Annotated in this window: 386 protein-coding genes, 24 tRNA genes, 2 other RNA genes and 6 pseudogenes (2 of these 418 running past the window's edge); 249 read left to right on the forward strand and 169 right to left on the reverse strand. The window is 48.4% G+C overall.

Features of this window, described 5'->3' with window-relative positions; all coding sequences use genetic code 11:
- The 4 genes in view from EWA64_RS11830 to phoU are tightly spaced (at most 45 nt apart) and all read left to right on the forward strand, a layout consistent with a single transcriptional unit that may run on beyond the window.
- Positions 1 to 1,187, forward strand: the 3' portion of a protein-coding gene (locus EWA64_RS11830) for an ABC transporter permease subunit (protein WP_061895074.1). Its footprint begins 1,006 nt before the window's first position; 1,187 of the gene's 2,193 nt are visible here — the last part of the coding sequence; the start codon falls outside the window, past its left edge; it ends in the stop codon at positions 1,185 to 1,187.
- A 21-nt stretch (positions 1,188 to 1,208) separates the two neighbouring features.
- Complete coding sequence (pstA, locus tag EWA64_RS11835) at positions 1,209 to 2,888, forward strand: phosphate ABC transporter permease PstA (protein WP_061895075.1); 1,680 nt, start codon at positions 1,209 to 1,211, stop codon at positions 2,886 to 2,888.
- Position 2,889: 1 nt separating this feature from the next.
- The gene (gene pstB / locus EWA64_RS11840; protein WP_061895076.1) at positions 2,890 to 3,708 is read left to right on the forward strand and encodes a phosphate ABC transporter ATP-binding protein PstB; all 819 of its coding nucleotides are present in this window, start codon (positions 2,890 to 2,892) and stop codon (positions 3,706 to 3,708) included.
- A gap of 45 nt (positions 3,709 to 3,753) precedes the next feature.
- Positions 3,754 to 4,452: a phosphate signaling complex protein PhoU gene (gene phoU / locus EWA64_RS11845; RefSeq protein ID WP_061895077.1), complete on the forward strand. Its 699-nt coding sequence runs from the start codon at positions 3,754 to 3,756 to the stop codon at positions 4,450 to 4,452.
- A gap of 6 nt (positions 4,453 to 4,458) precedes the next feature.
- Here the strand turns inward: phoU and ppk2 are convergent, their stop codons facing one another.
- The 3 genes from ppk2 to EWA64_RS11860 form a co-directional block, all read right to left on the reverse strand.
- Positions 4,459 to 5,235: a polyphosphate kinase 2 gene (gene ppk2 / locus EWA64_RS11850; protein WP_061895078.1), complete on the reverse strand. Its 777-nt coding sequence runs from the start codon at positions 5,233 to 5,235 to the stop codon at positions 4,459 to 4,461.
- Positions 5,236 to 5,308: 73 nt separating this feature from the next.
- Positions 5,309 to 6,052 (reverse strand): copper homeostasis protein CutC, encoded by a 744-nt coding sequence (locus EWA64_RS11855; RefSeq protein ID WP_061895135.1) that lies wholly within the window; start codon positions 6,050 to 6,052, stop codon positions 5,309 to 5,311.
- Positions 6,053 to 6,327: 275 nt separating this feature from the next.
- Entirely contained in the window at positions 6,328 to 6,939 is a 612-nt protein-coding gene (locus tag EWA64_RS11860) for a peroxiredoxin C (RefSeq protein ID WP_061895079.1), read from the reverse strand.
- A gap of 197 nt (positions 6,940 to 7,136) precedes the next feature.
- Here EWA64_RS11860 and EWA64_RS11865 point away from each other — a divergent pair, with 197 nt between their 5' ends.
- From EWA64_RS11865 to aceA, 3 genes are all read left to right on the forward strand, one after another.
- Positions 7,137 to 8,042 carry a hydrogen peroxide-inducible genes activator gene (locus EWA64_RS11865; RefSeq protein ID WP_061895080.1) on the forward strand — a complete coding sequence of 302 codons (906 nt, stop codon included), beginning with the start codon at positions 7,137 to 7,139 and terminating at the stop codon, positions 8,040 to 8,042.
- 606 nt (positions 8,043 to 8,648) lie between these two features.
- On the forward strand, positions 8,649 to 10,286 hold the full coding sequence (aceB, locus tag EWA64_RS11870; RefSeq protein ID WP_061895081.1) for a malate synthase A: 1,638 nt from the start codon (positions 8,649 to 8,651) through the stop codon (positions 10,284 to 10,286).
- A 150-nt stretch (positions 10,287 to 10,436) separates the two neighbouring features.
- Positions 10,437 to 11,747: an isocitrate lyase gene (gene aceA / locus EWA64_RS11875; protein WP_061895082.1), complete on the forward strand. Its 1,311-nt coding sequence runs from the start codon at positions 10,437 to 10,439 to the stop codon at positions 11,745 to 11,747.
- Between the two features lie 84 nt (positions 11,748 to 11,831).
- Here aceA and EWA64_RS11880 read toward each other — a convergent pair whose 3' ends face one another.
- Complete coding sequence (locus tag EWA64_RS11880; protein WP_061895083.1) at positions 11,832 to 12,287, reverse strand: CBS domain-containing protein; 456 nt, start codon at positions 12,285 to 12,287, stop codon at positions 11,832 to 11,834.
- A 227-nt stretch (positions 12,288 to 12,514) separates the two neighbouring features.
- On the opposite strand from EWA64_RS11880, the pseudogene EWA64_RS11885 reads away from it, so the two are divergent.
- From EWA64_RS11885 to secF, 6 genes and pseudogenes are all read left to right on the forward strand, one after another.
- Positions 12,515 to 13,716: pseudogene (locus EWA64_RS11885) on the forward strand (S1 family peptidase).
- Between the two features lie 199 nt (positions 13,717 to 13,915).
- Positions 13,916 to 14,968, forward strand: coding sequence for a tRNA preQ1(34) S-adenosylmethionine ribosyltransferase-isomerase QueA (gene queA / locus EWA64_RS11890; protein WP_061895084.1), 1,053 nt, complete (start codon positions 13,916 to 13,918; stop codon positions 14,966 to 14,968).
- 161 nt (positions 14,969 to 15,129) lie between these two features.
- Complete coding sequence (gene tgt, locus EWA64_RS11895) at positions 15,130 to 16,266, forward strand: tRNA guanosine(34) transglycosylase Tgt (RefSeq protein WP_039442316.1); 1,137 nt, start codon at positions 15,130 to 15,132, stop codon at positions 16,264 to 16,266.
- 116 nt (positions 16,267 to 16,382) lie between these two features.
- Positions 16,383 to 16,712, forward strand: coding sequence for a preprotein translocase subunit YajC (gene yajC / locus EWA64_RS11900; protein WP_061895085.1), 330 nt, complete (start codon positions 16,383 to 16,385; stop codon positions 16,710 to 16,712).
- A gap of 22 nt (positions 16,713 to 16,734) precedes the next feature.
- A complete protein-coding gene (secD, locus tag EWA64_RS11905; protein ID WP_082796171.1) occupies positions 16,735 to 18,591 on the forward strand; it encodes a protein translocase subunit SecD in 1,857 nt (618 codons plus the stop codon).
- A 14-nt stretch (positions 18,592 to 18,605) separates the two neighbouring features.
- Positions 18,606 to 19,553 (forward strand): protein translocase subunit SecF, encoded by a 948-nt coding sequence (secF, locus tag EWA64_RS11910; RefSeq protein WP_061895087.1) that lies wholly within the window; start codon positions 18,606 to 18,608, stop codon positions 19,551 to 19,553.
- A gap of 159 nt (positions 19,554 to 19,712) precedes the next feature.
- Here the strand turns inward: secF and suhB are convergent, their stop codons facing one another.
- The gene (gene suhB / locus EWA64_RS11915; RefSeq protein ID WP_061895088.1) at positions 19,713 to 20,516 is read right to left on the reverse strand and encodes an inositol-1-monophosphatase; all 804 of its coding nucleotides are present in this window, start codon (positions 20,514 to 20,516) and stop codon (positions 19,713 to 19,715) included.
- Positions 20,517 to 20,759: 243 nt separating this feature from the next.
- On the opposite strand from suhB, the gene trmJ reads away from it, so the two are divergent.
- The 20 genes and pseudogenes from trmJ (at position 20,760) to EWA64_RS12015 (ending at position 39,526) form a co-directional block, all read left to right on the forward strand.
- Entirely contained in the window at positions 20,760 to 21,497 is a 738-nt protein-coding gene (gene trmJ, locus EWA64_RS11920; protein WP_061895089.1) for a tRNA (cytosine(32)/uridine(32)-2'-O)-methyltransferase TrmJ, read from the forward strand.
- 105 nt (positions 21,498 to 21,602) lie between these two features.
- Positions 21,603 to 22,107, forward strand: a pseudogene (gene iscR / locus EWA64_RS11925) (Fe-S cluster assembly transcriptional regulator IscR).
- A 30-nt stretch (positions 22,108 to 22,137) separates the two neighbouring features.
- Positions 22,138 to 23,352, forward strand: coding sequence for an IscS subfamily cysteine desulfurase (locus tag EWA64_RS11930; RefSeq protein WP_061895090.1), 1,215 nt, complete (start codon positions 22,138 to 22,140; stop codon positions 23,350 to 23,352).
- A gap of 47 nt (positions 23,353 to 23,399) precedes the next feature.
- On the forward strand, positions 23,400 to 23,783 hold the full coding sequence (iscU, locus tag EWA64_RS11935) for a Fe-S cluster assembly scaffold IscU (protein ID WP_039424283.1): 384 nt from the start codon (positions 23,400 to 23,402) through the stop codon (positions 23,781 to 23,783).
- A 73-nt stretch (positions 23,784 to 23,856) separates the two neighbouring features.
- Entirely contained in the window at positions 23,857 to 24,180 is a 324-nt protein-coding gene (iscA, locus tag EWA64_RS11940) for an iron-sulfur cluster assembly protein IscA (RefSeq protein ID WP_061895091.1), read from the forward strand.
- A 55-nt stretch (positions 24,181 to 24,235) separates the two neighbouring features.
- Positions 24,236 to 24,751, forward strand: a complete 516-nt coding sequence (hscB, locus tag EWA64_RS11945; RefSeq protein ID WP_061895092.1) for a co-chaperone HscB — start codon at positions 24,236 to 24,238, stop codon at positions 24,749 to 24,751.
- A 20-nt stretch (positions 24,752 to 24,771) separates the two neighbouring features.
- Entirely contained in the window at positions 24,772 to 26,625 is a 1,854-nt protein-coding gene (gene hscA, locus EWA64_RS11950; RefSeq protein ID WP_061895093.1) for a Fe-S protein assembly chaperone HscA, read from the forward strand.
- A gap of 12 nt (positions 26,626 to 26,637) precedes the next feature.
- Positions 26,638 to 26,976 carry an ISC system 2Fe-2S type ferredoxin gene (fdx, locus tag EWA64_RS11955; RefSeq protein WP_039424290.1) on the forward strand — a complete coding sequence of 113 codons (339 nt, stop codon included), beginning with the start codon at positions 26,638 to 26,640 and terminating at the stop codon, positions 26,974 to 26,976.
- Between the two features lie 54 nt (positions 26,977 to 27,030).
- Complete coding sequence (gene iscX, locus EWA64_RS11960) at positions 27,031 to 27,225, forward strand: Fe-S cluster assembly protein IscX (protein WP_061895094.1); 195 nt, start codon at positions 27,031 to 27,033, stop codon at positions 27,223 to 27,225.
- 153 nt (positions 27,226 to 27,378) lie between these two features.
- Complete coding sequence (gene pepB / locus EWA64_RS11965) at positions 27,379 to 28,677, forward strand: aminopeptidase PepB (protein ID WP_061895095.1); 1,299 nt, start codon at positions 27,379 to 27,381, stop codon at positions 28,675 to 28,677.
- Positions 28,678 to 28,740: 63 nt separating this feature from the next.
- Positions 28,741 to 29,166: a nucleoside-diphosphate kinase gene (gene ndk, locus EWA64_RS11970; RefSeq protein WP_039424295.1), complete on the forward strand. Its 426-nt coding sequence runs from the start codon at positions 28,741 to 28,743 to the stop codon at positions 29,164 to 29,166.
- Positions 29,167 to 29,390: 224 nt separating this feature from the next.
- Entirely contained in the window at positions 29,391 to 30,515 is a 1,125-nt protein-coding gene (gene rlmN, locus EWA64_RS11975; protein WP_061895096.1) for a dual-specificity RNA methyltransferase RlmN, read from the forward strand.
- Positions 30,516 to 30,915: 400 nt separating this feature from the next.
- Positions 30,916 to 31,836: a RodZ domain-containing protein gene (locus EWA64_RS11980; protein ID WP_061895097.1), complete on the forward strand. Its 921-nt coding sequence runs from the start codon at positions 30,916 to 30,918 to the stop codon at positions 31,834 to 31,836.
- A 6-nt stretch (positions 31,837 to 31,842) separates the two neighbouring features.
- Entirely contained in the window at positions 31,843 to 32,961 is a 1,119-nt protein-coding gene (gene ispG, locus EWA64_RS11985) for a flavodoxin-dependent (E)-4-hydroxy-3-methylbut-2-enyl-diphosphate synthase (RefSeq protein ID WP_061895098.1), read from the forward strand.
- 60 nt (positions 32,962 to 33,021) lie between these two features.
- A complete protein-coding gene (gene hisS / locus EWA64_RS11990; RefSeq protein WP_061895099.1) occupies positions 33,022 to 34,290 on the forward strand; it encodes a histidine--tRNA ligase in 1,269 nt (422 codons plus the stop codon).
- 67 nt (positions 34,291 to 34,357) lie between these two features.
- Entirely contained in the window at positions 34,358 to 34,972 is a 615-nt protein-coding gene (locus EWA64_RS11995) for a YfgM family protein (RefSeq protein ID WP_061895100.1), read from the forward strand.
- A 12-nt stretch (positions 34,973 to 34,984) separates the two neighbouring features.
- A complete protein-coding gene (gene bamB / locus EWA64_RS12000; RefSeq protein WP_061895101.1) occupies positions 34,985 to 36,145 on the forward strand; it encodes an outer membrane protein assembly factor BamB in 1,161 nt (386 codons plus the stop codon).
- A gap of 180 nt (positions 36,146 to 36,325) precedes the next feature.
- Positions 36,326 to 37,816, forward strand: coding sequence for a ribosome biogenesis GTPase Der (gene der, locus EWA64_RS12005; RefSeq protein ID WP_039424309.1), 1,491 nt, complete (start codon positions 36,326 to 36,328; stop codon positions 37,814 to 37,816).
- A gap of 426 nt (positions 37,817 to 38,242) precedes the next feature.
- Positions 38,243 to 39,265, forward strand: a complete 1,023-nt coding sequence (locus EWA64_RS12010) for a GGDEF domain-containing protein (protein ID WP_061895102.1) — start codon at positions 38,243 to 38,245, stop codon at positions 39,263 to 39,265.
- Positions 39,266 to 39,301: 36 nt separating this feature from the next.
- Entirely contained in the window at positions 39,302 to 39,526 is a 225-nt protein-coding gene (locus EWA64_RS12015; RefSeq protein WP_081946362.1) for a zinc ribbon domain-containing protein, read from the forward strand.
- On the opposite strand, the gene xseA is transcribed toward EWA64_RS12015, so the two are convergent.
- A complete protein-coding gene (gene xseA / locus EWA64_RS12020; protein WP_061895103.1) occupies positions 39,519 to 40,850 on the reverse strand; it encodes an exodeoxyribonuclease VII large subunit in 1,332 nt (443 codons plus the stop codon). The genes EWA64_RS12015 and xseA overlap by 8 nt on opposite strands.
- A gap of 231 nt (positions 40,851 to 41,081) precedes the next feature.
- Between xseA and guaB the strand changes: the two genes are divergently transcribed.
- From guaB to EWA64_RS12050, 6 genes are all read left to right on the forward strand, one after another.
- Positions 41,082 to 42,545 (forward strand): IMP dehydrogenase, encoded by a 1,464-nt coding sequence (gene guaB, locus EWA64_RS12025; protein WP_061895104.1) that lies wholly within the window; start codon positions 41,082 to 41,084, stop codon positions 42,543 to 42,545.
- Positions 42,546 to 42,658: 113 nt separating this feature from the next.
- Positions 42,659 to 44,212 (forward strand): glutamine-hydrolyzing GMP synthase, encoded by a 1,554-nt coding sequence (gene guaA / locus EWA64_RS12030; protein WP_061895105.1) that lies wholly within the window; start codon positions 42,659 to 42,661, stop codon positions 44,210 to 44,212.
- Between the two features lie 244 nt (positions 44,213 to 44,456).
- On the forward strand, positions 44,457 to 46,148 hold the full coding sequence (locus tag EWA64_RS12035; protein WP_061895106.1) for a chitinase: 1,692 nt from the start codon (positions 44,457 to 44,459) through the stop codon (positions 46,146 to 46,148).
- A 157-nt stretch (positions 46,149 to 46,305) separates the two neighbouring features.
- Positions 46,306 to 46,899 (forward strand): acetate uptake transporter, encoded by a 594-nt coding sequence (locus tag EWA64_RS12040; protein WP_039424320.1) that lies wholly within the window; start codon positions 46,306 to 46,308, stop codon positions 46,897 to 46,899.
- Positions 46,900 to 47,122: 223 nt separating this feature from the next.
- Positions 47,123 to 48,028 (forward strand): LysR family transcriptional regulator, encoded by a 906-nt coding sequence (locus EWA64_RS12045; RefSeq protein WP_061895136.1) that lies wholly within the window; start codon positions 47,123 to 47,125, stop codon positions 48,026 to 48,028.
- Between the two features lie 105 nt (positions 48,029 to 48,133).
- The gene (locus tag EWA64_RS12050; RefSeq protein WP_061895107.1) at positions 48,134 to 50,119 is read left to right on the forward strand and encodes an alkyl/aryl-sulfatase; all 1,986 of its coding nucleotides are present in this window, start codon (positions 48,134 to 48,136) and stop codon (positions 50,117 to 50,119) included.
- A gap of 125 nt (positions 50,120 to 50,244) precedes the next feature.
- On the opposite strand, the gene EWA64_RS12055 is transcribed toward EWA64_RS12050, so the two are convergent.
- Together EWA64_RS12055 and EWA64_RS12060 are read right to left on the reverse strand one after the other, a co-directional pair.
- Positions 50,245 to 51,786 carry an alanine/glycine:cation symporter family protein gene (locus tag EWA64_RS12055; protein ID WP_039461088.1) on the reverse strand — a complete coding sequence of 514 codons (1,542 nt, stop codon included), beginning with the start codon at positions 51,784 to 51,786 and terminating at the stop codon, positions 50,245 to 50,247.
- Positions 51,787 to 52,089: 303 nt separating this feature from the next.
- The gene (locus tag EWA64_RS12060; RefSeq protein ID WP_061895108.1) at positions 52,090 to 53,343 is read right to left on the reverse strand and encodes a D-amino acid dehydrogenase; all 1,254 of its coding nucleotides are present in this window, start codon (positions 53,341 to 53,343) and stop codon (positions 52,090 to 52,092) included.
- Positions 53,344 to 53,443: 100 nt separating this feature from the next.
- Here EWA64_RS12060 and EWA64_RS12065 point away from each other — a divergent pair, with 100 nt between their 5' ends.
- A complete protein-coding gene (locus EWA64_RS12065) occupies positions 53,444 to 54,355 on the forward strand; it encodes a LysR substrate-binding domain-containing protein (protein WP_061895109.1) in 912 nt (303 codons plus the stop codon).
- An 87-nt stretch (positions 54,356 to 54,442) separates the two neighbouring features.
- Complete coding sequence (locus tag EWA64_RS12070) at positions 54,443 to 55,420, forward strand: ion channel (RefSeq protein ID WP_061895110.1); 978 nt, start codon at positions 54,443 to 54,445, stop codon at positions 55,418 to 55,420.
- 45 nt (positions 55,421 to 55,465) lie between these two features.
- Here EWA64_RS12070 and EWA64_RS12075 read toward each other — a convergent pair whose 3' ends face one another.
- The 3 genes from EWA64_RS12075 to EWA64_RS12085 all read right to left on the reverse strand — a co-directional run bounded on the left by EWA64_RS12075 (position 55,466) and on the right by EWA64_RS12085 (position 59,432).
- Positions 55,466 to 57,382, reverse strand: coding sequence for a BCCT family transporter (locus EWA64_RS12075; protein ID WP_061895111.1), 1,917 nt, complete (start codon positions 57,380 to 57,382; stop codon positions 55,466 to 55,468).
- Between the two features lie 197 nt (positions 57,383 to 57,579).
- The gene (locus EWA64_RS12080) at positions 57,580 to 58,200 is read right to left on the reverse strand and encodes a DedA family protein (RefSeq protein WP_244881504.1); all 621 of its coding nucleotides are present in this window, start codon (positions 58,198 to 58,200) and stop codon (positions 57,580 to 57,582) included.
- 269 nt (positions 58,201 to 58,469) lie between these two features.
- Positions 58,470 to 59,432 carry an L-threonylcarbamoyladenylate synthase gene (locus EWA64_RS12085; RefSeq protein ID WP_061895112.1) on the reverse strand — a complete coding sequence of 321 codons (963 nt, stop codon included), beginning with the start codon at positions 59,430 to 59,432 and terminating at the stop codon, positions 58,470 to 58,472.
- A 273-nt stretch (positions 59,433 to 59,705) separates the two neighbouring features.
- Here EWA64_RS12085 and EWA64_RS12090 point away from each other — a divergent pair, with 273 nt between their 5' ends.
- Positions 59,706 to 59,930 (forward strand): hypothetical protein, encoded by a 225-nt coding sequence (locus tag EWA64_RS12090; RefSeq protein WP_061895113.1) that lies wholly within the window; start codon positions 59,706 to 59,708, stop codon positions 59,928 to 59,930.
- Positions 59,931 to 59,991: 61 nt separating this feature from the next.
- Here the strand turns inward: EWA64_RS12090 and EWA64_RS12095 are convergent, their stop codons facing one another.
- Positions 59,992 to 60,471 carry a MarR family winged helix-turn-helix transcriptional regulator gene (locus EWA64_RS12095; RefSeq protein ID WP_061895114.1) on the reverse strand — a complete coding sequence of 160 codons (480 nt, stop codon included), beginning with the start codon at positions 60,469 to 60,471 and terminating at the stop codon, positions 59,992 to 59,994.
- A 121-nt stretch (positions 60,472 to 60,592) separates the two neighbouring features.
- Between EWA64_RS12095 and EWA64_RS12100 the strand changes: the two genes are divergently transcribed.
- Together EWA64_RS12100 and EWA64_RS12105 are read left to right on the forward strand one after the other, a co-directional pair.
- Positions 60,593 to 61,492: an EamA family transporter gene (locus EWA64_RS12100; protein WP_061895115.1), complete on the forward strand. Its 900-nt coding sequence runs from the start codon at positions 60,593 to 60,595 to the stop codon at positions 61,490 to 61,492.
- 1 nt (position 61,493) lies between these two features.
- The gene (locus EWA64_RS12105; protein ID WP_061895116.1) at positions 61,494 to 62,087 is read left to right on the forward strand and encodes an NADPH-dependent FMN reductase; all 594 of its coding nucleotides are present in this window, start codon (positions 61,494 to 61,496) and stop codon (positions 62,085 to 62,087) included.
- A 227-nt stretch (positions 62,088 to 62,314) separates the two neighbouring features.
- Here EWA64_RS12105 and EWA64_RS12110 read toward each other — a convergent pair whose 3' ends face one another.
- The 4 genes from EWA64_RS12110 to smpB form a co-directional block, all read right to left on the reverse strand.
- Positions 62,315 to 62,782, reverse strand: a complete 468-nt coding sequence (locus EWA64_RS12110) for a helix-turn-helix transcriptional regulator (protein ID WP_061895117.1) — start codon at positions 62,780 to 62,782, stop codon at positions 62,315 to 62,317.
- The gene (locus EWA64_RS12115; RefSeq protein ID WP_061895118.1) at positions 62,779 to 64,140 is read right to left on the reverse strand and encodes a type II toxin-antitoxin system HipA family toxin; all 1,362 of its coding nucleotides are present in this window, start codon (positions 64,138 to 64,140) and stop codon (positions 62,779 to 62,781) included. Before EWA64_RS12115 ends, EWA64_RS12110 begins: the two co-directional genes overlap by 4 nt.
- Before the next feature lie 417 nt (positions 64,141 to 64,557).
- Positions 64,558 to 64,923, reverse strand: a transfer-messenger RNA (tmRNA) gene (ssrA, locus tag EWA64_RS12120).
- 67 nt (positions 64,924 to 64,990) lie between these two features.
- On the reverse strand, positions 64,991 to 65,476 hold the full coding sequence (gene smpB / locus EWA64_RS12125; protein WP_039424337.1) for an SsrA-binding protein SmpB: 486 nt from the start codon (positions 65,474 to 65,476) through the stop codon (positions 64,991 to 64,993).
- Positions 65,477 to 65,591: 115 nt separating this feature from the next.
- Here smpB and EWA64_RS12130 point away from each other — a divergent pair, with 115 nt between their 5' ends.
- Both EWA64_RS12130 and EWA64_RS12135 read left to right on the forward strand, forming a co-directional pair.
- Complete coding sequence (locus EWA64_RS12130) at positions 65,592 to 66,023, forward strand: SRPBCC family protein (RefSeq protein ID WP_039424339.1); 432 nt, start codon at positions 65,592 to 65,594, stop codon at positions 66,021 to 66,023.
- Complete coding sequence (locus tag EWA64_RS12135; RefSeq protein WP_039442392.1) at positions 66,020 to 66,316, forward strand: RnfH family protein; 297 nt, start codon at positions 66,020 to 66,022, stop codon at positions 66,314 to 66,316. Before EWA64_RS12130 ends, EWA64_RS12135 begins: the two co-directional genes overlap by 4 nt.
- Before the next feature lie 116 nt (positions 66,317 to 66,432).
- Here the strand turns inward: EWA64_RS12135 and bamE are convergent, their stop codons facing one another.
- The 3 genes from bamE to nadK all read right to left on the reverse strand — a co-directional run bounded on the left by bamE (position 66,433) and on the right by nadK (position 69,714).
- A complete protein-coding gene (gene bamE / locus EWA64_RS12140) occupies positions 66,433 to 66,792 on the reverse strand; it encodes an outer membrane protein assembly factor BamE (RefSeq protein WP_061895119.1) in 360 nt (119 codons plus the stop codon).
- 171 nt (positions 66,793 to 66,963) lie between these two features.
- A complete protein-coding gene (recN, locus tag EWA64_RS12145) occupies positions 66,964 to 68,628 on the reverse strand; it encodes a DNA repair protein RecN (protein WP_061895120.1) in 1,665 nt (554 codons plus the stop codon).
- Between the two features lie 201 nt (positions 68,629 to 68,829).
- Complete coding sequence (gene nadK, locus EWA64_RS12150; RefSeq protein WP_061895121.1) at positions 68,830 to 69,714, reverse strand: NAD(+) kinase; 885 nt, start codon at positions 69,712 to 69,714, stop codon at positions 68,830 to 68,832.
- 146 nt (positions 69,715 to 69,860) lie between these two features.
- Between nadK and grpE the strand changes: the two genes are divergently transcribed.
- The 4 genes from grpE (at position 69,861) to dnaJ (ending at position 75,551) form a co-directional block, all read left to right on the forward strand.
- Complete coding sequence (gene grpE / locus EWA64_RS12155; protein WP_061895122.1) at positions 69,861 to 70,463, forward strand: nucleotide exchange factor GrpE; 603 nt, start codon at positions 69,861 to 69,863, stop codon at positions 70,461 to 70,463.
- 323 nt (positions 70,464 to 70,786) lie between these two features.
- Positions 70,787 to 72,058 (forward strand): dicarboxylate/amino acid:cation symporter, encoded by a 1,272-nt coding sequence (locus EWA64_RS12160; protein WP_061895123.1) that lies wholly within the window; start codon positions 70,787 to 70,789, stop codon positions 72,056 to 72,058.
- A gap of 237 nt (positions 72,059 to 72,295) precedes the next feature.
- Entirely contained in the window at positions 72,296 to 74,206 is a 1,911-nt protein-coding gene (gene dnaK / locus EWA64_RS12165; protein ID WP_061895124.1) for a molecular chaperone DnaK, read from the forward strand.
- Positions 74,207 to 74,405: 199 nt separating this feature from the next.
- Entirely contained in the window at positions 74,406 to 75,551 is a 1,146-nt protein-coding gene (gene dnaJ / locus EWA64_RS12170) for a molecular chaperone DnaJ (protein WP_039424351.1), read from the forward strand.
- A gap of 65 nt (positions 75,552 to 75,616) precedes the next feature.
- On the opposite strand, the gene EWA64_RS12175 is transcribed toward dnaJ, so the two are convergent.
- Positions 75,617 to 76,051: a type IV pilin protein gene (locus EWA64_RS12175; protein WP_139045704.1), complete on the reverse strand. Its 435-nt coding sequence runs from the start codon at positions 76,049 to 76,051 to the stop codon at positions 75,617 to 75,619.
- Between the two features lie 101 nt (positions 76,052 to 76,152).
- Between EWA64_RS12175 and EWA64_RS12180 the strand changes: the two genes are divergently transcribed.
- The 5 genes from EWA64_RS12180 (at position 76,153) to EWA64_RS12200 (ending at position 80,828) form a co-directional block, all read left to right on the forward strand.
- On the forward strand, positions 76,153 to 76,662 hold the full coding sequence (locus EWA64_RS12180) for a GspH/FimT family pseudopilin (RefSeq protein ID WP_061895126.1): 510 nt from the start codon (positions 76,153 to 76,155) through the stop codon (positions 76,660 to 76,662).
- The gene (locus EWA64_RS12185) at positions 76,640 to 77,269 is read left to right on the forward strand and encodes a PilW family protein (RefSeq protein ID WP_061895127.1); all 630 of its coding nucleotides are present in this window, start codon (positions 76,640 to 76,642) and stop codon (positions 77,267 to 77,269) included. Before EWA64_RS12180 ends, EWA64_RS12185 begins: the two co-directional genes overlap by 23 nt.
- Positions 77,266 to 78,573 carry a hypothetical protein gene (locus EWA64_RS12190; protein ID WP_061895128.1) on the forward strand — a complete coding sequence of 436 codons (1,308 nt, stop codon included), beginning with the start codon at positions 77,266 to 77,268 and terminating at the stop codon, positions 78,571 to 78,573. The genes EWA64_RS12185 and EWA64_RS12190 overlap by 4 nt, the downstream gene beginning before the upstream one ends.
- Complete coding sequence (locus EWA64_RS12195) at positions 78,563 to 78,994, forward strand: type IV pilus modification PilV family protein (protein ID WP_061895129.1); 432 nt, start codon at positions 78,563 to 78,565, stop codon at positions 78,992 to 78,994. The genes EWA64_RS12190 and EWA64_RS12195 overlap by 11 nt, the downstream gene beginning before the upstream one ends.
- A 274-nt stretch (positions 78,995 to 79,268) precedes the next feature.
- Complete coding sequence (locus tag EWA64_RS12200; protein WP_061895130.1) at positions 79,269 to 80,828, forward strand: AbgT family transporter; 1,560 nt, start codon at positions 79,269 to 79,271, stop codon at positions 80,826 to 80,828.
- Between the two features lie 45 nt (positions 80,829 to 80,873).
- On the opposite strand, the gene fghA is transcribed toward EWA64_RS12200, so the two are convergent.
- The gene (gene fghA / locus EWA64_RS12205; RefSeq protein ID WP_061895131.1) at positions 80,874 to 81,722 is read right to left on the reverse strand and encodes an S-formylglutathione hydrolase; all 849 of its coding nucleotides are present in this window, start codon (positions 81,720 to 81,722) and stop codon (positions 80,874 to 80,876) included.
- A gap of 108 nt (positions 81,723 to 81,830) precedes the next feature.
- Positions 81,831 to 82,961 (reverse strand): S-(hydroxymethyl)glutathione dehydrogenase/class III alcohol dehydrogenase, encoded by a 1,131-nt coding sequence (locus EWA64_RS12210; protein ID WP_020328115.1) that lies wholly within the window; start codon positions 82,959 to 82,961, stop codon positions 81,831 to 81,833.
- A 155-nt stretch (positions 82,962 to 83,116) separates the two neighbouring features.
- Here EWA64_RS12210 and EWA64_RS12215 point away from each other — a divergent pair, with 155 nt between their 5' ends.
- Positions 83,117 to 84,004 carry a LysR substrate-binding domain-containing protein gene (locus EWA64_RS12215; RefSeq protein WP_020328114.1) on the forward strand — a complete coding sequence of 296 codons (888 nt, stop codon included), beginning with the start codon at positions 83,117 to 83,119 and terminating at the stop codon, positions 84,002 to 84,004.
- Positions 84,005 to 84,030: 26 nt separating this feature from the next.
- A complete protein-coding gene (tadA, locus tag EWA64_RS12220; protein WP_061895132.1) occupies positions 84,031 to 84,570 on the forward strand; it encodes a tRNA adenosine(34) deaminase TadA in 540 nt (179 codons plus the stop codon).
- Between the two features lie 428 nt (positions 84,571 to 84,998).
- On the opposite strand, the gene mltF is transcribed toward tadA, so the two are convergent.
- Positions 84,999 to 86,585 carry a membrane-bound lytic murein transglycosylase MltF gene (mltF, locus tag EWA64_RS12225; protein ID WP_061895133.1) on the reverse strand — a complete coding sequence of 529 codons (1,587 nt, stop codon included), beginning with the start codon at positions 86,583 to 86,585 and terminating at the stop codon, positions 84,999 to 85,001.
- 295 nt (positions 86,586 to 86,880) lie between these two features.
- Here mltF and purL point away from each other — a divergent pair, with 295 nt between their 5' ends.
- The 3 genes from purL (at position 86,881) to ltrA (EWA64_RS12240) (ending at position 93,176) form a co-directional block, all read left to right on the forward strand.
- Entirely contained in the window at positions 86,881 to 90,789 is a 3,909-nt protein-coding gene (gene purL, locus EWA64_RS12230; protein WP_061895134.1) for a phosphoribosylformylglycinamidine synthase, read from the forward strand.
- A 158-nt stretch (positions 90,790 to 90,947) separates the two neighbouring features.
- Positions 90,948 to 91,265 carry a DUF3622 domain-containing protein gene (locus tag EWA64_RS12235; protein ID WP_045570685.1) on the forward strand — a complete coding sequence of 106 codons (318 nt, stop codon included), beginning with the start codon at positions 90,948 to 90,950 and terminating at the stop codon, positions 91,263 to 91,265.
- 618 nt (positions 91,266 to 91,883) lie between these two features.
- Positions 91,884 to 93,176, forward strand: a complete 1,293-nt coding sequence (ltrA, locus tag EWA64_RS12240; RefSeq protein WP_061893079.1) for a group II intron reverse transcriptase/maturase — start codon at positions 91,884 to 91,886, stop codon at positions 93,174 to 93,176.
- A gap of 58 nt (positions 93,177 to 93,234) precedes the next feature.
- Here ltrA (EWA64_RS12240) and EWA64_RS12245 read toward each other — a convergent pair whose 3' ends face one another.
- Complete coding sequence (locus tag EWA64_RS12245; RefSeq protein WP_061893660.1) at positions 93,235 to 93,702, reverse strand: hypothetical protein; 468 nt, start codon at positions 93,700 to 93,702, stop codon at positions 93,235 to 93,237.
- Positions 93,703 to 93,815: 113 nt separating this feature from the next.
- A complete protein-coding gene (locus EWA64_RS12250) occupies positions 93,816 to 94,874 on the reverse strand; it encodes a succinylglutamate desuccinylase/aspartoacylase family protein (protein WP_061897292.1) in 1,059 nt (352 codons plus the stop codon).
- A gap of 316 nt (positions 94,875 to 95,190) precedes the next feature.
- Here EWA64_RS12250 and EWA64_RS12255 point away from each other — a divergent pair, with 316 nt between their 5' ends.
- Complete coding sequence (locus EWA64_RS12255) at positions 95,191 to 95,724, forward strand: DUF3332 domain-containing protein (protein WP_061893661.1); 534 nt, start codon at positions 95,191 to 95,193, stop codon at positions 95,722 to 95,724.
- A 60-nt stretch (positions 95,725 to 95,784) separates the two neighbouring features.
- On the opposite strand, the gene EWA64_RS12260 is transcribed toward EWA64_RS12255, so the two are convergent.
- Positions 95,785 to 97,257 carry an aminoacyl-histidine dipeptidase gene (locus EWA64_RS12260; protein ID WP_061893662.1) on the reverse strand — a complete coding sequence of 491 codons (1,473 nt, stop codon included), beginning with the start codon at positions 97,255 to 97,257 and terminating at the stop codon, positions 95,785 to 95,787.
- Between the two features lie 453 nt (positions 97,258 to 97,710).
- Here EWA64_RS12260 and vcdP point away from each other — a divergent pair, with 453 nt between their 5' ends.
- The 15 genes from vcdP (at position 97,711) to pgpA (ending at position 110,869) form a co-directional block, all read left to right on the forward strand.
- The gene (gene vcdP, locus EWA64_RS21285; protein ID WP_483368912.1) at positions 97,711 to 97,800 is read left to right on the forward strand and encodes a small protein VcdP; all 90 of its coding nucleotides are present in this window, start codon (positions 97,711 to 97,713) and stop codon (positions 97,798 to 97,800) included.
- 474 nt (positions 97,801 to 98,274) lie between these two features.
- Positions 98,275 to 99,564, forward strand: coding sequence for an NCS2 family permease (locus tag EWA64_RS12265; RefSeq protein WP_061893663.1), 1,290 nt, complete (start codon positions 98,275 to 98,277; stop codon positions 99,562 to 99,564).
- Between the two features lie 142 nt (positions 99,565 to 99,706).
- Complete coding sequence (gene gpt, locus EWA64_RS12270; RefSeq protein ID WP_039424401.1) at positions 99,707 to 100,171, forward strand: xanthine phosphoribosyltransferase; 465 nt, start codon at positions 99,707 to 99,709, stop codon at positions 100,169 to 100,171.
- A 110-nt stretch (positions 100,172 to 100,281) separates the two neighbouring features.
- Positions 100,282 to 101,532 carry an esterase FrsA gene (gene frsA / locus EWA64_RS12275; RefSeq protein WP_061893664.1) on the forward strand — a complete coding sequence of 417 codons (1,251 nt, stop codon included), beginning with the start codon at positions 100,282 to 100,284 and terminating at the stop codon, positions 101,530 to 101,532.
- Between the two features lie 106 nt (positions 101,533 to 101,638).
- Positions 101,639 to 102,028 (forward strand): sigma factor-binding protein Crl, encoded by a 390-nt coding sequence (gene crl / locus EWA64_RS12280; protein WP_039424405.1) that lies wholly within the window; start codon positions 101,639 to 101,641, stop codon positions 102,026 to 102,028.
- Between the two features lie 128 nt (positions 102,029 to 102,156).
- On the forward strand, positions 102,157 to 103,296 hold the full coding sequence (proB, locus tag EWA64_RS12285) for a glutamate 5-kinase (RefSeq protein ID WP_061893665.1): 1,140 nt from the start codon (positions 102,157 to 102,159) through the stop codon (positions 103,294 to 103,296).
- Positions 103,297 to 103,321: 25 nt separating this feature from the next.
- Positions 103,322 to 104,572 (forward strand): glutamate-5-semialdehyde dehydrogenase, encoded by a 1,251-nt coding sequence (locus EWA64_RS12290; RefSeq protein WP_039442446.1) that lies wholly within the window; start codon positions 103,322 to 103,324, stop codon positions 104,570 to 104,572.
- A gap of 179 nt (positions 104,573 to 104,751) precedes the next feature.
- Positions 104,752 to 105,201, forward strand: a complete 450-nt coding sequence (nrdR, locus tag EWA64_RS12295; RefSeq protein ID WP_011149678.1) for a transcriptional regulator NrdR — start codon at positions 104,752 to 104,754, stop codon at positions 105,199 to 105,201.
- A gap of 2 nt (positions 105,202 to 105,203) precedes the next feature.
- Positions 105,204 to 106,316 carry a bifunctional diaminohydroxyphosphoribosylaminopyrimidine deaminase/5-amino-6-(5-phosphoribosylamino)uracil reductase RibD gene (gene ribD, locus EWA64_RS12300; RefSeq protein WP_061893666.1) on the forward strand — a complete coding sequence of 371 codons (1,113 nt, stop codon included), beginning with the start codon at positions 105,204 to 105,206 and terminating at the stop codon, positions 106,314 to 106,316.
- Positions 106,317 to 106,973, forward strand: a complete 657-nt coding sequence (locus EWA64_RS12305; RefSeq protein WP_061893667.1) for a riboflavin synthase — start codon at positions 106,317 to 106,319, stop codon at positions 106,971 to 106,973.
- A 95-nt stretch (positions 106,974 to 107,068) separates the two neighbouring features.
- Entirely contained in the window at positions 107,069 to 108,178 is a 1,110-nt protein-coding gene (gene ribBA, locus EWA64_RS12310) for a bifunctional 3,4-dihydroxy-2-butanone-4-phosphate synthase/GTP cyclohydrolase II (protein WP_039424424.1), read from the forward strand.
- 210 nt (positions 108,179 to 108,388) lie between these two features.
- Complete coding sequence (gene ribH / locus EWA64_RS12315) at positions 108,389 to 108,859, forward strand: 6,7-dimethyl-8-ribityllumazine synthase (RefSeq protein WP_039424426.1); 471 nt, start codon at positions 108,389 to 108,391, stop codon at positions 108,857 to 108,859.
- Positions 108,859 to 109,326, forward strand: a complete 468-nt coding sequence (nusB, locus tag EWA64_RS12320; protein WP_039424429.1) for a transcription antitermination factor NusB — start codon at positions 108,859 to 108,861, stop codon at positions 109,324 to 109,326. Before ribH ends, nusB begins: the two co-directional genes overlap by 1 nt.
- Positions 109,327 to 109,388: 62 nt before the next feature.
- Entirely contained in the window at positions 109,389 to 110,366 is a 978-nt protein-coding gene (thiL, locus tag EWA64_RS12325) for a thiamine-phosphate kinase (protein WP_039428751.1), read from the forward strand.
- Positions 110,363 to 110,869 (forward strand): phosphatidylglycerophosphatase A, encoded by a 507-nt coding sequence (gene pgpA, locus EWA64_RS12330; RefSeq protein ID WP_039434132.1) that lies wholly within the window; start codon positions 110,363 to 110,365, stop codon positions 110,867 to 110,869. Before thiL ends, pgpA begins: the two co-directional genes overlap by 4 nt.
- 85 nt (positions 110,870 to 110,954) lie before the next feature.
- On the opposite strand, the gene dxs is transcribed toward pgpA, so the two are convergent.
- Genes dxs through xseB form a run of 3 tightly spaced genes read right to left on the reverse strand, consistent with a single transcriptional unit; the run spans position 110,955 to position 113,987 of the window.
- Positions 110,955 to 112,820, reverse strand: a complete 1,866-nt coding sequence (gene dxs, locus EWA64_RS12335; RefSeq protein ID WP_061893668.1) for a 1-deoxy-D-xylulose-5-phosphate synthase — start codon at positions 112,818 to 112,820, stop codon at positions 110,955 to 110,957.
- A gap of 19 nt (positions 112,821 to 112,839) precedes the next feature.
- A complete protein-coding gene (gene ispA, locus EWA64_RS12340) occupies positions 112,840 to 113,724 on the reverse strand; it encodes a (2E,6E)-farnesyl diphosphate synthase (RefSeq protein ID WP_061893669.1) in 885 nt (294 codons plus the stop codon).
- Positions 113,725 to 113,744: 20 nt separating this feature from the next.
- Positions 113,745 to 113,987 (reverse strand): exodeoxyribonuclease VII small subunit, encoded by a 243-nt coding sequence (gene xseB, locus EWA64_RS12345; RefSeq protein WP_061893670.1) that lies wholly within the window; start codon positions 113,985 to 113,987, stop codon positions 113,745 to 113,747.
- 632 nt (positions 113,988 to 114,619) lie between these two features.
- Here xseB and pomA point away from each other — a divergent pair.
- From pomA to rlmM, 7 genes are all read left to right on the forward strand, one after another.
- The gene (gene pomA, locus EWA64_RS12350; protein ID WP_039424439.1) at positions 114,620 to 115,381 is read left to right on the forward strand and encodes a flagellar motor protein PomA; all 762 of its coding nucleotides are present in this window, start codon (positions 114,620 to 114,622) and stop codon (positions 115,379 to 115,381) included.
- Positions 115,382 to 115,396: 15 nt separating this feature from the next.
- Complete coding sequence (locus EWA64_RS12355) at positions 115,397 to 116,344, forward strand: flagellar motor protein MotB (RefSeq protein ID WP_061893671.1); 948 nt, start codon at positions 115,397 to 115,399, stop codon at positions 116,342 to 116,344.
- A 138-nt stretch (positions 116,345 to 116,482) separates the two neighbouring features.
- Positions 116,483 to 117,931 carry a tRNA uracil 4-sulfurtransferase ThiI gene (gene thiI / locus EWA64_RS12360; protein WP_061893672.1) on the forward strand — a complete coding sequence of 483 codons (1,449 nt, stop codon included), beginning with the start codon at positions 116,483 to 116,485 and terminating at the stop codon, positions 117,929 to 117,931.
- A 411-nt stretch (positions 117,932 to 118,342) separates the two neighbouring features.
- The gene (locus EWA64_RS12365) at positions 118,343 to 119,266 is read left to right on the forward strand and encodes a transcriptional regulator GcvA (RefSeq protein WP_061893673.1); all 924 of its coding nucleotides are present in this window, start codon (positions 118,343 to 118,345) and stop codon (positions 119,264 to 119,266) included.
- Complete coding sequence (locus tag EWA64_RS12370; protein WP_061893674.1) at positions 119,244 to 119,870, forward strand: alpha/beta fold hydrolase; 627 nt, start codon at positions 119,244 to 119,246, stop codon at positions 119,868 to 119,870. The genes EWA64_RS12365 and EWA64_RS12370 overlap by 23 nt, the downstream gene beginning before the upstream one ends.
- On the forward strand, positions 119,860 to 120,258 hold the full coding sequence (locus EWA64_RS12375; RefSeq protein ID WP_061893675.1) for a DUF423 domain-containing protein: 399 nt from the start codon (positions 119,860 to 119,862) through the stop codon (positions 120,256 to 120,258). The genes EWA64_RS12370 and EWA64_RS12375 overlap by 11 nt, the downstream gene beginning before the upstream one ends.
- Positions 120,255 to 121,346, forward strand: a complete 1,092-nt coding sequence (rlmM, locus tag EWA64_RS12380; protein WP_039461050.1) for a 23S rRNA (cytidine(2498)-2'-O)-methyltransferase RlmM — start codon at positions 120,255 to 120,257, stop codon at positions 121,344 to 121,346. The genes EWA64_RS12375 and rlmM overlap by 4 nt, the downstream gene beginning before the upstream one ends.
- 65 nt (positions 121,347 to 121,411) lie before the next feature.
- Here the strand turns inward: rlmM and EWA64_RS12385 are convergent, their stop codons facing one another.
- The 6 genes from EWA64_RS12385 to queF all read right to left on the reverse strand — a co-directional run bounded on the left by EWA64_RS12385 (position 121,412) and on the right by queF (position 129,648).
- Positions 121,412 to 122,161 (reverse strand): DNA/RNA non-specific endonuclease, encoded by a 750-nt coding sequence (locus EWA64_RS12385; protein ID WP_061893676.1) that lies wholly within the window; start codon positions 122,159 to 122,161, stop codon positions 121,412 to 121,414.
- Positions 122,162 to 122,383: 222 nt separating this feature from the next.
- Positions 122,384 to 123,151, reverse strand: coding sequence for a flap endonuclease Xni (gene xni / locus EWA64_RS12390; RefSeq protein WP_061893677.1), 768 nt, complete (start codon positions 123,149 to 123,151; stop codon positions 122,384 to 122,386).
- A gap of 62 nt (positions 123,152 to 123,213) precedes the next feature.
- A complete protein-coding gene (gene ppnN, locus EWA64_RS12395) occupies positions 123,214 to 124,590 on the reverse strand; it encodes a nucleotide 5'-monophosphate nucleosidase PpnN (RefSeq protein WP_061893678.1) in 1,377 nt (458 codons plus the stop codon).
- Positions 124,591 to 124,851: 261 nt separating this feature from the next.
- Complete coding sequence (locus tag EWA64_RS12400; RefSeq protein ID WP_061893679.1) at positions 124,852 to 126,411, reverse strand: GGDEF domain-containing protein; 1,560 nt, start codon at positions 126,409 to 126,411, stop codon at positions 124,852 to 124,854.
- Between the two features lie 99 nt (positions 126,412 to 126,510).
- Positions 126,511 to 128,775, reverse strand: a complete 2,265-nt coding sequence (locus EWA64_RS12405; protein WP_082796627.1) for a tetratricopeptide repeat protein — start codon at positions 128,773 to 128,775, stop codon at positions 126,511 to 126,513.
- A gap of 27 nt (positions 128,776 to 128,802) precedes the next feature.
- Positions 128,803 to 129,648, reverse strand: a complete 846-nt coding sequence (queF, locus tag EWA64_RS12410; protein ID WP_061893681.1) for an NADPH-dependent 7-cyano-7-deazaguanine reductase QueF — start codon at positions 129,646 to 129,648, stop codon at positions 128,803 to 128,805.
- Between the two features lie 91 nt (positions 129,649 to 129,739).
- Here queF and syd point away from each other — a divergent pair, with 91 nt between their 5' ends.
- Together syd and EWA64_RS12420 are read left to right on the forward strand one after the other, a co-directional pair.
- Positions 129,740 to 130,285 carry a SecY-interacting protein gene (gene syd, locus EWA64_RS12415; RefSeq protein WP_061893682.1) on the forward strand — a complete coding sequence of 182 codons (546 nt, stop codon included), beginning with the start codon at positions 129,740 to 129,742 and terminating at the stop codon, positions 130,283 to 130,285.
- Between the two features lie 2 nt (positions 130,286 to 130,287).
- On the forward strand, positions 130,288 to 131,064 hold the full coding sequence (locus EWA64_RS12420; protein ID WP_039461039.1) for a Zn-ribbon-containing protein: 777 nt from the start codon (positions 130,288 to 130,290) through the stop codon (positions 131,062 to 131,064).
- A gap of 69 nt (positions 131,065 to 131,133) precedes the next feature.
- On the opposite strand, the gene EWA64_RS12425 is transcribed toward EWA64_RS12420, so the two are convergent.
- From EWA64_RS12425 to metN, 3 genes are read right to left on the reverse strand one after another with little or no spacing between them, the layout of a single operon-like run.
- Entirely contained in the window at positions 131,134 to 131,943 is an 810-nt protein-coding gene (locus tag EWA64_RS12425; RefSeq protein WP_061893683.1) for a MetQ/NlpA family lipoprotein, read from the reverse strand.
- A 33-nt stretch (positions 131,944 to 131,976) separates the two neighbouring features.
- The gene (locus EWA64_RS12430) at positions 131,977 to 132,654 is read right to left on the reverse strand and encodes a methionine ABC transporter permease (protein ID WP_039424482.1); all 678 of its coding nucleotides are present in this window, start codon (positions 132,652 to 132,654) and stop codon (positions 131,977 to 131,979) included.
- Positions 132,644 to 133,678, reverse strand: a complete 1,035-nt coding sequence (metN, locus tag EWA64_RS12435; protein WP_039442505.1) for a methionine ABC transporter ATP-binding protein MetN — start codon at positions 133,676 to 133,678, stop codon at positions 132,644 to 132,646. Before metN ends, EWA64_RS12430 begins: the two co-directional genes overlap by 11 nt.
- Before the next feature lie 270 nt (positions 133,679 to 133,948).
- Here metN and gmhB point away from each other — a divergent pair, with 270 nt between their 5' ends.
- The 4 genes from gmhB to treC all read left to right on the forward strand — a co-directional run bounded on the left by gmhB (position 133,949) and on the right by treC (position 138,854).
- Complete coding sequence (gene gmhB / locus EWA64_RS12440; protein WP_039424488.1) at positions 133,949 to 134,515, forward strand: D-glycero-beta-D-manno-heptose 1,7-bisphosphate 7-phosphatase; 567 nt, start codon at positions 133,949 to 133,951, stop codon at positions 134,513 to 134,515.
- A gap of 39 nt (positions 134,516 to 134,554) precedes the next feature.
- On the forward strand, positions 134,555 to 135,502 hold the full coding sequence (treR, locus tag EWA64_RS12445; RefSeq protein ID WP_061893684.1) for a trehalose operon repressor TreR: 948 nt from the start codon (positions 134,555 to 134,557) through the stop codon (positions 135,500 to 135,502).
- Positions 135,503 to 135,673: 171 nt separating this feature from the next.
- Positions 135,674 to 137,098, forward strand: a complete 1,425-nt coding sequence (treB, locus tag EWA64_RS12450) for a PTS trehalose transporter subunit IIBC (protein WP_061893685.1) — start codon at positions 135,674 to 135,676, stop codon at positions 137,096 to 137,098.
- Positions 137,099 to 137,168: 70 nt separating this feature from the next.
- Positions 137,169 to 138,854, forward strand: a complete 1,686-nt coding sequence (gene treC, locus EWA64_RS12455; RefSeq protein ID WP_061893703.1) for an alpha,alpha-phosphotrehalase — start codon at positions 137,169 to 137,171, stop codon at positions 138,852 to 138,854.
- Between the two features lie 50 nt (positions 138,855 to 138,904).
- Here treC and EWA64_RS12460 read toward each other — a convergent pair whose 3' ends face one another.
- From EWA64_RS12460 to EWA64_RS12470, 3 genes are all read right to left on the reverse strand, one after another.
- Entirely contained in the window at positions 138,905 to 139,777 is an 873-nt protein-coding gene (locus EWA64_RS12460; RefSeq protein ID WP_061893686.1) for a hypothetical protein, read from the reverse strand.
- 191 nt (positions 139,778 to 139,968) lie between these two features.
- Complete coding sequence (locus tag EWA64_RS12465) at positions 139,969 to 141,516, reverse strand: transcriptional regulator (protein WP_065860318.1); 1,548 nt, start codon at positions 141,514 to 141,516, stop codon at positions 139,969 to 139,971.
- 84 nt (positions 141,517 to 141,600) lie between these two features.
- The gene (locus EWA64_RS12470; protein ID WP_039461028.1) at positions 141,601 to 142,200 is read right to left on the reverse strand and encodes a YitT family protein; all 600 of its coding nucleotides are present in this window, start codon (positions 142,198 to 142,200) and stop codon (positions 141,601 to 141,603) included.
- 346 nt (positions 142,201 to 142,546) lie between these two features.
- Between EWA64_RS12470 and glyA the strand changes: the two genes are divergently transcribed.
- Positions 142,547 to 143,797: a serine hydroxymethyltransferase gene (gene glyA / locus EWA64_RS12475; protein WP_061893688.1), complete on the forward strand. Its 1,251-nt coding sequence runs from the start codon at positions 142,547 to 142,549 to the stop codon at positions 143,795 to 143,797.
- Positions 143,798 to 143,873: 76 nt separating this feature from the next.
- Here glyA and EWA64_RS12480 read toward each other — a convergent pair whose 3' ends face one another.
- The 13 genes and pseudogenes from EWA64_RS12480 to leuS all read right to left on the reverse strand — a co-directional run bounded on the left by EWA64_RS12480 (position 143,874) and on the right by leuS (position 156,873).
- Positions 143,874 to 144,209, reverse strand: a complete 336-nt coding sequence (locus EWA64_RS12480) for a hypothetical protein (protein WP_061893689.1) — start codon at positions 144,207 to 144,209, stop codon at positions 143,874 to 143,876.
- A gap of 193 nt (positions 144,210 to 144,402) precedes the next feature.
- Positions 144,403 to 145,368 (reverse strand): lipoyl synthase, encoded by a 966-nt coding sequence (gene lipA / locus EWA64_RS12485; protein WP_061893690.1) that lies wholly within the window; start codon positions 145,366 to 145,368, stop codon positions 144,403 to 144,405.
- Positions 145,365 to 146,021: a lipoyl(octanoyl) transferase LipB gene (lipB, locus tag EWA64_RS12490; RefSeq protein WP_061893691.1), complete on the reverse strand. Its 657-nt coding sequence runs from the start codon at positions 146,019 to 146,021 to the stop codon at positions 145,365 to 145,367. The genes lipA and lipB overlap by 4 nt, the downstream gene beginning before the upstream one ends.
- Before the next feature lie 178 nt (positions 146,022 to 146,199).
- On the reverse strand, positions 146,200 to 146,478 hold the full coding sequence (gene ybeD / locus EWA64_RS12495; protein WP_039424513.1) for a DUF493 family protein YbeD: 279 nt from the start codon (positions 146,476 to 146,478) through the stop codon (positions 146,200 to 146,202).
- 120 nt (positions 146,479 to 146,598) lie between these two features.
- Positions 146,599 to 147,780: a serine hydrolase gene (locus EWA64_RS12500; protein WP_061893692.1), complete on the reverse strand. Its 1,182-nt coding sequence runs from the start codon at positions 147,778 to 147,780 to the stop codon at positions 146,599 to 146,601.
- 91 nt (positions 147,781 to 147,871) lie between these two features.
- Positions 147,872 to 148,666, reverse strand: coding sequence for a septal ring lytic transglycosylase RlpA family protein (locus EWA64_RS12505; protein WP_061893693.1), 795 nt, complete (start codon positions 148,664 to 148,666; stop codon positions 147,872 to 147,874).
- The gene (gene rodA, locus EWA64_RS12510) at positions 148,666 to 149,787 is read right to left on the reverse strand and encodes a rod shape-determining protein RodA (protein ID WP_061893694.1); all 1,122 of its coding nucleotides are present in this window, start codon (positions 149,785 to 149,787) and stop codon (positions 148,666 to 148,668) included. Before rodA ends, EWA64_RS12505 begins: the two co-directional genes overlap by 1 nt.
- Positions 149,787 to 151,678: pseudogene (mrdA, locus tag EWA64_RS12515) on the reverse strand (penicillin-binding protein 2). Before mrdA ends, rodA begins: the two are co-directional and overlap by 1 nt.
- 30 nt (positions 151,679 to 151,708) lie before the next feature.
- Positions 151,709 to 152,179 (reverse strand): 23S rRNA (pseudouridine(1915)-N(3))-methyltransferase RlmH, encoded by a 471-nt coding sequence (gene rlmH / locus EWA64_RS12520; RefSeq protein WP_039424527.1) that lies wholly within the window; start codon positions 152,177 to 152,179, stop codon positions 151,709 to 151,711.
- Positions 152,180 to 152,183: 4 nt separating this feature from the next.
- Positions 152,184 to 152,501, reverse strand: coding sequence for a ribosome silencing factor (rsfS, locus tag EWA64_RS12525; RefSeq protein WP_039424530.1), 318 nt, complete (start codon positions 152,499 to 152,501; stop codon positions 152,184 to 152,186).
- 69 nt (positions 152,502 to 152,570) lie between these two features.
- On the reverse strand, positions 152,571 to 153,596 hold the full coding sequence (gene holA, locus EWA64_RS12530) for a DNA polymerase III subunit delta (protein WP_061893696.1): 1,026 nt from the start codon (positions 153,594 to 153,596) through the stop codon (positions 152,571 to 152,573).
- Between the two features lie 5 nt (positions 153,597 to 153,601).
- Positions 153,602 to 154,120, reverse strand: a complete 519-nt coding sequence (locus EWA64_RS12535) for an LPS-assembly lipoprotein LptE (protein WP_061893697.1) — start codon at positions 154,118 to 154,120, stop codon at positions 153,602 to 153,604.
- Between the two features lie 176 nt (positions 154,121 to 154,296).
- Positions 154,297 to 156,873 (reverse strand): leucine--tRNA ligase, encoded by a 2,577-nt coding sequence (gene leuS, locus EWA64_RS12540; protein ID WP_061893698.1) that lies wholly within the window; start codon positions 156,871 to 156,873, stop codon positions 154,297 to 154,299.
- A gap of 122 nt (positions 156,874 to 156,995) precedes the next feature.
- Between leuS and EWA64_RS12545 the strand changes: the two genes are divergently transcribed.
- On the forward strand, positions 156,996 to 157,466 hold the full coding sequence (locus EWA64_RS12545) for a zinc ribbon-containing protein (RefSeq protein WP_039424541.1): 471 nt from the start codon (positions 156,996 to 156,998) through the stop codon (positions 157,464 to 157,466).
- Positions 157,467 to 157,546: 80 nt separating this feature from the next.
- Here EWA64_RS12545 and lnt read toward each other — a convergent pair whose 3' ends face one another.
- From lnt to miaB, 5 genes are all read right to left on the reverse strand, one after another.
- The gene (gene lnt / locus EWA64_RS12550; protein WP_061893704.1) at positions 157,547 to 159,064 is read right to left on the reverse strand and encodes an apolipoprotein N-acyltransferase; all 1,518 of its coding nucleotides are present in this window, start codon (positions 159,062 to 159,064) and stop codon (positions 157,547 to 157,549) included.
- Positions 159,065 to 159,103: 39 nt separating this feature from the next.
- The gene (gene corC, locus EWA64_RS12555) at positions 159,104 to 160,003 is read right to left on the reverse strand and encodes a CNNM family magnesium/cobalt transport protein CorC (protein WP_061893699.1); all 900 of its coding nucleotides are present in this window, start codon (positions 160,001 to 160,003) and stop codon (positions 159,104 to 159,106) included.
- A 78-nt stretch (positions 160,004 to 160,081) separates the two neighbouring features.
- Entirely contained in the window at positions 160,082 to 160,546 is a 465-nt protein-coding gene (gene ybeY / locus EWA64_RS12560; protein ID WP_061893700.1) for an rRNA maturation RNase YbeY, read from the reverse strand.
- Entirely contained in the window at positions 160,536 to 161,648 is a 1,113-nt protein-coding gene (locus EWA64_RS12565) for a PhoH family protein (RefSeq protein ID WP_061893701.1), read from the reverse strand. Before EWA64_RS12565 ends, ybeY begins: the two co-directional genes overlap by 11 nt.
- A gap of 71 nt (positions 161,649 to 161,719) precedes the next feature.
- Positions 161,720 to 163,144: a tRNA (N6-isopentenyl adenosine(37)-C2)-methylthiotransferase MiaB gene (gene miaB, locus EWA64_RS12570; RefSeq protein WP_061893702.1), complete on the reverse strand. Its 1,425-nt coding sequence runs from the start codon at positions 163,142 to 163,144 to the stop codon at positions 161,720 to 161,722.
- Between the two features lie 305 nt (positions 163,145 to 163,449).
- On the opposite strand from miaB, the gene EWA64_RS12575 reads away from it, so the two are divergent.
- Entirely contained in the window at positions 163,450 to 164,598 is a 1,149-nt protein-coding gene (locus EWA64_RS12575; RefSeq protein WP_061893705.1) for a 2-octaprenyl-3-methyl-6-methoxy-1,4-benzoquinol hydroxylase, read from the forward strand.
- Between the two features lie 122 nt (positions 164,599 to 164,720).
- Here EWA64_RS12575 and EWA64_RS12580 read toward each other — a convergent pair.
- The 22 genes from EWA64_RS12580 to lolB all read right to left on the reverse strand — a co-directional run bounded on the left by EWA64_RS12580 (position 164,721) and on the right by lolB (position 171,184).
- A tRNA-Leu gene (locus EWA64_RS12580) sits at positions 164,721 to 164,805 on the reverse strand.
- Between the two features lie 18 nt (positions 164,806 to 164,823).
- Positions 164,824 to 164,910: transfer RNA gene (locus EWA64_RS12585), tRNA-Leu, on the reverse strand.
- A gap of 21 nt (positions 164,911 to 164,931) precedes the next feature.
- Positions 164,932 to 165,008 (reverse strand) — tRNA-Met (locus EWA64_RS12590).
- Positions 165,009 to 165,030: 22 nt separating this feature from the next.
- Positions 165,031 to 165,115, reverse strand: a tRNA-Leu gene (locus EWA64_RS12595).
- A gap of 46 nt (positions 165,116 to 165,161) precedes the next feature.
- Positions 165,162 to 165,236: transfer RNA gene (locus EWA64_RS12600), tRNA-Gln, on the reverse strand.
- 26 nt (positions 165,237 to 165,262) lie between these two features.
- A tRNA-Leu gene (locus tag EWA64_RS12605) sits at positions 165,263 to 165,347 on the reverse strand.
- A 46-nt stretch (positions 165,348 to 165,393) separates the two neighbouring features.
- A tRNA-Gln gene (locus tag EWA64_RS12610) sits at positions 165,394 to 165,468 on the reverse strand.
- Between the two features lie 28 nt (positions 165,469 to 165,496).
- Positions 165,497 to 165,581 (reverse strand) — tRNA-Leu (locus EWA64_RS12615).
- A 46-nt stretch (positions 165,582 to 165,627) separates the two neighbouring features.
- Positions 165,628 to 165,702 (reverse strand) — tRNA-Gln (locus EWA64_RS12620).
- A 26-nt stretch (positions 165,703 to 165,728) separates the two neighbouring features.
- Positions 165,729 to 165,813: transfer RNA gene (locus EWA64_RS12625), tRNA-Leu, on the reverse strand.
- A 46-nt stretch (positions 165,814 to 165,859) separates the two neighbouring features.
- A tRNA-Gln gene (locus EWA64_RS12630) sits at positions 165,860 to 165,934 on the reverse strand.
- 26 nt (positions 165,935 to 165,960) lie between these two features.
- Positions 165,961 to 166,045, reverse strand: a tRNA-Leu gene (locus tag EWA64_RS12635).
- Positions 166,046 to 166,063: 18 nt separating this feature from the next.
- Positions 166,064 to 166,150, reverse strand: a tRNA-Leu gene (locus tag EWA64_RS12640).
- 22 nt (positions 166,151 to 166,172) lie between these two features.
- A tRNA-Met gene (locus EWA64_RS12645) sits at positions 166,173 to 166,249 on the reverse strand.
- 75 nt (positions 166,250 to 166,324) lie between these two features.
- A tRNA-Gln gene (locus EWA64_RS12650) sits at positions 166,325 to 166,399 on the reverse strand.
- A gap of 26 nt (positions 166,400 to 166,425) precedes the next feature.
- Positions 166,426 to 166,510 (reverse strand) — tRNA-Leu (locus tag EWA64_RS12655).
- Positions 166,511 to 166,547: 37 nt separating this feature from the next.
- Positions 166,548 to 166,624, reverse strand: a tRNA-Met gene (locus EWA64_RS12660).
- A gap of 272 nt (positions 166,625 to 166,896) precedes the next feature.
- A complete protein-coding gene (ychF, locus tag EWA64_RS12665; protein ID WP_061893027.1) occupies positions 166,897 to 167,988 on the reverse strand; it encodes a redox-regulated ATPase YchF in 1,092 nt (363 codons plus the stop codon).
- A 10-nt stretch (positions 167,989 to 167,998) separates the two neighbouring features.
- Complete coding sequence (pth, locus tag EWA64_RS12670) at positions 167,999 to 168,589, reverse strand: aminoacyl-tRNA hydrolase (RefSeq protein ID WP_061893026.1); 591 nt, start codon at positions 168,587 to 168,589, stop codon at positions 167,999 to 168,001.
- A 137-nt stretch (positions 168,590 to 168,726) separates the two neighbouring features.
- On the reverse strand, positions 168,727 to 169,671 hold the full coding sequence (locus EWA64_RS12675) for a ribose-phosphate pyrophosphokinase (RefSeq protein WP_061893025.1): 945 nt from the start codon (positions 169,669 to 169,671) through the stop codon (positions 168,727 to 168,729).
- 29 nt (positions 169,672 to 169,700) lie between these two features.
- Positions 169,701 to 170,573: a 4-(cytidine 5'-diphospho)-2-C-methyl-D-erythritol kinase gene (gene ispE, locus EWA64_RS12680; RefSeq protein WP_139045584.1), complete on the reverse strand. Its 873-nt coding sequence runs from the start codon at positions 170,571 to 170,573 to the stop codon at positions 169,701 to 169,703.
- Positions 170,570 to 171,184, reverse strand: a complete 615-nt coding sequence (lolB, locus tag EWA64_RS12685) for a lipoprotein insertase outer membrane protein LolB (RefSeq protein WP_061893023.1) — start codon at positions 171,182 to 171,184, stop codon at positions 170,570 to 170,572. Before lolB ends, ispE begins: the two co-directional genes overlap by 4 nt.
- Positions 171,185 to 171,339: 155 nt before the next feature.
- Here lolB and hemA point away from each other — a divergent pair, with 155 nt between their 5' ends.
- The 8 genes from hemA to ybaK all read left to right on the forward strand — a co-directional run bounded on the left by hemA (position 171,340) and on the right by ybaK (position 179,238).
- Positions 171,340 to 172,599: a glutamyl-tRNA reductase gene (gene hemA, locus EWA64_RS12690; protein ID WP_061893022.1), complete on the forward strand. Its 1,260-nt coding sequence runs from the start codon at positions 171,340 to 171,342 to the stop codon at positions 172,597 to 172,599.
- Between the two features lie 28 nt (positions 172,600 to 172,627).
- On the forward strand, positions 172,628 to 173,716 hold the full coding sequence (gene prfA / locus EWA64_RS12695; RefSeq protein WP_061893030.1) for a peptide chain release factor 1: 1,089 nt from the start codon (positions 172,628 to 172,630) through the stop codon (positions 173,714 to 173,716).
- A 4-nt stretch (positions 173,717 to 173,720) separates the two neighbouring features.
- The gene (gene prmC, locus EWA64_RS12700; protein WP_061893021.1) at positions 173,721 to 174,587 is read left to right on the forward strand and encodes a peptide chain release factor N(5)-glutamine methyltransferase; all 867 of its coding nucleotides are present in this window, start codon (positions 173,721 to 173,723) and stop codon (positions 174,585 to 174,587) included.
- A gap of 18 nt (positions 174,588 to 174,605) precedes the next feature.
- The gene (locus EWA64_RS12705) at positions 174,606 to 174,989 is read left to right on the forward strand and encodes a SirB2 family protein (protein ID WP_061893020.1); all 384 of its coding nucleotides are present in this window, start codon (positions 174,606 to 174,608) and stop codon (positions 174,987 to 174,989) included.
- Positions 174,990 to 174,995: 6 nt separating this feature from the next.
- Positions 174,996 to 175,805 (forward strand): SirB1 family protein, encoded by an 810-nt coding sequence (locus EWA64_RS12710; RefSeq protein ID WP_061893019.1) that lies wholly within the window; start codon positions 174,996 to 174,998, stop codon positions 175,803 to 175,805.
- An 18-nt stretch (positions 175,806 to 175,823) separates the two neighbouring features.
- Positions 175,824 to 176,675: a 3-deoxy-8-phosphooctulonate synthase gene (gene kdsA / locus EWA64_RS12715; RefSeq protein ID WP_061893018.1), complete on the forward strand. Its 852-nt coding sequence runs from the start codon at positions 175,824 to 175,826 to the stop codon at positions 176,673 to 176,675.
- A 324-nt stretch (positions 176,676 to 176,999) separates the two neighbouring features.
- Positions 177,000 to 178,661, forward strand: coding sequence for a bifunctional UDP-sugar hydrolase/5'-nucleotidase UshA (gene ushA / locus EWA64_RS12720; protein ID WP_061893017.1), 1,662 nt, complete (start codon positions 177,000 to 177,002; stop codon positions 178,659 to 178,661).
- A gap of 103 nt (positions 178,662 to 178,764) precedes the next feature.
- Positions 178,765 to 179,238 (forward strand): Cys-tRNA(Pro) deacylase, encoded by a 474-nt coding sequence (gene ybaK / locus EWA64_RS12725; RefSeq protein ID WP_061893016.1) that lies wholly within the window; start codon positions 178,765 to 178,767, stop codon positions 179,236 to 179,238.
- Positions 179,239 to 179,298: 60 nt separating this feature from the next.
- Here the strand turns inward: ybaK and rluF are convergent, their stop codons facing one another.
- From rluF to EWA64_RS12740, 3 genes are all read right to left on the reverse strand, one after another.
- Positions 179,299 to 180,345: a 23S rRNA pseudouridine(2604) synthase RluF gene (rluF, locus tag EWA64_RS12730; RefSeq protein ID WP_061893015.1), complete on the reverse strand. Its 1,047-nt coding sequence runs from the start codon at positions 180,343 to 180,345 to the stop codon at positions 179,299 to 179,301.
- A gap of 105 nt (positions 180,346 to 180,450) precedes the next feature.
- Positions 180,451 to 181,035, reverse strand: a complete 585-nt coding sequence (gene smrA, locus EWA64_RS12735) for a DNA endonuclease SmrA (protein WP_039424581.1) — start codon at positions 181,033 to 181,035, stop codon at positions 180,451 to 180,453.
- A 145-nt stretch (positions 181,036 to 181,180) separates the two neighbouring features.
- A complete protein-coding gene (locus EWA64_RS12740; RefSeq protein ID WP_039424584.1) occupies positions 181,181 to 181,321 on the reverse strand; it encodes a DUF3149 domain-containing protein in 141 nt (46 codons plus the stop codon).
- A 257-nt stretch (positions 181,322 to 181,578) separates the two neighbouring features.
- Between EWA64_RS12740 and EWA64_RS12745 the strand changes: the two genes are divergently transcribed.
- A tRNA-Pro gene (locus tag EWA64_RS12745) sits at positions 181,579 to 181,655 on the forward strand.
- A 282-nt stretch (positions 181,656 to 181,937) separates the two neighbouring features.
- Here the strand turns inward: EWA64_RS12745 and EWA64_RS12750 are convergent.
- Positions 181,938 to 182,807 carry a TraB/GumN family protein gene (locus tag EWA64_RS12750; RefSeq protein WP_244881388.1) on the reverse strand — a complete coding sequence of 290 codons (870 nt, stop codon included), beginning with the start codon at positions 182,805 to 182,807 and terminating at the stop codon, positions 181,938 to 181,940.
- A gap of 405 nt (positions 182,808 to 183,212) precedes the next feature.
- On the opposite strand from EWA64_RS12750, the gene EWA64_RS12755 reads away from it, so the two are divergent.
- Positions 183,213 to 185,864, forward strand: a complete 2,652-nt coding sequence (locus tag EWA64_RS12755) for a beta-N-acetylhexosaminidase (RefSeq protein ID WP_061893014.1) — start codon at positions 183,213 to 183,215, stop codon at positions 185,862 to 185,864.
- Positions 185,865 to 185,925: 61 nt separating this feature from the next.
- Here the strand turns inward: EWA64_RS12755 and EWA64_RS12760 are convergent, their stop codons facing one another.
- Positions 185,926 to 186,375: a DUF411 domain-containing protein gene (locus tag EWA64_RS12760; RefSeq protein WP_061893013.1), complete on the reverse strand. Its 450-nt coding sequence runs from the start codon at positions 186,373 to 186,375 to the stop codon at positions 185,926 to 185,928.
- A gap of 8 nt (positions 186,376 to 186,383) precedes the next feature.
- Positions 186,384 to 189,116 (reverse strand): cation transporter, encoded by a 2,733-nt coding sequence (locus EWA64_RS12765; protein ID WP_061893012.1) that lies wholly within the window; start codon positions 189,114 to 189,116, stop codon positions 186,384 to 186,386.
- Between the two features lie 241 nt (positions 189,117 to 189,357).
- Between EWA64_RS12765 and gltX the strand changes: the two genes are divergently transcribed.
- The gene (gltX, locus tag EWA64_RS12770; protein ID WP_061893011.1) at positions 189,358 to 190,785 is read left to right on the forward strand and encodes a glutamate--tRNA ligase; all 1,428 of its coding nucleotides are present in this window, start codon (positions 189,358 to 189,360) and stop codon (positions 190,783 to 190,785) included.
- A 50-nt stretch (positions 190,786 to 190,835) separates the two neighbouring features.
- Here the strand turns inward: gltX and EWA64_RS12775 are convergent, their stop codons facing one another.
- The 3 genes from EWA64_RS12775 to EWA64_RS12785 all read right to left on the reverse strand — a co-directional run bounded on the left by EWA64_RS12775 (position 190,836) and on the right by EWA64_RS12785 (position 192,778).
- Positions 190,836 to 191,342 carry a hypothetical protein gene (locus tag EWA64_RS12775; protein ID WP_061893010.1) on the reverse strand — a complete coding sequence of 169 codons (507 nt, stop codon included), beginning with the start codon at positions 191,340 to 191,342 and terminating at the stop codon, positions 190,836 to 190,838.
- 171 nt (positions 191,343 to 191,513) lie between these two features.
- Positions 191,514 to 191,590 (reverse strand) — tRNA-Arg (locus tag EWA64_RS12780).
- A 54-nt stretch (positions 191,591 to 191,644) separates the two neighbouring features.
- On the reverse strand, positions 191,645 to 192,778 hold the full coding sequence (locus EWA64_RS12785; RefSeq protein ID WP_061893009.1) for a flagellar assembly protein FlgT: 1,134 nt from the start codon (positions 192,776 to 192,778) through the stop codon (positions 191,645 to 191,647).
- A 170-nt stretch (positions 192,779 to 192,948) separates the two neighbouring features.
- Between EWA64_RS12785 and EWA64_RS12790 the strand changes: the two genes are divergently transcribed.
- Positions 192,949 to 193,584: a FlgO family outer membrane protein gene (locus tag EWA64_RS12790; protein ID WP_039424598.1), complete on the forward strand. Its 636-nt coding sequence runs from the start codon at positions 192,949 to 192,951 to the stop codon at positions 193,582 to 193,584.
- Positions 193,585 to 193,593: 9 nt separating this feature from the next.
- A complete protein-coding gene (gene flgP, locus EWA64_RS12795) occupies positions 193,594 to 194,025 on the forward strand; it encodes a flagellar assembly lipoprotein FlgP (RefSeq protein ID WP_061893008.1) in 432 nt (143 codons plus the stop codon).
- 193 nt (positions 194,026 to 194,218) lie between these two features.
- Here flgP and EWA64_RS12800 read toward each other — a convergent pair whose 3' ends face one another.
- From EWA64_RS12800 to flgA, 3 genes are all read right to left on the reverse strand, one after another.
- Complete coding sequence (locus EWA64_RS12800) at positions 194,219 to 194,644, reverse strand: flagella synthesis protein FlgN (protein ID WP_061893007.1); 426 nt, start codon at positions 194,642 to 194,644, stop codon at positions 194,219 to 194,221.
- Positions 194,645 to 194,659: 15 nt separating this feature from the next.
- Positions 194,660 to 194,986: a flagellar biosynthesis anti-sigma factor FlgM gene (flgM, locus tag EWA64_RS12805; protein WP_061893006.1), complete on the reverse strand. Its 327-nt coding sequence runs from the start codon at positions 194,984 to 194,986 to the stop codon at positions 194,660 to 194,662.
- A gap of 160 nt (positions 194,987 to 195,146) precedes the next feature.
- Positions 195,147 to 195,893 (reverse strand): flagellar basal body P-ring formation chaperone FlgA, encoded by a 747-nt coding sequence (flgA, locus tag EWA64_RS12810; RefSeq protein WP_061893005.1) that lies wholly within the window; start codon positions 195,891 to 195,893, stop codon positions 195,147 to 195,149.
- 81 nt (positions 195,894 to 195,974) lie between these two features.
- Between flgA and EWA64_RS12815 the strand changes: the two genes are divergently transcribed.
- From EWA64_RS12815 to EWA64_RS12890, 16 genes are all read left to right on the forward strand, one after another.
- A complete protein-coding gene (locus EWA64_RS12815) occupies positions 195,975 to 196,901 on the forward strand; it encodes a chemotaxis protein CheV (protein WP_039424611.1) in 927 nt (308 codons plus the stop codon).
- 11 nt (positions 196,902 to 196,912) lie between these two features.
- Entirely contained in the window at positions 196,913 to 197,740 is an 828-nt protein-coding gene (locus tag EWA64_RS12820) for a protein-glutamate O-methyltransferase (RefSeq protein WP_061893004.1), read from the forward strand.
- A gap of 280 nt (positions 197,741 to 198,020) precedes the next feature.
- Positions 198,021 to 198,419 carry a flagellar basal body rod protein FlgB gene (gene flgB / locus EWA64_RS12825; protein WP_039424618.1) on the forward strand — a complete coding sequence of 133 codons (399 nt, stop codon included), beginning with the start codon at positions 198,021 to 198,023 and terminating at the stop codon, positions 198,417 to 198,419.
- Positions 198,420 to 198,836: a flagellar basal body rod protein FlgC gene (gene flgC, locus EWA64_RS12830; protein ID WP_039424619.1), complete on the forward strand. Its 417-nt coding sequence runs from the start codon at positions 198,420 to 198,422 to the stop codon at positions 198,834 to 198,836.
- Between the two features lie 17 nt (positions 198,837 to 198,853).
- Complete coding sequence (flgD, locus tag EWA64_RS12835; RefSeq protein WP_061893003.1) at positions 198,854 to 199,561, forward strand: flagellar hook assembly protein FlgD; 708 nt, start codon at positions 198,854 to 198,856, stop codon at positions 199,559 to 199,561.
- A gap of 31 nt (positions 199,562 to 199,592) precedes the next feature.
- Complete coding sequence (gene flgE / locus EWA64_RS12840; protein ID WP_061893002.1) at positions 199,593 to 200,897, forward strand: flagellar hook protein FlgE; 1,305 nt, start codon at positions 199,593 to 199,595, stop codon at positions 200,895 to 200,897.
- Between the two features lie 255 nt (positions 200,898 to 201,152).
- Positions 201,153 to 201,902 carry a flagellar basal-body rod protein FlgF gene (gene flgF / locus EWA64_RS12845; protein ID WP_061893001.1) on the forward strand — a complete coding sequence of 250 codons (750 nt, stop codon included), beginning with the start codon at positions 201,153 to 201,155 and terminating at the stop codon, positions 201,900 to 201,902.
- A gap of 18 nt (positions 201,903 to 201,920) precedes the next feature.
- Positions 201,921 to 202,709: a flagellar basal-body rod protein FlgG gene (gene flgG, locus EWA64_RS12850; RefSeq protein ID WP_061893000.1), complete on the forward strand. Its 789-nt coding sequence runs from the start codon at positions 201,921 to 201,923 to the stop codon at positions 202,707 to 202,709.
- A gap of 34 nt (positions 202,710 to 202,743) precedes the next feature.
- On the forward strand, positions 202,744 to 203,523 hold the full coding sequence (gene flgH / locus EWA64_RS12855; protein WP_061892999.1) for a flagellar basal body L-ring protein FlgH: 780 nt from the start codon (positions 202,744 to 202,746) through the stop codon (positions 203,521 to 203,523).
- Positions 203,524 to 203,581: 58 nt separating this feature from the next.
- On the forward strand, positions 203,582 to 204,673 hold the full coding sequence (locus EWA64_RS12860) for a flagellar basal body P-ring protein FlgI (protein WP_061892998.1): 1,092 nt from the start codon (positions 203,582 to 203,584) through the stop codon (positions 204,671 to 204,673).
- 18 nt (positions 204,674 to 204,691) lie between these two features.
- Positions 204,692 to 205,612, forward strand: a complete 921-nt coding sequence (gene flgJ, locus EWA64_RS12865) for a flagellar assembly peptidoglycan hydrolase FlgJ (protein ID WP_061892997.1) — start codon at positions 204,692 to 204,694, stop codon at positions 205,610 to 205,612.
- Between the two features lie 137 nt (positions 205,613 to 205,749).
- Positions 205,750 to 207,666 carry a flagellar hook-associated protein FlgK gene (gene flgK, locus EWA64_RS12870; protein ID WP_061892996.1) on the forward strand — a complete coding sequence of 639 codons (1,917 nt, stop codon included), beginning with the start codon at positions 205,750 to 205,752 and terminating at the stop codon, positions 207,664 to 207,666.
- Between the two features lie 14 nt (positions 207,667 to 207,680).
- The gene (gene flgL / locus EWA64_RS12875) at positions 207,681 to 208,874 is read left to right on the forward strand and encodes a flagellar hook-associated protein FlgL (protein ID WP_039424639.1); all 1,194 of its coding nucleotides are present in this window, start codon (positions 207,681 to 207,683) and stop codon (positions 208,872 to 208,874) included.
- Between the two features lie 409 nt (positions 208,875 to 209,283).
- Positions 209,284 to 210,441, forward strand: coding sequence for a flagellin (locus EWA64_RS12880; RefSeq protein WP_061892995.1), 1,158 nt, complete (start codon positions 209,284 to 209,286; stop codon positions 210,439 to 210,441).
- Positions 210,442 to 211,011: 570 nt separating this feature from the next.
- Positions 211,012 to 212,145 carry a flagellin gene (locus EWA64_RS12885; RefSeq protein ID WP_039424645.1) on the forward strand — a complete coding sequence of 378 codons (1,134 nt, stop codon included), beginning with the start codon at positions 211,012 to 211,014 and terminating at the stop codon, positions 212,143 to 212,145.
- A gap of 121 nt (positions 212,146 to 212,266) precedes the next feature.
- A complete protein-coding gene (locus tag EWA64_RS12890) occupies positions 212,267 to 213,394 on the forward strand; it encodes a flagellin (protein WP_061892994.1) in 1,128 nt (375 codons plus the stop codon).
- Positions 213,395 to 213,451: 57 nt separating this feature from the next.
- Here the strand turns inward: EWA64_RS12890 and crr are convergent, their stop codons facing one another.
- The 5 genes from crr to cysZ all read right to left on the reverse strand — a co-directional run bounded on the left by crr (position 213,452) and on the right by cysZ (position 218,339).
- The gene (crr, locus tag EWA64_RS12895) at positions 213,452 to 213,961 is read right to left on the reverse strand and encodes a PTS glucose transporter subunit IIA (protein ID WP_039445433.1); all 510 of its coding nucleotides are present in this window, start codon (positions 213,959 to 213,961) and stop codon (positions 213,452 to 213,454) included.
- A 119-nt stretch (positions 213,962 to 214,080) separates the two neighbouring features.
- Positions 214,081 to 215,805, reverse strand: a complete 1,725-nt coding sequence (gene ptsI / locus EWA64_RS12900; protein ID WP_061892993.1) for a phosphoenolpyruvate-protein phosphotransferase PtsI — start codon at positions 215,803 to 215,805, stop codon at positions 214,081 to 214,083.
- Positions 215,806 to 215,942: 137 nt separating this feature from the next.
- Positions 215,943 to 216,200 carry an HPr family phosphocarrier protein gene (locus EWA64_RS12905; protein WP_039424654.1) on the reverse strand — a complete coding sequence of 86 codons (258 nt, stop codon included), beginning with the start codon at positions 216,198 to 216,200 and terminating at the stop codon, positions 215,943 to 215,945.
- A gap of 277 nt (positions 216,201 to 216,477) precedes the next feature.
- Positions 216,478 to 217,446: a cysteine synthase A gene (cysK, locus tag EWA64_RS12910; RefSeq protein WP_039424659.1), complete on the reverse strand. Its 969-nt coding sequence runs from the start codon at positions 217,444 to 217,446 to the stop codon at positions 216,478 to 216,480.
- A gap of 155 nt (positions 217,447 to 217,601) precedes the next feature.
- Entirely contained in the window at positions 217,602 to 218,339 is a 738-nt protein-coding gene (gene cysZ / locus EWA64_RS12915) for a sulfate transporter CysZ (protein WP_061892992.1), read from the reverse strand.
- A 220-nt stretch (positions 218,340 to 218,559) separates the two neighbouring features.
- Between cysZ and zipA the strand changes: the two genes are divergently transcribed.
- The 4 genes from zipA to EWA64_RS12935 all read left to right on the forward strand — a co-directional run bounded on the left by zipA (position 218,560) and on the right by EWA64_RS12935 (position 223,735).
- Complete coding sequence (zipA, locus tag EWA64_RS12920) at positions 218,560 to 219,453, forward strand: cell division protein ZipA (protein WP_061892991.1); 894 nt, start codon at positions 218,560 to 218,562, stop codon at positions 219,451 to 219,453.
- A gap of 64 nt (positions 219,454 to 219,517) precedes the next feature.
- Positions 219,518 to 221,527, forward strand: coding sequence for an NAD-dependent DNA ligase LigA (gene ligA, locus EWA64_RS12925; protein WP_061892990.1), 2,010 nt, complete (start codon positions 219,518 to 219,520; stop codon positions 221,525 to 221,527).
- 487 nt (positions 221,528 to 222,014) lie between these two features.
- A complete protein-coding gene (locus EWA64_RS12930) occupies positions 222,015 to 223,016 on the forward strand; it encodes a porin (protein ID WP_061892989.1) in 1,002 nt (333 codons plus the stop codon).
- A gap of 146 nt (positions 223,017 to 223,162) precedes the next feature.
- Entirely contained in the window at positions 223,163 to 223,735 is a 573-nt protein-coding gene (locus tag EWA64_RS12935) for a YccT family protein (RefSeq protein WP_158118533.1), read from the forward strand.
- Positions 223,736 to 223,807: 72 nt separating this feature from the next.
- Here EWA64_RS12935 and EWA64_RS12940 read toward each other — a convergent pair whose 3' ends face one another.
- The 5 genes from EWA64_RS12940 to EWA64_RS12960 all read right to left on the reverse strand — a co-directional run bounded on the left by EWA64_RS12940 (position 223,808) and on the right by EWA64_RS12960 (position 228,275).
- Entirely contained in the window at positions 223,808 to 224,260 is a 453-nt protein-coding gene (locus tag EWA64_RS12940) for an NfeD family protein (RefSeq protein WP_061892987.1), read from the reverse strand.
- A 9-nt stretch (positions 224,261 to 224,269) separates the two neighbouring features.
- Entirely contained in the window at positions 224,270 to 225,175 is a 906-nt protein-coding gene (locus EWA64_RS12945) for an SPFH domain-containing protein (protein WP_170320308.1), read from the reverse strand.
- A gap of 181 nt (positions 225,176 to 225,356) precedes the next feature.
- On the reverse strand, positions 225,357 to 226,211 hold the full coding sequence (locus EWA64_RS12950; RefSeq protein WP_061892985.1) for a co-chaperone YbbN: 855 nt from the start codon (positions 226,209 to 226,211) through the stop codon (positions 225,357 to 225,359).
- A 297-nt stretch (positions 226,212 to 226,508) separates the two neighbouring features.
- Positions 226,509 to 227,336, reverse strand: coding sequence for an SDR family oxidoreductase (locus tag EWA64_RS12955; protein ID WP_061892984.1), 828 nt, complete (start codon positions 227,334 to 227,336; stop codon positions 226,509 to 226,511).
- A gap of 24 nt (positions 227,337 to 227,360) precedes the next feature.
- Positions 227,361 to 228,275, reverse strand: coding sequence for a TIGR01777 family oxidoreductase (locus EWA64_RS12960; RefSeq protein ID WP_061892983.1), 915 nt, complete (start codon positions 228,273 to 228,275; stop codon positions 227,361 to 227,363).
- Between the two features lie 215 nt (positions 228,276 to 228,490).
- On the opposite strand from EWA64_RS12960, the gene EWA64_RS12965 reads away from it, so the two are divergent.
- From EWA64_RS12965 to yfcE, 5 genes are read left to right on the forward strand one after another with little or no spacing between them, the layout of a single operon-like run.
- Positions 228,491 to 229,225: a DUF1538 domain-containing protein gene (locus EWA64_RS12965; protein WP_061893028.1), complete on the forward strand. Its 735-nt coding sequence runs from the start codon at positions 228,491 to 228,493 to the stop codon at positions 229,223 to 229,225.
- On the forward strand, positions 229,222 to 230,016 hold the full coding sequence (locus tag EWA64_RS12970; RefSeq protein ID WP_061892982.1) for a DUF1538 domain-containing protein: 795 nt from the start codon (positions 229,222 to 229,224) through the stop codon (positions 230,014 to 230,016). Before EWA64_RS12965 ends, EWA64_RS12970 begins: the two co-directional genes overlap by 4 nt.
- Positions 230,006 to 230,356 carry a P-II family nitrogen regulator gene (locus tag EWA64_RS12975; protein WP_039445457.1) on the forward strand — a complete coding sequence of 117 codons (351 nt, stop codon included), beginning with the start codon at positions 230,006 to 230,008 and terminating at the stop codon, positions 230,354 to 230,356. Before EWA64_RS12970 ends, EWA64_RS12975 begins: the two co-directional genes overlap by 11 nt.
- A complete protein-coding gene (locus tag EWA64_RS12980) occupies positions 230,353 to 230,769 on the forward strand; it encodes a CBS domain-containing protein (RefSeq protein WP_039424738.1) in 417 nt (138 codons plus the stop codon). Before EWA64_RS12975 ends, EWA64_RS12980 begins: the two co-directional genes overlap by 4 nt.
- 35 nt (positions 230,770 to 230,804) lie before the next feature.
- Positions 230,805 to 231,350 carry a phosphodiesterase gene (gene yfcE, locus EWA64_RS12985; RefSeq protein WP_061892981.1) on the forward strand — a complete coding sequence of 182 codons (546 nt, stop codon included), beginning with the start codon at positions 230,805 to 230,807 and terminating at the stop codon, positions 231,348 to 231,350.
- A 28-nt stretch (positions 231,351 to 231,378) separates the two neighbouring features.
- Here yfcE and EWA64_RS12990 read toward each other — a convergent pair whose 3' ends face one another.
- Genes EWA64_RS12990 through EWA64_RS13005 form a run of 4 tightly spaced genes read right to left on the reverse strand, consistent with a single transcriptional unit; the run spans position 231,379 to position 233,846 of the window.
- Entirely contained in the window at positions 231,379 to 231,657 is a 279-nt protein-coding gene (locus EWA64_RS12990) for an Rdx family protein (protein WP_061892980.1), read from the reverse strand.
- A 9-nt stretch (positions 231,658 to 231,666) separates the two neighbouring features.
- Complete coding sequence (locus EWA64_RS12995; RefSeq protein ID WP_061892979.1) at positions 231,667 to 232,422, reverse strand: sulfite exporter TauE/SafE family protein; 756 nt, start codon at positions 232,420 to 232,422, stop codon at positions 231,667 to 231,669.
- A 39-nt stretch (positions 232,423 to 232,461) separates the two neighbouring features.
- A complete protein-coding gene (locus EWA64_RS13000) occupies positions 232,462 to 232,992 on the reverse strand; it encodes a regulatory protein ToxS (RefSeq protein WP_139045585.1) in 531 nt (176 codons plus the stop codon).
- Positions 232,992 to 233,846, reverse strand: a complete 855-nt coding sequence (locus EWA64_RS13005; RefSeq protein WP_061892977.1) for a transcriptional regulator — start codon at positions 233,844 to 233,846, stop codon at positions 232,992 to 232,994. The genes EWA64_RS13000 and EWA64_RS13005 overlap by 1 nt, the downstream gene beginning before the upstream one ends.
- A gap of 255 nt (positions 233,847 to 234,101) precedes the next feature.
- Here EWA64_RS13005 and htpG point away from each other — a divergent pair, with 255 nt between their 5' ends.
- The 3 genes from htpG to hemH all read left to right on the forward strand — a co-directional run bounded on the left by htpG (position 234,102) and on the right by hemH (position 238,201).
- Positions 234,102 to 236,009, forward strand: a complete 1,908-nt coding sequence (gene htpG / locus EWA64_RS13010; protein ID WP_061892976.1) for a molecular chaperone HtpG — start codon at positions 234,102 to 234,104, stop codon at positions 236,007 to 236,009.
- 379 nt (positions 236,010 to 236,388) lie between these two features.
- Positions 236,389 to 237,033 (forward strand): adenylate kinase, encoded by a 645-nt coding sequence (adk, locus tag EWA64_RS13015; protein ID WP_039424758.1) that lies wholly within the window; start codon positions 236,389 to 236,391, stop codon positions 237,031 to 237,033.
- Positions 237,034 to 237,232: 199 nt separating this feature from the next.
- Positions 237,233 to 238,201 carry a ferrochelatase gene (gene hemH / locus EWA64_RS13020; protein WP_061892975.1) on the forward strand — a complete coding sequence of 323 codons (969 nt, stop codon included), beginning with the start codon at positions 237,233 to 237,235 and terminating at the stop codon, positions 238,199 to 238,201.
- A 41-nt stretch (positions 238,202 to 238,242) separates the two neighbouring features.
- Here hemH and EWA64_RS13025 read toward each other — a convergent pair whose 3' ends face one another.
- Positions 238,243 to 239,574 (reverse strand): IS4 family transposase, encoded by a 1,332-nt coding sequence (locus EWA64_RS13025; RefSeq protein WP_061893439.1) that lies wholly within the window; start codon positions 239,572 to 239,574, stop codon positions 238,243 to 238,245.
- A 133-nt stretch (positions 239,575 to 239,707) separates the two neighbouring features.
- Positions 239,708 to 241,096: a peptide MFS transporter gene (locus EWA64_RS13030; protein WP_061894753.1), complete on the reverse strand. Its 1,389-nt coding sequence runs from the start codon at positions 241,094 to 241,096 to the stop codon at positions 239,708 to 239,710.
- Between the two features lie 303 nt (positions 241,097 to 241,399).
- Between EWA64_RS13030 and rfaH the strand changes: the two genes are divergently transcribed.
- Positions 241,400 to 241,903, forward strand: coding sequence for a transcription/translation regulatory transformer protein RfaH (gene rfaH, locus EWA64_RS13035; protein ID WP_061894752.1), 504 nt, complete (start codon positions 241,400 to 241,402; stop codon positions 241,901 to 241,903).
- 73 nt (positions 241,904 to 241,976) lie between these two features.
- On the opposite strand, the gene asnB is transcribed toward rfaH, so the two are convergent.
- From asnB to nagA, 4 genes are all read right to left on the reverse strand, one after another.
- Complete coding sequence (asnB, locus tag EWA64_RS13040; protein ID WP_061894751.1) at positions 241,977 to 243,647, reverse strand: asparagine synthase B; 1,671 nt, start codon at positions 243,645 to 243,647, stop codon at positions 241,977 to 241,979.
- 215 nt (positions 243,648 to 243,862) lie between these two features.
- Entirely contained in the window at positions 243,863 to 245,452 is a 1,590-nt protein-coding gene (locus EWA64_RS13045; RefSeq protein ID WP_061894750.1) for a cation:proton antiporter domain-containing protein, read from the reverse strand.
- 89 nt (positions 245,453 to 245,541) lie between these two features.
- On the reverse strand, positions 245,542 to 246,756 hold the full coding sequence (gene nagC / locus EWA64_RS13050) for a DNA-binding transcriptional regulator NagC (protein ID WP_061894749.1): 1,215 nt from the start codon (positions 246,754 to 246,756) through the stop codon (positions 245,542 to 245,544).
- A 2-nt stretch (positions 246,757 to 246,758) separates the two neighbouring features.
- A complete protein-coding gene (nagA, locus tag EWA64_RS13055; protein WP_061894748.1) occupies positions 246,759 to 247,895 on the reverse strand; it encodes an N-acetylglucosamine-6-phosphate deacetylase in 1,137 nt (378 codons plus the stop codon).
- A gap of 491 nt (positions 247,896 to 248,386) precedes the next feature.
- Here nagA and nagE point away from each other — a divergent pair, with 491 nt between their 5' ends.
- Both nagE and glnS read left to right on the forward strand, forming a co-directional pair.
- Positions 248,387 to 249,883: an N-acetylglucosamine-specific PTS transporter subunit IIBC gene (gene nagE / locus EWA64_RS13060; RefSeq protein WP_061894747.1), complete on the forward strand. Its 1,497-nt coding sequence runs from the start codon at positions 248,387 to 248,389 to the stop codon at positions 249,881 to 249,883.
- A 226-nt stretch (positions 249,884 to 250,109) separates the two neighbouring features.
- Positions 250,110 to 251,780, forward strand: coding sequence for a glutamine--tRNA ligase (glnS, locus tag EWA64_RS13065; protein ID WP_061894746.1), 1,671 nt, complete (start codon positions 250,110 to 250,112; stop codon positions 251,778 to 251,780).
- A gap of 112 nt (positions 251,781 to 251,892) precedes the next feature.
- Here the strand turns inward: glnS and fcrX are convergent, their stop codons facing one another.
- Entirely contained in the window at positions 251,893 to 252,342 is a 450-nt protein-coding gene (gene fcrX / locus EWA64_RS13070) for a ferric iron uptake transcriptional regulator FcrX (protein WP_061894745.1), read from the reverse strand.
- Positions 252,343 to 252,536: 194 nt separating this feature from the next.
- On the opposite strand from fcrX, the gene EWA64_RS13075 reads away from it, so the two are divergent.
- A complete protein-coding gene (locus EWA64_RS13075) occupies positions 252,537 to 253,040 on the forward strand; it encodes a DUF4442 domain-containing protein (protein ID WP_061894744.1) in 504 nt (167 codons plus the stop codon).
- Here EWA64_RS13075 and EWA64_RS13080 read toward each other — a convergent pair.
- Positions 253,037 to 253,927 carry a LysR family transcriptional regulator gene (locus EWA64_RS13080; protein ID WP_061894743.1) on the reverse strand — a complete coding sequence of 297 codons (891 nt, stop codon included), beginning with the start codon at positions 253,925 to 253,927 and terminating at the stop codon, positions 253,037 to 253,039. The two genes, EWA64_RS13075 and EWA64_RS13080, sit on opposite strands and share 4 nt — an antisense overlap.
- 103 nt (positions 253,928 to 254,030) lie before the next feature.
- Here EWA64_RS13080 and EWA64_RS13085 point away from each other — a divergent pair, with 103 nt between their 5' ends.
- Together EWA64_RS13085 and EWA64_RS13090 are read left to right on the forward strand one after the other, a co-directional pair.
- A complete protein-coding gene (locus EWA64_RS13085; protein WP_391856510.1) occupies positions 254,031 to 254,465 on the forward strand; it encodes a CidA/LrgA family protein in 435 nt (144 codons plus the stop codon).
- Positions 254,466 to 254,478: 13 nt separating this feature from the next.
- Entirely contained in the window at positions 254,479 to 255,168 is a 690-nt protein-coding gene (locus EWA64_RS13090; protein ID WP_139045685.1) for an LrgB family protein, read from the forward strand.
- Between the two features lie 43 nt (positions 255,169 to 255,211).
- Here the strand turns inward: EWA64_RS13090 and fldA are convergent, their stop codons facing one another.
- The 3 genes from fldA to EWA64_RS13105 all read right to left on the reverse strand — a co-directional run bounded on the left by fldA (position 255,212) and on the right by EWA64_RS13105 (position 256,895).
- Entirely contained in the window at positions 255,212 to 255,745 is a 534-nt protein-coding gene (gene fldA / locus EWA64_RS13095; protein ID WP_039424787.1) for a flavodoxin FldA, read from the reverse strand.
- Positions 255,746 to 255,793: 48 nt separating this feature from the next.
- Entirely contained in the window at positions 255,794 to 256,015 is a 222-nt protein-coding gene (locus tag EWA64_RS13100) for a DUF2788 domain-containing protein (protein WP_061894741.1), read from the reverse strand.
- A gap of 112 nt (positions 256,016 to 256,127) precedes the next feature.
- A complete protein-coding gene (locus EWA64_RS13105) occupies positions 256,128 to 256,895 on the reverse strand; it encodes an alpha/beta fold hydrolase (RefSeq protein ID WP_061894740.1) in 768 nt (255 codons plus the stop codon).
- A 92-nt stretch (positions 256,896 to 256,987) separates the two neighbouring features.
- On the opposite strand from EWA64_RS13105, the gene seqA reads away from it, so the two are divergent.
- Both seqA and pgm read left to right on the forward strand, forming a co-directional pair.
- Positions 256,988 to 257,521, forward strand: a complete 534-nt coding sequence (seqA, locus tag EWA64_RS13110) for a replication initiation negative regulator SeqA (RefSeq protein ID WP_061894739.1) — start codon at positions 256,988 to 256,990, stop codon at positions 257,519 to 257,521.
- A gap of 90 nt (positions 257,522 to 257,611) precedes the next feature.
- Positions 257,612 to 259,258 carry a phosphoglucomutase (alpha-D-glucose-1,6-bisphosphate-dependent) gene (gene pgm / locus EWA64_RS13115; protein ID WP_061894738.1) on the forward strand — a complete coding sequence of 549 codons (1,647 nt, stop codon included), beginning with the start codon at positions 257,612 to 257,614 and terminating at the stop codon, positions 259,256 to 259,258.
- Between the two features lie 107 nt (positions 259,259 to 259,365).
- Here the strand turns inward: pgm and EWA64_RS13120 are convergent, their stop codons facing one another.
- Positions 259,366 to 260,124, reverse strand: coding sequence for a DUF1853 family protein (locus EWA64_RS13120; RefSeq protein WP_061894737.1), 759 nt, complete (start codon positions 260,122 to 260,124; stop codon positions 259,366 to 259,368).
- A 92-nt stretch (positions 260,125 to 260,216) separates the two neighbouring features.
- On the opposite strand from EWA64_RS13120, the gene EWA64_RS13125 reads away from it, so the two are divergent.
- Entirely contained in the window at positions 260,217 to 260,972 is a 756-nt protein-coding gene (locus tag EWA64_RS13125) for a Nif3-like dinuclear metal center hexameric protein (protein WP_061894736.1), read from the forward strand.
- A gap of 69 nt (positions 260,973 to 261,041) precedes the next feature.
- Here the strand turns inward: EWA64_RS13125 and EWA64_RS13130 are convergent, their stop codons facing one another.
- Positions 261,042 to 262,331, reverse strand: coding sequence for a citrate synthase (locus EWA64_RS13130; protein WP_039424809.1), 1,290 nt, complete (start codon positions 262,329 to 262,331; stop codon positions 261,042 to 261,044).
- Between the two features lie 395 nt (positions 262,332 to 262,726).
- Between EWA64_RS13130 and sdhC the strand changes: the two genes are divergently transcribed.
- The 8 genes from sdhC to sucD all read left to right on the forward strand — a co-directional run bounded on the left by sdhC (position 262,727) and on the right by sucD (position 272,341).
- Entirely contained in the window at positions 262,727 to 263,119 is a 393-nt protein-coding gene (sdhC, locus tag EWA64_RS13135) for a succinate dehydrogenase cytochrome b556 subunit (protein ID WP_039424811.1), read from the forward strand.
- Positions 263,113 to 263,457 carry a succinate dehydrogenase, hydrophobic membrane anchor protein gene (sdhD, locus tag EWA64_RS13140; protein ID WP_061894735.1) on the forward strand — a complete coding sequence of 115 codons (345 nt, stop codon included), beginning with the start codon at positions 263,113 to 263,115 and terminating at the stop codon, positions 263,455 to 263,457. Before sdhC ends, sdhD begins: the two co-directional genes overlap by 7 nt.
- Positions 263,458 to 265,224, forward strand: coding sequence for a succinate dehydrogenase flavoprotein subunit (gene sdhA, locus EWA64_RS13145; RefSeq protein WP_061894734.1), 1,767 nt, complete (start codon positions 263,458 to 263,460; stop codon positions 265,222 to 265,224).
- Positions 265,225 to 265,238: 14 nt separating this feature from the next.
- Positions 265,239 to 265,949 carry a succinate dehydrogenase iron-sulfur subunit gene (locus tag EWA64_RS13150; RefSeq protein ID WP_039445506.1) on the forward strand — a complete coding sequence of 237 codons (711 nt, stop codon included), beginning with the start codon at positions 265,239 to 265,241 and terminating at the stop codon, positions 265,947 to 265,949.
- A gap of 102 nt (positions 265,950 to 266,051) precedes the next feature.
- A complete protein-coding gene (gene sucA / locus EWA64_RS13155) occupies positions 266,052 to 268,874 on the forward strand; it encodes a 2-oxoglutarate dehydrogenase E1 component (RefSeq protein ID WP_061894733.1) in 2,823 nt (940 codons plus the stop codon).
- A gap of 28 nt (positions 268,875 to 268,902) precedes the next feature.
- Positions 268,903 to 270,111, forward strand: a complete 1,209-nt coding sequence (gene odhB, locus EWA64_RS13160) for a 2-oxoglutarate dehydrogenase complex dihydrolipoyllysine-residue succinyltransferase (RefSeq protein WP_061894732.1) — start codon at positions 268,903 to 268,905, stop codon at positions 270,109 to 270,111.
- A gap of 191 nt (positions 270,112 to 270,302) precedes the next feature.
- Positions 270,303 to 271,469, forward strand: coding sequence for an ADP-forming succinate--CoA ligase subunit beta (gene sucC, locus EWA64_RS13165; RefSeq protein WP_061894731.1), 1,167 nt, complete (start codon positions 270,303 to 270,305; stop codon positions 271,467 to 271,469).
- A complete protein-coding gene (gene sucD, locus EWA64_RS13170) occupies positions 271,469 to 272,341 on the forward strand; it encodes a succinate--CoA ligase subunit alpha (protein WP_039424829.1) in 873 nt (290 codons plus the stop codon). Before sucC ends, sucD begins: the two co-directional genes overlap by 1 nt.
- A gap of 74 nt (positions 272,342 to 272,415) precedes the next feature.
- Here the strand turns inward: sucD and znuB are convergent, their stop codons facing one another.
- Positions 272,416 to 273,201, reverse strand: a complete 786-nt coding sequence (znuB, locus tag EWA64_RS13175) for a zinc ABC transporter permease subunit ZnuB (protein ID WP_061894730.1) — start codon at positions 273,199 to 273,201, stop codon at positions 272,416 to 272,418.
- Entirely contained in the window at positions 273,194 to 273,979 is a 786-nt protein-coding gene (gene znuC / locus EWA64_RS13180) for a zinc ABC transporter ATP-binding protein ZnuC (RefSeq protein WP_061894729.1), read from the reverse strand. Before znuC ends, znuB begins: the two co-directional genes overlap by 8 nt.
- 80 nt (positions 273,980 to 274,059) lie before the next feature.
- Here znuC and znuA point away from each other — a divergent pair, with 80 nt between their 5' ends.
- From znuA to EWA64_RS13205, 5 genes are all read left to right on the forward strand, one after another.
- Complete coding sequence (gene znuA / locus EWA64_RS13185) at positions 274,060 to 274,935, forward strand: zinc ABC transporter substrate-binding protein ZnuA (RefSeq protein ID WP_061894754.1); 876 nt, start codon at positions 274,060 to 274,062, stop codon at positions 274,933 to 274,935.
- Between the two features lie 171 nt (positions 274,936 to 275,106).
- The gene (locus EWA64_RS13190; RefSeq protein ID WP_061894728.1) at positions 275,107 to 278,481 is read left to right on the forward strand and encodes an AraC family transcriptional regulator; all 3,375 of its coding nucleotides are present in this window, start codon (positions 275,107 to 275,109) and stop codon (positions 278,479 to 278,481) included.
- Between the two features lie 656 nt (positions 278,482 to 279,137).
- Complete coding sequence (locus EWA64_RS13195; RefSeq protein WP_039445513.1) at positions 279,138 to 279,365, forward strand: FeoA family protein; 228 nt, start codon at positions 279,138 to 279,140, stop codon at positions 279,363 to 279,365.
- On the forward strand, positions 279,366 to 281,639 hold the full coding sequence (gene feoB / locus EWA64_RS13200) for a Fe(2+) transporter permease subunit FeoB (protein ID WP_061894727.1): 2,274 nt from the start codon (positions 279,366 to 279,368) through the stop codon (positions 281,637 to 281,639).
- Positions 281,636 to 281,866, forward strand: a complete 231-nt coding sequence (locus EWA64_RS13205) for a FeoC-like transcriptional regulator (RefSeq protein ID WP_061894726.1) — start codon at positions 281,636 to 281,638, stop codon at positions 281,864 to 281,866. The genes feoB and EWA64_RS13205 overlap by 4 nt, the downstream gene beginning before the upstream one ends.
- 38 nt (positions 281,867 to 281,904) lie before the next feature.
- Here the strand turns inward: EWA64_RS13205 and EWA64_RS13210 are convergent, their stop codons facing one another.
- From EWA64_RS13210 to argS, 3 genes are all read right to left on the reverse strand, one after another.
- Positions 281,905 to 283,236 carry an IS4 family transposase gene (locus EWA64_RS13210; RefSeq protein ID WP_369435797.1) on the reverse strand — a complete coding sequence of 444 codons (1,332 nt, stop codon included), beginning with the start codon at positions 283,234 to 283,236 and terminating at the stop codon, positions 281,905 to 281,907.
- Positions 283,237 to 283,367: 131 nt separating this feature from the next.
- Positions 283,368 to 283,796, reverse strand: coding sequence for an HIT family protein (locus tag EWA64_RS13215; RefSeq protein ID WP_061895138.1), 429 nt, complete (start codon positions 283,794 to 283,796; stop codon positions 283,368 to 283,370).
- A 184-nt stretch (positions 283,797 to 283,980) separates the two neighbouring features.
- Complete coding sequence (gene argS, locus EWA64_RS13220; RefSeq protein WP_061895139.1) at positions 283,981 to 285,714, reverse strand: arginine--tRNA ligase; 1,734 nt, start codon at positions 285,712 to 285,714, stop codon at positions 283,981 to 283,983.
- 218 nt (positions 285,715 to 285,932) lie between these two features.
- Here argS and EWA64_RS13225 point away from each other — a divergent pair, with 218 nt between their 5' ends.
- The gene (locus EWA64_RS13225) at positions 285,933 to 286,535 is read left to right on the forward strand and encodes a VOC family protein (protein ID WP_061895178.1); all 603 of its coding nucleotides are present in this window, start codon (positions 285,933 to 285,935) and stop codon (positions 286,533 to 286,535) included.
- Between the two features lie 49 nt (positions 286,536 to 286,584).
- On the opposite strand, the gene purU is transcribed toward EWA64_RS13225, so the two are convergent.
- Positions 286,585 to 287,418, reverse strand: a complete 834-nt coding sequence (gene purU, locus EWA64_RS13230; RefSeq protein ID WP_039445522.1) for a formyltetrahydrofolate deformylase — start codon at positions 287,416 to 287,418, stop codon at positions 286,585 to 286,587.
- A 196-nt stretch (positions 287,419 to 287,614) separates the two neighbouring features.
- Between purU and EWA64_RS13235 the strand changes: the two genes are divergently transcribed.
- The 8 genes from EWA64_RS13235 (at position 287,615) to rnd (ending at position 295,363) form a co-directional block, all read left to right on the forward strand.
- A complete protein-coding gene (locus EWA64_RS13235) occupies positions 287,615 to 287,812 on the forward strand; it encodes a hypothetical protein (protein WP_039445523.1) in 198 nt (65 codons plus the stop codon).
- A 107-nt stretch (positions 287,813 to 287,919) separates the two neighbouring features.
- Entirely contained in the window at positions 287,920 to 289,839 is a 1,920-nt protein-coding gene (yoaA, locus tag EWA64_RS13240; protein WP_061895140.1) for a DNA repair helicase YoaA, read from the forward strand.
- Entirely contained in the window at positions 289,840 to 290,541 is a 702-nt protein-coding gene (gene tsaB, locus EWA64_RS13245; RefSeq protein ID WP_061895141.1) for a tRNA (adenosine(37)-N6)-threonylcarbamoyltransferase complex dimerization subunit type 1 TsaB, read from the forward strand.
- A 35-nt stretch (positions 290,542 to 290,576) separates the two neighbouring features.
- On the forward strand, positions 290,577 to 290,873 hold the full coding sequence (locus EWA64_RS13250) for a hypothetical protein (RefSeq protein WP_039445530.1): 297 nt from the start codon (positions 290,577 to 290,579) through the stop codon (positions 290,871 to 290,873).
- A 53-nt stretch (positions 290,874 to 290,926) separates the two neighbouring features.
- Positions 290,927 to 291,481: a Slp family lipoprotein gene (locus EWA64_RS13255; protein WP_061895142.1), complete on the forward strand. Its 555-nt coding sequence runs from the start codon at positions 290,927 to 290,929 to the stop codon at positions 291,479 to 291,481.
- Positions 291,481 to 292,335 carry an alpha/beta hydrolase gene (locus EWA64_RS13260; protein WP_061895143.1) on the forward strand — a complete coding sequence of 285 codons (855 nt, stop codon included), beginning with the start codon at positions 291,481 to 291,483 and terminating at the stop codon, positions 292,333 to 292,335. The genes EWA64_RS13255 and EWA64_RS13260 overlap by 1 nt, the downstream gene beginning before the upstream one ends.
- Positions 292,336 to 292,462: 127 nt before the next feature.
- A complete protein-coding gene (fadD, locus tag EWA64_RS13265; RefSeq protein ID WP_061895144.1) occupies positions 292,463 to 294,160 on the forward strand; it encodes a long-chain-fatty-acid--CoA ligase FadD in 1,698 nt (565 codons plus the stop codon).
- 87 nt (positions 294,161 to 294,247) lie between these two features.
- Positions 294,248 to 295,363, forward strand: a complete 1,116-nt coding sequence (gene rnd / locus EWA64_RS13270) for a ribonuclease D (protein WP_061895145.1) — start codon at positions 294,248 to 294,250, stop codon at positions 295,361 to 295,363.
- A gap of 102 nt (positions 295,364 to 295,465) precedes the next feature.
- Here the strand turns inward: rnd and minE are convergent, their stop codons facing one another.
- From minE to minC, 3 genes are read right to left on the reverse strand one after another with little or no spacing between them, the layout of a single operon-like run.
- Positions 295,466 to 295,729, reverse strand: coding sequence for a cell division topological specificity factor MinE (gene minE, locus EWA64_RS13275; protein ID WP_039424871.1), 264 nt, complete (start codon positions 295,727 to 295,729; stop codon positions 295,466 to 295,468).
- Positions 295,730 to 295,732: 3 nt separating this feature from the next.
- Entirely contained in the window at positions 295,733 to 296,545 is an 813-nt protein-coding gene (minD, locus tag EWA64_RS13280; protein ID WP_039433895.1) for a septum site-determining protein MinD, read from the reverse strand.
- Between the two features lie 20 nt (positions 296,546 to 296,565).
- Positions 296,566 to 297,228, reverse strand: a complete 663-nt coding sequence (minC, locus tag EWA64_RS13285; RefSeq protein WP_061895146.1) for a septum site-determining protein MinC — start codon at positions 297,226 to 297,228, stop codon at positions 296,566 to 296,568.
- Positions 297,229 to 297,403: 175 nt separating this feature from the next.
- Between minC and EWA64_RS13290 the strand changes: the two genes are divergently transcribed.
- The 4 genes from EWA64_RS13290 (at position 297,404) to EWA64_RS13305 (ending at position 301,119) form a co-directional block, all read left to right on the forward strand.
- The gene (locus tag EWA64_RS13290) at positions 297,404 to 297,685 is read left to right on the forward strand and encodes a YcgL domain-containing protein (protein ID WP_039445542.1); all 282 of its coding nucleotides are present in this window, start codon (positions 297,404 to 297,406) and stop codon (positions 297,683 to 297,685) included.
- 44 nt (positions 297,686 to 297,729) lie between these two features.
- Entirely contained in the window at positions 297,730 to 298,701 is a 972-nt protein-coding gene (locus EWA64_RS13295; protein ID WP_061895147.1) for a lytic murein transglycosylase, read from the forward strand.
- A gap of 50 nt (positions 298,702 to 298,751) precedes the next feature.
- A complete protein-coding gene (locus EWA64_RS13300) occupies positions 298,752 to 299,696 on the forward strand; it encodes a LysR family transcriptional regulator (RefSeq protein ID WP_061895179.1) in 945 nt (314 codons plus the stop codon).
- A gap of 223 nt (positions 299,697 to 299,919) precedes the next feature.
- A complete protein-coding gene (locus EWA64_RS13305; protein WP_061895148.1) occupies positions 299,920 to 301,119 on the forward strand; it encodes a NupC/NupG family nucleoside CNT transporter in 1,200 nt (399 codons plus the stop codon).
- Positions 301,120 to 301,446: 327 nt separating this feature from the next.
- Here the strand turns inward: EWA64_RS13305 and EWA64_RS13310 are convergent.
- A tRNA-Pro gene (locus EWA64_RS13310) sits at positions 301,447 to 301,523 on the reverse strand.
- Between the two features lie 143 nt (positions 301,524 to 301,666).
- A pseudogene (locus tag EWA64_RS13315) lies at positions 301,667 to 301,810 on the reverse strand (beta-ketoacyl-ACP synthase); the annotation flags it as partial.
- A gap of 242 nt (positions 301,811 to 302,052) precedes the next feature.
- On the opposite strand from EWA64_RS13315, the gene EWA64_RS13320 reads away from it, so the two are divergent.
- The 8 genes from EWA64_RS13320 (at position 302,053) to EWA64_RS13355 (ending at position 313,352) form a co-directional block, all read left to right on the forward strand.
- The gene (locus tag EWA64_RS13320; protein ID WP_061895149.1) at positions 302,053 to 305,073 is read left to right on the forward strand and encodes a M6 family metalloprotease domain-containing protein; all 3,021 of its coding nucleotides are present in this window, start codon (positions 302,053 to 302,055) and stop codon (positions 305,071 to 305,073) included.
- Between the two features lie 149 nt (positions 305,074 to 305,222).
- A complete protein-coding gene (locus EWA64_RS13325) occupies positions 305,223 to 306,692 on the forward strand; it encodes a protein adenylyltransferase SelO (protein ID WP_061895150.1) in 1,470 nt (489 codons plus the stop codon).
- Between the two features lie 108 nt (positions 306,693 to 306,800).
- A complete protein-coding gene (locus EWA64_RS13330; protein ID WP_061895151.1) occupies positions 306,801 to 307,529 on the forward strand; it encodes a response regulator in 729 nt (242 codons plus the stop codon).
- A gap of 12 nt (positions 307,530 to 307,541) precedes the next feature.
- Entirely contained in the window at positions 307,542 to 308,978 is a 1,437-nt protein-coding gene (locus EWA64_RS13335) for an ATP-binding protein (RefSeq protein ID WP_139045710.1), read from the forward strand.
- A gap of 119 nt (positions 308,979 to 309,097) precedes the next feature.
- Positions 309,098 to 310,345: an ABC transporter substrate-binding protein gene (locus tag EWA64_RS13340; protein ID WP_061895153.1), complete on the forward strand. Its 1,248-nt coding sequence runs from the start codon at positions 309,098 to 309,100 to the stop codon at positions 310,343 to 310,345.
- A gap of 111 nt (positions 310,346 to 310,456) precedes the next feature.
- Positions 310,457 to 311,380: a carbohydrate ABC transporter permease gene (locus tag EWA64_RS13345; protein WP_045570960.1), complete on the forward strand. Its 924-nt coding sequence runs from the start codon at positions 310,457 to 310,459 to the stop codon at positions 311,378 to 311,380.
- A complete protein-coding gene (locus tag EWA64_RS13350; RefSeq protein WP_061895154.1) occupies positions 311,377 to 312,234 on the forward strand; it encodes a carbohydrate ABC transporter permease in 858 nt (285 codons plus the stop codon). Before EWA64_RS13345 ends, EWA64_RS13350 begins: the two co-directional genes overlap by 4 nt.
- A 5-nt stretch (positions 312,235 to 312,239) precedes the next feature.
- A complete protein-coding gene (locus tag EWA64_RS13355; RefSeq protein ID WP_061895155.1) occupies positions 312,240 to 313,352 on the forward strand; it encodes an ABC transporter ATP-binding protein in 1,113 nt (370 codons plus the stop codon).
- Here the strand turns inward: EWA64_RS13355 and EWA64_RS13360 are convergent.
- The gene (locus EWA64_RS13360; RefSeq protein ID WP_139045707.1) at positions 313,349 to 313,543 is read right to left on the reverse strand and encodes a hypothetical protein; all 195 of its coding nucleotides are present in this window, start codon (positions 313,541 to 313,543) and stop codon (positions 313,349 to 313,351) included. The genes EWA64_RS13355 and EWA64_RS13360 overlap by 4 nt on opposite strands.
- A gap of 255 nt (positions 313,544 to 313,798) precedes the next feature.
- On the opposite strand from EWA64_RS13360, the gene EWA64_RS13365 reads away from it, so the two are divergent.
- Genes EWA64_RS13365 through EWA64_RS13375 form a run of 3 tightly spaced genes read left to right on the forward strand, consistent with a single transcriptional unit; the run spans position 313,799 to position 316,888 of the window.
- Positions 313,799 to 314,797, forward strand: coding sequence for a TRAP transporter substrate-binding protein (locus EWA64_RS13365; protein ID WP_039424965.1), 999 nt, complete (start codon positions 313,799 to 313,801; stop codon positions 314,795 to 314,797).
- A 57-nt stretch (positions 314,798 to 314,854) separates the two neighbouring features.
- Entirely contained in the window at positions 314,855 to 315,523 is a 669-nt protein-coding gene (locus tag EWA64_RS13370) for a TRAP transporter small permease (RefSeq protein WP_039433837.1), read from the forward strand.
- Between the two features lie 3 nt (positions 315,524 to 315,526).
- The gene (locus EWA64_RS13375; protein ID WP_061895156.1) at positions 315,527 to 316,888 is read left to right on the forward strand and encodes a TRAP transporter large permease; all 1,362 of its coding nucleotides are present in this window, start codon (positions 315,527 to 315,529) and stop codon (positions 316,886 to 316,888) included.
- 77 nt (positions 316,889 to 316,965) lie between these two features.
- Here the strand turns inward: EWA64_RS13375 and EWA64_RS13380 are convergent, their stop codons facing one another.
- Positions 316,966 to 318,309: a sigma-54-dependent transcriptional regulator gene (locus tag EWA64_RS13380; RefSeq protein ID WP_061895157.1), complete on the reverse strand. Its 1,344-nt coding sequence runs from the start codon at positions 318,307 to 318,309 to the stop codon at positions 316,966 to 316,968.
- Positions 318,309 to 320,099 carry a sensor histidine kinase gene (locus EWA64_RS13385; protein ID WP_061895158.1) on the reverse strand — a complete coding sequence of 597 codons (1,791 nt, stop codon included), beginning with the start codon at positions 320,097 to 320,099 and terminating at the stop codon, positions 318,309 to 318,311. Before EWA64_RS13385 ends, EWA64_RS13380 begins: the two co-directional genes overlap by 1 nt.
- Before the next feature lie 88 nt (positions 320,100 to 320,187).
- Here EWA64_RS13385 and EWA64_RS21245 point away from each other — a divergent pair.
- The 8 genes and pseudogenes from EWA64_RS21245 to EWA64_RS13420 all read left to right on the forward strand — a co-directional run bounded on the left by EWA64_RS21245 (position 320,188) and on the right by EWA64_RS13420 (position 329,435).
- Positions 320,188 to 320,388, forward strand: a pseudogene (locus EWA64_RS21245) (hypothetical protein).
- Between the two features lie 256 nt (positions 320,389 to 320,644).
- On the forward strand, positions 320,645 to 321,943 hold the full coding sequence (gene tig, locus EWA64_RS13390) for a trigger factor (protein WP_061895159.1): 1,299 nt from the start codon (positions 320,645 to 320,647) through the stop codon (positions 321,941 to 321,943).
- Between the two features lie 105 nt (positions 321,944 to 322,048).
- The gene (clpP, locus tag EWA64_RS13395; protein WP_039433834.1) at positions 322,049 to 322,675 is read left to right on the forward strand and encodes an ATP-dependent Clp endopeptidase proteolytic subunit ClpP; all 627 of its coding nucleotides are present in this window, start codon (positions 322,049 to 322,051) and stop codon (positions 322,673 to 322,675) included.
- A gap of 71 nt (positions 322,676 to 322,746) precedes the next feature.
- Positions 322,747 to 324,027 (forward strand): ATP-dependent protease ATP-binding subunit ClpX, encoded by a 1,281-nt coding sequence (gene clpX, locus EWA64_RS13400; protein WP_061895160.1) that lies wholly within the window; start codon positions 322,747 to 322,749, stop codon positions 324,025 to 324,027.
- 116 nt (positions 324,028 to 324,143) lie between these two features.
- Entirely contained in the window at positions 324,144 to 326,495 is a 2,352-nt protein-coding gene (lon, locus tag EWA64_RS13405; RefSeq protein ID WP_061895161.1) for an endopeptidase La, read from the forward strand.
- A 194-nt stretch (positions 326,496 to 326,689) separates the two neighbouring features.
- Complete coding sequence (locus EWA64_RS13410; RefSeq protein WP_045570950.1) at positions 326,690 to 326,962, forward strand: HU family DNA-binding protein; 273 nt, start codon at positions 326,690 to 326,692, stop codon at positions 326,960 to 326,962.
- A gap of 175 nt (positions 326,963 to 327,137) precedes the next feature.
- Positions 327,138 to 328,997 (forward strand): peptidylprolyl isomerase, encoded by a 1,860-nt coding sequence (gene ppiD, locus EWA64_RS13415; protein ID WP_061895162.1) that lies wholly within the window; start codon positions 327,138 to 327,140, stop codon positions 328,995 to 328,997.
- A 132-nt stretch (positions 328,998 to 329,129) separates the two neighbouring features.
- Entirely contained in the window at positions 329,130 to 329,435 is a 306-nt protein-coding gene (locus EWA64_RS13420; RefSeq protein ID WP_061895163.1) for a ComEA family DNA-binding protein, read from the forward strand.
- 39 nt (positions 329,436 to 329,474) lie between these two features.
- Here EWA64_RS13420 and rrtA read toward each other — a convergent pair whose 3' ends face one another.
- Positions 329,475 to 330,026, reverse strand: coding sequence for a rhombosortase (rrtA, locus tag EWA64_RS13425; RefSeq protein WP_061895164.1), 552 nt, complete (start codon positions 330,024 to 330,026; stop codon positions 329,475 to 329,477).
- A 3-nt stretch (positions 330,027 to 330,029) separates the two neighbouring features.
- Between rrtA and EWA64_RS13430 the strand changes: the two genes are divergently transcribed.
- Positions 330,030 to 330,641 (forward strand): tRNA-uridine aminocarboxypropyltransferase, encoded by a 612-nt coding sequence (locus EWA64_RS13430; RefSeq protein ID WP_061895165.1) that lies wholly within the window; start codon positions 330,030 to 330,032, stop codon positions 330,639 to 330,641.
- Here EWA64_RS13430 and EWA64_RS13435 read toward each other — a convergent pair.
- From EWA64_RS13435 to EWA64_RS13445, 3 genes are all read right to left on the reverse strand, one after another.
- On the reverse strand, positions 330,638 to 331,957 hold the full coding sequence (locus EWA64_RS13435) for an anti-phage deoxyguanosine triphosphatase (protein WP_061895166.1): 1,320 nt from the start codon (positions 331,955 to 331,957) through the stop codon (positions 330,638 to 330,640). The genes EWA64_RS13430 and EWA64_RS13435 overlap by 4 nt on opposite strands.
- A gap of 20 nt (positions 331,958 to 331,977) precedes the next feature.
- On the reverse strand, positions 331,978 to 332,562 hold the full coding sequence (gene yfbR, locus EWA64_RS13440; protein ID WP_061895167.1) for a 5'-deoxynucleotidase: 585 nt from the start codon (positions 332,560 to 332,562) through the stop codon (positions 331,978 to 331,980).
- 78 nt (positions 332,563 to 332,640) lie between these two features.
- Positions 332,641 to 333,855, reverse strand: a complete 1,215-nt coding sequence (locus tag EWA64_RS13445; RefSeq protein WP_061895168.1) for a pyridoxal phosphate-dependent aminotransferase — start codon at positions 333,853 to 333,855, stop codon at positions 332,641 to 332,643.
- A gap of 242 nt (positions 333,856 to 334,097) precedes the next feature.
- On the opposite strand from EWA64_RS13445, the gene EWA64_RS13450 reads away from it, so the two are divergent.
- From EWA64_RS13450 to EWA64_RS13480, 7 genes are all read left to right on the forward strand, one after another.
- The gene (locus EWA64_RS13450; RefSeq protein ID WP_061895169.1) at positions 334,098 to 335,420 is read left to right on the forward strand and encodes an isochorismate synthase; all 1,323 of its coding nucleotides are present in this window, start codon (positions 334,098 to 334,100) and stop codon (positions 335,418 to 335,420) included.
- Positions 335,417 to 337,120: a 2-succinyl-5-enolpyruvyl-6-hydroxy-3-cyclohexene-1-carboxylic-acid synthase gene (gene menD / locus EWA64_RS13455; protein ID WP_061895170.1), complete on the forward strand. Its 1,704-nt coding sequence runs from the start codon at positions 335,417 to 335,419 to the stop codon at positions 337,118 to 337,120. Before EWA64_RS13450 ends, menD begins: the two co-directional genes overlap by 4 nt.
- The gene (gene menH / locus EWA64_RS13460) at positions 337,101 to 337,874 is read left to right on the forward strand and encodes a 2-succinyl-6-hydroxy-2,4-cyclohexadiene-1-carboxylate synthase (protein WP_369435798.1); all 774 of its coding nucleotides are present in this window, start codon (positions 337,101 to 337,103) and stop codon (positions 337,872 to 337,874) included. The genes menD and menH overlap by 20 nt, the downstream gene beginning before the upstream one ends.
- A 26-nt stretch (positions 337,875 to 337,900) precedes the next feature.
- Positions 337,901 to 338,767, forward strand: a complete 867-nt coding sequence (menB, locus tag EWA64_RS13465) for a 1,4-dihydroxy-2-naphthoyl-CoA synthase (protein WP_061895180.1) — start codon at positions 337,901 to 337,903, stop codon at positions 338,765 to 338,767.
- A 111-nt stretch (positions 338,768 to 338,878) separates the two neighbouring features.
- Positions 338,879 to 339,865 carry an o-succinylbenzoate synthase gene (gene menC / locus EWA64_RS13470; protein WP_061895172.1) on the forward strand — a complete coding sequence of 329 codons (987 nt, stop codon included), beginning with the start codon at positions 338,879 to 338,881 and terminating at the stop codon, positions 339,863 to 339,865.
- The gene (gene menE, locus EWA64_RS13475) at positions 339,853 to 341,298 is read left to right on the forward strand and encodes an o-succinylbenzoate--CoA ligase (protein WP_082796695.1); all 1,446 of its coding nucleotides are present in this window, start codon (positions 339,853 to 339,855) and stop codon (positions 341,296 to 341,298) included. The genes menC and menE overlap by 13 nt, the downstream gene beginning before the upstream one ends.
- Positions 341,299 to 341,395: 97 nt before the next feature.
- Positions 341,396 to 341,572, forward strand: coding sequence for a hypothetical protein (locus EWA64_RS13480; protein ID WP_167520845.1), 177 nt, complete (start codon positions 341,396 to 341,398; stop codon positions 341,570 to 341,572).
- Here EWA64_RS13480 and EWA64_RS13485 read toward each other — a convergent pair.
- The 3 genes from EWA64_RS13485 to EWA64_RS13495 form a co-directional block, all read right to left on the reverse strand.
- Positions 341,569 to 342,498 (reverse strand): YeiH family protein, encoded by a 930-nt coding sequence (locus tag EWA64_RS13485; RefSeq protein ID WP_061895174.1) that lies wholly within the window; start codon positions 342,496 to 342,498, stop codon positions 341,569 to 341,571. The genes EWA64_RS13480 and EWA64_RS13485 overlap by 4 nt on opposite strands.
- Before the next feature lie 104 nt (positions 342,499 to 342,602).
- Positions 342,603 to 344,477, reverse strand: coding sequence for an MFS transporter (locus EWA64_RS13490; protein WP_061895175.1), 1,875 nt, complete (start codon positions 344,475 to 344,477; stop codon positions 342,603 to 342,605).
- A 15-nt stretch (positions 344,478 to 344,492) separates the two neighbouring features.
- Complete coding sequence (locus EWA64_RS13495) at positions 344,493 to 345,083, reverse strand: TetR/AcrR family transcriptional regulator (RefSeq protein WP_061895176.1); 591 nt, start codon at positions 345,081 to 345,083, stop codon at positions 344,493 to 344,495.
- 245 nt (positions 345,084 to 345,328) lie between these two features.
- Here EWA64_RS13495 and EWA64_RS13500 point away from each other — a divergent pair, with 245 nt between their 5' ends.
- A complete protein-coding gene (locus EWA64_RS13500; RefSeq protein WP_061895177.1) occupies positions 345,329 to 346,201 on the forward strand; it encodes a Tim44 domain-containing protein in 873 nt (290 codons plus the stop codon).
- 250 nt (positions 346,202 to 346,451) lie between these two features.
- Here the strand turns inward: EWA64_RS13500 and EWA64_RS13505 are convergent.
- From EWA64_RS13505 to EWA64_RS13520, 4 genes are all read right to left on the reverse strand, one after another.
- A tRNA-Tyr gene (locus EWA64_RS13505) sits at positions 346,452 to 346,536 on the reverse strand.
- 81 nt (positions 346,537 to 346,617) lie between these two features.
- Positions 346,618 to 346,702: transfer RNA gene (locus EWA64_RS13510), tRNA-Tyr, on the reverse strand.
- An 80-nt stretch (positions 346,703 to 346,782) separates the two neighbouring features.
- Positions 346,783 to 346,867: transfer RNA gene (locus tag EWA64_RS13515), tRNA-Tyr, on the reverse strand.
- A gap of 80 nt (positions 346,868 to 346,947) precedes the next feature.
- A tRNA-Tyr gene (locus tag EWA64_RS13520) sits at positions 346,948 to 347,032 on the reverse strand.
- Positions 347,033 to 347,409: 377 nt separating this feature from the next.
- Between EWA64_RS13520 and EWA64_RS13525 the strand changes: the two genes are divergently transcribed.
- The 3 genes from EWA64_RS13525 to EWA64_RS13535 are packed head-to-tail and all read left to right on the forward strand — an operon-like array spanning position 347,410 to position 351,946.
- Positions 347,410 to 348,471 (forward strand): efflux RND transporter periplasmic adaptor subunit, encoded by a 1,062-nt coding sequence (locus EWA64_RS13525; RefSeq protein ID WP_061894689.1) that lies wholly within the window; start codon positions 347,410 to 347,412, stop codon positions 348,469 to 348,471.
- Positions 348,472 to 348,473: 2 nt separating this feature from the next.
- Positions 348,474 to 351,587, forward strand: coding sequence for a vibriobactin export RND transporter permease subunit VexH (vexH, locus tag EWA64_RS13530; protein ID WP_061894690.1), 3,114 nt, complete (start codon positions 348,474 to 348,476; stop codon positions 351,585 to 351,587).
- Between the two features lie 38 nt (positions 351,588 to 351,625).
- Positions 351,626 to 351,946 (forward strand): DUF1244 domain-containing protein, encoded by a 321-nt coding sequence (locus EWA64_RS13535; RefSeq protein WP_061894724.1) that lies wholly within the window; start codon positions 351,626 to 351,628, stop codon positions 351,944 to 351,946.
- Positions 351,947 to 352,000: 54 nt separating this feature from the next.
- Here EWA64_RS13535 and EWA64_RS13540 read toward each other — a convergent pair whose 3' ends face one another.
- Complete coding sequence (locus EWA64_RS13540; RefSeq protein WP_039433807.1) at positions 352,001 to 353,086, reverse strand: PLP-dependent cysteine synthase family protein; 1,086 nt, start codon at positions 353,084 to 353,086, stop codon at positions 352,001 to 352,003.
- Between the two features lie 124 nt (positions 353,087 to 353,210).
- On the opposite strand from EWA64_RS13540, the gene EWA64_RS13545 reads away from it, so the two are divergent.
- Positions 353,211 to 353,675 carry an Lrp/AsnC family transcriptional regulator gene (locus EWA64_RS13545; protein WP_039445624.1) on the forward strand — a complete coding sequence of 155 codons (465 nt, stop codon included), beginning with the start codon at positions 353,211 to 353,213 and terminating at the stop codon, positions 353,673 to 353,675.
- A gap of 31 nt (positions 353,676 to 353,706) precedes the next feature.
- Here EWA64_RS13545 and tesB read toward each other — a convergent pair whose 3' ends face one another.
- Positions 353,707 to 354,570 carry an acyl-CoA thioesterase II gene (gene tesB, locus EWA64_RS13550; RefSeq protein WP_061894691.1) on the reverse strand — a complete coding sequence of 288 codons (864 nt, stop codon included), beginning with the start codon at positions 354,568 to 354,570 and terminating at the stop codon, positions 353,707 to 353,709.
- A 174-nt stretch (positions 354,571 to 354,744) separates the two neighbouring features.
- Here tesB and EWA64_RS13555 point away from each other — a divergent pair, with 174 nt between their 5' ends.
- On the forward strand, positions 354,745 to 355,170 hold the full coding sequence (locus EWA64_RS13555; protein ID WP_061894692.1) for a YbaY family lipoprotein: 426 nt from the start codon (positions 354,745 to 354,747) through the stop codon (positions 355,168 to 355,170).
- A 36-nt stretch (positions 355,171 to 355,206) separates the two neighbouring features.
- Here EWA64_RS13555 and EWA64_RS13560 read toward each other — a convergent pair whose 3' ends face one another.
- The gene (locus EWA64_RS13560; protein ID WP_061894693.1) at positions 355,207 to 355,509 is read right to left on the reverse strand and encodes a DNA base-flipping protein; all 303 of its coding nucleotides are present in this window, start codon (positions 355,507 to 355,509) and stop codon (positions 355,207 to 355,209) included.
- Positions 355,510 to 355,657: 148 nt separating this feature from the next.
- On the opposite strand from EWA64_RS13560, the gene EWA64_RS13565 reads away from it, so the two are divergent.
- The 6 genes from EWA64_RS13565 to EWA64_RS13590 all read left to right on the forward strand — a co-directional run bounded on the left by EWA64_RS13565 (position 355,658) and on the right by EWA64_RS13590 (position 362,471).
- A complete protein-coding gene (locus EWA64_RS13565; RefSeq protein ID WP_061894694.1) occupies positions 355,658 to 356,401 on the forward strand; it encodes a VP0952 family biofilm-associated protein in 744 nt (247 codons plus the stop codon).
- 137 nt (positions 356,402 to 356,538) lie between these two features.
- Complete coding sequence (locus tag EWA64_RS13570; protein WP_061894695.1) at positions 356,539 to 358,512, forward strand: GGDEF domain-containing protein; 1,974 nt, start codon at positions 356,539 to 356,541, stop codon at positions 358,510 to 358,512.
- 189 nt (positions 358,513 to 358,701) lie between these two features.
- Positions 358,702 to 358,798: signal recognition particle sRNA small type (gene ffs, locus EWA64_RS13575), an RNA gene on the forward strand.
- Positions 358,799 to 358,916: 118 nt separating this feature from the next.
- Positions 358,917 to 359,540 (forward strand): TnsA endonuclease N-terminal domain-containing protein, encoded by a 624-nt coding sequence (locus EWA64_RS13580; RefSeq protein WP_061894696.1) that lies wholly within the window; start codon positions 358,917 to 358,919, stop codon positions 359,538 to 359,540.
- A 2-nt stretch (positions 359,541 to 359,542) separates the two neighbouring features.
- A complete protein-coding gene (locus tag EWA64_RS13585) occupies positions 359,543 to 361,408 on the forward strand; it encodes a TnsB C-terminal domain-containing protein (RefSeq protein WP_061894697.1) in 1,866 nt (621 codons plus the stop codon).
- Positions 361,374 to 362,471, forward strand: coding sequence for a TniB family NTP-binding protein (locus EWA64_RS13590; protein WP_045610288.1), 1,098 nt, complete (start codon positions 361,374 to 361,376; stop codon positions 362,469 to 362,471). Before EWA64_RS13585 ends, EWA64_RS13590 begins: the two co-directional genes overlap by 35 nt.
- 3 nt (positions 362,472 to 362,474) lie before the next feature.
- On the opposite strand, the gene EWA64_RS13595 is transcribed toward EWA64_RS13590, so the two are convergent.
- Positions 362,475 to 362,783 carry a helix-turn-helix domain-containing protein gene (locus tag EWA64_RS13595; RefSeq protein WP_025543080.1) on the reverse strand — a complete coding sequence of 103 codons (309 nt, stop codon included), beginning with the start codon at positions 362,781 to 362,783 and terminating at the stop codon, positions 362,475 to 362,477.
- Between the two features lie 101 nt (positions 362,784 to 362,884).
- Here EWA64_RS13595 and EWA64_RS13600 point away from each other — a divergent pair, with 101 nt between their 5' ends.
- The 16 genes from EWA64_RS13600 to EWA64_RS13675 all read left to right on the forward strand — a co-directional run bounded on the left by EWA64_RS13600 (position 362,885) and on the right by EWA64_RS13675 (position 382,893).
- Positions 362,885 to 363,424: a VspR family transcription factor gene (locus tag EWA64_RS13600; RefSeq protein WP_061894698.1), complete on the forward strand. Its 540-nt coding sequence runs from the start codon at positions 362,885 to 362,887 to the stop codon at positions 363,422 to 363,424.
- A complete protein-coding gene (locus EWA64_RS13605; RefSeq protein ID WP_061894699.1) occupies positions 363,424 to 364,809 on the forward strand; it encodes a DEAD/DEAH box helicase in 1,386 nt (461 codons plus the stop codon). Before EWA64_RS13600 ends, EWA64_RS13605 begins: the two co-directional genes overlap by 1 nt.
- Before the next feature lie 123 nt (positions 364,810 to 364,932).
- Entirely contained in the window at positions 364,933 to 367,389 is a 2,457-nt protein-coding gene (hsdR, locus tag EWA64_RS13610) for an EcoAI/FtnUII family type I restriction enzme subunit R (protein WP_061894700.1), read from the forward strand.
- A 75-nt stretch (positions 367,390 to 367,464) separates the two neighbouring features.
- Entirely contained in the window at positions 367,465 to 368,796 is a 1,332-nt protein-coding gene (locus EWA64_RS13615) for an MATE family Na+-driven efflux transporter (RefSeq protein WP_017420296.1), read from the forward strand.
- Between the two features lie 153 nt (positions 368,797 to 368,949).
- Positions 368,950 to 370,440 (forward strand): N-6 DNA methylase, encoded by a 1,491-nt coding sequence (locus tag EWA64_RS13620; protein WP_061894701.1) that lies wholly within the window; start codon positions 368,950 to 368,952, stop codon positions 370,438 to 370,440.
- Positions 370,440 to 372,197 carry a restriction endonuclease subunit S gene (locus EWA64_RS13625; protein ID WP_061894702.1) on the forward strand — a complete coding sequence of 586 codons (1,758 nt, stop codon included), beginning with the start codon at positions 370,440 to 370,442 and terminating at the stop codon, positions 372,195 to 372,197. Before EWA64_RS13620 ends, EWA64_RS13625 begins: the two co-directional genes overlap by 1 nt.
- 175 nt (positions 372,198 to 372,372) lie before the next feature.
- Positions 372,373 to 373,083 carry a DUF3800 domain-containing protein gene (locus EWA64_RS13630; RefSeq protein ID WP_001290352.1) on the forward strand — a complete coding sequence of 237 codons (711 nt, stop codon included), beginning with the start codon at positions 372,373 to 372,375 and terminating at the stop codon, positions 373,081 to 373,083.
- Positions 373,080 to 373,559: a hypothetical protein gene (locus tag EWA64_RS13635; protein ID WP_061894703.1), complete on the forward strand. Its 480-nt coding sequence runs from the start codon at positions 373,080 to 373,082 to the stop codon at positions 373,557 to 373,559. The genes EWA64_RS13630 and EWA64_RS13635 overlap by 4 nt, the downstream gene beginning before the upstream one ends.
- 165 nt (positions 373,560 to 373,724) lie before the next feature.
- A complete protein-coding gene (locus EWA64_RS13640) occupies positions 373,725 to 374,717 on the forward strand; it encodes a PDDEXK family nuclease (protein ID WP_017420293.1) in 993 nt (330 codons plus the stop codon).
- Between the two features lie 125 nt (positions 374,718 to 374,842).
- Positions 374,843 to 376,699, forward strand: a complete 1,857-nt coding sequence (locus EWA64_RS13645; protein ID WP_223848416.1) for a hypothetical protein — start codon at positions 374,843 to 374,845, stop codon at positions 376,697 to 376,699.
- A 15-nt stretch (positions 376,700 to 376,714) separates the two neighbouring features.
- Complete coding sequence (locus tag EWA64_RS13650) at positions 376,715 to 376,942, forward strand: hypothetical protein (protein WP_061894704.1); 228 nt, start codon at positions 376,715 to 376,717, stop codon at positions 376,940 to 376,942.
- Positions 376,943 to 377,026: 84 nt separating this feature from the next.
- Entirely contained in the window at positions 377,027 to 378,238 is a 1,212-nt protein-coding gene (locus EWA64_RS13655) for a TniQ family protein (RefSeq protein ID WP_017420290.1), read from the forward strand.
- A gap of 2 nt (positions 378,239 to 378,240) precedes the next feature.
- Complete coding sequence (locus tag EWA64_RS13660) at positions 378,241 to 380,328, forward strand: type I-F CRISPR-associated protein Csy2 (protein WP_061894706.1); 2,088 nt, start codon at positions 378,241 to 378,243, stop codon at positions 380,326 to 380,328.
- 6 nt (positions 380,329 to 380,334) lie between these two features.
- A complete protein-coding gene (gene csy3 / locus EWA64_RS13665; RefSeq protein ID WP_061894707.1) occupies positions 380,335 to 381,366 on the forward strand; it encodes a type I-F CRISPR-associated protein Csy3 in 1,032 nt (343 codons plus the stop codon).
- Between the two features lie 11 nt (positions 381,367 to 381,377).
- The gene (cas6f, locus tag EWA64_RS13670; protein ID WP_061894708.1) at positions 381,378 to 381,983 is read left to right on the forward strand and encodes a type I-F CRISPR-associated endoribonuclease Cas6/Csy4; all 606 of its coding nucleotides are present in this window, start codon (positions 381,378 to 381,380) and stop codon (positions 381,981 to 381,983) included.
- A 361-nt stretch (positions 381,984 to 382,344) separates the two neighbouring features.
- The gene (locus EWA64_RS13675; RefSeq protein ID WP_241517810.1) at positions 382,345 to 382,893 is read left to right on the forward strand and encodes a hypothetical protein; all 549 of its coding nucleotides are present in this window, start codon (positions 382,345 to 382,347) and stop codon (positions 382,891 to 382,893) included.
- Between the two features lie 368 nt (positions 382,894 to 383,261).
- Here EWA64_RS13675 and EWA64_RS13680 read toward each other — a convergent pair whose 3' ends face one another.
- The 10 genes from EWA64_RS13680 to EWA64_RS13725 all read right to left on the reverse strand — a co-directional run bounded on the left by EWA64_RS13680 (position 383,262) and on the right by EWA64_RS13725 (position 395,387).
- Positions 383,262 to 383,678 (reverse strand): SMI1/KNR4 family protein, encoded by a 417-nt coding sequence (locus tag EWA64_RS13680; protein ID WP_061894709.1) that lies wholly within the window; start codon positions 383,676 to 383,678, stop codon positions 383,262 to 383,264.
- A gap of 17 nt (positions 383,679 to 383,695) precedes the next feature.
- Positions 383,696 to 384,367 (reverse strand): HNH endonuclease, encoded by a 672-nt coding sequence (locus tag EWA64_RS13685; protein WP_061894710.1) that lies wholly within the window; start codon positions 384,365 to 384,367, stop codon positions 383,696 to 383,698.
- Positions 384,367 to 387,621 (reverse strand): ATP-binding protein, encoded by a 3,255-nt coding sequence (locus EWA64_RS13690; RefSeq protein ID WP_082796670.1) that lies wholly within the window; start codon positions 387,619 to 387,621, stop codon positions 384,367 to 384,369. The genes EWA64_RS13685 and EWA64_RS13690 overlap by 1 nt, the downstream gene beginning before the upstream one ends.
- Positions 387,622 to 387,629: 8 nt before the next feature.
- Positions 387,630 to 388,586 (reverse strand): hypothetical protein, encoded by a 957-nt coding sequence (locus EWA64_RS13695; protein ID WP_025623355.1) that lies wholly within the window; start codon positions 388,584 to 388,586, stop codon positions 387,630 to 387,632.
- A 50-nt stretch (positions 388,587 to 388,636) separates the two neighbouring features.
- Positions 388,637 to 390,925 carry a dynamin family protein gene (locus EWA64_RS13700; RefSeq protein WP_061894712.1) on the reverse strand — a complete coding sequence of 763 codons (2,289 nt, stop codon included), beginning with the start codon at positions 390,923 to 390,925 and terminating at the stop codon, positions 388,637 to 388,639.
- A gap of 49 nt (positions 390,926 to 390,974) precedes the next feature.
- On the reverse strand, positions 390,975 to 391,886 hold the full coding sequence (locus EWA64_RS13705; protein WP_061894713.1) for a dynamin family protein: 912 nt from the start codon (positions 391,884 to 391,886) through the stop codon (positions 390,975 to 390,977).
- 4 nt (positions 391,887 to 391,890) lie between these two features.
- Positions 391,891 to 392,781: a helix-turn-helix transcriptional regulator gene (locus EWA64_RS13710; protein WP_369435799.1), complete on the reverse strand. Its 891-nt coding sequence runs from the start codon at positions 392,779 to 392,781 to the stop codon at positions 391,891 to 391,893.
- Positions 392,782 to 392,955: 174 nt separating this feature from the next.
- Positions 392,956 to 393,603, reverse strand: coding sequence for a HEPN domain-containing protein (locus EWA64_RS13715; RefSeq protein ID WP_061894715.1), 648 nt, complete (start codon positions 393,601 to 393,603; stop codon positions 392,956 to 392,958).
- A 541-nt stretch (positions 393,604 to 394,144) separates the two neighbouring features.
- A complete protein-coding gene (locus EWA64_RS13720; protein WP_061894716.1) occupies positions 394,145 to 394,912 on the reverse strand; it encodes a TerC family protein in 768 nt (255 codons plus the stop codon).
- 172 nt (positions 394,913 to 395,084) lie between these two features.
- Positions 395,085 to 395,387 carry a hypothetical protein gene (locus EWA64_RS13725; RefSeq protein WP_170320337.1) on the reverse strand — a complete coding sequence of 101 codons (303 nt, stop codon included), beginning with the start codon at positions 395,385 to 395,387 and terminating at the stop codon, positions 395,085 to 395,087.
- Between EWA64_RS13725 and EWA64_RS13730 the strand changes: the two genes are divergently transcribed.
- Complete coding sequence (locus EWA64_RS13730) at positions 395,358 to 395,690, forward strand: thiamine pyrophosphate-dependent enzyme (RefSeq protein WP_082796672.1); 333 nt, start codon at positions 395,358 to 395,360, stop codon at positions 395,688 to 395,690. The two genes, EWA64_RS13725 and EWA64_RS13730, sit on opposite strands and share 30 nt — an antisense overlap.
- Here the strand turns inward: EWA64_RS13730 and EWA64_RS13735 are convergent.
- Positions 395,608 to 396,570, reverse strand: coding sequence for an AraC family transcriptional regulator (locus tag EWA64_RS13735; RefSeq protein ID WP_061894717.1), 963 nt, complete (start codon positions 396,568 to 396,570; stop codon positions 395,608 to 395,610). The genes EWA64_RS13730 and EWA64_RS13735 overlap by 83 nt on opposite strands.
- Before the next feature lie 462 nt (positions 396,571 to 397,032).
- Between EWA64_RS13735 and EWA64_RS13740 the strand changes: the two genes are divergently transcribed.
- From EWA64_RS13740 to EWA64_RS13770, 7 genes are all read left to right on the forward strand, one after another.
- Complete coding sequence (locus EWA64_RS13740) at positions 397,033 to 397,479, forward strand: cupin domain-containing protein (protein ID WP_061894718.1); 447 nt, start codon at positions 397,033 to 397,035, stop codon at positions 397,477 to 397,479.
- Between the two features lie 111 nt (positions 397,480 to 397,590).
- A complete protein-coding gene (locus EWA64_RS13745) occupies positions 397,591 to 397,941 on the forward strand; it encodes a cyclophilin-like fold protein (protein WP_061894719.1) in 351 nt (116 codons plus the stop codon).
- A 367-nt stretch (positions 397,942 to 398,308) separates the two neighbouring features.
- Positions 398,309 to 399,424, forward strand: coding sequence for an alpha/beta hydrolase (locus EWA64_RS13750; RefSeq protein WP_061894720.1), 1,116 nt, complete (start codon positions 398,309 to 398,311; stop codon positions 399,422 to 399,424).
- A gap of 285 nt (positions 399,425 to 399,709) precedes the next feature.
- Entirely contained in the window at positions 399,710 to 400,966 is a 1,257-nt protein-coding gene (locus EWA64_RS13755) for an SAM-dependent methyltransferase (RefSeq protein ID WP_244881482.1), read from the forward strand.
- Between the two features lie 7 nt (positions 400,967 to 400,973).
- Positions 400,974 to 401,921 carry a formyltransferase family protein gene (locus EWA64_RS13760; protein ID WP_244881483.1) on the forward strand — a complete coding sequence of 316 codons (948 nt, stop codon included), beginning with the start codon at positions 400,974 to 400,976 and terminating at the stop codon, positions 401,919 to 401,921.
- A 148-nt stretch (positions 401,922 to 402,069) separates the two neighbouring features.
- On the forward strand, positions 402,070 to 402,693 hold the full coding sequence (locus EWA64_RS13765) for a phage tail protein (protein ID WP_061894723.1): 624 nt from the start codon (positions 402,070 to 402,072) through the stop codon (positions 402,691 to 402,693).
- Between the two features lie 841 nt (positions 402,694 to 403,534).
- On the forward strand, positions 403,535 to 418,525 hold the full coding sequence (locus EWA64_RS13770; protein WP_369435800.1) for an Ig-like domain-containing protein: 14,991 nt from the start codon (positions 403,535 to 403,537) through the stop codon (positions 418,523 to 418,525).
- 114 nt (positions 418,526 to 418,639) lie between these two features.
- On the opposite strand, the pseudogene EWA64_RS13775 reads toward EWA64_RS13770, so the two are convergent.
- Positions 418,640 to 418,840: pseudogene (locus EWA64_RS13775) on the reverse strand (IS66 family transposase zinc-finger binding domain-containing protein); the annotation flags it as partial.
- 273 nt (positions 418,841 to 419,113) lie between these two features.
- Here EWA64_RS13775 and EWA64_RS13780 point away from each other — a divergent pair.
- Complete coding sequence (locus EWA64_RS13780) at positions 419,114 to 430,648, forward strand: Ig-like domain-containing protein (protein ID WP_369435801.1); 11,535 nt, start codon at positions 419,114 to 419,116, stop codon at positions 430,646 to 430,648.
- 78 nt (positions 430,649 to 430,726) lie between these two features.
- Here EWA64_RS13780 and EWA64_RS13785 read toward each other — a convergent pair whose 3' ends face one another.
- A complete protein-coding gene (locus tag EWA64_RS13785) occupies positions 430,727 to 431,692 on the reverse strand; it encodes a sensor domain-containing diguanylate cyclase (RefSeq protein WP_061896010.1) in 966 nt (321 codons plus the stop codon).
- A 227-nt stretch (positions 431,693 to 431,919) separates the two neighbouring features.
- Between EWA64_RS13785 and EWA64_RS13790 the strand changes: the two genes are divergently transcribed.
- The 4 genes from EWA64_RS13790 (at position 431,920) to ltrA (EWA64_RS13805) (ending at position 437,731) form a co-directional block, all read left to right on the forward strand.
- Positions 431,920 to 432,336 (forward strand): CBS domain-containing protein, encoded by a 417-nt coding sequence (locus EWA64_RS13790; protein ID WP_039425140.1) that lies wholly within the window; start codon positions 431,920 to 431,922, stop codon positions 432,334 to 432,336.
- 148 nt (positions 432,337 to 432,484) lie between these two features.
- The gene (locus EWA64_RS13795) at positions 432,485 to 434,800 is read left to right on the forward strand and encodes a zinc/cadmium/mercury/lead-transporting ATPase (protein WP_061896009.1); all 2,316 of its coding nucleotides are present in this window, start codon (positions 432,485 to 432,487) and stop codon (positions 434,798 to 434,800) included.
- A gap of 256 nt (positions 434,801 to 435,056) precedes the next feature.
- Entirely contained in the window at positions 435,057 to 435,815 is a 759-nt protein-coding gene (gene udp, locus EWA64_RS13800) for a uridine phosphorylase (protein WP_061896008.1), read from the forward strand.
- Between the two features lie 623 nt (positions 435,816 to 436,438).
- Positions 436,439 to 437,731 carry a group II intron reverse transcriptase/maturase gene (gene ltrA, locus EWA64_RS13805; protein ID WP_061893079.1) on the forward strand — a complete coding sequence of 431 codons (1,293 nt, stop codon included), beginning with the start codon at positions 436,439 to 436,441 and terminating at the stop codon, positions 437,729 to 437,731.
- A 48-nt stretch (positions 437,732 to 437,779) separates the two neighbouring features.
- Here ltrA (EWA64_RS13805) and EWA64_RS13810 read toward each other — a convergent pair whose 3' ends face one another.
- Together EWA64_RS13810 and EWA64_RS13815 are read right to left on the reverse strand one after the other, a co-directional pair.
- Positions 437,780 to 438,940 (reverse strand): DUF1887 family protein, encoded by a 1,161-nt coding sequence (locus tag EWA64_RS13810; protein WP_061893797.1) that lies wholly within the window; start codon positions 438,938 to 438,940, stop codon positions 437,780 to 437,782.
- Positions 438,941 to 439,106: 166 nt separating this feature from the next.
- On the reverse strand, positions 439,107 to 441,098 hold the full coding sequence (locus tag EWA64_RS13815; protein ID WP_139045647.1) for a methyl-accepting chemotaxis protein: 1,992 nt from the start codon (positions 441,096 to 441,098) through the stop codon (positions 439,107 to 439,109).
- 240 nt (positions 441,099 to 441,338) lie between these two features.
- Here EWA64_RS13815 and hinT point away from each other — a divergent pair, with 240 nt between their 5' ends.
- From hinT to trhO, 8 genes are all read left to right on the forward strand, one after another.
- Positions 441,339 to 441,689 carry a purine nucleoside phosphoramidase gene (gene hinT / locus EWA64_RS13820; RefSeq protein WP_061893798.1) on the forward strand — a complete coding sequence of 117 codons (351 nt, stop codon included), beginning with the start codon at positions 441,339 to 441,341 and terminating at the stop codon, positions 441,687 to 441,689.
- Between the two features lie 78 nt (positions 441,690 to 441,767).
- Positions 441,768 to 443,162 carry a COG3014 family protein gene (locus EWA64_RS13825; protein ID WP_061893799.1) on the forward strand — a complete coding sequence of 465 codons (1,395 nt, stop codon included), beginning with the start codon at positions 441,768 to 441,770 and terminating at the stop codon, positions 443,160 to 443,162.
- Positions 443,162 to 443,551, forward strand: a complete 390-nt coding sequence (locus EWA64_RS13830) for a YcfL family putative periplasmic lipoprotein (protein WP_061893800.1) — start codon at positions 443,162 to 443,164, stop codon at positions 443,549 to 443,551. Before EWA64_RS13825 ends, EWA64_RS13830 begins: the two co-directional genes overlap by 1 nt.
- A 24-nt stretch (positions 443,552 to 443,575) precedes the next feature.
- A complete protein-coding gene (gene lpoB, locus EWA64_RS13835) occupies positions 443,576 to 444,166 on the forward strand; it encodes a penicillin-binding protein activator LpoB (protein WP_039445667.1) in 591 nt (196 codons plus the stop codon).
- 18 nt (positions 444,167 to 444,184) lie between these two features.
- Positions 444,185 to 445,078 carry a thiamine kinase gene (gene thiK, locus EWA64_RS13840; protein WP_061893801.1) on the forward strand — a complete coding sequence of 298 codons (894 nt, stop codon included), beginning with the start codon at positions 444,185 to 444,187 and terminating at the stop codon, positions 445,076 to 445,078.
- Between the two features lie 58 nt (positions 445,079 to 445,136).
- The gene (gene ycfP, locus EWA64_RS13845) at positions 445,137 to 445,679 is read left to right on the forward strand and encodes an alpha/beta hydrolase YcfP (protein WP_061893802.1); all 543 of its coding nucleotides are present in this window, start codon (positions 445,137 to 445,139) and stop codon (positions 445,677 to 445,679) included.
- A gap of 491 nt (positions 445,680 to 446,170) precedes the next feature.
- Positions 446,171 to 447,460: an NAD(P)/FAD-dependent oxidoreductase gene (locus EWA64_RS13850; protein ID WP_039425171.1), complete on the forward strand. Its 1,290-nt coding sequence runs from the start codon at positions 446,171 to 446,173 to the stop codon at positions 447,458 to 447,460.
- A gap of 241 nt (positions 447,461 to 447,701) precedes the next feature.
- Entirely contained in the window at positions 447,702 to 448,685 is a 984-nt protein-coding gene (gene trhO / locus EWA64_RS13855; protein WP_061893803.1) for an oxygen-dependent tRNA uridine(34) hydroxylase TrhO, read from the forward strand.
- 109 nt (positions 448,686 to 448,794) lie between these two features.
- Here the strand turns inward: trhO and EWA64_RS13860 are convergent, their stop codons facing one another.
- The 4 genes from EWA64_RS13860 to EWA64_RS13875 form a co-directional block, all read right to left on the reverse strand.
- Positions 448,795 to 449,343 carry a GNAT family N-acetyltransferase gene (locus EWA64_RS13860; RefSeq protein WP_061893804.1) on the reverse strand — a complete coding sequence of 183 codons (549 nt, stop codon included), beginning with the start codon at positions 449,341 to 449,343 and terminating at the stop codon, positions 448,795 to 448,797.
- Between the two features lie 120 nt (positions 449,344 to 449,463).
- Positions 449,464 to 450,234 (reverse strand): peptidoglycan binding protein CsiV, encoded by a 771-nt coding sequence (locus EWA64_RS13865; protein ID WP_061893805.1) that lies wholly within the window; start codon positions 450,232 to 450,234, stop codon positions 449,464 to 449,466.
- A gap of 7 nt (positions 450,235 to 450,241) precedes the next feature.
- Positions 450,242 to 453,706, reverse strand: coding sequence for a transcription-repair coupling factor (gene mfd, locus EWA64_RS13870; RefSeq protein WP_061893806.1), 3,465 nt, complete (start codon positions 453,704 to 453,706; stop codon positions 450,242 to 450,244).
- Positions 453,707 to 453,712: 6 nt separating this feature from the next.
- Positions 453,713 to 454,282 carry a hypothetical protein gene (locus EWA64_RS13875; RefSeq protein WP_061893807.1) on the reverse strand — a complete coding sequence of 190 codons (570 nt, stop codon included), beginning with the start codon at positions 454,280 to 454,282 and terminating at the stop codon, positions 453,713 to 453,715.
- A 236-nt stretch (positions 454,283 to 454,518) separates the two neighbouring features.
- On the opposite strand from EWA64_RS13875, the gene lolC reads away from it, so the two are divergent.
- The 3 genes from lolC to lolE are packed head-to-tail and all read left to right on the forward strand — an operon-like array spanning position 454,519 to position 457,656.
- A complete protein-coding gene (gene lolC / locus EWA64_RS13880) occupies positions 454,519 to 455,724 on the forward strand; it encodes a lipoprotein-releasing ABC transporter permease subunit LolC (protein ID WP_061893808.1) in 1,206 nt (401 codons plus the stop codon).
- The gene (lolD, locus tag EWA64_RS13885; protein ID WP_061893809.1) at positions 455,717 to 456,412 is read left to right on the forward strand and encodes a lipoprotein-releasing ABC transporter ATP-binding protein LolD; all 696 of its coding nucleotides are present in this window, start codon (positions 455,717 to 455,719) and stop codon (positions 456,410 to 456,412) included. The genes lolC and lolD overlap by 8 nt, the downstream gene beginning before the upstream one ends.
- Positions 456,412 to 457,656 carry a lipoprotein-releasing ABC transporter permease subunit LolE gene (lolE, locus tag EWA64_RS13890; RefSeq protein WP_061893810.1) on the forward strand — a complete coding sequence of 415 codons (1,245 nt, stop codon included), beginning with the start codon at positions 456,412 to 456,414 and terminating at the stop codon, positions 457,654 to 457,656. The genes lolD and lolE overlap by 1 nt, the downstream gene beginning before the upstream one ends.
- A gap of 142 nt (positions 457,657 to 457,798) precedes the next feature.
- Here lolE and EWA64_RS13895 read toward each other — a convergent pair whose 3' ends face one another.
- Positions 457,799 to 458,308 carry a DUF2062 domain-containing protein gene (locus tag EWA64_RS13895; RefSeq protein ID WP_039425193.1) on the reverse strand — a complete coding sequence of 170 codons (510 nt, stop codon included), beginning with the start codon at positions 458,306 to 458,308 and terminating at the stop codon, positions 457,799 to 457,801.
- Between the two features lie 245 nt (positions 458,309 to 458,553).
- Here EWA64_RS13895 and EWA64_RS13900 point away from each other — a divergent pair, with 245 nt between their 5' ends.
- The gene (locus tag EWA64_RS13900) at positions 458,554 to 460,572 is read left to right on the forward strand and encodes a DNA internalization-related competence protein ComEC/Rec2 (protein WP_244881430.1); all 2,019 of its coding nucleotides are present in this window, start codon (positions 458,554 to 458,556) and stop codon (positions 460,570 to 460,572) included.
- Positions 460,573 to 460,603: 31 nt separating this feature from the next.
- Positions 460,604 to 461,373 carry the start of a lipid A ABC transporter ATP-binding protein/permease MsbA gene (gene msbA / locus EWA64_RS13905; protein WP_061893812.1) on the forward strand. It continues 982 nt past the right edge of the window, so 770 of the gene's 1,752 nt are visible here — the first part of the coding sequence; the start codon lies at positions 460,604 to 460,606; the stop codon falls past the right edge of the window.

Raw genomic sequence — 461,373 nt, forward strand, 5'->3', positions numbered from 1 at the left:
TGCAAAGTCACTACACTACCAGTGAAAAGTTAGTGCTGTTTTCTCGCGCTTTCTCTCAAGCGCCGCAGCTTTCGGCCATGTCCAACAATGAGCATTACTTGCTCTCTTATTTTCCCGGCCAGTTGAATGTCACCAAAGTAGAAAATCCGTATCCGGAAGTGTCACTCTCTTCGCTGTGGCAACGAGTGTGGTATGAGGGTTACCCGGAGCCGCAGTTTGTCTGGCAATCGACTTCGGCCAGTGATGACTTTGAAGCCAAATTCAGTCTTATCCCTATCGCATTCGGCACCATCAAAGCGGCGATGTTTGCCATGCTGTTTTCGGTGCCGATCGCGGTGCTCGGTGCCATATACACCGCTTATTTTATGGCGCCGAGAATGCGCCGGGTGGTGAAACCTTCGATCGAGTTGATGGAAGCGATGCCAACCGTGATTATTGGTTTTCTCGCTGGGCTTTGGTTCGCCCCTATCGTTGAAAATCATCTGATTTCGGTGATTTCGCTGATGATCTTTTTGCCGCTGAGCACCATAGTGGTTGGGGCACTGTGGCGTCTGTTGCCAGCTAACTGGCGACACCGCATCCCCAACGGTTGGCATGCGCTGATCTTGATGCCTACACTGCTGGTGATGCTGCCGATTGGCCTTTGGCTTGCGCCAAGCATCGAACAAATCTGGTTTGGCGGCGATATTCGTCTCTACCTGTCAGAGCACGGCATTGGCTTTGATCAACGTAACGCGCTGGTGGTGGGGTTGGCGATGGGCTTTGCGGTGATCCCGACCATTTTTACTATCGCCGAAGATGCGATTTTCTCGGTGCCAAAGCATCTGTCGGATGGTTCGTTGGCGCTCGGTGCTACACCTTGGCAAACCTTAACGCGCGTGGTGTTGCTCACCGCCAGCCCCGGGATTTTTTCTGCCATTATGATGGGGCTTGGCCGGGCTGTGGGGGAAACCATGATCGTCCTGATGGCGACAGGTAACACGCCGATGATGGACTGGAATATTCTCGAAGGGATGCGAACCCTCTCTGCCACTATTGCTGTTGAGCTTCCTGAGTCTGAAGTGGGCAGTTCTCATTTCCGTCTGCTGTTTTTATCCGCGCTCCTGCTGTTTGTCTTTACCTTCGCGGTCAACTCTGTGGCGGAATGGGTGCGTCAGCGATTGAGAGAAAAATACCGTGCACTTTAACCGCCGAATGACGAAAGGAGAATGTGGGTGCTGAATTGGTTTCGCTCCGGCGCACCGTGGATCTGGCTAACAGGTGGCGCGGTCAGTATCAGTTTGTTGGCGGTGCTTGGGCTACTCACTTTGATTGGCTGGAAAGGGCTCAACTACTTCTGGCCCGCACCAGTTTATCAATGGACGTTACTTGAGGCGCCTGCTGGTTATCAAACCTTGCCGCTTAAAGCGGGTGAGCGGATTGTGGGGCAACTGTATCAAAAAGAGCAGGTCCCGACCGCCCAACTGCCTGAGCCATGGCAAACCTTGGCGGCAGGAGAGGATCAGCTTACGCGTTTAAACATTAAAGTGGCCAATCGTGAGCGCTACCCGTCGGAGTTTCTCTCGCTACTGCAAGTACAACTGAGTGAGGCGCAGACTCCGAGTGATATCGCGGTGATAGAACGTAGCCGCGGCGGGTATTTTTTTGGCCGTATCCTCGCGTTTGTTGACGAGGAGGTGCAAACCACTCAGGAAGTGTTGCCGCTACTGGATGAGAAGATCGCCTATGCGCAGCGACTGCGTGAAGAGATCACCCTGATTGTTGAACAGTACATTAAACCGCTCAGTTGGCGCTTAGAGCAATTGCGCCTTGAAAAACGTAAACGCGAATTGAACAAAACGGTAACGCCAGATTATTTGGCAAATTATCTCACTCAGAAAGCGCAGTTTGAGTTGCAGCTTTCCAATTATGATCAGCAGTTGGACAGCCTGCGTTTGCAATTAACGGGCTATTCCTTGGTCGTCGAGGATATGACTGGCGAGCGAGTATTGATTGCTTTGAGTGATATTCTTGACTACTGGCTGCCAAACCAAATGAATTTTGTGCAGAAAATGGGCCATTGGGCGCAGCAACTTTGGAAGTTCTTGTCTGATGATCCTCGTGAGTCTAATTCTGAAGGCGGAGTCTTTCCTGCGATTTTTGGTACGGTTTTTCTGGTTTTGATCATGTCAATTATCGTGATGCCGCTTGGTGTGATTGCCGCCATTTATCTGCATGAGTACGCGAAAAACAATGCCTTTACTCGCATTATTCGCATCGCAGTGATTAACTTAGCGGGTGTGCCGTCGATTGTTTACGGGGTGTTTGGTCTGGGCTTTTTTGTCTACACCATTGGCGCTTCTATCGACGAGCTGTTCTACGCGGAACGTTTGCCAGCGCCAACGTTTGGTACACCGGGGTTACTTTGGTCGGCGCTCACTTTGGCCGTGCTGACACTGCCCGTGGTGATTGTGACCACCGAAGAGGGGCTGACACGCATTCCTAACTCGGTGCGACACGGTTCTTTGGCGCTGGGGGCAACGCAATATGAAACCTTGTGGCGAGTGGTGATGCCAATGGTGACTCCCGCGATCATCACGGGTTTGATTCTGGCTATTGCCAGAGCGGCAGGGGAAGTGGCACCCTTGATGCTGGTGGGCGTGGTGAAGCTGGCGTCGAGTTTACCTGTGGATGGTCAGTTTCCCTATGTCCATCTCGATCGTAAGTTCATGCATCTGGGTTTTCACATCTACGATGTCGGCTTTCAAACGTCCAATATCGAAGCGGCGCGGCCATTGGTATACGCCACCTCTTTTCTACTGGTAACGGTGATCGTCGGGCTCAATTTAACCGCCATTAGCATTCGCAATAACTTACGAGAAAAATACCGTACTTTGGGGCAAGACTGAGATGTTTTCAATTAACGAAACCTTGGGGTATCAAGCTCCATTGGACGTAAGCCGCTTGAGCGATGAGCAAACTGCCATCTGCATCGAGGATTTAAATCTCTATTATGGCCAAACTCAGGCGCTACATAGCATATCAATGCGCATTCCCAAAGGACGGGTCACGGCTTTTATCGGTCCGTCGGGCTGCGGTAAATCGACCCTGTTGCGCTGTATTAACCGCATGAATGATTTGGTCGAAGGGTGCCGTGTGACCGGGCAAGTCAAACTGCACGGCAAGAATGTTTATGATATGGGCGTTGATGTGGCCACGCTACGTCGCCGAGTGGGCATGGTGTTTCAAAGGCCGAACCCATTTCCTAAATCGATTTATGAAAACGTCGTGTATGGTTTGCGTTTGCAAGGGATAAAAAATAGCCGATCGCTAGACGACGCTGCAGAGCGAGCTTTGCGCTCGGCGGCGCTGTGGGATGAAGTGAAAGATCGTCTGCACGAAAACGCATTCGGTTTATCGGGGGGGCAGCAGCAACGATTGGTGATTGCGCGTGCCATTGCCATTGAGCCAGAAGTGCTATTGCTAGATGAGCCCACCTCCGCTTTGGATCCGATCTCTACTTTAACCATTGAGGAGCTTATCAATGAGCTTAAGACTCAATATACTGTGGTAATTGTCACTCACAACATGCAGCAAGCGGCGCGTGTGAGCGATTACACCGCTTTCATTCATATGGGAAAACTGATTGAGTATTCGGATGCCGATACTATCTTTACCTCTCCGGTGAAAAAGCAAACCGAGGATTACATTACCGGCCGCTACGGTTAATCGCAACAAGGCGCGGATCACCACCACAATCGAAAAAGGAACGCTATGCATTTTGGTCGTCATATCTCTGGTCAGTTTAATGTCGAGTTAGAATCGATTCGTACTCATGTGTTGACTATGGGAGGGCTGGTAGAACAACAGCTCTCGTTTGCGATGCAGGCATTGCATAGTGACGACGTGGAACTGGCGAAGCGGGTGGTGCGTGATGACCATAAAGTCAATGCGATGGAAGTATCGATAGACGACGCTTGTACGCGCATTATTGCCAAGCGGCAACCGACAGCAAAAGATCTGCGTTTGATCATGGCGATCATCAAGACGATTACCGATTTAGAGCGCATCGGTGATGTGGCGACCAAAATGGCCTACGTGGCAATTGAGAGCCCGTCATCTAAAGAGAGTCAGTTTCATGTGTCGCTGGAGCCGCTCGCGCGTCAGGCGATTGGCATGTTGCATCAAGTGCTTGATGCCTTTGCGCGCATGGATGTCGATGCGGCGGCAAAAGTACACAAAATGGACGATAAACTGGATGCGGAATACGAAGCGGTGATCCGCCAGTTGATGACCTACATGATGGAAAATCCGAAAAACATCCCCAATATATTGCAAGTGATGTGGTCGGCGCGCGCGATAGAGCGAGTGGGGGATCGTTGTCAGAACATCTGCGAATACATCATTTACTTTGTGAAAGGCAAAGATGTACGCCATTTGGGCGATCAGGGCATCAACGACGCCCTGAAATAGCCAGATTTAGTATTTCTGCGGCACCAAGGTCTGCTCTTCAACGGGAGAACGGACATAGCCTTCTTTGTTGATCTCTGGCAGCTCAATCGGTGGATGTTGCAGCTCCTCATAATCCACTTGGCTGAGCAGATGGTGAATGCAGTTGAGCCTTGCTTTGCGTTTGTTGTCCGACGGCACCACCCACCAAGGGCTGTGTTTGGTGTCGGTATAGGCAAACATCTTGTCTTTGGCTTGGGAGTACTCGGCCCAGCGATTGCGCGATTCCAGATCCATTGGGCTAAATTTCCAGCGTTTGATAGGGGTATTTATCCGCTCCAGAAAACGCTTCTCTTGCTCTTCATCGGAAACCGAGAACCAATATTTGAGCAAAATGATCCCGGACCGTTGCAGCATGCGTTCAAACTCAGGGCAGGCGCGTAGAAATTCTTCATATTCATCTTGTGAGCAGAAGCCCATCACTTTTTCCACCCCGGCACGGTTGTACCAACTGCGATCAAACAGTACGATTTCGCCTGCGGACGGGAGATGCGCGACGTAACGCTGAAAATACCACTGAGTTTTCTCTTTTTCCGTTGGGGCAGGCAAAGCCGCAACTCGACAGACACGGGGGTTGAGTTTTTCGGTAATACGTTTGATCACACCCCCTTTGCCCGCTGCGTCGCGGCCTTCGAAGATCACCACCACCTTCAAGCCTTTGTATTTGACCCACTCTTGCAGCTTAACCAGTTCAATCTGTAGCTGCTCTAGTTCACGCTCGTAGAGCTTGCGCTTCAATTTGCCCATCGAAAGTCCCTCCTTGGATAGTGGCAAGTGGTCATCTTAACATTCAGTCTTGGCAAAAAAAGAGCGGAATCAGTTATTTGAGAGCTGAAACTGTCTTAGCAATCGCCTCAATGTCGGTCAGTGGGATCATAAAATCATCAACATCGGCTGCGCCCATTTTGCTTTGCTCTGCGATGAAGTGCATTTTGCTCGGGCGTACGCCTTTACCAGAGAGATGCACTTCCGTGACGTGGCTTTTTGCTACTAACTCTTTGACATTACTGGCTTTCACCCCAGCACCCGCCATGATGGCAATACGCCCTGCGGCTTGATCAACCAACGAAGCCAGTAGTGCTGCGCCTTGCGGTGCCGAAGGGGCAAGACCAGAGGTGAGAATGCGCTCGCAGCCAAGCGTGATAATTTCTTCCAGCGCTTGTTTGGGCTCGCTGCATTGGTCAAACGCTCGATGAAAGGTGACGCCGAGGCCTAAAGCCGTGGCGTGCTGACACAAACGCTGAGTGCGTTGGCAATCAATTGAGCCGTCTGGGTTGAGCAGACCCAGCACAACGCCGTGCAGGCCAGCCCGTTGTGCCGCCTCGATATCCCACATCATGATCTCCACTTCCTCTTCAGTATAGAAAAAATCCCCTTGGCGTGGGCGAATCATGGCGTAGACCGGAATCGGCGAGTGTGCCGCGGCTTGGCGCATAAAACCAAAACTTGGGGTGAGGCCACCTAGTGCAAGCGATGAACAGAGCTCTATCCGCGTTGCGCCACCTGCAATCGCTTGATGCAGGGATTCAATGTTGTCGATACATACTTCAATGTGGTAATTCACCATGGGATGCTCTTGTGCCAGTAACAGGAAAAATGAGCTTTATGATAGCAGGTGAGTGTGGCGTGGCGTGGAGAGAATAGGGGTAAAAATGCGCGCGAAGCTTACCCTTTTTGGCTTGTAAACCGATAAACAAAAGCCCGATGACTGGCATCGGGCTTGAATAGGACTTTACTTTTAACTGATTGGCGTTGGCGATTTATCGCACTGTAATGTTTCATTTCTCTATGAGAATCATCCAACCATTCACCCGTTGAGCGCGGGCGTTAAAAGGTCAATTATTTCTTAGCTAGGTCAGATGCGTGTTCCGCTAGGAAGCTTGCAACGCCTGTTGGTGAAGCGTCCATACCTGCTTTACCTTCTTCCCACTGAGCAGGACATACTTCGCCGTGCTTCTGGTGGAAGTTCAGTGCGTCAACCATGCGTAGCATTTCGTCGATGTTACGGCCTAGAGGTAGGTCGTTAACTACTTGGTGACGTACTAGACCGTCTTCGTCGATAAGGAAAGAACCACGGAAAGCGACGCCTGCTTCTGGGTGCTCTACGTCGTACGCTTTACAAATTTCGTGCTTAACGTCTGCAACCAGTGGGTATTTAACTTGACCGATACCGCCGTTCTCAACAGCAGTGTTACGCCATGCGTTGTGAGAGAACTGAGAGTCGATAGATACACCGATAACTTCAACGCCTTTCGCTTTGAAATCTTCGTAACGGTTGTCGAACGCGATCAACTCTGATGGGCAAACGAAAGTGAAATCTAGTGGGTAGAAGAAAACCACTGCCTTCTTACCTTTAGTGAATTCAGCAAAGTTGAAGCTATCAACGATTTCACCGTTACCTAGCACAGCTGCAGCAGTAAAATCTGGGGCTTGACGACCTACTAGTACCATTTTTTGCTCCTAAAAATATAGTTAGTTCCTGACCAAGAGTGCTCTCTTTAGTCTGGTCCGTGTTTTTGCGAGACAAACTATAGTACAGATTGTAGTATTGAAAAAAGCGAAATAAATAGATTAGGTTCATCGAAAAAAGCGATAGATCGATTTCCTCCGAGCCAATCAAACAAACGACGGTAAATAATAATAATTCTATGAATAAGTGGCCCAGTCTTAAGCAGTTACACTATCTCATCACCTTGTACGAAACTCGCCATTTTAGCGATGCGGCTGAGCGGTGTTTTGTCAGTCAATCGACTTTAAGTAAGGGGATACAAAATCTCGAAGAGCTGATTGGTTGTCCGTTGTACGAGAAAAAAGACAAAAAGAGCCCGCTGGTGTTTACTCAGGCCGGCGAGCTGGTGGTGCTGCACGGGCGTGAGTTGTTAGCCAAAGGGCAGGATTTGGTGGAGCTTGGCAACTTGTGTCAAGGAGACGGTATGCAAGGGCAACTTAAAGTGGGTTGCATACCGACCATCGCCCCTTTCTTGCTCGGTGACCTCGTTCAAGAAGTGAACCAACGTTTTCCTCAGCTCAACCTGCTGTTGCGTGAAGATACCACGACCAATCTGTTAACGGCCTTACGTCATGGTGAGTTGGACGTGTTGATCTTGGCGCTGCCTGTCGATATTGAGGGGATGGAGAACCGAGTGGTTGGCCAAGATCCGTTTAAGATGGTGATCAGCCGTCATCAAGCGGACAAAATCAAAGTGCCGATTCGTTATTGTGATTTGCCGGATGAGTCGGTATTTCTTTTGGAGCGCGAGCACTGTTTGACCGAGCATGCGGTCTCTGCTTGCAAACTCACGGATAAAGAGAAAATTAATCCCTTCAGTGCCACCAGCTTGCATACATTAGTGCAGATGGTGGCAAATGGGTTGGGCACGACTTTCATTCCTCAAATGGCGATCGATCATGGCCTGCTAGACAACCAAAATCTAGTCGTGGTGGAGCCGCCTGGCCAACTCGCTTACCGTGATATTGGTCTGGTTTGGCGTCCCGGTTCGGCACGGACGCAAATTTTCCATCAATTGGCGGATGTGGTTTCAGAGCTACTGTAGCAAATAGTATTAGCTCTATTTTTCGTTATTGTTATCAAAGGCACGCTATAAAAAGCGTGCCTTTTAGCATTTTATGCTGCTGGTGCAGTTTGACTTGTAAAATTTTACAGCAATGCTTTGGTGAAGCTTTCATAAAATTGTAAAACTTCACAATGTTAATTTTACACATTCGCGCTCATGCTCTGTTTAAAATATCTCCAGCTTATGAATCACAGCGCAAGTAAATAAAGGCCTTTTATCCCCATGTATCGATTCATACACCTGTTTAAAACCCGATTTACCAGCCTAAATTAATGTAATTAAATTACGTAATAAATTACATTTTAAATGGAAAAATCAAGCACTTGTTTCAAACGGAATAAAACTTCGAATTTAACGCTTTGTTTACTTTTGAACTTTTACTCTAACGCATGTTGGTGTAAGTTAATTAAAGGCTTGTAAGACTTATGTCTAGATTGATATTGCCAAGCATCTCAGAGATGTTAAAGACATAAAGCCGAAACGTTAGGTGAAGAAATCATGAAAAGCGAGGATGTGTTTTGTGGTTTTAAAGTTACAAATGTCGCTTTGCCTTTCACAAGCAAACTAATTTAAGGAAGAAGAAACATGCTTGCTCAAACTCCCGAGAAACAAAACGCACCCACTGAACAGCAACAGACCCAAGGCATGCTTGAGGTGACTGGCAAGCTATCGCCAGAGCATCAGGCTATTTTCCCTGTTGAAGCCCAAACCTTTTTATCTCAGTTGTGTGCTAGGTTTGCCTCTCAAGTCGATGAACTGCTTACTGCCCGTGAAGAGAGACAGGAGCGTATCGACCAAGGCGAACTGCCCGATTTTCTGTCGCAAACGCAGGATATCCGTGAAGGGAGTTGGAAGATCCTGGGTATTCCTCACGATCTGCAAGATCGTCGAGTGGAGATTACCGGCCCAACCGATCGCAAGATGGTGATCAATGCCCTCAACGCCAACGTCAAAGTGTTCATGGCTGACTTCGAAGATTCCATGTCGCCGGCTTGGGAGAAAGTGCTAGATGGTCAAATCAACTTGCGCGATGCGGTTAACGGCACCATCTCGTATACCAATCCAGACAATGGCAAGCACTACCAATTGGTGGAAAATCCAGCGGTGCTCATCTGCCGTGTGCGCGGCCTGCATCTAAAAGAGAAGCATGTCACGTGGCAGGGAGAGATCATTCCCGGAGCATTGTTTGATTTCGCGCTCTACTTCTATAACAACTACAAAGCGTTACTAAAAAAAGGCAGCGGTCCTTATTTCTATCTGCCGAAACTGCAGTCTCACCATGAAGCGAAGTGGTGGAGTGAGGTATTCCATTTCACCGAAGATTATTTCGGTCTAGACACCGGTACGATTAAAGCGACAGTGCTGATCGAAACGCTTCCAGCGGTGTTTGAAATGGATGAAATTCTCTTTTCGCTCAAAGAGCATATCGTCGGTCTGAACTGTGGCCGTTGGGACTATATTTTCAGCTACATCAAGACCTTGAAAAAACATCCGGATCGCGTTCTGCCAGATCGCCAAGTCGTAACGATGGATAAGCCTTTCCTCAACGCTTATTCGCGTTTGCTTATCCGAACTTGCCACAAACGTGGCGCCTTTGCGATGGGAGGCATGGCGGCGTTTATTCCCGCTAAAGATCCGGCGGAAAACCAGCGCGTTTTAGACAAAATCCTCAATGATAAAATGTTGGAAGCCAACAACGGCCACGATGGCACTTGGGTTGCTCACCCCGGTTTGGCAGATACCGCAATGGCCGTGTTTAATCAGGTGTTTGGCGAGCGGAGCAACCAACTGGATGTTAGCCGCGAGCAAGATGCGCCGATCAGTGCGAAAGAGCTGCTTGCGCCGTGCGACGGAGAGAGAACAGAGCATGGTATGCGTCACAATATTCGAGTCGCGCTGCAATACATCGAAGCGTGGATCTCCGGTAACGGCTGTGTACCGATTTACGGTTTGATGGAAGATGCCGCAACAGCTGAGATTTCGCGCGCCTCTATCTGGCAATGGATTCAACATCAAAAAATCTTAGATAACGGTTTGACGGTTACTAAAGCGCTGTTTGAACAATATCTCAAAGAAGAAATTGAGGTCGTGAAACAGGAAATAGGTGACGCGCGTTATCAAGCCGGACGCTTTGTTGAAGCTGCTGAGCTAATGGCAAGGTTAACCACCAGCGATGAACTGAGTAATTTCTTAACGGTTCCAGGTTACGACTATCTGGACTGAGTGAAAAACTGATAACTGAACACCGACAACTTACTACCAATAACTTACTACCGATAACGTGAACAACTTGAAGGCAGATAAGGAAGTACTGCCGGAGATATGGAAACTCAAAAGCGCCGTGAAGCGCCAATAATAAAGAGGGATAGACCAATGACATTAACTCGCCGCCAACAAATCGAAGCTCTAGAAAAAGACTGGGCAACCAATCCTCGCTGGAAGCACGTCAAGCGTCCATACACCGCTGAAGAAGTGGTGGAGCTGCGTGGTTCTATTGTTCCTGCCAACACGCTGGCCCAACGTGGTGCAGATAAGTTGTGGTCACTGGTCAACGGGAGCGCCAAAAAAGGTTATGTAAACTGTTTGGGCGCACTGACGGGTGGTCAGGCGGTTCAACAAGCGAAAGCGGGCATTGAAGCCATCTATCTGTCTGGTTGGCAGGTTGCTGCGGACAACAACACCGCATCCACCATGTACCCTGATCAGTCACTCTACCCAGTCGACTCGGTACCGTCAGTGGTGAAGCGCATTAACAACTCGTTCCGTCGTGCAGACCAAATTCAGTGGGCGAATGGTAAATCACCAGAAGAGGGTGGCATTGACTACTTCCTGCCGATTGTGGCTGACGCTGAAGCGGGCTTTGGTGGCGTATTGAACGCTTACGAGCTGATGAAATCGATGATTGAAGCGGGCGCAGCAGGCGTGCATTTTGAAGATCAGCTTGCATCGGTGAAGAAATGTGGCCACATGGGCGGCAAAGTATTAGTACCAACGCAAGAAGCGGTGCAAAAACTGGTAGCCGCTCGATTGGCCGCTGACGTTGCGGGCACGACGACGCTGGTTATTGCTCGTACCGACGCCAACGCAGCCGATCTGCTAACGTCAGATTGTGACCCTTATGATGCTGATTTCATCGTTGGTGAGCGTACTCAAGAAGGCTTCTACCGCGTACGTGCCGGTATCGATCAGGCAATTTCTCGTGGTCTTGCTTACGCGCCTTACGCTGACCTTATCTGGTGTGAAACCGCCACACCATGTCTAGAAGAAGCGCGTAAGTTTGCAGAGGCTATTCATGCGCAATACCCAGAGCAACTGCTGGCGTACAACTGCTCGCCATCATTTAACTGGGAGAAAAACTTGGATGCCGAAACCATCGCCAAGTTCCAGCAAGAGCTCTCGGATATGGGCTACAAATATCAGTTCATCACTTTGGCGGGTATCCACAACATGTGGTTCAACATGTTTGAGCTGGCGCACGCTTACGCACAAGGCGAAGGGATGCGTCACTATGTTGAGAAAGTGCAGCGTCCTGAGTTCCAAGCGGCGGAGAAAGGTTACACCTTCGTTGCGCACCAACAAGAAGTGGGAACTGGCTACTTTGACCGTATGACCAATACCATTCAGGGCGGCAACTCTTCTGTTACGGCGCTCACGGGCTCAACCGAAGAAGATCAGTTCCACTGATATTAGCGCAAAGTGATTAAGAGCGGCTTCGGCCGCTCTTCTATTGTTCAACGCTAGCAATGCATTTCGCAGCGATCTGGGCCTCTAAAGATCGTCTCCCACTTCCAGCTCGTCAGGTTCCACTTCTTCTTGCAGTTCCAGTAAGTTAATCGCGATGGTGACAAAATCCGAGTCAGTAATAATGCCCACCAATTGACCTCTATCGACCACAGGTAAACAGCCGACTTTATGTTTTTGCATGTACAGGGCGCTCTCTTTAAGCCCGGCCTTTGGCTCTGCGGTCATAATGCTGCTGTGCATCATTTCATAAAGCGGAGTATCGTCGGTGTAGGATTGATCGGCGGGCGCGTTGTGTAAGCTGGATTCTTGCGCCGCGAGAATATCGCGTTGGGTCACGATTCCCAGCAAGCGTTTGTTCGCGTCAACAATCGGGATGTGTCTGATGTCGAGTGCGGCCATCATATTGCGCGCATCAGCTAAGGTATGCGAACGCAACAAGGTATGAGGGTTGCGAGTCATCATATCTTCTACTTTGATCATGGTGTCCTCCAGTCGTTCCGTTCATCCTTTTTACTATAGAAACAAATGGCATAAATATCTGGGAGCCAACGCGTTTTTCCACAACAAATTTGCTGCGAGTCAGTTGGCATTTTGTGCGCAATCCCAGCACTGGCAACGGCACAAGAGAGGATACTCCTCGCACATTTTTCAGCCGGGGATTTCCCTGCCGAAGAGTCTGGCTGAATATGAGCGCAGTTGAGCTATCAGTGGTCTTTATCATGTGGAAAAAAACACTTCTTTTGGTGGGCGCTTGGACGGTCTGTGCCAGCGCCCAAGCCATCATTCTCGGAGAAAACGATCCAGACGCCAGTTTTCGAGTGACGATTCGCTCAAGCAGCATGGCCGAATTTCCGGTTTGCGGTGGCACTATGGTGTCAGAGCGCTGGGTATTGACGGCAGCGCATTGTGTGGTCATGGGCGAAGGCACTGATCTCGCCGCTATTTTGTCACTAAACCCCATCAGATCTCGGTCACGGCACGCACACCGGATCTTAATCAGTCGCAGATAGAGAACTACTTTCATGTCTCTCACGTCGTGGTTCATCCAAGCTATACACGCTTGAGCGAATACAAAAAGGGCAGTGACGGTCAGATGACCTTGGTGAGCACCAGCCTTGATAGTGATGTCGCGTTGCTGTATCTCGATAGGCCCGTGACAGGGGTAGCGTTATCTTCATTGCCTACAATGGAAGAGATGCGCCACATTGAAACTCGACTCAATGGCCAGTGGGATGATGAATTTGCCACCAACCTGCGACGCAAAAATGTCACCGCATCGGGGTGGGGCGCAACCGTTGCCAACGCATCCACTCCGTCGCCTACACTGCAGAAAACGCAGTTAACCTACTTGCCAATCACGAACTGCTATCAGCGGCTAGAACTGGGTAACGACTTGCCGGGAATCATTGAAGCGCCAACCAATGTGAGCAAAATCTGCACTATGGCCAATGAAGTGTTGCCTTGGAACCCTGATGAGAGAACGCAATATGGCAACAATGTGTGTAAAGGAGACAGTGGTGGCCCTTTGCTGGATGATGTCACTGGCAAACAGATTGGTATCGTCAGCGGAATTCCACTGTTGACGCCAACTTGCGCGGCGGTGACGTTGCCTAGCTTTTACACCAAAGTAAGTACCTACTACGATTGGATAGTCGGCTACGTCAATGCCGAGAACCCGCCAGCTTCCCCGATCCTGCCGCCCGATTTTATCCGCAACAATGCCGCTGACAATGGCAGTGATGCGGACAGTGACAATGGAGGAGGGAATGACAATGCCTCCGATGATTGTCACGGCGGCATCTCTACCAACAGCTGTCAATTTACCGGTAAAGCCCAAGGCGGTGGTAGTGTCCACTATCTGTGGGTGCTGAGTCTTTTTGCCGCGCGGATCTTCAGAACAAAACGCTAATGCTTCATTCACTCAGCGAGCCTGTTGTGCTCGCTGAGTGCTTGTTTACGCCTCAGCTTAAGTTTGGCGAGGCTTGTTACACTCTCGCCGAGAACTTTGCTTGCTATTGAACCTTGTCGCTCTATACTACCCCACTGCGAAAAATTCACTCGCATTATAATGACGTTAAACCTCAGAAGAATTTATCAAGAGCAGTAGCATGCAAGTTTCAGATTTTCACTTCGACTTACCTGACGAACTGATCGCCCGTTATCCTCAACCAGAGCGCACGGCCAGTCGTTTACTTCAGCTAAATGGCAACACTGGCGAGGTAAAAGATGGCACCTTTAAAGATGTGTTGGACTTAGTTCAGCCGGGAGATTTAGTGGTGTTTAACAATACCCGAGTGATCCCGGCGCGGATGTTTGGCCGTAAAGCCTCGGGCGGTAAACTGGAAGTGCTGGTGGAGCGGATGCTTGATGATAAACGTCTGCTGGCGCATGTTCGCTGTTCTAAATCGCCCAAACCGGGCAGCACTGTCATTCTGGGTGAAAACGACCAGTACAGTGCGGAGATGGTCGCGCGTCATGGCGCCTTGTTTGAGCTCAAGCTTAACGGCGATAAAACTCTATTAGAGGTGCTGGAAGAGATTGGCCACATGCCCCTTCCTCCGTACATCGACCGCCCAGACGAAGATGCGGATAAAGAGCGCTATCAAACCGTTTACAACCAGAAGCCCGGAGCGGTTGCCGCGCCAACGGCTGGATTGCATTTTGACGCGCAATTGCTGGAACAAATGCAAGCCAAAGGTGTCGAACTGGCTTACGTGACTTTGCATGTTGGGGCGGGGACTTTCCAGCCAGTGAAAGTGGACAATATTCACGACCATCACATGCACGCCGAGTACGCGGAAGTGCCGCAAGAGGTGGTGGATGCCATTGCGGCGACCAAAGCACGTGGTGGACGCATTATCGCGGTCGGCACCACGTCGGTACGCTCCTTGGAGAGTGCCGCGCAAGATGCGCTGAAAAAAGGCACTGAGCTCGCGCCATATTTTGCCGATACCGAGATCTTCATTTATCCGGGTTATCAATACCAGCTGGTCGATTGTTTGATCACCAATTTCCACTTACCAGAGTCGACGCTCATCATGTTAGTGAGCGCGTTCGCGGGTTATGAACATACCATGCGCGCTTATCAGCATGCGGTGGACAACCAATATCGCTTCTTCTCTTATGGTGATGCGATGTTTATTGAAAAGAAGACTTGCTAAGCGCGGCAGACTCGCCGCGTGAACCAATTACGAGTGCTAGCAGAAAGCTAGAGGGGCTACCGCCATGGTAACCGCTTCGCAAGGAGACAGCGACCGCTCTCGTGGGACGTACATCGTCCGTGACTAAACCGTCAGACTGTTTCTCTGACGTTGGAGGCTTCGTGAAGTTAAAGTTCGATCTTAAAAAGAAAAATGGCAACGCCCGTCGTGGTCAACTGACCTTTGAACGCGGTACAGTGCAAACGCCGGCGTTCATGCCAGTGGGGACTTACGGCACCGTTAAAGGGATGACACCAGAAGAAGTGAAAGACACTGGTGCTGAAATTCTCCTCGGCAATACTTTTCACCTGTGGCTGCGCCCGGGCCAAGAAGTAATGAAAATGCACGGTGACTTGCACGATTTCATGAACTGGCAAGGCCCGATTCTGACCGACTCAGGCGGTTTCCAAGTGTTCAGCTTGGGCGACATTCGTAAAATCACCGAAGAGGGCGTACATTTCCGTAACCCAGTGAACGGCGACAAGATTTTCATGGATGCGGAAAAATCGATGGAGATCCAAAAAGATCTTGGCTCTGACATCGTGATGATTTTCGACGAATGTACTCCGTATCCAGCGACGCATGCGGAAGCGAAAAAGTCGATGGAAATGTCACTACGCTGGGCTCAGCGTTCGCGCGATCACTTCGATAAGCTCGAAAACCCTAATAACCTGTTTGGCATTGTGCAAGGTGGTGTTTACGAAGACCTGCGTGATGTTTCGGTCAAAGGGCTGACGGAAATCGGCTTTGATGGCTACGCGGTCGGCGGTCTTGCGGTGGGTGAACCTAAAGAGGACATGCATCGCGTGCTTGAGCATACTTGCCCGCAATTACCGGAAGATAAGCCGCGCTACCTGATGGGCGTGGGTAAGCCGGAAGACTTGGTGGAAGGCGTTCGCCGCGGGATCGACATGTTTGACTGCGTAATGCCGACGCGAAATGCGCGTAACGGACACCTGTTTGTCACTGGCGGTGTGATCAAGATCCGTAATGCGATACATAAAACCGACACAAGCGCTCTCGATCCACATTGTGACTGTTACACTTGCAAAAATTACTCAAAGTCGTATCTGCACCATTTGGACCGTTGTAACGAAATCCTCGGTGCTCGCTTGAACACTATCCACAACCTGCGTTACTACCAACGTTTGATGGAAAGCATTCGTAAGGCGATTGATGAAGATCGCTTCGAGCAGTTTGTGGAAGAGTTCTACGCAAGGCGCAATCGCGAAGTGCCGCCGCTTGGTAAGCAGGCTTAATTTCGTAAAAGTAAAAAATGTAGCGTCATCTTGTTTTTGTGAGCGACTTCGCTTGAAAATAAGGTGGCGTTACCCAATTTGTTGGATTATCAATAAAAAATAATGAGGATGTTTTAATGTTTATCTCTCAAGCTCACGCTGCGGCAGAAGGTGCACCACAAGGTGGTGGTTTCGAAATGCTGATCATGCTCGGCATGTTTGCCGTTATCTTTTACTTCATGATTTACCGCCCTCAAGCGAAGCGTGTTAAAGAGCACAAAAGCTTAATGGCGGCGATGGGTAAAGGCGACGAAGTGCTTACTAGTGGTGGTCTGGTGGGTAAAATCACCAAAATCGCAGAAGACAACGATTTCATTTCAATCGAGTTGAACACCAACAACGAAGTCGTGATCAAAAAGGACTTTGTTACCGCAGTGCTACCAAAAGGTACGCTTAAATCTCTATAAAAACAGCTAGAGGATCCTCGCTGTGCTAAACCGTTACCCATTGTGGAAGTACTTGATGGTGGTGTTAACCATCGCTATCGCTGCCTTGTACGCACTTCCAAATATCTACGGTGAAGATCCGGCTATTCAAGTTACAGGGGCGCGTGGCGCCTCTGTAGATATGTCAACGCTGGATGCTGTCACTAACGCTCTTACCAAAGAGAACCTTACCCACAAATCGATTGCCCTAGAAAATGGCTCGATTCTTGTCCGTTTCAATGATACCGACACTCAATTGAGTGCTCGCGATGTCGTCAGTGAAGCGCTTGGCAAAGACAAGATTGTCGCGCTTAACTTGGCGCCTTCTACTCCTGATTGGCTGGAATCTATCGGCGCCGCGCCGATGAAGCTTGGTCTTGACCTACGTGGTGGTGTGCATTTCCTGATGGAAGTGGACATGGACGCCGCGATGGAGAAGCTAGTCGGTCAGCAAGAAGAAGCATTTCGTAGCGAGCTGCGCGATGCCAAAATCCGTTACCGTTCTATTCGTCCAACAGGTAAACAAGCGGTTGAAGTGTTGCTGCGTGATGCAGAGCAAGTGACCGAAGCGAAACAACTTTTGGTTAAAAATCATCCGGACATGACGTTTGTTGAGTCAACGGAAGATGGTCGCTATGGGTTGATTGCTACCTTTACCGAAGCGCGTCTGCAAGAGATCCGCAATTATGCGGTTGAGCAGAACATTACCATTTTACGTAACCGTGTGAACGAGCTCGGTGTGGCGGAGCCTTTGGTTCAACGTCAAGGCGCGAGCCGTATCGTAGTTGAGCTGCCAGGGGTGCAAGACACTGCACGCGCGAAAGAAATTTTGGGCGCGACGGCAACACTTGAGTTTCGTGAAGTGGATGATAAAGCTGACCTAGCGGCGGCGGCGAGTGGCCGTGCACCAGCAGGCAGTGAAATCAAAACGGATCGTAATGGTCGTCCTGTCGTGTTGAAGAAACGGGTAATTCTCGGTGGTGCAAGCATCACCGACGCCAGTTCCAGTACCGACGAATACGGCCGTCCACAGGTTAATATTTCGCTCGATAGCGAAGGTGGCAATAAAATGTCCGCCTTCTCGAAGAAGAACATCGGTAAGTTGATGGCGACGGTGTTTGCGGAATACAAAGACAGTGGTCGTCGTACACCAGAAGGCAAAGTGATTCTCACTAAGCATGAAGAAGTGATCAACCAAGCGACTATTCAGTCGGCGCTAGGACGCAATTTCCGCATTACCGGGATCGATTCTGCCGCTGAAGCGCACAACTTGGCGCTGCTATTACGCGCTGGTGCGTTGATTGCACCGATCTCCATCGTTGAAGAACGTACCATCGGCCCGTCAATGGGTCAGCAGAACATCGACATGGGTATCCAAGCGTGTATCTGGGGTATGGTGGCGGTCATGCTATTTACTCTGCTTTACTATCGTAAGTTTGGCTTGATTGCCAATGTGGCGCTGATGGCGAACTTGGTATTGATCATCGGTGTGATGTCGATGATTCCGGGTGCGACCATGACCCTACCGGGTATTGCGGGTATTGTTCTTACTGTCGGCATGGCGGTCGACGCCAACGTGCTGATCTTTGAGCGTATCCGTGAAGAGCTGCGCGAAGGGCGTAATCCTCAGCAAGCCATTCACCAAGGATATGCAAATGCGTTTAGCACCATCGCCGACGCCAACATCACCACTTTGATCACGGCGATTATTTTGTTCGCCGTTGGTACTGGGGCGATCAAAGGCTTTGCGGTGACGTTATCTATCGGTATTTTAACCTCCATGTTTACAGCCATCATCGGTACGCGTTGTATTGTCAACCTACTGTACGGCGGCAAACGTATTAATAAACTGTCGATCTAAGGCTGGGAATTGTAATGTTTCAGATTCTAAAAGCAGACAAAGCGATCGACTTTATGCGTTGGTCGAAATTCGCATTCGCGTTGTCGATTGTGATGATTGGGGCGTCGATCTTTACCCTCTCCACTAAGTGGTTGAACTGGGGATTGGACTTTACCGGTGGTACCTTGATTGAAGTAGGCTTTGAACAGCCTGCCAATCTGGAAGATATCCGTCGTGCACTTGAAAGCAAAGGTTTTGCCGATGCGACCGTACAAAACTTCGGTTCAGCGCGTGACGTGATGGTTCGTTTGCGCCCTCGTGAAGATGTCGCGGGTGAGACGCTGGGCAACCAGATTTTAAATGCGATTAAAGAAGGTACTGGCAAAAACGTTGAGATGCGCCGTATTGAGTTCGTCGGTCCGAACGTGGGTGATGAGCTCACTGAAGCGGGCGGTCTGGCGATTTTGGTCTCTTTGCTGTGTATTTTGCTCTATGTCTCGATGCGTTTTGAATGGCGTCTGGCTGCGGGTGCGGTAATGGCATTAGCGCACGACGTGATCATTACGTTGGGTGTTTTCTCCATGATGCAAATCGAAGTGGATCTTACCATCGTGGCCGCTTTGTTGACGGTAGTGGGGTACTCGCTAAACGATACGATTGTGGTGTTTGACCGTATTCGTGAGAACTTCCGCAAAATGCGTAAAGGCGAACCTGCCGATATTATGGATAGCTCGATTACCCAAACGTTGAGTCGTACGTTGATTACATCTGGTACGACCTTGTTTGTGGTCATTGCACTGTTTGCGCAGGGTGGGGCACTGATCCACGGATTTGCGACGGCATTGCTACTGGGCATCACCGTTGGTACTTACTCTTCTATCTACGTAGCTTCGGCGCTGGCGCTGAAACTCGGCATTCAGAAAGAACACCTGATGCCGCCGCAAGTGGAAAAAGAAGGTGCAGAGTTCGAAGAACTGCCTTAATCGATTTACCGCACAAACGCAAAAGCCGCTGCCAACCACAGCGGCTTTTTTCTATCTTGTGGTATAGAGTTGGCTTTATTGATGTCGGGGCGAAAATAAAAAAGCCCCAACCTTGCGGCAGGGGCTCATTCAAAAGTAATCAGCGTGACGGGCTATCGATTACTTAAGAATTGCGTCGTTACCATTCTCACGAATGTGCTTCAGCAATGATTTAACGCCGCGTGCACTTGAAGCAACGACGTTACCTGATTTCAGGTATTCTGTACCGCCGGCGAAATCAGTGATGATCGCGCCCGCTTCGCGTGCGATTAGCTCGCCCGCAGCAATGTCCCAAGGTTTTAGACCAAGCTCGAAGTAACCGTCAACACGGCCTGCGGCAACGTAACAAAGATCCAATGCAGCAGAGCCAGCGCGGCGGAAGTCTGCGACTTCAACAAACATAGCAGACATGATTTTGAAATAAGATTCAGAATGTTGCTTCTGTTTAAATGGGAAACCAGTTGCAATCACCGCACCTTGCAGATCTTTGGGTTGTTTTACACGGATACGTGCGCTGTTGAGTTGTGCGCCTGAACCACGTTGAGCGGTGAACAATTCATTTTGCATTGGGTCGTAAACACAAGCAACTTCCGTTTTGCCTTTGATGCGCACGGCGATAGAAACCGCGAAATGAGGAATGCCTTTGACAAAGTTGGTAGTGCCATCCAGTGGGTCGATGATCCATTGTACGTCTTTATCTTTACCATCAATTGTGCCGTTTTCTTCAGCAATGATACAGTGCTCTGGGTAAGAGTTTTTAATAGTATCGATAATGATCGTTTCTGCTTCTTTGTCTACGTTAGTCACAAAGTCGTTTGTGCCTTTTAGCGTAGATTCAATTTTCTCAACGTTTTCTAGTGATTTAGCAATATGGTTGCCTGCTTTTCGCGCAGCGCGAATAGCAATGTTTAGCATTGGATGCATACGAATTTCCCAACGGATGTTAAAGAACAAATGAAAGCGGCGGCGAGTATACCAGAGAAAAATGAAATGTGAAGTGGCGATTTTTTAGACGAGGCTCCTTGCATGATGTGATGAGTATCAAGAAAACGCAGCTCTACGCTCTTCGACCGAGCGATTAATTCCCTGCATGCCGCCAACAACCTAGGGCGCTAGCGAAAAATGTGCTAACATCCTGCGGTTTTAAATCAGGTGCCAAAAATTCGCATGTTAGATCAGGTCAAAGTTGTTCTCGTCGGAACGTCCCACTCAGGTAATATCGGCTCTGCCGCTCGCGCAATGAAAGTGATGGGCCTTAGCCAATTGGTTCTCGTACAACCGGAATGCGAAGTGGACGCCCAAGCGATTGCGCTGGCCTCTGGTGCCTCTGATGTAGCTTTGAATGCGCGTATTGTTTCTTCTTTAGAAGAGGCAGTGAGCGACTGCGCTTTGGTTGTTGGCTCTAGTGCTCGCTCGCGTACTTTGGAATGGCCGATGCTTGAGCCAAGAGAGTGCGGTGAGAAGATGATCCAAGAAAGCAAGCAAGGTGCGGTGGCCCTGGTTTTTGGTCGCGAGCGTACTGGCTTGACCAACGAAGAGCTGCAAAAGTGCCACTATCACGTCTGCATTCCAGCCAATCCAGAGTACAGCTCATTAAACCTTGCCATGGCGGTACAAACGCTCAGCTATGAAGTGCGTATGGCGTACCTGAATGATCAGCAAAGCCAGTACGTAGCAAGTGCTGAAGTAGAATATCCTCGACACAAAGAGTTAGAACTTTTCTATCAACATCTCGAAAAGGTGATGCTGGCAAGTGAGTTCATCAGTCCAGATCAACCTAATCAAGTGATGAACAAAATGCGTCGTCTGTTCAGTCGTGCTCGTCCGGAAGCGCAAGAGCTTAACATTCTGCGCGGCGTGCTGACAGCGATTGAAAAATCGCAACTGAATAAAAATAACCCTTAAAAATTAAGGGATGAATACCTGAGTAAAATAGTCAAATAAATACTTGACCGTTTTGGTCGGGTATGGAAAAATGTATCCATTGTAAAAGTGTGGATACGGTGTGTTATGAAACTGACCTCTAAAGGAAGATATGCGGTAACAGCAATGCTGGATGTGGCGCTGCATTCGCAAAAAAGTCCTGTTCCTCTGGCTGACATTTCTGAGCGTCAGGGGATTTCGCTCTCTTATCTTGAGCAGCTTTTTTCTAAATTGCGTAAAGCAGGCTTAGTTGCCAGTGTGCGTGGTCCTGGTGGTGGTTACCGCCTAGGCGCTGATGCTTTCTCCATTTCTATTGGTACGGTGATCGCGGCGGTTGATGAGTCGGTTGATGCGACCAAGTGTCAAGGCAAAGGTGACTGCCAAGGCGGCACGCGTTGCCTAACACACACTATGGCGTGATTTAAGCTCGCGTATTAGTGACTTCTTGAACAACATCACTCTTGGTGAGCTGATGAGTGACAATGAAGTCCTCGAAATTTCTGACCGTCAGGAGATAACCCTAGCGGTAAATCATGGGTTGGCTAACAAAAATACAAGCACCGCGCCCATCGGTGTAAATTTCCGCTCTTAAGCGGTCAGCATGTTTACATTGGAGTGAAGAATGAAACTGCCTATTTATCTAGACTATTCGGCAACGTGCCCCGTTGATCCTCGCGTCGCTGAGAAAATGGTTCAGCACATGACGATGGACGGTATTTTTGGTAACCCGGCGTCACGTTCTCATCGTTACGGTTGGCAGGCGGAAGAAGCGGTAGACACCGCTCGTGAGCAAATTGCCGATCTGCTTAATGCAGACCCACGTGAAATTGTTTTCACTTCGGGGGCAACCGAGTCAGATAATCTGGCAATCAAAGGCGCGGCCCATTTTTATTCGAAGCAAGGCAAGCACATTATTACTTGCAAAACAGAGCACAAAGCGGTGCTCGACACGACTCGCCAACTAGAGCGTGAAGGTTTTGAAGTGACTTACCTTGAGCCGGAAGCGAACGGCATTATCGATCTGAACAAACTCGAAGCTGCGATGCGTGACGACACGGTTCTCGTCTCGATCATGCACGTCAACAATGAAATTGGCGTGATTCAAGACATTGCTGCGATTGGTGAACTGTGCCGTGCGCGCAAAATCATTTTCCACGTGGACGCTGCGCAATCTGCCGGTAAAGTGGCGATTGACGTTCAAGCGATGAAAGTGGATTTGATTTCACTCTCAGCACACAAGATTTACGGTCCGAAAGGTATCGGCGCACTGTACGTACGTCGTAAACCACGTATCCGTCTTGAATCGCAAATGCATGGCGGTGGTCATGAGCGCGGTTTCCGCTCTGGTACTCTGGCCACGCACCAAATCGTTGGTATGGGCGAAGCGTTCCGTATCGCTAAAGAAGAGATGCAAAAAGATTACGACCATGCATTGGCATTGCGTAACCGTCTGCTTGATGGCGTTAAAGACATGGAAGCGGTCACTGTTAACGGCGATCTTGAGCAGCGCGTACCACATAACCTCAACGTGAGTTTCGCTTTCGTTGAAGGGGAATCTCTACTGATGTCGCTAAAAGATCTTGCGGTTTCATCAGGCAGTGCATGTACTTCAGCCAGCCTTGAGCCCTCTTACGTGCTACGTGCACTTGGCTTGAATGACGAACTGGCTCACAGCTCGATTCGTTTCTCCTTTGGTCGTTTTACCACCGAAGAAGAGATTGACTACGTTATTGAACAGATCCGTGTAGCCGTAAACAAGCTACGCGACATGTCTCCTCTATGGGATATGTACAAAGATGGGGTTGACTTGAACACGGTTGAGTGGGCGCACCACTAAGCGCAAGTTAATCCAGAGCAATTTATAGAGGATTCGAGGGAAATATCATGGCATACAGCGAAAAAGTAATTGATCACTACGAGAACCCACGTAACGTTGGTTCGTTTGACAAAGATGATCCGTCTATCGGTAGTGGTATGGTTGGCGCACCCGCTTGTGGTGACGTAATGAAACTGCAGATCAAAGTGACGCCAGAAGGCATCATCGAAGACGCGAAGTTTAAAACCTACGGTTGTGGCAGTGCGATCGCATCCAGCTCACTGGTTACTGAGTGGGTGAAAGGCAAGAGCATTGAAGAAGCGGCGTCGATCAAAAACTCTGAGATCGCCGAAGAGTTAGAGTTGCCACCAGTGAAAGTGCACTGCTCTATTCTCGCCGAAGACGCGATTAAAGCCGCAGTTGCGGATTACAAGAAAAAACACCAACTTTAAGCCACTCTTTACAGCTATAATGGGAGCCTTTTCGCTCCCATTAGAATCGTCAACACATTAACTAAGGTGCAGTATGGCCGTTACACTAACAGAAAGCGCAGCAAGTCGAGTAAGAGCATTTCTTGATAACCGTGGTAAAGGGATTGGTTTGCGCCTGGGAGTGAAAACCACTGGCTGTTCAGGAATGGCCTATGTGTTGGAGTTTGTTGATGATCTGAATGAAGAAGACGAAGTATTCGAACATTCAGGCGTGAAAGTAATTATCGACAAGAAAAGTTTGGTGTATCTCGACGGCACCCAGCTCGACTACGTCAAAGAAGGGTTGAACGAAGGCTTTGAGTTCAATAACCCGAATGCGAAAAGTGAATGTGGTTGTGGTGAAAGCTTCAACGTCTAATGACTGAAGTTCTGGGCCTGATGGCTCAGAACGTTTAATCAAGGGCCAGAACTCGATGAATCACTTTGAACTATTTGGGCTACCAACTCAGTATCAGCTGGATGGTAGCCTTCTTTCTTCTCAGTTCCGGGAATTGCAAAAGCGCTTCCATCCGGATAACTTTGCCACCGCCTCTGAGCGGGATCGCTTGTTAGCGGTGCAAAAAGCGGCACAAATCAACGACGCTTACCAAGTTTTGAAACATCCCATTTCACGCGCGGAATATTTATTGGCGCAAAATGGGGTGGAAATTCGCGGCGAGCAACAAACCTTGCAAGACCCCATGTTCCTCATGGAGCAGATGGAGCTGAGAGAAGAGCTCGAAGCGATCCCAAGCGCTTCAGACGCACAAGATGTGCTGGCAGAATTTGATGCTCGAGTGAGCAAAATGTATAAGCAGCATCTGAGTGCGATAGAGCAAGAGCTTAACGCGGCTTTGTGGCAGCAAGCCGCAGATCGCGTTCGTAAGCTGAAATTTATTGCCAAATTAAAGAACGAAATCGAACTAGTGGAAGAGAAACTCTTCGGCTAGTTGAAAAACAAGGATCCATCATGGCATTACTTCAAATCGCAGAACCGGGTCAGAGCTCGGCACCTCATGAGCACAAGCTCGCTGCTGGTATTGATCTCGGCACAACCAATTCACTGGTTGCTTCGGTACGAAGTGGTGAGGCCACCACATTAAAAGATGAGCAAGGCCGAAGCCTACTGCCTTCGGTTGTGAATTACGCCAGTGAAACGCTTCTGGTCGGTTATGAGGCAAAAGCCCAAGCGGAAATTCAACCTGAAGAGACGATTATCTCCGTTAAACGTCTGCTTGGTCGATCATTGCAAGACATTCAGGCGCGCTATCCTTCTTTGCCTTATCAGTTCAAAACCAGTGAGAACGGTTTGCCCGTGCTGCGTACTCAGCAAGGTGATAAAAACCCGATTGAAGTGTCAGCAGACATTCTCAAAGTACTGGCAAAACGCGCAGAAGAGACACTGGGTGGTGAACTTGCTGGCGTGGTGATTACCGTTCCCGCCTATTTTGATGATGCGCAGCGTGCGGGCACCAAAGATGCCGCCAAACTTGCAGGTTTGCATGTACTGCGTCTGCTCAATGAACCGACGGCGGCGGCGATCGCCTATGGGCTTGATTCTGGTCAGGAAGGCGTGATTGCCGTCTACGATTTGGGCGGCGGCACCTTTGACATCTCTATTTTGCGTCTTTCGAAAGGGGTGTTTGAAGTACTGGCCACTGGCGGTGATTCTGCACTCGGCGGCGATGATTTTGACCATCTGCTGGCGGATTATCTCAAAGAAAAAGCAGGGCTGGTTTCTCCGCTCTCTGCTGAGCAAAATCGAGTGCTGCTCAATATTGCCACGGCAACCAAAATTGCTTTTTCTGAACAAGAAAGCGTTGAGGTGGATGTCTTTGGCTGGAAAGGCGAGGTCACCCGTGAACAGTTTGAAGAACTCATTCGCCCGTTAGTGAAAAAAACCTTGATGTCCTGTCGCCGTGCGCTAAAAGATGCTGATGTTGAGACGGACGAAGTGCTGCAAGTGGTGATGGTTGGTGGCTCCACTCGTACCTTGTTGGTGCGTGAGATGGTCGGCGAATTTTTCGGCCGTACCCCACTGACGAGCATTAATCCAGACGAAGTCGTGGCAATTGGTGCGGGTATTCAGGCTGATATTTTAGCTGGTAACAAACCGGATTCAGAGATGCTACTGCTGGATGTGATCCCGCTGTCGCTCGGCATTGAAACCATGGGTGGTTTGGTGGAAAAAATTATCCCGCGCAATACCACCATTCCTGTCGCACGCGCTCAGGAGTTCACCACGTTTAAAGATGGTCAAACCGCAATGAGCGTGCACGTGGTGCAAGGTGAGCGCGAAATGGTTAGCGATTGCCGTTCTCTGGCTCGTTTCTCGCTTAAAGGCATTCCGCCGATGGCGGCAGGGGCTGCGCACATTCGTGTGACTTATCAAGTGGATGCTGACGGCCTGCTGTCGGTGACCGCCATGGAAAAGAGCACTGGAGTGCAGTCTGAAATCCAAGTTAAACCATCTTATGGCTTGAGTGATAATGAAGTCGCCAACATGTTACGTGACTCGATGACTTATGCCAAAGAGGACATGCAAGCGCGTGCGCTGGCTGAGCAACGCGTTGAAGCTGACCGCGTGATTGAAGGGCTGATTTCTGCGTTGCAAGCCGATGGCGATGCGCTGTTGAATGAAGACGAAAAACAAGCGCTCTTGCAAGCGATTGAATCTTTGATTGCGCTGCGTAACGGCGATGATGCCACAGCGATCGAACAGGGAATTAAAGACACGGATAAAGCGAGCCAAGATTTCGCATCGCGTCGCATGGATAAATCGATCCGTGCCGCTCTGGCTGGCCAGTCAATCGACACTATTTAAGAGATATTAAGTATGCCTAAGATTATTGTACTGCCTCATGAAGATCTATGCCCAGAAGGCGCGGTGTTAGAAGCCCAAGCGGGTGAGACTGTGCTGGATGTTGCACTGAAAAACGGGATTGCGATTGAACACGCGTGTGAGAAATCTTGCGCCTGTACAACCTGCCACGTGATTATCCGTGAAGGCTTTGACTCTCTTGATGAAAGTGACGAATTAGAAGACGATATGCTCGATAAAGCTTGGGGGCTTGAGCCGGAATCGCGGCTTGGTTGTCAAGCGAAGATCGCTGATGAAGATCTGGTGGTTGAGATCCCGAAATACACGCTTAACCACGCCTCCGAAGATCATTAATCATCCACAGCAGCACAGAGGTGCTGCTTTGGCTAAACGCGCTGAGGAAAAGTTATGAAATGGACAGATTCGCGAGATATCGCTATCGAACTGTGTGAAAAGTTTCCTGATATGGATCCTAAGACGGTTCGCTTTACCGACTTACATCAGTGGATTTTAGAATTGGACGATTTTGACGACGAACCAAACCGTTCCAATGAAAAAATCCTCGAAGCGGTTATCCTGTGCTGGCTGGATGAGTGGCAATAAAACCCAGCTCAGTTAACAATTTTTATTAAAAAAGACGGACCTTATGGTCCGTTTTTTTATCAAGTTGACATTTCTGCCCTACATAATGCTAACATCCGTGGGTTATTAAAAAAGAAAGGCGCAGGTAACGCCGTTATAAGGCAAGGAGAAACCATGTCTACACAGATGTCTGTATATTTAAGCCAGGAGGCTGCGGCTCCACAGTGGGGTGAAAAAGCACTGGTCTCGTTCAATGACAACGGGGCGACCATTCACCTCGGTGAAAAAACCGACTTGGTGAAAATCCAACGTGCGGCGCGTAAATTCGATGGCCAAGGCGTAAAAGCGGTGATGCTCGCGGGCGAAGGTTGGAACCTTGATGCCGTTTGGGCGTTTTATCAGGGCTATCGCAGTCCAAAGAAACAAAATCAGTTGGAATGGGTTGCGCTCGAAGAAAAAGCGCAAGCGGAATTAGACGCTCGTATTAAAGCAACCGAGTTTACGCGCGATATCATTAACAAACCGGCAGAAGAAGTCGCGCCACGCCAATTGGCCACCATGGCGGCGGAGTTTATTCGTTCAGTGGCACCAGAGGGCACCGTCACCGCTCGCATCGTTAAAGACAAAGATTTGCTAGCTGAAGGTTGGGAAGGGATTTACGCGGTGGGTCGCGGTTCTGAGCGCACCTCGGCGATGTTACAACTCGACTACAATCCAACCGGTGATGAAAACGCGCCAGTGTGGGCCTGTTTGGTCGGCAAAGGCATCACGTTTGACTCTGGCGGTTACAGCATCAAGCCATCCAACTTTATGGACGCGATGAAAGCGGACATGGGCGGCTCCGGCACCATCACTGGCGGCTTGGGCTTAGCGATCATGCGTGGTCTGAATAAACGCGTGAAGTTGATCTTGTGCTGCGCAGAAAACATGATCTCCGGTCGAGCGCTGAAATTGGGTGATGTCATTACCTACAAAAACGGCAAAACGGTTGAAATTATGAACACCGACGCAGAAGGGCGTCTGGTTTTGGCTGACGGCCTGATCTACGCGAGTGAACACAATCCTGAACTGATCATCGATTGTGCGACCCTGACTGGCGCGGCCAAAAATGCACTGGGTAATGATTACCACGCACTTCTGACTTTTGACCAAGCGCTAGCGCAACAAGCGCTAGCGGCCGCAGATGAAGAGAAAGAAGGCTTGTGGCCTCTGCCGCTGGCGGAATTTCATCGTGAAATGTTGCCTTCAAACTTTGCGGACCTGTCGAACATCAGCGGTGGTGACTATTCGCCGGGTGCGAGCACCGCAGCGGCGTTTCTTTCTTACTTCGTGCAAGACTACCAAAAAGGTTGGCTGCATTTTGACTGTTCTGGCACTTACCGTAAGTCTGCCAGCGACAAATGGTCAGCGGGCGCAACCGGCATGGGGGTTTGTACCTTAGCGCGTATTCTCACTGAACAAGCGAGCAAGTAAATTCACTAAGGCAGCCGTTTTCGGCTGCTTACTATAACAACGAATGAAGTAAAAGGACTCCTTATGGCTCTAGAGAGAACATTTTCTATTATCAAGCCCGACGCTGTAGAACGTAACCTGATCGGTGAGATTTACCATCGCATCGAGAAAGCGGGGCTGCGTATTATTGCCGCTAAAATGGTGCAACTGAACGATGAGCAGGCCAGTGGCTTTTATGCAGAACACGAAGGAAAAGCGTTTTTCCAACCACTTAAAGAGTTTATGACCTCCGGCCCTATTATGGTGCAAGTGCTGGAAGGCGAAAATGCCATCGCTCGTTACCGTGAGTTGATGGGAAAAACCAATCCAGAAGAAGCCGCGTGTGGCACGATTCGTGCCGACTATGCGCTGAGCATGCGTCACAACTCAGTGCACGGTAGTGATAGCCCAGCATCGGCTGAGCGTGAAATTGCCTTCTTTTTCCCTGAGTCAGAAATCTGTCCTCGTTAATCGTTTAAGCAGAACAAACCCAGCCGTAAACGCTGGGTTTTTTGCTTTCTGTGTGCTTTTTTTTGCCATTGAGCAAGGTTCTTAAGTCGGTTTAAAACTCGGTTAAAAAATAATCGCAGAGGATTTAATCTCTTAGCAAATCCGGGGTTTTACAACCCTTGTTGTCACTGCGTAAAGCCTGTACAATTCGCGCCCTTAATCTTGATCAGTCATTGAGAGGCAACATGAGCACTGGGAAAATTAATCTACTCGACTTTGATCGCCAAGGCATGCGTGAGCTTTTCGCCCAAGAGTTAGGCGAGAAAGCATTTCGTGCCGATCAGGTTATGAAGTGGATCTACCATTTCGGTGTGGATGACTTCGATAACATGACCAACATCAACAAGAATTTGCGCGAAAAGCTCAAGCAGAAATGTGAAATTGTCGCACCGGTGGTCTCTGAAGCTCAGCACTCATCGGATGGCACTATCAAGTGGGCAATGCGCGTTGGCGATCAAGATGTTGAAACCGTCTATATTCCTGAAGAAGATCGCGCGACCTTGTGTGTCTCTTCTCAGGTGGGGTGTGCGTTAGAATGTAAATTCTGCTCAACGGCACAGCAAGGTTTTAACCGTAACCTCAAAGTATCGGAAATTATCGGTCAAGTATGGCGTGCCGCGCGCGAAATCGGTCTGGAAAAAGAGACGGGTCGACGCCCTATCACTAACGTGGTGATGATGGGGATGGGCGAGCCGTTACTTAACATGAAAAACCTTATCCCGGCACTGGAAATTATGCTCGATGATCTCGGTTTTGGTCTGTCAAAGCGTCGTGTCACTGTATCTACCTCTGGTGTAGTCTCTGGCTTGGATCAGATGACAGGCAAAATTGACGTCGCTCTGGCCATCTCTTTGCATGCGCCGAACGACAAATTGCGTAGCGAAATTATGCCGATTAACGATCGTTGGGATATCCAAGACTTCCTAGCATCCGTGCGTCGTTACATCGCATCATCGAATGCCAACCGTGGTAAGGTCACGGTGGAGTATGTTTTACTGGATCACGTTAATGACGGAACCGAGCATGCACATGAGTTGGCGCAATTGATGAAAGACACCCCTTGTAAGATCAACTTGATCCCATTCAACCCGTACCCAGGTTCGCCATATAAAAAGCCAAGCAACTCGCGTATTGACCGCTTCCAAAAAACCTTAATGCAATACGAGCACACGGTCACTATCCGTAAAACTCGCGGTGATGATATCGATGCTGCGTGTGGCCAATTGGTCGGTGATGTGATTGACCGAACCAAACGGACCGCGGTACTCAAAGCGGCGAAGGGAGAAACCATCGAAATTCGCGCGCTGTAACCGTCTTCGAACTATGTCAGCCAGAGCCATGCTCTGGCTGTTTTGTTTCAATCTTTGGGCGCTTTTTGTCCACCATTTCTGGTCATTTTCTGCGTTATTGGACGATAGTTCGAATTTCTTGTGTCAAGTTTTGGACAAAAGCTTGAGCTGAGGGTAAATTTCTCAGCAAAGAGTTTTTGTCAATTCAAGACATTGGCTTATCATGAGTAAAGCATGTTTAGTCTTGGCGGATAAAACGTGCCAGAAATCTTCCCAATGGCGCAATAGATAAGCAGCCAATTAGATTGGGGAAGCCTTTTTATAATCTGAACAGCAGATTATTCACTCTTAAACACACGCCGGAATAACGATAAAGAACAACAGAGCGCGGGTGTTAATTTATAAAAGATTTTAAGAAGTTATGACGACAGAAAACGAAACTTTAGCACAAACATCCGATAACACTGCGCCGACAATGGACGTTGGTACGTTACTTAAGCGTAAGCGCGAAGAGCTGGGTTACAGCCAAAAACAAGTGGCGGATCGCCTGCGGTTACGTCTGGCGGTGATCGAACAAATCGACAACAACCAACTGGCTACCGATCAAGTCGCCACCTTTACTCGCGGCTATTTACGCTCTTACGCTCGATTGGTTGGTGTGGATGAAGCAGTTGTGTTGGCTGCCTTGGATGATGCGGGCGATGCGCAGCACCAAGAGCAAGAGATGCAAAGTTTTTCTCGCAAGACCAAAACGGAAAAACACAACAGCCGTATCATGCTCATCACTTGGGGAGTGTTTATCATTATTACCGGGATTTCTTCCCTGTGGTGGTGGCAAAACCAGCAAGATAACAGCCTTGCCCAATCGGTGAACGATACTGCGGTGGTCGATGTGCCAGCGGTGATGGAAGAGAGCGATAACGCCCCCGCGCTAGATGACGTGGTCGTGCAAGAACTGACGGTTGCTCCTGAGGAGGTCTCTCCTTCAGTTGAAGCCCCTTCTTCAGACGCGACGCCTGAGGAAGTGCTTATCGAAGAGCCTGCTGCGGTTGAAGCCGAAGTGGCTGAATCTGTGCAAACCTCTGCAACGCTGGCGGACGATCAACAAGTGATCACCATGACCTTTGAAGCCGATTGCTGGATCCAAGTGAAAGACGCTCAGGGCAAGACATTGATTTCTGGTATCCGCAAAGCGGGACAAGATCTTGAGCTCTCAGGAGAAGCCCCGTTTAAAGTCATTTTAGGTGCGCCAGAAGGCGTCGCCATGACATTTGCAAGTGAACCTGTCGACCTTTCTCGGTATACTGCAGGCAAAGTAGCAAGATTCACCTTACCTTTATAAAGAATTATGCACAACGAATCTCCAATTATCCGTCGTAAATCGACGCGTATCTACGTGGGTAATGTTCCTATTGGTGATGGTGCACCGATCGCGGTGCAGTCCATGACCAATACCCGAACCACCGACGTTGAAGCCACGGTCGCACAAATCAAAGCACTGGAAAAAGTGGGTGCTGATATTGTTCGTGTTTCTGTGCCAACCATGGATGCCGCTGAAGCATTTAAACTGATTAAGCAGCAGGTATCGGTGCCGTTGGTGGCCGACATTCATTTCGACTATCGCATCGCCCTGAAAGTGGCGGAATACGGCGTCGATTGTTTGCGAATTAACCCAGGCAACATAGGGAACGAGGAACGTATTCGCTCGGTGGTTGATTGCGCTCGCGATAAAAATATCCCGATCCGCATTGGTGTTAATGGCGGTTCTTTGGAAAAAGATCTGCAAATGAAATATGGCGAACCGACCCCAGCCGCTTTGGTGGAGTCGGCGATGCGCCACGTTGATATCCTAGATCGTCTCAACTTTGATCAGTTTAAAGTCAGCGTCAAAGCATCGGATGTCTTCCTTGCGGTTAATTCCTACCGCCTACTCGCAAAGCAAATCGACCAACCACTGCATTTGGGGATTACCGAAGCAGGTGGTGCGCGTGCGGGCTCGGTGAAGTCGGCGGTTGGCCTTGGTATGCTACTGGCCGAAGGCATTGGCGACACCTTGCGTATCTCGCTGGCAGCGAATCCAGTCGAAGAGATCAAAGTCGGCTTTGATATTCTCAAATCGCTGCGCATTCGCTCGCGTGGTATCAACTTTATTGCCTGTCCTTCCTGTTCGCGTCAGGAATTTGATGTTATCAACACGGTGAATGCGTTAGAAGAGCGCTTAGAGGACATCATCACGCCGATGGATGTGTCGATCATCGGTTGCGTGGTAAATGGCCCGGGCGAAGCGGAAGTGTCTCACCTTGGTCTGGCAGGCAGCAACAAGAAGAGCGCTTTCTATGAAGACGGTAAGCGTCAGAAAGAGCGTTTCGATAACGATGACTTGGTGAATCAGTTGGAAGCTAAAATTCGTGCTAAAGCGGCGCGGATGGATGCCAGCAACCGCATCGACGTGAAAGTTCACGATTAATCTCAATACTCGTTACGTTCAGCAAACGAACGGGTAATCAGCAACATTACGGTAACTATTGTGGCAAAAACAATTCAAGCAATCCGAGGCATGAACGACTGCCTCCCAACTCAATCACCGCTGTGGCAGAAACTAGAAAACACAGTGAAGAATGTCATCAGCGCCTATGGCTACAATGAAGTGCGCATGCCAATTGTTGAGATGACCCATCTGTTTAGCCGCGCTATTGGTGAAGTAACCGATGTGGTTGAGAAAGAGATGTACACCTTTGAGGATCGCAACGGCGATAGCCTGACCTTGCGTCCGGAAGGCACCGCGGGCTGTGTTCGCGCCGGGATCGAAAATGGTCTTTTGTACAATCAAGAGCAACGCTTGTGGTACATCGGTCCGATGTTCCGTCATGAGCGCCCACAAAAAGGTCGTTACCGTCAGTTCCACCAGTGTGGTGTCGAAGTATTTGGCTTGGATGGCCCAGATGTGGATGCTGAACTTATCATGATGACTGCGCGCCTATGGCGTGAACTGGGCATCGACAAGCACGTGCGTTTAGAGTTGAACTCGATTGGTTCACTGGAAGCGCGTGCCAACTACCGCAGCGCACTTATTGAGTTTCTTGAGCAACACATCGAAGTGCTTGATGAAGATTGCAAACGCCGTATGCACACCAACCCACTGCGCGTACTGGATTCTAAAAATCCAGAGGTGCAGGCGATTTTAGGTGATGCGCCACGTCTGGCCGATTATCTGGATGAAGAGTCCAAGCAACATTTTGCAGGTTTGTGTGAACTTCTTGACGCTGCTGGCATCGAATACACAGTCAATCAGCGCCTCGTTCGCGGCTTGGATTACTACAATCGTACGGTTTTTGAGTGGATTACCGAGAGCCTAGGATCGCAAGGCACAGTGTGTGGCGGTGGTCGTTACGATGGCCTCGTTGAGCAACTTGGCGGTAAGCCAACGCCAGCGGTTGGTTTTGCCATGGGGCTTGAGCGCTTAGTATTGATGCTCGAAACCCTAGAGCTTACTGACGTGCGTCGCAGTGTCGATGTGTACGTAGTCACTGCGGGTGAAGGGACGATGATGGCAGGCATGAAACTGGCTGAGCAATTACGTGAGTCGCTCCCCGGCGTGCGTGTAATGAATCACTTTGGTGGTGGCAACTTCAAGAAGCAGTTCAAGCGCGCAGACAAAGTCGGCGCAGTATTTGCGCTCGTGCTGGGCGAAAATGAAGTGGCAGATAGCACTGTTGTGCTGAAAGATCTCGCGGGTGGTGAGCAAAACACCTACGCGCAAGCTGAAGTAGCGACAAAAATCGCTGAACTGATTTAAGTACGGCAATTTCGAATTTAAATGGCAGGAAAACCTGCCATTTTTGAAGTTTTAAAGAGGACAGGAAGTGGAAGTTTACAATACTGAAGAAGAACAAGTAGAAGCGATAAAAGAGTGGTGGAAAGAGAATGGCAAAGCCGTGATTATCGGTGCTGTTGTTGGTCTTGGCGGTCTTTTTGGTTGGCGTTACTACCAAGATTCTGTGACTTCGGCTCGTGAAGCAGCTTCTCAAAGCTATACTTCCGCAATGAATACTCTGCAAGCGAAAGGCGTGGACGCTGCGTCGGATGTGCAAAGTTTTATCGATGGCAATGAAGTCAAAGAGTACTCCGTGCTGGCGGCGTTGCAACTGGCGAAAACACAAGTGGATGCAGGCGATCTTAACGCTGCGTTAGTGCAGTTAAAATGGGCTCAAAGCAACAGTAAAGATGCTGCCATTGCGCCTCTTGTCAGCTATCGAATTGCGCGTATCGAAGCAGAACTGGGCAACTTTGATGCGGCAAATGCTGAACTGGCTAAAGTGAGCAACAAAGGTTGGACTGGCCGTATTGCCGAACTGCGTGGTGACATTGCTCTGCGTCAAGGTGATAAAGAAGCAGCATACGCGGCTTACTCGGAAGCCCAACAAGCAGAAGATGCTGGTCAAACACTGCAGATGAAGCTTGACGATCTGGCGAAATAAGGACTTCATGGCATGAAGAATGTGTTCAGAAGAGCCGTATTAGGACTGATCACGGTTGGTATTCTTGCGGGTTGTGCCGGTGAAGAAGACACCATCGTTATGGCGCCAGTGCCTCAGGTAAAAAGTCAGTTTACCCCAAAGAGTAGCTGGAGTGCTTCGGTTGGTGATGGTGTTGGTCATTACTTTTCTAAGCTCGCCCCCGAATACGCTTACGACAAAGTGTTTATCGCCAGTCGTGATGGGGAAGTCAAAGCACTTGATCCGCAAAAAGGCAGCACACTTTGGCGTGCGCAGCTTGGCAAAGACGGCAGCGCGAAGTTGTCGGGTGGCATCACCGCAGCCTACAGTCAGGTTTTCATTGGCAGCGAAAATGGTGAAGTGATCGCGCTAGATCAGGAGACTGGCGAAGAGAAATGGCGCGTAGCGGTTGCGGGTGAAGTCTTAGCCAAGCCGGTAGCGGAAGGCAGTCTGGTGATTGTGAATACCAGCAATGGTATCCTCATCGCGCTGGATCAAACCAATGGTGAACAGAAATGGGCGATTAGCACCGATGTACCCAATCTGACCTTACGTGGTGATAGCACGCCAGTGGCGGTTTCTGGTGGGGTATTTTGGGGCACAGCAAATGGTCGATTGGCTGCTGCAATCGTCGAACGCGGTCAACTGATTTGGCAGCAACCTGTTGGCACTCCAAAAGGCGCGACCGAAATTGATCGTCTGGTCGATGTCGATTCCTCGCCGATTTTGCTCGGTGGCACCTTGTACGTAGTGGGTTACAACGGCCAACTGATCGGGATTGATTTGCGCTCAGGTAAAGCAACGTGGAAGCGCAATTACTCTTCAGCGATTGATATGGCGACCGATGGTAGCCGCTTGTTTCTTGTCACGGACAAAGATCATTTAGTCGCGGTCGATGCCCGTAGTGGTACCGAACTGTGGGAAAATGCTCAGTTGCAACACCGCTTGCTGACTGCACCAGTGATCGTCAACAACTATCTGGTGGTTGGCGACAGTGAAGGTTATTTGCACTGGTTGGACAAAAGCACGGGTGAATTTGTTGCACAGCAGATGGTCAATGATAGTGGTTTTGCCGTGGGGCCGACTGTATTGCCGGACGGTTATCTGATTGTGACTCGTAATGGCAAAATAAAGAAACTGACGCTCAGCGAATAATATCGTGATATAATTCACATTCGGCTCCTGGCTGGTAACGGCTAGGAGCCGTTTTATTGCTGGAAACTTTTGTAAAACTTAAAATAAAACATGTGGTTATAGGTAAAGGCTTGGTGTGGGTTGTGCTAACTCCCGTCGTTACCTATAACTACATACGAACAGATTATTGTAGAGGTTATTATGGTACCTGTTGTTGCCCTGGTTGGGCGTCCGAACGTAGGTAAGTCTACCTTGTTCAACCGTTTGACTCGTTCTCGTGACGCATTAGTGGCAGACTTTCCCGGTCTGACGCGAGATCGTAAGTACGGTCAGGCTAAAGTAGGCGAACACGACTTCATCGTGATTGATACAGGTGGTATCGACGGTTCTGAAGAGGGCGTTGAAACCAAGATGGCGCAACAGTCACTAGCGGCGATCAACGAAGCCGATGTGGTGCTGTTTATGGTAGATGGTCGTGCTGGCCTGACATCCGCCGACGAAGCGATTGCTGCGCATCTGCGTAAAATCGAAAAGCCAGCCATGCTAGTGGTGAATAAGATCGATGGGATTGACGCCGATGCCGCCAGTGCCGATTTCTGGCAGCTGGGTGTCGATGATATGTACCAGATTGCCGCTGCGCATGGTCGTGGTGTGACTGCGTTGATCGAACGTGCACTCGATCCTTTCTTTGACAACATGCTCAGCGCTGGTAAAGAAGGTGAAATTGAAGATTTGACCGAATTTGCTGACCAAGATGAAGAGTCGCTTGATTACAGCGAAGAAGAAGCGGAAGAAGCGTTCAAACGTCTTCAAGATCAGCCGATTAAGCTGGCGATCATTGGCCGTCCCAATGTGGGCAAATCGACGCTGACCAACCGTATTCTCGGCGAAGAACGTGTCGTGGTGTATGACATGCCTGGAACGACTCGCGACTCGATTTACATCCCAATGGAGCGTGATGGTCGTGAATATGTGTTGATTGATACCGCTGGTGTACGCCGCCGTGGACGCATTAACGAAACAGTAGAAAAATTTTCTGTGGTGAAAACGCTTAAAGCCGTCGAAGATGCTAACGTGGTTCTACTGGTGATTGATGCGCGTGAGAATATCTCTGATCAGGACTTGAGCTTGCTCGGTTTTGCACTCAATGCTGGTCGTTCAATTGTCTTGGCGGTCAATAAGTGGGATGGCCTAGATAATGAAGTGAAAGAACATGTGAAGAAAGAGCTCGATCGTCGTCTTGGTTTTGTCGACTTTGCGCGTATTCACTTTATCTCTGCGCTACACGGTACAGGTGTGGGTCACTTGTTTGAGTCGGTACAGGAAGCGTATCGCTCTGCGACCACTCGAGTCAGTACCTCAGTTTTGACACGCATTATGAAAATGGCAACCGAAGATCACCAGCCGCCAATGGTTCGTGGTCGTCGAGTTAAACTGAAGTACGCCCATGCTGGTGGTTACAACCCGCCAATTATCGTGATTCACGGTAACATGGTGCGCGAGTTGCCGGACTCTTATAAACGTTATCTGATGAACTACTACCGTAAGTCATTGGATATCATGGGTACACCGATTCGTATTTTGTTCCAAAACAGCGAAAACCCATTTGAAGGCCGCACCAGCAAGATGACGCTCTCTCAAGAGCGTGCGCGTAAGCGTATGGTTTCAGCGGTGAAGAACCGTAGTAAATAAACCGAGCTTTATATCGAATGCCCAAGTTTTGACTTGGGCTTTTTTTTATCTACTATTTCTCTTCAGCCTAGAGTTGAGTGTGTATTGTCGCAAACCAGCCTTGAAAAGATCGATCTTAAAAATCCTGCAATACGAGTTATTAAGTTAATTTAATGGAATTTTTGTCTGTTTAAAATTGAAATGCAGAACATGTAACTTATGCTTTCGGGCTATGGTGATATAAATATTCTTTTAGACGCTGATCGCTGATCAAATTTCAATAAGCAGACGATCAATATAAGATCGTGCAAGCGTGTTTCAGCTCAGATTATAGCCATTTTTTCTGTGTTATTCTTTTGCCCCAAATATCAGGGTGACTAAAATGTCACCGAAATAATAATAAATCATCGCCATGTAGCGTAAAGTCACGACAGAAGAGTACAGATTATGGACAGCAACAAGCTTTTGCAGGCTCACCGTGCGGTGAATAGCCTGCTGGGTAAATTGGCTCTTGGGCTGGAGAAAGATCAGCTCAATCAAGAGATCATTTCACTGTCTGAACAGCTCTTTGGTGCACGTAAAGCTTCGATCTTAAGGTTTGATCCCCAACGAAATACTCTGCACGTCGAATATGCTCCTTCTTTACCCGACTTTTACAACCAAGCAATCGAAGGGGTAAGTATCGGTGAAACGGTGGGATCTTGCGGCGCTGCGGCTTTTCTACGGCAAACGGTGGTTGTTGAAAACATCAAGCTTCATCCTAATTGGCAACCTTATCTCGCGTTAACGCAAAAAGCGAATCTACATGCTTGTTGGTCGGTCCCCGTTTTGTCACAAGATGAGCAAGTGCTGGGGACCTTTGCGATTTATAGCGATAAGCCGTCTTTCCCTTCAGAAGCTGAGCTGGAAATACTGCAGATGTTAGCTACCTTGTACGCGGTCGCGTTAGAGAAATATCAGTGTGAACAGCAGCTTTATGACCATGTTAACCGTGATCCTCTCACCCAATGTTACAATCGGCGAATGTTACTGCAATCTCCGCATCAATTGTTCTCTACACAGGAACATGGGCAAGCGGTGGTGGGGTGCTTTTTTGTCGATGTCGATGATTTTAAATACATCAATGATCGCTTTGGGCATGATGTGGGCGATCAAGTCTTAATTGATCTCGCGCAGTGGCTGATGACTCGCAGCCCGCAAGAAGCCATGATTGCTCGTTATGGCGGTGATGAGTTTGTCATCATTGCGACTTTTGCTTCCGAGCAAGACTTTGAGCACTTTTATCGCCAGTTACGCATCGGGATCAAATTGTTCTTTGTCATAGAAGATTATTCTGTGGCTGTCAGTATTGGCGCGGCATGCACACTGGCTCGAGGTGCGATTGATCTCAACAAACTGATTCGCCAGGCTGATCTCAGCATGTATCGTGTCAAGCGCCAGCATCGTGGCATCAGTGCAGGTTTAAGCTGAAAGGTCACAATCACAAGTTTAAGTAAGGTAAGCGTTATGAATGAAAATCTCTGCCCACAGTGTCAAAACGAATTGCAATGGAATGGCCAATATCATTGCCAGCAGTGTGAGCAAGATTTTAAGAAGGTAGGATTTTGCCCAGAATGTACGGCAGAATTGGAAAAACTGCAGGCGTGTGGCGCTGCAAACTACTTTTGTAATACGTGCAATGAACTCAAATCCAAATCTCGAGTACGGTTTGTCTTTCAGTCCATCAGTTAACGGTTGAGCGAATCTCACCGTCCATTAAACGGGTGACCAGAGTGTCACCTGTTTTCGTTTGTGCCTGGCGGGTTATCACATCGCCTTGTGCATTTTGCGTGATCGAATAACCACGTTTGAGGGTCGCTAGTGGGCTGACAGCATCCAGCTTTTCTGCCGCCAGAGCAATATGGTGGCGAAACGACAGTAATTTTCGCTCCATCGCATCTTGCAGCGCCTGTTCTGCTCGCGCCATTTTGTTTTGTTGTTGGCTAATTTGGCGAACGGGTGACTTGAGTTGTAATTGATGAAAAGCGCGCGAGAGTGTGTTTTCTCGTTTGGCGAGATATTTTTCCATCGCCCGTTGCAGTTGAATTTGCAGCTCATCGGCTTGCTGCGCTTGGCGCAACAAACGATAGCGGGGATGCTGTTTCTCCAGGCGATGAGCAAATTCAACCACTTGACGATGTTGTGCGCTTAGGTAGTGGCGCCATGCACTACGCAGTTTCTGTTCTAGGCTGAGAAGCGCTTGATCTTTATGGCTGTGATCACGGCTGACCAGCTCCGCCGCCGCGGATGGGGTCGGGGCACGCAAGTCGGCAACGAAATCGGCGATGGTCACGTCAATTTCATGCCCTACCGCGGAAATGATGGGGATCTGACTGGCGGCAATGGTACGAGCGACAATCTCATGGTTAAAGCACCACAGATCTTCCAATGAACCGCCACCACGGCCAACGATCAGTACATCACACTCATCGCGACTGTTGGCCCTGCCGATAGCTTGAGCGATCTGAATCGCCGCTTCTTCTCCTTGAACCAAGGTGGGGTAGATAACGACAGGCAGAGACGGATCTCGCCTTTTCAGTACATCGAGAATATCAAACAGCGCCGCACCCGTTTTGGAGGTAATGACACCGACACACTTAGGGTGCTCTGGGATCGGCCGTTTGTTCGATTGGGCAAACAAGCCTTCGGCGGCTAACTTCATTTTGAGCGCATCAAATTGCTGCTGAAGACGACCATCGCCTTCCGCTTGCATGCTTTCGATGATTAACTGATAGTCGCCGCGCGGCTCATAGAGCGAAAGTCGAGCACGCACCAGTACTTGATTGCCGTTGATGGGTTTAAAAGAGACTTGGCGGTTGTTACCGCGAAACATGGCGCATTTAACTTGGGCCATCGAATCTTTAAGGGTGAAATACCAGTGACCAGAGACCGGAGCAGAGAAGTTAGAAATCTCACCAACTAACCACACAATCCCCATTTCATTTTCGAGTAACAGACGAACTTCAGAATTTAAACGCGAGACGGTGAAGATGTTTTGATTGGTCAGAGAAGACAAAGCTAATCCCGTGGACGTGGGTATGGAAGTTAGCCGCAATATAATACATAGCAAGGGGTTGAATGCAAGAAAAAAATCAAAAAATTTGTGGTCAAGCGATTGCGTTGACCGTATAATCCGTCCGCAATATCTAATCCAAATGCAACTGAGTCACATGACGAGTTGTCCTCATTACGCGAAACGATGAGATTGGGTTGTTCTTTTTACTTATCTAGTTGTGAGATATTGCAAATGCTAAGAATTGCCAAAGAAGCGCTGACATTCGATGACGTACTGCTCGTGCCAGCACACTCCACCGTTCTCCCAAACACCGCTGACCTTCGCACTCAGCTGACCAAGAACATTACCCTCAATATTCCGATGATCTCTGCTTCTATGGATACTGTGACGGAAGCCCGTCTGGCTATCGCATTAGCGCAGGAAGGTGGCATAGGCTTTATCCACAAAAACATGTCCATCGAACAGCAGGCTGCTGAAGTTCGCCAAGTGAAAAAATTTGAAGCAGGTGTGGTGAGCGATCCGGTGACGGTCAGCCCTGACGCGTCTATCGCGGATGTGGTGGCACTTACAGAAAAACACGGTTTTGCCGGTTTCCCAGTGGTGACAGAAAGCAATGAACTGGTGGGTATTATCACCGGTCGTGACGTGCGTTTTGTCACTGATCTTTCTAAGAAAGTCTCTTCTGTGATGACGCCAAAAGCGAACCTTGCAGCGGTCAAAGAAGGTGCAACCCGCGCAGAAGTGCAAGAAAAAATGCACGAAGCACGCGTGGAGAAAGTGCTGGTGGTGAATGATGAGTTCCAACTGACCGGCATGATCACTGCAAAAGATTTCCATAAAGCAGAACGTAAACCGAATGCGTGTAAAGATGAGCGTGGTCGTTTGCGTGTTGGCGCTGCGGTTGGCGCCGGTGCGGGCAACGAAGAGCGTGTTGCTGCACTGGTTGAAGCGGGTGTTGACGTATTGCTGATTGATTCTTCACACGGCCATTCTGAAGGCGTGCTGCAACGTATTCGCGCGACTCGCGAAGCGTTCCCTCATCTTGATATTATCGGCGGCAACGTGGCAACGGCTGCGGGCGCAAAAGCACTGATTGAAGCAGGCGTAAGTGCAGTGAAAGTGGGCATTGGCCCAGGTTCTATCTGTACGACGCGTATCGTAACGGGTGTGGGTGTGCCACAAATCACTGCGATTGCCGATGCTGCTGAAGTGGCTAATCAATACGGTATTCCAGTTATCGCTGATGGTGGTATCCGCTTCTCTGGCGATATTTGTAAAGCGATTGCGGCGGGCGCTTCTTGCGTCATGGTCGGCTCAATGTTTGCGGGTACTGAAGAAGCACCGGGTGAAGTCATTTTGTTCAACGGCCGCTCTTACAAAGCTTACCGTGGCATGGGCTCATTGGGTGCGATGTCTCAAGGTTCCTCTGATCGTTATTTCCAATCTGATAATGCAGCAGACAAGCTAGTTCCAGAAGGCATTGAAGGCCGTATCGCTTACAAAGGCCGCTTGAAAGAGATCGTTCACCAACAAATGGGCGGCCTGCGCTCAAGCATGGGTCTGACGGGCAGCGCCACCATCGAAGAGATGCGTACCAAAGCCGAATTTGTACGTATTACTGGTGCCGGTATGCAAGAGTCTCACGTTCACGACGTACAGATCACCAAAGAAGCGCCAAACTACCGTTTAGGCTAATCGCTTCGACAAGGATAAGTGCAACGTAAACGTTTGCTTTTTCCTTGAAGCATTGATGAGAGGCGAGTAGACTCGCCTCGTTTTCTTAACCAGCTTAAAAAAGACTGCCCAAAATGACTAAAAATATTCATGACCAACGTATTCTGATCTTGGACTTCGGTTCTCAGTACACTCAGCTTGTTGCGCGCCGTGTACGTGAAATTGGTGTTTACTGCGAGCTGTGGAGCTGGGACGTTGAAGAAGCGGATATTCGTGAATTCAATCCAGATGGCATCATTCTTTCTGGTGGCCCAGAGAGCGTAACGGAAGAGAACTCTCCGCGTGCGCCTCAATATGTATTTGATTCTGGAGTGCCTGTACTGGGTGTGTGCTACGGCATGCAAACCATGGCTGAGCAACTAGGCGGCAAAGTGTCGACTTCGGATGAGCGTGAGTTTGGTTACGCTGCGGTCAAAGTGTCTGGTGAATCTGCGCTGTTTAAAGATCTTGAATTGACGCAAGATGTTTGGATGAGTCACGGCGATAAAGTGATCGAGATCCCTGCAGATTTCGTTAAAGTCGGCGAGACAGACACTTGTCCTTACGCCGCTATGGCCAATGAAGAGAAGAAATACTACGGCGTTCAGTTCCACCCAGAAGTGACGCACACCAAAAATGGCCTACAAATGCTGGAGAACTTTGTTCTTGGTGTGTGTGGTTGTGAGCGTCTGTGGACCTCTGAGTCGATCATCGAAGACGCCGTGGCGCGTATTAAAGAGCAAGTGGGCGATGATGAAGTTATCCTTGGCCTTTCAGGTGGCGTTGACTCTTCCGTGGTTGCCATGCTGGTTCACCGCGCTATCGGTGACAAACTGACTTGCGTATTTGTTGACAACGGTCTGCTGCGTTTGAACGAAGGCCAGCAAGTAATGGACATGTTCGGCGACAAATTCGGTTTGAATATCATCAAAGTCGACGCTGAAGAGCGTTTCCTTGAAGCGCTTAAAGGCATTGATGAACCTGAAGCGAAACGCAAAACCATTGGTCGTGTTTTTGTTGAAGTGTTTGACGAAGAGTCGAAGAAACTGAAAAACGCGAAATGGTTAGCTCAAGGCACCATTTACCCAGACGTGATCGAATCTGCGGCATCGAAAACGGGTAAAGCGCACGTGATCAAATCTCACCACAACGTGGGCGGTTTGCCAGAAGACATGAAAATGGGTCTGGTTGAGCCACTGCGTGAGCTGTTTAAAGATGAAGTGCGCAAGATTGGTTTGGAGCTAGGCTTGCCTTACAACATGCTTTACCGCCACCCATTCCCAGGCCCGGGCCTTGGTGTGCGCGTATTGGGTGAAATTAAGAAAGAGTACTGTGACTTGCTACGTCGCGCCGACGCTATCTTCATTGAAGAGTTGCATGCGGCCGATCTGTACAACAAAGTTTCTCAAGCGTTTACCGTGTTCCTTCCTGTGCGTTCAGTCGGCGTAATGGGCGATGGCCGTAAATATGACTGGGTTGTGTCGCTGCGTGCGGTGGAAACCATCGACTTTATGACCGCACATTGGGCGCATTTGCCGTATGAATTCTTGGGTAAAGTATCCAACCGCATTATCAACGAAGTGAATGGCATTTCTCGCGTGGTGTACGACATCTCCGGCAAACCGCCTGCAACCATCGAGTGGGAATAATCCTCACTAAGAAGTCTGTTCGACAAACCCTGAGCTGTGTCTCAGGGTTTTTTATCTCTGGTTCTCTCATTTTGTTGGTTTTGGAACAGGGCAGGCATAAGTGATGTCGTAGGATGTTGTGCGGTTTTCATCTCATCAAAATGACTCGCATTTCTCATGTTTACCCGCATTTGTTACTGCCTAGTTTGTCGATAACGGTCTAATCTGCTGAGTAAATTCACTGTGTAGAGTAGAGGATAAAACGATGAACATCTCCCATCTGTCGCTGTTGATTGGCTGCGCACTGGCGGCCGGAACGCAGGCAGCGATGACGATTCAGCCCGACCCGCAAAATGCGAATGGCTACTTGGTTTCACGTGCAGAGTTGCAAGCGGCGGAACAAGCCAAAACGGCCAATCCCATGTATGCGATTTGGTCGCAAGCCCTGCAAACACGCCCCAACTCCGTGGTGGAAGCGATAGAGCCGGGGGCCAGCAGCAATCCAGAAAACGTGAAACGAGTCGAACGTGTGTTCCCGCAAAGCGAGTGGGATTTCTTAACCCAGATGGCGGCGCCGGAGTACACCTACACCCGTTTTTTGCGTGCAGTGGGCAAGTTTCCTGCTTTTTGTGGGGAGTATAATGATGGACGAAACGCGGATGCGATTTGTAAAAAGTCCATCGTGACCGCATTTGCTCACTTCTCTCAAGAGACTGGTGGCCACATTGCCAAAGATAATGTTTCAGATAACCCTTTAGCTTTGGAAGAGTGGCAACAAGCGTTGGTGCATGTGCGTGAAATGGGCTGGTCTGAAGGCCAAGCGGGTTACACGACAGGCTGTGGTCAAAACGATTGGCAGAATCAGCGCTGGCCATGTGAAGCCGGTCAAGGCTATTTTGGTCGCGGCGCTAAACAGCTCTCTTATCATTTCAATTACGGCGCGTTTTCCGAAGTGATGTTTGACGGCGATGCGACAGTACTGCTGAAAAATCCTGCGCTGGTGGCGGACTCTTGGCTCAATTTAGCTTCGGCAATCTGGTTTTTCTTAACCCCGCAAGCCCCCAAACCCGCTATGCTGCACGTGATTGATCGCACTTGGGTTCCGTCTCAGCGTGAAAATGATGCCGGGATTGGCTATGGCTTTGGCACCACCATCAATGTGATCAATGGCGGGATAGAGTGCGGTGAGCAAAACAAAAACAAAGGCCAGCCAGTGAACCGTATTCGCTACTGGGAAGGGTTGGCGGAGCATTATCAGATCCCGATTGAAGCTGATGAGAAAAACACCTGCTGGCAACAAACGCCGTACGGCAGCTTAAATCTTAATGGTGCGACTGATGTGTTGTACACCAACTGGGATGGTAACTGGAAATACTATGCAGATCGCCCAGGTGGCTATTCGTTCGAGTGTGAGTTAGTTGGCTTTCAAACGGCGTACTCTGCTTTGGTGCCCGGAGACTACGAAAAATGCGTGAGCAATTTTTATGGCTCACACGCTAGCTGGCCGCAAGTACGAGTGGTGGATAAACTCGATCCTGTTGATCCCGGAACTGAGCCGGGCGGCAATGGTTGGGAGAGCAGTAAAGTTTACCTAGCGGGCGATCTTGTGACTTACCAAGGCGCGACCTATAAAGCGAAATGGTGGACTCAAGGGGATGATCCAAGCAAAGGTGGCCCATGGGAGCTAGTGGCGGGAACGCCATCGGAGCCTACGCCAACACCAGATCCGGTTTCCACGCCGGATCCGACTCCAGATCCCACCCCAACACCGGACCCAATTCCCGATCCGACACCAATTCCAGACACGTTTGTGCAGTGGGAACCGGGATCAAGCCAAGTGGCCAATGGTGACAAAGTGACGTACAACGGAAAATGTTTTGTGGCCAAAAATGGCCCGGGCGTATGGGAAACCCCGACGCAGTCCAACTGGTTCTGGGATGAAATATCCTGTCAGTAAAAGAAGTTAGCCAAAGAGGCTCTGCATGCGCGGGGCCTCTCTTTTTAACTGGCTTTATCTGGAAACTTAGTTTGCACTTTCGCCTTCTATCTTTTATCCAAGGCTCAATTAAAATCCGCGCGTAATTTTTATCAACATTTTTGAAAGGTAAGTGCCGATGTCTACTAAACTGGCTAACCCAGCGCCACTCGGTCTGATGGGTTTTGGTATGACCACCATCCTGCTTAACATCCATAACGCAGGTTTTTTCCCAATCGACTCTATGATTCTGGCAATGGGCATCTTTTACGGTGGTCTGAGCCAAGTGATCGTCGGCATCATGTGCTTTAAACGTGGCGACACGTTTGGTACGACTGCCTTCACCTCTTACGGTCTTTTCTGGCTGACTTTAGTCGGTTTGATCGTGATGCCAAAAATGGGCCTGCCAGCCAGCCCTGCACCATTCATGGGATGGTACTTGGCGCTATGGGGGATTTTCACCGGTTTCATGTTTATCGGTTCTCTATGCTACCCAACGGCGAAGCAAGTGGTATTCGGCTCACTGACTATCCTGTTTGCGCTATTGGCGGCACGTGATTTCACCGGCAGCGAACTGATCGGCACCATCGCTGGTTTCGAAGGTATTTTCTGTGGCGCAAGCGCGGTTTACTTTGCGATGGCGCAAGTGCTGAACAACGAATACGGCCGCACTATTCTGCCAATTGGTGAGAAGAAAGCACCAGCAGTGAAAGCGCAAGAGCTTGCTGCTTAAGCTGAAAATTTTGGGAACAGTTAAAAGGGGTTAGCCAGTGGCTAACCCCTTTTTTGCGTTGTATATACTCGGTGAGTCCACACTAGGTTACTACGTGTTGGGTGAGCTGACAAAGGTGGCTAAAAAATTAACTCAGTAGCAAGACGTCACAAAGTTGTAGGGTAGGAGGAGGCGAGATCGAGTATGATCGGCGCTGTTTCTGACCATGAATAACGGATTGATTATGCTGCGTGATTATGACCTAAACCTACTAACCGTGTTTGATGCAGTAATGACTTTAGGATCTGTCAGTAAAGCGGCAGACAAGCTAAATATGACTTCTGCGGCGGTGAGTCAGAATTTGGCTCGATTGCGCGAACAAATTGGAGAACCACTGTTTGTGCGCCAAGGGCGTGGATTGCAGCCGACTCAGCACGCACTTAATATGCACAAACATATTTCACAGGGGCTAAGCGCCATTCGTTTTGGGTTGGAAACGGATGCCTCCTTTGACCCGGCAACCAGCAAACGTGAATTTGTTATTGGCGGTCATACTTACTTTGATTTAGCCGTGTTGCCTCAGTTACTACAAAGGGTCGGCCAGATTGCGCCCGATATCACCGTCAATTTAAAGTCCTATGAAGATAACCATTTCACCCCCAGTCAGGTGTTGAGTGAACGGGAAGCGGATCTTTTTTTGTCGTCATTGCCCATCAGCCACCCTTCTATCATCACTTTGCAAGCCGCACAGGAAGAGTTAGTGGTGGTGTATGCCAAAAATCACCCTCGTCTTAGCGGGACGCTTACTAAGGAACAGTTTTTTGCAGAGAAGCATACTGCGTTAAACAGCCGCCGTTTTGGTAATTACATGTTTTCCAGCTTAGTTGAGCAAGCCCTCCCGACGCGTAAAATTCATTATCAAAGTGATTCCATGCTTAACTTGATGGCTACGGCAGCGATGACGGATTTGCTCTGTTTTACGCCAAAGCGCTTAGCTGATATGTGGGCCGATAAATTTGGCTTACAAATCCAACCATTGCCGTTTGAAATACGCGCCGTTCCTACGTTTATCTGTTGGCATAAAGCCAAGCAGCAAGATAAAGGATTGATCTGGCTGCGTGAGCAAATTGAGGCTGTTCTCTCTGAATAGTTAAGCAATGCTTAACTATTGATTATCGTTTGGCGAATCGTTCTGCAGCAATTTCTCTCATATTCTTGTCCTTGTTCCCTAATGACTAAGAAAGAGAGAAATCGAATGAAAACAGTCTATAAACCCACTCTGTTGGCGGTATTGATTACCAGTTCTGCACCTGTATTGGCGCATTCTTTTACTGCAGAAACCAAAGCACCGAGTGCGACTACGCAGGCTTTTGCTGCGGAGCAACGTAGTACGCTACCGTTTGCCGACAAAGAAGATTTTAGATTGGTCGAGAAAGGCCTGATCGCACAGCAAAAAGATCTCCAAATCAAAGATGCCAGCGGTAAAGTGGTTTGGGAACTGGGTAACTACAGCTTTTTGCTGGATGGTCGTGACTACGACAGCATTCACCCAAGTTTGCAACGTCAGGCGCAACTGAATATGCACCACGGTTTGTATAAAGTGTCTGAGCGTATTTATCAGGTTCGTGGTTACGATTTAGCCAATATTACCTTTGTTCAAGGCGACACAGGTTGGATCGTGTTTGACCCACTCACAGTGCCCGCCACAGCCAAAGCCGCCTTGGATTTTGTAAACCAAGAGTTGGGCGAGCGTCCGGTGAAAGCGGTGGTTTACAGCCATGCGCATGCTGACCATTTTGGCGGCGTGAAAGGAATTGTGAGCCAAGAGCAAGTGGATCGTGGTGAAGTGCCGATCATCGCACCAAAAGGTTTCTTAGAGCATGCCGTTGCTGAGAACGTATTGGCGGGGAATGCCATGTCGCGTCGTACCACGTACCAATATGGTAACGTTTTGCCGAAAGGGGCAACGGGTCAAGTCGATGCGGCGATTGGTAAAAACGTAGCGCAAGGTGAAGTGAGCCTGATCGCACCAACGAAAGTGATCACTGAACAAACTGAAACGCTAGAGATTGACGGTGTAACGATGGAGTTCCAGAACACGCCGGGAACCGAGTCTCCGGCAGAGATGAACACCTACTTCCCACAGTTTAAAGCCTTGTGGATGGCAGAGAACACCGTCGGTGGTTTACACAACGTCTACACTCTGCGTGGTGCGGAAGTCCGTGATGCCAAAGCGTGGAGTAAGTACATCAATGAATCGATTCATATGTACGCGAAAGAAGCGGATGTGATGTTTGCCTCACACACATGGCCGCGTTGGGGGAATGACAACATCAACCATTTCCTACGTAAACAGCGTGATATGTACGGTTACATCCATGATCAGGCTCTGCGCCTGGCCAACCATGGTGTCACGATTAATGAGATTCAGGACGAGTTTCAAGTGCCGGATGTGTTGGCGCACGAATGGTACAACCGAGGTTATCACGGCAGCTATCATCGCAATGCCAAAGCGGTGATCAACAAGTACCTAGGTTACTTTGATATGAACCCTGCCACCTTGCGCCCGCTTTCTCCTACTGACGCTGCACCCAAATACGTTGCTGCAATGGGCGGCATGGCCAATGTTCTCAAGCAAGGACAGGCTGCGTTTGATCAAGGTGAGTACCGTTGGTGTGCGGAGATTGTCGATAAAGCCGTGTTTGCAGAGCCGAGCAATCAGCAAGCGCGTTACTTACAGGCGGATTGTTTGGAGCAATTGGGTTACCAGAGTGAATCTGCCGGTGAGCGTAACACTTATTTGATGGGCGCTTATGAGCTACGTAACGGTGTACCCAATGTGTCGGCAACCAAAACGGCAGGTGCGGATACCGTGGTTGCGATGGATACCGAACTGTTCCTCGATTATCTAGGCGTGCGTCTTAATGGCGATAAAGCAGCAGGTACTGATTACACCATTAATTTTGTCTTGCCAGATGTAAATGAGAAGTTCTTGGTTGAGTTGGAAAACGCCCATTTGAATAACTTAAAAGGTATTCAATCTGATAAGCCAGATATGACGCTGACGATCAATCGTGCCGAGCTAAATAAAGTACTGATGGGCAAATCCACCATTCAACAGTTAGCCAAAGAGGGTAAAGCAACCATTGAAGGCAACGCGAAAGCGCTGACCGATATTGCCGGAATGTTAGATGACTTTGAATTCTGGTTTAACATCATTGAACCCAAAGTGAAGCAATAATCCTTCAATAGAGCTTTGGAAAATAAAAAGGGGTTAGCCACTGGCTAACCCCTTGTTTTAGTACCCCGTAGGGCAATACTGCTTTTTCTTATTATGCGATGTTGTGTGTTGCACTTCCGTAGAAGTTAGAGTGAAGGCTGCTCCACGGCACGGGTGGCTTTATCATCCGCTTGTGGCGCTTGACCAGTTTTACGCTTGTACTTCTCTTCCCAGTAAGTTGCACCTGTAATGCCGAGTTTTACCGGGTTAAAGATAAACTCTGTCACGCCTTGCTTTTGTTGTTCTTCATAATCTTGCAGCGCTTTGAGAGCGGGTTTAGACATGAAGAAGATGATCAGAATACCAACAATGTTGAGCCACGCCATCAAACCAACACCGACGTCACCCATTGCCCAAGCTAAGTCTGCGGTTTTCACCGTACCGTAGAACACCACAGAGATCAGCACCACTTTCAGAACAAACATCAGGCCATCGACTTTAAAGGTGCGACGGATGTAAGCGATGTTGGTTTCAGCGATGTAGTAGTAAGCCAAAATAGTAGTAAAGGCAAAGAAGAACAGTGCAATGGCGATAAACGGTTTACCGACGCCAGGCAGCGCGCTTTCAATCGCCATCTGTGTATAAACAGGGCTGTTGGCAGCGATGTCTGCGGCAATGTTTTGTACCAAGAAACCTTCGGCACCGTGTACGTTGTAGGCACCGGTAATCAGGATCATAAACGCGGTTGCCGAACAGACCAGCAGTGTATCAATGTAGATAGAGAAAGACTGTACCAGACCTTGCTGCGCAGGGTGCTCAACACTGGCCGCAGCGGCTGCATGAGGGCCCGTACCTTGGCCTGCTTCGTTCGAGTAAACACCACGTTTTACCCCCCAGCCAATTGCCGCACCAATACCAGCCATTGGTGTGAACGCATCACCGACAATCATGGCAACAATACGGGGTACTTCACCGATGTTGAGTAGGATGATGACGAATGCGGTGATGATGTAAGCCAACGCCATGAAAGGCACCACCACCTGAGTAAAGCTGGCAATACGTTTTACCCCACCGAAGATGATGAAAGCGAGGATGACTGAGATAACCGTACCAGTGAAAATTTTCGCAAAACTGAAGGTACCGATAGCGGTGTCAATCATATCACCTGAACCGAATGCCGCTTCAACCGCATTGCCGATGCTGTTGGACTGAACGCCCGGTAGCAGCACGCCACACGCAAAAATGGTCGAGATGGCGAAGATCCACGCATACCACTTCTGCCCCATGGCTTTTTCAATATAGTAAGCGGGACCACCGCGGAACTCGCCGTTGTCTTCTTCTTTGTAGATTTGCGCCAAAGTGGATTCGGCATACGCGGTTGCAGCGCCGAAAAACGCCACTACCCACATCCAGAAAACCGCACCCGGGCCACCGAAGCCGATGGCGGCAGCAACGCCGGCAATGTTACCTGTACCCACACGACCAGAGAGTGAAACGGCGAGTGCTTGGAAAGAAGAGATACCTTTGGTGGAACTTTTGCCAGAAAGAAGCAGACGCCACATTTCAAAGAAATGACGGACTTGCACGAAGCGCGTCATGATGGAGTAGAACAGACCTGCGCCCAAGCACAGATAAATCAGTGCTGGGCTCCAAATTATTCCATTCAGAAAATCAACGAATGACTGCATGAGTATTTTCCCTGTTGTGTGTTTGTAGTGTTTGTAGTGTTTGTTTTGAGTGTTTTCTGTTCGGTATATTAATCTTTTTGTAACTCAAATGTTAACCAAAATATCTACAAACTGTCAGGTTCGTGATTGTGAACACAAAATGCTAACGAAATGTTAAAACTCGGTCGGGTTTACCGCAATTGGTGAAAGAGGAGAGGTTTTAATAGATATTGCTGATAAATGCAGAATAATGCATTGCAGTAACAGACAGAACTGGTGTCTGAGTGTCACTGCAATTGGTCAGGATATTAGAGTGATCTGCTGTTAACTGGCGTAACGGAAGTAATCTAAGCCAGAAATGGGCTTTTGCTGTTCGCCGCTAATCACTTGCGCCAACAGGTGGCCAGAGCCGCACGCCATGGTCCAGCCAAGTGTTCCGTGTCCGGTATTGGTATAAAGGTTGCCTATCGGTGTGCGGCCAATCAGTGGCGTACCATCGGGCGTCATTGGGCGAAAGCCCGTCCAAAATTCGGCTTTAGCAAAATCACCGCAGTGTGGGAAGAGATCTTTCACCACCATCGCAATCGTTGCTTTGCGCTTTTCAGGAATGGCGGGATCAAATCCAGCCAACTCCGCCGTGCCCGCGACGCGGATTCGGTCGTCAAAGCGCGTCAGCGCCACTTTATAGGTTTCGTCCATCACGGTGGATACAGGGGCTTGCTGCGCATCGCTGATTGGCACCGTCAGCGAGTAGCCTTTGACCGGATAAACCGGAATGTCGATGCCTACGGTCGCCAAAAGCGAGGTGGAGTAACTTCCCATGGCCACCACGTACACGTCGGCTTGTAAGTCGCCTTGGTCAGTGGCGACGGCGATCACCTGATTGCCTTCGGTTTTCAGCGCTTGAATTTGCGTGTTGAACGAGAACGTCACCCCGTGCGCTTTCGCCAGCTCCGTCATTTGTTGGCAAAAGAGATAGCAATCGCCCGTTTCGTCATCGGGCAGGTATAAACCGCCAGTCAGCTTGTCACTGACTGCGGCAAGCCCGGGCTCTTGCTTGATGCATTGCTCTACGCTCATACGTTGAAAGCGAGTGCCACTTTGTTCAAGCAGTGCAATGTCCTTTTCTATCGCTTTGAGCTGCTTTTGATTGCGGAAGACTTGCAGCGTGCCTTGCTGACGGCCTTGATACTCAATGTGGTGTTCTTGACGCAGCGCACTCAGGCACTGTCGGCTGTGATTGGCGATGCCGAGCATACGAGCTTTGTTGATTTGGTAGCGGCTGAGCTGGCAGTTGCTTAGCATTTGCGTCGCCCACTTGAACAGTTGCGGATCGAGCGATGGTTTGATTTTTAGTGGCGCGTGCTCTTCCAGCAGCCAACGGATGGCTTTTTGCGGAATGCCCGGTGCGGCCCAAGGCGAGGAATAGCCATAGGAAATTTGTCCGGCATTGGCAAAGCTGGTCTCTTCACCGCTGCGTGACTGCCTATCGACTACGGTCACTTGATAGCCCGCTTTTTGCAAATACCATGCACTCATTAAACCCACGACACCGCTGCCTAACACCACTGCTTTCATCGACGTTCTCCTCGTTAGAAACAGCGTGAGTTTCTATTGTTTACAAGCCAGTAACAATCGATATAAATTAATCGCAGCTTATAGAAAAACTAAACGCACAATGACGACATTAATCAAAAGTAGTCACCTTGCCGCACTTTATACCTTTGTAGAAGTGGGAAAACACACCAGCCTGACAGCGGCTGCCAAGCAGTTGTGCTTAACCACTGGGGCGGTGAGCCAGCAACTTCTCCAGTTGGAACAGCAACTTGGTTTTAGTTTATTTGAACGGCACTCGCGCGGTATTCGCTTCACTGACAAAGGCCGACAACTGCATCAGTGTGTCAGTGTCCACTTAGGTGAAATAGAGGCGGAAGTGGGGCGTTTGCGTCAAGAGCAGGGGCGAGCGCAAGAAGTGCGCCTCAAGTTGACACCGTCATTTGCTTTCAAATGGTTGGTGCCCAAATTGGACAGTTTTCATCAGCAATATCCGGAAATTCAGATCCAAATTTTCGCCGAAGGGGCGCTGGTCAACAGTGACACCCGAGATTTTGATCTGGCGATCGATTACCGCCCTCATCCCTATCGTCACCCCAATGCCGAATTGCTACTGGATGAGTCTTTGTTGCCGGTAATGAGTGGCAAATATTTGCACGCTCATCCTTGGCTGAGCAAGGCCAATTACACTCAACAAGAGTGGGCCAGCGTGGTGCTACTGCATGATGCCATGCCGTGGGAAAAAGCGGCCCGCGATTTTGAATGGCTCAGTTGGATGGCCGAGCGGCGCTTGGATCTACCGACCGATCGTGGCCATTTCTTTAACCGTACCGATATGGCGATGTCGGCGGCTGAAGCGGGCGTTGGCATTGCCATGGCGCGTATGGCGCTGATTGACAACGAACTGGAGAGCGGGCGTTTGGTTTCTCCCTTTCAGCCGATCAAAGCCAACGCGGGTTACTACTTGATCCGCAATAGCGAGAACGACAGTACGGCGGCGTTTATCGCGTGGCTCAAACGGCAAATTCATTATTGAGTTGAAACTCAATAATGGGCATCTACACTTAGTCTGACAGCGAAAGTGCGTATCCGCGCTTTTCGTTTGACACAACGAGGCAGCAAAATGAAGTCAGATAAAGGCCGATGCCGCTATCAAAATCCTGATGGCTGGTGCTGCGATCAACCCAGTGGTGAGTCGGGCCTCTGTTATTGGCACGATCCCGAGATAGATAAAAGCAACGACGATGTAAAATCTCAGGTTGAGCAATGGGCAGCAGAAGGTAAACCTTTAGACGGATTTCAGTTGGCAAAAACAAATTTGGCGGATCTTAATTTGGTCAATCGTGGCAGCAAAGTGGGTTACCAGTGCCGTGAGGCCGATTTTTACCGTGCCGATCTCAGTGATGCGCATTTTTTTGGCTTAGATCTGCGCGGCTCGTCGTTGATGAAGTGCAAACTGGTCAGCGCCAATTTGCATTGCGCGCGGCTAGAAGGGTGCAATCTACTCGGCGCGGATCTTTCGCGAGCACGGCTGGAAAACATCGATTGGGGCAGCGAGCTCAAGCAGGAGCGTCAAGCTCGGCAAGCCAAGCAAAAGGGCGATCTGCACAAAGCCGAGTCGCTGTGGCAGGAAGTGGAAGAGGTGTGCCGTGGCATTCGTAAGCAGTGTGAAAAGCAGGGCTTATTTGAAACGGCTGGGATGTTTTTCAAAAAAGAGATGCGTTTTCGCCGCTATCAAATGCCGAAGATGAGCATGCAGCGTGTTCTTTCCAAGCTGGTGGATATTTTTTGTGGCTACGGCGAAGATCCGTTACGCGTGGTGCTGTTTTCCATCTTCCTCATTTTGGCTTGCGCCAGCGCATATTTCTTTCTCGACACCACTTCTGCTAACCCGATTTACGCCGACATGACGGGTTGGAAGTTCTATCTGTTTGAGTTTTTGAACGCGGTCTATTTTAGTGTTGTGACCTTCACCACCCTCGGTTACGGCGATATCTCACCGGTGGGGATGGCGCGCTTTATCGCCGCCCTCGAAGCCTTCCTAGGCAGCTTCACCATGGCGCTGTTTGTGGTGGTGTTTGTCAAGAAGATGACCCGATAAAAAATGGCTCACTTGAGAAAGTGAGCCATACGTTTGTCGATTGAGTTACGTTAAAGCACTTTCCGTTTGGGAAGATTGGCGCTCTTTCTCTCGAATAAAATCGTTAAACTCGATACGAGCATTTTGTGCCGCTTCAGAGGCTTGCAGCTTGTGCTCTTTGGCCGTCATGGCGGCTTGTGTCAGACGTTGGATCTCTGCGAGTTGCTCTTCTGGCGCATCGCCCAGCTCTAGCCCGCTTTCACCGCGAGCAAGTGCCTCAGAACGAATCACTTTTTTCAGCGTCCAGATCGCGTCAAGGGCTTCACGCTCTTGCTTGGCCGCTTCAATCGCTTCATCTTTCAAGCGCTCAAATTTAGCTAGCGCTATGCCTTCTCGTGACCACGGATCCACATCAGGAAAATCTTCGATATTAATAACGGGATCTTCATAGCCTTCCTGATGTGACAAATCCAAGCTTGCGGCTTTAATGCCAGAGATCATCAGCATGATGGCGATGCCTAATAGCGGTAAACCACCGACAATCGCGGCGGTTTGCAAGGTCGCTAAGCCGCCCATAAACAAGAGGATAGAGGGCATGACTGACAAGGTGAAAGCCCAGAATAGTCGGTTCCATCGCAGCGGATCTTCGGTGACGTTATTTTGCACCACGGAAGCGAGAATAAACGAAATCGAGTCGAAGGTCGTCGCGGTGAAGATGACGCACAAAATGGTAAATACGGCTATCACCAAGGTGCTTAGCGGGAGTTGTTGTAAAATCGCAAAAATCGCTCGAGTGGCTCCATGTTGATTGAGGATTGCGACCACATCCAACTGTCCTGACAGTTGCAATGATAAGCCAAAGTTACCGAGTATCATAAAATACAGCGCACAACCCATGGAGCCAAAAAAGATAGAACCTGACACCATTTGTTTGATGGTACGTCCGCGAGAAATACGTGCGACAAAAAGCCCCATGCTGGGCGCAAACACTAACCACCAAGCCCAGTAAAAGATGGTCCAATCTTGAGGGAAATGAGTATCTTCAAATGGACCATAGCCACCAAATGGCTCTGCCCAAGTGGCCATGACAAAGAAGTTGGAAAGCATACGACCAATCGAGTCCAGCCCTGTTTCCAGCATAAACAGCGTGGGGCCAGTGACGAGAATAAAAGCCAGTAGGGCCAAAGCGCCCCAAAAGTTAATATTACTCAACACCTTAATGCCTCCATCCATTCCTTTATAGGAGGAGTAAGCAAACAGGGCGGTACACAGTAGCAATACGCCAATTTGCGATAGCGTGGTCGATGGGATGCCAAATAGGTAACTGATCCCTTCGTTAATTAGCGGAGCGGCAAGGCCAAGTGTGGTTGCTGCTCCGCCAAGTAGGCCAAAGATGAACAGCACGTCGATCACTTTCCCCAGTTTGCCATGACTGCGCGCTTCACCGATCACGGGCATTAACGCCGCTGAAATTTTCAGTACGGGTTGTTTACGCACATAGAAGAAGTAAGCGATAGGCAGGGCGGGAATCAGGTAAATCGACCATGCGATTGGTCCCCAATGGAAAATTCCATAGGTTGCCGCCCAGCGAATCGCTTCTTCGCTGCCAGCTTCCAATTGAAATGGCGGGTTCTGATAGTAGTAGGCCCACTCAATCGTGCCCCAATAAAGGATGCTAGCCCCGATGCCGCCGCAAAAAAGCATCGCAGCCCAAGAGCCTGTAGCGAACTCGGGTTTCTCATCGGCATCACCGAGCTTGATTTGCCCAATGTCACTGAAAATGATGTAAACCATAAAGAAAAAGGCGGCTAACCCTAAAGCGAGATAAAGAAAGCCGAGTTTGTCGGTCATGAAGCTTTTTGCAAGACCAATCCAATATTCGCCTTGGCTGGGCCAGACCAATAGTGGGATGATCACCGAACAAAGCAGTGCAATTGCTCCAAAGAAGGTGGGTTTATCGATAAGTTCAAAGTGCCGTTTCATAAAAATCCCTAGTACAGACGTTAATTTACTCATTGCAATGAGTAAACTGCTTAATCGGTATCGAATACCAATTAAGAGATAGTAAGCTGCTAGGGTAGGTACACAAATAGAATTTTATATGGTCACAAAAGGAAATTTTAATAATATAGCTTGCGGTGTTGGTTTTGTGTGATTTATTTGTCTATTTTATTGTTCGTTTAAGCTAAGTCATCTTTAGGTTTTGTTCGCTTGTACTTGATGATTGTGTAAATCATGGCGGCAAAAAGTAGAGCGCTGACAAACCAGACAACATAGCGATGTTGGTCATAAAATGCGGCGATTTGCGTTAAATGCTCAAAGGCAAAGTGAGTAATAAGACCAAACACAGTGACCCAAATGGTGGTAGCGAGTAAGTTGCCCAGTAAGAACTCCTTGAGTGGCATTTTTGCGACGCCACACGCTAGCGGCATAAACTGTTTCATCCCTTCAATAAAACGGCTAACGACCAAGCACGCAGGACCGTACTTTTGAATGGCACTTTGCAGTTTGCGAAACTTGTTGCCTGAGATGAAGCCTTTTTTATCCAGCCACTCTTCAAAATGGTAGCCAAGCAGGTAGCCCAACGTATTGCCGCTAAAGCAACTAAGCCAAGACACCAGCATCACCGCTGGAAAGCTCATCACTTGTTGTGCAGAGAGGATCGAGGCGACAATCATCAAGGATTGTCCGGGCATCGGCACGCCAATGCCTTCAAGAAAAATACTGACGATCAAGGCAAGATAGCCGTACTGTTCCAGAAGAGGTTGCATGGCAAGAAGCAGTTGATTGAGATGTTGCAAGTTAGGTGTCCGCTTGGAGAAACGCTGATCTTTAATAGCGCTGTTCGAGTAAAGAATCAACGCTTACGGCATCGGCAAGCTGGAAATTGACATAACCCTGATAGAAATGGTTCGCCAAGTGAGGTGTGATAAGCATTGAGATCATCGTAGGCCAAAAGCGTTGGGAACCCTATGGTTCAATTGCTTTTGGAACATGGCAAACCCAATGCTGAGTAAAAGCAACCCGACACTAAGTTGGGTTGCTTTGGTATGGATTTTCTTATTTAAAATCAGAGCTTTGATTGCGAACGATTCAGTCGATCATGCACTGCTGACCAGCTTTCGTCCATCGGTGGTCTTTCTACCCAAATTTCCTCACAGCCCCACTTGTCTGCCTCATCAAGCGTACGATAGAGCACGTGAGCGTAGTCTGCTACCGATCCCGGCATTAGTTTCGCTTTGATATTGGCGTGATTATCAAATGGTGAATAGTGCAAATAGGCTACTTTGTCATTGGTTAAGTGAATCAGTTCACTCGCATCAACCAAACGGACCCGCGTATTTGGCTGGTAGTGGCTGGTAACATTCCCCGGTACGGCAACCGTGTGGTTCACTGGTGAGCTCACCTCTTTGCCTAACGTGGCCGATAGCTGCGCGGCGGTGATTGGCCCGGCTCGCAAAATGCGAAATGGCTTTTCGGTCAGATCGACAATCGTAGATTCAAGGCCGTGAGCACAGTCACCGCCATCGAGGACCGCAGCAATTTTGCCGCCCAGCGAGTTGATGACGTGCTGCGCAGAGGTTGGGCTGAGCTTTTTATAAGGGTTGGCCGAAGGAGCGGCAACCGCCATTCCCGACGATTGCAGCAAGGTGGCAAACACCTGATGGGCAGGCATACGGATGCCAATGGTTTCTAAGCCTCCCGTCACTACTGGAGTCACGTGATCGGCTTTTTTCAGCAGCAGCGTTAACGGGCCGGGCCAGTACGCCTGCGCGAGTACATAAGCTTCTTCTGGGATCTCGACAGCCCAATCCGTCAACTGTTCAACTTGGCCAATATGCACGATCAACGGGTGATCAGCCGGTCTTCCTTTCGCGGCAAAAATCTTCTTAACGGCTTCTGGGTTGGTGGCATCTGCCGCCAGACCATAAACCGTTTCAGTCGGGATTGCGACCAGCTCACCTTGAGCAAGCAGCTCTTTGGCTTGGTCGATCTCTTTTTGCTCAGCGGCAGAAAGATAAAGCGTGTTCAATGTGACTTCCTCTGGGGCGGCCTAATACGAAGGCCCGATAACAATCTTACCCAACACCATGGCGTTTGCCAGAAGGCGCGGTTTAAAACAAAGGCGACATTATACTCAACTGCTAACAAGATGCGAGAGCAATGCCAATGCATCGGTGACCGAAAATAGCTGGCATCAAATATGCTTAAAAATTAGACAAAGGACTCAGTCTGTTCCATCGACTAAGCGGCGAAAATCTGGCAACACTATTTCGTCGTTGAGCAAATTAAAAAGGAGATGACAATGGAATATCTCTACAAAATTGAATCATACAGTGAAGAAGCGGTGAGCATGATCGCTCGCTTTATCCACCGCAAAGGCGGCGTCTGCTACGTTGCTGGATTTGCGGTGATCACCAATCATCGTTTCAAAGAGCGTGAAGCGGCCACCTTATTGCCGCTGGTGGCGCGCGTAACCGACAATTTAACCGAATGGGATAAAGCGTTTATCGCCCATCAGGAACATTGAAAAGCGTTGGCGAGCAAACCGTGTGCTCGCCAACGGCACGCGTTTCTGTTTCTGTCGGTAGTTACTGTGCTAGCAAAACCTTTTTCAGTAGTTCCGCCAGTTGTGTTTGCTCTTGTTTGTCCAACACACTCAGCATCTGATCCATATTGGCCACGTGTGCTTGCAACGCTTTGTCGATGACGTCAACACCTTGTTCGGTGAGTGACACGCTGCAACTGCGCCTGTCGTGTTCGCTGGCGATACGCTGCACCAACCCGCGTTGCACCAGATGTTCAATCCGTGTGCTAACCGCACCGGAAGAGAGCATCAGTGTCTGATACAACTCGGTTGGGGTGATGTCACGGTTGCTGCGACGCATGGTCGCGAGCATATCAAACTCAATGCTACTCAGCTCATGTGCCTGAAAAACCGCTTCTAACTGTTTCTTCCACAGTTCACTAGTGCGTCTCAGCCTTCCGACCACGCCCATGCTGGAACAATCCATATCGGGTTTCACTTCACGCCACTGCGACAAAATCGTGTCGACTTGATCGTTCTCCATGCTTTTCTCTCAACTTGATATCTTTCCAAAAAGATACTTGATCAAAAGTGAATTCTCTATTATTTTTTAAAAAGTATCTTTTGTGTAAGATACTTTTTTTATAACACAAGTCAGGTGAGCCATGAATAAAGTGAATTCGGTAAAAACCATTATCCTTACTGCGGTTGCACCATTGGTGTGGGGCAGTACCTATATTGTGACCACGCAAGCCTTACCGCCGGAAAGTCCGTTGATCGCCTCGACTATTCGCGCGCTGCCTGCGGGCATTCTGCTGGTGCTTCTGAGCCGAACTTGGCTGCAAGGCATCTGGTGGGGGCGCCTTGCGACCCTAGGCTTACTGAACATTGGGCTGTTTTTCTATTGCCTCTTTTTTGCGGCGACCTATTTGCCCGGTGGTATGGCGTCTTTGGTGATGTCTTTTCAGCCGATGCTGGTCATGTTTTTGAGTTGGTTCTGGTTGAATGCGCGAGTGACATCAAGGCAGTGGTTGGCGAGTGGCGTAGGGGTGATCGGCATTGCGCTTTTGGTCCTCAATAGTTCGGTCGCCCTGAATCTACAAGGGTTAATGATTGCCGCATTGGGTACGTTGAGTATGGCATCAGGTGTGGTATTGACCAAAAAGTGGGGCCGGCCAAGGGGTATGTCACTGCTGGGTTTTACAGGTTGGCAGCTACTGTTTGGTGGTGTGGCTTTATTGCCAGTATCGCTGTGGCTAGAAGGCATTCCTTCCCAACTGACCCCTACTAACTACCTAGGTTACGGCTACTTGAGTTTGATTGGCGCAGTGCTTGGTTACTTTCTCTGGTTCCGGGGAATCGAAAAACTGCCACCGGTTACTGTTTCGTTTCTCGGCTTTCTCAGCAGTGTCTCGGCCTGTTTTCTTGGCTATCTGTTGCTCAATCAAGCGCTGACTTGGCCGCAATTACTCGGCGCGTGCGCTATTTTACTCGCCATTTTACTGGCTGTGCCTCGCTCTGAGCCACGAGCCAATCAAACCACTTTATCGTTAAAAGGAATCTAATATGAACATCACTATCGTTTCTGGTAGCCAGCGTGCCAACTCGCAAAGCGCCAACGTTGCTCACTATCTACAAACCTTGGCGCAGAAGCATTTCACTCAGGTGAACGTGCTCGATTTGCATCAACTCAACCTGCCGTTTTGGAATGAAGGGGTTTGGCAGGGTAGTGAAGAGTGGCAAGTGTGGTCGCCCATTGCGCAAATGCTCATGCAGTCAGACGCCTTTATTTTTATTACACCGGAGTGGCACGGCATGGCAACGCCAGCCTTGAAGAACTTTCTGATGCTAACCACCGATGATGAACTGGCCCACAAGCCCGCATTGCTGGTCAGTGTGTCTGCCAGTGTCAACGGCGTGTACCCTATTAGCGAACTGCGTATGACGGGCAATAAGAACAATCATGTCTGTTTCTTACCGGATCATCTTATTTTCCGCCAATGCGACACCTTGTTTAATCAAGAGCACAGATGTGTAGACGAGCAACTTCATGCTCGCAGCGAATACACCATCTCATTGCTGGCGGCTTATGCCAATGCACTCGCGCCAGTGCATCGTGACATGGTGCAAGCAGGAAAAACCTTTCGCTACGGAATGTAGCTCGCGTTTGCCTCAATGATGGAGTGAAGAGAAGCAAAAAAGGGCGGCAGACTTTTAAGTGCAGTCGCCCCTTGCCACAACAGATACATAAATTTCATGTGTGGTTTTGTGTGTACCCAATCGTGTACCTAAACATCAAAGGTGTGGCAGGAGGGGAATGAATATTAAAAACACGCTGACTGGTTATAGTCATTCAATCTAAAGCAAGAGCGCTAATATTGAGCGTTTTATTCAGCCTCATCATTGGTTAATAGTGATTTTAAGGCATCTGGAGAAGAGGGGAGCAGACCGACCTTTAAACCAAAGGGCTTGAAAACCTTATTGAGAATCTCTGTATTGTAGCTGCCCCGATCATTCTCTATGTCTGAGAGTGTTTTTCTTGAGACATCGACAAGTCTTGCGAATACATCCTGTTTGAGTCCCAGTATATTAATGCGTAGACTTTTCAGCGCTTGGCCCTGTGTTAGCTCTCCAAGCAATAAGTGTTTGATGATTTTGTTTGCCTCGGTTTTGCGTTCTGCTGCACTTACTGCTTTGGCGTTTTTTGAGGTTTTTGATCTAGTCGGAGTATTAAGTTGCGATCGTTCTTTGGTCGAATGAGTTGCATCCGTCCCAGTCTTGGGCTGATGTTGATTTCGGTTTGCTCTTAGACGAGCTACCGTATCTTGTACGGACTCTTTATTGCTTGGCTTCATAGTAGCCCCCATTTAGTGAGCTTTTCTGATAAATAATTAAGTCCAACGGCCGGCATCTCCAAGATTTGTTCTGGTACTCCTCGTAAAGCGAGTCTCTGCTTTAGGCCTACGCATTTACTTGCAGTAATTGCTAGCTCTTTTAATAACATTTCCTTTGGCACCAGATCAGATAAGGTGTCCGCTATTCCTACGAAGTCGTAAGTTCCGCCAACCTCTAGTGGGGCTTTCCATTTTGTTGTTCTTGGAATGCCTTCAGGATCAGCTTTCATTGGTGCGAAGTCGTAAACAGGAGCAAGCTTTATGACTCCATCACCTTTTAAGAATGAAGTGTTTCTGCCATGGTTATCACTATTACCAAACAAGATGTTGAGTAGATCTCTCTTCACCCATTCAATGACGAAAGCTTGGGTATCAAACCTATACCCTTGGTGTTTAACCATATTGCTTTCAGTAATTTTTTCTATGAGAGTTCGGATTGTTGTTTCGTGATCAAGAGTGACCCCAGCGCCTTTGTTCAAAATGGAATACACAGATTCCATGCCAAATCTCTCTATTTGTTGCTCATTAATTTGAACATCAAATCGAGGAAGCCACAAGGAAGGGTAGTTTAATCCTTCCTCCAAGCGCATACCGTCGGTGGAGATCGTTTCAACTCCCATTTCAGTTAGCTCGTGGTAGAAGTAGAACTCAGCTCTTAGAATATTACAGTCGATGGTGCTTCTTGAGCCTCTAGGGTACTTTACTAAGTAATGTAAGTCGTGGTTACTATTGTCATCTTGGTATGGATCAATCCATATTTTTTCGCTGCCAGATCCATGATCGAAACCACATCGGAGGATCAGCTTTGGCGCTTCACCTCCAGCCCCAGTTGCACCACCTGCGGCTGCTCCTCTTTGTTGTGCATAGTCGAGGAAATCACCTGCTCGATTTTTAACATCATCAACAGAGAAGTAGAGGTTGTCTGCGACTTCGTAGCGCTCAGGAAGAGAGTCTTTTATTCTTAAGTTACCAATAGGCGACATTGTGCCAAACTTGAGCAAAACATAGTCTTGTTCATCAGAACTAAGGTCTTCGATATCTAGGTGTTTAACCCAGTATCGTCTACTAGCGCCACTAGGCATAAGATCGTCTAGAAACTTTAGCCATCCAGGTTTACCCATATCATCAAAAAAGAACGAGATAGGGTGGTTGAGTGAAACCGCGTGAAAGTCATCTTTATCATGGTGTTCTAGCGCATAGTCGCCGAGGTAGTTGAGTTCAGTCACTCGGAAATTATGTTGGCTACTTTTAGGGAATGAGATGATACCAATATCTATCCATTCACCTCTGATAAAAGCTTGTACGGTTAGTGCTTCCATCGACAACACCTCTACTTATCAATGAGTAAAACTTTACTCTTAAAGTTATTTTTTTTCAAGTTACGAGTAAAATATTACCCATTAATGTGTGGAGAAACTCTTTATGAGTAAATTATTACTCATATCCTGCAAGTCAAAATTGTTGATGAGCAGAATGGATTGTTTTAGCTATGAAAGCTGCGATAGGAAGTGGGGCGTTAATAGTTTGTTCAGTGATGCAGGTTGTTCGTAATAAATGAACAGTTACCTTGAATGAACAAAATGGTTGAGGTGATCTGTGGCAGTGTTACGCAGAATGTTACTAAATGACTGAGATTAAGTGAATCTCGATGAGACGCCCTGAACCACTTAAAGCTAGATAGGACAAGGGTTTAGAAAAGAAAACGGGACGTCCTGAGACGTCCCGTTACTAGTGATTGGTGGAGCTGGGGGATTTGAACCCCCGTCCGAAAATCATTCATCATTGGTACTACATGCTTAGTCGATCTTTAATTTCACTACCACCTGCGAACCGACACGCGAATGAATAGCTAACCTGAATTGTTTCTCACGCTTCATCCCTCAGGTGGGGGAATCCACGCCAGCTTGATTTGGTTTGACCCCTCGTTGTTCCCCGTCTTACAAGCGGAAGCTAGGGCGAGAGGGCTCTGAGCAGGGTATTAAGCTGCTAGTGCGTAGTTTTCGTCGTTTGCGACTATTTTTTTGCGGTTTGTTAACGAGGCCTACCGCACCTCGGCATGCACCTCAGACTGCAAAATTCCCGTCGAATCCAGAATCAGCCCCAAGGTATTTGGCGCATACTACCAGAAAAGCCCTGCCTGTCCAGTAGTATGCGTCTAAGTGGTTAAGTTTAACGCAGTGAGCTCTTCATCACGCGAGCTTTCTGGCGTTGCCAATCGCGATCTTTAATATCTTCGCGCTTGTCGTGCAGCTTCTTACCTTTTGCCACACCAATTTTGATTTTCACCCAAGAACGAGACCAATAGAGTGAAAGAGCTGCTAACGTCATGCCTTCGCGGTTGATACGCCCAAGCAAATTATCAAGTTCACGACGGCTCATCAGCAGTTTGCGCACACGAGTAGGGTTAGCCACTACGTGTGTTGATGCCTGATTCAAAGGAGTGATAGTCATGCCACTAACGAAGGCTTCGCCGTCACGCATAAAAACGTAACTTTCAGCGATATTGGCTTTACCTTGGCGAAGCGCTTTCACTTCCCACCCTTGTAGCTCCATGCCAGCTTCGATTTCATCTTCGATGAAATACTCGTGACGAGCTTTTTTGTTCAGCGCGATAGTGTTGCTACCGGCTTTTTGTTTCGAGTTTTTATTTGCCATAGTGGACTTATTATACGGTGTGCAACTTTGATAGGAAATGCTTTTATTTGCGCTGGCTGAGAATAAAAGTAAAATTGTGCAGGTCGTAAAAAGAATGTCCCTGAGAGGAGAAGCTATGAAGCAAGTCACCCGTTCTGCATTGGTCTCTTTTAGTGCAGAACAGATGTATGCCCTGGTTAATGATGTGGCGAAATACCCTGAATTCTTACCAGGTTGCTCAGGTACACGAGTGATTGAATCGCTTGAATCGAGCATGATTGCTTCCGTGGATGTAGCAAAGGCGGGAATCAGCAAAACATTTACTACCGCCAATACATTAACTCCCGGGGAATCGATTCTGATGACCTTAGTCGATGGCCCTTTTAAGACGTTACGCGGCGGTTGGTTTTTTACCGCCCTTGATGAGCAAGCCTGTAAGGTAGAGCTCAAACTGGAGTTTGAGTTTTCTAGCAAAATGATCGAACTGGCGTTTGGTAAAATCTTTAATGAACTCACCGGCAATATGGTGAATGCGTTTACGCAACGAGCGAAGCAGGTGTATCTATGAGCATTGAAGATGAAATGATCCACGTTGAGGTGGTCTATGCGCTACCACAAGAGCAGCGAGTTCTTAAGTTGGTGGTAAAACAGCAGGCGACGGTGGAAGAGATCATCCGTCAGTCTGGGGTGTTGGAACTGTATCCTGAGATCGATCTGAGCAAAAACAAGGTGGGAGTATTTAGCCGAATGGTGAAACTCGATGCCACTGTGCGCGATAAAGATCGGATAGAGATCTACCGCCCACTGTTGGCAGATCCGAAAGAGATCCGAAGGAAACGTGCAGAGCAACAGAATCGCTAGCGCGAAAAGGTGGCTATTGCCTTGTTCCGTTGTGGAATTTGACTAATTATCAATAAGAAATCCCGGCAAGTACTGACTGCCGGGTTTTTATTAGAGGCGGTGCTTGGGAGTTGAGATTAACGAATTTCTTCGAAAAAACTGTCACTGGCGGGAAAATCACCCGCGATATCGACCAATGTCCCTTCGTTGTTAAAGCTGACAATCAGATTCTTTTGTACTGATGCTTTGTGCCCTTCGGTGTGATGATAGATGTAGTACCAAGTATTTGGGTAACCGTTTTCAACCAACATGGGCGAACCCATGACAAAGCGTACTTGAGTTTTGGTCATACCAAACTTGAGTTTGTCTACCGCTTGCTGCTCAACATAATTGCCTTGGTTAATGTCGATTCGATAAACCAATTTTTCCAATACTGAACACCCAGTCAGCATCGTCATTGCCAACGGTAGGGCAACCAACCACTTCTTCAATTGCATAGCTAAATTCTTAGTAACCTCAAAAAATACTGCGCCAGATAATAAACAAGCTAAGTGCAGATGTAAAAAGCTCTCTGTAATGTATCGGTCAGTCTGACAACGAATTTTGAGATCAGTTGCAATTATGTGTCAAAAAGCCAAGTTAAGGGAACTTGGCTCTAATAAAAGATTTTATGCAGCGATCAAGAGCTCTTTGGCGTTTGCGAGCGTCGACTCTGTGATTTGGCTACCGCCAAGTAAGCGTGCTAATTCGCATACTCGCTGCTCTTGATCCAAGAGATTCATCTGCGTCTCTGTGGTGCCGTTTTTGCTGTGCTTGGCGACAAACATCTGTTGGTGGCCGCATCCAGCTACTTGTGGTAGATGGGTAACACACAACACTTGAGTAGATTCTCCCAGTTTGCGCAGCATTTTACCGACGACCGCCGCAGTTGGGCCGCTGATACCGACATCGACTTCATCGAAAATCAAGCTTGGGGTGTCGACTTTTTGTGCGGTTATCACCTGAATTGCTAAAGAAATACGCGAAAGTTCCCCACCAGACGCCACTTTGGCGATTGGTTGCAAGGGTTGGCCCGGGTTGGTTGAGACCAAGAAACAGACGCTATCTAAACCCAATGGTGATGGATGTGTTCCTTCATTACTGACTTCAATACTAAACACCGCTTTTTCCATGCTCAGTTCATGCATGCTTTGCGTGATGAGTTTGTTTAACTCTTTGGCGTAGCGGCAGCGAGATTTATGCAGTTTCTCTGCGCATTCAAGAAAACGGTGATATTTTTCCTCGACATTGGCAGCCAGTTCATCCATCTTCTCATCGGAGCAATCTAATGCTTCGATCTGTGCCAGTAGTTCCTGATGATGTTGGTACAGCTCTTCTGGCAAAACATGGTGCTTACGAGAGATCGACATCACTTTAGAAAAGCGCGCTTCTACATAGGCGAGTCGCGATGGATCAACATCAATGTTGTCTAGATAGCTGCGTAATTCGCTATTCGCTTCTTCTAGCTGAATGATGGCTTCTGCGACCATATCCGGCAGAGTCACCAGTTTAGGATCCAACTCAGCCAATTCAATCAGTGCATTGCTGGCACTTTGTAAAATGCCAAGCGCATTCACTTCCTCGCCTTCGTATATCAGTTCAATTGCCTGCTGGCAGGTACTAGCCAACTCTCCGCTGTTAGAGAGACGTTTATGTTCTTGTTCAAGCTCAATAAACTCGTCTTCGCCGATAGCAAGTTCATTGAGCTCTTTGATTTGATATTCCAGCAGTTGTTTTTGAGCCTGATTCTGTAAGCTGTTTTCTTTAAGCTGTTTGAGATGATTATCCGCTTGTCGCCAGTTTTGATAGGCGACACGAGTATTTTTTAACAGGTTTAAGTGACCTGCGTATTGGTCGAGCATCGCCATTTGGTGTTCACTTTTCATCAACTGATGATGAGCATGCTGGCCATGGATATTGATCAATAACTGCCCTAAAGCTTTCAATTGAGAAAGGGGAACCGGGCTGCCGTTGATAAACGAGCGCGAACGCCCTTCCTTAGTCACAATGCGGCGCAAAATGCACTCACTACCATCCAGTAGTTCGTTGTCTTCAAGCCAACGTGAGGCGTGAAGGTTGTTATCCAATAAAAATGCAGCGCTGACCTCGGTTTTTTCTTCGCCGCGTCGGACCATGCTCGCTTCGGCGCGACCTCCTAGACATAAGCCCAATGCGTCGATCGCGATTGACTTACCAGCACCGGTTTCACCCGTGATGGTGGTCATTCCTTTAGATAGCTCGAGTTGTAAAGATTTAACAATGGCAAAATTATTCACACTTAGATGAGCCAGCATTTTAGTTTACCTGTATAACTGAACAATACTGTATGTAAAATCAGTATATACTGTTTCTTTATACAGTAAAGTTGTGTGAGAAAAAATTTGTGAGTCAGATTTTATTTATCGTCCATCTTCTCTCATCGGAAACACAAAAATCGCCCACAAAAAAAGGTTGATGAGTCACCATCAACCTTTCTATCTATTCGTTTCAGTGAGCTAAAAAAGCTTGCTCGACCAACCAAGTTTCTTACGTAGCACATGGTAATAGCTGTAATCTTTCGGGTGAATAAGTCGTAGCCTATTCGGGCTTTGATAGATGTGGATCTCGTCGCCTGGAGAGACGGGCAGAGAAACTTGCCCATCACAGCTGACCTCTTGCGTGCCCCGATTATCTGGAGAAACCAGCAGTTTGATTCTTCTATTGGCATCGACAACCAATGGCCGGCTCGATAGCGTATGTGGGAACATTGGGACTAAGGAGATGGCGTTCAAACTGGGAGATAGGATGGGGCCACCGCCGGAGAGAGAGTAAGCGGTGGAGCCTGTTGGCGTTGAGATAATCAGACCGTCTGAGCGCTGAGAAAAAGCGAAAGAGTTGTCAATATACACTTCAAACTCAATCATATGAGCGATTTGCCCCGGGTGAAGCACTGCCTCATTTAACGCCGCGTTGTGGCTTTTTATCTGCCCGTGCCGATGAATCTCCGCTTCCAATAGAAAACGTTCTTCTTCGATGTATGCCCCGTTCAAAACCGCTTCGAGCGCAGCTTGAAAATCCTCCGGATTGAGATCGGTTAAAAAGCCGAGATTGCCTCGGTTGACGCCGATCACTGAAATGTCGAAGCGAGACAGTATTCTAGCTGCGCCCAGCATATTGCCATCTCCGCCAACGACAATCGCCAGATCAGCTTTTTCGCCTAATTCAACCAAGCCCGAAAAGTGTGCAGCGGGAACGTCATCCAAAATATGCGCAAGCCTGTCATCAATAAACACTTGATAGCCGAGTGAGGTTAACCAGTGATACAAATCGCGATGCGTTTGTATCGCTTTCTGATCTCTGGGTTTTCCGATAATAGCGATCACGTTAAATGGTTTTTTCATAGCTTTTCCGCGTTAAAGAGGCTTGAATCGGGCGTTATCATCCCCATAATAATGGCAAGTTAGCCACTATTGCGAATTTTTGTGAAGTTAAAGCCAGTTACATAGGCTTGGCTTTAAAGGACAAAGTGTTGAATTCTGGAGATATCATGAGCAACGAAGAAAATAAAATCAACGAAGAACAGCTAAAACAGAACGAATCTGCGGACATCGAGGTAGATGCTGTTGGTACGGATGCTGATATCGAATGGAACCAAGCAGAGGAAAGCGACGAAGCAGCAGCGAAAATTGCTGAGCTGGAAGCGGCACTGCTTGCAAATGAATCTCGAGTAAAAGAGCAGCAAGATGCGGTGCTGCGTGCCAGAGCGGATGTGGAGAACATGCGTCGTCGTAGCGAACAGGAAATCGATAAAGCACGTAAGTATGCGCTGAACAAGTTTGCTGAAGAGTTATTGCCTGTTATCGATAATTTAGAGCGTGCAATTCAAGCGGCGGATGCGGAAAGCGAGGCTGTGAAGCCATTGCTTGAGGGCGTTGAACTGACGCACAAGACGTTTGTCGATACCGTCAATAAGTTTGGTCTGAAAGAGATCAACCCTGAGGGCGAAGTGTTCAATCCAGAATTCCATCAAGCGATGTCTATTCAGGAAAGCCCAGATCATGAGTCAAACACTGTGATGTTTGTGATGCAGAAAGGCTATGAACTGAATGGTCGTGTGATTCGTCCGGCGATGGTTATGGTTGCAAAATAAGTCACCATCATCACATATGAAAAGAGAGGTATAGCCCTCTCTTTTTTGTTTGAAATCGATGAGCGAAAGCTTGTTAATTAAGGAGATTCTAAATTTTCTCTGTTTGGAATTGGAAAACTCTACACTTTCAATTATTTAGAGATTTATGCTGCTTGGGTGGGCTAAATCTGATGAAAATTTCAACTTGCTCAATGTAACACTTTTGTAAATAAACACTTCGAATTGTTATTGGTGTGTGTATTATGCGCGGACGTTTAGCGCCTTTGGTGACATAAACGACTTCATAATGATAAATACCCAACACAACAATCTGGAGTGGAACGATGGATAAATCGCTCTCGTCAAAAATTTTTATAGGCTTGTTTGCTGGCCTGCTGCTTGGTTCTGCCATTCAATATCTTTTTCAAGGAATGTCGCTGTTTGATGTCTATTTGTTAGGCGCGGCAGAAGGCGCGGGCGGAATGTTCGTTTCGCTGATTAAACTGCTGGTCGTTCCTCTGGTTTATGTCTCGATCGTCTGTGGCATTGTTGATCTAAAAGACATCTCCGCTTTTGGCCGTTTAGGCACGAAAACTTTTGCGCTTTACATCATTAACACGGTCATCGCGATTACGGCAGCCTTGACGATCGGGATGATCTTCCAACCCGGCGCGGATGCCAATTTGGTTGGTACTGTTGCGCAGTCGGTGAAGCTGACGACCACTGAAACCCCGGATATCTTCTCCTTGGTGGTCAATATTGTTCCGAGCAATCCAGTACAAGCCTTTGCCAATGGCGACATGTTGCAAATCATCTTTATGGCGATTTTAACTGGCTTGGCGATCCAAGCATTGGACTCACGTGGTGGTCCGGCGATTCGTACTTTTAAGCTGGCTAATGAAATTATGATGAAACTGGTTGGTCTGGTGATGAGCCTGGCTCCTTACGGGGTGTTCGCTCTGATGATCCAACTGGGCGCGACGCTGGATGCGCATACCTTGATGTCGGTAGCAGGTTACGTGGCACTGGTTGTTGCTATGCTGGTGTTCTGGATTTTCGTTTTCTACCCAATGGTCGTGGGCATGACGACCAGTTTGTCACCCAAGCAATTTTTGCGCGCGACGCGTGAGCAGGTACTGTTCTCTCTTTCAACGGCGAGCTCGAATGCGACCATTCCCGTTACCATGCGCACGTTGACAGAAAAACTGCAGGTATCCAAATCGGTGGCGGGTTTTGGTGTTCCTCTGGGCGCGACCATGAATATGTCTGGCGTGTCTATCTATATTGCACTCGCCACCATTTTTGTTGCCAATGCCTTTGGTCAGCCTATTAACTCTGCAGATATTTTCACGCTTGGTCTGACGATTCTGCTGCTTTCAATTGGTGCCGGTGGTGTTCCGGGCGGTGGCGTGGTGATGGTCGGCGTTCTGTTGCACCAACTGGGTTTGCCACCTGAAGGTCTTGCGATTATCGCCGCGGTTGACCGCATTAACGATATGTTCTGTACCTCGTCAAATGTGGTTGGTGATACGGCGGTGAATACCATTGTGGCCAAAAGTGAGGGTGAACTGGCGCGTGATGAAGAGCAAACCGAACTGGCGTCAGAATCACGATAAATTGACTTTTTAAATTAAGTAAAATCAAGCGAGGCCTAAGGGCTTCGCTTTTTTATGTGAAAAATTGAAACTTTTTTCAGATTTCCCCTTGAAAAGGACGTTGCTGCCCTTATTTAAGGGGCATACGAGAAACAAACATACCAGTTTTTGTTTGTGAGCGGGGGTTGAAACCCGATTCTCCATCCCCACATTAGGGGTATAGCAAAACGAACATCGAATTTATTTGGAGATAGCCAGATGGGTAAAATCATTGGTATTGACTTAGGTACTACTAACTCTTGTGTTGCTGTATTAGACGGCGACAAGCCACGCGTAATTGAAAACGCAGAAGGTGAGCGTACAACTCCTTCTGTTATTGCGTACACCGATGGCGAGACTCTGGTTGGTCAACCTGCGAAACGTCAAGCAGTTACAAACCCAGAAAACACGCTATTTGCAATCAAGCGTCTGATTGGTCGTCGTTTTGAAGACGAAGAAGTTCAGCGCGATATCGAAATCATGCCTTACAAAATCGTTAAGGCTGACAACGGTGATGCTTGGGTTGAAGCAAAAGGCCAAAAAATGGCTGCGCCGCAAATTTCTGCTGAAGTTCTGAAGAAAATGAAGAAAACCGCAGAAGACTTCCTAGGTGAAGCAGTAACAGGTGCGGTTATCACAGTTCCTGCTTACTTCAACGATGCACAGCGCCAAGCAACCAAAGATGCAGGCCGTATCGCGGGTCTGGAAGTGAAACGTATCATCAATGAACCAACGGCAGCAGCGCTAGCTTACGGCCTAGACAAACAAGGCGGCGACCGTACTATCGCGGTTTACGACCTAGGTGGCGGTACGTTTGATATCTCAATCATCGAAATCGATGAAGTTGAAGGCGAGAAAACTTTCGAAGTTCTGGCAACCAACGGTGACACTCACCTTGGCGGCGAAGACTTTGATAACCGTCTGATCAACTATCTAGTGGCTGAATTCAAGAAAGAGCAAGGCATCGATCTGAAGAAAGATCCTCTAGCGATGCAACGTGTAAAAGAAGCGGCAGAAAAAGCGAAAATCGAGCTTTCTTCAACCACTCAAACCGACGTAAACCTACCGTACGTAACGGCGGATGCGACGGGGCCTAAGCACATGAACATCAAAGTAACACGTGCGAAACTGGAATCTCTGGTTGAAGATCTTGTACAACGTTCACTTGAGCCACTAAAAGTTGCTCTAGCGGATGCGGATCTTTCTGTAGGCGACATCACTGACGTAATCCTAGTCGGTGGCCAGACTCGTATGCCAATGGTTCAAGCAAAAGTAACAGAATTCTTTGGTAAAGAGCCTCGTCGCGATGTAAACCCAGATGAAGCGGTTGCGGTAGGCGCGGCAGTTCAAGGTGGCGTACTGGCTGGTGACGTTAAAGACGTACTGCTACTGGACGTGACTCCACTGTCTCTCGGTATCGAAACCATGGGTGGCGTTATGACCAAGCTGGTTGAGAAGAACACCACGATTCCAACCAAAGCGAACCAAGTGTTCTCTACGGCGGAAGATAACCAAAGTGCAGTAACGATTCACGTGCTACAAGGTGAGCGTAAGCAAGCGATGTACAACAAATCGCTTGGTCAGTTTAACCTTGAGGGTATTAACCCAGCACCACGTGGTATGCCTCAAATCGAAGTAACTTTTGACCTCGATGCGGACGGTATCCTGCACGTATCAGCGAAAGATAAGCAAACGGGTAAAGAGCAGAAGATCACCATCCAAGCTTCTGGCGGCCTGAGCGATGCTGAAATCGAGAAAATGGTTCAAGAAGCAGAAGCAAACAAAGAAGCGGACAAGAAGTTCGAAGAGCTAGCGACTGCGCGTAACCAAGCAGACCAGATCATTCACGGTACTCGTAAACAAGTGGAAGAAGCGGGTGAAGCCCTTCCAGCAGACGAGAAAGCGAAGATTGAAACGGCAATCGAAGAACTTGAGCAAGCTCGCAAAGGCGAAGATAAAGAAGCGATCGAAGCGAAAATCCAAGCACTGATGGCAGCAGCTCAAAAGCTGATGGAAATTGCTCAGCAGCAGGCTCAAGCACAACAAGGCTCAGCGGATGCTGGTGCTAAGTCTCAAGAAGACGACGTTGTTGATGCTGAGTTTGAAGAAGTGAAAGACGACAAGAAATAATCTTGTTTGACCAGATGGCTAAGGCCATCTGGTACTTAACTTCCTGTTTGCGGGCGTTTGGGGTAACTCTTACGCCCGCAAGTTTGTACAAAATTGTGTGTTTATAGATAAAGGGTAGTCATTGTTTCGAACCTTTATCTATATCGATACAAACACCAGGCTCAGTGCCGTTTGCAGTAAATAATTGGTGACGAAGAACATGTCAAAACGTGATTTTTACGAAGTATTAGGCGTTGGCCGTGATGCCTCTGAACGCGACATCAAAAAGGCGTATAAGCGTCTGGCGATGAAATTCCATCCAGACCGTAACCAGGGTGACGATTCAGCGTCGGATAAGTTTAAAGAAGTAAAAGAAGCGTACGAGATTCTGACCGATCCGCAGAAGAAAGCGGCGTATGACCAGTATGGTCATGCTGCCTTTGAGCAAGGTGGCGGCGGCTTCGGCGGCGGTGGTTTTGGCGGCGGCGGCGCGGATTTTGGCGACATCTTTGGCGACGTGTTTGGTGACATCTTCGGCGGCGGTCGCCGTGGTGGTGGCCCTCGTGCTCAACGTGGTGCCGATCTGCGTTACAACATGGAGTTGTCCCTAGAGGAAGCGGTGCGTGGCGTTTCAAAAGAGATCGAAGTACCTACTTTGGTGCACTGTGACTCGTGTGACGGCAGCGGTGCGAAGAAAGGCACTTCGGCAGAGACCTGTGGGACTTGTCATGGCCACGGACAAGTGCAAATGCGTCAAGGCTTCTTTGCTGTGCAGCAAACCTGTCCTACCTGTCATGGTAAAGGCAAGATCATCAAAGACCCATGTAATGTTTGCCACGGCCAAGGCCGCAAGCACAAGAAGAAAACGCTCAATGTGAAAATTCCTGCCGGGGTCGACACTGGTGATCGTATCCGTCTCTCTGGTGAAGGCGAAGCGGGAGAAATGGGTGCGCCAGCAGGGGATTTGTATGTACAAGTTCATGTCAAAGAGCACCATATCTTTGAACGTGATGGCAACAACCTTTACTGTGAAGTGCCAGTGAGCTTTGCGATGGCGGCATTGGGTGGCGAAGTGGAAGTACCGACACTTGATGGTCGCGTGAGCTTAAAAGTGCCAAGCGAAACGCAAACAGGGCGTATGTTCCGCATGCGCGGCAAAGGCGTTAAAGGTGTTCGCGGCGGTGCCATCGGCGATCTGATTGTTAAGCTTGTGGTTGAAACGCCAGTCAACCTCAGTGCTCGTCAAAAAGAGCTTTTGAAAGAGTTTGAGGAGTCTTGCGGCGGCGAAGCAGCGACTAAGCATAAGCCAAAATCGGAAGGTTTCTTTAACGGCGTGAAGAAGTTCTTCGACGATCTCACGAGCTAGTCCGTAGAGTTTTCTAAACTAAAAAAGCCCGTCTGGTGTTGCCAAACGGGCTTTTTACTTTCTTGCTACCAACACGCCGCTGGTTTCGCGGTGTTGGTGGAATCGAGCGTCATTTCTTTTATCGTTTCATTGGCTAGGCATGGATCGTTGTTTTGCCCTTTAGTGGTTTGTGCAGTCGCTGTGATGGTGTATGCAGCGGATGCTGAACTGGCAACAGAAAATGTATATCTTTCCGAGAGAGACTCGCATATCAGGCAAGTACTGCCGGATAGGATTTGCGTCCATTGATAACCACCATTGTAGCTACGTTCCAACTCCAACTGAATTTTTGCCATATCCGCTTTTGCCACCGTTCGATGCGACTCAATAACGTACTTACTATAACTTGGATAGCTAATGGCGGCTAAGATACCGACGATCACAACCACAATCATTATTTCGATCAATGTCATGCCTTTATGTTGAACAGTGATTGGGTTACAAAAATTTCTTCGAATCATTTCCATACTTCTCTTCTAAGCTCTGCACTATTTTTGATAGCTGTTAGCATTTATGCAAGTTGATTCATTATTATCTCGCTGTTTGCAAAGGATTTTGGGAAATGCATCGCGGCTTTACTTTACTTGAAATGTTAATAACCATTGCTTTGCTCTCTGTTGTTCTGACTTTTAGTGTTCCAAGCTTTAAGAGCCTTACCGAAAATCATCAAATAAAGAGTCTTGCGGACGAGTTGCAGGGCTTTATGCTGCAGGCTAAATCTGAAGCGGTGTTTCGCAATCAGGATCTATGGGCCCATTTAGTGATGGATAGCAACCCTTCATCAACGGGAAAGTGGAAAATCTTGCTCAAGGACAGTCATGATGTGAGTGCCGGAACGACTTTGCTGCAGTTGAATGGTCAGGCATTTCGTAATATCTGGATTTACTCTGAGTTTTCATCAGACCAAGTCAAGTTTGATGGTGTTCGCGGTAAAGTGAAAAATGGCAGCCTTTACTTCTATTCAGCTTCAGATAGTCGCAAAAAGCTCAAATTGAGTACCTCATTTGGCGCAAGTCGTATCATTATCTGTGGTCAACAAGGAGCCTATTATGGTTACCCGCAATGTAAATAAATCAATGAGAGGAGTCTCATTAATTGAGTTTATGCTTGCATCGTTAATGGGCAGCTTTGCTTTAATCATTGTTGGTAGCATTTTTATTCAAAATCATAGCATTACGGCACAGCGAGCTCAGGAGATACTTTTGCTGCAAAACCTTTCCAGTATTGCACAAACCATGAAGGAAGATGTTCTGTTGGCTGGTTATGATGGTATTAATCGTATGGCTTCACGATTATCTGGTTCAGCCAATATTTTGCATGTACAAAACACTCCGACGTTGATTGGCTATGTATATCGAGCTCAATCGGGAGGTAGCTCAGCTTACCGCAATGTCGTCTACCGCCGAGAGGATGAGTCAATAAAACTATGTGAGAAAGCTCAACCTAATCCTCTCTCTGTTGTGTCAGCAGCGGATTCTGGCTTTGGTGGATACTGCTATTCATTATTTGACCCCGCCCAGATTTCCGTTCGTGATTTCTCGGTCAAGAGAGAAGAGTTAACTGGAGCGAGCGGTGTGAGTAGTGCGCTGACCACCATAACATTAGGTGCTGCACTAACAAATAATCCTCAAGTGAACTACTCTCTGACGTTTCGAATCCAGCAGAGGAATTGGCAATGAAAACAGCTCGAACCAGAGGTTTAGCAACCTTATTGGTTACGGCATTGTTGCTGATTGTGGTATTGCTTGTCACTTTGGGTGCGTCTAAGACGCTGCTGTATCAAATTAAGCGGGCGCAGAATGAAGTAAAGGCGCGCCAAGATTTTTGGCAAGCAGAAGGAGGGCTGGAGTGTGCTTTCTCCAAAATCAAAGAAGGCGTCATTGTGCTCACTAATGCCACACATCATGTTGTCAACGGATGTAACTCAGCGGTCGTTATTAGCAAAAAAAATGATAATGAGTATTTAGTTACCTCGACTAAAGGATATGCACAGCTAAATAAAATGATCTTAACCTTTGGCCTTGGTTTGGGTGCAACCATTAAAACCAGTGCTGCAGTAGAGTTGACTGGTTCAATGCATTTTGTCCCATTGGCGACAGGCGATATCGACAGCAGCATTTGTACTTCAATAATTTCCGGAGGAACAGTTTCTTACATTCCAAGCCCAACGGGTAAGGATGAGCATTTTCTTACCGTTGACAGCTCACACTCATCACATGCATCTGGAGCACTTGGTGCGCCTAGTTTTACTTGTAAGCCCACGCATAAGTCCAATTTATATGATCCGTCTCGATCTCCAACTTATGCGGGGAGTGGTTCAAAGAAAGGTCAGGATATTTTAGAAAACGTAGCAAATATCTCTGTGTTTCAGGATTTATTTTCCAAGCCTTTGAACGAAAGTAATATGAAAGCGCTCAAAGCCGAGATACAAAGCGATCCTGAAGGATTAGTCATAGACAGTAATACAGTGAGTTATACCCCCGGTGGTTGGGTATATGCATGCGACAATAAAATAGAGGCTGCGTACAAACAAGGGAAACGACGTTTTTGGATTGAAGGCAGTTGTGCCATTTCAGGCAGCGTGTTTGGAAGCTCTACTCAGTCAGTGAATGATTCTAGCCAACTGCTCATTATCAATGGTGTGCTTTATACAAAAAGTATGGGGTACTTTGATGGACTGATTTATCAATATGTGCCACCTAGTCTCAATGTGAAAACGGTTTGGGCAGATTTGTTTACTTCAAGTGCGAATATAGGTGTGTCGCCAACCAGTTTTCAAAGACATGATGTTGATTCCGGCGTATTGGACAACTTTACTTTTCTTCTTGATGGTTCGATGAAGCTCGATGGAGGGATAGGGATGGATACGCAAGGAAGAACCATTCGCTTAAATGGATCTCTTATTCCCTCGTACAATAGGGAGAAAACGCAAAAGTACTTATCTGTACTCGAATGGCAAAAGGGAAGCTGGCATGGTCAATAAGCAGCAAGGCTTTAGCCTTATTGAAGTGATGATTTCCTTCATACTCATTGGGATTGGCGCTCTAGGCTTGGTGAAAATGCAAACTTATATAGAGCAAAGGGCTGATTACGCGTTACGAAGCATAGAGGCATTGCACTATGCTGAGGAGCAGTTGGAGTGGTTTCGAACTCGAGGCGCTTCTGCCGCAGTTCCTGTCGCTGATTACACATTGGATATTAAAACGGCAAGTAGTTCGGTAGCTTCCAATTCATTCATCTCTTCGCCTTACACACTGACGTGGACAGTCAAAGCGGTTCCAGCTCTTTCTGGTGCGCTTAAGAATATAAGTATTCAAGCTTCTTGGACCGATCGCCTTGGTCATCCCCAGTCTGTTGAGCTCAAAACCATGATTTCCAAATACAGCGAGTTTGATACGCACTAAATTGCTTTTCGCTGCTTTCTGTCTTGGTTGCAGATAAAAATAACCACAATGTATTAAAAATTGGTACTGACTTTGTTGCATTTTCATGATTGGGGATGTTGGTGAATTGTTTTTGCCGATCGCATTTTTTGCAAAATATGTCTCCGAATATGGAAAAAGTGACGGAATCTTGTGCTTTTGATTTGCGCTTTAAATAGAATATGACGTTGAAAAAAGGCGAAAGCGATAAGTTATATTCGCCTGATACAGCAACATCATTGATTATGGAGTTACCATGAGTAACCAAGCAGTAAATCAAGCGCCCTCTCCGAAGCCGAGCGGAATGGATCGTTTTCTAAACTTTATCGAGCGGGCGGGGAACAAAATTCCAGATCCCGCTATTTTGTTCTTCTGGGCATTAATCATCACGTGGGCCGCGTCTGCTCTGTTGTCGAATGTGACGTTTGACATTCCTAACCCACGCACAGGTGAAGCACTTGCGATTAACAACCTTTTGACTGGCGAATCTTTAGCAAGCTTCCTCGCAAACATGGTGAAAACTTTCACAGGCTTTGCACCGCTTGGCATTGTGTTGGTGGCGATGCTGGGGGTCGGCGTTGCCGACTCTTCGGGCTTTATCACCACAGGTCTGAAGAAAATGCTCAACTTCACCCCTGCGAAATTGCTCACACCAATGCTGATTTTGGTTGCGATCGTATCGCACACCGCAGCGGACGCAGGCTACGTACTGGTGATTCCACTGGGCGGGATTATCTTCCATGCAGCGGGCCGACACCCTCTGGCGGGGATTGCGGCGGCGTTTGCCGGCGTATCCGGTGGCTTTTCTGCCAACTTTATTCCTTCTGGTATCGATCCTCTGTTGGCTGGCTTTACTCAGACCGCTGCGCAAGTGCTTGATCCTCAATACGTGGTTAACCCTCTGGCCAATATTTTCTTCACAGGTCTTTCCTCAGTACTTATCGTCGCGATTGGTTGGTATGTGACCGAGAAAATCATCGAACCCCGTTTGCAGCATATGCCTGTAGACGTGGATGCCGAAGAAGCGCCTGATCTTGGTTCGTTCACTGACATTGAGTCGAAAGCTTTCCGTTACGCGGGCTGGGCGATGTTGGTTGGCATTGCGCTTTTAGTGGTGGCGTTGCTGCCAGAGAACTCGGCTCTGCGCTCTCCAGAAGGGGAAATCACCGCGTTTTCTGCGCCGATCATGAAATCGATTGTGCCACTGATCTTCATCCTATTTATTATTCCGGGCTATGTGTACGGCAAAGTGTCGGGCACATTTAAAACCAGCAATGACATCATCAAAGCGATGGCGGATACCATGTCGACCATGGGCGCTTATATCGTCATGTCGTTCTTCTGCGCTCAGTTTCTTGCTGCGTTTGCACAATCCAATTTGGGTACCATGCTGGCGCTTTACGGCGCAGAAGGGCTTAAAGCGATGAACTTGCCCGGTGAAGCGACCATCGTTGGCATGATCTTGTTAACCGCTTCAGTTAACTTGTTGATCGGCTCTGCGTCTGCCAAATGGGCGTTGATCGGCCCTATCCTAGTGCCAATGCTGATGGCGGTGGGGATTTCTCCTGAGCTGTCTCAGGCGGCTTACCGTGTGGGCGATTCTGTGTCCAACATCATTTCACCGTTGATGGTGTTCTTCCCGCTGGTGGTGGTGTACTGCCAACGCTACGTGAAAGCGACGGGGATCGGCACACTGGCGTCGCTGATGATGCCATTCTCGATTGCGATGCTGATTGGCTGGACGTTATTCCTGCTTGCTTACTGGGCATTGGGCATTCCGCTTGGTATTCAGGCGCCATACACCTACAGCATGTAAATAAAAGAAAAGCCCGCGACAGCGGGCTTTTTCATATCAGTGCCGTTAGTCGGCTTTGAGGTATTTCGCGTGAAACGCCAAATGATCGGCAATGAAGCTTTGAATAAAGAAGTAGCTGTGGTCATAACCAGGATGCATTCTCAGCGTGAAATCAATATCCCTCTCTTTAGCGACGCTCATCAGAGTTTCCGGCTGGAGCTGCTCTTGCAGGAAGCTATCCGCTTCGCCCTGATCAATCAGAATGGGGGTGCGCACCAAGTGCGATTTAAACAGTTCGACCGCGTCGTAGTGTTCCCAGGCCGATTTGTCGTCGCCCAGATAATGGCGAAACGCTTTCTGACCCCATGGCACTGCCATCGGATGGCAGATAGGGCTGAAGGCAGAAATTGAGGTGTAGTGGTTCTGGTTTTTCGCACCAATGGTCAATGCGCCGTGGCCTCCCATACTGTGGCCGGAAATCGCCTTACGCGTGCTGACCGGAAAATGGGTTTCGATAAGCGCTGGTAATTCATCAACGATGTAACTGTACATCTGATAGTTGGCTTTCCATGGCTCCTGCGTCGCATTAAGGTAAAAACCTGCACCCAAGCCGAAATCGTACGCACCGTCGGGATCATCCGGTACGTGCTCGCCACGGGGACTGGTGTCCGGTGCGACAATCGCAATGCCGAGTTCAGCCGCTTTTTGAAACGCGGCGGCTTTTTGCATGAAGTTTTCATCGGTGCAGGTCAGCCCGGACAACCAGTACAATACGGGGACTGGTGTGCCCGCAGTAGCTTGAGGCGGCAGATAAATCGCAAAGCGCATGTCGCAGCTCAACACGTCCGAATGATGCTGATACTGTTTGTGCCAGCCATCAAACACTTTGGCCTGAGTAAGATTGGTTAAACTCATGGTGACTCCTTTGACGAGGTATTGCCTGCCCAGACAATGTTGCAGCTTTGCTGGCTGCAACATTCTATTATCCGGTCAGCATCGCCCGTCATTGCTGAGGGTTGGCGATTATTTGAAATGGATCACCGAGCGAATGCTTTCACCCGAATGCATCAGCTCAAACGCTTGGTTGATCTCGTCGAGCGGCATGGTGTGAGTAATAAACTCCTGCAGACCAAATTCACCCGCCAGATACTGTTCAACAATACCCGGCAGTTGTGAACGACCTTTCACGCCGCCAAATGCGCTGCCGCGCCATACTCGGCCAGTCACCAGCTGGAATGGACGGGTAGAGATCTCCTGACCTGCGCCCGCAACACCAATGATGACGGATTCGCCCCAACCTTTGTGACAGCATTCCAGCGCCTGGCGCATCACGTTCACGTTGCCGATACATTCGAACGAGAAGTCGACGCCGCCGTCAGTCATCTCGATGATAACGTCCTGAATCGGCTTATCGAATTTCTGTGGGTTGATGCAGTCGGTCGCACCCAGTTGTTTCGCCAGTTCGAATTTCTTCTCATTGATATCGATACCAATAATACGGCTCGCGCCAACCATTCGAGCGCCGATGATCGCGGACAAGCCGATACCACCCAGACCAAAGATGGCAACGGTGTCGCCTTTTTTCACTTTGGCGGTGTTCATGACTGCGCCCATACCCGTGGTCACGCCACAACCCAGCAGACAGATCTCTTCCAGTGGTGCTTCTTTGTTGACTTTCGCTAAAGAGATTTCTGGCAGCACGGTGTATTCAGAGAAGGTCGAACAGCCCATGTAGTGGAAAATGGGCTCGCCATCTTTGTAGAAACGCGTCGTGCCGTCTGGCATCAAGCCTTTGCCCTGAGTGGCACGCACAGCGCTACACAGGTTGGTTTTGCCTGATTTACAGAACTTACATTCGCCACATTCGGCGGTGTAGAGTGGAATGACGTGATCGCCCACTTCCACGCTGGTGACGCCTTCACCAACCATTTCAACGATACCACCGCCTTCATGGCCAAGGATCGCCGGGAATACGCCTTCAGGATCATCACCAGACAGGGTAAACGCGTCCGTGTGGCAAACGCCCGATGCGACGATACGCACCAGCACTTCGCCTTTACGTGGCAGCATAACGTCCACTTCTTCCATCTTCAGTGGCTGATTTGGGCCCCAGGCAACCGCGGCACGAGATTTAATGAATTTGTCTTGAGACATGGAGTGATTCCTTTTCATACATTGCAATCGAGTGGGGGGCGCGGCTAAACGCCCAACCAAGATTGTCAGTATAGTCCTTTCATTTGGCGGTATAATTGGGTCAAAATGAGAATGACTTTTACGGCATTGTAATAATCAGCAACGGATAAGATGAAATGGCGAGTTGGGAAGGGGTGAGTGAATTTGTTGCCGTCGCAGAGACAGGCAGTTTTACTCAGGCAGCAAAACGCTTGGTAACCTCGGTGGCGAATGTCAGCCGAAGGATTGCGTTGCTGGAAGAGCGGTTGGGGGTCAAGTTGCTGCTGCGTACGACGCGTAAAGTCTCGCTCACCGAAGCCGGTCAGGTGTATTACCAGCAATGCCGTGCATTGCTGGAGGGGCTGGAGCAGGCTGAGCTGACGGTGACTCAGATGCAACAAACGCCGAGAGGTAAATTGAAAGTGACGGCGCCGGTTACCTACGGCGAACAGAAAATTGCGCCGTTGCTGAACGACTTCTTGCTGCAGCATCCGAAGCTGGAGTTGGAATTGGTTCTGACCAACCAGAAACTGGATTTGATTGAGCAGGGCGTGGATGTCGCGGTGCGTCTTGGTCAGTTGGACGATTCCAGCTTTATTGCCCGCCGCCTGAGTAATCGCCATTTGTATGTCTGTGCGACGCCGGACTATCTTGCCCAATGTGGCACGCCGCACACTCTGTCTGAACTGACTAAACACAGTTGTCTGGTCGGGACATACGATCACTGGCGTTTCAAAGAAAATCAGCAGTCGCGCTCGATTCGTGTCAAAGGACGCCTCAGTTGCAGCAGCGGCGTCGTGCTGTTAGATGCCGTGCTCAAAGGTATGGGGCTGGCGCAATTGCCGGATTATTACGTCGAAGAGCATCTGCTTTCGGGCCGTTTGGTCGAAGTGCTGCCAAGCTATCGTGATGACCGGGAAGGGGTCTGGGCGCTTTATCCGCAAAACCGCCATTTATCGCCGAAAGTGCGTTTGCTGGTGGATTATCTGGCGCAGCATTTATCTGCACCGGCGATGCCGCTATAATTGCGCCCCCAACAGATGAGGTTTCCATGACAGATACAACCGCCACTTTTACCCCTGAAGATGAACATTTCATGCGCCGAGCGATGGAACTTGCCCAGCAGGCTGAAGCAGAAGGTGAAGTGCCCGTCGGTGCGTTGCTGGTCAAGGATGGTGAGATCATTGCGGAAGGATGGAACCGTTCCATTGGTGCCTGCGATGCCACTGCGCACGCCGAAATTCAAGTGCTGCGCAAAGCGGGTGCGACGCTGCATAACTATCGTCTGCTCGATACTACCTTGTATGTGACGCTTGAACCGTGTCCGATGTGTGCGGGTGCCTTGCTGCACAGCCGGGTTAAACGCATCGTCTATGGTGCGCCGGATCTCAAAGCCGGTGCGGCAGGCACAGTGATGGATCTGTTCAGCAGTCAGGCTGCGTATCACTATGCCACGGTGGAAAAGGGGGTGTTGGAAGAGGAATGCCGCCAGCAACTGCAGGCGTTTTTTCAACGTCGGCGCAAAGAGATCAAAGCGCAGAAAGAGGCGTCAAAGCGCGATGCTGGGCAAGATGATGGCGCGACTAACTAACGAGAAGAGAGATAAGCGGGCAAACATCTACCGAGCGTAGATGTTTGCGAATGATTAAGCGTGATTGACAAGATGAACGAAAATACGGTTACGTGCGCTAATTTTTCTTTTAGTGTTGGCTAATTTACGTTTGCGGCGGTTAGCGGCAACGGTTTTATTTAGGCGTTTTGATTGGACACGACGTCTCAACATCACGACCTCCTGCTTACGACAAAAAATCCCCATCAGCTCTGCTTGTTCCCATCACTGGGAGTGAAGAATGAATGGAAATGGTTGATTGAGAACTCAAGCGCAGTGCGCGCTAAAGCCGCCTCTACTGGCTAATAAGGCGCGTTCAGTGACAACGCGCCAGTAAATAGCGAATGGGCGATTTTAGAGAAACCCTTCCCCAAAAATCAATCCACCAAGAGAAAAATCCTCGGCAGGAACTACTTTTCTGCCGAGACAGATGAGAGCTCGGCTTCATCCGACGGTTCAGATGCAACATCCGATATCTCATCGGGGGTGAGTAACTCTTCGCCTTCAAGCGGTGGAATAACCAATATTTCCCCGTCATCATTGGCTTGTAAATAAGATCGTTGCCCCACATGACCGATGATCGACTGATAGTAGCGGCGAATGTTTTCCACGTAATTTCTCGCCTCATCACCACGGGCAAAGCCGTAGCGGGTTTGGCTAAAATATTTCTTCTGCCTTAGCAGTGGCAATCTCTCTTTGACATCGCCCCAAGAGTCGGGGTTAGCGCCCTGTTTTTTGGTCAAGCGGCGCGCGTCCATCATATGACCGAAGCCAACATTGTAAGAGGCCAAGGCAAACCAAATTTTCTCATGCTGGGGAATCGACTCTGGCACTCGCGAAACAATACGGCGCAGATACTCAACGCCGCCTTTGATCGATTGTTCCGGATCAAGGCGATTTCTCACCCCAACACTTTTCGCCGTAGGTAGGGTCAACATCATCATGCCGCGCACACCCGTTGGCGATTTAGCCAGTGGGTTCCAATGGGACTCTTGATAAGCCAATGCAGCGATCAAACGCCAGTCAAATTCCGCCGAATATTGCTCAAACAGCGGTGCCCATTTCGGTAAACGGCTGTCGAGCGCACGAATAAAGGCACGTGTGTCGACGTAATCAAAGGAACCGATGTGGCCGATGTACTTTTCTTCAAGACGCGCCAGCTCCCCCGATTGGTTCACATCGCCAAAGAACTCTATCAACATGGCGTACAGCGATTCATCTGGCGAACGGCGCACAAACCAAGAGACAGGTTGATCTTCCGTCAGCTCAAAAGCCAGAGCAAGGTCTGGATACAAACGCTGGGCAAGAGAGAGCTCAACCGAATCGGTTACGGTAAAACGCAGTTCACCTTGCGAAACCTTTTTCAGCAGATCGTTGGTGTCAGCGTTGGAGATCACTTGGAAGGCAAGCTCGGGGTAATCCTTCTGCAATCTTCTGAGCGTAGAAGCGTACTGAGATTGTTTAACCACTTGCAACGTGGCCGCTGCGGCGTCATTGATGCTGTCATCGCCTTGCGCTTCGCTGCTGGTGTTCTGTTGCTTTTCTGATTGATAGCTAATGAGCTGCTCAAGGTTGCGCGGACGTAAATCGCCATTCTTGTACACCACTTGTTGGCTGACGTAGTAATACGCAGGTCCCGGGCGAAACTGGTTAACGGCATTTTTGCTTTGGCTCAATCCGGTCGCGATCAGGTCAATGTCACCACGCTTGAGCATTGGAAACAGCTCGGCTTGGCGGTAAGCGGGTTTGATTTCCAAACGCACGCCAAGTTGGTCAGCAAATTGACGGGCCAGTTCATAATCTAAGCCGGCTTGACCATCGGGGCCGATGTAGTAAGAGAGCTGGTTATTGAGCGTTCCCACGCGCAGTACGCCGCGTTGTTTGATCTGATCCAGCTCGCTGGCGGGTTTTGACTCTATCTGACAGGCAGAGAGCATCAGCACGGCGGCCGAGAGTAGAAGATAGTGGCGGATTCTGGCGAACGGGATCAAGCGCATTAACGATATTCTCAAGAAGCAATTGGTCCCTTTATATCAAAGCTCGCTGCACTGGCAAAGTAAAAGCCTGATTTCTCATCGCCGATGTTCAAGCAACAGAACATTTTGCCTGTATTGCTAGTTTGACAAAAAAAATGACGCAAACGGTTGCTTTTGCTGTTACATCACAAAAATAAATCCATTATAATGCGCCCGCAAAGGAGAGGTGGAATCGGCATAAGTTCGCAAGTTTTTCATTAAGTTTTTGAATTTATTCCAATATCACCTTAATCAATTGCATAAGAGACCTAAGCACATGAGAATTTTGCGTGGCTCCCCAGCTCTTTCTGAGTTTCGTGTTAACAAACTTCTGGAACTTTGTCGTGAACAAGCCCTGCCTGTGAGCGGTATTTACGCTGAGTTCATGCACTTTGCCGACCTCAAAACCGAGTTAGACGCTCAGGAACTGGAAAAGTTAGAGAAGCTGCTGACTTACGGTCCAACCATTCAAGAACACGAGCCACAGGGCTTACTCCTGCTGGTGACGCCTCGTCCGGGCACTATTTCTCCTTGGTCTTCTAAAGCAACGGATATTGCGCACAACTGTGGTCTGGCGTCGATCAAACGTCTGGAACGCGGTACGGCATACTACGTTGAGAGCGAAGTGGCGCTGACGCAAGAGCAGGTAACCACTCTGCAAGCCTTGCTGCACGATCGCATGATGGAAGTGGTGTTCACGGAACTCGACGCGGCACAAGCGCTATTTAGCGTGGCAGAGCCAGCGCCAATGACTCAGGTGGATATCCTCTCTGGTGGTCGTGTTGCGCTGGAAGAAGCCAACGTTTCCCTTGGTCTGGCACTGGCGGAAGATGAAATTGATTACTTGGTGGAGAACTTCATCAAGCTGGGTCGTAACCCGAATGACATCGAGCTGATGATGTTTGCTCAGGCGAACTCTGAGCACTGTCGTCACAAAATTTTCAATGCGGATTGGACTATTGACGGTGTTGATCAGGACAAATCGCTGTTCAAGATGATCAAGAACACCTTCGAAACCACGCCGGATCACGTGCTGTCTGCCTACAAAGACAACGCGGCGGTAATGACCGGTTCGAAAGTCGGCCGTTTCTTCCCGGATCCGGACTCACGTCAATACACTTACCACCACGAAGACGCCCACATTCTGATGAAAGTGGAAACGCACAACCACCCAACGGCGATTTCGCCTTGGCCAGGTGCGTCAACCGGTAGCGGCGGTGAAATTCGTGATGAAGGCGCAACCGGTATCGGCGGTAAGCCAAAAGCGGGTCTGGTGGGCTTTACGGTATCTAACCTGCGCATCCCTGACTTTGTTCAGCCTTGGGAAAGTGATTTTGGTAAACCAAGCCGCATCGTGAGCGCGCTGGATATCATGATTGAAGGTCCTCTGGGCGGCGCGGCATTCAACAACGAATTTGGTCGTCCAAACCTGCTGGGTTACTTCCGTACTTATGAAGAGAAAGTCACCTCGCACGCGGGTGAAGAGATCCGTGGTTACCACAAGCCAATCATGATTGCTGGCGGCATGGGTAACATTCGTGACGAACACGTACAGAAAAAAGAAATCCCGGTTGGCGCGAAACTGATCGTGCTGGGCGGTCCGGCAATGAACATCGGTCTGGGCGGCGGCGCAGCGTCTTCAATGGCGTCGGGTCAGTCGGCAGAAGATTTGGATTTTGCTTCAGTACAACGTGAAAACCCAGAGATGGAACGTCGTTGTCAGGAAGTGATCGACCGCTGCTGGCAGCTGGGCGATGCGAACCCAATCGCGTTTATCCACGATGTGGGCGCGGGCGGTATCTCGAACGCACTGCCAGAGCTGGTTAACGATGGCGATCGTGGCGGTAAATTCCAGCTGCGTGACGTGCCAAACGATGAACCGGGCATGAGCCCGCTGGAAATCTGGTGTAACGAATCGCAAGAGCGTTATGTGCTGGCGGTTGCGCCGGAGCACATGGCGGCATTTGATGCTATCTGTAAGCGTGAGCGCGCACCCTATGCAGTCGTGGGCGTGGCAACGGAAGAGCGTCATCTGACTCTGGAAGACAGCCACTTCGATAACATGCCAATCGACATGCCGATGGACATTCTGCTTGGCAAACCGCCGAAAATGCACCGTGAAGCGACCACGCTGAAAGTGACCAGCCCAGCGATTGATCGCAGCGGTATCGAACTCAATGAAGCGGTGGATCGCGTGCTGCGTCTGCCGGCTGTGGCTGAGAAAACCTTCCTGATCACCATCGGTGACCGCACCGTGACCGGTCTGGTCGCTCGTGACCAAATGGTTGGTCCTTGGCAGGTGCCAGTGGCCAACTGCGCGGTAACGGCAGCAAGCTACGACACTTACCACGGTGAAGCGATGTCTATGGGCGAGCGCACTCCTGTCGCTCTGCTTGACTTCGGCGCATCGGCGCGCCTGGCGGTGGGTGAGTCTCTGACCAACATCGCGGCAACCGATATCGGCGATATTAAACACATCAAACTGTCAGCGAACTGGATGTCTCCTGCCGGTCACCCGGGTGAAGATGCGGGTCTGTACGAAGCGGTGAAAGCCGTGGGTGAAGAGCTGTGTCCTGCGTTGGGCCTGACCATTCCGGTTGGTAAAGACTCGATGTCGATGAAGACCAAGTGGAACGAGAACGGCGAAAACAAAGAAGTGACCTCGCCGCTGTCGCTCGTCATCACCGCGTTTGCGCGTGTGGAAGATGTGCGTAAGACCATCACACCACAACTGCGTACCGATCTGGGTGAAACATCTCTGGTGCTGGTGGATCTGGGTAACGGTCAGAATCGTCTGGGCGCGACGGCCTTGGCGCAAGTTTACAAGCAGTTGGGTGACAAGCCGGCTGACGTTGACAATGCCGAGCAACTGAAAGGCTTCTTCGATGCGATGCAAACTCTGGTTCGCAACGACAAGTTGGTGGCTTACCACGATAAAGGCGACGGCGGTCTGTTTGTCACGCTGGCTGAAATGGCGTTCGCGGGTCACTGTGGTGTGAAAGCCAACATTGAAACGCTGGGTGACGACGTACTGGCTGCGCTGTTCAACGAAGAGTTGGGTGCGGTAATTCAGGTCAAGAGCGATGAACTGAATGCGGTATTGGCCACGCTGGCGGCTAATGGTCTGGCAGATTGTTCACACGTTATCGGTGAAGTTGACGCATCAGATGCATTTGTGGTGACTTCGGGTGAACAAGTCCTTCTTCAGCGTTCACGTACCGAAATGCGTACCATCTGGGCCGAAACGACACACAAGATGCAAGCAATGCGCGACAACCCAGCGTGTGCCGATCAAGAATTTGCGGCGAAAAAAGACAACTCAGATCCAGGTCTGAACGTGTCACTGAGCTTTGATGTCAACCAAGACGTCGCGGCACCTTACATCGCCGCTTCGATGATCAACACAGGCGCGAAGCCTAAGATGGCGATTCTGCGTGAGCAGGGCGTGAACTCACACGTTGAAATGGCGGCAGCGTTTGACCGTGCGGGCTTTGACGCAGTCGACATTCACATGAGCGACATTCTGACTGGCCAAGCGGTACTGGATGAGTACCAAGGTCTGGTTGCGTGTGGTGGCTTCTCCTACGGTGACGTGCTGGGCGCGGGTGAAGGTTGGGCGAAATCGGTGCTGTTCAATGCACAGGCTCGCGAACAGTTCGAGCAGTTTTTCAACCGTCAGGACACGTTCTCGCTAGGTGTGTGTAACGGTTGTCAAATGCTGTCTAACCTGAAAGATCTGATCCCGGGTGCAGACTTGTGGCCACGTTTCGTGCGCAACGAATCGGAGCGTTTTGAAGCGCGCTTTAGTCTGGTTGAAGTGCAGAAGTCGGATTCTGTGTTCTTCGATGGCATGGCAGGTTCTCGTATGCCGATTGCGGTCTCTCACGGTGAAGGTCGCGTGGAAGTTCGCGACGAAGCGCACCTCAGCGCGATCGAGCAATCAGGCACGGTTGCCGTCCGTTTCGTGGATAACTTCGGCCAGCCGACTCAGCAGTACCCGAACAACCCGAACGGCTCGCCAAATGCGATTACCGGTCTGACAACCAAAGACGGCCGCGTCACCATCATGATGCCGCACCCAGAGCGTGTCTTCCGCACGGTGGCGAACTCATGGCACCCAGATAACTGGGGTGAAAATGGTGCCTGGATGCGTATGTTCCAGAACGCACGTAAGAATCTCGGTTAATCGCCAGTAACAGTACCTTATCTCTTCAACCGCTAGAGCTTTGCTCTGGCGGTTTTTTTATCCAGTGATGGATAGCCAACCTCTTTTATTTGTGCTCTAATACCGCGCTTGCCAAGGGATGGCGTTGATCCCTTAATAATCCCTTAGGAAACTTTCAAATGTCGAAAAACAAAAAATTTGCTATCCGCGTAACTGAAAAACGTGAAGGTTGGGCGGCAGAGATCACTCGTCAAGTGACATCTCGTAAGACAGTTGTCTCCAAGCGCCAAATGGGTTTTGAAAGTGAAGCGCTGGCTCAAGCTTGGGCGGAAAAAGAGCTGGCTGAGTTTGTGCAAAACCAAGTTGTTCGTAACGAGCGCAAAGGCCAAATGCGCAAGGAACGTGAAGCGGAAGCGCTAAGCGCGAAAATTCGTAAAGCTGAATTACGCCGCACACGTGACGCTGAAATGGATGACGAAGAAGACGACGAAGCGTAAGCTCACGCTCTCTGACCAAACAGAAAAGCCCTGATTCGCAATCAGGGCTTTTTTCTTGTGCGCCGAGCATGGCGTTGATCTAGGAGGTGAAAGTCCTCTACGGGCTCAGTCGAGCGAGAACCGTTAGCCTATGCAAGGGTGTTCACCGTGAGGTGAAACCTGAAGGAAGCAAACGGCAAAACTTGGTTGTGACGAACAGAAACCTGATAGTAGGCCTGTACAACTTGGGTAACCTAGCAATAGATAGAATAGCCCAATGCCTCGACGGGAAGTGTGTATAGGTAAATCAGGCATGACCAAGGGAAAGAGCAACGTCTTACCTCGGGAGATCTCATTGCCTGTCTCAGATGAGACTAATACAGCAGTGATGTTGTGTGATGGGCAATGAGAAGTCAGCAGAAGGCATAGTACTTTGAGGAAGTACAACTCAAAGGAAGGCCTGAACTGAATATATCAAGAAGCAGTCACTAGACACTCAATCATGTGGAGTCATAGCAAGATGAAAATCATCTCTACGTCCCAATGGGCAATACCGCAAGTAAAGCTCATGGTCACGAAGAATGACAAGCATGATCGGCGTAGAAAGGAGGACGAGTCTTGGTGACCCCTACTGCGCTGATGGAACAAATCAGCTCCTCAGCGAATTTGAACCATGCCCTTCGACGCGTGAAGAAGAACAAGGGGTGCGCAGGTGTCGACAGACTCGACATCACAGCGACCATTTCTAAACTTCGGCAAGCTTCAAATGGGCAAGCGCTCCGCCAGAGTCTTCTGGACGGAAGCTACCAACCTCAACCTGTTCTGGGTGTAGAAATCCCCAAGCCGAATGGTGGCGTCAGGCAATTAGGTATCCCCACGGTACTGGATAGGATAGTCCAACAGGCGATCACATCAGTACTGTCAGACATCTATGAGCCGAGGTTCTCCAACAGCAGCTACGGGTTCAGGCCGAACCGCAGTGCGCATCATGCGCTTGCGGCAGCAAGCCGCTATATCAGAGAAGGGCGGGGTTATGTAGTGGATATCGATCTAGCCAAATACTTCGACACGGTGAACCATGATAGGCTGATGCGCAGATTATCTAAGGACATTAGTGATAAACGAGTATTAAAGCTCATCAGGTCCTATCTACAGGCAGGCTTAATGCGAGATGGGTTAGTAGAGCGAAGACAACGAGGAACACCACAGGGTGGGCCATTATCTCCGTTACTTTCCAATATCGTATTAGATGAACTGGACAAAGAGTTAGAGCGAAGAGGGCATAAGTTCTGTCGATATGCAGATGACTGCCAAATCTACGTTCGTAGTGAGGAAGCCGCCCATCGAGTCAAAGAGTCGATAACGGAGTTCTTGGAGCAGAAGCTAAAGCTCACGGTAAATCGAGAGAAAAGTGCAGCAACAAGAGTGACGGAGCGAGCCTACCTAAGTCATAGCTTCAAGATAGACGGAACTCTCCTGATATCAAAACCGGCACAAGCTCAAATGAAGCAGCGAGTGCGGAAAATAACGAAGCGAAATCGAGGTCGAGAGTTGTCGGTAATCATCACCGAGTTAACCCAATACCTACGAGGTTGGCAGCACTACTTCAAGCTCGCCCTAGGTCAAAGTGCGATGCAGCGCTTGGACGAATGGATACGGCGTCGGTTGAGATGCTACCGCCTGAAACAGCGCAAACGCAGATACAGCATAGCGACATGGTTACAACGCCAAGGTGTAACAGAGCGAAATGCGTGGAAGCTGGCGATGTCAGATAAAGGGTGGTGGCACTTAGCCCTCTCGCCCCAGTTGAATCACGCCATGCCAATCAAATGGTTCAAGGAGAGGGGATTGTACTCATTGAGAGATGGGTATGAGTCACTAAAGGTATATTCGGAACCGCCGTATGCGACCCACGCTTGTACGGTGGTGTGAGAGGATGGAGGCCGTGAGGCCTCCTCCTACTCGATTTCATCTTTTGGCGTTGCCGTTTTTATTCGAAGCAATCGGATGAAATCGACAGGCTGAGTGAAGCGTCGTTTTTTACGACATACGGCGGTTGATTACCCCATTTACCTGATGGTACAAGCGTTTGCTGATAAATCTGTCTGCTCTTATGCTTTGGTAGATCAATATGTTGCAAGCCATCCGACAGATCGTTGGCTTCACCGTAATCGAAATCTAAGTGAGAAGTGGCTTTTTCTTTTTGTGACAAAATGCACTTGGCTCGATTTTGTACACCGTCGATTTGCCATTCAACCTGAGTGGGCCGTGCATCCAGATCTAAGTCCGTTGGCGCTGTTTGAGCTAAAAGGTCAGTATCGTTGTTTAGTCGTTGAACGGTGAACTGTTCTTGTAGGTACTGGGCTATTTTGCCACTTGGCTCTCCAGCAGAGTGTGCGAAAAGAGAGGGGCTCAGCAGCATAGCGCTGAGCGAGAGATGGAAACGTTTGGGTAGCATTGAATCAGAATCGACACTGGAAATAACATCCAAACATCATAAAGACGAATTAAACACTGTTCAATTATGATTTTGTATTGATTTGTATGGCCCCAGTAAAAACCGGGGCGAGCTTACAATGGGATCTGCCCGGTGGTGATGGTGTCAGTGTCGGCGTCGACCAACTCTTCAATATAGCTTTCAACCACTTGTTCTACTGAGTCATCGTCTTGACGGAAGTAGGCAATATGAAAGATGGCATCGCCTTCATTCACCAGAGGTAGCGTTTGTTGGCCAATCACAATCCCGCCTTTCGGTGCTAGCAGCTCAACTTCATCATGACCAAGGGGAGAGCTGATGTAGGCGAGTGTTTCTCCTTTCTCTACCTTGGCACCGAGGTTGACCACAGTGCGCAGAATGCCGTTGCCCGAAGCGCGTACCCAACTGGTTGATTTGGCAATCACCGGATCAGGGAAGCGTTTACGGCTGGCGCGCAGCATGCCAATGGACTGCATCACCCGTTTGACACCATGCACACCGGCGCTGATAGAAAGCGGATCAAAACGTAGCGCTTCACCTGCTTCATAGGTTAAGACCGGAATTTGACACTTTTCTGCTTCCGAGCGAAGGGAGCCATCGCGCAACGCAGAATCGACGATCACGGGGGCTGCAAAAGCTTTGGCGATCTTCAGTGTCTCAGGATTGCTGAGATTGGCTCGGATCTGCGGCAGGTTGGTACGGTGAATCGCCCCTGTATGCAGATCGATTATATAGTCCGCTCTTAGCGCTATATTGTTGAAAAACGTATGGGCCATACGTGATGCCAGCGCCCCTTTTTCACTGCCCGGAAAACAGCGATTAAGATCGCGCCTGTCTGGTAAATAGCGTGATTTATGAATGAAACCAAAGACGTTGACGATCGGAACGGCTATCACTGTGCCACGGATTTTTTGTGGATCTAAGCTGTTGATGAGCTGGCGAACAATTTCCACCCCATTGAGTTCGTCGCCGTGAATCGCCGCGTTGACCATGATAACTGGTCCCGCATAGCGGCCGTTGATCACTTCAATCGGAATCGACAGAGGTGAGTGCGTGTAGAGCTGAGCCGCATCTAACTCAATCTCTTCTCTCTGCCCCGGTTTAATCTTATGCCCCAAAATCTCAAATATCTTATTTTTCTTATTGCGAACCATAGTACTTCCTGCCTTTTTTATTCCACTGACTCTAACACGCAACCTATATCAAACCATTCGACCTTATTAAGATTACGATAAAAACTGCTAATCGTTGATTTCCTTTTTCCTGATTTTTGTCGAAAAGCGGTTAATGGAGCTTACATGGAATTTTCTTGGTTAATCCCTAAGGATTAAATATATATCATTGTTATATAAGAAATATATTTTTTACATTGCTCTACGAGCATGAGATTTTCTTACTTTGATGAAGGTTTTTACATGCGCTAATATGCGCCCCCAATTTCTGTTCTTCAAATGACAACTCGAGGTAAATATGAAAAAGACGATCACTAAAGTGGTGACATTGTCAGTAGCAGCAATGGCATTGTCTGGCTGTGTAGGTAGCAATGCAGTAACGGGTTACGTTATGGGGTTCAATTTAAAAGCTGTTGATAATCGTTATGCTCGTGGTGGTCTAAATATGTTGTTGGCACCAGTGTACGGTTTGGCTGTTGCAGCCGATTACATCGTGTTCAACTCCCTTGAATTCTGGACGGGTAAAAACCCACTCAATGGTAAGCCTCATATTTTTGATACAAAAATGGATACCTACATCGATGTTAATCACCAGTTGGATGACTCGCTAAAAACAGCTCCGATTGCTCCATTGACAAAGCACCGCTCGATTGAGCAAGGCACGATGCAGCCAATCGATGAGAATACGGTACAAATGGACATCACTTACAATAACGGTGAAAAAGCGACGTTGACAGGCATTCGTGATGGAGAATCTGTGACTTACTACATCAATGGTAAGATGGTTGCGCAAACATCTATGGATGAGTTAGCGGCTTACGCTCGAAGTTGAGTTTGTTCTTAGCCAGCAAATAACCAACGGGCGTTAGGTTCTCGCCCGTTGGTTTGCGTTTTATGCTTTCTCTGGAATGGCTTCTAGTAAAGCAACCATTTGATCCCAGTAAAGTTGGACGGTATCAATCTTCACTTTCTCATCGGGTGAATGAGGGAACTTAATCGTTGGACCGAAAGAAACCATGTCCATGTGAGGGTAAGGTTTTTTAAACAGACCACATTCCAAACCTGCGTGGATTACCATGATGTTCGGCTTGTGGCCGTAAATGCCTTGGTACATGTCACGGAAGATAGCCATGATTTCAGAATCGGCGTCTGGCTTCCAACCTGGGTACGCGCCAGAAAGTTCAATACGTGCTCCGGCAAGCTCTGCCACTGATTTCAGCATGCTTTCCACTTGAGTACGGCCTGAATCGATCAGTGAGCGAACCAGACACAACACGCTTACTTCATTCTCATCGGTTTTGATCACACCGACATTGAGCGATGTTTCAACTACGCCTTCAATCTCATCACTCATGCGCATTACGCCATTTGGACAAGCGTTGAGCGCGGCAATCAAACGCTGTTGATCGGCCATCACCAACACTTGTGCGTCACTGGATGCTTCTTGATTAAAGGTCACCAAATTGGTTTCGACTTTACCGAGCTCAGATTTGAGCAGCTCAGTGTAAAACTCAAACAGTTCGGCCAGTTTGCTGAGGTTTTCCTCAGGCAGCGCAACGGTGACAAAAGCCTCGCGAGGGATGGCATTTCTTAAGCTACCACCACGGAACTCAATCAGACGCATGTCGAGTTCATTGGCATGGCCAGCTAAAAAGCGTGCCATCAGTTTGTTGGCGTTGCCACGACCTGTGTGAATATCACAGCCTGAGTGGCCGCCTTTGAGCCCTTTAAGGATAAGTTGGCGGGCAACATAACCTTGTGGTAGCGCTTCACGTTGGATATCAAACAACAGCTCTGCATTAATGCCACCTGCACAGCCCATGTAGACTTCGCCTTCTTGCTCTGAGTCGGTATTGAGTAGAATCTCACCTTCCAACCAACCTGCTTCAAGGCCGAATGCGCCAGTCATGCCCGCTTCTTCATCAATGGTTAGCAGTACTTCAATTGGGCCGTGTTTGATCTCGCTTGATGCCAATACAGCCAGGCAAGATGCCATACCGATGCCGTTATCTGCGCCAAGCGTGGTTCCTTTTGCGGTTACCCATTCACCATCAATGTATGGCTGGATAGGATCGCGGGTAAAGTCATGATCGGTGTCTTCATTCTTCTGTGGAACCATATCGATGTGTGCTTGCAGCACAACACCTTTTTTATTTTCCATACCCGCGGTGGCTGGTTTTTTAATAAATACATTGCCCGTTGGATCACGGCGAACTTCTAAACCTTGCTCCGTTGCCCAAGTCACTATGTACTGCGCGAGCGCTTCTTCATGTTTAGATGGATGAGGGATAGAACAAATTTTGTCGAAAAACTGCCAAAGGGGAGTGGGGGACAGACTACTGATTTCAGAATGGAATTCAGACACGGATGACTCCTTTACATATTATTTGCCAGAAGGCGTACTGCAGCAGACCGATTTCTGCACATAAATGCCCAGCCTGCTGATAATAAATCAGCAGCAAGCATACCACTAGCAGAGTATGGCGAGTAGTTGCGTTGATGATGCGCTTACAACGAGAGTGTCACATTCTGTGAACGTTCACCTGTCTATTTGTGTACGTTTTGTGGCTTCTTTTCGTTATGCAAAGTGCTGAATGATATTTTTGTAATTTAATTACGTTAAAAAATTGATGATAGTCAATAAATGAAATTTATGTGATAAAAGTCACTAAAAAACTTGTAATAAAATTTCTTAGTGGTATATTTATAACCAACTTCTTAAGCGAAGAAAGAAATGCTCAAAGGATGAGTCCGTTTTATCGCCTCCAAGGAACCGAGAAATCAAACATGTCTTATTGATTTAGTAAAGGTGATAGTTATGAAAGGTTTAGCTTCTGCAATGTTTTGGTCCAACCACTCGGTTTACACCAGCAACTTTGCTTACCCAACAAGCTTTGGTTACAAATAATCCAGTTAACCAACGGCATGTGACCCTGAACAGTTTGTTCACCCCTATAAATTGGAATTTTCTTTCAGTAATAGCGCTGACATGATTCTACCGCCACTCTTGTTGAGTGGCGTTTTTTTATGTCTGCATTTTCTCCCGCGTCGATTTCTCCTCTATGCATTTTATTGACTGCATTTGGTCTGTTTGACCGCATTTTTGTAATGCAAAAACGGCAAAGCGGTCGATTTATTTATTGAAAGTTTATGACATTGTCGATTTTTTCCACAACACAATTCTTAAAGCTGTTGTTTTTTCTTATTGTTTTATAAAGAAAAATATCATTACCTATCGTTTGATTTACTTTTTCTGTCTTTGAAGCCAGTGAAATCTCGATTCGAGTAAAAAATCTATCTGGAATTTGTTATTTGATAACTTTATAATCGGCAGCCAATCGATTACGCAACCGTTTACTTTTTACCCTTACAGGATTCGATTATGCTCGAAAGGCTATTTAAACTCAGTGAAAATGGCACCAATGTGCGCACTGAGATCATCGCAGGTGTGACCACCTTTCTAACGATGGCTTACATCATTTTTGTTAACCCAGCGATTCTTGCCGATGCGGGAATGGATCGTGGAGCGGTATTCGTTGCAACCTGTCTTGCTGCGGCGATTGGTTGTTTCATTATGGGCCTGTGGGCTAATTACCCGATCGCACAAGCACCAGGCATGGGCCTGAATGCCTTCTTTACTTACGCAGTAGTGTTGGGGATGGGCTACACTTGGCAAGTCGCTCTAGCGGCGGTGTTTGTATCTGGTGTGCTGTTCATCTTGTTAAGTATCTTTAAGATCCGTGAGTGGATCATTAACTCCATTCCACATGCACTGAGAACGGGTATCTCTGCGGGTATCGGTTTATTTCTAGCCTTTATCGCGCTCAAGAATGCGGGCATTGTCGTTGATAACCCAGCCACCTTGGTGTCAATTGGCCACATTACTTCGCTGGCTCCGGTTCTAGCTTCTATCGGTTTCTTCCTCACTATCGCTTTGGTGCATCGCGGCGTCAAAGGTGCCGTAATGATCGCTATTCTTGCGGTAACCGGATTAGGTCTGGTTTTTGGTGACGTGCAATGGGCGGGTGTGATGTCAACGCCACCAAGTATTGCTCCGACGTTCTTACAGCTAGATTTCTCCGCGGTATTTGAAGTTGGCATGATTTCGGTTGTGTTTGCTTTCCTTTTCGTTGACCTGTTTGACACTGCTGGCACCTTAGTCGGTGTAGCAACTAAAGCGGAACTGATCAAAGAAGACGGCAAAATCCCACGTCTAAACAAAGCACTACTTGCGGACTCGACGGCAACTTCGGTTGGTGCTCTGTTGGGTACTTCCAACACAACCTCTTACATTGAGAGTGTGGCTGGTGTAGCGGCAGGTGGTCGTACTGGTTTGACTGCGGTCGTTGTGGGCGTGCTGTTCCTCTTAGCACTGTTCTTCTCTCCTCTTGCAGGCATGATCCCAGCTTATGCCACCTCGGGTGCTCTTTTCTATGTAGCAATCTTGATGCTTTCGGGCCTAGTGAGCATTGATTGGCGCGACCTTACCGAAGCGGCACCAGTGGTAGTAACCTGTTTGCTCATGCCTCTCACGTTCTCTATCGCAGAAGGCATTTCGCTTGGCTTTATTGCTTACGCGGCCATTAAGCTGTTCAGTGGTAAGGGGCGCGATGTTTCTTTAAGTGTCTGGGTGATGGCGGCGATCTTTATCGTTAAGTATCTTTTCGCTTAATAGCTTTTGCTGCTGCGTTCCGGTAGAATAATCGTTTGCGCAGCTCGAAACCCAGACATTCTATTACTTTTCGGGCTCTCATCATTATGAGAGCCCGAAAACCGTTTGGGGCAACAGATTTTCAAATAATTAGGTTATTACAATGAGCAACAAATTCGTTATTACTTGGGATGCCATGCAAACTTACTGCCGCAAACTGGCTGAGCAACAAATGCCAGCAGAGCAGTGGAAAGGTATCTGGGCCGTGAGTCGCGGTGGTTTGGTTCCTGGTGCTATCTTGGCACGTGAGTTGGGTATTCGCTACGTCGACACGATTTGCATCTCTAGCTACGATCATGATCACCAACGTGACATGACCGTCATCAAAGCGCCTGAGGGCGATGGTGAAGGTTATTTGATCGTTGAAGATTTGGTCGACAGTGGTGACACGGCGCGTAAGTTGCGTGAAATGTATCCAAAAGCGAAATTGATTGCTGTGTGTGCCAAGCCATCAGGCAAAGCGCTGCTCGATGACTACGTTGTTGATATTGCACAAGATACATGGATTGAACAACCTTGGGACATGGCGCTCTCGTATGCAGAGCCAGTCAATCGCAAGCAAAAGTAAAACCGTTGTCAAAGCGTAAAAAAATGGCCCTTGCATGGGCCATTTTTTTTATTGCTGTTATACTGTTTCGCCTAAGTCTTTGATGTTAGCTAAAGTGCCCTGAGTCATGTATGTCTGAAGAAGAAACCAGCAAAAACTTGTCTGAAACTCTGTTTGTGAAGCATAAACAGGCGAAAGAAACCTCGGCATTAACTCAATATATGCCAACCAGCCAGTCACTGCTGGACGAACAGAAAGCCAAAACGGGTTACGCTTGGTACCGCAACTTGCGCCGTTTGCAGTGGGTATGGCAGGGCGTTGACCCTATCGAGCAAGAGCAAGTTTTGGCCTCTATCGCCTCTTCAAAACACTCCCGCACGGATGAGCAGTGGTTGGATACCGTCATGGGGTATCACAGTGGCAACTGGGCTTATGAGTGGACAAAACTGGGGATGTTGCATCAAAAGCGAGCTGCTGAGATGTCTAAGGAAAAAGCGGCAGAAGAGCTGTTTTCCGCCTCACTTTGCTACAGCATTGCCGGATACCCTCACCTTAAAAATGACAATTTAGCCCTGCAAGCTCAGGTGCTGGCAAATCGCGCTTATCTTGAGGCCGCAGAGAAGAGTCAATACATCATCAAGCAACTGGAGATCCCTTACGAAAAGGGCACCATTGTTGCTCATCTGCATTTGACTAATACCGATAAACCGCATCCGGTGGTGATCGTCAGTGCAGGCCTCGACAGCTTGCAAACCGATATGTGGCGACTGTTTCGTGATCATCTGGCTAAACATGACATTGCCATGCTGACGGTAGATATGCCGTCCGTCGGCTACAGCGCCAAATGGCCGTTAACCGAGGACTACAGCTGTCTGCATCAAGCTGTATTGAATGAACTGTTTTCCATTCCTTATGTGGACCATCACCGTGTTGGCCTGATTGGATTTCGTTTTGGTGGCAACACCATGGTGCGTCTATCTTTCCTTGAGCAGGACAAGATCAAAGCGTGTGTGACGCTTGGTGCACCGATTCATCATGTATTTGCTTCACCGCAAAAACTGCAAAGCATGCCGAAGATGTATCTCGATGTCCTCGCTTCGAGGCTTGGTAAAAATGTCGTGGATATTTACAGCCTCTCTGGGCAAATGGCGGCATGGTCTTTAAAAGTGCAAGGATTCCTCTCAAGCCGTAAAACCAAAGTGCCAATCTTGGCAATGAGTTTAGAAGGCGACCCCGTTTCTCCCCATTCAGACAATCAGTTAGTTGCGCTTTACAGCAATTATGGCAAAGCGAAGCAAATTAGCGCCAAAACAATTACACAAGGATATGAGCAATCCCTCGATTTGGCGATAAAGTGGCTGGAAGATGAACTATTAAGGTGACAAATCTCCTAATTTAGTTAAGAGTGAAATATGAGTTTAATAAAATAACCTCATGATAAATAAAAATTATTGTCATTCTTAACATTGAAGAAAATGGAGATTCAATATGTCAGAAGTGACGAATAACCCAACTCATAACCGTTTGTTGACCAAACTGCGTGCAATGGGACCTTACCTGAGAGATCCTCAGTCTAAGGAAGGGCATTACTACTTTGACTGCTTGTCTGTTTGTGTAGATGATCGAAAATCCCCTGAACTGCGTGAGTTTTGGGGTTGGTGGATGGTGCTTGAATCTGTCGAAGGGGGATTCACGGCGAAATACCATGCAGGGAAATACGATACAGACGGAAACTGGCTCAATGAAGCGCTGCCTAAAAAAGTCGCGACGGAAGTGAACCAAACTCAGCACTGTTTTCATGCCAAGCTGGTGAAAACCTTGGATGAACAGTTTAAGTTAACCGTCGCCTATCATGACGAGTCGGTAGAATTTGTCTGATTTTCTAAGGCTTGCGCTCTAACAATTAAAAAGGTGCGATTTTCGCACCTTTTCTGCTTGTGAATTGCCGATTAGATTGCTAAAACAACCACTCTTATCTTAATTTGTGTTTCATTTCAGAAGACATCATGACTACGAATCAACAAAGCAGCGCAGCATTCCAGGCAAAAACGGTCGTTGTTAAGCTGGGCACCAGTGTGTTAACCGGTGGGACATTGGCACTTGACCGAGCTCATATGGTTGAGCTGGCTCGCCAGTGTGCAGAACTCAAAAAGCAAGGCCATTCGGTGGTCGTTGTTTCGTCAGGGGCAATTGCTGCCGGGCGAGAGCACTTAGGTTACCCGGCGCTACCCAATGCGATGGCGAGCAAGCAGCTGCTGGCGGCTGTTGGGCAAAGCCAGTTGATTCAGACGTGGGAATCGTTGTTCGCCATCTACGGAATAAAAATCGGGCAGATGCTGCTCACTCGTGCGGATCTAGAAGATCGCGAGCGTTTTCTTAACGCGCGTGACACCATCAATGCCTTGGTCGAAAACGACATCATTCCGGTGGTCAACGAAAATGATGCCGTCGCCACCAGCGAAATCAAAGTCGGCGACAACGACAACCTTTCTGCCTTAGTCGGTATCTTATGCGGTGCAGATAAGCTTTTGCTGCTCACCGATCAAAAAGGGCTGTTTACGGCCGACCCGCGCAAAGATCCCAATGCGGAGCTGATCAAAGAAGTGAAAACCATCGATGACACGTTACGTAAAATCGCGGGTGGGAGTGGTACCACGCTTGGCACTGGTGGCATGGCGACCAAACTGCAAGCGGCCGATATTGCTCGCCGAGCAGGTATTGAAGTCATCATCGCTGCTGGCCGCGCAGAAAACGTGATTTTTGATTCACTGGGCGATACGCCGCAAGGCACCCGCTTTTTGCCATGCGAAGAGGCATTGGAAAACCGCAAACGCTGGATCTTAGCCGGCCCTGCTGCTTCAGGTGACATCGTCATCGACGGCGGCGCGGTGAAAGCGGTGCTGGAAAAAGGCAGCAGTCTGCTGGCGAAAGGGGTTACTAAGGTGTTGGGCGAGTTTTCTCGCGGTGAAGTGGTCCGCATCACTAATGAACAAGGCCAGCTGATCGCTCGTGGTATTGCCAGCTATTCGCACCAAGATATGGCAAAGATCGCAGGGAAACACAGTAAAGACATCATCTCTATTTTGGGCTACGACTATGGTTCAGAAGTGATTCACCGTGATGACATGGTAGTGATTCAAGAATAGTCGGCAACAGCAAAGAGGATTTCAGGTGGAATTGACCAACTTAGGCAAAGCGGCAAAAGAGGCCGCTTTTCAACTCGCGACCGCCTCCACGGCGCAGAAAAACCGCGCATTGGCGCTGATTGCCGATGAGCTTGAGGCTAACGCCGCGGATATTTTAGCAGCGAATGCAAAAGACATTGAACTGGGGCGTCAGGCGGGTTTAAGCGACGCTATGCTGGATCGTCTGCTTCTTAATGAGCAGCGCTTGCATGGCATCGCTAACGATGTACGTAACGTCATCAGCCTTGCTGATCCAGTCGGTAGTGAGATTGATAGTAAAGTGTTGGAAAACGGCATGCAGCTTTCTCGCCGCCGCGTGCCATTAGGGGTGGTTGGCGTTATTTATGAAGCGCGCCCGAATGTGACGATTGATATCGCGGCGCTGTGTCTGAAAACGGGTAATGCCAGCATTCTACGTGGTGGGAAAGAGACGTTCTTCTCCAACATGGAACTGGTGAATGTAATTCAATCGGCACTGGCCAAAGCCAAGCTGCCAGCCGCATCGGTGCAGTATATTGAAAAGCCTGATCGCGAGTTGGTCAATCAACTGCTGAAAATGGATGAGTACGTGGACATGATCATTCCACGCGGCGGTGCTGGTCTGCACAAAATGTGCAAAGAGAACAGCACCATTCCGGTCATCATCGGTGGTTTTGGCATCAGCCATATTTTTGTTGATGAGAGCGCAAACCTAGAAAAATCACTCGATGTCGTTGAAAACGCCAAAGTGCAGCGCCCATCGGCGTGTAACTCGCTGGACACGCTGTTAGTCCACCAGCAGGTTGCAGCCGAGTTCCTGCCTATGTTGGTGGCGCGTTTGAATGACAAAGTGACGTTTGTCGCAGAGCCACAAGCGAAAGCGTTGATGGGAAGTGCTGACCATCTGCGCGATGCACAAGAGGGCGATTTTGACACGGAATGGCTAAGCTACACACTGGGTGTGAAAGTGGTGGCGGATGTGGCCCAAGCGATTGAACACATGCGTGAGCACAATGCCAGCCATTCGGATGCGATCATGACCAACAGTTTGGAAAATGCTGAGCGCTTTATTAACTCAGTGGATTCGGCGGCGGTGTACGTCAACGCGTCTACCCGTTTTACCGATGGCGCGCAATTTGGCCTTGGCGCTGAAGTGGCCGTGTCAACGCAAAAACTGCACGCCCGTGGCCCGATGGGGTTGGAAGAGCTCACCAGCTACAAATGGGTCGGCAAAGCCAATTACCTGCCACGCAGTTAACATAACCTGCGAATATCAGCGCGAAAGGGGCCATCATGGCCCCTTTTTGTTTTATTCGTTTAGGCAATTCCGCTACACTAGCTCACATTTCATCACTCGAATTAGGCTGAATAAAACAAGCGAAAAGTCCATTTTTGCTCCTCGAGTGTTGACTGGCTTATCCATTATTGGGAGGTGATATGCATTGTCCCTTTTGTTCCGAAAACGACACCAAAGTGATCGACTCTCGTTTGGTGGCCGACGGGCATCAAGTTCGTCGTCGTCGTCAATGTTTAGCGTGTAATGAACGCTTTACCACATTTGAAACCGCTGAATTGCTGATGCCGAAAGTGATCAAGTCCAACGGCAATCGTGAACCATTCAATGAAGACAAAATGGTCGGTGGCATCCAGCGTGCACTAGAAAAACGCCCAGTCAGCGCTGATGCGATTGAACTGGCGATCAGCATGATCAAATCTAAGCTCAGAGCGACTGGTGAGCGGGAAGTGCCGAGTAAAATGATTGGTAACTTAGTCATGGAGCAGCTCAAACATCTCGATAAAGTGGCTTACATCCGTTTTGCCTCTGTCTACCGTAGCTTTGAAGATATTCGCGAGTTTGGCGAAGAGATCGCGAGGTTAGAAGATTAGCCATGAACCCATCCCCATTTACCGCTTTTGATTACCAAATGATGACTCGGGCAATTGCCCTTGCCAAACGGGGCATCTATACCACTGCGCCAAACCCGAATGTCGGTTGTGTGTTGGTGCGTGATGGAGAAATTGTCGGCGAAGGTTATCACGCACGAGCTGGCGAGCCGCATGCGGAAGTGCATGCACTGCGCATGGCGGGCGAAAAAGCACGCGGCGCAACGGCGTATGTGACCTTAGAGCCTTGTTCTCACTATGGCCGTACTCCACCGTGCGCTGAAGGCCTGACTAAGGCGGGCGTAGCGAAAGTGATTGGTGCGATGCAAGATCCCAATCCGCAAGTGGCCGGACGCGGTTTTCAAATGCTGCGAGATGCCGGTATTGACGTGCACGTCGGCCTCATGGAAGCTGAAGCCGTCGCTCTCAACCCTGCTTTTATTAAGCGCATGCAAACGGGTATGCCGTTTGTGCAGCTGAAAATGGCGGCATCTTTAGATGGGCAAAGTGCGCTTAGCAACGGTCAGAGCCAGTGGATCACCTCCGCGAATGCCCGTCGTGACGTACAACGGTTTCGCGCCAAAGCGGGAGCGATTTTATCGACCAGCAAAACCGTGATTGAAGATAACGCCTCACTCAATGTGCGTTGGTCTGAGCTGCCCGCTTCAGTGCAAGCGCACTATGAAGAAAGTGACCTGCGCCAGCCTGTGCGAGTGATTTTGGATCGTCAGTCGCAACTCACTTCTTCGCTCAAGCTTTTCCAAACGCCTGGGGAACGAGTGATCGTCAGCCCACTTGGCGATCTTGCCCCAGAGTTTGATGAGCAAGGCAGTCTGGATCTGACTCGTACGCTGCAAAGCCTCACCCACAAATTCAACGTCAATCATGTCTGGGTTGAAGCCGGGGCCACTTTGGCTGGGGCTCTGCTCAGCAAAGGTTTGGTTGATGAGTTGATTGTCTACCTAGCCCCTAAGTTAATGGGCAGTGATGGTCGCGGGCTGATTGGCGCACTTGGTCTGAGCGATATGGCGCAAGTGATGGATTTAACCATTAAAGACGTACGCATGGTCGGCCCTGATATCCGTATCATCGCGACTCCCAAAGAGAAAGAAAATTAAATGTTTACAGGAATTATCGAAGCCGTAGGCACGCTGACGGCGATCACTCCGCGCGGCGAAGACATCAGTGTGACGGTGCAAACCGGTAAGCTGGATATGTCGGATGTGAAGTTAGGCGACAGTATTGCCACCAATGGCGTTTGTCTGACCGTGATTGATTTTGGCCCGAACTATTACAGCGCTGATCTCTCCTTGGAGACGCTGAAAAAAACCGGTTTTGCGCATTATCAGGTAGGCTCCAAAGTCAATTTAGAGAAAGCCATGTTGCCAACCACTCGTTTTGGTGGACACATCGTTTCGGGGCATGTTGATGGCGTCGGGGAAATTGTTGAGCGCAATCAGGTTGGCCGGGCGATCGAGTTCTGGGTACAGATGCCAGTAGAGATAAGCAAATACGTCGCCGAAAAAGGCTCGATTACGGTTGATGGCATCAGTCTTACGGTCAATGACCTGCGTAAAAACGCCTTTAAGCTGACGATCGTACCGCATACGGGCGAAGAGACGACCATCAATGATTTTCACGTTGGGCGCAAAGTGAATCTGGAAGTGGATGTACTAGCGCGCTACATGGAGCGTCTGTTGCAAGGAAATCAGGCGCAAGAGGCACCTGAATCTCGCCTTACGATGGCGTTTCTGCAACAGAATGGTTTTGCTTAGTTCACAGAACGTTAGCACGCTTATTGACACATTGAGACGATAATTCAGACTACACAGAATGTAACGCTCTGTACTTAAATGACAGGAAAGAGACTATGCCGATCAGCACTCCACAGGAAATTATCGACGATATTCGTTTGGGGAAAATGGTTATCCTCATGGATGACGAAGACCGTGAAAACGAAGGCGACCTGATCATGGCCGCAGAACACATTTCGCCTGAGGCGATTAATTTTATGGCGACCCACGGGCGCGGCCTGATTTGTCTGACCATGACCAAAGAGCGCTGCAAGCGTCTTGGCTTGCCACCAATGGTGCAGGACAATAATGCCCAGTACACCACCAATTTTACCGTCTCGATTGAAGCGGCCGAAGGGGTGACCACCGGGATTTCTGCTGCTGATCGCGCGCGTACCGTACAAGCTGCGGTAGCCAAAGAAGCGAAAGCGGCGGATCTGGTTCAGCCGGGGCACATTTTTCCTCTCGCGGCGCAAGATGGTGGCGTGTTAACTCGCGCAGGTCATACCGAAGCGGGATGTGATTTGGCGCGCCTTGCCGGGTTGGAGCCTGCCTCCGTGATTGTCGAGATCCTCAATGATGACGGCACCATGGCGCGTCGCCCAGATTTAGAACTGTTTGCTGAAAAGCATGGTTTGAAGCTCGGCACCATCGCTGACCTTATCGAGTATCGCAACAACACCGAAACCACCATCGAGCGTGTCGCACAGTGCCAACTGCCGACGGAATACGGCGAATTTACGTTGGTGACTTATCGCGACATCATCGACCAGCAGATCCATTTTGCTCTGTGCAAAGGCGATTTAAAACAAAACACACCATTGGTGCGCGTGCATTTGCAAGACACCTTTACCGATCTATTGCGCAGTGACCGCAATGCTGAGCGCAGCTGGACGCTCGATAAAGCGATGGCCCGTATCGGCCAAGAGGGTGGAGTGTTGGTTATTCTTGGCAACGAAGAGTCGCCAGAGCTTTTGATCCACCGCGTGAAAATGTTTGAAGCGCAAGATAAAGACGATGCGCCGAAGCTGGCGAAAAAGCAGGGAACATCACGCCGTGTTGGGGTTGGCTCTCAAATTCTGGCCGATCTTGGGGTGCATGACATGCGTCTGCTCTCCTCATCAAATAAGAAGTACCATGCGCTGGGCGGCTTTGGCCTCAACGTGGTTGAGTACGTGTGTGAATAGCCAACTGACGTTCGTGTGACCGATAAGAGAAACGCAGCCCACGATTGGCTGCGTTTTTTTACCTGAGTTTTTCCTTCTAACGGACTAAAACCGGCAGATAACAGCCCCGCTGGCAGGATAATCGGCGGCGAAATACCATTAGATATTGCTCACAAATTTGTGCTAGAATCCGGCGATTCTCACTTGATGAACATAGTTAAAGGAAGGCTTATGAAAGTGATCGAGGGTGGCTTCCCCGCGCCAAACGCAAAAATTGCTATCGTTATTTCTCGTTTCAACAGTTTTATTAACGAAAGTTTATTGTCTGGTGCCATCGATACTTTAAAGCGTCACGGACAAGTTAGCGATGACAACATCACTGTCGTACGTTGCCCCGGTGCAGTTGAACTTCCTCTGGTTGCTCAACGTGTTGCTAAAACTGGCAAGTATGATGCGATTGTTTCTCTGGGCACAGTTATCCGTGGTGGCACGCCGCATTTTGACTATGTTTGTAGTGAAATGAATAAAGGTCTGGCACAAGTGTCGATGGAATTTAGCATTCCAGTCGCATTTGGTGTCTTGACTGTTGATACGATCGATCAAGCTATTGAACGCGCAGGAACCAAGGCTGGTAACAAAGGTGCAGAGGCTGCACTGAGCGCGCTTGAGATGATCAACGTTCTTTCTGAAATCGATTCCTAATGGGGGCCAGTGTGAAACCAGCCGCACGTCGTAATGCACGTCAATTCGCTTTACAAGCAATTTACTCATGGCAAATTACTAAAGAAAATGTTGCCACAATCGAAGAGCAATTTTTGTCAGGTGAAAAGTACGATGAAGAAGAACATCGCGCTGCTGAGCCTGCCTTGGCTGCTCCTGAAACTGACGTTGCATACTTCCGTGACTTGTTGACCGGTGTTGTATTGAGTCACGCGGAACTGGATAGCAAGATTCGTCCTTACGTTTCACGCCCTATGCAGGATCTGGATATGATGGAGCTGGCATTGCTCCGTCTGGCAATGTACGAAATGACGCGTCGTGAAGATGTTCCTTACAAAGTGGTCATCAACGAAGCGATTGAACTAGCGAAAGTGTTTGCGGCAGAAGATAGCCACAAATTCGTCAACGGTGTGCTGGATAAAGCCGCACCGCATGTTCGCAAAAAGTAACAAGCGTTCTACAGAAAAGGTCAGCACTCGCTGACCTTTTTTATACAAAGGAAAGGATTTTGATCTCAGGCGAATTTAATCTGATTGAAAAATACTTCGTTGGCCGTCAGGCACAACGTAAAGATGTTTACCTTGCCGCTGGAGACGACTGCGCTCTGGTAAAACCGCTCGCCAATGTGCAACTCGCTATCAGCACCGATACTCTAGTTTGTGGTACCCATTTTTTACCCGAAGCCGATCCGGCTTGGGTGGCGCACAAGGCGCTGGCGTCGAATATCAGTGATTTGGCGGCCATGGGCGCGACACCTGCGTGGGTCTCTTTGGCGTTAACCATGCCAGAACCAGACGAAACTTGGCTTGCGCCTTTTTGTGATGCGTTCTTCAAGCTAGCCGACTATTTTGGCATCCAGCTCATTGGCGGTGATACCACCAAAGGGCCATTGAGTTTAACCCTGACGGTGCAAGGTTATGTTCCTGAAGGAAAAGCGCTCAAGCGCAGTGGCGCGAAACCGGGGGACTACGTGTTTGTGACGGGCACTTTGGGCGATGCCAAAGCGGGCCTTGATGTGATTCTCAATAGCGCGCAGCGCAGCCGCCCTGCGGCTTTGGCGCTGGAGAAGGCGCATTACTTGAGTATGCCGCGCATTTTGGCCGGACAAGCCTTGGTGGGGCTGGCATCGGCGGCGATTGATATTTCCGATGGTCTGGTTGCGGATCTGGGCCATATTCTGCAGCGCTCAGGTGTTGGTGTGAGCATTGACGTCTCAAAACTGCCTATCTCCCCTGAGCTGCTTTCATTTCTCGATGATCGAGAAACAGCGCAGCAATATGCGCTCACCAGTGGCGAAGAGTACGAGCTCTGTTTCACCGTCCCAGAAGAGAGTCGCGGCTCGTTAGAAAGTTCACTGGCGCATGTTGGTTGCAAAGTGACCTGCATTGGACAAATTCGCCCGCAAGGCTTTTTTGAACTGCATGACAACGGCACTAAGTTGGATTGGCAACTGAGCGGTTTTGACCACTTTAAGGGGCAAAGTAAATGAGTAACCCGTTGGCGAAGCTCTCATTGAGTAATCCTTGGCATTTGCTGGCCACCGGTTTTGGTAGTGGTTTGTCACCAGTAGTACCCGGTACCATGGGGACGCTGGCTTCCGTGCCCTTTTTCCTTCTGCTGGCTTACCTGCCATTGCCCATCTATCTATTGGTTGTACTGCTAGCGTGTGTGGTGGGGATAAAAATCTGTCAAGTGACCTCGGCGGATATGGGCGTGCACGATCACGGTTCGATAGTGTGGGATGAATTTGCCGGGTTTTGGATCACTATGCTGATTGTGCCAGCGCTCAATATTCCGTTGAGTGAATGGCAATGGTTGGTGAGCGGTTTTGTGCTGTTTCGCTTTTTCGACATGGTTAAGCCGTGGCCGATTGGCTGGCTGGATAAACGAGTGCATGGCGGCTTAGGGATTATGCTCGATGACATTGTGGCGGGCGTAATGTCAGCGGTTGCTCTCTACTTGGTGGGATACTACGCAGGCTGGCTAAGTTAAGCGGCGTTATAGATGGCAATGTGAGTGTTGGAAAACAAAAAGGGTTGGCAAATTGAGCCAACCCTTTTTCATTGCTAGGAGCGAACTATTTGGCCAGATAAGACAAAATCGCCTGCTCAATACCAATGGCATCTAGTCCTAGCTCTTGATGCAGCTCTTCTTGGGTCCCTTGAGGAATAAACTTATCCGGCAGACCAAGATTGAGTACAGGTTTGATGAGTTTTTCCTGCATCAAAAATTCCACGACACCGGCACCAGCTCCGCCAGCGATGGCATTTTCTTCCACGGTGACAATCACATCGTGTGTGGCAACCAGTTGGCGGATCAGCGCTTCATCAAGTGGTTTCACAAAACGCATGTCTGCGACGGTCGCGTTAAGAATATCGGCCGCTTGGAGGGCATTTTCTAAGAAGGTACCGAAGCTGAGAATCGCCACTTTCTCACCCGTTCGGATGAGGCGGCCTTTGCCAATTTCGAGGGCGGTAAACGCCTCTTCAATCGGTGTGCCCATGCCACTGCCGCGAGGATAACGTACCGCGCTCGGACCGTTATGCTGGTGGCCAGTGTAAAGCATTTGGCGGCATTCGTTCTCATCACTTGGCGCCATGATCACCATGTTGGGAATGCAGCGCAGGTAACTTAAGTCAAATGCACCTTGGTGAGTTTGACCATCGGCCCCGACCAATCCCGCGCGATCGATAGCAAACATCACTGGCAAGTTCATAATGGCCACATCGTGAATCAGCTGATCATAACCGCGTTGCAAGAAGGTCGAATAGATGGCGACGATAGGCTTGTATCCGCCAATTGCCATGCCGGTTGCCAGCGTCACAGCGTGCTGTTCGGCAATCGCCACATCGAAATATTGCTCTGGGTACTCTTTGGAGAAACGCACCATGCCAGAGCCTTCACGCATGGCCGGAGTGATCGCCATTAACTTGGGATCTTGCGCCGCCATATCACAAAGGAAATCACCGAAGATATTCGAAAAGCTCGGCTTGCCGCCGCTGCTTTTGGGCAAACAGGTGCGGGCGGGATCAAACTTAGGTACGCCGTGATAACCGATCGGATCTTTCTCAGCTGGCTCGTAGCCCTTGCCTTTTTTGGTCATCACATGCAAAAACTGTGGGCCTTTCAGCTCACGCATGTTTTTCAGTGTTTTCACCAGTTCCGTGACGTCATGGCCGTCAATCGGGCCGATGTAGTTAAAGCCCAACTCTTCAAACAGCGTGCCCGGCACAACCATGCCTTTGAGGTGTTCTTCGGTGCGGCGCACCAACTCCTTAATTGGTGGCACGCCAGAGAGGACCTTCTTACCGCCTTCACGAATGGAGGTGTAAAAATTGCCAGACAGGAGACGCGCTAGATGGTTGTTGAGCGCACCGACATTTTCGGAAATCGACATCTCATTGTCATTGAGGATCACTAACATATCCGCGTGCACATCACCTGCGTGGTTCATCGCTTCAAAAGCCATGCCCGCGGTAATGGCGCCATCGCCAATTACGCTCACGACTTTGCGATTCTGCCCCTCTTTTTCCGCGCAGATGGCCATTCCCAACGCAGCGCTGATGGAGGTGGAAGAGTGGCCGACAGACAGAGTGTCGTACTCACTCTCTTCGCGCCAAGGAAACGGATGCAAACCGCCTTTTTGTCGAATCGTGGACATTTGCTCACGGCGGCCGGTAAGAATTTTGTGCGGATAGGCTTGGTGGCCCACATCCCAGATCAACTGATCAAAGGGTGTGTTGTAGACGTAATGCAGAGCGACTGTGAGTTCGACTGTGCCAAGGCCAGAGGCTAAGTGGCCGCTTGATTGACTGACGGAGTTAAGCAGATAGGTACGCAGCTCATCACACAGCGTTGGCAGTGTCTCTTTAGGGAGCAGACGCAGCTCCTGAGGATCTTCTGCCAGTGCGAGTGTTGGGTACTTTGAAATATCAAGAGTCATAAATATGCGCGCTTATAGTTTAGTTCTTGCGCTCGACGACGTATCGGGCGAACTCTTCGAGTAATTGGGTATTGTATGGGATTGCATCCAAAGCTTGAAGTGCTTCCTGTAACAGAGTGTGAGCTTTCTCAATAGCGCCGTCTAAACCAAGCAACGCAGGATAGGTACTTTTATTGAGCTCTTGGTCGGAACCTTGTGGTTTTCCGAGCGTTTCGGTGTCACTGATGATGTCCAAAATGTCATCTTGTACTTGAAACGCGAGGCCAACGGCGGCGGCGTATTGGTCTAGTTGCGGCAGAATGTCACGCCCTTTTTCTCCCGCTGCGAGCGCGCCAAGTCGAACTGCGCAGCGCATCAGAGCGCCAGTTTTATTGCGATGGATCTCTTCCAGCTCTTCTAGGCTGACCAAGCGGTTTTCCGCAGCCAGATCGAGCGCTTGTCCAACACACATGCCTTGAGCGCCGGAGGCTTCAGCGAGTGCTTGAACCATACGTACGCGCTGTGACTCGCCTTGTGCAGACAAGCTCCCTTCAGCAAGAATGGAGAAGGCCAGAGTTTGCAGCGCGTCGCCGGTGAGAATGGCGGTCGCTTCGTCAAACTTAATATGGCAGGTTGGCTGGCCGCGGCGCAGCTCATCGTCGTCCATGGCCGGGAGATCATCATGGATCAGAGAATAGGCATGAATACACTCAATGGCGCAAGCGGGCGTATCAAGATCTTGTGGCGTGCAGCCGAGCATCTCGCCAGTAATGTAAACCAGAAAAGGGCGAGCACGTTTGCCACCCAGAACGAGACCGTACCGCATCGCTTGGATCAGCGCCTGATTTTGGTGCGGCAAACCGTCCAACCAATGATTGAGTTGCTCATTATTGCGCTTTTGATACGACGTCAATACGTCAACCATGGAATTATTCATGCAAAAAATTACTCTGACGGAATAGTGAAATCGCTCAGCGGCGCTTGTTCATCTTCGCTAAGAAGAATGCTGACACGTTGTTCTGCTTCGCTGAGTTTCGCTTGGCTCGCTCTGGCGAGCGCGATCCCACGCTCAAATTTTTTCAGCGCATCGTCTAAGGTCAAATCACCGTTTTCCAGTTGATCTACCAAACCGTCCAGCTCTTCGATGGTTGCCTCGAAGGACATATTTTCTGGTTTCTTCGTCGCCATACTGTTTCTGCCTTGTAAAGAATGCCCGAAAGTTACCTTAGCGTGCTTGCTTGGTCAAATTTAAGCAGGGAAATTTATCTGAAATTGAGGGCAACTATTATAGAGGAATCGAGCGAGAACAAAAACAAGCTTCCACTCCTAGGGTCTGTTGACCTTTTTAGATGATTTTTGCAGCAGTTTGTGGGTTCTTTGTGCAAGGCAGAGGCTTTGAATTGTAGGGGCCTACATGATAAGCCGATAACGCAGCAAAAAGGAGCCACAAACGCTGCCCGAAGGGTTCAGCTAAAAGCGTTTTACTCTTTGTTGAGAGGTGTTTTGCTTAGAATGACTAGGCTACAAACCTCTCGCCGCGATTAAAACGCTTTTATCTCGAACAAAATTTAACCGTAAAAGGTCAACAGACCCTAACAAATGGCAGTAAACTTGCCCAAGCCAATGGCAGTAAATGGGCTATCGTCGTACACTTGCTTTAGTCGTGAAGCGTGGTGGTTGACGGAGATTTTGCCGCTGACCGCCTTTTTTGTGATTCAATAGCCAAGTTTTTACTAAAAGAAGCTTACTCGTTGTCGATAAAAGAAATAATCTGTTTTTTCCCGCAGCAGTAAAAACATAAATAGCATGAGGAGTGCTTTGTGGATTTAGCAACCCTTTTAGGTTTGATTGGTGGCCTTGCGTTCGTTGTCATGGCGATGATTCTTGGCGGCAGCATCATGATGTTCGTCGATGTGACCTCCATTCTGATTGTTGTCGGTGGATCGGTCTTTGTTGTGTTAATGAAGTTCACAATGGGGCAATTTTTCGGCGCGGCCAAAATCGCTGGCAAAGCATTTATGTTTAAGGCCGATGAGCCGGAGGATTTGATTGCCAAAATTGTTGAAATGGCAGACGCGGCGCGAAAAGGCGGTTTCCTCGCGTTGGAAGAGATGGAGATCTCCAACAGTTTTATGCAAAAAGGAATCGATTTGCTCGTGGATGGTCATGATGCCGATGTGGTCCGAGCTGCATTACAAAAAGACATAGCGCTGACCGATGAACGTCACACCCAAGGAACGGGGGTATTTCGCGCCTTCGGTGACGTTGCTCCTGCGATGGGCATGATCGGTACACTGGTTGGCTTGGTGGCGATGCTATCTAACATGGATGACCCTAAGTCCATCGGCCCTGCGATGGCGGTTGCGCTTTTAACGACCTTGTACGGAGCAATCTTGTCTAACATGGTGTTTTTCCCTATTGCTGACAAATTGGCGCTGCGCCGTGACCAAGAGACGCTCAATCGCCGCCTGATTATGGACGGTGTGCTCGCGATTCAAGATGGGCAAAACCCACGAGTGATTGACGGTTATCTGAAAAATTATCTCAATGAGAGTAAGCGCGCTCTCGACATTAACGAGTAATCACGGGAGTGAGTGATGGACGATGAAGAGAAGTGTAAATGTCCCCCTCCCGGCTTGCCATTGTGGATGGGAACATTCGCTGACTTGATGTCATTGCTGATGTGTTTCTTCGTGTTGCTGCTGTCGTTTTCTGAGATGGATGTGCTCAAGTTTAAGCAGATCGCAGGTTCGATGAAATTTGCATTTGGGGTACAAAACCGCCTTGAGGTGAAAGACATTCCCAAAGGCACCAGCATTATTGCTCAAGAGTTTCGCCCCGGGCGACCCGAGCCAACGCCGATTGACGTCATCATGCAGCAGACGATCGATATTACCCAACAGACGTTAGAGTTTCACGATGGTGAATCGGATCGCGCGGGCGGTACGAAGCGCGATGAAGGAAAACTGACCGGCGGTCAGTCACCGGAAACTTCGACGCAAAGCAATCAAAATACCCAGGAAGAGCGCCAGCAGCAGCAAGCCGAGTCCATGTCGCAAGAGATGGAAACGGTGATGGAAAGCATTAAGAAAGCACTGCAGCGAGAGATAGAGCAGGGCGCGATCGAGCTAGAGAACCTTGGCCAGCAAATTGTCATTCGTATGCGGGAAAAAGGCGCCTTCCCTGAAGGGTCTGCATTCTTGCAACCCAAGTTTCGTCCGTTGGTAAGGCAAATTGCCGAGTTGGTGAAAGATGTGCCGGGCATTGTGCGCATCTCCGGCCATACCGACAGTTTGCAGTTGGATTCGGAACTTTACCGTTCGAACTGGGATCTCTCCGCGCAGCGTGCGGTGTCGGTGGCGCAAGAGATGGAAAAGGTGCGTGGCTTCTCCCATCAACGCTTGCGTGTGCGGGGAATGGCAGATACTGAGCCATTGGTTGCCAACGATACTGACGAAAACCGAGCGAAGAACCGTCGGGTAGAGATCAGCATCATGCAAGGGGAGCCACTCTATAGCGATGAAATACCAGCGGTTCCTCAATAACCACCAGTGATCACCAAGGCGAGCAGTAATGCTCGCCTTTTTTATGGGTATAATTCGTGTATAATCTTGCGCCCTAACGCCGACACCTTCGCAGCAACGCGGGTGTTATTTGATAGTCAACAGATTGCGAATCGAACTATGAAATTTATTGTAAAGCCCCATCCAGAAATTTTTGTAAAGAGTGAATCGGTACGTAAGCGCTTTACCAAGATTCTTGAGAGCAACATCCGCATCATTATTCAGAATCGCACTGAATCTGTGGCTGTATTTAACCGTCGCGACCACATCGAAGTGGCCGCGAACAGCGACCAATATCGTCAGCAAGTGTTGGAAATTCTCACCAGCACGCCGGGTATCCAACAGATATTGGAAGTGCAGCAATCTGACTTTAACGACTTGCATCATATCTATGAGCAGGTGTTGGAGCTCAATCGCGAGCGCATCGAAAACAAAACTTTTGTGGTGCGCGCTAAGCGCCGTGGCAAACACGATTTCACTTCGATTGAACTTGAGCGTTATGTCGGTGGTGGTTTAAACCAAGCCGTTGCGAGCGCATCGGTCAAACTGCACAACCCAGAAGTGACCATCAAAGTTGAAGTGATCGACGATAAGCTCAATCAGATCCTCGCGCATTACAAAGGGCTGGGCGGTTTCCCTCTCGGCACTCAGGAAGATGTTCTCAGCCTGATCTCTGGCGGTTTCGACTCAGGTGTCTCGAGTTATCTGCACATCAAGCGCGGCTCAAAAGTGCATTACTGCTTCTTCAATCTCGGCGGTCCGGCTCATGAGATTGGCGTGAAGCAAGTCGCTCACTACCTGTGGAACAAATACGGATCTTCGGCCAAGGTGCGTTTTATCTCGGTCGATTTTGAGCCTGTGGTGGGCGAAATCCTAGAGAAAGTCGAAGATGGTCAGATGGGGGTGGTACTCAAGCGTATGTTTATGCGCGCAGCGGGCATGGTTGCGGAGAAATTTGACATTCAAGCATTGGTGACGGGGGAAGCGCTGGGGCAGGTGTCGAGCCAAACCCTGACCAACTTGCGTCATATCGATAACGTGACCGACCGTTTGATTTTGCGCCCTCTGATTAACTGGGACAAAGATGAGATCATCAAAGTAGCTCGTGACATTGGCACCGAAGATTTTGCCAAGACCATGCCTGAGTACTGTGGTGTGATCTCAAAAAAACCGACCGTTAAAGCGGTGAAAGAGAAGCTAGAAGCAGAAGAAGCCAACTTCGATTTTGCGATTCTCGAGCAAGTGGTGCGCAATGCTCGTCAGATGGATATTCGCGACATTGCCAAAGAATCTCAACAGGCTGCGCCGGAAGTTGAGCAAGTTCAAGCGATTGAAGAACATGCCGTTGTGCTTGATATCCGCAGTCCGGATGAAGAGGATGATAACCCTCTGGAAATCGAAGGTATCGAGGTTAAGCACATTCCGTTTTACAAGCTCAGCACTCAGTTTGGTGATTTAGACCAATCGAAAACCTACCTGCTCTATTGTGCGCGTGGGGTGATGAGCCGTTTGCAAGCGCTGTATTTGCAAGAACAAGGCTTTAACAACGTGAAAGTGTATCGCCCATAGTTCGCCGAGAATCTATCAAAGCCCATGAAATCCGAGTGTTGTCACTCGGATTTTTTATTGCCTGTGGTTTTTATTACCTGTCAGTTTTAACAGGGTAAAAGGTGTTTTCGACAGATAAAAAAACACCGCCTAATATAGGCGGTGTAACAAATTTGACAGACAGGTCAAAAATAAATACAGGAAGTATCTGTTTTGTCACAGGGAGTGAGACAAAACATCGTGGTAGAAATCTACCTAACTCGAAATACGAGTTTGCAAACACAACATCGCAACAACTAAGCCAATTGATTCTAAAGAGAATCAAGCCGTTCAGGCCAGCGTTGCGGGGTGAAATATAGAATTTCTCTGGCTGTTCCACAACGGACAATTTATAATGTTTCAGATTAAAAAAACTAATGGTAAGTAAGTTGTATGTCACGTAGATTACCGCCACTGAACTCGCTTCGCGTGTTCGAAGCCGCCGCCAGACACCTCAGTTTCACCCGTGCTGCTGAGGAGCTTTTTGTTACCCAAGCCGCCGTCAGTCATCAGATTAAAGCATTAGAAGAGTTTCTCTCCTTAAAGTTATTTCGTCGCCGTAACCGCTCTTTGCTGCTCACCGAAGAGGGGCAGAGTTATTTTCTCGACATCAAAGACATTTTTACCGCCTTGTCCGAAGCGACCGATAAAGTGCTGGAACGTAGTGAAAAAGGGGCTTTGACCATCAGTCTGCCGCCGAGTTTTGCTATTCAATGGTTGGTGCCGCGCTTAGCCGATTTTAACGCGCAGCAGCCCGATATCGATGTCCGGATCAAAGCCGTGGATATGGATGAAGGCTCTTTGACCGACGACGTTGATGTGGCGATTTACTATGGCGCCGGATATTGGCCCGGACTGCGTGCTGACAAACTCTATCAGGAGTATCTGATCCCACTCTGTTCACCTTCGTTACTTTTGAGCAACAAACCATTAGAATCTCTAAGTGACTTGAAACATCACACCCTACTGCATGACACCTCGAGAAAAGATTGGAAACAGTTTGCCAAAGAAAATGGTTTAGATGAGGTGAACGTTAATCAAGGGCCGATCTTCAGCCACTCCACCATGGTGTTGCAGGCGGCGGCGCACGGCCAAGGAGTCGCGCTCGGCAACAACGTGTTGGCGCGGCCAGAAATGGAAGCCGGGCGCTTGATTGCCCCATTTGATGAAATTTTGCTCTCTAAGAATGCCTTTTATGTGGTTTGTCATGATCAGCAGGCGGAGATGGGACGCATCGCCACGTTCCGCGATTGGATGTTAGCAACTGCACGTAAAGAACAAGAAGAGGTGCTGGATGAGTCTGCCCTACTTGGTTGATGGTCCTGAAGGTGGGCCAGTGTTTATTTTTGCCCATGGTGCAGGCGCGCCGATGGATCACGCCTTCATGACTCTTGTGGCACAAGGGTTGGCCGCCAACGGCATTCGTGTGGTCCGCTTTAATTTTCCCTACATGGACAAGCGTGCGCAAGATGGTAAAAAGCGGCCACCAGATCGCGCGCCCAAACTGCTCGCAGCGTTTATCGACGTGATTGAATCGGTTGCATCTTTGCCTGTGGTGATTGGCGGCAAGTCGATGGGCGGACGAATGGCCAGCCTGCTAGGCGACCATCCACTGGTCAGCGCCATCGCCTGCCTCGGTTTTCCGTTTCATCCTCCGGGTAACGCGGAGAAGTTTAAAGGTGAGCATCTTGCGGTGATAACCAAACCCACTCTGATCCTGCAAGGCGAAAGAGACACGTTTGGCACTCAAAGCGAGTGCGCAGAGTATCCGCTTTCTTCGGCGGTGCAGATGCGGTTTTTACCCGATGGTGACCACAGCTTTAAGCCGAGAAAACGCTCAGGGCTGAGTGAGCAGGACAATATCAATACAGCGGTTGTGCAGTTAACCGCCTTTATTCAAGGAATGCAAAATGAGAAGTAAGTGGTTACTCGCGTTTGTTGGCGCTTCTGCCGCGACAGCGGTGGCGTTGGGGGCTTTTGCCGCGCACGGTTTGAAAAGCAGCTTAGCGCCCTATTTGCTCGAGGTGTTTGAAACCGGAGTGATGTATCAGTTCTGGCATACCTTGGCGATTGCGCTGTGCGCACTGCTGCTTCGCAGCGCGTTGCCAAGTAAAGCGCAAAACTATTTTTTCATCGCCGCGATTTGCTTTATCATCGGCATCTTTTGCTTTAGTGGCAGCTTATACGCGTTAGCGTTGACGGGGATAAAATGGTTTGGCCCTGTAACGCCACTGGGTGGATTGATGTTTATGGTCGGCTGGCTGGTGTTTATGCTCGCGGCTTTGAAAACGAACGAGGTATCTAAGTGAAACAGTTAATGCTCTATTGTCGCCCCGGCTTTGAGAAAGAGTGCGCCGGTGAGATTCAAGATAAAGCGACTCAGCTAGAGGTTTATGGCTTTCCACGCGTGTTTAAAAACGCAGGATACGTGCTGTTTGAGTGCTACCAAGCAGGCGATGCCGACAGGCTGGCTCGTGAGTTGGATTTCAACGCGTTGATCTTTGCAAGGCAGATGTTTGCTGTTGCAGCGGAATTTACCGATCTGCCCGCCGAGGATCGCATTAGCCCGATTTTATCTCAGCTTGAGGAAGTCGATAGCTTCCCCATGTGTGGTGATCTGCGTATCGAAACGCCAGACACCAATGAAGCGAAAGAGCTGCTGAAGTTTTGTCGGAAGTTCACGGTGCCAATGCGTCAGGCCTTGCGCGGAAAAGGTTTCCTTATGGCAAAAGAGCATGCGAAAAAGCCTGTGCTGCACGTTTGCTTTGTTGCCTCAGGACACTGCTTTGTCGGGTACTCCTACTCGGATAACAATTCGCGCTTCTTTATGGGCATCCCTCGTCTGAAGTTTCCCGCTGATGCGCCAAGTCGTTCAACCCTGAAATTGGAAGAGGCGTTTCACGTCTTTATTCCTCGCGAAGAGTGGGATACCCGCTTAGCTTCAGGAATGTGGGCGGTCGATCTCGGCGCGTGTCCGGGCGGTTGGACTTATCAGCTGGTCAAACGTTCGATGTTTGTTCACTGTGTGGACAACGGCATGATGGCGGAAAGCCTAACGGAAACCGGCCAGATCCGTCATCATATGGTCGATGGCTTTAAGTTTGAGCCCGATCGTAAGAACGTCACTTGGCTGGTGTGCGACATGGTGGAAAAGCCAGCGCGTGTTGCTCACTTAATGGGCCAGTGGATCCTCAAAGGTTGGGCTAAAGAAGCGATCTTTAATCTTAAATTGCCAATGAAAGGTCGCTACGACGAGGTGTTGCAAGATATTGAAAACCTGAAAATGTTCCTGATTGAGAACAAGGTGAAATTCAGATTGCAAGCCAAACACCTTTATCACGACCGTGAAGAGATCACCGTACACGTGCAGTGTCTATCTAACATCTCGCCGCATTAATCGCAGCCAAAACAGAAACGCTCCTCGGAGCGTTTCTTCATTCTCACGTTGTTAAAATCAAACCATTAGTTCGATGTTGGCCACATTTCCCACAATTGAGATTCCATACTCTCTTCGCTGGCATCTGCGATTTCAGAGAAAAAATCGAGCTGAGTCTGTCTTTCGACTTCGTCTACGGTCGTGACAAAATTGACCAGTTCACTGCCGGATACATCACGGTGCGGCACGATGAACGCTATCGCGTCGTTGAACGCGGGATCTAAGATGACTTTGTAGAAAGCGCTCGGGATTGCCACGCCGTTACCAATGCTGCCGTCGCCACCTTGATAAATCGGCCCGGTGACGACGTAGAGTTCATGGTACTCATTGGCTAAGTCACGTACGTGTTCTTCCAACAGTCGCCAACCAACGCGGTTAAATCCTGGTAGCTGAGGAGACATGTTGCTCATCAAAAAGCTTTGTTGCATCGAGGTTTGGCTAAAATCCATCGCTGCAGAGGGGGCAAGATGGCCACGATCGTAACCAGAGCCGCTGTAGTCGGTTAAGGTCGAGCGCGCATACTCTGGTAACTCGTTATCCACTTTAAAGCTGTTGCTGCGTTTGTACGAGGCATTCACGCTGTCTGCTGTGATGTGGTAAGCCACCCAATCGGCATTCTTGGTGGTGTAGTTGTAGCCGACCGCGTAGCCTTCACGGCACAACACTTGATCGGGGTGAACGGAAGGCATGCCTTTTTCCAAATGTTGACCACAGGTTTCAGCAAAAGCAGGCAGCGATAGAACGACGGATAGGGAAAGTAAGATGATATTTTTCATTGTTGTACTCCTTGTTGGAGCAATGAAAAATAGAGATATCTATCAATAGTGCCGTGATCATGATTATAGAATAATCAATACTCAGTAAGGTATTGATTAAATTAATCTAATTATTGTGAATGTAACCCATTACACCACATGAGAGATAAACATAGCGATGGCTAATGTACGGTGAAGAATAGGCTATTCTGTTGCATTTGCCCGGCACTATTGCGATGAAGATCAGGGGGTAAAACGCAGATCTTGCAGATTAAAGCCAAGTTCAATGTCGGTTTTTAACGCTGCGACCTGTTTGCAGCGGCGCGCTTGATCAATATGCAGCTCAAACTTTTTTCGGTATTTGGTGGGCAGCGCATCACTTTGATTGGCTTGCTCTATGTCACCAAACTGCGTCAGTATCTCTTTGGCTGCCTTCGGGCCAATACCGGGAATGCCGGGCACTTGGCTTGAACTGATGCCCGCCAAACCCCAGTAGTCGGCGAGCTGTGTCGGTTTGACGCCAAACTCGTTGGCAATAAACGGCTCATCTAGCCAACGATGCTGAAAGTAGTCGCGGATTTGCAGAGTGGGAGAGAGCAGTTGGCAATAACCTTTATCGGTAGAGACAATCGTCACTTTTTCGCCGTGACTGGCGACTTTTTGTGCCAGTGTCGCCACCAGATCGTCGGCTTCATCCCCTTCGGAAAGTAAAGAGTCAATACCCATTTCCCACCAAGCGTCTTGAATTTTTTCCAGCCCTTGCAGCAAAGGCTCTGGCATGGGTTTGCGTCCTTGCTTGTATTCAGGCAGGATTTTTGCGCGCCAGCCTCGGTCGGCGCCTAAGTGATCAAACACGGCGACAATATGAGTGGGTTGGGCTTCGCGGATAATGCGTTGCAGTGTTCTGCCAGTATTGGTGATGGTATTAGCGATGTCATTCGGATCGGGCTGAGCGGAGTGGACTCGGCGGATAAGATTGAGCGCGTCGATGATAACAAGATGAATAGCCATAACAAAATACTGCAAAAAGAAAAGGGGCCAATGGCCCCTGAGTGTAACGGAAAATCCCTGCGCTATCGACCACCGTTTGAGCTTGGTGCGATTTTGTAGCAAGGCACATAAGCGCTGCCACCGGGCAATTTCATACGATGTTGCGCGACGAAATCTCGCAGCAGTTTGTCCATCTTTTTCATTAAAACCGGATCGCCATCAATCACGAAAGGCCCTTTCCGTTCGATTTCGCGAATGCCTTCCGCCTTGACGTTACCCGCTACAATCCCTGAAAAAGCTCGACGCAGATTGGCGGCCAGCACTTGCGGCTTTTGATTCAGATGCAAATCTAAACTCGCCATCGAATCATGGGTCGGCTCAAACGGCAACTGGAACTCAGGTTCAATTTTGAGAGACCAGTTATAGCTGTAAGCGTCACCGGTGTCTTTACGATGCTGACGTACTTTACCCATCGCCTGTTTCATGACTCGCGCCACTTCCGCCGGGTTGTCAATGATGATTTGGTAGTGCTTGCGCCCTTCTTCGCCTAAGGTATCGCCGATAAAGGCATCGATTGAACGGAAGTAGGCTTCACTCTCTTTCGGGCCTGTCAAGACGATCGGCATCGGCTGTGTGGCGTTTTCCGGATGCATCATGATGCCGAGGATGTAAAGCAGCTCTTCGGCGGTGCCCGGACCTCCGGGGAAGATGATTATGCCGTGAGCCATGCGCACAAACGCTTCCAACCGTTTTTCAATGTCCGGCATGATCACCAGTTCATTGACAATTGGGTTTGGTGGCTCAGCGGCAATGATCGATGGCTCAGTCAAACCAAGGTAGCGTTGATGGGCGTAGCGCTGCTTAGCATGGCCAATGGCCGCGCCTTTCATCGGCCCCTCCATTGCACCCGGCCCACAACCCGTACAGATGTTCAGCTCACGCAGTCCGAGTTCACTGCCGACTTCACGCGTGTATTGATATTCTGTTGGGTTGATCGAGTGTCCCCCCCAACACACCACAAGGTTCGGCTCTATGCCCGGGATCAGTGCGCCCGCGTTGCGCAAAATCGCGAACACGAGATTAGTGATGTGCGTGGCGTTGGTTAGATTCAAGCGCTGGCTGTCGGCCAAATGCATGTTGACGTAAACGATGTCACGTAGCACGGCAAACAGGTGCTCTTGAATGCCCTTGATGATTTCGCCATCGACAAAAGCGTGCTCTGGTGGGTTGGTCAGTTCCAACTTAATGCCGCGCTCACGGCGCACCACGTTGACATCAAAGGATAGATATTTATCCAGCAGCTCTTTGGAGTTGTCGGTGTGGCTACCGGAGTTGAGTACCGCGAGTGTACAGTTGCGGTACAGTTGGTACAGTTCGCTAGAGGCGGTTTTTTTTAGGCGCTCAACTTCCAGCTGAGAGAGCAGATCCATACTTCCTGCAGGGCTGATATGAGTAATCATAAGGCCTCCTTGCTTAGCGTTGTGGTTATTAGCATTGTGGTTAATAGTGGCAATCCGAGCCCTGTAGATAACGTCGCTGTAGAAATATGCGAATGAGAGTGCAGGCTGGATTGCTGCCACAGAGCCATGCTCTGTGGCACAAAATTAATGGCAGTTTTGTTAGCTTAGCAAAGGATGGTAGAAAAGAAACGTGATAACTAGTTGAAAAATCAGAACCTGACAGAGATGTTAGGTTCGTCTGCTGCATTTTTGTGCAACCATTCAGCGCCAGTCGAGCTGATTCAAGCCGCGTTGTTTACTCTCTTTGAGCATAGTGCCTAAGCGATCCACGACATATTCTGGGTTATCCGCTTCACCAAACGCGGTAGAAACCGCACTGAGTGTGATGGTGATCTGTTGCTCGCGAAACTTAAACGGCAGTTTGCTGATTTCAGTTTGGATCTTTTTCACTAAGTTCAGCGCGTATTCATCGGTTTGCTCGGGAATCAGTAGAATAAATTCCTCGCCACCAAAGCGGGCAACCGTATCGGTGTCTGCGGCGACTTTACGGATGGTGCGTGCAATGATTTTCAGCGCTTTGTCGCCGGCGGTGTAGCCGTAGCTGTCGTTAATCGCTTTAAAGCTATCGATGTCGAGCAGCACGACTCGTAAGTTGTGTTGCGCGCGGATCCAACGTCGATATTCCAGCTCTAAACGGTCATTAAACGCCGTGCGGTTATACACTTTGGTGAGTGGATCGAGCAGCATACGTTGCGCCTGATCCTCCAAGCGGCGGCGATAATCTTGAGTGACTTCAAATACCGCTTCAAGCTGATGTTGTCCGTATTGCAACCGCTCTTGCAGCACCTGCTCTTTTTCTTCAGCAAGGCTCAAGCGCTGCGAAAGTGATTCAATCTGTGCCAGAAGTGGCGAAACCGTGTCTTTAAGCTGCTCAAGTTCGGTGGCGCTATCGACCGAAAAGCGACTTTTTGCCACCAGTTTGCCTAGCTCTTTATTAAATTGCTGGCGCTGTTCAAAGTAAGTTTGGCTTTGATCGACATTCTGATGGGAGGTTTTTAGATTGGCAGCAAGCGAAGCGTTGAGCTGTTCGAGAAACTGCTCTGACGCTTTGCGCTCGAAATGGGTCCCTTCAATGACCAATTTCAAAACCTGCAAAGTGAGTTCGATCAACGCCTCAGCTGAGACTCCGAGTAACAGCTTAGTGCGGATATCGAGCAGCAAATCGCCCGATTCGCCTTCAAAGTCTAACTCGGTAATTGCGTTTTGCAGCTCTGTGGCTAAGCAGTCCAGTTGATTTCTGTCGAGACTGTTTTGCTCATTAAAGTTGAGCCGAGAGTTGGAGGTGATGATTTTTAACGCGCGTTCGTAGATATTGAGCAGCTTGACCGCGTGATCGACATTGCGTCCTTGGCCATGGCTAAACCCCATTAGGTTGCGCAGCTCGCGTTTGAGTTGCGCGGGCAAGCCCGCTACGCGTTGCAGGGTTTCGCCACTGTGCTTTAATTGCTCGTCAAGAAAACTGGTCTGTTTATCCATAGCCACGGTTCGTTGTCTCAGCATTCTTTCCAGCACCACCAAGCGCGGGAGCAAACGACTGACATCTTTTTGTTGTTCCAGCTCGCGCTGGATAGCCTGTAAATTTTGACTCAGTGTAGCATCAGACACCTGACAGGCGGCACTCAGCGAAGTCACAATTCGCTTGAGAACAAGCTGTTCGCGTTTGAATTTGAGTGATGTGTCACGATGTGTCAGCCTGAGTTGGTCTAATTGACAACTCAACTGATGCAGTTGCGCTTGAATATCGGATTCCAAAATGCCCATTGTGAACGACAACACAGTCCATGTACTACTTAACGAAGGATCTGATAATAACAAAAAACATTATAGCGTCATCTATTTGGCGGTTTAAGCGCGCGAGATTTAGCCATTTTTTAATAAATTTTTGAGGTTGTCCTCATTCTGGTAAGACGAGTGTATTTTTATCAACCCTTGATGGATCGCTTGTTGTGCCGCATCCCTTATGTTACCGGATGCAAGGCTTGCCGCGGGCGCGTTGTCGATGGCCTTGAGGTAAACATAGTGGCTGCACTTATCCAACAAGCTTACTTCGCGTGCTAAGTGCGTGGCGAGCAGCAGCAGATCAAGCAACTCTTGGTCGTTGATTGCCGTGTAGGCGCGAGGTAAGAATGGGTAATCGGCCATGCCCATGCGCACAGTGCGATTGATGTGGTGCGCGGCAGCAAACTCATCGACCCAAGCTTGCACTTTGGCGAAAATGTCCTCGGCAGAATAATGGCGTTCCGTGTTGGGTTCGATGTAAAGCAGATTGGCGTCGGAAAAATGGTACAAGCGGGAAGGCTTGCTGATTTTGTCACTGAGAAACGCACCGAATGCCCGTTCGAGCTCTAAACCCGCTTTGTAGCCGTGTTGCACATACATGCTGCGCAGGAAGGGCAGGTCGATCATCACGAAACGTAGGCGATCATTCAGCGGTTCGTGGATCAGTTCCCCGAGTTGCCACTGCTCAAAGGTTTGATTGGTTTTACGCAGCGAGTTGGACAGTTTCGCGTTGAGCATGCGCAAGTTACGCAGTTTGGAGCGCGAATGGGTATAGAGATCGGCGGTGAGTTGTTCTATCTGCGTGGTTTGCCGCTGCAGCAGTACGCCTCGTCTCATCAGGAGTAAAAACAGCACCAGTGAGAGCAAAAATAGTGCAAAGGCGATTTTCTGGAACTTGGCGTGCTCGATGGTAATTTTTTCGAGCTGTTCAGCTTGGCCTGTATAGTGAATGGTTTGCTCGGCAAACTCTTTTTGCTGACGAAATGCATCTTCACTGATCTGATTGAGTTTTTTCTGTTCAATGCTGACTAACTGGTTGTAGTGCTTCAGACTCTCTAGCGCCAAATCGAACTGTTTGCCTTGTTCATAGCCCAGCGATAGCAATTGATAGGCTTGTTGCCGGATCGTCAAATTTTCTTCTGTGGCGCTCGCGGTGATAGCCAGTGCGTTGTTGGCGTTAGCGATCACTCCTTGGCTGTCGTTTTGATAGAAGGCCAAGCCGGATTTGAGCAGCGCTGCTTGCGCTTTGAGTTTCGGGATATCGGCAAATTCCAACACTTCAAGTGCGCGTTCCAGATATTGCTCCGCTAACGGATAGTTATAAAGTTGCAGGTAGGTTGCCGCGAGGCTTAGGCGAATACTGACTACTTGCTGTACGTCGTGTGTCGAGCTGTCGTGATCCAAGACGTTAAAGTAGTGCACCAGCGCCAGATTGTACTTTCCTTGGCGAAAATAGATGTTGCCCATTCTCTCCATTACCTGAGCGAGGATGGGCGAATTGGGATAGGCATCATAAAAATCGGCCGCTTGCGAAAGGTATTCTAGCGCTTTGTCGAGCACGCGCCGCTCTTCGAACAGTTGTGCCAGCAAGCGATTCACCTTGGCGAGTCGTGCGCTTTTGTTGCCTTCAATCGCTTTCCAATAGCCAAACAGCAGCTCTGACAGGGCTAAGTTGTATTTCTGATGAGAGAGATAAAACTCACCGACGGCGATGTGGTAATCAATCAGAGTATTTTCAGAGCGACTGTTTTTAATCAGCTCTTGCGCTTCGCCGTAGTAACGCTCTGCTTGCGGCAAATCATTTTGCTGTGATGCGAGCAGTGCTTGTTGCATCAACAGTCGGTACTTAACGCTATCGGTCATCTGTAAAGAGGTGCTGGCAAGCTCCAACTGGTTGCTGATTTCGTCTAACGCGCGTTTGGCTTTGAGGTAGTCTTTATCAAACTGCCACAGCAATTGAGTTCGCAGCAGCTTCACATCCAAATTGAGATAAGGCAGTTGAAAGGTTTTAGTCAACTGTTCCGCGGTATTGAGCTGCACCAGCGCTGAGCGGGAGTTGCCTAAAGCAAATTCTGCTCGGGCGAGAATTTTATACGCTTCAACACTGCCACTTGGCGTACGTAGCGCTCGGTCGGTGTCGTCGCGGGAAATCGCGGAAGGGCTTTTGTCTTGGTTGTTGGTGAGCTCGCGCTGTGTCAGATAATTTTGCACTATCTTCTTTGCTTGCGCTGGTTCAATGTCCACCAACTGCTCTGCTTCGGTCAATAAGACCGAAGAGAGCACGGTAGCGTGCAACTGCACGCTAAAAAGCAGAGCCAAAATGCCAACTAGGCGTTGCCAACGCACCATGTTTAATCCCTCAACGCGATATCGTTACTGACGAGCCATACGCTGGTTGTGCGCAGGTTTGGCTTGTTGTGTGGAGCGGTAAGGGTTGATGTCCAAACCACCTCGGCGGGTGTAACGCGCGTACACAGTGAGGCTTTGTGGCGCACAGTACTTCATGATGTCGGTAAAAATACGCTCGACGCACTGCTCATGAAACTCATTGTGCTCACGGAATGAGACCAGATAGCGTAGTAGCTTTTCGCGATCAATCTGTTTGCCGTGATAAGCAATTTCCACGCTGCCCCAATCGGGTTGATTGGTGATCAAGCAGTTCGATTTCAGCAGATGGCTGTGTAGCGTTTCTTGCACCACTGTCTCTCCCGCAGCATCTTGCAGTAGAGATTGGTCGAAATCGTAGCTCTCGATCTCAATATCTTGATCGTCGATGCATTCACCTGCCATGGTCACAATCGGTTGTTGTGTGTAGTGGCTGAGTGGATTGACCTTCACCGCTACAGGTTCACCAGCGCAGGCGGATAAATCGCTTGTTAAGCGTTCAACCACCGCTTGCCAAGTGGCAAAGCGAGTCTGGTTATAGCTGTTAAGGTAGAGCTTAAAGGATTTTGACTCAATCAAGTTGGGGCTGGTGGCCGGAATAGACACTTCGCCCACCGCGACTTGTGGCAGGCCTTTGCTGTTGAGCCAAGAGAGTTCGTACAGTGTCCAGATGTCGTGACCGACGAACGGCAAGTTCGTACCCAGTTGCAGATCGTCGCGATTGAGGCTGCGCGGAACAGGTTGAAGTAAACTTGCGTCGTATTGCGTGGCGTATTCGGTTTTTTTACCCAAAGTCAGGCCAGCCAGCTCTTTGGCGTCAGAATATTTGCTCATACTTGTGGTCATTTTCGATTAGAATGGCGGGAATTTTACTGAATCCATCGCTTAAAAGCCATCTTGCAACTCGGGATAACTAGGAGTTTTCATGACGAATCCAGTCTCACAAGCGCTTGCCGAATTCAGCCAGCGTTTTCAGCTGTGCTGGCAACAGACACATAATGAGCTGCCATGCAGTGACGATCTGGTTGATCTCGACTCTCCATGCATCCAACGTAAAACCGAACATCAAGTGTGGTGGCAGCCTGTTGCTTTGGATGAAGCTGCCGATTTTGTCAATGTTGAACGGGCGATCGAGCTCACTTTGCACGATGACATCAAAGCCTTTTACGGCAGTCAGTATGCTGCGGATATGAACGCCACTTGGCAAGGTAATGAGCTGACGCTGCTGCAAGTATGGAGCGAAGAGGACTTCAGCCGCTTGCAGGAGAACATTTTGGGTCATTTGGTGACGCAGCGTCGTTTGAAACTCAAACCGACGGTGTTTATTGCTGTGACCGATGCCGAGTTGGACGTGATTTCCATCTGTAATCTCACTGGGAACGTGATCTTAGAAAGGCTCGGCACCGACAAAAGAGAAGTGCTTGCGTCCAATGTGGCGGAGTTTTTGGCTAACCTAGCGGTTGTGGTGTAAGTATGTACGTCGTTGAATTGCAATTTGAATGTTTTGACAACACCACGGTGAGCGCGGTCGACAAAGCGATTAACGGTTTGATGGATGCGCTGCGCTATAACGGCCAAGTGCTGGGGCGTGAGTTTCCGATTGTGATGGGCGATGGCGAGTTTTTTGTCCGCGCCGTGTGCCCGGAAAAAGAGAGTTTGCACCCTCGCTACCATTCGGATTTTGTGCGCGTGTGCTTGGACCGTTTGTCTGAAGCCGCGCTTCTAGCGCCGAAAATGCGCTTGTTGGGGCGGGATATCAACTCAGAACAAGCGGCCGATGAAGAGAGACCAAGCTGGCAAGTCCTCTACACCACCTATGTACACACCTGCTCTCCGCTGCGTAGCGGTGAAACCTTGCTGCCGATTCCGTTGTATCGCAATGGCCCGACCTTAAATGGCGATCATAAAGCGGTGATCAAATGGCAAACGGAATGGCAAGCGTGTGATGAGATCCAGATGGCGGGAGGCTGCCGCGCTGAGCACGCCGCGCTGCACGAGATTTGTGATGTTGACAGTGTGCTGTTTCGTCGCGGCTGGGATTTGCGCGGGCGGATCGAGTACCTCACGCAGATCCCGACTTATTACTATCAGTATCGGGTTGGTGGCACCTCGCTGGCGGACGAGCAGAGCCGAAAATGTCCGAAATGTGGCGGTGAGTGGCTACAAGCGCAGGCGCTGCACGACATCTTCCACTTCAAATGCGATACGTGCCGTATCGTCTCCAATATCTCTTGGGATCACTTAAAGTAATTGCCGAACAAAAAAAGGGTTGACGCTTACACGTCAACCCTCATGATTTCTTGCTTTCGGCTCGCGAAATTACCAGCCTTTTACCACGCCGCCTTGGAAGATCTCAGAAGCCGCTTTGTACACTTCTTCGGTTTGGTATGCTTTGACAAAGTTTTGTACGTTTTCCGCTTGCACGTTGTTTTGACGCGCCACGATCAGGTTAACGTAAGGTGACTCTTTGTCTTCGACAAATACGCCATCTTTTTGCGGAGTCAAATTGATTGAGCTCGCGTAAGTGGTGTTGATGATAGACAGAGCAACGTCGTCCAGTGAGCGTGGAAGCTGAGCGGCATCCAGTTCGACGATAGTCAGGTTTTTCGAGTTACCAACGATGTCGCGAACGGTAGCCAGTAGACCAACTTTGTCACGCAGTTTGATCAGGCCTTGTTGCTCTAGCAGCAGCAGTGAACGACCAAGGTTGGTTGGATCGTTAGGAACAGCGATGCGCGCGCCGTCTTGGATTTCTGCTACCGATTTCACTTGCTTTGAGTAGCCCGCGATTGGGTAAACAAAGGTGTTGCCCGCGATAGTCAGTTTGTAACCACGGTCAGTGACTTGCTGATCGAGGTACGGCTTGTGTTGGAACGCGTTGACGTCGATAGATCCGTCATCCAGTGCTGCGTTTGGTGTTACATAGTCAGTAAAAGTCACTAGCTCAACATCCAGACCATATTTTTCTTTGGCCACTTTTGCCGCCACTTCTGCAACTTGAGCTTCGGCACCCGCCATCACGCCCACTTTTATCTTGCTGTTGTCGGCGGCTTTTTCACCACAACCAGAGAGAATCAGTGCAGAGGCAGCGGCGGCAATCGTCAATAAACCTTTGAGGCTAAATTTCATCGTAAATCTCCTTATATTTTTATCTTGCAATTCTTAGCGGTGGTCTACGCGGCGTACAATTGCATCGCCGATAGACTGAATAATCTGTACTAGCACAATCAACATGACGACAGTCACCGCCATGATCACCACGTCGTAGCGGTGGAAACCATACCGGATGGCGACATCGCCCAAGCCGCCACCACCAACGGTTCCTGCCATCGCGGAGTAGCTGACCAGCGTCACTAAAGTGATAGTGACAGAGTTAACAATGGTCGGTAGCGCTTCAGGAAGCAGTACCTTAGTGATAATTTGCAGTGGCGTAGCGCCCATGGCTTGCGCCGCTTCAACCAGACCCGACGGCACTTCCAGCAGCGCGCCTTCAATTAAACGAGCCACAAAAGGTATCGCCCCTATGGTCAGCGGCACGATGGCGGCAGTGGTGCCGATAAAGGTGCCCACCAGTAATTTTGTTACCGGAATAATCGCCACCATCAGCACCAGAAAAGGCACCGAACGGCCTACGTTGACGATGGCGCCAAGGATTTTGTTGAGCTTGGTGTTTTCCAACAAACCACCTTTTTTACTGGTGTGCAGAATCACGCCAAGGGGAATGCCAATCGCAAAACCGACTACGCCAGCCACCGCCACCATGTACAAGGTTTGCCAAGTTGCGCCCAGCAGGAGATCGCCATTTAAACTCAACCACTGTGCAATCGTATTAAAGGACATAACCCAGTACCTCCACTTTTACGTTATGTTCGCGCAAAAATTCCAGTGCGGCGTTGTCGTCTTCTTCATTGCCAAACAGCTCAGCGACCATCATGCCGAACTTGACACCGCCTGCGTAATCGAGATCAGAGCTGAGTATGCTGATATCAATATTGAATTTACGCGAGATCTGAGACACCAGCGGCGCGTCCACTGTCGCTCCGGTAAATTCCAGCCTAACCAGTGGGTAGCTGCCTTCAACGCGATTTGGCTGCAAGCGTGCTTGGTAATCTTCCGGAATGGAGAGATCCAAGGTAGAGCGAATAAACGCGTGCGCCAGTTCGGTTTTCGGATGGGCGAAGATCTCGCCAACCGTGCCTTTTTCAACCAGTTCGCCGTCACCGATGATCGCCACTTCGTGACAGATGCTTTTCACCACATCCATCTCATGCGTAATAAGCAGCATGGTGATTTTCAGTTTGCGGTTGATCTCTTTCAGCAGTTCCAAAATCGATTGCGTGGTTGCGGGATCGAGTGCGCTGGTGGCTTCGTCGCACAACAGCACTTTCGGATCGCTCGCCAAAGCGCGGGCAATCGCGACGCGCTGCTTTTGCCCGCCGCTGAGATTGGCCGGGTAACTTTCCTGTTTGTCCGATAAGCCAACCAGTTTGAGCAACTGCGTTACTTTCTCTTTGATCTGTTCTTTGCTCTTGCCCGCCAGTTCCAGTGGCAGGGCAACGTTGTCAAACACGCTGCGCGAGGAAAGCAGATTAAAATGCTGGAAAATCATGCCAATATTGCGGCGTGCTTCGCCCAGTTGCGCTTTGCTGAGGGTAGTGAGGTCAACGCCGTCCACCACAATGCGGCCGCTGCTTGGCGCTTCGAGCATGTTGACGCAGCGGATCAGCGTGCTTTTCCCTGCACCCGATGATCCGATAACACCAAAAATGGTGCCTTCTGCGATATGTAAGTTGATGTTTTTCAAAGCATGTATTTCCTTACTGCCTTGATAAAACACTTTATTTACCTGACTAATTTCAATCATTTTTATACCTGTGCAGGGACAACAGAATAATATTTTGAGCGCTGGCTCACTTTTCAGATGATGCTATGGCTTTCACGTTTTCAAGTCAATAGATATTTTTACGTCTAGACGTCCAAACGTTTAGCGGTTTACCAATCAAATCGTCATTAGATAGAGAAGAATAGTCTATGCAGAGCGATTGAGTTGGCTGTATGGCAGTTGAAACTCGCAAACGTCGCCTTTTCGGTTATAATCGCGCTTTAAATTACCCTGTTGACAGAGATATAGATTTTGGCCAAACCAGCTGTTTTTTTAGATCGTGATGGCGTGATTAACGTCGATCATGGGTATGTTCACGATGAGCATGATTTCGAATACATTGATGGTGTATTCGCAGCGACCAAAGCCCTGCAAGAGATGGGCTACTTACTGGTTTTGGTCACCAACCAGTCGGGGATAGCGCGTGGTAAGTTTAGTGAAGATCGCTTTCTCTCTTTGACTCAATGGATGGATTGGAATTTCGCTGACAACGGGGTTGAGTTCGACGGCATCTATTATTGCCCGCATCATGCCGAGCACGGTATTGGCGACTACAAGCAAGATTGTGACTGCCGCAAGCCTAAGCCGGGCATGTTTATCTCAGCGCGTGATTTCTTGAAGATCGATATGGCCAACTCGATCATGGTGGGCGACAAAGCGGAAGATATGATGGCCGCTGACGCGGCTGGTGTCGGCACCAAGTTATTGGTGAAGACCGGAAAACCGCTCACAGAGCAAGGCGAGGCGCTGGCAACGGCGGTGCTGGAGAGCATCCGTGAGGTGCCCGAGTACGTGAAACAACATCTCAAAGGTCGCTAAGCGGCCTTTTTCTTCTGCAATGAGTGATCTTGACTCGATATGAATAAAAAGCTGACCATTTTAGACATCGCACGTTTGTCCGGCGTAGGGAAATCCACCGTGTCGCGAGTTCTGACCAATGACCCTAAAGTCAAACCAGAAACGCGTGCCAAAGTGGAGGAAGTGATTGCGGCGTCGGGCTATGTGCCGTCGAAATCTGCGCAGTCGATGCGCGGTGGCAGCCAGAAAGTGGTGGGTGTTATCATCTCGCGTCTCGATTCTCCCTCAGAAAATCGTGCGGTGAGCACCATGCTCAATATCTTCTACCAAGCCGGGTACGATGTGGTGATCATGGAGAGCCAGTTCGACCGAGAAAAGACTAACGAACACCTAGATGTACTGCGGCGGCGCAATGTTGATGGGTTGATCTTGTTTGGCTTTACCGATTGTGACATGCAGCAAGTCGCTGAGTGGCAACACCGCGTGGTGGTGATTGCGACCGAAGAGACCTCAGTCTCTTCAATTAACTACGACAACCAACGCGTAATTGAACTGGCGCTGGAGCATTTGCAGGCTCAATCCCTGCGCCATATCGCGTATATTGGTGTCAATCCTGAAGACCGAACCACAGGTTTGGCACGTCTCAACGCCTATCGGAACTGGTGTCAGCAACATCAACTGACGTCAGTTTATCAAACGGGCAAATTGAGCCATGAGAGCGCGTATCGTTTAGTGGATAAAGTCCTCACTGAGCAGACGCAGGCGATTGTCTGTGCCAGTGATACCTTGGCGCTGGGCGTACTCAAACGTCTACAAGAACTCGGACGTGAAGAGGTCCGTGTGACCGGTGTTGGTGGCAATGAGCTACTCTCTTTTCTTTTTCCCAAGATCTTCAGCGTTGACCCCGGCTATCACCTAGCGGGTGAAAAAGCCGCTAAGATGTTGATTTCCCAACTGAGTGGTCACGAAACCATCACCCATCTTACCCAAGCACCACTGATTCGCTAAGCGCTTCATTATAAAACGCTTTTCCAATTTACTGTGATCCTACTCAATTAATGGGACTGTTCCCATTTTGTTTTTTTATGAAAACTGGCACTATTTAATCTGTAAATGGGAATGTTCCCACATTAAAACAACTATAATTGCATAAATCCATAAAATAGGGTGGACAGAGTTATGAGTAAGATAGCGCGCCAAGACGTTCAACGTCTGATCGAGCTGGTCGGGGGTAGCGACAACATTGCTAGCGTCAGCCATTGTCTGACACGTCTTCGCTTTGTGTTAAATGACACCGAGATTGCCGATGTAAAACAACTAGAAGCATTGCCCATGGTCAAGGGCTGCTTTACCAATGCGGGCCAATTCCAAGTGGTGATTGGTACAGAAGTGGATGCGGTATACAAAATTTTGCTTGAGATCTCGGGCAAAAGTGAAGCTAGCAAAGAAGATGCTAAATTGGCCGCTAGACAAAACATGAATATTCTCGAGCGCGGGATCTCTCATTTGGCAGAGATTTTTGTCCCGCTGCTGCCTGCCATTATCACTGGCGGTTTGATCCTCGGTTTTAGAAACGTGATTGGCGACATCAAGATGTTTGATGGCCAAACGTTGACAGAAATCAGCCAATTCTGGGCGACCGTGCACTCCTTCTTGTGGTTGATTGGCGAAGCGATCTTCTTCTTCCTACCGGTTGGGGTATGTTGGTCGACGGTGAAAAAACTTGGTGGTACACCGATTCTCGGTATCACTTTGGGGGTCACGCTGGTGTCGCCGCAACTGATGAATGCTTATCTCATCGGTAAACAAGCGCCGGAAGTGTGGGATTTTGGCCTATTTGTGATTGAGAAAGTGGGCTACCAAGCTCAAGTGATTCCGGCCATGCTGGCAGGGGTTGTCTTGGCCCTTATTGAAACCAATCTCAAACGCATTGTCCCTTCTTACCTCTATCTGGTGGTTGTGCCGTTTGTTTCAATTATTCTGTCGGTTGTTTTGGCGCACTCAATCATTGGCCCATTTGGTCGTGAGTTAGGTAACTGGGTTGCGATTGCGGCGAAAGCAGCGATGACCGGCGATTTCGCCGTGCTGGGCTCAATGGTATTTGGTTTCCTCTATGCTCCGCTGGTGATTACCGGTATCCACCACACCACCAACGCGGTTGACCTGCAATTGATGCAAGAGCTCGGTGGCACGCCGATTTGGCCGCTGATTGCACTTTCGAATATTGCTCAAGCGTCTGCGGTGGTTGGGATCATTATCATCAGTAAAAAACATGGTGAGCGTGACATCTCAATTCCAGCTGCGATTTCGGCTTACCTCGGGGTGACAGAGCCAGCGATGTACGGCATCAACCTGAAATACAAGTTCCCAATGCTCAGTGCCATGATTGGTAGTGCTATCGCGGCGGCCATTTGCGGCAGTGCAGGGGTGATGGCGAACGGCATTGGAGTCGGCGGTCTGCCCGGTATCCTTTCTATTCAGCCGCAGTTCTGGGGGATTTATGCTCTGGCGATGTTGGTGGCTATCGCATTGCCAGCGGTGTTGACGCTTGCCTTCTATAAGCGTGCACAGGCGAAAGGAGAACTGGATCCTGTAAGCGCTTAAGCGCAACGCCTTTTGGAGTGGCGGCTTGCCACTCCTTTTCTTTATTTTTGTGGTAAGTGAGAACAACTTCATGACGACAACGAACCAAGAGATGAGCTGGTGGAAAACGGCCACCATCTATCAGATCTATCCGAAAAGTTTCTGCGACAGTGGCGATAAAGGCACTGGTGATCTGCAAGGGATCATCAGCAAACTGGATTATCTGCAACACTTGGGTGTCGATGCTATCTGGCTCACACCCGTGTACCAGTCGCCGATGGTCGACAACGGTTATGATATTTCCGACTACTACGCCATCAACCCTGAATTTGGCACCATGGCAGACTTTGATGCCCTGCTTACACAGGCTCATGAGCGCGGCATCCGAATCATTATGGATATCGTCGTGAACCATACCTCGACTGAGCATCATTGGTTCCAATCTGCATTAGGGGACAAAAACAGTCCATACCGCGATTACTACATCTGGAAAGATCCGCTTGAAGGCGATGTGCCGAATAACTGGCAATCCAAGTTTGGCGGCAGCGCTTGGGCGTTGGACGAGAAAACTGGGCAATATTACCTGCATCTGTTTGCCAAAGAACAAGCTGACTTGAACTGGGAAAACCCAGCGGTGCGGGAAGAGGTTAAGCAGGTGATCCGCTTTTGGGCAGAAAAAGGCGTTGATGGCTTCCGCCTTGATGTAATTAACCTGATTTCAAAGCAGCAGGATTTTTGCAGTGATGATGTCGGTGATGGGCGTCGTTTTTACACCGATGGACCGCGGGTTCACGAGTATCTACAAGAGATCAGTGCGGAAGTCTTTCAGCAGTATGGCAGTGTCACGGTGGGTGAAATGTCGTCGACCACGTTGGAGCATTGCCAGCGCTATTCCTCGCTCGATGGCAAAGAATTGTCGATGGTGTTTAACTTCCACCACTTGAAAGTGGATTATCCTAACGGGGAAAAATGGACCAAGGCACCGTTTGATTTTCTTCAGCTCAAACAGATCTTTAATCATTGGCAAACCGGGCTGAACGGCAAAGGCTGGGGCGCGATATTTTGGTGTAACCACGATCAGCCAAGAATTGTCAGCCGCCTCGGTGATGATCAGAGGTATCGAGTCGAGTCGGCGAAAATGCTCGCTGCGTCTGTGCACATGTTGCAAGGGACGCCTTACGTCTATCAAGGTGAAGAGATTGGTATGACCAACCCTGGCTACCGTCATATTGAGCAGTACCGTGACGTGGAAAGCACCAACATGTACCAAATCATGGTTCAGCAGCAAGGCGTGAGTCATGAGGCGATGATGGCGATTTTAGCGCAGAAATCTCGTGATAACTCGCGTACTCCAATGCAGTGGGATGGCAGTGAGAATGCAGGCTTCACACTTGGTAAGCCGTGGCTGGATGTCGCCAGCAATTATCCTGAAGTAAATGCTCAAGCGGCGGTCGCGGATCTCGGCTCTGTGTTTTATTTCTACAAGCGTTTGATTGAGCTACGCAAGCAAGTAGCGGTGATTACCGATGGGGATTACTTGGATTTACTGCCAGAGCACAAGCAGGTTTTTGCTTACGCAAGACGCAACACTAAGCAGCAGCTGATCTGTATCAACAACTATTACGGCGTGGATACCGAGTGCGTACTCCCTGCGGACCTCGCTATGCAGCAGGCGAAATGTTTGCTGTCTAATTATCAGAATGTAGCCTCTGCGATGGCGTCCCATCATCAAATTCTCAGACCTTATGAGACACGGATTCTTCTGATTGAGTGCTAACCCCCAAAAAGCGACTCAAAAAAGGCTTGGTTAACCCAAGCCTTTTGTTTTTACAGCGGTAGTGAATCCAACCAAATGGTGGTCGTGTTAACATTTGTATCAACAGACAACGTTTGAGATTGCTCTAGGACACCCAGTGTCGGGTTGTACCAGAACGCAGAAAGAATCTCAAACCTTGGTGACTCTTGCCCATCGCAGTTAAGTGTATAAATGTTCTGTTCCCATGTCCGGGCTGCTTCGACGCGCTTGGATGAAATAGTTACAGTTTTTCGTTCAGCGTTTTCCACTCTGTCGTGTCCCCAAGTTATTTTGCAAACACTTTGATCGGATAAATCGCGCAACCAAAGATCGTCGGAGAAATCATCAAGTAAACTTTTTGCCAAGTGGCCTGAAATATTAAAAGTTCGATTAGAACGACTAGTGCTCTCACTGATTTTATTGCCATTCGTTTGCCATTTCTTCGAATACAAAAACATCGTCGGTATAGCTGCTTTAGGCTCTTCAGCATAGAAATCGATGTAGAAATTTGTTATTTCACGTAAATTTCCGTCGCTGCCCACGTAGAAAATGGATGGTTCATTTTCTTTCTGTTTGACTTCTTTTAAGAAAAATTCATTCGTACCAGAATTAATCAGTGAGTTAAGTAAATTGATCAGCGGAGAATTATCTTCCTCCTGATCTAAAATCAGTTGCAAAAGAGAGTCACCACTGTGTTTTTCAAAGCGCACTGATAAGTCATCTTGTGTTACGCCATTGACCATCTGGCTATAATTAAATACCTCGGTACTATTCGGTGAAAACTGTGCATCAATAATTGGATAATCAATTCGAGCTTCTGGTTTGACTTTAGATTTAGAAGAGCTACCGTTACATCCAGTAAGAGCAATAGCGGCGAGAGTCATAAGAGCGAAATTTTTTATCATAAAATAATATCCAAAATAATTTTAAGTGATAGGCTGGATGAGACAGGGATATTGTATAGGTCGTCGCTATCAATAAGCAAAAAACAAACTGACACAGATAGTTATGAACGCTTAATTTATGTTTAAGTTTTTGTTTTTAAATTGGTATTTTTTATTAAGATAACCTTATCAATATCGCGATGATGGTGTGATTAGGGAGTTGTAGATAGTGATTTTTGTAACTCTGCACCGATCTTCTCACAATACGCTTTAACCACTGGGCGCCAAGTTTCAATCACGCTTGGGTCATCTAAGTTGTTGCCCAATTTTTGCCAAGGTTGATAGCAAGTGTCAGACGATTCTGGCTGCGCCAAGCGTTCAAACAATTGCTCTGTCGATAAAATGCGTGAGAGCGCGACAATCGAGAGCATGTAGTTGAGACGAAATGGCTCTGTTTTTCCTTGTCGATAGGAAATATCCGACAGCAAGAGATAGATAAAGGCGTTGTCGATTCTCGAGCTGCCAACGGGAGTACGCAAAAAATCGTAGGCAGAATCAAAACTGCTGACTTTAAAATGGAGAATGCCCAGCCAGACGGTCAACTCTTCGGGCAATTGAGCGAAATAGGTTTGCAGTACTTCCAGTGCTCTTTTACGGGTATCCGTGTCGGTTTCAACCAGAGCGAAATGCCTTGCAATGTACAATGCGGTAAATTCATCGGTGGGTTTGATTTTACCCTCGGCCATGGCTTTATCTAACTGCTCAAGCTCTCCTCTATTCCTCAGTGCCCAATCATAGCCCGTTGGCACGGGAAGGTTAAAAAAGCGCGCAATGTCTTGTTGTAGCGCCAGTAAACTGCCGCTGAGATCTTCAACATCCACTGAATAAATGGCTTTAAACACTACCTTCTCTGATCTGGAAGACTGAATCCGTGCTTCAGCTTGGAGATGCTGTTGGTCTTGCGTGTCTTTTAAGCGAATGTTCAATGCGTAATCACTGCGACGAACATTTTTAGCGCCAGGAAAATAAGGGCCGTGTTCGAGTGGAGAAACGAAATAATCTGGCGAGTCCTGATTGACGATATCGGTGTATGGATACTCAATCTGTTGCTCTAGGATAAGCGCTTTGATCGCTTTGCGATGTGAACTCGCTAGAGACCCAATGGCATCAACTCGATTAAGCAATAATTCTCGTAGTTGAATCGCTTGATGCTCACGCGCTTTTTCGATTGCTGTGTGCTTCTCATGCCAATAAAGGTAACTCAAGGTGCATGCGACTAGCGCGAATACGGTACACAGCAAAGAGAGAAGACGTATTATCTGGGGATAGCCTGAGGAAACTTTGGCCTCTGGTTGCGGAGAGACGCTAGAAGACGGTTCGTCGTCGGGAGCAGGAGATAGCGTTTTCAGTGCGATATGCCCCAAACTGAAGAAGTAACCTTTCCGCGGATAAGTAACGAGAATCTTGGTGGCGTCTTCAGCAGGTAAGTGCTTCTGTAGCAAGGCTCTTAAGGTTGAAATGCGGTTAGTGAGCACATTACGCGAGATGAAATCACTTTGCCAAATAGTCTGAATAATGGTGTCAGCAGAGAGAGGCTCACCGACATGGGTGAGAAGCAGTTCAATTAACTCGGCTGTTCTAGGTTCAAGATCGATGATTTCGTCATCGAGAACAAGCGCTCTGGTGATAGGGTCATATTCTAACTGGCAGATTAGAATATGACATTGCTGTTCTTTCGCTTTGGTTAAAAAATCTTGCATCACATTGGGTTACGTCATGAACACTATAGATAGTCTATAGCACTTTCACAGGCCAAAACAGGACAATATGTCATAAGCTTGACGTCAAGAATAATTCACCTTGTAACGATGGGGTTTATGATTCATGGCGAGCACGAGATTTAAAGCGAACGCACCGAGAATCGAGAGTAAAATCGTGTTTGGCGTCACAAAGAAAAACGAGGCAGCCAGAATCGCTGCGTCTATCGCCATCTGAGATTTTCCAACCGAAATACCGAATTTGTCCTGCACATAAAGGCACAAAACATTGAAACCACCAAGACTGGAACGGTGACGAAACAAGATAAGCATTCCCAAACCCATGAAAAGCCCACCAGCAATCGCGCAGTAGACCGGATGGATGTTATCGACAGAGATGACTAAATACAGGTTATCGGCGAAAATAGAGACTAAAGCGCCAGAAATCGCACTATTAAAAGCAAATCGTCTGCCATAACGTCGCCACGCAAGCAAATAGAAAGGACAGTTGCTCAAAAAGTACAACAATCCAAACGTGAATGGAGTAAACTGAGACACCAGCAAAGCGAGCCCCGTAGTGCCACCTGTAAGAAGATGTGCCGATTGCAGAAAGAAGACGCCTTGGGCGACCAGAAAGGTGCCAGTTAGGATAGCAATCCAGTCCTCTTTGTGTGAGTGTTTTTCCATCAGTTCCTAAATTTAATGCGCAAGAAGGGGCGAGCATAGTAGTCAAAAGCCGATCTTTTCGGTAGCTAGACGACTAAAATTAGGGTAAACCTATGTAATTGTTGTTTTACAGGGTGTAAAACGCAAAAATTGACAGTTGAAGTCGCATCCTTGTCATCATCATCGGTGAAGATGAATCTTCTCAAATGTCATCATGAAAAAACTGCATAAGAAAAGTGAACTTTTCTCTTTATGACCTAGATCAAATTATGTAGAATGCGCGCCATTACGGTGACGAAAACGTTTGCGTTGGGTCATTCGACAGTTTTTTTGCAACTTTCAGTCTAATCTGAGTCAGGAGATACAGATGCTTAAGCGTGATATGAATATCGCTGATTACGATCCGGAGCTATTCGCAGCTATCCAGGAAGAAACCCTTCGTCAGGAAGAGCACATCGAACTGATTGCTTCTGAAAACTACACCAGCCCACGTGTAATGGAAGCGCAAGGTTCTCAGCTAACTAACAAATACGCAGAAGGCTACCCAGGTAAGCGTTACTACGGTGGTTGCGAGTATGTCGATAAAGCCGAATCTCTGGCGATTGACCGAGCTTGCCAACTGTTTGGTTGTGAATATGCAAACGTTCAGCCGCATTCTGGCTCTCAAGCGAACAGCGCGGTATACATGGCACTGCTTAACCCTGGCGATACCGTGTTGGGCATGAGCCTAGCGCACGGCGGTCACTTGACGCACGGCTCACCAGTTAACTTCTCTGGTAAACACTACAATGTCATCCCTTATGGCATTGATGAAGCAGGTCAAATCAATTACGACGAAATGGAAGCCCTTGCTCTTGAGCACAAGCCGAAGATGATCATCGGTGGCTTCTCTGCCTACTCTCAAATTGTTGATTGGAAGCGCATGCGTGAAATCGCGGATAAAGTCGGGGCTTATTTGTTTGTCGATATGGCGCATGTTGCCGGTCTAATTGCCGCAGGCGTTTACCCAACGCCCGTTCCACACGCGCACGTTGTGACCACCACAACACACAAAACGCTCGCTGGTCCTCGCGGTGGTTTGATTTTGTCAAACGCTGGCGAAGATATGTATAAGAAACTGAACTCTGCGGTATTCCCTGGTGGCCAAGGTGGCCCTCTGATGCACGTGATCGCGGGTAAAGCGGTCGCGTTCAAAGAAGCGATGGAACCAGAGTTCAAGGCGTACCAAGAACGTGTGGTGAAAAATGCCAAAGCGATGGTGGCTCAGTTCCAAGCTCGCGGTTACAAGATTGTTTCTAACAGCACAGAAAACCATCTGTTCCTTGTGGATCTGATCGACAAAGAGATCACCGGTAAAGATGCTGATGCTGCGTTGGGTGCTGCTAACATTACAGTCAACAAAAACTCAGTGCCAAACGATCCACGCAGCCCATTTGTGACTTCTGGTATCCGTGTTGGTACGCCTGCGATCACTCGCCGTGGCTTTACTGAAGCTGATGCAACCAATCTGGCTGATTGGATGTGCGATGTACTAGATAACATCGGTAACGATGATGTGATTGCGGCCACCAAAGCGAAAGTACTGGAAATCTGCCAGCGTCTTCCGGTTTATGCATAAGTATTAAAGTAATAAAAGAAAGGCTTCCCATGAGGAAGCCTTTTTGTTTAGTTAAAAAACACAATCGAATAAGAGATTATTTCTCTTTCGAGATACTCAGCAAAGAGCCAGATTTACACTGGAATGAGTAGTAGTTTGATGTCTCGCTAAATTTACCCAACCCTTCACCATCACAATAATCGATATTGATATCACGCATAGTATTGAGTGTTTCTTCGCTGTTGAGCGCAAATTTTGCCCCATCGGCACAGACGATGCGCACACGACCATCTTTGCTCACCGAGTAAATTTTTACTTCCGTGTTGCACAGTTCAAAAGATGCTTCGCGGTAATTATCTTGCGCGGTGTTTTGTTGTGCGCACCCCGCCAGGAAGGTCGTAGAGAGCAGGGCGATAAATCCAAACTTATTCATTCTAAAAAATCCTTTGTGTTGGGAATGCTAATGAGCATAGTTAACCGAGATGATATGCACTTGCATCAAGCCTATATAAATGGTGTTGAGATGACAACCCATCGCAAGGTTAAACCTCAGTAACGTAGATGAGATGAGACAAATAAAAAGGCTGAACGTGATATACATTCAGCCTTTGCAACATTATGGACGGTTACTTGACTTCCAGACCTTGCGCTTGCATATCTGCATGGTAAGAAGAGCGTACGAATGGACCACAAGCCGCATGAGTAAAGCCCAGTTCTAATGCAATCTCTTTCAGTTCATCAAATTCTTCTGGCGGAACATAACGTTCTACTGGGAGGTGATGACGGCTTGGTGCCAAGTACTGACCGAGTGTCAGCATGGTGACACCGTGCGCACGTAGATCTTTCAGTACTTCGATGATCTCTTCTTTGGTTTCACCTAGGCCCATCATCAGGCCTGATTTAGTCGGCACACTAGGATGTTGCTCTTTGAACTTCTTCAGCAAATCCAGTGACCACTGATAATTCGCACCTGGTCGCGCCTTGCGGTAAAGACGCGGCGCGGTTTCTAAATTGTGGTTAAACACATCTGGCGGGTTATCTTTCAATGCGTCTAACGCAACGTCCATACGGCCACGAAAGTCCGGCACCAGTGTTTCGATGCGAATGTGTGGATTGAGTGCACGGATTTCTCGGTTGCAATCGGCAAAGTGTTTCGCTCCGCCATCGCGTAGATCGTCACGGTCAACCGATGTAACCACCACGTACTTGAGTTTCATATCAGCGATGGTTTTAGCTAACTTGGTCGGCTCTTCCGCTTCTGGTGGTAATGGTCGGCCATGAGCTACATCGCAAAATGGGCAGCGACGGGTGCAGATTGCGCCCAAGATCATAAAGGTGGCGGTGCCGTGGTTAAAACATTCAGCAAGGTTAGGACAAGACGCCTCTTCACAAACGGAATGGAGATTGTTTTTACGCATGGCCGCTTTGATGTCTTGAATACGTTGACTGTCAGAAGGCAGTTTGATCTTCATCCAAGCGGGCTTACGTAACATCTCTTTCTGCTCAGTCGGCATGTTCTTGACTGGAATCAGGGCCATTTTGTCAGCGTCACGATATTTAACGCCTTTTTCCATCTGAATTGGTTTACTCATGCTTCTCTTACTTCTGCTTCTGTGCTGAATGTCACTTGCTCATAACCAAGCAAATTGACCAGTTCTTTGATTAGTTGCTGCTCTATCGTTGCGAGTTCGTTGGGGCCTCCAAGCTCACTCACTTGGACCATTTCCATTCCTTGATAACCGCAAGGGTTGATACGCAGGAAAGGGGAGAGATCCATATTGACGTTGAGTGCTAAGCCATGAAATGAGCACCCTTTACGGATACGCAGGCCCAATGAGCAGATCTTTTTTCCATCCACGTAGACGCCCGGAGCATCCGGTCGTGCTGCAGAATCGATATTGTAGGCTTTTAGGGTATTAATTACGAGATTCTCTATCGTAGTGACGAGATCGCGCACCCCTAATTTTTTGCGACGAAGGTTAATCAAGAAGTAGACCACCAATTGTCCCGGCCCGTGATACGTAACCTGTCCGCCTCGATCACTTTGCACGACAGGAATATCTCCTGTATTGAGCAAATGTTCGGCTTTTCCTGCTTGGCCTTGAGTAAATACGGGGTTGTGTTCTACCAACCACACTTCGTCACGGGTCTCTTCGCTACGTTGGTCGGTAAATTGGTGCATCGCCTGCCAGACTGGGGAGTAGTCTTGTCTACCAAGGCGCTTTACTACCAGTTGATTGTGCATACTTTATCCTGTCATCGCTTAATAAAGTTTTTGCATTATAAACCTGTTCAGCGGTTTGAACTATATGTCTGTAACAGCTTTTTAACTCATTGGTGTAAGTTCTTATATCTATCCATATGATAAATATAAAGAAAGCAGCAAATTGCTGCTTTCAAAAAAAATTTAATCTATCAAAAAATTATAGAACCATGCGAACGATATCAATCTCGCCCAGCTCTTTATACAGAGTTTCAACCTGCTCGATAGAGGTGGCGGTGATATTGATGGAAACGGAGTGATAATTGCCTTTTGCACTCGGTTTGACCGCTGGACTGTAATCACCCGGTGCGTGACGCTGAATCACCGCCAGCACTTTTTCTGGTAGCTCAGGCTTAGCGTAACCCATAACCTTGTAGGTAAATGAACAAGGAAACTCAAGAAGATCTTTTAATTTGGCGTCAGAGTTGATGGTTAGCATTGAGAATAACTCCAGGTTGATATTCGGTTGTGCGGGGCGAAATAGTACTGTCTATCGGTTGTGATCTCAAGAGCAATAAAGCCGCCCAAAAGGCGGCTTAAAATAACTCATTGTTTTGGCTTAGAACAAGCTCTTGAGTAGCAGCACAATGTAATCCCATAGTCGGCTGAACAGACTGCCTTCTTCGACGGTTTCCAGTGCCATCAGCGGGTACTGCGCGACGTCTTCGCCATCGGCTTGATAGTAAAGCTTACCGACGATGTCGCCCTTCTTGATCGGGGCTTGCAGCTCTTTCTCTAGTACAAAGCTAGCGGTCAGATTTTTTGCTTGTCCGCGTGGCAGGGTGACATAAGTATCTTCGTTCACACCGAGCGCCAAGGTGTCTTTGTTACCCATCCAGATTTTCTCTTCAACAAACGTTTCTCCCGCTTTGTGCGGTGCCACTGTTTCGAAAAAGCGAAAGCCGTAGCTGAGCAGTTTTTTGCTCTCAGATTTACGGGCGTTCATATCTTTGGTACCCATTACAACCGCGATCAGGCGCATCTTACCTTCAGTTGCTGAACTGACTAGGCTGTAACCCGCGTTGTCAGTATGACCAGTTTTAATACCGTCCACGTTCATGCTTTTATCCCACAGCAGGCCGTTACGGTTGTACTGAGTAATGCCGTTGTAGGTGAATTTTTTCTCTGCGTAGATACGGTATTCTTCCGGCACGTCACGGATCAACGCTTGACCTAAAAGAGCCATATCATAAGGAGTTGAGTAAAGGTTTGGATTGTCTAGGCCATGTACGTTGGCAAAGTGGGTATTGCTCATACCAATTGAGCTTGCCCAAGCGTTCATCAGGTCAACGAAGGCATCTTCTGAACCGGCTATATGCTCTGCCATAGCGACACACGCATCATTGCCAGACTGAATGATGATCCCGCGGTTAAGCTCTTTGACTTTGACCGTCGTGCCAACTTCAATGAACATTTTTGACGAATCAGGGAAGTTCTTTGCCCAAGCGTTCTTGCTGATCACCACATCGTCGTCGAGGTTGATGTTTCCTCTGCCTAACTCTTGGCCAATGACATAGCTGGTCATCATTTTAGTTAAGCTCGCTGGCGAGAGTTTGGTGTCCATCTCTTTTTCAGCTAAAACCTTGCCTGAATGGTAATCCATTAGAACAAAACCTTTCGCGGCGATCTGTGGAGCGTCAGGAACCACGACGGGAGCAGCAGAAACTGAGTGAGCTAGCGTTGCAGAAAATGCAAGGGAAGAAACGAGAATCGATTTCACAAGTTTTGTCGTTTTGTTCATGGTAATTCTATTTTTTGGTTAATTGTCCATATCTTAACAGATTCGTACTGTAAGTCAGAGCGTCTAACACTAGAAAGTGTTGTGCCGCATGTCAATGTGCCACGGTGTACTTTTTGATGAAGGCGCTTTGGTAACCCGCTAACTTAACCTGATCGAGCAGTTGTTGCGTCAGAGAATAGTCAGTAAATGGCCCTAACATCAGCCTATGTATTTCGTCGTTACTGTCGAGAAATGTCTCGACCTTGAGGCTTTGACTCAAATCTTGCGCTAAAGTTCGCGCTTTTTCCGCGGATTTCGAACTGAGTACTTGCACTGTGTAACGCGGGTGATTTTGCAGTGATTTGGCATCGGTAGGTGGATCAAACGTCAGCACTTCAATCTTAACATTCGCCGTACCCGTTTTGAGCACGTCCAACTTATAGGCAGCGGCGTAGCTCAGATCGATGATTCGACCTTCGTGGAACGGCCCGCGATCATTGACGCGCACTATGGTGCTTCTGCCGTTATCTTGATTGGTGACTTTGACATAACTAGGCAGTGGCAGGGTTTTGTGTGCGGCGGTCATCGAATACATGTCGTAGATTTCGCCGTTTGAGGTTAAGTGCCCCTGAAATTTAGAGCCGTACCACGACGCAATGCCAGATTCGCGAAAACCTTTGGCATCGCGAACGATCTTATATTCCTGGCCTCGCAGCGTGTAGTCGCGATTTCCACCCAAACTGTAAGGTTCGTAGCGAGGATGCGCATCTTCGATGTGTGCGACTGAAATGGGCTGGTCCGGCGCGACGTCCGATTCTAACGCGTAACGTCCGGTCGGTGCAGAGCTGCATCCTACCAATAAGATCGTAACAAAGCTGAGTAGCGATAAATGGGTCGAATAGTGCATTAGGTCGCCTTTGAGAATGCTTTGCGATGGGTGTGAATTGACATCAAAATGCCAAAACCGGCCATCAAGGTCACCATGGAAGTACCACCGTAGCTGATGAGGGGAAGTGGTACACCCACCACTGGCAATATCCCACTGACCATGCCGATGTTGACAAAAATGTAGACGAAGAAACTGAGCACCACACTGCCTGCCATCATGCGGCCAAATGCGGTTTGCGCTTGTGAGGCTAAGTATAAGCCGCGGCCAATAATAAACAGATAAAGCGAGAGTAATAACAAGAAACCGACCATGCCCCATTCTTCGGCAATCACCGCAAAAATAAAGTCGGTATGGCGTTCTGGCAAGAACTCAAGCTGCGATTGGGTGCCTTGCAACCAACCTTTACCAGAGATGCCGCCGGAGCCAATCGCTATCTTGCTTTGAATGATGTGATAGCCCGCGCCGAGCGGATCCGATTCCGGGTTAAACAGTGTGCGTACGCGGGTTTTCTGGTATTCGTGCATCAAGAAAAACCATAACACGGGGATGAATCCGCCCAGTGCGACCGCGGCGGCTGCGATAATGCGCCAACTGATGCCAGCAAGAAAGATAACAAAAATACCTGATGCCGCAATAAGGATGGATGTGCCTAGGTCGGGCTGTTTGGCGATTAAAATTGTCGGTACAAACACCATCGCCATGGCGATGCACAGTGTTTTGAACGTCGGCGGGAGAGGACGACGTCCAATGTAACGCGCCACCATTAAAGGGACGGCAAGCTTGAGTAGTTCTGAGGGCTGGAAACGGACAAAGCCAAGATTGAGCCAGCGCTGTGCGCCTTTTGACGCCTCACCAAAGAACAGTACGCCGAACAGCAAAGCGACGCCAGTGACAAACATCAGTGGGGCCAGTGCTTCGTAAGTACGCGGAGACAGTTGCGCCAACACCAGCATCACCACGGTGGCTAACACCATACGCATGGCTTGTCGGTCCATCATTGCCAAACTCTGTCCACTGGCGCTGTACATCACCACCAAACCAAAGCCCATCAGTAGCAAAATGCCCAGTAACAACGGCAAGTCGATATGCAGGCGTTCAAACATTGCCCGGTTCTTACCTGTGGATGGATCAAGCTTCATTATCGTTTGACCTCGTTAGTTTCTTTGTCGAGTAGTGCTTTATCGAAAATTCGCCTCACCACTGGCGCGCCGTTGGAGGAGCCCCCCCCGCGTTTTCCAGTACCACGGTAACGATGACTTTAGGATCATCGAATGGGGCAAAACCAGTAAACAAGGCATGGTCGCGCAAGTGTTCGGCAATCTCGTCCGCTTTATACTCTTCATCTTCCGCAAGGCCAAAAACCTGCGCGGTGCCCGATTTCCCCGCGGTCATGTAAGGCATATTGGCAAAATGGCGTCGCGCTGTGCCTTTTTTACCATGGTTGGCCAAACGCATCCCTTCTTTTGCTAGGCTCCAATACTTATCTGCCACGTTTTGAATTGGTGGATAAGTTTCATAGTCTGAGAGCTGACGGGTATCGAACGCTTCGCCATTTTCAATCGTCGCGCGCAGCAGGTGAGGCGCGATGACGTTGCCTTCTTTCACCAGCACGGAGGTGGCTTTGGCCAATTGCATAGGGGTTGAGGTCCAGTAGCCCTGTCCAATACCGACCGGAATAGTGTCGCCTTTGTACCACGGCGTTTTATGACGCGACATTTTCCAATCTCGAGTGGGCATGTTGGCCTTACTTTCTTCAAAAATATCGATGCCAGTGTAGTCACCAAAACCAAACATGCTCATCCAATGCGATAGTGTGTCGATCCCCATATCGTAAGCGATTTGATAGAAGAAAGTATCGACCGACTCTTCAATTGATTGCACTAGATTGACTCTACCATGACCCCAACGTAACCAGTCACGAAATGCCCGGGTGTTAGAGTTGGGGATGCGCCAATAGCCAGGATCGTTACGTGTGGTGGTCGGTGTGACAATGCCTTCTTGCAGTGCTGCGACCGCAATAAAGGGTTTCACCGTTGATGCGGGCGGATAGATACCTAAGGTAGCACGGTTGACTAACGGACGATTTTTGTCGTTGAGCAAATCGGCGTAGCCTTTGCCTGAGATGCCATGAACGAACGCATTCGGGTCATAGCTTGGGCTCGATACCATCGCCAGAATGCCGTTGTCTTTCGGATCAAGCACAATGGCACTGCCGCGGCGGCCATCAAGTAACTGATGGACATACAGCTGCAATTCAATATCAATATTGAGCACGATATCTTTGCCAGGCACCGGCGGGACAAATTTGAGCGTGCGGATCACGCGTCCACGGCTGTTGACTTCGACCTCTTGGTAGCCAGCAGTGCCGTGCAATAAATCTTCGTAGTATTTTTCGATGCCGAGCTTACCGATATCTCGTGTCGCCTGATAATTGGCGTCTTTCTCTTCGTCAATCAGGCGCTGCATGTCGCGGTCATTGATGCGAGAAACGTAACCAATAACGTGGGTTAATACTTTGCCGTAAGGATAGTAGCGTTTGAGAGTGCCGCTCACTTCGACGCCGGGGAAACGGTACTGATTGACGGCAAACACCGCTACTTGTTCTTCTGTCAGTTGGGTGAGAATAGGCACTGATTTAAAACGTCGTGTGCGTTTACGCTCACGTTCAAAGCGTTCGATTTGCTCTGGGGTAATGTCGACAATCGTCTGCAGTTGCGCAATGGTTTCCTGCATGTTTTTGACTTTTTCAGGGGTGATCTCTAAGTCAAAAACCGGACGGTTTTCTGCTAGTAGCACGCCATTGCGGTCATAAATGAGACCACGATTAGGGGCGATGGGGACAATTTTGATGCGGTTATCGTTTGAGCGGGTTTTGTAATCTTGATATTGGTTGACTTGGATGTTGTACAAGTTAGCAACCAATACGCCCATCAAAGCAATGATGCCAATAAAAGAGACAATGGCACGACGGGCAAACAATCGTGCTTCGGCTTGGTAATCTCGTATATGACTTCGGCGTTTCCGTATCATTAACGCAGGTTCTCAGGGTTGGAAAGACAATTATTCACGGTGATAAGGGTGATTCGCCGTGATACTCCATGCTCGGTACAAGCTTTCCGCCATCACCACGCGAACGAGTGGGTGAGGCAAGGTCAGGGGCGAGAGTGACCAGCTCTGCTCTGCTGCTGCTTTGCAAGCCGGAGCCAGACCTTCTGGACCACCAATCAGGATAGAAACATCGCGACTGTCGAGCTTCCACGCCTCTAATTGCTCGGCTAACTGTGGTGTGTCCCACCTTTTGCCGGGAATATCCAACGTGACGATGCGGTTGCCTTTAGGCACAGCGGCGAGCATCGCTTCGCCCTCTTTTTGCAAAATGCGCGCGATGTCGGCATTTTTTCCTCGTTTCCCCGCTGGGATTTCAATCAGTTCGAGTGGCATATCATGCGGGAAACGGCGGCGGTATTCTTGGAAACCTTCTTCGACCCATTTTGGCATTTTTGTGCCAACGGCGATGAGCTGAATCTTCAAACCATTAACCCCAAAGCTTTTCTAGTTGATAAAGTTGGCGCTGCTCTTCTTGCATCACGTGTAACATGGCATCCCCCAGATCGAGAACGACCCATTCGCCTTCTTTCTCTCCTTCCATGCCAAGTGGTGTCAACCCCACTTTCTTCACTTCTTCTGCAACGTGATCAGCGATGGAAGAAACATGGCGTTTCGAGTTTCCACTGCAGATGATCATAAAATCGGTCACACTCGATTTGCCCTCAACGTTGAGAACAACGATGTTCTCCGCTTTCATGTCGTCTGCTTTATCGGCCAAAAAGTCTTTCAGTTGTTCGCGAAGCACTCAAATTTCCTCGGTGTGTATCTATTGATTCAACTATTCATTCAGTAAGGCGCGCAATATAGCACGCTTTTACGCTTTACAAGCCAACTCTGCGTCAGGCAGGCACATCTCCAAGCTTAATTGATGAAGAAGTGGCCACTCCGATTGTTCATATTGGGTTTTGGCCAGCAGCTCTGCCTGAGTCAGTAACTGCAACAGGCGTTGAAGGCGTTGGTAAGTCAATCGAGTTAGCGCTGCATGGTAGAGTGGCCTTTTGTTTGACCAAACTTTATGTTGCTCAAAAATAGCGTTGAGCGGCAGTTGAGCCGACAAAGCCTGCATTTTGAGCAGTAGCATCAGTTCCTTTTGTAGTGAGCGCAACAAGATGACGCTTTCTACCCCTTCGGCGGCGAGTTGACGCAGGATTTTCTGGCAGCGATTGGCTTTGCCTTCGAGTAGTGCATCGATCCAGTGAAAGGGGGTGAAATGGTTGTGACGACTGAGAGACTCTTCCAGTCGAACCAAGTTCAGCACGCCATCAGGATAGAGTAGCGCCAGTTTTTCTAAGCTTTGCACCAAGGCAAATAAGTTGCCTTCGTGCCATTGTGCCAGCATTTGTACTGCTTGTTGATCGGGTTTGAGTCCGAGTTGGCGACAGCGGCCTTGCACGAATTGCGGTAAACGTGCCATGTCTGGAGTTTGGCAACTGACCCAATGACCATGCTGCGTTAGCGTTTTAAACCATTTGGCGTTTTCTTGCGCTTTGTTTAACTTGCTACCAATTACCACCAATAAGGTGTCTGGATGCAACATCGATGAAAGCGAGAGTAACTCGCTGGCAATCGCGGTATTTACTCCGGTTTCCGGCAATTCCAGTTCGACAATTTGGCGACTGGAAAATAGGCTCAAGGCTTGAAAACAGTCGTACACTTCGTTCCAATTTAAGCTGGCATCGACGGCAAAACGATGTCGCTCCTCAAAGCCTTGGCGCAAAGCCGCTTTTTGAATTGCCAAGCGGCTTTCTTGGACAAGCAAAGGCTCGTTGCCAAAGATTAGGTAGACAGGTTTTAGGGATTTGTCGAGCTGTTCCACCAGCCGTTCTGCATAAATTCTCATAGTACTTATTGCGTATTTTGATCATCAAACTCGGCCCGTAGACGGCCTAACTGACGCATCATCTGGTTAGCCGCCTGAGCGCGCATCTCATCTTCAATTACGTCGCGCTCAACCGACTTAGCCAGTGCAGTTAGCGGGTTATCGAGAAAGTTGCGATTGACTGTGGTGGTGAAATCTTTGCTACCAACGTCAGGCATCGTGACTTTGTACTTCACCACATAAGTTAACTCTTTTTCTGCCGCGCGGCTGTTTTGGTACAGTGAAAGCGTCCGCTCGGTGAGTTTTTCTTCCATCAAATACAAGTTGGGTACCTTCTCTGCTGGTGCAACAAGATTGACTTTGTTGAGGGTCAACTGGCTGCTTACATAGCGGGTTAAGGGGCTGTACTGATCATAACTGGTGAAAGAAAGGGTACTCAATTCATCGGGTACGGAAAATTCCCCACGAAGATGAAATCCACAAGCCGAGATCACGCTAGAGAGTGTCAGGACAGTGACAAGTTTGAATAGAGACTTAAAACGCATGGAGAGGCTCTTCCTGATGTTAGCAAATACAAGCGCGCGCCTGTATTTCATGGTTCTTATCTAAACGCACTGATGGCTCAATGAGTTTAGATAAGAGACTTGAGATAAGTAGGGGCGGTGTAAGCCGCCCCTGATTGGACTAGAAAGTCATGAAAAGGTTCGCAACCAAGCGATGCTTAGTTCGCCACGATGCTTAGCAGTTTACCCGGTACGTAAATCACTTTGCGAATTGTGACACCTTCTAGATGTTTTGCCACGTTCTCTTCGCTCAGACCCAGCGCTTCAACTTGTTCCTTGCTGGCATCAGCGGCAACGGTGATTTTGCCACGTACTTTACCGTTTACCTGTACCACAATGAGTTTTTCCTCTTCAACCAAGGCTTGTTCATCATGGTTTGGCCATACCGCGTTGTCGATGTTGCTTTCGCCCAGAGCGTTCCACATTTCAAAACAGATGTGCGGAGTGATTGGGTAAAGCATAGCAACAACCGCTTTGAGTGCTTCGTCTAGAATCGCACGATCTTGCTCAGACTCCTGAGGCGCTTTGGCCAGTTTGTTCATCAGTTCCATGATCGCTGCGATAGCGGTATTGAAGGTCTGACGACGAGCTACGTCATCGGTGACTTTGGCGATGGTTTTGTGAACATCACGGCGAAGCGCTTTTTGATCGCCAGACAGCGTTGCAACATCTACTGATTGTGCAGCGCCTTTTTCTGTGTGCTCTTTGACCAGCTTCCACACACGTTTTAGGAAGCGGTTCGCTCCTTCAACGCCAGATTCTTGCCATTCCAGTGTCATGTCCGCTGGTGAAGCAAACATCATGAACAGACGTACGGTGTCTGCGCCGTATTTGTCGACCATCTCTTGAGGATCGATGCCGTTGTTTTTTGACTTAGACATTTTGATCATGCCTGAGTGCTCCACATTGCGGCCTTCTGAGTCGATAGCAGAGGTGATGCGGCCTTTGCCGTCACGTTCTACTTTCACCTCGGTTGGTGCCACCCACTCTTTACCGCCTTTGTCGTTGGTGTAGTAGAAGGCATCGGCCAATACCATACCTTGACACAGTAGTTGCTTGAACGGCTCGTCAGAGGTGACATAACCCGCATCACGCAACAATTTGTGGAAGAAGCGAGAGTACAGAAGGTGCATACACGCGTGCTCAATACCGCCGATGTACTGGTCAACTGGTAGCCAGTAGTTGGCTTTCTCTGGATCGAGAATGTCGTCCGCTTGTGGGCTGCAGTAACGCGCGTAGTACCAAGACGATTCCATAAAAGTATCGAAAGTATCGGTTTCACGTAGCGCAGGTTCGCCGTTAAAAGTGGTCTTCGCCCACTCTTTGTCGGCTTTGATCGGGCTAGTTACGCCGTCCATCACCACGTCTTCTGGTAGAATCACTGGCAGTTGGTCAGCCGGAACTGGGTGAACTTGGCCATCTTCCGTGGTGACCATTGGGATCGGTGCACCCCAGTAACGTTGACGAGAGACACCCCAGTCACGCAGACGGAAGTTCACGGTTTTCACACCTTTGCCTTCGGCTTCCAGTTTCGCTGCGATTGCATCAAATGCGGCTTGGAATTCTAGGCCATCGAACTCGCCGGAATCAAACAGCACGCCTTTTTCGGTGTAGGCCGCTTCTGAAATATCGAGTTCACTGCCGTCAGCCGGTTTGATCACTGGAATGATGTCTAAACCGTATTTGGTGGCGAACTCGTAGTCGCGTTGGTCGTGCGCAGGAACAGCCATCACCGCGCCTGTGCCGTAGTCCATCAAGACGAAGTTAGCGACGTAAATTGGCACTTCACGACCATTCAATGGATGAATCGCGGTAAGGCCCGTTGCCATACCTTTTTTCTCCATGGTCGCAAGCTCAGCTTCAGCGACTTTGGTGTTCTTACACTCGTCGATGAACGCTGCGAGTTCAGGATTAGTTTCTGCCGCCAGCTTAGCTAAAGGGTGGCCTGCGGCGATACCAACATAAGTTACGCCCATCAGCGTATCAGGACGTGTAGTGTACACTTCCAGATCTTGCGCTTGGTCTTGCACCGCAAACTTAAGCTCAACGCCTTCAGAGCGACCAATCCAGTTGCGCTGCATGGTTTTGACCATTTCTGGCCAGCCCTCTAGGTTATCCAGATCGTCAAGCAGCTCTTGCGCATATGCGGTGATCTTAATGAACCACTGCGGGATCTCTTTTTGCTCTACCGGCGTGTCACAACGCCAGCAGCAGCCGTCTTCAACCTGTTCGTTGGCAAGAACAGTTTGGTCGTTCGGACACCAGTTGACGGAAGAGGTCTTCTTGTAAACCAAGCCTTTTTCATACAGTTTGGTAAAGAACTCTTGTTCCCAGCGATAGTACTCAGGGCGGCAAGTGGCAAATTCGCGATTCCAGTCATAACCAAACCCCAGCAATTTCAGCTGGTTTTTCATGTATTCGATATTTTCGTAAGTCCAAGGTGCAGGAGCGGTGTTGTTTTTTACCGCTGCGTTTTCTGCGGGCAGACCGAAAGCGTCCCAGCCGATTGGCTGCATGACGTTTTTGCCTTGTAGGCGTTGGAAACGAGATACGACGTCACCGATGGTGTAGTTACGCACGTGACCCATGTGCAGTCGACCACTTGGGTATGGGAACATAGAGAGGCAGTAGAATTTCTCTTTGGTTGGATCTTCAGTCACAACGAAGGTTTTATTGTTGTCCCAGTGCTGTTGAACTTTCTGTTCAATATCTTGTGGATTATATTGTTCTTGCATCGATGGTATCCGGTTATCTTGGAATTTGTGAGTTCGGTTAGAACAGATTGAAATAGATCGTCATAGAATACCTAAAGGCAGGGTGCACAACAATAGCCAATCTTTACCGATGGAGGTCAGTTATGCCGAAACGTAAAACCGGTTATGAAGAAATGTTGGAAGATGTCATTGAGACACTGAAACATAGCCCAGACGAAGTGAATCAAGTACTGCAAACCTCGGGCAAGGTGATCTCCGCCGCGAATGACATGACCAAAGATGAGTTGGCGTTGATTTCCGCTTATGTGAAGGCGGATTTGAAAGAGTTCGCCGACAGTTATGAAGAGAGTAAAAGTGGCCCTTTCTATCTGACGATTGCCGATTCTATCTGGCAGGGGCTACTTGAGATCACCGATAGAACCAAAGTGGAGTGGGTTGAGCTGTTTGAAGATCTTGAACATCAAGGGCTCTACGAAGCGGGTGAGGTGATTGGTCTGGGGAATTTGGTGTGCGATGAGTGTGGACACAAAACCAGTTATAACCATCCGACGGTGATTATTCCCTGCATTAAATGCGGTCACACGGGGTTTAGCCGTCAGGCACTCAAGCCTTAATTCAGCCGTTAAGCATCGTTGAGTTTGCCAGTCAGTAAAAAGGTACGCCGTTGCGTACCTTTTGTGTTTGTGCATCTGAGTTATACCTTGCGGCGATTGGCCAGCAGGGCCAAACTCAGTGCGCCAGCAACCCACAAGTAGATTGGCCAGGTGCCAAAGCGTTGGTAGGGTGTTTGCCCAAGCGTTGGCGTTAACTCGGCACGCAGAACGGCGGTCTCAAATTGAGGAATGGAAGCGACAATCTTGCCCTTGTGATCCGTGACAGCCGTTAGGCCGTTATTGGTAGAGCGAATAAGCGGCTTCCCTAATTCCAGTGCCCGCATGCGCGCGATTTCCATGTGTTGCAGTGGACCAATTGAGTGGCCAAACCAAGCGTCATTCGAGAGAGTGAGTAGGAAATCGGTCTCATCGGTGACATTTTGCCGTACCTGCTCGTTGAAAATAATCTCGTAGCAGAGTGCGGGCGCAAGATGAAAACCGTTCGCCCGAATGTTTGGCTGGACAAAGGTGCCGCGGCTGAACGAGGACATCGGCAAGTTAAAAAAGGGCGCCAGCGGGCGAAGAAGCTGCTCAAACGGCACAAACTCACCAAAAGGTAACAAGTGATGTTTGTGGTAGCGTTTTGAAAGATCAAACTGGTAATCGCCATAAGCAGTGACCCCTACCGAGAGAATGCTGTTGTAGAACTGACCATCCTCAGATTGGTTGACCACGCCGGTGATAATGGCACTGTCGTTCATTTTGGCCGCACTATCGAGATTGCGCAGGTAGGAAGGCAGATCGACTTCTAGCGCCGGTATGGCGGCTTCTGGCCAGACGATGATATCCGCATCCCAGTTTTCCCGGCTCAGGTCGGTGTACTTCATAATGGTTGGCCAGCGCTGACTGGGGAGCCATTTGAGATTTTGATCAACATTACCTTGAATTAGCGCCACTTTAGTCGTTTTGTTAGCCTGAGGCGTAACCCAATCGAATGAGGAAAGACCAAAGCCAGTGCTAAAAAGCACCAGAGGGAGCAAAGCCATCGACCAACGTTTATGGAGCAGCATGTAAGCCAATGCGCCCGACGAAACAAGTAGCAGCAGCGTCAGTAGCTCTACGCCACCGATTGGTGCGAAACTTGCCAAAGGGGAATCAATTTGGCTGTAACCCAACCATAGCCAAGGAAAGCCCGTCATCACCCAACCACGTAACCAGTCCGTGATTAACCATAAGCCTGGTGAGGCAAGCAGCAAATTAACCAAGGTGGCCTCGGCAAAAAAGCGTTGATAGCACCAAGCAAATAGGCCGCTATACAGGGCTAAATAAGCGATTAACGCCCCCATGAGAAACAGGTTCGCCGCTAACGGCATGCCACCAAACCCAGAGATGCTGACATAAACCCAGCTCACTCCTGAGGCAAATTGTCCCAATCCCCACGCATAACCAATCCCCAACGCTTGGCGTGGTGTTTGTCGGTGCAGGAGCAGTAGTAGTAACGTCGGGCTGAGCAACGCCAGCGGCCAGATTTGATAGGGAGCAAAAGCAAGAGTGGTTAAAGCGCCAACAAAAGCGGCCGCAATGGGCCGCTTGAGGCGATGAAATAAGTTGTTATTCATCATTATTCGCCAGATTTTCCTCATGTGAGGAAGTGAGCGTTACTCTTCAGGAGTTTCTGTTACAGACATTGCTTCTGGAACGGTTACCTGAAGTTGTATCACACGTCGGTTATCGCAGGCGGTGACTTTGAAGTTGTAACCTTCAATTTCAATCATTTCGCCACGTGATGGCAGATGGCCAAAAGCCGTCATCACCAAACCGCCCACCGTATCGATCTCTTCATCACTAAAGCGAGTACCAAAGAGTTCGTTAAACTCTTCTATCGTGGTGAGTGCTTTGACCGAAAACGTATGTTTACTGAGTTTACGAATATCAGCATCTTCTTCTTCATCGAATTCATCTTCGATGTCTCCAACAATCTCTTCGAGAATGTCTTCAATGGTGACAAGGCCGGATACTCCTCCGAATTCGTCGACGACAATAGCCATGTGATAACGTTCTTGGCGGAACTCTTTGAGCAGGCGATCTACACGCTTGCTTTCAGGAACCACTACCGCAGGGCGGATAACCTCTTCGATATCAAATGGAGCACTGTCTGAGCCTAAGTATTTGAGTAAGTCCTTCGCAAGTAGAATGCCTTCGACATGGTCTTTATCTTCGCTGATCACCGGATAGCGCGAGTGCTGAGCATCGGTGATGAGAGCGATAAGGGTATCGAGATCGTCTTTTCTCTCGATAGTGACCATTTGCGAGCGAGGGAGCATGATATCTCTCACTCGCATCTCTGCAATTTCCATCACGCCTTCGAGCATATCTCGGGTGTCATGGTCAATCAGGTCATTGATTTCAGAGTCGCGAATGACATCGACCAGTTCTTGGCGGTCTTTCGGCTCTCCTTGAAATAATTGACCAAGGCGTTCAAAGAAGGACTTTCTACTCGGACCTTCCGCCTTTTCTTTTTTACCTTCGCTAGAAGAGGGAGAATTATCTTCGTTCATTGTTTCTCTAATTAGTAACGCTACCAGATGTGTGATAGCTCACATCTCAGTATCTGCGCAAGATTGCGCGCGAGATACTTACATTTTCTCCGCAAGATAGGGGTCTTCAAAGCCCATTTCCTGCATGATTTCACTCTCGAGGGACTCCATCTCTTCTGCTTCGTCGTCCTCGATATGGTCATAACCTAGCAGATGCAGGCTACCATGTACAACCATATGCGCCCAGTGCGCCATTAAGGGTTTATTCTGTTCGATGGCTTCTTGCTCTACCACTTGGCGGCAAATCACCAAATCACCAAGCAGATCGAGCTCCATTCCGGGCGGCGCTTCGAATGGGAAAGAGAGCACATTAGTTGGCTTATCTTTACCGCGATAATCGAAATTTAGCTGGTGACTCTCTGTCTCATCGACAATACGAATGGTGACTTCAGCTTGTGGCTGGAACGGCGCGATGGTTTTCTCCAGCCAGCTTTGCAACATCTCTGCAGAGGGTAATTCACGCTGATCTTCGACCGCGAATTGCAGATCCAGTTCAATGGCCATTGGTGGTTTCCTTATCGGCATTGAGCGTTGCGGTCAGTTCTGCTTTGGCGGCTTCCAGTAGTTTGGCATCACGTTCTTCACGGCGACGCTGCTCAAATGCTTTGCGCTCTTTTTGGTCTTGCGCTTCCCATTTTTCGTAGGCGTTGACGATACGAGCAACTACGGGGTGGCGCACCACATCGTCAGCTTGGAAGAAGTTGAAGCTGATTTCGTCTACTTCGTTGAGTACCTCAATCGCATGGCGTAGGCCCGATTTTGCACCACGAGGTAAGTCAATCTGAGTAATGTCACCGGTAATCACGGCGCGAGAGTTAAAACCGATACGGGTTAAGAACATTTTCATCTGTTCAACCGTGGTGTTTTGACTTTCATCGAGAATAATGAAGGCGTCGTTAAGCGTGCGTCCGCGCATATAAGCGAGTGGTGCCACTTCAATGACGTTACGTTCAATCAGTTTTTCTACGCGCTCAAAGCCGAGCATTTCGAACAGGGCGTCGTACAACGGACGCAGGTACGGATCCACTTTTTGGCTCAAATCACCCGGAAGAAAGCCGAGTTTTTCTCCTGCTTCAACGGCAGGGCGGGTGAGTAGAATACGGCGGATCTCTTGACGCTCCAGAGCATCGACAGCCGCAGCGACCGCTAGATAGGTTTTACCGGTTCCCGCAGGGCCAATACCGAAGGTGATGTCGTGCGTGACCATGTTGACCAGATACTGCGCCTGATTGGGCGTTCTTGGTTTGATGACGCCTTTTTTGGTCTTAACAAAAACTTCTTTTCCGTGGGCAATCGCAGATTCACTGTGCTGCTCAAGAACACCAGACTCTTTGATCGCGAGGTGAATATCTTCTGGCTCAATGTCTTTGATTTGATCGCGTACCGGTGCGGTTTCCACGTACAGGGTTTTGAGTATGTCCAGTGCTGCAGCCGAGGTGTGCGCTTTACCGACGATGGTAAAAAAGTGGCCACGGTTACTGATTTCAACGCCAAGACGACGTTCTAAATGCTTGATATTGTCGTCAAATGGGCCACATAAACTGGCAAGACGACGATTGTCGGAAGGTTCTAGATTGATTTCCAGAGTAACTATTTTATTGCTCAAATTTGCCTCTCATTACGGCCACTTTCGGGGACCTGATAACGACCAGATCCCCTATGGCGGTTTCTATAAGCTTAAGGCGTAAAAGTCGCTACACCCAGCTCATCTTCACGGCGGGTTTTCGCCATCATTTGGGTTGGAGAAATAACACTGCGCAGATTCATCTCTTTTTCGGTACGAATCAACTCACCACGCAGAGAGTTCGGGAAAACGTCGACGATCTTCACATCGACAAATTGGCCAATCAGGTCAGCGCTGCCTTCGAAATTGACCACGCGGTTGTTTTCGGTACGGCCACGCAGTTCCATCAAATTTTTCTTCGACGGGCCTTCGACCAGAATACGCTGCTCGGTTCCCATCATCAGGCGAGAATAGCGCATTGCTTGGGTATTGATCTGTTGTTGCAGTTCGTACAAACGCTCTTTTTTGGTTTCTTCTGACAGATCACACGGATAGTCGGCTGCTGGCGTGCCAGGGCGAGGTGAGAAGATAAAGCTAAAGCTCATATCAAAATCGACCTCGCGGATCAGTTTCATTGTGTCTTGGAAATCTTTGTCGCTTTCACCAGGGAAGCCGACAATGAAGTCCGAACTGATTTGAATGTCAGGGCGTGCTTTACGCAGTTTACGGATGATCGATTTGTACTCAATGGCCGTGTGTGGGCGTTTCATCATGGTTAGAATGCGATCGCTACCACTTTGTACTGGCAAATGCAGGAAGCTCACCAGCTCAGGGGTGTCTTCGTAAACCGCGATGATGTCGTCAGTAAACTCCAGCGGGTGGCTGGTAGTAAAGCGGATGCGGTCAATGCCGTCAATTGAAGCAACTAAACGCAGTAATTGAGCAAACGAGCAGATCTCACCATCGTGCATTGGTCCACGGTAGGCGTTTACGTTCTGCCCAAGCAGGTTCACTTCACGCACGCCTTGTTCAGCAAGCTGGGCGATTTCATAAAGTACGTCGTCCATCGGACGGCTTACTTCCTCACCACGGGTGTAAGGCACTACGCAGTAAGTACAGTATTTAGAACAGCCTTCCATGATGGATACGAAGGCGGTAGCGCCTTCCGCACGAGGCTCTGGTAGTCGGTCGAATTTCTCAATCTCAGGGAAAGAGATATCCATTACCGGAATGTCTTCAGTCTGTGACTGTTTGATCATTTCAGGCAAGCGGTGCAGGGTTTGCGGGCCAAAAATGACGTCAACAAACGGGGCGCGATCACGAATGTGATCCCCTTCCTGAGTCGCCACACAACCACCAACGCCGATCACCACGCCCGGTTTTTTATCTTTCAGCGTTTTCCAGCGACCAAGCTGGTGGAATACTTTCTCTTGTGCTTTTTCACGGATAGAACAGGTATTCAGGAGTAAGACATCAGCTTCTTCTGGTTCTTCTGTTAATTCGTAGCCATTCGCTGCGTTCAGCAGATCCGCCATTTTTGATGAATCGTATTCGTTCATCTGGCAACCCCAGGTCTTAATTAGCAGTTTCTTACTCATCTCACTTTCGCTCGTATTAATACTGAAAAAACGTTGAACTATGGATGTTCAAATTATAGCCGCCCTCGCGGCGGTAAGCGGCGTATTGTACTGCTTTAAAAACCGACTGACTAGTCATCTGGCCAATTCTCTGCAAAGCCTGATGGAATCTAGGATTTCACCTCTTAAATGGTGAGGTTTTTTACTGACAAAAAGGCGATGACGATCAATTCGATTTGGTCATTTTTGACAAAGTATTTCGTATATGCCGCGGCTAAACGTACAATGAAAAACCGTCTGTGAATCAAGATGATCAAGAGAAGCAAATGAACAAATATGACATCGCTGTTATCGGTGGAGGCATGGTGGGTGCCGCGGTTGCGATTGGTTTTGCCAAGCAAGGCCGAAGTGTGCTGGTGATAGACAGTGCCGTGCCTGAAGCGTTTTTCCCGCATCAGGCTATGGATATCCGTGTTTCCGCCATCTCGCATAATTCGGTGCGTCTGCTCGAGACTCTCGGTGCTTGGCAGCACATTAAGGCGATGCGTGTTTGTCCTTACAAGCGCCTTGAAACATGGGAGCACCCAGAGTGTCGCACACGTTTTCACAGTGATGCGCTGCAGCTAGAACAGTTGGGGTTCATTGTTGAAAACCGTTTGATTCAATTGGGATTATGGCAAGAGTTTGTCCATTATGACAATTTGACGCTACTGTGCCCTGAACGTCTTCAAAGCATCCAGTTTATGCAAACTAACCAGTTAACACTGGAGAGTGGTCTGCAGGTAGAGGCGGATTGGGTCATTGGCGCCGATGGGGCTCATTCCAAAGTCCGTGATTTAGCGGGCATTGGTGTGACAGCTTGGGACTATCGTCAGCATTGTATGTTAATAAGCGTAGAGACTGCGCTGCCGCAACAAGACATCACGTGGCAACAATTTACGCCAAGTGGTCCTCGCTCTTTCTTACCACTGTGTGGGAGCCAAGCTTCTTTGGTGTGGTACGACTCGCCGCAACGTATTCGTAAGCTCTCTTCTCTCTCGGCGCAGCAGCTTAAGCAAGAAATTCTCACTCATTTTCCGGATGAATTGGGCGAGATCAACGTATTGCGTTGGGGGACGTTCCCACTGACTCGTCGACACGCACAAAGCTATGCCAAGCACAACTGCCTGCTTGTTGGCGATGCGGCTCACACTATTAATCCGCTTGCTGGCCAAGGAGTTAATTTAGGTTTTAAAGATGTCGAGCAACTGCTTAAGGTCTGTGATGGCAAACCATTGTCCTTGCAAGCGCAAAAGCAATATCAATCCGCGCGTCGTGCCGATAATCTGCTGATGCAAACAGGGATGGACCTATTCTATAAAGGGTTTAGCAACGATCTTACGCCATTGAAGTTTGCCCGTAATGCCGCGTTGAAGCTGGCTGAACACGCTGGGCCAGTCAAACAACAAGTGCTGAAATACGCATTAGGGCTATAAAGAACACATTATTTTTTATTCAGGAAGCGGGCTTGTTTGGGCTCGCTTTTTTATGAGGAATCGAAAGAGATTTGGGATGCTTAGATAAAACAAAACCCAGCCAAAGCTGGGTTTAATGTTTATGGTGCGGAAGGAGAGACTCGAACTCTCACACCTTGCGGCGCCAGAACCTAAATCTGGTGCGTCTACCAATTTCGCCACTTCCGCATATTAACTTACCTGACTTGGTGCGGAGGGAGGGACTTGAACCCTCACGTCCTAACGGACACTAGCACCTGAAGCTAGCGCGTCTACCAATTCCGCCACCACCGCGAAATCAGACAGTTATAAAAATGGTGGCTACGACGGGATTCGAACCTGTGACCCCATCATTATGAGTGATGTGCTCTAACCAACTGAGCTACGTAGCCACTCTGAAACTGAAACAATTTATGGTGCGGAAGGAGAGACTCGAACTCTCACACCTTGCGGCGCCAGAACCTAAATCTGGTGCGTCTACCAATTTCGCCACTTCCGCACAAATTGTTTTACCATTAAGAACTGAATCTCAACAGTATAAATAGTGGCAGGTCTACCTGGATTCGAACCAGGGAATGGCGGCATCAAAAGCCGCTGCCTTACCGCTTGGCGATAGACCTGCAGTGATAGTTTGACTATCAAATCATGGTGCGGAAGGAGAGACTCGAACTCTCACACCTTGCGGCGCCAGAACCTAAATCTGGTGCGTCTACCAATTTCGCCACTTCCGCACAAATTGTTTTACCATTAAGAACTGAATCTCAACAGTATAAATAGTGGCAGGTCTACCTGGATTCGAACCAGGGAATGACGGGATCAAAACCCGTTGCCTTACCGCTTGGCGATAGACCTGCAGAGACAGCCAGTGCTATCAAAACTATGGTGCGGAAGGAGAGACTCGAACTCTCACACCTTGCGGCGCCAGAACCTAAATCTGGTGCGTCTACCAATTTCGCCACTTCCGCACAAATTGTTTTACCATTAAGAACTGAATCTCAACAGTGTAAATAGTGGCAGGTCTACCTGGATTCGAACCAGGGAATGGCGGCATCAAAAGCCGCTGCCTTACCGCTTGGCGATAGACCTGCAGTGATAGTTTGACTATCAAATCATGGTGCGGAAGGAGAGACTCGAACTCTCACACCTTGCGGCGCCAGAACCTAAATCTGGTGCGTCTACCAATTTCGCCACTTCCGCACAAATTGTTTTACCATTAAGAACTGAATCTCAACAGTGTAAATAGTGGCAGGTCTACCTGGATTCGAACCAGGGAATGGCGGCATCAAAAGCCGCTGCCTTACCGCTTGGCGATAGACCTGCAGTGATAGTTTGACTATCAAATCATGGTGCGGAAGGAGAGACTCGAACTCTCACACCTTGCGGCGCCAGAACCTAAATCTGGTGCGTCTACCAATTTCGCCACTTCCGCATGTTAACTTATCTGACTTGGTGCGGAGGGAGGGACTTGAACCCTCACGTCCTAACGGACACTAGCACCTGAAGCTAGCGCGTCTACCAATTCCGCCACCACCGCGAAATCAGACAGTTACAAATTATGGTGGCTACGACGGGATTCGAACCTGTGACCCCATCATTATGAGTGATGTGCTCTAACCAACTGAGCTACGTAGCCATCTTGCGAGCGAGACAATATAACGATTCTCTTGCTCAGTGACAACCCCTTGTCGGTGGTTTCACTTGTAAATAGTGGCAGGTCTACCTGGATTCGAACCAGGGAATGGCGGCATCAAAAGCCGCTGCCTTACCGCTTGGCGATAGACCTGCAGTGATAGTTTGACTATCAAATCATGGTGCGGAAGGAGAGACTCGAACTCTCACACCTTGCGGCGCCAGAACCTAAATCTGGTGCGTCTACCAATTTCGCCACTTCCGCGCAATTCCTGAATGCTTTATGCAAAAACACTTAGGAATGGTGGCTACGACGGGATTCGAACCTGTGACCCCATCATTATGAGTGATGTGCTCTAACCAGCTGAGCTACGTAGCCATTACCATGTTTTAGTCCCTTTCACTTCATTGCTGTTGTGTCGGGAACGGGGCGCATTATGCGGAGTTGAGTGACAACCGTCAATAGTTTTTTGCAATAAATCCGTGCAAATCAATCGTTCGCTTTCTTTTTAAGCAAAGAGGCGTGTTTGTGATCGAAAACTGCTATCAAAGTGGCTGGCTTTGAATAACTTAACTTGATCTTAGAGGGGTTAAATGAAAAAAGCCGACATTTCTGTCGGCTCTGAATTGTGTTGTATGAATGGTTGTGGTCTACACGTTGAAACGGAAATGAACGACATCTCCATCTTTGACGATGTACTCTTTGCCTTCCAAACGCCATTTACCCGCATCTTTCGCGCCGTTTTCACCTTTGAATTCGATAAAATCGTCGTAACCGATCACTTCTGCGCGAATAAAGCCTTTTTCAAAGTCAGTGTGGATTTTACCCGCAGCTTTTGGTGCGGTTGCACCGACAGGAATAGTCCACGCGCGTACTTCTTTCACACCAGCGGTGAAGTAGGTGTGCAGGTTGAGCAGTTCGTAACCTGCTCGGATAACGCGGTTTAGTCCTGGTTCCTCGATGCCCATGTCAGCCAGAAATTCAGCGCGTTCATCGTCTTCCAACTCCGCCATTTCGGATTCGATCGCTGCACAAACTGGAACCACCACGTTGTTCTCTTTAGCGGCAAACTCACGTACGGCATCTAGGTATGGATTGTTTTCAAAGCCATCTTCATTAACATTGGCAATGTACATGGTTGGTTTGAGAGTTAGGAAGTTAAGATAACCTACCGCTGCTTGCTCTTCTTTTGACAGTTCAACGGTGCGTGCAGAGCCGCCTTCGGTCAGAACAGGCAGCAGCTTCTCAAGTACAGTCAGTTCGAACTTGGCTTCCTTATCACCGCCTTTGGCTTTTTTCGCTTGGCGCTGAATAGCACGTTCACAAGAATCAAGGTCTGCCATTGCCAGTTCAAGGTTGATCACTTCAATATCTTCGATAGGAGAGACTTTACCTGCAACGTGAACGATATTTTCGTTTTCAAAACAACGGACTACGTGACCAATCGCGTCCGTTTCACGGATGTTGGCAAGGAACTTGTTTCCAAGGCCTTCACCTCGTGAAGCGCCTGCAACAAGACCTGCAATATCAACGAATTCCATCGTGGTCGGCAGAACACGTTGTGGGTTCACAATGGCTGCCAATGCGTCTAAGCGCAGGTCCGGAACCGGTACTACGCCAGTGTTTGGCTCGATAGTACAGAACGGGAAGTTAGCGGCTTCAATGCCAGCTTTGGTGAGTGCGTTAAACAGAGTTGATTTACCAACGTTTGGCAAACCAACGATGCCACATTTAAAACCCATGATTGTAACCTTATTCAGCTTTGAACGTGTGGAGGCGATTTTGTGCTTTAGACAAACCCTCTTTGAGGAGGATGTCTAGGCAGCGAACGGATTCATCCACTGCCGCGTCAAGGAGTTGTTGCTCATCGGCTGGGGCCTTGCCCAGCACAAAACCTGCCACTTTATCTTTGTGTCCTGGATGGCCGATGCCGATCCGCAGACGGTAAAATTCTTTGTTGTTAGCCAGCTTGCTGATGGTGTCGCGTAGGCCATTGTGTCCTCCGTGACCACCACCCTTTTTGAACTTGGCAATACCCGGCGGTAGATCAAGTTCATCGTGCGCCACCATGATCTCTTCTGCACTGACTTGATAGAAGTTGGCAACGGCGGCTATCGATTTGCCAGATAGATTCATAAAGGTGGTTGGGATCAGCAAGCGCAAATCTTGGCCGTTCATCGTGATGCGTCCGGTCAAGCCAAAGAATTTTGCTTCATTCTTCAGCACCACATTGTGAACGCGTGCCAGCTCTTCTACTACCCAAGCCCCAGCATTATGGCGAGTTTTGGCGTAGTCTGGTCCTGGATTGGCAAGACCGACAAGTAGTTTGATCTGTTGACTCAAGGCTCGGATCTCTCTGAAATCTGCAAAAGCGCGGTATGATAGCACAGAAAAGTAACGATGGGCGAGGCTAAGCCTATTGCAAATAAAAACACCCCAATCAAGGGGTGTTCTAAAATTGGACTAATCGAAAACGGAGATTAGTTAAACATTGCGGAGATAGATTCTTCGTTGCTGATACGACGGATCGCTTCAGCCAACATGCCAGATAGGGTCAGTTGAGTCACTTTACCCGTTGCTGCCATCTCTTTGCTCAGAGTGATTGAGTCAGTGACAATCACTTGGTCTAGCACAGAATTTTTGATGTTTTTCGCTGCATTGCCTGAGAACACTGCGTGAGTCGCGTAAGCAAACACACGTTTTGCACCACGCTCTTTGAGCGCTTCTGCGGCTTTACATAGTGTGCCACCGGTGTCGATCATGTCATCGACGATCACGCAATCGCGGCCTTCAACATCACCAATCAGGTTCATCACTTCAGAAACGTTGGCACGTGGACGACGCTTGTCAACGATAGCGATATCAATATCACCGAGTGCTTTTGCCGTTGCACGAGCACGCACAACACCACCTAGGTCTGGAGATACGACAACAGGATCTTCGAGTCCACGCGCTTTCATGTCTTCAAGTAGCACAGGAGTACCGAAGATGTTATCTACAGGTACATCAAAGAAGCCTTGAATTTGTTCGGCGTGCAGGTCGATGGTCAAAACGCGGTCAACACCCACGTTAGACAGGAAATCTGCAACCACTTTTGCAGTAATAGGTACGCGAGCAGAACGTACGCGACGGTCTTGGCGAGCGTAGCCAAAGTAAGGAATAACTGCTGTAATACGGCCCGCTGAAGCGCGGCGCATTGCATCAATCATCACGACCAGTTCCATCAGGTTGTCATTGGTAGGCGCACAAGTAGATTGAATGATGAATACATCACTACCACGAACATTTTCGTTGATCTGTACAGCGACTTCGCCATCAGAAAAGCGAGAAACAGTAGCGTCACCAAGAGAGATGTAGAGACGATCAGCAATACGTTGGGCTAGTTCAGGTGTTGCGTTACCAGCAAATAGCTTCATATCAGGCACGGTGGAAACCTCAGGGTTGCGTCCAGTTTTTAAATAGATTGGTGTGAGGCTGAAAGATATTCAGCCAGCGTCTCTTTTAAAGGCGAAATATTGCGCCCTTGAGCGACAAATGCCGAGACATTGTCAGAAAGTTGGGCAAGGAGAGATTCCGCTTCTGGTCTGCTGTTAAATTCAGCAAAAACGCAAGATCCCGTGCCGGTCAATCTTGACGGCGCGTATTGTAGCAGCCAAGAAAGTTGCTTATCAACCTCTGGGTAAAGCATTCGGACAATTTTTTCGCAATCGTTTCCGTAGTCACTGTCAAGAAGCGTTGCCAGTGCTCGTTTGGGGGTATTTCTCGTCAATTGAGGATGAGTAAAAATATCTACGGTCGCAATATGCACGTTAGGTCTGACGACCAGATACCATTTTTCTTCGGGCTGGGCTGGCGAAAGTTTTTCGCCCACACCTTCGGCAAATGAGGCGAATCCGTGCACAAAAACCGGCACGTCAGCCCCCAATTTAAGCCCAATATCGGCAAGCTCATCGTCAGAAAGATCAAGTTGCCAAAGATAATTGAGCGCAACCAAAGCGGTGGCCGCGTTGGAAGAACCACCACCAATACCACCGCCCATCGGCAAAATTTTATTCAGTTCGATGTGCGCGCCCAGCGAGCAGTGAGCATATTGTTGCAGCGCGCTGGCCGCTTTCCATATCAAGTTCTCTTCCAGCGCCAGCCCTTCGATGTCTGGGCTGATAGTGACGTTACCCGTTTCATTGGCGGTGATTTTCAACTCATCGCCATGGTCGAGAAACTGAAACAGCGTTTGCAGCTCGTGGTAACCATTGGCTGTGCGGCCGTTGATGTAAAGAAACAGATTCAGTTTGGCAGGTGAGGGCCAACAAGTCGTACGATTGATCATGGTTGTAGAGTCCACTTAGTCACAACAATATTCAGTTTGATCTTATTCTGAGTAAGGCTCAGTTTGGCAGGCAGTGGAATGACGTTTGAGCCAAACGGCGTGTCACGATACTGACTGTAGGCGATGTGCCATGGTTGGGATGCGATGGTTTTATCGAGCGTTTTCAGGGTATTTTGTTCGGTGAGTGTATACGCATCTGCGCCGTCTGGCATACCGAGCATCCAATCAGGAAGCTGCTCAATCGGGAGTACTAAGCCTGTGAGTTGATAGACTAACGCGGTGGCATTCTCGGCACTTAAAATCTGGTCGTCATAGGTTTCGACTTTTGCGCCGTCTGGCGTGATGGTGAGGTTGAGTGCCGTTTGGCCGAGAAAGGTGGTGAAGCGTAAATTGCTGTAGGTGTCGCTGTGTTTCCACAAGAAACTGAGATTTTGTCGCTGGTCTGGCGCAATATAACCGAGTTTGCCAGTTGCTTGGAAAGCGCGGATCTGCGCTAATTTTGTTTGATGACTTTGCCACTCTACGCTGGTGTGTTGTTCTGATAGGGTTATACAACCGGTGAGAAGAAATGGAAGAAGAATCAACCAGAAGTAAGTTCGGTAACGCATCATGTCGGCTTGCTGTTCGATTTAAGTCATTGAGCGCACAACTATAGCACTGAACTCACGAAGCTGGGAAAACAAATCCCTCTTGCCCTTTTAATAAACGCGGTCATCAAGTAAAATTCGCCACCTATTTCCCGTCCTGTCCAGAGAAAGCACTATCGATGTCCTTGCTTGTTATCGGCATAAATCACAATACAGCGTCGGTTGACTTACGTGAAAAAGTGGCGTTTGGCCCAGACAAACTCGCCAATGCGCTACAGCAACTCAGTCAACACGAAGCGGTCAATGGCAGTGTGATCCTATCCACCTGCAATCGGACCGAGGTATACTGTGATGTTCGATCTGGCGCAAGGAATAAGGTCGCTGAATGGATCAGTCAGTTCCATCATGTCAGTTTAGAAGAGCTCAAACCCAGTTTGTACGTGCATGAAGAGCAAGCGGCGATCAAACATCTGATGCGTGTCTCATGCGGTCTTGATTCTTTGGTGCTTGGCGAACCTCAAATTCTTGGTCAAGTGAAGCAGGCTTATTCAGACTCCCGTGAACAATTCGCAGTTGATGCTTCACTGGAAAAACTGTTCCAGAAAACCTTTTCTGTGGCAAAGCGAGTACGCACGGAAACGGATATTGGTGGTAATGCGGTATCGGTGGCGTATGCCGCTTGCACCTTGGCAAAGCACATTTTTGAATCTTTGGCCGATTCGACGGTATTGCTGGTCGGTGCGGGCGAGACAATTGAATTGGTGGCCAAACATTTGCAAGCCAACGGCTGCACTAAAATGATTGTGGCCAACCGAACCCGAGAAAGAGCAATGAATCTCGCTGAGCAGTTTGGCGCTGAGGTGATCGGTTTGCCAGAAATCCCTCACCATTTGCCCAAAGCGGACATCGTGATCAGCTCCACGGCAAGTCCACTGCCGATCATCGGTAAAGGTATGGTTGAAACCGCACTGAAACAGCGCCGCTACCAGCCGATGTTATTAGTGGATATTGCCGTGCCGCGAGATGTAGAGGCCCAAGTGGGTGACTTAAGTGACGCCTATTTATATACGGTGGACGATTTGCAATCCATCATCGACAGCAATATCGAGCAGCGTAAAGTCGAAGCGATTCAAGCCGAGGCGATTGTTTCAGAAGAGAGCGCCGCTTTTATGAGTTGGTTGCGCTCGCTGCAAGCGGTCGACAGCATCCGCGAATACCGGCAGTCGGCCGAGGCGATTCGTGAAGAGCTGCTCAGCAAAAGCTTACAGGCTCTTGCTGGTGGAGCTGATGCTGAGAAAGTACTCAGAGAGCTGAGTAATCGACTGACAAATAAACTCATTCACGCCCCCACTCGTGCGCTACAATTGGCAGCAGAGCAGGGCGAACCCGCAAAATTAACGGTTATCCGCCAAAGTCTTGGCTTGGATGATCTGAAGTAATCCTATCGATCAGTAAGATAAATAAATGATGAAAGCCTCAATTCTGACCAAGCTGGAAATGCTGGTTGAACGTTATGAAGAAGTTCAGCACCTTCTTGGTGATCCTGGTGTCATTGGCGACCAGGATAAATTCCGTGCCCTGTCCAAAGAGTATTCTCAATTGGAAGAGGTAACTAAGTGCTTTCAGGCTTATCAGCAGGCGCAGGAAGATTTGAGCGCAGCGGAAGAGATGGCCAAAGAAGACGACGCTGAAATGCGTGAAATGGCTCAAGACGAAATCAAAGTGGCGAAAGCGGCGATTGAACGTTTGGCCGATGAGCTGCAAATCTTGCTGCTGCCCAAAGATCCCAACGATGACCGCAACTGCTTCCTTGAAATTCGTGCAGGTGCGGGCGGCGATGAAGCGGGCATTTTCGCTGGCGATCTGTTCCGTATGTACAGCAAGTTTGCAGAAAAACGTGGCTGGCGCATCGAAGTGATGTCATCCAACGAAGCCGAACATGGCGGCTACAAAGAGATGATTGCGAAAGTAAACGGCGATGGTGCTTACGGTATTCTGAAATTTGAGTCCGGTGGTCACCGCGTGCAGCGTGTACCAGCGACTGAATCTCAGGGTCGAGTACACACCTCGGCGTGTACCGTTGCGGTGATGGCGGAAATTCCAGAAGCGGAAATTCCAGAAATCCGCACCGCAGACTTGAAGATTGACACTTTCCGCTCGTCGGGCGCGGGTGGTCAGCACGTCAACACCACCGATTCGGCGATCCGTATTACCCACTTACCCACAGGGATTGTGGTGGAATGTCAGGACGAGCGTTCACAGCATAAGAACAAAGCTAAAGCGATGGCCGTTCTGGCGGCGCGTATTGTTCAGGCTGAAGAAGCCAAACGTGCTGCGGAAATCTCCGACACGCGTCGTAACCTTCTTGGTTCGGGCGATCGCAGTGACCGCATTCGTACCTATAACTACCCGCAAGGCCGTGTGTCTGATCACCGTATCAACTTGACGGTTTACCGCCTGTCAGAAGTGATGGAAGGCGATCTGCAATCCTTGATTGATCCTGTCATTCAAGAACATCAAGCCGACCAACTTGCTGCACTGGCTGAGAACCAATAAACCGATGCCTGATGTGTTAACCCTTGATGCCGCTTTAAAACAGGCGGCATCGCAGTTTTCAGCCGCTGGCAAAGAATCGCCGTCGCTAGATGCATCGGTGCTACTTTGCCATGTATTGCAAAAGCCGCGCAGTTATTTGCTGACTTGGCCTGAGAAGGCTTTAACTGCGCAGCAGCGGCAGCAATTTTCTCAACTGGTAGAGCGCCGTTTAGCTGGTGAGCCGATTGCCTATATTGTCGGTGAGCGTGAGTTTTGGTCCTTGCCGCTGAAAGTGTCTAGTGCCACCTTGATCCCAAGACCCGATACGGAGCGATTGGTTGAATTGGCATTGGAAAAAACTGCTCAACAGACAGGTAAAATCCTCGATCTCGGCACTGGTACTGGCGCGATTGCCTTAGCCTTAGCTTCTGAGCTCCCCCATCGTCAAGTGGTTGGCATCGATTTGCAAGCGGAAGCGAAAACCCTCGCACAAAGCAATGCCGAGGCTTTAAACATTCGCAATGTCTCATTTTTGCAGGGAAGTTGGTTTGAACCTTTAGAGAGTGGCACAAAGTTTGCTCTTATTGTCTCCAATCCACCGTATATTGACGCCAACGATCCACATCTCTCTCAGGGGGATGTGCGCTTTGAGCCGAAATCTGCGCTGGTGGCGGACGAGGCGGGTTTGGCCGACATTCGTCACATCGCGCAGTGTGCTCGACACTATCTGTTGCCACACGGTTGGCTGATGTTTGAACACGGTTACGATCAGGCAACGGCGGTGCAACACATATTGTCATCTCTTGGCTACCATGAGGTAGTGACTGAAAAGGATTACGGTGGCAACGATCGCGTGACACTGGGCTGCTTTTTAGGGCTACCAGACGAATAAAAACAAAAGAGAATTTTTATGTACGAAGCTCTTAAACACTTTCATCTTCTCACTATCGCCATCAGTGCGTTGCTGCTTTCAGTTCGTTATGCATTGATGATGATGGATTCGCCGAAGTTGCAGCATCCGTTTCTCAAGCGATTCCCCCACATCAATGATTCTCTGCTGTTGCTCTCTGGTATTGGCTTGATTATGGTAACCGGTTTTATTCCGTTTACTCCCGCAAATATGTGGTTGACGGAGAAGATCACTTGTGTGCTAGCGTACATCGCACTTGGCCTTTTTGCGCTTAAACTCGGCAAAAACAAACTGCTGCGCACGTTTTCATTTTTTGGTGCGCTAGGTTGGCTGGCGATGGCAGGTAAATTGGCGGTAGCAAAAACGCCGCTGTTTTTTGGGTAATAACCGATGCTGGAATTCTTTGACGAAGACTTTGACAACATGGAGTTGGTGGAAGGCGCTTTGGAACTGAACAAGGCGGTTAACCCTGAAACGGACGAACTTTGGGCGCGTGCCGAGTTGCAGCGTTTGTTTGAAGAAGCAGAAATGGCGTTGGTTTGTGAACGCGATGAAAAAGCCCGTTTTGCAGCGTTTCTGCGCCTGTTCTACACTGAATGGGGATTTTACGGCGATCGTGATGCCTATTTTGACTCAGATAACAGCTTTATTGACAAGGTGCTGCAGCATCGCAAAGGCATCCCGGTCAGTTTAGGAGCTATCTTGCTCTATTTAGGACGTCGTCTTGGATTTACCCTGCAAGGTGTCACTTTTCCCACTCAATTTTTACTGCGCGCTGATTGGTACGACGGGAGTACCAGCTATCTCAACCCGTTTAACGGTGAGTATGTGGGCGAGCATATTCTACACGCATGGCTTATCGGTCATGATGGGCCCTTAGCCAAACTGAAGCCGGAACATCTCGCGGTTTCTGATAACCCGACGGTGATTGGCCGTTGGTTAGCGTTACTGAAAAGCGCATTGCTGCGTGAAGAGCGTTACACTTTGGCTTTGCGTTGTACCAACTTAGCGTTGACGTTTGTGCCGGATGATCCTTATGAAATCCGTGACCGTGGGTTTATCTACCAGCAACTGGATTGTCATCAGGTTGCTTTGTCGGATTTTCAATATTTTATCGACCAGTGCCCAGATGATCCGGCGGCCGAACTGCTAAAAAAACAAGTTAACGTCATGAGTGGCAAACAGGTCACTCTACATTAATGAATATGAGATAAAGAAATGGAACAAAAAATCGTTCAAGTTGGCGACATTCAAGTTGCGAACGACAAGCCGTTTACCCTGTTTGCTGGTATGAACGTGCTCGAATCCCGTGATCTTGCCATGCAGATCTGTGAACACTACGTCAAGGTGACTGACAAGCTGGGTATTCCTTACGTGTTCAAAGCCTCGTTTGATAAGGCAAACCGCAGTTCAGTTCACTCTTACCGCGGCCCCGGCCTTGAAGAGGGGATGAAAATCTTCCAAGAGCTGAAAGAGACGTTTGGCGTGAAGATCATTACTGACGTTCACACCGAGGCACAAGCTCAGCCAGTCGCCGACGTGGTAGACGTTATCCAGTTGCCCGCGTTCCTAGCTCGTCAAACCGACCTAGTTGAAGCGATGGCCAAAACAGGCGCGGTGATCAACGTTAAGAAGCCGCAATTTATGAGCCCGGGTCAAGTGGGTAACATCGTTGAGAAATTTGCCGAGTGTGGCAACGACAAAATCATTCTCTGTGAACGCGGCTCTTGCCATGGCTACGACAATCTTGTGGTGGATATGCTCGGCTTTGGCGTGATGAAAAATGCCTCAAAAGGCAGTCCAATCATTTTTGACGTCACCCACTCACTGCAAATGCGTGACCCATCGGGTGCTGCATCTGGTGGTCGTCGTGAACAGACCGTCGAACTGGCCAAAGCGGGCTTGGCAACTGGCATTGCAGGTCTATTTATCGAAGCGCACCCAAATCCAGACAAAGCGCGTTGTGACGGTCCATCGGCATTGCCACTCGACAAACTAGAGCCGTTCCTCGCACAAATGAAAGCGTTGGATGATTTGGTGAAAAGTTTCCCATCAATAGACATCAAATAATTTTACTAGGCCAGTCATCGACTGGCTTTTTTTTATCGCTTGGCTGATAAATTACATATTAAGCGTGAAATAGTGGTGAAAAAGTGAAACGTTTGCCTGTGATCCTATTCGTTTTCAAAGTGTAACTACTCGAGGTTATTGCACCAAGGAATGGATTTTATGGTGATCAATGCAACATAAATTTGAAAACGCTCTGAATGGTTGGTCCAGTTACTTTAAACTGTATCAAATTTTATTGGTTGAATACGCTTAACTTGCGGTGAGTGTGCTTTTTCAATCGGTAGATATTGGCAGTGGAATCCTATTCGTTCAAAAGGTATGACAATGAAACAACGCCTGATTTTAAAAACCGCGCTAAGCGCAGCAATTCTGGCTACTTTGGCGGGTTGTGCTACTCAGCCGACTCACGAGTGGCAAACGGACAAGAGTTACAAGCTGACGGTTTTGCACACCAATGACCATCACGGTCGTTTTTGGCAGAACAAATACGGTGAGTATGGTATGGCAGCCCGTAAGACTCTGATTGATGAGCTACGTGCTGAAATTCAGGCGGAAGGAGGCAGTGTGCTGCTGCTGTCAGGCGGCGACATTAACACAGGCGTACCAGAATCGGATCTCCAAGATGCAGAGCCAGATTTCAAAGGCATGAGCAAAATTGGTTACGACGCGATGGCGCTGGGTAACCACGAGTTTGACAACCCCATCGACGTATTGATGAAACAGAAAGAGTGGGCCAATTTCCCCATGCTTTCTGCCAACATTTACGACAAGAAAACGGGTGAGCGCATGTTCCAGGCTTACCAAATGTTCAACAAACAAGGCATCAAAATTGCGGTTATCGGTCTGACGACGGAAGATACGGCAAAACTGGGTAACCCTGAGTTTATTGGCGGCATTGATTTCCGTGATCCGAAAGAAGAAGCGAAAAAGCTGATTGCGGAGCTACAAGAAACGGAAAAACCGGATCTAATCTTTGCCGTGACACACATGGGCCACTACGAAGATGGCAAACGCGGCATTAACGCGCCGGGCGATGTTGCTCTTGCGCGTTACCTCAATGAAGGCGATTTGGATATGATCGTGGGCGGTCATTCGCAAGAGCCGGTGTGTATGGAAGCGCCGAATGTGGTGACAAAAAACTACAAACCATCCGATGAGTGTAAGCCTGATCAACAAAATGGCACATACATTGTTCAAGCGCACGAGTGGGGCAAATACGTTGGCCGTGCCGACTATGAGTTCCTTAATGGTGAGCTACGCATGGTGAGCTACGATCTGATTCCAGTGAACCTGAAGAAGAAAGTCGATGTAAATGGCAAGAGCCAGCGTGTCTTCATTGAATCCGAAATCAAAGAAGACGATGCGATGCTTGATTTCCTGCGTCCTTACCAAGAGCAAGGCCAAGCAAAACTGAACGTGAAAATTGCTGAAACCAACGGTAAGTTGGAAGGTGACCGTAACGTAGTGCGCTTCAAGCAAACTAACCTAGGCCGTCTGATTGCTGCTGCGCACATGGATCGCGCGAAAGCCGATTTCGCCGTAATGAACTCGGGCGGCGTGCGTGATTCGATTGATGCAGGCCAAGTGACCTATAAAGACGTGCTCACCGTACAGCCATTTGGCAACATCGTGACTTACGTTGATATGAGCGGGAAAGAAGTGCTTGATTACCTGAACGCTGTTGCAACAAAACCCGTTGATTCAGGTGCTTATGCTCAGTTTGCTGGCATTTCAATGACAGTATATAAAGACAAAGTCGCTGACGTATTCATCCGTGGTGAGCAGCTGCGTCTTGACCAAACTTACCGTTTCACTATCCCAAGCTACAACGCGGCAGGTGGTGACGGCTATCCAAAAGTGAGCGATCACCCAGGTTACGTCAACACTGGCTTTGTGGATGCGGAAGTACTAAAAGACTTCATGGAGAAGAACAGCCCAATCGATATCAACAAGTTTGCTCCTGCTGGTGAGATTGTTTACAAGTAATTCTCCCTCAGAAAGAGTTTGACTCAAACTCACTGATCTTTTTAACTAAAAGCGCTGTTTCCCGAACCGGGAGCAGCGTTTTTTGTTTGTAGTGGAGAAAACCATGACACCGGCGATCAATCTGGCGAAAAAGAAGAAAATTGCGCACACCATTCACGAATATCAACACGACCCGCGTGCGACCAGCTATGGATTAGAAGCCGCGCAAGTGCTTGGCCAAGATCCTAAGAAAGTATTTAAAACTTTGCTGTTTTGCCTGAATGGAGAAGCGAAGAATCTCGCCGTCGCGATTATTCCTGTTGAGCAGAAACTCAACCTCAAGCTTGCCGCCAAAGCGGCCAATGGCAAAAAGGCCGACATGGCCGATCCTGAGATCGCTCAGAAAATCACTGGTTATGTGGTTGGTGGGATAAGCCCGCTTGGACAAAAGAAAGCGCTGCCGACTTTTTTGCACTCTAGTGCTGAGCCACAGAACACCATTTGCGTCAGTGCCGGTAAACGCGGCCTAGAAATTGAGCTGGCACCACAGGATTTACTGGCGCTAACTCGCGGGCAGTTTGCCGATCTATGTCTTTGACTTTCAATGAAAAAGGACGCGTTTGCGTCCTTTTCTAGCTATCGGCATGATTTGATTCAGTTACTTTTTTAAGCTCAAGGTGCCGTTAGAGCGCTTGGCTGGTTTCGCTGCGTTCGGATTATCATAGCGGGTTTTGTGTGCTGTTGAGCTCGGTTTCTTGTCGCGCTCTTGAGCGTGAGCCGCTTTGCCTTCTTGTTGGCCGTGTTTTTGTTGACCTTTTTTTGAGTTTGGCGCATGTCGAAACTCATCAGCATTGTGTCCGCGGAAGGTTTTGGCCTTTTGATTGCGTCTTGCCGTTGAGGCTTGATTTTCTTCGCGGCTGTCAAACAGCTTAGCGTCGGTTGCTTTACGGATGCGTTTGCCTTTAGCGAGCCGAGAAGCTTCCTCAGTGCCTACCGAGTCTTCACACATCGCTAAGATTTCGGCGACCTCTTGGTCGGTTAAGTAACGCCATTTACCGTTAGGAATACCATCCAACGTAATGTTCATGATGCGTACACGGCGCAGTTTAAACACTTCATAGCCCAGCGCCTCACACATGCGGCGAATTTGCCGATTCAGCCCTTGAGTCAGCACAATACGAAATGAAAACTTGGTTTCTCGTGTCACTTTACATGGCAGGGTTACGGTATCGAGAATGTTCACACCGCTGGACATCGCTTTAATGAACTTGTCGCTGACGGGTTTATCGACCCGCACCACATACTCTTTCTCGTGGTTATTGCCAGCGCGGAGGATTTTGTTGACGATATCGCCGTCGTTGGTCAGGAAAATCAAGCCATCAGAAGGCTTGTCTAAGCGGCCAATTGGAAAAATACGCTTCTTGTGGCCAATAAAATCGACGATATTACCCGGAATGTCTCGTTCGGTGGTACAGGTAATCCCAGTAGGCTTGTTCAGAGCAATATACACGGGGCGTTCTTTGGCTTGCAGTGGGGTGCCATCAACACAAACATCATCACCAGGTAGGACTTTGGTGCCCATTTCTGGCTGCTGGCCATTAATCGTGACACGACCTTGCTCAATCAGCTTATCGGCCTCGCGGCGCGAGCAATAACCTGTTTCACTTATGAACTTGTTTAAGCGTTTTGCGTTCTCTTCGGACATATAACTCTCTCAACGTTTCCCAACGGAAATCCAGTATGATCTGCTTAGTAGCAGGGGGGCGACAGTGTAGCAGGTTTGGCGTTGATACAAAGCACAATTCCACTTTCAACTGCCGAGGCGTTTCATGTGGCGCTCGCGGTTCTCCAGCTTTTTCTCCGCACTTTTTTGTAGCAGCACGTAAACCGCGCCCGTGCCACCATGAAAACGCTGCGCACTGTGAAAGCATTGGACCTCTTTGATCTGCTTTAACCAAGCGCAGACAAAGCTCTTCATTTTTGCTGGGGGATTGGAGAGCTCGCCACGGCCGTGAGCGATGACCACAGTGCGAATGTCCATCTGCATGCATTGCTTCAGGAAAGATACCAGTTCATCACGAGCTTCCTTGATGGACTTTTTGTGTAGATCAAGGCGCGCTTGCAAGGGATATTTGCCTAAACGTAACTTGCGGTAAACCCCATCTTGTACGCCATCTTGTTTGTACTCTAGGATGTCGTCGGGTTTTAGCATTTCAGCATGGTCAATACTTAAATGTTCAGGGTTATCTTGCGCAAGCCAAATCGCCGCCTCTCTTCTGGCGAGTTGGGCTTCTGAAGCGCGATGGACTCTTTTATGTTCGGTGGTATCGTGGAAAATGGGTTTTACGTCGCCCATCATCTGTTGGAACAGATCAAGATCATCTTCGTGAGACATAACGGCATCTCAATAACTAACGGAAAGATTGCAGAAGTATACCAACGGAAGAGGCAAAACGATCACACTGTAAATAAAAAACCGGAACAGGCAGACAACCCATTCCGGTGCGAAGCTTTATACCGATAATAGAGCTTGGCGATATCTAGTGAGGAGATTTGTCGTTCATGACCTTGTAAATGAAGAAACCGCCATAGAATAGCATCAGACCAAGAGCGCCGAAGATCACTATCATCGAAGATAGCCCCACTGCATTACCAAATAGGAGATCAAGCCAAAAGTCCATAGTTTCCTCCAAGGGTTGAAGACAGGAGCTAAGTTAAAAGTTGGTGGCGATCTGCACACTGATCTGGATCAATTGTGTTGCATAAGTTAACAATATGTTCTGGCAGGTGTGTTTTTGCTCACATTTTATCATTCGCTGCTGTCAGATTGAGCAATCAGTAGTTGAACGGTAAAAAAAATTGTTTTTGCTCTTGCGTCTAGGCCGATTATCCGTAATATAGCCATCCGTTGGCACGGCAAAGTCCCTGTTAAACATCCCGGTGAATAGCGCAGCTTGGTAGCGCATCTGGTTTGGGACCAGAGGGTCGGGGGTTCGAATCCCTCTTCACCGACCACTTTAAGAAGGCCTGCTTTTTAGCAGGCTTTCGTCGTTTTAGCGTTAGACAAAGTTTGTTCGGTGATGTCGAACAATGTGCGGTTCGCCTGACGTTAGAATATGGCTCTTCACCGACCATTTTAAGAAAAAGGCTCTACAGAAATGTAGAGCCTTTTTCGTGTGCTTGGTATTTTTTCATGCGCTAGATAAACGCATTCCCTGTGATTTCGTTTTTCGAAAGCCTGTCTTGTAAGGCTTTCGTCGTTTTATGCTTTTCTAGCCTCAAGGCGAGCATACTGCCTCAGTCAAATGAACACTTCGCTTGCTGACTTTGAGTGAGTTGCACTACACGAAAACCTTTTGCTTTCATCAGCTCAAGCAAGCTCTCTTTGCCGACCAAATGTAAGGTGCCGACCACCACAGTGTATTTCCCCGGCTGCTGCTGAGCCCGTTGTTCAAGTTGCTCTGCCCACGCGTGATTACGATCGGTCATCATGGCTTTCTCCAATTGAGGGGAGAGGTCTGACACATCGGCAAATCTGCCAAGGTTTAATTCATCACCACTAGACCAACTTTCGATGAGACAAGAGAGTAATTGCTCGCCTTGGGCGTACTGGTCGAGAGTGCTAGTGAGCAGCTCTTTGCCATCTTGTGGCATTTTTGCCAACAGATTAATTTGGAATTGGACACTTTCGAGCGGAATCAGGGGTAATTGGTGTCGTTTTGCTATTTCAATCAGATAGTTGTCGACGCCAAGTTCTGCGTGATAACCGAGTTGTGCGATTTGCGCGATTTGAATTGTCAGTGCACTTACCCAAGGAGGGGAGAGACGCACCTGATCCAGAGGTAGATTGAGCGTACGGGCAATCTGAGTGAGTGTGGCTTTCTGCTCTTTATCGAGTACTTGCTCGCTGGTATAGCGCGGTATCGGATATTGCACCTCGCTGCTTTCTGTTAGGTCGGCTTCAATCATCAATCCTTTGCTGGTAGGCAAAAAATGTTCAATTTCTTTGGGTAAGGGGTAGAGTGCTTGGCTGCCGACATGAATTGAACCTGTGATGCGAAACTCGGTCACGCCGTTGGAGACTTGCCACACCAAAGGTTCGCTGAAAGCGGGCAGGCTGAATGTCAGGGTAAGTATGCTCATCCACAGCTTGTTTATCATCTTCATCTCTTTTCCTTGGCCTGCGGCAAAATCGTTGATATTGAGTTTTTTGACGGCTTTTGACGAGCCGTAAACTGCGATCCAGTTGGCAAATTTACCTTCAATTTTTTTAATCCTTTCTTCTATAACACGCAAATGATGGCACACACTCAGGCTGGATCTGCTATTTATTGGCCATTTTTTGTGATCGAAACAAAGTAAATACACGTCAAAAAATAAGTTACGAATTTAACGTACTCTCTAACTTGTTGATATTAAAGTTTTTATATTTTCTTATTTGAAGCCTGTTTTGAACTGGATCACCGATTTTGCTGATTAATTTTACGCTTAGAAATAACTCGCTGTATGTTGAATGCATTGGTTAACAGCCGTTTGGGCTGGATGGGTTTTCTGAGTTTTAGGGTAAGTAAGATGTTGAAACAAACTTTAATTGCGGCTTCAGTTATCGCCTCGCTAGCAGGTTGCTCTACATTACAAAGTGATGAGCAACGTGTCGTCAATTCATTAGCGGATAATTTGGATATTCAATACCAAGTGATGACGAATCATGGCGCGAACGAGGGGCTGGCCTGTGGTGATATGGAGGCCGAATGGGCTTCTTGTAACCGAGTGAATATGACGCTAGTGAATCAAGGCGAAGCGGTCAACTCGAAAGATTGGGCGATTTACTTCCATAGCATTCGTTTGATTCTGGATGTTGAGAATGACCAGTTCAAAATCTCTCGCGTCACGGGGGATCTACACAAGCTAGAACCAACGGAGAAATTTGATGGTTTTGCTGCGGGTGAAGAAGTGGTACTGCCTCTAATTGGCGAATACTGGACGCTGTTTGAAACCGACTTCATGCCAGGTGCGTTTGTCACTGCGCCAAATGCAGAGCCAAAGATGATTGCTTCTCTAAACACGGAAGATGTGGCGTCTTTCGTGGCCGGTCTTGAAGGTAACAACCTAAAACGTACGCCAGATGATATCAACGTGTTTGCTAGCGCAGTATCTCGCTTCGAGAAGAACGAAGATCTAGCAAAACAAGATGTATCAACCACCTTGCTACCAACACCACTGTTTGTGGAAGCAGGCAAAGGCACCGTTGATATCGCGTCGGGTATTGCGCTGCCTAAAGAAGTATTTGATGCGGCGCAATTATCGGCAATTCAAGATCGTGCAGAAGTGGTCGGTGTGAATGTGCGCGGTGATGTTCCTGTTAGCATCACGGTTGTTCCAGCGGACTTCACTGGTGAATTAGCAAAATCGGGTGCTTACGAGATGAGCATCCAAGGCGACAGTATTGCGATTAAAGCGTTTGACCAAGCCGGTGCTTTCTACGCAGTGCAATCTATCTTTGGCCTGATAGATAGCCAAAATGCGGATTCTCTACCACAACTGTCGATGAAAGACGCGCCTCGTTTTGATTACCGTGGCGTGATGGTGGATGTGGCTCGTAACTTCCACTCTAAAGACGCCATTCTTGCCACGCTAGACCAAATGGCGGCGTACAAGATGAACAAACTACACCTTCACCTAACGGACGATGAAGGCTGGCGTTTAGAAATTCCGGGTCTGCCTGAGCTGACCGAAGTGGGTGCTAATCGCTGTTTTGACCTTGAAGAGAAAGATTGCCTGTTGCCACAACTAGGTTCTGGCTCAACTTCTGACAACTTTGGCTCTGGCTACTTCAGCAAAGCAGACTACGTGGAAATCTTGAAATACGCGAAAGCACGTCACATCGAAGTGATTCCAGAAATCGACATGCCAGCCCACGCTCGTGCCGCAGTGGTATCGATGGAAGCGCGTTACGACCGCCTCATGGCGGAAGGTAAAGAAGCACAAGCGAACGAATACCGTCTGATGGATCCTCAAGATACATCGAACGTGACCACCGTTCAGTTCTACGATAAGCAGAGCTTTATCAACCCATGTATGGAATCGTCAACGCGCTTTGTTGATAAAGTGATTTCAGAAGTCGCAGCCATGCATGCAGAGGCAGGCGCACCGCTAACAACGTGGCACTTTGGTGGTGACGAAGCGAAGAACATTAAGCTAGGTGCTGGTTTCCAAGACGTTAACGCACAAGACAAAGTGAGCTGGAAAGGCACGATTGATCTCTCTAAGCAAGACAAGCCATTTGCACAGTCTCCGCAATGTCAGACGCTCATTACCGATGGCACAGTCAGCGATTTTGGTCACCTGCCAAGTCACTTTGCAGAGCAAGTATCGAAGATTGTGGCCGAGAAGGGCATACCAAACTTCCAAGCGTGGCAAGATGGCTTGAAGTACAGTGAAGGGCCTAAGGCATTCGCCACTGAGACGACCCGCGTTAACTTCTGGGACGTTCTGTACTGGGGCGGTACATCTTCAGTGTACGAGTGGTCGAAGAAAGGTTACGACGTGATCGTGTCTAACCCAGACTACGTTTACATGGACATGCCATACGAAGTGGACCCGAAAGAGCGCGGTTACTACTGGGCAACACGTGCAACAGACACGCGTAAGATGTTCGGCTTTGCGCCAGAGAACATGCCGCAAAACGCTGAAACCTCTTTAGACCGTGATGGCAACGGCTTTACGGGCAAAGGTGAAATTGAAGCGAAGCCTTTCTACGGTCTATCAGCACAGCTTTGGTCTGAGACAGTACGTAACGACGAGCAATACGAGTACATGGTATTCCCTCGCGTACTAGCAGCAGCTGAGCGTGCATGGCACCGTGCAGATTGGGAAAACGACTACAAAGTGGGTGTTGAGTACTCGCAAAGTTCGAACCTAGTAGACAAGGCGGCACTAAACCAAGACTACAACCGCTTTGCCAACGTAGTTGGCCAACGTGAACTGGCGAAACTGGAAAAATCAGGTATCGACTACCGCCTGCCTGTACCAGGTGCGAAAGTCGAAGAGGGAACGCTTGCAATGAACGTTCAGTTCCCGGGCGTCACGCTGCAATACTCGCTAGACGGCAAGAACTGGCTAACTTACGCAGACAATGCTCGTCCAGCAGTAGAGGGTGAAGTCTTTATCCGCTCTGTGTCTGCAACAGGCGAGAAAGCAAGCCGAGTAACAAGCGTGAAGTAATTCTTAGCGCACGGAAAGAAAAACCCAGCTCAGCTGGGTTTTTCTCTTTATCGTTCAATCGCTATTTTTGATTGCCTTCATGGCGGCGATACTCAAACACTTGACCTTGTTGGTTAAAGGCATACACAGAGTAGCTGTCTTTTTTGTCGCCGTATTCCATGCCCGGAGAGCCCATTGGCATGCCCGGAACCGCAAGGCCTTTGGCGTTGCGAGGTGGGTTTTCTAAAAAGGCTTTAACATCGTCAGCTGGAATATGCCCCTCAAATACGTAGCCTTCAATTTCCGCAGTATGGCATGAATAGAGTTGCTCGTTCTTCAATCCTAGCTTCCGCTTCACGCTGTCCATATCATCGTGAAGCGCTTCTTTTACGGTGAAATCTGCCTCTTCCATGTGTTTGGTCCAATCACCACAGCATCCACAGTAAGGTGATTTATGGTTGATGACGTCCGCGGCCAAAATGTTTGCTGACATACCTGTCAGCAGCATAAGAGTAAGTGTTTTTAGTTTCATAGTGACCCCTAAGAGCGTGTTGTCGTTTTAAATAAGCGTAGTCGATTGGCGTTGCTGACCACGGTAATGGAAGAGAGTGCCATGGCGGCGCCAGCCACTACAGGACTCAAAAGAAAACCGGACACAGGATACAGTACGCCAGCTGCCACTGGGATACCCAAAGAGTTGTAAACAAAGGCACCAAAGAGATTTTGCTTCATGTTTTTCACCGTCGCTTTGGACAGTTCAATGGCGTTGAGAACGGCAAGTGGTGACGAGTTGAGCAGCGTCATCTGCGCGCTTTCAATCGCGACATCACTGCCACTGCCCATCGCAATGCCAATATCGGCCAAGGCTAACGCTGGCGCGTCATTAATGCCGTCACCGACCATCGCCACTTTGCGACCTTGTGATTGAAGGCGTTCAATATGGCTCGCTTTCTCATCGGGCAGCACTTGCGCGATGACTTCATCGATACCCAGCTCCTGAGCAATGGCATTGGCCACGCTTTGGTTGTCACCCGTTAGCATTACGGTGTGGATGCCTTCTCTCTTCAAGGCTTGCACAGCTTGCTTAGCATCGCCTTTGATTGGGTCTGAAATGGCGATCATGCCGATTAAACGCTGGTTAAGCACGGCAGCAACTGGCGTCCAAGCGTTTTGCGCACATTCGTCAATCGCCTCACTGGCGGCGCTCAAATCAAATTGTTGCGCTTGTAAGTGATTTAATGACACCACCAACAGTTCAGCCCCCGCAATGACCGCGCGAACTCCTTTACCTCGCCTATTTTCAAACTGGCTCACCTCAAGCATAGGTGCTTTGTGTTGCTGGGCGTCTGCCACAATTGCTTTGGCGAGTGGATGCTCTGATTGTTGTTCCGCACTCAACAGCAGTGAACGTAAATGCTGCTGATCGTGGTCAAAGGCATAGAGCGCTTGAACTTTAGGAGCTCCTTGGGTCAAAGTGCCTGTTTTGTCGAAGACCACTGTGTCAATTTTGCTGGCAGATTGCAGTACATCCGCATCTCGGATCAAAATGCCCATTTCTGCGGCTTTGCCAACCCCCACCGTCACTGACAGCGGGGTTGCAAGGCCCAGTGCGCAGGGGCAGGCGATGATCAGTACGGTAGTTGTGACCACCAACATGTAACTGGCTTTTGGTTCAGGGCCAACGAAAAACCAAATTGCCGCAGAGAAAAGGGCAATGGCCACGACAACAGGCACGAAGACCGATGAAATCTGATCCGCCAGTTTGGCGATAGCGGGTTTACTGCTTTGCGCCTGACGCACCATACGGATAATACGAGCCAGCATGGTATCAGCGCCGATCCCAGTTGCTTGAATAATTAAGCTGCCGTCATTATTTAGGGTGCCAGCAGAAACGTTATCTTGTGCTTGTTTGAAAACCGGAACGGGTTCACCTGTGAGCATCGATTCGTCGAGATACGACTCGCCAGAAATCACCAAACCGTCAACGGGGATTTTTTCTCCCGGCTTGATGCGCAGCTTCATCCCCAATTGAATCTGTTTAACGGCGATGGTTTGTTCGCCTTGGTCGGTGATCAAACTTGCGGTTTGAGGCTGAAGGTTGATCAGCGATTGCAGCGATTGGGTTGTGCGCGCTTTGGCTTTTGCTTCGATATAGTGTCCCAGTGAAATCAAGCCGACAATCATCGCACTGGCTTCAAAATAAACGTGGCGTGATTCCATTGGGAACCAAGTCGGGAAAATCACCACTAACATCGAGAAGAGCCATGCGGCACCCGTTCCCAATGCAACTAACGTATCCATAGTGGCGCGTTTGTGAGTGAGTGCTAACCACGCATTGGTAAAGAAGCTTCTTCCCGCGGTAGCAAGCAACAATAGGCAGACTAAGCCGACCACCCCCCATGCGATCTGATCTTGAGTGTTTGCGATACTCATGCTGCCACCCAATACACCCCACAACATGAGTGGTGCACCAAGGGCTATTCCTGCGAAAGCACTGGTTTTGTGTTTTCGTTGTGCTTGAGCCAGTTGCTCAGCCTGTTTTTGTTGAGTGAGTTCTGCGTCTAGTATCACTTCAGCTTGATAACCGGCTTGTTTGACAGAAGAGATCACTGCCTCTATCAAGTTTGCCTCATTACTCTCTGCAAAAATAATTGCGCTTTGTTCGGCAAGGTTAACTTGCGCTTTATTCACACCACTGACAGCCAACATCGCTTTTTCAACGGAAGAAACACAGCTCGCACAGGTCATGCCCTGAATCAATAGATTGATAGTTTCGCTTGAAGGCGTTGTTGAGGCGGTAGGTAAGGAGGCTTCTACAGGTGTGGATTGTGAGACGACACTCGATGGTGTAGTGAGTGCTTGGGCGGTTTGCCCAGCCTCTTCACCTGCGGTGTGTTGACGTGCCTGGTATCCAAGTGTCGCGATGAGGGCGATCACCTCTTGCTCATTCAAGCTGGTGGTGATTATAAGTTCTGTTTTACTCGCGGTGAAGCGAATCACCTCGCTGTGCTCACCGAGCAATGCGTTCACTTTACTCACGCAGCGACCACAGCTTAGCCCCTGCAGAGCAAAGTGATATTGATGTCCAGCTTGGTAACCCAAGGTTTCAATGGTGGCGACGAGATCGCGCAGTGAAGTCTCGCTTTCTAAAGTAATTTCTTTAGGAGAAAGAGCAGTGATGTTCACGGGGTGCGCCTGATGCAGCGCCTTCTCCACTTTGCGCGCACAACCCATGCAGTTGAGTCCAGATAAAGGCAGGGTGTAATAGGTCATCTTTTGGTTCCCAACGAAAGAATGTGTTGAATACGATAAACCTTCCCTTCGGGGAAAGGTCAAGCATTCTTTTTGTGAGAAAAGAACGCCTGATTTGCCGCGCGAGATACGCGGATTAGGCGAGTGTAGAATGCGATATCCATGTTGTAGATTCGCTCTGCGGTGGTAAAATGTCGCCACTTTTATCCTTGAACGCGCAGCAATCACCTTGAATGCTGCCTTTTATCCCTAAGGAATTCTGATGACGGTTAAAACTCGTTTTGCTCCTAGCCCAACAGGCTACCTTCACGTTGGTGGTGCGCGCACCGCACTTTACTCTTGGTTGTTTGCAAAAAGCCAGGGTGGTGAATTCGTTCTGCGTATTGAAGATACTGATTTAGAACGTAACTCTCAGGAGGCGGTAGACGCCATCCTTGAAGGTATGCAATGGCTTGGACTGGAATGGAACGAAGGTCCTTACTTCCAGACACAACGTTTTGACCGTTACAACGAAATGGTTGATAAGCTGCTGGCGGAAGATAAAGCCTACAAATGTTACGCTTCCAAAGAGCTGCTGGACGAAGTGCGTGCAGAGCAAGAAGCAAACAAAGAGATGCCTCGTTACGATGCGGATCACCCGAAAATCAAAGCGGTTAACGAAGCGGCAAAAGAGGGCGACCCTTGTGTGATTCGTTTCCGCAATCCGAAATCGGGCAGCGTAGTGTTTGACGACCAAATTCGTGGTCGTATCGAAATCAGCAACAGCCAAATGGATGATCTCATCATCCGTCGTACCGATGGCTCACCAACCTACAACTTCTGTGTGGTGGTTGACGACTGGGATATGGGCATTACGCACGTGATTCGTGGCGAAGACCACATTAACAACACGCCTCGTCAAATTAACATCTATGAAGCTTTGGGCGCACCAGTACCGACTTTCGCTCACTGTGCAATGATTCTCGGCGACGACGGTGCCAAGCTGTCAAAACGCCACGGTGCGGTCTCGGTTATGCAGTATCGCGATATGGGTTACTTGCCAGTCGCTCTGAACAATTATTTAGTGCGATTGGGGTGGTCTCACGGTGACCAAGAAATCTTCTCACAAGAAGAGATGATCAATCTGTTTAGCCTGAATGCGATTTCAAAATCGGCTTCCGCGTTTAACACCGACAAACTGCTTTGGTTGAACAACCATTACATCAAAACCTCTGAGCCTGAGTATGTCGCTGAGCATCTTCAATGGCACTTAGATCAAAAAGGCATCAACAAAAACAACGGCCCTGTGATTACCGAGGTCATTAAACTGGTCGGTGAGCGTTGTAATACACTGGTTGAACTGGCTGACCAAATCGCTTACTTCTACCACGATTTCGATGCGTTTGACGCAGATGCCGCGAAGAAGCACCTGCGTGGTGTGGCAAAAGAGCCGCTTGAGCTTGCCTTGGCGAAAGTGGAAGCTCTGTCTGAGTGGACAACGGAAAACCTACACCAAGTGATTGCGGATGTGTGTACAGAGCTTGAGATCGGTATGGGCAAAATTGGTATGCCGCTGCGTGTTGCCGTGACTGGCGGTGGTCAGTCGCCATCGGTAGACGCTGTAATGCAACTGATTGGTAAAGAGCGCGTGGTTGCGCGTATTAAGATGGCTCTGGCGTTTATCGCTGAGCGTGAAGCCAACGCTCAATAAAAGCACTCTTCTAAAGTAAACCGCAGCCTGAGAGCTGCGGTTTTTTTATTCTATTTCAAACCAATACTATTGAGTCTTCCCATAAAGGTGAGGATTTCCAAGTTCTCTTTGTGCGCCTCCAATAGCGCTTTTTTTGTTTGCGAGTAAGCGGCGAGTTTACCGTACTTACTGATAGAGCGAACCACGGTTTTGTAGCGATACTCACCTTGGTCGTTCAGCTCTCGCCATTTAGCGATGTAGCAGGTGTCTCGGTTGTTTGGATCGCTTTGCGTTGGGCTCGGCTTATGAACAATTTTGGGTTCTAAACTGTGAGGTAAGCGTGTCATCAGATGTGGATCTTTAAGAAGACGACGCCAAAATTTGCCCCACATCTCTTTACCAAGTTCATTGCGCATCTTGATCGCTTTTTGTAGTGCTTTCTTTTCGCCCATTTTGATAAAACCGATCGAGCGATGCAGCACAGTATCGTCTGGAGTGTGGATGTGAATTTTAAAGGCGGTTCTGCCTTTAGAGATAAAACGGTGACCAGTGTTCGTTATCAGATTGCTCTTAGTCATAACTCTAACTAATACTTTTATTAATATTTGTTTAGAGTAAGAAAATATTAGAAATAATTAAAGTAGTAAAAGCCTAACTAACGCAAAATTTTGCATGGGCATCAGAAAATTGCTGAGGTATCTATAGAAAATAAAAGACTGGTAGCTAGGCTAACCAGTCTTCATGCGATATGGCGCTCCCAACAGGATTTGAACCTGTGACCTGCCCCTTAGGAGGGGGCTGCGCTATCCAGCTGTGCCATGGGAGCGAAGTAGTATCATTCTACTAGAGAAATATCAAACTTTAAACTTATCCTTTGATTTTAAAGCGGTTTGTGCATTACGTCGCCAATTTGAATACTGGTGGCCAAATCGGGCTGATCCACAGTAAGCTCTGCTTCATTTTCGTAAACTCGCGAAACTGTCAGAGTAATGTCACTTTGCGATACCTTGTTGCGCGGCAAGCCATATTGGTCGATGAAGGCGGCAGTATGCCAAAGCTGCAACTTATCGCCTTGACGCACTCCGTGTATGCGGCCGAGATCCATCGTCACAGTGTTCCCAAACACCGCAACCACCTCCGGCAGAGTGATCTTACAGGCGACCTCGGCTTCCATGTCGAGCATGATATTGCGGCTTACACGCAGCATCATTTCGCCAAAAGTGGATGCCCAAAAGCGAGCGCTACGAGTGTCCACTTGGCTGGTTTTGGCAAAGGGCCATTTTGCGACTTCACGATAACTCTTCGCGTAAATTTCGTTGCCGGTTTTACCGTCATAGATTTTCATTTCTAGCGCAAACTGGCGGTTGATCACGTCATCGACCAATAGTTTGGATTCGATTGTGGCAGTGAGGTCGGTAATTTCACCACCGATGATGTATTGAGCACCTGCATCTTGGGCTATCATTTTGATTCGTTCAGGGTTGCGCCTATCTATCGCATAGTCGGTGGTGCCAACTGCGACGAAGCTTTTCGATTGTTGATCAAACTGCTTGTTGAGCACTTGGCTGAAATCATCACCTACCTTATAGATTTGCCCCATCACCGCTTGTTGTGGGGAAAGCAACTCGACGTTGCCGACCAGCAGCGTCTTTTTGTATTGGCTGACATGGCAACCATTTGCCGATGGATAGATATCGACTCGGGCTTTAATCTCAACCTTGTTGCCACGTTTGCGCTGGGACTCGATTAAGATGTAGCGTACTTCATGGTTAGTAAACTGATATTCTGTGCGACCATCTTCTAAATAGGGGCGTAAGTTACTCAGGCTACCTATGTCGGCACCGGAAAACGTCACTGCTTTATACAAGGCATCTTCCAGAGCGTGTATCCGCGCTACTTCTTCGGAGGAAACAATGGTGGCAACCCCTGTGACTTCGTACCAAGATGCATGAGCTTTGATGGAGGGAAGTATCATCAAAGTTATTGAAATAAAAACAAGTATAAGTTTTTTCATTACAGTATTACCAAGTGGGTACAAATATTGCTTTACATTTTCAGCTGTATTTGGATGTCGTTTTCGTCTTATCGCAGAGATAGAAAAGCAAAGACTGTTCCAAGATTGTAAACCAGCAGGAATACAAAAGCAGTCTTATTGGACATCTGAGATTATCTGGAGACTAACCCATGAAAAAATGGCTTGTTGTCGCGTCTGTTATGGCCTTGAGCTCATGCGCGTACTCACCGATTTACAACGGTAAAGAACCTTACTCGGGTAGTCAGTTTATGCTGATGGAAAGCCCTCGTCATACCATGGATTTTTTCGTGGAAAGTTTGACGGAAGATTTGATCCTTTCAAATACTAGTGTTTCTGCACGAACCCCGATCGCCGTTACCTCCTTTGTCGACCTGCAAAACATGGATGCCACTAACTGGCTAGGGAATTCGGTTTCCGAAGGATTTATTTATCAGTTGCAGCGTCGTGGTTTTAAAGTGGTGGATTTCAAAACCACGGGTTCGATTCAGGTTACCCAGCAGGGCGATTTTGCTTTGAGTCGTGATTGGAAAGATTTAGCCCAAGAGCAAGAGATTCAATACGTATTGACGGGCACGATGTTACGCCAAGAAGGCGGTGTGTTGGTCAATGCTCGCGTGGTCGGCATGCAAACACGAGTGGTGGTTGCTTCGGCGCAAGGTTTCCTCCCTGCGGATCGAATTGGCCGCGACTTAGATACGCTAAACAGTATTCGTACTCAAGATGGTGTGATTATTCGCTCCGATCCAACGATCCGTCAGCCTTACACGGTTATCTTGCGTCCATAGGAGTTGGTAATGAAAAAGTTCTTATTTCTCTTGGCTGCTTTTTTGCTTAGTGCTTGTCAGCCATTGCAACAAATTCGTCAGGAAGAGATCTTGGTGGCCGTTGGTTACGCCAGCATCAGTGAACAAACCGGACGAAACGACGAAGAGAAGCGGGTGCGTGCAATGAGAGCTTCAAAAATTGATGCATACCGCGAACTGGCTGAGCAAGTGTACGGCATGCGTGTCAGCGGTCGAGCGCAGTTAGAGGACCAACGACTTGGTGTCGAGAGCACCTCCGGCGCGGTCGATGGGGTTATACGCGGAGCCGAGGTAGTACGCAGTTATCCTGTTGGGGATAGTTATGTCACTGAACTGCGGTTAGACATTCGTAAAATGGACAAGCTACGTGACTACGGTGAAGTGCAACAAGTGCCGGAGAAACGTCAGCAAACACTTTTCTAGACAGTCCAATAAAGATAAGCAGCAGATAATCTCTACTCAGGCGGCCCACACATGGGTCGCTTTTTTTGTTTAGTCATTCTGGATAAAACAAGGTCAGTATGGATAAAACAACGAATAGCAAAACGAATAGCAACGGGAAACGGGAGTTGATAAGTGGGTCGTCAAGCCGTGTGACGAGAAATAGGAGTTTGCTTTAGGCTTTGATATTGGTACCTAAAGTCGAAATGGTATGGGTTTTACCGCCAGCGTTGTAAGTCATGCCGACTTTTCCGTGGCTTTGCTGAAGCATGTTGTTGAGTTTGTTAAAACTGGATTGGGCTCGATTAAGTGCATCGCCATTGATCTGATTGATCTGCTGGCAATCAAGAATGATCGATTGAATACTGGCGACCTTCTGCTTTAATTGAGGATCTTCGGTAAGCTGCTTGACGTGCGGGTGAGAGGCAATGCGATGGTCGGTTTGTTGTAGTCGACCAATGAGCGTCATTTTTTCTTTGGCAATTTTCTCAATATCAACAGATACACGGCTAGCAATTACTTTGCTTTCCTGTTCCAGCAATAAAGAGAGAGCTTTAGCGCTTTCGTATTGAAATTCCACTAAATCAACTAAAGCAGCCATGATTACCTACCTTGACTACGCTTTGATACGATCAGACAGTTCGTTTTCAAATTTCATCATATTATCAGCTAGCTTTTCAGGATCGACTTTGTAAGAGCCATTTGCAATGGCTTCTTTGATCGCGGCAACTTTTGCTGCGTCAAATGCCGGTTTGGCGGCCATATCCTGATGAAGCTGCCCAATATCGCGACTTTGCTGACTCAGCGACACGGCGTCTTGTGCGACTGGACTCTTTTTCGCTTCGGTGCGCGTCTCCGCCAACGAGCTAGAGTCTGTACGCGCAGCGCTACGACTATTCGTCGTCATCACTTGCCCTGAACGTATGTTATCGATACTTGCCATATATAAACCTTAATTACGAAGTAATTGAACTCGTACACACAGTATCGACACAATAAGCCAATACTTTAGAAAAAATTTGCCTTTTGTTTAACTAGCAGGAATCGGGCCTGAATTCAACGATGCTTATCTTACCACTTCAGTAAATTAAGGCACAAAACGGTTAGAACTGAACCGTGACCTCGGCAATGCCGCTGACAATGCCTTCGATTATACGTTGTGATTTGTCATTTTTCACTCTGACCTGTTCACCTGCCGCGCCATCTTGTAGTGCGGTCCCCTGAGTTGTGATGACCATCCCATCTTGGCTGGCTTTAATTATCACTTTTTCATTCCGGCACACGACACAGACATCACCTCGTTCTATCACGTCTCCCAAGCGAACTGTGCGTTTGACTTTCGCCCCAACCACTTGTGAGCTTTCAGCAAAACCTTCTTTGCGAAAGCGCTGTAACTCGATCATCTCGTGGTTGACATCGCTAAGGGAGACAATCTCTCCTCGGGCAAGGGTTCGTGTGGCAACCACCATAGGGATAGCTATGGACAAACGGACTGGCACATAGACTTTCCAATCGTCGGGAGGGCATTCAACCAGTACATTAATATTGCTGCGATTAGCGTTATCTGAATTGGCACTTGTGCTCAAAGCAACCGGGCAATCGGTAGCTTTTATTCTACTATCTATATTAGCGGCACTCACCGACAACTCTCCACCGACGGGTTGTTCGACATTGGCTAAAATATGCTCTTCCGCCGCTAACTGTATCTGTTTTATTTGATTTTCTGTGGCTGCGTGAGCAAAAAAACTAAACAAAGTTAGCAAAATGCCGATAGACTTAGCGTAACTTTTGAAGAAAGCTCTACACTTAGAGATGGTAAATGAATATAAACAAGTATTAGAGTGTGCCATTCTGTTTCTCTGGTGTTATGCAGTTGTAATTAGAGTATCACTTTTAATCGAAAAGTTTGAGTTTGAGATGGAGATGAGCTTATGACGGGTATTCTTGATTCTGTGAATCAGCGTACGCAACTCGTCGGTCAGAATCGATTGGAATTGTTGACCTTTCGTTTAATGGGCCGCCAGCGTTATGGTATTAACGTGTTTAAAGTAAAAGAAGTCCTGCAATGCCCTAAGCTTACTTCAATGCCAAATCTGCACCGTTTAGTTAAAGGTGTTGCTCATATCCGTGGCCATACGGTTTCTGTCATCGATTTGAGTTTGGCGATTGGTGGCCGGCCAACAACCGACATCGACAAATGTTTTGTTGTTATCGCGGAGTTCAACCGAACAATTCAAGCGTTTTTAGTTACTTCGGTTGAGCGCATAATCAACATGCATTGGGAAGCGATTCTGCCACCGCCAGAAGGGGCAGGCAGAGCCAACTACCTGACCGCAGTCACCAACATTGACAATGAACTGGTTGAAATTCTCGACGTTGAGAAAATCCTTGCAGAAATTGCGCCAGTGGATGAAACCATGGATTCTTCCATCGGTGAAGAGATCGCCAAAGTCGAGACGGAAAAAGCTCTGGTTCGTCGCATTTTGATCGCCGATGACTCCACGGTTGCGCGTAAACAGGTGGAGCGTGCTATCACCAATATCGGCTTTGACTGTGTCTCGGTGAAAGACGGCAAAGAAGCGTATGATAAGTTGTTAGAAATGGCGGCTGAAGGACCAATTAGAGATCAAATTTCTCTGGTGATCTCAGATATCGAAATGCCAGAAATGGACGGCTACACGCTGACGGCAGAAATTCGCCGCAATGCGGATTTGAAAGATTTGTATGTTATTCTTCACTCGTCACTGAGCGGTGTTTTTAACCAAGCGATGGTGGAGAGAGTGGGTGCAAATGCGTTTATCGCGAAATTTAACCCAGATGAACTTGGGAATGCGGTTAAAACTGCACTAACAAAATAAAAGAGACATTAATGACTGCTATTACAATCAGTGATCAAGAGTATCGCGACTTCAGCCGTTTTTTGGAATCTCAGTGTGGTATCGTGCTGGGCGACAGCAAGCAGTATTTGGTACGCAGTCGTCTTAGCCCGTTAGTAACCAAATTTAAGCTCGCTTCGTTGTCTGATTTGTTGAGAGACGTCGTCACGGGGCGTAACCGAGAGCTGCGTGTTGCCGCCGTTGATGCAATGACAACCAACGAAACTCTGTGGTTTAGGGATACCTATCCGTTTACTGTTTTGGCGGAAAAACTTTTACCTGAGATTGCGGTAAACAAACGTCCGATAAAAATTTGGTCTGCCGCCAGTTCATCAGGACAAGAACCGTATTCAATGGCGATGACGGTGCTGGAAACACAGCAGCGTAAGCCTGGTATGCTGCAAAGTGTATCGATTACGGCAACTGATATCTCTGCCAGCATGTTGGACATGTGTCGGGCCGGGATTTACGATAATTTGGCCTTGGGGCGTGGGTTGTCCCCGGAACGCCGTCGCACCTTTTTTGAAGACACGGGCGATGGTCGCATGAAGGTCAAAGACAACGTTAAGCGCTTGGTTAATTTTCGCCCGCAGAATTTGATGGACAGCTACGCTTTGTTGGGTAAGTTCGACATTATTTTTTGCCGTAACGTGTTGATTTATTTTTCACCGGATATGAAGTCGAAAGTATTGAACCAAATGGCGAACAGTTTGAACCCCGGTGGCTACTTGTTGCTTGGTGCTTCAGAGTCGTTGACAGGTTTAACTGACCGATTTGAAATGGTCCGCTGTAACCCCGGTATCATCTACAAATTGAAATAGTGGAAACCGTTTATTTTCCTTTGCAAACTAGCCTGACTTGTTGTCAGGCTTTTTATTTGCCCTTTCTCTGTTTTTTCTCTCTCCCCTTTTCTTGAGCCTGTATCCGTCTGCGTATATCTTTAGTTTGAGTCTGGGTATGCGGAACTACGACATTCCATCTGCATACTTGGCTTAGTAATTGCTAACTTTTCATGGACTGAATAAATTTAAATTGTACGCATTGGCACGCTCTTTGCTTTTATTTGGTTAGTAACGGTCAGTTCTTTTTGTAGAGGCGCATATGGCTATCTCCTTTGACAATGCACTAGGCATCCACCAGTACACGGTGGGAGTACGTGAACGCAATGCCGAGGTTATCTCGACCAACATTGCGCAAGCGAACACGCCTGGATACAAAGCAAGAGGTTTAGACTTTGCGAAGGAATTACAGGCGGCAAGTTCGGGGGCAAGCATTGGTCTTAGCCGAACGGACAGTCGGCATATTCCTGCCACTACAACGGTGATGGGGGAAAAGCTTTATCGCCTTCCGACCCAACCGGACACCGGAGACGGCAACACAGTGGATTTGGATTTAGAGCGTAACCTGTTCATGCAAAACCAGATTCGCCATCAAGCCTCACTGGATTTTCTGGGCGGCAAATTCAAGAACTTAACCAAAGCACTTAAAGGAGGTAACTAGATGAGCTTATTCAATGTGTTCAATGTAACTGGTTCTGCAATGAGTGCTGAGTCTGTTCGTCTTAATACCACTTCAAGTAACTTGGCTAACGCCGACAGTGTCAGTAGCTCTGCAAAAGACACTTACAAAGCGCGCCATGCTGTGTTTGGTGCTGAGTTAAGTAATGCCATGTATAACCGTGGCGATACAGTGCCAGTACAAGTACTTGGTATTGTGGAAAGTGATAAGCCGTTGACCGCGGAATATAACCCTGAACATCCATTGGCAAATGATGAAGGTTACATTTACAAACCGAACGTCAATGTCATGGAAGAAATGGCCAATATGATTTCTGCCTCCCGTTCATACCAAACGAATGTTCAGGTAGCAGATGCGAGTAAACAAATGCTGCTGCGTACGCTGCAGATGGGTCAATAAGGATAAGGAGTTAACGTATGGCCGGAATCAATAACATTGGTCAAAGCGGCTTGTCCTATATCGACCAGCTTAAGAGTTTGCAAGAGAGCAATAAGCCGACGGCAACAACGGGTAAACAGGATCTTAAACAAGAGGACTTTTTATCCCTGCTGACTAAGCAATTGGCTCAACAGGACCCTTTTAAGCCGGTCAGTAATGACCAGATGATTGCGCAAATGGCTTCATTTGCAACCGTTGATGGCATTGGCAAGATGAACACTCAGTTTGAGAGTCTCAACTCGTCAATGACGTCCAACCAAGCATTGCAAGCGTCTTCTTTAGTGGGGCGTGATGTGTTGGTGCCAGGTGCGGCGGGTATGAAGCAGGAGGAGGCAGGCATGCCTGCCATGGTCAAACTACCACAAGCCATGGATAACGTGATTGTGCGAGTGGAAAACGAGATTGGCCAGTTAATTCGTACCTTTGAGGTAGGGGCGAAACCTGCAGGTGATAACCGTGTCGAATGGGACGGTAAAGATGAAAACGGTAATCCATTGCCGGCTGGCAAATACAAAGTGAAAGCATCCGGTTTGCTGGATGGTCAGGCGACTGACTTCCCGGTTTCAACCTATGCTAACGTGAACAGTGTTCTGCTGGGTAAAGGCGATGGTAACGTACTGCTCAATCTGGCTGGCTTTGATTCGCCAGTTCGACTTGCTGAAGTACTAGAAGTTGGCAAAGCGTAATCTACGCTGGCTGGATTAAGGAGATTTTGGAATGTCATATGTATCTTTAAGCGGTTTGTCCGCAGCTCAGTTAGATCTGAACACCACGAGTAACAACATTGCCAACGCCAACACATACGGCTTTAAGGAGTCACGTGCTGAGTTTGGCGATGTTTACTCAAATTCTCTGTTTACCAATGCGAAAACCACGGCTGGCGGTGGTGTTCAAGCAAACCAAGTGGCGCAGCAATTCCATGAAGGTTCCAGTGTTTACACTAATAACCCAATGGATTTGCGTATTAGCGGTACGGGTTTCTTTGCCGTGGCAAAAGATAGAATGGTGCCGAATCAGAACGAGCTAACCCGTAACGGTGCTTTTCACCTCAACAAGAACAACTACATGGTCACGGCAAATGATGAATATTTGCTGGGCTATCAGGTTGATCCAGCGAGCGGCGATGTCACCTCGTATGAACCACAACCTATTAACATTCCGGCGGAATTTGGCAAGCCAAAACAGACGGCAAATGTAACGGTTGGAGTGAACTTGCCAGCAAGTGGTGCGCTTAAAGATCCTCTCGCGTTTAACTTTGAGGATCCTGATACTTATAACCGTTCAACGTCTTCAACTATTTATGACTCAATGGGTCAGTCGTACAAACTGACGACTTACTACCTGAAAGATCAGACTCAACCAAATACTTGGCAAACCTACTACACGGTAACGGATAGCCAAGGAGAGAAGCCAGTCAACATCACAGGTGGTGATGCAACTAACGCAACGGGTCATGTTGGGCACACGATTAAGTTCAACAATGATGGTACGCTTGCCAGCTTAAACAATGGGCAGCCGATTGTGACTGACCAACTCGGTGCGGGCGTTAACCCAATTGACATGAATGGTGGCGATCCGACGCAAGTACTGAACTTTGACCTCAACTCTTCCACCCAGTTTGCCGCTCCGTTTGAGCTGACGAAGTTTGACGAAGATGGCGCGACAACGGGCTTCTTAACCAAAGTGGACTTTGATGAAAGTGGCAGTATCTACGGCACTTATTCAAATGGTGAGAGTGTCACTTTAGGTCGAGTGGCGTTAGTTCGTGTACCGAATGAGCAAGGTTTGGACAAAAAAGGCGGCACTCAGTGGAACTCTACCAACAACTCTGGGGATAAAATCTGGGGTGAATCGAACAAAGGTTCATTTGGTACCGTTTCTAGTGGCTCTTTGGAGCAGTCCAACATCGATATGACGCAAGAATTGGTGGATCTGATTTCAGCTCAGCGTAACTTCCAAGCAAACTCACGTGCGCTTGAAGTGCACAACCAGTTGCAACAGAATATCTTGCAGATCCGTTAATCTTTTTATTCATGACATTCATCTGGTGCTTAACCTGGACGACCTCACCCAGGTTAAGCCTTATTTCTTCTCTACCCCTTAACTATCATCTCGATTGCCTCTTGCTTGCCGCCCGGCATGCCGCTGAGTAATTTTCCGACCAATGTGTTTGCCTCTTGCTTACATTTCCAATGCATCCATTTGATATTTAAATGAAAAATAAACTGGCATGATGATTGCTTTTCTGAACCTAGAATTCGATTTCAGGAGCAGATTATGGATCGTGCACTCTTTCTAGCCATGAGCGGCGCTAAACAAAATATGCAAGCGTTGCAACTGCGTGCCAATAACCTAGCAAACGTCAGTACCACTGGCTTTCGAGCCGATTTGGCACAAGCTCGGTCAATGCAAGCGTATGGCGAAGGCTTACCGACTCGTGTATTTAGCATGACGGAGCGTCCAGGACATAATTTTGCTCAGGGCAGTGTGATCACCACAGGTCGTGATATGGACATTACTGTTGAAGGTGATGGCTGGATTGCGGTCATGGACAAAATTGGCAAAGAGGGGTTGACCCGCAACGGCAATCTGAAAGTGGATCAAAATGGTTTACTGACCAATGCTAACGGACATCTGGTGCTTGGCGAAGGCGGTGCACCGATCACGATTCCTTTACCAATCAGTAAGATAGAAATTGGCAGAGATGGCACCATTTCTATCTTGCCGCAAGGTGCACCGGCCGAAGAAATGGAACAGATCGACCGTGTGAAGCTTGTCAAAACTGACAACAGCACGCTGTTTAAAGATACCAACGGACTGTTCCGTCACAAAGATCCCAATCAAGCGTACGACGCCGATGCCACCGTACAGATCATGACTGGTGCGATTGAAGGTAGCAACGTGAATGCCGTCGGCGAGATGACCGCGCTGATTGACCTGCAAAGACAATTTGAAATGCAGGTGAAAATGATGAGCACGGCAGAAGAGCTGGACAAAGCGTCCGATTCACTGCTTCGTATGAGCTAACAGAGTAAGGGTTAAATTATGCATCCGGCACTATGGGTAAGTAAGACAGGGCTCGACGCTCAGCAAACCAACATTGCAACCATTTCAAACAACCTGGCTAACGCCTCAACCATCGGTTTTAAAAAGAGTCGTGCGGTGTTTGAAGATCTATTCTATCAAAACATCAATCAGCCTGGTGGCCAATCGTCACAAAATACGGAACTGCCAAGCGGCCTAATGCTTGGTGCGGGTTCGAAAGTGGTGGCAACGCAAAAAGTGCACACCCACGGCAATGCGCAAACGACGACCAACGCACTGGATTTGATGGTGGAAGGGGATGGCTTTTTCCAAATTACCATGCCCGACGGCAATATTGGTTATACCCGCAATGGCCAGTTTACTCTTAATGGTGAAGGGGTGGTGGTGACTTCCGGATCCGGTTACCCGCTTGAACCAGAAATTGTCATTCCTGAAGATGCCATCTCAATTACCGTCGGTACCGATGGTGAAGTGTCAGTTCGAGTCCGTGGTCAGCAAAATAACCAGGTGGTTGGGCAGATTACCATCACCGACTTTGTCAACCCGGGCGGTTTAGAGCCGATTGGTCAGAACCTTTACTTACCTACAGGCGCGAGTGGTGATCCACAGCAAGGGGTTCCGGGTCTCGATGGGCTTGGCGAAGTGCGTCAGTCAATGCTGGAAACCTCGAACGTTAATGTGACGGAAGAGCTGGTGAATATGATCGAAGCACAACGCGTCTACGAGATGAACTCAAAAGTGATCTCGTCAGTTGACAAGATGATGAGCTTCGTTAACCAGCAGTTGTAATCGTACTTAGCTTGAGATGAAAAGGGGTAGTGCTATGAAACGCTTAAGTCTGATTGCATTAGTGGCAGTGATGAGCGGTTGTACGATGTTAGAACCGATCGAAACCAGCGAAGTGAGCCAAGCCACGACCGTCGTGGATGCGGTTGAAGGTGACAAATCGAAAGACGAAAGCACAGGCATTGTTGATACCTTGCGTGGTCGTAGCGATCCGGTCGCTGGCGACCCGGCTTGGGCACCCATCCATCCAAATCAAAAGCCCGAGCATTACGCTGCGGCTACGGGTTCCCTGTTTAGCGTCGATCACATCTCCGACCTGTATGATGATTCCAAACCGCGTGGTCTAGGCGATATTATTACCGTGTTGTTAGATGAAACCACCAATGCGTCAAAAAGTGCCAATGCCGGATTATCCAAAAGTAATGATGCGAGCATGGATCCTTTGCAAGTGGGGGGAGAAGAGCTGAAAATAGGTGGAAAATACAACTTTTCCTACAACTTGAGCAACGCTAACAGCTTTACTGGTGACGCTTCTGCCAATCAGAGTAACAGCATCAGCGGTTCAATCACGGTCGAAGTGATTGAAGTGCTGGCAAACGGCAATCTTGTTATTCGCGGCGAGAAGTGGCTAACCCTCAATACCGGTGACGAGTACATTCGTCTTAGCGGTACCATTCGTCCCGACGATATCGATTTTGACAACACAATTGCGTCAAACCGCGTCTCTAACGCAAGAATTCAATACTCTGGGACTGGAACTCAGCAAGATATGCAGCAGCCTGGATTCTTGGCACGATTCTTTAATGTCTCTCTTTAAGTGGCAAACCAGTGGCAATTGAATATGGTCACTGGTTGAGAGAGGAAGGTAAGTTAAGATGAAAAAATTCACCCTGATACTAATGAGTCTGTTAATGACGGTGACTTCGGCTCAAGCGGCGCGCATCAAAGATGTTTCCCAAGTCGCGGGGGTAAGAAGTAACCAACTAGTGGGCTATGGCCTAGTATCTGGCTTGCCGGGCACTGGGGAATCGACACCGTTTACCGAACAGAGCTTTAACGCCATGTTGCAAAACTTCGGCATTCAATTGCCTGCGGGCACCAAGCCGAAGATCAAAAACGTTGCCGCCGTGATGGTAACCGCGGAATTGCCACCTTTCTCTAAACCCGGGCAACAAATCGACATTACCGTTTCATCGATCGGCAGTGCGAAAAGCCTGCGCGGCGGCACCTTGCTGCAAACCTTCCTCAAAGGTCTCGATGGGCAAGTTTATGCCGTTGCACAAGGCAATCTAGTGGTGAGCGGTTTTAGTGCTACTGGGGCTGATGGTTCGAAAATTGTCGGTAATAACCCAACAGTCGGGATTATTTCCAACGGCGCGATGGTTGAGCGTGAAGTACCTACGCCGTTTGGTCGTGGTGACTTTATCACCTTTAACCTGCTTGAATCCGATTTCACCACCGCGCAGCGTATGGCCGATGCGGTCAATAATTTCCTAGGCCCTCAAATGGCTTCTGCCGTTGACGCAATGTCAGTACGCGTTAGAGCACCACGTGACATCAGTCAGCGCGTTGCTTTTCTTTCTGCGATTGAAAACTTAGAGTTTGACCCAGCCGATGGTGCAGCCAAAATCATTGTCAACTCGCGCACGGGTACCATTGTGGTCGGCAAACATGTGCGTTTGAAGTCAGCGGCAGTGACGCACGGCGGCATGACGGTCGCCATCAAAGAGAATCTCAGTGTGAGCCAGCCGAACTCATTTGGTGGTGGTAACACTGTGGTAGTACCTAATTCCGATATCTCAGTAACGGAAAAGGAGGGCAAAATGTTCAAGTTTGAACCGGGGTTGACATTGGACGACTTAGTACGTGCGGTCAATCAGGTCGGCGCTGCTCCTTCGGATCTGATGGCGATTTTGCAAGCGCTCAAGCAAGCAGGTGCGATTGAAGGACAACTGATCATCATCTGATGGTTCGGAGAGGCAAGCATGATCAACAACGCAAATGACATCGGTTTTATTCACGACATCAGTAGCTTAGACAAGCTACGCCAACAAGCAGTTGGTGGTGATGAGGCGCATGAACAGGAAGCGCTGAAAGCGGCGGCCAAACAGTTTGAATCGATTTTCACCTCAATGCTGTTTAAATCGATGCGCGATGCTAATGCGGGCTTTGAATCGGATCTGATGAATAGCCAAAACGAGCAGTTCTATCGTCAGATGCTGGATGAGCAGATGGCCAGCGAACTGAGTTCATCTGGATCATTGGGTTTAGCGGACATGATTGTTGCCCAGCTTAGCGCGAACAAAGGCGTAGATAAAAATGAGCTAGCGATGCGAGAAGCCGGCAAAGAAGCGCCATTGAGAATGCCTGTCAATACCAGTAAAGCGCGTGAGATTGAGCAACGCTTAATCGAATCGGGTGAACTGAGTCGCAAAGAGATGGCTCGCTTTGACTCACCAGAGTCGTTCGTTCAGTCGATGCGTCCTTATGCTGAGCGTGCCGCCAAAACCTTGGGTGTCGAACCTAGTTTACTGTTAGCTCAAGCGGCGCTAGAAACGGGATGGGGACAGAAGGTTGTGAAAAATGCCCGCAACAGCAGTAATAACCTGTTTAACATCAAGGCGGATCGCAGTTGGCAAGGTGAGCAAGTGCGCACGCAAACACTCGAATTCCATGACAATACGCCAGTGAAAGAGACCGCGTCCTTCCGCGCTTATAACTCGTTTGCAGACAGCTTCAACGATTATGTGGCGTTCCTCAATCAAAACCCTCGTTATCAAGTGGCTTTGCAGCATAATGGCGACTCTGAAGCGTTTATCCGTGGTATTCACCAAGCTGGATACGCCACCGATCCTGATTACGCTGAGAAGATACTCAGCGTAAAAGAACGGATAGAAAACATGTAAACTCCACGCGAGGGCCTGAGTAAAATCAGGCCCTTATTCTTTGTGCAAACAGCGCTTTCCTCTGTTGGCATATCTTTTGCTTTATTGTGTTCAGGTACTCAGTTTTTACTGATTTGATTGAGTTTTTGGGGGCACGTATGGCGTCGGATCTTCTGAATGTAGGTACTCAGAGTGTACTTACGGCTCAGAGACAGTTAAACACCACCGGTCATAACATTTCTAATGTCAATACAGAAGGTTATAGCCGTCAGTCTGTGGTTCAGGCGACCAACGACCCACGTCAATTTGGCGGTTCTACGTTTGGTATGGGCGTGCATGTGGAAAATGTTCGCCGCTCATGGGACCAATTTGCCGTCAATGAACTGAATCTCTCTGCCACTAATTATGCCAACAAGAGCGATGTCGAAGCCAACCTAGAGATGCTCTCCGGTATGCTCTCTTCTGTGGCGTCGAAGAAAATTCCAGAAAACCTTAATGAATGGTTTGATGCCCTAAAAACGTTGGCAGACAGCCCAAACGACATTGGTGCGCGTAAAGTGTTGCTTGAAAAGGCGCGAATTATTGCCGAAACGGTAAACGGTTTTCACGAAACGGTTCGACAGCAGTATGACGTGACCAACAAAAAGTTGGATATGGGCATCGAACGCATCAACCAGATCGCGGTGGAAATTCGTGACATTCATCGCTTAATGATGCGCACCCCGGGGCAGCACAATGACTTGATGGACCAGCATGAAAAGTTGGTTAAAGAGCTGTCTGAGTACACCAAAGTCACCGTTACGCCACGCTCAAATGCGGAAGGTTTCAATATTCATATCGGTAACGGCCACACTTTGGTCTCGGGTACGGAAGCAAGTCAACTTAAGATGATTGGCGGCTACCCAGACGTTCATCAACGCCGTCTCGCCATCTACGAAGGGAATTCACTAAAACCGATTAAAAGTGTTGCCTTAGACGGCAAACTCGGCGCCATGCTGGATATGCGTGACAATCAGATCCCCCATGTTATGGATGAAATGGGCAGAATGGCGGCGGCATTTTCGAATGAAGTTAACCTGTTACAAAAGCAAGGTCTGGATCTACGCGGCAACATTGGTGGGTTGATTTTTACCGATGTCAACTCGGAGTTAATTGCCAAATCGCGCGCGGTGGCTGCGCCGGATTCAACGGCTGAAGTTGCCGTCTTCATCAATGACATTGCCGCCTTACAGGGCGGCGAGTATGCCCTGCGCTATGATGGCAGTAACTACACCGTGACCAAACCGTCTGGTGAAACCGTTACGGTTTCACTCGATTCTGCTAAGTCCGCTTTCTATCTGGACGGCATGCGGGTTGAAGTGCGCAACGAACCGAAATCCGGTGAAAAGATCCTCTTGCGCCCGACGCGCAATTCAGCGGCACAGATGAAGGTGCAAACCAATGATGCCAATGCCATTGCCGCGCAGAGCTACGAAGCGTCCACCACTTTTGCCCAAGGTACCGCCCAGTTCAATATTTTGGCTGCGGGTGACTTGCGTGAATTTGAAGTGATTGTATCGCCTAAAGGCGACCAGTTTGCAGTGATTGACACCAAAGGTAACGTGGTGCGCAGCCCTGCGCCTTATCCACCAAAAGGGCCAATTTCTGTAGTGCTGCCTTCGAACCATCCTAGCTACAAAGACGGCAAGGAGACGGTGTTTGAGTTGACCACCGGTGCGCTGGCAAACGATAAGTTCACGGCAAACCTTGTCCCCTCGGATGGTGATAACGGCAATTTGCGAAAAATGCAGCAAATTCAGTTGGATAAAAAAATGGACGGCAATAAGTCGACCATTTTGGATGTGTATCACAACCTCAATACCAACGTTGGATTACGCAACTCAACGGCAACGCGCCTCGCGAACATCGCCCAGCATGAGAATGAAGCGGCGCAAGAGAGAGTGGCGGCGATTTCTGGGGTCAACTTGGATGAAGAAGCGTCCAACATGATGCGTTTTCAGCAAGCCTACATGGCGTCGTCCCGCATCATGCAGGCCGCCAACGATACCTTTAACACCATTTTGCAATTGCGATAGAGAGGAGACGGTAGATGATTTCACGTATTGCCAGCTTCCATAACTATCAGTCCGTTCAGAATGACTTGCGCCGAATGGAAAATAAAATCCATCACAATCAAGCGCAACTGGCTTCGGGCAAAAAGTTGCTCTCGCCGAGCGATGATCCGCTGGCGACGCACTACATCCAAAACATTGGCCAGCAGGCTGAGCAACTAAAACAGTATTTAGACGCGATTGTGCTGGTGCGCAACCGCCTAGAACAGCATGAAGTGAATGTGGCAAACCAAGAGCAGTTTGCTGATGAAGCCAAACGCACGGTAATGGAAATGATTAACGGTGCTTTGTCGCCGGAAGATCGAATGGCCAAAAAACGTGAAATAGAGGAACTGGCAAACAATTTCCTCTATCTGGCAAACGCACAGGATGAATCCGGCAACTACACCTTTGCCGGAACCAAATCGAAGACCCAGCCTTTTTTCCGCGATTACGATGGCAGCGTCACCTATTCCGGTGACGACTATCAGCGCAAAATGCGTATTTCGGCCAGTTTAGAAATGGCGATGAACGATCCGGGCAGCAAGTTGTTTATGGATATCCCGAACCCATTTGGTGATTACGAACCCGAATACCAGCTGCAAAATGCCTCTGAACTGCTGCTCGATAAAGCAGTTAATGAGGACTATTTCGACAAGTCGACTTATCGTGTCACTTTTGTTGATATGAGTAATGGCAAATGGGGCTATCAGTTGGAGAAAGATGGCAGTGTGGTGGCCGCCGATGAGTTTAACGCCAGCACTGGGATCAAATACAACGATTTGACGATTGATTTGCGTGGGCAAATCAAACGGGGAGATGTGATCGAGCTTAAACCTCGTGAACATTTCTCGATTTTTGACAGTTTTAAAAATGCGGCGAAGTATTCCGACGCCCCAGTCTCGGATGCCAACGCGACAGCGAAGTTGCATCAGGTGACTGAGGAGTTTCATGCGGCTTTTATCCATTTAAACAAAGCCCGTACTGATATTGGTGCGCGCCTCAGTACCTTGGATATCCAAGAGCAGCAGCATGAAGACTTCAATTTATCTCTGAGCAAAGCTAAGAGTAACTTTGAAGATTTGGACTACTCCAAAGCAATTATTGAGTTCAATGAGAATTCCAGAGCATTGCAAGCTTCGCAGCTCGCGTTTGGTAAAACCAAAGATCTGACTCTGTTTAACTACTTATAAATGTTCAATATAAGTGGTGGCTGATTCGTTTTGCCGCCTCGATTGATGCCTTATGTGCCAAGCCTTAAGCGCGGATAGAGATGGAATAAGATTGCCGCTTTGAAGTTCGCCTTTAAAAACGGCAAAGCGGCAAGGTGGCAAACCTGAATGGCAACACCGAGATAAGTGCCAAAGGACAAAGGTTGTCTTGATTTTATTTGTTTAACTATTTGTTTTAAATGAATTTAAAAAAATAAGATGGCGATATGAAAAATTGGCACACAAATTGAATTAGATAATTCAGAGTGGATTTACCTGGTTCTAAAAGCTGCCCAAGGCAGTTTTGGCAAGTAATTACGGTCAGTGCTTTTCCAAATGAGAGTAAAGCTGGCCGCTTCGCAGGAGCTTGCGAACTCAGAAGGAGAGCAAAATGGCTGTAACAGTAAGTACTAACGTTTCCGCGATGACCGCCCAACGTTACTTAAACAAAGCGACAGATGAGTTGAACACCTCAATGGAACGTTTGTCATCTGGTCACAAAATTAACAGTGCCAAAGACGACGCAGCCGGTCTGCAAATCTCTAACCGTTTGACGGCCCAGTCGCGAGGTTTGGATGTGGCGATGCGCAACGCGAACGATGGTATTTCGATTGCGCAGACCGCAGAAGGGGCAATGAACGAGGTCACCTCGGTATTGCAACGTATGCGTGATCTGTCCATCCAGTCGGCCAACGGCACCAACACGCAAGCAGAGCGTCAGGCGATTAACGAAGAAGCCAATGCCCTGCAAGACGAGATTAACCGTATTGCAGAAACGACCTCTTTTGGTGGCCGACGTCTGCTCAATGGCTCCTTTGGTGATGCGTCCTTCCAAATTGGCTCGAATTCCGGTGAGGCCATGATTATGGGGCTGACCAGTGTTCGCGCTGATGATTTCCGTATGGGTGGAACTACCTTCCAATCGGAAAATGGCAAAGACCGCAATTGGAATGTCAGTGCCGACAAGGCGGATTTGACAATTGTGCTGCCGATGATGGGCGAAGATGAAGATGGCGATGTTGCTGATCTAGAAATCAATATTATGGCCAAAGCAGGTGATGATATAGAAGAACTCGCGACTTACATCAACGGCCAGTCGGATCTGATTAACGCATCAGTGAGTGAAGATGGCAAACTGCAAATCTTCGTCGCAGAGCCGAACGTGAAAGGTGAAATCTCTATTTCTGGTGGCCTAGCCAGTGAACTTGGTCTCAGTGATGAGCCGTTTAAAACTACGGTGCAAGATGTGGATTTGCGCACCGTACAGGGTTCACAAAATGCCATCAGTGTGATTGATGCCGCGCTAAAATACGTCGACTCGCAGCGTGCGGATCTTGGTGCGAAGCAAAACCGTCTCAACCATAGCATTAACAACCTCGCAAATGTGCAGGAAAACGTTGATGCCTCGAACAGTCGAATTAAAGATACCGATTTTGCGAAGGAAACAACGCAAATGACGAAAGCACAAATATTGCAACAGGCAGGTACTTCAATACTTGCTCAAGCAAAACAGTTGCCAAACTCTGCAATGTCACTATTGCAGGGCTAACGGAAGTCCTGTACCAGCTATGGCTCAGACGTGCGCTTATGGTACAGGATGACGTGGCAAACAACTTTACATTGAATGAAAGGCTCTCTCATCTCTCACCTGCCTGACATTATTGATGTGAAGTTGTCCGGTGTGCCGGAAATGTGTTCATTTCTCTTGATCTCCACATTGGCTCTGGCTACCAACCTAGCCCCGGTTCTCTCAAAGGAATGGGGCTTTTTCTTTTTCTCAATTTCTCTCTAACGAATATTCTTTGGCATCTCTGCCGACATTTATCCTCTTTAGCGCAATTTTCCAACAAGCCGCCGATAAGTGGCAAAAAATCACCGCTAACGCTGATAATGCCTACCTTTTTCTATTCTCGCCATTCGACATCTTTAAACAAAACTTGAGCGCCAAAGCGCAAGTTTTACTCAGATTTATTAATCCGATCTCTATTTATTATTTTTTTAAATATTTTGCTAAAGCTTCGGCGTTTGACGTCGTTAATAAAAGTAACTTTGAGAGAACTACTTGGTTTTCCGAGACGTCGGAAACCGTAACATCGGAAAATCAATTGGAGAATTCATCATGGCAGTGAATGTAAATACCAACGTAGCAGCAATGACAGCACAACGTTACCTAAACGGCGCAAACAGCGCGCAACAAACGTCGATGGAACGTCTGTCTTCAGGTTTCAAAATCAACAGCGCGAAAGATGACGCAGCGGGTCTGCAAATCTCTAACCGCTTGAACGTACAAAGCCGTGGTTTGGATGTGGCGGTGCGTAACGCCAACGATGGTATCTCCATCGCGCAAACCGCCGAAGGTGCGATGAACGAAACCACCAACATCCTGCAACGTATGCGTGACTTGTCTTTGCAATCGGCTAACGGCTCAAACTCCAAAGCAGAGCGTGTGGCGATTCAAGAAGAAGTGACCGCGCTTAACGACGAGCTGAACCGTATCGCAGAAACCACATCATTCGGTGGTAACAAACTGCTTAACGGCACCTACGGCACCAAATCAATGCAGATTGGTGCGGACAACGGTGAAGCGGTGATGCTGTCGCTCAAAGACATGCGTTCAGACAACAAGATGATGGGCGGCATCAGCTACCAAGCAGAAGAAGGGAAAGACAAAAACTGGACCGTTTCTGCTGGTGACAACGACCTGACTATCTCACTGACCGATACGTTTGGTAACGAGCAAGAGATCAACATCAACGCTAAAGCGGGCGATGACATCGAAGAGCTGGCCACTTACATCAACGGTCAAACCGACCTGCTGAAAGCCTCTGTCGGTGAAGGCGGCAAACTGCAAATCTTCGCAGGCACCAACAAAGTGCAAGGCGAGCTCTCTTTCTCGGGCAGCCTAGCGGGTGAGCTTGGCATTGGTGAGGGCAAAGAAGTAACGGTAGACACCATTGACGTGACCAGCGTGCAAGGTGCGCAAGAGTCGGTAGCAATTCTCGATGCGGCGCTGAAATACGTGGACAGCCACCGTGCGGAGTTGGGTGCGTTCCAGAACCGTTTCAACCACGCAATCAGCAACTTGGACAACATAAATGAGAACGTGAACGCGTCGAAGAGCCGTATCAAAGATACCGACTTCGCGAAAGAGACGACTCAATTGACCAAAACACAAATTCTGTCGCAAGCATCCAGTTCGATTCTTGCTCAGGCGAAGCAAGCGCCAAACTCAGCGCTTAGCCTACTGGGTTAATGGAGATTGAGAAAAAGCTAAGTAAGTGGTTACTTGGCTTTTTCTCCTTAACTAGCAACGATTTCGACATGACGTATATGTCTGGTTTAGCACAAGACGAAAGGAGAGGAATATCGCATAAATGGTTTCAATAAATACCAACGTGTCTGCGATGGTCGCCCAGCGGTATCTGGGCAACGCGGCAGGCGAGGTGGCTGAAACCCAAAAAAATCTGAGTTCCGGATCAAGAATCAATAGTGCAAGTGATGATGCGGCAGGCATGCAAATCGCCAATACCTTACACGTACAACTGCGAGGTTTGGACATGGCGCTGACCAATGCAAATAACGCCTACTCAGTGGCCCAAACCGCTGAAGGGGCGTTGCAGGAAAGCAGTACGATACTGCAGAGGTTACGATCGCTCTCTTTGCAATCCGCTAACGGCTCGAATACTGACGATGATCGTCAGAGTATGCAGCAGGAAACGGTGATGCTAAAAGATGAACTGGATAGAATCGCTAGAACCACCACCTTTGCCGGTGCTGAATTGTTTAACGGCAAATTTGGTTCTAAAAGTTTTCATCTTGGCGCGAATGCAAACTCCATCTCACTGACATTAAATAATATGCGTACCCAGACACCTGAAATGGGTGGGCGTCACTATCTGGCAGATGTGAGTCTTTCCCCTGATTGGCAGGTCGCAAAAGATTCTCGGCAACTCAATTTTACTTATCAGGATGCGGGTGGTGAGGAGCAGAAGATACAGCTTTCCTTAAAACCTGGAGATAATCTTGAAGAAGTTGCGACTTATATCAACGCACGCCAAGATGTCGTGAACTCATCGGTAACCCAAGATGGCAGGTTGCAGTTTTATGTCTCAAATCGTGACGCGCCAGATGGAGTAGAGATAAGCGGCAGTTTTAATAGTGAAGTCGATATTGAGGAGCATGCCAAGGTTACCTTAGATGATCTTGATATTAGTACTGTGGGTAACGCTCAACTGGCAGTCGCTGTGTTAGATAGTGCAATTAAATACGTTGATTCTCATCGGAGTGAAATCGGTGGTTTTCAGAACCGAGTATCGGGAACAATGGACAACTTGCAAAATATTCATCGCAATGTCACTGCATCAAAAGGAAGAATAGAGGACGTCGACTTTGCTAGAGAATCAACTGCTTTAGTAAAATCTCAGTTCCGTCAGCAAGCTACCTCCGCTTTATTGGCTCAGGCCAAGCAATCACCAAGCGGCGCGATAGGATTACTGGCTTAAACAAAAAACGCTGCAATTTGCAGCGTTTTTTTGTGTTCAGTTCTAAGTAAAAAATAATTACTTAGTTACGCGTAGAACTGGCGTTTCACCGACAACCACAGAACCAGAAAGTTTGTTCAACTCTTTGATTTCATCCATGTTAGAGATAACAACAGGAGTTAGGGTTGACTTTGCTTTCTCTTCAAGAAGCGCAAGATCGAACTCAATCACAGTGTCGCCTGCTTTTACCGTTTGACCTTCTTCTGCGATACGCTTGAAGCCTTCACCTTTCAGCTCAACGGTATCGATACCGAAGTGAACGAAAAGCTCAACACCCTCGTCAGACTCGATTGAGAATGCGTGGTTTGTTTCGAAGATCTTACCGATAGTACCGTTTACAGGAGCAACCATCTTGTTGCCTGCTGGTTTGATAGCGATACCATCGCCTACGATTTTCTCAGCAAAAACAACATCTGGCACATCTTCAATGTTTACGATTTCACCAGACAAAGGTGCGATGATCTCGATTGCGCCAGCATCAGCGCTGTCATCAGATACAAGCTTCTTAAGTTTATCAAACAGACCCATTGTGTCATGCTCCTAAGGTTTAGTTTTATTCTGTCGAATTATAGTATACCAATCCGAGTTGTTAGACGACTTTTTTTAGTCGCCTAACGTACTCTATAAACTCGAATTTTGGCTGCAGATTACTTCGCGTGCACTGCGATGAATTTTTCTACACACGCTTCAATTTCTGCAGCGGTTGGCAAGGCAAGTGCTTCTTCGGCCATTGCTTTTACTGCTGCAAAATTTGCGTTGCGGATTACTTTCTTCACTTTTGGAATTGAGATACCGCTCATAGAGAACTCATCTAGCCCCATACCTAATAGTAGTAGAGTTGCGCGTTCATCACCCGCTAATTCGCCACACATGCCGGTCCATTTGCCTTCAGCATGAGATGCATCAATAACTTGTTTGATAACAGTCAGTACTGCTGGTGAAAGTGGGTTGTAAAGATGAGAAATCATCTCATTACCACGGTCAACCGCGAGTGTATACTGGGTCAGATCGTTGGTACCGATTGAGAAGAATGACACTTCTTTGGCTAAGTGGTGTGCAATCGCTGCTGCTGCTGGTGTCTCAACCATAACACCGATTTCGATGTTTTCGTCAAAAGCCAAACCTTCAGCACGCAGTTCTGCTTTGTACTCTTCGATCGCTTCTTTCAGCGCGCGAATTTCTTCAACAGAGATGATCATTGGGAACATGATACGCAGTTTACCGTGTGCTGATGCACGCAGAATACCACGTAGCTGGTCACGTAGAATTTCACGACGATCCAAGCTGATACGCACTGCGCGCCAGCCAAGGAACGGGTTCATCTCTTTTGGTAGATCCATATATGGCAGATCTTTGTCGCCGCCGATATCCATAGTACGGATAATCACCGCTTGACCGTCCATCGCTTCCGCTACTTCTTTGTATGCTTGGTACTGTTCTTCTTCAGTAGGCAGAGCGTCGCGGTCCATGAATAGGAACTCGGTACGATACAGACCAACACCTTCACCGCCGTTGCGCAGGATGCCATCACAGTCTTTCACTGTACCGATATTGCCGCATACTTCTACACGATGGCCGTCTAGAGTTTCAGCATGCAGATCTTTCAGTTTCGCCAGCTCTTCTTTCTCAGCCAAGAACGCCGCTTTGACCGCTTTGGCTTCTTCAAGCTCGGCGTCAGTTGGATTAACAATGATCTTGTTGTTCATTGCATCGAGAATCAGCATGTCGCCATTTTTAACTTGCGTAGTGATGTTGTTGGTGCCAACGATCGCAGGCAGTTCAAGAGAGCGAGCCATGATGGATGTGTGTGAGGTACGACCGCCAATATCACAAGCAAAACCCAACACGTAGTTTAGGTTGATTTGCGCCGTTTCAGACGGTGTTAGGTCGTAAGCCACCAGAATAACTTCTTCATTGATGTCACTCAGTGACACAATGTTGATGCCTAGGGCGTTTTTAACGAAACGAGAACCGATATCGCGGATATCCGTGGCACGTTCTTTCAGGTACTCATCATCAAGAGACTCAAGCGCCATTGCCTGTTCTTCGATAACGGTGTGAATTGCGTTATCCGCCGTCATCTTGTCATTTTTGATGAGCGCTAGGATCTCTTCTTCTAGCTCTTCATCTTCAAGAAGCATGATGTGACCTTCGAAGATCGCTTCCTTCTCTTCACCAAACGTTTCCAACGCTTTCTGCTTGATGGTTTCTAGCTGAGCAGAAGATTTAGAACGGGCATCGTAGAAACGCTTAACTTCAGCGTCTACTTGCTCTGCGGTGATAGTGTTAGTGTTTAGGACAATTTCATCTTCTTGAAGTAGTAGTGCTTTACCAATTGCAATACCAGGAGATGCCAGGATGCCTGAAATCATAGCCTTACCTTAAGTTGGTCAAACGTAAACGGGAATGTGTGACTAAATCGCTAACGAAAACTGTAGCCGACTAATCGGGTTTTATCTTCAAACAAAGCCATTTAGCTGGCTAAATGGCTTTGTGGAAGAAAATAGGATTAGTGAAGTTGATCCATAAGAGCAACTAGGTGGTCAACTGCTTGTTTAGCCTGTGGGCCTTCAGCAGAAATTGTAACTACAGTGCCTTTCACAAGGCCAAGAGTTTGCAGCTTGAACAGACTTTTGGCGCTTGCGCTTTTGCCGTTAGAAGTCACAGTGATATCCGCATCGAAAGCTTTTGCTTCTTTTACGAACTGTGCAGCTGGACGAGTGTGAAGACCGTTTTCTGCTGTGATTTCTACTTGCTTCTCGTACATGTGATATACCCCAATTGATTGTATTTTTGTTGATTGTGACAAGTTTTAAGCTTAACTGCTTTATTCGATACCCGCTAGCGACGGGCAACGGTAAGCATGTTGAAGCTGACGCGAGTCAAAATTTTTTGCAACTCGTAACCTAAGAGGTTACATCGTTGTTATAAATTATTTTGAAGCTTAAAATAAAACATCCCGATATTACCAAAGGTGAGGCAGGGATCAACAAAAAAGCCCCTGAATGGGGCTTTTTTAAACGAAAAATTGATTTGGATTCGTATTACTGCTGGTTCTCTTTCTCGGTGAAAATCCCTGCAAAAAGTGCCGTGCTCAAATAGCGCTCACCTGAACTTGGTAGCACAGTTACAATGGTTTTTCCTTCAAATTCAGGTAGTTCAGCAAGGCGGTTTGCCGCAACCACAGCTGCGCCTGACGAAATACCCGCCAAAATGCCTTCCTCTTCCATCAGACGACGAGCCATCTCAATCGCTTCGTCTGATGTAACGGTTTCGACGCGGTCAATCATCTCTAAATCTAGGTTGCCAGGAATGAAACCTGCGCCGATACCTTGAATTTTGTGTGGAGCTGGTTTGATTTCCTCACCCGCAAGCGCTTGGCTAATGACAGGAGATTCCGCTGGTTCAACGGCAACAGAGATGATGGCTTTGCCTTTCTCGCCTTTGATGTAACGGCTAGTACCCGTTAACGTACCACCAGTGCCCACACCAGCAACGAATACATCGACTTGACCATCAGTGGCTTCCCAAATTTCAGGGCCTGTCGTTTTTTCGTGGATTTGTGGGTTAGCTGGGTTATTAAATTGTTGGAGTAGCAGATACTTTTCTGGGTTGCTTGCTACGATCTCTTCAGCTTTGGCGATTGCCCCTTTCATGCCTTTCGCTGCTTCAGTCAGTTCGAGGTTTGCTCCTAGCGCTTTGAGAAGTTTACGACGCTCAAGGCTCATTGATTCTGGCATGGTCAGGGTTAATTTGTAGCCACGAGCAGCGGCGACGAATGCCAACGCAACACCGGTATTTCCGCTGGTTGGCTCTACGAGCTCTACACCAGGTTTAAGCGTTCCTGCCTTTTCGGCTTCCCAAATCATATTTGCACCGATTCGGCATTTAACGCTGAAACTTGGGTTGCGCGATTCAATCTTGGCTAACACTTTGCCTTTACTGACTTTGTTCAAACGAACGAGAGGAGTATTGCCGATGGTCAGGGAGTTGTCTTCGTAGATCTTGCTCATGGTGATGTTCCTTCATTACACGTTTAGTGAATATGGCAAAAGAATATGCTGGTTATAAACAACGGAAAAGGATTAAAAAGTTATATCTTATGAGGGCGGGCGCTGTTGGAACGAAATATTGCCAGACGAGACAAACTCACTCATCTGGCACAAGATCAACGCTTAAACTCATTCACCCACATGGCCGTTGCGCCGCATACAGCAATTGGCATGACGAAGAGGTTCAAAATCGGGATAGAAGTGAATATCGAAACCACTGCACCAAAGGTGTAGGCTTTGGCTTGATTTTGTTTCAAAGTGTTTCTCATGTCGTTAAAAGGCACCTTGTGATTATCAAACGGATAGTCACAATATTGAATGGCAAGCATCCAAGCCGTGAAGATAAACCACAGCACGGGGCCGAGCGTTTGCCCGAGTGCAGGGATCAGCAGCAGGATAAATAAACCAATCACTTTCGGCAGAACATAAACAAGCTTACGCCATTCACGGGCGAGCACTCGAGGAACGTCTTTGAGCACCGCCGCTATACCCTCATCATTGACCTTCTGACCGGTGAGCGCCTCTTCCACCTTTTCGGCCAACAAGCCGTTAAATGGTGCGGCGATAAAATTCGCTAAGGTGCTAAAGAAATAGGAAAACGTTGCAATGATGGTAAGCGCTAATAAAGGCCACAATACGTAACTTAGCCAAGACAAAAACTCGGGCAGTTGACCAACCCAATTGTCAATCCAACCATTTAGGTGTGAGAAGAGATAGTAAAGTGCACCGCCGACCAGCAGCAGATTCGCTAGCAGCGGCAAAATAATGAAGCGTCGGATACGTGGAGCAAAGGCCAGCTCGAGGCCGTAGAAAAAGTAGCCAAACCCACTGCGTTGATTGTACTCAGTATTCATCTCGTTGTTCTGCAAAAGAAATAGAGCGTTTATTGTACTCATCTGGCGAGAGAAAAAAAGCGTGGAAGAAATCACACCAATTACGGAACTTATGACATTAATTTGTTCTAACTCTCTTGTTATCTTTGGTAAAGTAACACGATAATGATGTTTTAACTGACCCGCAGAGACCTTTCGAAGTTTTGTCACTGGTGTGTCTTGGGGAATATGAGAGTAAAAAATGCAGGAATTGCGATTCGTACTCATTGTTGTCGGTGCTCTGGCAATTGCAGCGTTGCTGTTTCATGGATTATGGACAAGCAAAAAAGAGGGAAAAGCCAAGTTCGGTGATAAGCCACTGAGTAAACTGGATTTGAGTGAAAACGAAACGCAGGAAAATACACTTAGCGTTGCGCCTGAAGATGATTTTGAAATCATTCGCAAAGAGCGTAAAGAGCCTGCGTTTGAAGAAAACATGCCTTTCTCAACAGATCCTTTAATTGGCGACCCATTGATTGACGATTTAGACAATCAAGATAGAAGATTCGCCGAGCCTGCCCAAGCTGTCAGAAACGATGATATTGAGATTACGCCAAGTTTTTCTGCATCGGAAACCACTGAACCTGTTGAAGATGAGTTGGTTTTGCCATCAGAACAAGTTGAGCTCAAACAGAACAACATCCTTGAAAGTGAAGCTCAGACAGAAGCTGAACCTGAGATGGAAGTGATCGTTTTAAATGTTCATTGTGCAGGAGAGGATCCATTTGTTGGTACTCGACTGTTTGACAGCATGCAGCAAAACGGGCTGATTTACGGCGAAATGGACATTTTCCATCGCCATGCAGATTTGTCTGGGAACGGTAAAGTGCTCTTTAGTGTTGCCAATATGATGCACCCTGGCACGTTAAAACACGATGATCCGGCGACGTTTACCACTAAAGGTATCTCCTTTTTCATGACGCTGCCTTGCTATGGCGATGCGGAGCAGAATTTCAAGTTAATGCTTAAAACTGCCCAGCAGATTGCGGATGACTTGGGAGGGAATGTGCTTGACGACCGTCGCAACCTGATTACTCCTGACAGATTGGCCGCATACAGACGCCAAATTGTTGAGTTTAAGAGCACAAAGTCTTAAGCTTCCTGGTTAACCGTCAGGGCTCCCAAGGGAGCCCTTTTTTATAGTGCTTAAGGACTGGAAGATGTCTGAATCGATATTGAATAGACTAGAAGAACTCAAACAACAGCTCCATTACCATGCATTTCGCTATTATGTCGAAGATAATCCGGAAATTCCCGACGCAGAATATGACCGAATGATGCGCGAGTTGATTGACATTGAAACTGCTCATCCCGATTTAGTGACCCTAGATTCACCAAGCCGCCGAGTCGGTGGTATGCCGCTTGAGAGCTTTGCTCAAGTTACACATGAAATCCCCATGTTGTCTCTAGACAACGCGTTTAGTGATGAAGAGCTGGCCGCTTTCCACAAACGCGCGCAGGACAGATTAGCGGGGTCGTCAATTGAAGTGTTTTGCTGCGAGCCGAAACTGGACGGTTTAGCGGTGAGTTTACTCTATGAAAATGGCATCTTAGTTCAGGCTGCGACTCGCGGGGACGGAACAACAGGGGAGAACATCACTGAAAATGTTCGTACCATCTCATCTGTGCCATTAAAACTGAATGGTCAAGGCTGGCCGGTTCGCCTTGAAGTTCGCGGTGAGGTGTTTATGCCGAAAGCCGGTTTTGAGCAGCTCAACGAAAAAGCGCGTAAAAAAGGCGAGAAGGTGTTCGTTAACCCGCGCAATGCAGCAGCGGGCAGTTTGCGTCAACTGGATTCTCGCATCACCGCATCACGTCCGTTGGCATTTTATGCCTACAGTGTTGGTTTAGTTGAGGGGACAGAACTCTCTTCTAGTCATTACCAACGCTTTTTGCAACTTAAAGAGTGGGGGCTGCCAATGTGTCCTCAGACGCAAAAGGTGTCAGGGCTTGATGAAGTGCGCGCTTACTATGCTGATATTCTTGCTCATCGCGACCCACTGCCTTACGAGATAGACGGTGTGGTGATCAAAATCGACGATATCGCCGTTCAAGAACAACTCGGGTTTGTGGCGCGTGCACCGCGTTGGGCGATTGCCTACAAGTTTCCCGCGCAAGAAGAGATCACTATCTTAAATGATGTAGAGTTTCAGGTTGGTCGTACAGGCGCTATTACACCCGTTGCCAAGCTAGAGCCTATTTTTGTCGGCGGCGTTACGGTGAGTAACGCCACCTTGCACAATGCCGATGAGATAGCACGTCTTGGTGTGATGATTGGTGATAGTGTGGTGATTCGCCGCGCTGGTGACGTTATCCCGCAGGTTGTTTCTGTCGTTCGTGATCGCCGCACGGGCAGTGAACAGCCAATAGAGTTTCCTAATAATTGCCCAGTCTGCCGTTCTCATGTTGAGAGAGTTGAAGGGGAGGCTGTCGCCCGATGTACGGGGGGGCTAGTCTGTCAGGCACAGCGCAAAGAAGCGCTGAAACATTTTGTCTCCCGTAAGGCTCTGGATGTGGATGGGTTAGGCGAAAAAGTGATTGAACAACTGGTCGACAGAGAAATGGTCGAGACGCCAGCCGATCTCTTCCGTTTGTCGGCGGGGGTACTGACGGTGTTAGATCGTATGGGACCTAAATCGGCACAAAATGTGGTGAACGCTCTGAATAAAGCGAAGCACACCACGTTACCACGCTTTCTCTACTCACTCGGTATCCGAGAAGTCGGAGAGGCGACGGCTGCGAACCTTGCTCGACATTTTAAAACGCTGGACAAGTTGCAAGTTGCGACCCATGACGAGCTGGTTGAGGTGCAAGATATTGGCGAGGTCGTTGCGAGCCATATTACGGCATTTTTCTCGGAAGAAAAGAACCAAGCGGTGGTGCAAGATCTGCTTGCTCAGGGGATACATTGGCCTGACATTGTCGAGCCGAATGTTCAAACACAGCAGCCTTTGGCTGGGAAAATAGTGGTTTTAACCGGAACGCTGACTCAACTTAACCGTGATGAAGCTAAAGCGGCACTTGAATCTCTAGGTGCCAAAGTGACAGGAAGTGTTTCCAAAAAAACAGACATACTGTTTGCCGGGGAAGCGGCGGGATCTAAACTGGTAAAAGCGCAAGAGCTTGGGATTGAGATAAGAAGCGAACAAGATCTCCTCGCTCTGCTATAAAGAACAAAATTCAGAGAAATCTAAAACCCTCTAAAGGAAACTTTAGAGGGTTATTTTTTTATCAAAAATAATCCCGTCCACAATAGGAGAACAACCCTTGCAGATTCTGCTGTGAGCAACCTCACCACTTGATTTCATTTTGTTTCTCACTCCAAAAAATGCGACGCACTTCAATGTGTTTGTTTTATTATATTGTTTTTAAAGGTTTTTTCTGAGCTTTTCTCTGTCAGGTGAAAATTAGATCTTGATCAATCTAGAGCAGAGAAATTTGGGGTTGCTCATATTTTTTTAGAAAAAAAATAAGTTCTGATTGGATGTTTTACGCCGCGAAGTTAGTCTATGGATATGGATACACACGGTGTATGCAGGAAAAACAAAAACCAAAATTAGCAATAATGCGGTTTTCACAGGAAATGATTTCTCCCCTTCGGCGGCCAACTAAAGGTGAGAAAAATAATACAGCTATATCCATTTTTAGGAGTTTTCCATGGACAAAATGTTTAAACGTACTCTTCTAGGCGCAGCCGTTGCAGCAGCTGCAATCTCTGGTTCTGCAAATGCCGCTGTTGAATTAAACGGAAAGGCATTACAGGTTTACGGCCAAGCAGCCGGTTTCGTTCACATTACTAACCCTGATCAAGGCGATAATTCTGTCTCTGCAGTGATTGAGTCGCGTGTTGGTTTCAAAGGTGTGGTCGAATTTGAAGACTTTGGTCCAAATTTTGTTTGGCAAATCGAAGGTGGTAACGCTGATAACTCTGCTAAATCTGGTCAACTAGGTGCTCGTGATACTTATCTTGGTCTTGCCTTTGATGGTGCTGGTTCAATTAAGTACGGTCGTCAACTTGTTGCCGCGTACAACTACGTAGACTGGCCACACTCAAACCCTGGTTTGGGTAACGTATTTGACTGGAATAACGATATCGGCGCTGGTTATCAAGATCGTGCAGACCATGTAATCCGTTTTGACTCAGAAACTTTCGGTGGCTTCAACTACCAAGTTACTTTAAGTGGCATGGAAAAAACCACCGATGCACTTGTTGTGAGTATTGGTGCTTCTTACCAAGCGGGCCCAGTTAATATTCACGGCGGTTACTACACTCAAGGTGAGTATACTGATGATAAAGGCGTGAAAAAAGGCGATATCAACTACGCAATTATCGGTGCAACCGCAGGCTTTGATGCCTTAACATTAACCGGTGCTGTTAAACTCATGAACAACGAGCTAACCGATGCTGAGCAATTAGCTTACTCTGCGACTGCGCAGTATGTTAATAATTCTTGGGTTTACAAGCTGGGTCTAGCTGGTACAACCGATTCTGAAACAAAAGGCAAAACAGACAAAGATACCGCAGACCTTGCTGTTACGGCCCGTCTAGGTTACTTGCTGCCAAGCACTTACCTATTCATGGATCTACGTAACTACAAGATGAACAATGCTGACAGCTTCGATAACAACCTACTTATCGGTGCAGAATACTACTTCTAAGAAGTGGATGAGTTCTTGTTAGCAATATAGTACTGTTTTCGAGCACCGTTATCGGTGCTCGATTTTTTTGGAGAATTAACATGAATTTTCGAACTTCGGCCTTGTTGCTAGTGAGCACACTCTGTTCTGGTGCCACGCTTGCTGCCGTGCAAGTGAATTTATCTAAAGACGTTGAGTTGCTGGCAGTGAACGGGGAAGAAATAGGTTTACGCCTATTTAGTAAAAGTGAACTGCAATTAGAAGATGGCCTCAATCAATTTGTGCTACGTGCGTCTAAGTTGGTGCGTCAGGCAAACGGCGAATTTGAAAAGTTTAATTCTGATCCCGTTATCATTACATTTAATGGCAAAGATCAGAAAATCCAACTATCCCCACAAGGCGATATTGCAACGACGGTAGATGCAGACCATTTTAACAAACAGCCTTATTTTACTTTGAGCTCTTCTTCTCATGTTCAAGTCGAGCAAGAATTGTTGCCACGAGGCCCGGGCATAACTCGTGATTATGAAAAAGAGATCGCTCGTTTCAACGCGCAACGCAATATCCCAATTGGTAAAGCATCGATTGAAAGCCAGTTTTCTGAAAAACAGATGGACTCAACTGAAAAAGCAACGTCTGTGGGTGCAAAGTCTAACAGCTTAAAAATGGTTAAAGCTCAGTACCTTGCTTTGACGGAAGAGGAGAGAAAACAGTTTCTTTCCTGGGCGGTCGCGCAGTAATCGCCTGTTAGACGGATGTGATGGTTATAGAAACAGGCTGGGGGAGTATGACTTGCTTCCCCAGCCTTTAGACTATTCAGTTTTTTCAAGTACGAGAATAATCCCTTCCATCGCGACAATTTTAGCTTTACTTCCGGATGGCATATTTGTTGTCGATTTCGCTGACCAAGTTGTATCGGCAATCCGAATGCGGTTCATTCCTACCTGAATATCTTCTTCGAGAATCAATTCTTGGCCAACGAGTTGTTTCTGCTTTTGGTTTAGATCGCGGGAGGCGTCGCTTTGCTTATCATGTTTTAACTGGCGTCGCCACCAAATCCAAGTTGTTACCAGAGAAAAGGCGGCGAAGGCGCTCCATTGCACTGGCCAAGCAAATGACATCAACGAAAGAAGCAGACCAACGGCGAGCGCAGAAATACCGAACCAGAGAAAATAACCTGCTGTACCGAGTAATTCGACGGCCAATAAGGCCAGCCCGAGAGCCAGCCAATGCCAGTGATTCATGCCTTCGAGTAATTCGACCAAGGGACCTCCTTAGTGGTTGTCTTTGCTGTGTTTAAACATTTCAGCAATACCAGCGACTGACCCCATTAAACCGGTTGCTTCAAGTGGCAGCATAATGATCTTGCCATTCTCGGCTTGACCAATGGCTTTAAGGGCTTCCGTATAGCCTTGGGCAATAAAGTAGTTCACGGCTTGCATGTCGCCTTTGGCGATTGCTTCTGAAACCATGGTTGTCGCTTTAGCTTCCGCTTCGGCTGCACGCTCGCGCGCTTCTGCCTGTAAAATGGCGGCTTGTTTTTCCCCTTCGGCTTTTAAAATTTCCGACTGCTTTTGACCTTCAGCGCGTAGAATTTGTGCTTGGCGAACCCCTTCTGCTTCCAGAACTTCGGCACGTTTATTCCGTTCAGCTTTCATTTGCGCGTTCATCGCTGCCGTTAGGTCGGCTGGCGGTTGCACATCCTTGATTTCAATACGAGTGACTTTGATTCCCCAAGGGTTGGTTGCTTGGTCTACGATCGAGAGCAGCTTAGTGTTGATCATGTCACGTTGACTAAGCATTTCATCGAGCTCCATAGAGCCAAGGACGGTACGCATGTTGGTTAGAGTTAAGTTGCGGATTGCGTGTTCAAGATCGTTGACTTCATAGGCTGCGCGAGCCGCATCTATAACCTGCACAAAGCAGACAGCATCAATGGTGACGTTCGCGTTGTCTTTTGAGATGACTTCTTGAGCAGGAATATCGAGCACTCTCTCCATCATATTGATTTTATGACCGATCGAATCAATAAATGGAATGATTAAGTTGAGTCCTGGCTTGAGGGATTGTGTGTAGCGACCAAAACGTTCCACTGTCCAGTTGTTCCCTTGTGGGACCGTTTTAACGCCGGCAGCAATGAAAATAATAACAACGAAAACGAGTACAGCTATGGTGATCATAGAGTCAATAGGCATGAGAAAGTCCTTGGTGATAAATAACTTATGCAATTGGTTTATTTTTGCTTATTTTGTAAACAAAAACAACGTAATAAATGCGAGCTTTACCCCGTTTCAGACAAAATAAAAGCCGGTAAAGTCCGGCTGTAAATTATTGATTTAACTTAAATAAGTAGAGGCTAATTTAGTAGAGGATCGAGTAAAGCTGGCGACGATAGCGGCTGGCTATCGCATTGCCTTGTCCAAGTGCTGAGAGGATGTCCATAAATGTCTTCTTCACCTCGCCATCACCAAGATTGAGGTTGGTTTTTAATAGGTACCATAGTATCTCCAACGCCTCTTCCTCACGTCCTACGTGTTGGTATTGCACTGCTAGCTCACAGGCAAGAGTGTGGTTTGTTGGATCATTTTGATAGTCAAGTTCGAGCTTTTGAATTTCAGGGCTGTTAGCAGCTTGCTTTTGCAACTCTAATTTTGCTTGTAAACCTTTGAAATAGTTGTCTTGGTATTCAAGCGGAATGGATGACAGCAGTTGTTCGGCTGCTTCTGCCTGATTCGCTTCCAGCAGGCAGTCTGCCATGGCAAGTTTAACGTCACCACGTTGTTGTAGTTCCACTGGTAATGCACGCAAAGTATTTAGCGCTTGTGGATACAAACCGTTTTGCATCTGTTCGATGGCTTGCTGCAGTGCGAGCTCCTCTGCGGAGGGAAGATGCTTGTCAAGCATTGCCTGAATCGCCTCAATAGATTGAGCACCGCCAAGGCCATCGACCGCTTGGCCATTAATAAACAGAGCGATAGTGGGTAATACCTGCACACCGAATTGAGCAGCAATCGGCCCCTGTGCTTGGCAGTCCAGCAGCGCTAAGGTAAAAGCCCCTTGATATTGCTGAGCCAACTGGCGCAGAGCGGGCAGTATCTCGGTACTCTCTGGATACGCATTCGCCCAGAAATGAATCAAAATCGGCGTTTGTGCCGAGCGCTCTAGGATTTCACGAAAATTTTGTTCGTTGATATCAACAATAAAAGGGGAGTGCATGTCAGGATCCTTGTTGAATGTATAACGGCTCTGCAAGATATGGGGGAGTTGGTGCGTATTTTCAAGCGTAAAAACAAAACGCTGCGTAAAGCAGCGTTTAGTGTCGTGGCAAGCGAAAGTGCCTAAATAAGAAGAAATATTGTCAGCACCACACCTACACTCAACCAGTTAAGTTGATTTAGTGTCATATTGAAACATGTCTTATGTGCGTAGATTAGGTGAAAGTTGACTTTGGTTTTGTCACGTTGAACAAGATATCACCACATTGTTACGGAAAAATTACAGATTTTGCATTGGTTATGCGGCGCGTCTCAAAATTTCATCCATCCAGCGAGCAGGGAAAAGCCGTTTAAGATATGCAAACAGAATGGTTGGTGTGGTGACTCGGTAGCGAATTTTTGGTTTTGAGCTGGTGAGTGCGTGCAGCACTGGAGCAACGCAGGATTGTGCTGGTAAAACAAAACGGTTGCTAGAGGTCTCATTTTCTAGGCGACTACGCTGGGCAAGATAGTGTTCTTTATGCGGGCTGTTCTCAATATCAATCCATTTCATAAAAGCGGCGAGTGCATTTTGTCGAAAGCGAGTCTCGATCGGGCCGGGTTCAAGTAGAGCAATGTGGATATTGCTGCCGTATAGCTCTAGGCGTAAGGTATCTGTCCAACCTTCAATAGCAAACTTAGATGCGTTATAGGCTCCGCGGTATTTCATTGCGGCAAAGCCGAGCACGGAGCTGTTTTGAATGATTCGCCCCTCATTTTGCTGTCTCATAACTGGCAATACCTCTCGTACCAGTTGATGCCAGCCAAAAAAATTACTCTCAAATTGTTCACGCAGTGCGTCGGTGGGGAGATCTTCCAGCGCGCCGGGTTGTCCATAGGCACCGTTGTTAAATAGCCCGTACAACTCTCCATTAGTGAGCGCTAAGGTTTGCTCTACTCCACGGGTAATGCTTTGGCTATCAGCAAGATCCAACTGAATACAGGTCAAACCTTCTTGGCGTAGCCTGATGACATCCTCTTCTTTTCGGCAGGAGGCTATCACCTTAAAGCCCTGTGCTTGCAGGGCGTGCGCACAAACATAGCCAATACCACTGGAGCAGCCAGTGATTAATACCGATTTGGTCATTTCGTTTCCTTGTTTTTGTCTTAGCTAGTTTTCGCTATGCACTAGACATTTTAGCGCCAGTTCAACGCGTGAATAATGGAAGGTAAATCCAAGTTCCGTCAGTTTTTTCGGTTTAGCGCGGCTACTATCGAGTAGCAGACAGGCGGATTCTCCCATCAGGAGCTTGATTGCCCATTTCGGTGTCATCAGCAGATGGGGGCGACCTAACGTTCTGGCGAGAGTTTGGCTGAAAACCTTGTTGGTCACCGGATGAGGTGCGCTGAGGTTATATGCGCCCTGCGCATGAGGGGTCTCAAGTAAATAGGCAATCGCTCGGACCATGTCTTGCAGATGAATCCATGGCAGGTATTGCTGGCCATTGCCAATCGGGCCACCTAAACCCAGACGGTATGGTAGCAGCATTTTAGCCAGCGCACCGCCGCCTAAGCCAAGCACCACACCCGTGCGTAATAGACAAACGCGAGTGTGTTCCGATTGGGCTCGCTTAGCAATCTGTTCCCAACGTTCACACACAGTATGGGTGAAACTTTGGCTATGCACGTGCAAACTCTCATCGAAAGGATGAGCTTGTTGGTCGCCATAATAGCCCACGGCTGAGCCACTGATGAACACGGCGGGCGGTTTAGTGCTGGCATGAATAAGTGCCACCAATTTTTCGGTCAGTTGCCAACGGCTTTGACAAATGATCTGCTTTTGTGACTTGCTCCAGCGTTTATCTGCGATTGGTTCCCCCGCAAGGTTAATCACGGCATCAACGTCGTTCAGATCGTGCAGCTCATCTAAATGAGACAAATAAGTGATGTTACCTCGGTCAGCAAAATTGAGCCGCAGCTTAGCGGCATTCGTGTCTCTGCTCAACAATACGATTTGATGCTCACTCAATATCTTGAGTAGTTCACAGCCTATAAAACCCGTTCCACCAGTCAATAGTATCTTCATGTGCCCCTCCATGCTGTTGTTAGTATATGGCAGAGTAAAATACGCAGCCAACCCCAAGACAGGTCATTGATTCATTTCATTTTCGGTCAGAGCTCAATCACAGTTTTAATAAAAGGTAACAAGATGTGACAGCGCTCGAAGGTCAAGTCACATCACCAAGCGAAATTATCTGCAATTATTACAAGCAACCACCATGTTAAAGGGAAGATTGCATGATGTCTGCCACGCTTGCTCTTTTGCGAGCCTTTGCCGCCAGTGCCCGAGATCTATTGCCAATTGTTGTGGTGATTGTCTTTTTTCAATTGGTGGTATTGCAGCAACCGTTACCAAACTTGATGGCCATCGTTTCTGGCTTGGTGTTGGTTATCTTCGGTTTAACTTTCTTTATTTTCGGCTTAGAAATGGGGCTCTTTCCCATCGGCGAGTCTATGGCACAGGCATTTGCACGTAAAGGCAGCCTGTTTTGGCTGTTCGTCTTCTCTTTTTGTTTGGGGTTTGGCACAACTATCGCAGAGCCGGCATTGACTGCTGTGGCGGACGAAGCCGCTCAAGTTGCAGCGGAAGGAGGAGTAATAGAGGAAGGTCAGGATGCCATGGATCGGTATGCCAATGGGTTGAGGATTACTGTGGCCTTATCGGTGGGAGTGGCGATTGTGTTGGGCGTGCTCCGCATTCTTAAGGGCTGGCCGATGCACTATATGATTATCGGTGGTTACGTCATTGTGGTGATTCTTACTGGCTTCGCGCCAGAAAACATCGTTGGGATTGCCTATGACTCTGGCGGCGTGACCACTTCAACCATTACCGTGCCACTCGTAACGGCGCTCGGAGTGGGGTTAGCTTCGGCGATTAAAGGGCGTAACCCGATGTTAGACGGGTTCGGCTTGATTGCTTTCGCCTCTCTCCTGCCGATGATTTTTGTCATGGTTTACGGCATGGTGATGACATGATGGGGTTGAGCCATTTTTTGGATACTTTGCTCAGTACGGTGGTCGATGTAATACCCATTGCGGCCATTTTGTTTGGCTTTCAGTTTGCTGTGTTGCGCAAACCGATCCAAAATCCGCTGAAAGTGTTACTCGGTTTTATCTACGTTATCTTGGGCTTAGCACTATTTCTTATGGGGCTTGAGCTGGCACTTTTTCCTCTGGGAGAAACCATGGCAAGCCAGCTCACCGCGCCGCACTTTTTGACTCAAGTGCGTATTAGCTTAGGCAGCCAACTGGAATGGATCGACTACTACTGGGTTTATCTGTTCGCCTTTTTTATTGGTTTTAGTACTACGGTGGCGGAGCCTTCGTTGATTGCTGTGGCAATCAAAGCGAATCAAGTCTCTGGTGGCAGTATCGGTGTCACTGGCTTGAGAGTGGCCGTGGCGCTTGGGGTTGCGGTGGGCATTGCGCTTGGCAGCTACCGTATTGTTGTTGGCGATCCCATTCATTATTACATCATTGTCGGCTACATTGTGGTCGTTATTCAAACTTACTTTGCTCCGCGGCTGATTATTCCTCTCGCTTATGATTCTGGAGGGGTGACGACCTCGACCGTTACGGTTCCGCTGGTGACCGCATTGGGGCTTGGGCTTGCTTCCACCGTTCCCGGTCGCAATCCGCTCATCGACGGTTTTGGCCTGATTGCTTTTGCCAGCTTATTTCCCATTATCTCGGTGATGGGGTACGCGCAAATCACCCAGTGGCTGAATCGTCGGCAAGTATCAAAGGAGAATAAAAATGCGCTTTAAACTGATTCTGGCGTTTGTTGAAGACAGCAAAACAGATATTGTGTTGGATGCTGCGCGTGAGGCGGGCGCGACTGGTGCGACTGTAATTAATAATGCGCGTGGTCAAGGGTTAAACCAAAAACGGACCTTCTTTGGCTTGACGTTAGAAGTACAAAAGGACGTGTTACTTTTTGTGGTGGAAGAGCACCTGTCTCGCCATATTCTCGAAACCATTAGTGACGTCGGTGAGTTTGATGTGGAGTCGGGGCAGGGCATCGCCATCCAAATTGACATTGAGGATGCGGTGGGTGTTGCCCACCAAGTTGCCAAGTTAACCAAAGTGGTAGAGGACGAACTATGAACAGTCATGACAGAATTCAAGTGCGGGATGTAATGGCGAACATGTATGTGATGGTCGACGGCCTGACCACAGTGCATGAAGGCATCACACTAGCCAGGAAACATCAGGTGAAAGCGTTAGTGGTCGACAAACGCCACCAAGATGATGAGTATGGGATTGTTTTGATGAACGACATTGCGAAAAAAGTGTTGGCAAAAAATCGCTCGCCGCATCGAACCAATATCTATGAGATCATGACCAAACCCGCGTTGTGCGTCTCGCCAGATATGAACGTCAAATACTGCGCGCGTTTGTTTGAACGTTTTGGTATCAGCCGTGCCCCTGTGATTGAAAATGGCAAACTGATTGGCATGGTCAGTTATAACAACATCGTCATGAATGGCATGGCTCGGGATGACGAACAAGAATCTTAAACGTACAATACCCTGATGAAATAAGGGGAAATGTTGTGAAACTGTTTTTTGCTTCTGATCTGCATGGCTGTCTTGAGGCCACCAAAGCGATGTTGACATGCTTTGAAAACTCCGGTGCCGAGCATTTGATCTTGTTAGGCGATCTATTAAATCATGGGCCGAGAAATCCGATTCCGCGCGCCTACAATCCGCCAGAAGTGGCGCGACTGCTCAATGACTACGCCGATAAGATTATTGCCGTGCGTGGAAATTGCGATAGCGAAGTCGATCAAATGTTGCTGTCGTTTCCGATGATGATGGATTACGCCTGGGTTTTGCTTGAACCCGGGCGTAAGATCTTCCTCACCCACGGTCATAAATACCATGCCAAACAAAAACCAGTGTTGCGCGCCGGAGATGTGTTGGTGCATGGCCACACGCATATTCCCGTAGCACAATCGGAAGACGGGAATCTTATCTTTAATCCCGGCTCGGTGACTTTCCCAAGAGAGGGCAAACCGGCCAGTTATGGGGTGTATGACTCGGGCACTTGGTCAGTGATTGCTCTGAGCGGTGAAACCCTGCTTGCAACCACGATGTGAGAGAGTGAAAAAGGCAGCTTGGCTGCCTTTAGTTTCCGTCTGAGTGGCCCAAATCTCTCTCTGGATCAATTCTGTCTCGAACTTTTTGTTTCAGCACTTTGGCCTCAGGAAAGCCACCATCGGCTTTGCGTTCCCAAATGGATAGGTCATTACAGAAAATTTCAAACCGGCCACCTGTATCTGGGTGAAGGCTAACTGTCTCAATTTCTTCACTGAAGGTGTGCAGCAGTTCTTGTGCCAACCAGGCGGAGCGGAGCATCCAATTGCACTGACGGCAGTAATAGATGTCAATTTTCGCTTTTGTCATACTTTTCCTTTAAAACAACAATTTTAAACCAACGGCGAACGTGAGCACTTCAAAGGCAATTTTTACTAAGTTATTGCTAACTCGTTGGCTTATCCAAGCGCCCAAACCACCCCCGAGGAAGGAACTCAATAGCAGCACGGGCAACCAAGACCAGTGAACGGGAGCACCAGCTTTTACCACGGCCAATCCACCGATGCCGTTCCAGAATAGACCGACGCAAATCATTGTCAATGCGACGGCTTGTTTATAGCTGTACCCAAACCAGCGCACCAAAAAGATCGTCACCAAAAGCCCTGACCCAGCAGTTAACGATCCGTTAATGACGCCAATCAAAGCCATCACTATGCCGCCAATCGTCCATCCATAACTATCTCTATGATTGGGGTGTTCACTCTGGCCGAGCTGTTTTTTAAAACGCGAGTAGATACCTAACGCCAGTATCATCAAACCAAGCAGTGTCTGAGCGATTTTCTCCGGGATAAGTATCACTAAATTCGCGCCCGTGACTATGCCAATACTGCCTGTCAAAACCAGATACACAATAACCTTGCCATTAAGTGAACCTGAACGAAAGTGAGTGAGGGCAGCACCCAATCCGAGTGCAACGCTAGCCAGTTTATGGGTCGCGAGAGCAACCGAAAAAGGAAGCCCCATAAAAATAAGAAGAGGGAACTGCAGTAAGCCAGCACCGCCTCCAGATATAGAGGCGAGGGTGTTGGCCAGCAGTGAACCCAAAAACAGCAAAGCAGTGTTAATCCAATCCATTGAATTCACTAAAAAGGGAGTGTGACCTCCCTTGGTTGATTAGTTCGAGAACAGTACGGTTGAGCCGTGATTTAGGCTCGTTAATAGCAGCGTTTTTTCGTTGACGATGTCAATACGACGGCTTTGCTGTGCATCCATTTTGAACACTTTGGTGATCACTTTCAGCTGTGCTTCAGAGAAATCTTGGCTTTTCGAAGAGGAAATATCTTTAAACTCTTTTGGTGTAACCAAGAGATAGTTATCACTGACATCCCATTGGCCCGATTCGGAAATACTAATCGTGACTTCTTGGGAAGATTCATGTGAAAACAGCTTGAGCATTGCAACACGGATGTAATTGCCATTTGGTAAATACTTGACATTCGACGTCACGGTCACTTTGCGCAAAGGGCCCACGCTACCATCAGGGTTGAGTTCATCATTGATCACCGTGACCATATTTGACTGCCACTCATTGGCGGCGAGAATTTGCTCAACCTTCAGATCGCTTCCCCAGTAAAGCCAAGCACTAAAGAGAGAGGATGCCACCAAAAGTAAAGAGGCGATTTTTATTTTCATGCGTGTCCTCATCATTTACAAATGGAGCCTAAATCATTCTGATCGGCCACAATTCTCAACGTAATGTTCTCGCCAGAATGGTTGAGATTGTGAATGTAGTTCAGGGTTAGCTGATTGTTTTGTCCACCCGTCGCAATGACTTTGACGGGGGTTGATTCACCAGAGTGAACTTGTGAATATTTATGTACGCATTGTTCAATAGACGGTAGCCAAGCCTGCAACGGCGGATGGTTGATAGGGGTTAGCACTTGAATAGTACCGATGTTCGCCAATACTCGGAACCGAGATTCTGCTGGATTGGTAAACAGAATGACACTTATCGGCAGCAAGACGGATAATACCCACATAGCGATAATATACCAACGTGTTTTGGGCGCAGTTCTTGGCTCTTTGGGATGATGTGTTTCGGTTTCGAGTAAAGCGTGCTCATTGTCGTCGGGCGTAAATTCAGCAACGTCGATGTTGGAAACCTTTGCTACGGGTGCATCTTCACTACTACTCGGCTTGTCTGATAACAAAGGGTTAATTCTCTCTACCGAACAGATAAGTTGATATCCGCGCTTTGGCACCGTTTTCACAAATTCAGGGGACTTGGTGGAATCTTTGAGCATTTTACGCAACGTAGAGATAGCTTGGGTCAAACTGGAGTCGTCCACTTCGAACCCCTGTTCACGCCAGACAAACTCATGCAATTCGTTACGACTTATAACTTCATTTGGTCTCTCTGCCAACATCAGCAGAATACGACTCTCATTGCTGCCCAGTCGTACGATTTCGTTGCTGAAATCTTGATCAAGTAGTGTATTGCTGTTCGGATCAAAAACGAACCGTTGTGCGATAACAAACTTAGTGCCGATATGACTCATGACATTCTTCTTATGTTATGTTTTTTATTTTTCAATAACTTATGCTTATTTGGGGCGCTAATGGTTACATTAAAAATACTAATGTTTCCGTATGTATGCGGATAGGATAATTAAATTCATGCAAAAAAACAGCGTTTTCCCCACAATTGACCTTGAATTTACATTTGTCAGCCACATGTTAAGTAGCAGAACATCCAAGATGTACAATCAACCTATTTAGTCGTTAATACTGCTTAAAGTTACATTGGAGTGAAAATGAGCGAGACAAACGTAGCAAACAACAAAGAAACTCGTGGCTTTCAGTCAGAAGTAAAACAGCTTCTTCATCTAATGATCCACTCACTGTATTCCAACAAAGAGATCTTTTTACGCGAGTTAATCTCAAACGCGTCAGATGCAGCGGATAAATTACGTTTTCAGGCACTTTCAGCGCCTGAGCTTTATCAAGGTGACGCGGATCTTGGGGTGAAGCTCTCTTTTAATGCGGAAAACAACACACTCACGATCTCTGATAACGGGATTGGTATGAGCCGTGAGGAGGTGATCTCTCACCTCGGAACCATTGCGAAATCAGGAACGGCCGAATTCTTTTCAAAGCTTTCTCAAGAACAATCGAAAGACTCTCAACTCATCGGTCAGTTTGGTGTGGGTTTCTACTCAGCATTTATCGTCGCTGACGCGGTGACGGTGCGTACCCGTGCTGCTGGTTTGCCTGCTGATCAAGCGGTAATGTGGCACTCCGCGGGAGAAGGTGAGTATACAATTGAAGATATTCACAAAGAATCGCGCGGTACGGACATAGTTCTGCACATGCGCGAAGAGGGCAAAGAATTTTTGAGTGAGTGGCGTCTGCGTGATGTGGTGAGCAAATATTCCGACCATATCGGCATCCCGGTTTCGATTCAAAGCAAGGTTCGCGATGAAGAGGGAAATGAAACTGACCAAGTTCAATGGGAGCAGATCAACAAGGCACAAGCGCTTTGGACGCGTAACAAAGCCGACATCACGGATGAAGAGTACCAAGAGTTTTACAAACACGTTTCTCACGATTATGCCGATCCGATGCTTTGGAGCCACAACCGCGTCGAAGGCAAAAACGATTACACCAGCTTGCTCTATATTCCTGCTAAAGCGCCTTGGGATATGATGAACCGTGACCACAAGTCCGGTTTGAAATTGTATGTTCAGCGAGTGTTTATCATGGATGACGCTGAGCAGTTTATGCCGTCGTACCTACGCTTTGTGCGTGGCTTGATTGATTCAAATGATCTGCCGCTCAACGTGTCGCGCGAAATCTTGCAAGACAACAAAGTCACCCAATCACTGCGCAACGCTTGTACCAAGCGAGTGCTCACTATGCTAGAGCGTATGGCGAAAAATGATGCTGATAAGTATCAGCGTTTTTGGAAAGAGTTTGGCTTGGTGATGAAAGAAGGCCCAGCAGAAGACTTTGCCAATAAAGAGAAAATTGCCGCGCTATTGCGTTTTGCTTCGACCGAAGTTGACTCTGCTGAGCAAAGCGTCTCGCTTGAATCTTACGTTGCCCGTATGAAAGAAGGTCAAGACAAGATTTACTACCTGACGGCGGATAGCTACGCGGCGGCGAAGAACAGCCCACACTTGGAGCAGTTTAAAGCCAAAGGTATTGAAGTTATTCTGATGTTTGATCGCATCGATGAGTGGTTAATGAACTATCTAACCGAGTTTGATGGCAAGCAGTTCCAATCAATCACCAAAGCGGGTCTTGATCTCAGCAAGTTCGAAGACGAGCAAGAGAAGGAAAAGCAGAAAGAGACGGAAGAAGAGTTCAAGTCGGTGATTGAGCGAACTAAAAACTACCTGGGTGAGCGCGTCAAAGAGGTACGTACGACCTTCAAGTTAGCCAACACGCCGGCGGTTGTTGTTACCGACGACTACGAAATGGGTACGCAAATGGCGAAGTTACTCGCTGCTGCCGGTCAAGCGGTGCCTGAAGTGAAGTACATCTTTGAACTGAACCCAAATCATGCCCTAGTACAGCGCATGGCCGATGAAGCGGATGAAGAGGCATTTGGTCGCTGGGTTGAAGTACTGCTGGGGCAGGCAATGCTTGCTGAGCGTGGCTCGATGGAAGATCCAAGCCAATTCTTGGGGGCGATCAACACGCTTTTGACTAAGGGCTAATAACGTTTGCCGCGAAAAGTCGCTACTTATGCTCTTTTTGCGCGCATTTGCATTCATTTTGCAACAGTTTGTTGATCGATAGCGTGAAGTGTGAGTGCTTGAGCATTCTTTAGTCTTAATTCGCGCTTGAGAACAATATTGTGTGGTAGAATGCAGACTTGAAACGAAACAAACAGGCGTGTAAGGTGCACGCCTGTTTTGTTGTTAACTATAAAAGCAATTATACCGAAACTTACCGTGAGCTTGTGGCGTCGGACTGGTTAGGGATTTCAACGAGTCAAGCTAGACTCGTTTTTATTCTCTATTGCTTCGCTCGTCGACCACGTCACTGACATAGTGAGCTTCGGTATAAATCATCATAATCGAAAGAGGATTCAACATGCGCATCATTCTTCTAGGTGCTCCAGGTGCAGGTAAAGGCACGCAGGCTCAATTCATCATGGAGAAGTATGGTATTCCACAAATCTCTACTGGTGACATGCTACGTGCCGCTATCAAAGCAGGTACTGAGCTTGGTAAACAAGCAAAAGCTGTGATCGACGCTGGTCAACTAGTTTCTGATGAAATCATTCTAGGCCTGATTAAAGAGCGCATTGCTGCGGAAGATTGTGCAAAAGGCTTTTTGCTAGATGGTTTCCCACGCACAATTCCTCAGGCTGATGGCCTAAAAGAGATGGGTATCGCGGTTGATTACGTGATCGAATTTGATGTTGCGGATGAAGTGATCGTGGAACGTATGGCAGGTCGTCGTGCACACCTACCTTCTGGCCGCACCTACCACGTGGTTTACAACCCACCAAAAGTGGAAGGCAAAGACGACATCACAGGTGAAGATCTTGTGGTCCGTGATGACGACAAAGAAGAAACGGTCCGCGCACGCCTAGGCGTATACCATTCGCAAACAGCACCGCTGATTGCTTACTACGGTAAAGAAGCGGAAGCGGGCAACACCAAGTACCTCAAGTTTGACGGAACGAAGCAAGTTGCTGAAGTGAGCGCTGATATCGAGAAGGCATTGGCATAATAGGTTGTACCTATTACCAATAATTGCAAAATGTTTGTTATAGTGAAAGCGGCCTTAGGGTCGCTTTTTTATTATGATTCATCAGTGAGTTACCCCATTTAAACCGTGAGATGGGAGAATGATACTTTGAGGGCGTTTGCTTTGATCGATGAATTCATATTGCCGTATAAAACTCCTCAGCCATTATTGTAGAGACGCTATGAACAACACAAAAAAACACGGAGTGCTGTTAGTTAACCTTGGAACTCCAGATCACGCGACCGCACCAGCCGTGAAACGCTTTTTGAGTCAATTCTTGCATGATAAACGTGTCGTTGATATGAGCCGTTGGCTGTGGTGCCCGATTCTCCATGGCATCATTTTGCCCATCCGCTCACCCAAAGTGGCCAAGTTGTATCAATCGGTCTGGATGGAAGAGGGCTCTCCCTTAATGGTTTACTCGCAGCAGCAAAAACAAGCTTTGCAAGCGCGTATGGGGTTGCCAGTTGAACTGGGTATGAGTTATGGCAACCCTAGCTTATCTACCGGAATAAGCCGGCTAATGGAACAAGGAGTGGAGCAGATAACGGTGTTACCTCTGTACCCGCAATATTCTGCGACCACCACGGCAGCGGCTTTCGATGCGCTCAGTAAAGCACTCGCTAAAATGGCGCTGCTACCCAGCATTCATTTTGTGCGGGACTATCATAATCACCCCAGTTACATCCGAGCCCTCGCTCAGTCGGTGCGTCAATCTTGGCAGGAAAATGGTCGTGGAGACTACTTGCTCTGTTCTTATCACGGCATTCCGAAACGCTACGCCGACAACGGCGATATTTACCCGCAACACTGTGAAATGACGACAGAGCTTCTGCGTTTGGAGTTGGGGTTGACCAAAGAGCAGATAGGTTTGACGTATCAATCTCGTTTTGGTCGAGAGGAGTGGTTACAACCCTATACGGATAAAACCTTAGAAGCGCTTCCAGGGAGAGGGGTGAAAACCTTGGATGTTTTGACTCCGGCTTTTTCCGTAGACTGCTTGGAAACGTTAGAAGAGATTTCCGAACAAGGAAAAGAGAGCTTTCTTCATGCGGGCGGTGAGCGCTTTACCTATATTCCTTGCCTAAATGCGGAAGAGGCACATATTGAGATGATGGTAGAGCTGCTCAATCTACCCAATTCGCAATGATAGCGGACAAAACAATAAGGCCACGGAATGTGTAATGCCAGTCAGTTAAGCTGACTGGCATTTTTTCTATTTGTCGCGTACTTCTTGGGTTTCAACTTCACCCATCGAGGATAACTTCTATCTTCTCTTCGAGGTGGTAGGATAAACATGGATACATGCTCCAGTAATACTTCATAGTGTTTAGGGAGCTTTCCTGGGCTTGTTAAAGGCAACGCTGCAAAGTATTGCGTCACAGCCATAGCACTGCTCGTAAAGCTCAGTTGATTTGGCCAGACACTATCTAACCTACTTGCCGCTTTTGTCATAACCTGCCTGATAAGGTTATAGGCTAGTAGAATACCCCAGAGCTCCTGCTTAACCATATCTGGACGCTTGCTTCGCAATGTATACTCTCTGTCAAGCAAGGTTTCCTTCATTTCCCGATAGCCTAATTCGATTTCCCAGCGATAACGATAGAGCTCTACAATTTCTTCGCCAGGAAAACGTAACCCGTCACGCATTGAGGTAAGTATCTGATACTCTTTACCGTTAATGATTTTCGAGACTAGCCTTGCTTCAACTACATCAGGAAGTTCACTAAACTTCTTTCTTGCCTGAGGAGTGGTTTTAATCGCAACGATTGCATCACTCTTGCTGTACCTATGAACGACTTCATACTGGAAGTCTTTTCTCACAGGAAGCATCCAATGCCTCTCTTGGCCGACTTTGTTCCAGCGGTTCAGCAGTCCCAGAGAGTAATATCCTTTGTCAAAAATAGTCAGAGAATGGTCTGGCGTTTGTTCTATGAGCTCTTCTGCAAGCCGCATTTCGTTGGTTCGATAGTCAGAGAATGCACTATCGATGAGCTGATGGCTTGTAAGCTCCATCAAGCAAACCATGCGTACCTTAGGGTAAATATTTTCAGATGACTGATTACGCTGTGCTTTAAACTCTTGATGATTTTCAGGTGTATCCGCTGTTCTCCAAACGACACCATCGACAGATAGGAGATTGAGTCCACACCAAGTTTCAAATTTAGAAGATTGATAACTCTGAGCCGCCATCGTCTTAAAGACTTGTTTAACACCTTCTTCGCCTAATCTCTGCCTAGCTTGGACAACAGCACTTGGCGCAACAAAGCGCCGTTTGTCTGGTAGGACAATATCAAGTTGGTTAGCAATATCCCAAACAGATTGTTGCCGAAAAAGACTCATTCCAACAACGGACCAAAGTACTGCTTCCAAGGGTAAACGTCTTCTTCTAACTGTTGCTACGCCAGCTTTTTCAAAACCTTGCTGGATAAGCTCTGGACTAAGAATTTCAGAGTATTTGTCAAAGTGATGGAAGGTATTGCATGAGCGAAAAGTACTCGCAAGTTGGCTCTCTAAAGACATGAAAAATCCGATATTAGTTTCCTAATATCGGATTTTGAAGCCTTTTGAGGATCGGTCAAATGATCTCAAAAACTTTTCTTAACTGATCGGCATTACACGGAATGTGGCCTTATTGTTTTAGTGGGAAAAGCGATTACGCAATAGAAACTTGCTGTTCTTCAAGCTGTTCAGCACTGCTGGTGGTGGCTTCTGCACCATGCATCCAACGCACTAAGGTATTTGAAAACAGCAGCAGAATGGTACCGGAAATCGTCGCTGTCACGGCGATGCCGCTGAAAATCGCCATCGCTCCAAGTTCTCCAACGTGTGAGCCGACGTAGCCTGCGACGTAGTTGGCAATCGCGTTACAACCAAACCACGCGCCCATCATTAAAGACGCTAGGCGCAGAGGTGCCAGTTTGGTGACTAAAGACAGACCAATCGGTGACAGACAAAGCTCGCCCAATGTATGGAAAAAGAAAGCCCCCACCAACCAGAGCATCGACGTTTTCACGCTGGTATCGCCCCCTTGTTCAATCACCGCGCCGACCATGCATAAAAAGCCTAACGCGAGGAAGAACATCGCCAAGGCAAATTTCTTCGGTGAGTTTGGCTCTCGTTTACCCATCTTTACCCACAGCACAGCCAAGAGCGGCGCCAAGGTAATGATGAAAAACGGGTTCAGTGACTGGAACCAAGCCGCGGGCACTTCAATGCTACCAAGCATACGGTCAGTATATTGCTGGGTATAAATGTTCATCAGGCCGCCAGCTTGTTCAAAGCCGACCCAAAAGACAATGGTAAAGAGGCTCATGACGAGGATCACTTTAATCCGATCCGCTTCTTCTTTGGTCAAAGGTTCTTTACGTGTCGACTGCTTGTTCTTAAGATCGCGCTTTGCCGCCGGTTCACGACCAATATCGCCTAACCAAGATTGGGCAAAGGTCATTTGCATCGCTAAGCTAATCAGCATACCAATGCCCGCAGCGACAAATCCGGCTTTCCAGCCAAAAGACTCGGTAACAGAACCAGACACCAAGCCTGCAATTAAGGCGCCAAGGTTGATGCCCATGTAGAAAATAGTGAACGCTCCATCACGGCGGTTATCCCCTTCGCGATAAAGATAGCCAACCATCGTCGAGATATTCGGTTTGAATAAACCGTTACCTGAAATCAGTAAACCTAAGCCGAGGTAAAAAGTATGCAGCTCGCTAAAACCGAGCACATCTGCCGGAAGAGCCAAAGTAAATTGGCCAATTGCCATCAGCGCTCCACCGATTAAAATCGAGCGTCGTTGCCCCAAGAAATTGTCGGCCAAATAGCCACCAACCAGAGGAGTGATGTACACCAGCCCGGTGTAGATGCCGTACAGATCCAGCGCGTCTTTTGTGCTCCAGCCCATACCACCGTTTATCGTTGCATCAGTAAGATAAAGTACCAAAATGGCACGCATCGCGTAGTAAGAGAAACGTTCCCACAGTTCGGTGCCGAAAAGTAAAAATAGGCCACGAGGATGGCCGAAATATTGATGTTGTGTTGACATAAACTAAGCTATTTCAAATCATTAAAATTTTTATTGGGGATTACGTATACCTCCGGTTAACTTTTTATACAAATGCTAAAAAATGAACAAAAGCAAAATATATTTTTGCAATTGACTGTAAATAAAGAGATTTGTTGTTTTTTGTCGCGGTATTTTATGTGTTACAAACTAAAGTTTCATTTTTGAGAAGAGATCTTTACATTTATTGGACATGGTACACGGATTAGGGGGTTATAAGCTGGCTCTTTCCGTTTTTGAAAGCGATAATGGTAAGATACGAAAAAATATAGATGGCTAGTTAGAATGAAACGTTGGTACTTACTCTACTGTAAGCGCGGAGAGCAGTTGCGAGCTAAGCAGCATTTGGAAAATCAGGGAGTGGAGTGTTTCTACCCGACAATAATGGTCGAGAAAATTTTGCGTGGCAAAAGGCAGAAAAAAAGTGAACCTCTCTTTCCGTCTTACATTTTTGTCCGATTTGATTTTGAACTTGGCCCTACCTTCACGACGGTTCGTTCAACCCGCGGGGTAGTGGACTTTGTCCGATTTGGTGCACAGCCGAAAGAGTTGCAGGGCGACCTCATCTTTGAACTTAAAGAGTATCAGAAAGAGAGTGACGTGTGCGTTGAAGCAAAATCGTTACCACGTCCAGGCGCGTCGATTCGAGTTAAGAAAGGTCAGTTTGCCGGCATTGATGCGATTTTCCAAGAACAAGACGGCGAAACGCGGTCAATCATGCTGGTGAAAATGATCTCCCAAGTGGTGCCAGTGAGCATCAGTAACAGTGATCTTGAGCTGGGTTGTTAACCCTAAATGACGACCTGCACGCTAAAAATAAGCAAACTAAAAAAACAAGGCACCCTGAGGTGCCTTGTTGGTATTAACCTTTGTAAGCGTCGTTGTGTACGGTTTTCACGGCACGACCCGATGGGTCAACGCAGTTTTTAAACGACTCATCCCACTCGATCGCTTTTGCTGAAGAACAAGCAACCGATGGGCCGCCAGGAACACATTCTGCCGCAGAAGCGAGCGGGAACAGCTCCTCAAAGATTTCGCGATACACGTAACCTTCTTTGGTGGTCGGCGTGTTGTATGGGAAGCGGAACTTCGCCGTTTCCATCTGCTGATCAGTGACTTTGGCTTCCGCTGTCTCTTTCAGTGTGTCGATCCAGCTGTAGCCCACGCCGTCAGAGAACTGCTCTTTTTGACGCCATGCGATTGAATCGGGTAGATAGTGTTGGAAGCACTCACGCAAAATGTGCTTCTCCATCTTACCATTGCCACACATTTTATCGGCAGGGTTGAGACGCATCGCCACATCAATGAACTCTTTGTCCAAAAATGGAACACGACCTTCGACACCCCAGGCCGCTAGCGATTTGTTGGCGCGAGCACAGTCAAACATGTTAAGCGCTAACAGTTTACGCACGGTCTCTTCATGAAACTCTTTGGCGTTTGGTGCTTTATGGAAGTAAAGGTAGCCACCAAAAATCTCGTCAGCCCCTTCGCCAGAAAGAACCATTTTGATCCCCATTGCTTTAATTTTTCTGCCCATCAAAAACATGGGTGTTGAAGCTCGAATGGTGGTCACGTCGTAGGTTTCAATGTGGTAAATTACATCACGGATTGCATCCAAACCCTCTTGGATGGTGTAAGTCATCTCATGATGGACGGTACCAATTTTGTCGGCGACTTCTCGCGCGGCTTTAAGATCTGGGGCACCTTCTAAGCCAATCGCAAATGAGTGCAGTTGCGGCCACCAAGCTTCAGATTGTTCGTCATCTTCAATGCGCATTGCCGCAAATCGTTTTGCAATTGCCGAGGTGACTGAGGAGTCTAAACCGCCAGATAGAAGTACCCCATAAGGAACATCGGTCATGAGTTGACGTTTGACCGCCGCTTCCAGAGCTTCGGTCAACTCTTCTTTGCTGCTCACATTGTTTTCAACCGCTGCATATTCGTTCCAGTCACGAATGTAGTAGCGTTGTGGGCCAGAATCCGTCGAGCTGTAGTAGCTACCAGGAGGAAATTCGCTCAAAGTTTTACATACAGGAACCAGTGCTTTCATCTCTGAAGCAACGTAGTAGTTACCATGTTCGTCATGCCCTTGATACAGAGGGATGATGCCAATATGGTCACGGCCAATCAGGTATTGATCTTTCTCTTCGTCGTAAAGCACAAAAGCAAAGATGCCATTCAGCTCTTCCAGTAGATCTGCACCCATGTCTTGGTACAAGGCCAAAATAACTTCACAATCTGAGTCGGTTTGGAACTCGTACTTACCTTCGTAGCGAGCGCGGATCTCTTTGTGGTTGTAAATTTCACCGTTAACCGCAAGGATGAGTTTTTTGTCTGGGCTGTAAAGTGGTTGGGCGCCGCTGTTGAGGCCAACGATAGCCAAGCGCTCGTGCGCCAAAATAGCGCGCTCAGACGCGTAAATACCAGACCAATCAGGGCCACGGTGGCGAAGTTTTTTCGACATCTCTAGCGCGATCGGGCGAAGCGCGGCTGCATCACTTTTTATATCTAAAATGCCAAATACTGAACACATACAACATCCTTTTCAAACTGAATATTTTTTAACGGTATGAGGTCAATTTGCCATCCTAATCAAAAAAAGCAACTCTTCTTGATTAAAAAGATAATCAAAAAGCAGTTGAGGTAAATATTTTTTAATTATTTTGCCTAAATGGTGAATGAAATCCTTCTTTTGCTTAAAATCTCAACAAAAAGCCCTCATCAAGAGGGCTAATCGAGAGGTCACAATTACTTGTTGGCGGTGAACTGAGGTTTAAGTTGCTGGCAAACATGGCGCGCAAAACCGCTACCGGCTTCGTTGTAGATGTTAAAAGCGGCATCGACACCACTTTCCTCAAGTACTTGCAGTTGGTCACTATATTCTGCGATTGCTGCGATTTGCCCAGAGTAGCGGCGACGTTTGAGTTGGGCGAGTGCTGTCTGGTTACCTTGGTGGTGTGGCATCGCTAGTAACACCAATTTTACATTGGTGGTGTCGAGTATCCTTTCCCAGAAATCGGGGTCGGTGGCATCACCTGCGATGACATTGCGCCCCTCTTCACGGTGTCGCTCGGCGGCGTCATCGCGAACTTCAACCCCAAGACAAATTTTGCCATAGCGTGCGTGTAGTTCGTCGTAAGCCCCTGTGCCGATGCGCCCCATCCCCAAGATCAAAACTTGCGCATGCCCCGGGTTGATCAGTTGATCACGCTGATTCAGCTTCTCTGCCGCATGCTCTTGCAACCATTTACCCGAGTGAAGGTAGATTTGGTGGCCCATTTTGCTAAGTGGCGCGGCTAAAATGAATGAGAGCGAGACGGCGACTGCTAAGGCGACCAGAATATCGCTCGGCATCCAGCCCATTTTAAACGCTAGGCCACCAACAATTAGACCAAATTCGCTGTAGTTAAACAGCGCCAGTGAGGCGAGCAGGGATGTACGCACGCGGAACTTGAAATAGTTGATGGTTAGGAAATAGAGCAGGCCTTTGAACGGCAAAAGCAACAGGATCAATAGAGCAAGTGAGACGCCGGAGAGACTGATAGACGCCGATAAACCGATGTTGAGAAAGAAACAGACCAAAAACAGCTCTTTCATATTGAATAGTGATTTAGATAGCTCGGATGCTTTGGCATGGCCAGCAAGTAACATCCCAAGGATCAAAGCGCCTAAATCGGGTTTCATGCCGACAAATTCGAACAGTCCTGCGCCTGCAACGAGGGCGAAGAATATACCAAACAGCACCAGCATTTCACCGTGACCAACCCAGTCAAGTATTTTGTAGAATACTGGGCGCAACAGGGGCAGAGCAAACAAGGCAATGGCATACCAGTGGGGCAGTTTACCCGTCGACGCGGTGAGAAAAATCACCGCAAAAATGTCCTGCATGACCAAAATACCGATGGCTAAGGTGCCATAGGTCGCATTCATTTCCCCTTTCTCTTGCAGCGACTTCACCGCAAAAACGGTACTCGAAAAAGAAAGGGCAAACGCCAGTAGCACAATGTGTTCTGTCGTCATGCCAGCGAGTGAAGTAACGCCGAGCAACTTTAAGGCAAGAAAAGCGAGAGAGAATAGCGCAGTCGATAAAAGATTATGTACAGTTGCGCCAGCCCAAATCTCTCGAGAGAGCAGGGTTTTAATCTCCAGTTTAAGACCGATAGTGAACAGCAACAACGTTACGCCAAGATCGGCTAAGGTGCTAATGGTGTCATTACTCTCGAAACCAAAAAAATGCAGAGCGAAGCCAGCGAGCAGAAAGCCAACTAGCGGCGGAAGTTTGCACTTAAGGGCGAGGAACCCGGCAAAGAAAGCGGTAGTGATCAGTATCAGTTCCATAGGGTTCGTACTTGTTCCTGAAAAATAAAAGGGCCGTGTAACCACAGCCCTGTATTGTAACCTATGTGACTAATTGAATCACAGCGAGATCAATCACCTAACAATTTTTGTAACAAAACACCATTGAGCATAGCGCGTTTGATCATGGCAAATGCGCCCATGGTGGGCTGCTTATCAATGAGTGAGGCTACAATCGGTAGGCCACTGTGGAAGGTTTTCAGCGATTGATTTTCGACATTGCGCTGAATGGCGGGGAACAGGATTTCTTGTGCCGCGGTAATGTCGCCAGCGATAACAATTTTCTGCGGGTTAAACAAGTTGACAGTTATGGCGATCGCCTTACCAAGCTGATTGCCTACGCGAACCAGACTCTGTTTTGCCAGTTCATCGCCCTGCAACGCATGTGTACAGACGTCTTGAATCGTAATTGGCTCTACTTCTGCTAGGGAGGACTCATAGCCTTGCGCGAGCAGTTTTTTGACTCTCTGCACAATTGCGGGGTTGGCCGCAACAGTTTCTAAGCAGCCAAAGTTGCCACATTGACACTGTTCGCCCAGTGGATCGATCTGGATATGGCCGATTTCACCGACGTTGCGGTTAAAGCCTAAAAATACCTGACCGTTGACGATAATGCCTGAACCTGTTCCTCGGTGAACGCTGACCAAAATGGAATCCTGGCAATCTTGACTGGCACCGAAATAATGTTCAGCCAGCGCCATGCCGCGCACGTCATTGCCGACAAAGCACTCGATGCCAAATTTTTCACGTACAATTTCACCCAGCGCGAGGTTGTCGATATCGGTATTTGGCATGTATTCAACCACGCCTGTGGTTGGGTTTACCAAGCCGGGCAACGTAATACCAATGGCGATCAGTTGGTCAATTCTATCTTGGCAACTGTTGATGAAATCTTTGAGCAGGGCAATGAGGCCCTCAATCAGGTCAGACTGATTTTTGTAGCGTAAATCATGTTGATCTTTCGCAAGCTCTGTTCCGCCTAGATCGTACAAACAGAACTGCACGTAATCTCGACCAAGGCGAACAGCAACAGAGTGAAATGGTTTTACTTCCGTGGTGAGGGAGATGGCTCTTCTTCCCCCGGTTGAAGCTTGTTGAGCGACCTCTTTGATGAGGCCGCGCTCAAGCAGTTGGCGGGTGATTTTGGTGACGCTCGCTGGGGCAAGTTGGCTTACATCTGCCACCTGTATCCTAGAGATAGGTCCTTGTTGATCAATCAATCGATATACAGCAGCGCTGTTCAACTGCTTTACTAAATCTACGTTACCTATCTGTCCGCCATTCATGCCTAATTTTGCTCGTATTGTCCGTTAACAACCGTCGCTTTAACCTTGAAGTCTCTATCAAAAATCGCCAAGTTAGCGATCATGCCTTTCTTAATACGACCTAGGCGATCATCTACACCAATTGCTTTTGCTGGATAGAGGGTTGCCATGCGCAGAGCTTCATCTAAAGCGATTCCAACGTGTTCAACCGTATTTTGTACCGCTTCGATCATGGTTAAAGCTGAACCGCCGAGTGTGCCATTTTCATCAACACACTTACCATCTCGGTAATATACTTTCTTGCCGACAAAAATAAAGTAATCCATGTCAGCGCCTGCTGGAGCTGTGGCATCGGTCACTAATACTAGTTTTTCCCCTTTAATCTTGTGCGCAATTCGAATGTTGGCGTAATCGACGTGAAAGCCATCTGCGATGATACCGGCATATACCTCTGGAGTGTCGTAGATTGCGCCAACTACACCGGGTTCTCGTCCGACCATCGGGGTCATGGCATTGAATAAGTGGGTGGCGAAGGTTATTCCAGCTTCAAAGCCCTTGCGTGCTTCTGTGTAAGTGGCATTGGTGTGGCCAATTGACACTACGATTCCCGCTTGGGTCAGCTTTTCGATGTGCTCAGGAGCGTTGAGTTCTGGCGCTAGAGTGACTTTGGCGACAACGTCCGCGTTGGCACAGATAAAGTCGATCATCTCGTTGTCAGAATTGCGAATGTAATCGACGCTATGGATGCCCTTTTTCATGACATTCAGATAAGGTCCTTCAAGGTGCAAACCCAGCGATTGATTCTGATACTGAGCGTGATAGTCGCGAGCTGCCGTAATTGCAGCACGCATGTCCGCATCAGAAGAGGTGATTAGAGTGGGTAGGAAGCTGGTGCAGCCAGATTTCAGATTGGCTTTATGCATAATTTGCATAGTGTCTGCTGTGATTTCATCATTGAGCATCACACCACCGCAGCCGTTTAACTGCAGATCGATAAAACCCGGACTGACGTTTGCACCTGCGAGATCTTTCTGTTCGATCTCTTGCGGCAAATCACTGGTGGGTAAAACAGCTTTGATTAAACCGTTGTCGATGATGAGTGCATGTTCAGACAGAACATCACTTCCTGTATAAATTTTACAGTTAGTTAGCGCATACATGGTCAGCTAATCCTTATCAAATTGAGATTGAAATTCGGTCACTACTGGCATCTTTTTTAGGTTTACATCGATAATCAGAGACTTACTTTGTATCGCTGAATTAGCCAGTAATGTTGCAACAGCAAGCTGGTCTCGAGCAAATGGGCAAAGTGATAACGGGCGATAAAGCTAGGATGTGCATGGTTATGGTGGTTGTTTTTCTACACGAAGTTACTATTTATATCTAGTCACTTATCCTGTTTGAATCCGTTGGTTTCACGTGAGACGCAGCAGAATTTTACCGCGTAATTGCCATTTTTTTGAATGATAAAATAAGTTTTATGATCTCGCTAGCAAAATCCTTTTTTTGGGGCGAAAACTGGTGATTATGATCACAAACAATGAGGTTTTAATTTGCGGAGCAAAATTAATATCATAAACTGAACAGGACTAAATTGGACGACTAAAAAAAGTTGACCGAAAAAATGAAAATCCTATAGGGGGAACTTAAGGTGAATATTCTTGGATACTTTCAAAAAGTAGGCAAGGCGTTGATGGTACCTGTTGCCACATTGCCAGCCGCTGCAATATTAATGGGTATAGGTTACTGGTTAGACCCAACGGGTTGGGGCGCAAACAGTGCTGTTGCTGCATTTATGATCAAAGCTGGTGCCGCGATCATCGATAACATGTCGGTGCTTTTTGCAATCGGTGTTGCTTATGGTATGTCAAAAGATAAAGACGGCGCGGCTGCACTAGCAGGTTTTGTCGGTTATACCGTTATTACCACTCTTCTCAGCCCTGGTTCTGTTGAAGCGATCGGCCTGGTAGCCGTTGATGACCCAGAAACTAAACTGGCTTTTGCTAAAGTAGGTAACCAGTTTATCGGTATTCTTTCTGGTATTGTTGCGGCAGAACTTTACAACCGTTACTACCAAGTCGAACTGCCTAAAGCATTGGCCTTCTTCTCAGGCAAGCGCTTAGTCCCAATCTTGACCTCTTTTGCAGGTATTCTACTTTCTTTCGTTCTAATGTACCTATGGCCAGTGATTTTCTCCGGTCTGATCCACTTTGGTGAAAGCATCACAGGTTTAGGTGAAGTGGGTTCTGGTCTGTATGGCTTCTTCAACCGTCTATTGATCCCAGTTGGTCTTCACCACGCACTGAACTCGGTATTCTGGTTCGATATGGCAGGCATCAATGACTTAGGTAACTGGTGGACACCAAACGCAATTGAAAAAGGTGTTGGTGTTGTCGGCGAAACAGGTCGCTACATGGCTGGCTTCTTCCCTGTGATGATGTTCGGTTTGCCTGGTGCTGCTCTAGCTATGTACCATACAGCGAAACCAGAAAATAAAGCGAAAGTTGCTTCTATCATGATCGCTGCGGGCTTTGCTTCTTTCTTCACTGGTGTGACAGAGCCCCTAGAATTCTCGTTCATGTTCCTAGCTCCAGTACTTTACGTAGTACACGCAGCGCTAACTGGTATCTCGCTTTACATCGCTGACCTGATGAACTGGACCGCTGGTTTTGGTTTCTCTGCTGGTCTTGTGGATATGGTGTTGTCAGCGCAAAACCCACTAGCGAACAAATGGTACATGCTGATTGTTCAAGGTTTCGTGTTCTTTGCTCTGTACTATGTGATTTTCCGCACTGCAATCGTGAAATTTGGCCTGAAAACACCGGGTCGTGAAGATGATGAAGGTACATCAGCTTCGAAAGTGACTGGCGCGAAAGAGTCTCACGTGTTGGCAAAACAGTACCTGAAAGCACTCGGTGGTCATGAGAACCTCACTAATATCGATGCATGTATCACCCGTCTACGTTTGTCAGTAAAAGATATGAGCATCATTGATGAGAAAACACTTAAAGCATTGGGTGCAATGGGTGTGGTCAAACTGGGTACCAATAACCTGCAAGTTATTCTTGGCCCTCTGGCAGAAATTGTTGCTGGTGAGATGAAAAACATCGGCGTGAACGAAGATTTATCAGAAGTCGTTCTACCTTAATGTCGCGACCTAAAGTGTCATTTTAAGCCTCCTTCGGGAGGCTTTTTCTATTGTTCGTAGCTTTCTCCGCCAGTTGATGGCAAATAATCGCAATTAAGCGCGAGAACGTATTGTCTATTCGTGCAGAATTGTGGATCATTGATAGCAGTTTGCTCTGAATATTATCTTCTTAATTCAGAGCTAAGTTTTCTCTGAACAATACTAAAACAAACTTGAGGTGCTTTAGATGAGTGAAGCTGATGCTCGTCCATCAAACTTTATTCGTCAGATCATTGATAAAGATCTGGCGGATGGCAAACATACGAGTGTGCATACACGATTCCCGCCGGAGCCAAACGGCTACCTGCACATCGGCCATGCAAAATCCATCTGTTTGAATTTTGGTATTGCTCAGGACTACCAGGGTAAATGTAATCTTCGTTTTGATGATACTAACCCTGAGAAAGAAGACATCGAATACGTTGAGTCAATCAAGAATGATGTTAGCTGGTTAGGCTTCGAATGGGATGGTGAGATCTGCTATTCATCAAACTACTTCGACAAGCTTTACCAATATGCAGTGGAACTGATTAACAAAGGCTTAGCGTATGTTGATGAGCTAAGTCCTGAGCAGATCCGCGAATACCGTGGAACGCTGACTGCGCCTGGTAAACCAAGCCCTTACCGTGACCGTTCGGTGGAAGAAAACCTCGCGCTGTTTGAAAAAATGCGTGCTGGTGGTTTTGAAGAAGGTAAGGCGTGCTTGCGTGCCAAGATCGATATGGCTTCGTCCTTTATGGTGATGCGCGATCCGGTTTTGTATCGAGTACGTTTTGCTTCTCACCATCAAACGGGTGACAAGTGGTGTATCTATCCGATGTACGACTTTACCCACTGTATTTCAGATGCGTTGGAAGGGATCACCCACTCTATTTGTACACTGGAGTTTATGGATAACCGTCGCTTGTACGACTGGGTGTTGGAAAACATCACAATTGACTGTCGCCCACATCAATATGAGTTCAGCCGACTGAATCTTGAATACACGGTGATGTCTAAGCGCAAGCTCAACCAATTAGTGACTGAGAAGTTGGTTAATGGTTGGGATGACCCTCGTATGCCGACTATCTCTGGTTTGCGTCGTCGTGGCTTTACCCCAGCGTCAATTCGCGAGTTTTGCAAACGCATCGGTGTCACAAAGCAAGAGAACATGATCGAGTTTAGTTCACTGGAATCTTGTATCCGTGATGATTTGAACGAAAATGCGCCACGTGCGATGGCGGTATTGGATCCGGTTAAACTGGTGATCGAAAACTTCCCTGAAGGCGAAGTGGAAAATCTACTGATTGCGAATCATCCAAACAAAGCCGAAATGGGCGAGCGTGAAGTGCCATTTACACGTGAACTTTGGATTGAACGTGAAGACTTTCGTGAAGAAGCGAACAAAAAGTACAAGCGTTTGGTACTAGGTAAAGAGGTTCGTTTGCGTGGTGCCTACGTGATTCAAGCCGAGCGTGTTGAGAAAGATGCAGAGGGTAACATCACCACTATCTACTGTACTTACGATGTTGATACGTTAGGCAAAAACCCTACAGATGGGCGTAAAGTGAAAGGCGTAATTCACTGGGTGTCAGCAGACAAAGGTGTGCCTGCAGAGATCCGTCTATACGATCGCCTCTTTACTGTGCCAAATCCTGCCGCGGCAGACGATTTTGCTGCTACTATCAATCCAGAGTCACTGACGGTACTGAACGGTTTTGTCGAACCTAGTCTAGTCGAAGCACAAGCGGAGAGAGGTTACCAGTTCGAGCGCATGGGCTACTTCTGCGCGGATAGCAAAGATTCGAGCAAAGAGCACTTAGTCTTTAACCGCACGGTTGGATTACGTGATACTTGGGCAAAGATTGACGCTGAATAACTTCGTTGTTCTGCAAGCATAATAAAAGACCAGCGCAATGCTGGTCTTTTAGTCTCAATGTGTCTAATAAAAAAGCCGACTTTTATTGGTCAGCTTTTATCAACTTTTGCTATCAACTCTTGCGCTTGTGTGCGTCAGGGTTGGTTTTACATGAACCGTCTGCGCATTTACCGTACAAGTATAAACTGTGGTTAGTCAGTTGGACGTTGTACGCGGCGGCGATCTCTTTCTGACGCTCTTCGATGAGGTCATCAGAAAACTCAATCACTTCCCCACAATCAAGACAAACGAGATGGTCGTGATGATGCTGGGTGGAAAGTTCGAAAACCGATTTACCACCTTCAAAGTGATGGCGAGTGACAATACCGGCATCATCGAATTGGTTCAACACCCGATATACTGTCGCAAGACCTATCTCTTCGCCAAGATCAATCAGCTTTTTATAAAGGTCTTCAGCACTGATGTGTTGGCAATCTGGTTGCTGTAGTACTTCTAAAATTTTTAGCCTTGGAAGGGTAACTTTAAGCCCTGCATCCTTAAGCGCTTGGTTGTTGTCTGACATATACTTTCCCGTCGATGATCTGCCGCAGAGTACAGAATTCAATATTCCGATCATTATAGGTGAACCCGTCCTAACAATAAACCACGAACTTCAAAGGGTTACTAGAATCTTTTTGTAAATTGTGGCTGGCTCGCTTATATTGCTCATCAGACCAGTTACAAATTGTTAACAATGGAACTCAAGCAAGGACAGCGATGAACAAGCAACTCGCCAAGATCTATAAACCAGGAGTCGTCAAATTTGCCCTCAATATCTGGCCGCCATTTTGGGGCGCAGGCATACGAATTTTGCGTATTAGCGACGACTTTCGTACCGTCGATATGAAACTTAAACTACGCTGGTGGAATAAAAATGCCAACCGCACCCAATATGGTGGCAGCATTTTTTCTCTCACTGACCCTGTTTACTCACTGATGCTGATGGGCATCTTAGGCGAGGAGTACTATGTGTGGGACAAAGAAGCGAGCATCAATTTTATCAAGCCGGGGCAGAGCGATCTTTTTGCTCAATTCGAGATAACCCAAGCCATGCTGGACGAGATTTATGCCGTAACGCGTCATGGTGACAAGTGCTTTCCCGAGTTTATCATTCATGTCAAAGATGCGAAGGGCTCGGTGGTATCCGAGGTGCATCGTAAGCTGTATGTTCGGAAAAAACCGAAATATCGCGAGCAACTTGAAGAGCAGCAACAGAGTTAGCGATCCGTCGTCAGTACGTAGTCACGACATAGTTGCAGCCAAGCTTCACTGGTTTTTGATAGGTAGCGGTTACGATGCCAAACGACACCTAAACGCCAGTCAATTCCGGGTTGTATTGGTAACACTAATACACCTTCGGTGTGATTTCGTTCGCACAATGGTGCAGGTAAAAAGCACACCCCTGTGCCACTTTTCACCAGTGCGACGAGAAAATCCCACTGACTGCTGCGCGCAGCAACCTGAGGTTCGAATCCTGCTTCATGACAGCGCGAAAAAATGTGCTCACTGAGAGTGAACTCCGATGTGTAAAGGTACAAGGGCTCATTGTAGAGATCGACCCATCGGACATTCTGCTGTGCCTGCCAGTTGCTATTTTCTGGCACAACAGCGTGAATCGGATAGTTGTCCAGTTCAATGCTTTGCAGCTCGCTACTAATCTGTGGTGACAACATGGTCATGGCCACATCGATCTCTCCATTAAGTAAAGCTTGCTCAATTTTACGCCCGCCATACTCAACGACAGTCAGCTCAACGTTTGGGTAGCATTGTCGATATTGGCGAAACAGTCCGGCGTAGAGGTGGCCAACCATAGGGGGGATCCCTAAGCGCAAATGGCCACGTTGTAACTGATCCAGATCCATCAACTCGGCTTCCAGTTCATTCATCTGAGTGAGCACGACTTGGGCTCGCTGATAGACGATCTCACCAGCCTCAGTGAGCCAAAACCGCCTTCCTTCGCGATGCAATAGTGGTTGGCCAAGTTCGCTCTCTAAATTGCGAATCATCTTACTGATGGTTGGCTGGGTAACGAACATTCGCTCGGAAGCCTTAGTGAAGCTTTGCTGTCGCACCAATTCCACAAAATAGCGCAAACCTCTAATGTCCATATCTCCTCGCATAAAAAAGAGTATGCCAAGTTGGCATGAAAATAATAATTTAAAGTCATTTTATGCAGGTTTTGAGCTTGAATACAATGTGATTAATCTCTCTATTTTCAAAGTGAATCACATGGTGAAACTCAAAAATGGCTTAAAAATTTGGCTGCAGGTAGTAATGCTGTCGCTGATCTGGTTTGCGGCGGATACGCTTGTGCGTCTGTTTAACTTGCCACTGCCTGCCAATCTCACTGGCATGCTGCTTTTGCTTCTTTTACTGTTCAGTCGGATGGTCAAGATTGAGTGGCTGCGTCTTGGCGCTAGCTGGCTCTTGGCGGAAATGTTGCTGTTTTTTGTCCCTGCGGTTGTGGTGGTGGTCAACTATCAAGAGATGATGAAGCAAGAGGGGGTGAAAATTGCTTTGGTACTGGTCATCAGCACGTCTCTGGTGATTGCAGTCACCGCTTGGGTGGTGGATAAAACTCATCGCCTAGAGCGCCTTTTAGCCCTACGCAGGCGTCGTGCCTCTTATGTTACAAGAGGGCACTAATATGGAATTGACTATCTCTACTCCCGCTTTGAGTGCAATCTGCTTTGTTTTGACACTTTTGCTCTATTACGCAAGCAAATATCTTTATCGAAGACGGCCTAGCCTATTGTTAATGCCCCTCTTGTTGGCCCCGCTGCTTTTGGTGGTGATGGTGACAGGGTTGCATATTCCTTATCAAACCTATATGGCTGATTCACAGTGGCTACTTTGGTTACTTGGACCTGCGACGGTTGCTTTTGCCATCCCTGTGTACGACAACCGAGTCTTGATTAAGCAGCATTGGCTGTCACTGACAGTGGGTGTGTTGGTGTCGGTGGTTGTCGCGGTCGGCAGTACGGTTGCGTTGGCGCGTTTATTGTCTCTCCCTGAGTTGCTGCAACGCAGTTTAGCAATGCGATCCATTACCACGCCGTTTGCCGTTGAAGCGACCAAAGTCATCGGCGGGCAAAGTGAACTTGCTGCACTGTTTGTCGTCTTGACTGGCGTGATCGGTATGGCTATTGGAGAGATCATTCTGACAAGTTTGGCCATTCGTTCTCGGCTGAGCAAAGGGGCAAGTTTAGGAGCCTCAGCCCATGGCGCGGGTACCGCGAAAGCGTATCAGTTAGGAAGTTCGGAGGGGGTGGTATCCAGTGTGGTCATGATGTTGTCTGGTATGGTGACTGTGCTGCTCGCCCCTTGGATTGGTCACTTGCTTTGGTAAAACGCAAAGCAAAAAAATCCCCTGTCGAAACAGGGGACTGATATCAATCTTCTAGCTCTGCGAGGCACATCTCTTCATAGATCTGCTCAACCCAGTTTTTCACGCGAGACTCGGTCAGTTCTGGCTGACGATCTTCATCGATACAAAGGCCAATGAACTTACTATTGTCGCCTTCAACCAGTGCTTTCGACGCTTCGAACTCATAGCTTTCTGTTGAAGTATGGCCCAAAATCGTACCACCTTTTGACTCAACGATATCGCGTACAGTACCCATAGCGTCACAGAAGTATTCTGCGTAGTCTTCTTGATCGCCACAGCCGAAAATCGCCACCAGCTTGGTTGAGAAGTCAATTTGCTCTAGTTCCGGGAAAAAATCATCCCAGTCACATTGAGCTTCGCCGTAGTACCACGTAGGAATGCCAAGCAGCAGTAGATCGAAATTATCGATGTCTTCTTTGCTGCTCTTTGCAATGTCTTGTACGTGAACGAGTTTTTTACCTAGTTGCTTTTGAATCATCTTAGCAACGGCTTCAGTATTACCTGTGTCGCTACCGAAGAAGATACCTACACTTGCCATAGAGTTTATACCTTTGATTATGTCTGTTGTGGCACGAACCTGACGGATTTAACCCAAACCAGTGCCTTCCCAGCTAAGCTGAATAAGCCCTTTTGCGATAAAACCAGCACAGCCAAGGAAAAGTACTAACCATACAATACGGCGACCAAAAACGGGAACATTGCCTTGCTTCAACACATCTTTAATGGCCATACCAATAAAAAAGAAGATAGACGCAAAAAGAAGGTCGAGTCCAATCGATTCCAGCATGTTCATGTAGTCGTAAAGCATGATGTCCCTTAGTGCCAATTTAGCTTGCGCGCACTATATCACTGTTGGACAACAAAGTTAATGCGCGCAGCACCTACGAAGACCAATAAAATGACGTCACTTTTCTGATTTGTTAACTGACAATAAATTTTCGGATCGCGCGTAAAACTTCTGCTGGTTTTTCAGCATGCAGCCAGTGCCCCGTATTGGCAATCACATGCGCTTTTGCCTGTTTGAATTGCTGTACAACGGCCGTCTGATGCTCATTCTGCAGATAGGGAGAATCCCCCCCTTTGACAAACAGTGTTGGGATCTCGGTCGGTGGGATAGGCTGCCAACCTAGAATGGCATCATAGTTGTTGATCAGTGAGTCAACATTGAAGCGCCAAGCGAGGTGCCCGTCTTGATTGTAAAGCGATTTGGCAAGAAATTGCCTGACCCCATCCAAGGTAATGTGCTCGGCAAGTAAATCAAGCGCTTGGCTGCGATTGGTCGGCTTATGCTGAATCACCGAATGTAACCCTTGGAACACATCGTCATGGCGTCTGACTTGATAGGCGGCTGGTGCCATGTCCAAAACGATGAGCTGTGAGACAATTTGTGGTGCAATTGCGGCCAATTTCATCGCTACCTTGCCTCCCATTGAGTGGCCAATCACGACTGCATGGTCAATCGCAAGTGCCTCCATTGTACTGAGCACATCTTGCGCCATGAGTTGGTAATCATGCTGCGGGCTGTGGAAGGAGAGGCCGTGGTTACGTAGATCCAAACTAAGGACTCGGTGATCTACAATCAGATCTCGGGCAAGCAGGCCAAGGTTACTTAAACTGCCAAATAAGCCGTGAAGTAAAACAATCGTTTGTCCTTCACCTTCAAGTTTGTAGTTGAGCAATGATGACATTTTATCTTATTCGTGATGGGTTTAACGTGGAGTATCCGAAAGGATCTCGTTATAATCCTCCAGAGTTTAAACATTGAGATTGTGAAAAGCGAATGAAAACAATTGAGGTTGATGAGGATCTGTACCGTTTTATTGCAAGTCAAACCCAACACATCGGTGAAAGTGCGTCGGACATTCTACGCCGCTTGTTGAATGTGGACGGTAAACAGGTTGTCATTACACAAGTTGCTGAACCTAAAGGTATTGTAGTTAGCAAAGATGCAGGTAAAGCCTCTAAGGTGGACGGTGTAAAAGAGATGCGCTCGCTGTTGATATCCGACGAGTTTGCCTTATTAACGAAAGCGATTGATCGCTTTATGTTGGTTCTAACGACTTTGCACCGTATCAACCCTGAAAGTTTTGCTCAGGCGACCAAAGTGAAGGGTCGTAAGCGCGTTTACTTTGCCGATAATGAAGCGACGCTGCTGGAAAACGGCAATACCACCAAACCTAAAGCGATTCCACATACGGGTTTTTGGGTCATCACTAACAACAATACCAGTCGCAAACGGCAGATGGTGGAACAGGTGATGACGCATATGGAATTTCAGCCTGATCTAATTGAAAAAGTAACAGGGTCGATATAAGAAACCTGATAGAAGCCTCATAATGCGCACAGTGATGCCGATATTATGAGGCTTTTTTGTTTGATTAATTTTTAAGAAAGGATGTCAATAATGGCTATGCACCCTCGGGCAGGGCAAAAAGCTCTGCAAGAAGATCTTCACAATATTCCTGCTTTGGTCGCTAACTATTTTTTGCTGCAACCGGAAGCTGCCAACCCTGCACATAAAGTTGAGTTTGGTACCTCGGGCCATCGTGGCTGCGCAGATAAATGTACCTTTAATGAACACCACATTTTAGCTATTGCGCAAGCGGTCGCTGAAGTGCGTGCTGAGCAGGGGACCAAAGGCCCACTGTTTATCGGTAAAGACACTCATGCGCTCTCTGAGCCCGCCTTTGCAACGGTTGTGGAAGTGCTGGTGGCCAATGGAGTGCAAGTGATTGTTCAGGCAGAAAATGGCTATACACCGACGCCAGGCATCTCACACGCCATTTTGACCTACAACCAGAAACATGCAGACAAAGCCGATGGCATTGTGATTACGCCATCGCACAATCCGCCGCAAGATGGCGGCATCAAGTACAATCCGGTTCACGGTGGCCCAGCCGAAGGCGAGCTCACACAGGCGATTGAAAATCGTGCCAATCAGTTGATCGCTGAAGGCCTACAAGGTGTGAAGCGTATGCCTTTGCTCGAAGCGAAAGCATCAACACTGTTTGTAGAGCAAGATCTGGTTAAGCCCTACGTGGATGATCTGGTCAATGTGATTGATATGGAAGCGATCCAAAACGCCAATCTCAAGATCGGTGTGGATCCGCTCGGTGGCAGCGGTATTGACTATTGGCGCCAAATCGCTAAAGCGTACAATCTCAATCTCACCTTGGTGAGCGAAGCGATAGATCCATCTTTCCAGTTCATGTCTCTCGACAAAGATGGCGTGGTGCGTATGGATTGCTCTTCACCTTACGCGATGGCTGGTCTACTGGCGTTGAAAGACGACTACGATCTGGCGTTTGGTAATGACCCAGACTACGATCGTCACGGTATTGTCACGCCAAAAGGCTTGATGAATCCTAACCACTTCTTAGCGGTGTGTATTGACTATTTATACCGCCATCGTCAAGGCTGGGCGGTGGATGTCGCAGTCGGCAAAACACTCGTTTCCAGTGCGATGATTGACCGCGTGGTGGCTGATCTTGGCCGTGAGCTGTGTGAAGTGCCCGTGGGCTTTAAGTGGTTTGTGGATGGTCTCTATAACGGCAAGTTCGGATTTGGTGGTGAAGAGAGCGCTGGTGCTTCTTTCCTACGTAAAGATGGTACGCCTTGGTCAACCGACAAAGATGGCATCATTTTGTGTTTATTAGCGGCTGAAATCACGGCTGTGACGGGCAAGAACCCGCAGCAGTACTATGAAGAGCTCGCAGCCAAGCATGGTGAATCACAGTATAGCCGTATTCAAGCAGTGGCAAATGGCCCGCAGAAAGACGTTCTCAAGAAACTGTCTGCTGAAATGGTTAGTGCAACAACGTTGGCTGGTGATGAGATTACCGCGCGTTTAACTCATGCGCCAGGTAATGGTGCGGCCATTGGTGGCCTGAAAGTGACTACCGCAAATGGCTGGTTTGCCGCTCGCCCATCAGGCACAGAAGATATCTACAAGATTTACTGTGAAAGCTTTAAAGGCGCAGAGCACCTGAAGAAAATCGAAGCCGAAGCGCAGCAGATCGTCAATCAAGTCTTTGCTGACGCAGGTTTATAAGCTGCAACCTACTTGCCTCTATATCAACCCCAGAGCCCAGCTCTGGGGTTTTTGTTACCAGCACATCAGCATAGAGAATCTCCACTCGGTGGGATCAATCCGCATGCTTATCCATGCGGCCAGTTGTCTGGGACGATAAACCAGAATTGACCATTTTGGCTTTGGGCGTGGATAAAGCGTTTTTGCGGTTTTTCGACTGAGGGTGCATCAGCCGCCGCCATGCCTCCGGCCGCCCAATCCGCTTTCGATAACTCATACAGTGGTTGGTTGATTTGCGGCCATTGGTGGGCGAAACACCAATAACCAGCGATAGTGTCTGGGTTGATTGGATGGCCAAGACAATGGGACGGTATGTCTTGTGGCAAAAAAGGGTTAATGTACAAACGGCCTTGCATGAGTAAGCGTGGTTGGCAGTGTTGATACTGTTCGTATTGTTGCAAAAAAGCCGTCGAACAGCTCATCTTAAGCTGATGATTGAGCATGTGAGCGAGTTTTTTGTCCAAGCGATCTTGGGTGTTGGGGCCATACCATTTGCCATCCAGTAGCAGATAAAACTTAATCGCTACTTCCCAGTGCTCAAATTGACCACTTTCTCGGTTAAGCAAAAGAAAATCTAACGCACCAAGCGTCTTCCCATTGCTTTGAAGTTGTACTTCTTCGAGCTCAATCTGGTATTGGGGCGAATGTTGCAACAGTTTTGAGCACAGGTACTGATAGAGAAAACCAAGCCGAGCATTTCCTTGATAAGGCTCGATATCGTTTGGCACCGTGGTGTTTAAGTGGGAGACGCTGACAAAAGGTAAGCGGGTCTCAAATAACGAAGGTGAGGAGGTAATCCATTGATAAAATCGCGTAACAGAGCTCATCGTTGATCCACAATGTCGATATTTAGCCACCATTGTATTGCTTATTGGCTTGAGTATACACTTTGCGGTGAAGACAAAATTTGGATATGAAGATGAACAACTTAGAACTGGAAAAAATTCTTAACGATAAGCTTTCCGCATCGCTAATCAAAGATTACTGCCCAAATGGTTTACAGGTGGAAGGAAAAGCGGAAATCCGCAAAGTGATCACTGGCGTAACCGCTTCTCAAGCTTTGATAGAGCAAGCTGTCGAGAAAGGCGCCGACGCCCTGTTAGTCCACCATGGCTATTTTTGGAAAGGCGAGCCAGAGCCCATTCGAGGTATGAAAGGAAATCGCATTCGCACTCTAATGCGACACGACATCAATCTATTGGCTTATCACTTGCCACTCGATATCCATCCACAACTAGGCAACAATGCACAACTAGCTAACCTACTCGATATCGAAGTAGAAGGTGGATTAGAAGGGCACGCCCAATCTGTGGCGATGTTCGGCCGTTTGCGACAAGCGATGAGCGCTGAAGCGTTGGCGGACAAGATCACGCGAGTTCTATCTCGTCAGCCACTGCATATTGCATCAGAACGCGGACAACGCATTGAAACGATTGGCTGGTGTACTGGTGGTGGGCAAGATTTTATTGAACTGGCCGCTCAGCGGGGGTTGGATGCTTATCTTTCTGGAGAAGTTTCAGAGCGCACCACCTACAGCGCGCGTGAAATGGGGATTCACTACTTTTCGGCTGGGCATCATGCTACCGAACGTTATGGTATTAAAGCCCTAGGCGAGTGGCTCGCACAGGAGTACGGTTTAGACGTTGAATTCATCGATATCGACAATCCGGTATAAAGTGGTGGAACGGTCAAAAAGAGAAAGGGTTGAGACTTACATCTCAACCCTTTATTTTTAGTTAATCGGTTATTGGCGCTCGTGCATAGGTTTGAAATCGCGCTGCTCTTCACCAGTATAGAGCTGGCGAGGACGGCCAATACGATTGAGTGGATCGCTGTGCATTTCGTTCCAATGCGCAATCCAGCCAATAGTGCGCGAGATGGCGAAAATAACGGTAAACATTGAGACAGGAATACCGATCGCTTTGAGAATAATGCCTGAGTAGAAGTCGACGTTCGGATACAACTTCTTAGAGACGAAGTATTCGTCTGACAGGGCAATACGCTCTAGCTCCATCGCGACATCCAATAGTGGATCTTTGATGTTGAGCTCTTTTAGCACTTCGTGACAGGTTTCACGCATCACGGTTGCACGTGGGTCGTAATTCTTATACACGCGGTGACCAAAGCCCATCAAACGGAACGGGTCGTCCTTGTCTTTAGCACGTTCCACGTACATTGGGATGTTATCGACTGAACCAATTTCTTCCAACATCTTCAGACACGCTTCATTAGCACCACCGTGAGCAGGACCCCAGAGAGAAGCAATACCTGCGGCAATACACGCGAACGGGTTTGCGCCCGAAGAGCCTGCGAGACGCACGGTTGAAGTTGAAGCGTTTTGTTCGTGATCTGCATGCAGAGTAAAGATTTTATCCATTGCACGCGCGACAACGGGGTTGACTTCGTACTCTTCACATGGATTTGCAAACATCATGTGCAGGAAGTTTTCCGCGTAAGTCAGGTCGTTGCGTGGATAGATGAAAGGCTGACCAATCGAATATTTGTAACACATGGCCGCCAGCGTTGGCATTTTAGACAGTAGACGATAAGCAGTAATTTCTCGATGCAGATCATTATTAATGTCTAAAGAGTCATGATAGAAGGCTGCCAGAGCGCCGACCACACCACACATCACCGCCATTGGGTGAGCGTCACGACGGAAGCCATGGAAGAAGCTGGCAATCTGTTCGTGCACCATAGTGTGACGTGTCACGGTTGTTCTGAATTTCTCGTATTCCTCACGTGTAGGGGCTTCACCGTAAAGTAGAATATAACAAACCTCTAAGTAATCAGCGTTGTTAGCTAACTGATCAATAGGGAACCCACGGTGCAAAAGAATCCCTTTGCCGCCGTCGATGTATGTTATTTGCGATTCACAAGATGCAGTGGCAAGAAAACCGGGGTCAAATGTGAAATAGCCGTTTGCTCCCAGTGTACGAACGTCAATTACAGGGGTACCTAGTGCACCTTCCATAATTGGCAGTTCGATTGGCGCTTTGCCTTCGATGTGAAGGGTAGCTTTCTTATCTGCCATAACAATCTCCTTTGTTTATTATTTAATCCGTCCAGGATGTTTGTGTGCCATTTTTGTACTGGTGTTAAGGATTAAAGTCAATTGTTCTGCCTTTTTGTGTGCACTCAATATGATTTTTTACATAAAAATCGTTAAAAATCTGTTCTGTGTAGCATAATTTGTTACATCAATTGTATTAGAATGTTGCCAGCCGTATAGTGGCGCAGAAATTTTTGGTTAAATCCTTATAAATTCGGGGCTAGAAACAAAGGTGAGGTGTTTTTTTTAGTCTCGTTGTTAACAAGAATTTTACATTTAAGTCGCTTATATGTCGCGGTTGGTGTTAAATAAATGTTAACTTTTGTGGGGTTGAGAGCCAAAATTCGTTAATAACAATAAATGCTCAATGGAGCTGAGTGAGCAAGCCCGTGAAAGAAAGAAAGTCAAGACCTGTTAATTTAGATTTGCAGACCATTCGCTTTCCTATCACAGCAATCGCATCCATCCTGCATCGTGTATCTGGGGTGATTACGTTTGTCGCGGTAGGCATACTGCTATGGTTACTATCCATTTCCCTATCATCCCCTGTCGGATTCATGCAAGCGAGCGACATCGTCGACAGCTTTATCGTGAAATTCGTGTTGTGGGGCATCCTAACTGCATTGGCCTACCACATTGCTGGCGGCATTCGTCATCTCATGATGGATCTTGGTCATTTTGAAGAGCTTGAATCTGGTGCCATGAGTGCCAAGGTTGCATTCGGCGCAACAGCCGTGCTTTCAGTTTTGGCGGGGATCTTAGTATGGTAAAACACATTTCCTCATTTGGTCGTAACGGGGTGCACGATTTCCTCCTGATTCGTGCTACGGCCATCATAATGACACTCTATACAATTTATCTGGTGAGCTTTTGTGCTTTCACGGATATCTCTTACGCATCCTGGACTCAATTTTTTGGTGGTACTTTTACTAAGGTTTTCACCATGCTGGCATTGGTCTGTGTACTGATTCATGCCTGGATTGGTTTATGGCAGGTTCTGACTGATTACATCAAATGCGCTAAATTGCGTGGTGGCCTTCAGTTAGCCGTTATTGCCGTGCTGTTCGGATATTTCTTCTCTGGTCTATTTGTCTTGTGGGGTGCGTAAGTGTCTATTCCAGTTCGTGAGTTTGACGCCGTAGTAATCGGCGCAGGTGGTGCAGGTATGCGCGCTGCACTACAAATTTCAGAGCAAGGCCTAACTTGTGCGTTGCTGTCAAAAGTGTTTCCTACTCGTTCTCATACCGTTTCAGCTCAGGGTGGTATTACGGTTGCACTAGGAAACTCACACAAAGATGATTGGCAGTGGCACATGTATGACACGGTTAAAGGTTCCGACTACATCGGTGACCAAAATGCCATTGAGTACATGTGTAAAAACGGTCCTGAGTCGGTGATTGAGCTAGAGAAAATGGGGTTGCCCTTCTCTCGCTTTGAAAACGGCTCTATCTATCAGCGCCCCTTTGGTGGTCAGTCCAAAGAGTTCGGTGGTGAGCAAGCAGCTCGTACTGCCGCCGCCGCTGACCGTACTGGTCACGCTTTGCTGCATACGCTTTATCAACAAAACGTAAAACATAAAACTACCATTTTTTCAGAATGGTATGCGCTTGACCTGGTGAAAAATCAAGATGGCGCTATCTTAGGCTGTACAGCACTGTGCATGGAAACGGGCGAAATTTGTTATTTCAAAGCCAAAGCGACCGTGTTAGCAACAGGCGGGGCAGGCCGTATTTACGCATCAACTACTAACGCACACATCAACACGGGCGATGGTGTGGGTATGGCACTTCGTGCTGGAGTACAGATGCAAGACATGGAAATGTGGCAATTTCACCCAACGGGTATCGCTGGCGCAGGTGTTTTGGTTACGGAAGGCTGTCGTGGCGAAGGTGGTTACCTTCTCAATAAAGATGGTGAGCGTTTCATGGAACGTTATGCACCAAATGCAAAAGACTTGGCTGGCCGTGATGTGGTTGCGCGTTCGATGATGATTGAAATCCGTGAAGGTCGTGGTTGTGACGGCCCTTGGGGTCCACATATCAAGTTGAAGCTCGATCACTTGGGCAAAGATGTACTTGAATCACGTCTGCCTGGTATCTGTGAGCTTTCTCGTACTTTTGCTCACGTCGATCCCGTGAAAGAACCGATTCCAGTTATCCCAACCTGTCACTACATGATGGGTGGTGTACCAACTCAAGTGTCTGGCCAAGCGATTAAACAGCTGGCTGATGGCCGTGAAGAAGAAGTTCAAGGACTGTTTGCTTGCGGTGAAATTGCTTCTGTATCGGTACACGGTGCGAACCGTTTAGGCGGTAACTCGCTACTCGACCTTGTGGTCTTTGGCCGTGCAACGGGTCTTCACTTAGGCGAAACGTTGGCAGCACAAGCAGAAGCGCGCCCAGCGACTGCTTCTGACGTCGAAGCGTCACTTTCTCGCTACATGCGTTGGGAAAACAGCACCGGTGGCGAAGATCCAGTGCAAATCCGTAAAGATCTACAACGCTGTATGCAAAATAGCTTCTCGGTATTCCGTGAAGGTGAAGCCATGGCGCAAGGTTTAGAAGAGCTGAAAGTGATTCGTGAACGTTTGAAAAATGCCCATCTGTCAGACAAGTCTACCGAGTTCAACACGCAGCGTATTGAGTGTTTAGAGCTAGATAACTTGATGGAAACAGCATTCTCAACGGCAGTAGCAGCAAACTATCGTACTGAAAGTCGTGGTGCTCACGCTCGTTTCGACTACCCAGATCGTGACGATGAAAACTGGCTATACCACTCTATCTACAATCCGGAAACTGAACAGATGACCAAGCGTGACGTAAACATGTCTCCAGTTCATCGTGATGCTTTCCCACCGAAAGTACGTACATACTAAGGGAGGACTAAAAAATGAAATTGAACTTCTCTGTGTATCGTTACAATCCGGATGTCGATAGTAAGCCGTACATGAAAGAGTACACGCTGGATGTGGAAGATGGTTCTGACATGATGGTGTTGGATGCGCTGATCCTATTGAAAGAGCAAGATCCAACACTAGCATTTCGCCGCTCTTGTCGCGAAGGCGTGTGTGGTTCTGACGGTTTGAATATGAACGGCAAAAACGGCTTGGCGTGTATCACTCCGCTGTCGGCTTTGGGCGGTGGCAAGCTGATTATTCGACCACTACCGGGTTTGCCTGTAGTGCGCGATCTTATCGTTGACATGACACAGTTCTACGATAACTATGCGAAAGTTAAGCCATTCTTGATCGATGACGGTGCGTTGCCACCTTCTCGCGAGAATCTGCAATCTCCAGAAGAGCGTGCACATTTGGATGGTTTGTACGAATGTATCATGTGTGCATGTTGTACAACATCTTGCCCATCATTCTGGTGGAACCCGGACAAATTTATTGGTCCGGCAGGTCTTTTGGCTGCATATCGTTGGTTGATTGATAGTCGCGATACTGCAACAGATGAACGTCTGTCCAATCTTGATGACGCATTTAGCGTTTTTCGTTGCCATGGCATCATGAATTGTGTAAGTGTTTGTCCTAAGGGACTAAACCCAACAAAAGCCATTGGTCACATCAAAACAATGTTGGTCAATCGTTCGGTTTAATAGATAAAAATTGCCGGCTAACTCTTAACCAGATTTAGCCGGCTCTTATAGTAGCTCGGCGCAGACCGAAGCAAACGTGAAAACTACTGGTTAAGGGAAAATATGCACAACGGCGTGATGAAGGCGTGGCTCGAGTCTTCACACTTGGCTGGCGCCAATGCAATGTATGTAGAGGACCTCTACGAACTGTATCTAAGTGATCCCGATCTGGTAAGTGAGGAGTGGAAACGTGTTTTTGATGAGTTGCCCAAGCACTCTGAAGTGGCTGAACAGCCGCACTCACGTGTCCGTGACTACTTCCGACGACTCGCTCAAGAAACAAAGCATTACAGTGTCCAGGTCAGTGATCCAGATGTCGATGCTAAGCAAGTAAAAGTACTACAGCTGATAAATGCCTACCGCTTCCGCGGCCATGAAGCAGCTCAGTTAGACCCCCTAGGGTTATGGCAACGTCCTCAAGTGGCGGAGCTCGATCCTGCATTCCACAATCTCACCCCAGATGACTTCGAAGAGACATTCAACGTAGGTTCTTTTGCCATTGGCCAAGAGACCATGCAGTTGAAAGACATCTATAATGCCCTGAAAAAAACCTATTGTGGTTCGATTGGTGCAGAATACATGCACATGACCGACACAGAGCAAAAACGTTGGATTCAGCAACGTCTTGAGTCTGTTATCGGCCAGCCTTCCTTCGAAAAAGAAGAAAAAATCACATTCCTGGAAGAGCTGACCGCAGCAGAAGGTCTCGAGCGCTACCTTGGCGCAAAATTCCCCGGTGCAAAACGCTTCTCTTTGGAAGGCGGCGACGCCATGATCCCAATGATGAAAGAGTTGATTCGTCATGCGGGTAAAAGCGGTATGCGTGAAGTGGTTATTGGTATGGCTCACCGAGGCCGTCTCAATATGCTGGTTAACGTTTTGGGTAAGAAACCACAAGATCTGTTTGACGAGTTTGCCGGCAAACACGGCGAAAGCTGGGGAACGGGTGATGTGAAGTATCACCAAGGTTTCTCAGCGGATTTTGCCACGCCCGGCGGTGATGTGCACCTCGCCTTGGCGTTTAACCCGTCTCACTTGGAAATTGTAAACCCAGTGGTGATGGGCTCTGTACGTGCTCGTCAGGATCGCCTCGGCGATGAAGACGGCAGTAAAGTTCTTCCTATCACGATTCATGGCGACTCGGCGATTGCAGGACAGGGTGTGGTGGCAGAGACGTTCAACATGTCTCAAGCCCGTGGTTACTGTGTTGGTGGTACTGTTCGTGTGGTTGTCAACAACCAAGTCGGTTTCACAACGTCAAACCCACGTGATACGCGTTCTACCATGTACTGTACCGATATTGCCAAGATGGTACAGGCACCGATTTTCCACGTTAATGCTGACGATCCAGAAGCTGTCGCTTTTGTGACACGTATTGCTTTGGATTACCGCAACGAGTTTAAACGCGACGTTGTGATTGACCTTGTTTGTTATCGTCGCCATGGTCACAACGAAGCTGACGAGCCGAATGCCACTCAGCCTTTGATGTACCAAAAAATTAAGAAGCACCCAACACCGCGTAAACTGTATGCAGACGTACTGATTGATCGTAACGAGTGCGAGATTGAAACCGCAACCCAAATGGTCAACGAGTATCGTGATGCACTCGATCGCGGTGAAGTAGTGGTGAAAGAGTGGCGTCCGATGGCTCTGCATTCTGTAGACTGGTCACCTTACCTTGGTCACGACTGGGAAACTCCTTGGGCAAACGTATTCGATAAAAAACGTTTAGTCGAACTAGGACGACGTCTATGCCAATACCCAGAAAGTCATGTTTTGCAAAGTCGAGTGAGTAAACTCTACAGTGATCGTATCGCGATGATTGAAGGGGAGAAAGAGTTCGATTGGGGAATGGCAGAGACGCTTGCCTATGCGACTTTACTCGACGACGGAAAACGTATTCGTATTTCTGGTCAAGATTCAGGTCGTGGTACCTTCTTCCATCGTCACTCTGTACTTCACAATCAAACCGACGCCAGTACTTACATCCCATTGGCAAACATTCACGACAAACAAGGCCCATTTGAGGTGCTTGACTCTGTGTTGTCGGAAGAAGCGGTGCTGGCATTTGAATACGGTTATGCAACGGCAGAACCGGGCGGCTTGACCATCTGGGAAGCGCAGTTCGGTGATTTCGCCAACGGCGCCCAAGTTGTGATTGACCAATTCATCTCTTCTGGTGAGCAGAAGTGGGCCCGTTTGTGTGGTTTGACTATGTTGCTGCCACACGGTTATGAAGGCCAAGGCCCTGAACACTCTTCAGCCCGTTTGGAACGTTACCTACAGTTATGCGCCGAGCAGAACATGCAAGTGGTCGTACCATCAACGCCTGCACAGGTCTATCACATGATTCGCCGTCAGGTGGTTCGCCCTATGCGTCGTCCACTGATTGTGATGTCACCGAAGTCGCTGCTGCGTCATCCGTTGTGTACATCGACACTAGACGATCTCGCCAATGGCAGCTTCTTGCCTGCGATTCCGGAAATTGACAGCCTTGATCCTACTAAGGTCAAACGAGTCGTTTTCTGTTCAGGTAAGGTCTATTTTGATCTTTTGGAACAACGTCGCAGTAGTGAGCAAGACGATGTGGCGATTGTCCGTATCGAGCAACTTTATCCGTTCCCGCAGGAACAGGTCAAAGAGGCGATTGCGCCATACGTTAACGTTGAAGATTTCGTATGGTGTCAGGAAGAGCCTCAAAACCAAGGCGCTTGGTACTGCAGTCAACACAATTTCCGCGCGGCCATTCCAGCCGGTGCAGATCTAAAATACGCCGGCCGCCCGGCTTCTGCTTCACCAGCAGTAGGCTATATGTCGGTGCACTTGAAACAGCAGAAAGCGTTGATTGAAGACGCTCTGAACGTGAATGGAAAAACTTCGGATTAAGAACTAGAAGTGAAAGGAAGAAACAGACATGACAATTGAAATTCTGGTTCCAGACTTACCTGAATCAGTCGCGGACGCAACCGTAGCGACTTGGCACAAAAAGCCGGGCGACAGAGTAGAACGTGATGAAGTTCTGGTCGATATTGAAACGGATAAAGTCGTTTTAGAAGTACCTGCGCCAGAAGCGGGTATTTTGGAAGCTATCTTAGAAGATGAAGGCGCTACGGTGCTTTCAAAGCAGCTTCTTGCGCGCCTAAAACCCGGCGCAGTGGCAGGCGAGCCAACCAAAGACACGACTGAAGAATCGGTAGCGTCACCAGACAAGCGCCACAAAGCTTCGCTAACGGAAGAGAGCAATGACGCATTGAGTCCAGCGGTACGCCGTTTGTTAGCTGAACATAGCCTAGAAGCGCATCAAGTGAAAGGTACAGGTGTGGGTGGCCGTATTACGCGTGAAGATATTGAGGCGCATTTGGTCAACGCAAAAGCGGCAGTCAAAGCTGAGGCCCCTGCTGCTGTTGCTGCGCCAGCTGCGGCTCGCAGTCAAAAACGCGTACCGATGACGCGTCTACGCAAAACGGTGGCAAATCGTCTGCTTGAAGCGAAAAATAGTACAGCAATGCTGACGACGTTTAACGAAGTGAATATGAAGCCTATCATGGATCTTCGTAAACAGTACGGAGACCAGTTCGAAAAACGTCATGGTATCCGTCTCGGCTTTATGTCTTTTTATGTCAAAGCCGTTACGGAAGCGTTGAAACGTTATCCGGAAATCAACGCCTCGATCGATGGCGATGACATTGTGTATCACAACTACTTTGATATCAGCATGGCGGTATCAACACCACGTGGTTTGGTGACGCCAGTTCTAAAAGACTGTGACACGCTGGGTTTTGCTGATGTTGAAAAAGGCATCAAAGAGCTTGCTATCAAAGGTCGTGATGGCAAATTGACGGTAGATGAGTTGATTGGTGGTAACTTCACCATCACCAACGGTGGTGTATTTGGCTCACTGATGTCAACGCCAATCATCAACCCACCACAATCGGCTATTTTGGGTATGCACAAGATCCAAGATCGTCCAATGGCAGTTGACGGTAAGGTTGAAATCTTGCCAATGATGTATTTAGCACTCTCTTACGATCACCGTTTGATTGATGGACGCGAGTCTGTTGGTTTCCTCGTGACAGTGAAAGAGCTGCTGGAAGATCCTGCACGTCTGCTGCTGGATGTGTAATTAAAATTAGACGTTCGGTCATAGATGGCTGGACGTCTAAAGTTTTCAGGGCTAGACTCGCTCAACGTCTGGCCTTCATTTGAGCCACTGGTGGCTTATTTGAGAAGCACCCTACGTACGTATAGCGCAGCGGTTGCTGCACTTTATGGAAATAATAAATCCCATAAGGGATAAACATACGGAATAACACAATGAATTTGCATGAATATCAAGCCAAACAGCTGTTTGCAGAATTCGGTTTGCCTGTACCGGAAGGCTACGCTTGTGACACCCCACAAGAAGCGTTTGAGGCCGCAGGTCGTATTAGTACAGCCAAGAAAGTCGTAAAATGTCAGGTTCACGCTGGTGGCCGCGGTAAAGCGGGCGGTGTTGAACTGCACGATACTAAAGATGGTGTGAAAGAGTTTGCACAAAAGTGGCTAGGTAAAAACCTGGTGACTTATCAAACGGATGCAAATGGTCAGCCGGTCACCAAGATCCTTGTTGAAGAAGCGTCAAACATCGCTAACGAACTCTACTTGGGCGCGGTAGTTGACCGTGCAACACGTCGTATCGTTTTCATGGCCTCTACCGAAGGTGGTGTGGAAATCGAGAAAGTGGCGGAAGAAACGCCAGAGCTGATCCACAAAGCGGCTATCGATCCACTGGTAGGCCCTCAGGCATACCAAGGCCGTGAACTGGCTTTCAAACTGGGCCTTGCGGGCGATCAGATCAAACAGTTCGTGAAAATTTTCATGGGCTTGGGCCAGATGTTCTCTCAGTACGACCTAGCACTCCTGGAAATCAACCCGCTAGTGATCACGGCTGAAGGCAATCTGCTGTGTCTGGATGGCAAGATCAATATCGACTCAAACGCGATGTACCGCCAGCCGAAACTGCGCGAAATGCACGATCCTTCACAAGAAGATGCTCGTGAAGCGCACGCGGCGCAGTGGGAACTAAACTATGTCGCACTCGATGGCAACGTCGGTTGTATGGTGAACGGTGCTGGCCTAGCAATGGGTACTATGGACATTGTTAACCTGCACGGCGGCAAACCTGCCAACTTCCTAGATGTCGGCGGCGGCGCAACCAAAGAGCGCGTTGCAGAAGCATTCAAGATCATCCTGTCTGATGACAATGTGAAAGCGGTATTGGTTAACATCTTCGGTGGTATTGTCCGTTGTGACATGATCGCAGAAGGTATCATCGGCGCAGTCAAAGAAGTCGGTGTAACTGTACCGGTTGTTGTTCGTCTTGAAGGTACTAACGCTGAACTAGGTCGTAAAGTGCTTGCTGAGTCAGGTCTGGATATCATTGCAGCTGAGTCGCTAACTGACGCAGCTCAGAAAGTTGTTGCTGCTGCGGAGGGCAAATAATGTCTGTACTAATTAACAAAGACACCAAAGTAATCTGTCAAGGTTTCACCGGTGGTCAAGGCACATTCCACTCTGAGCAAGCGATCGCTTACGGCACGCAAATGGTTGGTGGCGTTTCTCCTGGTAAAGGGGGGCAAACTCACCTAGGTCTGCCAGTATTCAATACCGTGCGTGAAGCGGTAGAAGCGACTGGTGCGACAGCAACGGTTATCTACGTTCCTGCACCATTTTGTAAAGACGCGATTCTCGAAGCGATTGACGCAGGCATTCAACTGATCGTGACCATCACTGAAGGCATCCCTACGACCGACATGATCGACGTGAAAGTGAAGCTGGAAGAGACTGGCGTGCGCATGATTGGTCCTAACTGTCCGGGTGTTATTACGCCTGATGAATGTAAGATCGGTATCATGCCTGGTCACATTCACAAGAAAGGTAAAGTGGGCATCGTTTCTCGCTCTGGCACTTTGACGTATGAAGCAGTAAAACAAACTACAGACGAAGGCTTCGGCCAGTCTACCTGTGTTGGTATCGGTGGTGACCCAATCCCGGGTTCAAACTTCATCGATATCCTAAAACTGTTCCAAGAAGATCCAGAAACTGAAGCGATCGTCATGATTGGCGAGATTGGTGGTACAGCAGAAGAAGATGCCGCTGCATTTATCAAAGAAAATGTGACTAAGCCAGTGGTGTCTTACATCGCAGGTGTGACCGCGCCTCCGGGCAAACGTATGGGCCACGCTGGCGCAATCATTTCTGGTGGTAAAGGGACAGCAGACGAGAAATTTGCTGCACTGGAATCTGCCGGGGTGAAAACAGTTAAAAGCCTTGCTGACATTGGCAAAGCGTTGCGTGAAGTAACGGGTTGGTAATCTGAACAAACAAATAGTAAAGCCAGGTTCATACCTGGCTTTATTTTTACTTGATAAATACGGTGGGCTCACATTTAACTGTTGCGTGGTACGAGCTGTGAAAGCACAAACAAACTTGTCGCGCTGATGACGACAGAAGGGCCCGCAGGTGTATCGAAATGCCATGAAAGTGACAAGCCAGACAAAACTGAGACAACACCCAAAAATGCGGCTGTAAATGCCATTTGTTCAGGAGAAGAGGCAAAACGTCTGGCGGTAGCTGCAGGAATAATCAGCAGAGAGGTCATAATAAGAGCGCCGACAAACTTCATCCCGACAGCAATGACAATGCCGACCATGAGCATGAGTACCAGACGAATCCAATCGGTGTTGACTCCTTCCACTGCGGCCAACTCTTCGTTTACCGTCGTTGATAGTAGCGGGCGCCAGAAGATAAACAAGGCTGCGGCAATCGCTAGGACACCTGCGTAAATGAACAGCAGATCTTGTGTGGAGACCGCCAAAAGATCGCCAAACAGATAACTCATCAAGTCCACACGTACATTGTCTAAAAAGCTTACCGCGACTAAACCGATGGAAAGTGCGCTGTGGGCGAGAATGCCAAGCAAGGTATCTGACGCAATCAACTGCTGTTTTTGCAAAGTGACCAAAATGACCGCTAAAGTCAGACAGCAGACAACCAATGCTAAGTAGAGATTGATGTCGAGCAGAAAACCGAGCGCTAATCCCATCAGGGATGCATGGGCGAGCGTGTCACCAAAATAGGCCATTTTCCGCCAAACAACGAATGAGCCAAGAGGGCCGGCGATAAGCGCGATACCGATACCGGCTAGAATCGAAGGCAACAAAAATTCAATCATGATGATGTCCGTGATGGTGATGACCGCAGCTTGTCGCCTCGCCAGAAACGGGTTGACCCGCTAAATCATGGTGATGATGGTTATGTTGATGGTGATAAAACGCCAGTGATTGCTGAGTGGCTTTGCCAAACAACGCAATGTAAGAGGGGTGCTGGGTAATATCTGCGGGCGAACCTGAGCAGCAAATGTGATGCTGTAGGCATATTACATCGTCAGTTTTCGCCATGACAAGATGAAGGTCATGAGACACCATGAAGACCGCGCAGTGGAAGCGATGGCGGATGCTTTCGATGAGTTCATACAGGTCAATTTGCCCTTGAATGTCGACGCCTTGAGCTGGTTCATCCAGCACCAACAGATCTGGCCGTTGTAGTAGGGCCCGCGCGAGTAAAATGCGCTGTGTTTCGCCCCCAGAGAGTTTGTGCATATTGCTCTCTAGCAAATGTTCCGCGCCAACCAGTTTCACCGCTTCAAGAGTTTCCTGCGAGCTGTATTTGCCCGAGAGATTGAGAAAACGCTTCACCTTTAGCGGGAGAGCATCATTGAGTTTGAGCTTCTGTGGCACGTAACCGACCTTGAGCTTGTCCTGGCGAGTAACGCTACCATCACTGGGTTTAACCAAACCAAGGATAACTTTGACCAGTGTGGATTTACCCGCACCGTTTGGTCCGATAAGTGTGGTGATTTTGCCTTTATGCAATTCGAGGCTGATGTTATCGAGAACTGCTTTGTCGTCAAAAGTGACGCACAGGTTCTTGAGACTGACTAACGCCGACATGAATGGAACTTATTTGCAATTGATGAGTGTTATAAAGTAACATTTTACTTCACTTAATGCTACTGCCTTACTGGGGAATGATGATGCGCGCGTTTTTAACTGGATTATTACTTTTATTGCCAACCACGGCTGGGGCTGTGGAGGTTCTTACCAGTATCAAACCCATCCAAATGATTGTCCATGAACTGATGCTTGATGTCGATAAGCCGGATGTACTACTCGCTAGTAATGCTTCTCCACATGATTATGCGTTGCGCCCTTCTGATATGAAGAAAATCCGCCATGCTGATTTGGTGATTTGGTTTGGCCCAGGTTTAGAGCCTTTTATGGAAAAGTTGCTAGAAAGCCATCCGCAGGTGGTCACTATCGGTGCGATTAAGGATATCCCGCTACGTGAATATCAAGATAATCACGGCCATGAAGGGCACAATCACGGTAGCTATGATCCTCACTTTTGGTTAGGTGTCGATGTGGTTGAAGTCGCCGCCAAAACAATCAGTGAAAAGTTAATAGAATTGGACTCGGCCCACCAAGATATTTACCAGCGCAATCTCACTCGCTTTCTTACGCAGTTGTCCAGTACCGATGTACAACTTAAAGAGCAGTTGAACGACGTTTCGAAGCTTGGTTACTTTGTCTTTCACGACGCGTATGGGTATTTTGAGTCTCGTTACCAGTTGAACAACCTTGGCCATTTCACCGTAAGCCCAGAGCGGAAGCCGGGCGCGAAAACCTTGATCCAGATCCGCAACCGACTAGCAAAAGGAGATGTCCAGTGCGTGTTTGCTGAACCGCAATTTACGCCAGCAGTGGTGGATACGGTGATTGGTAACAGTCCCGTCAATCGAGGCGTGCTAGACCCGATTGGCAGCAAGTATACCGTTGAAAACGGCAGCTACTTCCGATTCCTCAATGGTTTAGCTGGCGACTATTTACAATGCCTGAAGCAGCCGTAACGATTTAACGGAAACCGTTTACGTGATCTAACAAGGAAAATAACGCAAGTTGATGCTATCAGCCTTTAATCAGCTCGGAATTGATATATCATACTAGATAATTATCAGCTCAAAAAAACATCACTACTGATAAATGTCCGGTGATCACCCGACTATGAAAGGAATTTTCTCTTGCTCCGTATACTGGCCCTTCTACTGTTTGGGCTTGTGCTGCCATTGGTAGCACAAGCTGAAAATGGCCAATCTGTTATTTTTTACCCGCTGCCCGGACAGGAGCAGGGAACTTTTGTTGCTGCAAAAAACCTTTTTATCGGCAAAGATGGCGGACTGTGGATCCATGATGTGCATGGCCGAGTGCAGTTCTACGATGGTAATACGGTGCTTCCTAAAAAAGGGAGCCTTTTAGAGTTCAACGCTGAACAAGTTGCCTTTCTACAAGGAAGTTTCTGGACGTTTGTCGACAATGAAGTCTTTCAAACCTATCCAAATCGCAAACGCTCCTTGATATTTAGCCTCAGCCCTGGAGCGCAAATTCGCAAAATTGGCAGTTCTGAACAGTATATCTGGGTCAGTGACGGAATTAACTTTTACACCTATAACGTCGAAAATGGTCAGCTTGAGACTTATTCACTCTTATCGCTCTATCAAAACAACCACAGTAGTTACGTGTATATCAATGACGCGCAGCGTGTATTGAGTAAATGGGTGCTTGGAACAACGGCAGGGGCGTATCTTTCACAAGAGAAACAGTTTACCCATATCAAAGCATCGGGTAAGCATGCGGTCTCGAAGCTTTATTTTTCCAACACCCGACGCGAGTTATTAGTGGGTACCATGCGTGGAGCTGTGTTGGTAAATATTTTTCAGCCGTTGCAACAAAACGTGATGATTGGCGATTCTCATGTACTGTCCATTAGTGAAACGAGCCAAGAATATTGGGTAGGAACAGAGCATGGATTGTTTAGTTATTCATTTCTGAATGGGCAAGTCACGCCAGTCCAATCTTCTGAACACCAAGGAATTGATCTAGAAAAAAGGAAGATCTACGCATTGGTGAATGATGGTAGTGGAGGTATTTGGGTAGCAACCAACGCAGGTTTGCTTTATCACTCTCTATTTAGTCGCAAGTTTGAGCGGTTTAGTCCTTTTTCGCCAGGAAACAGGACCCAGATGACAGGGCTTATACATAAAGCTTTGTATGATTCTTTAGGGAAACTTTGGCTGAAAGATACGCAAACCCTTTATCGTATGGACACCGGGTATGTGCTCACACCTATCCATCTAACCGAAAAAGTAAACGACTTCGCGATTGCCCATCATCAAGCTTGGATTGCAACGGAGAATGGGATTGTTATCTACGATACCGAAAAACAACGTTTTATGCACAATGAGACAGTTGCTCAACTGGCGGGTAAGCCTATTGATAATATTGCCATCGATAAGCAAGGTACCGTCTGGTTTAATAGCGGCTATCGTTTGTTTTCTTTAGACACTATGACACAACAGCTCAAAGACTATGGCGAAAAATGGATAGTGCCTACTTACTTACCTGCACAGATCCTAGGTCTTGAGGTTGATACAGGAGAGCGTCTGGTTGTTCGCACCGATCACGGTGCCTACACCTTGACAGAAAATAAAATCCGCTTTGATCGTAGCAGCTCTGTACTGGGCGAAAGCATCGACATCGTCCGTGCTATGGATGAGACATTGTGGCTCGCGGGCTCATATGGACTCTATCGTAAAAGCAAGAGTGAGAATTCCTTTATCGAGCTACCTTTACCACAGGAAAACGTCAGGCCAGCCTGTTTGATCCCAGATAGAGAGGGGGTTTGGATGTCGAGCTCGGTCGGGTTGAGTTTTTACAATTTTGCCGGAGAGCTAGTAAAGCATTTTGGTGAGCCGAACGGGATCCTTAGCAACGAGTTTTTACAAGGTGTGTGCGCCTCGAGCTCGCTGAATGAGGGCGCTTTTGGGCAGTTGTTGTTTGGTTCAAAAGAGGGGCTTCTGTTTGTTAATCGTCAAGAGCTATTGATTTCAAAATTACCTCCAGTACAGGCGGTGATTAGCCAAATGCGCGTTGATAACCAAGTGCTGGTTACCGGTTATCATCAATCTGTCCCAGAGCTTATTCCCTATGGCGCTTCTGTCAGCTTTATGCTCGGAGTGATGCCTATCGCCTACAATCAACCACTCTACTACCGCTTAAATCAAGATAAGTGGCATGCCACGGAAGCAGGCCAAATTGCTTTTGAACACCTCTCACCGGGTGCTTATCAGCTAGAAGTGAAAGCGGCACAAGGGGAGATGCTATCGGTATCGATTCATTTTGTCGTGGAAGAACCTTGGTATCTGACGAAAATTGCTTGGCTGTTGTTTGCGTTCTTTTCGATTGCATTTGTGGCTTTGCTGTTTGTTTGGCGTTCGCGCTATGTAATGGCACATAACCGTGAGTTAATGGCTCAAGTTGCTTTGAAAACCAATCAGTTGCGGCATCAGAGTCGCGTGCTGCTCAACAGCAACCAACAGTTGCGTAAGCAGATACAAGTTCGCAATCTTTTAGTCGATCACGTAGCTAAATCGGTGAAATCTAGCTTAGATGCCATTGTTCCTCAGTCTGATTCCTTGCTGGAAGGAGATAGCCGTGATCATCTTAATAAAATTCACATGCAGTTGGATGAATTGCTTAGTTCCCCTAACGGATCCGAGGAAAACGCGCTTCAGCAGTACAATCTAAGCCAAGTTATACACTCTGTGGTTGCCGTATGGTTTGACGATCTAACTAAAGCGGCTATCACTGTGGATACGAGTCAAGTGCAAGCCAATGTGAGAATTACGGTTGATTGTTTCAATTTGGATGTGATCTTAAATAGCATCCTCGCCAGCGTCGTGCGGCGAACTTACCGTGGACAAACATTGGAAATTCACCTGCGAGAATCAGAGCAGTATGCGGAGTTGTCATTTATTGACTACGGGAATGCGCTGCCTTTGAGTCTATCTGGTGATGCTCTGAACAGGAGCGTGGGGAGTAAAACTCAGATTGACCTAAGTATTGAAAACGTACCCGCGTTGGTTGCCGCCAGCGGTGGTCAATTTAGTGCTTTTATTGGTGATGCGCGCAATAAATTGCATCTTTGTTGGCTAAAAGCGCCCGAGTTTGATTACCTACCCGAGCCGCTGCTGCCTAGTATGGAAGAAATAAAGCTGCCAGCAACGCCAGAACTTGACTGGTTAAACAAGGTCGAAAGTCTGGTCGCAGAACACTATCAAGATGCGGAATTTGGTACTGCGATGGCAGCGAAGATGTTGTATGTTTCGGAGCGAAGTTTACAGCGTCGCTTCAAGTCAGCCAGTGGAAGAACGTTTAAAGATTATCTTACCGAAGTCCGTTTAGAGCGTGCGTGTGAAAGCCTACTTGCTGGCGAGAAAATTGCCGATGTTGCTTTCTCTTCTGGTTTTAACGATCCGTCCTATTTTAGCCAACGCTTCAAAATACACTTCGGATTATCTCCTTCCAAGTTTGCGTTGCATCAGCAGGAGCAAGACTAAACCGCTCACGATAGCTTTATGTTCACTTTGGCTAGCCGTTTGATAGTAATTTTCTTAGGGCATGCTGGTAGTAGAAGATCAGCGTGCGGAGAAGTAGCTTCAATACCCTACACAGTTCAATGAACGAGCGATTGAGAGCGACTAAAAGTTTTAGTTGAAGGATGAAGAGTGTAAAGAGTAGAAAGAAGTATCAAAAGAGTAGAAAAAAATATCGTGGTATAGCCGGGGGGACTATACCACGGGTGTCAATGACACCTTCGCTTGCTGCCGGAGTGACACGAGTAAATCGTGCCACCTCTGGAATCTCTGAGAGAACATGCTCTCGATGGGTTCACTATAAGAGAATGCACTTATTTTCTTTATAAAAATAACGCCATCATTACCTGATAAATGCGACACTTTCTCCGGTTTGGAATTAAGCTGTTGAAAATAAATTATTTTATTTTAGTCCTCACAGAGGTGTAAAAATTTTGCCAATTTAAAGTTTGAATTTGGGCAATGATTTTGACGAAAGTAACGAGGTGCAAATTGACGAAAGTTACGGCTTCAAAAATGTAAACTTTGATTTCACGCAATAAAGCGCTGGGTATTGAGCGATAAAATTACACCACTAATAATAATCCTTCTCATTTCAATTTCCGATTAAGGTATCCATCATGAAGTTATCCGAATTAGCGCAGGGGCAGTGTGCGACCGTACGCGCTTTCCTCTCTCTCTCCATTGATGTCAGAAAAAAGCTGATGGTAATGGGGATATTACCGGATACCGAGATCAGACTGATTCGCCGAGCACCGATGGGCGATCCGTTGCAAGTCGAAGTCCGTGGTGTGTCACTTGCGGTTCGAGAGAACATTGCCGCGCAGATCGAAGTGGAGAGCAAATAAATGCAGTATCAAATTCTGACCGTTGGCAATCCGAATAGCGGTAAAACAACGTTGTTCAATGGCCTGACAGGTGCAAAACAGCAAGTGGGAAACTGGGCGGGGGTCACCGTTGAGAAAAAAACCGGTCGTTACATGCACGCCGGGGATGATTTTGCTCTGACGGATCTACCGGGTATCTATTCACTCGACAGCGGTAATGACAGTAACAGTATTGATGAATCGATTGCCGCTCGAGCTGTATTAACACACCCCGCCGATCTAATTATCAATGTTGTGGATGCGACAAGCCTTGAACGCAGTCTCTATATGACTCTGCAACTGCGTGAGCTCGGGCGGCCAATGATTGTGGTGCTGAACAAAATGGACGCTCTAAAGAGAGAGCGACAAGTACTCAGTGTTGAAGAGTTGGAGAAGGTGTTAGGTTGCCCAGTGGTCACTTTGTCTGCGACTGATAGTAAACAGGTTCTCCAGTTTAAAGAAAAACTGCATAAACTTTTGCTACAGGGCGTAGCACTCAACGACGTAGCATTAGACTATGGCACCGAGATGGAAGCGGCGATCAAAAATTTGCAGCCGATATTTACGAGTGCTGAAGTGGCTTACCGCGCGTTGGCGATTCGTGCTTTGGAGTCGGATACCTTAGTGTTAAATAGCCTTAGTGAAGGTCAACGAAATCAAGTCTTGTTGCACAAAGGCAATTTAGAACTTGATATCGATTTGCAAGTAGCCAACGTGAGATATACGTTTTTACATCAAATCTGTAAGCGCGTGCGTCGTACCGAGGGCAAATTAAGCCGCAGCACTACCGAAACCCTGGACCAGATTATCCTCAACAAATGGATCGGCATCCCTTTCTTTTTTGTTGTCATGTATCTGATGTTCATGTTCTCCATCAATATTGGCAGTGCCTTTATTGATTTCTTTGACATCGGAGTGGGGGCTTTACTGGTTGATGGTGGCCACCACTTACTCGATGACCATTTGCCTGTCTGGTTAGTGACAGTTTTAGCCGATGGTATTGGTGGCGGCGTACAAACGGTTGCTACCTTTATCCCAGTGATTGCTTGTTTGTATCTTTTTCTCGCGATACTCGAAAGCTCCGGTTATATGGCAAGGGCCGCATTTGTGTTGGATAAAGTGATGCAGAAAATTGGCTTGCCGGGCAAGGCTTTTGTCCCACTGGTGTTGGGGTTTGGCTGTAATGTGCCTTCAATTATGGCAACGCGCACTTTAGATCAAGAACGTGAGCGAAAGCTGGCCGCATCAATGGCTCCTTTTATGTCCTGTGGGGCTAGATTGCCCGTTTATGCTCTTTTTGCTGCCGCCTTTTTTCCCGGTGCGGGGCAAAACCTTGTCTTTGCTTTGTACTTACTTGGTATTGTGGCGGCGATTTTTACCGGGTTGTTTTTGAAAAAAACGCTGTATCCCGGTAGTAGCGACAGCTTATTGATGGAAATGCCTGATTATGAGTTCCCGACGATGCAAAACGTGCTGTTAAAAACATGGCAAAAGCTAAAACGCTTTGTATTGGGTGCCGGCAAGACCATCGTCATGGTCGTCGCCATTCTTAGTTTTCTAAACTCGCTTGGCACTGATGGCAGCTTCGGTAATCAAGACAGTGAAAACTCTATGCTGTCGAAAGCGGCGCAGGTAGTCACACCAATTTTTGCACCGATAGGCATTACGCAAGAGAATTGGCCTGCAACCGTAGGTATTATCACCGGCATTTTTGCCAAAGAAGCCGTGGTGGGGACGTTGAACAGCTTATACACCACGCCCGGTGAGGAAGAAGCGGCAGAGTACGATTTGGCAGGCAGTTTGAAAGAAGCGGTGATGACTATTCCAGATAATTTAGCCGGTCTGAGTTTTTCCGACCCGTTGGGGATTGAAGTGGGTGATCTGTCTGACGCGTCTGTGGTAGCGGAAGAGCAAGCGGTGGATGCCTCTATTTTTGGTAATTTAACAGCGAAGTTCGCATCTGGTCACGCCGCGTTTGCCTATCTGATCTTTATTTTGCTTTATACGCCCTGTGTTGCGGCAATGGGGGCTTATGTACGTGAGTTTGGTGCGCCTTATGCTCGCTTTATTGCTCTGTGGACCATGGGATTGGCCTACAGTGGAGCGACATTCTACTATCAAGCCGCACATATCACAGATCATCCAATAAGTAGTGTGGTTTGGATGGCCTCCATTATTCTGCTGTTTGTTTTGACCTACCACCGACTAAGACGAGCAGGCAAAAAAGAACGTCGCTTAGAGGCAACCTTAGCGTGATTTTGGATGAACTTTATCAGTATGTCGCCGAACAAGGGATGGTTTCTTGTCGTGATTTAGCCAAGCATTTTGGCATGAGTGATGACGGTGTTGATGCCATGCTTAGTGTGTGGATCAAGAAAGGTAAGATCAGCCGCTTAGTCGATACCAACCAGGCGAATCACGTCACGCGCGTGCGCTATACGGTGACCCCAAAAGAGGGATTGTCTCTCACCGTCACAATGTGACCATAAAGAAAAGAGCCGCAACGACTGCGTAATGCCAGTCAGTTAAGCTGACTGGCATTTTTTCTATTTGTCGCGTACTTCTTGGGTTTCAACTTCACCCATCGAGGATAACTTCTATCTTCTCTTCGAGGTGGTAGGATAAACATGGATACATGCTCCAGTAATACTTCATAGTGTTTAGGGAGCTTTCCTGGGCTTGTTAAAGGCAACGCTGCAAAGTATTGCGTCACAGCCATAGCACTGCTCGTAAAGCTCAGTTGATTTGGCCAGACACTATCTAACCTACTTGCCGCTTTTGTCATAACCTGCCTGATAAGGTTATAGGCTAGTAGAATACCCCAGAGCTCCTGCTTAACCATATCTGGACGCTTGCTTCGCAATGTATACTCTCTGTCAAGCAAGGTTTCCTTCATTTCCCGATAGCCTAATTCGATTTCCCAGCGATAACGATAGAGCTCTACAATTTCTTCGCCAGGAAAACGTAACCCGTCACGCATTGAGGTAAGTATCTGATACTCTTTACCGTTAATGATTTTCGAGACTAGCCTTGCTTCAACTACATCAGGAAGTTCACTAAACTTCTTTCTTGCCTGAGGAGTGGTTTTAATCGCAACGATTGCATCACTCTTGCTGTACCTATGAACGACTTCATACTGGAAGTCTTTTCTCACAGGAAGCATCCAATGCCTCTCTTGGCCGACTTTGTTCCAGCGGTTCAGCAGTCCCAGAGAGTAATATCCTTTGTCAAAAATAGTCAGAGAATGGTCTGGCGTTTGTTCTATGAGCTCTTCTGCAAGCCGCATTTCGTTGGTTCGATAGTCAGAGAATGCACTATCGATGAGCTGATGGCTTGTAAGCTCCATCAAGCAAACCATGCGTACCTTAGGGTAAATATTTTCAGATGACTGATTACGCTGTGCTTTAAACTCTTGATGATTTTCAGGTGTATCCGCTGTTCTCCAAACGACACCATCGACAGATAGGAGATTGAGTCCACACCAAGTTTCAAATTTAGAAGATTGATAACTCTGAGCCGCCATCGTCTTAAAGACTTGTTTAACACCTTCTTCGCCTAATCTCTGCCTAGCTTGGACAACAGCACTTGGCGCAACAAAGCGCCGTTTGTCTGGTAGGACAATATCAAGTTGGTTAGCAATATCCCAAACAGATTGTTGCCGAAAAAGACTCATTCCAACAACGGACCAAAGTACTGCTTCCAAGGGTAAACGTCTTCTTCTAACTGTTGCTACGCCAGCTTTTTCAAAACCTTGCTGGATAAGCTCTGGACTAAGAATTTCAGAGTATTTGTCAAAGTGATGGAAGGTATTGCATGAGCGAAAAGTACTCGCAAGTTGGCTCTGTAAAGACATGAAAAATCCGATATTAGTTTCCTAATATCGGATTTTGAAGCCTTTTGAGGATCGGTCAAATGATCTCAAAAACTTTTCTTAACTGATCGGCATTACGCAACGACTGCGGCTTTTTTTTCATACCTGCGGAATTATCCTTTTTGAAACAGTGAGCTCAATGACAACACATTGCGGATGCGTTTGAGCATTTCTGCTTGCTCTGCTTCGTTGCGGAACTCACCGTTGGTATTGCCCCAAACGGGTCCTGGCCATGCCACGTCGTCTTTAAAACGCGCAATGTGGTGAATGTGCAGCTGTGGAACCATGTTCCCTAGCGCACCAAGGTTGAGTTTGTCTGGACGGAATGTCGCTTCAAGCGCTTGGCTTACCGCTTGCGACTCAAGCAAAAACTGTTGTTGCTCTTGCATGGGTAAGTGGTGCAGTTCTTTTAGGTTTGCCCGTTTCGGTACCAAGATCACCCACGGCACCGCATTGTCTTTGTGTAGCAGTGCAACGCAAAGCGGGAAGTGACCGATGATAGTGGTGTCTTTTGCCAATTGAGGGTGCAGTTCAAAACTCATTGTTGTTGTCCGGTTTGAAGAGAGTTAAATCAGTATACGCCAGATAAAACAAAAGGTTGACGCTTTCACGCCAACCTTTCTTATAATTTTCTCGAACCTCGAACCTCGAACCTCGAACCTCGAACCTCGAACCTCGAACCTCGAACCTCGAACCTCGAACCTCGAACCTCGAACCTCGAACCTATTACATACGCTCCAACGTATCGATACCCAGCAGCGATAGACCTTGCTTGATGGTCTTCGCCGTCAGTGCTGCTAGTTTCAGACGGCTTTGCTTCACGGTTTCATCTTCAGCCACTAGGATAGGGCACGCTTCGTAGAAGCTAGAGAACTGACCCGCCAGTTCAAACAGGTAGCTACACATGATGTGCGGTTGACCTTCACGCGCGACAGATTGCACCGCTTCTTCAAACTGCAGCAGTTTGGCGATAAGCGCTTTTTCTTTCTCGTCAGTGATCTTGATATCACCTTGTAGCTCATCCATAGAAACGCCAGCTTTAGCAAATACAGAGGCTACGCGAGTGTAAGCATACTGCATGTATGGCGCGGTATTGCCTTCGAACGCCAGCATGTTGTCCCAATCGAACACGTAGTCTGTGGTACGGTGTTTAGAAAGGTCGGCGTATTTCACCGCGGCCATTGCCACCGTGTTCGCGATCGCCTTCTTCTCGTCTTCTGCAAGTTCTGGGTTTTTCGATTCGATCAGTTGCGCTGCACGCACTTCTGCTTCATCCAGAAGATCAGCAAGACGAACCGTGCCACCCGCACGAGTTTTGAATGGTTTACCGTCTTTACCTAACATCATGCCGAATGCATGGTGTTCCAGAGAAACAGACTCTGGCACGTAACCCGCTTTGCGAACGATCGTCCAAGCTTGCATTAGGTGCTGGTGCTGACGAGAGTCGATGAAATAAAGCACGCGGTCTGCGCCTAGTTTTTCATAACGGTATTTCGCACACGCGATATCGGTGGTGGTGTAGAGGAAGCCACCATCACGCTTTTGAATGATCACGCCCATAGGCTCGCCATCTTTGTTCTTGTACTCCTCAAGAAATACCACTTGCGCGCCGTCATCTTCCACCGCTAAGCCTTTTTCTTTCAGATCAGCAACAATGCCAGGCAGCATGTCGTTGTACATGCTTTCGCCCATGACGTCATCACGAGTTAGAGAAACGTTGAGACGATCGTAGTTGCGTTGGTTTTGGATCATGGTGACATCCACCAACTTCTTCCACATTTCTGCGCAGAACTCGTCACCGCTTTGTAGCTTAACTACGTAGCCGCGAGCTTTTACCGCAAACTCTTCATCTTCGTCGTAGAGTTTTTTCGATTCGCGGTAGAAACCTTCAAGGTCAGCCAGTTCCATAGACACTTCGCCAGACTCTTGCTGTACGCGCTCAAGGTTGGCGATAAGCATACCGAACTGAGTACCCCAGTCACCGATATGGTTCGCACGGATCACTTTGTGACCTAAAAACTCAAGAGTTCTCACCACCGCATCGCCAATGATGGTTGAACGTAGGTGACCAACGTGCATCTCTTTAGCCACGTTTGGCGCCGAATAATCGGCTACGATGGTTTTTGCTTCTTCTGCAGCAACGCCGAGACGTGCATCTGCCAATGCGGCATCGGCTTGTTTAGCGAGGAACTCTTCACTAAGGAAAATGTTAATAAAGCCCGGACCTGCGATTTCGGTTTTGCTTGCGATGCCGTCTAGCTCAAGAACATCCAATACTTTTTGCGCAAATTCTCGAGGGTTAGTACCCAACTGTTTTGCTACGCCCATTACGCCGTTTGCTTGGTAGTCACCAAATTGTGGCTTAGCGGATTGGCGAACCGCTGCAGGGCTGCCTGCAGGAGCGCCAGCAGCTTCGAGAGCCTGAGATACTTTGTCGTTAATAAGTGCTTGGATATTCACACGCGTTTCCTTCAATTCAAGGACGGAAAACCCAGAAAGCAAGTGGCTGGGTTCTGTTTGAGTTCACAAAAATGGCGCTAATGATAACAATTTTCTTGATGATCATACAGAGAGGATTCAGTGAAATTTCGACTTTTTCCAGCAAGATGAAAATGCCTGCGATTTCACCACGGAGTTGCTACTATGAGGCCGAAAATCCGAGCTTTCGTGAGAGCAAAATGAATAGATTACTAGAAGAAAAACGCCTGACACCGGTGCAAATGCTGGAAGATTTAGACGCTTTTATGCAAAAAATTGAGTCTTTAGCCGATTTGCTGCAATTAGATTTGAGTTTGGCTCAGGCGGATCATCTGGCGCTGCGAATTAATGAGGCACATATTGCCAAGGCGGCGCATCTGGCTTGGTGTGATTATGGCGAGACCATTTCTGAGGCGATGCTCAATGGTCGGCCCATTGTCGTGATCGCTTTCAAGCAACCATTGCATGCACGTGGCTGGAAAATCGACTGTTTGGAGTTGCCATACCCAGCGCCGGGCAAAACTTACCCCAGCGAAAGTTGGGAGCATGTGGAATTTGTCGTACCTTCGCACGCGCAAAGTGCCGAGGCATACCTAGAGGACTTACAGCATACTTATCCCGCTTTTGGTGCTCAGTTCCCCAAGCTGGCGAGTTTAGGTGTGAAGGTCAAACTGTCGAGTCCGAAAGGGGACGGGGAGCGCTTGAATAACCCAACCGTAGCATTCAAATACCAAGGGGTCTGCATTAAGCTTCATCCGCACTCTCTCAAACGCATTGTTGAATCGGAACAAAACGCGCGTTAAAAAAGAGAGGGTTGCCAAGTGGCAACCCTCTTTACTTCTAAGCCAAATCTTAGAGAATCACGGTTTTGTTGCCGTAGACAAAAACATGGTCGTTAAGCACTTTATTCAGTGCTTTGCTCAAGACATTCTTCTCCACGTCACGGCCGGCCTGCGCCATATCTTGTGCACTGAAGTTGTGATCGACCGGAATAACGTCTTGTTTGATGATCGGTCCTTCATCTAAATCATTGGTGACAAAGTGAGCGGTGGCGCCAATGATCTTGACGCCGCGTTCATAGGCTTGTTGATAAGGCTTGGCACCGATGAAAGCGGGCAAGAAACTGTGGTGAATATTGATGATCTTGTGGTGGTATTTCTCGACAAAAGCTGGGGTCAGGACGCGCATGTACTTTGCCAGCACCAGATAATGCGGCTGGTAACGGTCAACCACTTCCAGCATCTTCTGTTCATGCTCTTCGCGGCTTAACCCTTCGTGCGACACGCAATGGTATGGAATATCAAAACGCTCGGTCAGGGTTTGCAGTTTGTCGTAGTTACCAACCACGGCAGCGATCTCGACATCGAGGCTGCCATCGTAATTTTTCATCAGAATATCGCCCAGACAGTGGGCCTCTTTGGTCACCAAAATCACAATGCGCTTTCGCTCAGAGCTGACCAACTTACGCTTTGCTCCGCTTGGTAACGCTTGGTCTAGATCGGCGAGAAAGGTGTGATCGTTGAAGTATCCTTCCAGCTCGGTGCGCATAAAAAAATGACCGCTGGAGTTATCTACGAACTCATTGTTGTGAATGATATTAAGTTGGTGTTTGTAACATATGTTGGTGATTTTTGAGATCAGACCCGGCGCGTCTGAGCAATGAGTCAGTAGTGTTTTCTTTTCCATATTTAAGATACTTCCGTGAATAATTTTTTTTATGGTACGAATAATTGTTTGGGCGTCGAATAGTGAACTAAACCGCAATACAAGGCTAATAGATAATCTATTATTAATTTGGTTTCAACATATTCTCTGGGCCAAACGTTTTGCTAAAGAGGATTGCTGAGAAGAGCCGTCAAAACGATACACAAGGTGGTAACTTATGGACAAAGATCTATTGGCTCGCAAACTGTACCTAGAAAGAGTTTCGACTCTGGTCGGTCAGCACGAAATCGATGAGGAGCTTATTACGGAAATGTGGGAAAATCGTGCCTCTCCATCTGAGGCAGCCAAAGTCATTTTAGAGGGTGAACATTTTAGCGGCCCGGCATGGTTAAACCGCTACCTGAACCGCAAATAATCGATCAGCATAGATTCTACATCACTCCGAGGCGAGCCAAATCCGATTCGCCTCGGCTTCGCAAAACTGCCATAATCAGCCCCACTTATCCATCACCAGCACACAGAATGATAGCCAAAACCTTCTCTTCCAAAGGCGCATTAGGCAAAGCCATCCCTGGATTTCAGGCTCGTCAGCCGCAAATTGACATGGCTGAAGCGGTCAGTCAGGCGATACAAGACAAGTCTCAACTGGTGGTGGAGGCGGGCACCGGAACCGGAAAAACCTTCGCCTATCTTGTACCTGCATTATTGAGCGGCAAGAAAACCATTATCAGTACTGGCTCGAAAAACTTGCAAGAGCAACTCTTTCATCGTGATCTGCCGTTGATGGTCGATGCGTTGGGTTTTTATGGTCAGGTTGCGCTGCTAAAAGGGCGTTCGAATTATCTCTGCTTAGATAGACTTAGCCGACAAATGGTCGAAGTGCATCATCATGAGGCCGATTCAACGCAACTGAGTCAGCTGGTCAAAGTGCGCAGTTGGTCGTCGGAGACCAAAACGGGCGATCTGGGGGATTGTGACGATTTGCCAGAAGATAGCCCGTTGATTACGACCATCACCTCAACCAATGACAATTGTCTGGGTAAAGATTGTCCGAGCTATCAAGATTGCTTTGTTCTTAAAGCGCGCAAAAAAGCGCTGGATGCGGACGTGGTGGTGGTTAATCACCACCTATTTTTTGCCGATTTGGCGATCAAAGAGACAGGATTTGGCGAGCTTATCCCAGAGGCGGATGTGTTTATTTTCGATGAAGCTCATCAGTTGCCAGACATTGCCAGCGAATATTTTGGACAGTCACTCTCAAGCCGACAGATCCAAGAGCTCGCCAAAGACATCGAGATTGCTTATCGCACAGAAGTGAAAGACATGCGTCAGTTGCAAAAGGTGGGCGAAAAGCTGGTGCAAACCTCCATGGATATGCGCATTGTGCTGGGAGAGTCCGGTTTTCGTGGTAACTGGCGTGATGCGTTACAGTCACCATCAATAAAGCGTGAAGTCGAGCGTTTGGTCGATGCATTAGAACTTACCATTGATGTGCTTAAATTAGCACTTGGTCGCTGCCAGTTGCTTGATACGGCCTTTGAGCGGGCAAATTTGATCAAAGCGCGCTTGGAGCGCGTTTGTGACATCAGCGTAACTGGATATTCTTATTGGTTTGATACCTCCCCTCGTCATTTCACCCTGCACATTACGCCGCTGTCGGTGGCTGATAAGTTCCATGAGCAGATTGAGATGAAACAGGGCGCGTGGATTTTTACCTCCGCGACTTTGGCGGTCAATAGCGATTTCGGCCATTTCACCGCAAGATTGGGGCTAAAGCCTGCGAAACAGTTCTCGCTGCCTAGCCCTTTTGATTATCAGCAGCAGGCGCGCCTTTGTGTTCCGCGCTATTTGCCAGAGCCCAATAGCCCCGGTTTAGCCGACAAACTGGTGCGCATGTTAGCGCCGTTGATTGAAGCGAACCAAGGGCGCTGTTTTTTCCTTTGTACCTCTCACAGTATGATGCGTGAACTGGGTGAACGCTTTCGCGATGTACTCAGTTTGCCCGTGCTGCTGCAAGGGGAAATGAGCAAACAGAAAACGCTGGCAGAGTTTATGGAACTCGGTAACGCGCTGTTGGTGGCGACAGGCGCGTTTTGGGAAGGGATTGATGTTAGAGGTGATGCGTTGAGCTGTGTTATCATCGACAAACTTCCTTTTACATCACCTGATGACCCTTTGCTCAAGGCACGGATTGAGGATTGCCGCTTGCGGGGTGGAGAACCTTTTGAACAGGTCCAGTTGCCTGATGCCGTTATCACCTTGAAACAAGGGGTAGGACGTCTAATTCGCGATCAAAAAGACCGCGGCGCACTGATTATCTGTGATAACCGCTTGGTGACCCGTGAGTATGGTGGCGTCTTCCTCGCCAGTCTGCCTCCGATCCCAAGAACACGCGATCTGGACATCATTCAACAATTTCTAACAGAACAAACAGAGAACTAAATGAGCGCAAAAATTCTCGCTATCGACACAGCCACGGAAAACTGTTCTGTGGCGCTCCTAGTTGGTGAGCAGGTTTTCTCACGCAGCGAAGTGGCTCCGCGTGACCATACCAAAAAAGTGTTACCTATGGTGGACGAAGTGCTGCAAGAGGCAGGACTGACTTTGCATGATCTGGATGCGTTAGCATTCGGTCGAGGTCCGGGCAGTTTTACTGGCGTGCGAATTGGCATTGGTATTGCACAAGGTTTAGCGTTTGGTGCTGATTTGCCCATGATTGGCATTTCGACACTGGCGGCGATGGCGCAGGGCAGCTATCGTCAAAATGGGGCGACTCATGTGGCGACGGCGATTGATGCACGAATGAACGAAGTGTACTGGGGACGTTACCAGCGCCAAGAAGATGGCCGTTGGCAAAATGTGGATGACGAGTGCGTTATTCCCCCTGCCGATTTGGTGGCTCAGTTAAGCTCCGATGCACAGACTTGGACGACAGCGGGAACAGGCTGGGATGCATACGCTGATGCGCTGGGCGCATTGACCATTTCAGTTGAAAAAGGCGACATCCTCTATCCGGATGCGCAAGATATTGTGGTGTTAGCCGGTCACGAATGGGCAGCGGGAAACACTGTCGCGGTTGAAGAGTCGAGCCCAGTGTATCTGCGTGATAACGTTGCGTGGAAGAAATTGCCTGGGCGAGAGTAGTTGCCCAACTCACTAAACAATGATGATGGAATGCGATGGCCTCAATTAATGGTTTACCTCCTGCGATTATTCCCGGTACGGGCCGGACCAATAAGAGCAGCCGTAAAAAGGTCAATAAAAGCCAACAACAAGTCGGACAACCTTCCAAGGTGGCCGATGCGGTAGCCCATTCCATCCGTCAAGTCTCTCAAGCGGATGTCGAGCGTGCCCAGTTGCAATACGACCTTCCGGAAGGGCGCGCACGCCGAGCCATGGAAGAGTACATGGATGTGATGAATCAAGCGCGTAGAGAGGAACTTGCCCAACTGGTGGGTGTCGATATCTACGTATAGCCCTGTATAGCGCTCTGGCTATGTGGATTGAAACGTTAAAGGTGAGTGTAAAGATGAAAAAAGAGTTCCGTTTACTGTTCACACTGGTTGCGCTCTTTACTGTCAGTGCCTGTAGTTCGCTACCTGAAGAGCTCAATGCGCGTAGTGAGTCTGTGTTGACCGATTACAAAACCTTTGCTGAGCAGCAAGGCCAAGCAACAGAGGAAGTTCGTCTTGGCGGCGTGATCGCCAAAGTCGATAACCTGTCAGACCAAACGCGAGTCGAACTGGTTAATCTGCCGATAAGCAAGCAAGGCAAGCCTGATATCGGTCAAGAGCCTCATGGCCGTTTTGTTGTCTACCTTCCGGGTTATCTTGAACCCGTTGCATTCAGTCAAGGCCGTCTAATGACGGTCGTTGGGCAAGCCGGCGGTGAAGAACAAGGTAAAATTGGTGATTATGATTACGTTTTCCCTGTGATCAAAGCTTATGGTCACCGACTCTGGACCATCGAAGAGCGAGTCCGAGTTTACGACACTTCCACTTATCTCTCTCCTTGTTACTCCATTTCTTGTCGCCAAGTGATTGATCTTCCACGTGATGGAAAAATTATTAAAGAAGTCAAATAATGCGTGATACCCGTTATAGGCTGGCGGACTTAAGTCTCGCGGCGCTTGAGATTGGTGATGCAAAAACGGCTGATTTATCAGTCGTTTTTGTTCATGGCTGGTTAGATAATGCCGCCAGTTTTCTCTCTGTTATGCAACATCTTCATTATTTGTGCCCTAAATTACATCTATGTGCGATCGATCTGCCAGGGCATGGGCATTCTGATCATAAATCACCGGGCAATTTTTACCCTTTTCACGATTACATTGATGATATTCATCAGTTTTTGCACGTTTTGTCGCCAAACAGACTGCTGTTAGTCGGCCATTCTCTTGGTGCATTGATTGCAAGTTGCTATAGTGCCGCCTTTGCTGAACAGGTGGATGCACTGGTTCAGATAGAAGGTTACGGGCCTTTGGCTGAAGCCCCGCACAATGCGGTTCAAAGGCTCAGGCAAGGGGTGCTCAGCCGTAATCGTTTGCGTACCAAACCCACCCGTAACCTCGCCAGTTTTGACGAGGCACTACGCCTTCGCGTGATGGCAAATCAGCTTTCTCCAGATCTGTTACGGCCGATCGTCGAGCGCTCCGTGATTGAGCTGCGAGGCACTTGGCAGTGGCGGCATGATGCAAGATTGAAATGCGACTCGCTCTATCGCATGTCGTACCAACATGCTGAAACAATTTTAGAGCAGATTTCTTGTTTTCATCTGATCATATTAGGCGAAAATGGCTTTCGCGAGCTGAAGGATTTCAGTCAGTTAAATGTGAGCAATCCTGCAAAAGTCGCGATAGTTGCGGGCGGTCATCATTGTCATTTAGAGCAATCGCTCGAGGTGGCTCAGCGAATTCTTGGTGTAGTTAACAAAATTTAAACAAGTGTTTGAGAGTTTCGTGCTCAAGCATGACGGCTGTGCTGTAATAGCGAACAAAATAAGAAAGGACGCTATTGCGCAAGACAAAAAGTCTTTCGTTAGCCAGCTATTGACGAGGAGTAACATCGTGGAAAAACCATGGCTTTCACGTTATCCAAGTGACGTACCTGAAACCATCAACCCAGACCAGTATGAATCGCTGGTGGAAATGTTTGAGCAATCAGTGCAGAAGTACGCCGACCAACCCGCGTTTATGAACATGGGTTCGGTGATGACGTTTCGCAAATTAGAAGAGCGCAGCCGTGCTTTTTCTGCCTATCTGCAAAACGAGCTCAAACTGAAAAAAGGCGATCGCGTTGCCTTGATGATGCCAAACCTGCTGCAATACCCTGTGGCGCTGTTTGGCGTGCTGCGCGCTGGTCTTATCGCGGTCAACGTCAATCCTCTTTACACTCCTCGCGAGCTGGAACACCAGTTAAACGACTCTGGCGCCAAAGCGATTGTGATTGTCTCCAACTTTGCCAACACGCTTGAGCAAATCGTTGAAAACACGCCAGTGAAACACGTGGTTTTGACCAGTTTGGGACAAATGTTGCCACGTGCGAAAGGGACCATTGTTGATTTTGTCGTCAAATACGTCAAAGGCATGGTGCCTAAGTATGATTTGCCCGGGGCGTTTTCAATGCGTAAAGCGCTGCACAAAGGGCGTCGCCTACAATATGTCAAACCGTTTATGAGCGGTGATGACATCGCCTTTTTGCAATACACAGGCGGCACGACAGGTGTAGCCAAGGGCGCGATTCTCACCCATCGCAATATGATTGCCAACGTGATGCAAGCCAAAGGCATGTATGGTCCTGTCCTGAGTCAGGGGCGTGAGTTAGTGGTAACGGCGTTGCCGCTTTATCACGTTTTTGCGTTGACCGTAAACTGTTTGCTGTTTATCGAAATGGGTGGCCGTAACCTATTAATTACTAACCCTCGCGATATTCCTGGGTTCATTAAAGAGCTGCAAAAGTATCCTTTTACCGCAATTACCGGGGTCAATACGCTGTTTAACGCTCTGGTTAATAATGAAGATTTCCATGAGTTGAACTTCAGCAATCTCAAACTTGCTGTGGGCGGCGGCATGGCGGTGCAGCGGGCGGTGGCGGAAAAATGGAAAAAAACCACAGGTTGCTATCTGCTTGAAGGTTACGGATTAACCGAGTGTTCACCTCTGGTTGCCGCCTACCCGCACGACTTAGTTGACTACAACGGTTCAATTGGCTTGCCTGTTCCTTCAACCGAGGTGCGTATTGTCAATGACGAAGGTGAAGCCCTAGCCAACAGCGAAACGGGTGAGCTGCAAGTGCGTGGCCCGCAGGTGATGCAGGGGTACTGGCAGCGCCCGGAAGCGACTAAAGAAGTGATCAATAGCGAAGGCTGGTTATCGACCGGGGATGTGGTGAAGTTCGATCAAGAGGGCTTTTTGCACATTGTTGATCGTAAGAAAGATATGATTTTGGTCTCCGGTTTCAATGTCTACCCGAATGAGATCGAAGATGTGGTTGCGCTACATGGTAAAGTGCTGGAAGTGGCCGCCATTGGTCAACCACATGAAGTCTCTGGTGAAGTGGTGAAAATCTATGTGGTGAAGCGTGATCCGAGTTTGACCAAAGAAGAAATCATTAACCACTGTCGCCAGCATCTCACCGGTTATAAAGTGCCGAAGCTGATTGAATTCCGTGAAGAGTTGCCTAAGACTAACGTCGGGAAAATATTGCGTCGAGTTTTGCGTGATGAGAATGATGCAAAACTGGCGAAAAATGATGCTGCTGCGTAATCCGCGCAAAGTGTAACAATCAATGCTAGAATGCCAGCCTAAGTTTTCAGGCTGGCATTTTTATTTTCAAGCGATAGCGAGTGACGAGTGAATTATCAGATTATTACCGATGAAAAAGAGCTGAATAGGGTCTGCCACCAAGCGCGACAAGCGGATGTGGTGATGTTGGATACCGAATTTGTTCGAACGCGAACCTACTATCCTCAACTTGGCTTGATTCAGTTGTTTGACGGGGAGAACTTGTCACTCATCGACCCAACGACATTGAAAGAGATGGATGCTTTCGTTGAGTTGTTGCAAGACACCGCGGTGATTAAAGTACTGCACGCTTGCGGCGAAGATTTAGAAGTGTTTCACAACGCGTTTGGTTGCACGCCAGTTCCTATGGTCGATACACAAATTATGGCGGCCTTTCTCGGTCACGGACTGTCTACGGGCTTTGCCGCTTTGGTTGAGCAATATTTACATGTTCAACTGGACAAAAGTGAATCTCGCACGGATTGGCTAGCGCGTCCGTTATCAGACAAACAGCTAGAGTATGCCGCGGCTGACGTGCATTATTTGCTGCCGCTGTATGACATTTTGCGAGAGCAAGTGCAGCAGGCAGGCTGGTGGCAAGCCGCACAGCAAGAGAGTGAACTGCTGGCGGGTAAACGCGTACGCACTCCAGATTTAGCCAACGCCTATCTTGAGATCAAAGGGGCATGGCAGCTAAAACCGAGTGAGTTGGCCATCTTGAAGCCGCTCGCGACTTGGCGAATGCAGGAGGCGATTCGTCGTGACTTGGCGCTCAACTTTGTCTTTAAAGAGCAAGATTTGCTAACAGTTGCCCGTTTGGGCCTCACTAGCTTTAAACGCATGGAGCAAGAGGGAATGGATTTGCGTTCCGTGCAGCGTCATGGCAATAAAATTGCGGCTATTGTTAGAGAGGCGCTCACGACGCCGGCGAACGAGTATCCTGAAGAGATAGACCGTTTGATGGACTTGCCGGGCTATAAGCAGCTGTTTAAGCAGCTAAAAGATCAAGTAACTCTAGCGACGAAAAGCACCGGCTTGGCCGCAGAGTTTTTGGCATCGAAGAAGCAAATTAATCAACTGATTACCTGGGTGTGGAAAAAAGATCGCGATCCAGAGAATTTGCCGGATCTGATGCAAGGTTGGCGTTTGCCCATTTTGGGCGAAAAAATGAATGCTCTAATCTAAGCGCGGAATATAAAAAAGACAGACGATTTGAGCGTCTGTCTTTTTTGTAAGCAAAACACAACAATATGTGTTTTGACAGCATGTGTTTTACAGCGCCAGTGCTTATTTCTCTTCGTCGGGTAACTTGACGTTCAGCTCCAGAACCGAAATATCATCGTCTTTATGTTCGAAGGTGAGATCAACCATCGACGGGTCAACCGCCACGTACTTGCTGATCACTTTCAAAATATCTTCTTTTAATTGAGGAAGATAAGAAGGCGCGGGATCGTTCTGGCTACGACGTTCCGCCACAATAATCTGCAGACGTTCTTTGGCCAAACTGGCAGAACTTTTTTTCTGTGGGCGGAAAAACTCTAAAAGTGACATAAACTAGCCTCCGAACAGTCTTTTGAACAGTCCTTTCTTCTCTTCAGTCAGGAAACGAAAATCTACCTGTTTACCCAGTAGACGTTCGACCGTATCCGCGTAAGCCATACCGGCGTCCGATGCTTCATCAAAAATGACTGGCACCCCTTTGTTCGAAGCATTTAGCACCGCTTGGCTTTCTGGAATGACGCCAAGCAGAGAGATGTGCAGGATCTCTTCCACGTCTTCCACACTGAGCATCTCGCCTTGACTCACACGCGTGGGATTATAACGTGTCAACAACAAGTGCTGTTTCACGGGCTCAAGCCCTTGCTCTGCGCGCAGTGATTTTGAATCCAAAATACCGAGAATCCGGTCGGAGTCGCGAACGGAAGAGACTTCTGGGTTGGTGGTCACAATCGCTTCATCTGCATAGTATAGCGCCATCAGCGCGCCTTGCTCGATGCCAGCAGGTGAGTCACAAATGACAAAATCAAAGCCCATTTCATCCAATTGATCCAGCACGCGTTTTACGCCATCTTTGGTCAGCGCGTCTTTATCGCGGGTTTGCGATGCAGGCAGAATGAACAGGTTCTCAGTGCGCTTGTCTTTAATCATCGCTTGATTAAGCGTGGCTTCGCCGTTAATCACGTTGACGAAATCGTATACAACGCGACGTTCACAGCCCATGATCAGGTCTAAGTTACGCAGGCCAATATCAAAATCGATCACGGCCGTTTTTTTGCCTTGTAGCGCGAGGCCAGAGGCAATGGCGGCGCTTGACGTGGTTTTACCAACCCCACCTTTGCCAGACGTAACAACAATAATGCGTGCCATTGTGTTTTCCTTTCTAATCCTTAAAGAGTGAGCAATTCGAGGTGGAGTGATTCATCCACTAGGCTCAACATAATTTTTTGTTGCCAGAATTCGCGGTCGATCTGATCGCTCAGCCAGTAGTTTCCAGCGATGGAGATCAGCTCCGCTTGCAAATCATGGCAGAGTATTCTTGCTTCTTTTTGACCACTCGCGCCGGCGATAGCTCGCCCGCGTAGGGTGCCGTAGATATGAATTGAGCCATCGGCAATCACTTCTGCGCCTGCACTGACGTGACTTAAAATGACCAAATCCGCGTCTTTGGCATAAATTTGTTGTCCGGAGCGAACTGGCGTACGCACCACTTTCGTTGGAGCAATTTTAGCCGGAGCTTGGTTTGGTGATTTGCTGGCTGACATAATGGCGAAACCCGCTTGTGAAGCGAGATTTTGCGTGCGCTTATCTTTGCAGCCCGTAATGCCAACTGGGATCAAGCCCGCTTTTGCAATCCCCTGTTTCAGGCGGTCGAAGTCGATATCGACTTCGACCTCGGCAATATTGATCACGACTGGAGCAGAGGCGAAAAACGCCGGTGCTTGGTCAACTTTTTCCTGCACAAATTCAATGGCGCTGTCGACCGAGCATTCTGTTAGGTGCAACACCGACAAAGTGAAGCTGCTACCTTTTAAATCAGGGGTACGAGACATCCGATACTTCTTGCCTTTATTGAAAGAGCGTTGTCTTTTACTAAGGTTGTCATGTTATATTTCATCCCTGCACGCAGCAAGTTATCTTGCGGTCATTTAGGTGATTTCGTCTAAAAAATTACGTTTTAATTAAATTTCGCGTGTCAGATGCGGAAATTAACAAAAAAGGCTTGTCATGCTTTGTTCTATCTATAAAAGTTCTAAGAAAGAAGGCACATATCTTTACATTCCTAAGAAGGATGATTTTTCAAAAGTTCCTGAACAATTAATGGCAATGTTTGGTAAGCCACTGCCAGTGATGACGATAAATTTGCAAGGTCGTACGTTGGCGCTGGTCAGTGTCGAGAAGGTCCGTGAATCATTAATAAATGACGGTTTCTTCTTGCAACTGCCACCACCACCGAAAAATCTTCTCGAACAACATAAAGAACGCAAAGCGCAGCAGAAGTCAGACTAACGGCGAGGCTGGTTTTGCGGGCCGATTGGCTCAAGGAGGGCAATATGAGAACACTGTTAACAGCGATGCTCGGTATGAGCCTAAGTGCTTCGGTTTGGGCAAACTCGGAAAGTTTCGAGCAGTATATTGAACGCTTGAAAGCACAAGCGCGCTCGGAAGGTATTAGTGCACAAACCATCGCGCAGGCGTTTCACAATGTCGAGTACAAGCCCCGAGCAGTAAAAGCGGATCGCAATCAACCAGAAAAAAAACTGACTCTGGATGAGTATCTGCCGCGCGCGGTGCCCGATTGGAAAGTGCAGCAGGCGAAAGATCTCTACCAAAAACATGGCGCAGAACTGAAGCAAATTGCTGAACACTATGGCGTGCAAGCACGATTTATTGTTGCGCTTTGGGGCGTAGAAAGTAATTTCGGTAAATTTACCGGCAATTTTCCTGTGGTCGACGCGCTCGCAACTATGGCCTATGAAGGACGTCGCGAGGCGTTTTTCCGCGCCGAAACCATAGCGGCATTGAAGATTCTCGATCAAGGGCACATTGAGTACGAGAATTTTAAAGGCTCTTGGGCGGGGGCCATGGGGCAATGTCAGTTCATGCCCAGTTCGTTTCTGGCCTATGCTGCCGATGGCAATGGTGATGGTAAAAAAGACATCTGGAGCAATACCCACGATGTATTTGCCTCGACCGCCAGTTATCTCAGCCAGTCTGGTTGGGATGACAAGTACACTTGGGGGCGACAAGTAAGAATCCCTAAAGGGTTTGATCTTTCCTTGCAGGGCAGGGAAGAAGCCAAAGGTAAGTATTTGCAAGAGTGGAAAAAACTAGGTATCACCAATTATGCGGGCGGGGCGTTGCCGACGCTCAATCAAGATATCAAAGCTTGGCTGGTGATGCCGGATGATGAAAATGGCCGAGTTTACTTGGTGTACAACAATTACAATGTATTGATGAAGTGGAACCGCTCTCACTACTTCGCTCTGGCCGTTAGCCATCTGGCTGATCGCATTAAAGATTAACCACCGCTTGTCTCATGCATTGCGTGATGGCAAGCCCTTCTTACGACAACATGTTATCTGAACGCGCAGCACAAATGGTGGTTTTTTCCGCCTTGGTTAAACATCGCAACTTCACTCAGGCGGCGAAAAGCTTGGGTGTGTCGGTCTCACACGTCAGCAAGCAGCTTGCGTTACTCGAAGCCTCGCTTGGTATCAAGCTGATTCAGCGCACCACGCGCAGCTTTACGCCGACTGAAGCGGGGCTGAGCTTTTATCGTCATTGTCATCAGGTGGTGCAAGCGGTGAACAATGCGCAGTCTGAAATGGAGAGCCAGCGTGATGAGGTGGCTGGCTTGGTGCGCATCGGTTTGTCGCAATCTTTCGGTACCTTGCATGTGCTGCCCGCGATTGATGAGCTGCGTCAGCGCTACCCACAACTGCAAGTCGAGTTGCACCTGTTTGATTATAAAGTAGATATGTTAAACGAAGGCCTGGATGTGTGGATCACCAACCACGAGAAATTGCCAGAGGGATATATTGCCCAGCGTCTGGCCGATTGCCAATTCGTGCTTGCTGCGTCACCCGACTACTTAATGCGTCACGACACGCCTAAACATCCAACGGACCTTAGCGATCACAACTGTTTGATTTATCGCAGTTGGGAACGTGATTACACCAGTTGGGCTTTTCGCCGTGCCGACGAAGAATTATGCGTCAAAGTGGCAGGCAACTATTCCGTTGATTTGGCCGAAGCAGTGCGCGATGCCGCGATTGCCGGATGGGGCATAGGCTATCTTGCCACCTATTTGTTGGGTGATGAGTTTCGCAGTGGAAAACTGATTCAGCTATTACCAGAATGGCGCGCCAGCCAGCAAATGCCGTTTTATGCGGTCTACCCAAGTCGTCAACACATGCCCAAGAAAACTTCCGCGGTGATCGAATTTATTCGGCAAAAGATCGGCGCACCCTGTCACTGGGATCAAAAGCTATTGCCTTATATCACCATTGCGCATTGAGTGATTTTCATCACATATTATTTCTCAATTGGGAAACATTTTCCTTATATGGAAACAATGCCAAATAGCAAACGTTTATCTTGATTTTTTTCAAAGAGTTAAGTGTATAGGCGCTGGCCGCTGTTCTTCCTGTTCCACTTTATTAACATTCCCGACTTGCATCCCGCGCTTGTCACTATACAATCCGCGCCTTCCTTGTTCCCCCTCTCTCTGGAAACCTTCTATGAACTCTTTACTGGGTATTGTGGCCATTCTCGTTGTCGCGTGGCTATTATCTACCAACAGAAAAAACATTCGTTTGAAAACAGTACTGTTGGCGTTTTGTCTGCAAGTCGCGTTTGCCTTACTTGTGCTCTATGTTCCTGCGGGCAAAAATGCGCTGAATACGGTGACGGGCGCTGTGTCAGGATTGATCAATTATGGGCAGGAAGGCATCGCTTTTCTGTTCGGCGGTTTGGCAACCGGCGGTTTCACTTTCGCCATTAACGTGCTTGGGATCATCATTTTCTTCTCTGCGCTGATCTCGGGTCTGTACCACATTGGCTTGATGCCTAAAGTGATCAATCTGATTGGTGGTGGCTTGCAGAAACTGCTCGGTACGGGACGGGCTGAATCGCTCTCAGCGACGGCGAATATTTTTGTCGGCATGATTGAAGCCCCTCTTGTGGTCAAACCGTACCTAAAGCACATGAGTGATTCACAATTTTTTGCGGTGATGACCTGTGGTCTTGCCTCGGTTGCAGGTGGCACCTTGGTGGGGTACGCCTCACTCGGCGTGGAACTGAACTATCTGATTGCTGCTGCGTTTATGTCGGCGCCAGCAGGCCTGTTAATGGCCAAGATCCTCATGCCAGAGACAGAATCTTCGCCACAAGCGGCACAGATGGAAAATATTGAGATGCCAAAAGCCACCAATGTGGTGGAAGCGATGGCCGATGGTGCGATGTCGGGGCTACGCATAGCCGTTGCGGTGGGTGCGACACTGCTGGCGTTTGTCAGTGTGATTGCGCTGTTAAACGGAATCTTGGGTTGGATTGGCAGCTGGTTTGGCATTAGCCTGAGCTTTGAGCTGATCCTCGGCTATTTATTTGCTCCCGTCGCGTGGCTGTTAGGCATTCCTTGGCAAGAAGCGATCACCGCTGGCTCATTGATTGGCAATAAGATCGTCGTCAACGAGTTTGTCGCTTTTATTCAATTGATGGAAGTAAAGCAGCAGTTGAGTGCTCACTCTCAAGCGATTGTGACGTTTGCGTTGTGTGGTTTCGCCAACATTTCGACCATGGCGATGCTGATTGGTGGTTTAGGTAGCTTAGTGCCGGAGAAACGTACCTTTATCTCGACCTATGGTTTTCGCGCCATTGCCGCTGGTGTGCTGGCAAACCTAATGAGCGCCTCAATTGCTGGTGTGATCTTAAGCCTGTAGTTTGCCTGCGCCATTGAACTTGGCAGATAGCATTGTCACTTCTGGACAAAGTCGATGCTGTCTGCCTCTATTCTTTCTCTTCGCCCTGTTTTTCTGGTAACTCTTCTATACGCAGCTCGCTCCTTTACCACTGCTATTCCCTTTCTTTTTCACGCAAAGCGACAAGTCGGAGCATTTTGGCGAGCGGGCAAAAAAAGCGCTGACATGAAATGATGAAGAGAGAAGGATGGAAGATTGGCGCGGTTAAGCTATTTCCATATTTGCGGGCCAAAAAATTTTAGGCCAGAAAGCAAAAGAGAGAGCAGAAGCTCTCTCTTTCTAGGTGTATGGTCGGACTGAGAGGATTTGAACCTCCGACCCCCGACACCCCATGACGGTGCGCTACCAAGCTGCGCTACAGTCCGATGGCGTCTACTCTAATCGTAAGTTCTGGTCAGGTCAACACTTTGTTTCACAACAATAAAAGCTCGTTGATAGAATGACCAGTTCGCACATTTAGTGAGCAAAAAAAAGAGTAAACCACAATCTGAGCACCTTAATGGTGAAGTTAATCGCGTACACGTTTAAAGATGATCGAGGTGTTAATGCGACCAAAAGCAAAGTTGTTGCTCATCAGATACTCGATATCCATCTCGCGCCGCAAGCGCAGCGTGCGGCCAAAGTAACTCTTCAGTGAACGGATAGGCACCTTGCAGGATGGGATTTTCTAGACCCACAGGGGCCTTTTTGACACCTCACCAGAGCAAGTCCGTAGCGAGCAAGGATGCTTGGCCTATTGGAGTGATTATCAATAATAAAAGATAATTTTGCTGAATGATTCTCGTATTTTATAAATTGTTCTTGTGTCTGAGCTGGAGATACATAAGGTGTGTGCTTTCGTTTCGTTATTGAGACACAAGCCAAAGAATATCTTAAAGGGAGTTAGGGTTAAGAATGAAAAAATGGCTTTCTACGCTGGCGTGTAGCGCCGCGACAATGGCATTGTCGGCCTCTGCGCTGGCGATGGTTCCCCCAGCGCCGATTTGGCATGAGATCGTGCTGCCGGATGGTTCCAGTACGCAAATTCGCCTGCAGGGCTCGGCCCATTTCAGTTGGTTCGAAGATGAGCAAGGTAATGCTCTCATCTTGCAAGGGGATAAATGGTATTTTGCTGAAATTCAAAGTGATACAACGGGCGCTCAACTGATTTCAACCGGAGAGCTTTTGCTCGCAGGCGCGCAAGCGCCGATACGTTCTCAGTTACGTCCGACGATCAATTTGCCTGACGTGCTCAACGCCGACAGTGCTAACCAAGTTCTCCGCTCGCGCAGTTTTACTCCCAGTAAAATGACGGCTGCACGCAGTGCTTTCTCTGCGCCAGCGCAGCCGTTTGAACAGCCGCTGTTGGTGGTGCAAGTTTCCTTTTCCAACGTCAATATGGTGCATGATTTTACCGAGCGAGTGTTTGGTGAGGCGGGGCAGAGCGTGGTGGATTACTACGCGAAAAACTCGGCGGGTCAGTATCAAGTCGTGCCCGCGAGAGAAAGCTTTGGCACGGAGAATGATGGCGTCATTGATATTACGCTCGATCAGTTTCATCCTAACTGCCATGACTCAGCCTGGTGTACCAGTCGCCTCAACACCATTTTTGCTGAAAGCTACCAAAAACTTGATCAATATGTCGATTTCTCCCAATACGATCTTAACGCGGACGGCACCATTGATCCGACCGAACTCTCAGTGATGTTTGTCTTCGCCGGGGGCGATCGCTCCACTGGCGTTGTCAATCGGCCTTCTATCTGGCCTCACATGTATTACCACAACGATGTCCCTGTCGATGGTAAAACCATTTCGGCATATTGTTTGTTTGGTGATTATCAAGTCGACCACCAAGCTACACTCGGGGTGATTGTCCATGAGCTGGGCCATCTGATGCTTGGCCTGCCGGACCTCTATTCCTACAAACATAATGGCTCCGTTGGCCAGTGGGGTGTGATGGGGGCAGGGTCTTGGGCTATGGCTCCGGATGACCAGTATGCTGGTGATACACCAGTCAATATGAGTGCGTGGAGCAAACACGCTTCCGGCTTTGTTGCGCCGCAGGTGTTAAGTCAGTCGCAAGCGGCAGTGCAAGTGGCAAACGCAGAGGCAGGGCTTATCTACCTTGACCCTTATTTGAAAGAGTTTGGCCCGCGGCTATATGTAGAAAATCGTCGTAATGTCGATTACGACCGCGCTTTGCAGGCAGAAGGGATGCTGGTGACCTCGGTTAACGTCAACAATGCATTTAACGAAACTGGCCCAATGCAGGTGCAGATCATGCAAGCTGACGGACTGGGTGAACTGGAGCGCGGCGGTCGCGCCGACAGTGCCGACATCTACCCGGGTCTTTATGGTAATACCCAAATTTCGGACAACTCACAGCCGAATTTAACCAGCGTTGCAGGCTTTGAAACTGGCGTTAGCCTAACTGGGATTGTCAGCGGTGATCACGCTGCGCGTTTTGATTTTGTCAAACCGCAAGATGGTGAGAAGTTCGCTTGGTTAACCAGTTTACGCCGGAGCTATGTGCAAGCAGAAGCGGGCAAAGACGCGCTGGCGTTTGAAGTGAATTTGCCCAAAGCCACTCAGATCGATGGTATTCAGCTGTATTACCAAGTGGTAAATAGCTCGCTGCCAGTGCGCTACACCGTTTCTCGCTATCCACAAAATGGGGCAAACTTTGCCAATCTGCTGTTAGACAGCAGTCAGCAAGAACGATTAGCAGAAGGGGTAGTGAGCCGCTCTGGTCGAGTGATGTTTGGTACTCCTGCAAAGCTCGCCACAGGGACTCATACCTTGGTTGTGGAGCTGCAAAATGGCATTTTAGAGCAAAACTATCTCTTCAGTGATTTGCAGAATATGGAGCCCAAGGATGAGAAGAAAGCGTGGCTCGGCAGCCGCCTAGAGAAAGAGAGTAACGGCCTGAGTAAACTACTAGGTTACCAAACCGTTCCTTTTGCTGCGCTGTTTGATGTTGATTTCGCCAGTTTAGTCCAACCTATGGCAGATAAGGTTGAGGTTGATAAAAACGGCTCGGTGGCGTTGGATGTGATGGCTAACGACACTATGGACCCCGCATATGTATTCCAAGCCGAGTTGGTTTCGCCGCCGACTAACGGCACGGTCGCAAACTGGGTTTACACGCCGAAAACCAATTTTGTTGGCCAAGATCAACTGACCTATCGCTTACGCTCTACATCCGGCAACTTGGTTTCTGCAGTGGTGAGCGTTGATATCGATGTCACGGGCAGCAACGCGGCTCCGCAAGCCAAAACGTCGGTTGCCGAGGTTACTGTGGTCGCGGGAGCACGTATATCGCTGCTGGGCGAGGCAAGCAGCGATGCCGACGGTGACGAGTTGCAATTTCAATGGCGTCAAACCTTTGGGCCCCAAGTTACGCTGATCAATGCCAACCGCAGTATTGCCGAATTTGTGGTGCCAGAAGAGGCGAAAATGGGCAATACACTGGCTTTTGCGCTAACGGTAACAGATCCAAGTGGCTTGAGCGATAGTGCCACGATTCAGCTTGAAGTGGCTAACAGTGCACCGGTGGCGAAGCAAGATGCCATCAGCCTCTCCGCTGGCTCTAGTGTCGACATTATGGCGTTAGCCAACGACTACGATCAGGATAACCACGTGTTGACGCTCATCTCAGTGTCAACCCCGGAGCTCGGCTCGGCGAGCATTGCGAATAATCAAATTCACTACCAAGCGCCAAGCAGTGTGACGCAAAAAGCCGAGGTGACGCTGGAGTACCAAATTCAGGACTCTGAAGGGGCACTTGCCCGCGGAACGGTGCTAGTGACGGTGACACCAGAAAGCAATGCGACCTCCTTTACTGCCAGCTCTTCTAGCGGTTCATCCGGTGGTTCACTTGCCGTCCTGCCTCTGCTATTTCTCGCGTTACTTGGGCGCAGACGCTCGCGCACCTAACTCTGCTAAAACGCGCCTTCGGGCGCGTTTTTTACTTTAGGCTCCCCGACAGAGCCATATGGTACAAGCAATTTCCCTGCTGCCAATCGGTGTTTGTCACATTCACTCTGTGCTAGTTTGAGCAGGTCTTCTCTCTTTTGGAGCCCTTTATGTCTGCTTGGCAATCGGTCACATTCTCACAGCGTTTTTCTTCGCTTCCTCGTGCTTTTTATACTCCGGTTAAGCCGCAGCCACTGCAAAATAGCCACTGGGTGGTGTGGAACGCACCTTTAGCCGCCCGTTTTGCTTTGCCGGTGGTTGCCGATGAAACCTTGCGCTGCGCTTTTGCGGCTGAACAAATGCCGGATTGTTTCTCGCCGCTGGCAATGAAATACGCCGGGCACCAGTTTGGCGTCTATAATCCCGATTTGGGCGACGGTCGCGGCCTGCTGCTGGGTGAAATGCAGGACAAGCAGGGCAGTTGGTTTGACGTGCATCTCAAAGGGGCGGGGCAGACGCCGTACTCGCGTATGGGCGATGGCCGTGCTGTGCTGCGCTCGACCATTCGCGAATATCTGTGCAGTGAAGCCATGGCGGGGTTAGGTATTGCCACTACGCGCGCGCTGGGGATGTTGAGTAGCGATACCCCAGTTTATCGTGAGCAGACCGAGCGCGGCGCGCTGCTGATCCGTTTAGCCACCACTCACATCCGTTTTGGTCATTTTGAGCACTTTTTCTATACCAATCAGTTGGCTGAGCACAAACTACTGGCCGACAAAGTCATCGAATGGTATCTGCCGCAATGCCAACAAGCGGCTAAGCCTTATCTGGCGATGTTTGAGCAGATTGTCGCGCGTACCGCACTGATGATTGCGCAGTGGCAGGCGGTCGGTTTCGCCCATGGGGTGATGAATACCGACAACATGTCGATTTTGGGTGAAACGTTTGACTACGGCCCCTTTGGGTTTCTTGATGACTACGAGCCGGGCTACATCTGTAACCACTCCGATTATCAAGGTCGCTACGCCTTTGATCAGCAGCCCAGAGTCGCCTTGTGGAATCTCTCTGCACTGGCCCACGCGCTTTCGCCATTGATCGAACGGGCCGACTTGCAAGCTGCGTTGGCGCAGTTTGACGTCTTATTGGGTCAGCACTTTAGCCGCTTGATGCGCAGCAAATTGGGTTTGAACGCGCGATTTGCCGGAGATAGCGAGTTGTTCGACCGACTATTTGCCCTGCTGACGGAAAACCGTACCGATTACACCCGTTTTATGCGCACGCTGTCGGAGCTGGATCGCCATGGCAAACAAGCGGTGATCGATCTTTTTATTGACCGAGAGGCGGCAGCACGCTGGCTGGATGATTATCTGGTGCGCTGCCAACAAGAAGTGCAAGCAGATGGTTCGCCGCTGTCTGAAAGTGCGCGCTGCGCGGCGATGCGTTTGGTGAATCCTAAATACATTTTGCGTAATTATCTGGCTCAGCAAGCGATAGAAAAAGCCCAGCAAGGTGATTTTAGCCAAGTGCAACAACTGGCAGAGCTACTTCGCCGTCCTTACGATGACTCGCCGCAATTTGACCACTACGCGCGTCTTCCGCCTGAGTGGGGTAAGAAAATGGTCATCAGCTGCTCTTCCTAACTGTGATCCAAACGCGGATTTGCTTCAAATTTCACTAAACTATCTCTCATTATTGATTGGCGAAATCGATAGACTATGTAAATAAATTGTAATGATAGGTAAAGGCGAATGCAGGAAGTAAGCCGAATTTTGGTGGTTGACGACGACGAAGAGATCCGTGAGCTGTTGGATGAGTATCTGTCGCGCAGCGGATATCAGGTGACAACTGTCGCCGATGGTGTACAGCTCAAAGCACATCTTAGCCAAGAGGGCTTTCCGGACTTGATCCTGCTCGACATCATGCTGCCCGGCGAGGATGGCTTTAGCTTGTGCCAGTACATTCGCCGTGAATCGAGCGTGCCGATCATTATGCTTACCGCTGTCTCGGAAGAGACTGACCAGATCATCGGTTTAGAAATTGGCGCTGACGACTACATCGCGAAACCGTTTAATCCGCGCCACCTGATCGCCCGCATCAAAGCGGTGTTGCGTCGCGTGCAAGTTCGACAAGAAAAGAGCAGTGACACGTTACCAAAGCAGATTCTGTTCGGTGATTGGAGCCTAGACACTCTGGCCCATCGCCTTACCCATCAGGAAACGCAAACGCAACACGAGCTCTCTGGCAGTGATTTTGCTTTGTTGATGCTGTTTCTGACTCGGCCAAATGAGGTGCTGGATCGCGACACCATCTCCTATGCAACCCGAGGGCGAGAATCACTGCCATTCGAGCGCGGTATCGATGTACAGTTGAGCCGTTTGCGCCAGCGTTTGGGTGACAGTGCGCGCTATCCGCACTACATCAAAACCATGCGCGGCAACGGTTACATTCTCTCAGTCCCTGTCAGTTATGAACATTAAGCGAGATGAATGATGCTGCGATTCAAGCCCCATTCATTGGTTGCGCGAACCTTGATGTTGACGCTACTGGCGGTGGTGATAGCCCAAGGCATTGCCACCGCGATTTGGTATAGCCAGTCGAAACAGAAAGAGCTTGAAGGGATCCGCTCGACGTCAGCCAGCATGGCGAGCATGTTTGCTTCGACCGTAACCTTTTTCCAATCTTTACCGGTCAACTATCGTCATATTGTTTTGGATCAGATCCGCAATATGGGCGGTACGCGCTTTTTCGTCTCCTTTAACCGCGAAAAATTACAGGTCGAACCGATTGAAAATACCCGCTTAAAAGAGGCGTCGGTTAGCGCCATCAAAAGTGTGCTAAAGCAAAAGCTCACGCGGGTCGAATCGGTGTCGGTCGATTTTTCCAGCCCGGAAAAATTACGGCTGCTCAAAAACGACATCTATTTGCACGATTTGCCCAAATCGTGGGCGCACCATACCTTAACTTTGGCGCCGATTAACCCGCCTGTACTGGTGGTGCAAATTGAGCTAAGTAGCCATGAATGGATATACATCGCTGCGCTTTTACCTGCTCCGTATCTGACCTTGGATGACGAACTGTTGGGGCGAGAGCAGATACTGTTTCTGTTTTTGTCCACCAGCTTATTGCTGCTGCTCACCTATGCGATGATCCGTCGGCAGGTGAAACCGCTCAAACGGCTGGCGCGCGCAGCTAATGAGATGAGCATGAATATCGAACAGCCGCCGCTGGCGGAGGAAGGGGCGAGTGAACTGGTCACCGCCACGCGCGCTTTTAATCGTATGCAGCAACGTATTCGTCGTTACGTGGCGGATCGTGAGCATCTGTTTTCGGCGATTTCCCACGATCTGAAAACACCGATCACTCGCCTGCGCCTTAGGGCAGAGCTGTTGGACGATGAGCGTAAGCGCAGTAAATTCAATCAAGATTTGGATGAGCTGGAGATGATGGTCAAAGGCGCGCTGCAGTGCGTGCGTGACACGGATTTGCATGAAAATAACGACTATATCGATCTTAACGTCATGCTGGAGCAGATCATCGAAAGTTACAATCAGCATCAGGTTCGAGTTCACTTTACCCCACATCCGATGGAGCCCTTGGTCGCGAAACCTTTAGCCATTAAGCGAGTACTGAGCAATTTGCTCGACAATGCGCTCAAGTATGCAGGCCGTGCCGAAGTGCAGCTAGAGGAAAACGATAACTGGGTGAAAGTGACCATCACTGACTCTGGTCCGGGTATTCCCAACCATAAACTGGAAGCCGTGTTTGAGCCCTACTATCGCTTAGCGCATGATACCGAGGGGCACGGCTTGGGGCTGGGTATTTGCCGCAATATTTTGCACGGACACGGCGGAGATCTCACTCTGAGCAATTTACCCAAAGGCGGCTTGAAAGTGGAAGTGCTGATTCCATCAGGGCTTGAAGTTTAATGTAACTTAATTGTTACGTTATGGTTACTGTTTGTTGCAATCCATACAGTTTATTACGGATAGACTGCTCAATATCAGACCAAGCCTGGTTTGACTAAGCCGATACATGGAAGATAACAATGAAAATGACCAAAACCCTACTTACTCTCTCTCTTCTTTCTGCGACTTCATTGGTTCAGGCTGGTGAAGTGGAAGTACTTCACTGGTGGACTGCTGGCGGCGAAGCCAAATCTGCCGCTGTGCTGAAACAGATGCTAGAGCAGCAAGGCCACACTTGGAAAGATTTCGCCGTTGCTGGTGGTGGCGGCGAGTCTGCGATGACCGTTCTCAAAACCCGTGCTGTTTCTGGTAATCCGCCTTCTGCGGCGCAAATCAAAGGCCACGATATCCAAGAATGGGGTGGGCTCGGCTTTTTGACATCGTTAGACGCGACGGCGAAAAAAGAGAACTGGGATGGCATTCTTCCTGCGGTGGTCAGCAAAGTGATGAAGTTTGATGGTGAATATGTGGCGGTTCCCGTCAACGTGCACCGCGTTAACTGGTTGTGGGCAAACCCAGAAGTGCTGAAAAAGTCGGGCGTTGCGCTACCCACCACCTTAGATGAATTCTTTGCCGCCGCCGACAAAATCAAAGCGGCGGGCTTTATTCCGCTGGCACATGGCGGTCAACCTTGGCAAGACGCAACGATATTTGAAGCGGTGGCGCTGGATGTGTTAGGCAGCGCCGACTATAACAAAGCGTTTGTCGATCTCGACATGAATGTGCTTTCGGGCGACAAAATGGTCGAAGTGTTTACTAAATTTAAGAAAATGCGCAGTTACATTGATGACAACGCGCCGGGACGTGACTGGAACGTGGCCACGTCGATGGTGATCAACGGCGAAGCGGCGATGCAGATCATGGGCGACTGGGCGAAAGGGGAGTTTTCTGCGGCGGGCAAAGTCGCGGGCAAAGATTACATCTGCGCGCCAGCACCGGGCACTACGGGGCAGTTTACCTTCAACATCGACAGTTTTGCTTTCTTTGAACTGAGTAATAAAGCCAACCAAAAAGCGCAGCAAGACTTGGCAAAAACCATTTTGACCAAAGAGTTCCAAGAAGTCTTTAACCTCAACAAAGGCTCCATTCCAGTGCGTCTGGACATGGATATGTCTAAGTTCGACCAGTGCGCGCTGGACTCTATGGCGACCTTCAAAGCCAGTGCTAAGTCGGGCGATCTTGTGCCGAGTATGGCGCACGGTCTTGCCACCACCAGCTACGCGCAAGGTGCCATCTATGACGTGGTGACCAACTTCTTCAACGACAGCAAAGCCGATCCGAAAGAAGCGGCGCAAAAGCTGGCGAAAGCGGTGAAAGCGGCCATCTAACTCTTGGGGCGGGCAGGCTTGTGGGGAGCCTGTCTGCCTATTTCCGCCACTCAATGCTATGGACAACGGGCGACGTTGGCCATGGCTGAGTGTTTGCTACAAGGAATCGTTATGGAGCATGTTTTGCACGGGTCATCTGCCAAAAACGCACCGAAACCGGGTTTTGCCGACCGCTTGCAACATTGGCTGCCAAAAATCGTTTTGGCACCAACGATGCTGGTCACTGTGGTGTGTATTTATGGATTTATTTTCTGGACAGCAGCGCTGTCTATGACAAACTCGCGCTTTTTGCCGAGTTTTAATTTTGCGGGTTTCGATCAGTACGCCAAACTGATGGACAACGACCGTTGGCTAACTTCGATCACCAATCTGGGGGTGTTTGGGCTGCTATTTATGCTGGTTGCCATCGTTTTGGGCGTTGGGCTGGCGATTTTGCTGGACCAAAATATTCGCCAAGAAGGGGCGATTCGCACCATCTATCTCTACCCGATGGCGCTGTCGTTTATCGTCACGGGCACGGCGTGGAAGTGGATTCTAAACCCCGGCCTCGGGATTGAAAAACTGATGCATGATTGGGGCTTTACTGGTTTTGAGTTTGACTGGTTGGTGGACTCCGATATGGCGGTCTATACCTTAGTGATTGCCGCGGTCTGGCAATCGTCTGGCTTTGTCATGGCGATGTTTTTAGCTGGGCTGCGTGGGATTGACTCTTCGATTGTCAAAGCGGCGCAGATTGATGGCGCGAGTCTGCCGACCATCTATTGGAAAATCATTTTGCCTTGTTTACGTCCGGTGTTTTTCAGCGCGGTGATTATCACATCGCACATTGCGATTAAGAGTTTCGATTTGGTCACCGCCATGACCGCAGGTGGGCCGGGTTATTCCTCTGATTTACCTGCGCTGTTTATGTACGCGCACTCCTTTACCCGCGGGCAGATCGGCCTTGGCGCAGCCAGTGCCATGATGATGCTGGCAGGCATTCTTGCCATTTTGGTGCCGTATCTTTATTCCGAACTTAGGGAGAAGCGTTCATGAGTAGTCAAATGAACTTGGCCCGCCTGACGATTTACGCTGCCTTGGTTTTCTTCTGCTTGGTGTATCTGATGCCGCTGTTTGTCATGGTGATCACCTCATTTAAAACCTTGCCCGATATAAAAGCAGGCAACTTGATGTCTTTGCCGCAAGAGTGGGTGATGGATGCGTGGTACAAAGCGTGGAGCAGTGCCTGTACCGGGGTGAAATGTGAAGGGGTGCAAGGCTATTTTTGGAACTCCTTTCAGATGGTCATTCCGGCGGTGGCGATATCCACTTTGCTTGGCGCATTCAACGGCTACGTGGTAACCAAATGGCAATTTCGCGGCTCCAACCTGTTCTTCAGTTTGCTGCTGTTTGGCTGTTTTATTCCCTTTCAGGTGATTTTGTTACCGATGGCGGCTGTGCTGGGCAAACTGGGTTTAGCCAACACCACCACAGGCTTGGTGCTGGTGCACGTTATCTATGGTATGGCGTTTACTACGCTGTTTTTCCGCAATTTCTACATTGGCGTGCCAGATGAGCTGATCAAAGCCGCTAAGCTCGATGGCGCTGGCTTTTTCACCATTTTCTTTAAGATTTTGCTGCCGATTTCCACCCCGATCATCATGGTGACGGTGATTTGGCAGTTTACCGCCATCTGGAACGATTTCCTGTTTGGCGTGGTTTATTCCGGCTCAGAGACGCAGCCGATCACCGTAGCGCTGAACAACTTAGTCAATACCAGTACTGGGGTCAAAGAGTACAACGTCGATATGGCAGCGGCGATCATCGCAGCGCTGCCGACGCTGCTGGTGTATGTATTAGCAGGCAAATATTTTGTGCGTGGTTTAACGGCAGGATCAGTAAAAGGATAAGTAACATGGCAACTCTAGAACTCAAACAGATCCGCAAAACCTACGCGAAAGCGGACATTGAAACCCTCAAGGGAATCGATATCAGTATCGACTCTGGCGAGTTTTTGATCCTCGTTGGCCCATCTGGCTGCGGAAAATCGACCCTGATGAATACCATTGCTGGGCTTGAGAACATCTCCTCAGGGCAAATTGTGATTGATGGGGTGAACGTGGCGGAGGTTGAACCGAAAGATCGCGACATCGCGATGGTGTTTCAATCCTATGCGCTCTATCCCAATATGACGGTGCGCGGCAATATCGAATTTGGCCTCAAGATCCGCAAGATGGCGAAAACCGAGATCGATGCCGAAGTGCAGCGCGTGGCCGAGATGCTACAAATCGACCACTTGCTGGATCGCAAGCCGTCCCAGCTCTCTGGCGGTCAACGCCAGCGGGTGGCGATGGGTCGAGCACTGGCACGTCGGCCGAAACTCTACCTATTTGATGAGCCGCTATCGAACTTGGATGCCAAATTGCGCGTGGAAATGCGCCATCAAATTAAACGGCTGCATCAGCAGCTCAATACCACCATCGTTTACGTGACCCACGATCAGATAGAAGCAATGACACTGGCAGACCGTATCGCGGTGATGAAAGACGGCATCTTACAACAGCTCGGTACCCCGCAGGAGATCTACAACAAACCGGCCAACATGTTTGTCGCCGGATTTATGGGCTCGCCTTCGATGAACTTTATTCACACTATGGTGGACTTGGATGAACAAGATCAGCCCGTGATTAAAGTGACGGGTGGCTGTGGCCAAGAGCATCATATTCGTTTGCCAGCATCGATGCGGGAGCAAGACGGAAAGCAGGTGGTGATTGGCCTGCGCCCTGAGCACATCAGCGACAAACCGAGTGACGATCAATCAGCGTCGACTTGTCTTAATCTTAAACTAGAGGTTTTGGAACCGACGGGGCCAGAGACCATCGCGATGATCAAAGTCAACGATCAAGAAGTGGCGTGCCGTTTATCGCCAGAACTGCAAGCAAAAGTGGGCGACACCGCGCCGCTCTATTTCGACTTGTCTAAAGCGGTTTACTTCGACGCGCAAAGTCAGGTGCGCATCGAGTTCTAACCCGCTTGCGTCGTTTTTGCTTTCTCCGGGCAAACGACGCTTCTATTTGCGTGTCCTCTATCGCGTTCGCAGTTGACACAGGCTGCGACCGGCACAATCGGGGGAGAGTGACCAGAGCGCTTGCTGTCTGGTGTGAGGACACGCCCTTCTTCTCCATTCGTTCTCTTTTCACTTACTCGTTCTTTTTTCATTTACTCATGCTGTTCCTGATTTAAGCCCCCAGTATTGATGGGTCATTTCCCACCCTTTAGCAATTTCCAATGGGTCATTTTCCACCCATTTCCAGAATGAATAATTAGTAAAATGTTATCCGCTCTGAATAAATTGATTTTATTTCGTTGATTCTTAATGGTTATAAAATTGTTAGCAAATGTGGCCTAGTTGTTGCTCTTAGTGAAACATCAGTCCCCAAAGAAGGGGCTGCTTACTTCAACAAGGAGAACACAATGTTTAAACCTCTTACCCTACTTGCTGCTTCTGTTCTTGCCGTGACCAGCTTTAACGCCGCCGCGAACTGTGACCCGGGCGAAATCGTGATCAAGTTCAGCCACGTGACCAACACCGACAAACACCCGAAAGGGATCGCCGCTTCTCTGTTGGAAGAGCGCGTCAATAAGGAGATGAACGGTAAAGCGTGTATGCAGGTTTATCCAAACTCAACCCTTTACGATGACGATAAAGTGCTTGAGGCGATGCTCAACGGTGACGTGCAACTGGCTGCGCCGTCGCTTTCCAAATTCGAGAAGTTCACCAAGAAATACCGCATTTTTGACCTGCCTTTCCTTTTCGATGATGTTGACGCTGTAGACCGTTTTCAAAACTCCGAAGCGGGCGAAAAGCTGAAAAACGCCATGAATCGTCGCGGTATTCGCGGCCTCGAATTTTGGCACAACGGCATGAAACAGATTTCGGCCAGTAAACCAATCATGGTGCCAGCCGATGCCAAGGGCTTGAAATTCCGCGTTCAGGCGTCGGATGTGTTAGTGGCTCAGTTTGAGCAACTTGGCGCGAACCCACAGAAAATGTCTTTTGCCGAAGTGTACGGTGGTCTACAAACCAAAGTTATCGATGGTCAAGAGAACACTTGGTCAAACATCTACGGTAAGAAGTTCTTCGAAGTTCAGGACGGCATTACCGAAACCAACCACGGCATTCTGGATTACTTGGTGGTGACATCAACCAAGTGGTGGGATGGCCTGCCAAGCGATGTGCGCAATCAGCTCGCCACCATCTTGAAAGAAGTGACTGAAATGCGTAACGCCGAATCGAACAAAGTGGAGCTGGCGAACAGACAGTACGTGATTGAAGCCGGTGGTGTAGTGCGCACCTTGACGCCAGAGCAGCGCCAAGAGTGGGTCACGGCGCTAACACCAGTATGGAAAAAGTTTGAAAAAGATATCGGTTCTGATCTGATTGACGCAGCGCTGGCGTCAAACAAGAAATAACGAAAAAGGGCAGGTCTCAGCCGTGAGGCCTGCCAAAAATAAAGAGCGAAAGCGATTATGGAACAATCAATGATGGCCAAAATCGGCCAGTTTACCGACCGAGTCGAAGAGGGGTTGATCGCCTTTTTCTTAGGGGCAATGACCTTGCTAACCTTCATCAACGTGGTGATGCGTTATCTGTTTAACGACAACATTTTATGGGCCTTGGAACTGACGGTGTTTATGTTTGCCTGGATGGTGCTGGTCGGCGCGTCCTACGGCGTGAAGAAGCACTTCCATATCGGAGTCGATGTGGTCATCAATAAAGCCCCACCACAAGTTCGCAAAGTGCTGGCGTTGTTGGCCGTGGCTTGTTGTCTGGCGTTTGCCATCCTGCTGCTGATTGGCTCGTGGAATTACTGGTATCCGTTTGCCACTGAACGTGCTTGGTATGAGACCGATGATATTCCGATGCCGGAGATGTTCCAATTTTTATCTGTGTGGTTTAACGAAGGGGAGCTGTATGAAAAGATCCCGCGTTTCCTTCCTTACATGGCATTGCCTATTGGTATGGGGCTGCTCACTTTCCGTTTTCTCCAAGTGGCTTGGCTTATTGTGACTAATCAACAAGATCGCATGATCGCGGGGCACGAAGCGGAAGAAGATTTAGAGAGCTTGAAAGCGGAGCTAAGCGGTGCAGAAGCCATCATGAGCAAACCGCAACAAACCGACAGCAAGGAGCGTTAATCCATGGATATTCTGATTCTGTTTTTGATGGTGATCGCCTTCATGCTGATTGGCGTGCCGATCGCCGTCTCGCTGGGCCTATCCAGCATTCTGTTTTTGATGTGGCATTCAGACGCCTCTCTCGCATCGGTGGCGCAGACGTTATTCAATGCTTTTGAAGGACACTACACGCTGCTGGCTATTCCTTTCTTCATTCTGGCGTCGAGCTTTATGTCGACTGGCGGGGTGGCCAAGCGGATTATTCGTTTCGCGATTGCGATGGTGGGTTGGTTTCGTGGTGGCCTAGCGATGGCGTCTGTGGTTGCCTGTATGATGTTTGCCGCGTTGTCGGGGTCTTCACCGGCAACGGTGGTGGCGATCGGTAGCATTGTGATTGCCGGGATGATCAAAAACGGCTACTCGAAAGAGTTTGCCGCTGGGGTGATTTGTAACGCGGGTACGCTCGGTATCTTGATCCCACCTTCTATCGTGATGGTGGTCTATTCGGCGGCAACCGACGTGTCGGTTGGGCGCATGTTCCTTGGCGGCGTGATTCCCGGTCTGCTGGCGGGATTGATGTTGATGGTGGCGATTTACATCGCCGCAAGAGTGAAAAACCTGCCTAAGCAACCTTTTGTTGGCTGGAAAGAGGCGATGGCCGCCGCCAAAGACGCCAGTTGGGGCTTGCTGTTGGTGGTGATTATTCTCGGCGGTATCTACGGCGGTGTCTTCACCCCAACCGAAGCGGCTGCGGTGGCTGCTGTTTACTCGTTCTTTATCGCCAATTTCGTCTACAAAGACATGGGCCCGTTTGCCGACAAAGAGAACAGACGCCCGGCGCTAGTGAAAGTGGTCGAAACCTTTGTGCACAAAGATACGCAAAAAACGCTGTTTGAAGCGGGTAAGCTGACCATCATGCTGCTGTTTATCATTGCCAATGCACTGATTCTCAAGCACGTACTGACCGAAGAACGCATCCCGCAGATGATCACAGAATCCATGCTGTCGGCAGGTCTTGGCCCAATTGCTTTCCTTATCGTGGTCAACGTGCTGTTGCTGATTGGTGGTCAGTTTATGGAACCGTCCGGTCTGCTGATTATCGTCGCGCCACTGGTTTTCCCGATTGCGATTCAGCTTGGCATTGACCCAATCCACCTTGGCATCATCATGGTGGTCAACATGGAGATTGGCATGATCACGCCACCGGTTGGCCTCAACCTGTTTGTGACCGCTGGGGTGGCACGAATGTCGATGATGGGCGTGGTAAAAGCAGCGCTCCCTTGGGTGGCGGTGATGTTCTTGTTCTTAATTATCGTCACCTATATTCCATGGGTGTCGACGTGGCTGCCGACCACCTTGATGGGGCCGGAGATTATTACTAAATAGCCGCTAATTAGGCCTAAAAAGAGCCGCCTCGGCCTATTTGCCGAGGCGGCTTTGTTATGAGGTCTTAATCATGAGGCTTAATCGTTTTTATAGTGACTTTTATCTAAATCGTAACGTTGCATCTTGTCGTAAAGCGTTTTGCGCGCCACTTTGAGTTTTTCCATCGTCTCCTTGATGCTCCCCCCGCATTCGAGCAGTGTTTGCTCGATGATGCTTTTCTCAAACTCCGCCACTTGTTCGACTAAGCTTTGTGCATTGTTACTGACGCTGGGGAGATCGCCCAACTGTGCCAGTTTACCTAATAGTGTGTAGCGCTCAGCGGCGTTGCGCAGCTCTCTGACATTGCCCGGCCAGCTGTGGGCGAGCAGTTGTTGTAAATCGCTGCTATTGAGTGCCGGAACGGTTTTGCCGTAGCGGGAAGCCGCGACCAAGAGAAAGTGATGAAAGAGGGCTGGGATGTCCTCTTTGCGCTCGCGCAGAGGCGGCAGATCCAGCGTGACGACATTGAGGCGGTAGTACAAATCTTGACGAAACTCGCCTTGCGCAGCCGCTTGTTTGAGATCGACTTTGGTGGCTGCTATCACGCGAATATCGAGAGGTAACAATTGGTTTGAGCCGACGCGCTCAATCACTCGTTCCTGCAACACTCGCAACAGGCGAATTTGCGCTTGCATCGGCATTGATTCAATTTCGTCCAAAAACAGCGTACCGCCTTGGGCGAACTCGAATTTTCCGATGCGCTGGCTGTCTGCGCCCGTGAACGCGCCTTTCTCGTGCCCGTACAGCTCGCTTTCAATCAAATTTTCCGGCACCGCCCCGCAGTTAACGGCGACAAAATTTTGCTCGCGGCGACTGCTTTGTTCATGAATCGATCGAGCAATCAGTTCCTTGCCAGTCCCCGTCTCGCCAAACAGTAAAATATCCGCGCTGGTATCGGCGATATGGCTGATGGTGTCGCGCAGCTCTTGAATGCACGGCGTTTCTCCGATAATGCGTGGTCCGAGCGTTTTACTCGCTTTGAGCGACTGGCGCAGCGCTTGGTTTTCGTTGGTCAATTGGCGTTTTTCAATCGCCCGTTTGACCGTTTCGACCAAGTGCTCCGGCGAGAAAGGCTTCTCAATAAAATCGTACGCGCCTTGACGCAGTGCTTTCACCGCCATGGAGATGTCACCGTGACCAGTAATCATGATCACCGGCAGATCTTTATCACGATGGCTGAGAGTGCTAAGCAGATCCATCCCTGAGATCCCCGGTAAACAGATATCGGTCACCACCACACCGGGTTTGTCGTCTCCTTTCATCGCCAGCAGGGCGCTCTCGGCATCAGCAAAAAAACAGGCTTTAATATCCGCGAGCTCAAAGCTTTGCTCGATGGCCAGCCGCAGATCCGATTCATCGTCAATAAAGTACACTAGACACATCATGACACCTCTGTGTTAATCACCGGCAGCACTACCGTGAAGCGAGCGCCGCCTAACGCGCTTGTGCTCACACTCAGTTTCCCTTTCATGCCGGAAAGAATTTGTTGTGAAATGGACAGGCCGAGCCCGAGACCATTTTTTTTGGTGGTGTGGAAAGGCTCGCAAAGCGTTGAGAAAGCATTGAGTTCGATACCTGGCCCGTTGTCATCAATGTGGATGGCGACCATAGCGTTTGCACTTAACTCGACCGTGATCACTAGGCGTTTGTTGTCACACTCGCTCATCGCTTCCATCGCGTTTGTCAGCAAGTTAATCAGCACTTGTTCCAACTGAATGGTGTTGGCCAACAGCCAAATATCATCCTGAGGAAAATCAGTTTCCAGATGGACCCGCGCAGACTTAAGCGCGGGTTTCATCAACTCTTTGGTTGAGAGCAAAATCGGCACAAGTTTGGTTTCAACCAGCTCATCCCCTGTTGTCCTGCGCGCGAAAGAGCGCAGCTGCTGGCTGATCTTCGCCACTCGGTCCGTAAGGGCAGATATCCGGCTGAGGTTGTCATCGACCCGGTCATAGCGTTCTTTGTGCAAAAACAGCTTGCCATTTTCTGCAAAACTGCGAATTGCCGCCAGCGGGTTGTTGAGCTCATGACTGATGCTGGCGGACATTTGCCCCAATACGGCCAGTTTGGCGGCTTGAATCAACTCATCTTGGGTGACGCGCAGCACTTGCTCGGTTTTAGCGCGTTGGGCAATTTCTGCCTGCAATTCGGCAGTGCGTTCCATCACCTGAAATTCGAGCTTTTGATTGGCCTCTTGCTGCAATTGTTCTATTTGACGGTGTTTTTGCTGGCGATGGTAATAAAGCTGTCCCAGCAGAAATAAGATAGCGAAAACCAGCGTCAAGACCAGCAGAGCGCCGAGAGTAGTAAACACGATGGTGTGTTTGGATGAGAGTACGCGAATGGTGAGATCCAGCTCAGGTAGCGCATGAGAGGAGACCACCATAGTGGCAGAGCGATAATGACTGCCTTGACGGATCTCACTGTGTTCGTTGGTGAGATCGCCGACAAAATTGAGTGATTCAATCTTTTGGTCGAGATATTGGCGTGACGCGCTGATCTGCGCCAAGGTCTCTTGGCTGAGAGGCGTTAGGCTTTTGAACAGCCAGTCGGGATTACTCGACATAAATACAATTTGGTTGCGGTCACTAGCGACAAAAATACTGCGCTTTTCACGCCAATTTTCCTCTATCGAGGTAAGATCCATTTTGACCACGACAACGCCAATCGGTGCGCCAGCATACGTCATGGGGTAGGAGTAGTAGTAGCCGCGCTGGCCAGAGGTTGACCCAAGAGCAAAGTACTGGCTCTGCTCGCCCACAATCGCCTGTTTGAAATAAGGGCGAAAAGCGAAGTTGCGACCAATAAAGGTGCGGTCGAGATTCCAGTTACTTGCGGCAATGGTGTTGCCAAATTGATCAATCAAATAGGTATCGACCGCTTTGATCACGTGATTGACCTCTTCCAAATAGCGATTGGTGACATCGATTTGTGCGCTATTGTTCGGATGAAGCAAGGCTTGGATCAATGGCTCATCTTTGGAGAGTAACTGCGGAATATGGGCGTACTTATCCAATTTATTCTGAATATGGCTAGCAAAACGCTCTAATTGAGACTGGTGCTGCTGGAGGAGTGAAGCGTAGGTGGTTTGCCAAACCCAATGGCCAGTGAGTATTAATGAAAAAAGGTAAAAGGCGATAAAAATCAAAACAGTGCGTCTGCGTTGTGACATTCCTTGCCTCCAGCTACTGACACGGATAAAGCATCAAGACGAGCCAGCGTAGCGCGAACGCCGGCGTGATAAATGTGTTATCGCGTTTATGTTATCGAGTTGTAGAAAATAGTCGCGGAAAAGATCTCAACTCTGTGGAGCAAAACAAGAGCAAGATCTCTTTTTGGGCTTTTGGATAAAAAAAGCTGTCGATTCTCTTGAAAAAGTCGCTATTGTCCCAATCTTAGCGATAAGGCAACACACATTGCGACGTAAATTCGAGTTTTTAGGACAGACATTGCGCACATAGTGGCGATTGGCTCGACAGGGTAGTATCAGATCGTTAGAATGTCGCGTCTGAAATTTCGTCCTGAGACTAATGGGAGATACCTTTGGCTAACCGAAGATATCGCTGATTAGTCAGGTGTGAACTTTCGCACCGTACTCGATTTTTAAAATAGGTGCTCACCAGAGCACAGACAAGGATGCAGCTGGTCAGGGCGCTTTAGCCACCGTCTGGCTCATACGCTCAGAGTAATCTGAGCCATTTTTGAGGTTTATATACAATGCAAGTTACTGTTGAAACGCTAGAAGGCCTACAGCGCCGTCTGAATATTACTGTTCCTGCTGCTAACATCGAAGATGCAGTGACAGCTGAACTACGCAACATCGCGAAAAACCGTCGTTTCGATGGTTTCCGTAAAGGCAAAGTGCCAATGAAGATGGTTGCGAAAATGTACGGTCGCGCAGTACGTCAAGATATCCTAGGTGAAGTGATGCAACGCCACTTCATTGAAGCGATCATCAAAGAGAAAATCAATCCAGCTGGCGCTCCAACTTTCGCTCCTGTTGAGAACAAAGAAGGCGCAGATCTAGTATTCAACGCAACTTTCGAAGTTTACCCAGAAGTAGAACTGAAGGGTCTTGAAAACATCACTGTTGAGAAGCCAGCGGTTGAAGTGAAAGACGCAGACGTTGAAGAGATGATCGAAACACTGCGTAAGCAACAAGCAACTTGGAAAGAAGTTGAAGGCGCAGCAGAAATTGGCACTCGTGCCACCATCGACTTCGTTGGTTCTATCGACGGTGAAGAGTTCGAAGGCGGAAAAGCAGAAAACTTCCCACTAGAAATGGGCGCAGGTCGTATGATCCCTGGCTTTGAAGACGGCATCGTTGGTAAGTCTAAAGGCATGGAATTCGAAATCGACGTGACTTTCCCAGAAGATTACCACGCAGAAAACCTAAAAGGTAAAGCGGCGAAATTCGCAATCAAAGTCAACAAAGTAGAAGCGCGTGAATTGCCAGAACTGAACGACGAATTCGTTGCTAAGTTTGGTGTTGCTGAAGGCGGTATTGACGCTCTGAAAGCTGAAGTTCGTAAGAACATGGAACGTGAACTTAAGCAAGCAGTTAAAAATCGCATCAAAGAGCAAGCGATTGACGGTCTTGTTAAAGAAAACGAAATCGACGTACCTGCAGCGCTTATCGACCAAGAAATCAACGTTCTGCGTCAACAAGCGGCTCAACGCTTTGGTGGCAACGTTGAAGCGGCAATGCAGCTTCCTCGTGAACTGTTCGAAGAACAAGCAAAACGCCGTGTTGTCGTTGGTCTGCTGCTAGGCGAAGTGATCAAAGCCGATGAGCTGAAAGTGGATGAAGAGAAAGTGACAGCACTGATCTCTGAAATGGCGACAGCGTACGAAGATCCATCAGAAGTGGTTGCTTACTACGAGCAAAACGAACAGCTAATGAACAACATGCGTAACGTTGCTCTAGAAGAGCAAGCTATCGACGCAATCATTGCTAAAGCGAAGGTTTCTGATAAAGAAGTTAGCTTTAACGAGCTAATGAACCAACCAGCTTAATCAGCAATATCGAGCGTAGAAGGTTGACTAAACGTTAACTATTCTGCTAACAATGGTCCGTGTGATAAGCATCATCCGGGCCATTTATTTTAGGGACATAAGAATATGAGCTACCAAGAAAAAAATGCAATGTCGCCAATTCTTGACGCACTAGTACCCATGGTGGTTGAACAGACTTCCCGTGGTGAGCGTTCTTACGACATCTACTCTCGTTTGCTCAAAGAGCGAGTGATTTTCCTTACGGGACAAGTTGAAGACCACATGGCAAACCTTGTTGTGGCTCAGCTACTGTTCTTAGAATCCGAAAACCCAGACAAAGATATTTTCCTGTACATCAACTCTCCTGGTGGCAGTGTCACTGCTGGTATGTCAATCTACGACACCATGCAGTTCATTAAGCCGAATGTGAGCACTGTATGTATGGGACAAGCGTGTTCAATGGGCGCCTTCCTACTTGCGGGTGGTGCTCCCGGTAAACGTTACGTTCTGCCAAATTCACGTGTAATGATTCACCAGCCTCTGGGCGGTTTCCAAGGCCAAGCGTCGGATATTCAGATCCACGCTCAGGAAATTCTGACGATTAAGAACAAACTCAACCGACTATTGGCAGAACACACAGGTCAGCCATTGGAAGTGATTGAACGTGACACCGATCGTGATAACTTCATGGCGGCAGAACAAGCAGTAGAATATGGATTGGTGGATGCAGTTCTCACTCACCGTGGTGCATAATTTGCCTACGCAAGTTGATACGAATTGTTATACACTCAAAGCATAATGAGTAAAGGCTAAGAGGTTAGCGAATGACAGATAAAGGCAAAGAGGGCAGTAGCGGTAAACTGTTATACTGCTCTTTCTGCGGTAAAAGCCAGCACGAAGTTCGCAAGTTAATCGCGGGTCCTTCCGTTTACATCTGTGATGAATGTGTCGACCTTTGTAACGACATCATCCGTGAAGAAATCAAAGATGTACTTCCAAAGCGTGAATCCGAAGCGTTACCGACGCCGCGTAAAATTCGCGAACATCTTGATGACTATGTAATTGGTCAGGACCGAGCGAAAAAAGTGCTCGCGGTTGCGGTTTATAACCACTACAAGCGTTTACGTAATGGTGATACGACTAACGATGGTGTCGAATTGGGCAAGAGTAACATCTTGCTGATCGGCCCAACGGGTAGCGGTAAAACGTTGCTTGCCGAGACGCTAGCGCGTTTCCTCGATGTACCGTTCACTATGGCAGATGCCACGACGCTAACAGAAGCGGGTTATGTGGGCGAAGATGTTGAAAACATCATCCAAAAGCTTTTGCAAAAATGTGACTACGACGTAGCGAAAGCCGAACGTGGCATCGTTTATATCGATGAAATTGATAAGATTTCTCGCAAAGCGGAAAATCCGTCAATTACGCGTGATGTGTCAGGTGAAGGTGTTCAGCAAGCCCTACTAAAACTGGTTGAAGGCACCATCGCTTCTGTACCACCTCAAGGTGGACGTAAGCACCCTCAACAAGAGTTTCTCCAAGTCGATACATCGAAAATTCTCTTTATCTGTGGTGGTGCGTTTGCAGGCCTAGATAAAGTGATTGAGCAGCGTGTTGCTACTGGCACAGGTATTGGCTTCGGGGCGGAAGTACGTTCGAAAGACGAAACGAAAACCGTAGGTGAACTGTTTACCCAAGTTGAACCTGAAGATTTGGTGAAATACGGTTTGATCCCTGAGTTTATCGGTCGTCTTCCAGTGACTGCTTCACTCACCGAGCTGGATGAAGATGCGTTGATTCAGATCCTTTGTGAACCGAAGAATGCGCTAACCAAACAGTACGCAGCGTTGTTTGAACTTGAAGATGCCGAGCTTGAGTTTCGTGAAGATGCATTGCGCGCGATTGCGAAAAAAGCAATGGAGCGTAAAACGGGTGCTCGTGGATTGCGCTCAATTCTCGAGAGCGTACTACTGGAAACCATGTATGAGTTACCATCCATGGACAACGTGAGCAAAGTGGTTATCGACGAATCGGTGATCAACGGCGAGTCAGAACCACTGCTAATCTACAGCAACACTGATAGCCAAGCCGCTGGCGCTGAGTAAGTTCCCAAAACCCAAAAAGGAGGTAAGTAATTACCTCCTTTTTTAATTTCTATTATTGAATCCAAATAATTAGCCCCCATATACTGCTCATATCAGTAAGTGGAAGAGAGAATTATATGAACTTGGAACGTTCCGAGCTTATCGAGATCCCCGTACTACCTCTACGTGACGTGGTGGTTTATCCACACATGGTGATTCCTTTGTTTGTTGGTCGAGAAAAATCCATCAGCTGCCTTGAGTCGGCAATGGAAACTAACAAGCAAGTTCTGCTGGTGGCACAAAAGCAAGCAGATACAGACGAACCTAAGATTGATGACCTCTTTAATGTTGGTACGGTCGCGACCATTTTACAGCTACTGAAATTACCAGATGGCACCGTTAAAGTATTGGTGGAAGGCCAGCAACGCGCCAAGATAACCCATTTTAAAGAGAGCGAATTTTTCCTCGCAGAAGCGCAATACGTTCTGACTCCCGAGTTGGATGAGCGTGAGCAAGAGGTGATTGTTCGCAGCGCGATCAACCAGTTTGAAGGTTTTATTAAGCTAAACAAAAAAATCCCGCCTGAAGTGTTGACTTCACTAGGTGGTATTGATGACGCAGCACGTCTTGCTGACACTATCGCTGCCCATATGCCATTAAAACTTCTAGATAAACAGAAGGTGCTTGAAATTGTCGACGTTAACGAACGTTTAGAATTTCTTATGGGGCAAATGGAATCTGAGATTGACCTACTGCAAGTTGAAAAACGCATTCGCAATCGCGTCAAGAAGCAGATGGAAAAATCGCAACGCGAGTACTATCTGAATGAGCAGATGAAAGCGATCCAGAAAGAACTGGGTGAGAGCGAAGATGGTGTTGATGAATTTGAAGTGCTGAAACAGAAGATCATCGATGCAAAAATGCCGCAAGAAGCGCGCGAGAAGACCGAACAAGAACTGCAAAAGCTGAAAATGATGTCCCCTATGTCAGCAGAAGCGACGGTAGTTCGTAGTTACATTGATTGGATGGTGAATGTACCTTGGAATAAGCGTTCCAAAGTGAAGAAGGATCTGGCGAAAGCAGAAGAAATTCTTCATGAAGATCACTATGGCTTAGAGCGAGTAAAAGAGCGCATTCTAGAATACTTGGCGGTGCAAAATCGCATCAACAAGTTGAAAGGGCCTATCTTATGTTTGGTTGGTCCTCCAGGTGTAGGTAAAACGTCATTAGGCCGCTCAATTGCCGCAGCTACAGGCCGTAAGTATGTGCGTATGGCGTTAGGTGGGGTGCGTGATGAAGCCGAAATTCGTGGCCATCGTCGTACTTACATCGGTTCATTGCCGGGTAAGCTTATTCAGAAAATGGCAAAAGTTGGTGTGAAGAACCCGCTGTTTTTGTTGGATGAAATCGACAAAATGTCATCGGATATGCGCGGTGATCCTGCATCGGCGCTGCTTGAAGTGCTTGATCCAGAACAAAACAACACCTTCAATGATCACTACTTGGAAGTGGATTACGACCTTTCTGACGTAATGTTTGTCGCGACGTCAAACTCGATGAACATTCCCGGGCCTCTGCTGGATCGTATGGAAGTGATTCGTCTTTCTGGTTACACCGAAGATGAGAAGCTCAACATCGCTAAGCGCCATTTGGTAGCGAAGCAGGTTGAACGAAATGGTTTGAAACCGCATGAAATCACCATTGAAGACTCGGCGATTGTTGGCATTATCCGCTACTACACTCGTGAAGCGGGTGTACGAGGCCTTGAGCGTGAAGTGTCGAAGATCTGCCGCAAAGCGGTGAAGAACATTCTACTTAAGCCGGAGCTGAAGTCGGTGACGGTCACCATCGAAAACTTGAAAGAGTATCTCGGTGTGCAGCGTTTCGATTATGGTAAAGCGGATGAAAGCAATCGCATTGGCCAAGTGACGGGTCTGGCGTGGACTGAAGTGGGCGGTGATCTGCTGACCATTGAAACGCAGGCGATGCCAGGCAAAGGCAAGCTGACGCAAACTGGCTCACTGGGCGACGTGATGCAGGAATCGATTCAGGCCGCAATGACCGTCGTTCGCTCTCGTGCAGAAAAGTTAGGCATTAACAGCGATTTCTACGAGAAAAAAGACATTCACGTACATGTGCCAGAAGGCGCGACACCAAAAGATGGGCCAAGTGCGGGTATCGCAATGTGCACAGCCCTGGTCTCTAGCTTGACGGGTAATCCAGTCAAAGCGGAAGTTGCCATGACAGGCGAAATCACGCTGCGTGGTGAGGTACTACCCATCGGTGGTTTGAAAGAGAAACTGTTGGCGGCTCATCGTGGTGGAATCAAAACGGTGTTGATTCCTAAGGATAACGAGCGCGATCTCGAAGACATTCCAGACAATGTGATTGCTGATCTGCAAGTCATTCCGGTGCAGTGGATTGATGAGGTTTTGAAAGTTGCGTTAGAAAAAGACCCAACTGGGGTCGAATTTGACGCGAAAAAATAGTGATGTGCTGCAAAAATAAGTAAAACTTTGCGCTGACAGGTCCGAAAAGGCTTGTCAGCCTTTTTTTTGAGAGCTAACTTAGACCTCGATAGCGGCCAGCCCTTTTGTAATAAGGCTTGGCGCTGATTTTTTTGTTTTAATGGAACGAAAGTCATCTAAAAAAATAACCACAGATGGCACAAAGGGGAATAACAGTGAACAAAACTCAACTAGTAGAATCCATCGCTGCAAATGCAGATATCTCTAAAGCGTCAGCAGGTCGTGCCCTGGATGCATTCATTGAAGCCGTAAGCACCACCCTTGAGTCTGGCGAGCAGGTCGCTCTAGTTGGCTTCGGTACGTTCAGCGTACGTACTCGTGCAGCACGCACTGGTCGTAACCCAAAAACGGGTGAAGAAATCCAAATCGCAGAAGCAAAAGTACCTTCATTCAAAGCGGGTAAAGCGCTGAAAGATGCTTGTAACTGATTGCAGTTGAACGTTTTTTGTTCTAATAAATCAGTTTGAAGCAAATTTTGTGTTGTAACAGCCGAACTTTTCTAAATTATGCGCATCCTACTGATGCGCATTTCTTTTTCTGGTATTATCGCGCGATTAGTTTGTTGAGAAGCAGATGGCTTCGTGAGCGGAGAGTAGTTTAGTTATGATGGATCGATTACGCGAAGGCGTGAATAGCATCGCGGTAAAAATTATCCTAGGATTGATCATCCTTTCATTCATCTTTGCAGGTGTTGGTAGCTACCTAGTCAGCGGTAGCAATAATGCAGCGGCAAAAGTGGGCAACAGAGAAATCGGTCGTGGTGAGTTTGAAATGGCTTACCAGAATGCTCGTAACCGTATGCAATCACAGATGGGCGATTACTTCTCCCAGTTGCTTGCTGATCCTGGTTATGTTGAATCGTTCCGTAAATCGGTGCTTGATGAGATGATCAACGATGTGTTGCTTGACCAGCACGCAGAGTCTCTCGGGCTACGTATTAGTGATGCGCAAATCCGCACCATTATTTTGAATATGCCAGAGTTCCAAGCGGAAGGTAAATTCAGTCAGGATATCTACCAATCAATGTTGCGTCGTATTGGTCACTCACCGGATACCTTTGCTGAGTACATGCGTCGCCAGATGGTGCGCAGCCAGTTGATGGAGGCACTGCAAACCAGTGAGTTTACTCTACCTGGCGAAGTGGACTCTGAAGGTAAGCTGTTTACTCAAACTCGTGACATCCGCTCGATGGTTTTAAATTTGGATGACTTCGCGAGCAAAGTCACGCTCAGCGATGACGAGATTCAGCAGTACTACAATGACAACAAAACCAATTTCACTCGCCCGGCGCAAGTAAAAGTGGCTTATATCGAACTGAACGCACAAGATCTGAAAAAGCAAATGTCAGTATCAGATGAACAAGCGAAGCAGTATTACCAAGAGCACTTGGATAAATACTCATCGGAAGAGCAGCGCCGTGTTGCGCACATTCTGGTCGAAGGTGATGATGAAGCGAAAGCACAAGCTATTTTGGATGAGCTGAATGCGGGGGCTGATTTTGCTGCGCTTGCGAAAGAGAAATCCGATGACTTTGCCAGCGCGGAAAATGGTGGCGATCTTGGCTGGATTGAGCGTGATGTGATGGATGCTGCATTTGAAGACGCCGCATTTGCCCTGCAAAAGCCGGGAGAAACAACCGGTCTAGTTAAGTCTGACTTTGGCTACCACATTATCAAGCTTGAAGAGCTACGTAAGCCTGAGAGCAAGCCGTATGAGCAAGTGGCAGAGCAGATCAAACAAGAGCTGAGCGATCAGCAAGCGATTGACCAGTTCTACGATCTGCAAAGTGAGCTGGAAAAAGTGGCGTTTGAATACCCTGATTCGCTCGAACAAGCCTCTAAAGCAATTGATATCGCAGTGCAGCACACGGATTTCATCTCTGAAGTGGATGCGCCTGCTGTACTGCGTACCCCTGCGGTCATGCAAGCGCTGCAAACCGTTGAAGTCAAGGAAGATGGCCTCAACTCGCAAGCGATTGAAATCGCGCCAGAGCACATTGTGGTGGTGCGCGTTGAAGATGCTCGCGCAGAGACGGTGTTACCACTGGATGAAGTGAAATCAAACGTGGTTGCAGAACTATCGAAAGTCAGAGGCGAGCAACAAGCGATTGAGCTTGCGAGCGACCTGGTCGTGGCGCTGAAAGAGGGAAATACTGAGCTTGTGGCTGAAAAAGGCCTAGCCTTTGGCGATGTCGAGCAGATCGATCGCCGTTCACCATTGGCGCAAACCGTGTTTGCGATGGCTAAACCAGAAGAAGGTAAAGCCGTGTACGCTCAAACCCGAGACTATGCGGGCAACGTGGTGGTGGTTGCGCTAGAAAAAGTGCAAGAAAGCCTAGAGCCGGCTTTGGCACCACAACTTGCGATGCAACTTCAGCGTATGTCGGCGCAACGTGACTTGGCATCGATCTTATCTGTTTTGCGTGCTAATACTGATATCGAGTATTACATCGTGAGCAACTAACCAGTTGAGTTGCAACTGATATGTTACTTAAAACGGGTTACGGAAGTGACCCGTTTTATTTTTTATCCAGCCGAGTTTCTTTCTTTTGTTGGCGTTTGTATAAACAGCAACACACAATCAAAGGAGAGGTTTATGAAAAGGATACTGGTATCTATCGCACTTGTTTTGAGTTGTTTGTTTTCCTTTACGGCGAACGCTAACGAGGCACCAGCGAAAGTCGACAAGCATGAAGGGATTGAGATCACCGTCAACATCAACAGTGCAAGCGCAGAAGAAATCGCCGCGTTGCTGAAAGGCATCGGGATTAAGAAAGCGCAGCAGATTGTTGCTGATCGTGAGGCGAATGGTCCCTTTCAGTCGGCGGAAGATTTAGCGCGTGTTAAGGGCATTGGCCCATCAACGGTGGCGAAGAATCAAGAGCGGATCAAGTTGAAGTAGTATTGGCTCGCCACGGTTCAATGTATGACAAGGCGGGTGTTACACCGGCCTTTTTTTATCGATGATCAAACATATCAAGGCGAAAGCCAAGCCAGAAAGCATGCCAAACAGGTGGGCTTCAATCGCCACTCGCGCAGCAATCAGCTCGCTGGTCGAAATTGACGCGCCAAAGGTGTGTTCCCACCACACTTTTCCTATCACCCCGACAACCAATAGCCCACTGCTCTTTCGCCCATGCAGATACTCCGTCAGGGCATAATAAGCAAACAGTCCGTGTAAAGTGCCTGAAAGACCGACATAGTTCGACATAGAGGTCGAGAGGTTTGCCACACCGACCAACAAGCTTACCAAGCCTAGTAGCCAAGCGACGCTTATCCAACGCGGTTTGAAGAGATAACAAATGACCCACAACCCCGCGAGATTCATTGCCAGATGGGCAAAGTTGGTATGAGTGAAATTTCCTGTTAGGATTCGCCACCATTGCCCTTGCTCTATGGCCAATTTATTCCACTCAGCGAGCTCACTCAACGCGGGATATTGCAGCGCAAGGCACACGGCACTGATAATTGAAAGAAAGATAAAAAGGTTCACTCTATGTCCCGTTATTGTTCCCGATGTGGTAAAGCGAAAAAAGCCTGTCTGTGTCAGTGGATTCGTGCACTGCCAGCGGATACCGAACTTATCATTCTTCAACATCCGAGTGAAGAACATCGTCCATTGGGCAGCGCGAGAATTCTCTCACTTTCACTTGCCAATAGCCGCTGCTTTATCGGAGAGGACTTCACACACCATCAAGAGCTGAACCATCTGCTTTGTGAAGAAGGTTACCAACACTGGCTGCTTTATCCCAGTGACAAGGCGTATCCGCTCAGTGACCTTACGCAGAGAAACGCCGTAACGGGCAAACTCAGGGTTATTTTACTGGATGGAACCTGGAAGAAAGCGTTTAAAATTTGGCAGTTATCGAGCAACTTGCATGCACTGCCTTGCGTCAAGCTGCCAGACAATCTGGTGGGCAATTACGTGATTCGTAAAGCGCCGAGTGAAAACAGTTTATCAACGCTGGAAGCGGGCTATCATCTTTTGTCTCTGCTTGAGCCACAGCGCGATTTCACGCCATTGCTGACGGCATTTCACAATATGATTGAGTTTCAAATTGCGCAAATGCCGCCTGGGGTGTTTGAGCAAAACTATCGTAAACGTTAATGGTGTGAAGAGAAGAGCTGCTGGTGCAAACGCTGTGCATGGCCGTCGGTCATCGAGGAGATGTAGTCGGCGATCACCCGCATCTGAGCACTTTCCTCTTGCGCTGCTTGCCAAAGCTGCCGGGTTGCAATTGGCAGTAAGCGCTTGGGATCAGCGCTAAAGGCTTCAAAGAGGTCCATGATGATCTGTTGGCCCTTATATTCGACAATCTGCACTTGTGGGATCTGAATGACGTAGTGGCTAACGAAGTTTTTGAGTATGGTCAGTGCTTGGTCCATTCCCGGCTCAAGAAAGGCGTTGTATGCCAGCAGCTCGCTGGCAAAATCAGCCTCTACGCGCTGGACACTGATGCTGGTGAGCAGTGCATTGACCATGCCGCCGATGGCATCTTTTCTCTGATGGTGTTTACCGCTAAACAGCATGTCACCAATCGAACTAAGATGTTGTTCAAACCAAGCATCACCGCAATCCGCCAGTTTACTGGCCGCGCCTTCTTGCCATTGCCCGCGATTGACCAAACCCAACACAATGGCGTCCTCGAGGTCGTGCACACCGTAGGCGATGTCATCGGCCAGCTCCATGATCGAACAGTCGAGAGATTTGAAGCGCGTTTTACGATGAGCACAAGGATTTTCTGGCGCGATGCGCATTTGGCCAAGCAACTGCTGGTCATGGGTGTTAAGTGGTGCTAACACCCATTCAAACAGCGCTCGGTCACAATCATAAATACCTTTTGCTGGCATCCAGTCACTGGCTTTGAGTTGTCTCTGGTGGGAAACCGCTTTAGGCTGCACGAGCGCATGAGTTTGACTGATAAGAGCGGGGTATTTGATCAAACCCAATAGAGTGCGGCGCGATAAATTCATGCCGAAATGTTCGGTATACGGCTCTAGTTGGGTGACAATGCGAAAGGTCTGCGCGTTGCCTTCAAAGCCTCCGTGGTCGCGCATCATGTAGTTCAGCGCGATTTCACCACCATGCCCATAAGGTGGATGGCCGATATCATGAGCAAGGCAGAGCGAGTCGATCAAGCTTTCGGTTGGCAGCAGATCGCGAAACTCCGCTTGTTTTTTCTTAATTTGCGCGACAATGCCGCTGCCCAGTTGCGCCGCCTCTAGCGAGTGAGTGAGGCGAGTACGGTGAAAATCTTCCAGACTGTTTCCATGCACTTGTGTTTTGGCTTGCAGGCGGCGAAAAGCGGCCGAGTGCAGTATTCGCGCCCGGTCACGTTGATAGGGGCTGCGGTGATCGTCTCTGCGGATCTTATGTTCATCATCATGGCGTTCCAGCCATTGTGGGCTAAGGGTTACTTGCACTGTCTTGCTCCGCTTGGGAATTAACTGATTTCGTCGAGCGATAACTCGAAACTGGGGGCAAAGGTCTGCAGGAAATAGACCATTTCCGGCGTTTCACGCTCGGCTAAAGTGATGTCTAGTCGTTTCTTAGCCAAGGCAAATTCGTGATTGCCAGCACTGAGCTCTTCTAAACATTTTAGGTAGGCGCAGATCGAGTCGGCTTGCTTTACGATGTTGGCTTCGTCTTGCGGTGCTTCTTCTGAGAGTAGGAAAGGGCGAAAATCGTCTTGAAACTCTTCAGGCAGCATCGACAGAAGCTTTTTTTCCGCCGCTGCTTCGATCTTTTTATACTCTTTGGCAATGTCAGGATTGTAGTACTTCACTGGCGTTGGCAAATCCCCAGTCAATACTTCGCTGGTGTCGTGGTACATCGCCATCAGAGCAACTCGTTCTGGGTTGACATTACCTGCGAATTTCTTGTTTTTAATCAACGCTAAAGCGTGAGCGACAAACGCCACTTGCAGGCTATGCTCCGAAACGTTCTCGACCGAGACAGAGCGCATGAGCGGCCAGCGTTGGATCAACTTCATTCTGGCGAGATGGGCAAAAAAATGGCTTTCTTTCATCACAGACCTCATCGACAGCAAACAAAAAGGTGTTCCTGAGGGAACACCTTTAAGCATATGAAAGTTTTATACTAATTACTACTGCCGATAAGTATGTAAGAAACGTTCGAAACGGCCAATCGCGGTTTCGAGATCTTCAATATGCGGCAGAGTCACGATGCGGAAATGGTCTGGTTTAGGCCAGTTAAATCCGGTTCCTTGTACCAACAGCACTTTTTCTTGTACTAGGAAGTCGAATACCATCTTCTGGTCGTCGATAATGTTGTACTTTTTCACGTCGATTTTCGGGAAGAGGTACATCGCCCCTTTCGGTTTAACACACGACACACCGGGAATTTGATTGATCAGCTCCCACGCGCGATCACGCTGTTCCAGCAAACGTCCGCCCGGCAAAATGAGCTCATTAATGCTCTGATACCCCCCGAGCGCAGTCTGGATTGCGTGCTGCATGGGAACGTTGGCACATAAGCGCATCGACGCCAGCATGTCCAATCCATTGATGTAACCTTGAGCCAAATGTTTTGGCCCGGTGAGGAACATCCAACCGCCACGGAAACCACACACACGATAAGCTTTCGACAGACCGTTAAACGTCATCACCAGCACATCGTCAGTCAGTGTCGCAACCGAGGTGTGCACGGCGCCGTCGTACAGCACTTTGTCATAGATTTCATCGGCAAAAATCATCAATTTGTGTTGGCGAGCAATTTCGATCATTTGCAGTAGAAAATCTCGGCTGTAAACCGCCCCTGTCGGGTTATTGGGGTTGATCAGCACGATGCCGCGCGTCTTAGGCGTAATTTTCTTTTTCATGTCTTCGAGGTCAGGATACCAATCCGACTCTTCGTCACACAAATAGTGCACCGCTTTGCCGCCAGAAAGCGACACGGCCGCCGTCCACAATGGATAGTCTGGCGCAGGCACTAACATTTCATCACCGTTGTTCAGCAGCGCTTGCATCGCCATCACAATCAGTTCAGACACACCGTTACCCACGTAGACATCTTCGACATCGAGTGAGCGAATTCCTTTGCGCTGATAATGCTGTACAACCGCTTTACGTGCGGAGTAGATACCTTTGGAATCGCAGTAACCCTGAGAGGTTGGTAGATTACGAATGACATCGACCAGAATTTCATCAGGGGCGTCAAAGCCAAATGGGGCGGGGTTTCCGATATTGAGTTTAAGGATTTTATGCCCTTCTTCTTCCATGCGTTTAGCATGTTTGAGTACCGGACCCCTGATGTCATAGCAGACATTATCAAGTTTTGACGACATCCCGATATTTTGCATTGTTTAATTCCTGAAAAATCGCTAGTTTCTTTATTAAAGCACACTAACTTGACATTCTTTAGGATAAAAATCTACAGCAAAGTGCAATTAACCCCAAAGTTTCTGTAATACGCACTTTCTGTGTTTGAATGGGGGCGAACGAATGAGCGCCTGTTATCACAGGATCTGGTAAAAGATGCCCTACAACCTTGATTTGATCAGGGTCTATCAATAGAGTAGCGACAGTCTTTCTTTATCCTCTAATGTTCGAGGTCGATTTGTCGTATTTTCATCAAGCCATTGGCCAACTGATTGAACGAGTCAAAAATGCTGGAGAGGACGAGAGTCGTCTGATTGAGCCCATCGACACCGCGCTGAAATTCACCTTAATTGATTGGCTTGAAGCGCAGCCTATTTTCCCTAAATTCTATTGGCATTCTCGTGATGGCCGCGAACAGGTGGTGGCGCTTGGCCAACTGCATACGTTTACCGAGCCTGCGCCTGCTTACGCAATTTTGGCCCCGGGGCAGCGGGTGTGGGGAGGGCGTTCATTTGATGGTCTGAGTGAAAAAAATCGTCGCTGTATGTCCTCATTTTTCTTTTTGCCACAGATCGAACTACTTCAACAAGATGGCAAGCTCTCTCTTGCGGTCAATTTGGGCGCTGAGCGTTCCCGCTTACTGGCAAGTTTACGCAAGCTGGTGTGTGACGTTTCACTACTGGCGCCGCTGGCTGCGCACATTTGCCGCATCGAGCACTTGCCAAATAAGGATCAGTGGCAGAGTTTGGTGGATAAGGTGCTGCACGGCATTGAGCAAAGTGCCTTTAAGAAGGTGGTGCTGGCGCGCAAAACCAGCGTGCAGCTTGATACGCCACTGTGCGCCTCGCAGTTGCTTAAAGCCAGTGCTCAGCACAATCATCACAGTTTTCATTTCATGTTAAGCCTAGATAGAAAGCACAGTTTTATCGGCTCAACGCCAGAGCGGCTCTATCTCAGACACGATAGAGAACTGCATACCGAAGCGTTAGCGGGGACGATTGGCCGCGGCGTTAATGCCACGCACGATCTCGAACTGGCCAATTGGCTAGCGCAAGATGCTAAAAACCTCAACGAAAACCAATACGTGGTGGATGACATTGTCGAGCGTTTGACGCCACATGCCGAGACGGTACAAGTGGAAGCGGATCCGCGTTTGGTGCGTTTGCGTAAAGTGCAGCATTTGAAACGCGATATTCACGCCCACCTCAAAGAAGGGATCAACGGCGTGCAACTTCTCTCGGCGCTGCAACCGACGGCCGCGGTGGCTGGATTACCTCGTCAGGCATCGATGCAGTTTATTCTCGACAATGAACCATTTTCTCGCGGCTGGTATGCCGGTTCGGTCGGCTATTTGAGCCACGATAAAGCGGAGTTCTGTGTCGCCATTCGCAGCGCATTGATCGTCGATGACGAATTACAACTGTTTGCGGGCGCAGGTATTGTCCCCGGTTCGATTGCTAAGCACGAATGGGCCGAGTTGGACAAGAAAATGTCGACCTTATTATCACTCATCGCAGAGTACCCACCGCTGGGTGTTGCCTCATGATACACGACCAAGCGCTATTAAATCGGGTTTGGTGCCAAGTTCTGCTGGAAGAACTGTGCCGTTTTGGTGTGCAACAGGTGTGCGTGGCTCCGGGCTCGCGCTCGACGCCGCTGACCTTAGAAGCCGACGCCAATCCGAAGCTCCATTTGCACACCCATTTTGATGAACGTGGATTGGGCTATTTGGCTCTCGGCTTAGCCAAAGCTAGTGGTAAGCCAGTAGCGATCATTGTCACTTCGGGAACCGCCGTCGCCAATTTGCTGCCCGCGGTGGCAGAAGCGAGCCTAACCGGCGAGAAATTGGTGCTGCTTACGGCCGATCGGCCTGTTGAGCTGGTGGATTGTGGCGCCAACCAGGCGATTCGCCAAGTGGGCATTTTCGCTCCCCATGTTTGCGCCGAGCTGGATTTGCCCAGCCCTACCACCTCGATTGGTCTGCCTTGGCTGCTGACTTCGGTTGATCACGTCATGCACCGTCAAGCGGCCGCCGGGCATGCGGTGCACATCAATTGTCCGTTCCCGGAGCCACTTTATTCTGATGGCGACAAAGCGCTCTACGCTGACTATCTTGCATCGATTGCTTTGTGGTTGCGCAGTGAGCAAGTTTATAGCGCGCAATCACTTCATCTGCACAACACCTTACCCATTGGCGAATCGTGGTGGCAGAAAAAAGGGCTGGTGGTGATTGGCAGTTTGCCTCTGGCTGATGCGCAAGCGGCGTTGGCCTTCGCCAAGCAGCTTGGCTGGCCCGTGCTTTGTGATGTGCAAAGTGGCGTAACCTCTGAGTGGGCGGGGTATGATCTCTGGCTACAAAACCCGAAAGCCTCGGCGCAACTTGCACAGGCGGAGTTGGTGGTTCAGTTTGGCAGCCGTCTGGTGTCAAAGCGCTGGAATCAGTGGCTACCCACGCAGATTTCGAGTCAATGCACCTATTGGTATATCTCTCCTCAGTTGGAGCGAAACAACCCAGCACATCTCCCGCAGCGACACTTTGTCGCCAGCGCGCAGCAGTGGCAGTGCCAAGCACTGAGTGAATGGCAAGGAGACTCGCCGCATGCGGGCTGGGCAGACGAGCTGAAATGGTACTCGCAGCAAAGTCAATGGGTCGCCGAAAAGATTGCCAAGCAGCCAATCGGTGAGCTCTCTCTTGCCTGTCAACTTGGGCAATGGGCAACGAGTGCAACGCTTTTTCTGGGCAACAGTTTATTTGTGCGCTTAGCGGATATGGTGGCTCGGTTAGATGGCAGGGCTGTGTTTACCAATCGCGGCGCGTCGGGTATTGATGGCCTGTTTGCCACCGCAGCGGGTGTGCAGCGCGCGCAGCAACAGCCGCTTCTGATGATTTTAGGTGACACTTCCGCGCTGTATGATCTCAACTCCTTAGCGCTGTTTGCCCACAACTCACTCCCCGCGGTGCTGGTGGTGGTTAATAATGATGGCGGGGCGATTTTTGATCTCTTGCCGGTCCCTGCGCAGCAAAGGCAAAGTTTGTATCAGATGCCACACGGCTTTGGTTTTGAGTTCGCAGCCCGTCAGTTTGCTTTGGCCTATGCTCGGCCACAAAACTTGGCGCAATGCGGGCAAATGATTGAGCAGCATTTGGCCTCTGGCCAAGGCACCTTGCTGGTGGAAGTGAAAACCGCGCCACTTGAGGCTGCCAACGATGTTAAGGTTCTTTGCCGTGCCGTTACCGAGCTCTAGTGTGACCGTGCCCACCTTAGTCTATTTACATGGCTTGCTTGGTAGCAGCGCCGATTGGGCAGCGCTGCAAGGTTGCCTCACGGAGTTTGAGCACGTCGCTATCGATTTGCCCGGCCATGGCATTCACCAAGCGGTGCGCTGCCAAGATGCCATTGCATGCGGCCAGTTTGTTGCGCAGCAAGTGCAATCGATGATTAAGCCCGGTACGCCCCTTATTCTGCTCGGCTATTCGCTCGGCGCACGTATTGTGATGCAAAGTCTGGTGAGTGGCCTGTTTGCCCAACTGAATCTACAAGGGGTCATTTTGGAAGGCGGCCATTTTGGCCTTGCTTGTGTCTCAGAGCGAGAAGAGCGGCTACGGGCGGATACCCACTGGGCAAATCGCTTTCGCCACGAACCTATTGAACAGGTATTGTCCGATTGGTATCAACAGCCGGTATTTTCCTCACTAAACCATGAGCAAAGACAAACTCTGATAATAAAACGTAGTGCTAATCTTGGCGCTGCCGTTGCAGATATGCTGTTATCTACTTCTCTTGGCAAGCAAGCGAACTTGCTCGCCGATATTCAGGCTCTTTCGCTGCCAGTGCATTATGTATGCGGTGCAAAAGACACAAAATTTAGCACATTGGCGTTGCAAAGCGGTTTGCCTTGTACGCCAATCAGTCAGGCGGGCCACAACGTTCATCAGGAACAGCCTATGGCGTTCGCGAAAACGGTCCGCGCATTTATTCAATCGGTTTATCAACGATAACCACAACGAAAACAATGGGAATCACCATGGCTAAAACCGTAGGCATCACCGAAGAAGAACTTTACGCCCCAGTCAGTTGGAACGACTGCAGCGCAGGCTATGAAGATATTCACTATCACAAGTCGGAAGATGGCATTGCTAAAATCACCATCGCGCGTCCTCAAGTGCGTAATGCATTTCGCCCGCAAACCGTGAAAGAGATGATCCAAGCGCTTGCAGATGCTCGCTATGACTCTAACGTCGGTGTGATTATTTTGACCGGTCTAGGTGAAGACGCGTTCTGTTCTGGCGGTGACCAAAAGATTCGCGGCGATTACGGCGGCTATAAAGATGACTCCGGTGTTCACCACCTAAATGTGCTTGATTTCCAGCGTGATATTCGCACTTGTCCGAAACCCGTTATCGCCTCTGTCGCAGGTTGGGCGGTCGGTGGTGGTCACGTGCTTCATATGATGTGTGACTTAACCATCGCGGCTGACAACGCGCAATTTGGCCAAACTGGTCCTAAAGTCGGCTCATTTGACGGAGGGTGGGGCGCTTCCTACATGGCGCGCATCGTCGGTCAGAAAAAAGCGCGTGAGATTTGGTTCTTGTGCCGTTTCTATAACGCGCAAGAAGCGTTGGATATGGGGCTAGTGAACACTGTTGTCCCTGTTGACGAATTGGAAAAAGAGACGGTACGTTGGTGCCGCGAAGTGCTGCAACATAGCCCAATGGCTTTGCGCTGTCTGAAAGCGGCCCTCAACGCCGATTGTGATGGCCAAGCGGGGCTTCAAGAGTTAGCGGGTAACGCCACCATGATGTTCTATATGACGGATGAAGGTCAGGAAGGACGTAACGCTTTTAACGAGAAACGTCGACCTGATTTCAATAAGTTCCCGCGCAATCCTTAATCGCCTCGTTTTATCGGCCGCAGCGCAGTGACTGGTTGCGTTGTGGCCGCACTTTTCTGTTCTTTGTGGTGCAACAAAGAGCAACGGGCGTTAAGAGATCAAGGAATAATGATGAAATCAGCCAAACTTTTTCGTTATACGCTGCCGATGGACAGCGGTGTGATTTTAAGAGATGAAAAGCTGACAGAGCGAGTCGGCTATGTTGTTGAGCTAAACCAGAATGGGCAACGAAGCTACGGTGAAATCGCCCCTTTACCCGGTTTTAGTCTCGAGTCGGTGGAAGAGGCGGGCATTCAGGCGCAAGCCCAGCTTGAACTTTGGCTAGCTGGGCAAGCATTAGAGTTTGATGCTCTGTATCCATCGGTTGCGTTTGGCCTTTCGATGGCGCTGTTGGAGCTCTCTGGATCTCTACCTGTCGAAGGAAGTTACCTTGCAGCCCCCCTATGTACCGGCGATCCTGACGAACTGCTGCCTATTTTGAGTGCCATGCCAGGAGACAAGGTAGCAAAAGTCAAAGTCGGTTTGTATGAGCCGATCCGTGACGGCATGTTGGTCAATCTGTTTTTGGAAAGCATCCCCGATCTCACGCTGCGTCTGGACGCCAACCGTGCTTGGACGCCGGAAAAAGCCAACAAATTTGCCCAATACATCACCCCCTCGCTGCGTCAGCGCATCGTTTTCATTGAAGAACCTTGTCAAAAGCCGGGTGACAGTTTGTCGTTTGCCATTAACACTGGCATCGCCATTGCGTGGGATGAAACCTTGCAAGAAGCAGTGAAACGAGACGATTTTCGTCTGGAAGATTTAACCGGCGTGAAAGCGATCGTCATCAAGCCGAGCTTGATTGGCTCTGTGCAACGCTGTATCGGTTTGATCGAGCGTGCAGAGGCGCTTGGCATTAAAACGGTTATCAGTTCCAGCCTTGAATCGAGCTTAGGTTTGAGCCAGTTGGCGCGTCTGTCTCACTGGAAATTGCCGAATGTCACCCCGGGATTAGACACCATTGGCCTGTTTAAAGCTCAGTTGCACGTAGCGTGGCCGGGGTGTGAGCTGCCAGTGATGCCTCTTGCTGAGCAGAACTTGGTTTGGCAGTCATGAAGGATACAGTGCCTGCGGCAATGCCGATGTGGCGCCATTGGGCGCAAACGACCCCCTTTTCGCAGGCGCTGAAGCTGCCTGCTTGCTCGCTTACTTGGCAGCAATTAGCGCAAGTGGTCGATAGCTACGCCGGATTTTTAGCAGAACAAGGCGTTACAAGCGATGAGGTGGTGACGCTGATTGGCAAAAATCGTCCGGAAAGCGTCTTGCTCTGTTTAGCCGCGCAGCAGTTAGGCGCTTTGGTGGCGTTTGTTATGCCCGCTCCCGCGAAGGTGCTGACAGCAAAACTTAACGCTCTTTATCGTCCTGAGCAGCGCCGTTTTATCTATTGCACCGCTTTTGGCGATTGCCCAGAGGTCGACGCTCAGCAAGATTGGGCTCAGTTGCCACGCTTTCATCCGCAACTGCTGCACATGGTTGCATCAGACACAGAGCCGATGGTGTATCATTCTTCTCGCTTGGCAAGCGTGCTTTTTACCTCAGGTTCAACTGGCACGGCCAAAGCGGTAGCGCACACCCATGAGCAGCACTTTGCTTCTGCACAGGGGTTACTGCAGGAGTTTTCCTTTACCTCGCAAGATTGCTGGCTGCTTTCTCTGCCGCTCTACCACGTTGCTGGCGTCGCCATTGTTTATCGTTGGTTGCTGGCGGGCGCGACGCTAAAAATCGGCCAGGGTTCACTTGCTGACGACATCTTGTCCGTTACACACGCCTCTCTGGTGGCAACGCAGCTCAAGCGCTTGCTGGATACCGATGCCAGTCTATCGCTCACGTATGTCCTTCTGGGGGGCAGTCATGTTGAGCATTCGCTTGCAACCCGAGCGCAGCAGCAGGGAATCGAAACTTGGCTCGGCTATGGCATGACTGAAGCGGCTTCAACCGTTACCGCCAAGGCAATCGATGGTATGAGCAATGCAGGGCATGTGCTGAAAAATCGCCAAGTGAAATTGGTGGATGGACGGGTTTATATTGCCGGACAAACCTTGGCGCAAGGCTACTACTATCAAGGTGCATTAACGCCTCTTACCGATGAGCAAGGCTGGTTTGACAGCAAAGATCTTGGTGAATGGCAGGATGAGGAACTTCTGATCGTCGGCCGAGCGGACAACTTGTTTATCTCCGGCGGAGAAAACATTCATTGCGAAGAAATTGAAAGTGCATTGTGTCAGCACGCTGAGATCGCAGCTGCGATCGTGGTACCGATTGCTGACGCCGAGTTTGGTCATCGCCCTGTCGCGGTGTTGCAATCCACGGTGCTCTTCGCCAAGCCCATTTACGACTCGCACTTGATGGGTAAGCTGGAAAAATTCAAGTGGCCAGTCGCCTATTATCTCTTGCCCGTCTCACTGCAATGTGGCGCGATTAAACCCGCGCGCCATGAAATCAAACAGTGGCTGGCGCAAACGCTCGCAGAGGGCCATTTGGCGAATTAGTCAATTTAGGAATGATTTAGTCATAAAGGTAATTTCGCTTAGCTATAACGTTGAATCATAATCATCTGAGTTTTGAAGATGATAAAGGTATAAGATTATGGCTAAGCGAATTTTACTTTGCGTCGTACTGTTGCAAATCGGTGTGGCGCTTAGTTGCGAAGGGCTCTACCGTTCCATTGCGGAACTAACGGCTTTTCTTACGCTTTTCGCACTGATCTTACTCCATCGAAAAATGGCCAGCAGAGAAACGTTGACTCATTCTACCGAAGGCTAATTCAAAAGTAGCCAGCCGAGCGATGTCACAGAAATTAACACCCACAAACTCACACCAAACAGCAGTGGCTTGGCACCCGCGCTCTTGAGTTTTTCCACGGAAATACTGCACCCGATCAAGAACAGACACACAACCAAGGCCTGTTTCGCTATGGCAAAGATGCCTTGGTAGATCCAGTCAAATTGCGGCAGCGCATCGCTAACGCCAATTGCCACACAGTACCACAAGATAAAATAGGGAATGGCAATCTGCTTTGCTTTGCCATCACCTTTGCGATGAAACAGCCAAGCACTGAGAAGCGCAATCGGCACTATCCAGAGCGCTCTCGCTAATTTTAACGTTGTTGCCGTGGTGAGTGCTTGCTCTCCATAAGCCGCCGCAGCACCGACGACGGAAGAGGTGTCGTGAATGGCAATCGCCGCCCAAGTGCCAAACGTCTGTTGATCTAAATCCAGCGCGTGACCAATCACTGGAAACAGAAACAGCGCCAGAGAATTGAGCACAAAGACAGTCGCAAGGGCGAGCGCGATCTGATCGTCTTTCGCTTTAATCGCAGGAGCTACGGCAGCAATAGCGCTGCCACCGCAAATGGCCGTGCCTGCCGAAATTAAGTAAGCGGTGGTGCTTTCTAGTTTGATGGTTTTCGCGAGTAACCAACCTAAACCCAGCGTGCCAAAAATGGTGACAACAATTAACCCGATACCAGCGGAAGTGACGGCCAAAGCCTGCTCGAAATGAATGCCGAAACCAAGACCGATAATAGAGTAGGCAAGGAGCTTTTTGGTGTAACTCGAGATTGGCAAATGGGAGGGTACTAAGCCAGTTGTCGCGAGGAGAAAACCGATCACTAGTGCCATCGGTGAAGAGACAAACGGCGTAAGGCAGCAAAGTAGCGCGAGGCCAAAGAGAAACAATTTTGTTTTCAAGAGAATCAGTGTAAGAAAGGGGTGGGGCAACAGTATAGCGTAACGTGACGATCAGTAAGTCTTAATGAATTGAACAAGCGTTCATATAAACTGAACGCTTACAATTATTTCCAATTACCGCGCAGTGCCTGCACTTTCTCTTGCATCAGTGACGCTGAGGCCTCATTGGGCTCGATGGGCGCGCCAGCTTCGATTTCCAAGCGAGACCAAAAACGCTGTGGCAAACCTTTACATGCCCTGCCACGAGCACGGCTAAAAAAGCTGCCCCACAATCCTTTGATAGCCATTGGCAGTACAGGAACTGGGCTGCGGCGTAAGATGATGTCAATACCGCGCATAAAGGGCTGGATCTCTCCATCAGGGGTAAGCCGTCCTTCAGGGAAGATGCACACAATATGGCCTTCGTCCAGCGCTTGTTCTACGTCATTAAAGGCGCGGCGTATCGAGCTGCGGTTAGACGCGGAAATGGGGATCACCCCCGCAGTGCGCAAAAAGCGATTCAATAGCGGTAAAGAGGCGTACTCTTCTTCCATCACAAACCGGATCAATCTCGGGCACACCGCACTGAGCAGTAACGCGTCCATATAGCTGACGTGGTTGCACACGATGAGCATTCCACCTTGTTCTGGCAAGTGATGCAGATTCTTGTGTTTAACTCGATAGAGTGTGTGAGTCAGCAGCCAAACCAAAAAACGGACGACAAACATGGGCGCGGACAAGAACAGGTATGCTGCCACGAGTAAGTTGAGTAACGCGAGCAGAGCAAACAGCGACGGAATACTCATCTCAATCACGCTCAGGCAAATAATACCGAGAATGGCGCTGGCGACCATAAACAAGGAGTTAATGATGTTCAGCCCGGCGATCACTTGCGCCCGCTCACTCTCTTTAGCACGATGTTGCATTAGTGCGTACAACGGCACAATAAACAGTCCGCCACAAGCGCCAATCATTAACAGATGGAAAAACAGAGGCCAAAGTGGTTCAAAACCAATGAATTCAGCGAAGGTTTGGAATTGTGGTAAACCCTCTGGAATGGCGGTGGCCATTTGGTAACCGAAAATAGTCATGCCGACGGCTCCAATCGGCACAATGCCCACATCGATACGCTGTTTGGAAAGTGTGTTACATAACAGAGAGCCGAGCGCAATACCGACGGAAAAGAGTGCCAAAAGAAATGAAACTGCGCTCTCGCTGCCATTGAGATAGTGCTGGGTAAAATTAGGGAACTGAGTCAGATAGGCTGCGCCTAAAAACCAGAACCAACTGATCGCTAGAGTGGCCTTAAAAATGACCGGATCCGCTTTGCTAATAGAGAGTGTGTGTTTGGTCTGGCGATAAGGTTGCCAGCGAAATTTAATATTGGGCGCGCTGGCCGCAGACATCGGAATCGCGCGACTCGAAAGGTAGCCAAACAGAGCGAAGATCACCACACTCAGCGCAGCAATGTATTTTGCCTGTTCAGCAGAGGCGATGATCCCTGCCCCAAGCGTACCAAGCAAAATAGCGATAAATGTGCCCGCTTCAACCAGTGCATTGCCCGGTAACAGCTCTTTGGTTGTTAACTGTTGCGGCAACAACGCGTATTTGACTGGCCCAAAAAACGCCGATTGGGTGCCCATCAAAAAAAGTAAAAGTAGCAAAACGCCGTAGCTTTCGGTAATAAAGCCAATTGCGCCAAGCAGCATGATGACAATTTCAAATAATTTAACTTTGCGGATAAACCACGATTTTTCGTATTTATCGGCCAAAACTCCGGCGGAGGCGGAAAATAGGAAAAAGGGCAGAATAAAAAGTCCTGCCGCTAAATTGATAAATAGATTGCTTGAAACTGGCAAAGCGCCTGTGCCCGCAAAGGCAACAAACAGCAACAAAACATTCTTAAAGATATTGTCGTTAAAAGCGCCGAAGAACTGTGTGACAAAATAAGGCAAAAACTTTCGTTGTGTTAACAGCGAAGGTTGTCGATTGCGGGACATGATTAAGCCTTGTGGTTACCAGTTGGCAAGATAATTAGACAATAGGTTGTTAATCAGCTGTTTGCCATCGACTGGATCGGCTGAGAAAAACTTGTCGTCGACGCTCAAGAGTGTAATGCCATGCACCCCGGACCAAAGCACTCGGCTGGCTTGCAAAACTTCAGAAGGGCTATGCTCAGGGCTTATTTGGATGAGTAAAGATTCCAGCATGCCTGTCATGTGATCAATTCGCTTCGCTTGCCATTCTGGTAGCTCAGCGCCGTTCATGTTGTGTTCGAAAATCAGTTGCCAACGGTAGGGGTTGCGTTGGGCGAAATCATGGTAGCAATAGGCGAGATTAAACAGTGCTTGCTTGCTATCTGGTGAGTTTTGCATGGCAGTCATGGCTTCGTTAGACAGCTCATCCAAGGTCTGAGCAATGGCATGGAGCAACAGCAAATTGTAGTTGCCAAAAACATTGACCAAAGTACTGGGCACATAACCAATCATGTTTGCCAATTTGCGCAAACTGAGTTCGTGATAGGAATTTTCGCTGAGGAAATCTTTAACGGTTTGAAGGGTTAAGGCAACCAGTTCTTCTCTGGTGTGATCGTTTCTACGGGCCATTTTCTGCTACTACAAATTGAACAACGTTCGATATTTTAGACGTGTCTGATATACCCGTCAATAATTCATCACGGTGTAAATCGTTCTCTGTAGCAATATTCTGATACAAGTCCAATTATCACTAGCATTTAAAAGCAACTAAGATACTTGTATGATTCCATGTGACCAGTTCTCTTATTCGTGTGCCATGACGTGGCCTTGCTGAGAGTTGGAATTTGTTTCAATCAGACAACAAAAGGATAAAGATGAAACGTTTATTATCGATTGTTGCCCTGCTCATCGTTTCCGTAGCGGTTATGCCGATTGCAGAAGCGAAAAAGTTTGGTGGCGGTAAATCGTTCGGTAAGAGCTACAAAACCGCGCCAGCACCAAAACAACAGCAGCAGAATACCAACACCGTCGGCAAAGATCAGGGGGCGAAACAGGGCTCGAAGAAAGGTCTCATGGGCGGAATCCTAGGGGGATTGTTAGCAGGCGGTTTGCTGGCGGCTTTCTTTGGTGGTGCTTTTGAAGGCATCCAATTTATGGATATCCTGATTATCGGCCTGATTGCCTTTATCATCTTTAAACTGATGCGTAGCTTGCTTGCCGCCAAGCAGGGCAGTATGAATCAGCATCGTCAACAGCCAGCGTTTGGTGGTCAAGCGCCCAAGTTTGAACAAGCCAATGTACATAATTTTGAGCAAACCGCCGGTTCTCAATCGAATGGCAGTTTTGGTTTTGCTAATCAATCTGATGTGCCTCATAACTACCCACCAGGGTTTGACCAAGTCGCATTTGTCAATGGTGCGCGTGAGCATTACCGAACGCTGCAAGGTGCTTGGAACCATAACCAACTGGATACGATTGAAGAGTACGTATCGCCAACCCTGTTTGCCGATCTGAAAGCAGAGCGTGAAAAGCTCGCTGGTGAGCAGCATACAGAGGTGATGTACGTCGATGCACAGATTGTTCGTGCCGAGTACGATGCCACTAAAGCGCAGTTGAGCTTGCAATTCAGCGGTCGCTATCGAGATGCGGTTGAAGGCATTGAAGAAGATATCGAGGACATTTGGCACTTAGAGCGTGATCTTACCCAAGACAACGCACCTTGGCTCATTGTCGGTATTCAGGGATAAAACAACCCATTCCAATTTAGTCTTAATAAAATCCCGCTCACATTGGTGAGCGGGATTTTTATTGCGTTAATTTTATTTGGCTATCAAGCCGTTGACGTTTTGATAAGCATCGCTAATTCGATGATCAAGTTGATCTTTTGCGGTTGAATTTTGTTCGAGATAAAAGCGTTTTAATCGCGACGAGAGGTTTGTAGCCTAGTCATTCTAAGCAAAACAAAAAAGCCAGCTCAATGAGCTGGCTTTCTGTGTATGGTGGAGGGGGACGGATTCGAACCATCGAAGGCGGAGCCGGCAGATTTACAGTCTGCTCCCTTTGGCCACTCGGGAACCCCTCCAGAGGTTTTTTATACTTAGAAAGTGTTTTCCCAACACGGCTTTCCAAGTGCTTTCTTATGACAAGATCACAAGAAACAATATGGTGGAGGGGGACGGATTCGAACCATCGAAGGCGGAGCCGGCAGATTTACAGTCTGCTCCCTTTGGCCACTCGGGAACCCCTCCGGGTATTTTTATACTTAGAAAGTGTTTTCCCAACACGGCTTTCCAAGTGCTTTCTTATGACAAGATCACAAGAAACAATATGGTGGAGGGGGACGGATTCGAACCATCGAAGGCGGAGCCGGCAGATTTACAGTCTGCTCCCTTTGGCCACTCGGGAACCCCTCCGGGTATTTTTATACTTAGAAAGTGTTTTCCCAACACGGCTTTCCAAGTGCTTTCTCATGACAAGATCACAAGAAAAAATATGGTGGAGGGGGACGGATTCGAACCATCGAAGGCGGAGCCGGCAGATTTACAGTCTGCTCCCTTTGGCCACTCGGGAACCCCTCCAGGGTGTTTTTCTTTTCACTAACTGAAAAGCTTAAGCGACGTTTTCCCAACGCATCGCTCAAGTGCGGAGCGCATCATAACAAACCATTTGTGACTGTAAAGCCTTTTTCTGGCGTTTTTGGTTTGAATGCTTCCTTTTTGGACAAAGTTGCCAGAAAGTATTCATTTTGAGTGTTAAGTCGCCATTTGATCTGAATGGTCGCTATCGTGCGTACAAGGTTTGCGATAATTTACACAACTTGACGTTACCTGAGTTTTGAGCTGATAAACTAACAAACTCAAACACTTTTTGCTCTGCTTGGCGCTTCTCGCCAAATAAAATGTATTCAGATGAATTGAGCAAAACTCTCCAACCTACATTCTTTGATTGATGGACTATGAATAAGCGCATTCTAATTTCTATTTTGGTGCTCACTTTGTCAGGACACTCGTCTCTGGCAAGCGCTGCACCTAAAGGGCCAACCGCAGTGACGGTGGTTGCAGAACAGGTTCAAACTCACCAGATAAACCAGTCGCTCTCTTTGGTTGGTAAGCTTGAGGCGGTACAGTCGGTGGTGATCGCCTCTGAAGTCTCCGGAAAAGTGGAGTCGATTCAGGTCAAAGCGAATCAAAACGTACGCCAAGGGCAGTTATTGATTAAGTTGGAAGATGACAAAGCACTGGCGGCGCAAACAGAAGCCAATGCTTATTTGAAGGATGAGCAGCGTAAACTGAAAGAGTACGAGCGTTTGGTAAAACGTAATGCCATCACTCAAACCGAGATCGATGCGCAAAAAGCGAGTGTTGAGATTGCCGAAGCCCGTTTGGCAGCAGCAAAGGCGAGTCTGAACGATTTGCATATCTCGGCGCCGTTTGCGGGCACGGTCGGTTTTATTAATTTCAGCCGGGGGAAGCTGGTCAGCGCTGGAACGGAATTATTGACATTAGATGATCTTTCGCTGATGCAGCTCGATCTACACATCCCAGAACGTTATTTGTCACAGGTTTCGCTGGGAATGGCAGTAACGGCAAGCTCTAATGCATGGAAAAATGAGATATTCCAAGGAAAGATCGTCGGCATCGATTCACGCATCAATGCCGAGACTCTCAACCTGCGCGTTCGTATCCAATTTGCCAATCCAGAGAACAAGCTTAAGCCGGGCATGTTGCTCAATACGGCCTTAGCTTTCCCTGCCATCGAAGCGCCAATTATTCCAGTGCAGGCATTGGAGTACTCCGGCACAAAACGTTACGTCTACGTGATTGATGAAAATAACAAAGCGCGTCGTACTGAGGTGCTGCTTGGCGCTCGGGTTGAAAACCAAGTCGTGATCGAATCGGGCGTTAATATCGGCGATAAAATCGTGGTGCAGGGCATCGTCAATATGCGCGACGGCGTGCTGGTTAAAGAGCTTGGCAGTGCCAACAATGCTCAGCCAGAAACCAAGAAGGATAGCTAAGCATGCTGTTGTCTGATGTGTCGGTCAAAAGACCGGTAGCGGCGCTGGTACTGAGTTTGCTGCTGTGCGTGTTTGGCTTTGTCTCTTTTACTAAGCTCTCGGTGCGGGAAATGCCCGATATCGAGAGTCCGGTTGTGTCGATCAGTACCCGTTATGACGGGGCATCGGCCACCATCATTGAAAGTCAAATCACCTCGGTGCTGGAAGACCAACTTTCCGGCATCAGTGGGATTGACGAAATCTCGTCTACCACGCGCAACAGTTCTTCGCGCATTACCATCACCTTTGAACTGGGTTACGACCTCAACACGGGGATCAGTGATGTGCGAGACGCAGTAGCCCGTGCGCAGCGTGCTCTGCCGGAAGAAGCCGACGATCCGATTGTCTATAAAAACAACGGTAGCGGCGAGGCGTCGGTCTACATCAACTTAAGTTCATCAGAAATGGATCGCACTCAGCTCACCGACTATATCGAGCGTGTGTTGATGGACCGTTTTAGCTTGATCACTGGTGTCAGCTCAGTGGATGTTTCTGGCGGCTTGTACAAGGTGATGTACGTCAAATTGCAACCGGAGTTGATGGCTGGGCGCAGTGTCACCGCTACCGATATCACTTCGGCGCTGCGCAGCGAAAACCTCGAAAGTCCGGGCGGTGTGGTGCGAAACGATCAAACGGTGATGTCGGTCAGGACAGCGCGCAGCTACAAAACCGTGGAAGATTTCCAATACTTGGTGGTCAAACGGGCCAGCGACAATACGCCGATCTATTTGAAAGATGTGGCGGATGTCTTCATTGGTGCTGAGAACGAAAACTCGACCTTCAAGAGTGATGGCGTGGTCAACGTCAGCATGGGGATTGTACCGCAGTCGGACGCCAACCCGCTGGAAGTGGCCAAACGTGTCCATGAAGAAGTAGAGAAAGTGCAGAAGTTTCTGCCCGAAGGTACCCGTTTAGCGATTGATTATGACTCGACGGTGTTCATTGAACGCTCCATTTCTGAAGTCTACAGCACCCTTTTTATCACGGGTGGTTTAGTAATTTTGGTGCTGTATATTTTCATCGGTCAGGTGAGAGCGACGCTGATCCCGGCGGTGACGGTGCCAGTGTCGCTGATTTCTTCGTTTATTGCCGCCTACTACTTCGGCTTCTCCATCAACCTCATTACCTTAATGGCGCTGATTTTGTCGATTGGTCTGGTGGTCGATGATGCCATTGTGGTAGTGGAAAATATTTTCCACCACATTGAGCAAGGGGAACCGCCATTGTTGGCTGCCTATAAAGGTACACGCGAAGTGGGCTTTGCGGTTATCGCCACGACTTTGGTGTTGGTGATGGTCTTTCTGCCTATCTCCTTTATGGATGGCATGGTCGGCTTGCTGTTTACCGAGTTTTCAGTGTTATTGGCGATGTCGGTGATCTTCTCGTCTTTGATCGCCTTGACCTTAACGCCAGTGCTGGGCAGCAAAATGCTCAAAGCCAACGTGAAGAAAAATCGCTTCAATGATTTGGTCGATTTTCTCTTCGCCAAACTGGAAGCTGGTTATCGCGGCGTGCTGAAAAAAGCCTTGGCGTGGCGCTGGTTGGCACCTCTCATCATTCTCGCTTGTGTGGGGGGCAGTTACAGCTTAATGAATCAAGTGCCCGCGCAATTAACACCACAAGAAGATCGCGGGGTGATTTTTGCTTTTGTGCGCGGCGCCGATGCAACCAGTTACAACCGCATGGCGACCAATATGGATTTGGTCGAACAGCGTTTGATGCCACTACTTGGCCAGGGATTCTTGAAGTCATTCAGCATTCAATCGCCCGCGTTTGGCGGACAAGCAGGTGACCAAACTGGCTTCGTTATCATGATTTTGGATGATTGGAACGAGCGTAACGTCACGGCGCAGCAAGCACTTGGCGAAGTGCGTAAAGCCTTGGCGGGGATTCCGGATGTGCGCGTGTTTCCGTTTATGCCCGGATTCCGTGGTGGTTCAAGCGAACCCGTGCAGTTTGTTCTTGGTGGCTCAGACTATGACGAGCTGAAAGTGTGGGCGGAAAAACTGAAAAATCTCGCCGAAGAGTCGCCGCTGATGGAAGGGGCAGAGATCAACTATTCGGAGAAAACCCCTGAGCTGGTGGTGTCAGTAGACAAGAAGCGCGCGGCTGAACTGGGCATTTCGATTGCTGATGTGTCAGACACGTTAGAAATTATGCTGGGCGGCAAAAAAGAGACAACGTTTGTTGACCGAGGCGAAGAGTACGATGTTTACCTGCGTGGTGATGAAAATCGTTTTAACAACGCCGCCGATCTCAGCCAGATCTACCTACGCACAAGCAGTGGCGAGCTGGTGACGCTTGATACGGTAACGAAAATTGAGGAGATCGCCTCGTCCATTCGTCTTTCTCACTACAACAAGCAGAAAGCCATTACCGTTACGGCGAACTTGTCTGACGGGGCAACGCTAGGCCAAGCGCTGGAATTTATGGACCAACAAGCGATTGAGTTGTTGCCGGGTGATATTTCGGTCAGTTATTCCGGTGAGTCGAAAGACTTCAAAGAGAATCAGTCCAGCATCCTGTTGGTGTTTGCGTTGGCGTTATTGGTTGCCTACTTAGTACTGGCAGCGCAATTTGAGAGTTTCATTAACCCGCTCGTGGTGATGTTCACCGTTCCTATGGGGGTATTTGGTGGTTTTCTCGGGCTGATAGTGATGAGTCAAGGACTGAACATCTATAGCCAGATCGGTATGATTATGCTGATCGGTATGGTGACGAAAAACGGCATCTTGATCGTCGAATTTGCCAACCAGTTGCGTGATCGCGGTTTTGAGTTCGAAAAAGCGATTGTTGACGCGGCGGCGAGGCGTCTGCGCCCGATCTTGATGACGGCCTTCACCACACTGGCAGGCGCTATTCCACTGATTTTGTCCAATGGCGCGGGATATGAGAGCCGCGTTGCTGTCGGTACGGTGATCTTCTTTGGTATGGCGTTTGCCACGCTGGTGACTCTGCTGGTGATCCCGGCGATGTATCGCTTGCTATCTCGTCACACTGAAGCTCCCGGTCATGTCGAAGCCGAGTTGAACAAAGCGCTCAGCCATGATACCAAAGGGCGGGTAAGTCACGGTTGATGCCAACCGAGGCTGGATATGATCAAAAGGAAGGTAAAGTGGCAGAGTTTAAATATCAGCAGTTGACGCAGGAGCAGCAGGATAAGTTGGATGCAGCGGCATTTCGTCGTTTACTGGCCCATCTTGATGCCAATAAAGAGGTGCAAAACATCGATTTGATGATTTTGGCCGGCTTTTGCCGCAACTGTTTTAGTAAGTGGTACTTGGCACAAGCGCAGGCGCTGCAACTGGATATCAGCCTAGATGATGCCAGAGAAAGGGTGTACGGCATGAGCTACGATGAGTGGAAAGCCAATCACCAGCCGCCAGCCACGCCAGAACAACTGGCCGCTTTCGAAAAGAAACAGCAGAAAGCGTAAAACATGCCCGCCAGTGTGCGGGCATGTTTCTTTTCAGCTTTCCTTAACGAGGAATCACGCTGGACAGCAAAGGGGCTCAACGCAGCCATCACGTTCGATGATCGCCAGTTGTTCTAAGTACGGCGTAATATCGCCAATATTGTGTTCGACCCACTGCGGGTTGTAGTAGGTGTCGAGGTAGCGCTCGCCGCTGTCGCACAGAAGAGTAACAATCGAACCTTGCTCACCACGCTGCTTCATTTCGCACGCCAATTGCAGCACGCCATACAGATTTGTGCCAGTGGACGCGCCGACCTTGCGACCAATCAGCTTGGATAGCCAATGTGCACTGGCGACTGAAGCGGCATCGGGGATCTTACGCATTTCATCAACCACGCCGGCAATAAAACTTGGCTCGACGCGTGGGCGGCCGATCCCCTCTATTTTACTGCCTGCATCCAATGTAATTTCCGCGTTTCGCGATTGGTAATAATCAAAGAAGACCGAATTTTCTGGGTCCACCACGCACAGTTTGGTGTTTAGTTTCTGATAGCGGATAAAGCGGCCGATAGTGGCTGAGGTGCCGCCGGTGCCCGGGCTCATGACAATCCAGCTTGGCTCGGGGTGCTCTTCCAGCGTCATTTGGCTGAAAATTGAATTGGCAATGTTGTTGTTACCGCGCCAGTCGGTCGCGCGCTCTGCATAGGTAAATTGGTCCATGTAATGGCCATTGAGTTCTTGCGCTAAGCGGCGTGATTCGGCGTAAATTTGATCCGAGCGATCGACAAGATGCGCTTGGCCACCATAGAACTCGATCTGCTCAATTTTTTTGCGTGCAGTACATTTTGGCATCACGGCGATAAATGGCAGGCCAAGTAGACGCGCAAAATAGGCTTCAGACACCGCAGTACTGCCCGATGAAGCTTCAATTACTGTGGTTTCCGGACCAATCCACCCGTTACAAATCGAGTAGAGAAACAGGGAGCGCGCCAAGCGGTGCTTGAGAGAACCGGTTGGATGGGTACTTTCATCTTTAAGATAGATATCAATGCCTTGCAACGAAGGAAGGTCGAGTTTGAACAGGTGGGTATCCGCTGAGCGTTGATAGTCCGCTTCAATCTTGCGGATGGCGTTGTTAATCCAGTCGTGATCAGTACACATGTTGGCTTTCCATAATGGGTTCGATAGTGACAAAGTACCTACTCATGTGGAGAAATGCTTTGCTTTCTCGTTGGTGATTTCTCTATATTGTAGAAAAATTTTCTCTGAAAGCGGTGAAACTGAGATGTTAGATAAAACCGATCGCACCTTGTTAGCGCTGTTGCAGCAAGACGGCACTTTGTCACTCAATGATTTGGCCGAGAAGGTGAACTTAACCACGACGCCGTGTTGGAAACGCTTGAAGCGCCTTGAAGACGAAGGCTTTATTGAAAAGCGAGTTGCACTTCTCAATGCAGAAAAGTTGGATCTTTCCTTTATAGCCTTCGTGCAAGTGAAAACCTGTGACCACTCTTATGCTTGGTATGACCGTTTTGTCTCAACCGTTAATGAGTTTCCAGAGGTGATGGAGTTCTACCGTATGGCAGGGGAATACGACTACATGATGAAAGTGTTGGTTAAAGATATGAAAAGCTTTGATGAGTTTTACAAGAAGTTGGTCAACAGCGTCGCGGGGATTTCCAATGTGACCTCGACTTTTGCCATGGAACCGCTCAAGTACACCACTGCGTTGCCGTTAAATGCGTTGTAGTGCTTTGTACAACGCAGTGATCGAATGCTGCTTATTTGTCGGTGAAGCGCATCACGCCTTCTTGTACGGCGGTCGCAACGAGATGCCCTTGTTGATTGTAGATCTCACCACGCACTAAACCGCGCGTGTTTGAAGCGGTTGGGCTTTCTATCACGTACAGTAGCCACTCATCCATCTTGAATGGACGGTGAAACCAGATCGAGTGATCGATGGTAGCGACCTGAAAATTAGGCGTCATTAACGATACGCCATGTGGGTGTAGCGCAGTGACCAAAAATCCCCAATCGGAAGCGTAAGCGAGTAGATATTGGTGGATAAGTTGGCTCTCCGGCATGTCGCCGTTAGCGCGGATCCACAGATACTGTTTCGGTTCGGCTTTTTGCGGTTTAAGCGGATTAATCACCGTCACCGGGCGGGTTTCAATTGGCTTCTCGCCGCAGAATGTTTTGCGCAGTTTTTGAGGGAGGAACTCGGCAATATGGCTGGCGAGCTCTGTCTCGGACGCAAAATTCTCCGGCCCCGGAATTTCGGGCATCGGATTTTGATGTTCAAACCCCGGCGCATCGCCATGATACGAAGCGGTGAGGTAGAAAATCGGCCGGCCATTTTGCACCGCTTTGACGCGTCGAGTACTGAAACTTCGGCCATCGCGCAGGTTTTCTACATCATAAATGATCGCTTTCTCGGGATCGCCCGGATAGAGAAAATAGCTATGAAAGGAGTGCACTGTTCGATCTTCCGACACGGTATAGCGAGCCGCAGACAGTGCCTGCCCCAGTACTTGGCCGCCGTAAACTTGAGGAAGACCGAGATTCTCACTTTGTCCACGGAAAAGACCTTCTTCCAGTTTTTCTAATTGCAGCAAACTTAGGAGTTCTTTTAAGGGTTTACTCATAATTTGGCGTTCCTTTGAGTGACCTGTGTCATATTGTTGTTGGTTCTGATTGGTACGCGACAGTGAAACCGTTATTTTTAGCTTAGTCAATATCAGGCGTAAAGTTCTGTTGTACAAGACAGAACGCAATCGCAGACCTATAATCCTTGGTGAACTATTAATGAGATCTGTTTTATGAAGAAAATTATTCACGCCGTCCTCTCATTCCTTGTTGGCGTTATTTTAGTCGGTTGTCAGAGCGCCGAGCCAATTGTCCAAGATCAGGGGATCAAAACCATCAAAGGAACGGTCAGTTATCGCGAACGTATTGCACTGCCGGATGATGCAACGGTGATTGTGCTGCTTGAAGATGTGTCGCGTGCGGATGCGCCATCGAAAGTGATCGCAAAATACAAGGTCATCACCAATGGGGCACAAGTGCCAATATCATTTGACTTGGCTTACGATACAAAGAAAATCAATTTCAAGCATACCTACAATGTTCGTGCGCGCATTGAAGTCAATGGGCGTTTGCGATTTACCACCGACACCATCACGCCAGTTGTGACGGATGGCAGCAGAACGCATCACGTTGATTTAATGCTGGTTGGTGTACGTTAACCTCAAGCTTTCTTATGCTTGCGAGAATGGCAGCCGTTATGGCTGCCATTTGTATTTGCGCAGATTGATCCGCCCGTTTTGATTGACCTCTATCTGCTCGGCTAAGAGCTTGTCTCTTTGCCGCACAAAATCCGCTCCGCTGAGTGATATCTTCCCTTGGCTATTGATCACCCGAAACCAAGGTAATTTGCTGCCTTCGGGTAAGTTACCCAGCGCTTTGCCGACATGGCGAGCATAGCCGGGATAGCCCGCCATTCGAGCAACCTCTCCATAAGTCGTCACCGTGCCAAATGGAATTTGGTGAATCACGGCAAAGATTTGTGACAAAAATTGGTCCATACTAAAGCTGTCCTAGTTCGTGATTGCCAAGGATTGGTAAGCCAGAGATTCTGGAAAACGAGCCCGCTTAGCGTACACCCTTTTACCGTAAAGTTTCCATCGTTACGCTGAGTCTGAGTTGTACAGAAACGGGTCTTAAGGAGGCGCTATGATATTTTCCGTACTTCAATTTGTCATCACTAGCTTGCTGGCGGTGGTGTGTGCCAGAGCCATCAGTATGAATCCGGGTGATATCCCCGTTTTGGCGTTGGTGATCCCAGCGTTGTGGATTCTGCCTCAAGGCGGCTTCTTTGGCCTTATCCTCCTTGCCGCTATGACCGCTTACGGCCTCACTTTGCCGTTGCAGCCGATCGCGTTGTCCGTCTGTGTCTGGATTCTGTTTCCGCTTTTGATGGTGGTTTTCTCGCGAAAAAGCAGCCTTGGCGTTCTTTTGACCTCCGGCATGATTGTACTCACCTTGCAGGTCGGCATTATGGTGACCCAATCGGCAGGAAAACTCGGCGGCACACCGTGGTTAACCGTTGTGCAAACTTTATCCGTGATGGTAATTTGGTGGGCGGCTCGTCATTGGAAACCATCAAATCGCCATAGCTGGTGGCCGCTTCTCCTACTCATCCCCCTTTGGGTCGCAGATCTGCCCAACGCCGTTTTAGTCGCCCTGTGTATCACGGGCATCATGGCCTGCATGGAAAGTTTGAATACACTGAAAAGCTTCTCGTGGAATACCTTACTGTGTTGGACCCTGCCAACCGTTGGGTTCGCCGCTTTGGTGGTCACGCCAAGCGTTGAGGTGCCGAACTCTGTCTTTGTGGTTTGGATCTGTTTGTTGGGTACGGCCTGGATGACCGACTATATTCTCAAAGCCGCCGAAGAGATGGAAGAGCAAGATTGAGCTTGGTAAGAAAAGTGACCAATATTAAAGAATGCTAATTTACCGTATGCATATTCAAGACAATTGGTATATGTTTCATATCAATCACTCAGGCTTATTGAGTTGTTTCTAAATAATTAGCAGAAAAAGTTGTCAGTATGGTCAGGGAAATTTGGTGGCTGCTGGTTGGTCTGTTGTTTTGCCTTCCATATAACTCGTGGGCAAAAAATACAGAAATCACCGTCGCCACAGAAGCGGATGATGTCGTGACGCGCATTTTGTTTGATGCCTTAGCGGAGCATTTTTCACTGGATGTTCGTTATGTACATCAACCCAGTTTCGATGAAGTGTTGCACTCCGTCGCCATAGGGCAAACTGACTATGCTGCGAATGTCACCTTTACTCCTGAGCGTGCCAAACTATTCAGTTATTCCTATCCTACTAATATCGAATACACCTATCTCTATTCGTTTAACGAAAGTACCTTGGACGATGTTTCTGTAATTGGGTTACCTGATGAGACCATTTATAGCGAGCTGATTGCGGCCAATTATCCGCATATTAAGCAGGTGAGTTATCAGGGGCATGAACAGGCATTTCAATTACTGGAAACGGGAGCGGTCGACGGCGTTGTGGATGCCATCAATCAGCTAAAACCGATGTTGTTACGAGGGCTGGATGCTCAGTTACTGAATGACCAGATCTCGATTAAGCCAGTGTCGATTGTCAGTGCGAAAGGCCAGCACGAGAAAGAGCTTGCCGCGTTCGTCAAATACATTCATAGCGAAGCGGTACAAAAGCGCATTCGAGATGAGATCAGTGACTATCAATTTTCCATTCGTAAAAGAGCACTGCAGATCGCCCTTGCGAGTAGTCGTATCGATTTAAATCAGCCGCTTACAATTAAACTTGAGCCGATTTTCCCTTACGTGATTTATCATCCTGATGGTCGCATTGAAGGCATTACCGCCGACGTGGTGCGGCAGAGCTGCCAGATATTGGCCCTCAACTGTCAAATAGTCAGCCACGCTAACGAAACGTGGGGGAACATGTTGGGCGAGTTTACCAGACAAGAAGTGGACATGATTGCACCGCTCACTTATACCAGAGCCCGTGAACAGATTGCCCAATTTACCGTTCCTCACTATGCTCCCCAATCGGTGATGGTCAAACGCATCGGCTATAAGGAGAAGGTCTATTCGCATGTATCCCAGTTGATCGCCGAGAAAATCGGCGTGGTCAAAGACGACTTCTTTGATGCACTGCTTAGCCAGATGTTGCCGCTTAAAGAACTTGCTCGATATCGGGATCATCAACAAATGGTTGAGGCTTTACTGAGTGAGGAAGTTGACTACATTGCGATGGATACCGCCACATTAAACTATCTATTGCGCGCTGAATCGATGCCAGCCATTGAACAAGACGAGTCGATCGGTGTTTTTCACCATTCTAAAGTATCGATTGGTCTTGCTAACAATGGACGTGGACAAGAACTCGCTCCCTATTTTTCAAAAGCAATTCAAATGCTCGATCTGGATGCCATCACTGAGCACTACGATCTGCGCCCAAATTGGCGCAGTTCTTTGCAAATGGAGCGGCTATTTGCGTCGCGTACCCAGACGCTGTTTACAGCGCTGTTTATTTTTGTCGTGCTCATCTCTTTTTATCTTTATCGCCAATCGAATACCGATAACCTCACCGGATTGGGGAATCGTCGCTCACTGGTGCAGAAATATGGTAAAGGCATCCCAAACGACTTAACGGTGCTGTACATCGATCTCAACCAATTTAAACCGATCAACGATACTTATGGTCATCATAGCGGAGATATGGTGTTGAAGAGAATTGGCCAGCAGATCCGCCAGCAATGGCCTGGCAAAGCATTCCGCGCCGGTGGGGATGAGTTTATCTTGATTGGTAAAATCGCGCAGAGCGAAGTGGAGAATTCACTACAACGCTTCAGTCGTTTTGTGATTGACTCCGATTTGCTCGATATGCCGCTAGTGGTCACGGCGTCGGTTGGTATTTCACGAAGCAGAAAACAGTACATGAGTTTACAACAAGCGTTGCACTTAGCCGATGTGGATATGTACCAAAACAAACATCAGCAGCGAGAGATGGGGTACTCTTAAGTCTTTGTTTATCCATTGTGCTTGGCACTTTTCCAAGATAATGGAGTCTTATCACGCGCATTTTGCGCAAGAGTTAAGCGTTCAAACCGCCATGTCGGGATAATTACGAGATTAGGGTTGCAATCCGTCAGGCGATGCTTAATAATCGTGCCCAAGTTAGGCGTTAGCCCAACAACAGAATCTATGGGGCTCTGGTCCTCTCGCAACAATAATTCGTGAACTCGGTCAGGTCCGGAAGGAAGCAGCCGCAGCGAATGACTTGTGTGCCGGGATGTGGCTGGGGCCCCACCCAATTGAAGCCTGCAATATATGTTCGCATAAATTGCAGGCTTTCTTCATATTTGCACCATAAGTTTTCATAGTCTATTTTTTTGTTGTAGGTTTACAACAAAAGTGACTTGGCTATGTTTGACCAAACTAAGAAATCATCTCACATACACAACATCTGTAAGTTCATGAGCTTGAAGAACGATGCTGTTGTTCGCACTCTTTCCATTTTGGAATTCGATTTCTGTTTTCACCTCGAATACAACCCAAACATCAAGAGTTTTACCTCTCAACCTTTTGGCTTCCACTATCAGTTTAATAACCGCAAGTGCCGATATACTCCTGACTTTTTAGCAATAGGTCATAATGAGCAATCAACACTCTTCGAGGTCAAACACTCTAGCCAGATTCTTAAACCTGATTTTAGGGAGCGCTTTGAAGAGAAGCAGAGAGTAGCGTTGAGTGAGTTCAACAGACGGTTAGTTCTCGTTACTGAGAAGCAAATTAGGATGGGACCAACGCTAGATAACTTTAAGTTGTTACACCGATACTCTGGATTGCGCACAGTGACCGAATTTCAAAAGCGAGTTTTGGCATTTATTCAACGCAAGCAAATGGTGAAGTTGCAAGAGGTGTCTTTGTATTTTGGTCTATCAGAGCAAGACACTCTTATCTCTACTCTACCTTGGATCTCTTCGGGGCACGTTAAAACAGACCTCAACACGATTAGCTTTGGTCTAGAAACTTGCGTTTGGTGCTAACTATGCCAGCTGACTCTAATAATATATTTGGGTTCTTTGACGAGTTTGAAGCGTCAGAAGAAGAATCACAATTGCTCCCAAAAGAGCTAATTCTAGAACCCGTTGAGATATCATCGACCATAGATAGTTTGCCAGCAAAATTTCAGGAAGAGGTTCTTCGCCGCATAAAAGTGATTACCTTTGTGGAGAGGCGCTTGAAAGGCGGGTGGACAGAGAAAAACTTGAACCCCATCTTAAGTCTCGTTGAATCAGAATTACAGCTGACTCCCCCTAGTTGGCGGACTGTAGCAACTTGGAAAAAATCCTACTCTGAAGCAGGTAGAGAACCATGGGCACTTATTCCGAAGCATACGTTTAAGGGTAATCGCCAGAAAGAAATGGATTCGCAATCCTTGATTGACGAGGCAATTCAGAACGTATACCTGACACGTGAACGACTTAGTGTTGCAGAAGCATACCGATATTATAAGAGTCGAGTGATTCAAATGAATCGAGGGATTGTTGAAGGAAAAATCAAGCCAATTGCCGAACGCTCTTTTTACAATCGAATAAATGAGTTACCCCCTTATGAAGTGGCGATTGCGAGATTTGGTAAACGATATGCAGATCGGGAGTATCGCTCGGTTGGTCAGCAGGTAGCTGCAACTAAACCTATGGAGTTTGTTGAAATAGACCACACCCCAGTTCCAGTGATTTTGATTGACGATGAGCTAGATATTCCTTTGGGCCGCCCGTATTTGACGATGCTTTATGACCGTTTCAGTAAGTGCATTGTTGGTTGCAGTATCAACTTTAGAGAGCCAAGCTTTGACTCTGTTAGAAAGGCTCTGTTGAATTCACTTTTGGATAAAAGCTGGCTTAAAGCAAAGTATCCATCGATTGAGAATGAGTGGCCTTGCCACGGTAAGATTGATTGCTTGGTCGTCGATAACGCTGCCGAGTTTTGGAGTCAAAGCTTGGAAGATTCGTTACGGCCTTTGGTGTCCGACATTCAATACAGTCCAGCAGCGAAGCCTTGGCGAAAGTCAGGGATCGAAAAGCTGTTCGATCAAATGAATAAAGGGTTAGTTAACGCTCTGCCTGGAAAAACCTTCACCAATCCTACTCAACTACAAGATTACAATCCAAAGAAGGATGCGGTGATCAGGGTATCGGTTTTTCTTGAGTTACTCCATAAATGGATTGTCGACTATTACCACATGGCACCAGATTCTAGAGAGCGCGAGATCCCATACCACAAGTGGCACCAATCGAAATGGACGCCGTCTTACTATGATGGTGCTGAGAAAGAGCAACTCAGAGTAGAGTTAGGATTGCTTAGACACAGGACGATTGGAGTGGCAGGGATCAGGCTGCATAACTTACGCTATCAGTCCGCCGAGCTTATTGAATACCGGAAATATTGCACACCTAATGATGGCAAAAAGCTCTTTGTTAAAACCAAGACAGATCCTTCTGATATCAGCTACATCCATGTTTACCTAGAATCAGAAAAGAAATACATAAAAGTTCCAGCGGTAGACAACAGCGGGTATACAAACGGCCTTTCACTTTTTGAACACCAGCGCATACAAAAAGTACGCAGACTGAACACTAAGCAGCTTGCTGATGATGAGGCTCTTGCGGATACATTTCTATATATGAAAAAACGTATCCAGGAAGAAACCGATAGATTCCGCCGTGTTAAAAGTAGCAAACCCAGCCTTCCTAAAACAGGTAACACTTCGAAAATAGCAAAGTTTAATGATGTTGGATCTGAGGGGCCAAGCTCAATCAACGTGATTCCTGTTAGGCACAAATCTGAGGTTGTTGCCGATGCCTCAGAGTACTTAGATGACGATGATTTTGAAGATATTGAAGGGTATTAATTTGAATTTAACGCCAAAGCAGCTTGAGCAGCTAAAGTCCTTTGAAACCAGCTTTATCGAGTATCCCGCGATAACTGAAATCTACTCTATCTTTGATCAACTTCGTTTCAATCACTCTTTAGGTGGTGAACCAGAGTCTTTCTTGTTAACTGGTGAGGCTGGAAGTGGAAAGACGGCTTTGATCAACAACTACTTATCACGCTTTCAATCGGGTTCAACTTGGGAAAAGCAGCCAGTGTTAAGCACTAGAGTGCCAAGTCGTATCAATGAACAGAATACGCTGACCCAATTTTTGGTTGATTTAGATTGTAAATCCGGAGGAAGAGGTATTCGGCGCCGTAATGAAATTGCGCTTGGCGAAGCGGTTGTAAAGCAACTTAAACGTAAATCTGTTGAGCTGATTATTGTTAATGAAATTCAAGAGCTGGTTGAGTTTTCAACCGCAGAACAGAGACAAGTTATTGCCAACACATTCAAATATATAAGTGAAGAAGCAAGAGTCTCGTTTGTGCTAGTGGGTATGCCTTATGCTGATGTGATAGCGACAGAACCACAATGGAACTCGCGGCTAAGCTGGAGGAGAAAGATAGATTATTTCAAATTATTGAAAGCGAAGAGTCATTCGAATAGAACGGTATCTTATGGGTTTGACTTAGAACAAAAAAAACATTTTGCCAGATTTGTCGCGGGTCTGAGTTCAAGGATGGGGTTTGATGAGCCACCAGTACTTACAAAGAATGAACTGCTATATCCTTTGTTTGCAATGTGCCGAGGAGAATGCCGAGCGTTAAAACACTTCTTGAAAGACGCGTTGCTTACGAGCTTCAAAGACGATGCGGATACGATAGACAAAACAATATTGTCACGCACTTTTGCATTTAAGTTCCCATACCTAGATAACCCGTTTGATCGTCCTTTAGAGCAGCTTAGTCTTCATCAAATTGACTCTGGTTCTGCTTACCACTTAAATGCAATCACCACTGAAGATAAAATAGTAGCTCCTCGTTTTACGGACGCCATTCCGTTGAGCATGCTATTGAGCAAAAATGGGCTTAAAGCTTAGAGACTACTTTTCACGGCTTAGGTTATCCAACAGCGCTGCTTTCTCTTCGTCACTCATTTTGTCAATCACGCAAGCCAGTTCAGCACTTAACTCGTTTCTACAGAAAAAGTAGTTTAGTGGTACGTTTAACTCTTCAGCCATTCGTTCGAGCGTGCCAAGATCGGGTACATGTCTACCTTTCTCATAGTGGTTCATTCGCCCACTCGCCGAGCTGGGTTCCATGCCTATTTTCACCCCTAAATCTTTTTGGGTGATTTTGGCTTTTTTACGCGCAGCTTTGAGCCTCTCAGGGATTGGGTTGTCTTTTTGCACTTACACATTTCTTTTCAACCTTTAGATAACTTAGATTGTCTAAGTTTTACTGATTTTTGTATACTTAGCAATCCTAAGTTTTTGTTGTTTGTACTAGTGATATGAATAAAGTGATCAGCATTAACCCTCACATGTTTAACCTATTGATTGAAAAAGGAATGGATGGCTTTTCAGTCATAGAAGCTAGGGATGCTTTACTAAACAATAGTGTGACCTTCCCGAGTAAGGATGACGCTCGAAAGTATGTGTATAAGCAACTTCTATCATTCGAGGAGAAAGGTTGGCTTTCTGTTGTTGGGACTCACAGAGCGAAGCGTTACCATCAAACTAGTGAGTTCAAAGCGCTCACAGTCGAGCCCCGAGTGGTTAGAAAGAGTAACGTTAACGTTGTTCCAATAGCGATTCAAACTGCTGATACTCCTCTAACGGTATTGGAGCAAGAGAAAAAGCAATATGAGGGAGAGCTTGCGATTACTCTGGGAGAGATCGAAGAATATCAGTCGCTATTGACGCGTTTCCCACACAGCAGACAAAAGATGCAACCCCTATTTAACACAGCGAGAGAGCGATCAGCTAAGCTATTGGGCAAAATCAATGCACTAACCAACTGGATAAAGGTGGTACAAGGTAGGGCTCTATAATGCTAAGAGCATGGCAAGCCGACTGTGCAGAGATAGCTATCAATAAATTTGCATCCGATAGACGACCACATTTCTTCTGCCAAGCGACTCCTGGTGCAGGTAAAACCGTTATGGCTGCCGAGGTAGCAAGGCGCTTATTTGAAGAAGGTATGATTGACTTAGTGCTCTGTTTTTCGCCATCTTTGTCTGTAGCTGAAGGGATGCAAAAAACGTTTGCATGGAAATTAGAGTGCTCATTTAACGGAGGGTTAGGTTCTTTGGGAGGATCTTATACTTACCAATCTATCCGTTTTTTTGACGATAACTTTTGGAACACTATCAGTAAACATCGAGTTTTAGTCGTATTTGATGAAATTCATCACTGTTCGTTTGAAGAAGATGGTCGATCAAACTCTTGGGGTGTAGAGATAGTCTCAAAGATACAAGGACTTGCACGATACACGCTGGCATTGTCAGGCACTCCTTGGCGTTCAGACAGACTGCCGATTGTGATGGCAGAATATTCTGACCCTGAAGGGATGCTAATCTGCGATTACCAGTATGGCTTAAAGCGAGCGGTTGTAGACGGAGTTTGCCGCCAACCGAAAATTGTCTTAATCGATAATGAGCATTTGAGTATTACGTCTGGAGGCAATAGGCAACATTTTGCCTCCATTTTGGATTGCCTTAAACAATCTGATATTTCTTATCAAAGCGTCATCCACAATGAAGAAGCGATGCATTACATCTTGAACAGTGCCTGTAAAAAGCTAGCGCAGATCAGGGAACTTTCGCCAAACGCAGGCGGGTTAGTGGTCGCTGCTTCTATCAAGCACGCGAAAGATATTCAAAAACGCTTGGTCGAGCAGTTTAATCAATCAGCCAGCATTGTCACTTATCACCACGTAAACCCACTAAATGAAATTGAATCTTTTCGACACTCGAATGTTCAGTGGATAGTCAGTGTTGGGATGATAAGTGAAGGTACGGATATTCCTCGGTTGCAGGTTTGCTGTCATATGAGCTCAGTGAAAACAGAACTCTATTTCAGGCAGGTCCTTGGAAGAATATTGAGAGTTAACGACTCACTGAACCAAGAAGCATGGTTGTATACTTTTGCTGAAGAGAGCTTGGTCAAGTTTGCTGAGCGTGTAGAAGAAGACATTCCAGAATCTTGTATGTTCATTGGTGTTGAAAAGTCAGTAACTTCATGTTGTTTAGATTCTCCTTCAGACGATACTGGTTCTATTTCTGAATCACGAACAAACAATATTCTACCACTTGAATGGGCTACGGGCCCTTTTTTGGAAAGTGTGAATAGTGGTTTTTTATCTCACGAAGAATCCGACCGCATCAAACTTGGGTCTTTTCGAGAGCGAGTGATAGCGGCTTTTGACTATGTTTAATCTCCTAAGCCTGCAATTTGTGATCGGATTACCCATTAACCATACTATTGTTGCGTTCTTATTCTTCACCCATATGAACTTTGTTATATAATCCGTCGCAATTCAGTATGGAATCAAAGTCGTATGGTCGAAAAGTTCTCCAAGTCTCAGCTGTCTGAAGCCGACATCATCTCCAAGTTCATTCTTCCCGCTATTAAAGAAAACGGCTGGGATGACATGAACCAAATCCGTCAAGAAGTAAAACTGCGTGACGGTAAAGTTGTAGTTCGTGGTCAGATTGCCGCACGTAAGAAAGTGAAGTCTGCTGATATTGTGCTGTATCACAAACCGAGTATGCCGCTTGCAGTCGTGGAAGCGAAAGCGAATAAGCACGAAATTGGTAAGGGAATGCAGCAAGGCTTGGATTATGCGTCACTACTGGATGTTCCGTTTGTGTTTGCTAGTAATGGTGATGGGTTTATATTTCATGACAAAACGAACCCTGAGCAACTAGAAACAGAAATCAGACTCGAAGACTTCCCATCCCCTCAAATGTTGTGGGAAAAATACTGCCAATGGAAAGGTTACTCAGACGAGCAACTGCCGCTAATAACACAAGCTTACTACGATGATGGAAGCGGTAAATCACCGCGTTACTACCAGCTCAACGCCATTAACAAAACCATTGAAGCGGTCTCCGAAGGGCAGGATCGCGTGCTGCTTGTGATGGCAACAGGTACAGGTAAAACCTACACCGCTTTTCAAATCATCTGGCGCTTATGGAAGTCGGGGGCCAAGAAACGCATCCTGTTTCTGGCTGACCGCAATATCCTTGTCGACCAAACCAAAAATAACGACTTCCAGCCTTTTGGTACCGCGATGACCAAAATCGGTAATCGCACTATCGATCCCGCTTTTGAAATCCATTTAGGTCTTTATCAGGCCATGACGGGGCAGGAAGAAGAAAAGAAAATCTTCAAAAACGTCCGTCCGGATTTCTTCGATTTAATTGTAGTGGACGAATGCCACCGAGGCAGCGCCTCAGAAGACAGCGCATGGCGCGAAATACTGGAGTACTTCAGCTCAGCGACTCAGGTGGGGTTAACCGCAACGCCAAAAGAAACCGATGAAGTTTCCAACATCGAATACTTCGGTGAGCCTGTTTACACCTACTCGCTCAAGCAAGGCATTGAAGATGGCTTCCTTGCGCCTTATAAAGTCGTGCGCGTGGATATCGACGTTGACCTTCAAGGCTGGCGACCAACCAAAGGACAGGTAGACAAACATGGCGAAGTCATCACAGATCGTATCTACAACCAGAGCGACTTTGACCGAACCATGGTGATTGATGAGCGCACCGAGCTTGTTGCCCAAACCATTACCAACTACCTGAAACGCACAGACCCGATGGCGAAAACCATTGTGTTCTGTAACGACATCGACCACGCAGAACGTATGCGCCGAGCCCTTGCTAACTGCAACCGAGAGCAAATGGCGAAGAATGAAAAATACGTCATGAAAATCACCGGCGATGATGAAATTGGCAAAGCCCAGCTGGACAATTTCATCAACCCGAAAAAAGCCTATCCGGTTATCGCAACGACCTCAGAACTGATGACCACGGGCGTCGATGCTAAAACCTGCAAACTGGTAGTGCTGGATTCCACCATCAAATCCATGACAAAGTTCAAGCAGATCATCGGTCGCGGTACCCGTATTGATGATAAGTTCGGAAAGCTCTGGTTCTCTATCCTCGACTTTAAAAAGGCCACCGAGCTTTTCGCCGACGAGCGTTTTGATGGCACTCCCGAGCGGGTAAAAGTCACCAAGCCGGAAGATTTTGAAAACCCAGAAGACCTTGATGATATTGTCGATGGTATGCCGGAAGACGAAAACGGCGAGGCGGCTGTTGATGGGGAATCACTGTTTGGTGATGACATCGACCCAGATACGATTCTAGAGCCAACGCCACCCTACACAACTTCAGGCGAAGATACGTTTGGCCCTGGCCCAGATGAGCCTATTCAGGAAGAAGTCAGAAAATTCCATGTTTCTGGCGTCGAAGTGAAGAAGATTGCCGAGCGTGTGCAGTACTACGACAGTGACGGCAAACTGGTGACCGAATCGTTCAAGGACTACACCCGCAAAGCCATGGCGACGCAGTTTACCTCAATGGATGACTTCACCCGCAAGTGGAACGATGCTGACCGCAAACAGGCCATCATTGATGAGCTCGCGGAGATGGGGATTATCTGGGAAGCGCTGGAACAGGAAGTGGGCAAAGATATGGATCCCTTCGATATGATCTGCCATGTGGTGTATGACCAACCACCACTGACCCGAAAAGAACGTGCTGACAACGTGAAGAAGCGTAACTACTTCACTAAATATGGCGATGTAGCGCAGGAAGTATTGAGCAATCTTCTCGATAAGTACGCCGATGCGGGCGTCACTGAAATTGAAAACATGACGGTACTGAAAGTGGCGCCGTTCAATGAAATTGGGCGCCCGCTTGAGATCATCAAAAAAGGCTTTGGTGACAAAGAAGCCTACCTGAAAGCCGTTAACGAACTGGAATCAGAAATTTACCAGACGGCTTAAACTCGCCCTTATCTCTCAAGGCTGCTCGAAAACGGGCAGCCTTTTTCGTATCAAAACATCGCTTACGGAGAATGCATGTTTTTCCCATCTTTGAAAGCAGTGAACTACAAGCTGCTGTTTATCCTTTTGTTGTCTGGGCTTATACCCGCGATTTACTCAACTTCCCGTGTTTATTTCCTTGGCAGCATTCCAGATACTTGGGCATTTAGCATTGCAGCCCAGGTCGCATGGCTAAATGTTGGTTATGAAGTTATCAATGAAGCCATGCTGATCCCACTGGCTTATATTCTGGGGCAGGTGATCACAAGCAATACAGAGGGATTTACAAAGCGTTTAAATGGGGCAATGGTGGCGTTTGTTGCAGTGTATGCAGCAGTGACACTCAGTGTACTTCTGCTTGCACCCGATATGACCCAAGCCATGCAGCAAAGCAGAGAGTTGATAGAACAGACCACCCATTACATACGGCTTGAGTCTGTCGCCATTTTTATCTCAAGCGTGGTGGAGCTTTGTCTTTTGGTCTTGGTGCTGAAAGATGAACAGAGAAAACTGTATGCGTTTATCGCTGTGAAATCATTGTTGATCATTGGTTTTGACAGCTTGTTCGTCAGCCAGCTTTCCCATTCGCTTCTATTGGGAGTAAACGGCGTCGCTTATACCAACATTGTTGTGAACAGTATTTTGCTCGTCTGTGCGCTGTGCTGGTTTCATCGAGAAGGGTTGTTCAACCCGAAAATGGCATTTAACTCAGTATCATGGATGAAAGAATGGGCGAAGATTGGCGCGAAGTCCGGACTGGAATCTTTCGTCCGCAATGCAGCCTTTATCATAATGATTTTACAGTTAGTGAATCAGGTTCAGCAAGCGGGTATTTTTTGGGTATCCAACCAATTTATCTGGGGATGGTTACTATTACCTGTCATGGCTCTGGGGCAGTTAATTAAGCGAGATGCCGCTTGCTCGAATGGTCTTTCAGTCGAGAGGGTTAATGTGTATTTCAAACTAACAGGACTCGTTGTCTTGTGCTGGCTGCTCTCCGTACCACTATGGGATGATTTTATCGCCCACATCATGGGTGTCAGTGACCATCAACAAGTGACGGATTTGGTTCTCTTGATGTTAGGTTTTTATGTAGTGTTTGCGTTTAATAACGTTATTGACAGCTACTTCTACGGAATTGGCCGCACAGACTTAATGCTTTATCAGTCTTTAGCCGTTAATACGCTCTTCTATGGTTCTGCCTTTGTGGCCTATCAGTTGGGGTGGTTCGAACCGACATTGGAGGGTATCGCTTTAATGTTCGGTGTGGGCATAACGTTCGATGCCATCATCACTATCGGCTTATACCGCTGGTTGAGGGCTAATCAAGGTTATGAAAGCGTCACCACCAAACCCGCACTCGGTTGATATATTCAGGTGATAAATTCAGGCGGCCCCGTACGTACGGGGTTGCTTGTATTCTCGCCACTTAACTCTCGTTAATGCTAACTTCTGCTCAATTAACGACAGTTAATGCGCTACAATACGCACAAATTTTCGTACTTCAAAAGCAGTTAAATCATGTCTATCAGTTCCGTAATCAAATCCATTCAAGACATCATGCGTAAAGACGCGGGTGTTGACGGCGATGCACAGCGCCTTGGGCAACTTTCCTGGTTGTTGTTCCTCAAAGTCTTCGATGCGCAGGAAGAAGAATTAGAGCTCGAGCTGGATGATTACAAAGCGCCAATCAATGAAAAATACCTGTGGCGCAACTGGGCGGCAGACGCACAAGGCATTACCGGTGACAAACTGCTGGAGTTTGTGAACGACGACCTGTTCCACAACCTGAAAAACATGGCAGCACCGGTGGACACCAACCCACGTGGTTATGTAGTGAAAGAAGCGTTCAGCGATGCCTACAACTACATGAAAAATGGCACCTTGCTGCGTCAGGTGATCAACAAGCTGAATGAAATCGACTTTACCGATACCAAAGAGCGCCACCTGTTTGGTGATATCTACGAGCAAATCCTGCGTGACCTGCAAAGCGCGGGTAATGCTGGTGAGTTCTATACCCCACGTGCGGTAACCCGCTTTATCGTCGACCGTCTTGATCCAAAATTGGGCGAGAACGTTTTTGACCCATCATGTGGTACGGGCGGCTTCTTAACCTGCTCCATCAACCACATTCAAGAGCGCGATAAACCTGAAACCAGCGAGCAGTACGCGACGTTCCAGAAGCAATTCCACGGCGTTGAGAAGAAGCAGCTGCCGCACCTGCTGTGTATCACCAACATGATGCTGCATGGCATTGAAGTGCCGTCGCAAATCAAACACGACAACACGCTGAATAAGCCGCTTTCTAACTGGGACAGCAATATTAACGTGATTGCGACTAACCCACCGTTTGGCGGTACCGAGGAAGACGGGATTGAAAAGAACTTCCCAGCCGAAATGCAAACCCGTGAAACGGCGGATTTGTTCCTACAACTGATTATTGAAGTGCTGGACCCTGTAAATGGCCGTGCGGGTGTGGTATTGCCAGATGGCACTTTGTTTGGGGAAGGCGTAAAAACCAAAATCAAAAAGCTGCTGACCGAAGAATGTAACCTGCACACCATTGTGCGACTGCCTAACGGCGTGTTTAACCCTTACACGGGCATTAAGACCAACATTCTGTTCTTCACCAAAGGCAAACCAACCAAAGAAGTGTGGTTCTACGAGCACCCATACCCAGAGGGCGTGAAGAACTACAGCAAAACCAAACCGATGAAGTTTGAAGAGTTTCAGGCTGAAATCGACTGGTGGGGCAAGGAAGAAGACGGCTTTGCCAGCCGCGTAGAAAACAACCACGCGTGGAAAGTCTCGATTGATGAGATCATCGCCCGCAACTTCAACCTGGATATTAAAAACCCGTATCAAGGTGAAGTGGTTAGCCATGACCCAGATGAACTGCTAGCAAGCTACCAAACGCAACAGCAGGAAATCACCGAGCTACGCAACCAACTGAAAGACATTCTGGGGAATGCTCTCTCTTCATCAGCTCAAGCTGCGGATGAGGTGAAGTAATGCCTGCGGAAAAACTGATCACCGACCATATCGACATCTGGACTTCGGCAGTACAGGCCAAGTCAGCTTCGGGGCGCGGCAGCGGTAAGAAGCGCGAGCTTTACGGCATTAAGAAATTGCGCGAGCTGATTTTGGAACTGGCGGTGCGAGGAAAGTTGGTGCCGCAGGATCCGAGTGATGAACCTGCTTCGGTGTTGCTTGAGCGCATTGCTGCTGAAAAGACCGAGTTGGTGAAACAAAAGCAGCTCAAGAAGCCTAAGCCACTTCCCGCCATCACAGATGATGAGAAACTGTTTGCGCTTCCACTAGGGTGGGAATGGGTTCAGGTGGGAAACGTTTGCACCTTTGTGAATGGATTTGCCTTCAAAAGTTCGTCATTTCAAGAAATTGGTGTGGGGGTTGTCAAAATCGGTGACATTTCCAGTTCCGGGCAGATTACAAATGCTTCAATGTCCCGTGTTTCTCCGCAAGTAGTGGCAGGCCTGGACCCCATGCTCAAGGTTGCAACTGGTGACCTTGTGATAGCTATGTCTGGAGCGACAACTGGAAAGTTAGGTTTCAATGTTGATGATGAAACTTACTATTTAAATCAGCGTGTAGGGAAGTTCTGGTCTCACGGTGTAAGGCTAGAGTTCATGTACTTGCCGCTGACAACTAAGGTGGCCGAAAACCTGTCAAAATCCATGGGAAGTGCGATTCCCAACATAAGTACAGGTCAGATCAATGAGATAGTTTTTGCTTTGCCTCCGCTTGCAGAACAACACCGCATCGTAGCCAAAGTCGACGAGCTGATGGCACTGTGCGACCAATTAGAGCAGCAAACCGAAGCCAGCCTTGATGCCCATCAGGTATTGGTAGAAACCCTGCTGGCAACGCTCACCAACAGCCAAGACGCCACCGAACTGCTAGCGAGCTGGGCACGCATCAGCGAGCACTTCGATACCCTGTTCACCACAGAGCAAAGCATCGACCAGCTAAAACAAACCATCCTGCAACTGGCAGTGATGGGTAAGCTGGTACCGCAAGATCCGAATGACGAACCAGCCACAAAACTACTTGAGCGCATCGCGGAAGAAAAAGCGCAGTTGGTGAAAGAGAAGAAAATCAAAAAGCAAAAAGCCCTGTCGCCGATTGCTGAAGATGAAAAGCCGTTTGAACTGCCGAAAGGATGGGAGTGGTGTCGAACAGGAGAGGCAGGCAACATACAGTTGGGGAGGCAGCGTTCTCCAAAAGATCACTCTGGACCTCACATGACCCCTTATCTTCGGGTGGCAAACGTTCACGACAATAGAATTGATACATCAGATGTAAAACAGATGAATTTTACACCTGAAGAACAAAAAATATATCGATTAGAGTATGGCGATATATTGCTGAATGAAGGCCAAAGTAAAGAGCTTGTAGGTCGACCAGCCATGTTTAAAGATGAGGTAGCGAACGTTTGTTTTCAAAATACATTACTCAGATTCAAAGCTCACAATAATATTAGTCCTGAATACTCTTTACTTTATTTTAGGCACTGTTTGTATTCGGGTCGCTTTCAAAAGGCAGTAAAACAAACAACGAACATGGCTCACCTAAGTGCGGCGCGTTTGATTCCGATTGAGTTCCCTTTGCCACCCGCTGAGGAACAAATCAAAATTGTTGAGAGAGTAAATCAGCTATCAGGTATGTGCGAGCAACTAAAGCAACGCCTTCGCGACAGTCAGCAAACCCAGCTTCAACTAACTGACGCGATTGTTGAGCAGGGGTTGTAGTACTTCCTTCGTATCACCAAAGCGGCAGCCTCAAGGCTGCCGTTTTAGCTTCCGAATAAAAACATTTCAACGCTTTGATATTAAGAAAGTTAGGTACTTTTGATGAAGATGCATTGCCCATTTTGTGGTACCTTATATGCATTCAAAGGCACACATTTTATTCTCTGGAAAAACGATGAGCGAAATCTACAACGTCTACTGCGACGAATCATGTCATCTTGAAAATGACGGAATTGGTGTCATGGCATTGGGCGCACTTTGGTGCCCGCTTTCCAAACGCGCTGAAATCGCCAAGCGAATTCGGGAAATTAAAGTCCGGCATGGATTAAAAGCAGAGTTTGAGATCAAATGGACAAAAGTCAGCAACAGCAAGCTGGCTTTTTATCTGGATATCATCGACTACTTTTTCGACGACGATGATTGCCACTTCCGCGGATTAGTTGTGCCCGACAAAACGGTTTTAGATCACCCTCGATTCGGCCAAGATCATGATGACTGGTACTACAAGATGTACTTTTTCATGCTTAAAACCATCTTCGACCCCCAATCAAAATATCGCGTATACATTGATATAAAAGACACGCTAGGCCACGAGAAAATTGAAAGGCTTCATGATGTTATGTGTAACAGTCATTATGATTTTTCAAAGTCAATTATCGAGCGGATGCAACGAATTCACTCCCATGAGGCCGAGCAGCTTCAAATGGCGGACTTGCTGATTGGCGCGTTAGGTTACTTGCATCGTGGACTTGACGGCAACAAGGCTAAATTAGCACTTATTGAACGAATCAAGGATCGCAGCGGCTATAAGCTGACGCAAAACACCTTGTTAAGAGAGAACAAGTTCAACCTGTTTGTCTGGACTGGACAAGGAGGCTTTGCATGACAACAGCGTGGCTCCCAGATTTGGTCATGATGGAAGATTACAACCACAATTGGGAACAGTACTTAGCAGCCATATACGCTTTCTTCGAAGCTGATTTTGTTCACTCAAAACCCGAATTTCAGGGGCGACGATTGGGCCTGAAGAGGTACCCAGAATACGACGGGAAATCGGCAACATTCTGGCATATGACCAGTACTGGCGATGATGAAACAGAAAGGGTGCCAGATTTTAGGCGCTGTGAGCGCATTCGTTGGCCAAGACCCATCATAGAGAATGATCAACATGAAAGCCTGAAAGTATGGACAGAACCCAAAGGCAAGAATCAACGGGTACACATTTGGTGTGAGGAAGAAGGTTATCTGGTGGTATTGGACGATCGCGGAGAGTACATTTTACCTTGGACGGCATTCTATGTAGAAAGAGAACATCAGCGTAAGAAATACAATAAGCGCTGGGAAAAGTATAAAGATAAGTAACGATTTGAGAGGCTGGCCTCGCCCTCTTATGAGGACGGAGCCGTAACTCCTTCTACTCTTACACTCGCAAAGAGTTGGTAGATGAGATACGCGAAGTATAGGTACCAGCCCCTCCACAGTCAATCATATTCGTGCTAATTGGTGCGAACTCTCGAAGAAAAAACGATGAGCCTCTATAACATCTCAAACAAAAACTTAACCGCTTTAACCCAAACCACCTTTGCAGCCGAAGGGCTGCAAGAGCGGCAGGATTTACAAGAAGCCCTTAAAGGTTGCATTGATGCAATCGCCCCAGATTGTCTAGTGATCTCTGAGGAGTTTTCCGACTGGGAAGACAGCCGTCGCCGTATTGACTTATTGGCAATTGACCGTAACGCCAACTTGGTGGTGATTGAGCTAAAGCGCGACGAAATAGGCGCACACATGGAGCTTCAAGCGCTTCGCTATGCGGCCATGATCTCTACCATGACGTTCGACAAAGCCTGCGAATATTTTGAGCGTTACATCGCCAAGGAAGGGCTGGAAATCAATGCACGCGAAACTATTCTTGAGTTCGTTGATTTAGATGAAAACAGCCTTGATGATTTCGGTAACGATGTGCGAATCGTGCTCGCATCTGCTGACTTTGGCAAAGAGCTGACAACATCTGTCCTTTGGCTGCGAGACAAAGGCATTGATATCAGTTGTGTTCGTCTTACGCCATATCGCTACAAAGACGATGTGTTGATTAATGCAGAGCAGATCATCCCTGTTCCAGAGGTTGAAGCTTATCAAGTCAAATTCCGCGAAAAACAGGCAGAGCAACGCACCAGTAAAAATGGGCAGCGCGATTACTCGAAATATCGATTTAATGGCCAAGTTTATAACAAACGTAAGTTGGCTCTGGCTGTTTTGACGCATTGGATTGAGCAAGAAAATCCTCAAAGCCTATCTGTCATCAAGGATGCGTTAAAAGACTATAACTTGCCTCGTGCCGTTGCTTTGTTTGAGGAAATCGCTGACAAGCATATGAGCCGTTATCATTCAGCAGAATGTGACTTAATTACTTTGACCTCTGGTGAGCTTATTGCCATTTCAAACCAGTGGGGTGACAACATTCCAAGGCTGTTAGATGCGATGAAAAGCTATGGTATAGCGACGGAAAGAATAGAAAATTGAATTTGTAGAGGGAGCGATTAGCTCCCTTTTTACTAGTATTAATTGATTAATAGCAATGTGCAATCTAATGCTTATTGATAGAGTGCTCTGATTTTAATGCTTTTTCTTCGAGGTTATTCGCTTCCATGAGTTCGTTACCAACACCATCTCGTTCAAAAAACCAGTTTATTTATGATTTTTCTGTTTATGAATATTCAAGCAAATCAGATGCCGAGCGCATGGTTGAGAAGATTCGCACAGTATTAGATGATGCTAGAACTAATGAACAGTTCAAAGAAATCCAATTGGAGTTGCTTTGGAGAGATTTGAAGCGTTCTAATAAATCGAAAACTGTTTCAACTAAACTCGTTAGTGAACAGAAAAAAACAAAGAAAGAGAAGAATCGTGAACGTAAAGAACGCTCACAGAGTATAGTTAAAAAAGCGCCGAAGATTGTCCCTACAAGCGTCGTTAAATCGCCTGATGTATCTCCCTCCCCCCAAAGAGTACACAAAATGGCTTTAAAGCCAGCTTCTAAAAAACAAGTGACTCCATGGCCTACATGGGCTCAGGTTAAGGCGAATAAAGTTGTAGCTGTGCCAAAAGAGACAGTCCCTGTAGAGACAGCCATACATGAACCAGAACTTGAAGCTGTTGTGTTAACTAATGTCTTAATTCAATCAACGGTTCAAAATCCTAAATTAGATGTAGAGGTTAAAGTACCGTCTAGTTTCGAAATATCAGAAAAGACTAAAGTAGAACCAGTAGTGTCATCTGCGGCGACTCCTAAGCTAGAAACGTTCCGATGGCCTTCGACCGTCGCTTATGAAGCAGATGAGAGCATGCCTGAATCTAACTGGCCTAAAGTAGGTATGTTATCTGCGGTAGGTTATTGCGTTGGAATTAATGGCTTGGGGCTTAAACAGAGGCAAGAGCTATTGAGTAACGTTTATTCAAAACGTTTACCGTTTGTCGATAGCCGCAAGTATGTCGCCGAGTGGGGTGCCCCCAAAAGCTCAGAAAGGCTGAAGAAATTAGCAGAGGCAATAGCTGCTTTTGTTCGAAATGCGAAGAGAAAGAAGAATAATATGTCTGTTGCCATTCGTGAATGGGAACAAGATTTAGCATGGCTGAAAGAGAAATACTATCTCCAACACAAATTTGTATGGGTTTGGCCTAAATCAGCGCTACCGAATGAAGAGATCGAAAAACTTCAGATAACAGAGGCGTTTGAAAATGAAAAAGTATATGCATCTTCACGAGAGTTTTTGGTCGAGCAGTATATAAATGATGCCAATGAACTCTGCTGTCAGATCTGCCAATCAGCTTTACCGTTTAAATTAGGTACTGGAGAGTATTATTTCGAAGAAATTTCGGTTCATAGCCACGCTAAGAAAAGTAGTTTTTCCGACCTGCTGTTTTGTCCAAACCATCGTGCGATGTATCAACATGCAAATGATAAAGAAGTTCAATTGTTAGAAGCTCTCGGTTCATCCTTTCAAAAAGATTTGAAAATCACGCTAGCTAATAAAAAACATAAAATTTTTGTTACTGAGAAACATCAAGTCGAACTAAGAAAGCTTCGCTCTGAACTCAGTGATATAACGTTTGAATTTGTAGATAAGTCGTTGTTAGGCGTTAGTAAAGTTCACCTTTACGAACTGGGTGGTAAGTGGATTTTGTCATCGAAGGCAGATGTAAAGCTGAGCGAGTTTTCATCTAGTCAGGAAGCAAAAGAGTGGCTAAAACGATTTGATGCATTTCGAAAGCGTGAGTCACCAACTCAAATTAAAGAGATAAGACCACAATCTAGAATGAAGAGAAAAACGGGAGCTGGCAAGGTTATTCACACATCGAAAAGTCCTATTTTAGGATTAGGGTCTATTAAGAAATCAGTAACTCAAAGCTCTTACAAAACGGGCTTTACCACTTGCAGTAATTGCCGTGGTGATGGTGGTATCAATGGCGGTTGCTGGAAATGTGGTGGCTCAGGATGGATGTAGTAGGAGTTAGTTTTGATGTTTAAAAGCGGTACAACAAAAACAACCGAAGTTGGTTTCATTAATCGTAATAATCAGAAAAACCATGGCACTAGAGGTGTTGCTGATAATGACCATTGCCAAGTATCGTATAAGCTAGAATGTCTTGAAATTGGCTGTGGTGCAGTTTATGGTTCAAATGGTACCGACGTATTTCAACGAAAGTGCCCTAAATGCCAAGGTGGTAAACCTGGAATTGATTTCTAGTCACAATTTGGCTTCATAGAATTTGAATTATTGGGATTAACGGCAATACTAAAACTTAGAAATTCTAAGTTTTAGTGGTCGCATGTGAAAACGGACATTCAACATTACTCTGACGAATCGCTCGAAAGCTTCTTGTTGCGTTTATCGCAAGAGCAAGGTTACGAGCGATTTTCTCATTTCGCCGAAGACATTTGGTTCGACACTATGGAGCAGCATGAGGCGATTGCTGGTGCTTTCCCCTTAGAGCTCAACCGAATCAATATTTATCACGCCCAAACCACAAGCCAAATGCGGGTGCGAGTGCTTATCCATCTTGAGAACCAATTAAAACTCAATAACTTTGGAACACTTCGCCTTGCGTTGTCACATTCAAAAGCTCAATTTTCTCCCGAATACAAAGCCGTTCATCGGTTGGGTTCTGATTATCCTTTCGTTTTTCTTGGTAAACGCTTCACACCTATTTGTCCCTTATGCATTAGTGAGGCTCCATACATTCGCCAGCAGTGGCAATTTATCTCTCACCAAGCCTGTGAACATCATGGCTGTAAACTGGTTCATCATTGCCCCGAGTGCCAATCGAGACTGGAATACCAAACCACCGAGAGTATTAGCCAATGCGAATGCGGTTTTGAACTCCGCAACTCACCGGTAGCAGATGCGCCAGTGGCTGCGCTACTGGTTGCAAGATGGTTGTCAGGAAATGACTCAAGACCTTTGGGATTACTGAAGGCAGAAATGACGCTCTCTGAGCGCTATGGTTTTTTACTATGGTACGTTAATCGTTACGGTGATATTGAGAATATCAGTTTTGAATCATTTGTTGAGTATTGCTCTTGTTGGCCAAGAGTGCTGAGGGAAGAACTTGATGAGTTGGTAAACAAAGCCGATCTCATTCGAATCAAAGATTGGAAAAAGACGTTTTTCAATGAAGTTTTTGGCGCTTTGCTTAAAGATTGTCGCCAGTTACCAAGTAGGCAGTTAGAGCGTAATAGCGTGCTCACGCAAGTGTTAGCCTACTTTACAAAGTTAATGGCAACACTAACTTCAAGCAGCAAAGGGAATGTAGGCGATGTGCTGTTGAGCCCCTTAGAAGTGTCTACATTGCTTTCTTGCACAACGGATGAGGTGTATCGGTTGTATGAGTTTGGTGAGATTAAAGCAGCGATTAGGCCGCGGATGCATACCAAAATTGCCAGTCATGAATCGGCGTTCACCCTAAGAAGTGTCATCGAAACAAAGCTGACTCGCATGTGCTCTGAAAATGACGGTTTAAGCGTGTATCTACCTGAGTGGTAATTATGACGAAATTAAGTGATCTACTAGCAATTGAAGACGAAGCAATAAAACAAACGGCTCTAAAAAAGATGTTCATGCCCTATACAGAAGACGTTTGTGTTGATGGGTATGAACAAGAAACGTTGACGATTTTGCTTAATCTCAGTTCAAGCCATCAAGCGGATAGATGCTTGGATTGGTTGGATGTAGCCCGAGCTCAAAGGTATTTAAAAGATTCTGAAAACTTAGATGCCTCTCTTGCTGAAATCCAGTGGTTCCACACACATAACCTAAAGTTTCCAGACTGTCGTGTTAAGGACCAACGGATAATTGCGCGACCTCTTTCTACAGCCGAGGAGTTTATTTCAAGTGCAGTATTGGCTCAGCGATTGGGGTGGGCTCATAACTCTGCTGTCTATCGTCACACATTGTGGTTACTGAATCCTTTTAAATGGCAATCACAGCCAGTGTGTGTTCTTTCGCTTATTCAGCAGAAAAATCCAGTTTGGCTTGATCTGCTTACAGAATTTGGCTTGGATGTGAAGTCACTTGCTCGCTTACAACGTGCAATTGAAGAACAGCTTCCTGAGAATAGTTTTCCCGACAGTGTTAGTACTTACAGTAAGCAATTACGGTTTCCATGGGGTGATGATTATGTTTCGATCACCCCCGTTGTGAGTCATGCTCTTCAGTGCAAACTAGAAATAAGAGCGCGAAGTCCAGAAAACAAGTTCAGTTTTGTCTCTTCGTCACTGCCTAACTCTGCCAGTATTGGGAACCTGTGTGGCAGTTTGGGTGGGCATATGAGAGTCCTAAATTACCCGCTAGGCGTTAAACAGACCAAGGGTGGGACGTTAACGGAAAACCGTCAAAAGAGTGGTCATTACTTTGATGACTATCAGGTAACTAACGCCAAAATTTGTCAGGTACTAAATCGCCTAATTGGGTCTGAGCCAGCCAAAACACAGCGGCAAAGAGAAAGAGCTCGTCAGGTTAGGAGTAAGATTTTACGAAAGCAGATAGCCTTATGGATGCTTCCACTCATTGAGTTAAGAGATATCGCTGAATCTGAACCCATTCAGCAGCAACTAGAGCATGACGACACCTTAGTTCAAGCCTTTTTGTCGTTACCAGAATCGGAGCTTGGCTCTTTGGCTGGTGAGTTTAACCGACGCTTACATCTCGCGTTTCAAAATAATATCTATTCTGCCAAGTTTGCTTATCATCCCAAACTGATGCAGGTAGCTAAAGCACAAGTGACATGGGTGCTTGAGCAACTTAGTAAGCCAATTAACAATCAAGATACGCATACGGGGGAGCAATATATCTACCTGTCGTCAATGAGAGTGCAAGATGCGGCAGCGATGAGTAACCCTTGTTTGTGTGGTGTGCCGTCTTTGACGGCCATTTGGGGATTCATGCACGATTATCAAAGGCAATTTAATCAATTGGTTAACAATGATTCCCCAGTTGAGTTTTTGAGTTTCGCTTTTTATGTTCGAAACGAGAATATTCAATCAACAGCGAAGCTGACAGAACCAAACTCAGTCGCCAAAGCTAGAACGGTTTCTAATGCGAAACGACCAACCATTCGCAGTGAACGATTGTCGGACCTAGAAATAGACTTAGTTATCAGAGTTCATAGTGAAAGCCGAATTTCAGATTTTAGATCGGCGCTTAAAACGGCGCTTCCCGTTGCTTTCGCCGGAGGGGCATTATACCAACCACAGCTATCGACGCAGATTGAGTGGCTTAGAACATTTACAGGCAGGAGTGAACTTTTCCATGTTTTAAAAGGATTACCTGCATACGGGCGATGGTTATACCCAAGTGAAAAGCAACCTACTAATTTTGATGAGTTAGAGCGGTTGCTCACTCAAGACGATGATAACTTGCCCGTTTCTCTTGGTTACCATTTATTAGAGCATCCAACTAAGCGGGGTGACGCAATCACAGGTTGTCATGCTTATGCGGAGAATGCGATAGGGCTAGCTAAGCGAATAAACCCGATAGAGGTCCGTTTTAGTGGACGAGATCACTTTTTAAACCACGCCTTTTGGTCGATAGAATGCAGTAGCGAAACTATTCTTATAAAAAACTATAGGGATTAATCGCTTATGGAACTTTGCACTCAGTTGAGCTATGTCCGATCACTATCTGCTGGCAAAGCTTATTTCTACTATCTATCCGAAAGTGGTGAGATGTGTCCCCTTAATGTAGATAAAACCCGATTGCGCGCACCAAAAGGGAGTTATTCAGAAGCATACAAGGGGAACAAGTTCATAGACAAGAATGTTGCCCCCCAAGACTTGGCCTATTCGAACCCTCAGTTCATCGAAGAGTGCTATGTAAAGCCCGGCGTTGATGAAATCTATTGCGCATTTTCACTTCGAATTCGAGCCAATTCGTTAACACCGAATATCTGTAGTGATGATGAAGTGCGCAGTAAACTGTCTATGTTTGCTAAGATTTATAAAGAGCTCAACGGATACAAAGAGTTAGCTAATCGTTATGCGAAGAACATCTTGCTTGGTACTTGGTTATGGCGAAATCGTGAGTGCAGAAATATCACTATTGAAGTGACGACCAGTGAATTGGATAGCTTTGTTGTCGAACATGCTCAGAAACTCTCTTGGTATGGTCATTGGGATGGTAATTCAACAGAATGCTTAGAAAGGCTTACAGCCTATCTGGAGCGAGCACTGTCTGACCCAACCGAATACTTCTACATGGACATCAAGGCAAAACTGCGGGTTGGCTGGGGAGATGAGGTTTACCCAAGCCAAGAGTTTTTGGATAGTCGAGAAGATGGAATCCCTACTAAGCAGCTAGCCACAGTAGAGCTTTTGAGCGGAAAAGAAACCGTTGCGTTTCACGGACAAAAAGTTGGTGCGGCGTTACAATCGATTGACGATTGGTGGCATGAAGAGGCTGATAAGCCTTTAAGAGTGAATGAATATGGTGCTGACCGAGAGTACGTTATCGCAAGGCGACACGTAACCCATGGAAATGACTTTTACCAATTAGTCAGAAATACAGAGAATTGGACTGAGGCAATGACAGCTTCTCAGACCATCCCAAATGACGTGCACTTTATTATGTCTGTTTTGATCAAGGGCGGATTGTTTAATTGCGCCAAGGCCAATTAAGAGGTTCTATCATGTCTCAACGGTACTACTTCTTGATACGCTACACGAATGCTAATGCCGACTATGGCTTGGTAGCAGGGCGTTGTATCTCACAAATGCACTTGTTTATGGTCAATAATCGACAAGCGATGAATAGGATTGGAGTGATCTTCCCTGATTGGAATGAATCTACGGTTGGTCAAACCATAGCCTTTGTTGCTGAAGATAAAGAGATGATGATTGGACTCTCTTTTCAGCCCTATTTCTCTTTGATGGTGAAAGAAGGTTTATTCGAACTATCGAGTATCTGTGAGGTACCGGATAACTTGGGGGAAGTAAGGTTTGTTCGCAACCAAACGATTAACAAGAGCTTTTTAGGCTCGAAGAAACGGCGAATTAAACGTAGCATGGTAAGAGCCGAGCTTTCTGGGGCTGAACAACGATTACCAGTAACGAACGAAGACCGTGTCATCGATAGTTTTCATCGAATACCAATCTCCAGCGGTTCATCTGGGGAAGATTATATGTTGTTTGTACAAAAGGAGTTTGTTAGTGAGCGCGTTGCAGCAAACTTCAATAGCTATGGTTTAGCAACCAATCAAGAAAGAAAAGGCACGGTACCTGAGTTACGTTTTTAACCTTTTTTCTAAAGCTCTTTTTAGAGATGTAAAAACAAGGGCTTACAGAAGTAAGAAGAAAAAGAATATTTTGGTGGATTGTGATTTTAAGCACTCAAAATCAGAAGGTTAGAAGCTATATTCTACAGTGTCCTGCCGTGTAGGCAGCTAAGAAATCAAATATCCGCGCAGCACAGTCGCGTGAGATGTGTCCTGCCGTGTAGGCAGCTAAGAAAATATCAGCAATAGCTAGCATACTCACTGTGTCGTGTCCTGCCGCATAGGCAGCCAATAATTACAGCCGACGGAGGTTGTGATCAAAACAGATGTGACCTGCCGCATAGGCAGCCAAGAATAGGTCAGGAAGAAAGCAACCTACCTGTTGAACAAGCAGTTAATAATCAAAACCATCAAGTTTTCTCTTGGTGGTTTTTTGTTTAAAAGGCTCCCCATGTATTTAAAAAGACTTGAAGCTATTGATGTTAATTTCAAGCACTATGAGGTAGGACTCGAACGATATGTTAGGTGTACTTGGGGCCTGAACATGTATAGGCATCATGTGTTTCGTGCAAACCTGCCAGACACATTTGTGTTGGAGATCAACCGAATCAATGAATCTATGGGTATTGCGGTAGAATCCATTGATTTGAAAGAGTATAGAGACAATTTTAGGTCGTCAAAAAAGCTGAACAAGTCTATTAAAGAAAATGAATATCCTCGTTGGATTTGGTTTTACGGTGTTGAAGCGTTAAAGGACACGAACTTTGCAGGTTGGTTACGTAGTCGGCTAACAGTTCGATCAACAGAGAACTTACGAGTTATCTTTGTTGTTGAGTCTAGTGACGATTATCGAGATGTTTTTTGTGATTACAGGGTGCCTTTCTATCAATCTACAACATTACTACGAACGGATATTGACGACTTAAATTAGGATTGTCGATGATTCAGGTAGTTTGGGTTAGAACATAATTCTGATGCTCAGGGCTCTTGGGTAAAACTACTATCCGTATGCACATGTACACATGTTCAAAAAAATTTTGTATAAAATGAATCACACACAAATTCTCACGTAAAAAAGCGTTATATGAACACCACGCTTGGTAACTATCAGTTCAAAGCATCTTGCTTAGTTTTGGTCAGACTTTTGCTTTTTTAGCGCAACCTTGGCCGACTAGGACCTTTATTTCTTTAGTAAAACTACACCTAACAAACTTAAAACAAGAAACCTAATTCTAGTCTAGCGCTACTAAGTTTGTATTCAAAAAAACAAGCTTTAAGTCTATTAGGTGCGTTTGTTCTTTAGTTTCTATCGTTTGGACTCACGATTTTTAGCAAGAAATCAGAAAACGTATTGTCGATCAGCTCTGTTTCTCCTGTCTCAAAATCCAGAAAGACGACCGTATCATTTTGCTTGTCAAAGCAAATGTAGTTGCCAAAGTTATCTATCGCAAAAGCAGCCAGTTTTGCAGATATCTCAGAGACACCTTTGTTTAACTTAATGATGTTTTCTACATCAGTGGGGTTGAATGACAAAAAGGACTTTATCGTTCTTTCTTGCGATGTACTGGTACTAAATACACTGACAGGAGGTCGACTGCCATTGTATTTCTTAACAAAGTCGATATAGGAATCGACAAAGTTGTAGCTCAATTTTTCTTGAGCGGCAGGAATTAGCCCTTCCGCTGCCAAAGGTTTTATGTAACGCCATTCTTTCATTTTTAAAATCCTCTATATCAACGGTTTTCTTTTCCGCCGCCCCAAATGGCTTTGCCACCAGTATGTCGGTTATTTTGATGATCTTCCGTGCTAATTAGTTGCATTTCGCCATACTCTTCACTGTGATGCCAAGTATAGCCATCGGGAGTTTCACCATTTTCAATTTGTTCTAACTGTTCATCGCTGAATTGCTTTGCAAACTCGGGATCGTTTTCCACTTTTTCTTTGAGTACTTCATTCGCATATTCTGCTTGCGCAGTGTCTTTTGCCTTGATCAACTCTTCCGGCAGTTGTACATCAATTGCACTATTGAATTGCGGGAACACACCTTCAATTTCGACCCCATTTATTTCAACTGTTTTACGTTCATATATAACGCCATCTTCACCTGTTTGACCTTCTTTACTTTCATTTATTGTTTTTGTGTAAATTTTTCCATTTTCATCGATAGTTGCATTTTCAAGTAAACTCCCTGAACAACCGATCTTTTCTTTATAATAATCCTTCTCTTCTTGGGTCAAAGGTCTGGCCTCGCCTTCTCCACATTCAGGCTTTGCATCCATTTGTTTTAAGATAGGGCGGTCAAGTTCATTTAAGTCAATGCTATTTGTATCAATACTCTCTAACATTTTCGACAGTTCGGGCTGCAACTTACTTGCAATCTCTTTTATCGCTAATAAATCCATCATTATGCAGCCCTCGGTTTAGCAAACTGTTTCCACGCTGAGTAGAGTTTCATGTATATCTCCCCATTGGGGACTAATGATCTCAGTAAAGGCTGGATGATCATAATGACTTCCTCCTGAGACGCATTGTTGAACTTTTCCAATACCAGCATTTGGAGATGAGAATGTATTTGTTCTACGTTCTTTGCCTCACAAATTACGATCTCTAACTGGTGTTTACAGTCCAACAAATGAGGTACTAGAAATGCGAAGTCGCGGAAAAAAAGATCTGTCAAACCAGAGCGCAAATACTGTCTGAGTCGAACTTTCATTGCCGTTGGCAAGTTACTTCGACAGAGCTCTTCTGCCAATTGCTCTTCATTTGCTTCTGACGGCACTTGATTGTAGTCACTCAAAAGATGAGTGAGCAAATTAAAGCGAAACGCCATTTCATTCATTGCGTAGGGTGGTGCTGGTTTGTACTGGTAGGGGCTTTCTTGTCCAGAAAAACGACTTACTTTACATAATACAGCTTCGAGCCATTCGTTCTGATAAACCACCGCTACCCCTCGAGGCAAACGGGCCATTTCGTCAATTTGCTCTTCCGTTAGTGCCGCAGATTTCCCTGCCAACAAGCGGTCAGCTTCATCGGGCAAACGCATTAGTATTTTTGTATTGGTGTTTCGAATGGCCGAAATATGCACCGCTGACGGTGATTGATCCGCGATGATAAAGCCTTCGCCATATGTTCGCATTTCTGCGATGGCATTCGACAGCATTTCGACTGACTTCTCGGCAACGCTGCCGCCTTCTGCGCTCCCTGTTGATGGGTTTGCTCGCAATATATTGTGGGCTTCTTCCAAAACAGTAATGTGTTTAAGGGGCTGGTTCATCAGCATTTGCTCGGCACGATATTCACCAAGTCGAATGATTAACAGCCCCATCAACAGCGATTTGGTTTCTTGCGACCCGACTCGACTCAAATCAATGATGACGTTGCGGTCGAACAGGTCTGCATTGCTAATTTCATCAGCGGCAAAGATTTGACCGTTCAGTCCGTTAACCATTGACCGAACACGCGTAACTAATGCACCTGTATAGTTGCTCTTCATTTCGTCCGAGTATGCCGATTGGGCGATAACGGACTCTAGCTGCATAAGCAAATCGGCAAACGTCGGGAACAACGGTGAACTGAGTGTTGAGGTCGAGTCACGCAAATCCCAACCACAGGCCTCATAACTTCTAAGCACTGCATCTTTGAGAATGGCAGGCATTGCGGCATACATTGGCCAGCAGACGTTAAACACTTCAATCAAGCGATCCACATGCTCCAAGACATGAGTTTGTTCAGGGAAAGAAAACGGATTGATATTCAGTAGTTCTGTAAATCGGTCGTTTGTGCCCAAAACACGCACATCTTGGCGATTTCCGAAGACGTGCTTGTACTCTCCCTTTGCTGGCTCTATGACCAAGAAAGGAATGTTTTGCTGTATTGCTTGATCCAGTAGCGCGTAAACCGTATTGCTTTTGCCTGAACCTGTTGAGCCAGTGATCAGCGTGTGACTTGTCAGTTGGTCAAGGTCTAATTCAACAGATTGTTGCAAGTCGGTCCACAAGTGACGTACTTGGCCCAATGATATAGTTCGCGAGTTGGTGTTGGCGACATCAGCGTTCAGCGTTTGCACTTTCCGGCCAAATGCGGCGGTTTCCTGCACCACAACGGTAGACGTAGAACGGCGAGGAAGACTTAGCTGTAGCGCCATTTCCTTGCTCGATACCAAGGTTGCTGGAGTGAGGTAGGGGATGTGAGTATTCCCTACAAAACTCGGCTCAAGTCGAGGGTGCATGAGCTGCCCCAACCATTGCGTTATTGCATTGGCTTTTTTGCCTGTCCATGTGGTCAGAGCAAAATCTTCCATTGACGATTGAGTCCCGCGGGTCAGCCCCAAGAAAATGCTTGATAGGGCTTCACTGGAGGCGGCGCTGTCACTGACAAAGTAAGCGGTACTGAGCCAGCCACCGTGGCTTTTTGCCTCGTTGATACGATTTAGATGGTGGTCGACCTTCTCCAGCATATTCGAAATGCCTTTGTCCGCTGTCTCAAAACTCACTTGTTGTGTTGAGCCGTGGGTCTGAGTTAGGCCTTTGGTGTTGGTCGTGCTATGTGTGTCTGTTTCTGTTGTTGTGGTACTAGTTGCCGTCGACTGGTTAGTCGAATGACTGCTGCTTTCATTCGTTGAGATAGATTCGGAGGTGCCGACTGTGTCTGTTGTTTGGAACATGCTTGCCACTTGTCCTCCAACTTGTCCGCCAATCATGACCCCTAATGGCCCAGCGAAGATGCCTGCGGCCGATCCGAGTGCCATGGCTCCCATTCCAGTTATTTTATCCTTTTTGTTTGGGGAGGATTTACTTTCATTGGTGGTGTGAGAACGGGAAACCGATGTTGTTGTATTTTCACTGGTACCTGTTGTTTCGGTCAGCCCGAGGCTTTCGCCCAAAGAGTGACTCAGTCCTTCACTGATGCTGAGGTTGATAGCATCGCTGTCCTGAATGCCATAGCTGTATTGACGGTTTGACAGAGCGGAAAGCTGGGTCGCCACCTGCTCATAGCCCGTGCGAACAGTATTCAATGCTTGCATAGAAACGGGCTCGGCGAGAATCAGTCCCTCATATGTGCGGTTTTCTGCAGCATCAATAAAACGCTCTAGCCCTTGCATAAAGTGGGTCTGGTCTTCCGTAGAAAGCCCAGGCACGCTGCTGACCGCGGTGACTGTTTTGTAAGCGTTGCCCGCACTGAGTTCGTCCAACAAGGCGTCAACATCAATACCGTTAAGTGGGGAAAGCTTGCTGCCCGGGAAATGACCTTTGAAAGTCTCTTGCAATAAGTCTCCCGAGTTTTGGCCCAGCATTTTCCCTGGTTCACCACGTGTGCCAATGTAGAGCAGTGTCTCTTTCCCGTCAGATTTTAGAAAAAGGAACGCTGTGTATCCGGCCGCGCCCAATGCGGTGTATGCTGCGGTGGTGCTCTCTAGTACGGATTGCTTGTTTTCCTGAACTAAACGTTCCACACGGAAAATGCGTACATCGCCACCACGGTTAAGTGGCACGCTTTGTTGGTTTTCCACCGGCAACACATCGTAGTGTTTGAGTTCAGCAAGGTAGCTTTTGTTAACCAATGCATGCGCAGTCGAGAGCGTCGTTAGCGCCTCTTGTTGTGCGGGAAGCAACCCAGTCTGAGACGTAAGATTTTCCCTTTCAGTCGTAGATAAATTCATCGTCAGTCTCACTTAACAATAACAGCCAGAATGACTAAGGCGATAGCTGCCACCACACCACCAATCAGCAGCAAGGATTTTAGAACGTTGTTCTCAGGTTTAGACGCAGGGCGATGAGTGCTGCCCGTCGATGATTGCTCTCGATGCGGGATCGATGGCCTCGGTGCGTGTTGTGGCTGAGTGTTCGGTATTGTTGCAGGGCGAGCGTCATCTTGTGCGATCGTAAACACATGTTCACGCACTGCGATCATATGGCGAATACGTTCCAATGAGAAGTTGGATGTCGCATACACTTCTTGCATGCCGTAGTAGTGACTGTCCCATTTGGTTTTGTCTTGCTCAATAGCCTGTGCATAGGCGTTTTCTTCGAAGGCTACGAAGAGAGTAGGATGCTTGGACTGAGCCCACGCAATGGCCTGGCTCACCTTGGACGAGGATACATGGTTGTTATTCATTTCCATAAATAGCGAAATACGAACAGAAGATAGGTCACCACTGTTCACGCTATTGCTTAGTGAGCGGGATGGGGTAAAGCCTGTTAAATCGACAGATGAAAAATCAGCGCTCATTGTGTTTTCCTTTGTGCTTTTTGCTTCTTCGTGGCTTGATGTCGAACTGGAGACAGGACGGGAAAAACCTGCGATACCACGCTCTGTTAGGTGACTTTTTACCTGAATAAGGTGCTCTAATCGTTTTAAACAGAAATTTTCCTCTGCCATATGGAGTTGCAAGGCGAAATAGGTTCCCCCCTCACGTTCCCACTTATAACTGTCCTCACTAATTGGATCTGTGGTGCTATTGGTTCGGTATTCTTCGAAAAGCGCAAGTTTGTCATCTGGCAGTGCTGACAATATTTGGTGGAGTAACTCCGCTTTAAAATCTCTGCTTTTTATAAAGTCGATGATTTTCGCTTTAAATTCTGCAGCTGTTAGACTTGGTGCAACAAGTTCCGTAGATGCTGTCATGGTATCTGGCCTCTAAAACCCACTGATGTTCGCAGTGGGTTAGTAACGGATTAAAACTGTAAAATGGCTTCCAGCTCTTGTTTGATAACGCGAATCTCGTCGATATCAGTTTTTGCTTGAGCAATGGCGTTTTCCCGCTGAGCTTGGTTTTCAACTTTTTGCTCTAAATCGGCGAGAATGGCAGCAAACTTAACACTGAATTCGCCTTCCAAGAAGGCAAGGTAGTTGTCAATCAGCTTGTCCTTATCCTCTCTAATGCGTTTGATGGCGTCGTCTTTTAAGGATACAAATTGGGCACGAATTGGGATAACCCGCTCTTTCCAAAGCTCTTGAAGATCAACGTATTCTTCTTCACTGTACACAGCCACTTCGCGGGTACGCCCCCAAGAGAAAGGGTTGTACCACTTGGAATCTTTGACGGTTCTATAACCGCTTACCACTGACCTTTTGCTGATATCGCTTTGATTGAGTTCAATATCCAGCGAAATAGCAGAGATGGATTGCTTTAGAGCCTGAAAAGCGGGAAGCTCAAGTGTGCTGCTTTCAGGGAATAATGCAGCGACATGGTCTTGATACTCTTGGTGTAACTCTTTTTTAATGATCTCTTGCGAGCGTAAAAACGCCTGCTCGTATTCGTTTATTACGCGATTGAAAGAAAACTTAATCTCTTTTGACGCAACATCGACTTTGGATTCGGCCTCACGGATACTGACGTCACCGCTAAACGTGTCACCTAGCTCCCCAATACGCGCATAGATGTTTCTCTCCAGCTCGTTCAGAGAGTTGTGCACGTCCATTGGCAGGTCGCGGCCTTCTTGTTTGAGTTGCTCTTTGTAGGCCTGTGTATTGAAGCCCTGATCACGACGCGCCTTTAGGCAGAGAACTTCTGACTGAAGTATCGAAAGCGCTTGCTCATCAATCTCCAGTTGTTTGATTAACTCTGCTTCTTGCATTCCACGCTCGATAGCCGCAGTCATTGCCAAATGCGCGCGGTTTAGTCGCATTGGGTAGCTGTATTTATTGATGTATTCATCGATAACTGCTTCAACACCCGGTAAGCCACTGTTGAGCAGAGCGCGCCACATGGATTGGTCTTGCAAAGCTTCATCATGTTGCGCCTTTTCCTGCATCGCAGACATGACAGAGGTGCTGACCGACATATATTGTGGGAACGCCATGCTTGGCTCTTCTAGCAACAGGTCGGCAATGTTTGTTTTGTCGTTACGCTCTGCACGAGTTAATTCACCTTGCTTACGCAGCAGGTAGGCCATACGCGCGGAAACAGGGAAGAGGTTAGGATCGTGAATGCCGTTCTCTTCGAGGTAGCTTTTCACGCGATCTAGCGCTTCTTCAATGTTCTCACCGCGTTCGGGGTCGAACATGTCCATCTTGTTCACCACAAACAGGAAGCGGTCCTTACTTTGCTTACCGCCTTTACTCATTGTGTCAGCAACAAGTCTTAGCAACTGAGCATCGTCGTTAGTGCCCAATTGTGTCGCGTTCAACACATAGATAATGAGTGGGTTACGCTTTGAATCCTGAATAAATCCTAATGTAGTGCGCTGGTGTTCAGGATCTTGACTGTTATTCGGCCCCGGGGTGTCGGTCAGCACGAGACAGACATTGTTGTTTTCTTTGATCGCACGGATATTACCGTTCAATGTGATGGTTTTGGTTTCAACGTCAGCGTTCCACGCCTTCATTGTAGCCAAGTCAACGTTGTCATTGTGCTCAATGAGATTGCCATTGTTGTCGAAACGTTCGCCGTAAAATGCATCGCCTTGGGTTTTGTCGTCGAAAATGTGGGCAATGGTCGCGGTGGTTGCTTCATTCGCTGCAGGCAGCAAGTCCTGCCCCAGCATCGCGTTAATAAAGGTGGATTTGCCTGAAGACATGGTGGCGACCACATACGCGTCAAAATCATTGTTCAATGCGCCTTCGAAGTCTTGCTTGGCTTTTAAATCGCTATTTGCTAGGTAGTCGTCAAACTTTGGCGACTCTTCGCTGACACGTGTCATTAGAGCTTTGATTTTTTCCAGTCGCTCTTCAGCAGGCGCCACAGGATTGAACTTCAGTTCAACACACATGCCTTTTTGGATGGCATTGTTGGCAGCTTCTTTAATGTCATTGAAGTCCGATTCGACTCCTGTGAACTCAATAAAGAAGTCTTTGCTGCCATTAAAAAGCGCCTGTAAGTCATCAAAAATCTGCTCTACCCAAAGCTGCAATCTCTTGGAGCTGTATGCCGTGATGTTGGAACTTTCAGATGGCGCTTGGCCATTAATGAGAAACTCGGTTTCTACTAAGAAAGGGTTATGCGTTATAGCAATGTGATTCATAGTTAAGTCTCGTTTTTATATGAGATAAATTGGTTTAGTCAGACGGCGATTACGCTGCACCCATGATGAGAGCGTTCACCGTGCTTAAGCCGGTGTAGTCAACGAAGGCATTCAGCTCTTCTTTGCTCATCGAGGGGACTTTTCCTTTCGAAATTCTTGCAAGCCTTTTTCGCACATTTTTTTTCAGCACTTGGGGAGCGGCAGCCGCACTGTTGAAGTGGAAGGGGTTTTCTCGAAAACGCTCTAATTCAGTACGGAGGATATTTCGCTCGGCGCGCCCAAGATCAATGTGATTGAGCGACTTCTTCGCTATCAACGCAGACTGCGCCATGAGTGGTATGATTTTGGCCTTCTTGTAGCCAAAACCTTCAAGATATTTGTGTGCTAAATACACATAATGTTTAGCGGTCTCGCCTTTCTCTTCATCTAAAGCGTCTACTTTATTGAGTGCAAAGATGATGGATTGTTTTGGATTGATTTCTCGTATCGTGCGAATGATCTCCGCATCATCTGTTGTGCCAAGTTGCGTGGCATTGAGCACGTAAAGAATCGGACTTTTCGGGTAAGCCTTTATCGCACTAATAAACTGTTCCTTGTGGCGGTCGTCCCTACTGTTATTCGCTCCTGGAGTGTCAATCAGGGTGTAGCCAGCCAACATTGAATGCAATTTGCTCCCCGAATGAGGAATGACAACATCAAACGCACTGACTTCATCCGAACAGTTCCATGCCCTTATTTGCTCTGCGCAAAGTGTGTTGCTTGATGCAACGATGGAACCTGAGTGGGAATAAGCCTTTGCGCTCGGCTTCGCTTTGGCACCTACAGTTATGCGCGCGACTTTAGCTGTAGTCGCTTCATTGCCTGCTGGCAGTAGCTCTTTTCCGAGAAGCGCATTAATAAGTGAGGACTTTCCCGCACTCATTGATGCTGCTACGAGTATAAATTTAGTTTTTTTATTCATAACACTACGTTTCAGTTTCGTCGCTGGTTTGGGCTATCCAAGACGTTAGATTTTCTCGGATATAGTTATCGAGCTCGCTTGGAGAAATGACGCGAATGTTGGGTATCCAATATTGAACAATCGGGGCTATTTGGTTGTAGCTCCAAGCTGAGGAGGAAATGACGAGCGAGCCGTCCTGCCGCTTTTCGATGATTTTTTGTTTTGGTAGAAGGACTTTACGTTCAAAATAAAAAGCAATATCTCGCGACACTTCGAGGGTCACATTAAAGATGGGTTGTCCAAACCAAATACTGTCTTGTTCTTTGATTATATCGACAACTGACGAGTCATAATCAAAGTGTTCTTTTTGAATAGATACGAACTTGATGCGAGCAAGTGAGAACGTCTTTAGAGTGCCTTCGGATACGGCAGCCAAATACCAACTGCCATGGCTGTAAACCATCAGGTATGGTGAAACAGTTCGAGACTTATCTTTGTATAAGAAGCTAATGCTTCTTCTATTTTTAATCGCAGTTTCAAAGGTGCTATGAAGCGAAGAAATAAAGTCAGCCTCAAGTGGTTGCTCTTGAAAGTGATAACAGTCGCTGGTTGAGTCATTAATAAAACTGCGAAGAAACTGAGCAGCTTTAAGCGGTAGTGCTTTTTTAAGCCCAAGATCATCAATTAAGCGCACAAGATCTTGTTCGTTGTATTGACTTCGAGCGGACGCAGAAAGTTGGTAATTTCCTGTATCTGGACAACGTTCAAGAATGGTACACAGGCGGTCAAAATCTCTGCGTATTGTTTTTGTGCTGACCTGATGTTTTTCAGCCAAATCAGTAATGTTTAGTGACTGCCCGGCATATGCCATAGCAGTTATATCGGCTAAACGATTTGCAAGAATGTTGCTTTTCATAAATTAACGTAAATCACATGCTTGATAGATTACTACATAATGTACAGTAAGGTAGGGACAGGTGGTGTCTCGAGGAAAGTCGATTTGCTCACATTTTCCGGGCTAAATTTTGCATTGAAGACTATGTTCAATATCATCTAGTAAAGAAACCCAAGCCATTAGTTATTTTCAGAATTAGGTTTGTACTAAAGGGTATATAGCCTCCCCCCATATCTGATCAGCTCCATCCATCATGACTTCAATAACTATAGGTACAAGGCTGGAAAGTAAAGAGGTGCAATCACGCAGTTGTTCCCGGTTTGCCTGACTATTGTATGTTGCTCCACCGTGAAGCAGTTGATTTCTTAGAGTGTAAAGCCTTGAAAACAAGATACTCAAAACGGTAGTAGTATCTCCGCTCGCCAATGCATTATTTGCTGCCGCTTTAGCTCTAGACTGCTCTTGCTTCCATTTCTCCTCAGTGATTTGTCCAGATTGAAACTTCCAAAAAGCTTGAAAAATAAACTCATTGTTTAAGATCAACCTGATAGATGTTGAATATTGAGACCAGACGATTTCAGATAATTTTCTCGATGTATCTAAGTGCTCTATTTTTGCAAGAAACTCTTGATATAAACCACGTTCAGAAAAGTCTTGCTTTGCATCAAAATCCTGTGCGTAAGCTGCGTTGAACGCTATCCACAGGAAAATGAACTGAGAATCATAATCCTCACATTGCTCAGCTTTATTGAGCCAACTCAATGCTCGATGGACGCGCAATGAAAGCGCTTGTGGGTAAGAGTCTCGCTCCCGTCGATGACGTTCCTTAAGTTGCAGATACACTGAATAATTCCCCTCAAAAACACAACTCACTGTTGCATTATTAACTTTATTATGCAACTTGCTTTATTTGAAAGCATGAGTAATCCAGTGTTTTTTAGGTGTGACCGTACCTTTTAGCGTTGTGTTTCATTGCCAATTATTGTGTTCGCATAATGCTTGTACACTTAACACTTATTAAAAACGTCACTTGGGGAGTGCGAGACATTGTTTTTTGGTTTATGCCTAAAAATTTGTTAAACGTATGCTCGTAGGTCTTTCAATGTACACGATTATCTACGGGCATCGGTTATGATGTAGTAACTTTACAACGTAGAATTTAGATACTTACTCAAATATGCAGACTTTTGATGCAACTTTATGCGAACTTATTCTGCAAATATCTTCGTAACTATTTGAAAGCGCGTTCTGGCTATGCAGACTTACGTTGCAAGCATCACATATTGAAGCCTGCAATATATGTTCGCATAAATTGCAGGCTTTTTCGTTTTTCTTACCCAACAAAGCCTCCTAAGCAGGAGGCTGTCGGTGTTAGCTCGTGCTGTTAAGGCGTTTTAATCAGCCGGAAACGGGCATTGCGAATACGCTTAACCGTTTGTTCTTTCAACTGATTCTTCTTGACCTGTATATGACACAACTCGAGGATTAAACCAAATGCCATGGCAAAGTAGACGTAGCCTTTATTCACATGAATATCTAAACCTTCCGCCATCAGTAATCCGCCGAGGAGCACCAAAAATAGCAAGGCTAACGTTTTGAATCCTGGGTATTGAGTCACAAGATCGTTAATCTTCTCTGCCGTCAGGATCATGATAACCGCAGAGACCAAAATAGCCGCAACCATCACCGGAATTTCGGAGGTGAGTCCCACCGCTGTAATCACAGAGTCCATCGAAAAGACAGCATCCACCGCAACTATTTGCAACAAGACAACGGCTAATCCGGTTTTGACTTTCGTCGAATGTGCGGATTCAGTATGTCTCAACCAAGCCCAAAGTTCTTTTGTGCTCTTGGCCAAAAGAAATGCACCACCTAACAACATGATCATATCTCGCCCTGTTAGCGTCATGTACGTCGAAGTTAGTATTGGTTGCGTTAGGGACATAACCCATGAAATAGAGAAAACAAGCACAATACGTGTGATGACGGCTAAACCGATACCTAAGTTTCTGGCCATCTTTCGTTGGCTTTGAGGTAAACGTTCGCAGAGAACTGAAATAAAAACGACATTATCTATGCCGAGCACGACTTCTAGGAAAAGAAGCGTAGCAAAAATCGCTAAAATTTCGGGTTGTAGGAAGAGTTCTAACATAAGGATAGCTCCTCAGTTAGATAGGATAACGTGATGTAAGGTCGCCTAAAAGGGTCGGCCATGGTTTTTAACTACCTCTGCTATGTTGATTTGACCGTTGAAGTTAATCACCGCATGAAAAAGAGTTCAACTGGGGAATGTGTAACATTGTGTGAATATTTATGATTACCCATTAAATATCATTTCTAATTATTGAAAAGGCCTTTTCTATTTTATCGGTGGATGTTTTTACAAAGCCAAATAATAAGGAATTGCTATTATTTTGAGAGAAGTGTGACGAGGGATAAACTCCCACATCCGATAAGGCAAGCTTATTGGATAGAGTCAGTGTACATCCGGAAATATTTGCAGTGAGGTGTAATCCGCCTTGGCTAGGGATACGATATAAGCCATTTATATCATCGATGAGCTTAACAAGCTGGTGGTATTTTCGCCCTGTGCATGCGTGCTTGGTGGCGGGAATCATCTTATCCATGCGATCCGTCGCAATCAAGTCATCAAGATTTTGCGGTTTAACAACGCGGTGTATGGGTTGAGCACAGGTCAGTTTTCGTCAATGAGTGAGCAAAGGTTTATTGCAAAATCCTGCCCTGAGGGATCGCCAGATCATTTGACCAGATTCTTGATGATCAGAAGCGCCTTAGCATTGAGAAGCATGGCCAAGGCGATCTTCATGCACTACTCAAAAAAGAGAGCTATGAACGCGTGTGCTGATGTTGCTCCAAAAATCCGACTGTCCTTGTATTCTCTCGTCTATCGGCATCGCGCAGCGCTTTAATATCTTTGGATGGCGGTGCACCAAACAGGCGGCTGTACTCGCGGCTAAATTGGGATGGGCTTTCGTAACCCACGCGAAACGTAGTCGCCATCGCATCAAGATTTTCGGTCAGCATCAAGCGGCGGGCTTCACTTAAACGCAGTTTCTTCTGAAATTGCAGCGGGGTCATCGACGTCATGGCGCGAAAGTGGGTGTAAAACGATGACTTGCTCATCCCGGTGTAAGAGGCTAATTCGCCCACGCTCAGTGGTTTGACAAAGTTGCTTTTCAGCCATTCGATCGCTTTGGCAACCTGGTGGCTATGGCTCCCAGCGGTGACAATTTGGTTCAGGCGCGCACCTTGTTCTGAAGTGAGCAGACGATAGAAAATTTCTCGTTTAATCACAGGAGCGAGAATCTTGATGCTCGCGGGATCATCCTGCAATGCCATCAGACGTATGAAAGCATTCAACAGCGGTTCAGAGAGCTCGCCAACCGCTATCCCTTTTTGTGCTTCATTGCTGGAATTAAACGACAGCTCCGCCTCGGTGATGAGCTGTGAGATCTCCTGCAAGTCGAGTTCCATCACCAGTCCAAGGTAAGGGGAATCCTCACTGGCTTCCATGATGTTGGCAATAATAGGCAAATCAACGGAGGAGATAAGAAAGTGGTTTGCATCATAAACAAAACTCTCCTCGCCAAGTAAAACGCGCTTTTTTCCCTGTGCAATCAAACAAATGCTCGATTTATGCGTGTAGCTGGTTGGGGAAGTTGGTGATTTCCAGTGACTAAGGTGCACGCCCGGAATGGCGGTTTCAAACTGATTGGCGCTGGGCGTCCATTTTTCGATTTGTTTAGCGAAAACTTCAGTGGCTTGTGCCAAAGCATTTGAATCTTTCATTTAGGCTCCCTGTATGAGGTCACTGCCATTCGCGCGGATTCGGATGCTCGCACTGATAACGGATGCTTGTAGTTATAACAGCAAATGTGCGTTTGTAAAGAATATCAGGCAAGGAGAAGCCACGTAAATCTGCGACGTCACAGAGAGGATTTTTCCGTCTCGCATCAAGAAAAGGGCATTGTTCTTATCTTTTATTATTAATAATTAGATGCTTATTGATTGGTGTTTGCTCAGTGTTACCTTGAAAGAAGATTGATTTCCTTACGGTATATTGAACTTAGACTGGAAGAACAGGCAAGAATTAGCGTTGATTAGGCTAACAAGATTCCATAGATCGGGCGTACATTCAGTTCTAGTGAAGAGGAATCTGCAATGGCGGTCAAGGTCAATAACTCGCAGTGAGCGAACTTTTTGTATCACCGCCTGAATTTTTGCGTTAACCAAGAGTAACTGGAGTCAGTAATGAACAATGAAGCAAACACTTTTATTCCCGAAGAACTAAAAGCCGGCCTATTTACTGGCAGAGGGCTTTTTGATTTTGGTGAAAAAAACGTCGCGTATGCGGACTACTTCACCGGAACCAGTTACTTGGCTTTGCTCAACTTGCCGGGATTGATTGTTGTGAATGTGACTTTTGAACCCGGCTGCCGCAACTTTTGGCATATTCACCACAAAGGTGGGCAAATCCTGCTTGTGACGGCTGGCCGTGGTTGGTACCAAGAAGTGGGCAAACCCGCACAAGAACTCCATCCTGGCGATGTGGTGCACATTGCACCGGGCACTAAACACTGGCATGGCGCGGCCAAAGACAGTTGGTTTGCTCATGTCGCGATTGAAATTCCAGCAGAAGGCTCAAGCAACGAATGGTGTGAGCCCGTTTCTGACCAAGATTACAACGCCTTGCAATAAGCACCAACGATGAAAAAGTTACGCTATCGGTATGGTGCACTCACCTTGCTTAGCATATGCACGCTATTGTCTGCGAAAGCTATTGCTGCGACCCACGTCGGAGAACCCACGATGAAGATACGTTTTATTTTTAACGATCGCACGGTGACGGCAACACTGGAAGATTCACCGTCCACTCAGGATTTCCTTCGCCAGTTACCGCTGACCGTTGAGCTGGAAGATTACGCCCGCACAGAGAAGATTGCCTATTTGCCAAGTAAGTTAACCCGTGAGGGCGCGCCATCTGGTACCAGTTCAAAAGCGGGCGATATTTCCTACTATGCACCATGGGGGAATCTGGTCATATTCTATCGAGACTTCGGTTATGCCGCTGGCCTGATTAAATTGGGCCAACTCGATAGCGGACTTGAGCGTTTTACTGATAATGGATCAATGAAAGTGACTATCGAAAGGTTTGAATAACCCCGAAAGAGCAGTCTGAGAATTATTTTTCGCGCAGTGCTATGGGTATGATTTTAGTTTGTCAGGCATAGAAATTAACCGCGACTTTATTAAAATATAACACTGATTAAAGACAGATAATACTATTGATAAGTAATTCTTAGCCATAAATTTATTTTCGGAACATTTGGAATATTAGGTGTCGATAAATATTGTCTTTCTGTCGACACTACGTAATAAAATTGAAAATAGAACTGACTTTAAAGAGAAGAATCTCGTAATTTTTCATCAGGATTTTTTTATATTAAATTACTAATTAAACCGTATTTGATGATATTCAATGGCAATGTTTTTGTCATTTGGAATGTCATTAATAGGAGATTTAACAATGAATTCAAACAATAAAATGGCAATGAGCGAAAACGCAGAAAAAGCGCCAAATGCAGGACGCCGAGACGTCCTCAAATTAGCAGGCGCAGGTTTAGTAACATTAGGAGTAGCGTCTATGACATCAAATAAAGTGATGGCCCAATCAGAACTCAAACTCAGTGATGAGTGGGATAAAACATTTACTAAAAGCGATAAAGTAGAGCATAAAAAAGTCACCTTTAACAACCGTTATGGTATTACCTTAGCTGCCGACCTCTATCAACCAAAAAATGTCAGCGGTAAGCTTGCCGCTTTAGTATTAAGTGGTCCGTTTGGGGCAGTGAAAGAGCAATCCTCGGGCTTATATGCACAAACGATGGCAGAGCGCGGATTCGTGACTCTCGCATTTGACCCTTCTTACACGGGTGAAAGCGGCGGTGAACCACGCAACGTGGCATCGCCAGACATCAACACCGAAGATTTCAGCTCTGCGGTTGATTTCGTTGGCTTACTGCCGAATGTGGATCGTGAACGAATCGGCGTGATTGGCATTTGCGGCTGGGGCGGTATGGCTCTTAACGCCGTAGCAGTCGACAAACGGGTGAAAGCGGTGGCGGTTAGCACCATGTATGACATGACTCGGGTGATGTCAAAAGGCTATCACGATAGCGTAACACAAGAGCAGCGAGCCGCGGCGCTTGAGCAACTGAGCCAACAACGTTGGGCTGATGCCGAAAAAGGTCAACCAGCTTACGGCCCAGTGTCGCTTGAGCTGAAAGGCGGTGAGCCGCAGTTTGTGGTTGAGTATGCGGCGTACTACAAGTCACCTAAGCGCGGCTTCCACCCTCGCGCGATCAATTCCAACGCCTCATGGACCTTGACTACGCCACTTTCGTTTATGAACATGCCCATCCTAACGTACATCGCAGAGATCTCGCCTCGTCCGGTGCTGTTTATTCATGGAGAGAAGGCCCACTCTCGTTATTTCAGCGAAACCGCTTTTGAAGCGGCTGCAGAGCCAAAAGAGCTGATGATTATCCCGGGAGCCAACCACACCGATCTGTACGACCAGATGGATGTGATCCCATTTGACAAAATGACTTCATTTTTCCAACAACATCTGAGTAAAAGCTGAAGTTGACTTTGCGAGCCGATGACGAGATCGCGAGATGAATAGGTTGAAATGAACATTGTTTGATAGACAAATCATCTACCCCGAAAAACACCTGTATTGCTCCCCCCGAGTAATGCAGGTTTTTTGTTAAGTATCTTCTTGTGATCACACAACCATCATAAAAACTAATCTTTTATTCGTTAACAATTAGTTAATGCTTTGCCAATTATACGACATGCACTAAATTTAAATGCATATTGATCTAGTTTCCCATCGAAGTGCAAACGAAATGTAAGGATCGCTATTTTGTTAGACAAATTGAAAAAAAGCCAAGCTGCCCCCTCGCTTACTACGTTAGGTGCCTTTGCCGAACCCGCAATGGATGAGCTGCTTAAGTACTCATTACGGACTCAGCTTGAATCAATGCTCCAAAGCCAACTCAGCACGGCTGAACGCCAACGGCAGCTGCAAGAGAGTTTTGCTGAGGCAGCTGCGCTCGTATTGCAGGAGACGAAAGTTGAGCATCACACACTGACGCAAGCTTTCCAAACCATGTATAGCAACGCCTGCCAGTCTCTTTCTTTGGCTAAACTCACCCAAGAGGAACTAACCCGACAGTACATTTCGACGTCCGGGCTGGTGATGTCCCCGCTTAATGGTAAGCACACCATCAAAGATGTGTACCGAATCAAAGGCTTTGCGTGTGGAACAGACAAAGCTATCCAAAAAATGCTTGCCAACAAGCCACAGGTTAAAGTGCTTTATCCAGCTTGCGGCCCCTTTGCACCATTGCTGCTGCCTTTACTTGCTCACTACAAACAAAGTGATCGGATTAGCGCAGAGCAGCTTCAGGTGACACTAGTCGATATTCACCCCGGAGCGATTAAAGCACTCAATCAACTGATCGCGGATCTCGATATCGCAGACTACATTGAAGCCGTCGTGGCAGAAGATGCGACCCAATTTACGCCATCTCAAACGTTTGATCTCCTGATACTTGAAGCTATGCAGCATGGCTTTAGTCGGGAAGGGTTCCTCAGCATCGCGAAACATTTGGTTCAATATCTACATATTCAAGGTGAAATGATCCCCAAGCAGGTATCTGTGCGCGCCATGATGGTCATCGGGGAGACGGAATTTAACCAGCAATGGAAAAAAGCTGAGTATGCACATTCCAGCCATTGCCAACCAGAAGCGATAGATGATCGCATTGAGCTGGGAGAGATTCTTAACGTCAATAAAACCATGTTGCTCAAAAGCGAGATTTTTGAGCTAGATGGTGGAATAAAAATGCTGCAAGGCAACACCGTTGAGCTGCCTAAAGATGTGCCAGATATGGCTAAACGTATCCTCGCTATTTACAGCCATATCGATACATACGGAGATGCCATAGTCGGACAATACGACTCCGGCATCACCCATCCTAAACCCGACATGACTTTTTATGTGGATGCCAAGCCCAAAGCCGTTGAACACCCTTACTTTGAAGCGAAGGGAGGGGATAAGGTCTGTTTCTATTATCAATTAACCGGATTGCCAGGTTTTGTCGCCACCCATGGATGATTTCGATATGCAGCAAAAATACGTCGTTTTTACAGGAAGTTGTTACGCCTTACCCATCATCCAGATGTTGGCACAACAACATAAATTGGCGGGCGTGGTAGTGCCGGAAGGAGAACTAAATCCTGACTTACAGCAGCTACAGCGCTATCTGAGCGATCAATCGATCCACATTGCTCAGTATACTGCCAATGACAGCAGTGCTTTGATGGCACAACTCGATGCTTGGCAAGTCACGGATGGCGTGATCTATTTATTCAGGCACATTGTGCATTCCCCGCTGTGTCAGTTTTTCAACGGCAACTTGTACAATATTCATCCGGGCAAGCTGCCCGAGTATCGGGGCCCGATGCCTCTCTATTGGCAATTAAGAGAGGGTTTAGACACCCTTAGCCTCACCTTGCATCGCGTTGAGGCATCGACTGATTCCGGTGCGATAGGAATGGAGTTAGAGGTCCCATTTCACCCGTTTGATACCTTAACCAGTGCTCAGCAAAAAGCGTCACAAATGACGGCTAAGCTGATGTATGACTTTCTCACCGCGCAACAAAAGCAAAGTTTGGTTTGGCGTGAACAAGCATTAACTCCTAATAAAGTAGCGCGAGCAGTAACCCAAGATGATCTGCAAATTCGTTGGAACGTGCAAACGAGTCGCGAAATCGTCAATTTAGCGCGAGCAGGCAATCATGACTTCGGTGGTGCGATGTTGAGCTTGCCAAATGGTGTTACCAATGTTTTGCAAGCAAGCGCAATGGTGACTTCTTTAGTTGGTGTTGAGGCGGGAACCATTCTCGAAATCAGCCCACAACATGGGTTACAGGTGAAAACTTTAGATGGCGCGATATCAATAGATGTTATCGCCACAGCGCAAGGCGTGTTCACCGGTTATCGCTATGCGCAAATGGCTGGGCTGGACGCTGGGATGTCACTGCTCCAGCGCTCGTCGCCCTATGAGTAAAGAGACATCTAAGTACGATTCTTTGCGGCAGTGATAAAGCACGGAACGGTATTTAGTAATGTAGGAATGGAAAGTTTTAACCATTCATATCAATTATGTTGCGGGTTAGTTGTTTACCGTATATTCATATGTTAAAAGGAAGGTCAGTATGGCTACAGAACCGTATCTCGGTACGCTCACCGCCTTTGGCGGCAATTTTACAATTGAAAACTGGGCAGTTTGCTGGGGGCAAGTGCTTGCGGTCGATGAAAATGCAGCACTATTTTCGTTACTCGGTGATATGTATGGTGGAGATGCTCGCACCTCTTTTGGCTTGCCCGATTTAAGGGGGCGCAGTCCTGTTGGTATGGGAGTCATGCCGGGCGGTAGAAATTATCAATTGGGCTTACGTTTTGGCTTAGAAGACATAGCGTTGAACTCGTTACAATTACCAAAACACTCACATGCTGCTGTATTTGTGCCCTATGGTGGTAGTGGTGGTGTAACTGCCTCTTTACAGGCTGCAACTAACCCAGGGAATAGTTCAGAGCCAAGTGAAGGTGCTTATATATCTGCCAGCACAACTAGTGCAAATTTCTATAAAGCTGGTGGGTTATCTCCAGAACCAACATTGAAGGAGATATCTGGACTAGCGATAGACAGCTCTGGTGGTAGTGGTGGTACAGTTACTATTGGAGATAGTGGGCAGTCAAGTTCGTTCAGTATTATAAATCCACTGCAGGTTGTGAATTGGCAGATAGTGTTAGTTGGCATATATCCGTCACGTTCATAGTTGATATTTGTTCGTTTATAAGCGCTTCAGCCATTGTTATATGAAGGTGAGGCGCTGTGTTGATAATGTTAGACCTAGATTAGAAAAGTTGTTGCCTTTGTGTACTTGACCTAAATACAAAACAGTAAGTGTCTGAAGAAATAGGTAATACAACAAAACATTAAGGCAAAGGTTTTTCAGGGTTGGATGTATTCCCATATTAAAAGTGGAGTTAAAAAAGATGAAGTTGAAAAAAAGGACTGGTATTTCCGCTAAATTGTGTGTTGCTTATACAGCCTTGAGCTGCAGCAGTGCATTAGCAGAAACAATCGATTACTCCACTAAATCTAATACACCAGAGCAGGGAAATATTAGCCATTCAGGCGATTTCACTTACTTGTTAGATGCGGGGTATTCGGGGGATTCTTATACCTCCCAATCCGATATGCTGATATTCAATGGGGCTGGTGCTCTTTCGAATAATATGGTGCTAGGCACTGTGTCTGATGTTCAACTGGACAGAGCGTATAAATTTTACACGAGCAATAACAGCAATAACTTTAGTCTAGATTCTTTTATCATCTACACGAATACACCAACAAACACAAGTAACTATGAATTAACGATTGTCGGTAATGATGATTCTGGTACAGAATTCAGTGAAACCATATCAGTTCCTTCTTTTGACTCAAATGGGCAAAAATTCACAAAGAGACGAGGTTCAGATTACACTGATGCTCGATGGCAGAATGTAGATGAAGTACAATTCCACTTTAAAAATACAGCAACAAATGATTATGACACCCGATTTGTTATACATACGATTGTAACTGGTTCCGCCGTCGCGGCGAATACAGCCCCCGTGGTTGATTTAGACTCAACGTCTGGAAGCGATGACAACACTATTAGCTTCTCAGAAGGCGGTGGTGCGGTCAATATCGCATCAAATGTCGCTGTCACCGATGCTGATGGCGATACGATTAAAACCATCACCGTCAGTTTGACTAATGATCAAGATGGCGCCTCTGAAGGTTTATCAGTCTCAGCCGTAGCACAAGATGCGCTTGATGGAATATCAGGTTCTTCGGCGATATCGTTGCAAGATACCATCAGCATTACTGGGGCTACAGCAACCGCAAGTCAAGTGGCTACATTTCTTAAAGCAATTACCTACAATAACACCTCCAGCACCCCCAATACGACAGCAAGAACAATCACTGTTGTCGTCAGTGATGGTACTAATAGCAGTACATCACGTACCTCAACGATTAGTGTCTCAGATGTGAACGCAGCAAGTTCTACCGCTGCTAGTTTTAATACAACAACGGGCACGAACCTTTCACCTGCCATTACCTTTAGCAGCGACGATGAGACACTGACGATATCGAATAGTGCACACGCTGCAGGCTCTACCGCCGATGGCGGTGCAGGCACGGATACACTTGTTGTAACAACTGGCACCGATTTGTCGACTCTCACCTCTCTAACCAACTTTGAAACGTTGACGCCAGATAACGATGGCTCGCTCACCTTAACGGAAGCGCAGCATGAGAGCTTTACCACCATCAATGGAACCGGAACCAACCAATTTACCATTAGCAGTGCAGACGGTGATGGTGTGCTGTCGGGCGATGCCGACATCGAAACGTATGTTCTTAATGCCCCGTTAACTTTCACTTTAGGTGATGCAGCACAAAATGTGACAGGTGGCAGTAGTGCTATTACGGTTAAGACTGGTGCAGTAATTGCTTCTGGCACATTAACCGGCAGCACCAATAGCGATACTTTAGAGTTGGCAAATGGGGCGAATATTGCAGGTGCTACGGTAAGCACATTCGAAACCCTTTCATTAGACAGCGGCGCATCGGTCACGATGACAGAAGCGCAGCACGATAGTTTCAGTGCGATCAGTGGTGCAGGCACAGAACAGATCACTATTTCGACCGCAACCGATGGTTTTACTGCGGCAAGCAGTATTGAAACCTATGTGTTGGGCGCGGCGAACAGCGTCACCTTATCCAGTGGTAGTCAAAATATTACCGGTAGCAGCGGCAATGACACTATTGTTGCCGGCAGTTTAACTCTTACTGGTGCGTTAAACCCTGCAAGTGGTATAGATACACTGAGTCTCTCCAGTGGTGCTGATATCTCTGGTGCCACGATAGTTAATTTTGAAAACCTGACTTTGGCGGACAATGCTTCTGTGACCATGAAAGCCAATCAGCCTTCAAAGTTTGGAGGAACGATCACAGCACCCGGGTCAGAAACAATCACGATATCAGGTGATGGCAATTTCACGACCTTAGCCAATGTGGAAAGTTTTGTTGTTGGGGATGAAACAACTAACACCAGAACTATTACTCTTGCTACTGGAGGTGCATCGGTTTCCGCAACCTCGGGAACCGATGCAATCACATTTGACGCTGGCTCTCTGACCCTGACGGGCACACTTTCTGGTGAAAGTAGTGTGGCTGATACGCTCTCACTTTCAAACGGAGCGAATATCGCCGGTGGTACGGTAAATAGCGTTAACAATTTAACTCTAGCAAGTAGTGCAAGCGTGACCATGACCGCCGCTCAGCACCAAGCGTTTTCTGGCACAGTGACCGCGACGGGAAGTGAAACGATTTCCATCACTGGAGATGGTGATATCACCACCTTGTTTGACGTTGAGAATTATAGTCTGGGTGATGCGAGCAATAACACTCGGACGGTGACAATCAGTAATGCGACGACCAGTGTCACCGCAGATTCAAGTACGGATGCTGTCACGTTTAATGTTCAGGGCAGTGGCTACGCAGGAACACTGACGGGTGATTCGGGTGTGGGAGATACCGTGCTTGCATCAACAGGTGCCGATCTCTCAGGTGGTTCGTTCCTCAATATCGGTACGCTGAGTTTAGCCAGTGGTGCAACCGTGGCTATCGATGCGGCCAACGTCAGTGACTTTAGCACAGCAATTAGCGGATCCAGCGGCTCAGAAACGCTCAAGTTAATGGATGGCGGTACCTTCGACTTTTCAACCACTAGCGTATCTGAAATTGAAAACCTCGCTATTGGTACCAACAATAACTTCACAATTACGCTGACCGATAATTTTGATTCAAACGGCAATCCCGTAACCGTAACAAACGCCAGTGGCAGTGCGGTTGTGGGTAATATCAGTTTGAATGCCAGCGCCATGAGCGGCGATGCCTTGGTTATCTCCGCAACCGACTTTAATGGTGCCGATACTTTTGTCGGTGGCAGCGCGGCGGATACCATCAGACCGGGTGGTGGTACCGATTCAATGACAGGCAATGCTGGCAATGATAATTTTGTCGGCAGTGCGTCAAATCTCTCAGGCGACACCATTACGGATTTGAGCGTCGGCGATACTATCACGCTAACTGGTGTGACCGGGCTCAGTAAGAGTAATGTGCGTTTTAGTGGCAGCAATATTCTGCAAATCGATACCAATGGTACCGATTTCTCTAGCGTTGAAGTCGCGATCTCACTTTCGAATAGCCCAGCGGCTTCTTTAGATTTCACGGTTGCAGACAGCGGTAGCGATACCTTAATCACTTTTATTACACCGAATGACGCACCAACGTTTAGTGGCCTCAATGGCGGTAATACCTTTACCGAAAATGGCAGTGCCGTTGCTATTGATAACAACGCAACTGTTGCAGATACCGAGCTAGATGCACTCAATAGCGGCTTGGGTAACTACAACGACGCCACGCTAACCATTGCTCGAAACGGCGGTGCGAATAGCCAAGACATCTTTACTAATGGTGGGCTGCTCGGTGCGCTCGCTCAAGGTAGCAGCTTTACGTACAACGATACGACTGTGGGTACGGTGACCACTAATTCAAACGGAACGCTTGTTTTGCGCTTTAATAGCAACGCAACATCAGCGATTGTTGATTCAGTATTGCAGGCGATTTTCTACCAGAACAGCTCAGAAGATCCTGCTGCTAGCGTCACGTTGGACTTTACGTTTAATGATGGAACGGCCAACAGCACGGGCACCAATCAGGCCGTGGTCAACATAACGGCGCAAAATGATGCACCAACGGATATTTCGCTTTCAGCGACTTCGGTGAACCAGTCAGCAACAGGAAGCGCAGCCACAGTTGCGACCGCCAGTACCACCGATGTGGACAGTGCAGACTCTCACACCTATAGCTTGGTTGCGGCAAGCAGCAGTGCAAATGGGACCTGTAGTGCCAGCACGGGCAACGACAGTTTCCAATTCACAGGTAGTACCTTGCAAAGTAAAACGGCACTGACGCCCGGAAGTTACAGCATTTGCGTACAAAGCGATGACGGTACCACCACTTTCCAAGAGTCCTTCACCATTACCGTGGTGGATAACGTGGCGCCGGACGAGCCGTCCACACCGGATCTTGATGCTGCCTCTGATACAGGTGCATCGAATACCGACAACATAACCAATGACACGACGCCAACCTTTAGTGGTACTGCCGAAAGTGGCTCGACCGTTACCTTGTATAGCGACCAAGTCGGCGGTGGCTCAACCGTTATAGGCACTGGCACTGCAACCGGTGGTAACTGGCAGATCACGACCGACGCATTAACGGCAGGAGTGACGCATGCAATTACCGCCAAAGCGACGGATTCGGCAAATAACGTCAGCAGCAGTTCAAGTGCTCTCAGTGTAACGATTGACACCACGGCGCCATCCGCGCCAAGCACTCCTGATCTCGCGGCGAGCAGCGACACAGGCACTTCGAATACCGACAACATAACCAATGACACAACGCCAACCTTTACAGGATCAGGTACCACCGGTGACACCGTTACTCTCGTTTCCAATGTCGATGGCATCATCGGCAGCGCTGTTGTCAGTGGTGGCGTTTGGAGCATTACTGCAAGCTCAGCACTGACGGTAGGTGACCACACCATCACAGCGCGCGCAACAGACACAGCTGGCAATACCGCTGATAGCGCAAGTTTGGCTATTACGTTAGATACCTCAGTACCAACGCCCACCATCACTACGCCGATTGAAGGCGATGGTAAGGTGAACGCCGCGGAAGACAACGACGTGCTGATTGCAGGCACGGGCGCGGAAGCTGGCAACAGTGTCACGGTGGCTATTACCGACAACAGCAACACTGACAGCCGCACCGTAACCGCGGATAGCAGCGGTGATTGGACGATTGACAGCAGCGAGTTTGACGTCAGTGGTTTTAACAACGGTACCTTGACGGTCACGGCGAGCCAAAGTGATAGTGCAGGCAACACCTCAAGTGCGGCCAGCACGACGATTACGTTAGATAACGTGCTACCAAGCATTGGCATAAGCAGCGACAAAACGGCGCTGAAAGTGGGCGAAACGGCAACGCTGACCTTTACCTTGAGTGAATCAGCAACGGATTTTGCCGAAGCCGATGTGACCGTTGTTGGCGGAACGCTTTCTAACTTTGCAGGCAGTGGCACCAGCTACACCGCGACCTTTACCCCAACCGCCGATACGACCAGCACGGCGACCATCAACGTTGCGGCGAATACCTTTACCGATGTGGCAGGTAACAGTAACACCGCCGCGTCCTCGGTCAGCATAGCGATAGATACGTCGGCGCCAACGGTGACCATCAGTGACGACACAACGGGCACGGCCACGGGCGATGTACTCTACACCTTTACCTTCAGTGAAAGCGTGACGGGCTTTACCGTCGACGACATCACTGTGTCCGGTGGAACCAAGGGCACCTTCTCGGCGGTGAGTGGCACGGTCTACACCCTAGTGGTGACGCCAACGGCCAACAGCACCAGCAACCTCACGGTGGATGTGGCGGCCAATGTGGCGACAGACACGGCGGGTAACCCGAACAGTGCAGCGACGCAAAGTGTCCAAGTGGTCGATACGGCGTTGCCAAGCATTGGCATTAGCAGCGACAAAACGGCGCTGAAAGTGGGCGAAACCGCGACGCTGACCTTCACCTTGTCGGAAAGCAGCAGTGACTTCACGGCGGACGACATTACCGTGACGGGCGGCAGCTTGTCAGGCTTTACTGGCAGCGGCACTGGTTACACGGCAACCTTTACCCCAACCGCCGATACAACCAGCACGACGACCATCAACGTTGCGGCGAATACCTTTACCGATACAGCGGGCAACGGCAATACGGCGGCCACGCAAGTGACCATCAGTGTCGATACCCAAACGCCATCGGGCCACAGTGTGGCGTTTGGCGATACGCTGTACTCGAATGCGGAGAAAACGGCGGCATCATTTGGCTTTAGCAACGCGGAAGTGGGGGCCAGCTACAGTTACACTATCAGCAGCAACAATGGCGGCAGCAGCGTGACGGGCACAGGCACGGTGACTAGCGCCAGTGAGACCGTCAGCGGCATCGACCTGTCCAATCTTAATGACGGCACCCTGACGCTGTCGGTCATCGTCACGGACAGCGCGGGCAACAGCGCCTCGGCGGTGACGGCGAGCAGCGCACTCGACACCGTAGCACCAACGGTGACCATCAGTGACGACACAACGGGCACGGCCACGGGCGATGTACTGTACACCTTTACCTTCAGTGAAAGCGTGACGGGCTTTACCGTCGACGACATCACTGTGTCCGGTGGAACCAAGGGCACCTTCTCGGCGGTGAGTGGCACGGTCTACACCCTAGTGGTGACGCCAACGGCCAACAGCACCAGCAACCTCACGGTGGATGTGGCGGCCAATGTGGCGACAGACACGGCGGGTAACCCGAACAGTGCAGCGACGCAAAGTGTCCAAGTGGTCGATACGGCGTTGCCAAGCATTGGCATTAGCAGCGACAAAACGGCACTGAAAGTGGGCGAAACCGCGACGCTGACCTTTACCTTGAGTGAATCAGCAACGGATTTTGCCGAAGCCGATGTGACCGTTGTTGGCGGAACGCTTTCTAACTTTGCAGGCAGTGGCACCAGCTACACCGCGACCTTTACCCCAACCGCCGATACGACCAGCACGGCGACCATCAACGTTGCGGCGAATACCTTTACCGATGCGGCGGGCAATGGCAACACGGCGGCTACGCAACAGAGCATCAGTGTCGATACCCAAACGCCGTCGGGCCACAGTGTGGCGTTTGGCGATACGCTGTACTCGAATACGGAGAAAACGGCGGCATCATTTGGCTTTAGCAACGCGGAAGTGGGGGCCAGCTACAGTTACACCATCAGCAGCAGCAATGGCGGCAGCAGCGTGACGGGCACAGGCACGGTGAATAGCGCCAGTGAGACCGTCAGTGGCATCGACCTGTCCAATCTTAATGACGGCACCCTGACGCTGTCGGTCATCGTCACGGACAGCGCGGGCAACAGCGCCTCGGCGGTGACCGCGAGCAGCGCACTCGACACCGTAGCACCAACGGTGACCATCAGTGACGATACAACGGGCACGGCCACGGGCGATGTGCTGTACACCTTTACCTTCAGTGAGAGCGTGACGGGCTTTACCGCCGACGACATCACCGTGTCCGGTGGAACCAAGGGCACCTTCTCGGCGGTGAGTGGCACGGTCTACACCTTGGTGGTGACGCCAACGGCCAACAGCACCAGCAACCTCACGGTGGATGTTGCGGCCAACGTGGCGACGGACACGGCGGGTAACCCGAACAGTGCAGCGACGCAAAGTGTCCAAGTGGTCGATACGGCGTTGCCAAGCATTGGCATTAGTAGCGACAAAACGGCGCTGAAAGTGGGCGAGACGGCAACGCTGACCTTTACCTTGAGTGAATCAGCAACGGATTTTGCCGAAGCCGATGTGACCGTTGTTGGCGGAACGCTCTCTAACTTTGCAGGCAGTGGCACCAGCTACACCGCAACCTTTACCCCAACCGCCGATACAACCAGCACGGCGACCATCAACGTTGCGGCGAATACCTTTACCGATGCGGCGGGCAATGGCAACACTGCGGCTACGCAAGTGACTATCAGTGTCGATACCCAAACGCCGACGGGTCACAGTGTGGCGTTTGGCGATACGCTGTACTCGAATGCGGAGAAAACGGCGGCGTCATTCAGTTTTGGCAACGCGGAAGTGGGGACGAACTACAGCTATACCATCAGCAGCAGCAATGGCGGCAGCAGCGTGACGGGCACAGGCACGGTGAATAGCGCCAGTGAGACCGTCAGTGGCATCGACCTGTCCAATCTTAATGACGGCACCCTGACGCTGTCGGTCATCGTCACGGACAGCGCGGGCAACAGCGCCTCGGCGGTGACCGCGAGCAGCGCACTCGACACCGTAGCACCAACGGTGACCATCAGTGACGATACAACGGGCACGGCCACGGGCGATGTGCTGTACACCTTTACCTTCAGTGAGAGCGTGACGGGCTTTACCGCCGACGACATCACCGTGTCCGGTGGAACCAAGGGCACCTTCTCGGCGGTGAGTGGCACGGTCTACACCTTGGTGGTGACGCCAACGGCCAACAGCACCAGCAACCTCACGGTGGATGTTGCGGCCAACGTGGCGACGGACACGGCGGGTAACCCGAACAGTGCAGCGACGCAAAGTGTCCAAGTGGTCGATACGGCGTTGCCAAGCATTGGCATTAGTAGCGACAAAACGGCGCTGAAAGTGGGGGAAACCGCGACGCTGACTTTCACCTTGTCGGAAAGCAGCAGTGACTTCACGGCGGGCGACATTACCGTGACGGGCGGCAGCTTGTCAGGCTTTACTGGCAGCGGCACTGGTTACACGGCAACCTTTACCCCAACCGCCGATACAACCAGCACGGCGACCATCAACGTTGCGGCGAATACCTTTACTGATGCGGCGGGCAATGGCAACACGGCGGCTACGCAACAGAGCATCAGTGTCGATACCCAGACGCCAACGGGCCACAGCGTGGCATTGAATGACACTACCTATAACGCCTCGGAGGCGAGTTCAGCGAGCTTTACCTTTAGCGGTGCAGAAAGTGGCTCAGCCTTTAATTATGTATTAAGCAGTAATGGCGGTGGCACTGATGTAACAGGTTCAGGCAGTATCAGTACAGCGGATCAGCTCGTGAGTATTGGTGACATCAGCAGCCTAAATGATGGCACCCTAAACTTGTCGGTGACTGTTACTGACGATGCGGGTAATGCAGCAGCACCTGTACTAGCTACCGCTACACTCGATACCACTCAACCAACAGTGAGTATTAACAGCGACAAGTCGGCGCTCAAAGCTGGCGAAACGGCAACACTCACGTTCACTTTGAGTGAGTCGTCGAGTGACTTTGCCGAGTCGGATATCACCGTCAGTGGCGGCAGCCTGTCCAACTTTGTGGGCAGTGGTAGCAGCTACACCGCCACCTTTACGCCGGATGTCGACAGTAACAGTGCAGCGACGATTAACGTGGCGGCAGATGTCTTTACCGATGCGGCGGGGAATAGCAACACTGCTGCGTCTCAACTGTCTATGAGCGTTGATAGCTTAGTGCCGAGTGTGACTATCTCGAGTGATAAATCGGCGCTGAAAGCGGGCGAAACGGCGACCATTACCTTTACCTTAAGTGAAGCGTCGACTGATTTCACTGAGTCGGATATCACGGTCAGTGGCGGCAGCCTATCTGGTTTTGCAGGCAGTGGTAGCAGCTACACCGCGACCTTTACACCAGCGGATGAGAGTACGGCGAGCGGCACCATTGATGTTGCCACAGGCACATTTACCGATGCCTCTGGTAACAGCAACAGTGCAGCAACACCAATTTCCATCAGCGTCGATACTGTGCTTCCAACCGTCAGTATCACTAGCACCAGCGATGCGCTGAAAGCGGGTGAAACGGCAACGCTTACCTTTACTTTGAGTGAAGCAGCAACGGATTTTGCCGAAGCCGATGTGATCGTTGCTGGCGGAACGCTTTCTAACTTTGCGGGCAGTGGCACCAGCTACACGGCCACCTTTACACCTGCAGAAGAGAGCACTGAGGATGCAACCATTGATGTTGCCGCAGAGAAGTTTAGCGATGCGGCTGGCAACCTCAATACGGCAGCAACTCAGTTGTTGATTTCAGTGGATACGGGGATCCCGACTGGACATAGCATCAGCATTGATCAGGAGAGCATTAACAAAACCAACGAACAGGCAATGAGCTTTACCTTCGCAGCAGCGGAAGTGAACGCGATGTTCACTTACAGCGTGAGCGACGGTACCACGACCATTGACGGCGCGAGTCAAACCATCACCTCTGAAACGATGCAAGTCACGGGCATTGACGTCACAAGTTTGCAAGAGGGGACGTTGACAGTCAGCGTGGTGGTCACCGATGCCGCAGGCAATGCCTCTGATGCGGTGACAGATACCGTAACTAAACGCTACGATGTCGCACCAACGGTGGTTGATGACAGCTTCTCGACGGAGGAAGATACGGCGAAACAATTTGATCTGTTAGCCAACGATTCCGACATTAATGATGACATGGTCGCTTCTTCTGCGATGGTGAAAACGCCACCAAGTAAAGGTCAGGTGTCGATCAGCAACGGCGTTGTTACCTACACGCCAAACAGCAATGAGACAGGCACGGACACCTTTACCTATACCGTGAAAGATGCCCTGTTACTGGAGTCTCAAGAAGCGACAGTGACCGTCACTATCAGTGCCATCAATGATGCGCCAGTGGCGAAAGCATTGACCATCACTACCGACGAAGATACCGCCAGCGCGGCGCTCAGTGTGCGTAGCCAAACGACGGATGTGGAAGATGGCATCCCAACGGGTGATTTGGCATTGGTGAGCTTGCCTCAAAAAGGACAAGTGACCATTGATCAAACTGCAGGCACTTTTGTCTATACGCCGAATGCGAATGAAAATGGCAGCGACAGCTTTACTTACACTATCGCCGATAGTGAAGGCAGCGTTTCGCTTGCGGCGACGGTCAGCGTGAATATCGGTTCCGTCAATGACGCCCCCGTGGCGTCGGCAGACACGCTTACCTTTGATGAAGACGTCACCTCGACACTCGATGTTTTAAGTAACGACAGTGACATCGAAGATGGGTCATTCACCGCGAGCAGTATTACCTTGCAAGATCTTGGTCAAGGCGAGGGGGTATATAGTTTCGCTACGGTGAGTGTCAACGCCGATGGCACCTTGAACATTGTGCCGGCAGCAAACGTGAATGGTCAGCATAGCTTTACCTACACGCTGACCGACAGTAGCCAGGCGGTTTCAGCGTCGGCAACCGTCACGCTCAATATTACGCCGGTCAATGATGCCCCCGTAGCGGTTGATAACAGTGCGCAGCTACTGGAAGAAGGCTCGTTTGAAGTCAACGTATTGGGTAACGATAGCGATGTCGATACGGGAGACAGTTTTGATCTCACCAGCGTTAAAGTGGTCGATGAGCCCGCCCATGGTCGTGTAAGCGTGACGGCGTCAGGCGCGATTGTCTACAGCCCTGAAGAAAACTACTTTGGCGAAGACAGTTTCACCTACACAGTGGCAGACGCAGCAGGCGCAGTCTCTAACGTTGCGACAGTGACCATGACGGTCACACCCGTTAACGATGCACCAATGGCGCAAGCACAGTCACAAACATTGGATGAAGATAAGAGTTTGGTGATCACGCTGGTTGGTTCAGACATTGATAACGATGATGACACTCTGCAGTACGTTATCACTGAACCAGTTAGCCATGGTGTGCTAGAACAATTGACCAACAACAGTTGGCGTTACACACCAGAAGCGAACTTCAATGGCTCCGACTTCTTCTTGTTCAAGGTTAACGACGGTGAACTGGACTCAACGGAAGTGCGTGTCGATCTGACCGTCAATGCGGTCAACGATACACCCACTGCTACCGATGTCAGCGCGACGGGAGAGGAAGAAACACCACTCACCATCACCTTAGATGGTAGCGATGTAGAAAGCTCGTCGTTGAGCTATCACGTTGCAACAGCGCCAGTCAACGGTAGCGTGACCATCACGGGTAACCAAGCGGTCTACACGGGTAACAGCAACTTCTTTGGTCAGGACAGTTTCACTTACCGCGTCAGTGACGGTGAACTCACCTCTGAAGCGGCGTTGGTGACCATTACGTTGAGTAACGTCAATGACGCGCCAGTGATTAGCGGTAGCCCATCAACGCAAGTGGATGAAGATAGCGCGTATCAGTTTGTGCCTCAGGCATCGGATAATGACCCTGCCGATACACTGACCTATTCGATTGCTAACAAACCATCTTGGGCGGCATTTGACACGGCCACAGGCGCACTCTCTGGCACGCCAAGTAACAGTGATGTGGGTACGCATGCGGGTATTGTGATCAGCGTGTCCGATGGTCGCGTTTCGGCCTCGTTGCCAGCGTTTGCGATTACCGTGAATAACGTTAACGATGCACCGGTTATCTCCGGTTCACCAGCAACGCAAGTGAATGAAGACAGCGCTTATCTGTTCACACCGCAAGTGTCTGATGTTGACAGCCAAGCCTTCACCTTCAGTATCACGAATAAACCTGCTTGGGCGAGCTTTGATGCAGCAACAGGTACGCTTAGTGGTACGCCATCGAATGATGATGTTGGCACCTATGCGGGGATTGTTATCACGGTTTCTGATGGCTCAGCCACAGCCACACTCAATACCTTCAGTATTGTGGTGAATAACGTCAACGACGCGCCAAGCATCAGTGGCACTCCTGCGCTGACGGTCAACGAAGACAGTGCGTACCGTTTTGCGCCGCAGGCAGGGGATGTGGACAGTAGCAGCTTGAGCTTCTCTATCAGCAACAAACCAACTTGGGCGAGTTTTAACACGGCAACCGGTGTACTCAGTGGTACGCCAGCCAACGAACATGTTGGCACCACGGAGAATATTGTTATTACCGTCTCCGACGGTGAGCTCAGTACGTCTCTCGCAGCGTTTAACCTCACGGTTATTAACGTCAACGATGCGCCAGTGGCGGTCAACGACAGCTTTGTCTTCACTGAAAGCAACGATGGTATCTATCTGCTTGATGTGCTGAGCAATGATAGTGATGTTGACCAAGATACGTTGCAACTGGATTGGGTAAAAGCGACCTCAGGAAGCGCAACGATGGTTGGCAGCCAAATCCAACTGGTGACGAGCGCGATTGGTACCGTGACGGTGCAGTATGGTGTGAAAGATGGTAACGGCGGTAAAGCAACCGCGAAAGCGACCGTGACCATTAACAGCGCGAAATTGGATGCGCCAACCATTACCGCACCAGCCGATGTGGAAGTGAATGCGACCTCACTCTTTACCAAAGTGGCGTTGGGGACCGCGATCGCCGAAGACAGCACGGGTAAACCATTACCGGTCTCCTTGGTCGACAACAATACCTTCTTCCGTCCTGGGGCCAATACGGTGTATTGGCGTACCCAAGACTCGCAAGGTAATGTGGCCGAGGCAAGTCAAACCGTGATTGTGCATCCGCTTATCAGCATTTCCAAAGATGCACAAACCACTGAAGGTACGAACCACTCAGTCTCTGTGTACCTCAACGGCCCTGCGCCGAGTTACCCAGTGGTCGTGCCTTACACGGTATCGGGAAGCACGGACAGCAGTGACCATACTCTCGCCTCGGGTGAAGTAGTGATTACCAGCGGAACCGAAGGCAAGCTTTCTTTTGCTATCTTGAATGATGGACAGGGTGAAAGTGCAGAAACCTTAGTGATCGACTTGGACAACACGCTCAACCTCGGCAGTAAACGTCGTTATACCTTGACGATTTTTGAAGAGAACGTGGCACCTAAAGTCTCGGTCAATGTGTCTCAGGCGGGAGAGCAGCGTAGCAAGATTGAAAATGGCACGGAGTTGGTGACCATCACCAGCAGTGTGACGGATGCTAACGCGTCTGATACCCACACCTTTGCATGGAGTAGTAGCAACGACGCGCTCAATCAAGCGATTGTAGGCCAGACAGGCAGCGACACACTGACCTTCTCGCCGCAAACGCTCAGTTCAGCAATTTACACTCTGCAACTGACGGTCACTGACAATGGCACACCACCGCTTTCAGTCACCCACGATGTCTATCTGGAAGTGGTTGAAGCACTGGCAGTACTTGGTAGTGAAGACAGTGATGGCGACTTGATTCCGGATGACCAAGAAGGCCACAGCGACAGCGACGGTGACGGCATTCCTGATTATCTGGATGCCATCTCTGACTGCAACGTGATTCAGCAAACGGTAGCAGAGAACGACAGCTTCCTTATTGAAGGTCAACCTGGCGTTTGTTTGCGCAAAGGTGTCACCATCGTGGAAAACCAGACAGGTGGAGCGCGCTTGCTGGATAATGAGCTGACAGTCGACAACGAGGCGGACAACATTGGCGGTATTTTTGACTTTGTGGCGACCAACTTGCCACAACCCGGTCAGAGCTATCAATTGGTGATGCCGCAGCGCCTGCCTGTTCCGGCGAATGCTGTTTATCGTAAGTTCCGAGCTGATGTGGGCTGGGTCGATTTTGTTGAAGATGCTGACAACTCGATTGCGTCTACTTCCGGTGAAGCGGGCTACTGTCCGCCTCCGGGAGACAGTGCATGGACGCCGGGCTTAACTGAAGGCCACTGGTGTGTGCAACTTACCGTCCAAGACGGTGGGCCGAACGATGATGACGGCATGGCAAACGGCAGCGTGGTTGACCCAGGTGGTGTTGCCGCTCGCGCCAGCAGCAATGCGCTGCCACAGGCAAGTGACGATACTGCCGTGGTCACGCGCAATGGCAGCGTGGTGATCGATGTGCTGAGTAACGACACGGACGCCGACGGCGACAGCTTAACCTTAAGCAGCGCTTCGGTGGATATCGGCAGTGTCAGCGTGGTGAACAATCAGTTGAGTTACACCACCCAGTCACAGTTTTTCGGTGTGGCGACCATTACCTATAGCGTGACAGACGGTAATGGCGGTACGGGGACGGCAAAAGTGACGGTCAACGTACTCAACAATCAAAATCCGCGTGCAGAGGATGATGTGGTTGAAACCAACGACCGCACACCAGTCACGATTAATGTCCTGTCCAATGACAGTGATGTTGATAATGACGCGCTGACGTTAGTGTCAATTCAAGCTCAGCATGGACAAGTGGTGAAAAACGCTGACCAAACGGTGACCTACACGCCGAGCTTGGGCTTTGAAGGTACGGATGTTCTCACCTATGTCATCCAAGACAGCCAAGGTCTGCAAGATACAGGCAAGGTGACGGTAACGGTGAAACTAGTGAAAGATGTCGATGTATCAAACAGTTCAGGAGGTCCGTTAGGCGGTATGGCATTAATGTTACTCACTCTCGCTGGCGCGTTGCGTCGTGTTGGCAAAAAGGGCTGGTTGGCACTGCTGGCTGCGCTGAGTTTTAATTCTCAAGCGGCTTGGTATCTCGATGCGCAGATGGGCGTCAGCCATGCCGATGAGCGCAGCGCTGTTAGCATGGCGGATGTGGTCTCAACCGACGATAACGGCTTCTACCGTTCGATTGGCTTGGGGTATCAGTTAGATGAAAAGTGGTCAGCGATGCTGCGCTATGTGGATATGGGAGAGGGGAGCGCGACGCTACGTGGCGCGACCACTTCGCCACAGGAGTACCATCAAAGTGTGGCGAGTGTCTCGCCCATTTTGGCCAGCGGTGTCGGCTTAGAGGTGGGCTATCAATTTTGGCAACGTGACGCTTGGCATGCCAAAGCCAATCTCGGTGGCCTATTTTGGAATGCGGATATTGAAAGTACCTATCAAGGTAGCACCATTAAGACGGACATTGACGGCTTTAATGGTTATGTAGGGGCTGAAGTGGGGTATGCGCTTTCGGAGAAATGGGGTCTTGGCTTGCAGGCTTCACGCTATTTTCTGCGAGAAAACGATGTGGATACTATCGCGATACAACTCACTTACCGCTGGGCTCAATAGCAAGGTTTAGCGCTAAATGCTATACACTGGAGAGCATGCCAACCCAATGGCATGGTCTCTAGAAGGAAAACGTATCGATTAGGGGAGGAACTGGAACGTTCCTCTTTTTGTTTCATATTTCAAAAATTTAAACACCGCTGGCGTGAGCTCAAGTTTCTTGCTACGGTCTTCACCGATTTTATGAAGGTCATGATTGCAGCATGAGCACTGCTTTTCATGGTCGTCTAAATTGAGCTCGATAACTTCACGAGGCAATGTCTTTGGCAGTGGCTTGCGTTTTCCACGCCTTTTCGTTGTGGAGGTTGTTGTGACCTCACTGCCAAAAGACTTCGCGATAATCACGCTGCATACACCTCGAGACACTATCTCCCTGTTTGATTTTTATCCCTTCCCAACTGACAACCAATGCGAGACAAGCAATATCAGTTTATTAATAAATTGTAAAAACAAAAACACATGCTATAAGTTACATACAAAACATTTATTAATGCTATCAATCCACACTTTATGTAGACAACATCAATGGAGCTTGAAAGCACCAGATCTTCATAAGAAAAAGCCAACATATCCTACTCTTCAGGAGCCTATATGATCATTTCGCAAGCACTTGTTAATAGTGCACGTCAGTTTGTCTTTGGAAGTTTATTTGCATATGGTGTTTCGTTCTTTATCTCTTCATCCGCATTTGCACTCGAAAACTGGAAGAAAGTCGAACGACTCACGCCATCAGATGAAGTGACAAATGCTGATGAGCTGGTCTTTAAAGTCACGTTTGTCAATGCGCATACCGTTGCACCAACTGCCAGTGACTTTACGATACTAGGCGATGAGAAAGACACTGACAACAACACAACTGTTGACACAGGTAGTAAAACAACCGCATCAGTCACACAAGTCACCGTCGACTCGGGTAACAGCTCTATTTACCATGTTACGCTCTCTGGAGGTGACCTTGCCAGCTACAATGGTGTTGTCTCATTGTTACCGGCGAGTAACCGTATTAAACCTGAAGTATTTGAGGCCTACTATGTTAGTAATGGCACAACGTTGCCTGCTTCAGATAAACTCATGGTATTTGACTACGCCGACCAAACAAGTGAATTGAGTAATGGTAACTTTGGTGCAACCGCAGCAGAAGCCAGAGCGAATGCTGATGCAATGTGCAAAAGTAAATTTATACGCAAGCATAGCCGTTTAAACAATATAATTGATAGTTCGGCGCCAACCGCTGTAAGTAATGGACCCGTCAACGCACACGCTGTTATGTCATTCACTGCATCAGATGATATTGCCAGCCTTGACACCAATTACAGTATGCCTAGTGTCAATGTCTATAATACCGGTGGCACAAAACTGGCAGATACAGATTGGGATGATTTTGTTAATGGAACATTGAGCTCTCTTAACAGTAATGCGCCAGATATATTAGAATCTTCAGGTAACGTTAAATACTTTTGGAGCTTTTCAGCATCCAATGGCACTCTAAGTACCGCAAGCAGTTGCTCAGGAGGTACTTCATCCTCAAGTAGCGTCAAAGGAATAGTCAATCAAAATGGCAGTTGGTACGCATTAATTGGTAGTATCCCCTGTAATAACGCTATCAACTTTATCTGTGTTGCATGGCATGAGTCAGCCTATCTAGATGCTAATATCTCCAATACTGCGCCTACGATTAGTAACTTACCAGCAAGCTTTACTGTGACAGAAGATATCGCGACAACGATTGATCTCTCCGCAGTAACGTTAGCTGATGGAGAAGATGACAACTTATCAGTCACCTTAGCGCTGGACAGCGGCACCATCGCAAGCACTGATGGCAATGGTACAGTAAGCAGCGTCACAATAGCTGGAAGTGGTACCGCAAGTATGACATTAAGTGGGTCGGTGGCTGCACTTAATACCTATCTCGATGTGACGACTAAACTCAACATTACCACAGCAACAGACAACACAACGGCGATGACGCTTACGGTCACACCGAATGACGGCACCGTTGATGGTAATGCAGCAACCAGCACAGTGAACGTAACAGCTGTCAACGATAAACCAACCTTTACTTCCACAGCGGTTACAGCTTCAAACGAGGATTCAGTATATAAATATTCAATAACTACCAGCGACCCAGATAAAGATAGTGTTACCATTTCAGTCTCGCCGAATACCCCGCTTCCTAGCTGGTTAAGCTTAAACACAAGCACAGAGGCAACGGTGTCGACCCTTGCAGGTCAAAGTTCGGGCTATGCAGATGGTACAGGCACTGCCGCCTCGTTTAAATCGCCGTATGACGTGGTAACCGATAGTAACGGTAACGTGTACGTCGCTGACTATGGTAACCATGTTATCCGTAAAATAACCCCTGAAGGGGTAGTCACGACGCTAGCTGGGTCTGGAAGCGCAGGCTCTGACGACGGAACAGGAAGCGCAGCTTCGTTTAACTTCCCTAAAGCCGTTACGCTAGATTCATCTGGTAATGTTTACGTTGCAGATTCTTCTAACAATACTATTCGTAAAGTTACGCCAGCTGGTGTGGTAACGACCTTTGCTGGTAGCGGCACCTACGGTAGCAATGATGGAACGGGTACAGCTGCAACCTTCGCAGCACCAACTGGGATTACTATTGACAGCAACGGGAATCTTTATGTCGTAGAAACAAATCCTCATATTGTTCGTAAAATTACTCCTGCAGGTGTCGTAACCACCTTTGCAGGTAGTAAAAATTCGTCAGGATTTACGGACGCAACTGGAACATCTGCAACATTCAACTTCCCTTATAATGGTGGCAGTAATAGCAATAACGACCTATTTATTGCTGACCGCAATAATCACGCTATTCGTAAAATAACTTCAGCAAGTGTTGTGACCACTTTTGCAGGCACAGGTTCTGCAGGGTCAACAAACAGTACAGGAACGCAAGCTAGCTTTAATAAACCTTATGATGTAGCAGCAGATAGAGCAGATAACCTTTACGTAACTGAGCAAGCTGCGCACACCATTCGTAAAATCACCAGTACTGGAGTGGTAACAACCTATGCAGGAAGCGCAGGGGCTTCAGGAAATACCGACGGCCTAGCTAGTGTGGCACGCTTTAGTCAACCCTATGGTATTGCAGTAGACAGCAATGGCATCGTTTATGTTGCGGATACAGGCAACCATCGTATTCGCAAGATATCACCAGTTGGAACGACCTTAACGGGCACGCCTACCCATGAAGATGTTGGCGAACACTATGTTTGTTTAATTGTTTCCGATGGTACTGAGACCAGCGAGCAGTGTTTCACCATTACCGTTGTGGATAACGTGGCGCCGGACGCGCCTTCCACGCCGGATCTTGATGCCGCCTCTGATACAGGCTCATCTAATACCGACAACATTACCAATGACACGACGCCAACCTTTAGTGGTACTGCCGAAAGTGGCTCGACCGTTACCTTGTATAGCGACCAAGTCGGCGGTGGCTCAACCGTTATAGGCACTGGCACTGCAACCGGTGGTCACTGGCAGATCACGACCGACGCATTAACGGCAGGAGTGATGCATGCAATTACCGCCAAAGCGACGGATTCGGCAAATAACGTCAGCAGCAGTTCAAGTGCTCTCAGTGTAACGATTGACAACACGGCGCCATCCGCGCCAAGCACTCCTGATCTCGCGGCGAGCAGCGACACAGGCACTTCGAATACCGACAACATAACCAATGACACAACGCCAACCTTTACAGGAACAGGTACCACTGGTGATACCGTTACTCTCATTTCCAATGTCGATGGCACCATCGGCAGCGCTGTTGTCAGCGGTGGCGCCTGGAGCATTACTGCAAGCTCAGCACTGACCGCAGGTGACCACACCATCACAGCGCGCGCAACGGACACAGCTGGCAATACCGCTGATAGCGCAAGTTTGGCGATTACGCTGGATACCTCAGTACCAACGCCCACCATCACCACGCCGATTGAAGGCGATGGCAGGGTGAACGCGGCGGAAGATGGCGACGTGCTGATTGCGGGCACGGGGGCGGAACCGGGCAACAGCGTCACGGTCATCATTCACGATGGGGCCAGCAGCCTGAGCCGTACGGTCACCGCGGACAACGCTGGCAACTGGACGATTAGCGGCAGTGAGTTTGATGTCAGTGCGTTTAACAACGGCACCTTGACGGTCACCGCGACCCAAAGCGATGCGGCGGGCAACACCTCGAGTGCGGCCAGCACCACCATCACGTTAGATAACGCGCTGCCAAGCATTGGCATTAGCAGCGACAAATCGGCGCTGAAAGTGGGGGAAACCGCGACGCTGACCTTCACCTTGTCGGAAAGCAGCAGCGACTTCACGGCGGACGACATCACCGTGACGGGTGGCAGTTTGTCGGGCTTTACCAGCAGCGGCGCCAGCTACACGGTGACCTTCACGCCGGATGTTGATCGCACCGAGCCGGCGACCGTCGATATCGCCGCCAATACCTTCACCGATGCGGCGGGCAATAACAACACCGCGGCCACCCAGTTGAGCATCAGCCTAGATACCGCGCTGCCGAGCGTGACGATTGCCAGTGACAAGTCGAGCCTGAAAGCGGGTGAGACGGCGACGCTGACGGTTACCCTGAGCGAGGCCAGCAGTGACTTCAGCGCCGGTGACGTCATCGTGACGGGCGGCACCCTGAGTAACTTCACCGGCAGCGGCACCAGCTATACGGTGACCTTCACGCCGGATGTTGATCGCACCGAACCGGCGACCGTCGATATCGCCGCCAATACCTTCACCGATGCGGCGGGTAATAACAACACCGCGGCCACCCAGTTGAGCATCAGCCTAGATACTGCGCTGCCGAGCGTGACGATTGCCAGTGACAAGTCGGCGCTCAAAGCCGGCGAAACGGCAACACTCACGTTCACTTTGAGTGAATCGTCGAGTGACTTTGCCCAGTCGGATGTCACCGTTTCTGGCGGCAGCCTGTCCAACTTTGCGGGCAGTGGTAGCAGCTACACCGCCACCTTTACGCCAGATGTCGACAGTAACAGTGCAGCGACGATTAACGTGGCGGCAGATGTCTTTACCGATGCGGCGGGAAATAACAACACCGCGGCCACCCAGTTGAGCATCAGCCTAGATACCGCGCTGCCGAGCGTGACGATTGCCAGTGACAAGTCGAGCCTGAAAGCGGGCGAGACGGCAACACTGACGGTTACCCTGAGCGAGGCCAGCAGTGACTTCAGCGCCGGTGATGTCATCGTGACGGGCGGCACCCTGAGTAACTTCACCGGCAGCGGCACCAGCTATACGGTGACCTTCACGCCAGATGTTGATCGCACCGAACCGGCGACCGTCGATATCGCCGCCAATACCTTCACCGATGCGGCGGGCAATAACAACACCGCGGCCACCCAGTTGAGCATCAGCCTAGATACCGCGCTGCCGAGCGTGACGATTGCCAGTGACAAGTCGAGCCTGAAAGCGGGTGAGACGGCGAGCATTACGTTCACTTTGAGTGAATCGTCGAGTGACTTTGCCCAGTCGGATATCACCGTTTCTGGCGGCAGCCTGTCCAACTTTGTGGGCAGTGGTAGCAGCTACACCGCCACCTTTACACCAGATGTCGACAGTAACAGTGCAGCGACGATTAACGTGGCGGCAGATGTCTTTACCGATGCGGCGGGGAACAGCAACACTGCTTCGTCTCAACTGTCTATGACCGTTGATAGCTTAGTGCCGAGTGTGACTATCTCGAGTGATAAGTCGGCGCTGAAAGCGGGTGAAACGGCGACCATTACCTTTACCTTAAGTGAAGCGTCGAGTGATTTCACTGAGTCTGACATTACGGTCAGTGGCGGCAGCCTGTCTGGCTTTGCAGGCAGTGCTAGCAGCTACACGGCGACCTTTACACCAGCGGATGAGAGTACGGCGAGCGCCACCATTGATGTTGCCACAGGCACATTTACCGATGCCTCTAGTAACAGCAACAGTGCAGCAACACCAATCTCTATCAGCGTCGATACTGTGCTTCCAACCGTTACTATTACTAGCACCAGCGATGCGTTGAAAGCGGGTGAAACGGCAACACTCACCTTTACTTTGAGTGAAGCAGCCACTGATTTTGCCGAAGCCGATGTGACCGTTGCTGGCGGAACGCTTTCTAACTTTGCGGGCAGTGGTAGCAGCTACACGGCCACCTTTACACCTGCAGAAGAGAGCACTGAGGATGCCACCATTGATGTTGCCGCAGAGAAGTTTAGCGATGCGGCTGGCAACCTCAATACGGCAGCGACCCAGTTACTGATCTCGGTGGATACGGGGATCCCGACTGGACATAGCATCAGCATTGATCAGGAGAGCATTAATAAAACCAACGAACAGGCGATGAGTTTTACTTTTGCAGCAGCGGAAGTGAACGCGATGTTCACTTACAGCGTAAGCGACGGTACCACGACCATTGACGGCGCTAGTCAAACCATCACCTCTGAGACCATGCAAGTCACGGGCATTGACGTCACAAGTTTGCAAGAGGGGACGTTGACAGTCAGCGTGGTGGTCACCGATGCCGCAGGCAATGCCTCTGATGCAGTGACAGATACCGTAACTAAACGCTACGATGTCGCACCAACGGTGGTTGATGACAGCTTCTCGACTGAGGAAGATACGGCGAAACAATTTGATCTGTTAGCCAACGATTCCGACATTAATGATGACATGGTCGCTTCTTCTGCGACGGTGAAAACGCCACCAAGTAAAGGTCAGGTGTCGATCAGCAATGGCGTTGTTACCTATACGCCAAACAGCAATGAGACAGGCACGGACACCTTTACCTATACCGTGAAAGATGCCCTGTTACAGGAGTCTCAAGAAGCGACAGTGACCGTCACTATCAGTGCCATCAATGATGCGCCAGTGGCGAAAGCATTGACCATCACTACCGACGAAGATACCGCCAGCGCGGCGCTCAGTGTGCGTAGCCAAACGACGGATGTGGAAGATGGCATCCCAACGGGTGATTTGGCATTGGTGAGCTTGCCTCAAAAAGGACAAGTGACCATTGATCAAACCGCAGGCACTTTTGTCTACACGCCGAATGCGAATGAAAATGGCAGCGACAGCTTTACTTACACTATCGCCGATAGTGAAGGCAGTGTTTCGCTTGCGGCAACGGTCAGCGTGAATATCGGCTCCGTCAATGACGCACCTGTGGCGGCGGCAGACACGCTTACCTTTGATGAAGATGTCACCTCGACACTCGATGTTTTAAGTAACGACAGTGATATCGAAGATGGGTCATTCACCGCGAGCAGTATTACCTTGCAAGATCTTGGTCAAGGCAAGGGCGTATATAGTTTCGCTACGGTGAGTGTCAATGCCGATGGCACCTTGAACATTGTGCCAGCAGCAAACGTGAATGGTCAGCATAGCTTTACCTACACGTTAACCGATAGCGGCCAAGCGGTTTCAGCGTCGGCAACCGTTACGCTCAATATTACGCCAGTCAATGATGCCCCCGTAGCTGTTGATAACAGTGCGCAGCTATTGGAAGAAGGCTCATTTGAGGTCAACGTATTGGGTAACGATAGCGATGTCGATACGGGAGACAGTTTTGATCTCACCAGCGTTAAAGTGGTCGATGAGCCCGCCCATGGTCGTGTCAGCGTGACGGCGTCAGGCGCGATTGTCTATAGCCCTGAAGAAAACTACTTTGGCGAAGACAGCTTCACCTACACAGTGGCAGACGCAGCAGGCGCAGTCTCTAACGTTGCGACAGTGACCATGACGGTCACACCCGTTAACGATGCACCAATGGCGCAAGCACAGTCACAAACATTGGATGAAGATAAGAGTTTGGTGATCACGCTGGTTGGTTCAGACATTGATAACGATGATGACACTTTGCAGTACGTTATCACTGAGCCAGTTAGCCATGGTGTGCTAGAACCGTTGACCAACAACAGTTGGCGTTACACACCAGAAGCGAACTTCAATGGCTCCGACTTCTTCTTGTTCAAGGTCAACGACGGTGATCTGGACTCAACGGAAGTGCGTGTCGATCTGACCGTCAATGCGGTCAACGATACACCCACCGCGACCGATGTCAGCGCGACGGGAGAGGAAGAAACACCGCTGACCATCACCTTAAATGGTAGTGATGTAGAAGGTTCATCGTTGAGCTATCAAGTCGCCACCGCGCCAGTCAACGGTAGTGTGACCATCACGGGTAACCAAGCGGTCTATACGGGTAACAGCAACTTCTTTGGGCAGGACAGTTTCACTTACCGCGTCAGTGACGGTGAACTCACCTCTGAAGCGGCGTTGGTGACCATTACGTTGAGTAACGTCAATGACGCGCCAGTGATTAGCGGTAGCCCATCAACGCAAGTGGATGAAGATAGCGCGTATCAGTTTGTGCCTCAGGCATCGGATAATGATCCTGCGGATACACTGACCTATTCGATCGCTAACAAACCATCTTGGGCGACCTTTGACACGGCCACAGGCGCACTCTCTGGCACGCCAAGTAACAGTGATGTGGGTACGCATGCGGGGATTGTGATCAGCGTGTCCGATGGTCGCGTTTCGGCCTCGTTGCCAGCGTTTGCGATTACCGTGAATAACGTTAACGATGCACCGGTTATCTCCGGTTCACCAGCAACGCAAGTGAATGAAGACAGCGCTTATCTGTTCACACCGCAAGTGTCTGATGTTGACAGCCAAGCCTTCACCTTCAGTATCACGAATAAACCTGCTTGGGCGAGCTTTGATGCAGCAACAGGTACGCTTAGTGGTACGCCATCGAATGATGATGTTGGCACCTATGCGGGGATTGTTATCACGGTTTCTGATGGCTCAGCCACCGCCACACTCAATACCTTCAGTATTGTGGTGAATAACGTCAACGACGCGCCAAGCATCAGTGGCACTCCTGCGCTGACGGTCAACGAAGACAGTGCGTACCGTTTTGCGCCGCAGGCAGGGGATGTGGACAGTAGCAGCTTGAGCTTCTCTATCAGCAACAAACCAACTTGGGCGAGTTTTAACACGGCAACCGGTGTACTCAGTGGTACGCCAGCCAACGAACATGTTGGCACCACGGAGAATATTGTTATTACCGTCTCCGACGGTGAGCTCAGTACGTCTCTCGCAGCGTTTAACCTCACGGTTATTAACGTCAACGATGCGCCAGTGGCGGTCAACGACAGCTTTGTCTTCACTGAAAGCAACGATGGTATCTATCTGCTTGATGTGCTGAGCAATGATAGTGATGTTGACCAAGATACGTTGCAACTGGATTGGGTAAAAGCGACCTCAGGAAGCGCAACGATGGTCGGCAGCCAAATCCAACTGGTGACGACTGCGATTGGTACCGTGACGGTGCAGTATGGTGTGAAAGATGGTAACGGCGGTAAAGCAACCGCGAAAGCGACCGTGACCATTAACAGCGCGAAATTGGATGCGCCAACCATTACCGCACCAGCCGATGTGGAAGTGAATGCGACCTCACTCTTTACCAAAGTGGCGTTGGGGACCGCGATCGCCGAAGACAGCACGGGTAAACCATTACCGGTCTCCTTGGTCGACAACAATACCTTCTTCCGTCCTGGGGCCAATACGGTGTATTGGCGTACCCAAGACTCGCAAGGTAATGTGGCCGAGGCAAGTCAAACCGTGATTGTGCATCCGCTTATCAGCATTTCCAAAGATGCACAAACCACTGAAGGTACGAGCCACTCAGTCTCTGTGTACCTCAACGGCCCTGCGCCGAGTTACCCAGTGGTCGTGCCTTACACGGTATCGGGAAGCACGGACAGCAGTGACCATACTCTCGCCTCGGGTGAAGTAGTGATTACCAGCGGAACCGAAGGTAAGCTTTCTTTTGCTATCTTGAATGATGGACAGAGTGAAAGTGCAGAAACCTTAGTGATCGACTTGGACAACACGCTCAACCTCGGCAGTAAACGTCGTTATACCTTGACGATTTTTGAAGAGAACGTGGCACCTAAAGTCTCGGTCAATGTGTCTCAGGCGGGAGAGCAGCGTAGCAAGATTGAAAATGGCACGGAGTTGGTGACCATCACCAGCAGTGTGACGGATGCTAACGCGTCTGATACCCACACCTTTGCATGGAGTAGTAGCAACGACGCGCTCAATCAAGCGATTGCAGGCCAGACAAACAGCGACACACTGACCTTCTCGCCGCAAACGCTCAGTTCAGCAATTTACACTCTGCAACTGACGATCACTGACAATGGCACACCACCGCTTTCAGTCACCCACGATGTCTATCTGGAAGTGGTTGAAGCACTGGCGGTGCTTGGCAGTGAAGACAGTGATGGCGACTTGATTCCGGATGACCAAGAAGGCCACAGCGACAGCGACGGTGACGGCATTCCTGATTATCTGGATGCCATCTCTGACTGCAACGTGATTCAGCAAACGGTAGCAGAGAACGACAGTTTTCTCATTGAAGGTCAACCTGGCGTTTGTTTGCGCAAAGGTGTCACCATCGTGGAAAACCAGACAGGTGGAGCGCGCTTGCTGGATAATGAGCTGACGGTCGACAACGAGGCGGACAACATTGGCGGTATTTTTGACTTTGTAGCGACCAACTTGCCACAACCCGGTCAGAGCTATCAATTGGTGATGCCGCAGCGCCTGCCAGTTCCGGCGAATGCTGTTTATCGTAAATTCCGAGCCGATGTGGGCTGGGTCGATTTTGTTGAAGATGCTGACAACTCGATTGCGTCTACTTCCGGTGAAGCGGGCTACTGTCCACCTCCGGGAGACAGTGCATGGACACCGGGCTTAACTGAAGGCCACTGGTGTGTGCAACTTACCGTCCAAGACGGTGGACCGAACGATGATGACGGCATGGCAAACGGCAGCGTGGTTGACCCAGGTGGTGTTGCCGCTCGCGCCAGCAGCAATGCGCTGCCACAAGCAAGTGACGATACTGCTGTAGTTACGCGCAATGGCAGCGTGGTCATTGATGTGCTGAGTAACGACACGGACGCCGACGGTGACAGCTTGACCTTGTTAGAAGGTGCTTCTGCGGACATCGGCAGTGTCAGTGTGGTAAACAATCAGTTGAGTTACACCACTCAGTCACAGTTTTTCGGTGTGGCGACCATTACCTATAGCGTGACAGACGGTAATGGCGGCACGGGGACGGCGAAAGTCACCGTCAACGTACTCAACAATCAAAATCCGCGTGCAGAGGATGATGTGGTTGAAACCAACGACCGTACGCCAGTCACGATTAATGTCCTGTCCAATGACAGTGATGCTGATAATGACGCGCTGACGTTAGTGTCAATTCAAGCTCTGCATGGACAGGCCGTAAAGAACGCTGATCAAAGTGTGACCTACACGCCGAGCTTGGGCTTTGAAGGTACGGATGTTCTCACCTATGTCATTCAAGACAGCCAAGGTCTGCAAGACACTGGCCAGGTCACAGTGACGGTAAAACTAGTGAAAGATGTCGATGTATCAAACAGTTCAGGAGGCCCGTTAGGCGGTATGGCATTAATGTTACTCACTCTCGCTGGCGCGTTGCGCCGAGTTGGTAAAAAAGGTTGGTTGGCGCTGCTGGCTGCGCTGAGTTTTAATTCTCAAGCGGCTTGGTATCTCGATGCGCAGATGGGCGTCAGCCATGCCGATGAGCGCAGCGCTGTTAGCATGGCGGATGTGGTCTCAACCGACGATAACGGCTTCTACCGTTCGATTGGCTTGGGGTATCAGTTAGATGAAAAGTGGTCAGCGATGCTGCGCTATGTGGATATGGGAGAGGGGAGCGCGACACTACGTGGCGCGACCACGTCACCACAGGAGTACCATCAAAGTGTGGCGAGTGTCTCGCCCATTTTGGCCAGCGGTGTCGGCTTAGAAGTCGGCTATCAATTTTGGCAAAGTGACGCTTGGCATGCCAAAGCCAATCTCGGTGGCCTATTTTGGAATGCGGATATTGAAAGTACCTATCAAGGCAGCACTATTAAGACGGACATTGACGGCTTTAATGGTTATGTAGGGGCTGAAGTAGGGTATGCGTTTTCGGAGAAATGGGGCCTTGGCTTGCAGGCTTCACGCTATTTTCTGCGAGAAAACGATGTGGATACTATCGCGATACAACTCACTTACCGCTGGGCTCAATAGCAAGGTTTAGAGCTAAATTCTACACACTGGAGACCATGCCAACCCAATGGCATGATCGCTAGAAGGAAAACGTATCGATTAGGGGAGGAACTGGAACGTTCCTCTTTTTGTTGCTTTGGCGTTAAACAAAGCTTTGTCGGCTTTGGAGATAAAACGCTCTAAATCATGATGTTTCGCAGTTAGCTGGTTGTAAAACTGAATGCCGATGGTGACGGTCAAAATATTAGCAACGCTTGAGCTTGGATTGGGAATGGCCAGTTTTTTCACTGATGCCAATAAAGCACGCGCTTTTTCTACACATTCTTGTTGAGAAATGGCAGGGATAAAAACGAGAAATTCATCGCCGCCATAACGAAAACAGCTACCGCTCTCATGGCTCCATTTTTTTAATGTATAGCTCACCATTTTTAACGCTTTATCGCCGTTGAGGTGGCCAAAAGTGTCATTGAGATCTTTGAAACAGTCTATATCGACCATAAACAAAGCAGCACTTTGTCCGTTGTCAATCGCTTGAGCCAATAGCGATGGAAGGTAGATCTCAAGTGCGTAGCGATTGTTTAATTGAGTCAAATGATCTAAACAAGAGAGCGTTTGCAGTGAAGCCCTCTGACGCTTAAGTTCCTGAAGTGCGGTTTTGTATTCGGTAATGTTTCGCACCGACCAAAGTACCTTATCTTCTCCAATGACCGGAATAACAAATGCGCTGAAATATTGTAGCTCACTCGGGCCTGCGACCCCTTTAAAGCACGGCATGTCATGAGGGTGTAGTTCATACTCAAGCTCTTGTGGCTTTTGTGTCGTAATCACCTGTTTTATCACATCTAAAAACCATTTTGCTTTGTCGTAGGGCATCACATCAAACTGACTTAAACCAATCACATGAGACGGGTCATGGTGCCGTTTGGTATCTGTACCTCCCCACGCTTCAATGTAATATCCGGCTTCACTGATGAGAAAAGTGGGCTCTGGTAGTGATTCAAAAAAGTGATGGATCACTTTGGGGTTATTCACAATAACGCGCGATAAGATGGATTCATCTACCATACTGTGCCCTTACTTCACTTTATGATTTAAATACAACTATTAAGATATAGCTCAATAAAAGATTGTAGGGTTAATGGTGACGCAGGTTTTATCAACTTTGCCTATTGTCTCAAGACTAAGAAGAACAATCTTATCAATTGATAAAATCGTCACATTCGATTTAGTAAATTCAGGAAATTGGACGACACTTAACGTAAGTGCCAAAAAACGCTGCAAAGGAGATGGCGATGAAGTCACTAAAAGTTAAAGACTATATGACCTTACAAGCGGTGACCTTTACGGTCGATATGTCATTGAGCGCTGCGCTGAATAAAGTGATGAAAAGCCTTGTGATGGGCGGACCTGTGATCAATGAAAAAGAAGAAGTCATCGGCTTTTTATCTGAACAAGACTTACTCGATAAGTTAGTTAAAGCCAGCTACTACTGCCAAGACGCACATACGGTTGGTGAATGTATGCATGTTGATGTGTTGTCGGTGTCTCCTGAAATGTCGATTATTGAGCTGGCGGAAATGATGAAGGTAGGCAAACCGAAAATGTACCCGGTGGTAGACAAAAACAGATTAGTGGGTGTGATCACTCGTCGCGATGTGCTGAAAGCGATCGGCAATAGTCTGACGGATTGTTTCAAGCATCCCGTGTGAGATTGGATCAGATGCTCTTTGATAAAGTGGCCTCGCATTAGCGAGGCCACTTTTATTGCGCAGAGAAAAGTCGGCCAAAAAGGGGCTTGACCTTAGAGTGTACTCCAAGGTTTATGCTTAGGCTGTCATCTAAAAAAAGGAATCGACTATGTGCGCAAAACATACAGCTTGTCAGTCACACAAAATATCCGCTGTCCGTCCGGCATCGACTTGTTGCCAGAGTGCTAACCTCGCGGCTGCAAAGATCAGCCCAATCAACTCAGCGACGGCAGATTGCTGTTCCTCTGAAGTATGTTCAAGCAGTGACCCTGGTGAGGAAAGCGAGCGGCAAAGGCATCAAACCTCAAGCCAGAACACAGAGCGTCAGCAATGGCTCATCTCAGGAATGGATTGCCCTTCCTGCGCGCAAAAACTCGAGAAAGCCCTTCGTTCACTGGACGGGGTTCTCAACGCCAAGGTGCTGTTCGCCACAGAAAAACTGGTGGTCGATTTTGATGCGCGTATCTCTGCCAGCGAGATTGAGCACCTAGCGCAAAAAACGGGCTTTCCTCTTCGCCTGCTCGGCGCAAACAAAGCGCGCAATCCCCTCAATGAGTCAGCATCTGGCTGGCGCGCAACATTGAAAAGTAACGCGCATATCTTGACCATTTCCCTTGCCATGGCGATAGGTGCCCTGTTTTCAACCATTGATAGCGATGTCAGCCATTGGATATTTGTGCTCACCTGTTTAGCTGGGCTCTATCCTGTTGCAAGAAAAGCGTGGCGCTTGGCTTTATCGGGTACCCCATTTGCGATTGAAACTTTGATGAGCGTGGCCGCTCTAGGCGCTCTTTATTTGGGTGAAAGTGTTGAAGCGGCAATGGTACTGCTGCTGTTTTTGATTGGTGAAAAGCTGGAAGCTTATGCCTCGTCCCGAGCTCGCAGTGGCGTGCAAGCTTTGATGGCGCTCGTGCCAGAAAACAGCATAAAAATCGTCGATGGTGAACGGGTTTCGGTAGCAGCCAGTGAGTTGCTCCCGGGAGATGTGGTGGAAATCGCTCCGGGCGATCGCTTGCCAGCCGATGGGAAATTGATGACCGCCATCGCCAGTTTTGATGAAAGCGCGTTGACTGGTGAATCCCTTCCTGTCGAACACCAGGTTGGCGCGAAGTTGATGGCAGGCGTTGTTTCGCTAGATAAAGTCGTTCGAGTCGAAGTGACGTCTAAGCAAGGTGAAAATGCGATTGATCGTATTTTGCACCTGATAGAACAAGCCGAATCACGTAAAGCACCGCTGGAGCGTTTCTTGGATAGATTTAGCCGCTGGTACACGCCACTGATGATGCTGGTCTCGCTGGTTGTTATCGTCACGCCGCCATTGTTCTTTGCCCAGCCTTGGGAAACTTGGGTTTATCGCGGTTTAGCTTTACTGCTGATTGCTTGCCCCTGTGCATTGGTGATCTCGACGCCAGCGGCAATTACATCCGGGTTAGCTGCGGCCGCTAAACGAGGCGCGCTGATCAAAGGGGGGGCTGCGCTGGAGTTACTCGGCAAAGTGGAGATGATCGCCTTTGATAAAACCGGCACATTAACTCGTGGCAAACCGCAAGTGACGGATATTGTTGCTGTCGATATCAGTGAAGAGAAACTCCTTACCATGACCAGTGCGATAGAGGTCGGCTCCAATCACCCGTTGGCAACGGCCTTAGTTGCCAAAGCTAAGGAAGCTGGAGTGACAGTTCCTCACGCCCAAGACAAAACCGCGCAGATTGGCGTTGGCGTTTCTGGATGGGTTGACGGGCAGTTAGTGGAAGTGATTGCTTCAGCGAAAGCCAATTTTCCGCTTCCGGACGCGCTCGCAAAAGCGATGCAGGTGCTTGAAGCCGAGGGAAAAACCGTGGCTTTGGTCCGTTGTGATCAAAAAGTCATGGGGCTGATTGCATGGCAAGATACCTTACGCGACGACGCGAACCAAGCGATCCGTGCGTTGAAGCGCTTGGGTATTTCCTCGCTGATGCTCACCGGAGACAATCCACGTAGTGCAGAAGCGATCGCTGCGCATATCGGTATCGATTTTCAGGCTAACTTGCTTCCTGCCGACAAAGTTCATCATGTTGAAAAACGGGCGGCGACGCAGACGGTGGCGATGGTCGGAGACGGCATCAACGACGCACCTGCGATGAAGGCGGCGAGTATTGGCATTGCGATGGGCGGCGGAACCGATGTGGCGTTAGAAACTGCCGATGCTGCGCTCACGCACAATCGCTTGGTCGAGCTGCCGGCGATGATCGAGCTATCGCGAGCGACATTAAGCAACATTCGCCAAAATGTCACCTTGGCTCTAGGGCTGAAAGCGGTGTTTCTGGTAACGAGTCTGCTCGGCATCACGGGCCTCTGGGTGGCGGTATTGGCAGACAGTGGTGCGACCGCCTTAGTGACACTGAATGCGTTGAGGCTGCTGCGTTTTCAGCCGAAAGAAGCGTAAAGGTTGGCACACAATAGGCACAAAGATACCTGCCGATACGTGCAGGTATCTTTGTCTCAGATTTATGCAAATGGATGATCAACTTGTTGTGTTTTTGTGATGCCAAACGGTTTCTCTTGAAAATACATAATTGTTACATTAATCACTTGTGACTCTGATCACTCCATGTTTTGGTTTGGTTCAGTAAAGTGCACTCTGTACCCCACAATTTCATTTGAGCTTACCTCGCAGAGTAAGCCGCAATAAGGAGTGACTTATGTCTCAAGCTGTTTTCCACTTAGGTGTAACTGAAGCCGATCTCAATGGTGCGACTCTGGCCATTATCCCTGGCGATCCAGCGCGCGTACAAAAAATTGCAGAAGAGATGGAAAATCCAGTATTTCTAGCCAGTCATCGTGAGTATACGCTGTACCGAGCAGAGCTAGACGGAAAAGCTGTGGTTGTGTGCTCTACTGGTATCGGTGGTCCATCAACTTCTATTGCGGTCGAAGAGTTAGCGCAACTTGGCGTACGTACTTTCCTACGCGTTGGTACGACTGGCGCTATTCAGCCACATGTGAATGTTGGCGACATGATTGTGACCACAGGTTCCGTGCGTCTTGATGGGGCCAGCTTGCACTTCGCGCCAATGGAATTCCCTGCTGTTGCCGATTTTGAAGTTGCAACAGCAATGAAAGCGGCGGCTGAAGAAAGTGGTGCAACGGTACACACTGGTGTAACCGCATCGAGTGATACTTTCTACCCAGGTCAAGAGCGTTACGACACCTTCACCGGACGCGTAGTACGCCGTTTCCAAGGCTCAATGAAAGAGTGGCAAGACATGGGCGTGCTGAACTTTGAAATGGAATCAGCAACGCTATTGACCATGTGTGCGAGTTCTGGCTTACGTGCGGGCTGTGTTGCGGGCGTGATTATCAACCGTACTCAAAAAGAGATCCCAGATCACGCAACGCTGAAAGAAACCGAAGCGCGTTCAATCAAAGTGGTTGTGGAATCGGCGCGTAAGATGCTGTAATCCAGCGTTTTATTCCATAGCAGAATTGTAAAACCCGGAGCCAAAACTCCGGGTTTTCTTTTGTGCGCCGAGCATGGCGTTGATCTAGGAGGTGAAAGTCCTCTACGGGCTCAGTCGAGCGAGAACCGTTAGCCTATGCAAGGGTGTTCACCGTGAGGTGAAACCTGAAGGAAGCAAACGGCAAAACTTGGTTGTGACGAACAGAAACCTGATAGTAGGCCTGTACAACTTGGGTAACCTAGCAATAGATAGAATAGCCCAATGCCTCGACGGGAAGTGTGTATAGGTAAATCAGGCATGACCAAGGGAAAGAGCAACGTCTTACCTCGGGAGATCTCATTGCCTGTCTCAGATGAGACTAATACAGCAGTGATGTTGTGTGATGGGCAATGAGAAGTCAGCAGAAGGCATAGTACTTTGAGGAAGTACAACTCAAAGGAAGGCCTGAACTGAATATATCAAGAAGCAGTCACTAGACACTCAATCATGTGGAGTCATAGCAAGATGAAAATCATCTCTACGTCCCAATGGGCAATACCGCAAGTAAAGCTCATGGTCACGAAGAATGACAAGCATGATCGGCGTAGAAAGGAGGACGAGTCTTGGTGACCCCCACTGCGCTGATGGAACAAATCAGCTCCTCAGCGAATTTGAACCATGCCCTTCGACGCGTGAAGAAGAACAAGGGGTGCGCAGGTGTCGACAGACTCGACATCACAGCGACCATTTCTAAACTTCGGCAAGCTTCAAATGGGCAAGCGCTCCGCCAGAGTCTTCTGGACGGAAGCTACCAACCTCAACCTGTTCTGGGTGTAGAAATCCCCAAGCCGAATGGTGGCGTCAGGCAATTAGGTATCCCCACGGTACTGGATAGGATAGTCCAACAGGCGATCACATCAGTACTGTCAGACATCTATGAGCCGAGGTTCTCCAACAGCAGCTACGGGTTCAGGCCGAACCGCAGTGCGCATCATGCGCTTGCGGCAGCAAGCCGCTATATCAGAGAAGGGCGGGGTTATGTAGTGGATATCGATCTAGCCAAATACTTCGACACGGTGAACCATGATAGGCTGATGCGCAGATTATCTAAGGACATTAGTGATAAACGAGTATTAAAGCTCATCAGGTCCTATCTACAGGCAGGCTTAATGCGAGATGGGTTAGTAGAGCGAAGACAACGAGGAACACCACAGGGTGGGCCATTATCTCCGTTACTTTCCAATATCGTATTAGATGAACTGGACAAAGAGTTAGAGCGAAGAGGGCATAAGTTCTGTCGATATGCAGATGACTGCCAAATCTACGTTCGTAGTGAGGAAGCCGCCCATCGAGTCAAAGAGTCGATAACGGAGTTCTTGGAGCAGAAGCTAAAGCTCACGGTAAATCGAGAGAAAAGTGCAGCAACAAGAGTGACGGAGCGAGCCTACCTAAGTCATAGCTTCAAGATAGACGGAACTCTCCTGATATCAAAACCGGCACAAGCTCAAATGAAGCAGCGAGTGCGGAAAATAACGAAGCGAAATCGAGGTCGAGAGTTGTCGGTAATCATCACCGAGTTAACCCAATACCTACGAGGTTGGCAGCACTACTTCAAGCTCGCCCTAGGTCAAAGTGCGATGCAGCGCTTGGACGAATGGATACGGCGTCGGTTGAGATGCTACCGCCTGAAACAGCGCAAACGCAGATACAGCATAGCGACATGGTTACAACGCCAAGGTGTAACAGAGCGAAATGCGTGGAAGCTGGCGATGTCAGATAAAGGGTGGTGGCACTTAGCCCTCTCGCCCCAGTTGAATCACGCCATGCCAATCAAATGGTTCAAGGAGAGGGGATTGTACTCATTGAGAGATGGGTATGAGTCACTAAAGGTATATTCGGAACCGCCGTATGCGACCCACGCTTGTACGGTGGTGTGAGAGGATGGAGGCCGTGAGGCCTCCTCCTACTCGATTCCAAGCAACAAATTAAACACCGTCGCTGCCACCCGCTTGGGCAAACCAGTTAGTGAGGTGCAACTTCAGATCGCGCAGTTCATCTGGCCCTATCAGAGCTAGGCCAAGATCTTCCGCTCGAGTAATGTCGTTGTGACGCAGTGGTCGAAAACTCACCAACATGGCACGTGCTTGCAACCCGCCCAGAAGATCGCGCAATGATTCCAATTTGTAGAGTGTGTCATCGCCATCATCACGCATGCCTTTGGTTTTGCATTCAATAATGTGCAATTTGTTGTTCACTACCGAGGCCACATCAAGTTCATTGCGTACTTCGCGATCCCCAAGCTGACGGTAAACCTGTACGTTCAGCGAATGGTCCTGAATGGTCGGCATGTCATCTTGGATTTGTTTGACTGTGCTGTGCACTAAGGTTTCCAGCCATTCACCGTTGGAGAAGCGGCGTGCGTCCTCATTGGCAAAGGTGAGTAGCCCGTTTTCGTAGGTGGCGATATTGGCCTCAACCAAGTCTGCCAGCAGCATATTCAGTTCACGGTAGCCTTGCTGCTTGTCGGAAAGCTCGACATCGAGCCGCTGTTCTTTGCGACAAGTGGTGGCTAAGTAGTTGAGCGTTGCCAGCCCGGGGCCAAGCTCCAGAGCATTGCTTGCCCAGCGCTCACCAAGTTGGTAAAGCTGCTTATCCAGTTGAGGGGGCAGTTCTACCTCGTTGAACTCACCACGTGCGCCAAAAATCGTAAGGTAATCTGAAATGGTGATACGGTCTTGAACTTGGGTCTCTTCACGTCCGTCAGGGTAGAGCCAGCAAAGTTTATCGCTATTAGGCTCCACGACAAAAATTGGCCAATGATAGGTGCGAAACACTTCATACACCGAAAGCAGACGATGTCGCAGGCCACAACTGGCGTTCAGTTTTACGTCTTCCCCACGGCGTTTGAGATCCTCTGCCAGCGATTGGATAGACTGCTTAATGAGGGACGTATCGACCACGGAGGGAATTTCAAAGAACTCGGTCGTGATGCTGCGTTGGGTGAGAACGGAATGAAGCCTTTGATACATGCCGTGCTGTGACTCGTCACCGATGAAAATGATGTGCGTACTGACAGTGCGATGATCGAGTAGCGGAGTGATCAGGCGGACTGGATCCTGATCGATAATACCGACGTGAACAGCCATAGAGTTTCCTTTTTATATGGGCTGCACAGAATGAAAGAGAAAAGAAATTGGCAAGCCCTTGATCTCCATATGTAGACAAGGCTTATAAAAAACAAGGGCAACTCTGTGAAAAGTTGCCCTTATCGGATTGCAGACGGAGTTAGTGCGATGCGTTTAGATAAGACGTCTATAGCTTAAAGCGATGCACCAATTCAGTTTGTTGATGCGCGAGATTCGACAAACTTTCACTGGTCTGCGCAATGCTTGCCATCGCATGGTAGCTGCGATCAGCGATGCTGTTGATATCCTCTAGGCTACGCGCGATGTCTGCTGAGGTTTCGCTTTGTTCGGCTGCTGCATGGGAAATATGCGTGCTCATCTGGCTGATTTCGATGATCAGCGCTTGGATCTCTTCCATTGAGCTATTGGCTTTGGAGGCTTGATCAACCGACATTTCCATATCGTTCATACAGCTTTGAATCACTTGACTGGCAGATTGCGAGCTGGATTGTAAGTTACTGATCATGGCCTCAATTTCAGTGGTCGACTGAGTGGTCTTGGAAGCCAGTACGCGTACTTCATCGGCAACTACGGCAAAGCCTCGTCCTTGCTCACCCGCACGCGCAGCTTCGATGGCGGCGTTAAGTGCCAGTAGGTTAGTTTGCTCTGCAATGTTGCGGATTACATCCAAAATCGAGCCAATTTGACCGCTCATGCGCTGTAGCTCAGAGACCGCACTGACCGATTCATTGAGGCGCATCTCAAGCTGATTGATGGTTGAGATATTGCTACTCATGATGCTACGGCCAGAATCTGACGCGGTTTCGACTTTCTGTACCATCTCCAAAGAGCTTTGCGCATTCTGTGCTACCTCTTGGACTGAATGAGACATTTCAGTCATTGCCGTGGCAACGCTGGCGGTTTGGCCACGTTGCGCATTGAGCTGAGTTTGCGCCTCAGAAGAGGTCCTTTCGTTGTTGGCGGCAGTATCGGTAAGATTTTCCGCCGCGTCATTAAGTTTGACTAGGATGTTGTGCAAGCTATCGGCGAGGGTATTGATATGGCCACTTACACGGCTAAATTCGTTGTTGTAGCGGATCTCGATGCGCTGCGTCATGTCGCCATTTGCCAGCCCTTCTAGCGTTGCCAGAATGCGTGTGAGCGGTTCGCGGACACTGTGCGCGATATGATAACCCACCGCAGCGGCGAAAATGGTCACCGCAATACCGATGACGATCGCCTTGAGCAAGCCTTGGTCGTAAACTTCCCCCGCTTCTACAAGAGATTGGTTCAAATTGTCGGTGGCGGTGGTAGTAAAGGTTTCTAGCGTGGTCATGGCATTATCAACTTTGACCGCTAGGTTGGCGATGTTGTTGTACAGCGCTGTTCTTGCGCGCAGGTAACTGGCATGTTGGTCAAGCACCCCGCCTTTTTGCCCGACGTCTTGGGTAAACTGTTCTACCGATTGGTTAAATACCTCTTTCAAAGAAGGTAACTGAGTGACCAAACCCCGGTAAGCGTAGTTTAAGTGAGTGACCGCTTTCTTGTTCTTGGTCACTGCTTTTTCCACAAACTCAAGGTCTGAGCTTGCTAACGCATCCGAGGTAATCACTTCGGCGTCTTTCAACTTAATGAAATAGCTCTTAGCCATCACTTTGACGGAAATACTGGTTTGATCATCAACATACTCTTTCATGCCAACGGTCAATTCGGTATGCAATTTTTGGAAACGACGAGAAGATTTTTGCACTTCAGCTTGGGCGGTGAACATCGCTTCGTAGTTGTTCATTGCCTCATTCGCTTCGGCAAAATAGCTCTGTTCCGTTTCACGAAGCTGAGCCAGTGGCTCGGCAAGCGCAGGGTAAATACGGCTCGCTTGCTCAAGCTCGGCCAATGTTTTGCCAAATTCTTGCTGCGATTGGCCGAACTCTTGGCGCATCTGCGCCATCCGATCTTGATCTTGCGTGGTCAGAAAATCTTTGAAGGATTTATCTGCCGAAAGAAGTTGGACGCTGGTCTGATTCGACAGCGAAACCAAAGGTAGAGAGGTGCTTGATACCGTCTCAAAGTTAGAATGAATTTGATTCATGCCGTTGGTCATGATGGTCACTGTGACGATAAACAGCACAATAATCAACGCGAAACCGGCATACATCCTTTTAATGACTGAACCTTGCATAGGTGAAGCCCTCTCCCAGATAGAAATAAAAAGTGCAAAAAGACGCAAAACGTCTCAAAAAATTAACAAAATTATCATCATTGTAGGCAGTTTGATTTGAGCATTTTATGACGAGGGCGACAAAAAAAACTTTATAGATTGACGTACTGTTGATAATGTTAAGTGAACACTGTTTTTTATTGTGATGGCGCAAGCCTTGACGCATACTAACCGGGTTACACACCACTTAATGGAGTACCTATGGCCGAAGAAACCATCTTTAGCAAAATTATTCGTAAGGAAATTCCCGCTGATGTGCTTTATCAGGATGATCTCGTCACCGCGTTTCGTGATATCAATCCTCGAGCACCAAGCCACATTTTGATCATTCCGAACAAACTCATTGCAACCGTGAATGACGTTGAAGCCGATGACGAAGCCATGATGGGGCGCATGTTCACTGTTGCCAGAAAGCTCGCTAAAGAGGAGGGCATTGCCGAGGATGGTTATCGCCTAATTGTCAACTGCAATGCGCATGGCGGCCAAGAAGTCTACCATATTCATATGCATTTGGTGGGTGGGCGTCCACTTGGCCCACTGTTGCTCGGATAAATGGTGACTCGATAGGTTAAGGGGCCAGCGAAGCGCTCGCTGGCCAAATGTCGGTTAAATCTCTATTGGAGCCGAGTTTTGACACGAAAGATAAAGTTTGCCGCATTGCTCAGTGGTGTACTCGCTTTAGCCGGGTGCGCCAATATGTCTGCCGGCAATCTGTTTAGTCATTACAGTGAGCAGAATAAGTCCGTCTATCAGGCGGTGCAAAGCGGTCACTACTCACAAGCGCAGCAGATGCGATCAGATCTGGTGGCTGGTGAGATGCTTGATAACATGGAGCGTGGCCGCTTGGCCTTTTTAGCCAGTGATTATTCGGCAAGCAAAAGCGCTTTGGAAAAAAGTGATGTGGCAGTGCGGCAATGGCAGGATCAAGCAAAAGTTTCTCTGTCACAAACCGCCACCAGTGTGGGCTCATTGGCGGTGAATGACAATCTGAATAATTACACCCCAGCAGATTATGAACTGGGCTTTTTGCATCTTTATCTTGGCTTGAACTATCTACAGCAAAATAGCTTAGAAGGGGCCTTGGTCGAAATGCGCAGAGCCAACCAAGTGCAAGAAGCGGCGCGAAAAGCGCGTGAAGACGAGCTTAATGCAGCGCAGCGAGACATGCAGAAAAACGGCATGGCCACCAATTTAGGCAGCGTATTGGCAAATTATCCCGACGCGGGACAAACGCTGCAGGCGGTGCAAAATGGCTATCTGTTTTTCCTCTCAGGGCTGCTTTATGAAGCGTCACGCGATCTTAATGGGGCGTATGTTGACTACCGCCGAGCATTGGCAGTGATGCCCGACAATCGCGAAGTGATTGAGCGAACCATAGCCGTCGCCAAAAAGTTGGCAATGCGCGAAGACCTTCGCCAACTTGAGAAACGCTACGGTGAACGCGATTTAACACTGGGTAACGATGAAGGGCGTATTATCGTCATCGAGGAGCAAGGCGTGGTTGAAGCGCTGCAAGGATGGCGTATTGACTTGCCCGTTTACGATTCTCGTGGCGTGGGTGCGCTGTACTCATTGGCGCTGCCCTACTATGCCAAACAAAGTCGAGCGTCATTCTCTCCACTGAGATTAAATCAGCAGGCGTTGACGACGCACTCTTTGGCTGATGTAAACCAAATGGCGAGATACGATCTCGGCGAGCGTTTACCGTCGATGGTAATCCGTCAAGCGTTGCGCGTGGTTGCCAAAGATCAACTACGTAAAGAAGCGGCGAAGGGAGACGATGTAGGTAATCTGCTCTTCAATGTCTGGAATGCGTTAACCGAGCAGCCTGATACTCGCAGTTGGCAAACACTGCCCGCAACAATCAACACGACCAGTGCGGTGGTGAAGGCTGGAGAACAGGTGATAACGTCTACCAACCAAGATTATGTGTTTAACGTGCCAGCGGGGCAAACCACTTTGGTCTGGCTCTCTCGTCAAGGCGACAATCAGACGATCTGGCACAAACAATTAGGGAGATTGTAATGAAAGTTTGGCTGATTCCAGCATTGCTAATGTTGGCTTTGACTGGCTGTGCAGAAAATACCGCAGGCATGCGCGTTGATGGCGAAACACAACATGTGTTCTTTCATGACAACGTATTGGGTAATCGTCTGTTGATCGACGATATTTCGACGGTACCTGCTGACGATCGAGTTCGTGGTGTGGTGCGTTTGACCAGCAATTATAAAGGCGATCAGTCGATCTTGTACCGTTTTTCTTGGTACGACGCGAATGGTCTGGAAGTGAACAGCAAACCCGGACCTTGGCGTCAAGCGATCGTTAGGGGGTTTGAATCGATTACCCTGTCGGAAGTAACGATTAATCCGAATGGCACTCAATACCGAGTGCAGATTCGTGCAAACAATGATTAAAACTCAATAGTGTGAGGACTAAAAATGAACAAAGGTGTGGTTGCCCTGGTGGGGCTGGCAGTAATTTTGGGTGGTTGTTCTAACAAGGTCTCTTATGGAGACGCACAGGCGACTGAAACGACAACAATTGATTTTGGTTCGACCGATCTGCAAACCATCGCTGGGCAAATGATCGATAGCATGATGATGTCAGGCTCTGTGGCCGCGATCACTCGTGACAAACGTCCGATTGTCTTTGTTGAACGAATCAAAAACAAAACCAGCGAACATATCGATACGGAATCCATCACCGACACGATTTCGACCAAGATGTTGAACTCTGGCAAATTCCGTTTTGTGGATATGGATCGCGTAGAAGCGGTGCGTGAGCAGTTGAACTTCCAGAACAATGATGACTTGGTGAACCAATCAACCGCCATTCAGTTCGGTAAAATGGTGGGTGCGCAGTACATGCTGTATGGCAACTTGTCGAGCATCGTTAAAAATAACGGCAGCGACAAAGATGTCTACTACAAAATGACCATGCGCTTGATGGATCTGGAAACGGGCCTGATCGAATGGGCGGATGAAACTGAAATCCGCAAACAGCAGTCTAAACGTTTACTTGGACTGTAAGCGCATGTGAGGCGAAATATGGCGTGGTTTTCTTGGCAGCAAGCCAAACAACTTGATCCCAGTTTGAATGCGGTAGCGGAGTTTTTTGTGCCCGCTCCCGCACAAGTTCAAACGGTGACGGGAGGGTTAACCAATCGTTGTTGGAAAATCCTTGATGCCAATGGAAAAGCGTACGTTTGGAGGCCTGCCAGCAAAGTCTGTCAGGCTTTTTCTATTTCTCGCTACAGCGAATATCAGATTCTGGCGGCAATAGCACCATTAAAAATCGGACCCAAGCCGATTTTGGTCAACGAGCAGGGCTTGTTGGTCGAATGGCTAGAAGGTGTGACTATGCGCGGTGCGGCCTCTATCGATACCTTACTGAAAACCTGCATTAAGATTCATGAATTTGATGCACACGGTTTGCCGCTCGCGCCGTTTGGTTATACCGCAAGGGTGGATCATTACTGGATGCAGCTTGACGGTCACTACTTGGGGAGTGAATTTGAGAATTTGTATCAACAATGGCGTATGTCCCCTCCGATTGAACCGTTACCCGCCGTTCTTTGCCATTTCGACTTGGGGGACTATAACTTAGTTAAAGGTCCGGATGGGGTAAAAGTGATTGACTGGGAGTATGCCGCTTTGGCAGATCCTCGCTTGGAATTGGCGTTAGTGATTCAAGTTGCGGAGGAAAACGTGTTTGAGTCGGTATGTCGTTACTGCCAGTTGAGAGAAATAGACGACATCGATTTGTGGCTTGATGGTGTGAAAGCGTGGCAACCGCGTTTAACCATGATGGCGATGTTGTGGTATCTACTTGCTGACAAGCTTTGGGGTGGTGAGGAATATTTACTCAGTGCCAAGCAAATGCTGCATACATTATGTCACGAGGATCACTGTTTACAGCCTCAACCCGGTTTACCACTTTAAACCCCTGCTAATCGTGGTAGATTTATGGCTATACCCAAGCTTAAAGTGAGAGGGAAGTATGATTATCTATCTTCATGGCTATGATTCAACCAGCCCTGGAAATCACGAAAAAGTGCTGCAATTGCAGTTTATTGACCCCGATGTACGTTTTGTAAATTACAGTACCTTACATCCGAAGCATGATATGCAGCATTTATTAAAAGAAGTGCACAAAGCCATTGAACAATCGGAGGATCCCGAGCCGATTATTTGCGGTGTCGGCCTGGGTGGCTACTGGTCCGAACGCATTGGCTTTTTGTGTGGCATCAAACAGGTGATTTTCAATCCGAATCTTCACCCGGAGAACAACATGCAAGGGCGTATTGATCGTCCTGAAGAGTACGAAGATATTGCAACAAAATGTGTCGAAAAGTTCCGCATGAAAAATCAAGGTCGTTGTTTAGTGATCCTGTCGCGCAACGACGAAGTGCATGACAACAATCTAACGGCAGAAGAGTTGCAAGACTACTACGCCATCATCTGGGACGAAAAAGAGAGCCACAAATTCAAAAAGATTTCTCAGCACCTGCAAGCGATGAAAGCGTTTAAAGAAGCGCTATAGCGACCTCACGTGCTTCACAATGGATATTCTTGCAAGAGAATATCAAACACCATCAGCCCCTTTTGGGGCTGAGTTTTTATAAGTGCAACTCGTTTGATGATTGTTGAAAGATAATCGACCACTAAACGGTCTCATCCTATTGTCTCTGCTCCTTTTTTAGCGTTACACGCCAAATGATTATTCTGGTGTTAGCGCTCACAACAATGGATTTTTGTTGCGGTAAGGGGCGAGCGCTATATAATGTCACTCTGTAAAATAATTTGATAAATATCAAAAAAAATTGAGAGCGAGAGTTTAACTTGCCCGATATGTGTGCTGTTTCAAATATTGTGCTGCACTTTGATTCTTAACGTAACAGAACGCCCTTTGATAACCCGTGACCAAGTGTCACACATAACAAGATTTATCCGTTGGATGCGCTTCGCTGAAATTATCAATCAGCTGAACGCGGTCGGGCGGACCCCACTTTTATTTTGTAGAGGATTATCACTGTGACACGAATTATCGTTGTTGGCGGCGGTGCTGGCGGCCTTGAATTGGCCACTAAACTGGGCCGCACATTGGGTCGTAAAAAACGTGCCCAAATTACCCTAGTCGATCGCAAATCAAGCCATTTATGGAAACCCTTGTTGCACGAAGTGGCAACGGGATCGCTGGATGAAGGTGTGGATGCGCTCAGTTACCGTGCGCACGCGAAAAACCACAGCTTCGATTTTCAGCTAGGCAGCCTGTGTGGCATCGATCGTCAACGAAAAGTGATTACACTGAGTGAGCTGACCGATGAACATGGTGAGCTGCTTCTACCAGGTCGTGAACTGGAGTACGACATTCTTGTGCTGGCGATCGGTTCAACGTCTAACGATTTCAATACTCCCGGGGTAAAAGAGCACTGTATTTTCCTCGACAGCCCGGAGCAGGCACACCGTTTTCGCACGGAAATGAATAATCAGTTCCTCAAACTGCACGCGAAAAATGGTCAGGGAAGCGTTGATATTGCGATTGTAGGAGCGGGCGCGACCGGTGTTGAACTCTCCGCAGAGCTGCACAATGCGATTAAAGAGCTGCGCACTTACGGATTTGGTGACCTAGATTCAAGTAAGCTCAACGTCAACTTAGTGGAAGCGGGTGAGCGCATTTTACCTGCGTTGCCACCACGCATCTCTTCGGCTGCGCATCATGAACTGGTGAAACTTGGCGTGAATGTTCGCACAGCGACTATGGTAACCAAAGCTGAAGCCGATGGTTTAACCACCAAAGATGGCGAGAAGATCTCAGCGCAAATCATGGTTTGGGCGGCTGGCATCAAAGCTCCTGATTTCATGAAAGAGATTGCTGGTTTGGAAACTAACCGTATCAATCAGTTGGTGGTGAAGAACACATTACAAACCACGCGCGATGACGACATTTTTGTTATCGGTGATTTGGCGCAATGCACGCAACATGATGGCAAATTTGTACCACCTCGCGCTCAAGCGGCGCACCAAATGGCGAGTCACGCGTTTAGCAACATCATTGCCAAGCTCAACGGTCGTGAGTTGAAGGACTATGTGTACAAAGATCATGGTTCGCTGGTTTCATTGAGCCGTTTCTCGACGGTAGGTAGCCTGATGGGCAACCTCACCAAAGGCTCAATGATGGTGGAAGGGCGCATTGCGCGCGTGGTGTATATTTCGCTTTACCGCATGCACCAAATGGCGCTGCATGGTGTGTTCAAAACCGGTCTGATGATGCTCGTGGGGCGGATCAACCGAGTGCTTCGTCCAAACCTCAAGCTGCACTAATTCATCGCATGAAAGTAGAGCCGGAGCATTTTCGCTCCGGTTTTTTTTCGGCGGTACACTAAGGTTAAGCAAAGCTCTCTGGTGCACTTATTCAGCTGAGACATATTGCTCGTCTAGAGATCTTCTGTCAGGCTTTCGTCCAGTAGAAGGTATATCCCCAAAAACGCTCCGTATTTGTCAGCCGCTTGCTTGGTTATAATGCGTGCCCAATTTCCCTGTGTCGTTATTAAAAGGTCATACCATGAGTCAATATGTTGTCTGTGCGCTCTACAAGTTTGTTGAGCTCAACCATTATCAAGAGCTAAGAGCGCCGCTGCTGGCACTGATGGAAGAGAACCACATTCGCGGCACATTACTGCTGGCACAAGAAGGCATTAACGGCACAGTCGCTTCTTCGCGCCAAGGGATTGATGCGCTGTTGGCGTGGCTAGACAGCGAGCCAAGTTTAAAAGGCACTGTGTATAAAGAGTCTTTTGCTACTGAGCCGCCGTTTAACCGCACTAAGGTCAAACTCAAGAAAGAGATTGTGACTATGGGCGTTGAAGGCATCGATCCGCGTCATGTGGTGGGTACTTACGTCAAACCGCAAGATTGGAACCAGCTCATCTCCGACCCGGAGGTATTGGTCGTCGATACGCGTAATGACTACGAAGTGCAGTTAGGTACGTTTAAAAACGCGCTCAACCCGAAAACCGAAACGTTCCGCGAGTTTCCACACTATGTGCAGGAAAATCTCGACCCGCAAAAGCATAAGAAAGTCGCCATGTTCTGTACTGGCGGCATTCGCTGCGAAAAATCCACAGCCTATTTGAAAGAGCAAGGCTTTGACGAGGTGTATCACCTTGAAGGCGGCATTTTGAAATACCTTGAAGAAGTGCCGCAGGAGCAAAGCCTGTGGCAAGGCGATTGCTATGTGTTTGACGGACGAGTAGCGGTCGGACATGGCTTATCTGAGAGTGACTATCAAGTCTGTAATGCTTGTCGTCTACCGATTACTGAGGACGACAAACAGAGCGAGCAGTATGAGCAAGGCGTTAGTTGTCCGCGCTGTTTTGGGACGCACACCGACGAGCAATTAGCCCGTTTTCGTGAGCGTGAGAAGCAAGTTCAATTGGCGAAGCTGCGCGGTGAAAACCACATCGGAGAAGATAGTGCACAGGTGATCGAAGCTCGTCGAGCGGAAAAACTGGCGCGCAAAGCCGCGCAGCGTAACCAGAAAGGCTAACCCTGTGGGCGACAAAAGAAGCTGATTTAGCCAATAAACGCTAACCAACACAAAGGAGCGCCATGGTGCTCCTTTGTGTTATTTCACATTAAATGGTGGCGATAAACGACTAAATTAGATCACTGGGAATCAACGAATAGACCACACCGTCTCTTGGCTCGCCGTGAAAAAGAAAACGATGGCGAGCGATCGATTCTCGTTTGGCATGACAGCGTTCAATCAGTTTTTGACTGGCAAGGTTTGCAGGATCACAGACAATTTCAATCCGGCTCACCTGCAACTTGGCAAAGCAAAACTCGACTAAAGCGGTGATGGCCTCTTTCGCGTTTCCTTGACGCTGATACTTATCGGCAATCCAATAACCAATACTGACCATGTTATAGGTGTGATAGAGCTCATTAATCGCCACCATCCCGAGCAATTGCCCATTCTCACGATGGAAAATACCAAAGCCATACCCATCGGCTTTTACCCAGTTTAGGCGGGTAGTCAACAAGAACTGCTGCGCCTCTTTGAGAGTGAAATCGGCATGACACCAATCAACCCATTGATGTAGCGATGGCGAATTGCGAATCAGCGTTGCCAAAGGTTCGGCTTCATCGGCGTTGATGAGACGCAGGCAAAGACGTGAAGTAATGATTTGAAAATCTGGGCTCATTTTACTCTCTTGCAGCGTTCGTTTATTTCGCTTTCCTGAATCGGCAAAGTTTTGTGATGACGTTTGAGGCAAATAAACAAAAGCCCTCGTCTGAGGGCTTCAAATAAACATAAATCGGTTTCATTCCACGCGGCGAACTTGGATCACGATGCCCAGCAACGGGTGGTCTAGGTAGTGGGTTTCACCACTGCGCATACGGCGTTTTTGATCCATGCGGTAGCTTTTGAGGAACTGTTCCACTTGTACCGTTGGAGACACTTGCGCCAAATTCCCCAGTTGTACATTGCCATCCACTTGCCCAAGCTGGTCGGTGTTTTCATCCAGTGAGCTGGATTCTAGCTTCACTTCACGCACGCTAGGCGCTTTGAGATCTAAGGTGCTTTCGACGAACAGATAGTGCTGCACGTAGACTTGTAAAGTGCCGTCAAGTTCGTACAGCGGATTGTCGATACGCACTTCGGTAATGCCATCGGCAACGACCTGCTCTGGCTCGGCCTGCTTTTCACTGCCGTCAGGATTAAACTCGGCAGAGTAATCCTTGCCACCTAAAATGCGAAAAATGGGCGCAGAACTTTTGCCTTTGTCATCTTGCCGCCAAGCGGTATGCAGCAGCACCGTAAACCCTGCATGTCTGTCTAGGGCCTCTTTTTGCGAGCGCAATTGGTACTCATCGTAGGGCAACATTTGCACGCCCTTAGCTTCACGATAAGCGTCGTCCTGAAACTCATGTGCTTGCGCTTTATTGATCTCCGGCAGTTGGTTTGGCCAGGATTCATTAGTCTGCTGGGCATCGAGGTTACGTTTGAAAATGATAACCTCGATATCAAATTGTCTCTGCGCCCATGAAGGGAGTGACACACAAAGAAGGAGCAGAGGGATCAAGAATCTCATCGGATAACTAGCTCACTGGTAATAAATTCTGATTAAACTCGTTCAGTAAATCACGAATAAACTGAACACGTTGGCGGCGGTCGGTCAATGGTACGCTAAACTTGAACTTAGTTGGACCTTCCATCGCAAATTTTTTCGGTTGCGACTGCAGTAGTCTGACCAGATACGCGGGGTTTATGTCAGCGTTAGGATAAAATTCGATAAACCCGCCTTTATCATGCGCTTCGATTTTTTTCACTTTGATGTTGGCAGCAAGAATCTTTAACTCTGAGATTGCCAACAGATTTTTCGCCGCGTCGGGCAGCAACCCAAACCGGTCGATCAGCTCCACTTTGAGCTCGTTGAGTTCCTCTTCACCCGCCACGCTGGCAATGCGTTTATACATAGATAAACGACTGTTGACGTCGGGGATGTAATCATCCGGGAGTAGGGCGGGTATGCGGATCTCGACTTCGGTTTGTTCACGTAAAAGCTCATCTAATGACGGCTCCTTGCCTTCTTTCAAGGCTTGAACCGCTTGTTCAAGCATCTCCATGTAGAGTGAGAAACCGACCGATTGGATCTGGCCGCTCTGCTCTTCACCGAGAAGCTCACCTGCGCCGCGGATCTCAAGATCGTGGGTAGCCAGCGTAAAACCCGCCCCTAAATCTTCCAATGAGGCAATCGCATCAAGACGTTTGATCGCGTCTTTAGTCATGGATTTGGGATGCGGCGTCAGCAAGTAAGCGTAAGCTTGGTGGTGCGAGCGCCCCACACGGCCACGTAGCTGATGCAGTTGGGCGAGGCCAAGATTGTCAGCGCGATCCATGATAATGGTGTTGGCGGTTGGGACGTCGATACCGGTTTCGATGATGGTGGTGCACACCAGCAAATTAAAACGCTGATGGTAGAAATCGTTCATCACGCGTTCGAGCTCACGCTCACGCATCTGGCCGTGGGCGACAGTAATTCGCGCTTCAGGTACTAGCTTGGTCAAATCCGCTGCGACTTTCTCGATGGTTTCCACTTGATTGTGCAGGAAGTAAACCTGACCACCGCGCATGATTTCGCGCAAGATCGCTTCGCGTACCACCGCATCATCTCGCTCGCGCACAAAGGTTTTGATCGATAGGCGACGCGCTGGTGGAGTGGCGATGATGGATAAATCACGCATGCCGCTCATTGCCATATTGAGTGTACGCGGGATAGGGGTCGCAGTTAGAGTGAGAATGTCGACATCGGCACGCATCGCTTTGACTTTCTCTTTTTGCCGCACGCCGAAACGGTGCTCTTCATCGACAATCAGTAGGCCAAGATCGTTAAACTTGAGTTCAGACGAGAGCAGTTTGTGCGTGCCGACCAGAATGTCTACCTTGCCACTTGCGACATCCTCGAGGATCTGTTTCTGCTCTTTCGCGGACTTAAAGCGCGACAGCACTTCAACTCGGATCGGAAGATTGGCAAAGCGATCGCGGAAGTTCTCAAAATGCTGCTGAGCAAGCAAGGTCGTCGGGACGAGTACCGCGACTTGTTTGCTGTTGTCTGTGGCAACAAACGCGGCGCGCATGGCCACTTCGGTTTTGCCAAAGCCAACGTCACCACACACTAGGCGGTCCATCGCTTTGGCTTGGCACATGTCTGATAACACCGCGTTGATTGCCATCGCTTGATCGTCCGTTTCCTCAAAAGGAAAACCAGATTTAAAGCTGGCGTACTGGCCACGATCCAACGCAAATTTGTAGCCCGGCTTGAGCTCGCGCTTGGCATAAACGTCCAACAGCTCTGCCGCGACATCGCGCACTTTTTCCGCCGCTTTGCGCCGCGCTTTGGCCCAAGCTTCGCCGCCAAGTTTGTGCAGCGGAGCGCTCTCTTCCGCGCCGCCGGAGTAACGGCTGATGAGGTTTAGCGACGCCACGGGAACGTACAATTTCGCCTCGTTTTGATACTCCAACATCATGTATTCGGCTTTGATGCCGCCCGCTTCGAGCGTCTCTAAACCAATATAGCGGCCGATACCGTGATCAATGTGCACCACAGGTTGGCCCGGTTTGAGCTCGGCAAGATGACGGATAACGGTATCGCTGTTGACGTTACGCTTGTCTTTTTTGCGCCGTTGGATCACGCGATCACCAAGCAGGTCGCTCTCGCAGACAAAAGCAAAGCCGCGTTCAGGGTGAATAAAGCCGCGTTCAGTGGCGCCGATCACCAAAGTAAATCGGTTTTCCTGTTGCAACGCCTCATCTACGTTAGCCGACATCGTCGGACGAAGCTTGATCCCTTGCAACAGCTCGGTTAAGGCTTCGCGTCGTCCTTCGGATTCGACAGAAAAGACAATTTTTCCGTTAAAGCTTTCGCTAAATTTGCGCAGTTGTGCCAGCGGCTCTTTGCTGTTTTGTTGCACGGCCAGTTCAGGTAGTGCTTGCAGAGGCAAATTGCTGCGACCTGCTTTTTCTTCAATGGCTGCGACAGAGAGGCAGGTTTGAGCGAATGGCTTGATGCGAGCGTAAAGCTCATCCTTTTTTAGCCACAGTTGTGCTGGTGGTAAGAGGGGGCGCAGCGGGTCGACTTTTTTCTGCTCGTAGCGGTAATCGACATCACTGAGAAACTGATCCATCGCCAGATCGATGTCGCCGACCGTGATGAAGTGTGAATCGCTAGCGACGTAGTCAAACAAGGTTTCGGTTTGTTCAAAAAACAGCGGTTGCCAGTATTCTATGCCGGCCGGCCAAGTCCCTTTGCTCACTTGCATGTAAACCGATTCTGGTTCACGGCGCGCATCAAACTGGCTACGCCAGCGAATACGGAAATCTTCAATCGCTGCTTCAGTGGTGGGGAACTCGTGAGCGGGCAACAGGCGAATTTCCTGTACGGCGTCGGTAGAGCGCTGATTCTCTGGATCGAAGGTGCGAATGGTGTCGATTTCGTCATCAAAGAAATCTATCCGATAAGGATCATGACTGCCCATTGGATAGAGGTCCAAAATGGAACCTCGGCTAGCGTACTCTCCCGGACCAAATACTTGATCGACGTGGCGATAACCGGAGTTGTCTAATTGCAGGCGAAGTTTTTCCAGTGAATAGCGATCGCCCACTTTGACCATCAAGGTATGTTGCAACAGGAAGTCGCGCGGTGATTGACGCTGAAGTAAGGTGCTGACTGGAACAATGGTGATGCCGTTGCTTTGCCCCGGCAGTTGGAACAAGGTCGCGATACGTTCAGAAATAATATCTTGGTGTGGCGAGAAATTGTCGTACGGCAGCGTCTCCCAATCGGGGAACACTGTCACCGACTCACGGTAAAACTGTTCGACTTCTGCTTGCAGTTTCAACGCGCTTTGTGGGTCAGGTACCACTAAAACTGTGTGGCTGGAGGCTGCTTTTGCCAGTTCAGCGATGGAGAGTGCGAGCGATGCACCCGGTAAGCAGCCAATATGTTTTTTGTCGCCTGCGCCGTTTGCGCCGCAGACCGATAAGATGGGTTGAACAGTTTTCATTGTGGGTTATTTTGAATCTCTTTCCAGGGTTCGCTGACGAAGTATTCTTTGCTGCTGATGGAGTGCTGCTTTGATCAAAAGGTCTTGATCAGAATCCCGCAGCAACTGGTACTTCATGGTGATTTCGAACTGCTGTTCGTGCGCCTCACAGGCTGCCACTTGCGCGTAACAATAAATTGCCGCCGCCGGACTCTCAAGAAACAGTTTCACCCGCGCGAGTTGCCCGACTGGTACTGTTTGTGTGCAGAGATAACTCACTTGGCTAGCGCCAAAGCGAGTAGTTTTAAAGCGCAGTGTAGGGTCATCTTGCTGGGAGAGCATGAAACTGAGGAGCAAATTGAGTTTGGAATTTTGCGCATCAAGCAAACTGATGACGCTTTTGAAATCGCTATTTTTCAGCTCATGACGGGCATGATCCGCCATTTGATCGAGTTGGCTAAATTCGCTGGCGACGATAAATGGAGTCGGGATTTCTGCCAAAAATGTCTCTTCCGAAGGCAGAATTGATGACGTGGGCAACAGCTCGACGTTAACCGTTAAGGTTGAATGGACGGTAAAAAACTCTTGATCTGTCATGCTGTTGTTCCTTATTCGTCATCTTGAAGTGACAAGATGAATCTTCAAGTGATTGATTATCGCTAACTTCGCTTAGTTATCAAGCTCTGTTCTAGTCAATTGACCTACATCTCAGCTTCACTCATCACTAAAATGGCAAAATTACGCTGAATTCTGTGTCGCTCACTCAATTTTAGCTATATTCGTGCCATCTTTCTGGTTAGAGTAACCAGTTGGATTGATTATCGGTTTTTACAATGTTTTATCCAGTATCCCTATTCGTTGGGCTGAGGTATCTGCGCGGGCGCTCCGGTGACAGATTCAGTCGCTTCGTCTCTTATATGTCGACTGCGGGCATCACCATCGGTGTGATGGCGCTGGTCACGGTGCTCTCGGTGATGAACGGTTTTGAAGCGCAGCTTAAAGAGCGCATTTTGGGCGTGTTGCCGCAAGCGGTGGTCTCCTATCAAGACGAAACGCCTTGGCAAGCCAGTGCGCCTGGATTTGTCCGAGAGCTTTCACCCTCGCGCACCCCTGTACCGATTGTGCGCGGCGAAGCGGTGATTCAAAGCGCAGCGCAGCTTTCGGTGGGCTATTTGATTGGCATTGATTCAAGCTTTGACGATCCTATCGCCGAGCATTTGATCGCAGGTTCTGTCGCTGACCTTCATGCTGGTGAATATCAGGTGTTCCTTGGTCATACGCTGGCAAGAAATCTTAATGTATCCATAGGCGATAAAGTGCGCCTTATGGTGACCAGTGCCAGCCAGTTCACCCCATTGGGGCGTATGCCAAGCCAGCGCAATTTTACCGTTGCAGGCATGTTTAACACCGGTTCGGATATCGATGGCCAGTTGATGGTGACACACATCAACGATGCCGCCAGACTGCTTCGATTGAGTAAGCAAACCATTTCCGGATGGCGACTGTTTTTTGATGATCCATTTGAGGTGACACAAGTGGCCAAACAAGACCTGCCTGAGGGTTGGCAGTGGAGTGACTGGCGAGAGCAACGCGGTGAGCTGTTTCAAGCGGTAAAAATGGAAAAGAACATGATGGGCCTGATGCTTGGGCTGATTGTTGGTGTCGCGGCGTTTAATATCATTTCGGCGCTGATTATGGTGGTGATGGAAAAGCAAGCTGAAGTGGCGATTTTGAAGACTCAAGGCATGAGCCAGCGCCACATCATGACGATTTTCATGGTGCAAGGGGCGAGCAGTGGCGTGATTGGCGCGCTGGTGGGCGGTGGCGCGGGTGTTTTACTGTCGCTTAATCTCAACAGCTTGCTCAACGCCGCTGGCGTGGCGCTGTTCACCTTCGGTGGCAGCCTGCCTGTGGTGATTCAGCCATGGCAAATCTTCTGGGTGATTTTATTGGCGGTTCTACTTAGTCTAGTGGCTACGCTCTATCCCTCTTACCGCGCATCGTCTGTTAAACCTGCTGAGGCTCTTCGCTATGAATAAGTTGTTAAAGTGTCATCACGTGAGCAAAACCTATCAGGAAGGTGAACTCACTACCGAAGTACTCAAAGGCGTAAGCTTTGAGATGGATAAAAGTGAGTTGGTGGCGATTGTTGGTACCTCTGGCTCTGGCAAAAGTACCTTGCTGCACATTCTCGGCGCCTTGGATGATGCCACTGAGGGTGAGGTAGAATTTCTTAATTATCGCTTGTGTACCCTCAGCAGTAATAAGCAAGCGAAGCTGCGCAACCAGCATCTCGGTTTTATCTATCAGTTCCATCATCTGTTGGCCGATTTCTCGGCGCTGGAAAATGTGGCGATGCCGCTGCTCATTGCGGGCATACCATTGGCTCAAGCTAAGCAAGAAGCGCAGCAACTCTTGGAAAAAGTCGGCCTGAAACATCGCGTTTTACACCGCCCATCAGAACTGTCTGGTGGTGAGCGCCAACGTGTAGCGATTGCGCGCGCTCTAATTAATAAACCGGAGCTGGTGTTGGCTGATGAACCGACAGGCAACCTTGACCACAAGACGGCAGTGCAAATTTACGATCTGATGCGTGAGTTAAATCGTGAGTCGGGCACCGCGTTTTTGGTGGTGACACACGACAATGAGTTGGCAGCGAAAATGGATCGACAGATGACGATGCAAGATGGTTTGCTGACTCACCCAACCGAGAGTGAGATGAAGTAATGTTTTCTTCTTTGCCACTGATGATCGGCCGCCGTTTTAGTAAAGCCAAGCAGCGTAATAAAATGGTGTCGTTTATCTCTCTCTCATCCACAATTGGCATTGCCGTTGGTGTAGCGGTGATCATTATCGGTCTATCGGCAATGAATGGCTTTGAGCGGGAATTACAGTCGCGTGTGTTGTCAGTTATTCCCCACGCAGAACTTGAAGGCGTGCGTGGCCCGGTTGCAGACTGGCGCAAAGTGGTATCACAGGTTACAGCACACCCCAACGTGGTGGCCGCCGCGCCGTATGTGAAATTCACGGGTTTGGTCGAGCGCGGCGATCAGCTCAAAGCGATCGAAGTGCGTGCGGTGGAGCCAGACTATGAACAAGCGGTGTCCAGCATGGCGCAGTTTATCGAAGCGGCTGCGTGGCAGGCATTCACTCCGGGTAAAAATCAAGTGATTTTAGGGCGCGGCGTCGCGAACGAGATTGACGCCAAGGTCGGCGACTATGTCACTCTTTTAATTCCGCAAGTGGGCAATACCAGCAAAGTACAGGCTCCTAAGCGGGTTCGCGTACAGGTGGTTGGCTTTCTTACGCTCAACGGACAAATCGATCACAATGTTGCTTTAGTCCCCCTAGCCGACGGTCAGCAATACACGGCGTTGGGTGATGGAGTGACGGGCATCGCACTGCGTACTAATGATGTGTTGAATGCGCAAAGTATCGTGCGTGATGTCGGACAGAAAATCGACATTTATGTCTATTTACGCAGTTGGAAGCAGAAATTTGGCTTTTTATACCGCGATATCCAACTGGTGCGCACCATTATGTATCTCGTGATGGTGCTGGTGATTGGCGTCGCCTGTTTTAATATCGTCTCCACCTTAATGATGTCGGTCAAAGACCGCGCCGCTGAAATCGCCATTTTGCGCACGATGGGCGCCTCAGATCGCCTAGTGAGGCGTATCTTTGTTTGGCAAGGTGTTTTTTCCGGCGTGCTTGGTAGTGTGCTCGGCAGTGTCGTTGGCGTACTGGTGGCATTAAACCTCACTACCATAATCAAAGGGCTGGAAAACTTGCTCGACCACCAATTCTTATCGGGTGATATCTATTTTGTCGATTTTCTACCGACACAATTGCGTTATGAAGATGTGCTGATTGTTTCAGGCACCGCGATCATATTAAGCATTCTTGCCACTTGGTATCCCGCACTCAGAGCCTCCAAACTCCAACCTGCTGCGGTGTTGAGTAGCAAGTAATGTTCTGATTCATAGACGCAAAAACGACAAAAGGACCGCTTGGTCCTTTTGTTTTTACTACTTTTATTACATCTGATTTCATTAGCCCAGTGCGATAAATCGAAACTTATGCCACTGCTTGCCAACATTTCAGCATCTTGCGTTATCTTGCTTGACGCTTCTGCCAACTTCTCACGACAGAGTAACGCCACAAACCGCGAATGCCAAAGTAGCCGACAATCGACGAAACCACGCCGCAGATGGTGCACCCGAGTAAGAACGGAGGGCCAATGGTGCTCATTTGTTCAATGATGAAGTCCCAAGAAAGTTCGAAATGAAAAGGCTGTGGCGGAACATTCATCACGAAAGCGCCGAGTTTGTAGGCGAAGTAAAACAGCACGGGCATGGTGATCGGATTACTTACCCAAACAAGCGCGACTGAAAGCGGCAAATTGACACCAAGCAATACCGCTAAACCCGCTGACATGATCATCTGACTCGGTAGCGGAACAAAAGCCATAAACAGGCCAACAGCAAAAGCACCTGCCGCAGAACGGCGATTTAGGCACCACAAATTGGGGTTGTATAAAACGTTACCAAACACTTTCAATGCTTTTTGACGTTTTATCAGCTCATGGTCTGGCATGAAGCGTTTGATCAGCTTTCTTGGCATAGGACAACATGACTCTCTTAGGTAACAATTGGTTCTTGGCTTCGTTCTCAGCGACCCTTATCTCGGCGAATTATTGGCCGCTCATGCCTTCCTGGCGGTGGTTGTTGCTGATTGTGATTGCCATCTTATTAATTACGAGACTGAAAAGGTGGCGGAGCTCACTCGGTATTGGCTTGGCGCTTGTGGTTGCGATTTGTTCGGGAAATCTAATCCAGCGGAAAGCGGAAACCCTGTTTCAGGCAGGTGTGAATATTACCATAAACGGGCAAGTTGACAGCCCTTTTAAGCAAATAAGTCACGGCTATGAGGGGATTATTTATATTACACACATTAATGGCCAGCCACTGACGCTTTTTGAACGAGCAAAAGTTCGCCTGATTGCGCCAATTTTGCTCAATCAGGGTGATCTCCTTGCTGGTCGAGTAAACATCAAACCTATTTATGGACTGCTGAACCAGGCTGGATTTGACAGTGAAAGGTTTGCTCTCAGCCAACAAGTCTTAGCCAGAGCAACACTTGATCGACAGCATTCGTGGCGGGTTACGTCGAGGAACTCGATTCGATCTGCGCTGATTGAAAAAGTATCCCTGCAATTGGCGCAGGCATCGCACTCAGCTTTGTTAATGGCACTCAGTTTTGGCGTGCGTGACCAGATCGAGACGCAGCAGTGGCAACTGCTCAAACAGAGCGGATTGATTCATCTTCTTTCGATCTCTGGCTTGCATATAGGTATGGCGTTTGGTTGTGGCTATTGGCTCGGCCATTGGATGCGGGCAGGGCAAAGGCCTCTTCTTTTCGCGCCGATCATGCTCGGTCTGGTGTTTGCTTGGGCTTATGCTTGGTTGGCTGGCTTTACCCTACCGACTCAGCGAGCACTCATCTTTTGCCTCCTGATGGCATCGCTCTCTTTGATGAACGGTCAGATAAGCCGTTGGAGTACCTTACTTTTGGTGCTGGCATGCTGTTTAGTGCTATCGCCTTTTTCCCCGCTTTCTTCTAGCTTCTGGTTATCTTTTCTCGCCGTCGGCGCGGTTTTTCTCACCATCAACCAAGGCCATTTTCATGCCTCATGGCGCAAGAGAACAACCAAGCTGCTACTCACGCAAGCATCGTTACTGCTGTTTCTCGCGCCCGTAACTGGGCACTTCTTTTCCGGTTTTAGCGTTGCTGCTCTGGTATACAACTTAGTGTTTATCCCTTGGTTTACGCTGGCTGTGGTTCCTTTGGTGCTGGCTGGTTTGTTGTTTTCGGCCTTATCTTTGCCAAGCGTCGCCGCGCTCATTTGGCAACTGGCAGATTGGTCTTTACAACCGTTAAGCCTGCTGTTGCCTTATGCACGTCACGGTTGGTGGCCACTCACCGACGGGCAGATAACCGTTATCACCCTCTTGGCTCTGCTGATTCTGTTCCGACGCCTGTTCACGCCCATGTTCGCGTTGACTGCTTTGGGGATAAGCATGGCGATGACGATAAGTCATCGCCAGCAGAATGATATCCGTATTGATCTATTGGACGTCGGTCATGGGCTGGCGGTATTGATTGAGAAAAATGATCACCTGCTGCTTTATGATACTGGCAAAGGGTGGCTGGACGGCAGTATTGCCCAGCAAATCATTGAGCCTTTGATGCTTAAAAGAGGCCATCGCGGTTTGGATGGTCTGATTCTTAGCCACCTAGACAACGACCATGCCGGAGGGAAAGCGTATGTAGAGTCCATGCTGTCACCGAAATGGCGCATGAGCAGTTCGCAGCAAGAGCACTATTTACCCTGTCTTCGTGGTGATCAGCATGAATGGCAAGGGATGCTGCTTGAAGTTCTGTGGCCACCGAGACTAGTTAAACGGGCCTATAACCCTCACTCGTGCGTGATTCGGCTCAGCGATAGGGAAAATCAGTTTTCAATCTTACTCACGGGAGACATTGATGCCGTCGCCGAGTGGATTTTGGCTCGAGAGCCTGAAGAGGTGACAAGCGATATTATGCTGGTCCCGCATCATGGCAGTTTAACCTCGTCCTCACCGGATTTTGTCGCCGCAGTCGCGCCGCAGTTGGCGTTGGCCTCACTCGCCAAAGGTAACCAGTGGGGCATGCCGAGAAAAGAGGTCTTACGCACTTATCAGCAATACGAGGTGCGCTGGTTAGATACTGGAGAAGAAGGGCAGATTACGGTTTGGGTTCACCAAGGTCACTGGTCAGTAAAAACGCTACGCAGCAATAGTTTGCAGCCTTGGTATAGGCAGATGCTACGGAACCAAGTAGAATGACCACTTGATTAAAGAAAAGAATCTCTTATCTATGTCGATTACAGCAGATGAATCAACTTGGCGCACCTTTAAGCGTCTGTGGACTTTTATCCGTCTTTACAAATCTGGATTAGCCGTTGCCGTTGTTGCATTGGTGATCAACGCCGTTTCTGATACCTACATGGTTTCCTTGCTCAAACCGCTTCTTGATGAAGGGTTTGGCAGTGCCGAATCAGACTTCCTTCGTACCCTACCATTGATTATTTTCGCCATGATGTTCATTCGTGGTGTCAGTAGTTTTATCTCGGCGTATTGCTTGAGTTGGGTCTCTGGGAACGTGGTGATGCAAATCCGTCGTATGGTGTTTAACCACTATATGCAAATGCCAGTCTCGTTTTTTGATCGTGAAAAATCGGGTAGTCTGCTGTCACGGATAACCTACGATTCAGAACAAGTCTCCGCTGCAACCAGCCAGGCATTGGTGAGCATCGTGCGTGAAGGCGCCAGCATTATTGGCTTGTTAGTGCTGATGTTCTACAACAGCTGGCAGCTTTCTCTGGTGCTGATTTTGGTTGCCCCTGTTGTGGCATGGGGGATCGGCGTGGTGTCTAAGCGCTTTCGTAAAATCTCCAAAAATATGCAAACCATTATGGGTGTTGTTACCAGTTCAGCGGAACAGATGCTCAAAGGGCATAAAGTGGTGCTGAGTTATGGTGGTCAGGATGTAGAAAAACAGCGCTTTGATAAAGTCAGCAACCAAATGCGTCAGCAGAGCATGAAGCTTGTCACGGCGCAAGCGGCCGCTAACCCGATCATTCAGAT

The organism is Vibrio cidicii, from assembly GCF_009665415.1.
GTDB classification, from domain to species: domain Bacteria; phylum Pseudomonadota; class Gammaproteobacteria; order Enterobacterales; family Vibrionaceae; genus Vibrio; species Vibrio cidicii.

Bases quoted from the DNA above. Each gene is read 5' to 3' on its own strand.
- EWA64_RS13360 (WP_139045707.1), bottom strand. From the start codon at position 313,543: ATGAAAAAAGAACGAGTAAGTGAAAAGAGAACGAATGGAGAAGAAGGG.
- EWA64_RS12950 (WP_061892985.1), bottom strand. From the start codon at position 226,211: ATGCACTCCCCTTTTATTGTTGATATCAACGAACAAAATTTTCGTGAA.
- EWA64_RS13865 (WP_061893805.1), bottom strand. From the start codon at position 450,234: ATGAGATTCTTGATCCCTCTGCTCCTTCTTTGTGTGTCACTCCCTTCA.
- ligA (WP_061892990.1), top strand. From the start codon at position 219,518: ATGTCTGAATCGATATTGAATAGACTAGAAGAACTCAAACAACAGCTC.
- EWA64_RS12965 (WP_061893028.1), top strand. From the start codon at position 228,491: ATGTCTGCCACGCTTGCTCTTTTGCGAGCCTTTGCCGCCAGTGCCCGA.
- EWA64_RS12575 (WP_061893705.1), top strand. From the start codon at position 163,450: ATGAACAAATATGACATCGCTGTTATCGGTGGAGGCATGGTGGGTGCC.
- EWA64_RS13255 (WP_061895142.1), top strand. From the start codon at position 290,927: ATGAAAAAAGAGTTCCGTTTACTGTTCACACTGGTTGCGCTCTTTACT.
- EWA64_RS12860 (WP_061892998.1), top strand. From the start codon at position 203,582: ATGAAAAAATTCACCCTGATACTAATGAGTCTGTTAATGACGGTGACT.
- hemH (WP_061892975.1), top strand. From the start codon at position 237,233: ATGAACAACACAAAAAAACACGGAGTGCTGTTAGTTAACCTTGGAACT.
- EWA64_RS13815 (WP_139045647.1), bottom strand. From the start codon at position 441,098: ATGCAAGGTTCAGTCATTAAAAGGATGTATGCCGGTTTCGCGTTGATT.
- ispG (WP_061895098.1), top strand. From the start codon at position 31,843: ATGCACAACGAATCTCCAATTATCCGTCGTAAATCGACGCGTATCTAC.
- clpP (WP_039433834.1), top strand. From the start codon at position 322,049: ATGAGCTACCAAGAAAAAAATGCAATGTCGCCAATTCTTGACGCACTA.
- EWA64_RS12305 (WP_061893667.1), top strand. From the start codon at position 106,317: ATGTTTACAGGAATTATCGAAGCCGTAGGCACGCTGACGGCGATCACT.
- EWA64_RS13500 (WP_061895177.1), top strand. From the start codon at position 345,329: ATGAAACGTTTATTATCGATTGTTGCCCTGCTCATCGTTTCCGTAGCG.
- queA (WP_061895084.1), top strand. From the start codon at position 13,916: ATGCAAGTTTCAGATTTTCACTTCGACTTACCTGACGAACTGATCGCC.
- EWA64_RS12470 (WP_039461028.1), bottom strand. From the start codon at position 142,200: ATGGAAAAACACTCACACAAAGAGGACTGGATTGCTATCCTAACTGGC.
- yoaA (WP_061895140.1), top strand. From the start codon at position 287,920: ATGATAGCCAAAACCTTCTCTTCCAAAGGCGCATTAGGCAAAGCCATC.
- EWA64_RS12500 (WP_061893692.1), bottom strand. From the start codon at position 147,780: ATGAACAAAACGACAAAACTTGTGAAATCGATTCTCGTTTCTTCCCTT.
- EWA64_RS12880 (WP_061892995.1), top strand. From the start codon at position 209,284: ATGGCTGTAACAGTAAGTACTAACGTTTCCGCGATGACCGCCCAACGT.
- EWA64_RS12385 (WP_061893676.1), bottom strand. From the start codon at position 122,161: ATGAAAAATATCATCTTACTTTCCCTATCCGTCGTTCTATCGCTGCCT.
- EWA64_RS12890 (WP_061892994.1), top strand. From the start codon at position 212,267: ATGGTTTCAATAAATACCAACGTGTCTGCGATGGTCGCCCAGCGGTAT.
- EWA64_RS13660 (WP_061894706.1), top strand. From the start codon at position 378,241: ATGACGAAATTAAGTGATCTACTAGCAATTGAAGACGAAGCAATAAAA.
- ushA (WP_061893017.1), top strand. From the start codon at position 177,000: ATGAAACAACGCCTGATTTTAAAAACCGCGCTAAGCGCAGCAATTCTG.
- EWA64_RS11865 (WP_061895080.1), top strand. From the start codon at position 7,137: ATGAATAAGTGGCCCAGTCTTAAGCAGTTACACTATCTCATCACCTTG.
- dnaK (WP_061895124.1), top strand. From the start codon at position 72,296: ATGGGTAAAATCATTGGTATTGACTTAGGTACTACTAACTCTTGTGTT.
- EWA64_RS12420 (WP_039461039.1), top strand. From the start codon at position 130,288: ATGTACGTCGTTGAATTGCAATTTGAATGTTTTGACAACACCACGGTG.
- EWA64_RS12960 (WP_061892983.1), bottom strand. From the start codon at position 228,275: ATGAAGATACTATTGACTGGTGGAACGGGTTTTATAGGCTGTGAACTA.
- EWA64_RS13560 (WP_061894693.1), bottom strand. From the start codon at position 355,509: ATGGACCAATTTTTGTCACAAATCTTTGCCGTGATTCACCAAATTCCA.
- EWA64_RS12195 (WP_061895129.1), top strand. From the start codon at position 78,563: ATGGTCAATAAGCAGCAAGGCTTTAGCCTTATTGAAGTGATGATTTCC.
- trhO (WP_061893803.1), top strand. From the start codon at position 447,702: ATGAGTCAATATGTTGTCTGTGCGCTCTACAAGTTTGTTGAGCTCAAC.
- tadA (WP_061895132.1), top strand. From the start codon at position 84,031: ATGACAGATACAACCGCCACTTTTACCCCTGAAGATGAACATTTCATG.
- xni (WP_061893677.1), bottom strand. From the start codon at position 123,151: ATGGCTATTCATCTTGTTATCATCGACGCGCTCAATCTTATCCGCCGA.
- treR (WP_061893684.1), top strand. From the start codon at position 134,555: ATGAATAAAAAGCTGACCATTTTAGACATCGCACGTTTGTCCGGCGTA.
- EWA64_RS12100 (WP_061895115.1), top strand. From the start codon at position 60,593: ATGAATAAAGTGAATTCGGTAAAAACCATTATCCTTACTGCGGTTGCA.
- rlmN (WP_061895096.1), top strand. From the start codon at position 29,391: ATGAGCACTGGGAAAATTAATCTACTCGACTTTGATCGCCAAGGCATG.
- ptsI (WP_061892993.1), bottom strand. From the start codon at position 215,805: ATGATTTCAGGCATCCTGGCATCTCCTGGTATTGCAATTGGTAAAGCA.
- EWA64_RS13630 (WP_001290352.1), top strand. From the start codon at position 372,373: ATGAGCGAAATCTACAACGTCTACTGCGACGAATCATGTCATCTTGAA.
- EWA64_RS13330 (WP_061895151.1), top strand. From the start codon at position 306,801: ATGCAGGAAGTAAGCCGAATTTTGGTGGTTGACGACGACGAAGAGATC.
- EWA64_RS12265 (WP_061893663.1), top strand. From the start codon at position 98,275: ATGCTCGAAAGGCTATTTAAACTCAGTGAAAATGGCACCAATGTGCGC.
- flgP (WP_061893008.1), top strand. From the start codon at position 193,594: ATGAAAAAGTTCTTATTTCTCTTGGCTGCTTTTTTGCTTAGTGCTTGT.
- tig (WP_061895159.1), top strand. From the start codon at position 320,645: ATGCAAGTTACTGTTGAAACGCTAGAAGGCCTACAGCGCCGTCTGAAT.
- EWA64_RS13680 (WP_061894709.1), bottom strand. From the start codon at position 383,678: ATGAAAGAATGGCGTTACATAAAACCTTTGGCAGCGGAAGGGCTAATT.
- trmJ (WP_061895089.1), top strand. From the start codon at position 20,760: ATGTTAGATCAGGTCAAAGTTGTTCTCGTCGGAACGTCCCACTCAGGT.
- leuS (WP_061893698.1), bottom strand. From the start codon at position 156,873: ATGCAAGAACAATATAATCCACAAGATATTGAACAGAAAGTTCAACAG.
- EWA64_RS13480 (WP_167520845.1), top strand. From the start codon at position 341,396: ATGGCTAAGCGAATTTTACTTTGCGTCGTACTGTTGCAAATCGGTGTG.
- EWA64_RS13695 (WP_025623355.1), bottom strand. From the start codon at position 388,586: ATGACAGCATCTACGGAACTTGTTGCACCAAGTCTAACAGCTGCAGAA.
- odhB (WP_061894732.1), top strand. From the start codon at position 268,903: ATGACAATTGAAATTCTGGTTCCAGACTTACCTGAATCAGTCGCGGAC.
- metN (WP_039442505.1), bottom strand. From the start codon at position 133,678: ATGATTGAAATTAGTCAGGTAAATAAAGTGTTTTATCAAGGCAGTAAG.
- fdx (WP_039424290.1), top strand. From the start codon at position 26,638: ATGCCTAAGATTATTGTACTGCCTCATGAAGATCTATGCCCAGAAGGC.
- cysK (WP_039424659.1), bottom strand. From the start codon at position 217,446: ATGAGCAAGATCTACGAAGACAACTCCCTGACCATCGGCAATACTCCT.
- ltrA (WP_061893079.1), top strand. From the start codon at position 91,884: ATGGAACAAATCAGCTCCTCAGCGAATTTGAACCATGCCCTTCGACGC.
- iscU (WP_039424283.1), top strand. From the start codon at position 23,400: ATGGCATACAGCGAAAAAGTAATTGATCACTACGAGAACCCACGTAAC.
- bamE (WP_061895119.1), bottom strand. From the start codon at position 66,792: ATGCAATTGAAGAAGTGGTTGGTTGCCCTACCGTTGGCAATGACGATG.
- EWA64_RS12765 (WP_061893012.1), bottom strand. From the start codon at position 189,116: ATGACCTATTACACCCTGCCTTTATCTGGACTCAACTGCATGGGTTGT.
- cas6f (WP_061894708.1), top strand. From the start codon at position 381,378: ATGTCTCAACGGTACTACTTCTTGATACGCTACACGAATGCTAATGCC.
- EWA64_RS13420 (WP_061895163.1), top strand. From the start codon at position 329,130: ATGAAAAGGATACTGGTATCTATCGCACTTGTTTTGAGTTGTTTGTTT.
- xseB (WP_061893670.1), bottom strand. From the start codon at position 113,987: ATGGCGACGAAGAAACCAGAAAATATGTCCTTCGAGGCAACCATCGAA.
- flgG (WP_061893000.1), top strand. From the start codon at position 201,921: ATGCATCCGGCACTATGGGTAAGTAAGACAGGGCTCGACGCTCAGCAA.
- frsA (WP_061893664.1), top strand. From the start codon at position 100,282: ATGTCTGAAGAAGAAACCAGCAAAAACTTGTCTGAAACTCTGTTTGTG.
- EWA64_RS12060 (WP_061895108.1), bottom strand. From the start codon at position 53,343: ATGAAAGCAGTGGTGTTAGGCAGCGGTGTCGTGGGTTTAATGAGTGCA.
- tsaB (WP_061895141.1), top strand. From the start codon at position 289,840: ATGAGCGCAAAAATTCTCGCTATCGACACAGCCACGGAAAACTGTTCT.
- corC (WP_061893699.1), bottom strand. From the start codon at position 160,003: ATGAACGAAGATAATTCTCCCTCTTCTAGCGAAGGTAAAAAAGAAAAG.
- EWA64_RS12975 (WP_039445457.1), top strand. From the start codon at position 230,006: ATGCGCTTTAAACTGATTCTGGCGTTTGTTGAAGACAGCAAAACAGAT.
- EWA64_RS13450 (WP_061895169.1), top strand. From the start codon at position 334,098: ATGTTCGAGGTCGATTTGTCGTATTTTCATCAAGCCATTGGCCAACTG.
- EWA64_RS13150 (WP_039445506.1), top strand. From the start codon at position 265,239: ATGAAATTGAACTTCTCTGTGTATCGTTACAATCCGGATGTCGATAGT.
- EWA64_RS12115 (WP_061895118.1), bottom strand. From the start codon at position 64,140: ATGGAAGCACTAACCGTACAAGCTTTTATCAGAGGTGAATGGATAGAT.
- adk (WP_039424758.1), top strand. From the start codon at position 236,389: ATGCGCATCATTCTTCTAGGTGCTCCAGGTGCAGGTAAAGGCACGCAG.
- EWA64_RS13125 (WP_061894736.1), top strand. From the start codon at position 260,217: ATGAACAACTTAGAACTGGAAAAAATTCTTAACGATAAGCTTTCCGCA.
- menC (WP_061895172.1), top strand. From the start codon at position 338,879: ATGAAATCAGCCAAACTTTTTCGTTATACGCTGCCGATGGACAGCGGT.
- EWA64_RS12180 (WP_061895126.1), top strand. From the start codon at position 76,153: ATGCATCGCGGCTTTACTTTACTTGAAATGTTAATAACCATTGCTTTG.
- EWA64_RS13385 (WP_061895158.1), bottom strand. From the start codon at position 320,099: ATGTCACAACGCAGACGCACTGTTTTGATTTTTATCGCCTTTTACCTT.
- EWA64_RS13580 (WP_061894696.1), top strand. From the start codon at position 358,917: ATGTTTGACCAAACTAAGAAATCATCTCACATACACAACATCTGTAAG.
- EWA64_RS13365 (WP_039424965.1), top strand. From the start codon at position 313,799: ATGTTTAAACCTCTTACCCTACTTGCTGCTTCTGTTCTTGCCGTGACC.
- EWA64_RS13565 (WP_061894694.1), top strand. From the start codon at position 355,658: ATGATATTTTCCGTACTTCAATTTGTCATCACTAGCTTGCTGGCGGTG.
- flgL (WP_039424639.1), top strand. From the start codon at position 207,681: ATGATTTCACGTATTGCCAGCTTCCATAACTATCAGTCCGTTCAGAAT.
- EWA64_RS13790 (WP_039425140.1), top strand. From the start codon at position 431,920: ATGAAGTCACTAAAAGTTAAAGACTATATGACCTTACAAGCGGTGACC.
- EWA64_RS13075 (WP_061894744.1), top strand. From the start codon at position 252,537: ATGAACAAGCAACTCGCCAAGATCTATAAACCAGGAGTCGTCAAATTT.
- EWA64_RS12160 (WP_061895123.1), top strand. From the start codon at position 70,787: ATGGATAAATCGCTCTCGTCAAAAATTTTTATAGGCTTGTTTGCTGGC.
- EWA64_RS12710 (WP_061893019.1), top strand. From the start codon at position 174,996: ATGCTGGAATTCTTTGACGAAGACTTTGACAACATGGAGTTGGTGGAA.
- flgK (WP_061892996.1), top strand. From the start codon at position 205,750: ATGGCGTCGGATCTTCTGAATGTAGGTACTCAGAGTGTACTTACGGCT.
- dxs (WP_061893668.1), bottom strand. From the start codon at position 112,820: ATGACTCTTGATATTTCAAAGTACCCAACACTCGCACTGGCAGAAGAT.
- EWA64_RS11980 (WP_061895097.1), top strand. From the start codon at position 30,916: ATGACGACAGAAAACGAAACTTTAGCACAAACATCCGATAACACTGCG.
- EWA64_RS13750 (WP_061894720.1), top strand. From the start codon at position 398,309: ATGAATTCAAACAATAAAATGGCAATGAGCGAAAACGCAGAAAAAGCG.
- EWA64_RS12785 (WP_061893009.1), bottom strand. From the start codon at position 192,778: ATGAAAAAACTTATACTTGTTTTTATTTCAATAACTTTGATGATACTT.
- EWA64_RS13225 (WP_061895178.1), top strand. From the start codon at position 285,933: ATGAATAGATTACTAGAAGAAAAACGCCTGACACCGGTGCAAATGCTG.
- EWA64_RS12750 (WP_244881388.1), bottom strand. From the start codon at position 182,807: ATGAAGATGATAAACAAGCTGTGGATGAGCATACTTACCCTGACATTC.
- sucC (WP_061894731.1), top strand. From the start codon at position 270,303: ATGAATTTGCATGAATATCAAGCCAAACAGCTGTTTGCAGAATTCGGT.
- EWA64_RS12370 (WP_061893674.1), top strand. From the start codon at position 119,244: ATGAGTCTGCCCTACTTGGTTGATGGTCCTGAAGGTGGGCCAGTGTTT.
- EWA64_RS12200 (WP_061895130.1), top strand. From the start codon at position 79,269: ATGAGTAACCAAGCAGTAAATCAAGCGCCCTCTCCGAAGCCGAGCGGA.
- EWA64_RS12955 (WP_061892984.1), bottom strand. From the start codon at position 227,336: ATGACCAAATCGGTATTAATCACTGGCTGCTCCAGTGGTATTGGCTAT.
- flgD (WP_061893003.1), top strand. From the start codon at position 198,854: ATGGCCGGAATCAATAACATTGGTCAAAGCGGCTTGTCCTATATCGAC.
- ispE (WP_139045584.1), bottom strand. From the start codon at position 170,573: ATGATCAATCGTACGACTTGTTGGCCCTCACCTGCCAAACTGAATCTG.
- EWA64_RS13250 (WP_039445530.1), top strand. From the start codon at position 290,577: ATGGCCTCAATTAATGGTTTACCTCCTGCGATTATTCCCGGTACGGGC.
- treC (WP_061893703.1), top strand. From the start codon at position 137,169: ATGACGACAACGAACCAAGAGATGAGCTGGTGGAAAACGGCCACCATC.
- yajC (WP_061895085.1), top strand. From the start codon at position 16,383: ATGTTTATCTCTCAAGCTCACGCTGCGGCAGAAGGTGCACCACAAGGT.
- EWA64_RS13305 (WP_061895148.1), top strand. From the start codon at position 299,920: ATGAACTCTTTACTGGGTATTGTGGCCATTCTCGTTGTCGCGTGGCTA.
- EWA64_RS11880 (WP_061895083.1), bottom strand. From the start codon at position 12,287: ATGATCAAAGTAGAAGATATGATGACTCGCAACCCTCATACCTTGTTG.
- EWA64_RS13725 (WP_170320337.1), bottom strand. From the start codon at position 395,387: ATGGATAAGATGATTCCCGCCACCAAGCACGCATGCACAGGGCGAAAA.
- EWA64_RS12885 (WP_039424645.1), top strand. From the start codon at position 211,012: ATGGCAGTGAATGTAAATACCAACGTAGCAGCAATGACAGCACAACGT.
- EWA64_RS12545 (WP_039424541.1), top strand. From the start codon at position 156,996: ATGCCGAAACGTAAAACCGGTTATGAAGAAATGTTGGAAGATGTCATT.
- EWA64_RS12705 (WP_061893020.1), top strand. From the start codon at position 174,606: ATGTACGAAGCTCTTAAACACTTTCATCTTCTCACTATCGCCATCAGT.
- lon (WP_061895161.1), top strand. From the start codon at position 324,144: ATGAACTTGGAACGTTCCGAGCTTATCGAGATCCCCGTACTACCTCTA.
- znuB (WP_061894730.1), bottom strand. From the start codon at position 273,201: ATGATTGAATTTTTGTTGCCTTCGATTCTAGCCGGTATCGGTATCGCG.
- syd (WP_061893682.1), top strand. From the start codon at position 129,740: ATGACGAATCCAGTCTCACAAGCGCTTGCCGAATTCAGCCAGCGTTTT.
- lolE (WP_061893810.1), top strand. From the start codon at position 456,412: ATGTTTTCTTCTTTGCCACTGATGATCGGCCGCCGTTTTAGTAAAGCC.
- EWA64_RS12355 (WP_061893671.1), top strand. From the start codon at position 115,397: ATGGACGATGAAGAGAAGTGTAAATGTCCCCCTCCCGGCTTGCCATTG.
- EWA64_RS12800 (WP_061893007.1), bottom strand. From the start codon at position 194,644: ATGGCTGCTTTAGTTGATTTAGTGGAATTTCAATACGAAAGCGCTAAA.
- cysZ (WP_061892992.1), bottom strand. From the start codon at position 218,339: ATGAATACTGAGTACAATCAACGCAGTGGGTTTGGCTACTTTTTCTAC.
- EWA64_RS12790 (WP_039424598.1), top strand. From the start codon at position 192,949: ATGAAAAAATGGCTTGTTGTCGCGTCTGTTATGGCCTTGAGCTCATGC.
- EWA64_RS12095 (WP_061895114.1), bottom strand. From the start codon at position 60,471: ATGGAGAACGATCAAGTCGACACGATTTTGTCGCAGTGGCGTGAAGTG.
- kdsA (WP_061893018.1), top strand. From the start codon at position 175,824: ATGGAACAAAAAATCGTTCAAGTTGGCGACATTCAAGTTGCGAACGAC.
- iscA (WP_061895091.1), top strand. From the start codon at position 23,857: ATGGCCGTTACACTAACAGAAAGCGCAGCAAGTCGAGTAAGAGCATTT.
- fghA (WP_061895131.1), bottom strand. From the start codon at position 81,722: ATGAGTTTAACCAATCTTACTCAGGCCAAAGTGTTTGATGGCTGGCAC.
- proB (WP_061893665.1), top strand. From the start codon at position 102,157: ATGACTACGAATCAACAAAGCAGCGCAGCATTCCAGGCAAAAACGGTC.
- EWA64_RS12505 (WP_061893693.1), bottom strand. From the start codon at position 148,666: ATGCACTATTCGACCCATTTATCGCTACTCAGCTTTGTTACGATCTTA.
- aceB (WP_061895081.1), top strand. From the start codon at position 8,649: ATGCTTGCTCAAACTCCCGAGAAACAAAACGCACCCACTGAACAGCAA.
- EWA64_RS12055 (WP_039461088.1), bottom strand. From the start codon at position 51,786: ATGCAGTCATTCGTTGATTTTCTGAATGGAATAATTTGGAGCCCAGCA.
- vcdP (WP_483368912.1), top strand. From the start codon at position 97,711: ATGAAAGGTTTAGCTTCTGCAATGTTTTGGTCCAACCACTCGGTTTAC.
- EWA64_RS12255 (WP_061893661.1), top strand. From the start codon at position 95,191: ATGAAAAAGACGATCACTAAAGTGGTGACATTGTCAGTAGCAGCAATG.
- EWA64_RS11860 (WP_061895079.1), bottom strand. From the start codon at position 6,939: ATGGTACTAGTAGGTCGTCAAGCCCCAGATTTTACTGCTGCAGCTGTG.
- zipA (WP_061892991.1), top strand. From the start codon at position 218,560: ATGCAGGAATTGCGATTCGTACTCATTGTTGTCGGTGCTCTGGCAATT.
- prfA (WP_061893030.1), top strand. From the start codon at position 172,628: ATGAAAGCCTCAATTCTGACCAAGCTGGAAATGCTGGTTGAACGTTAT.
- EWA64_RS13710 (WP_369435799.1), bottom strand. From the start codon at position 392,781: ATGAAAAGCAACATTCTTGCAAATCGTTTAGCCGATATAACTGCTATG.
- lpoB (WP_039445667.1), top strand. From the start codon at position 443,576: ATGAACAAAGGTGTGGTTGCCCTGGTGGGGCTGGCAGTAATTTTGGGT.
- EWA64_RS13615 (WP_017420296.1), top strand. From the start codon at position 367,465: ATGTTTTTCCCATCTTTGAAAGCAGTGAACTACAAGCTGCTGTTTATC.
- EWA64_RS12430 (WP_039424482.1), bottom strand. From the start codon at position 132,654: ATGTCCTTTAATACGATTGCACAGTGGTTGAGTTTAAATGGCGATCTC.
- EWA64_RS12995 (WP_061892979.1), bottom strand. From the start codon at position 232,422: ATGGATTGGATTAACACTGCTTTGCTGTTTTTGGGTTCACTGCTGGCC.
- EWA64_RS13540 (WP_039433807.1), bottom strand. From the start codon at position 353,086: ATGTGTACTGATCACGACTGGATTAACAACGCCATCCGCAAGATTGAA.
- hscB (WP_061895092.1), top strand. From the start codon at position 24,236: ATGAATCACTTTGAACTATTTGGGCTACCAACTCAGTATCAGCTGGAT.
- EWA64_RS13590 (WP_045610288.1), top strand. From the start codon at position 361,374: ATGACGATGATTTTGAAGATATTGAAGGGTATTAATTTGAATTTAACG.
- EWA64_RS12740 (WP_039424584.1), bottom strand. From the start codon at position 181,321: ATGGACTTTTGGCTTGATCTCCTATTTGGTAATGCAGTGGGGCTATCT.
- purL (WP_061895134.1), top strand. From the start codon at position 86,881: ATGAGAATTTTGCGTGGCTCCCCAGCTCTTTCTGAGTTTCGTGTTAAC.
- EWA64_RS12050 (WP_061895107.1), top strand. From the start codon at position 48,134: ATGAAAACAGTCTATAAACCCACTCTGTTGGCGGTATTGATTACCAGT.
- EWA64_RS13000 (WP_139045585.1), bottom strand. From the start codon at position 232,992: ATGAGGACACGCATGAAAATAAAAATCGCCTCTTTACTTTTGGTGGCA.
- EWA64_RS13685 (WP_061894710.1), bottom strand. From the start codon at position 384,367: ATGATGGATTTATTAGCGATAAAAGAGATTGCAAGTAAGTTGCAGCCC.
- vexH (WP_061894690.1), top strand. From the start codon at position 348,474: ATGCTGTTGTCTGATGTGTCGGTCAAAAGACCGGTAGCGGCGCTGGTA.
- EWA64_RS12035 (WP_061895106.1), top strand. From the start codon at position 44,457: ATGAACATCTCCCATCTGTCGCTGTTGATTGGCTGCGCACTGGCGGCC.
- lnt (WP_061893704.1), bottom strand. From the start codon at position 159,064: ATGAATAACAACTTATTTCATCGCCTCAAGCGGCCCATTGCGGCCGCT.
- pstB (WP_061895076.1), top strand. From the start codon at position 2,890: ATGTTTTCAATTAACGAAACCTTGGGGTATCAAGCTCCATTGGACGTA.
- purU (WP_039445522.1), bottom strand. From the start codon at position 287,418: ATGGAAAAGAAAACACTACTGACTCATTGCTCAGACGCGCCGGGTCTG.
- EWA64_RS13325 (WP_061895150.1), top strand. From the start codon at position 305,223: ATGTCTGCTTGGCAATCGGTCACATTCTCACAGCGTTTTTCTTCGCTT.
- EWA64_RS12185 (WP_061895127.1), top strand. From the start codon at position 76,640: ATGGTTACCCGCAATGTAAATAAATCAATGAGAGGAGTCTCATTAATT.
- EWA64_RS13120 (WP_061894737.1), bottom strand. From the start codon at position 260,124: ATGAGCTCTGTTACGCGATTTTATCAATGGATTACCTCCTCACCTTCG.
- ychF (WP_061893027.1), bottom strand. From the start codon at position 167,988: ATGGGTTTTAAATGTGGCATCGTTGGTTTGCCAAACGTTGGTAAATCA.
- EWA64_RS13045 (WP_061894750.1), bottom strand. From the start codon at position 245,452: ATGGAACTGATACTGATCACTACCGCTTTCTTTGCCGGGTTCCTCGCC.
- flgC (WP_039424619.1), top strand. From the start codon at position 198,420: ATGAGCTTATTCAATGTGTTCAATGTAACTGGTTCTGCAATGAGTGCT.
- EWA64_RS13295 (WP_061895147.1), top strand. From the start codon at position 297,730: ATGAGAACACTGTTAACAGCGATGCTCGGTATGAGCCTAAGTGCTTCG.
- EWA64_RS13765 (WP_061894723.1), top strand. From the start codon at position 402,070: ATGGCTACAGAACCGTATCTCGGTACGCTCACCGCCTTTGGCGGCAAT.
- EWA64_RS13320 (WP_061895149.1), top strand. From the start codon at position 302,053: ATGAAAAAATGGCTTTCTACGCTGGCGTGTAGCGCCGCGACAATGGCA.
- minE (WP_039424871.1), bottom strand. From the start codon at position 295,729: ATGTCACTTTTAGAGTTTTTCCGCCCACAGAAAAAAAGTTCTGCCAGT.
- smrA (WP_039424581.1), bottom strand. From the start codon at position 181,035: ATGTCTCACGAAGATGATCTTGATCTGTTCCAACAGATGATGGGCGAC.
- EWA64_RS13760 (WP_244881483.1), top strand. From the start codon at position 400,974: ATGCAGCAAAAATACGTCGTTTTTACAGGAAGTTGTTACGCCTTACCC.
- gpt (WP_039424401.1), top strand. From the start codon at position 99,707: ATGAGCAACAAATTCGTTATTACTTGGGATGCCATGCAAACTTACTGC.
- ribBA (WP_039424424.1), top strand. From the start codon at position 107,069: ATGCCGATCAGCACTCCACAGGAAATTATCGACGATATTCGTTTGGGG.
- EWA64_RS13300 (WP_061895179.1), top strand. From the start codon at position 298,752: ATGTTATCTGAACGCGCAGCACAAATGGTGGTTTTTTCCGCCTTGGTT.
- EWA64_RS13350 (WP_061895154.1), top strand. From the start codon at position 311,377: ATGAGTAGTCAAATGAACTTGGCCCGCCTGACGATTTACGCTGCCTTG.
- lolD (WP_061893809.1), top strand. From the start codon at position 455,717: ATGAATAAGTTGTTAAAGTGTCATCACGTGAGCAAAACCTATCAGGAA.
- EWA64_RS13555 (WP_061894692.1), top strand. From the start codon at position 354,745: ATGAAGAAAATTATTCACGCCGTCCTCTCATTCCTTGTTGGCGTTATT.
- EWA64_RS13640 (WP_017420293.1), top strand. From the start codon at position 373,725: ATGAGCCTCTATAACATCTCAAACAAAAACTTAACCGCTTTAACCCAA.
- mltF (WP_061895133.1), bottom strand. From the start codon at position 86,585: ATGCGCTTGATCCCGTTCGCCAGAATCCGCCACTATCTTCTACTCTCG.
- EWA64_RS13785 (WP_061896010.1), bottom strand. From the start codon at position 431,692: ATGGTAGATGAATCCATCTTATCGCGCGTTATTGTGAATAACCCCAAA.
- hscA (WP_061895093.1), top strand. From the start codon at position 24,772: ATGGCATTACTTCAAATCGCAGAACCGGGTCAGAGCTCGGCACCTCAT.
- EWA64_RS13620 (WP_061894701.1), top strand. From the start codon at position 368,950: ATGTCTATCAGTTCCGTAATCAAATCCATTCAAGACATCATGCGTAAA.
- EWA64_RS13705 (WP_061894713.1), bottom strand. From the start codon at position 391,886: ATGAATAAAAAAACTAAATTTATACTCGTAGCAGCATCAATGAGTGCG.
- lolB (WP_061893023.1), bottom strand. From the start codon at position 171,184: ATGATGCGTTACCGAACTTACTTCTGGTTGATTCTTCTTCCATTTCTT.
- EWA64_RS13195 (WP_039445513.1), top strand. From the start codon at position 279,138: ATGAAGTTATCCGAATTAGCGCAGGGGCAGTGTGCGACCGTACGCGCT.
- miaB (WP_061893702.1), bottom strand. From the start codon at position 163,144: ATGAGTAAGAAACTGCTAATTAAGACCTGGGGTTGCCAGATGAACGAA.
- ybaK (WP_061893016.1), top strand. From the start codon at position 178,765: ATGACACCGGCGATCAATCTGGCGAAAAAGAAGAAAATTGCGCACACC.
- EWA64_RS13735 (WP_061894717.1), bottom strand. From the start codon at position 396,570: ATGAAAGATTCAAATGCTTTGGCACAAGCCACTGAAGTTTTCGCTAAA.
- EWA64_RS12365 (WP_061893673.1), top strand. From the start codon at position 118,343: ATGTCACGTAGATTACCGCCACTGAACTCGCTTCGCGTGTTCGAAGCC.
- EWA64_RS12930 (WP_061892989.1), top strand. From the start codon at position 222,015: ATGGACAAAATGTTTAAACGTACTCTTCTAGGCGCAGCCGTTGCAGCA.
- EWA64_RS13635 (WP_061894703.1), top strand. From the start codon at position 373,080: ATGACAACAGCGTGGCTCCCAGATTTGGTCATGATGGAAGATTACAAC.
- flgM (WP_061893006.1), bottom strand. From the start codon at position 194,986: ATGGCAAGTATCGATAACATACGTTCAGGGCAAGTGATGACGACGAAT.
- dnaJ (WP_039424351.1), top strand. From the start codon at position 74,406: ATGTCAAAACGTGATTTTTACGAAGTATTAGGCGTTGGCCGTGATGCC.
- EWA64_RS13215 (WP_061895138.1), bottom strand. From the start codon at position 283,796: ATGAGTTTTGAACTGCACCCTCAATTGGCAAAAGACACCACTATCATC.
- EWA64_RS13260 (WP_061895143.1), top strand. From the start codon at position 291,481: ATGCGTGATACCCGTTATAGGCTGGCGGACTTAAGTCTCGCGGCGCTT.
- lipA (WP_061893690.1), bottom strand. From the start codon at position 145,368: ATGAGTAAACCAATTCAGATGGAAAAAGGCGTTAAATATCGTGACGCT.
- EWA64_RS12425 (WP_061893683.1), bottom strand. From the start codon at position 131,943: ATGAAATTTAGCCTCAAAGGTTTATTGACGATTGCCGCCGCTGCCTCT.
- mfd (WP_061893806.1), bottom strand. From the start codon at position 453,706: ATGAAAACTGTTCAACCCATCTTATCGGTCTGCGGCGCAAACGGCGCA.
- EWA64_RS13625 (WP_061894702.1), top strand. From the start codon at position 370,440: ATGCCTGCGGAAAAACTGATCACCGACCATATCGACATCTGGACTTCG.
- udp (WP_061896008.1), top strand. From the start codon at position 435,057: ATGTCTCAAGCTGTTTTCCACTTAGGTGTAACTGAAGCCGATCTCAAT.
- EWA64_RS12970 (WP_061892982.1), top strand. From the start codon at position 229,222: ATGATGGGGTTGAGCCATTTTTTGGATACTTTGCTCAGTACGGTGGTC.
- guaB (WP_061895104.1), top strand. From the start codon at position 41,082: ATGCTAAGAATTGCCAAAGAAGCGCTGACATTCGATGACGTACTGCTC.
- EWA64_RS13545 (WP_039445624.1), top strand. From the start codon at position 353,211: ATGTTAGATAAAACCGATCGCACCTTGTTAGCGCTGTTGCAGCAAGAC.
- flgH (WP_061892999.1), top strand. From the start codon at position 202,744: ATGAAACGCTTAAGTCTGATTGCATTAGTGGCAGTGATGAGCGGTTGT.
- EWA64_RS12105 (WP_061895116.1), top strand. From the start codon at position 61,494: ATGAACATCACTATCGTTTCTGGTAGCCAGCGTGCCAACTCGCAAAGC.
- nadK (WP_061895121.1), bottom strand. From the start codon at position 69,714: ATGAAAAAACCATTTAACGTGATCGCTATTATCGGAAAACCCAGAGAT.
- ycfP (WP_061893802.1), top strand. From the start codon at position 445,137: ATGATTATCTATCTTCATGGCTATGATTCAACCAGCCCTGGAAATCAC.
- ispA (WP_061893669.1), bottom strand. From the start codon at position 113,724: ATGGTTGACGTATTGACGTCGTATCAAAAGCGCAATAATGAGCAACTC.
- suhB (WP_061895088.1), bottom strand. From the start codon at position 20,516: ATGCATCCAATGCTAAACATTGCTATTCGCGCTGCGCGAAAAGCAGGC.
- EWA64_RS12110 (WP_061895117.1), bottom strand. From the start codon at position 62,782: ATGAAGCCAAGCAATAAAGAGTCCGTACAAGATACGGTAGCTCGTCTA.
- EWA64_RS12175 (WP_139045704.1), bottom strand. From the start codon at position 76,051: ATGATTCGAAGAAATTTTTGTAACCCAATCACTGTTCAACATAAAGGC.
- EWA64_RS13895 (WP_039425193.1), bottom strand. From the start codon at position 458,308: ATGCCAAGAAAGCTGATCAAACGCTTCATGCCAGACCATGAGCTGATA.
- EWA64_RS12065 (WP_061895109.1), top strand. From the start codon at position 53,444: ATGACGACATTAATCAAAAGTAGTCACCTTGCCGCACTTTATACCTTT.
- pstA (WP_061895075.1), top strand. From the start codon at position 1,209: ATGTGGGTGCTGAATTGGTTTCGCTCCGGCGCACCGTGGATCTGGCTA.
- EWA64_RS12460 (WP_061893686.1), bottom strand. From the start codon at position 139,777: ATGATAAAAAATTTCGCTCTTATGACTCTCGCCGCTATTGCTCTTACT.
- EWA64_RS12250 (WP_061897292.1), bottom strand. From the start codon at position 94,874: ATGGTTCGCAATAAGAAAAATAAGATATTTGAGATTTTGGGGCATAAG.
- ribD (WP_061893666.1), top strand. From the start codon at position 105,204: ATGAACCCATCCCCATTTACCGCTTTTGATTACCAAATGATGACTCGG.
- ybeD (WP_039424513.1), bottom strand. From the start codon at position 146,478: ATGCTAACCATCAACTCTGACGCCAAATTAAAAGATCTTCTTGAGTTT.
- glnS (WP_061894746.1), top strand. From the start codon at position 250,110: ATGAGTGAAGCTGATGCTCGTCCATCAAACTTTATTCGTCAGATCATT.
- EWA64_RS12375 (WP_061893675.1), top strand. From the start codon at position 119,860: ATGAGAAGTAAGTGGTTACTCGCGTTTGTTGGCGCTTCTGCCGCGACA.
- thiK (WP_061893801.1), top strand. From the start codon at position 444,185: ATGGCGTGGTTTTCTTGGCAGCAAGCCAAACAACTTGATCCCAGTTTG.
- znuA (WP_061894754.1), top strand. From the start codon at position 274,060: ATGATGCGCGCGTTTTTAACTGGATTATTACTTTTATTGCCAACCACG.
- EWA64_RS12245 (WP_061893660.1), bottom strand. From the start codon at position 93,702: ATGCTACCCAAACGTTTCCATCTCTCGCTCAGCGCTATGCTGCTGAGC.
- EWA64_RS13795 (WP_061896009.1), top strand. From the start codon at position 432,485: ATGTGCGCAAAACATACAGCTTGTCAGTCACACAAAATATCCGCTGTC.
- EWA64_RS13290 (WP_039445542.1), top strand. From the start codon at position 297,404: ATGCTTTGTTCTATCTATAAAAGTTCTAAGAAAGAAGGCACATATCTT.
- smpB (WP_039424337.1), bottom strand. From the start codon at position 65,476: ATGGCAAATAAAAACTCGAAACAAAAAGCCGGTAGCAACACTATCGCG.
- EWA64_RS12010 (WP_061895102.1), top strand. From the start codon at position 38,243: ATGGACAGCAACAAGCTTTTGCAGGCTCACCGTGCGGTGAATAGCCTG.
- phoU (WP_061895077.1), top strand. From the start codon at position 3,754: ATGCATTTTGGTCGTCATATCTCTGGTCAGTTTAATGTCGAGTTAGAA.
- minC (WP_061895146.1), bottom strand. From the start codon at position 297,228: ATGTCTCGTACCCCTGATTTAAAAGGTAGCAGCTTCACTTTGTCGGTG.
- EWA64_RS12775 (WP_061893010.1), bottom strand. From the start codon at position 191,342: ATGACTAAGAGCAATCTGATAACGAACACTGGTCACCGTTTTATCTCT.
- EWA64_RS12400 (WP_061893679.1), bottom strand. From the start codon at position 126,411: ATGGGCATTTTGGAATCCGATATTCAAGCGCAACTGCATCAGTTGAGT.
- EWA64_RS12820 (WP_061893004.1), top strand. From the start codon at position 196,913: ATGACTGCTATTACAATCAGTGATCAAGAGTATCGCGACTTCAGCCGT.
- queF (WP_061893681.1), bottom strand. From the start codon at position 129,648: ATGAGCAAATATTCTGACGCCAAAGAGCTGGCTGGCCTGACTTTGGGT.
- EWA64_RS13745 (WP_061894719.1), top strand. From the start codon at position 397,591: ATGAAGATACGTTTTATTTTTAACGATCGCACGGTGACGGCAACACTG.
- EWA64_RS12815 (WP_039424611.1), top strand. From the start codon at position 195,975: ATGACGGGTATTCTTGATTCTGTGAATCAGCGTACGCAACTCGTCGGT.
- EWA64_RS12045 (WP_061895136.1), top strand. From the start codon at position 47,123: ATGCTGCGTGATTATGACCTAAACCTACTAACCGTGTTTGATGCAGTA.
- flgJ (WP_061892997.1), top strand. From the start codon at position 204,692: ATGATCAACAACGCAAATGACATCGGTTTTATTCACGACATCAGTAGC.
- EWA64_RS12235 (WP_045570685.1), top strand. From the start codon at position 90,948: ATGTCGAAAAACAAAAAATTTGCTATCCGCGTAACTGAAAAACGTGAA.
- thiI (WP_061893672.1), top strand. From the start codon at position 116,483: ATGAAATTTATTGTAAAGCCCCATCCAGAAATTTTTGTAAAGAGTGAA.
- crr (WP_039445433.1), bottom strand. From the start codon at position 213,961: ATGGGTCTGTTTGATAAACTTAAGAAGCTTGTATCTGATGACAGCGCT.
- EWA64_RS13740 (WP_061894718.1), top strand. From the start codon at position 397,033: ATGAACAATGAAGCAAACACTTTTATTCCCGAAGAACTAAAAGCCGGC.
- csy3 (WP_061894707.1), top strand. From the start codon at position 380,335: ATGGAACTTTGCACTCAGTTGAGCTATGTCCGATCACTATCTGCTGGC.
- EWA64_RS12210 (WP_020328115.1), bottom strand. From the start codon at position 82,961: ATGTCTCAAGACAAATTCATTAAATCTCGTGCCGCGGTTGCCTGGGGC.
- nagA (WP_061894748.1), bottom strand. From the start codon at position 247,895: ATGTATGCGCTAACTAACTGTAAAATTTATACAGGAAGTGATGTTCTG.
- EWA64_RS13525 (WP_061894689.1), top strand. From the start codon at position 347,410: ATGAATAAGCGCATTCTAATTTCTATTTTGGTGCTCACTTTGTCAGGA.
- tesB (WP_061894691.1), bottom strand. From the start codon at position 354,570: ATGAGTAAACCCTTAAAAGAACTCCTAAGTTTGCTGCAATTAGAAAAA.
- prmC (WP_061893021.1), top strand. From the start codon at position 173,721: ATGCCTGATGTGTTAACCCTTGATGCCGCTTTAAAACAGGCGGCATCG.
- EWA64_RS13030 (WP_061894753.1), bottom strand. From the start codon at position 241,096: ATGTCAACACAACATCAATATTTCGGCCATCCTCGTGGCCTATTTTTA.
- EWA64_RS12535 (WP_061893697.1), bottom strand. From the start codon at position 154,120: ATGCGTTTTAAGTCTCTATTCAAACTTGTCACTGTCCTGACACTCTCT.
- EWA64_RS12015 (WP_081946362.1), top strand. From the start codon at position 39,302: ATGAATGAAAATCTCTGCCCACAGTGTCAAAACGAATTGCAATGGAAT.
- EWA64_RS13605 (WP_061894699.1), top strand. From the start codon at position 363,424: ATGCTAAGAGCATGGCAAGCCGACTGTGCAGAGATAGCTATCAATAAA.
- flgF (WP_061893001.1), top strand. From the start codon at position 201,153: ATGGATCGTGCACTCTTTCTAGCCATGAGCGGCGCTAAACAAAATATG.
- EWA64_RS11930 (WP_061895090.1), top strand. From the start codon at position 22,138: ATGAAACTGCCTATTTATCTAGACTATTCGGCAACGTGCCCCGTTGAT.
- EWA64_RS12075 (WP_061895111.1), bottom strand. From the start codon at position 57,382: ATGAAACGGCACTTTGAACTTATCGATAAACCCACCTTCTTTGGAGCA.
- EWA64_RS13105 (WP_061894740.1), bottom strand. From the start codon at position 256,895: ATGTCATCATTGCTCAACTACAAACTTGAAGGTGAAGGACAAACGATT.
- sucA (WP_061894733.1), top strand. From the start codon at position 266,052: ATGCACAACGGCGTGATGAAGGCGTGGCTCGAGTCTTCACACTTGGCT.
- menD (WP_061895170.1), top strand. From the start codon at position 335,417: ATGATACACGACCAAGCGCTATTAAATCGGGTTTGGTGCCAAGTTCTG.
- aceA (WP_061895082.1), top strand. From the start codon at position 10,437: ATGACATTAACTCGCCGCCAACAAATCGAAGCTCTAGAAAAAGACTGG.
- rodA (WP_061893694.1), bottom strand. From the start codon at position 149,787: ATGAAGCTTGATCCATCCACAGGTAAGAACCGGGCAATGTTTGAACGC.
- EWA64_RS12905 (WP_039424654.1), bottom strand. From the start codon at position 216,200: ATGTACGAGAAGCAAGTAGAAATCACAGCAGAAAACGGTCTTCACACT.
- fcrX (WP_061894745.1), bottom strand. From the start codon at position 252,342: ATGTCAGACAACAACCAAGCGCTTAAGGATGCAGGGCTTAAAGTTACC.
- der (WP_039424309.1), top strand. From the start codon at position 36,326: ATGGTACCTGTTGTTGCCCTGGTTGGGCGTCCGAACGTAGGTAAGTCT.
- yfbR (WP_061895167.1), bottom strand. From the start codon at position 332,562: ATGAAAGAAAGCCATTTTTTTGCCCATCTCGCCAGAATGAAGTTGATC.
- EWA64_RS12465 (WP_065860318.1), bottom strand. From the start codon at position 141,516: ATGCAAGATTTTTTAACCAAAGCGAAAGAACAGCAATGTCATATTCTA.
- EWA64_RS13235 (WP_039445523.1), top strand. From the start codon at position 287,615: ATGGACAAAGATCTATTGGCTCGCAAACTGTACCTAGAAAGAGTTTCG.
- EWA64_RS12480 (WP_061893689.1), bottom strand. From the start codon at position 144,209: ATGAATAAGTTTGGATTTATCGCCCTGCTCTCTACGACCTTCCTGGCG.
- treB (WP_061893685.1), top strand. From the start codon at position 135,674: ATGAGTAAGATAGCGCGCCAAGACGTTCAACGTCTGATCGAGCTGGTC.
- EWA64_RS12190 (WP_061895128.1), top strand. From the start codon at position 77,266: ATGAAAACAGCTCGAACCAGAGGTTTAGCAACCTTATTGGTTACGGCA.
- EWA64_RS13830 (WP_061893800.1), top strand. From the start codon at position 443,162: ATGAAAGTTTGGCTGATTCCAGCATTGCTAATGTTGGCTTTGACTGGC.
- guaA (WP_061895105.1), top strand. From the start codon at position 42,659: ATGACTAAAAATATTCATGACCAACGTATTCTGATCTTGGACTTCGGT.
- EWA64_RS13080 (WP_061894743.1), bottom strand. From the start codon at position 253,927: ATGGACATTAGAGGTTTGCGCTATTTTGTGGAATTGGTGCGACAGCAA.
- EWA64_RS13340 (WP_061895153.1), top strand. From the start codon at position 309,098: ATGAAAATGACCAAAACCCTACTTACTCTCTCTCTTCTTTCTGCGACT.
- EWA64_RS12990 (WP_061892980.1), bottom strand. From the start codon at position 231,657: ATGACAAAAGCGAAAATTGACATCTATTACTGCCGTCAGTGCAATTGG.
- EWA64_RS13875 (WP_061893807.1), bottom strand. From the start codon at position 454,282: ATGACAGATCAAGAGTTTTTTACCGTCCATTCAACCTTAACGGTTAAC.
- EWA64_RS12070 (WP_061895110.1), top strand. From the start codon at position 54,443: ATGAAGTCAGATAAAGGCCGATGCCGCTATCAAAATCCTGATGGCTGG.
- pgm (WP_061894738.1), top strand. From the start codon at position 257,612: ATGGCTATGCACCCTCGGGCAGGGCAAAAAGCTCTGCAAGAAGATCTT.
- EWA64_RS13100 (WP_061894741.1), bottom strand. From the start codon at position 256,015: ATGCTTTACGACTACATGAACATGCTGGAATCGATTGGACTCGACCTT.
- EWA64_RS12755 (WP_061893014.1), top strand. From the start codon at position 183,213: ATGTTGAAACAAACTTTAATTGCGGCTTCAGTTATCGCCTCGCTAGCA.
- EWA64_RS13720 (WP_061894716.1), bottom strand. From the start codon at position 394,912: ATGTTAGAACTCTTCCTACAACCCGAAATTTTAGCGATTTTTGCTACG.
- EWA64_RS12945 (WP_170320308.1), bottom strand. From the start codon at position 225,175: ATGATCACCATAGCTGTACTCGTTTTCGTTGTTATTATTTTCATTGCT.
- EWA64_RS12130 (WP_039424339.1), top strand. From the start codon at position 65,592: ATGAAGCAAGTCACCCGTTCTGCATTGGTCTCTTTTAGTGCAGAACAG.
- EWA64_RS13380 (WP_061895157.1), bottom strand. From the start codon at position 318,309: ATGTGTCTAGTGTACTTTATTGACGATGAATCGGATCTGCGGCTGGCC.
- ppk2 (WP_061895078.1), bottom strand. From the start codon at position 5,235: ATGGGCAAATTGAAGCGCAAGCTCTACGAGCGTGAACTAGAGCAGCTA.
- glyA (WP_061893688.1), top strand. From the start codon at position 142,547: ATGCTTAAGCGTGATATGAATATCGCTGATTACGATCCGGAGCTATTC.
- sdhD (WP_061894735.1), top strand. From the start codon at position 263,113: ATGGTAAAACACATTTCCTCATTTGGTCGTAACGGGGTGCACGATTTC.
- menB (WP_061895180.1), top strand. From the start codon at position 337,901: ATGGCTAAAACCGTAGGCATCACCGAAGAAGAACTTTACGCCCCAGTC.
- nusB (WP_039424429.1), top strand. From the start codon at position 108,859: ATGGGGGCCAGTGTGAAACCAGCCGCACGTCGTAATGCACGTCAATTC.
- EWA64_RS13445 (WP_061895168.1), bottom strand. From the start codon at position 333,855: ATGCAAAATATCGGGATGTCGTCAAAACTTGATAATGTCTGCTATGAC.
- iscX (WP_061895094.1), top strand. From the start codon at position 27,031: ATGAAATGGACAGATTCGCGAGATATCGCTATCGAACTGTGTGAAAAG.
- EWA64_RS13005 (WP_061892977.1), bottom strand. From the start codon at position 233,846: ATGAGTCATATCGGCACTAAGTTTGTTATCGCACAACGGTTCGTTTTT.
- hemA (WP_061893022.1), top strand. From the start codon at position 171,340: ATGTCCTTGCTTGTTATCGGCATAAATCACAATACAGCGTCGGTTGAC.
- EWA64_RS13025 (WP_061893439.1), bottom strand. From the start codon at position 239,574: ATGTCTTTAGAGAGCCAACTTGCGAGTACTTTTCGCTCATGCAATACC.
- recN (WP_061895120.1), bottom strand. From the start codon at position 68,628: ATGCTGGCTCATCTAAGTGTGAATAATTTTGCCATTGTTAAATCTTTA.
- feoB (WP_061894727.1), top strand. From the start codon at position 279,366: ATGCAGTATCAAATTCTGACCGTTGGCAATCCGAATAGCGGTAAAACA.
- EWA64_RS13355 (WP_061895155.1), top strand. From the start codon at position 312,240: ATGGCAACTCTAGAACTCAAACAGATCCGCAAAACCTACGCGAAAGCG.
- EWA64_RS12760 (WP_061893013.1), bottom strand. From the start codon at position 186,375: ATGAAACTAAAAACACTTACTCTTATGCTGCTGACAGGTATGTCAGCA.
- ribH (WP_039424426.1), top strand. From the start codon at position 108,389: ATGAAAGTGATCGAGGGTGGCTTCCCCGCGCCAAACGCAAAAATTGCT.
- EWA64_RS13335 (WP_139045710.1), top strand. From the start codon at position 307,542: ATGCTGCGATTCAAGCCCCATTCATTGGTTGCGCGAACCTTGATGTTG.
- holA (WP_061893696.1), bottom strand. From the start codon at position 153,596: ATGAGAATTTATGCAGAACGGCTGGTGGAACAGCTCGACAAATCCCTA.
- secF (WP_061895087.1), top strand. From the start codon at position 18,606: ATGTTTCAGATTCTAAAAGCAGACAAAGCGATCGACTTTATGCGTTGG.
- minD (WP_039433895.1), bottom strand. From the start codon at position 296,545: ATGGCACGCATTATTGTTGTTACGTCTGGCAAAGGTGGGGTTGGTAAA.
- ppnN (WP_061893678.1), bottom strand. From the start codon at position 124,590: ATGATTACTCATATCAGCCCTGCAGGAAGTATGGATCTGCTCTCTCAG.
- EWA64_RS13490 (WP_061895175.1), bottom strand. From the start codon at position 344,477: ATGTCCCGCAATCGACAACCTTCGCTGTTAACACAACGAAAGTTTTTG.
- flgB (WP_039424618.1), top strand. From the start codon at position 198,021: ATGGCTATCTCCTTTGACAATGCACTAGGCATCCACCAGTACACGGTG.
- htpG (WP_061892976.1), top strand. From the start codon at position 234,102: ATGAGCGAGACAAACGTAGCAAACAACAAAGAAACTCGTGGCTTTCAG.
- znuC (WP_061894729.1), bottom strand. From the start codon at position 273,979: ATGTCGGCGTTAGTCAGTCTCAAGAACCTGTGCGTCACTTTTGACGAC.
- rfaH (WP_061894752.1), top strand. From the start codon at position 241,400: ATGAAACGTTGGTACTTACTCTACTGTAAGCGCGGAGAGCAGTTGCGA.
- EWA64_RS13860 (WP_061893804.1), bottom strand. From the start codon at position 449,343: ATGAGCCCAGATTTTCAAATCATTACTTCACGTCTTTGCCTGCGTCTC.
- EWA64_RS13585 (WP_061894697.1), top strand. From the start codon at position 359,543: ATGCCAGCTGACTCTAATAATATATTTGGGTTCTTTGACGAGTTTGAA.
- pgpA (WP_039434132.1), top strand. From the start codon at position 110,363: ATGAGTAACCCGTTGGCGAAGCTCTCATTGAGTAATCCTTGGCATTTG.
- hinT (WP_061893798.1), top strand. From the start codon at position 441,339: ATGGCCGAAGAAACCATCTTTAGCAAAATTATTCGTAAGGAAATTCCC.
- grpE (WP_061895122.1), top strand. From the start codon at position 69,861: ATGAGCAACGAAGAAAATAAAATCAACGAAGAACAGCTAAAACAGAAC.
- EWA64_RS13130 (WP_039424809.1), bottom strand. From the start codon at position 262,331: ATGGCAGATAAGAAAGCTACCCTTCACATCGAAGGCAAAGCGCCAATC.
- fldA (WP_039424787.1), bottom strand. From the start codon at position 255,745: ATGGCAAGTGTAGGTATCTTCTTCGGTAGCGACACAGGTAATACTGAA.
- ndk (WP_039424295.1), top strand. From the start codon at position 28,741: ATGGCTCTAGAGAGAACATTTTCTATTATCAAGCCCGACGCTGTAGAA.
- EWA64_RS13430 (WP_061895165.1), top strand. From the start codon at position 330,030: ATGTCCCGTTATTGTTCCCGATGTGGTAAAGCGAAAAAAGCCTGTCTG.
- seqA (WP_061894739.1), top strand. From the start codon at position 256,988: ATGAAAACAATTGAGGTTGATGAGGATCTGTACCGTTTTATTGCAAGT.
- pepB (WP_061895095.1), top strand. From the start codon at position 27,379: ATGTCTACACAGATGTCTGTATATTTAAGCCAGGAGGCTGCGGCTCCA.
- flgE (WP_061893002.1), top strand. From the start codon at position 199,593: ATGTCATATGTATCTTTAAGCGGTTTGTCCGCAGCTCAGTTAGATCTG.
- EWA64_RS13780 (WP_369435801.1), top strand. From the start codon at position 419,114: ATGATCATTTCGCAAGCACTTGTTAATAGTGCACGTCAGTTTGTCTTT.
- gltX (WP_061893011.1), top strand. From the start codon at position 189,358: ATGACGGTTAAAACTCGTTTTGCTCCTAGCCCAACAGGCTACCTTCAC.
- bamB (WP_061895101.1), top strand. From the start codon at position 34,985: ATGAAGAATGTGTTCAGAAGAGCCGTATTAGGACTGATCACGGTTGGT.
- rluF (WP_061893015.1), bottom strand. From the start codon at position 180,345: ATGTCCGAAGAGAACGCAAAACGCTTAAACAAGTTCATAAGTGAAACA.
- EWA64_RS13375 (WP_061895156.1), top strand. From the start codon at position 315,527: ATGGATATTCTGATTCTGTTTTTGATGGTGATCGCCTTCATGCTGATT.
- EWA64_RS13210 (WP_369435797.1), bottom strand. From the start codon at position 283,236: ATGTCTTTACAGAGCCAACTTGCGAGTACTTTTCGCTCATGCAATACC.
- EWA64_RS13345 (WP_045570960.1), top strand. From the start codon at position 310,457: ATGGAGCATGTTTTGCACGGGTCATCTGCCAAAAACGCACCGAAACCG.
- ppiD (WP_061895162.1), top strand. From the start codon at position 327,138: ATGATGGATCGATTACGCGAAGGCGTGAATAGCATCGCGGTAAAAATT.
- EWA64_RS12040 (WP_039424320.1), top strand. From the start codon at position 46,306: ATGTCTACTAAACTGGCTAACCCAGCGCCACTCGGTCTGATGGGTTTT.
- crl (WP_039424405.1), top strand. From the start codon at position 101,639: ATGTCAGAAGTGACGAATAACCCAACTCATAACCGTTTGTTGACCAAA.
- EWA64_RS13645 (WP_223848416.1), top strand. From the start codon at position 374,843: ATGAGTTCGTTACCAACACCATCTCGTTCAAAAAACCAGTTTATTTAT.
- EWA64_RS13600 (WP_061894698.1), top strand. From the start codon at position 362,885: ATGAATAAAGTGATCAGCATTAACCCTCACATGTTTAACCTATTGATT.
- EWA64_RS13700 (WP_061894712.1), bottom strand. From the start codon at position 390,925: ATGAATCACATTGCTATAACGCATAACCCTTTCTTAGTAGAAACCGAG.
- EWA64_RS13495 (WP_061895176.1), bottom strand. From the start codon at position 345,083: ATGGCCCGTAGAAACGATCACACCAGAGAAGAACTGGTTGCCTTAACC.
- EWA64_RS13690 (WP_082796670.1), bottom strand. From the start codon at position 387,621: ATGAATTTATCTACGACTGAAAGGGAAAATCTTACGTCTCAGACTGGG.
- lolC (WP_061893808.1), top strand. From the start codon at position 454,519: ATGTTTTATCCAGTATCCCTATTCGTTGGGCTGAGGTATCTGCGCGGG.
- asnB (WP_061894751.1), bottom strand. From the start codon at position 243,647: ATGTGTTCAGTATTTGGCATTTTAGATATAAAAAGTGATGCAGCCGCG.
- EWA64_RS12980 (WP_039424738.1), top strand. From the start codon at position 230,353: ATGAACAGTCATGACAGAATTCAAGTGCGGGATGTAATGGCGAACATG.
- lipB (WP_061893691.1), bottom strand. From the start codon at position 146,021: ATGCACAATCAACTGGTAGTAAAGCGCCTTGGTAGACAAGACTACTCC.
- EWA64_RS13650 (WP_061894704.1), top strand. From the start codon at position 376,715: ATGTTTAAAAGCGGTACAACAAAAACAACCGAAGTTGGTTTCATTAAT.
- ltrA (WP_061893079.1), top strand. From the start codon at position 436,439: ATGGAACAAATCAGCTCCTCAGCGAATTTGAACCATGCCCTTCGACGC.
- flgA (WP_061893005.1), bottom strand. From the start codon at position 195,893: ATGGCACACTCTAATACTTGTTTATATTCATTTACCATCTCTAAGTGT.
- ybeY (WP_061893700.1), bottom strand. From the start codon at position 160,546: ATGGCCATTGAACTGGATCTGCAATTCGCGGTCGAAGATCAGCGTGAA.
- hsdR (WP_061894700.1), top strand. From the start codon at position 364,933: ATGGTCGAAAAGTTCTCCAAGTCTCAGCTGTCTGAAGCCGACATCATC.
- EWA64_RS12215 (WP_020328114.1), top strand. From the start codon at position 83,117: ATGGCGAGTTGGGAAGGGGTGAGTGAATTTGTTGCCGTCGCAGAGACA.
- EWA64_RS13370 (WP_039433837.1), top strand. From the start codon at position 314,855: ATGGAACAATCAATGATGGCCAAAATCGGCCAGTTTACCGACCGAGTC.
- nagC (WP_061894749.1), bottom strand. From the start codon at position 246,756: ATGAATGGCGGACAGATAGGTAACGTAGATTTAGTAAAGCAGTTGAAC.
- sucD (WP_039424829.1), top strand. From the start codon at position 271,469: ATGTCTGTACTAATTAACAAAGACACCAAAGTAATCTGTCAAGGTTTC.
- clpX (WP_061895160.1), top strand. From the start codon at position 322,747: ATGACAGATAAAGGCAAAGAGGGCAGTAGCGGTAAACTGTTATACTGC.
- EWA64_RS12090 (WP_061895113.1), top strand. From the start codon at position 59,706: ATGGAATATCTCTACAAAATTGAATCATACAGTGAAGAAGCGGTGAGC.
- nrdR (WP_011149678.1), top strand. From the start codon at position 104,752: ATGCATTGTCCCTTTTGTTCCGAAAACGACACCAAAGTGATCGACTCT.
- EWA64_RS13810 (WP_061893797.1), bottom strand. From the start codon at position 438,940: ATGGCTGTTCACGTCGGTATTATCGATCAGGATCCAGTCCGCCTGATC.
- EWA64_RS13570 (WP_061894695.1), top strand. From the start codon at position 356,539: ATGGTCAGGGAAATTTGGTGGCTGCTGGTTGGTCTGTTGTTTTGCCTT.
- EWA64_RS12135 (WP_039442392.1), top strand. From the start codon at position 66,020: ATGAGCATTGAAGATGAAATGATCCACGTTGAGGTGGTCTATGCGCTA.